Genomic DNA, 418,155 nt, shown 5'->3' on the forward strand with positions numbered 1-418,155 from the left:
GGTTCGGACCCCAGTTCGTCCTCACCCATAGGCCGCCTGACCCGCCGGACCCCTCGGTCACGTTCCTCACCGGCGACATCGGGGAGGCCGTCGCCACGGCGCGCGGCGCCGCCGGCGGCAAGAACCTGGAGATCCTCGGCGCCGACGTGGCCGGCCAGTGCCTGCGGCGGGGGCTCGTCGACGAGATCCTCGTGTACGTTCTGCCGGTGCTGCTCGGCGACGGCGTCCGCTTCTCGTCCCCGGGCCTGCCGAGGACAGACCTGGAACCGATCGACAGCACGCGGTCGGGCGCCGTCACCGTCCTCCGGTTTCGCGTCCGCAAGTAGGCGGTTCGGCTTGGTGAGCGCGCGGATCGGTGAGAAGCCGCCCGGCTGCCGGTGGCTTCGGTGGCGGTGGTGGAGGGGTGCTCCGTTGCCGTCACCGGCAGCGACGACTTCACGGTACGGGTGTGGGACCTGACCACCGGCCGACCCCTCGGCGAACCCCTCACCGGACACACCGACGTGGTGTGGGCAGTGGCGACGGGCGTCGTGGACAGCCGTCCGGTCGCGGTCACCGGCGGCGGCGACGGGACGGTGCGGGTGTGGGATCTGGCCACCGGCCGGCAGGTGGGGTCGGAGGTGGTGTTTCCCGCGCCGGTGGCGGCGGTGGCCGTCGCTGCGGACAGCCGGCTGGTAGTGGGGTTCGGCCCGGAGACGGCGGTGCCACGAGACTACTTGACGCTTGGCGTCCAGTACTTGATGATTGGTGTCAAGTAGTTGGAAGGGGCAGCATGGACACCGGGAATCCCACCTGGAGCGACCTCACCGCGCAGTTGCTCACCCTGGTGGAGAGCAGGCTGATCGACCCGTTGGAGATCCTGCTCGAATCGGAGCTGGAGACCGTACGGTCCCGGATCGCCGAACGCGCCGGGCGGTGGGCCTCCGAGCTCCTCGGGGACGACGACCAGACGGCCGGGTTCACCGCGATCCGCCTGGTCGGCACCCTGTATCCGAGTGACGGCCCCTTCGATCCACCCGCTCGGTGGTGGCAGACCCCGCTGGGCCGTACGGTGGCCCGGCGGGTCGGGCATCCCGCGGCCGAGGCGGTCTCGTACTCGGTGGCCGGAGCGATGCTCGGCGTCACCCGCCAAGGCGTGCACGACCTGGTCGTCCGGGGAAAACTCGCCCGGCACGAGACCGGGGGCGTCACCACGTCCTCGATCCGCGACCGAATCGCCCTCCGCGCCGCCCATCCTGCCGCCGAGCCACGACATCCACCCCGAGAAGAGGGCAAAGCGTGAGCCTGAACAGCAAGGACACTTCCCCGGCCCGGCGGCTGACACTCGCCGAAGGGCTGAGCGTCGACCGCCTCGGGTACGGCGCCATGCAGCTTCCCGGACCCGGCGTGTGGGGACCCCCGGCCGACCGGGAACGCGCCCTCACGGTGCTCCGCCGCGCCGTGGAGCTCGGCGTCGACCACATCGACACCAGCGACTTCTACGGACCGCACGTGGCCAACGAGCTCATCCGTGAAGCACTCCACCCTTACCCGGAAGACCTGCTCATCGCGACAAAGGTCGGAGTCGAGCGCGACGAGTGGCGCGCCTGGAACGCGGCGGCCTCCCCGGACGCGCTGCGCGAGCAGGTCGACGACAACCTGACGAGACTCGGAAAAGCACGCCTGGACCTGGTGTATCTGCGGACAGGCGGTGACGGGCTGCTTTTCCCCGACGAGAGCACCTCCTTCGCCGACTCGTTCCGTACACTCGCCGAACTCCGCGAACGCGGCCTGATCCGGCATCTCGGGGTCAGCGGTGTCACGGTCGAGCAGCTGGCGCAGGCCCGCGACATCGCACCCCTCGTCGCTGTGCAGAACCGCTACCACCTGCTCGACCGCGGCTCGGCGGACGTCCTGCGGTACTGCGAGGAGCACGGCATCGCCTTCGTGCCGTACTTCCCGCTGTCGGCTGGGGCGCTCCGCGCCGACCTGGACCCCTCTCAGGTTCCCCCCGGCTTCGGACCGAGCGAAATCCAGGTGAAGACCCTCGACGCCGTCGCGGCCCGAACCCAGGCCACCCGAGCTCAGGTAGCCCTCGCCTGGCTGCTCGCGCATTCCCCGGTGACCCTCGTCATCGCCGGAACCTCCTCTCCGGTCCACCTGGCCGAGAACCTCGACGCCGGACGGATCGAGCTCTCCGCCGAGGACCTGGCGGAGCTGGACGGACTCGTCTGACGGGTCTTTGACGGGCGGTTCCGGCGTCCGGCCGAAGGCCCGTACAGCCGCTCAACTCTTGACTGCTCGATCTTCCCGCGCGGCGATTGCCGCCATACCGGCCGCAGGCCGTACATCTCCTCGTCCTATGCGGGCGAACTCCGCCGGGCCGACCGCAGGCCGTACAACACCTCATCCCCGTAGCGCCGGCCGTTCCCCACGTCCGGTCTGGCCCGGCCTTGTCAGTACTAGGCCGATCGGCCTACCATCAGGCCATGCAGTCTGACAGTAGGCCGATCGGACGGAAACGCAACCCGATCATCGAGGAGGCCCGCCGGAGACAGATCATCGACGCCGCGATCGAGACGGTCGCGGCCGTCGGATACGCGCAGGCGTCACTGTCCCGGATCGCGGAACACGCCCAGATCAGTAAGAGCGTGATCTCCTACCACTTCGCCGGCAAAGACGACCTTCTTGAGCAGGTCGTCACGCAGATCTACGACGACATGTGGGCGTTCATCCAGGCGCGGCTCGAAACCGAGACCACCGCCGCCGGCATGCTCTCGGCCTACATCCGGTCCAACCTCGGCTACCTGCGATCGCACCGCTCCCGCCTGCTGGCCGTGGTGGACGTCGTCGGCAACCACCGCGCCCCCGACGGCACGCCGCGCTTCGCCACGACCACCGACGAATCGGTCGTCACGCTCCTGTCCGAGATCCTGCGCCAAGGCCGGCACGACGGCGAGTTCCGTCACTTCGATCCCCAGGTGGTCGCCGTGACCGTCGGCCAAGCCCTTATCGGGGCCGCCGGCCAATGGGCGGCCGACCCCACCGTCGACCTGGCCGCCTACGCCACGGAGCTGATCACTCTTTTCGACCTTGCCACCCGGAAGTAGGGGATCTCTCATGGGTTTGACCCATAAAGGCGTCAACTACGACGTCGGCACGAACTACCTTCCCGACGGCGGCCTGTCCCGGAGGGTGTGGCGGCCCGACCTGATGCGCCAGGAGATCCGCGCCATCCGCGAGCACCTGCACGCCAACTCCGTCGGTGTCTACGGCACCGACCTCGACCGGCTCGTGCAGACCGCGACGGTCGCGTTGGAGGAAGGGCTGCACGTGTGGCTGCAACCCCGGCTGTACGACGCCGGCCCGCAGAAGACGCTGGACCATCTCGCACAAACGGCCCAAGCCGCCGGCCTTCTCAGGAACACGTACGGGGCGATCGACCTCAACGTGGGCTGTGAGCTCACGATCTTCTCCGCGGGCATCATCCCCGGCTCCTCCTACCAGGCCAGAACCGCCAAGCTGGCCTCCCCGCCGTACTGGCCGCTGTTCCCCTGGTTCAACAGGAAGCTGAACCGTCTCCTGGGCAGGGCCGCCGCGGTCGCCAGATCCGCCTTCGGCGGCCGCATCACCTACGGCTCGGGACTGTGGGAGCAGGTGGACTGGACACCGTTCGACGTCGTGGGCCTGGACTACTACCGGATGCGGTACAACCGATCCCGATACGTCAAGAACCTGCGGAGGTTCCACCGGCACGGCAAGCCCGTGGTCATCGTCGAGTTCGGCTGCGGCGGCTTCGACGGCGCGGCCGAGAAGGGCCCGTCCGGCCACACGATCATCGACCACAGCGGGCCCGTACCGGTCATCGACGGTGGCTGGGTCAGGAACGAGCGGGTCCAGGCCGACCAGATCGCCGAGCTGATCGGCGTCTACGACGCGGAGAACGTGCACGGCGCGTACGTGTTCGAGTTCATCGAGCCGGAGCACCCGCACTCCGCCGATCCCCGGCACGACCTGGACATGGCCGGCTACGGCATCGTCAAGGTCATCCCGGACGACGGGGACGGAGCGTATCGCTGGGAACCCAAGGCTGCGTTCCACGAGATAGCCCGGCTCTACGGCGGTCAGGCCTGACGGGCATCGTCGCGATCACCATGACCATGTTTCACGTATAGAAGCCCGCCCTTAACGGCGCAGCCCTGCCCTCCCAAGGGTGTAAGGGTCCGCCGAACGACGTACGCGCCCTGGTCGGCCCGATCCGGATCAACACCGGACCATGCGCAGGCCGAGTATCCCTTGCCCCGCGAACAGCGGAACCCGTCCGTGCTCGATCCACGCAGGATCGGGCGCGACAGGCCGTACCCCTGCCTCGGTCGGGAACGGCGAAAACCCTCAGCCAGCCATGCCAACCGCAGGTTGAACAACCCCTCGGCCTACGACAGCGGAACCTTCCCGTGCATCGATCCCCGCGGGACCGGCCGCAGGCCGTACCTCCCTCTGGAAAGCCTCGCCGGAAGTGGAAGCAGCGGATCGGCGGGGAGGCGCGTTCTTCAGGCATGGACGGTGAAACCTTACGACTGGCGGAGCGGGTGTCCCTGACACCCGCTCCGTCGGCACGACACCCCGACGCCGAGCTCGCCGGCTTCTACCAGGAGCATCGGCTGAGCCTGGTCCGGCTGGCGGTCCTCCTCGTCGGCGATCGGGAGACCGGGGAAGACGTGGTACAGGACGTGTTCGCCCGGCTGCACGGCTCCCGGCGTCCCGGGGTCACCACACTCCCCTATGTCCGGACCTGCGTGCTCAACGGCTCCCGATCGGTGCTCCGCCGCCGCGCGGTCGCCCTGCGCCGCGCCGAGCGGTCCACCGACCTCGCCGACTCGGCGGAGACGGCCGCGCTGCTCGGAGAGTCCCGGCGTGAGGTGCTGCTCGCGCTCACCCGGCTGCCTCGACGTCAGCGGGAGACCCTGGTCCTGCGCTACTACCTCGACCTGGGCGACGCCGAGATCGCCGAGGTGATGCGGGTGAGGACGAGCACCGTCAGATCCACGGCCGTCAGAGCCCTGGCCAGACTCCACCGCGAACTGGGAGAAAACCGATGACCACCATGGAGGATCGGCTCCGCGAGGCGATGGGGGCCCGCGCGGATTCCGTACCGGACAGCGATCCCCCGCTACCGGCGCCCAAGCGCCGCCACGCCGTCAGGATGGGCCCGATCGGGACCGCCGCCGTCATACTCACCGTCACCGCGTCGATATTCGGTGCGGTACGGCTCGCAGCCCCCGCCGCGGAACCGCAGCAGCAGGCGACACCCCTCTCCATGTCGCTGCTCGGCGACGAGATCCCTCGGGAAGGAGGAGTCAAGGTCTACCTCTGTAGCTGGACGACCGACATGAACGACTGTGCGAGGAAAGGCGCCACCAAGGCGGAGAAAGAGGCGATCCGGCGGATGCTCGCCCGGTATCCCGGGGTGGAGAAAGTCACCTTCCGAAGTCGTGAGCAGGCCTATAAGGAGTTCCTCCGGGGGAACACCGGGAGCAAGCTCGCACAGGTGGTAAGGCCCCAGGATCTGCCGGAAACCTTCCATGCCCGGCTCAAGGCGGGTGCCGACACCGCCGCCCTGGCCAAGGCCGTAAGCGACCTTCCTGGTGTCTTGTTCAGCTACGACCAGTCCTGTGCGATCAAGATTGCCACCCAGCAAGGAGAAGCGAATCCCCCCAAGCCGTCGTCGGGGCCGTCACGGGGGCTCTGCAGCTACCCCGGAAAGGGCCGCTGACCGGAATCCCCAGTAGCGGCAGAGCGACCATCACCGGGGCCGGTGCCGTGACCGGGAAGGTTCGCCGGGTTGGCGTTTGTGGCGGTCGGATGGGCGGTGACGTCCATCCGACCGCCGGCGATGGACCGGCCCGACCCGTGCGGAGCAGGCCTGGCAGGTGGATGTCGCCCAGCGCTTCTCAGGGGTGTGGCGGTGGTGGGGCACGTAAATCGCTTCGCTTCCCCGTATCTGACGGCCATCATTGTGGGATGGGTGCCCACGGTCGGGAACAGTGCGTCTTCTGTGCCATCGTCGCGGGTGAGGCTGAAGCCAGCGTGGTCTTCTCCGATGATCGCGTGGTTGCCTTCATGGACATCGGCGCGGTGACGCCGGGGCACGTTCTCGTCGTGCCGCGACGGCACGCCGTGGGCCTGGAGGATCTGGATGAGGAGACCGGCACTCACGTCTGGCGGGTAGGTCACCGCATCGGCCGAGCGCTACGACGGTCCGGTCTGCGCTGCGAAGGCGTCAACGTGTTCCTCGCCGACGGCGAGGCCGCCTTCCAAGAGATCTTTCATTTCCACCTGCACGTTTTCCCCCGTTACAAGGACGACGGCTTTCGTATCCATGCCGACTGGGCCACCCGCGACCGCCGCCTACTCGATGAGGAGGCGCTCCGCGTCCAGCGGGGACTTGCGGCACTCGACCTCGCCGGAAGCTCGGAGCCAGACGACCCACGGCCTGGATGGCCTCACACGAGGTGAGCCGACCACAAACCTCGAGAGTCGTTGCCAGCCGCATCCGGTTCACCCCCACAGGCGTGGGGAAGGGGCGGCCGCGTTGTTGAAGAGTTTGACCGTGAACGGTTCACCCCCACGGGCGTGGGGAGGGGCCCGGTCGCGCCGTGCCCCTCACGGATGGGCCGGTTCACCCCCACGGACGTGGGGAGGGACACCCATGAGTCGAAGTCGAGCAGGTCGGCCTCGGTTCACCCCCACGGGTGTGGGGAGGGGTTTATTCGGGCCTCCCACAAAAGAAGCACCCACGGTTCACCCCCACGGGTGTGGGGAGGGGTGGACCTACACCCGCAGCCAGGCACGACGCGCCGGTTCACCCCCACGGGCGTGGGGAGGGGACTGGAAGAGGGCTTCCGCCGAAGCTGACGAGCGGTTCACCCCCACGGGCGTGGGGAGGGGCTGTCGGCGCGGTCCGCCGCGCGCCGTGCCTCCGGTTCACCCCCACGGACGTGGGGAGGGGAGCGCTCAAACGGCGTACCGCAACCTCCACGTCGGTTCACCCCCACGGGCGTGGGGAGGGGCCTGCCCCGGCGTCAGGTCGGCGACCGTGCGGCGGTTCACCCCCACGGGCGTGGGGAGGGGTCCTCACCGTTGATCACGACCTGGTGAACCGGCGGTTCACCCCCACGGGCGTGGGGAGGGGGGGCCGTCCCGCTCCAGGAGGTCCCGCGTCTGCGGTTCACCCCCACGGGCGTGGGGAGGGGGGGAGGGGATTGATAATGAACCTTGCCGTCGCGGTTCACCCCCACGGGCGTGGGGAGGGGCGAGGGGCAGACGTGCGGGCTGTTGTGGAGGTCGGTTCACCCCCACGGGCGTGGGGAGGGGACTTCCCGAGCTGCGGAAATGTCAGTGAGCTGTGAGAACGTCCATGTCGGGGTTTGTCGGCGATCAGGCGGAATCGAGCCAGCCCACTTCGACTACGGCTCACCGGCAATCCGGCGGATTGCAAAGCGACGCTGAAGCAGCCATCTCCATGGACAGCACCATAGCCCCGCCTGTACACACGGCCGTACTCAACACGGTTGCCCAAGCCGCCGGATCGGCGGCGGCTCGCGATGGGTTCGGTTCCGCGCCGGGCGAACGGCCCGGAAACTGTCGGTGGTGGATGCGACACTGTCCGTATGGAATCGGAGTCGGGATCGGAGACGGTGACCGTGCGACTGAGCACGGCCCTGCCCGAGCAGCTGCTGGAGGCGGCGTCGCAGCTACTCGACGCCTTCACCCGCCGTCCTGTCCCCGGTTCCGGCCTGGCCTGCATGGAGCAGGCGGCTCTGCTGGGGGACCTCGCCGACGCCGTTGAGAGGGCGCTGGCCCCTCTGGTGGGACGCGTCGACCTGACCGGGCAGGCCAAAATCCATGGCTTCTCCGGGACACGGGCCTGGCTGGCCACCGGGCTGGGAACCCGCAACGCGGTGGCATCCGACCGGCTGGCGCTGGCCCGGACCCTGCACCGTCTCCCCGACGTCGCCGAACGGTTCGCGGAGCATCGGCTTCCGGCCGGGCACGCGGCGGCGATCTGCCACGCAGTCAAGCGCCTGGATGACACCCGCACCCCGAAGGCGGAACGCATCCTGCTGGGGCTGGCCGAGTCCGGGGGCACAGTGGAGCAGGTCCGCAGAGCCGGGGAGCGCATCGTCGAGGCAGTCCGGGGTGACGGCCCCGACGGCGACACCCGCAAAGGGTACGACGCCTCCTGGCTGGAGGTGACCGACTCCCTGGACGGCGGGGCGTGGGTGAAGGGCTGGTTCGACCCCGAGCTCAAGCAAGTTCTTCAGTCCAAGCTTGACCCGCTGACCTCCCGTACGGCCTCCGCCGGCGCGGGCACCCGGGACAAGCGCAACGCAGCCGCCCTGCGGACGTTGCTGACCCGGGACGGGCGGGGCCAGGAAGCCGTGGTGGTGATCACGCTGCGCGACACCCAAGTGCGCGACACCGAAGAAGGAGACTCGCCTGGGGCCTGCATGCCTTTGGGTGGCAGACCGGCGTCATGGGGCTCGCTACCCTCACCGGCAACCTCGGCATCGCCCGTCGGCTCACCGCTACGCGCTGTGCCGTCCGCACCCGGTGGAACCCCTGTCCCACGGGGTACGGCTGCCGCCGATTCCGCCGGTGAAGTCGACAACGGCGGGTCCGTGTCACACCCGGGCGGCGTGACGCGGCTCCCCCGCAGGGCAGACCCCACGAGCATTTCCGCCCACGGCGCCGCAGAGAGTACGGACGAGGCCGGACCCCCGCCAACATACGTGTTCAGCACCGATCGACCACCGCGATCCCGCACCGGCGTGGACACCGGGACCAGTGGTCCTGTCCGGGAACCCGGGTTCACCGCCGGCTCTGATTCCGGAGTTTCGCCCGATTCCGGGGCCGTACTCGGCATCGGCGCGGTCAACAAGCCGGAGAATGCCGGCCGCTGGCAGATCGCCGATGCCCGTCTGGCCGACGGCACGCCGGTCAGTGCCGCCCAGGCCAAGCGGATCGCGTTGAACCACGGAGTGTCGCTGCTCCTGCTGTCGGGGGAGGGAAAGCCGCTCTACCTGGGGAACAAGATACGGTTCGCCTCCGATGCCCAACGCAAGGTCCTGGCCGTGCGCTACAGCTCCTGCGCGGTGGACGAGTGCGACATCCCCGCCCGGGCTTGCGAGGTGGACCACGTCGAGGGGTGGGAGTTCGGCGGTCCAACCGATATCGGAAACCTGGCCGTGGTCTGCGGGTTTCACAACCGGCACAAGGCCGACCATCCCGGCGCCTACGAAATCGTTCGGCATCGGGACGGGACGATGGTCTACCGGATCATCCGGCCGCCCTGGATGCGAAAACACGCCGCCTGAGTCAGTTAGGCCGACCGGCTGAAACCCGGATCCGGTTGGATCCCGGCCGGTGAGGTCGGCCGACCACGAGCCGCCGAGGATCCCGGTCCGACCGGCTCCGGCCCGTGGCCACCGCCGCCGCGACGCAGGCACACCCCGCAGATGAGTTTCTCCTGCTCGGAAGGCAGGGCCCAGCCGCTGGGGCAGGCGAGAAGATCAAGGAGGGGATGCCGCGGGTGCTACGTGTTCCAGCTCGTTCACCCATCTCAAGGCCTCGTCGACGGATGCGCGGGTCAGCCCGATCTCCGGAGGAATCGTGATCAATAACGTTGGCTCGTGACGGTTTCCGGCCCAGTCCAGGGCTTCCGGGGTATGGGCATCGTCAATCCATACGAGGGATCGCTTAGCCGAGAATGTCGCGATAACCGGCACTTTCTCCCGTGGATGGCACGCTTGAGGCATGGCCAGCACCGGCAAGGGGGGCATCTCCAGAAGGGGCGCCAGAAAACGGTTCGCCTCATCGTTCCAGCTGGTGGCCCACATCACGTCGAACAGCCGACCGAGTTCGATGATCCATGGCCCGTGTGCCGGAGAGATGCGTATCGGATCCTCATCGGGGAAGATCGCGTGCTCGCCGAACCCCGGCGGGCATCGGACGGCGGCAAAGGGATTGAGAACGCCGTCCACGTCGAGAAGGAGCAGGGGGCGTGTCATTGATTCAGTATCGAGCCCCCGCCGGCCTAGCGGAAGCAACGCGCCGACGGAACACAACCGCTCGCGTGATCAGGACGTGCCGGAATCCACGGGAGTCCTGCTCTGAACGGGCGCCCGATCCCCCAGTCCCGGCCAAGACCGCGAGCGCTAAGCCTGTGGGCGCTAAGCGTGGGCGCCAAGCCTGTAAGCGCCGCGATCCCGCCAGTGCCCGATGTCTCCGTCGGCGAACCCTGCCGGGACGCAGGTTCCCAAGGCCTCGGGAAAGGCCGGGTGCCGACCCCGGTGAAGACCGGACGGGCAGCACCCTCCCTTCTCGCCTTGGGACAACCCGGCGGAGCGCAGCTCCGGTCAACCGGATGAACGGACCTCGGCGCGATCGGCCGGGCCGGACGACCGGAACGGCTCCGAACGGCCTGTACGGTGCACGGCCCGGGCGGTGGCGACGCCGATCAGGCATATGACCGCGAAGCCGAGGAGCATGAAGCGGGCCGAGTCGAGCATCGACGTACCGCCCAGGTTGATCAGGACGCCGGCGACGGCCGTACCGAACGCGGTCGACATCGTCGTCACGGTGGCGATGCCCGCTGCCGCCTGCCTTCCCTCTTCCGGGTCCGGGGCCGCCGACATGGCCGCCACGGACAGGTGCGGGTAGGCGATCCCGATGCCCGAACCGGCGGCGAACAGGACCGGCACCCACACGGCCACCAGCCAGATCGGGGGGTTCTCCCGCTGGATCAGCCCCAGAACAAGGAACCCGAACGCGAGCAGGATCGGACCCGCGGTGATCATTCTGCGCACCGCAGGTGCACAGACCGCCGATGAGCCGACGATCTGGCTCGCCGACCACCCGAGCGAAACGGCGGCGGCGAGGAAGCTGGCCGCCAGTGGCGGCAGCCCGCCCAGCCGCTGGCCGAACAGCGGCAGGAACGACTCGGCCGCGACGCCCAAGGACAGCAGGCCGATCGTCAGGTACACCCATTTCAGCGGCGAACCCGCCCGGTACGTCGCGGCCGGGAAGACCCGGAGCCCACTGCGGCGTTCATGGACCACGAACCCGGCAAGCAGCAGGAGCGCGACCGCGACCGCCGCCGCCTTCCCCGCCGTGCCGGGCAGGACGCCCGCCGCGCTGACGGCCACGGCGGCGACCGTGATCAGGACGAGGGACACGCCGGAAATCGGTACCCGGGCCGTGTTCCGCTCGCTCCGGGGCATCACCCGGAACACCGCCGCGCCGCACACGGCGCCGACCACCGCCATCAGGACGAACGCCGGACGCCACGATCCGGCCTGGGCGAACAGACCTCCGAGCGCCGGGCCGACGAAGTTCCCGACCCCGTACATCGCGGAGATCAGCGCGGTTCCGCGTGCCCACAGTCGCTGCGGCAGGGCCGACCTGACGACGGCGAAACCGAGCCCGGACAGGAGTCCGGCACCGAGCCCCTGGACGCCCCGTCCCGTCAGGAGCATCGGCATGGCCGGGCTTGCCGCGCAGGCCAGCGAGCCCACGGTGAAGAGGGTGAAGCCGAGAAGGTAGGCCCCGATGTTCCCCCATCGGGCGAGGAACCGGCCGGTGAGCATCGTCGCGACGACCATGGCCACGAGGTAGACCGTCATGTTCCACGCGTAGAAGTCCGCGCCGCCGAGCTCGGACACCATGGCCGGCAGCAAGCTCGCCGCCAGATAGATGTTGACCGCGCCGACGAGTACGCCGACGGCGAGGACGGTCGCGGCGCCGAGGTGCCGTGGGCCCAGCAGTTCGCGCAGGCTCACCGGTTCGCCTGGGCCGGGTCCCGTGGGGCCGACGGTACGGCGTCCGCGTTCGGCCGTCTGGACCGCGCCGCCTGGCTCGTCGGCCGAACGACCGGTTCGCAGCCCGTCGGCCAGACGACCGGTTCGCGGCTCGTGGGCCGGGGTGACAGGTTCCGCGCCGGGCGTCCTGTCGTCGTTGGGATTCATGATTTCAAGCTTGTCGTTGAAGCGATCCCGGAGACTTCCGCCCGGCCGAAGGCTCGGACTCAGCACCGATGAGGCACCGATGAGCGGTCAACCCTCAACCGCCGGTCGAAGCCTCCGGGCCGACCGCGGTGAAGATCCGATCTAGGTGGAGGTCGACGGCCTGGGTGACGGTCTCCTCGGTGTGAAAGCCGATCAGGGTCGGGTTGACCAGCCCTTGGGTGAGGGCGAACAGCAGCACCGCCTCCTGTTCCGGGTCGAGGCCGGGGTGCGCCTCCCCCGCCGCTTGGGCGAGGCGTATCTGCTGGGCGAAGAAGACCATGTGGTACGGGTAGCCCTCCCGCAGCGTCGCGGCGAACACCGGGTCGACGCCGGACCGGGCGAGGAAGGCGAAGGCGATCCGAGCCTCACTGCGCCGCTCGTCGTCGAGGGGGAGCATCTCGATGATCGCGCTGCGGACGAGAGCTCGCGGTGACCGGGGATCCAGGCAGGCCGCGACCCGGCGATAGATCCGCCGGTGCACGTAGATCAACGCGTGGGTCATCATCTGATCCTTGGTCGCGAAGTAGTGCTGGACCCGCCCCATGGAGACTCCCGCCTCGGCCGCCACGCTGCGCAGGCTGACGCCTTCCAGGCCCTGACGGTCGACGACCCTGAGCAGGGCTTCGGCGATCTCGGCGCATCGAGCTTCGTGATCCACTCTCTTCGGCATACCTGTCCCATGTTTTGCAATGCGATCGCATTGTCAAATGCGGTCCGGACGTTTTACGATACGGATGCATTGTAAAGATTGGAGGCAGGACACCCGTGCCGGTCGAGAGAGCACGCAACAACGAAGTTGAGATCGCCTACGAGACGTTCGGCGCACCGGACGGCGAACCGCTACTGTTGATCATGGGCACCGCCTTGCAGATGGTGATGTGGCCCGACGACCTGTGCCACGCGCTCACGGCCCGCGGATTCACGGTCGCGCGCTTCGACAACCGGGACAGCGGCCTCTCCACCCACTTCACCGAGGCCGGAAGACCGAACCTGGGAAAGGACTGGTTCCGGGCCGGAAAAGTCGCCGCCTACACGCTGCGGGACATGGCCGACGACGCCGTGGCGGTGATGGACGCGCTCGGCTGGCCCAGTGCGCACCTGTTCGGGGCCTCCCTGGGCGGCGTCATCGCCCAGCTGACCGCCCTCGAACATCCGGCCCGCGTACGCAGCCTCACCCTCACCTCGAGTCATGCGGGCTGGAAACGCGGGCGGGTGAGCATGCGCACCGTACTTCGGCTGCTGATCAGCCAGGGCCTCACGCGCTACACCGCCGACCGCGCCGGGGCAGCTCAGCGGATCGTGGACGCGATGCGCATCCTCGGCTCACCCGGATACCCGCTCGACGAGGCCTGGTATCGCCAGGCGGCCGGAATCTCCTACGATCGCGATCCGCACCTCAAAGGCGGGGAGATGCGGCAGTCCGCCGCGGCCGGGGCAACCGGCGACCTGCTCCCCCGCCTCGGCGGGATCAAGGTGCCCACGCTCGTCGTCCACGGGGAGGACGACCCGATGGTCCGTCCGCGAGCCGCGAAGGAGATCGCCGACGCCGTCCCCGGCGCCCGCCTGGTGCTCTATCCCGGGATGGGCCACGACCTGCCCCGTGCGCTCTGGCCCGACATCGTCGACGAGATCTGCGCCATGACCGCCGACATCCGAACCGGGTGAGCGCCTCGGGCCGCCCGGCGACACGGCGCTCGGCCGCAGGCCGTACCGGCCCCTGCCTGCCAACCCCTTGTGCACGGGCGGCACCCACCTCGATGGCCGACGGCGGGAGTCTCCCCGGACAATGGGCGCCATCTCCCACCTCCTTCGTCCCAGGAAAGGACGCGAGTCCTCTCGGGCCGGGCAAGGGCAAAGGCGATGGCGCGCCATCACTTCGGGCCGCGCCGAGATCACCCGACAAGGTGACCGTTGGCGGTCGGCTTAGGCCATCCCCTGGTCCTGGGACTGATGCCGGCGTGCCCTGCGTGCTTTGCGGGCCCGGCGCTGCGAGGCGGTGGGGCGGTCTAGCCACCATTCGGCTGCCAGGATGTTCACGATCATGGCGACCCAGACGCCCATCCCGGTGAACGTCTGCACCGTGGGGTCGAGGGGCCCCGCCTCTTCGGTGAGCTGATCGGCGAAGAACGCCACGGCGAAGACGATCGACCAGATTCGTGTGGCGACGATGGCGAACGTCAGGGCGAAACTGCGGATCATCCAGCGTCGGTGCTCACCGTGGCGGCGCTGGATCGCCATGCGGATGCCGACGACGGTGACGATGAGCCAGACGACCCCGAGCGTGACGTTCGCGACGCGGACGACGGGACCGAAGGGGCTCACCGCGCCGACGATGATTCCGAGCACCCCTGCCGGGAGTACGCCCGCGAACACATACAGGCGGCCCATGACGCGGTGTGCCTTGGGGAAGCGGTTGCGGAAGGCGGGCCAGATCTGGAAGCAGCAGGTCGTCATCGCGATCGATCCGAAGACGACGTGGCCGGTCAGCAGCCAGAAGTGCGCACCGAACCCGTCAGGTGCGGGGACGTTGGTGTTCGCCGGATTGAACGTCAGGTACCGGGGCACGGTCAGTGCCATGAAGGCGAGTGCGACGAACATCAGTGGCCCGACCCACGGCCGGCGCCACAGGGGTGGTCGCGGCGTGCCGGACGGAGCCGCCGGCGGAGGCGGTGTGGCTTGGGTAGGCGGGTGGAAAGTGCTGCTCATGAAGGGTTCCGTTCCACTGACAAGAAACTCTGTATGGCATACGTAAACACTGTATACCATACAGAGTTTTAGGATGGGGCAAGTCCTTTTCAGAGGGGAGCTTGATGTCCCGCGACACCGGTGGCATGATCCGCACCGTCGACCTCTTGTGGGGAACGGATTCGCCACGCGGGTCTCGCGGCCCGAGGCCGGGCCTGAGCGTTGAGAAGATCACCAGCGCCGCCCTGGCCATCGCCGACACCGAAGGCATCGGCGTGCTGTCCATGCAGCGGATCGCCAAAACCCTCGGCTACAGCACGATGTCGATCTACAACTACGTGCCGAGCAAAGATCAGCTGATCGAGCTCATGCTCGACGCCGCCACGCCTCCGCCCCCGCCTGCCAGAGACGGCGCGAGCTGGCGTGAGGAGCTGGAAGACTGGGTCCGGGCCACCTGGCAGCTCTATCAGGCGCATCCCTGGGTTCTCAAGGTCCCCACCTTGAGCCCCCCGGTGGGACCCAACCAGCTGGCCTGGTTCGAGGCCGCGTTGCATGCCCTGAGCCGCAGCGGGTTGAGGGGCAACGAGGTCTTGTCACTCGGGCTGCACGTCATCGGCTCCTTGCGCGGACAGGCGGCGATGGCCGCCGACCTCACCGCCTCGGCATCGGAACGGACGGCCGGCGAGTTCGAACAGATCGTCAGCCGCGTCGTCACCGAGGACCGCTTCCCCGTCCTGCACACCGTCATCCGCCGCAACGGCATCAGCGAGATCGGCATAGCGCAGGACGTGCTGGTAGACCTTGAGTTCGGCTTGCGGCTCCTCCTCGACGGTGTGGAAGAGCATGTGAAACGACACCTCGGCTGACCGCCCCGGCAGCCGATTGAGAGGCCTGCCGCTACCCGGATGTCACGTCTGCGTGCGGCCCGGGGAACCCACCGAGGTGTCACCGCCACGGAGCGGGCGCCGCGATCGGTGGATGGCGGGTACGGCCGCAGGCTGCCGCGGGCGGCTCGGGTGACCCCCATTCTTGGCAGCGCCCCTTCGCCACCCGACCTTGGGCCGACCACCCGACGGGGCCGACCAAACCACGCGGCCCCAAGGTGACGCTTCTTCCTCCAGAGCTGCGCATGGGCCGCCCCAGGGGCCGATCCGGCTCTCCCCGGTCAGGCGCCCAGAGGTTGTCAGGGACGGCGGGCGAAGGCGGGGGCGTGTTCGGGGCGGGGACCGAAGCCGACGAAACGGGCGGGGTACTTGCGCAACCCTGGGAACCACCGCCCGAGGAACAGGACCGCTTTCGGTGGGCCCGACCGCCTGCCGGTGAACTGCCCCTCGAAGACGACCCGCTGCAGCACGCGCTGGGCGGCCTGAACGATCTTCGTGGGACGCATCCTCCGCCGTTGGACGGCGGCCAGGTCGGAGACGGACACCCGACGGTGTCGCAGCGGATCGGCGAGCAGGGTGGCCGCCGCGACGGCGTCCTGGATCGCGAGGTTGATCCCCACTCCGCCGACGGGGGACATGGCGTGCGCCGCGTCGCCGATGAGCAGCAGCCCGTCGCGGTACCACCGGTTGAGGCGGTTCAGCTTCACATCGAGCATGAACACCTGGTCCATGTCGGTCAGCTGGTCCAGCCGGTCGGTGAAGTCGGGGCGGATCCGGGCGATCCGCTCGCGGAACCGCTCCACCCCCTCGGCCCGGATCCGGGCGTCGGCTCCCTTCGCGGTGAGGTACGCCAGCTGGTAGTAGTCCTCACGGGAAAGGGCGAGCACCGCCCCGGTCCCCCTGGCCCGCGGAACTATGCCCGCCGGCGTGTTGTCGTCGCCGGGTAGCTTGGGCAGGCGGAACCACCACACGTCGAAAGGCACGGGAAACTCCTTGGGCACCAGGCCCGCCTCCCGGCGCAGCGTGGAACCCCGCCCGTCGCAGGCCACGGTGAGCTCGGCGCGGATCCTCCCCTCCCGGCCGTCCTTGGTGCGGTACGCGACCCCGGCGACCCTGTCGCCTTCTCTGATCAACCCGGTGACCTCGGTGTTCATCCGCAGAGTGAAGGTCGGTTCCCGCCGGGCGGCGTCGGCGAGGAAGTCGAGCAGGTCCCACTGGGGCACCATCGCGATGTAGTTGTACGGCGGGGGCAGCCTCGTGAAGTCCCCCAGGGTGACCAGGGTGCCGTCGGGGGCGGGGAACGCCACGTTCCCCAGCCGGCTCTGCGGGAGCGCACGGAACCCCTCGCCGAGGCCGAGCTCGTCCATGAGCCGCACGGTGGCGGGATGCACGGTGTCACCGCGGAAATCACGCAGGAAGTCGCCGTGCTTCTCCAGCACGGTGACGGCTATCCCCGCCCTGGCCAGGAGCAGGCCGAGCATCATGCCCGCCGGGCCACCACCGCAGACGAGGGCGCCGGTGTTCTCGGTCATGATCACCCTCCCAATATTTCATCAGACGATGAATATTTACGTTGCCAGAGTAACCCAGTCAATGCCGATCGGAAAGTACCGCCCGGGATTCCGCCGGACGACGACGCACGAGGCTTTACCAGGCCATGACGCGTGACGCAGACCACTCGGATCGATCACGACCCCGTGAACCCGGTCGACCACGCACCGGGTCGTGCACCCTCTCCCCTGGCTCTACCCGGACCGCATGTCCGTCCACCAAAGAAGTACGGAGGCCGCCTCCGCGGCGATCACGGGCAGGCGTCTCCGATAACCCTTTGCCGAGCGCATCGAAGAACGTCTAGCGTCGCCGAGGTGCGTACCGTCATCGTCGGCGACATCCACGGCTGCTACGACGAACTGCTCGAACTCCTGGAGAAGGTCGAGCTCCGCCCCGACGACCTGCTGATCGGCGTCGGCGATCTGGTCGACCGCGGTCCGGCGCCCGGCGAGGTGGTCGGGCTTTTCCGCGAACGCCCGAACTCGGTCGCGGTCATGGGCAACCACGAACGCAAACACGTCCGTGGGATCTTCTCCTACGCCCAGGAGATCACACGCCTGCAACTCGGCGACCGCTACGCCGAAACGGTCGACTGGATGCGGACGCTGCCGTACCACTTCGAAAACGAACACGTCCGTGTGGTGCACGCCGCGCTGATCCCGGGAATCCCGCCCGCCGACCAGAAGGAGGAGATCCTCTGCGGCTCGACCAGCGGTGAACGGGAACTCGCCGCGCTGTTCCCCGGCGGGCACTGGCACGACCACTACACCGACGCCAAACCCGTCGTGTTCGGCCATCACGTGACCGGGCGAGAGCCGTTGATCCGCGACGGCAGGGTCTTCGGCCTGGACACCGGCGCCTGCCACGGCTGGAACCTGACCGCGCTGTGCGTCCCCGGGTTCACGGTCCACTCGGTGGCCGCACGCGCCGACCACTGGTCGATCGCCAAACGCCGGTGGCAACTGCCCGTCCTGAAGACCAAGCCGTGGCGTGACCTCACCTGGCCGGAGCTGGCCGGGACGATCGAGCGGTTCTCCTCGGCGACCGACCCCGCCACCCGCGGCTGGCTGGAGTCGGTCGAGGAGTGGGCGGCGGACCTGCGGGCGTCGTTCCCCGCCCTGACGGACGCTGCATACGAGCTCGCCGACGGGCTCACCGCCGACGAGCTGCGACGGCACCCCGCGGCGAAGTACCTGTTTCAGGCCCGGGACGGTCGGCTCGACCAGGCCACCCTGGCCAAACGGTGCCCGACGCCGCGCAAGACCGCCGAACTGGCCGCCGCGCTGGGGCTGGTCGTGACCGAGCCGCCCGATTGAGGAGCACCGGGCTCCGGAAGGCGACCGGCCGCGGCGTTTCGCCCGTACGGGATGTAAGCCCGTACGGGATGTAAGCCCGTACGGGATGTAAGCCCGTACGGGATGTAAGCCCGTGCAGGATGTCAGGCCACCGGGCGGATCCGACCTCCGGTATGCCGCAGGAGTGCGGCTTCCAGCCGGTCGCGGACCTCGGCCTGGGCCGCGATCCGCTCGTTGAGGACCGCCAGACGCTCCCACGCGACCCGCAGCCCCTCCTCGGAGGGGTGCGTCGCCGCGAGGTCGCCGTCCAGACACGGCAGGAAATGTCGTACGTCCTCCAGGGTGAGCCCGACGGCGAGCAGGTGACGGATGTTGCGGACCCGGACCGCCGCGACCTCGTCGTAGACGCGGTAGCCGTTCGCGGCCCGCGCGGAGGAGATCAGCCCCGCCTCCTCGTAGTGGCGCAGCGCGCGGGCGGTCGTGCCGGTCGCCTCGGCCAGTTCGCCGATCCGCATGACGTTCACCTCCGCCACCACTCTAATCACCTCCCCTCACCTTCGATCACCCGACGACCGCCCCGCCGTCGACCGGAAGCACCACCCCGGTCACGAACGACGCCTCCGGCGCGGCCAGCCGGGTGATCGCCCAGGCCACCTCGTCCGCCCGGCCGATCCGGCGCATCGGGGTCTTCTCCAGCTGCCATTCCCGGACCGCCGCCAGCTGCTCAGGGGTAAGCCCCTGGTGTTCGCCGATCGGGGTTCCGATCGCGCCGGGGGCGACGGCCACCACCCGGACCCCGCGGTCCGCCAGCTCGACCGCCCAGCTCCGGGTCAGCGTCTCCAGCGCCGCCTTGGTCGACGCGTAGACCGAGGTGCCGGGCCACGCCCGCTGCCCGATCGAGGTACTCACGTTGACGATCACCCCGCGGGATTCGACCAGCAGGGGTAGCACCGCCTGGGTCAGCAGGATCGGGGCGACCAGGTTGACCGAGAGCTGAGCCGTTACCGCCTCCGGGGTCACCGTGCCGAGTGCACCTCCCTGCACGATTCCGGCGTTGTTCACCAGTACGTCCAGGCGGCCGTACCGTTCCCGTACGGTCCGCAGGATCCGATCCCGCCCGTCGTCGGCGGTGACGTCGGCGGGCAGCGGCGTGATCAGGTCGTAGCCGTCGGCGGTCTCCTTCAGCGGCTCGGCTCGCCGCCCGATCGCGATCACCCGGGCGCCCTCGGCGGCGAAGGCCCGCGCGGTGGCCCTGCCGATCCCGGTACCCGCTCCGGTGACGGCGACGACACGGCTGTCCTGCGGTTCGATGTGGTTCATGCCCGCCATCGTGCAACCCTGACGCCGGCGGCAAGGTCAAGCGGTGAACCGCGATCCACGGTGGGTACGGCCCGCAGGCCGTACCCACCTCATCACGGACAGCCGCGGTACGGGTCAAGCCGGCCCGGCGGGGTCGACGTCGGTGCGGAGGATCGCGTACAGGATCTGGTCGTGCCAGGCGCCACCCCGCCACTGGGCCCCGCGCAGGACGCCTTCGCGCCGGAACCCCGCCTTCTCCAGCGCGCGCTGCTCGGCGTGGTTGAGTACGTCGGTGGAAGCCTCGATGCGGTGCGCGCGGGTGTGCGCGAACAGGTAGGCGGCGAGCTGCCGTTGCGCCTCCGTCCCGACGCCGTGTCCTCGATGACCGGGCCCGACCGTGATGCCGAAGGTCCAGCACCAGGAGGTGGCGGGCGGGCCCCAGGAGGTCTTCCACCATTGGATGCGGCCCGCCACCCGGTCGCCCGCGCAGATCGTCATCACACCGCCGTCGTCGCCGAGCAGCCCCGTCTCCGCGAACGCCCGCCGCTCCCCGGCCACCGCGCGGTGGCCGAACCATTGGAGCTCGCTCGCCTGCCGGGGGTAGAGTTCCCGCTCGAAGATCGCCAAATCCTCGTCGCGGACAGGGCGGAGGGTCACCTGGGTCACTTGCGCTTCTCCCCTTGGGTTGCCAAACAGGTTCACGAGTCGGATGCGGTGTTCATGAACGCCCGCAGGTTGGAAAGGTGCCGCCGCCACCCGTCGCCGTGCATCTCGACCGCCGGGAAGGGCCTCCCACCCGGTGTGCCGGAGGTGGAGGGCGGTGCCCGTCCCGCTTTCCCGCAACCGGATCTCGACCCTGGTCCGCGCGGGCCAGCCGTCGTCGGCCCAGGTCAGCACGAGCAGGTTCGGGGGGTCGAATTTCACCACGAAACCGGAGGTGACCTGCGCCCTGTCCTGGTCGTCCGTCCAGTGTTCCGCGAAGCGGGCGCCCACCACCGGATCAAGCTGCAGGTAAGACCACCATCCGTCGCGCCCTTCGGGGGTGACGAAGGCCCGCCACACATCGACGATCGGCGCCTCGACGTACTCCGACACGTCGACCACCGGCTTCTCTTCGATCACGGGCCGAGCCTACAAGATCATATTTGGGCGTTCACACCGATTCATCACCATACGACCCAGAGCTGTGCTGCCCGCCTTGGCCCTACGCCGAGCCTCGATCACCGACATACTTCACAGATCTCTCCTTGTTCTTGATCTCCCCTGGTCTAGGAGATCCCTTGGAACTCGGTATACCGCAGCATATTTGCCGAAATTATCGGATGCCATAATAGAGTCGGCATCAAAATCGAGTTCGCCTCGGGAATCCGGTCATCATCCGCGGCGCCCCGCGAACGAACATCCGTCCGGACACCGCCCCACCAGGGGTCACAGACCACGTCGCCGGATAAAGGAGACATAAGGGAAAGAATTCCGCGAGCTTCGGCACGGCACCGCAGACGCGAATTTCCAGCTCTTCGCCACGAGAACGCGATTTGCGTGATGGAAAAAGAATTTCCAAATGAGCCGGCAAACTCGCGCCGATAATAGAAGTCATGAGATGGCGCGTGGTGACGTGGGCCGCAGGGGTAGTCGGGTTGACAGCCGCAATCGGCCTGGTGCTGATCGTCATATCGGAAGGGCCCGCCAAGGCCGCAGGCCCGGCCGGGGTGATCGCCGCGCTCTGCGAGGTACTGGCGGTCACGCTGGCGGTGACCGGGTGGGCCGGCCTGCGTCGATCGGCCGCCGAACAGGCGTCGCGGACCGAGGCGGCCGACCGGGACGCCTCGGCCGCCCCCACCGGTGGCGGCGCCTGGCCTGCCGCGAGTCAAGGCGAGGCCGCCAAGGCCGGGAAGTACACGGTGGACGTCAGGCACGCCGAGGGGGTGCAGATCGGAGAGCACAACACTCAGCACATCGTCCCCCGGCGTCCCCCGAACGATGAGAGCTCCAGCGGGGCCCGCCGAGAGTGATCCGCCCCGCGAAGTCGGCGAAGGATCCGGCCGAACCCCGAACGCAGGACGGGTGCACCGTTGACGTGCGCGGCGCCACCGGGGTGCTGATCGGCGACCGCCGCGCACGGCACCTCCATCACCACACCGAGACTGTTGACGGCCGTCCTTCGCCGCCCGGCATACCGACGGGGAACCGGATGGCTCCGCCGAGCCGATCGAGCTCCGGGAGCACGGTGCCCCGACATGCGCCGGGTTCGCCCAGGAGTCACCCCGATACAGTACGGCGGATGCCGAACCCGCTTCCCACGCCCTCGCGGTGCTTGCGGACCTCGACGTCCATGACGTCCGCCTTGGCCGGGGGTTGCGACCGGGCGCGCGCGCACGCCGTATCGGAATCCGCAGCTTCCCGGTAACAATCAGCCGTCCCGGACCACTTCCTCATGTCAATGACATCCGGGACGAAAGGGCGGGACGGTGCTGGACGAATCTCAACGCTTCACCACCATCTACGACGACTGTCGACAACGCGTCTGGGCCTATGTGGTGGCCCAGGCAGGGCGACAGGTCGCCGACGAGGTGGTGAGCGAGACGTTCGCCATCGCCTGGCGCAGGCTCGACGACATACCGCCGAATCCACTGCCGTGGCTGCTCGGGGTGGCGCGCAACGTGACGCGCGACACCGTCAGGGCGGAGATCCGCCGGGAGGGTCTCGCCGCCCAGCTGCGGGAGTGGACCGAAGGCGACGTGGCCGACGAGGTGACCGAGCGGCTCGGCGTGCTGCACGCGCTCACCCGGCTGGCGCCGGAGGATCGGGAGCTGCTCGTGCTCGTCGCCTGGCAGGGGCTCGGCCCCCGCGACGCGGCGAAGGTGATCGGCTGTTCGTCGGCGGCCTTTCGCGTCCGGCTGCACCGGGCGCGGAAACGGCTGAAGCGGGAGATGGAGTCCACCGTCCCGGCCGCGCCCCGGGTGCGGCGTCTCAGTGAGGAGTGGTCATGAACCCGATCGAAGAACTACGCCGTGCCCGTCCGGCCCACCTCGGCGAGACCACGGTGGACGAGCGGACCAGAAGCGCCGAGCTGGGCTACGCGATGGCGCAGCCGCGGGAGGCCGGGCGTGCCCGGCGCACGATGATCAGGCCGGCGTGGGGGCTCGGCCTGGCGGGTGCCGCGGCAGCGGTGACGGCGATCGCCCTCCTGGTCTCGGGCACGGGTACGGCGCCACGGGCTCCCGCCGTCGCCCAGGGCACCCCCAGCCCGGTGGCGAGCCCGAAGCTCGTCCTCTCGGCCCGGCAGGTGCTGCTCGCCGCGGCGACCACGACGGCCCGTGAACCGGCCGGCCAGGGGGCTTACTGGCAGACGGTCGTCTTCCACTCGGGCGTCAGCCAAGCCAAGGGTTACACGGTGACCACCGGACGCCGCGTGGAGTCGTGGGTTCCCGCCAAGCCCGGCGCGCAGGCGTGGGAGCGCTCCCAGGAGCTGGGGGCCAAGCCGACCACCCCCGACGACGAGAAGGCCTGGCGTGCCGCAGGCTCGCCAACCAAGATCACTATTAGCGAGGGCGGCAAGCCGTTCGAGGTCCCGACCGCCGCCGGCAAGGTGGAGACCAGACGCTGGCCGCTCCCCGACGGCGACAAGGTGTACTGGCTTGGCCGGAACGTCTCGATGAAGGATCTCCGCGGCCTCCCCGCCGAACCGGACGCGCTGAAGAGGTGGCTGCTGTCGTCCTACAAGGGCACCGCCACGGAGACGAATGAGCCGATGGGGCGGGACGAGTGGCTGTTCTCGGTCGCCGCCAACATCGTGATCGAGATGCCGGTCACCCCCGACGTGCGGGCCGCGACGTTCCGGATGCTCTCGGAACTCCCGTCGATCAAGTCGCTCGGCGAGGTGACCGACGCCGAGGGCCGGACCGGCCCCGCGGTCGGACTCGAGATCACGACGCGGGACGACGGCCCGATGCTGCACCGTCTGATCATCGATGCGGAGACCGGGCGCGGGCTGGCCTCGGACGTCGTGGTGGTGTCGCCGGACTTCTCGGCGGCTCCCGGGCTGACCCCGGGCTCCATCCGGTTCTCGACCGTGGTCAAGGAGGCGGGCTGGACGGACGAATCCCCGGCTAAGTAGCCGGACAAGAGGACCAAATCGGGCACCCTCCACGGCCGTCGTCCCCCGATCACCCGACCGGGGGACGACGGTCCGTACCGTTCCTAGGCGCGGTTCATGGCCCGGGTGCCCACGAGCAGGCCGAGGGCCGCCACGATCGCTGCGGCGAGCAGCCCCCAGCCGACGGCGCCGGTGAGGATCTCGCCGTTGAACAGCGCACGCTCGGCGTTCACCACATAGGTGAGGGGGTTGACCTTGGAGAGTGCCTGCAGCCAGCCGGGTGCTCCGTCGACGGGGAGCAGCATCCCGGCGAGCAGCAGGAGCGGGAAGATCACAGCCTGCTGGACCGACCAGAACAGCCACTCCCGGTTCTTCGACGCGAGGGCGAGCGTGTAGGAGAGCGCGCCGAGCCCGACGCAGAAGACCCCGAGGATCAGCAGGCCGATCAGGGCACCCCCGAGGTGCGGGCGGAAGCCGAACGGGATGGTGACGACGACGATGAGAGCCGTCTGGGCGAACATCGGCACGATCTCCTTCAACGCCCGGCCGATGATCAGAGCGGGACGGCGGAGCGGGGACACCAGCATCCGTTCGTGTGATCCGGTGTGCATCTCGTACTGAAGGTTCGAGCCCACGGCCGACGTCCCGAACAGACAGGACATCACCACGATCCCCGGGACGAACCACTGCAACGCCGAGCCGCCGCCCACGGTGCCGGGGAGCAGCGGGGCGAACAAGCCCAGGAAGAACAGCGGCTGCACCATGGTGAAGATCATGGAGAACGGATCGCGCAGCACCGGCCGCAGCTCGCGGCTGAACACCGTGACGGTGTCGGTGACCAGGGTGGTGTGCATCGGGCTCCCTATCGGGTTCGAGGAGGTCTGGTACGGCGCCGCGGCTCGCGCTGACACCAATCGGTACATCGGTCCGCGCGACCGGCACCCCGTGGCGACGTGTCGCCGGAACGGCAGGTCGCCGGGCTTGCCTGCCTGCGCTTGAGGGTCTGCGCGCATGTGAAGGCCGGTGAGCCGGCGAGGTCAGGATGAGGCCGAGACGCCTTCCTCGCGCAGGCTCCGGCCGGTCAGGGTGAGGAAGACGTCGTCGAGGGTGGGCCGGGCGACCTCCACCGCGGCGACGGTGAGGCCGGACTCGTCCAGGCTCTGCAGCAGCTTGGGCACGAGCCGGGCCCCACCCCGGGACTCGATCGTCACCCGCGTCCCGCTCCGCTCGACCTGCGCCCCCGCGATGCCGGTCGAGCGGGCGACCGCGTGAACCGCGTCGTCCTCGCGGTCGAAGGAAAGGGTGATGCGGTCCCCGGCGTAGTCCGCCTTGAGCCGTTCCGGGGTGTCGTCGGCGATGACCCTGCCCTGATCGATCACGATGACCCGCTCGGCCAGCTGATCGGCCTCGTCGAGGTAGTGCGTGGTCAGCACGATCGTGGTCCCGTGCTCGGCCCGCAGCCGGCGGATGTGTTCCTGGAGGTTCGCCCGGTTCTGCGGGTCCAGCCCCGTGGACGGCTCGTCGAGGAAGAGCAGCTCCGGGGCGTGGATCAGGCCCATGGCCACGTCGAGCCGCCGCCGCTGGCCCCCCGACAACGACGACACGACCCGATCGGCGACCGCCTCCAGGTCCAGCGAGGCGATCAGCTCGGCGGCCCGGGCCCGGGCCGCGGGCTTGCCCATCCCGTAGGCGCGGCCCTGGCTGATCAGCTCGTCCCGCCCCCGCTGGCTGTGCCCGGCCCCGTTGCCCTGCCCGATGTAGCCGATCCGGCCGCGTACCTCACGCCGCCGGGTCCGCACGTCGAATCCGGCGACCTTCGCCGTTCCCGAGGTCGGGGTGAGCAGCGTGGTCAGCATCCGCAGCGTGGTCGACTTCCCTGCCCCGTTGGGCCCGAGCAGCGCCACCATCTCCCCGGTCTCGACCCGCAGGTCCAGGCCGCGTACCGCTTCGACCGTCTGCTTGCCCGCGGTGAAGTGCCTGGTCAGCGCTTGCGTGTGAATCATCGTCCGGCTCATGGTGTCCACACTAGAGCGGATTCCGGCCAGTTCCTGACCTCAATCCCGCGACGATTCCCCCGCAGGCCGACCAACCTGGAAAACGATCGGTAGCGAGATCGTTTCCCAACGGATCTCATCCCTCGGGGACGATCTTCCGGGTCACCCCCTGCTTGTGGGCACGCACATTGGCGATCAGACCGACGATCATGATTGCTCCGTACACGAAGAACGGCCAGCCGTGGAACCGGCTCGGCGGCCAGCCCTCGAAGGTGTTCACCAATCCGGCCCCGATGACCAGCAGCGCCGGAATCGAGCCCAGGATGCTTCCCAGTCGGCGCCACCGGGTCAGCAGGACTCCAAGGAGCACGCCGGCGATGACACCGGGCAGCACCATGAGCAGGAACTCCCCGCCTGGCACGGGACCGGCGTCCCCCGCACCGAGGAAGAGCCGCTCAAGCCAGGAGTGACCGAGAATCGTTGGGACGGAGACGGGAAAGGCCATCAGCTGGATGGTCAGGAACCCGAAATAGAGATCCCCAAGGTCGCCGTAAACGGCTTGCCAGGCGAGCGTGCCGACGGCCGCCAGATAGGCCAACACGAAAAGAACCGGCGGTAGACCGGGTTTTCCGGCGATAAAACGAATCATAGGACAGCCCCTCGGAGATGTGATCGTCGACATGATCGCAGTCGGCCGCCACATAGCACTGCATAAATCGGCATATCGCTGAGGCCGTCCCCCAGGCCCCGTCCGCTGCGGCGATGAGCGTCCCGACCGACCTACGCCCGGCGCGTGCAGGGTGGCATACGGGCCGGAGCCTGCGCCTTGCTCGCCGTCGCCGTCGGGCGATCCTCGTCCGGAGGTTCACGAAGCCTCTCCCACCGGAGCCGGCGAACACGGTCCTCAGGCATCTCGATGTTGTGGAACCGCATCTCAAGGCGGGCGTTCACCCCGGCGGGCATCCGAGTCCGGACGCTCTCCCCCGAGGTGAACCGTAAATCCCCGGCAGAGGGGAGCACCCCGCTACGGGCTAGAGTTCAGATTCCGGCCGATTTCTGACCTGAATCAGGGGGAACGTGGATCCATGGCGAACACGAGCTCACGCATGCTGCGACTCCTGTCCCTCCTCCAGACCCACCGCTACTGGACCGGAAGCGAACTGGCCGACCGGCTGGACGTGAGCGAGCGGACCCTGCGCCGCGACGTCGACCGCCTCAGGGAGCTCGGCTACCCCGTCGAGGCCAGCCGCGGCGTCGCCGGCGGCTACCAGCTGCAATCCGGTGCCGCGATGCCGCCCCTGCTCGTGGACGACGAGGAGGCCGTGGCCATCGCGGTCGGCCTGCGGACGGCCGCGGGTGGGGCGGTGACCGGGATAGAGGAGACCTCGGTGCGCGCCCTCGCCAAGGTGATCCAGGTGATGCCGCCCCGGCTGCGGCGCCGTCTCGACGCACTCCGGACCTCCACGGTGCCCGCCCTCCCCGGGAACGGGCCCACCGTCGACGCCGAGGTGCTGACCACGCTCGCCCAGGGCTGCCGCGACGAGGAGCGGCTCCGGTTCGGCTACACGGCCCGCGACGGCGCTCGGACCACACGGCTGGCCGAACCGTTCCGGCTGGTACCCCTCGGCAGACGCTGGTACCTGATCGCATGGGACGCCGAACGCCACGACTGGCGGACCTTCCGGGTCGACCGCATCAGCGCCCCGGAGCCGACCGGCCTGCGGTTCCGGCCGCGCGACCTGCCCGGCGGCGACCCGGTGGCCTTCATTCGCGACCGGCTCGCCTCGATCCCCCGGCCGCATCAGATCACCGTGTTGCTCCAGGCCCCCGCCGAGCGGGTCAGGGCGGCGGTGGGACAGTGGGCCACCGTGGAGGAGCTGGACGACGGAACCTCCCGGCTGCTGATGTCCGACGAGGGATTCGACTGGATGCCGCTGGTCCTGGCCTCGGTGGGCGCCGAATTCGAGGTGGTCCACCCACCCGCCCTGCGCGACCGCCTCCGCGCCGTCGGCGAACTCTTCCTCCGCTCCTGCGGCCCGGCCGCCGAGAAACCCGCGTGACCCTCGCGGACACGACGGAGACGACCCCGGGAGTCATGCGACCGGCCGGGCGCAGCCCGTACGGAACCGGTGTCTCCGTGGATCGACGCCGGACCTCGGCGCGGCGTCCCGGCCGTGCGCAGCAGGGGCGATTCCACATCACAGCGCCCCTTCGGTGACGTCACCCACTTGACCGGGCGAGGGCGCGGTCAGCCGGCGTCGTCGCCGGTTTCGGCGCCTGAGTCGGCGAGGAGGTCGAGGATCCGGGTGGTCAGCCGTTCGAGGACGGCCACCTCCTCGCGGGTCAGCCCGTCGAAGAAGAACCGCCGTACGACGCCGACGTGGCCGGGGGCGGCGGCGGTGATGGCCTGGCGTCCCTTCTCGGTGAGCACCACGAACGCGCCCCGCCCGTCCGCGGAGCACTCCTCCCGCTCGACCAGGCCCCGGCGCCGCATCCGGGAAAGGTGGTGCGACAGGCGGCTCTGCTCCCACTGCAACCCGGACTGCAGTTCGAACGGGCGCAGCCGCGCCTCCGGAGTGTCGGTGAGCTGGACCAGCACCTCGTAGTCGGCGAGGGAAAGACCCGACTCGTGCTGGAGCTCGCGATTGAGTCTCGCGGCCAGCCGGCCCTGCATGCGCAGGTAGGCCCGCCAGGCGCGCTGCTCGTCGGCGTCCAGCCAGCGAGCGTCGGGCTCGGAGCCCGCCCTGCCGGGCCGGTGGGGACCTTCCATGCCTCCACCCTATCCCGGGTGGATGACACGTCATGCGGTTGAGAATAAATGATGCGTCATGTATGTTGACGACGAATGTAGATGACGGATCATCTACCGACGCCTCCGAAACGCTCCGGAAGGGAATCCCATGACCAGGATCACGCCGACCCCGCGAGTGGACGTCCGCCGCGCGGACGAGCGCTTCACCACCGCCACCACGTGGCTGGACTCCAAGCACTCCTTCTCCTTCGGCGGTCACCGCGACCCCGCCAACACCCACCACGGCGTACTGCTGGTCAGCAACGACGACAGGGTCCACCCCGGCACCGGCTTCGACACCCACCCGCACCAGGACATGGAGATCGTCACCTGGGTCATGGAGGGCTCCCTGGTCCACCAGGACTCGACCGGCCACTCCGGCGTGATCTACCCCGGCCTGGCGCAGCGGATGAGCGCGGGCACCGGCATCCTGCACTCGGAGAAGAACGACTCCTGGCGGCTGCACGGCGGAGCGGCACACGACGACCCGGTGCACTTCATCCAGATGTGGGTGGTCCCCGACGAGCCCGGAATCACCCCCGGCTACGAGCAGCTCGAAATCGACGACAAGCTGCTGTCCGGCGGCCTGGTACCGGTGGCGTCCGGCATGGACAGGCACGACGGCGCCTCCGCCATCCGCATCAAGAACCGCTACGCCGCGCTCCACGCCGCCCGGCTGAGCCCCGAGCAGAGCGTCGAGCTACCCGATGCCCCGTACCTGCACCTGTACGTGCCGCGCGGCACGATCACCCTCGAAGGCGCGGGCACGCTCGGCCCCGGCGACGCCGTACGGTTCACCGCCGTCGGCGGACAGCGGGTCACCGCCGTCGAACCCGCCGAGATCCTCGTGTGGGAGATGCACGCCACGATCGCCGCCTGACCCGCAGGAGGGCCCGCCACAAGACGGTGTGCACGTAGCCATATTTCGAACACACGCAGGATTTCTATAGAAGAACCACCGTTTATCTCGATTACACATCGATTATCTGCAACCCTGACGCCATGGTTCACCGATCCGTCAGGTTGTGAGTGGTGACGACATCGACAACCGACGGTGTCCGTCTGCTCGGACCACTCGAGTTCCGGTGGGCGGGCGCGCCGGTTCCGTTGCCCCGGCGGCAGCAGCGGCTGCTGCTCGGCGTGCTGGCCCTGTCGGCCAACCGCATCGTGTCCCTGGAGCGCCTGATCGAGGTGTTCTGGCCGGAGGGGCCGCCCGAAGGCGGGCGCCGGCAGATCCAGGTGCTGGTCTCCCGGCTGCGCGGCCTGCTCACCCCCGCGGGGGAGCAGGCGGTGGTCCTCGCCACGGGTTCGGGGTACGGGCTGCGCATCGACCCCATGGTGGTGGACGCGCACCGCTTCACCGTCCTGACGGAGCGGGCCGGAGCCGGCGCCGGCGACGAGGAGAAGGCCGACCTGCTCCGGCAGGCGCTGGACCTCTGGCGCGGCCCGGTCCTCCCCGAGGCGGACCCCGGCGCCGCCCGCGACACGCTCTGCGTCGCGCTGGAGGAGGCGCGGTGTGAGGCGGTCGAGGAGTACGCCGAGGCGTCGCTGCGGCTGGGCCGGCACCGCCGGCTCCTCGGCCGACTCGCCGAGGAGGTGGCCGCCAACCCCGTCCGGGAGCGGCTGGCCGGCCTGCTGATGCTCGCGCTCCACCGCTCCGGCCGGGTCCCCGACGCGCTGGACGCCTTCGAGCGCCTGCGTGAGCACCTGGCCGGGGAACTCGGCATCGACCCGAGCCCGGACCTGGTACGGCTGCACCGGAGAATCCTGTCCGGCGACCCCGGTCTCGGCCCGAGCACGGGGTCCGGCTCGATCCTGCGACGGGCCGGGCCCACAGGGTCGCCCGGGATGTGGACCGGCGACCCGGAGGGTGAGGGACTGGTCATGCTGGGCCTGGGCAGACTCCGCTTCGCCCAGGACCGCTTCGCCGAGTCCTTGGCCGCCTACGAGCAGGCCGGTCGCGTCTTCAAACACCTCGGCGACCGGCGCCACCTGGCGTCCGCCCTGGACGGCACGGGCACCGTACTGGCCAAGAGCGGCTCGTTCGAGGCCGGCGAGGCCAACCTGCTGGAGGCCGCGTCGATCTTCTCCTACCTCGGCGACCTCGGCGGGCGCGCGCACGCCGTCTACCTGCTCGGCTTCGTGGAACGCGAGCGCGGCAACGACGAGTCGGCGCTGCGGCTGCTTCACCGTGCCCTGGCCACGTACCGGAAGATCGGCGATCGGCGCGGCGAGGCGCTGCTCCAGCGCAGCGTCGGCCTGGTCCACCGAGCCAGGCGCGAGTACCGGCAGGCCATGGTCCGGACCCGCACATCCCGCCGTCTGCTCGCCGCACTGCCGGACCCGCACGGCGTCGCCTACGCCGACCAGTCGCTGGCCAAGATCCAGATTCGCATGGGCGACCTCCGGCCGGCCGAGGCCGCGCTCCTGTCCAGCCTGAGCGTCTGCACCCACCAGGGCGACCGCTTCGGCCGCGCCCTCGGCCTGCGCACACTCGGCGAACTCCGCCTGGAGCAGGGCGCGATCACCGACGCCAGAACCGCACTCGCCGACGCCCTCGTCCTCTGGGACACCTTGGAGCTGCCGCTGTGGCGGGCCCGTACCCTCCATGTCCTGGCCGAGCTGGAGCGGCGGTACGGCGACGCCGCCGAGGCCGACGCCGCCCGCCGGGAGTCGGCGGCCGTCTTCCGCAGGCTCGGCAGCCGCGAAGGCCGCTGACCTCACTGGCAAATCGGTGGCAACACCCCTCGCGTAGCGTGCGCGCCAGCATCTTCACTCGGCGCCGTAAGGAGCGCTTCATGAGGAGATTGAATATTGTCGCCGCGGCCATCGCGACGACCCTGCCCCTGATAGCCGTCTACCCCGCCGAAGCGTCCACCGCGACGACGACGGTGACACCCCCCGACCAGGCCGCCGGGCCCGGTCAGTACCACTCCGAAAACAAGTCCTTCGAGTTCAGCGAGATCGATGTCGCGGCCGGGCTGATCGGCCGCAAGCACAGCGTGAGCGCCGTGACCGGCGGTATGGCCCAGCCGAGGTCGCTCCCGGCCTCCCGCACCGACCTGTCGGCGTTCGGGCCCGGCTGGGAGGTCGAGATCCTCGGCGGGCTCACCGGGCGGAAGCTGGAGACCCAGAGCGGCGCCGTCCTCGTCACCGAGCTCGGCTCGGGAATCCAGGTCCGCTACGTGTTCAAGAGCGGCGACTCCTTGCCCGGCGGCGGCGGAGTCAACCGCTACGAGGCCGAGGACGGCTCCACCCTCACCGAGACCACCCGCCCGGATGCGGGCGTCATGCGCACCACGATCGTCGAGACGGTCGCCGGAGACCTGTCCGCCACCGAGCCGGGCGACGACACGTTCACCGACGCGAGCGGCAACCCGATCGCCGCCGCCGACCTCAACCAGACCTATACCTGGGAACAGGCCGGTGTCTCCGGTGACATGTGGCGGGTCACCGGCATCGGCACCAAGGCGTTCGACGTCTCCACGGTGAAGTACGACGCCCAGGGGCGCGTGGCCTCCGTCCACGAGCCCGGTGTGGGCGAGGCCCCCAAGGTCACGCTGGAGTTCGCCTACGCCACCTCCACCACGGCCGTCGGCGGCACCTTCGGCGACTACGCCGGCCGCCTCAAGAAGATCACGGCAGCCTCCGGCGCCGGCGCCCCGGAGACGGTGGCGGCCTACGGCTACGACGTCGCGGGGCTGCTCCGCAGCGTCACCGACCCGGGCGACGGCGGCTTGTCGTCGACCTACTCCTACGACGGCGTCGGGCGCCTGACCGCGTTCGACTCCCACCAGTCGGGCGGCTGGCAACTCGCCTACGCCGGTCAGTCGGCGCTGCCCACCGCGACGTCCACCTCCGCCACCAGGTGGGGGGACGCCTCCGACACCCCGCCGCCGGACCTGAATCCGACGCCGCCGCAGCAGTCCCCGGGCCCCGTCGCCGGCCCGATGGCCTACCCGTCCTCCTGCAACCGGGCCCACCACTGGATGTACTACAGCCGCAGCGGATGCTCCGCCTGGGCCGCCCACTACGGCTGGCACAGGCCGTACTGGAGGCAGCTGCCCAGCCGGCGCTGGGTCGTGGGGATCTTCAACGACCACTGCACGAGCGCGCCCGACCGGCCCTTCGGCTTCGACTTCCGGCCGGCCTGCGACATGCACGACTACGGCTACGGCGTGATCGGGAACAGCTGGAAGACCTGGTACTACCCCTACCACCTCGACCGGTCCAGGAAGGGTGAGGTGGACACCCTCTTCTACACCACGCTGCGCGACTGGACCTGCAACGCCTACCCCTGGTACAAGCGCGGGCTCTGCCGGAACACCGCCCTGACCTACCACGCGGCCGTGCGCGCCCGCGGCAACCCCAAGAACGGCGCGGACGCGACCCGGCCCTGACGCCTCGGCCACGCCCGCGAACGAATCCGGGGAAAGCGGATCGTGGTGAACCGTGTCGTGTTTCACCGCGTCACGACCCTCGTGGCGATCCCGTTTCCCCTCGCCGTCGCGGCCGCCCCCACGGCCGCGACGGCCGGTCCTTGGGCGGAGCCCGGCCGGCGCGGAACCCGCCGCCGGAGCCGCAGCCCGGGACACGTCGTGACGAGGACCCGGGCCGACCTGCCCGCCGCGTCCGGCGCCGGTCGGGTGCTCCGGACCGGCCTTGGCGTGAACGCCGGGAACTGTGAACATCACCGACGGGATGCCGTGCCGGTGAAGCCACCCGGCGTCGTGATCCGGAGCCAAGATGTGTCCTCTGGCAGCCTGAACACGGACCTGGCCTAGGTGATGGGTTCGACAGGGTGTTCTGCGAGCGTGAATCATGTGGTGTGAACACCACTCGCTCAAGTGCCTTCGAGTGATCGACAAATGCCCCAGTTCATGCGACTATCGCCAACTTCTCCACTCAGAGTAGCTGGATCAATGCATTTCACATACATAACTGTAAAGCACCCTATTGTTAGCATTTTTTAGGATGTAAACGGCAGTACCATCCATGGCCAGCAGCCGGATGAAGTGCCATGGCTACGGATGGACCATATGCTTGCCCAATCGCCCGGCGCAGCCCGTACCCGGTCGAATGCCCCGCGTTCGCGTGCCACGACAAGGATGCTCGATCGGTACGACATCGGAGCCGAATGATCCACCGCGAGGCCGTCCGTCGCAGGACGGGGCGGGCGAATCGGCGTGGCGAAGGCTAGTCGAGCCGGCGCGGCTCGCCCGTCCCGAGGGCGAAGGCCACCCGCGGCCGCATCGGCTCCGCACCCTGCCGGGACAGGAGGTGCACCTCGCCGACGCGTACGGACATGTCGCCGAGCCGTGCCCTGCACACGTCGGCAAGCCGATCCGGATCCCGTGTCCTGCCCAAGGTCAGATGCGGGATGAAAGGTCCGGTACGGGCTTTGCGGCGCGGGAACCGGCGCTCCAGCGCGCCGTGGAGCCCGATCCACGGCTCCGCCCCCGCCGCCGCCGGGTCAAGCCAGACGGTGACGGCGGAACGATGCCGGAACGTCCGCACGCCGTAAAGCCGGGCGGTGAACGGGGCGATCTCGGCCGCCGCGGCGGCCAGGAGGGGTTCCGCGTCCTCGAACTCGGTCTCCGGGACGAAGGCGAACAGGAACGTCACATGCGGCGGCCAGCGCAGGAAACGCGGATCGTGTTCCCTGCGGATCTCCTGGATCGGCGGCCAGAGGTCTCTCGGCGGGACCCATGCCACAGCCGTCCGGGCCGTCCTCGCCGTCCGCCCGTACGACCTCCCGGCCGGCGCGGCCTCGGCCGGCGTCCGAAGCCCGCGCGGTTCCGGTACCCGGCCGGCCCGCGCGGAGTCGACCCGGTCCAGGCCGGTCTCCCGATCCCAGACCAGCTCGCCGTCCGCCTCGATGAACAGGATCCGATGCCAGGGGATGTCACCTCCGGGGACGAACGAGAGGAGCGGCATCCGCTCGGGGGCGGCTCCGCGTACGTTGATCCCCAGGACGAACCGCTCCGGATCGAAGCGGGGATCCCAGCGGATCCGATGGTAGATCTCGTCGCTCGTCCGCACGCCTACCCCCCCGTTCGGGACTCCGGCGACCTCCACCCCTCCGATTTACCACGTGCGATGCCTATCCCCGCAGGCAGGGGTCGGGAGAACGGGCCTCATCCCGAACCTGCGGGCACCGCGTGGCACAGCATGGAATTGATCAAGGGCACTCATGATCCGTCAATCCGTGGATCGTGGGTTCAAATCCCACCCGCCCTACCGCGCCTCGCTATCCATATATGCCCTGAACTGCATATTCTCCGCTCTCTAGACTTCACGCCCGTGCGGCCAAAAGTCACCGAACGCAGCTGCAAGCCACCCTTCATGCGACATATGCCGACTGCTTTTGAAACCGCTCAGCCTGAGGTTGCTACTACTCCTCAGAGTCGAGGAGACCAAGACCCCGCATACCACAGGTTGAGCGGACGAAGGCGATGGGTGATCGAACAGGCCGTGGCGCTAGCTTCATGCCACTCTCCATACCCGCCTGCTGGCCAACGGAATGAGGCCCGTGACACCCAGCGCCACGCCCAGGACGGCGATCGCGACCGGCACGGAGTCAATGGCGGTGACCGCGCCCGCCACCAGCGGACCGAGCGGCATTGCCGCAGTGACGGCGGCGTTGAGTAGTGCGAAGACCCGGCCTCGCACCTCTTCCCGCACCTTCGTCTGGATGTACGCCGACACGCAGACCGATGCGCACCCAGACGGAATACCGATTACCAGGAACAACGGCACCATCGCCACAGGGGTGTCGACCATGGCGATTCCGAGCATGGCGACACCTTGAACGACGGCATTCAGAGCGAGGACTGGACCCTTGCGCGAGTACACGAGCAAACGACGGGTCAGGAAGAGCCCGATGAAGCGGCCCGCCGCCCAGGTCCCGGTGAGCACGCCGTACCAGACGCCGCTGCTGTATCCGTGTTCCAATAGGACAGCGGGCAAGAGGAGCGTCAGGCCTGCGGCTGCCAGGTCGATGACCGGCAGGGTGGGCACCACCCGCCGCACCACCGTATCGGTCCGGACGACCGCGAGTCCCTCGGCCGCCGAAGACCACCAGCCGTCGAGCGCACGGCGTAGCACCGCCCGATCCAGCGAGGTCTCCTGCCGCGTGAAGATCGGCTGAGCCCGGATCATGGCACTGAGAGACAGCAGGAACGTGCCAGCGTTGATCAGCATCGCCGTGACCGCGCCGACCGCCACGGCCAGCACCGCCAGGCCGGGCCCCGCCAAGCCGGCGATCATGCCGGCCGCGAGCACCCACACATCGAGGCGGATCAGCTGGCCCTCAGTGTGCGCCGCAGTTGCCAGAGCGGACTGCAGCGCCGGTTGGAACAGCATTCCGGCAACGCGGAGTGCCACCACGCTGACGAGAACGGCCACGAGGGAGAGCCCGAACCACCAGAGCACACCGGCGAAGATCAGTGAGGTGACCAATCGTGCCGCGTCCGACCAGACCAGGAGGCGGTGCCGCGGCAGGCGGTCTACCAGAACACCCGCGAACGGCGCCAGCAGTGCGCTCGGCAGGAACTGGGCAAGGCCGACCGTGAGGGTACCGGCCACAGCGCCGTACTGGGCGGTGACGAACCAGGCCACTGCGGCGAAGAACAGCCGGTCGCCGGCGGCAGACAGAGCCAGCGCCGACCAAGCGAGGAGGAAATGCTGCGGCAAGCGTGGCCGGGCTGCGGCTTCCGAGGACGACTTGGGCGCATGGGTGGGCATGGTCGTCCTTACCAGGTGCGACCGAGTGATTCGAGGACCGGCGGTGTCGGGTCCAATGCGGCCGAACGATGCAGCCAGTATCTGGCGGTGTCCTTCTGACCTGCCTCCGCGTACGCCACGGCCGCGAAAAAACAAGCCCGGGCCTGCTGTGCGAACTCACACGAGGCCGCCGCCGCGAAGGCGGACGCCGCGCTGAGCAGGTCGCCCTGGCCGATCATGACCTTGCCCAGGGCAAACCAGGATCGCGCGTCGTACGGGTCCAGGGCAACCAGCCGATGTGCGGCATCAGCCGCCTGCTCATGCCTGCCGAGCATTCCGGCTGTCTGGCTAAGCGTCTCAAGTGCTGGAAAGTGGTGGTCCCACAACAGCAGCTGCAGCGCGGCGTCGTCCGGCCGCTGCGCGGTCAGCAGGACATCTGCTTGGCACAGATGCTCGAGGGCGGTCTCCGCTTGCCCGGCGAGAAACGGGTGGAACGCCATAGCCCGGTGCAGGGTACTGCGGAGCAATGCAGATCGAAACTCGTTGTCACCGGAAAGGTCGCGCAGGATCGGCGCTCCCACCACGTAGGCACGGCTGAGCCGATCACCCGCCGGCCGACGTTCTTTTCCGCGCCGCACCAGCACAAACCGGATCAGTCGAACACGTTCCGGGATTGCGAGTGTCGGGTCTGCGGCCCGAGCCAACGCTGCCTCTTCGAACGCGTCGCTTGTGCCGTGCTGGATGAAGAAGGTCGAGGCGATGTCGGATGGGTGGTCGCTCATCCGGACAGCCGTGATCGGGTTCGCTTCAGGTTCGATCCGGTACAGGTCCAAGATGCTCTGTTTCGTGCCTAGCCGCCATAGGATCTGTGCCGCGTGCCGGAACAGGTCGTCTGACAGTTCATCCGAACCGGCAATGCCGGTGCAGACGCGGTGAAGCAGGGAGTCGGGCGCGGCGGCGGCGGACGGTGCCAGCGTGAGTCCGACGTCCTGCAGTCTTCCGAAGCCGGCCGCGACCAGAAGTCGCCACCAGCTCGGCACCACGGTGTCCATCGGCAGTGGAAGCTTGGTCCCGCCGTTGACAAACAGGTCAGCAAGCAGGTAAGTGGTGCGCGCGTGAAGCGGCGCCCGTGGCGAGGGCGGGCGCAGGTCGAAATACGTGGCGCACGATTCATCGTGTCCGGCCGCCGCCATCCGCTGCAGGCGGGTGGTGAGTGCCGCGCGTCCGCCTGGCGGCGCATAGCTGCGCAACATCGCCATCGTTGTCTTGGCATTCATGGCAATCCAACTCCTCTGAGCCACGCGTCCAGAAAGCGAACCGTCTCCGCGATGGATTCTCGGCGCCGGGGAATATGCGATTCACCGACGAGCCTGAGCACGGCAGCCGGTTTGTCCCGGTCGACGGCTTGCGCCGTCACCGCCGCGGAAGCCGTGATGTCGGCTGTGCCGTAGACGACTCGCCAATCCTTGGGGAGGTCCTGGGCCTGTTGCTTCGGGCAAGGCGGCTCCGCACCGGGCACGAACGCCTGGTGTAGGAATCTGGTCAGCGGGCTGTTCACGGCTACCGGGTCGGCGCCCATGGCCAACAGGTCGGCAGTGGTCCACGGACCGTTCATGGTCACCAGGCCGGCGACCGGTGCGTCGAGATGAGCCACCGCACGGGCTGACAGAAAGGCACCGTAGCTATGCCCGACGAAGGCCAGCTCGGTACCTGGATCGCGAAGGCCGAACCGACGCATAAGGGCGCGGGCCGCCTCGGCCACCAGGGCCGCGTCGCGAGTACCGAACTGACCCCGACGGAAGATCGGGAGACGACCGAGAACGGCAGCGGTATAGGGCGCTTCAAGCTGAACGACCGTCCAACCACGTTCCTCTATCGTTTCCACGATGGGATCCCAGCCGGGCAGCCATTCACCGTACGGACCGCCGCGCAGCAGAATCACCAGGCCGACGGGCGGCCGGTCGGAGCGGAATGTGATCGTGCGCAGCGAGCCCTCGGACGTCTCCACCGAGCCGAACTCGGAGTGGGAGGGACCCAACAGCGGCAGAAGTGCCGTCTCCATTGTTGTCGGCGGCATCCGGTGCCGGGTGGCGATCGCCGCCACCGCATCACCGGAGCGGAACAGTCGGCCCAAGGTCCATCCGGCGAGGGTCTCATTCCGCCGGCTATTGTCGTCAAACGAATGCGTAGTGAGTATCGAGTCCGGCCACCGGCGAGTGACCCAGCACAGCCGCTCCTCGTCCAGCCAGCAGATCCCCGGGATCGCCTCAGCGTCTGGGACGTCGATCAGCCGACCGTTCTCAACCGACACGATCCGGCCGCCGAGCACCAGTGCGATTCGTCGGCCCATTGGCGAGATCGCCATGTCCTGGGGTCGGCTGCCCAGGGCGATGGTGGTGACCTCCAGACTCCCGTCGTGCCAAGAGGTGATCCGGATATGGAATCCGCTGGGACCGCCGACCACCCAGGCCGCTCCGTCGACCCCTGCTGCCTGCACGAGGTCGGGAATGATTTCGTCAGCGTCGCCCGTGACCTCTAGGTTTCCGGGGGGCTCCTGCGTGGGCACCAGCGAAGGGAACCGGATTCCGGCCGGAGAGACGACACAGAGCCGGGATTGGACGACGCAAGGTACCTCGCCGACCTCCAGCTCCACCACCGGGATAAGGGACGGCAGGGTCACCACTGCCGCCGGGACCGCACCGCCACCGATCTCGGCGAGCAGGACTCCGTCAACGTCTCCGAGGACCCGGCGCACGCCACAACCGCGGACGTCATAAACGTGGTCGCCGTGTGGAGTTCGTATGATCACGCGCTCCGGCACCCCATGGCCCTCGACGACCGCCACGCGATCGTTGCCGAGCATGGATACCGACAGCGGCAGGGAGACCGACATAATCCGTGCGACGAGATCGTTGATGTCGTGTTCGTGCCGCATCCGTACCCCACTTCGACGCTAGCCACCGTCTCCCCAGCCGTAGAGTTTGAAGGTCGCCTGAGCGCCGATAAGCGCGGCGCTCAGGCGACCTTTCTCAACACACGGCTCAGAGGCCGTACTCCCATTCGTTGAGTGCTTCGTAGATCTCTACGACCTCATCCGCAACTTCGATTTCCTGCATTGTCTTCACCTCCGATCCGAAAGAAGGGGTCATGCCAAGCTCCGAGCGCGACAGCTGATCAGGCAGTCGTCACGCGGAGCAAGTTCGAGGAATTGCCCATCCAGGAGATTCGCCCCTTTTTGCAGAACTCGATTGAGCGTGGCCGGCTCTTGATGCCTGGCGAGGTAGCGCACGGCCTCCTGAACCAGCAATGCTGAATCAGCGCACGGCTGAGGGGACAGGGTCCCGGCCGCGACCAAGGCGAATCGGTCGATGGCAGCGAAGGTGGCATCGCCGGCGTGGCGGGCACGGGCCAGCAACATCGCCTGCAGGCATCCCGCGCACGCGGATCGTCCCGGGATGAACAGCGGGCCGACACGGCCGCCACCGGTCTGGATAGACGGGATGCCCAGGCGCAGCGACGCCTGTGACACCCACAGCCGGATCGTTCGGTGCGGAGTGTCCGCGGCACCGATGATCAGGGCGCTGTCGCGTGCGGCCTCCGCGATCTCCTCCGAGCTGGTCATCATCCGCTGCTCGAATCTCAGGTCGGCGGCCGGGAACATGGACGCGAGGCGTTTCTGGAGGACGGCGGCCTTCGGCCGGCCGATGTCGTTCGTGTCCACCAGCGCGGTTCGGTTCAGGTTGCTGGCCGCCACGACATCGCCGTCCACGGCCGTCATCGCGCCGATGCCGGCGAGGAGCAATTGGTAAGCGATCCAGCTGCCGGCTCCGCCCAGTCCGAGGACGAGCACACGAGCCGAATGCAGTCGCTCGAGGTATTCGAAGCGATCGACATCCGATGTCTCGTAAGCACCGAAGTAGCGCAATGAACGCGCATGGCGGTCCAGTTCAGCGGCCGGGATACTCGTCGGCCGGGCCGGTGACTGCAGCGCCGCTACATTGTCCAATGCCTCAAGGAATCGTTCGGCGGTGTTGAGACTGTTCACATTGAGCTCGCCGCCTATCCCGGAAAGAAACTCTGCTCGGGTCATACCGAGGACCAGTGCTTCTACTGCCTTCGCCCAACTCGGCGAGAAGGGAACGCGGACGGATCGGCCACGACTGTTGACCACGATCTGTGAGTCGATGACCATCGTCGTGACATTTTGGCGCAGCTGAAGAAGATCATCATTCGCCGTCATAGCCGTCCCCCGTGTGATCTGAGTGGGTATGGCACAGCACTCACTCGTTCAATCCGCCGTAGCCCTCTCGCCCGCGAGGGTGGCCCGGACTACAAGCGACTCAGCCCCCTGAACACCGAACCGGAGCACAGCTGCAAGCGCATGCATAGTTGCCCCCTCAGTTGATCTCCGCCCGATTTCCGAAGCCTGTCGAGAGCGTGTATAGGCGGCGTATAACCTCCCGGCTCCGATGCCCGGCGACCTTTCTCCCGAGCAGGCTCGGCTCGGTCCTTCTGACGACTACTACAGCCCACCGCCTGCAGGTTCCAGCCGTCTGCGAGTCCCTGGGACGTCCACGAGCCCGTATATGCGGGATGTGTACAACCAGGCTCCATGCCCGATGCGGGCACATACTTCGCGGCAACCGTGGCACTTCCCCATGGCACACCAGGCGCGGATCTCACGGTGCCGACCCACGCCACCCGCATCCTGGCCGGCTACTGAGACGCGACGCCGTCTAGATTGTCCCGTGTGACATTTCACTAACAAGGAAAGATGAGTCGCCCATGCGCATTCTCGTGACCGGAGCGGCCGGAGGGATCGGCACCCTGCTGCGCCCCCGGCTGGCCCGCCCCGGGCGGACCCTGCGTCTGCTCGACGTGGTGGCCGTCGAGCCGGGAGAGGGGGAGGAGGCGGTGACCGCCGACGTCACCGACGCCGAGGCCGTACTCGCGGCGATGCGCGACGTCGACGCGGTGCTGCACCTCGGCGGGCACAGCCTGGAGACCGCCTGGGAGCGGATCCTGCACGTCAACGTGCACGGCACCCAGGTGGTGCTGGACGCGGCCCGGAAAGCCGGGGTCCGGCGGGTCGTGCTGGCGAGCAGCAACCACGCGGCGGGGTTCCACCCGCGCACCGCAGGCGAGGCCCCGGACGACCTGTCCGCCCGGCCCGACACCTACTACGGCGTGAGCAAGGTGGCGACGGAGTCGCTCGGCAGCCTCTACCACGACCGGTTCGGGATGGACGTGGTGGCCCTGCGCATCGGCACCTGCGAAACCCGGCCCCCGGACCTGCGCGCGCTCAGCACCTGGCTCTCCCCCGACGACTGCGCCCGCCTGGTGGAGGCCTCCCTGGCCGCCACCGGATTCCACCTGGTCTGGGGTGTGTCCGCCAACACCCGGCGCTGGTGGTCCCCCGACGGCGGCCGGGCCATCGGATACGAGCCGCAGGACGACGCCGAGCGGTACGCGCCCGAGCTGATCGCCGCCCATGGGGAACCCGACCTCGCCGACCCCGCGCACGCCCGGCTCGGCGGGTCCTTCTGCGTACAGGAACTCGGAGCAGACCTATGACGACGATCACGGATTCACCGGACCACGAGGTCGACCACGCCGTCGCCGCCGCGCTCCGTGCGGGTACGGCCTGGCGGCGCACCCCGGCGGCGGACCGCGCGGCCGTCCTGGACGCCGCCGCGGACGCCCTCGCCGAGGCCGCCGAGACGCTCTGGCCGGTGGCCGACGCCGAAACCCGCCTGGGTGAGACACGGCTCCGGGGCGAGATCGCCCGTACGGCGGGCCAGTTCCGGCTCTTCGCCCAGGTGGTCGGGGACGGCGGGTATCTGGACGCCGTGATCGACCACGCCGACCCCGCGGCGGTTCCCCCCAAACCCGACCTGCGCCGGGTCAACCACCCGCTCCCCGGGGTGGTCGGCGTGTTCGCGGCCGGGAACTTCCCGTTCGCCTTCTCGGTGGCCGGGGGCGACACCGCCTCCGCGCTCGCCGCCGGATGCCCGGTCGTGGTCAAAGCCCACCCGGGGCACCCGCGCACCTCCGACCTGGTCGCCCGGACCGTCCGCGCCGCGCTGCCGTCCCCGGACCTGCTGGGCCTCGTGCACGGCTTCGACGCCGGGGGACGGCTGGCCAGGCATCCCGGGGTCGCCGCGATCGGTTTCACCGGGTCGATCGCGGGCGGACAGGCCGTACAGGCGCTCATCGGGGAGCGTCCTGACCCGATCCCGTTCTACGGCGAACTCGGCAGCGCCAACCCCGTGGTGGTGCTCCCCTCGGCGCTGCGGGGGGATGTGACGGCGCTGGCCCGGGGGTTCGCCGGGTCGCTCACCCTGGGGGTGGGACAGTTCTGCACCAACCCGGGGCTGCTCTTCGTCCCCGAGGACGACCGGCTGCTCACGGCGGTCGCCGAGGCGGTGGCCGCGACCGCGGGCGGGCCGATGCTCACCGAGCGGATCAGGGACGGCTACCTCGGCGGACTGGACCGCCTGGCGGGTCTGCGGGTGCTGGCCGAGGGGAGCGCCGGGGCCGGGGAGCCCGAGGTCGTCCCCCGGGTCTTCACCGCGGACCTGGCCGAGTTCGCCGCGGGGCTGCCGGGGATCGCCGAGGAGTGCTTCGGGCCCGCCGCGATCGTGGTCGTCTACCGGGACCCGGGCGACCTCCCGGCGGTCCTGTCCCGGCTCGCCGGGTCGCTCACCGCGACCGTGCACGCCCTCGACCCGGCCGAGGCCGCGGAGATCGCCGAGGTGCTCAGGCCGCTCGCCGGGCGCCTGATCTGGAACGGCTGGCCCACCGGGGTCGCGGTGAACTGGGCGATCCACCACGGCGGCCCCTGGCCGGCCAGCACCTCGCCGGCGCACACCTCCGTCGGCTCGGGTGCCATCGCCCGCTGGGTGACCCCCGTCGCCTACCAGGATTGGCCGGAGGGGTTGCTCCCGCCGGAGCTCCGCGCGGACAACCCGCTCGGCGTCCCCCGCCGTGTGGACGGTCGGCTTCACCCCGGGAAGTAGCCCGCCGGAGGCGGGGTACGGGCTACGGCCGGCCCCGCCTCCGGCCGTACCGGAGCCGATCGGGTACGGGCCGCGCCGGGTCGTCTCCCGCGCGGGGCTTGACGTTCCGGGGCGATCGCGGTGACTCGCGGCTTCGCCGCCCGGCGGCCGTACCGTCCGGGTGTCCGGCGCGGCTCAAGGCCGCGATCACCGGCGACGTTCCAACGACTCCATCAGCGGGCGGGGGCTGTCTGACGCTCCCGCCCTGTCTACAACGTTCCGTCGCGGCCTCTCGCTCCGTCTGTCGGACTGAGGAGCCAGCACTTGTCCGTAAATATGCATATATATGCCATTTACGGCTTTCAAATATTCCCAAATCAAATTCAATGCACGCGGAGTAATTTAGGCAGTTAATCTCCATGACAAGGATTTAAACTCCATGTAAGGAGATATAGATGGGCCGACGTGCCCTGCTCGCCGCACTCAGCCTGAGCCTGGCCTCGATCACCCTCGTCGCCCCCCAGACCGCCGGTGCCGTCGCGGAACGCGACCCCGGCGGCGACGCCTATCGCGACCAGCGGCTCACCTGGCAGAAATGCCTCACCGAACTTCCCCCCGGGGCACCACCGCAGGCCCTCGACCTGGAATGCACCGGCTACCGGGTCCCCGCCGACTGGAACAAACCCGGTCAAGGTGGCGACGACCTGGTGATCGTGGCCAGCCGGCTGCGTCCCTCCCACGGCACCCCCAAGGGACTCCTCCTCACCAACCCCGGCGGACCCGGCGGCCCGGGGCTGGTCACGCCGCTGCTCCTGGTGAACCAGACCAAGCTCACCGCCGCGATGGAGATCGTCGGAATCGACGTCCGCGGCACCGGCTACAGCACCACCGTCACCTGCGGCCGCCCGGACGACGCGTGGGAGACCCATCAGGACCCCCGCGACCGCACGCCGACCGGTGTCCGGAACATCCTGAACCGGGCGAAGAACACGGCGCAGGCGTGCCGGACCCACTCGGGCGCGCTGCTCGACAAGATCACCACCGAGCAGACCGTGAAGGACCTCGACCTCCTTCGCCACCTGATGGGGTACGACAAGACCAACTGGCTCGGCTACTCCGCCGGAACCTGGCTCGGCGCCGCCTACGCCACCTACTTCCCGAACCGGGTCTCCCGGTTCGTCCTCGACTCCAACACCGAGTTCACCGCTTCCTGGCAGGAATCGTTCACCTGGTTCCCCAAGGGCCTGGAACGCAGGTTCCAGCAGGACTTCGCCCCGTGGGTCGCCCGGCACCACGCCCGATTCGGGCTCGGCGGCACGGCGGAACAGGTCCGCGCCACCTACGAACGGCTTCGTGCAATCCTCACCGAGCGCCCCCTCGACCTCGGCGTCCTCACCCTCCACGCCCACACCTTCGACCTTGTCATCGCGCAGGGCCTCTACTCCAAGTACCAGTTCCAGGTGTTCGCCGAGCTCATCGCCGCCATCCGGCAGGCCCTCGAAGGCGGAGCCGCCGCCGCGGCGCCCTCCCCGGCGGCGCTCGGGCTCCTGAACGCCGCCGGCGCGGCGAACGCCGTCGCCCCCGACTCGCTCAGATCGACGCAGTACGCCGTCGTCTGCAACGACACCCCCTGGCGCGGCGGACCCCGGGAACTCCTCCGTTCCACCGCCGAACTGGGCGCCCGCCACCCGCTGCTGGGCTGGCGCGCCGTCCTCGAACCCTGCGCCTACTGGGACCGCGAGAGCCCCACCCTCAAGCCGCGCACCGGCGAGGGCGTGCCCCCGATCCTCATGGTCCAGACGGCAGGCGACGGCCCCACCCCGCTCGGCGGCGCGCTTCGCGCCCTCCACCGGTTCAAGGGCGCCCGCTTCCTGCTGGTGACCGACGAGGGGGACCACGGCGCCTACGCCGGCGGCAACACCTGCGTGGACCGGCGGGTCGAGGCCTACCTGGTCGACGGCGTCCTACCCGGCAAGTTCACCACCTGCCCCGGCGTCCCCATCCCCGACCCGGTCGACGCCCTGGCCAAGGGCCCGGCCCAGCAGCCCAACCCCATCCTGCGCAACCGCGGGCTCACCGAAACGCTCACCCCTTACCTGCGCACCCCCTGACCCGCCGCGCCGGGGTCGTCCACCACCGCGGTGGGCGGCCCCGCCCATGAGCCGGTACGGCCGACAGGCGACCGTCGCGCATCCCTGTGGGGCCCGCGCGTTCGCCGTACGGCTGCGGCAGCCTCTTCCGGTCCACGGAATCCGGTGCGACATCAGCCAGGCGGCCCCGACGGCGACCGGTCGCCGTAGTCGTACCCGGCCGAGTACCCGGTCCGATTCCCGGCGCCCCCTCATGCCGTCTCAAGGAACGGACTAGTACACATCCAGAAATATGGACACATGCCACCCATGTGTATGAGAAACGTCGATATGACAAGCGATGTCAATGACGGTAACGCACACAGGGCGGCTTGATCGATTAGCGTCCACCGGGAGTAGATAAATTTCCCGCTAAAGGAGATATATATGGGCAGACGTGCCCTGCTCGCCGCACTCAGCCTGACCCTGACCTCGGTCACCCTCGTCGCCCCGCAGGCCGCGGGCGCCGCCGCGGAACGCGACCCCGGCGGCGACGCCTACCGAAACCAGCGTCTCACCTGGCAGAAATGCTTCACCGAGCTTCCCCCCGGGGCGCCACCGCAAGCCCTTGACCTGGAATGCACCGCCTACCGGGTGCCCGCCGACTGGAAGAACCCCGGCCACGGCGGGGACCTGCGGATCGTGGCCAGCCGGCTGCGCCCGGCCACGGGAACCCCGAAGGGGCTCCTCCTCACCAACCCCGGCGGGCCGGGTGGGCCCGGACTGGGGCTGCCGCTCGCTTTCGTCGGCCGTACCAAACTCATGTCGGCGATGGAGGTCGTCGGGGTGGACGTCCGGGGTACGGGTGCGAGCACCAACATCACCTGCGGCGCCAAGGACGCGTTCTGGGAGTCCCATCAGGACCCCCGCGACCGCACGCCGGCCGGTGTCCGGAACATCCTGAACCGGGCGAAGAACACGGCGCAGGCGTGCCGGACCCACTCGGGCGCGCTGCTCGACAAGATCACCACCGAGCAGACCGTGAAGGACCTCGACCTGCTCCGCCACCTCATGGGGTACGAGAAGACCAACTGGCTCGGCTACTCCGGCGGAAGCTGGCTCGGCGCCGCCTACGCCACCTACTTCCCGAACCGGGTCTCCCGGTTCGTCCTCGACTCCAACGCCGAGTTCACCGCCTCCTGGCAGCGGTCCTTCAGCGGGTTCGCCCCGGGCTTCGAGCGCAGGTTCCGGCAGGACTTCGCCCCCTGGGCCGCGAAACACCACGCCCGATTCGGGCTCGGCACCACCGCCGAACAGGTACGCGCCACCTACGAACGACTCCGCGGGCTGCTGGGCCAGCACCCGATCGACTTCGGAACCTTCACCCTCTACGCCCACACCTTCGACTTCGCGCTCGTGCAGAACGTGTACTCCAAGCACCAGTTCCAGGCTCTCGCCGAGTTCATCGGCTTCGTGGGGCAGACCCTTGAAGGCGGCGCCACCGCCACCCTCTCCCCGGCGCTGCGCGGCCTTCTCGACACGGCGGGCGCGGCGAACTCCCCCGCCCCCGACGCGAGCAAGGCCGCCCTGCATGCCATCACCTGCAACGACACTCCGTGGCGAGGCGGACCGCAGGAGCTGCTCCGCGCCACGGCCGAGCAGGGCGCCCGCTACCCGGTGATGGGGTGGCGTTCCGCCCTCGAGCCCTGCGCGTACTGGGATCGGGCCGCTCCCGTCCTCAAGCCGCGCACCGGCGAAGGCGTACCCCCGATCCTCATGGTCCAGACCGCGGGCGACCCCGCCACCCCGCTCGGAGGCGCCCTCCGCGCCTACGCCCGGTTCAAGCACGCCCGATTCCTCCTGGTGACCGATGAGGGCGACCACGGCGCCTACGCCGGCGGCAACGCCTGCGTCGACGACCGGGTCGAGGCCTACCTGGTGGACGGGACCCTGCCGAGGAAGTTCGGCACCTGCCCCGGCGTTCCGATTCCCGAACCGGTCGGCGCCCTGGCCAAGAGCTCAGCGGAAAGCCCCAACCCCATCCTGCGCAACCAAGAGCTCACCGAGCTGCTCACCCCGCACCTGCGCATCCCCTGATCGTCGACTCCGAGGCCGCCCGCCCGCTCCGGTGGGCGGCCTTCCTGACCTTTCCCTCGCCGTCCCTCGCCCAGCCCCTCAGGGCGAGGGACCGCCGCATGTGCCGGGAATGGCCGTCACCAAGGTCGACGAGGACGTCCGTGGCGGCCCCGTCGCGGCAACCCGTCCGGGCGTGGTCGCGCGGCCGGACCCCGGCCGTCCGTTTACCGGCCAGGCGTCGCGTGCCGCACGCCGACCGGGTCTGCTCCGGCCGCCGCGACGGCGCCCGGCCCAGGCTTGACATTGTCGCATGCTATGACCCATCTTGTTGAGACAAAGACTGCGACATATGGAGGTGGGGACATGCTCCAGGCAGAGCACACGGCGGCCAGGCTGTGGCTGGACCGGCACGGCCTGGCCGACGCCGAGCCGACCCCGCTGCTCGCGGCCCGGCTGGCGGCGCGGTGGCAAGCCAAGCTCGCCGGCGGCCTGCTGGTGGCGGTGTTCCTGATCGGCGTGGGACTCACCCGCAAGCTGGGGCAGCCCACCGACGCCGCATCCTCCCCGCCGCCGCTGCTGGTACCGGCGGCATTGGTGGCCGGGTTGCTGACGGCGCAGTGGCTGCTCGGCCGGTGGGTGCGGCGCGCCGATCGGCGGGCCGGCGCACACCTGTCCCGGCGGGCGGCCTTGCCGGTCGAGCTCGGCTGGCCGGCGGTGCTGGGCCGGTCGCACGCCCTCTTCACGGCCGCCACCTTCGCCGCCGCCCTGCTGCTCACGGTGAGCGTGCTGCCGGCCTCGGACCCCGGCCTGCGGTACGGGGCGATCATCGTGCTGATCGGCCTGGTCGGCGCCGGCGCCGGCATCGTCATGCAGCTGCGCCAGGTGCTGACAGGCCCGGCCGTGGCACAGGACCAGGCGTCGCTTACGGCCGATGTCGTCATGCGGGTCGAGGACGCCCGCGACCTGGTCACACCTGGCCTGGTGTGGTACTTGCCGGCCATCTTCCTGTACGGGGAATCCCCCGGCTGGTGGAACGCCGCCTCGATCGCGCTCGTGGTGGCGGGCGCCGCCGGGTTCGTCCTGATCCGCATACGGGGCACGGGTGCCGGGACGGTGGCACGGCAGGCCATGGCCACCCGATGATCGTCATCGACGCGGCCTCACCGGTACCGCCCTACGAGCAGCTTCGGGCCCAGCTCGCCCGGCAGATCCGGGACCGCTCGCTCGCCGTCGGCACCAGGCTGCCGACGATCCGCCGGTTCGCGGCCGACCTCGGCTTGGCCGTGAACACCGTCGGCCGGGCATTCCGGGAACTGGAGGAGGCCGGGCTGATCGAGACCCGCGGGCGGGCCGGCTCGTTCGTCTCCGCCGGCGGCGAGCAGGCCTTGGAGCGGGCCCGCCGCGCCGCGCGCGACTACGCGACGGTCGTCACGGGCCTCGGCATCGATCCCGCCGAGGCGATCCGGATCGTCGAGGCGGCATTGGGCCGCGCTCCGGTACCGGTGGACAACCGGATACCCACTGCCACCACGCCCTCGCCCGGAACCGCCCGCCGACCCGATCCGGGTGGCGCCTGGCCTGACACCCGGCGGAAATTCGCCGGACCTCGCCCGGCATAAGAACGCAGGCTGCGCCCGTACCGAACATTCCATCGATTCGTCTGGGGCACTCGCCGCCCGGACTCACATTCTCCCGAAGGAGCCCCTGACAACGACTTAGGTCGATAAACGCTGCCCATTCTCGTTAGAAGGAGGTATTCATGGGCCGACGTGCCCTGCTCGCCGCACTCAGCCTGACCCTGACCTCGGTCACCCTCACGGCCCCGCAGGCCGTGAGCGCCACGGAACGCGACCCGGGAGGCGACGTCTACCGAAATCAGCAGCTCACCTGGCGGAAATGCCTCACCGAGCTCCCCCCGGGGGCACCACCGGAGGCACTCAGGGTGGAATGCGCCGCCTACCGGGTCCCCGCCGACTGGAACAGGCCAGGCCAGGACGGGGATCTGCGGATCGCGATCAGCCGCTTGCGCCCGGCCTCGGGAACACCGAAAGGGCTGCTCCTCACCAACCCCGGCGGACCGGGTGAGCGCGGGCGGGACCTTCCGCTCACCCTCGTCGGCCGCACCAAACTCATGTCCGCGATGGAGGTCGTCGGGATCGACGTCCGGGGTGTAGGTGGGAGCACCACCATCACCTGTGGTGCCAAGGACAGCTCCTGGGAGAGCCACCAGGACCCCCGCGACCGCACGCCGACCGGTGTTCAGAACATCCTGAACCGGGCGAAGAGCACGGCGCAGGGGTGCCGGACAGGCTCCGGGACACTCCTCGACAAGATCACCACCGAGCAGACGGTGAAGGACCTCGACCTCCTCCGCCACCTCATGGGCTACGAGAAGACCAACTGGCTCGGCTACTCCGGCGGAAGCTGGCTCGGCGCCGCCTACACCGCCTACTTCCCCGGCCGGGTCTCCCGATTCGTCCTCGACTCCAACGCCGAGTTCACCGCCTCCTGGCAGAAGTCCCTCAGCGGGTTCGCCCCGGGCTTCGAGCGCAGGTTCCGGCAGGACTTCGCCCCGTGGGCCGCCAAGCACCACGCCCGATTCGGGCTCGGAACCACCGCGGAACAGGTACGCGCCACCTACGAACGGCTCCGCGGCCTGCTCACCCGGCGCCCGATCGACTTCGGCACCTTCACCCTCCACCCACACCGCTTCGACTGGGTGATCCTCCTGGGGATGTACTCGAAGCACCAGTTCCAGGGAAGGGCCGAGTTCATCGGCTACGTGGCGCAGATCCTGGAGGGCGGCACCACCACCGCCACCCCCGCGCCGGCACTACGCGGCCTTCTCGCCACGACCGGTACGGCAAGCACCCCCTCCCCCGACGCGGGCAAGTCGGTGTTTCACGCCATCACCTGCAACGACACCCCCTGGCGCGGCGGACCGCAGGAGCTGCTCCGCTCCACCGCCGAGCAGGGCGCCCGCTACCCCCTGATCGGCTGGCGATCCGTACTCGAACCCTGCTCCTTCTGGGACCGCAAGAGCCCCGACCTCAAGCCGCGCACCGGCAAGGGAGTCCCCCCGATCCTCATGGTCCAGAACGCCGGCGACCCCGCCACCCCGATCGAAGGAGCCCTCCGCGCCTTCCACCGGTTCAAGAACGCCCGCTTCCTCCTGGTCACCGGGGAAGGCGACCACGGCGCCTACGCCGGCGGCAACGCCTGCGTGGACGACCGCGTCGAGGCCTACCTGGTCGACGGAGTCCTGCCCGGCAAGTTCACCACCTGCCCCGGCATCCCGATCCCCGACCCGGTCGACGCCCTGACCGAGAACTCCGGGCAGAACCCCAACCCCATCCTGCGCAACCGCGAGCTCACCGAGCTGATCACCCCGCACCTGAGCCTCCGCTGACCGCGAAAGGACGCCCGGCCGGTACGGGGGGCGTCCTTTCACTCGGATCCGATACGGCGGACGCGGCCCGTACACCACCGACCAGGCGAGCGCGGTCCCCTCGTGGACCGCGAAGACAGCCGCCGGCGGCGGGGCATCCGCGCGGGACCGGCGGCGTGACGGGGACGGCAAGCACCCGCGGAACCGGGAAACCCCTCCTGAAACGCCGTGGGAAACGCGCACTCGGACGGCGGGCATCAGATGGCACCACGGCGGCCGCCGCCTTCACGCGGCATACCGGCCGGGCATGACCTGACGGCGGAGATTCACCGCCCTTGACCCCGAGCTTTTCTTGAGCGAATTTCCAGCAATAACGTTGACGATCACATGTGAGGAAAAACCCCCACAAAGGAGAGACGAATGGGCCGACGTGCCCTGCTCACCGCGCTCACCCTGACGTTGACCTCGGTCACCCTGCTCACCCCGCCCTCCGCGAGCGCGGGCGAGGGTCAGCTGCGAGGCACCGCCTACCACGGCCAGCGGCTCGACTGGCAGAGGTGCTTCACCCAGCTCCCGCCGGGAGCACCGCCGGAGGTGCCCCGCCTCGAGTGCGCCGCCTACCGGGTCCCCGCCGACTGGAACAACCCGGGCCACGGCGACGACCTGCGGATCGCGGTGAGCCGCCTGCGTCCCGCCCAGGGCACACCCTCGGGCCTGCTCCTCACCAACCCGGGCGGACCCGGCGGACCCGGCCTGACCCTGCCTCTGGCGTTTTCGAGCCGGACCAAGCTCACCGCCGCCATGGAGATCGTCGGAATCGACGTCCGCGGCACCGGCGCCAGCACGAACATCGGCTGCGGCGGCACGGAGGTCTGGCCGACCGACCTCGACCCCCGGGACCGATCCCCAGCGGGTGTCGGCAAGCTCCTGGCGAGGGCGAAGAGCACGGCACAGGGGTGCCGTGACGCCTCCGGAGCCCTCCTCGGCAAGATCACGACCGAGCAGACGGTGAAGGACCTCGACCTGCTCCGCCACCTCATGGGGTACGAGAAGACCAACTGGCTCGGCTACTCCGGCGGAAGCTGGCTCGGCGCCGCCTACGCCACCTACTTCCCCGGCCGGGTCTCCCGGTTCGTCCTCGACTCCAACCTCGAGTTCACCACGGACTGGCAGCACGCCGCCGCCCGGATATCCCAGGGAATGGAGCGCCGCTTCCGGCAGGACTTCGCCCCCTGGGCCGCGAAACACCACGCCCGATTCGGGCTCGGCACCACCGCCGGACAGGTCCGCGCCACCTACGAACGGCTCCGCGCGATCCTCGCCGAACGTCCCCTCGACCTCGGCACCGAGGTCCTCCACGCGAACTCCCTCGACATGCTCATCTTCGGAAACATGTACTCGAAGTACCAGTTCCAGGGGCTCGGCGAGGCTCTCGCCTTCCTCCGCCAGGTCCTGGAGGAGGGCGCCCCCGCGGTGACCGTGACTCCGGAGCTGCGGGGAATCCTCGGCACCGCCGCCGGGCAAGCCGTGGCCACGGCCGACCGGGAGAAGTCGACGTTCCACGCCGTCACCTGCAACGACACCCCCTGGCGCGGCGGACCGCGGGAACTGCTCCGCTCCACCGCCGAGCTGGGCGCCCGCTACCCGCTGCTGGGCTGGCGGTCCCTGATGGAGCCCTGCCCGTACTGGCGGCGCACCTCCCCCGTCCTCAAGCCGCGCACCGGCGACGGCGTGCCGCCGGTCCTGATGGTCCAGACGGCGCACGACCCCGCCACCCCGGTCGAAGGCGCGCTCGCCGCCTTCCAGCGGTTCAAGGGCGCCCGGTTCCTCCTGGTCACCGGGGAAGGCGACCACGGCGGCTACGCCGGCGGCAACACCTGCGTCGACGACCGGGTCGAGGCGTACCTGGTCGACGGCGTCCTGCCCGGCAGGTTCACCACCTGCCCCGGCGTCCCCATCCCCGACCCGGTCGACGCCCTGGCCAAGGCCGGCCCGACGCAGAACCCCAACCCCATCCTGCGCAACCGCGAGCTCACCGAGCGGCTCACCCCGCATCTCGGCATCCGCTGACCTCCGCGCCGAGGCCGCCCGCACCCTTGGGCGGCCTCCCCGCCGACCGGATCCGGTACGGCGACCGCGGCTTCCTCCACAGGCCGAAGCGCACCCGTCGCCGCGGGCCTCCCCGGAACGGACCCGGCGAGTGATTCGGCGAAGTATCCGGCCGCCTACCGGGTCCATGCCGACCGGAACACCCGCGTCAAGGCACACACCCGAATATTCCGCCGCCGGCCGTACCCCGCGAGGAACATGCGGGGTACGGGGGCCGGCCCGCGGCCACTCGGCGTCTCAGGTGCCGGGGTGCGTCACCCGGCGTGCGCGACGTCGTAGACGGACTGGACGTATCCGGCGCCGAGCACCTTGGTGGCGCGATGGGTGAGCTCGATGTCGGACTCCAGCGGCCCGAACAGCGGCATCCCGGACCCGAGCAGGATCGGCGCCGTGGTGACGGTGAGCTCGTCCACCAGCCCCGCCCGGAGGAAGGTCTGGACGACCTTGCCCCCGTCGACGTACACCCTCCGCGCACCGGCCTCGGCGAGCGCCCGGAGCAGCGCCTCCAGGTCCCGGTGGACGGTGATCCGCGGGTCGGCGTCCGGACTCAGCCGTGAACTGAGCACCATCGTCCGCCGGCCTTCGTAGGGCCAGTACCCGAAGGTGAGCGCCTTTTCATAGGTGCCGCGGCCCATCACCAGCGTGTCGATCCCGGCCATGAACGCCTCATAGCCGGTGTCGCCCGGATCCGCCCGGATCAGCCAGTCCAGGTCCCCGTCGGGCCGGGCGATGAACCCGTCGACGCTCACCCCGATGAACACCTTGCCGCTGAACCGCGGGGGCGTCGCCACTTCCGTCATGAATCGTTCTCCAGTCCTCGTCGGTTTCGGTCGGGGATCACGGCACGTGGGCCGAGGTACGGCCGGAGCAGCCGGGCCAGGCCGGACTCGATCTCAGCGGCGGGGGAGCCGTCCCCGGTCAGCCCCCAGACGATCAGCACACCGTTGTACACGTGCTGAACGGAGGCCGCCAGCCCGTCGACCTCGACGTCGGCCGTGAGCTCCCCCTCGGCCACCGCGTCGGCCAGCAGCGCGGCGATCTCCTCCCGGACCTTCCGGGTGTGGGCCGCCGCGGGTGCCCGGAATCCGGGGTCGGTGAGGTCGAGCCGGAGGAAGCCGAGGCTGTTCGCCATCTCCTCGGGGGTGCCCACCCCCGACGCCATCGCGGCCAGCGCGCCGGACAGGGCGTCGAGCGGTGAGGTGCGGTCGCGCCTGGCCCGGTCGAAGGGTGCGGCCGCCCCCTCGGCGTTCCGCCGGGCCAGCGCGAGCAGGAGCCCGCGCTTGGACCCGAACCGCCGTACCAGCGCCGCGGGGGTGAGCCCGGCTTCCGCCGCCACGTCGGCGAGGGTCAACCCGGCCGGGCCGCCCCGGGCGACCGCCCGCCCGGCGGCCTGGAGGATCTCTTCGTCGCTGCTGGTGCGCGGTCGTGCCATGACTCCCCATTAGTAAATCGCTGTTCACTAATACTAGCGGACACCCCCGGGTTAGTGAACAGTGATTTACAAACATTGGTCACATTAAGTAGTTGATTGACGACTCTTTGTCACGCAAACTCATCGATGTGGAGCATGTTCGCCAGCTCGAAGCGGTGCCCGGTCCCGCAGACCCCCGACGCTCCGGCCCATGCGCCCGCACCCGGCCGGGGCACGGTCAACCGCTCACCCGATCGGCGGCCACCCGCCACCCGCACCACACCTCACGGTCACGCAAGGTCATCAGATTTGCGACATAAGACCCTCCCACCCCGAGGAGAACTATGTTTCGGCACTTGAGCCTTGTGGTCACCGCCGCCATGGCCGCGTTCTCCGCGCCGGCGGTGTCCGGCACCGCCGTCGTCGCCGAGCCGGCGTCGGCGATCGTCAACGTCGCCCACCGCGGCGCATCCGCTTACGCCCCCGAGAACACCGTCGCGGCCTTCGAGCTGGCGAGCCGGCAGGGCGCGGACCGGTTTGAGCTCGACGTCCGGCAGACCAGGGACCGCGAGCTGATCCTGATGCACGACACCACGCTCGCCCGTACCACCGACGTGGAGACCGTCTTTCCCGACCGGGCGCCCTGGCGGGTCGCCGACTTCACCCTCGACGAGATCCGCCGGCTCGACGCGGGTTCGTGGTTCGCCGACGAGTTCACGGGTGAAGCGGTCCCCACCCTCAAGGACGCGCTGCGCGCCATGAACGGACGCAGGCCGGGCCTGCTCCTGGAGATCAAAGCACCGGAACTCCACCCCGGCATCGAGGGCCGGGTCGCCGGCGAGCTCCGGGACCATCCCGCGTGGCTGCGTCCCGGCCGTACCGTCGTGCAATCCTTCGACTGGACCTCGATGCGCACCTTCCACCGGCTGCTGCCGCACGTCCCGGTCGGCCTCCTCGGCACCCCGGCCGTCGAACGGCTGCCGGAACTGTCCAGGTTCGCCCGGCAGATCAACCCCCACCACGCGTCCGTCACCGCGGACTACCTGCGGCGCGTCCACGACCTCGGCATGGAGGTCCACACCTGGACCGTCGATGACCCCGAGGTCATGCGGCGCATGATCTCCCTCGGGGTGGACGGCGTCATCACCAACAGGCCCGACCTCCTCCGGGACCTCCTCGCCCGCTGACCCGGCGGGCACCGGACACCCGGGAGCGGCCGACGCTAGATCGGGTCGCCCCCGTCGTCGCCCCCGGTCTCCTCGGGGGTGGGGGTCGGCCGGGCCGGGCCGGTCGGCCCCTCCGACGGCTCGGGGGACGGCGACACGCTCGGCACCGGAGGCGGGGTCGGCACGAACAGGGTCGGCGGCAGCGGCTGCGGACGCCGTACCTCCTCCACCGGGCCGAACAGCAGCCAGACCATGAGCGACAGCATCAGCGTCAACGCGCCCACCGCGAGCGAAGCCGCCAGCACCGACCGCTTGCTCGCCGTCTCCGGCGGGGGCGGCGGCACGGGCACCGGACGCGGTACGGCGGGGTCGCGATCGTCGATCCAGTACGGCCGGAAGTCCGGCCCCTGCACCCGCCCCGTCAGCACCCCGGAGACGAGCACCGGTTCGAGGAAGCTCTCGGCGCCGCGCAGACCCGGGACGAACGGGGTGGCCACCCACGGCGACTCGGCGCCCGCGGCCGCCGCCACCACCGCGGGCGGCGTGCCCGCGACACCCGCGCCGGTGCGGATCGCCGCGGAGAACCGGTCCCGCGCCGCCGGGTCGGCCGCCGCGCCGACGGTGAGCAGCGCCACGCTGACGTCGCGGCCGTCGGGGGCGCGGCCCAGGAAAACGATCCCCGACGGGCCCGACACCAGCCGTGCGCGCAGGTGGAACGGCCCGACCCGGAGCGGGTCGCCGAAGAGAAGCTGCGTGGCCATGCATGTCATGGAAGCACATCGATCGCCGACCGTTTTAATAGTGGGTATGACGATCGCGGAAGAGCAGATCCTGCCGGAGCCCGCCGGTGAGGCGCGCCTGCTCCAAGAGGCCCTGAGGGAGGTTCGCCGTGTGATCGTCGGCCAGGATCACATGGTGGAGCGCATCCTCGTCGCGTTGCTCGCCGGTGGGCACTGCCTCCTCGAAGGGGTCCCGGGTGTGGCCAAGACGCTCGCCGCGACGACCCTGGCCACCGTGGTCGGCGGCTCGTTCGCCCGGATCCAGTTCACCCCGGATCTGGTGCCGAGCGACATCGTGGGCACCCGCGTCTACCATCCGTCCACCGAACGGTTCGACGTCGAGCTGGGTCCGGTGTTCGCCAACTTCCTGCTCGCCGACGAGGTGAACCGCGCCCCCGCCAAAGTCCAGTCGGCGCTGCTGGAGGTGATGGCCGAACGCCAGGTCACCCTGGCGGGGCGGACCCACCCGCTGCCGAGGCCGTTCCTCGTCCTGGCGACCCAGAACCCCGTCGAGTCGGAAGGGGTGTACCCGCTGCCCGAGGTGCAGCGCGACCGGTTCCTGCTGAAGGTGCGGGTCGGCCACCCGTCGGCGCTGGAGGAGCTGGAGATCCTGCGGCGGATGAGCGTGGCGCCGCCGGAGCCGCGCCGGGTGCTCGACCCGGACAAACTTCTCCTGCTGCAGAAGGCGGCGGCCGCGGTGACCGTCCATCAGCTCGTCGCGGACTACGTGGTACGCCTGGTGATGGCCACCCGCTCCCCCGCCGAGTACGGGCTGCGCGACCTCCGGGAGGTCATCGAGATCGGGACGAGCCCCCGGGCGACGCTCGGCCTGGTCGCCGCGGGGCGCGCGCTCGCCCTGATCCGCGGCCGCGACTACCTCCTGCCCGAGGACGTGCGGGACGTCGCCCGGGACGTGATGACCCACCGGCTGGTGCTCACCTTCGACGCGCTCGCCGACGGGATCCGGCCCGAGGAGGTCGTCCACCAGATCGTCGCCGCCATCCCGCCGCCCTTGGTCGTGTGGAACCAGGGCCAGGCCCCGCGGTGAGGTTCCCGCCGTGGCGGCGTGACCCGCCGCCCGAACCCGCCCCGGTACGGCTCACCCCCCATCAGGCGCTGAACCGCCTGGAGCTCATGGTCGTCCGCCGCCTCGACGGCCTGCTCACCGGCGTCCACCTCGGCCTGCTGCCGGGGCCGGGCAGCGAGCCGGCCGAGACCCGCGTGTACGTGCCCGGCGAGGACGACATGCGCCGGATGGACTGGGCGGTCACCGCCCGCACCACGATCCCGCACGTCCGGGACCTGGTCGCGGATCGGGAGCTGGAAACCTGGGCCCTGGTCGACCTCTCCCCCAGCATGGACTTCGGGACCGCGGCCATGGACAAACGGGATCTCGCCGTTGCGGCGACGGCTGCGCTCGGCTTCCTCACCAGCCGGGTCGGCGACCGCTTCGGCGCCTACGTCCTGCACGGGGGCGACATCCACCGCTGGCCCGCCCGCCCCGGCCAGGCCCCGCTGCACGGGCTCCTCCAATCCATCGTCCAGGCGCCGCGGACCCCGCCCCGCCCCGGCGCCGCCGGCCTCGCCGAAGCGCTGACCCTGCTCGACCGCGGGCAGCGGCGGCGCGGGCTCCGGGTCGTCGTCTCCGACTTCCTGGACCCGGCCGGGCCCACCGCCTGGGAGCGGCCCCTGCGCCGGATGGCCATGCGGCACCAGATGCTCGCCGTCGAGATCGCCGACCCGCGGGAGCTGACGCTTCCCGACGTCGGGCTGGTGACGTTCGCCGACACCGAGACCGGCGAGACCCGCGAGGTCTACCTGTCCCGCCGGGTCCGCGACGCCTACGCCCGGGCCGCCGCCGCCCAGCGGGAAGCCGTCGAAGCCGCGATGCGCCGGTGCGGAATCCCGCACCTGGTCCTGCGCACCGACCGGGACTGGGTCTTCGACTTCGCCAGATTCGCCCTCCACCAGCGACGCGTCGCCCACCTGGCACACCGGAGGCCACAACGATGACGTTCCTCTCGCCCGGCTGGCTCTGGCTGTTCGCCGTGCTGGCGCTCCTGGTCGCCGGCTACGTCGCCCTGCAGTACCTGCGCCGCGCCTACGCCGTTCGCTTCACCAACCTCGCCCTCCTCAACCAGGTCGCTCCGCGGCGGCCCGGCTGGCGCAGACACGTCCCAGCCGCGCTCTTCCTCGTCATGATGAGCCTGCTCACCATCGGGGCCGCCCGGCCCGCCGACATCGTCCGGGTGCCGCGCGACCGCGCCACCATCATCGTGGCCGTCGACGTCTCGCTCTCCATGGAATCGGCCGACGTCCCCCCGAACCGCCTCGCCGCCACCAAGGAGGCGGCGAAGAACTTCGTTCGCGACCTGCCCGAACGGTTCAACGTCGGCCTGGTGGCCTTCGCCCGGTCCGCCTCCCTCGTCACCTCCCCCACCACCGACCACCTGGCGGTGATCTCGGCCATCGACAACCTCACCACCAGACCGGGTACGGCCATCGGCGAAGCCGTGTTCAGCGCGCTCGACGCGATCCGCACCTTCGACCAGCAGGCCGCGCACGACCCGCCGCCCGCCGCCGTCGCCCTGCTGTCCGACGGCGACAACACCTCCGGCCGGTCCGTGGCCCAGGCCGCGGAGGCGGCGCTCGCCGCGAAGGTCCCGGTGTCCACCATCGCCTACGGCACCCAGGAGGGCACCGTCGTCATCGACGGCCGTGCCATCCAGGTCCCCGTCAACAAGGCCACCCTGAGCACTCTGGCCACCACCACCGGCGGCCTCGCCTACGAAGCCGAGTCGGGCAGCGAACTGGAGGACGTCTACCAGCAGATCGGCAGCTCCCTCGGCTACCGCACCGTCCACCAGGAGGTCGGCCACCGCTACCTCGTCCTCGGCCTCCTCGCCGGCCTCCTCTTCGCCGGGGTCGGCTTCCTCCTCGCCCCCCGCTTCCCCTGACACCCGCCGGCCTCTCATACGGAACCCGGCGGGGTACGGCCACGGGCGGCCCCGGTACGGCGCAGCCCGTACCCGGCCTTTCCCCAGAAACCTGGCCGACTGCCCGGCCCCGGCTGCGCTCGGTGAGCACGTCCGCGACGTTTCTCCGCACATGATGTCGCGGTCAAGGGTGAGATCCTGGAGCGGTGGAACACCGTCCAGGTCTGCGACCTGCCGGAGCCGCATTTCTTCGTCACGGGCTTGCCTCGCGATTTCCGGCATCGTCGAAAGACCAGCCGCCCGCAAGCCCGTCAACCGATGGCGCTCCGCCGTACTCACCCATGACCGTCCGGAACGGCCGCACCCCGCCCTCTTCAAGAGAGAGGGCGGGGTGCGGCCGTACGGCCGGTGGGCTAGGCGACCTTGGGGGCGACTCGCATGCCGACCGAACAGGACGGGGTGCCGTCGGCCAGGGTGGAGAAGACCACGGGCATGTAGTCCTCGGCGAAGGAGGGGCCGGCACCGGAGGCGGCGAAGACGCTCTCGGTGACGGGCGCGAGCTCCATGTCGAGGGGCGGGGAGATGTCCTTCATGCCGTCGACGAACTCGTACAGCATGCGCAGCGAGCCGTCGCGCATGCCGACGGTGATGACGACGCCTTCGCGCTTGTAGACACCGAGGATCGCGGCGAGGTTCACCGTCGGCGCCTGAGCCGGCGGGGCGAAGGGGGCGGGCATCCGCACGTCGGCCAGTTCGGCGAAGAGTTCGCGGAACAGGGCCGCGTAGAACGGGCGGGCACCGCCGCCGTTGGTGAGCAGGGCGATCGCCACGCCGGCTCCCGGCACCACGCGAAGGTAGGAGTACTGGCCCGTCGCCGCGCCGTCGTGGCCGTATCCCGGGACGCCCTCCCAGTCGTAGAGGGTCCAGCCCAGGCCCCAGCCGTCGGCGCTGACGGTCCATTTGTCGGGCACGTCCATCTCGCGCCGCTGCATGGCCGCGACGGTCTCGGCGGCGAGTACCCGGGTGCCGTCCGCGGCCACGCCGCCGTCGAGGTGCAGTTTGGCCAGTCTGACCAGGTCGGGGGCGCTGGCGCAGACGACGGCCGCCGGTCCTGCGGCACGCGAGTGCAGGTCCCAGAGGGGCGAGGGCTCGGGATCGGTGCCGGGCTCGCCGAAGTGGCCCATCGCCGCGCGGAACCGCAGCAGGTCCTCGGGCAGGGTCACCGTGGCGGCGAGCCCGGCCGGGGCGCACAGGAGTTCCTGCAGCGCGACGTCCCAGGTCTTGCCGGTCACGACCTCGACGATGCGGCCCAGGACGGAGTAGCCGGAGCCGCTGTAGGAGACCGCGCTGCCCGGCGGGACGTCCACGGCCAGACCGGCACAGCCCTTGACGTACTTCTCCAGGCAGTCGTCACCCCGGCCGGTGTCGAGGTGGAAATCACCGCTGAGGCCGCTGGTGTGGGAGAGCAGCTGCCGGGGCGTGATCGTCTTACTGGCCTCCGCGTCGGCGACGACGAAGTCGGGGATCACGTCACGGACGGGGGCGTCGAGGTCCAGCAGCCCGGATTCGGCCAGCTTCACGACGACGGTGGCGGTGTAGATCTTGGCGATGGATCCCAGGTGGAACACCGAGTCCGGTGTCGCCGTGACTCCGGTCCCCCGGTGCAGCACACCACCGGCCAGTTCGTGGATCTCCCCGCCGACCAGCACGGCCAGAGCCGCGCCCGGCACGTGGTGGGCGGCGCGCAGCGTGTCGAGCCGGTCCTGCCAGTGCGCCAGGCGGAAGACCCGGTTCGATGAGTTCGCCGTCCCCCAGGAACCCTCGGCCCGCCAGTTGCCGTCCTTGTCCCAGCTCACGTTCGTCGACATGGTGTTTCTCCTTGCTGTGCGATGTGCAAATTGCTTGTGCGAATCAATGTGTGAATTAGGCGATCTTGGGTGCGGCGCGCATGCCGATGTAGCAGCACGGCGTCCCGTCGCTCAGGGTGGCGAACACCACGGGCATCCAGTCCTCGGCGAAGGAGCCCGTGCCTTCGCCGGCGAACACCGCCGGGCTCACCGGGACGAGGTTGACGTCGATGGCGGGCGCGAGCCCCGCCATACCGTCGACGAACTCGTAGAGCAGGTGCCCCTGCCCGTCGCGGCTGGTCACTGTGATGGCGACGCCTTCGCGGCGGTAAGTGCCGAGATACGGGGTGATGTCCACCGCGAGCGGCCGGGCCGGCGGCCCGAAGGGGGCGGGCATCGTGATCCCGCCCAGTTCGGAGAGGAGCTCGCGGAACAGGCTCGCGTAGAGCGTGCGGGCGCCGCCGCCGTTGGTCAGCAGCACGATGATCAGGCCCGTGCCCGGAGCGACGCGCAGGAACCCGTACTGCCCGATGGTCGCGCCGTCGTGGCCGTAGCCGGGGGTGCCCTCCCAGTCGTACAGCGACCAGCCCAGGCCCCACCCGTCGGCGCTGACCGTCCACTTGTCGGGGCTGTCCACCTCGCGCCGCTGCATGGCCGCGACCGCCTCCGCGGACAGCAGGCGGGTGCCGTCCGGCGCGACGCCGCCGTCGAGGTGCAGTTTGGCCAGGCGGAGGACGTCCGCGGCGGTGGCGCAGAGCACGCCGCCGTACGGCCCGGCCGAACGCGGCAGCGGGTTCCACACCGGGGCGGGGTCCGGCATCCGCCCCGGCTCGCCGAAGTGGCCCATCGCCGACCTGAACCGCAGCACGTCCTCCGGCAGGGTCACCGTAGCGGCGAGGCCGAGCGGGGCGCACAGCATCTCCTGCAGGGCCTGGTCCCAGGTCTGGCCGGTGAGCACCTCGACCACGCGGCCGAGCACGTTGTAGCCGACGCTGCTGTAGGAGGTCCCGGTCCCCGGCCCGCAGTCCAGGGCCACGCCCTTGGCCGCCTCGACGTACTTGGCCAGGCAGTCGTCGCCGCGGCCGGTGTCGTGGGTGAAGTCGCAGGTGAGCCCGCTGGTGTGGCTGAGCATCTGCCGGATCGTGATGCGCTCGCCGGCCTGCGGGTCGGCGGTGGCGAACTCGGGCAGGACATCGATCACCCGCGCGTCCAGGTCCAGCCGCCCGGAGTCGACCAGCCGCATGACGAGCGTGGCCGTGTGGATCTTGGTGATCGAGCCGACCTGGAACAGGGAGTCGGTCGTGGCCCCCACCCCGGTCCCCCGGTGCAGCACGCCACTCGCCAGTTCGTGAACCTCCCCGTCGGCCAGCACCGCCAGGGTGGCGCCCGGCACGTGGTGGGCTTCGCGCAGCTCATCGAACCGCGCCTGCCAGCGGGCCGGGTCGAAGGGCCGGCCCGGCGAACTCGCCGTGCCCTGCGAGCCCTCGGCGTTCTTGCCCCGGTTCACGTTCGTCGACATGGTGTTCCTCCCTGTGTGGTTCGTCGGACGGATGTCAGTGGTGCAGGGCGGGGACGCGGTCCCGGTCCTTCTCCCGCGGCTGCTGCGGCTGTGACTGCGGCTGCTGCGCCGCGCCGGCCCGTGCGCGGCCTCGCATGATGACCAGGACGAGTACGGCGGCGGCCACGACTCCGGACGCACCGGCGATGAACACCGTCGACATCGCGGAGGTGAAGGCCTCACGCGCGGTCGCGGCCAGCCCGGCGTCGCCGTTCGCGGTGGCGAGGGCCTCGCCGAGCGATCGCCGTGCCTCATCGGTCGCGGTGACGGGCATCGCGGCGGTGTAACCGCCCGCCAGGATGCTGCCCAGGATGGCGACGCCGAGGGCTGCGCCCATCTGCTGGATGGTGTCGTTCAGCGCGGATCCGACGCCGGCGTGCTCCGGCGGCACCGTGCCCATGAGCGCGGTGATGGCCGCGGGGACCGCCAGGCCGCCGCCGGCACCGAGCAGGAACAGCGCCACGGCGGGGAGTACGATGCCGTGCTCCGGCGAGACGGTGGACATCAGGGCGAACCCGGAGGCGGAGACGAGCATGCCGATGGTCATGAGCGCCCGGTTGCCGATCTTGCCGCCGAGGGTGGCGCCGATCGTGTTGAAGGCGAGCGAGGCGAGGGCCATCGGAATGAAGGCGAGCCCGGCCTGGGTGGGCGTGTAGCCGAGTACGTACTGCAGGTACTGGGTGAGCACGAGCAGCAGGCCGCCGTTGGCGATCTGGACGAGGGCCAGGGACAGGCTGCCGCCGGAGAAGGCGGGGTTGCGGAACAGGCTCAGCGGGACCATCGGGTGGGGCGTGCGCAGCTCCCACAGTACGAACCCGGCCAGGGCGGCGACGGTGACGACGAGGCCGGTCACGGTGGCCGCGTGGTTCAGGCCGTACTTCGGCAGCTCGATGATGGTCCACACCAGGGCGGACATGCCGACCACCGACAGGATCGCGCCGAGCGGATCGGGCTTGCTCCACGGGCCCTTGGACTCGGGCATCAGGACCAAAGCCGCGACGATGGCCAGCAGCGCGATCGGCACGTTGATGAGGAAGACCGCCCCCCACCAGAACCAGGCGATCAGCGCGCCGCCCAGGACGGGCCCGCCGACCAGGCCGACCATGGCGACCGCGCTCCACGCGGCCATGGCCTTGCGGCGCTCGGCGTCGTCGAAGACGGTGATCAGGATGGACAGTGTGCTGGGCATGACCAGCGCGCCGCCGACGCCCATCACCGCACGGGCGACGATGAGCTGGGCGGGATCGCCGGCGAAGGTGGCCGCCAACGATGACAGGCCGAACAGCGCCAATCCGATGACCATGACTTTCCGGCGGCCGTAGCGGTCGGAGAGGCTGCCCGAGGTGAGCAGGAGACCGGCGAAGACCAGGATGTAGGAGTCCAGGATCCACTGGATCTCCTGCGCGCTCGCGCCAAGGTCGGCCATCAGCGGCGGCACCGCGACGGTGAGCACCATGTTGTCGATGACCAGCACCAGCGTGCTGAGGCACAGCACGATCAGGATCAGCCAGCGGCGTGGATTCGGTGTGTGCATGGGGACCTCTCAATACGGCGCGTACGGCGTACCCTCTATGCGAACGCTGTACGCAGAATAGCTCAAATGTACGCAGTTGCGCACAGTGTGCGCAAAGAAATCTTCAGGAATCAGGCCCCGGCCGGAGGCGTCCACTCGATGAGCTGGACCACCACGCCATTGGGGTCGGTGAGCTGCAGCACCCACTCGCCCCACGGCTCCAGGCGCAGCGGCGCGGTGATGGGGGCACCCTCCCGGCGCAGCCGTTCATGCTCGTCGGCGATGCCGGTGACCGTGAAGCACACGGCCGCGCTCACGGACCGGCGACCGGCGGGGGGTGCCGGACGTACGGCGTCGCGCTGCTGGAGCACGATGTCGGGGGCCGCGTCGTCCCGGCTGAGGCAGACGAGGCCCTCGGCGGCCAGCACCTCGCGAAAGCCCAGGTGGGAGATGAAGAAGTTGCTGGAAGCCGCCACATCGTCGATGTGCAGTGACACGGCGGCGGCGATGACGTTCATGGTGCTCCTCGCGGTGGGATCCGGTGTTCTCGGATGTCCATGAGCATCGCCTGCGACCGTTGTGGGGATCAACGCCAAGTTCCGCACCATGCCATAACCTCTCGCCTATCAATAGGAACGGGGCACGGTGGAACTTCGCGACATTGAACTCTTCCTCACCCTGGCCGAGGAGCTCCACTTCGGCCGGACGGCGGAACGGCTGCACGTGACCCAGGCCCGGGTCAGCCAGGCCATCAAGAAACAGGAGCGCCGCATCGGCTCGGCGCTGTTCGAGCGAAGCAACCGCAAGGTGGCCCTGACCCCCGTCGGCGCACGGCTCGCCGAAGATCTGCGGCCTCACTACCAGGGGATTCAGGAGAGCCTGGAACGCGCCGCACTGGCCGCGCGCGGCAAGACCGACGTACTGCGCGTGGGCCTGATCCCGCTCGACATTCAGGCGATGACCGCCCACTTCGCCGCTTTCAAGGCCCGGCATCCCGAATGCGAGCTGCGGTTCCGCTACATCGATTTCGGCGATCCCTTCGCATCGCTCCGCGCCGGGGACATCGATGTGGGGATCATGTGGCTCCCCGTCAGGGAGCCCGACCTCACCGTCGGCCCGGTCATCCAGATCGAGCGGATCGTGCTCGCCGTCGCCACCGTGAACCCGCTGGCCGCGCGGGAATCCGTCTCCTACGAGGACCTCGGCGACCAGGTGGTCTTCGGCGGGGCCTCGCCCGACTACTGGCGGGAGGCGCTCGTGCCGTCGCACACCCCCGGCGGACGGCCGATCCGGATCGGCCCGATCGTCACCACCAGCGGGGAGATGCTGCCCATCATCGCCTCAGGTGAGGCGGTCACGCCCTTGCACGAGCAGGCCGCCACGTACTGGCCGCGCCCCGACGTCGCCTACGTGCCCATTCGCGACGCTCCCCCCGCCCGCTGGGCCCTCATCTGGCGCACCGCCACCGAGACCCCCCTCATCCGGGCCTTCGCCCAGGCCGTCAAGGACATCGGCCCCGTCGGCCCGTGAAGCCGGGGTTCGTCCATGACACCCATGCGGGCACCTCGTCGGCGTCATGCGGCGACCCGCACCGGTTTCGCCGCAGGTACGGCCGAGACCGGCCCGGCACAGCCCGTACAGCGTGATTCAGGTGGCACGGGTCCTGAGCTCATCTGAAGATCACCCGCGGCGGGAGCGGGGTGGACAGCTGGTACGGTCGGTGGGCGTGGCGCACTACTTCGAGGAGCGACCGCGGACCGGGCACCGGCCGGGTCTGGTCGACGTCGTCCTACCCGACCTGCATCTGCGGCTGGAGACCGACAGCGGCGTCTTCTCGCCCGAGCGCCTCGATGTGGGCACCCGGATCCTCCTGGAGACCGTGCCGACCCCGCCGCGTACGGGCGACCTGCTCGACCTGGGCTGCGGCTACGGCCCGATCGCGCTCACCATGGCCACGCGGGCACCGGATGCGACGGTCTGGGCGGTGGACGTGAACGAGCGCTCGCTTGAGCTCTGTGCCCGAAACGCCCAGACCGCCGGCCTTGACAAAGTAAGGTGCCTCCGTCCCGAGGAGATCGACCCGGGCCTTCGGTTCGCCGCCATCTGGTCCAACCCGCCCATCCGCATCGGCAAGCGAGCCATGCATGAGATGCTCACCACCTGGCTCGACCGGCTCACCCCGGACGGCGAGGCCTATCTGGTCGTGCAGAAACACCTCGGATCGGACTCCCTCCAGCGCTGGCTCACCGAGCAGGGGTACCCGGCCACCCGGACGGCCTCCCGCTCGGCCTACCGCGTCCTGCGGGTCACCGCCCGAGAAGTCCCGTCCTGAAATATCCGGAAAGTAGAGAGATGAGCACCCGCAGGCAGCTCCGCCCCACCGACGTCAAGCGGCTCAACCGAGGCTGGCGCCGCGGTACCGAGGGCCGTCTCGCCCTGATCCTGGACTCGGTGACCGGCCCCTTCAACGTCGGGTCGATCTTCCGCACCGCCGCCGCCTTCGGCGTCACCCGGGTGTGGCTCGCCGGGAACTCCACCGGCCCGGACAACCCGAAAGTCCAGAAGACGGCGCTCGGCACCGAGCGCTTCCTGGAATGGGAAGACGGGATCACCGCGGCGGAGGCGGTCCGCGCCGCCAAGGACGACGGCTACCGGGTGGTCGCGATCGAGCTGACCGGCGACGCCGCGCCGCTGCACGAGGCCGCCCTCGACGGGGATGTCTGCCTGGTCCTCGGCAACGAGGACCACGGCTGCTCCCCCGCCCTGCTGGAGGCGTGCGACGCGGTCGCCTACATCCCGCAGATCGGGCGGGTCGGCTCGCTCAACGTCGCCGTCGCCGCCGCGGTCGCCCTCGCCGAAGCCCGCCGCCGCGAATGGGCCCAGGTCAAGGAACCGGCCGAAGGCCCCGCCTGACCGACGCCGAGGAAGTCCGCGCCGCCGCGCCGTTCGCCGACACATACCCGGTGAACCGGAACGGAAATCGCCGAGCGTGAACCGAAGGCGGCGGAAGCCGCGATAGACGGGAATGTGTCCTTCTTTCGCAGACTCCGCCGGGAACCGGCCCCCGTCGGCCCGGACAGCGACGACGTGGAGCTGATCGCCGCCGTGGCCGGGGGGCAGGTGGAGGCGCTCAGACTCCTGCACCGCCGGCACGCCCCCTGGCTCAGGGTCCGGCTGGCCCGCCGCTGCGCCGACCTCGACCTGGTGGACGACGCCATCCAGGACGCCTTCGTGGCCGTCTGGCGGGACGCGCGCCGATACCGCCCGGGCGAGGGCGAGGTGGCCGCCTGGCTCTGGACGATCGCGATCCGCCGGCTCATCTCCGGGCTGCGCCGCCGCGGCGCCGTACCGCGCCCGGCCGCGATCGACGACCTCACGCCGGGGCAGGCCGGAGCGGCGCTGCCGGTCGGTGAATCGGCCGAGGACGCGGTCCTGGTCGGGGTGGAGCACGGGGACCTCGGCACGGCGCTGGGCCGCCTGTCCCCCGAACTGCGCGCGGCGATCCAGACGACCGTTCTGGACGGCCTCACCGTCCGCGAGGCCTCCCGGCTTCTCGGCATCCCCGAGGGCACCGTGAAAACCCGGGTCATGCGCGCCAAAGCCCAGCTGAGGGGGTATCTCGCATGATCCACTCCCTCTGTCCGGCACGGCCCGCGTGTACCCGGCACACCACGCCGGTACGGCCGGAGTCCACCGCAGGCCGTACCCCACGGCCCGTCCCCAGCGTGGAGACCGCCGGGCCGGCACCGCATCCACGACGCCGGAACCCCGTCGCGCCGGTCCGGCGCGAAGCCGCCTCAGGCCGTACCGCGCGGCTCGTTCTCAAGGAGGCACGATGAACGGCCGATGGCACCCGCCGGACGAACTCGTCGCGCGGTACGCGCAGGGGCGGCTCGATCCCGTGCAGGTCATGTCGGTGGAGGCGCACATCGCCGGATGCCCCTCCTGCCGTACGGCGGTCCCCTGCGACCGGGGGTGGCTGGCGGCGAGCTGGGCCGGGATCGAGGACGTCGTGGACCGGCCGCGCCCGAGCTTCCCGGCCCGGGTCCTGGCTCGGATGGGGGTGCCCGAGCATCTGGCCGCGTTCCTCGCCGCCGCACCGGGCCTGACCCGGGGATGGCTCGTCGCGGTCTCCCTGACGCTGGGATTCGCCGTCGCGGCGGCGCACCTGGTCGCACGGGATCCGGCGCCGGCCTTCCACGCCCTGCTGCCCTTCCTGGTGATCGCGCCGGTGCTGCCGGTCGCCGGGATCGCCCTCGCCTACGGGCGGCACGCGGACCCCCTGTACGAGCTCCAGGCGGCCACCCCCCTCGGGGGCTCGCGCGGCCTGCTGCTCCGCGCGATCGCCGTCCTCGGCGCCGCGATCGGGGTGGCCGGGGTCGCCACCCCGTTCCTGCCGGGCACGCCGGGGCTGGCCGCCGCCTGGCTGCTCCCCGCCTTCGCCCTCACCGCCGCCGCCCTCGCCCTGTCCACCCGGTTCCCACCGCCGGAGTCCGCGGCTGTCCTCGGGGCGGCCTGGCCGGTGTCCGTGACGGTTCTGGGCGGGCTCATCGGCGACCGGCTGGTGTTCTTCTCCGCCGCCGCGCAGATCCTGTACGGCGCCGCGGCCCTGCTCCTGATCCTTGTCGTCTATCTGCGGCGTGCCCGCCTCGACCCTGGAGAGCCCCGATGGAATCCCCTGTGACCGTACGCGGTCTGACCAAGAGATTCGGCCGCCGGACCGTGCTGGACGGTCTCGACCTGGACTTCGGGCCCGGGGTGACCGGGCTGCTCGGCCCGAACGGCGCGGGCAAGACGACCTTGCTGCGCTGCCTGGCGACCACGCTCGCCCCCGACGGCGGGTCGATCCGCTCCCTCGGCCTGGACCCCGCGGAGCGGGCCCAGCGCACGGAGCTGCGGCGGCGCCTGGGCTACCTGCCGCAGGAGCCCGGGTTCTACCCGCATTTCACGGTCTTGCAGATGCTGGACTACGTCGCGATCCTGAAGGAGCTGACCGACCGGCGGGCCCGGCACGACGAGGTACGGCGGGTGCTGCGCGAGGTGGACCTGACCGACCGGGCCGGCACCAGGGTCCGCCGGCTGTCCGGGGGGATGCGGCAGCGGCTCGCCCTCGCCCAGGCGCTGCTCGGCGACCCCGGGCTGCTCATCCTGGACGAGCCGACGGTCGGTCTCGACCCGGAGCAGCGAATGCGGTTCCGCGCGCTGGTGTCGCGGCTCGGCGAGAGCCGGGTCGTGCTTCTCTCCACCCATCAGACCGAGGACGTCGCGGCCCTGTGCGAACGGGTCGTGGTGATGCGCCGGGGCGAGAACGCGTTCGACGGCACCCCCGCCCAGCTGGCGGCGACCGCGGCCGGGCAGGTGTGGCTGTCGGATCGGCCGCCCGCCGCCTCGGAGTTGTTCTGGCGGACCGCGGACGGCCGCTACCGCACCCTCGGGGCCCCGCCGGAGCACGCCGTCCCGGCCGATCCGGGGGTGGAGGACGGGTATCTGCTGCTGCTCGGCGACACGGCGGAGGCCGCCGCGTGAACATCCGGCTGACGCTCTTCGAGGCCCGCAGGCTGCTGCGCAACCCGATCCTGTGGGGGACGGCGGTGCTCGCGCTGGTCAGGGCCTATGTCCAGAGCACCGCCTGGCTGCCCGACATGACGATCGTCGTGATCGACGCGGTCACCGCCTCGGCGCTGATCGGCGCGGCGATGATGATCGTGAGTGGCCTGGCGGCGGGCCGGGACCGCCGGCACGGCCTCCCCGAGACCCTGGCCGCCCTGCCCGTCCGGGCGGTGGAGCGGACCCGGGCGGTGATCCTGGCGGCACCCGCCGCAGGAGCCCTGCTCGCCGCCGTGATGATCTCGGTGCAGTCGGCCGCGGTGTCGCTGCCGGGCGGAGCGGCCGGACGGTTCGACCCGTACCAGGCGCTCGGCGGGGTGGCCCTCGGGGCCCTCGCCGCCACGGCGGGCGCTGCGCTGGGCCGCTGGCTGCCCTGGCTGATCACGCCCCCGATCGTGATCGTCCTGGTCGCCCTGGCCATGATCGGCGACTCCCGGGGCGAGAACTTCGGCTGGTTCCTGCCGGTGATCCCCGGGCACAGCGTGGCCTGGGGGGCCAGGCCGACCGGATGGCACCTGGTCTACCTGGTGGCGGCCGTGGTCCTCTTCGCGGCCCTCGCCCTGCTCCGGCACGGCCTTCGTCCGCTGCGGACCCTGGTCGCGCTGACGGCGCTGGCGGTGGCGGTGCCCGCGGGGGCCGCCGCGACCGCCGCCGCGCCGGTCCTCCCGTGGGCCGGCGACCGTGCGGCGTTCACCCCGCAACTGCCCGAACAGGTGTGTGAGAAGCACGAGGGTCTCACGTTCTGCGTGTACCCGGACTACCGGCCCTGGATCCCCGGCTGGGTGGACGCCCTCCGGCCGATCCTGGCCGTGGTACCCGAACGGGCACGGGACCGGGTTCCGCCCATCAGGCAGCTCGCCGGCTACGACGGGCTGCTGTGGCAGGGCTCGGGCGCCGATCCGCTGGCGACCCCGGTCACCTGGACCGTCTGGTCCGCCGACCCGGCCAGGCACCGGGCCTACCTGGCCGGACAGGTCATCGCGTCCGCCGTCGGACTGGAGAAGGAGTCGTGCGGGGCGGATCTCGGCCGGGCCCGGTTGGCCGTGGCGCTCTGGCTCGCGGGCCGCGCCGGTCCGCTGCTCGACGCGCCCGACCCGGGATCCCGGCCCCCGTCGTCGGGCAAGCTCCCCAAGGGCTGGCTCGACCTGACCATGGGTTTCGACAACGGGGGAATCCACATCCCGGGGCAGCTCCACGACACCGGCTACGGACAGGCCGAGGTGGAGTACGCCCGGGCGCTCCTCAACCGGCCGGAGACCGCCGACCGGATCCGGGCCGACTGGGACGTCCTCGTCTCCCCGTCGACCACCCTGGAGCAGGGCGCGGCACTGCTGGGCGTGCGGCCCGGGCGGCCCGCCTCCCGAAAGGACGAACTGTGCCGATGAGCGCTCCTTCCCGGCCCGGGCGTCCCGCCCCCGCCCTCCTCCTGCTCCGCCCGCTGATCCGGGCGATCGACTGGCGGCCCCTCACCCTGGCCGTCGCGGCGATGATCGCGCTCGCCGTGCTCATCGAGCCGGGCGACCACGTCGACCCCCGGCTCGGGCTGCTGCTGCTGCGGCTCGGCGCCCTCCTGCTCGGCGTGGCGGCCGCCTTCGCCCTGGTGGACCCCGCCTCCGCCGCCACCGGGGCGACCCCGGTACCCCGTCCGCTCCGCCAGTGGATCAGAACCCTCCTGACGGGCCTGGCCGCCGGAGTGGGGTGGGGGGTGGGCTGCCTGGTCGTGGCGGTACGGCTGGAGCCGGGCGCGGTGCTCCACTTCACCGGAGCCGTGATCGAGGCGGCCGTCGCCGCGCTCATCGCCCTCGCCGGCGCCGCGGTCGCCGTACGCCGCCATCCCGGTCGGCAGGCGGCGCTCGCGGGGGCGGTCACCGTGCTGATCCTGTACATCGGGACGCAGATCCTCGGCGGCGGCGCCTGGCCGGAGCCGTACGCCGCCGACTGGCATGAGATCCACCGATGGTGGCTGGCCGCCCTGCCGATCCCGCTGCTGGTGCTCGCCGCCGCACACCGCGATCCCCGTTAGGGTTCGATACGGCCTTGGGCGGACCAGGTCTACGGCTCGGCAAGCCGACGAGGATCGCGTCGCGGAACCCCCGGCACGGCGCAGCCGTACCCTGTCCGGAATCGAAAGCACGTCCCGGGGTCGCCTCACGTGTGCATCCGGGGAGCGACGCCGCCGCGAACGGCTTCCCGCCCTGTGGAACGGTCGCCGGGGCCGCCGATGACAGGTGTCGCGCCGATAAACCGGTTTAGTGCATCCTTATCGGCCGTCCATTGAATTCTCCCTTGCGAACACCGGTCAGGAAGGCGTCCCATTCCTGGAGGGAGAACTCGAGCGCGGGTCCGGCCCGGTTCTTGGAGTCACGGACGAACACAGCACGGCCTTCAAATGCGACCTCCACACAATTGGAGGGATTGGACGCCGTGCTTTTCCGCCAAGTGACACCAGGCTCTTTCGGGCCCGCCATAAGACCTCCTCCAGGTCAGACCATAGATGCGGCGACCGCGTCCGCCTCCCTGACCAACGTCGAGCGCTCCACCCGCCGTAGAGTGTAGACGCCCAATAAAGATCCGCATACACCTCTATATCACTATATAGCCGAACAGTCTTGTACAGATCACGTCATTTATGCCCGTAATCAATCGGCTATGATTCCCCCCGGCAGCACACCTGAACTCCCACTCCCGCCGATAAGCACACCACCCGATTCCGGGTCCCGGCCGGGTACAAATCCCCATCCTCCAGACCGTAATCCGGGAACCCGCCACCCCCGAAATCCCCGAATCCGTGACCTAAACATTCGCCCGAGCGTGGTGAACCCGACACCCCGCACACGGCATACTCCTCCTCGTGGCACCTCGATTCGCGTACCTCGACCACCCCGGTCCGCTCCCCTTCGCCCACCGGGGCGGGGCCAAGGAACGCCCGGAGAACTCCATGGCCGCTTTCGCGCACGCCGTCGGGCTCGGCTACCGCTACCTGGAGACCGACGTGCACGCCACCAGGGACGGAGCGCTCATCGCCTTCCACGACGCCACCCTGGACCGGACGACCGACCACGCCGGCCGGGTCACCGAACTCCCCTGGCGCGAGGTCGCCAAGGCCCGGATCGCCGGAACCGAGCCGATCCCCCTCCTGACGGACCTCCTGGAGGCCTGGCCCGAGGCCAGGTTGAACATCGACGTCAAGAGCGTCGGCGCGATCCAGCCGCTCGCCGACGTGATCCGCAAGACCGGCGCCTACGACCGGATCTGCGTCACCTCCTTCTCCGAACGACGGCTGGCCGCCGCGCGCCGGGCCATCGGGCGGCCCGTCTGCACGGCGCTCGGGCCCCGCGGCGTGGCCGCGTTGAAGATCGCCTCCTACGCCTCCGGTTTCAACCGGATCCTGGCCCGGCTGGCCCGGGAGGGCGTCCCCTGCGTGCAGATCCCCCCGTTCCTCGGGGCGCTTCGCGTCACCACCCGGGCGCTGGTGACGACCGCGCACGCGCTGGGCATGCACGTGCACGTCTGGACCGTCGACGACCCGCACGAGATGAACCGTCTGCTCGACCTCGGGGTGGACGGCGTCATGACCGACCGAGTGACCGCGCTGCGGGAGGTTCTCCTCGCCCGCGGCCAATGGCATCCGCCGGAGAGGCCCCCCGATGAATGACGCGGCAGCAGTCGCCGACCCCACCCCCCTGGCCGAACGCCGCCGGCAGCAACGCGGCTGGTACTTCTACGATTGGGCCAACTCGGCCTTCTACACCACCGTCATCACCGTCTTCCTCGGCCCCTACCTGATCGAGATCGCCAAGACGGCCGCCGGCACCCGGGAGTACGTCGACGTCCTCGGTTTCGACGTCCGCCCCTCGGCGTACTACACCTTCGTGATCGGCGCCGCCGCCATCGTGCAAATCGTGGTGATGCCGATCGCCGGGGCGCTGGCCGACCACACCGGCCGCAAACGCGAGCTCCTCGGGTTCTTCGCCTACCTCGGAGCCTTCGCCACGATCTGCATGTACTTCGTGTCCGGGGACCGCTACCTGCTCGGCGGAGCCCTGCTCATCGTGGCCACCGCCGGATACGCCTGCGCCGTGGTCGTCTACAACTCCTTCCTGCCCGACATCTCCACGCCGGACGAGCGGGACGCGGTGTCCGCCCGCGGGTGGGCCTTCGGCTACCTCGGCGGCGGCCTGCTCCTGGCGGTCAACCTCGGCCTCTTCCTCGGCCGCGACTCCCTCGGGATCGACTCGGGTACGGCCGTGCGGATCGCGCTCTGCACCGCCGGCCTGTGGTGGGGTCTGTTCACCCTGGTCCCCCTGCTGCGGCTGCGCAACCGGCCCACCGCGGTGCGGTCGGCGGCCGTCGGCTCGACCGTCTCCGGGAGCTTCCGCCAGCTCGGGCGGACCATCGCCGACCTGCGTCGCTACCCCCGGACCCTGCTCTTCCTCGCCGCCTACCTCGCCTACAACGACGGGGTGCAGACGGTCATCGCCTTCTCCGCGACCTACGCCGACCAGGAGCTCGGGCTCGACCAGACGGTACAGATCACCGCGATCCTCCTGGTGCAGTTCGTCGCCTTCGGCGGCGCCCTGCTGCTGGGCTTCCTGGCCTCCCGGTTCGGCACCAAACGAACCGTCCAGGCCGCCCTGCTGGCCTGGATGCTCGTGGTCGCCGCCGCCTACTTCGTTGAGCGGGGGGCCGCGGCGCAGTTCTTCGCGCTCGCCATCGCCATCGCCATCGTGATGGGCGGCGTCCAGGCCCTCTCCCGGTCGCTGTACTCCCAGGTGATCCCGCCCGGCCGGGAGGCCGAGTACTTCAGCCTGTACGAGATCAGCGACCGGGGCGCCACCTTCCTCGGGTCCTGGACCATCGCCTTCGCACTCCAGTTCACCGGGAGCTACCGCGTCGCGATCCTCTGGCTGCTCGGCTTCTTCGTGGTCGGGTTCGTCCTGCTGGCCCTCGTCAACCTGCCCCGCGCCATCAGAGAGGCCGGGAACCCCGTACCCGAACGCGTGTGAGCTCCTTGCATACTCCAGGGAAATGGGGCGGTTGGATCACCTCTTCGATGGGAATCCACAGACGGTACCAAGCGTTGACATCCGTGGGAGACGGAGCCTGGGGAGGCATTCGACGATGGCCGAACGTGCATTACGCGGCACCCGGCTCGGCGCGACGAGCTACGAGAACGACCGCAACACCGACCTGGCACCACGCCAGGAGGTGTCCTATATCTGCCCGAAGGGCCATCAGTTCAGTGTGCCCCTCGCGGCGGAAGCCGAAATCCCGGCGAGCTGGGAGTGCCGCAACTGCGGGTCGACCGCACTGCGGCTCGACGGCGAACAACCTTCACAGAAGAAGGCGAAACCACCGAGGACACACTGGGACATGCTGCTGGAGCGACGCTCGATCGAGGATCTCGAAGAGGTTCTCGCCGAACGACTCGCGATCCTTCGGGCGCAACGGCGTAAGAGCGCCTGATCTTCGCCCGCAGCGCGGCGGGCCCGCCACTCCGCGCTGAACGCTACCCCAGATTGTCCGTCGCTTCCGGTGAATGGACACCCTGCGACCTTCAGGTACGCCCGCCGCACCAGCGGCGGGCGTACCTGTGTCCGAACCCGGTCAGACGGGGCGGCCCATGTCCGCGGCGATCTCGGCCGGGGTCTGCGGATCAGAGTAGACCCGGACCTCGTCGATCAATCCGGCGAAGAACTCGTTCCAGACGCTGTTCCCGCCCATCCGCAGGGCCCCGCCGTCCAAGACCGGTGAACCCGTGACCGGAGCCGAGGCGACCTGAACCGCGTTCACATACAGCCGGAGCGTGCTCCCGTCGTAGGTCGCGGCCAGATGACTCCAGGCGTCGGCCTCCAGCGGGGCCGTGCCCGTCGCGTTGCGCTCCGCGCCGTCGAACACCCAGGCGTTGGGGCGCCCGGAGCCGTTGCTCCCGTACAGCGCGTACGAGTAGCCCCCGGCCCGCTCCTTGAACAGCACCGTGCGCCAGCCGGTCACGGCGGCCGGCCTAACCCAGGCGGAGAGGGTGAAGCCCGCGGTGAGCCGGAGCGACGGCGAGTCGGGGACCGTGACCTGGCCGGAAGTCCCGTCGAACGACAGCGCCCGGCCGAACCTCCCCTGATCGGACCGGGTCGTGTTCCCGGTCGTGCCGTGGTTGCCGCCGCCCGAACCGTCGGCCACGCCGGTCCCGGACGCCTCCTCGAAACCGTAGGCCGCCACCAGACCCGGACCGCCGGGCGGCGCGGTGACGGTCGCCGAAGCCTCGGCGGACGGCGGCCCGGCGTTGCCCGCACCGTCGACCGCCACCACCCGGTAGTGGTACGCGCCCGCCGCCAGACCGCCGTCGGTGTGGGTGGTCCCGGTCACCGTGGCGATCAGGTTCCCGGGGCCGGGGACGAAGCCCGGCGCGACCGACCGGTGGACCCGGTAGCCCGCCACCGTCCCGCCGTCGTCCACGGCCGCCGACCACGCCAGGGAGGCCGTACCCGCACCGCCCGTCGCGGTGAGCGAACCCGGCGCGGTGGGCGGCACGGTGTCGGATGTCCCCCCTCCCGCCGGGGTCGCCATGTCCTCGACGATCTCGGCCGCGGTCAAGGCCCGGTCGTAGACGCGGACCTCGTCGATCAGGCCGGAGAAGTACTCACCCCAGACGGCGTTCCCCCCGATGCGCAGGGGCCCCGCCGCGGCGAAGTTGATCGGCCCGGTCCTGGGCGTCGACCCCGCCTGCACCCCGTCGACGTACAGCCGGATCGCCGCGCCGTCGTAGGTGAGGGCCAGATGCGTCCACGTCCCGGTCGGCGGCGGCGCCGAGCCGCGCACCGCGACGTCCGCGCCCCCGAGGTTGAGATCGCCCTCGGGCCGCGAGCCGTTGCTCGCGTAGAGGGCGTACGACAGTCCGCCGGTGCGCTCCTTCAGGACGGCGGTCCGCCAGCCGGCGGTGGAGGCCGGATTCACCCACGCCTCCACGGTGAGCCCGCCGGAGGGTCTCAGCCGGGGCGAGTCGGGCACGGTCACGGAAGAGTTCGTCCCGTTGAACGAGAGCGCCTTGCCGTGCCTGCCCGCCGCGACCCACCCGGCGTTCGCCACGGATCCGTGGAGATCCCCGCCCGAGGAGTCCACGGCCGTGGACCCGGCCCCCTCGTCGAAGCCGTAGGCCGCCACCAGCCCGGGGCGCAGCGCGCCGTACCGCGCCGTGTAGGTGCCGGCCGTCTCCGGGGCGGAGATCGTCCGGGACGGCGGCCCGCCGTCGGCCCAGGAGGTGAAGCCGTAGGTCGTCCCACCGGAGGTCTGCGGCGACGGAGCCGTGACCCCCACCGCCGAGGCGGTGATCACCCGGCGGGTGACGGGGGTGACCACCTCGTCGCCGAGCAGCCCGAGCCTGAGCCCCGGCGGCGACGTCTGGAAGGTCAGGTCCGTCGTCCGCGGTTGAAGCTCGACCCTGGCCGTGGCGCTCTGACCGGAGGAGTCCCGGGCGGTGAGCCGGAGTTCCAGCCAGGACGGATACTCGTGGTCGGGTGCCGCGAAGGTCCCGGAGGCACCGGTGTAGGTGGTGACCTCGTGCTGATGGCAGCCCGTCCCGGTCGGGCAGTGGTGCAGGATCAAGCGCCAGGACAGGCTCGAACCCGGCAGCGTCCCGTCCTCGGGGTCCGTCGCCGACCCGGAGAAGGCGATCGACTCCCCCACCCGCCAGGTCGCCGACGGACCCGGGGAGGAGATCGTGGCGACCGGACCGCGGTTGGCGACGTTCACCACGGTGGTCCGGTCGTCGTGGCCGCCCCGGCCGTCGCTGACGCGCAGCCGTACCGTCCTCGACCCTGCGGTGGCGTAGGTCCAGGTCGTGACGATGCCGGTGGCGTCGTCCAGCTCCCCGTCGCCGTCCAGGTCCCAGCTGTAGGTCAGATCGTCCAGGTCGTCGTCGGTCGAACCCTGCGCACTGAAGTCGACGATGAGCGGGGCGGTCCCGCTGGTCGGCGCCGCGGTGAGCCGGGCCGTCGGCGGCCGGTTGCCGGTGACGTAGCGGACCACGGTCCCGGACGGGTCCGCCGCGGTGCCCACCATGACGGCGAACAGGTCGCCGCCCGGCCCGGTGGTCAGCTCCACCGGCCCGTTGGCCGTACCGTCGAAAAGACCGATCCGGGTCCGGTCGGGAACCCCGTCCGCGCCGGGGCGCATGACCCAGACGCACTGCCGGGCGTAGTCGGAGAAGAACAGCGCCCCCCGGTAGTCGGCGGGATAGGCGGTGCCGTTGTAGAAGGCCAGCCCGCTGATCGACGACCCGTTGGCCCGGGCGCAGCCGTCGCCCGCGAGCACGTCGTGGATGTGCCGGTACTCCAGGTGCGGCGCCCGGAAGCCCGCGGCGCCCTCGGTGTAGAGGGTCTCGCAAAGGGTGAGGTTGGCCGTGTCGTAGCCGCCGTGCTTGAGCGGCCCCTCGTAGCAGGGCCAGCCCTGGTTCTGCTGCCCGGTCCCGGGGATCCGGTTGATCTCCTCGAAGGTGCCGGCCCCGACGTCGCCGACCCAGACCTCCCCGGTGCCGGGCCGCGTCGTGAAACGGAAGGGGTTGCGGAAGCCGTACGCCACGATCCGCCGGGCGTTCTCGTCGGGTGAGGCGGCGTTCGGGTTGCCCGGGGCGGCCTGGCCGGTGTCCGGGTCGATCCGGATGATCGAGCCGTCGAGCTGGGCCGGGTCGCCCGGGGTCCGCATGTCCTGGGAGCGCAGCGCGCCGCCTTCGGCCGACGGGGCGGTCAGGGCCGTGCCCACCGGGAACGGCGGATCCCCGCAGGGGTTGTCCGGGGTGTGGTCGGAGTCGGGCAGGAAATCCTGGCCGTAGTCGGGGTAGGAGATGTTGGCCCCGTCGCCGCCGGAGGCGTAGAGCATGCCGTCGGCGCCGAACTTCAGGTCGCCGACCGAGTGGGTGGGGTGGACCGAGCACCAGTCGGTGATCAGCGGCTCCTCGACGACCCCGGTGCCCGACGGCCGCAGGACCGAGAGCCTGCCGGTGATGAGGCAGCCGTCCAGGGTGGGCCCGGGGCCGGCGGGAGGCGAGGGGCAGTTGTCGGAGTCCGGGCCGGTCGAGGGCCAGCGGGGCGCGGTGCCCCCGGGAGCGGCGTTGTAGGAGTAGAGGACGTACAGCCGGGGGTCGTTCGGGAAGTTCGGATGCAGGGCCATGCCGAGCAGGCCGCGATCCCAGTAGTTCATGACCTGCGGACGCAGGTCGGCGTAGATCTGCGGGGTGGTGTCGACCAGCGAGTCGAAGACCTTGACGATCCCGCGTTTCTCGGCGACGAACACCCTGCCGTCGGAGGAGAACTCGACGTTGACGGGCTGGACCAGGCCGGAGAAGACCACCTGTTTGGCGAAGCCGGCGGGTAAGGCCGCGGCGGGTTGGACCGCCACGACGGACCAGGTGCAGATCAGGAGCAGGCTCATCAGGACACGGCGCAGCACACGACTCTCCAGAGGGTCGAACGTCCGGGGGGCGGCCTTGGCACGGTCCCGATGTCACCGGCCACCACGGCACGGCGCCCGGCCGCGCCTACGGCGGTCTCCCCCACGCCGAAGGACGAACGGAACGCAGATTCCGGATAACCCTGCACAACAGGCACCGCTCCCCCGCAACGCCGTCGTGATCCAGATTGAAGCACAAATGTCAGGAAATACCCGGCCACAAGTTCTTACGTTTGGGGGAAACCCTCGGCTGACCCTCAGGTTCGGCAGACGGCGAGGCCCGCCCGGGGTCCGGGCGGGCCTCGCGGTTCAACCGGTCAGTGAAGCGACTCCGCCACGGCGGGCTCGCCGAGCTCCGGAAGGGGGTCGGGCTGCTCGAACTGGGTGCGGTGGAGCTCCCGATAGCGACCGCCGACGGCGAGCAGTTCCTCGTGCGTGCCCCGCTCCACGATCCGGCCCTCCTCGACCACCAGGATCAGGTCGGCGGCCCGGACCGTGGAGAGCCGGTGCGCGATCACGATCGAGGTCCGGCCCGCCAGGGCCTCCCCCAGCGCGGCCTGAACCGCGGCCTCGGAGGTGGAGTCCAGATGCGCGGTCGCCTCGTCCAGGATCACGACCCGCGGACGGGCCAGCAGCAGGCGCGCGATGGTCAGCCGCTGCCGCTCCCCGCCGGAGAGCCGGTATCCGCGTTCCCCGACCACCGTGTCCAGCCCGTCGGGCAGCGCCTCCACCAGCTCGCGGATCCGGGCGCGGCCCAGCACCTCCCAGAGCTCCTCCTCGGTCGCCTCCGGCCGGGCCAGGAGGAGGTTGGCCCGGATCGACTCGTGGAAGAGGTGTCCGTCCTGGGTGACCATGCCGATCGTCTCGCGGATCGATTCGAACGACAGGTCGCGCACGTCCGTGCCGGAGAACCGGACGGCCCCCGCGTCCACGTCGTAGAGCCGGGTGACCAGCTGCGCGATCGTCGACTTGCCCGCACCCGACGACCCCACCAGCGCGATCATCTGTCCCGGCCGCGCCTCGAACGACACGTCGTGGAGCACCTGGACCCCGCCCCGGGTGTCCAGCACGGCGACCTCCTCCAGGGAGGCGAGCGAGACCTTGTCCGCCGAGGGGTAGCCGAAGCCGACCCCGTCGAACTCCACCGAGACCGGCCCGTCCGGCACCCGCCGCGCGTCCGGCCGCTCCCCGATCAACGGCTTCAGATCGAGCACCTCAAACACCCGCTCGAAGCTCACCAGCGCGCTCATCACCTCGACCCGGGCGCCGGCGAGCCCGGTCAGCGGGGCGTAGAGGCGGGTGAGCAGGAGCGCGAGGGCGACCACGGCGCCCGGGTCCAGCTGCCCCCGCAGGGCGTGGAAGCCGCCGAGACCGTAGACGAGGGCGAGGGCCAGCGCCGAGACGAAGGTGAGCGCGGTCACGAACACCATCTGCGTCATCGCGGTGCGCACCCCGATGTCGCGCACCCGCCGGGCCCGCGCCGCGAACTCGGCGGACTCCGCCTTGGGCCGGCCGAAGAGCTTGACCAGCGTCGCCCCGGGCGCGGAGAACCGCTCGGTCATCTGGGTGCTCATCACCGCGTTGTGGTTGGCCGACTCGCGTTCCAGCCTGGCCAGCCGGGCGCCCATCCGCCGCGCCGGGAGCACGAAGACCGGCAGGAGCAGGAGGCTGAGCAGGGTGATCTGCCAGGAGATCCCGATCATGACCACGAGGGTCAGCGTCAGGGTGACCAGGTTGGCGACGACCCCGGAGAGGGTGTTGCTGAAGGCCCGCTGCGCCCCGATGACGTCGCTGTTGAGCCGGGAGACCAGCGCGCCGGTGCGGGTTCTGGTGAAGAAGGCGACCGGCATCCGCTGGACGTGGTCGAACACCGCGGTGCGCAGGTCGTGGATGAGTCCTTCCCCGAGGGTGGACGACAGCCATCGGGCGAACAGCCCGACCCCGGCCTCGGCCACCGCGATGACGGCGATGAGCGCCGCGAGCCACAGGACGACCTCCGGCGCTCCCCCGGAGACGATCGCGTCGACGACGCGGCCCGCGAGAACCGGGGTGGCGACGGCCAAGACGGCGATCACCACGCTGGCCAGGAGGTACCAGACCAGCTGTCTACGGTGTGGCCGGGCGAAGGCGCCGATGCGCCGCAGCGTCTCCTTGGAGAACGGTCTGCGGTCGTCCTTGGCGTGCATCGCGTGGTACATCGAGTGCCACGCGGTCATCTCCATGCTCATCTTCGTCACCGGATCCCTAGAAGTAGTCGTGAAACGTCGAACCGAGACCCTCAGGAGACGACGATCAAGGTTGGCCGCCCGGCCGGCCCCCGCCCCGGCCGGGAAAGCACCTCTGAAGGCTCTCATCCGGCACCGACAAAACCCGGCTCCGGAGGGCGCCGCGGGACCCGCCCGCCGACGACCCGCACCCAACCCTAGAACCTCGACTTTGCTTGAGGTCAAGGCGCCGACCGGAAAACCGGTTGCCCCGGGCGGCGGGGCCGAGCACCCTGCCCCCATGGTGATCAGAGAGGCGAACCCCGGGGACTGGCCCCGGATCTGGCCCTTCCTCCGCGACATCGTCCGAGCGGGCGAGACCTACACCTACGACCGGGACCTCGACGAGGAACGGGCGCGGGGGATGTGGCTCACCGCGCCGCCGGGCCGTACGGTCGTCGCGGTCGACGAGGCCGGGACCGTGCTCGGCACGGCGAAGATGAACCCCAACCACATGGGACCGGCGGCCCACATCGCGAGCGCGAGCTTCATGGTCGACCCGGCGCACTCCGGGCGGGGTGTCGGCCGGGCCCTGGGCGAGCACGTCCTGGACTGGGCCCGCGCCTCCGGCTACCGCGCGATGCAGTTCAACGCGGTCGTGGAGACCAACGTCCGGGCGGTGGCGCTCTGGCGCTCCCTCGGCTTCGAGATCCTGGCGACCCTGCCGGAGGGGTTCCGCCATCCGGTCCACGGCTATGTGGGCCTGCACATCATGTACCAGGCGCTTCACCCTCCGGCGGCCGCGGACCCCGCCGGATAAGCCGACAATTCTGTATGGATTACATAAAGTCAGGGGGTTTTTGCGACTGATGTCCCATTGACAGGGGAGACGATCAGCCGAATCATGGTGATCCGTAAGGCAGCCGCTGATCTCATGCGGGAGAGACCTCGGACAGCCCTGTCCGAGGCGCCGAAGGAGCAAATTCTCCCGGAAACTCTCAGGCACCCCGTACCGCATGGGTTAGGCAACTCTGGAAAGCAGGCGTCACCGCCTCACCGACGGTGCAAGCCCCGCGCGACCTGCGCGAGGTGAAGCTCTCAGGTACCCATGACAGAGGGGAGACCGACCGAAACGTCGCGTTTCCGACGGGAGGTGGTCTCGTGCATCACTGCGACCATGCGCGGGCGGCGCCCTAGGGTTCCCCCCTCACTCTTCTCTGCTTGATCACCTTTTCCCCTCATCACCGGTACGTGTGCGCTGCGCCGTACCCGGATTTCACGTGCTTGTTTTCCGCGTGCATCGAGAAAGGCCCGGAATTGGCCTACTTCCCGCATCCCCGCCGTAGAACGTGGCTTGCCACCTCGACGGTTCTGCTCTCCCTGTCCCTGGTCGCCGCCCCGGCGGCGAACGCCGACCCGTCCCCCGCCCCCCTCCGGATCGAGAAGGGCAAGGTCGCCCTGGTCAGCGTGTCCGCGACCACCAAGGAGCAGCATCTGAAGGTCCACGGCATGGACCTGGACACCAACCGCGTCACCGCCGACACCATCGAGCTCCTGCTCTACAGCACCGAGGAGGCCGACCGGCTGCGCGCCGCCGGCTTCACCCCCCAGGTGCTCATCGACGACGTGGAGGGGGACAACAAGCGGGCCCGCGACACCGAGGACGCCAAGGCCCGGGCGCTCCAGACCGATCCGAGCCAGGCCTCGACGCTGCCGACGGGCCGGGTCTCGTACCGCACGCTGAGCGAGACCAACGAGGAGATCGCCGAGCTCGCCCGCCGCTACCCGACCAAGGTCAAGCGGTTCAAGATGCCGCACAAGTCGCTCCTCGGCACCGACATCTGGGGCCTGGAGATCAGCCGCAACGTCTGGTGGCCCACGGGCAAGCCCGAGTTCCTGATGACCGGCATGCACCACTCCCGGGAGTGGCCGACCGTCGAGCTCACCATGGAGTTCGCCCACGACCTGCTGCAGAACGACCGCCGCGACCCGCGGATCACCCGCCTGATGGACAACGCGAAGCTCGTCATCGTGCCGATCGTCAACCCCGACGGCTACGACATGTCCCGCAGCCTGATCCAGGAGCAGAAGCGGAAGAACTGCCGGGTCGAGGACGGCAAGATCCCCACCCGGGAGCAGTGCGCGGACCCGGCCAACTTCAGCAAGGGCGTCGACCCCAACCGGAACTACGGCGCCTTCTGGGGCGGTCCGGGCGCCGGCACCGGCGGGACCGCGGGCAACTACCGCGGCGCCGCGCCGTTCTCCGAGCCCGAGATCCAGAACATGCAATGGCTGCTCTCCAACCACCAGTTCACCGTGGCGATCAGCAACCACACCCCGGACGCCCGGGTGCTCCGGGTGCCGAGCGCCCCGAACGAGCCCCGTCCGGCCGACGAGGCGGCCTACGACGCCACCGGGCGCGAGATCGCCGTGCACACCGGCTGGCAGACCGGCCCGTGGCCCGAGATCTACTACAACGCCAGCGGCACCACCGAGGAGACGGCCTACTACACCTCCGGAACCTTCGCGTTCACCTTCGAGAACACCCCGGGGCACTCGGGGACCTACACCTTCCACCCGCCGTACCCCTTCGTGGTCGACCAGTACCGCGGCACCGGCACCTACGTGGGCTCCAACGTGCGTGAGGCGTTCCTGACCGCCTTCGAGGCCGCCGCAGACGCCAAACGGCACTCGGTGATCAGTGGCCGGGCTCCCGTGGGCCGCGTTCTCACCATCGAGAAGAACTTCCAGCTGGAGACCTCGGAGGTCACCAACCCCGACGGCACCACCGGCGCCGTCCAGACGATGCCCTACAAGATCAAGTCCCAGATGGTCACGCCGCTCGGCGGGCGGTTCGCCTGGCACGTCAACCCATCGGTCCGCCCCAGCCAGCACGAGAGCGTCCACATCCAGGAGTCGTACACGCTCACCTGCTCGCTCATCAACGGCAAGGTCCGCAAGCGGATCCCCGTCACGGTGACCCGCGGCGAGACGGTCAACGTCGACCTGCGCCGCTGCTGACGGCGGTCCCCCGATAGGCCGGGTCCGGGCTCGCAACAGCGGGCTCGGACCCACCATCGTGTACGGGCTCCGCCACCTGACGGCCGTACCGGCGCGGAACACCACGTCACGTGGCCGGGGCTGGCATCCCCCGGAGCGCGCCGGCCACGGCCCCGAACCCGTACCGCGGCGGCGCCGCCTCGTACTCCGCCTTCGCCCGCGAAAGCGGATGGTGCCCACCGGCGTCGTGGCGCGCCGGAAGAGCCCGCCGGCGGCGAACGGCTCCGGTCCGTCGTCGTCCGTGCGGAGAGTGCGGACCCTCCGCCCGGTGGGGACTCAAGCCCTGAAGGAACGTCCGGTGGGCCGTCGGCGTTGAAAAGGTGTGGGACACTCCGCCCACACCGCGACTCACCTGTGACACGGACCGTCCGTGACCGAGAAGATGGAGACATGGCGCTACTGCTGTTGCTGGCCTTCCTCGCAGTCCCCGCCCTGGAGATCTGGCTGATCATTCAGGTCGGCGGATTGATCGGGGCGTTCCCCACCGTTCTGGTGCTGCTCGCCACGGGTGTGCTCGGAGCCGCGATCATGCGTCGTGCGGGGCGGCGGGCGTTCGCCGCCCTCCAGGACGGACTCAGGTCCGGGGTCCTGCCGGACCGCGAGGTGTCGGACGGCGCCATGGTGATGACGGGCGGGCTGCTCCTGCTCATCCCGGGTTTCCTCAGTGACGCCGTGGGGCTGCTCTTCCTGATCCCGGTGACCAGGCCGCTGGTCCGCCGGTTCCTGAGCTGGTACGGCGCCCGCGGGTCCGCCCTGGCGAACCAGGAACCGCGGCAGCCGTACCCGCATCTGGACGACCGGATCCCGGGGATGCACCGGAACCAGGAGGAGTCCCGGCAGGCCCCGCCCCGGATCGTCCGCGGCGAGGTCGTCGACGACGATCGCGGCTGATCGGGCGGAAGGTCAGCGCCTGCTCCGCGCGGCCCGGCGTCGCTCCAGCCGCTCGGGGAACCCGGTCAGCCCCCAGAAGGTGATCCGCCAGAGCGCCTCCACCATGATGCTCCGGCTCATCTTGCTCGCCCCGACGGTCCGGTCCACGAAGGTGATCGGCACCTCCCTGACCCGCAGCCCGTGGCGTACCGTGCGCAGGGTGAGATCGATCTGGAAGCAGTAGCCCTGCGACATCACCTCGTCGATGCCGATCTTCTGCAGGGTGGTCGCCCGGTAGGCGCGGAAGCCCGCGGTCGCGTCACGCACCGGGAGGCCGAGCAGGAGCCGGGTGTAGAGGTTGGCCCCCCGGGAGAGGAACTCGCGCTTGGCCGGCCAGTTGACGACCTTCCCACCGCGCACCCACCGGGAGCCGATGACCAGGTCCGCGCCTCGCGCGAGCCTGTTCAGCAGCGAGGGGAGCTCCTCGGGCTGATGGGAGCCGTCGGCGTCCATCTCCACCAGGACGTCGTACCCGCGTTCGAGTCCCCAGCGGAACCCGGCGATGTAGGCGGCACCGAGCCCCTGCTTGCCGGGGCGGTGCAGGACGTGGACCGCATCCGGTGCCGCGGCGGCGAGCTCGTCGGCCACCTTCCCGGTGCCGTCGGGGCTGTTGTCGTCGGCGATGAGGACGGAGGCGTCCGGCACCGCGGCACGGACGCGCCCCACAATGGCGCCGATGTTCTCCCGCTCGTTGTAGGTCGGGATGATGACGAGTACCCGTCCGACGTCGCTCATGCTTCAGCCTCCCCGCCCGCCGGGCGACGGCGCCGGGACTTGACGGCCGCCACCGCGACCGCACCGAGGCCGAGGAGGGTGAGCGCCCACTCCTGCATGCCCCCGAAACGGGTCGCCGGCGTCTGCCGTGTTCCCACGTGTACCGTGTCCACTCGCACTTCGGGCACGAACTCCTCGGTCTGCCAGCGCACCCGCCCATCGGGTTCGACGACCGCACTGACTCCGGTCGTCGCCACGGTGACGACGGTCCGCCCGTGTTCCACGGCGCGGAGCTGGGACATGGCCAGTTGCTGCTGGGGCAGGCCTGTGAAGGCCCAGGTGGCGTTGTTGGTCTGCACCACCAGTGGACCGCCGCTCTCCTGCGCCGTGCCCCGTACGACACCGTCGAAGGCGATCTCGTAGCAGTTTACGGCCCCGACGACGACCGGGCCGAGACGTAGCGCCCCCGGAGTGTCCCCCGCCAGGGTGTCCCGTCCGGCCAACCGCAGACGGTCGAAGTATGGCATGAGAAGATCCCGGAACGGGATGAACTCCCCGAACGGCACGGGCTTCTGTTTGTTGTAGGAGGCGCCCGGACCGGTCACCGGGTCCCAGACGATGCTCCTGGTCTGCCGGTGCACCCCGTCGTCGGCCCGGACCACCGCACCGACCAGGACGGGGACGCCGATGTCCCGCACCGCGTCATTGATGATCTTGTACGCCTCGGGGTCGCGGTACGGGTCGATGTCGGTGGAGTTCTCCGGCCAGACGACGACGTCGGGCCGTTGCATCCGGCCCTCCCGGACGGCCTTGGCGAGCTCATGGGTCTTGTTCGCATGGTTCGCCAGCACGACCCCGGCCTCGTCGCCCAGGAAGTACATCCCCCGGCCCGGCACGTTCCCCTGGACCACGGCCACCTTGACGGCCGGCCCGGTCGGGGTCGGCCGCGGCAGTACGGCGCCGAGCGCGGGCAGCGCCAGCGCGGCGGCCACGCCGAACGCCAGGGCGCGCCCCCGAAGCGTGACCGCGAGCGCGATCAGGCCCCCGGTCAGCGCGACCAGGAAGGTGACCAGAGCGGCCCCGCCGACGGCGGCGAAGGCGGTGTAGGCGGTGTCCCCCTGGCTGAAGGCCACCCGCGCCCACGGGAAACCGCCGAACGGGAACGCCCCCCGCGCCTGCTCCTGGGCCACCCAGAGCGCCGCGGCCCAGACCGGCCAGCCCGGCAGCCGGACCACCGCCGCGATCGCCGCGCCGAGCAGGGCGAAGAACAGGCTCTCGGCGGGCGCGAGCATGAACCAGGTGTCCCAGCCGATGACGGTGACCCACCGCAGGGCCGGGAAGAAGAAAGCGGCTCCCGCCACCAGGCCGAGCCAGGCGCCGCGCCGGGCCCGGCAGCCCTTGACGGCCAGGGTGATCGACGCGATCCCGACCGGGGCGAGCGGCCACAGCGCGATCGGCTCGAACGAAAGGTAGAGCAGGACCCCGCCGACCACCGCGGCGACGATCCGGAGCCAGGGGACGTCCCCGGCCCGACCGGCGGGCGGCGCGGCCTCGGTCTGGCGGGTCATGGTCTTGTTCGACACCGGCGGGGGTCTCCTTGCCCGGGCTGTGACGCCCGATCCCCGACGGGCCTTGTGACGTCCTAAGCACGGTACCGCCACGGGAGGGCGAGCTCCAACCGGCACGGCGCGGAAGAGGGCCCGGACAACCCTTCGGACCGGTTCCGTCCCGTCGGCGGCGAGCGCGGAGCTCCGTTGTCTACTGGGTGTCCGGGCCCTTCCCGGGTCCAACCCCCCGCCCGATCAGGGTGCCCCGACCCGACAAGAAGCCGTGTCTGCGCCTGGCTGCTCGGACGAGGTCTCCCCCGCCACGGGCGCAGAATCCGACGTTGTCAGGGGCGGCCGACCGGTTGGTCCCGTGCTGGACTGGGCAGCAAACTACCCACCTCAGCGTGGATGTCAACCGCCTCCCGATCTGGGGGAACACCAAGTTTTCGCAGCTAGGACGCTTCCGACGAGTGGCACTATTGCCGCCTTGGTTCGGCAGTCGGCCATATCCCTGTTCACCCGGCACAACTCCCTCCCCCCAATCCCCGCGCAAGGGGACATTCACCTGAGTTCGTTCCGGTGAGAGCCCCCCGGTCAAGCCCCCTGCCGCGGCACGCCGGAGCCACCGTCCCGGACATCACTTGGCGATCACGGACCTTGGGCAAAGCCACGCCAGCGGATGTGACACGGGTGCCACACGGCTGGCCTGCGGACCGATGGACGGGGTTTGCCCGCCGTCATCGGCCGAGCGGCTCCAGCCGGGCGAGCGCCGCGGGCAGCGTCCCCGTGTGGACGACACCGAGCCGCCGCGTCGCGCGGGTCAGGGCGACGTAGAGGTCGCTCATCCCCCGCGGGGACTCCCCGGCGATCCGCTCGGGCTCCACCACGACCACCGCGTCGAACTCCAGCCCCTTGGCCTGCCCGACCGTGAGCACGGCGACCGGCGCGTCGAGCACCGCCGCGGGCGCCTCGGCCGTCGAGGAGGGCACGGCCTCGGCGACCAGGGCCTCCACCGGACCGAGCAGGTCGGCGGGGACGAGTACGGCGAGCCTGCCGTCCCCGACCGCCGCCAGCTCCGCGGCGACCACCCCGGCGAGATCGCCGTGGCCGTCCAGGCGCCGGGCCCACGGGAGGGAGTCGCCCTCCCGGACCGAGCGGGGCGGCTCGGCGCCGGGGTCGATGTGGGTGAGCACGTCCGCGGCCACGTCCATGATCGGAGTGGGGGTGCGGTAGTTCACGCTCAGCCGCTCCCTGCGCCACCTCCCGGCCGCGTACGGGTCGAGCGCCTCGGCCCACGAGCGGCTCCCCGCGGCCGACCCGGTCTGGGCCATGTCCCCGACGACCGTCATGGATCGGGAGGGGCAGCGCCGGGCCAGCATCCGCCAGGCCATCGGGGAGAGCTCCTGCGCCTCGTCCACGATCACGTGACCGAACGCCCAGGTCCGGTCGCCCGCCGCCCGTTCCGCGGTGGTCAGGTACGCGTCGTCGCCCCGCTGGCGCTCCGCGAGGAGGGAGGCGTCCATGATGTCGTCCATGCCCAGCACGCTGAGCACCTCCCGGGCGTAGGTGAGGCGCTCCCGGTCCTCCTCGGCCTGGCGGGCCGCCGCCTTCAGCACCCCCGCGTCGATCTCCCCGAGCAGCTCGGCCGCCTCGTCCAGGAGCGGCACGTCCGAGACCGTCCACCATTCCCGGCCCGCTTTCGGGGGCTCGCGGAGCAGTGCCTTCCGCTCGGCCTTCGACAGTTTCGGCGCCGCCTCGGCGAGCCGCTCGGCGGAGGTGAACAGGCCGACGAGCAGCTGCTGCGGGGTGAGGTACGGCCAGAGGCGGTTCAAGGTCACCCGCACCTCGGGTTCCTCCCGCAGCTCCTCGCGGAGGTCGGCGAGGTCGGCCTCGCTCAGCGCGCCCCGGCCGATGCGCCTGGCCGCCTGGCGGGTCAACGCGCCGAGAACCTCCCGGATGAAGATCTTGCGGGCCTCGTTGTACGGCTTGCGCGAGCGCCGGGCCCGGTTCCGCGCACCCTCGCAGGTCTGCCGGTCCAGGCGGAGCGTGTCCCCCGCGATCCGGACCTCCACCGGCGCCCCGGGGAGCCGCTGCCGGTCCAGCACCGCCTTGGCGATCACCTCCGCCATCCGCGCGTCGCCCTTGATCGCGGCGGCGGCCGGCGGGTCCTCGGCTTTGGCGTCGACCCCGGGGTAGAGCCCGCCGACGGTGGAGAGCAGGACGTCGGTCTCCCCCAGCGAGGGCAGCACCTGGTCGATGTAGCGCATGAAGACGGGGTTCGGGCCGACGATCAGCACGCCGCGCCGCTCCAGCCGTTCCCGGTGGGTGTAGAGCAGGTACGCCGCGCGGTGCAGGGCGACGACCGTCTTGCCGGTGCCGGGGCCGCCTTCGACCACCAGCACCCCGGCGAGATCGGAACGGATGATCCGGTCCTGCTCGCCCTGGATGGTGGCGACGATGTCGCGCATCCGCCCGGTCCGGCTCTCGGCGAGGGAGGCGAGGAGCGCGGCCTCGCCGTTGAGCGTGTCCCGGTCGGAGTCGCTCAGCGCGTCCAGGTCGAACAGGTCGTCGTCGACGCCGACGACCCGGCGGCCCTTGCTCCGCAGGTGCCGCCGGCGCACCAGCCCCAGGGGCACGGCCGGGGTCGCCCGGTAGAAAGGCTGGGCGACCGGCGCGCGCCAGTCGATCAGGAGCCGGTCCTGCTCGTCGTCGGAGAGCCCGATCCGCCCGATGTAGAGACGTTCCCCGGCGGCGGAGTCGAGCCGGCCGAAGCACAGCGCGTTCTCGACGGCCCAGAGCCGGGCGAGCCGCTGCGAGTACATCCCGGCGAAGGAGTCGCGCTCGGACCTGGCCTGGTGGGTGCCGCTCGCCCCCTGGCGCAGGACCTCCTCCAGCTGCGCCGAGGTGCGCGCGCGCAGCGCGTCGAGCCGGGCGTACAGCCGTGACACGTACTCCTGCTCCCGGGCGAGCTCCGCTTGCCGCCTGCCTACCGTCCCACTATTGTTCGTAGTAATAGGACTCTCCACGCCTTATCGTCTATTGCACCCCAAAAAGGGTGAATTCATCACAATTATCCGAAGATAGGGCAAACCTTCATCCTAGCAGTCTACGAGGCCGACTTTCCGGCCGCGTGATCGCCGCGCCGCCGCCGAACCCCCACGCCGGAGCGGATGTGCCACCGTACCGCCGCACGGCGCCGATCACGATCCTTCTCGCCCGCCGCGCATACATTCCGGGTTCGCGGCAAGACCGGACCCCGGGCCCGGATTCACCGGGACCGCCCGGCGCGACGACCGAGGCGCACCGGGGTACCGGCCGTACCGCCGCCGTCGTCGGCCTGGGCGGACCCGACGGCCCGCCCGGTGGTCGCTCCGGCACGGCCACGGCGTCGCCTGCGTCACCCGCGGGCCCCACGACCACACCCGCGTCGCCGAGATCGCGGCGGCGCCCGGCGACGACATCGATGTCGCCTGACCCGGCGGCGCCGGCCTTTTGCCGCGGGCACTGTGATCGGCCCGGCCGCAGGCCCGTACCGAGGCATCCGTCGCGGGGAGAACCCGAGCCGTGCTCATATTCCCTGCTCCTCGCGTCACGAGTTGATTGCGACGCACCGTCCACCTCTTGACGAGTTGGGAAACATTCCTTACTTTCTCATCAAAGTTAGGAAAGTTTCCTAACTTGGAGGGGGCGCCTTTCCATGAGTCGGTCCACGCCCGACCTCCCGGGGACACCGGGGACACCGAGCCTGCTTCGCGCCATCAACGACCGGGCCGCCCTCCGGGTCCTGCTGGAACGGGGACCGCTCACCCGGCCCGAGCTCGCCGGTCTCATCGGGATCTCCAAACCGACCGCCTCCCAGCTCCTCTCCCGGCTCGCCGATGCCGGGCTCGTCATCCTCGACGGGATCCGGGAGGGCCTCCCCGGGCGCACCGCCGAGGTCTACCGGATCAACCCGTCGGCCGCCCACGTGGCCGGGCTCGACGTCACCCCCCAGCGGATCGCCGTCACGCTCGCCGACCTCGTCGGCTGCCCCGTCGGGGAGTACCGGCTCCAGACGCCCGGCCGGTCCGGCGGTGACGTCGTCGAACGGGTCCGGGCCGCGCTGCGGGGGGCGTGCGAGGTCGCCGGGATCGGCCCGGACGCCCTCCGCCGCGTCGTCATCGGCATCCAGGGCGCGGTCGACCCCGGCACCGGCCGGCTCGGATACGCGGCCCACATCCCCGGCTGGCACATCCCCCGGCTCGTCGACACCCTCCGCGCGGGGCTCGGCACCGGCGTCGACGTGGAGAACGACGTGAACCTGGTCGCGCTCGCCGAGCAGGCGCGCGGCACGGCCCACGGACACCGCGACTTCGCGCTCCTGTGGGTCTCCGACGGTGTGGGCATGGCACTCGTCCTCGGCGGCCGGCTGCACCGCGGCTCGACCGGCGGCGCGGGAGAGATCGGGTACATGCCCGTACCCGGCGCACCCGGCGCCCGCGACGCCGGTCGCCACGCCACCCACGGCATGCAGGCCCTGGTCGGCGGGCCGACCGTCCTGAAGGTGATGCGGTCGTACGGCTACCGCGGCTCGGACCCGGCCGCCGCGGTCCGGACCGCCGTGACCGCGGCCGAGAAGGCCGACCACTCGGCCCACGCGGCGCTGCGCGACCTGGCGGGCAGGCTCGCCACCGGGCTGGCCCCCGTCACCGCCATCGTCGATCCCGAGATCATCGTCCTCACCGGCGACATCCTGCTCGCCGGCGGCGAAACGCTCCGGGGGCTGGTGGAGCTGGAGCTCCACGCGCTCACGATCCCCCGCCCCCGGCTGGTGCTGTCCACCGTGGAGGGCAACCCCGTCCTCACCGGTGCCCTCGACCTCGCCCTCACCACGGTGCGGGACGAGGTGTTCGGTTCCACCGTCTCCTGACATCCCCCCGAAGCCCTAGGAGGCAACCCCGTGCGCCGACGACTATTCACGGTTCTCCTCGCCGGATCCACCGCCCTCTCCCTCACCGCGTGCACCGCGGGAGCGCCGCCGGCCGGCCCGGAGGCAGGGCCGAAGAAGGAGGAGCCGCAGACGATCACGCTGTGGCACGGCTTCAGCGTCGACAGCGAGGTCAAGGCGTTCTCCGACGCTCTCGCCCTCTTTAAGACGAAATATCCGCATATCACGGTGAATGCCGTGAAGGGCGTGGACGACGATAGGATCATCCAGGCGATCCGCGGCGGCACCCCTCCGGACGTGGCCGCCTCCTTCACCACCGACAACGTCGGGCAGTTCTGCAAGACCGGCATCTTCCAGGACCTCAAGCCGTACCTGGAGGCCGCCAAGGTCGACATCGACGTCTTCCCGAAGGTCGTGCAGTCCTACACCGAGTTCGAGGGCAAGCGGTGCGTGATGCCGCTGCTCGCCGACGCCTACGGGATGTACTACAACAAGGCGCTGATGAAGGGGAAGCAGCCGCCGAAGACGCTCTCCGAGCTCACCGCCCTCGCCAAGGAACTCACCGTCCGCGAGCCGAACGGGGACATCAAGGTCGCCGGGTTCCTGCCCAGCGGCGACTTCTACGAGAACTCCGCGAGCCACCTCGGCCCGATGACCGGTGCCAAGTGGTACAACCCGGACGGCACCTCGGCCATCGGCTCCGATCCCGCCTGGAAGGCCCTGCTGACCTGGCAGAAGGAGCTGGTCGACTGGTACGGGCACGACAAGCTGGAGAAGTTCCGCAAGGGCCTCGGGGACGAGTGGTCGGCGGACAACGCCTTCCACAAGGGCAAGGTCGTCATGCACGTGGACGGCGAGTGGCGCAACGCGATGCTCGCCAACACGGCCCCCGACCTGGAGTACGGCACCGCGCCGCTCCCGGTCGCCGACGACAGGCCCGAGCTGTACGGGGGCGGTTTCGTCTCCGGGACGATCGTCGGCGTGCCCCGGGGTTCCAAGCACCCCCAGGCGGCCTGGGAGCTCATCCGGTTCCTCACCACCGACACCGAGGCACTGGTGACCCTGTCGAACGGCACCCGCAACATCCCGACCACCCAGGCGGCCCGGCAGTCGCCGAACCTCAAGAAGGACGCCAACTACCAGACCTTCCTCGACATCTTCGACAACCCCAACATCAGTACCCTCCCCTCCCACATCAACAGCGCCTTCAACCAGGAGACCCTCCAGGAGTTCATCACCCGGTACGAGGCCGGCCGGGCGACCGACCTGGCCGGCGGGCTCGCCAAGGTCGACAAGACGATCAACGATCGCCTCAGGCTCTCGGCCGGCTGAGCGCGACGGCCCGTGACCGCCTTCCTGAAGCCGCGTGCGCCGTCACCCCGGTGGCGGCGCCGCGGCACCGTGCTTGCGCTGCTGGCCCCGTGGCTGATCGGTTTCACGGTCTTCTTCGCCTATCCGATGGCCAGCACCGTCTACTACTCCTTCCACCGGTTCGACCTGTTCACCGCGGAGTTCATCGGGCTCGACAACTACTGGTACTTCCTCGGCGACGAACGCGCCCATCTGGCGTTCCGGAACACCCTGTGGCTCGTCGCGGTGCTGGTCCCCGCCCAGATGGTCTTCGGCCTGGGGGTCGCCCAACTGGTCGTGCGGCTCAAGGCCGGGGCCGGATTCTTCCGTACCGTCTTCTTCCTGCCCAGCCTGGTGCCCACCGTGGCGGGGACCGTCGGCTTCGTCTTCCTGCTCAACCCCGCGACCGGCCCGGTCAACGGGCTGCTCTCCGCCGCCGGGATCGAAGGGCCCGACTGGTACGGGGATCCCGCCTGGGCCAAGCCGGGTCTGGTCCTGCTTGCGCTGTGGGGCATCGGAAACCTTATGGTGATCTTCATGGCCGCCCTCCTCGACGTCCCCCGGCACCTGTACGAGGCGGCGGCGATCGACGGCGCCGGGGCCCTGCGGCAGTTCCGCAGCATCACCCTGCCGACCATCTCCCCGGTCCTGATGTTCTCCGCGGTCACCGGGGTGATCCAGGCGATGCAGTACTTCACCCAGGCCTGGATCACCTCCCGGGTGGCGGCGGGCGCCACCGACTCGCCGGGGAGCAGCTACACCCCGGGCTACCCCGACGGCTCCCTGCTCACGTTTCCGCAGTGGCTCTTCCAAACCGCCTTCCGGGACTTCAGCATGGGGTACGCGAGCGTGCTGGCCCTGATCATGTTCGTGATCTCCATGCTGTTCATCCTCATCCTGCTGCGCCGATTCCGCGCCTTCGGCGACGAGGGGGCCTGACCATGAGTGCCGACACCGTCCCGGCCGCCGGGTCCGCGCAGGACCGCCTTACTCCCCCCAGCCGGCCTCGGCGGATGCCCCGCGCCACGCTGTACTGGATCGCCAAACACGCGCTGGCGATCGCGCTCGCCTTGATGTTCTTGGGACCGCTCGTGTTCATCGCCCTGACCGCGCTGATGACCGACGCGCAGGCGCTCACCTCGCAGCTGTGGCCGCAGAGCTGGAACTGGGGCAACTTCTCCGAGATCTTCACCACGACGCCGCTGCTGCGCTGGATCGTCAACACGATGGTCTACTCGCTCTCGGCGACGGCGCTGATGCTGGCCTCCTCCGTCCCGGTCGCCTACGCGCTCGCCCGGATCCGGTTCCGCGGCCGCAAGACGGCCTTCCTGCTGGTGATCCTGATGATGCTGCTGCCGCCCCAGGTGGTGGCGGTGCCGATCTACACCCTGTGGGCGAGCATGGGGCTCACGAACTCCCTGTGGCCGCTGATCATCCCGATGGTCTTCGGGGACGCCTTCTCGATCTTCCTGCTGCGGCAGTTCATGCTGACCATCCCCCGGGAGTACTCCGACGCGGCCCGCGTGGACGGGTGCGGTGAGTTCACCACCATGCTGCGCGTCATCCTCCCGATGGCCAGGCCCGCGATCGCCGCGGTCGCGCTCTTCCAGTTCTTCTACTGCTGGAACGACTACTACGGGCCGCTGCTCTACGCCTCCACCAACGCGGACAGCTGGACGCTGTCGCTGGGGATCGCCTCGTTCAAGGCACTCCACAGCGTCCAGTGGAACCTGACGATGGCGGCGACGATCCTGGTCATGGCACCGGTGATCATCGTGTTCTTCCTCGCTCAGAAGGTGTTCATCGAAGGAGTCACATTGACAGGAGTCAAAGGATGAAACTCGCCGTAGTCGGGGGCGGTTCCACCTATACACCGGAGCTGATCGACGGATTCGCCAGACTCCGCGACGAGCTGCCGCTCTCGGAGATCGCGCTGATCGATCCGGACACCGAACGGCTGGCGCTGGTCGGCGGGGTCTCGGCCCGGATGCTGGCCCGCGCCGGGCACCCGGCCAGGATCACGACCACGACCGACCTGCGGAAGGGGGTCGCGGGCGCGGGCGCCGTACTGCTCCAGCTCAGGATCGGCGGCCAGGCGGCCCGGCACGTCGACGAGACGCTCCCCCTGGCCTGCGGGTGCGTCGGCCAGGAGACCACCGGGGCGGGCGGGCTCGCCAAGGCGCTGCGGACGGTCCCGGTCGTGATGGACATCGCCGAGACGATCGCCGCGCACGCCCCCGGCGCCTGGATCGTCGACTTCACCAACCCGGTGGGCATCGTCACCCGGACCCTGCTCGACGCCGGGCACCGGGCGATCGGGCTGTGCAACGTGGCCATCGGCTTCCAGCGCCGCTTCGCCGCCAACCTGGGGGTCGAGCCCGGCCGCATCTCCCTGGGCCACGTCGGGCTCAACCACCTCACCTGGGAGCGGTCGGTCCACCTCGACGGGGAGGACGTCCTGCCCGAGCTCATCGCCAAACACGGGGAGCGGATCGCCGCCGACCTCCGGCTGCCGGTGGACCTGATCCGCCGGCTGGGCGTCGTGCCCTCCTACTATCTGCGCTACTTCTACGACCACGACGCCGTCGTCGAGGAGCAGCGAACCAAACCCTCGCGCGCCGAAGACGTCAAAGCGGTCGAGGACGAGCTGCTGGCGCTCTACGCCGACCCGGCGACCGACACCAAGCCGAAGGTCCTGGAGAAGCGCGGCGGGGCGTTCTACTCCGAAGCCGCGGTCGCCCTCGTCGCCTCCCTCACCGGGGACCGCGGCGACGTGCAGGTCGTCAACGTCCGCAACGGCGACACGCTGCCCTTCCTCCCCCGCGACGCGGTGATCGAGGTCCCCGCGAAGATCACGGCCGCGGGAGCCGTACCCGAGCCCGTCGCCCCCGTGGAGCCCCTGTACGCGGGTCTCATCGCCCACGTCGCGGCCTACGAGGAGCTCGCCGTCGACGCCGCCCTGCGCGGCGGGGCCGACCGGGTGGCCACCGCCCTCCTCGCCCACCCCCTCATCGGGCAGACCTCGGTCTCCGACGACCTCACCGACCGGCTCATCGCCGCGAACCGGGCCTACCTCCCCTGGGCCCCGGCGTGACGCGGCGCACGATCCTGGCCGTCGACGGAGGCAACAGCAAGACCGACGTCCTGCTGCTCACCGAAGACGGCGAGGTCCTCGCCACCGCGCGAGGCCCGGCCTTCATCCCCCAGTCGGCCGGGGTCGAGGCCGCCATCGACGTGGTCGCGGACGCCGTACGGGAGATCTTCGCCGACAGCCCGGTCCCCCCTGCGGTGGACCACGTCGCCGCCTACGTGGCCGGCGCCGACCTGCCGAGTGAGGAGGAGGCCCTCCAGGCGGAGCTGATGCGGCGCGGCTTCGCGACGGAGGCCGAGGTCGGCAACGACACCCTGGCGCTGCTGCGCGCCGGAGCCTCCGCCGACTGGGGGGTGGCGGTGGTCTGCGGGGCCGGCATCAACTGCCTGGGCCGGGGCCCCGACGGCGCGACGGCCCGATTCCCCGCGCTCGGGCGGATCAGCGGCGACTTCGGGGGCGGGTACGGCATCGGCGAGGAGGCGCTCTGGCAGGCGGCCCGCGCCGAGGACGGCCGGGGCCCCGCCACGGCCCTGGTGGAGGCGGTGTGCGCCCTGTTCGGCAAGGGCTCGGTCCAGGACGTCTCGATCGCGGTGCACACCGGGGAGATCCCGGCGGCGCGCCTGCACGAGCTGACGCCGGTGCTCCTGGCCGTGGCCGAGGCCGGCGACCCGGTGGCCCGCTCGGTCCGTGACCGGCTCGCCGACGAGGTGACCGTGCTCGGGACGGTGGCGCTGGGGCGCCTCGGCCTGCTCGGCTCCCCCTGCGAGGTCGTACTGGGCGGCGGGGTGCTCGCCGCGCGGGAGCCCGGGCTGATGAGCGCGATCGAGCAGCGGTACGCCGTACGGGCTCCGCAGGCCAAGCTGGTGGTCGCCGACCTGCCGCCCGTCGTCGGCGCCGCCCTCCTGGGGCTGGACCGCCTGGACGCGCCGCAGTCGGCCAAGGACCGGCTCCGGGCCGGGTTCACTCCTCGCTGAGGTCCGGGGAGCGGTGCTCGTACGGCGTGCTGAGCACGACCGTGGTCCGGGTGGAGACGCCCGCTGAGGATCGGATCTGCTGCAGCAGTTCCTCCAGCGCCAGCGGCGACTCCACCCGGACCTTGAGGATGTAGCTCTCCTCCCCGGCCACGCTGTGGCATGCCTCGATCGCCTTCAGATGGGCGAGTCTGACCGGGGCGTCGTCGGGCGCCGCGGGGTCGATCGGTTTGATCGAGACGAACGCGGTGAGGGACTGCCCGATCTGGTCGTAGTCGACCAGGGCGGTGAACCCGCGGATCACCCCCCGTTTCTCCAGGCGCCGCACCCGCTGGTGGACCGCGGACACCGACAGTCCGGTCTCCTTGGCCAAATCGGTGAAACTCATCCTGCCGTCTTGAGCGAGCAGGGCCACGATTCGCCTGTCGATCTCCTCCACGTGAGAACGGTAGCGCCGACTCGTCACGGCGGGGACTCCCCTCCTTCGTTCAGATGACATTTCACACTCAACAAGGTCACAACCGTGAAAACTCCTTCCAATCGCTTGACAAGGGGGGGTGGTTGGTAAGAAATTTTTCCACGTACTAATAGGAAACTTTATTGAAAGAGGTTCTACCTCGTGACCGAGCACGCCACCACCGCCGGGAGTGGAACCGTGCGTGTCCGGATCCACAGCATGCAGGCGGAACTGACCGGAGCCCTCTCCCGGGTGGCGGAGATCGTTCTCACCGATCCCCAGACGGTGGCCAGGGCCACCATCGTGGAACTCGCCGAACGTAGTGGCACCTCCCCCGCGACGGTCACGCGCTTCTGCCGGGCACTGGGCTTCGCCGGCTACTCCGACCTTCGCCTCTCCATCGCCGCGGAGACCGGCCTGTCCGCCCGGCCCTCCGGGTGGACCGCGGACATCGGCCGGGAGATCCAGCCCAACGACCCCCTCGCCCGGGTACTGGAACATCTTGTCGCCGCAGACCAGGTCGCCGTAAGGGAAACCGCGGAACGACTCGATCTCAACCAGATCGAGCGGACCGCGGAGGCCATCGCCCGAGCGGGCCGGGTCGAGATCTACGGCGTGGGCGGCTCCGGGCTGGTCGGCGCCGAGCTCCAGCGCTGCCTGCACCGGATCGGGGTCCCGTCCTGGTGGTGGTCCGACACGCACAGCGCGCTGGCCGGCGCGGCCCTGCTGCGCCCCGGCGACGTCGCGATCGGCATCTCCAACAGCGGGCAGACCAGCGAGACCATCGAGGCGCTCGCCGAGGCCGCATGCCACGACGCGACCACGGTGGCCCTCACCAGCCACCCACGCTCCCCCCTCGCCGAACTCGCCGACATCGTCCTGTACACCTCGGCGCACGCCAGCACCTTCCGCGCCGAGGCCCTGTCGGCCAGGCATCCGCAGCTCATCGTGCTCGACCTCGTCTACATCGCGGTCGCCCAGCGAACCTACGAACGAGCACACGCCGCGTTCCAGATCACCGCGCGAGCGGTGACCGGGCATCGGGCCCAGGATCACCCGTCCACGTTGCGTCGCCGAAGGGGTGGCACTTCGTGAAGGAATCCGGCACGATCACCCCCCAAGACCGCGAACCGAGATCGGTTCGCAGTCGTCCCGATCGGGACGAGCCCAACCCAACCCTCGAGTCCCGGTGCGGCGGCAGGCCCCGCCGTACCAACTGACCCGAACCCGAGGAGAATCACATGTCCAACCCCCCAAGCCGACCCTCCGAGGTGTCGCGACGTTCCATGATGCGGGGCCTCGGCCTCGCGGCCGTCGCCGTCCCCGGCGCCGGTGTGCTCGCCTCGTGTGCCACCGCCTCCCCCACCCCCGAGGCGGCCCCCTCGTCCGCCGCCGCGTCGTCGGGGGCGACCTCGCCGGAGAACCCGTTCGGCGTGAAGGCGGACGCCCCCCTCGAGGTCGTCATCTTCAAGGGCGGTCTCGGTGACGCCTACGCCACGGACATCCACCAGCCGCTGTACAAGAAGAAGTACCCGCAGGCGACGATCAAGCACGTTCCCACCCAGCAGATCGCGCAGACCCTGACGCCTCGGTTCGCCAGCGGCGACGTGCCCGACATGATCGCCAACTCGGGCTCCGACCTCATGGACAACGGCGCGCTCCACCAGGAGGGCCAGCTCACCGAGCTCACCCAGCTCTTCGACGCCCCCTCCATCGACGACCCGAACAAGAAGGTCCGGGAGACCCTGGTCCCCGGCACCGTCGAGTCCGGGCTCATCGACGGCAAGCCGTTCGTGATGAACTACGTGTTCACCGCCTTCGGCCTGTGGTACGACGCCGCCCTGTTCGAGAAGGAGGGCTGGGCCCCGCCGAAGGACTTCACCGAGTTCAAGGCCCTCTGTGAGAAGATCAAGGCCAAGGGCATCACCCCGTTCGCGTACGCCGGCAAGAACGCCGCGTACTACGCGTACTGGATGATCTGCATCTCCGCCGCCAAGATCGGTGGCAACCAGGTCCTGGTCGACCTCGACAACCTCACCGAGACCTCCTGGACCAACGACTCGGTCAAGCAGGCCGCCGCGGCGTGGGCCGAGATCGGCAAGACCTACATGGACAAGAGCTTCGAAGGGCTCATCCACACCGAGGTCCAGACCCGGCAGAACCAGGGCAAGGTCGCTTTCTACCCCTCGGGCTCCTGGCTGGAGAACGAGCAGAAGAAGCAGACCCCCGACACCTTCAAGTACGCCATCTGCCCCACCCCCAGCGTCACCGCGGCGGACAAGATGCCCTACGAGGCCATCCGCGCCGCCGCCGGCGAAGGCAACATCATCCCGTCCAAGGGCAAGAACGTCCCCGGCGGGCTGGAGTACCTGCGCATCATGCTCTCCAAGGAGGGCGCGCGCGGCTTCACCGAGAAGTCGGGCAACATCACCGTGGTCAAGGGCGCGGCCGCCGGCCTGGCCCTGTCCCCCGGTAACACCAGCGTCGCCGCCGCGCAGGATGCGGCCGGCGAGAACATCGTCACCTTCAGCAGCTTCGAGGGCTGGTACAAGGAGCTGGAGACCGAGCTCCGCAAGCAGACCAACGCCCTCATGTTCGGCCGTATCACCGCAGACCAGTTCTGCGCGGCGATGCAGAAGAAGGCCACCGCTGTGAAGAACGACTCCTCCATCACGAAGCAGACGCGGAGCCTGTAGTCATGAGGCACGGCAAGTATCCGTTCATTGTTGGCTTCCTCATCCTTCCGGTGATCCTCTACGTGGTCTTCGTGATCGGGCCGTACGTTCAGGCCTTCCAGATCGCGTTGACCAACTGGAAGGGTGTGTCCGCCACACCGCAGTACATCGGCCTGGAGAACTTCACCAAACTCTTCGAGGACGAAGTCTTCTGGGCCGCAGTACGGCACCATGGTGTCCTGCTGCTTGCCGTGCCCGCGATCACGATCGTTATCGCCCTGTTCTTCTCCTTCCTGCTCAACGTGGCGGGAGGCTCCAAGGGCGGTAACCTCCGGGGAATCTGGGGGTCGAAGTTCTACCGCGTGGTGTACTTCTTCCCCCAGGTCCTCGCGGTCGCCGTCGTGGGCGTGCTCTTCCAGGCCGTCTACCGCCCCGACGAAACCGGCGTGCTCAACGGCCTGCTCAACCTGGTGGGCATCGACAACATCGGCTGGCTCGTCAACACCGACCTCGCCCTCTGGTCGATCATCGGTGTGATCATCTGGCAGGGTGTCGGGTTCTACGTGGTCCTGTTCTCCGCGGGCATGGCCTCGATACCCAAGGACGTCTACGAGGCGGCCGCGCTGGACGGCGCGGGACGGTTCCGCCTCTTCTTCAGCATCACCCTGCCCCTGCTGTGGGACACCGTCCAGGTCTCCTGGGTCTACCTGGGCATCGCCGCCTTCGATGCCTTCGCCCTGGTCCAGGTGCTCTCCGTGGACCGCGGTGGACCGGACAACGCGACCACCGTGCTGCCCTTGGAGATCTGGCGCAACGCGTTCACCTACTTCAAGTTCGGCTACGCCTCGGCGATGGGGGTGGCGCTGTTCTTCATGACCATCACGTTCGCCGCACTGACGCTCCGCGTCACCCGGCGCGAGAAGATTGAGTTCTAGGACGGCCGATGATGAAGACTTCGAATCGCCCGGATGCCTCGGCCCGGTCTCGTCCGTCCCAATCGCGGCGCCGCGGGCACCGCTCCCCCAAGTCCGACGTCAAGGTGTTCTCGAACCTGTCCCACGTCGCGCTCGCGGTCTGGGCCCTCCTGGTGATCCTCCCGATCCTGTGGACGTTCCTGGCCTCGTTCAAGACGAACACCGAGATCTTCGGGGATCCGCTCGCCCTCCCGGAGAACTACGGGTGGGACGCCTGGGGACGGGCCTGGGAGAAGGCTCGCATCGGCGAGTACATGCTCAACAGCATCATCGTCGTGTTCTTCGGGACGGCGGGGACGATGCTGCTCGGGTCGATGGCCGCCTACGTGCTGGCGCGGTACCGGTTCCCCGGCAACCGGCTCATCTACCTGATGTTCGTGTCGGGCCTCACGTTCCCGATCTTCCTCGCGCTGGTCCCGCTCTTCCTGATCGTGAACAACCTGGGACTGCTCGGCACGCACACCGGCCTGGTCCTGGTTTACATCGCGTACTCGCTGCCGTTCACCGTCTTCTTCCTGGCGGCGTTCTTCAAGACCCTCCCCACCTCGGTGGCCGAGGCCGCGATGATGGACGGCTGCTCCCACACCCGGACGTTCTTCCAGATCATGTTGCCGATGGCGAAGCCCGGCATGATCAGCATCACGATCTTCAACGTGCTCGGCCAGTGGAACCAGTACCTCCTCCCCATCGTGCTCCTCCCGGGGAACGTGCAGGACAAGTGGGTGCTCACCCAGGGCATCGCCAACATCTCCACGAACGCGGGGTACGAGGCCGACTGGCCCGGGCTGTTCGCCGCGCTCAGCATGGCGATCATCCCGATGATCGTCGTGTACGTGATCTTCCAGCGGCAGATCCAGTCCGGCCTCACCAGCGGGGCGATCAAGTGACCGGGTTTTCCACCATCTTTACCTGATAAGCCTCCCGCCTCGGGAAAGACCGGGCGGGCGCCGAGCGGACCGGGGATGCCGCTCAGCGCCCGCCCTTTTCCATGCCTTTCGCCGCCACCGCGGCCCGGGTCGACGCGACGTCCGCTCCCCGGGAACAAGTCCCGCTTCAGGGCTGCACGAAGATCGCTACCACGGCATTTCGGGATGAATTCTGCCCGTCGTTTCACGGGTTTCCGCCCGACTTCAGGGCAGGTCACCACATGACTCGTTTCGCTCCGTAATCGGCCGGGTACAGTCTGTGCATGTCGGGCATGGGTGAATCGCCCTCGGCGCTCACCTTGCCCATCAAATGACCACTTCGCACCGTCTTGCGCCTCACAGCGTGTGACGACGAAAGGCAACAATGAAACGCTTAGCGATTGTGCTGACGGTATCCGCAGCCGTTTTCCTTCCGGTCGCCGCCTACGCGCAGCAGGCTCCCGCCGCTGCCCCGGCCACCGTTCAGACCATGCCCGCCGCTCCTGCGCAGGAGTCCGCACCTCTGCGTCTGGCGAGCACCACCAGCGCCGCCCTGCAGACCCGTACGGTCAGCTCCACGGCCGCCGACTGCTGGCGGGGTCGCTGCTGCCGCCGCTGCTGCGGCTGCGGCTGCCGCTGCTGCCACCGCAGGACCTGGGGTCGGCACTTCGGCCGGCACCACCACCATCACCACCACCACCACCGGCACCACCACTGCTTCCAGCACCACCACAACTGCTGCCACCACTGTGGCCACCACCACCACGGCCACCACTGTGGCCACCACCACCACGGTGGCGAGAACGGCGAGGAGTGAGCAACGTCGCTCACGAGCTTCGGCTCCTTCGCCGGTCGCGTTGAGCGGCTAGGTGACAAGCAGAAAGATCTCGCCGGCTTGACAGGCGAGACCTGAAGATATGCCGGGCGCGTCTCTCCTACGGGAGGCGCGCCCGGTCCATTCCGTCCCAGGGCGCGACCGGACCCGGGCCCTCGCCCGTCCCGCGTCGTGCCGGAAATCCGGTTGCCCGGTGCACGCCCCTCTCGCCACGCTTGATCGCGTGAACACGCCCTATCGGCAGATCCGTGCCGCGTACACCGCGGACTCGATCACCGTGTACCAAGCATACGACCCCGCGATCAGCGAACCCGCGATCGCCGCGCGGCGTTTCGTGGAACCGTTCCGCCGCAACCGGATGACCTGGATCAAGCCGTCGTTCCTGTGGATGATGTACCGGTCCGGCTGGGCCGGCAAGCCGGGCCAGACCCGGGTCCTGGCCATCGAGATCACCCGCAGCGGATTCGAATGGGCGCTCGCGGGCGCCTGTCTCAGCCACTGCGAACCCGGAGCCGACCGGGCCGCCTGGAGTCGCCGGCTGCGGCGGAGCCCGGTCCGCCTCCAGTGGGACCCCGAACGGGGCCCCCGCCACAACGCCTTGCCGTATCGGTCCGTCCAGATCGGGCTCTCCGGCGAGGCGGTCGACCGCTACGTCGACGAGTGGACCCTCGACATCGCCGACGTCACCGCCCGCGTCCACGGGATCCACGCCGCCCTCCGCGCGGGCGAGGACGTCACCGGTTCACTCCCGGCGGAACGCCCGTACCCCCTCCCGGCGGATCTGGCCGAGATCATCGGCGCCACCCGGAAGCCGCCGGCCTGACCGCCTCTCCCGCGGAAAACCCGGTCAGGCGTCCACGACGACCAGGTCGCGCGGCCGGTTGTTGAGGCGTTCGCCGCCGCTCTCGGTGCAGACCACGATGTCCTCGATCCGCGCGCCGTGCCGCCCGGAGAGGTAGACCCCCGGCTCGACCGAGAACGCCATGCCCGGCTCCAGCCGCCGGGTGTTCCCCGCGACGATGTAGGGGTCCTCGTGGGTCTCCAGGCCGATCCCGTGACCGGTGCGGTGGATGAAGTACTCGCCGAAGCCGGCGTCGGCGATCACCTGGCGCGCCGCGGCGTCCACGGCCTCACAGGTCGTCCCGGGCCGGACCGCCCGGCACGCGGCCTCCTGGGCCCGCCGGAGGACCTCGTAGGAGGCGAGGAAGTCCGCGGGGGGCTCGCCCACCGCATAGGTGCGGGTGGAGTCCGAACAGTAACCGCTCGGCATGGTCCCGCCGATGTCCACGACGATCGGATCCCCGGGCCGGACGACCCGGTCCGACAGCTCGTGGTGCGGGCTCGCCCCGTTCGGACCCGACGCCACGATGACGAAGTCCACGGTCGCGTGCCCGGCGGCGAGGATCGCCTCGGCGATGTCCCGGCCCACCTCGCGCTCGGTCCGCCCGGCCTTGAGGAATCCGGGCACCTGTCGGTGCACGGCGTCGATCGCCGCGCCGGCCTCGCGCAGCGCGGCCACCTCGGGCGCCGATTTCCGTATCCGCAGCTCGCCGAGGACGGTCCCGGCCAGGACCTGCTCGACGCCGGGCATGGCGGCCCGCAGCCGGAGCGACTGCATGGCCCACATCCGGTCGGCCACGCCGACCGCGGCGAGCCCGGGGATCCGCCGGGCGACGAGCCCGTACGGGTCGTCGGTCTCGTCCCAGGCGAGGAACTCCACGCCGAGGCGGCCGGCCGGCGAGTGCTCGGCGGCGGCCACCTCGAGCCGGGGCACGACCAGGAACGGCTCGCCGGCCGCCGGGACGACCAGGCAGGTGAGCCGTTCGAGCGGGACGGCGTCGTAGCCGGTCACGTAGCGGAGATCGGGTCCGGGTGTCAGCAGCAGGGCGCCGAGCCCGGCGGCCCGGACCGCCTCGCGGGCGCGGTCGAGCCGGATGGCCGGATACAGGTCCGAGGACACGTCGTTCACCCCGACAATCTACCCTCCGCCTCGCCCGGGCACCCGGCTCCGGATGCCAGGATGGCTCCATGTCCAGGCTGATGCTTCTCGACACCCCGTCCCTCTACTTCCGCGCGTTCTTCGGCGTCCCCGAATCGGTGACCGCGCCCGACGGCACGCCGGTCAACGCCGTCCGCGGGCTCATCGACATGATCGCGACGCTGGTGCGCACCCACGCGCCCGACCGGATGGTGGCCACGATGGACGCCGACTGGCGGCCGGGGTTCCGGGTACGGGCGCTGCCGTCGTACAAGGCGCACCGGGTCCAGCCGGACGGGGGCGACCAGGTCCCCGACACCCTGTCCCCCCAGGTGCCCGTCATCGAGGAGGTCCTGGACGCGCTCGGGATCGCCCGGGTCGGGGTGGCCGGATACGAGGCCGACGACGTGATCGGGACGTACACGGCCCGGGCCGACGGCGCCGTGGACATCGTCACCGGCGACCGGGACCTGTTCCAGCTCGTGGACGACGCGGGGCCGGTCCGGGTCCTGTACACCGCCAAGGGGATCAGGAACCTGGAGATCGTCGACGAGGCCCGGGTGACCGAGCGCTACGGCATCCCCGGACGGGCCTACGCCGAGTACGCGGTGCTGCGCGGCGACCCCAGCGACGGGCTGCCCGGGGTCTCCGGGGTCGGCGACAAGACGGCCGCCGCGCTCATCACCCGATTCGGCTCGGTCGACGCCGTGCGCCGGGCCGCCGAGGCCGGGCGCCGGGACGGCTTCCCGCCCGGCAGCCTCGCCAAGATCAACGCGGCCGGCGACTACCTCGACCGCGCCCCCGGGGTCGTCCACGTCGCCCTGGACGTCCCGCTGCCCGCCGTCGACGTCGCCCTGCCCGGCAAACCCCGCGACCCCGAGCGCCTGGCCGACCTGGCCGGCCGCTGGGGGCTCGAAAGCCCCCTCGGCCGCCTCCTGGCCGTCCTGTCCTGACCTCGCCGCAGGCCCGGCCCCCGCGACCGCGGGAGTCCCGCGGTCGCGGTCAGGTGATCGACGAGTAGGCCACCACGCCGCGCTTGAACGCGGCCATCGCCTTGCGCGCGGTCTCCCGCACCTCCTCGTCCGTCGCGGCCGCGGTGATCTGGTCGAGCAGGTCGAGCAGCTGCTTGGCCGCCCGGACGAAGTCACCCGCCGCCAGGTCGGCCTCGGTCAGCACCGCGTCGAGGCTGTGCCCCTTCGCCCACCGGTAGGCGACCCGGGCGAACCCGAAGTCGGGCTCGCGCAGGAACGCCAGCCCGTGGTCCTTCTCGACCTCGTCCAGCTCGTTCCAGAGCCGGACCATCGCCGCCATCGCGTTCTGCGCCCCTCCCGCCAGGGCGTGCGGCGGCCGGTCGTCGTCGGCGGCGCGCGACTCGTACACCAGCGCCGAGACGCAGGCGGCCAGCTCGGCCGGGTCCAGCCCGCGCCACACACCTTCCCGCAGGCATTCGGCGGTGAGCAGGTCGAGCTCGGTGTAGAGCTTGGCCAGTCGGCGGCCCCGTTCGGTCACGGTCTCCCCGTCGAGGTAGCCCAGCTCCTCCAGCAGGCCGCAGACCCGGTCGAAGGTCCGGGAGATGACGTTGGACCTGCTCTCCACCCGCTTCTCCAGCCCCTCGGTCTCCCGCAGCAGCCTGAAGTAGCGCTCGGCCCACCTGGCGTGGTCCTCACGGTCGTCGCACCCGTGGCAGGGGTGCTGCCGGATCCGGCGGCGGAACTCGGCGACCCCCTCGTCCTCCGCGGTGTGATCCCGCACCCTCGGCGGCTTCCCCAGGTCCCGCCCGGCCAGCTTGGCGTGGAGGCCGGCCACCAGGTCGGCGCGAGAACGCGGCGAGCGGGCGTTGAACGTCTTGGGGATCCGGAGCCGCTCGACCGGCTCCACCGGCACCGGGAAGTCCGTCGGCGGCAGCCGCTTCACCTGGCGGCCCTCGGTGAGGACCAGCGGCGACGGGCCCTCGCCCCGGCCGGTGACCCCGGGGTCGAGGACGACGGCGAGCCCCGCCCGCCGACCGCCCGGCACCCGGATCACATCGCCCGGCCGCAGCCGCTCCAGCGACCGGAGGGCCTCGGCGCGGCGGGCCGCGCCACGCTGCCGGGAGAGCTCGGACTCCCGATCGGACAGGGCACGGCGCAGCGCGGCGTACTCGGGGAAGTCCCCGAGGTGGCAGGTCATCGCCTCCCGGTAGCCCTCCAGTCCCTCCCGGGACCGCCGGACCTGCCGGGCGAGCCCGACCACCGCGCGGTCCGCCTGGAACTGGGCGAAGGACGCCTCCAGCAGGCGCCTGGCCCGCTCCCGGCCCACCTGGCCGACGAGGTTGACCGCCATGTTGTAGGAGGGGCGGAAACTGGACCGCAGCGGGTAGGTCCGGGTGCTGGCCAGACCGGCCACCGACAGCGGGTCCACCCCCGGCTGCCAGATCACCACCGCGTGGCCTTCGACGTCGATGCCGCGCCGCCCCGCCCGTCCGGTGAGCTGGGTGTACTCCCCCGGGGTCAGGTCGGCGTGCGTCTCGCCGTTCCACTTGTCCAGTTTCTCGATGACCACGGTCCGGGCCGGCATGTTGATGCCGAGGGCGAGGGTCTCGGTGGCGAACACCGCCCGGACCAGCCCGCGGACGAAGAGTTCCTCCACGACCTCCTTGAAGGTCGGGAGCATCCCCGCGTGGTGGGCGGCGATGCCCCGCTCCAGCCCGTCCCGCCACGAGAGGTAGCCGAGGACGGTGAGATCCTCGTCCGGCAGGTGCGCGCAGCGCTCGTCGACGATCTTACGGATCTCCCTCCCCTCGGACTCGGAGGTGAGCCGCAGCCCGGTGTACAGGCACTGCTGGACGGCGGCGTCACAGCCCGCCCGGGAGAAGATGAAGGTGATGGCCGGGAGAAGCCCCTCGGCGTCCAGTTTCTCGGTCACGTCCGCACGGCTGGGGGCGACGAAGCGCCGGGGGCGGCTGTAGCCGCGCTTCAGACGGGCGTGACGCCGCGCCTGGGCCTCGCGCATCTCGTCCCGGGATATCCGCATCAGATCGGGGTTGAGACGCCGTGATTCGTCCTCCTCGTCGACGAAGAGGTCGAAGATCCGGTTGCCGACCAGCATGTGCTGCCAGAGCGGGACGGGACGGTGCTCGTCCACGATGACCGTGGTCTCCCCGCGGACCTCGCCGAGCCACTCCCCGAACTCCTCGGCGTTGCTCACCGTCGCCGAGAGCGCGACCAGGCGCACCGACTCCGGCAGGTGGATGATGACCTCCTCCCACACCGCGCCGCGAAACCGGTCCGCGAGGTAGTGCACCTCGTCCATCACGACGTAGCCGAGCCCGCCGAGGGTGGCCGAGCCGGCGTAGAGCATGTTCCGCAGGACCTCGGTCGTCATGACGACGACGGGCGCCTCCCCGTTGACGCTGTTGTCCCCGGTGAGCAGGCCGACTTTCTTGGCACCGTAGCGTTTGACCAGGTCGTTGTACTTCTGATTGGACAGGGCCTTGATCGGGGTGGTGTAGAAGCACTTGCGGCCCTCTTCCAGGGCGAGGTGTACGGCGAACTCGCCGACCACCGTCTTGCCCGAGCCGGTGGGGGCGGCCACGAGCACACCGTCCCCCGCCTCCAGCGCCCTGCAGGCATCGATCTGGAACTCGTCGAAGTCAAAGTCGTACAACGTACGGAAGGAGCGTAACGCCGTGCCGTTGTCCCTCAGCTGACTACGAAAAGCGGCATACCGCTGAGCGGGCGTCGTCATACCTCCGCAGCCTACCCAGCACCGAAGGGTGTTCCAGATCTCGGCCGGTCCGTCCTTCCCCCGGTGGCGCGGGTCAGGGGGTCTCCGAGCCCGCGAAGCCGGTACGGCGCCCGCGCGGAACGGCCCGTCGCCTGGCCCGGCCGCCGTACCCGACGAGGACTTCGCCTTTACGGCGTAGATCAAAGGCTGGGGACATCTCGCTCCGATGGCGACGGATCCTCCCTGCCGGGCAGGAGACGTCCCGGAGAAGCGGTCACTCGACGGCTGCGGCTTCTGCGAAGAGCTGCACGGTCCACGACGGTACGGTTCGGGTCCCGTCAGGCCACGTCACCCGAACCGGCTGAGTCACGCCTCTAACGCCTGTCGACCTCGAGATCGTCGAGTGGGGCGGGCGTCGGGTCGAGCGGGGAGATCGCGTCGTCGTCGAGGTGCTCGAAGTTCTCGCTGTGCCTGCTGCGCCGGCGGTCGTTGAGGAACATGAACCCCTCCGCCGCGGCGAACAGCAGGATCATCGGGAAGGCCAGCACAAGCATGGTGAACGGATCGCCGGTGGGTGTGGCGACGGCACCGAGGACGAACATCCCGAAGATCACGGCACGGCGGTGCTTCTTCACCATGGCGTGCGAAACGACGCCGATCACATTGAGGAAGACGAGCAGGAGCGGAAGCTCGAACGAGATTCCGAAGATGAGCAGCATCACGATCGCGAACGAGAGGTACTCGTCGATGTCGATCGCTGCCACCACATTGTCGGGAAGGAACCCGAACATGATGGTGAGGCTCGGCACCATGATCAGGTAGGCCAGGGCGGTACCGGCGAAGAACAGCGGGACGCCGATGGCCAGGAAGGAGACCGTGTACCGCTTCTCATTCCGGTAGAGACCGGGGGTGACGAACGCCCAGATCTGATAGAGCCACCAGGGGGAGGAGGCCACCACGGCGAACAGCGCCGCCACCTTGAGGTTCAGGAAGAACGACTGGAACACAGCGCGGACGGTCAGGGAGCACTCCCCGGTCAGCGTTCTGGCGGCGGGAACCTCGCAGTAGGGGTCGGTGACGAACGCCCAGATCGGGTCGAAGTAGATGTAACCCAGGATCATGCCCGCCACCAGGCCCAGCATGGCTTTGACCAGCCGGTTGCGCAGCTCGCGCAGGTGCTCCATCAACGGCATCCGGCCGTCGTTGTTCTCCTTGCGTTCGCTCGTGGCGGAGCGCGATCGCTTCAGCAACGGCATGGCGGCGTCCTGGGGTCGAAGCGGGGGATCGGGTCGGCGGGACTCAGACGGGCTTGGCGTCCCGCTGCGTGTCCACCACGGGCGCCGGGGCGGCGACCGGGGTCTGCTGCACCGCCGGAGCGGGCTGCACCGGGGCCGCGGTGGCCTGGATGGCGGGGGCGACCGGCTGCTGCGGCTGGGCGGCGTAGGGCGCCTGCTGAGCCGGGTAGGCCTGGTGCTTGTCGTCGTCGGCGAGGCCCTTGGTCTCCGCCTTGAAGATCCGCATGGAGCGTCCCAGCCCACGCGCCATCTCCGGCAGCTTCTTCGCACCGAACAGCAGTATCAGGATGAGCCCGATAATGAGCAGTTCGGGGACTCCGAGATTAGGCATAACACATCCTTAACCCAAACAGTGTTACCTCAGTGTCGATCGTACGCTGCCCAGGCCACCGTCTGTCTCCTGGCGGCGCCGCAACACATGGATTCGCTCCTGAAGCGTAACCCCCGCCGGCCCAAGCCGAGAACCCGCGAGCTCCACCTCGCGGGCGAGGTCGCGCCCGGCGGCCAGAACCCGGGCGGCGAAAAAGCCCATCAGCCCGAGTCCGGCCGCGCCGAGCGCCACCGACAATCCGATCCAGAGCATGCGGCGACCCTACCGCCCCGCGGCGATCTCGTAGCGGGCGAGCGCGGCGGAGGCGTCGGCCCGGACCCGCTCGGCGACCGACTCAGGGGAGACCACCCTGCCGGTGTCCCCGAGCCTGAGCCCGAGCCGGACCGTCCACGCCGGATCCCGGGCGACCAAGGTAACCCGGAGCCGGCCCTCGCCGAGCTCCACGACCTCCTCGCAGGGGTAGTACTCCGCCACCCAGCGGCCGGCCGCGGTGAGCTCGAACACCACCCGGGTGTCGTCGGCCGCCGGGCGGAACAGGCCCGCGCCCGGCTCCAGCGGCTCGGCGTCCGGCGGCGGCTCGGAGGGCAGGTCGAGCACCGTGGCCGACTTGATCCGATCCAGGCGGAACAGCCGGACGCCCTCCGCCCGGCGGCACCAGCCCTCCAGATACGAGCGGCCGTCCGCCAGCAGGACCCGCATCGGGTCGACGTCCCGCTCGGTGGTCTCGTCCCGGACGGGGACGTAGTAGCGCAGCCGTAGCCGCCTGCCCTCGCGCAGCGCCGTCTGGACGTCGGCGAGGGCGTCCGGGGTGGCCTCCAGCTCCACGCTGACCTGGCTGCTGACGGAGGCCACCGCGTCGCCGGCCGCGGTCTCCAGCTTGGCGATGACCCGGGAGAGCGCGTCCCGGTCCTCGATCTCGGGCAGCTCGGCGAGCATGCGCAGCGCCACCAGGAGCGCGCTCGCCTCGTCCACGGCGAGCCGGAGCGGACGGGCGATGGTGTCCGCGTTGGAGACGATGATCTCGTCCCCGTCCCAGGAGACGTCGATCAGGTCCCCGGGGGTGTGGCCGGGCAGACCGCACATCCAGACCAGCTGCAGGTCGTCGATGAGCTGCTTCTCGCTCAAGCCGAACGTCTGGGCCACCTCGCCGACCGGCATCCCCGGCCGGGCCAGCAGATAGGGGACGAGGGTCAGCAGGCGCGGGAGCCGCGAAGCCGTACTCACGCCAGCACCCCCTTCAGGCGGCGGATCACCGCGTCGCGGGCGTCGGCCGGCTCCAGCACCTCCGCGTCGGGCCCGAACCCGACGACGTATCCGGCGAACCACTCCAGGCCCGCGAAGACCATCTCCACCTCATCCCATCCGTCCGTCCCGGGCCGCACCGCCCGCGCCGCGTGCCGCAACCCCTCACAGGTGCCCGTCCGCACCCGGACCACGGCCCGCCGCTCGACCGGGGTCACGTCCACCCGGATCACCATCGACCGCAGATCCACGTCGCCCGGGACCGTCACGCTCCCGGCCGGCCCGGCGGTCGCCACCGCCCCGCTGATCCGGCTCAGCCGGAACACCCGGGCCTCCCGGCGGTCGCGGTCGTGCCCCACCACGTACCACCGGCCGCGGCGGCTCAGCACCCCCCACGGCTCCAGGGTGCGGGTCCGCACGCTCTGCTGACCGGCGCCCCGGTAGTCGAACCGCACCGGCCTGCGCTCCCGCACGGCCTTCCACAGGTCGGGGAAGGCCGGGTCCGGGGTGTCCACCCGCACCTCCAGCGGGCCGGTGGCCGCCTCCTCGGTCTCCACGCCCCCCGCGCGCAGCTTGAGCAGGGCGCCGCTGGCCGCCTCCGCCAGGTTCGCCCGCTGCCAGACCTGGGCGGCCAGACCGAGGACGGCCGCCTCGTCCGGCTCCAGGGAGATCTCCGGAAGCTCGTACGCCTGCCGGGGGATGCGATACCCCACCTCGTCGTCCCAGGGGTCGGTCCCCACCTCCACGGGCACCCCGAGCTCGCGCAGCTCGACCTTGTCGCGCTCGAACATGCGCTGGAACGCCTCGTCCCCCTCGGGGTAGCCGGGGACGGCGCGTCGGATCTGCTCGGCGGTCAGATGCCGCCGTGTGGCGAGCAGGCAGATCACCAGGTTCAGTAACCGCTCGGTCTTCCGGCGCGACATCGGTATCCCTTCCTCCTGTGGTGACGCTACCCTGCCCACGTGATCAGATGGCGCGAGGGCACAGTGCTCCGGATCCGGCGGGAATGGCCCGGAGCGATCGAGCTGGACGTCGCCCTTGCCGACGACGTCGTGGGCGACGGCTCCGGCCGGTGCCGGGGGCTGGCCTACCCGGCCCTGGTGGGTATCCCCGAGCCCGGTGACACCGTGCTCCTGAACACGACCGCGCTCGCGATGGGTCTTGGCACCGGAGGGTACGCCATGGTCGTCGCGATACCGAACCGATTACCGAAAGATCCCGACGGGCCCGGCCATCTGGTCAAAGCACGTTACACCCCGCTGCAGACCACCGTGCTCGGCGCCGACGAACAGGACTCCCCCCACCACGCGCTGCTCCGCGACGCCGACGGCCTCGACGGCATGCCGGTGGTCGTCGCCGACCTGCACTCTGCCCTCCCCGCGATCCTGTGCGGCATCCGCGTCACCCGCCCGGACGCCCGCGTCGTCTACGTCATGCCGGACGGCGGCGCGCTCCCCGCCTGGTTCTCGATGTCGGCGGCCGAGCTCCGGCTGCGCGGCTGGATCTGCGGCACCGTGACCGTGGGACAGGCCTTCGGCGGCGACGTCGAGACGGTCACCCTGCACACCGGTCTGCTGGCGGCCAGGCATGTCCTCCACGCGGACGTGGCCGTCGTGGCCCAGGGGCCGGGAAACCTCGGCACGGGCACCCGGTGGGGCTTCTCCGGGGTCGCCGCGGGCGAGGCCGTCAACGCGGCGGCCGTGCTGGCCGGACGTCCGGTGGCCGCCCTGCGGGTGAGCGAGTCCGACGCCCGGGAGCGGCACGTGGGGGTCTCCCACCACTCCCTGACCGCGTACGGGCGGGTCGCCCTGGCCCGCGCCGACGTGGTCGTCCCCATGCTGCCCGGGGAGTTCGGGGCCCGGGTGACCGCCCAGGCCCAGGCGCTGGCCGACCGGCACACCCTCGTGCACGTCCCGGTGGACGGCCTGCACGAGGCGCTGACCACGAGCCCGGTCCGGCTCTCCAGCATGGGGCGGGGCCTCGCGGAGGACCCGGCCTGCTTCCTCACCTCGGCCGCCGCGGGCGTCCACACCGCCGCTCTCCTCCCCCACCGGGACACCGCCGGATAGGCGCCGCCACGGGCACGCAGTCGCCGTACGGGGACCGTTCCGCGCGGGATGGCGGGTACGGGCTAATGCGAGGCGGCTGGGACTGCGGCGACGGCGCGAGCCCGAACCGGATCCGGAAAGCGGACGGCCGGGCCCGCGCCGCCACGGCGCCGGCCCGGCCGCCGGAAACGCGTCAGTAGGCGCCGAGGACGTCCACGACGAAGACGAGCGTGTCGGTGCCCTTGATCTTGGGCTCGGAGCCCGCCTTGCCGTACCCCAGGTCCGGCGGGATGGAGAGCAGGACCCTGCTGCCCGTGGGCACCCCCACCAGCCCCTGGTCCCAGCCCTTGATCACTTTGCCGGTGCCGATCTCGAAGAGGATCGGCTGGCCCCGCTCCCAGCTGCTGTCGAAGGTGTCCCCGGAACCCCAGATCTTCCCGGTGTAGTGGACGAGGATCGAATCCCCGGACTTCACCGGCGGGCCGCCGCCCTTGATGACCGTCTCGGCCACCAGCTTCGCGGGGGCCTTCTTCTCGGTCTTGGTGGTGAGCGTGGGGGGCTTGTCCCCACCCGGGTGCTCCAGCTTCACCCCGGCCGTCTTCGCGTCGGCCGCCTCGCCGACGGCGGCGACCGGCGCCGTGCCGAGCACGTCCACCACGAACACCTGCGCCTGCTTGGCGGCGTCGGCATCCGGCGTGGCCTGGGGCGGCAGCGCGTCCTTGGCCACCACCGTGTAGAAGCGGCTGCCGGGCTTGCGACCCTCGAAGCCCTTGCGCACCACGTCCGGGAGCGTCTCGTTGATCTTCACGACCTGCGGGTTGCCCTCGTCGTAGGTCGAGGCGGCCACCCCGTTGGTCTTCCCGTCCCAGGTGAAGACCGTGACGTCGGCGACCACCTGGTCGCCGTTCTTGACCTCGGTCCCCTGTCCCTCCTTAAGGACCTTGGACGAGGACACCACAGGCGGATCACCCGCCGGGAACGTGACCTGAGGCTTCTTGCCGACCTCACCGGTGACCGTCACCTCGGAGGAAGCCGAGGAGCCGGAGGAGGCCGACGTGGAGGAGCCGCCGCACGCTGTGGCGAACAGGAGCGGCACGGCTGCGAGTAGGGCTAGGCGGCGCATGGACTTCCCTCGTTTGGACGGCGGGTTTTGCCACACTACCCGAGCCGTGGACCCAAGACTCCACTTGTGATCGTCGGCATGTCGCCCGGTTTCACATACCCGCGATGAGTTTCTCCACCCGCTCGTCGACGCTTCTGAAGGGGTCCTTGCACAGCACGGTGCGCTGTGCCTGGTCGTTGAGCTTCAGGTGCACCCAGTCCACGGTGAAGTCGCGCCGCTTCTCCTGCGCCCGGCGGATGAACTCACCCCGGAGCCTGGCCCGGGTGGTCTGCGGGGGGATCGACTTCGCCTCGAAGACCCTCAGGTCGTTGGTCACGCGTTCCACCGCGCCCTTGCGCTGGAGCAGGTAGTAGAGCCCTCGGCGGCGGTGCACGTCGTGGTACGCGAGATCGAGCTGGGCGACCCTCGGCGAGGAGAGCGGAAGGTCGTACTTCTGCCGGTAGCGCTCGATGAGCTGAAACTTCGTGACCCAGTCGATCTCCCTGGCCACCAGGTCCAGGTTCCCGGTGTCCACGGCCCGGAGCGTGCGCTCCCAGAGCTCCAGGACCCGCCTGGTGATCTCGTCCCCGCCGCGCCGGGAGACGAAGTCCTGGGCCTTGCTCAGGTACTCCTGCTGGACCTCCAGCGAGCTCGCCTCCCGGCCGTTGGCCAGACGCACCCGCCTCCGCCCGGTCATGTCGTGGCTGACCTCGCGGATCGCCCTGATCGGGTTCTCCAGGGTGAGGTCCCGCATCACCACGCCGGCCTCGACCATCCGCAGCACCAGGTCGGTCGCCCCGACCTTGAGCAGCATCGTCGTCTCCGACATGTTGGAATCGCCGACGATCACGTGCAGACGGCGGAACCTCTCGGCGTCGGCGTGCGGCTCGTCCCGGGTGTTGATGATCGGCCGGGAGCGGGTGGTCGCGCTGGAGACGCCCTCCCAGATGTGCTCGGCGCGCTGCGAGACGCAGTAGACCGCCCCGCGCGGCGTCTGCAGGACCTTGCCGGCGCCGCAGATGATCTGCCGGGTCACCAGGAACGGGATCAGCACGTCGGCGAGGCGCCCGAACTCCCCGTGCCGCCCGACGAGATAGTTCTCGTGGCACCCGTAGGAGTTGCCGGCCGAGTCGGTGTTGTTCTTGAAGAGGTAGATGTCGCCCGCGATCCCCTCCTCCCGGAGCCGACGCTCGGCGTCGACCAGGAGCCCTTCGAGGATCCGCTCTCCGGCCTTGTCGTGAACGACCAGCTCGATCACGTTGTCGCATTCAGGTGTGGCGTACTCCGGATGACTGCCCACATCGAGGTAGAGTCGCGCGCCGTTGCGGAGGAACACGTTGCTCGACCGGCCCCAGGAGACCACCCGCCGGAAGAGGTACCGCGCGACCTCGTCCGGCGACAGCCGCCGCTGACCGCGGAACGTACACGTGACGCCGTATTCGTTCTCAAGCCCGAAAATTCGTCGATCCACGCCCTCAGGCTATGCGCAAGGCGCCCGTTACGGGAGTGATCTCCCACCCTCGATTTGGACACCCTGCCTCCGACCCGTCCCGGAAACGGTCGGCGCGGCGGCGGAACCGGCTCTCCGGCGCGGCGGACCACCCGCGGAAACCGGGCTCGGCACCGGCTCGCGGGCCCGGTCGCCCGTCCCTGCCGACCCCGAGACCCGGCGGGTACCGATCCCGTAGGGCTCCGCGCCGTGGGGGAGCCGACGCCTCGACGGCGGCCACGCCACTCCGGCGCCCCGCCACGGAACCGGCCCGATCCCCCGGCAGGCCGGAAGGACCCTGGGCCGGATCCCGTGGAGCCCCGGTCCCGGCCGCTCCGCGTCGGAGGGGCGGCCCCGTACCTCACCGCACCCGGAAGTCCTCCGGGCCCGGGGTGGGGCGTCCGCCCTACGTCAGCCGGTGTCGATGTCTCCCTCGGGCGCGGTCAGCGGCTCACCGTCGTCGGTGGTCGTGGGCGGCGGCGTGGGCGCGGTGGGCGGAGCCTCGGAAGCGGTGGGAGGCGGGGCCGCGGGGGCGCGCACCTGGGCGAGCAGCTGCTCCAGCCGGGCACCGCCGACCCGGCGGAACTTGCGGTGTTCGCGGCGCCGGTCCAGCACCGCCACCTCAAGCTGCGAGGCGGGGATGTCGTCCCCACCGGGTTCGGTGAGCGCCTTCAGCGCCGCGCCGAGGGCTTCGTGCACCTGCATGCCTACGCGGAAGTGCTCCTTGAGGCGTCCGGCGACCTGGTCGACCTGACCGCCGATCGCCACGAAACCCGTCTCGTCGGCGACGGAGCCGTCGAAGGAGAGCCGGTAGATCTGGTCTCCGTCGGCGGTGTCGCCCACCTCGGCGACGACGACCTCCACCTCGTACGGCTTGCGCGCCTCGGTGAAAATCATGCCCAGGGTCTGGGTGTAGAGGTTGGCCAACCCCCGGGCGGTGACGTCGGTCCGGTCGTAGTTGTAGCCGTTGATGTCGGCGTACCGGATGCCGCCGAGCCGGAGGTTCTCGAACTCGTTGTACTTGCCGACGGCCGCGAACCCGATCCGGTCGTAGATCTCACTGATCTTGTGCATCGTCCGGGACGGGTTGGGGGCGACGAACAGGATCCCGTCGTCGTACTGCAGCACGACGACGCTGCGGCCCCGCGCGATGCCCTTACGCGCGAAATCCGCCTTGTCCCGCATCTCCTGTTCAGGGGAGACGTATCCAAAAGGCATGCCCACCGGTGGCGATCCTCTCCTAGGTCCAGATCCTGTACGGCTAGCGCAGCGGGGCGACGGGGCCGTCGGGCGCGGTCATGCGCGCGTCCAGCAGCGTCTGGACGTATCCGGCGACCTCGTCGTCCGGCAACCTCCGGAATCCGTCGGCGGTTATCACCGCGACCACCGGCCAGATGCGCCGGGTGACGTCGGGCCCACCGGTCGCCGAGTCGTCGTCCGCGGCGTCGTACAGCGCCTGCAGGCACGTCAGCACGGCGTCGTCCGGCGCGGCGTCCTCCCGGTAGAGCTTCTTCAGCGATCCGCGGGCGAAGATGGAGCCCGAGCCGATGGAGTAGAACCCCTTGTGCTCGTACGGCCCCCCGCCGACGTCGTAACCGAAAATCCGCCCGGTGTCCGTGATCTCATCATAGGCGGCGAGCAACGGGACGAACACGAAGCCCTGCATCGCGGCGGTCAGGTTGTTCCGCACCATGGTCGCGAGCCGGTTGGCCTTGCCTTCGACGGAGAGGGTGCGGCCCTCGTTCTTTTCGTAGTGCTCCAGCTCGACCGCGAACAACCTCGCCACCTCGATGCCGAGGCTGGCGGTCCCGGCGATCCCCATGCAGGAGTACTCGTCGGTCCGGAAGACCTTCTCGATGTCCCTCTGGGCGATCATGTTGCCCATCGTGGAGCGCCGGTCGCCCGCCATCACCACACCGCCTTGGCAGGACACCGTCACAATCGTGGTCGCGTGCGGGATCTCGTCCCCGGCGGCGGCGCCGGGGACGGCTCGCCGTCCCGGTAGGAGATCTGGGGCGTATGACGTCAAGAACTCGGTAAACGATGACACGCCCGGGTTCATGAAAAGACGATCCACGCGAGGCTCCCTCCGCCGTAAGGGCTCTTACGCCAGAACCCTACTCATGTCGGCCGGGTGCTCGCAGCCCGCAGGGGCACCTCGGAGATCAGCTCAGCGCGAACCGAAGGTGGCGGCGGGTCCGGTGTGTCCCCGGTGACCGCGTCGGCCCGCCGCAGGGAGCCCCGCCTTGGCCGGGGTCCGGCACCCGGGCGACTCCGGGGCGATCCGGTCAGGCGATCCGGGCCGAGGTCCGCCGGTCAGCGCGGTTCGCGTGGGCGGGGGACCGTGACAGGGGGTATCTCACCCCGCCAGGCGCCCGTTTCGACGCCCCTGGACTCGATGAAGGCCCGGAATCGGTTGAGGTCCCGCCCGATGCGGCGGCCGACGATCCCCAGGGCGTCGCCGACCCGCTCGACCGGCCCCATGGGGTCGTACTCCATCGTCAGGGTGACCCTGGTGGCGGACTCGTGGACCGGATCGAAGGAGACGACTCCGGTGTGGTGGGGCGAGGTGACGGTGCACCAGGCCACCCGCTCGTCGGGGCACTGCTCGACTATCTCGGCCTCGAACTCGCGCCGGACACCCGCGATCTCGGCGACCCAGACCGTGCGGGTGTCCGTCAACTGCTCGACCGTCTGCACTCCCTCCATGAAATCGGGGAATGTCGCGAACTGGGTCCACTGGTTGTACGCGGTCCGTACGGGGACGCCGACCTCCACCGAGTGCTGGATCTTGCTCACGGACCTGCTCCCTCCTGTTGGGATTCGAGGGACAGGCCTGCCCGAGCAATCGGCGAAATCACCAAACTCACCGAAATTACCGTCCTACCTGGGCGAACCCCCGTACGGGTCACCCACGATCGGAGCAGCGACGATCAACTATGGCCAAAAGTGATAAATAGGCAAAGACCTACTGACCACCCTTTTGAACGTAACTCCTGACGAACTCCTCGGCATTCTCCTCAAGGACCTCGTCGATCTCATCGAGGATCGCGTCAACGTCGTCCGTGAGTTTCTCCTGGCGCTCCTGAACGTCCGTCGATGCCTGGGTTTCGGTCTCTTCAACTTCACTGTCACGCCGACCGGTCTGCTTCTGGCCGCCGGTATCCTTCGTCGCCATGTGCTACCTCCGCTCGGGGGAACCTTCTCCCTAGTATCTTCCCCGAATCACACGATATTTCGCGCCGGGTGGGAAGTCGCCTGTGGATCATCCGTGGATCGGCCCGCGGACGCCGTACCCCGCCGCTTGCGCGACGGCCGCCCCACGCAGGGCGTGAAGCGGGTCACGGACGACCCGCCACGCCGTTTCGGACGCGGGCCGCACCGCCGCGCCGAGCCGAAAACCCGGGTCACCTGCCGCCGGTGAGCGCGGCCACCAGCTCCGCCGCCGTGTGGCAGCGGTCGAGGAGATCCCCCACGTGGGCCTTGGTCCCGCGCAGCGGCTCCAGGGTGGGGACCCGCTGCAGGGACTCCCGGCCGGGGATGTCGAAGATCACGGAGTCCCAGGACGCCGCGGCGACCGACTCGCTGAACTGGCGCAGGCACCGGCCCCGGAAATAGGCCCGGGTGTCCTCCGGAGGCGCCTGTACGGCCCGCTCGACCTTGGACTCGTCGACCAGCCGCTGCATCCGCCCGCGGGCCACCAGGCGGTTGTAGAGGCCGCGATCGGGCCTCAGGTCGGAGTACTGCAGGTCGACCAGTTGCAGCCGGGGATGGGACCACGGGAGGCCGTCCCGGGTGCGGTAGCCCTCCAGCAGCTCCAGCTTGGCCACCCAGTCGAGTTCCCCGGAGAGCTGCATCGGGTCGTCGGCGAGCCGGGTCAGCACCGACTCCCAGCGGTCCAGCACGTCCTTGGTCATCTCGTCGACGGCGGTGCCGTGCCGGTCCTCGACGTACTTGCGCGCCTGCTCCAGGTACTCCATCTGCAGCTGGACGGCCGTCATCTTCCGGCCGTCCCGCAAGCCGATCTCGTACCGGCAGGTCGGGTCGTGGGAGACGGCCCGCAGCGCCGCCACGGGCAGCTCGACGGAGAGGTCCTGGGTGAGGTATCCGTCCTCGATCATCGCCAGGACCAGCGCGGTCGAGCCGAGCTTGAGGTAGGTCGAGATCTCCGACATGTTCGCGTCGCCGATGATGACGTGCAGGCGGCGGTACTTCTCCGGATCCGCGTGCGGCTCGTCCCGGGTGTTGATGATCGGCCGTTTGAGCGTCGTCTCCAGGCCCACCTCCACCTCGAAGAAGTCGGCCCGCTGGCTGATCTGGAAGCCCTCGCCCCGCGAGTCCTGGCCGATGCCGACCCGGCCCGCGCCGCAGACCACCTGGCGGGAGACGAAGAACGGCGTCAGATGCCGCACGATCTCGGCGAACGGCGTCGCGCGGCGCATCAGGTAGTTCTCGTGGCAGCCGTAGGAGGCGCCCTTGTTGTCGGTGTTGTTCTTGTACAGCTGGATGGGCGAGCCCGCCGGCATCGCCGACGCCCGCGTGGCGGCGGCCTGCATGACCCGCTCCCCCGCCTTGTCCCAGATCACCGCCGCCCGCGGATTGGTGCACTCCGGGGTGGAGTACTCCGGATGAGCGTGGTCGACGTAGAGCCGTGCGCCGTTGGTCAGGATCACGTTCGCCAGGCCGAGGTCCTCGTCGGTGAGCTGACTCGAATCCGCGACCTCCCGCGCGAGGTCGAAACCCCGCGCGTCCCGGAGCGGATTCTCCTCCTCGAAGTCCCATCGGGCCCGGCGGGCCCGCGCGGCGGACTCCGCGAGGTACGCGTTCACCACCTGGGACGAGGTCACCATCGCGTTGGCGCCCGGCTGCCCGGGCACGGATATTCCGTACTCGGTCTCGATCCCCATCACCCGCCGAACCGTCATGCGCACCCTCTGTTCATCCGGCTGTCCGACCCTCGGTGGTTCGCCATGTACCCAGAGCCTAGACCGTTCCCTCCCCACTGCGACCAGACAGTTACGGCAGAGAGGCTTTTTCGTGTCGTTCCGGTTCGCGTGATGTGTCCGTTTCATGGAGCCAGCGGTAGCCGCTTGGGGCCTGGGTCGGCGCCACGGGTTCCGGGATCACGACGGGTGGGGCCGGGGGTGGCTCGGGGACGCCCGAACCACGCAGATGCTCCAGGGATTTGCGCAGCCACGGCCGCATCACCCGCTGCAGGGGACGCTCGGCGAACCGCCACACCAGATAGGACAGGAGGATCGCGATCGCCGTGGTGACGAGCGCGGTCGGCCAGGGGCCCAGCCACGTGCGCAGCGGGGGGATGGCGACGGCGGCGACGGTCTGGTGGAGCAGGTACAGCGGATAGGTCAGCGCGCCCAGGGTCGCCAGGCGCCGCCATCTCAGCCGGCGCAGCCCGCCCAGGGCGATGAGGGCGATCGCCACGAAGATCAAGGTGATGGTGAGGATCACCGCCCAGTCGGGGGCGGGCATCGCGGCCCGGCCGACCAGCTTGATCCGGCCGGCGAAGCGCTCGGTGGCGGAGTAGACGGCGAGCGCCCAGGTGGCGCCGACGAAACACCAGAGGATCAGCGAGGAGCCGTACTTGTAGATCAGGAAGAAGGCCATCCCCGCGATGAAGTAGGGGGCGGACTTGGGCAGCAGGACGAGGTCGAGGAGCTCGCTCTCCACCCGGGAGGCGAACACCGCGCCGATCAGCCAGAGCCCCATGAAGATCAGGCAGCGCCGCAGCGTCACCCCGATCAGGACGAGTACGGCGATCAGCACGTAGAACCGCAGCTCCACCCAGAGCGTCCAGAAGACCCCGCTCGCGTCCAGGACGCCGACCCCGCGCTGCAGCATGGTCAGGTTGACCAGGTACTGCCGGAGCGAGAGCTCCGGGTCGAACGCGGTCACCGCGGTGAGCTCGTAGACTCCGGCGATCGCCAGGACGGTCAGCCAGTACGCCGGGAAGAGCCGGACGACCCGGGAGACCGCGAACTCACCGACCCCGCGGCCCCAGACGCTCATCAAGATCACGAAGCCGCTGATGACGAAGAACAGCTCGACCCCGAAGATGCCCAGCGAGGCGGCCGCGGCGACCTCGGGAAAGAGCGAGGACGGCCGGGTTCCCCAGAGCGATCCGAAGGCCACGAAGTAGTGGAAGGCGAGAACGGCGAAGGCCGCGACGAAGCGGAGAAGATCCAGTTCGGTCAGCCGTGCGGACTCGCGCGAGGACTCCCGGATCACCGAGGAGCCGGGCCATGTCGATCAAACACGGAGCTTTGACGCGCATCCGACCGCACCGGTTCCCAGGAACCTCACAGGTAACAGGCGCTCCGGGCGGCACATCTCCCACGGGAGACGCGCCGCCCGGTCGTACGGCCGTTACAGGTACTGGCCGGTGTTGGCCACGGTGTCGATGGAGCGGCCGGCCTCGGTGCCCTGCTTACCCGAGACGAGGGTACGGATGTAGACGATCCGCTCACCCTTCTTGCCGGAGATCCGCGCCCAGTCGTCGGGGTTGGTGGTGTTGGGCAGGTCCTCGTTCTCGCTGAACTCGTCGACGCAGGCGGCGAGGAGATGCGCGACCCGCAACCCCTTCTGCCCCGTCTCCAGGAACTCCTTGATCGCCATCTTCTTACCCCGGTCCACGATGTTCTGGATCATCGCTCCGGAGTTGAAGTCCTTGAAGTACAGGACTTCCTTGTCGCCGTTGGCGTAGGTCACCTCGAGGAAGCGGTTCTCCTCGGTCTCGGTGTACATCCGCTCGACGACCCGCTGGATCATGCCTTCCACGCAGGCGACCGGCGAGCTGCCGTTCTCCGCCAGGTCGTCGGCGTGCAGCGGCAACGACGTGGTGATGTACTTGGAGAAGATGTCCTTGGCCGCCTCGGCGTCGGGGCGCTCAATCTTGATCTTCACGTCGAGACGTCCCGGCCGCAGGATCGCCGGGTCGATCATGTCCTCCCGGTTGGAGGCGCCGATCACGATCACGTTCTCCAGGCCCTCGACCCCGTCGATCTCGGAGAGGAGCTGGGGGACGATCGTGTTCTCGACGTCGGAGGAGACCCCCGACCCACGGGTGCGGAAGATCGAGTCCATCTCGTCGAAGAACACGATCACCGGAGTGCCCTCCGACGCCTTCTCCCGTGCCCGCTGGAACACCAGCCGGATGTGCCGCTCGGTCTCCCCGACGTACTTGTTGAGGAGCTCGGGGCCCTTGATGTTGAGGAAGAAGCTCTTGCCCGACTGGCCGGTCTTCTCGGCGACCTGCTTGGCCAGGGAGTTGGCGACCGCCTTGGCGATCAAGGTTTTGCCGCATCCGGGCGGACCGTAGAGCAGTACGCCCTTGGGGGGCCGCAGCTCGTGCTCCCGGAAGAGGTCGGCGTGCAGATAGGGCAGCTCGATGGCGTCCCTGATCTGCTCGATCTGCCGGGACAGACCGCCGATCTCGTCGTAGGAGATGTCGGGGACCTCTTCGAGGACGAGTTCCTCGACCTCGGACTTGGGGATCCGCTCGTAGACGTAGCCGGATCTGGGCTCAAGCAGCAGCGAGTCTCCCGCGCGGAGCGGGGATTCCATCAGGGGCTCCGCGAGTTTGACGACACGCTCCTCGTCGGCGTGCGAGATGACGAGCGCGCGATCGCCGCCTTCCAACAGCTCCTTGAGCATCACGACCTCGCCGATGCGCTCGAAGCTCAACGCCTCCACCACGTTGAGGGCCTCGTTGAGCATGACCTCCTGGCCACGCCGGAGAGACTCCACCTCAACCGTGGGGCTGACGTTCACCCGAAGCTTGCGGCCCCCGGTGAACACCTCGACGGTCCCGTCCTCGCGGACCTCCAAGAAGACACCAAACCCCGAGGGGGGCTGCGCCAGCCGATCGACCTCCTCCTTCAGCGCGACGATCTGGTCGCGCGCCTCCTTGAGGGTCGCCACAAGACGTTCGTTCTGTGCGGTGACGGCGGAGAGATTGGCCTGTACCTCGTGGAGACGCTCCTCCAGGATCCGTGCCTGACGGGGGGACTCCGCGAGCTTGCGGCGCAACGCGCTGATCTCTTCCTGCAGGAAGGAGACCTGCGTTGTGAGGTCGGCGACCTCTCGTTCGCGCTGCGCGGCGCGAGCCTCGGATTCTTCACGAGCTGCCACGCCCCGTCACCTCCTTCCCAGCTTTATCAACTACTTCAGACCCTACCTATCTACGGCCAATCCGTAACCTGGCCGGGGGGTGTTCGTCTAGTTACAGCGGGTGGTGAGTTTTTTGTTACTGAATGTCGGGTTTACTAGAGGAAGCATCCTCACAATGGGATCTCTTCCCCCGTCCCGGCGACAATCCCAGATGTAGCCGAATTGTCATAGTCGGCTCGTCCGGCGGGCCGCGCCGCCGGGCTCTCGTCGTAGGCCCCCTTCGCCGGGCGGCGCCTCCTCGGCGGCGGGGTGACCCCGTCCGCCATCCGCCGCGCCGTCACCAGGAAGGCGGTATGCCCGATCATCCGGTGGTCCGGGCGGACCGCCAGTCCCTCCACGTGCCAGCCGCGCACCAGTGTCTCCCACGAATGCGGCTCGGTGAAGCTCCCGTGCGCGCGCAGCGTCTCCACCGTCCGGGAGAGCTGCGTGGTGGTCGCGACGTAGCAGCAGATCAGCCCGCCCGGGGCGAGCGCCTTGGCCGCGGCGTCCACGCACTCCCACGGCGCGAGCATGTCCAGCACGATCCGGTCCACGTCGGACTCGTCCAGCGCGTCCACGAAGTCACCCACCACCAGGCGCCAGCGGTCCCCCGGATCCCCGTTGAACTTCTCCACGTTCCGCCGCGCCACCTCCGCGAAGTCCGCGCGCCGCTCGTACGAGATCACCTTGCCCTCGGGCCCCACCGCGCGGAGCAGCCAGCAGGTGAGCGCCCCGGAGCCTGCCCCGGCCTCGACGACCTTGGCCCCGGGGAAGATGTCGGCCTCCACCATGATCTGCGCCGCGTCCTTGGGATAGATCACCGCGGCGCCGCGGGGCATCGACAGCACGTAGTCCACGAGCAGCGGCCGGAAGGCGAGGTAGGGCGTGCCCCCAGACGACCTGACCACAGACCCCTCGGGCAGCCCGATCAGGTCGTCGTGGGCCAGCCCGCCTTTGTGCGTGTGGAAGACCTTGCCCTCGTCCAGCGTGATCGTGTGCCGCTTGTCCTTGGGGTCGGTGAGTTGAACCTGATCCCCGGCCTGAAAAGGCCCCTGCCTGCGCAAACCCATACCCGTAAGGCTATCGGCGCGCGGGCCCTCCCATCGCAAACCCGCTCGACCCAGACAAGATCCGGCTGATAGGACTAACAAGCATGATGCCTCATGTGGTGATCGAAGCGGACCGGTATTCCCTGCGACCTCCCCACGAGGACGACGTCGAGACATTGGCACCCGGCTGCGCCGACCCCCGCGCCCGGCCTTTCCCGCCGGACACGCCGAGCCCCTGCACCCGGGCGGACCTCCTGGACTGGGTACGGCTGACGCCGGTCGTCTGGGAGCGCGGCGGGGTACGACTGGTCGTGGCCGACTCCACGACCGGCGAGGTCGTCGGCGCCGTCGCGCTGGGCCCCCCGGACGACGCCCGCAACGCCGAGATCTCTCTCTGGATCACTCCCTCCGCCCGGGGCCGGGGCGCCGGAACCGCCGCGGTCCGGGCCTTGACCTCCTGGGCCTTCGGCAACGACGCCCTCCCGGTACGGGTGGAGCGGATCGAGCTCATGGCGACGCCGTCCGACGCCGCGAGCCAGAAGATCGCCTACGCGGCGGGATACCGGCGTGAATCCCTGCGCCGCCGGGCCGCCCGGCACCCGGACGGGAGCCGGACCGACCTCGTCGCCTTCGCCCGCCTCGCCGACGACCCCGAAAGCCCCGTCCCGCCTTTCCTGCCGCCCTTCCCGGGCGGAGCGCTCTCGGACGGGGTGATCCGGCTGGTCCCGCTCACCCCTGCGGACGCCGACGACTACCACGCGATGATGTGCCTGCCCGACGTCATGCGCTACCGGGTCCCCGCGACGCCGGTGGAACACGCCGACTCACTGGCGAGGTGCGTCTCGGCCGCGAGCCACTGGATCAGCGGTGAGCGCGCCGAGATCGCCATCCGGGACGGGGCGGACGACTCCTTCGCGGGGCACATCCAGCTCATGAACATCATCCCGATACTGGGCGAGGCGATGATCGGATACAGCCTCGCCGCGGGCACGCGGGGGCGGGGAACGGTGACCAGGGCGGTGAACCTCCTGGTCGACTGGACGTTCGCGCACACGACGATCCAGCGGATCACCGCCGGGACGGACCCCGACAACGTCCGCTCGCAGCGGGTCCTGGAGCGCGCGGGCTTCACCCGGGAGGGGGTCCTGCGCCACCACCTGCCCAGAGCCGACGGGACCCGCGCCGACAACGTCCTCTGGGCCCGGATCCGGACCGCACCCTGACTCCCCCGCGCGGCCCCGTCAGGCCGCGGCCAGGTAGCTCAGCCGTTCGGCCGCCTGAGCGGCGGTCGGGCGGGCCGAGGGACTCCCGATGCAGGCGTGGATGAGATCGGCGATCTGCGCGTCAAGCCCCCCGGCCACACTCGGCGGGGTGCTGAACACCTTGCGCAGGGTGAGCAGCGTGTCATGTGTCGGCAGCGCGCCGTACAGCCCCATGCCGGAGGCGACCCAGTGCAGGGTGGCCCCGATGGACCAGACGTCGCCGGCCGGGCTCGGCTCCTCGCCCTGCAGCAGCGCGGGGTCGGTGAACTCCACCGAACCGACCTTGCCCATCCCGGTGACCGTCACCCCGGGGGTCAGCACCTGGGCGAGGCCCAGGTCGGCGAGCTTCCCCCCGACGGAGGTGAGCAGCACGTTGGACGGCCGGATGTCGCGGTGGACGATCCCGGCGTCGTGCAGCGCCTGCGCGGCCCACGCGGCGTGCGCCAGCGCGGACAGGGCCGTGGCGCGGGTGAGCCCCTCCTTCGGCGCCCCGAGGGAACCTCCGGGGAGGTACTCCATCGAGTAGTAGAAGACACCGCCCTGCTGGCCCGCGTCGTACAGGGTCACCAGGTACGGCGAGCGCACCGCCGCGAACGCCTTCAGCTCCCGCGTCGCGCGCCGGAAGGCGTCCTGCCCGGTCCCGCCCACCACCTTGACGGCGACGTACTCGGCGTCGACGGGCAGGCGCTCCGGCCGGCGGGAGAGAAAGAACTCCCCGTGGTTACCGGCGCCCAGCGACCGGATGAACTCGTAGTCGGCGATCCCCTCCACCGCACGTCCTCTCTCGCGATGTCACCCCCAACACGATAACGTCGCGATGCTACCTTGCGCCGTCTAGATCCACTATTCCCCCTACGGAGGCGATGCCACGGTGCCTCAGTTCCTCGGCGGCGCCGCGCCCGCGGCCTACGACGTGGCCGGATTACTCCTGGCCATCGTAGTCGTGCTCGCCCTGGCCCGGCTGTTCGGGTCGCTGGCCCGACTGGTCGGCCAGCCCCCTGTCATCGGCGAGATCCTCGCCGGAATCCTCATGGGCCCGACGCTGCTCCAGCGGTTCACGGGCGACTCACTGTTCTCCGTCGACGTGCAGCTGTCCATGAAGGCGCTCGCCGACGTGGGACTCGTCCTCTTCATGTTCGTGGTCGGCCTGGAGCTCGACCAGAAACTGGTCCGGGGCAAGGGCCGGGTGGCCGCCGCGGTGGGGCTCGGCTCCACGCTGCTGCCGTTCGCGCTGGGCGCCCTGCTGGCCCTGGCCATCCTCGACGACCAGCAGGGCATCCAGCCGCTGGCGTTCGTGCTGTTCTTCGGCGCCGCGATGTCGGCCACCGCCTTCCCGGTGCTCGCCCGGATCCTCACCGACCGGGGCATGCACCGGACCACCATCGGCGGGCTCGCCCTGGCCTCCGCCGCCGTGATCGACGTGCTCGCTTGGACCGTTCTCGCCGTCGTGGTGGCGATCGCGGGCACCGGAGGCGGCGACCAGTGGCAGGTGGCCCTGGCCATCCCGTTCGCGATCCTGATGATCGTCGTGGTACGCCCGTTGCTGCGCAGGCTCATCCCGGCCTACCAGCGCGCCGGACGGCTCACCCCCGGCCTGTTCGCGATCGTCCTCATCGGGCTGATCGCCTCGGCCTGGGCGACCGAGTGGATGCACATCCACTTCATCTTCGGCGCGTTCCTGTTCGGCGCGATCATGCCGCACGAGGGCGCGGAACGGCTGCGCCACGAGATCCTGGAGCGGCTGGAGCACCTGGCGGTCCTCCTGCTGCTGCCGATGTTCTTCGTGGTGGCCGGTCTCAAGGTGGACCTCACCGGGCTCTTCACCGGCCAGGACCTCGGCCTGCTCGCCGTCATCCTGGCCGTGGCCATCGGTGGAAAGCTGATCGGCGCCTACGTCGGCGCGCGAAGCCAGAAGGTCCAGCCCCGGCAGTCCGCGGTCCTCGCCTTCCTGATGAACACCCGGGGACTAACCGAGATCGTCATCCTGACCGTCGGCCTCAACGCCAAGGTGCTCACCCCCGAGCTCTACTCGCTCATGGTGCTCATGGCGCTCATCACGACCGCCATGACCGGCCCCGTGGTCCGCTGGCTCTACCCCGACCGCAGGGTGGAGCGCGACATCGCCGAAGCCGAACGCGCCGCGCTCGGGACCCATCTCGCCTTCCGCGCGGTCGTGGTGGTGCCCGATCCCGCGGCGGGCGGGCCGGCCGCGAGGCTCGCGGCGGGGGCCGTCGCCGGGCGCGGACCCGCCGAGATGGTCTTCGGGCATCTGCGGCCGTACTCGCGGGGCAGGCTTGAGGTGGGCACCGGCCTCTCCTCCGAGCTGGCCGAGATGACGACCACGATGAGCGAGCTGGAGTCCCTGGCGGACCGGACCGGCTCCCCGGACGTCCCGGTCCGTGTGGTCAGCCGGTTCGCCGGCGACGTCGAGGCCGAGTTCCCCGAGCTCGTCTCCTCCGCCGAACCCGACGTCGTGATCCTGCCGGAGCACGCCCCCGGCGCCGAGGCGATCCGGGCCACGACCACGGCGCGGCTCGTCTCGGTGGCCGACGGACTGGACGACCTCGGCGAGGGGCCGATCGCGGTCCACTTCAACGGCGGCTCGGACGCGTCCGCCGCGGTGGAGGTCGCCCTCCGGCTGGCCGTCTCGGCGGGCCGCCCGCTGCTCCTGTTCGGCGGGCGCCGGGCCACCGCGCTGGCCGAGCGGATCACCAAGGCGGGTCTGCCGGCCCAGGGGGTCGCCGCGGCCCCCGACGACGCCCTCGTGCTCGGCGCGTACGGCCGCGCCGACGCCGCCGTCCAGGTCCGCGCCGAGCGGGACGCCGATCCGGTGGACTGGGAGGCGGTGGTCGCGACCCTGCTCGCGGATCCGGTACGGCCCAAGGAGGGACCGTCCGCCACGGCGGGCGTCCCCGAGGCCGAGGCCACGACCCCGTAGGCGCCCGTACGGGCGGAGCCGGGTGTCCCGGCTCCGCCCGTACCCGGCGAAATCCGGCCCCGCACCGCACCGCCTCGGTGCTATCCGGACAGCCCCGTGGCGTCGTCGCCGTAGGTCCAGGCCACCTCGATCTCACAGCGCCGGATACGCCACCCGTGCTCGGTCCGGCGAAAACGCCAGTGGTAGGTCCCGGCTACGACGAAGTACTCGGATGACCGATCGGCGCGCGGGACGTGCACCGCCTGGAACTTGGAACGGCCGAAGGCCGTGTCCCCCTCCACGGTGATCTGGAAGTTCGAGCTCATGTGGTGGGTCTTCTCAAACGGGGCGAGCGCCGCGCGCCCCCACTCGGCCAGCCCGTCGGACCCGTCGTGCGCGGCGAAAGGCATGCGGATCTCCGCGTCCGCGGTGAAACACGCCTCCCAGTCCTCCCACCTCTTGTCGTCCACACACCACGCGTACTCGTCGAGCAGTCGTGCGATGTCCGCCTCGTCGATCGTGCTTGCCGTACGGGACTCGTCAACGGTCATTCTCCGGATGCCCTTCTCCACATCGATTCCTGTCGTGTTCGTTGCTTGACGCGCTCGGCCTGGACGAGCAGGGTCACCGAGTCGCCCGCCTGGGAGACGGGCTCCAGCCAGGCGCCGGGCGCGGTGCCGATCCCCGGGTCAGGTGGCGAGCCAGCCGCCGTCGACGGGGATCGCGGCGCCGGTGACGAAGGAGGAGCCGTCCGAGAGGAGCCACGCGACGGACTCGCCGATCTCGCCCGGCTTGCCGAAGCGGTGGAGCGCGTGCCGCTGCAGCAGGCCCTCGGCGTAGATCTGGAAGGTGGGGTCCTCCATGGCGCGGGCCACCATGGGGGTCTCGATGGTGCCGGGGAGGATGGCGTTGACCCGGATGCCCTGCTTGCCGTAGTCGGCGGCGGCGGCCTTGGTGAGGCCGACGACGCCGTGCTTGGCCGCCGTGTACTCGGCGGCGTTCGGGATGGCGACCTGGCCCGCCGCCGAGGCGGTGTTGACGATCGAGCCGCCGCCGGACTCCAGCATCGCGATGATCTCGTACTTCAGGCAGTTGAACACGCCTGTCAGGTCCACCCGGATGGCGCGTTCCCACTGCTCGCCGGTGAGCTTGTGCAGAGGGAGGGAGCACATCTCGATGCCCGCGTTGTTGAAGGCGCCGTCGAGCTTGCCGTACCTGTCGAGGGTCGCGGCGACGAGGGCCTCCGCATCGGATTCCCGCCCCACGTCCGTCCTGACGAACTCGGCGTCGCCGCCGTCCCGGCGGATTCCCTCGGCGACCTCCGCGCCGCTGTCGCTGATGTCCGCCAGGACGACCTTCGCGCCCCGGCTCGCCAGCAGTCCGGCCGTGGCGGCACCCATGCCGCTGGCGGCACCGGTCACGATGACCACACGATCTTTGATGTCCATACGTTCCTCTTCTTGATGGTCCGCCGCCTGAGGGGGTACGGCGTACTGCGATGTCCGCGCGCGGGATGGAGGTGTGGTGGGACGGCGACGGCCGTCTCACGGCGGCACGCGGTGGCCGTCGCGGGGGCATCCGGGTTCCGCCGCGACGACGGGCTTTTCCGTTGCGCCACCGGCCCCGGAGCGCTTCACGGGAGCGGGTGCACGGCGGAACGGGGATCAGACGGCGAGGTAACCGCCGTCGACGGAGATCGCGGCCCCCGTCACGAACGAGGAGGCGTCCGACAGCAGCCAGGCCACGGACTCGCCGATCTCGCCCGGCTTGCCGAAGCGGCCCATCACGTGCCGCCGCCGCAGGGTGTCGAAGTACGCCGCGAAGGTGGGGTCCTGCGAGATGCGGGCGACCATGGTCGTCTCCACGATGCCGGGGAGGACGGCGTTGACCCGGATGCCCTGCCTGCCGTAGTCGGCGGCGGCGGCCTTGGTGAGGCCGACGACGCCGTGCTTGGCCGCCACGTACTCCGCGGCGTTCGGGATGGCGACCCGGCCGAGGGCGGAGGCCGTGTTCACGATCGAGCCGCCGCCGGACTCCAGCATCGCGGTGATCTGGTGTTTGAGGCAGTAGAAGACACCCGACAGGTCCACCCGGACGGCCCGGTCCCACTGCTCGCCGGTCAGCTTGTGCAGGGGTACGGCGCACTGCTCCACACCGGCGTTGTTGAACGCCCCGTCGAGCCTGCCGTAGCGATCGAGGGTGGCGGCGACCAGGGCCTGCGCCCCGGCCTCCACCCCGATGTCGCCCTGCACGAACTCCGCCTCGCCGCCGGCCGCACGGATGCTCTCCGTGGTCTGCGCGCCGGTGTCGGCGATGTCGGAGACGACGACCTTCGCCCCGCGGGCGGCCAGCAGCCGCGCCGTCGCGGCACCGATGCCGCTGCCCGCTCCGGTCACAATGATGACGCGGTCGTTGAGTTCCATCGGATTCCTGCTTTCTGATCTGGCATATGCCGCTCGGGGGTCGGACGGCGTGAGGGTGCCGCCGGAATCAGGGGTGTCAGCCGCGCTGCGGCAAGCCGATCTGCGCGCGGTACTCGTTCGCGGTCGCCGGGGTGCGCCCGAGCTCGGCGGCGATGGTGCGCGCCCGGGTGAACAGCTCGAGGTTGCTCTTGATGAGGGCGTCGCCGTTGGGGTGTTTCCAGCAGCTGTCCTCGAGACCGACCCGGATGTTGAGCCCCATCATGGTCGCGAGGGTGGTGATGTAGAGCCCGGCCCGGCCCGCGTTGCACACGGTGATCGCGGCCTTGGGGTCCAGCCTCCGGATCTGCTCCACCATGAGGAACAGGTGGGTCGCCATGGAGGTGGTGTCGTTCACCCAGGCCCCGGAGATCAGGGTACGGCCGACGTCCACGGGAAGCCCGAACAGGATGATCCAGTTGGTCTGGGCCCCGGGAGGGATGATCCCGGTGTCGAACAGCCGGCGCTTGGCGAACTCGACCTCGCCGGAGCTGTGGATGACGATTTCCGGGCTGACGCCGTACTCAAGGAGGGTTTTCACCGCGGGGAGGACGAACGCCTCGGGGTGGCCGGCGGCGCAGGGCGCCACCTCCGCCTGACCGGATCTGGCGGGGCTCAGGCACTCGTCGAAGGTGGCGCCGTTGAGGACGTTGAGGTTCGGGACGAAGTCGTCGCCGAACCTCTCGCGCAGCGGTTCGAGGACGAGTCCGTACGCCTCGGTGGGCGGAAGGTCCTTGTCGAGCCTGCGGCCCTTGGAGTCCGTGACCCAGGTGAAGTCGACGTGCACTCCGCACGCGCCGGCCTCGATGACCTGGGAGGCGGCGTCCACGTACTCCTCGACGTCCACCGGGTAGTCCGGCGAGCCGGGCAGGCCCGCACGGCCGGCCACGGCGACGTTGATGGCGATCTTGTCGGGAACGTTCCACCGCGGCTGGAGGGCGGAGTCCGCGACGAACGCGTACCCCTCCATCTCCGTGCGGGCGGCTTCCCAAAGTGAAGGCGGGCTGGTCACGACTGATTCCTTGGAGGTAGGCGGATGTACTTGGCGTGGGGTTTCAATTCGGTGCAGAGGTCAGTCGGTCGGCTGCTCCGTGTAGATCTCGTCGACCGAGTCCAGATGCCGGAGCATGAGCGCGGTGAAGCGCCCCGCGTCGCCCGCGCGAAGGGCGGTCAGCACCTGCGCGTGCTCCTCGAAAAGGTGCTCCCAGTCGTGGTGGGCGGTGGCCGAGGTGAAGGCGGGAACCCGGTTCCCCATGCGCACGAGCGCGATGAACAGCGCCTCCAGCACGGGATTGCCGGTCGCCGCGACGAGGATCTCGTGGAAATCCAGGCTCAGCCGCAGCAATTCGGCGGCGCCCCGGCCGCGGGCCAGCGCACTCCTGGAGAGGTCGACGTTCTCCTGGAGCCTGCGCAGGTCGTCCGTGCTCGCTCCGGCCAGGACGGCCGTGGCGAGCACGGGTTCCAGGATCCGCTTCGCGGCCAGGTAGTCCAGGACGGACACCTGGCTGTGGCGCATGTGGTTCTCCAGGGCACGGTGAACCGCGTTCACCGTCGGGGCCGCGACGAACGCGCCGCCGCCCGAGCCGACCTGCACCTCGACGAGCCCCTCGTGCTCCAGGTTCATGGTGGCCTGGCGCGCGACGGCCCTGCTGACGTCGAACATGCCCATCAGCTCGCGCTCGGTGGGCAGCCGCTCCCCCGGACGGTAGACGCCCGACAGGATGGCCTCCCGCAACTGGGAGGCGACCTCCTCGTACAGCCGGGTGTGACGCGCGGGCCGGAACACCGGAGGTGTTCCGCTCGCGGCCCGCCGTTCGCCGCCGTCCGGTGTGCGCGACCGCTCCGCCCGAGGCATGGCTACCCGGCTCCGCCCGCGTCGGCGGTTTCGACGGTCAGACCGCTCCACGTCACCGAGATCCCCTGGCCGCGGATGGACCGGCTGGCTCCGCCGGCGACGGAGTGCAGCGTGAACACGCCGAGGCCCAGGCGCACGACCCCGGGCAGCCGGATGCCGGTGACCTCGTTGATCACGGCGCCGTCCGCCAGCCACGCGACGGATCCCGCGGACGTGTCGATCGTCACCTGGCACCGCCTGGTACGGCCGGGGCCCGGCGGCAGGTTCGCGAACGGGTCCTCCACCATCCGGGTGAACGGCCGCGCCGCGGCGGTGGGGACGGGGAGCATCTCGTGGATGGCCCAGACGTGGTCGCTGTTGGCGGCCACGTCGAACACCCACCCGGACTCCATGTCCACCACGTTGAAGGCGGCCACGCCGTCCCGGTAGTCACGGGGATCGCCGCCTTTGGAGGTGACCGCCATGTCCACGGTGAACGTGACCCGCCGTCCCTCTCCAAGGGCGAACTCCTCGGTGGACAGCAGCAGGTACTTCGGATTGTCCATGATCTGCACGGTGTCGTGCCTGAGCCGGAACTCGTCGATGTCCACGGTGAGGGCGCCGTCGGCGATCGCGGTCACGGCGCCGGGATCGGCGCAGCGCCACGGGGGGCCCTCCGGCATCGGGTACTCGAGGTACATCCACTTGGCGGTGTCGAGGTCAGGGCCGGAGAAGTGGTCGTAGGTCCGGGCCGGTGAGCTGAGCGTATCCGTCACGGGGATTCTCCTTCAGGCGTTCACGGGGGTGCCGGGAGTGAAGAAGTCGAACTGCCCGGTCTCCATGATCGCGGCGATCTCGCGGCCCGCCGGGGTCAGCGAGAGGGCGGCGCGGGTCTCGAGCAGGAATGCCTGGTAACCCTCGGGGACATCCTCCTCCGGGCCGTGGTGGATGAGACCCTTCGGAGTCCACAGGATGGTGCCCGGCTTGTCCACGGCGCCGTAGTGGCCGGGGCCCGCGACGTAGAAGATGACCTCGTCGTAGTCGGCGTTGTGATGCACCGGGGGTCGGTCGCTGCGCCGGTTGCCGAGGTGGAAGACGAGGGTGCGGGTGGTGGCGTCGTTCAGCAGCCTGGGCGGCATGAGACCGCCCTTCTCCACACCGAGGCCGTGCACGTTCTCCATGTTGAAGCGCCGCACGATCGGGGCGCCGACGGCGGCCAGGCACGGTACGGGGTCGTAGTCGTAGGAGTACGTCGTGCACCGCCCGCCGTGCCGGATGATCACCTTGTAGTCTCCCGGCGGGCCCATGCGCGGATCGGGGACCGGGGCGTCGACGTGCAGGTCGACGTTGAGGACTCCGGGCGCGTTCTCCGGGTCGACGCGCATCTCGCTGGCGGTGACGATCACGACCTCACGCAGCGGCGAGGTGATCGCGCCGTAGCGGTAGGTGACGGAGCGGGGCAGCAGGACCATGTCGCCCGGCCGTACCTCAAGCACGCCGAAATCGGTCTCCAGCCGTCCCTCCCCCTCCAGGACGTAGTGCAGCTCGTCCGCGAGGACGTTGCGGAAGGCCACCGTGCTCGGTTCGGTGCGGTGGGACACCTCGACGCTGACGTCGGTGCCTTCGAGGATCGGCACGGGCAGGGAGGAGCCGTTCGTGACGAGGCTCCCCGACAGTGCGTTCACGTCGAGCCGGTGGGGTGCGTACGTACCGGACACCGCCGTGTACACCGGGGCGTACTGCGTGCGGACGATGGTGGCGATCGGCCCGCTGAACCCGTTGCGGGTGTAGAGGTCGATGTTCGGCGGGCCCGCGGGTGCCTCGGGCTGGCTGGTCATGGTCTGTCCTCCTGGTCGGGAAGCGGTGTCGTGGTGGTGGGGTCGCCTGGGCGGAGCGGCGTCAGCGCCGGGCGAGGGCTCCCGGGGTGCTGAGCCGGGGGATGACCGACGAGGCGATCGTCTCGACGTCTCGAGCCAGGTCCGCGCTGAAGAGCAGCACGTTCACATGGCGGGCGCCCGCCTCGCCGAACCTGCCGACGGTGTCCACCCAGCGGTCGGCCGTGCCGTACAGGCAGGCCGACTCGAACTGCTCCAGCGGCGCGCCGAACAGACTCCTGATGGCCGGGTCCAGGACGGCTTCGGCCTCACCGGGCCGGGTGCCGATGGCGGCGAAGGCGTAGGCGGCGGGGGTGAGGTCCTCCGGGTTCCGGCCCGCCGCGCTCGCGTGGTCGCGGACCCGCCGCCATCCGGCGGCGAAGTCACCCGGCCCGGCGAAGACCGACAGCCAGCCGTCCCCGAGCCGCCCGGCACGGGCGTGGGCGGCCGGCGAGTTGCCGCCCACCCAGACGGGGATGGGCGCGGCCGGGCGAGGGGAGAGGCCGACCGCGCTGCACCGGTAGGCGGCACCCTCGTGGTCGACCGACTCCTCCCGCCACAGCCGCCGCATCAGCTCGATGTACTCGTCGGTAAGGGCGGATCGCCGCGCCATGGGCACCCCGGCGATCGCGTACTCGGCGGGCTCCAGGCCGCCGAGGCCGACGCCCGCCAGCAGGCGACCGCCGGAGAGGAAGTCGGCGGTGGCGAGCGCGTGCGCGGTGAGAACGGGGTTGCGGCGCGCCACCGACAGGACGGAGGTGCCGATGCGCACCGTCGAGGTACGGGCCGCGAGCGCGCCCAGCACCGTATGGGCCTCCAGCCAAGGCGTGTGGGCGATGGTGCGGTCGGTGACCCAGATGGAGCCGAACCCGCCTTGATCCGCCGTCTCCACGGCGGGCCAGAGCAAGCCGGGGGGAACGGCCGGCGGAAGAACCAGGCCGAGCTCCGGGAAGGGGGAATGGGGCTGGACAGCCACGGACGCCTCCTTGCGCCTGTAAGCCGTGCGACATCCGTCACACCCCTGCATCTCAATGGACCAACCGTCCAAACGTCAAGCATCAGGAGAATGATTTTCTTCAAGATGGGCTACTTATGTCCTAGTTCGCGGGGGATTTGACGAGCGAGGCACATCGCGTTCTACTTAACAGAGAAGCTCTCTTCAAAACAGAGAACGGATGGCCGATGACAGAGCAGACCTCGGTGCTGCGAGATGTGCGGCGGGGCATGATCCCCGCGCACATCTACAACGACGGCGCGGTGTTCGCCTTGGAGAAGGAGCGGCTGTTCAGCCGCGCCTGGGTCTTCACGGCCCATGAGTCCGAGATCGCCAAGCCCGGCGACTACGTGGTCCGGCGGGTGCTCGAAGACTCCTTCATCGTCACCAGGGACGAGAAGGGCGAGATCAGGGCGCACTTCAACATGTGCCTGCACCGAGGCATGCAGGTGTGCCGCGCCGAGCTGGGCAACGCGTCGCACTTTCGCTGCCCGTACCACGGCTGGTCCTACCGCAACGACGGCCGGCTCGTCGGACTGCCCTTCCACCAGGACGCCTACGGCGGCGAGGAGGGATTCCGGCGCAAGGGGCAGCGGCTGCTGCCCGCGCCGAACCTCGCGACCTACAACGGCATGATCTTCATCAGCCTTGACCCGCAGGCCCCACCGCTGGCGGACTACCTCGGCGACTTCCGCTTCTACCTCGACTACTACACCAAGCAGAGCTCCGGCGGCATCGAGCTGCGCGGCCCGCAGCGGTGGCGGATCAAGGCCAACTGGAAGATCGGCGCGGAGAACTTCGCGGGCGACATGTACCACACCCCGCAGACCCACACCTCCGTGGTGGAGATCGGCCTGTTCCGCGAACCGAAGGCGGAGAAGCGCAAGGACGGCTGCACCTACTGGGCGGGCAACGGCGGCGGTACCACCTACAAGCTCCCGCCCGGCGGTCTCGACGAGCGGCTTCGCTACGTGGGCTACCCGCAGGAGATGATCGAGCGGATGAAGGCGACCTGGTCGCCCGAGCAGTTGGCGGTCATCGGCGACAACGGCTTCATGATCTCGGCGGCCTCGCTCTTCCCCAACCTCAGTTTCGTGCACAACTGGCCGCGGGTGGCCGACTCCGAGGACGTGCTGCCGTTCATCTCGATCCGCCAATGGCAGCCGATCGGCGCGGACGAGACCGAGGTCCTGTCGTGGTTCGCGGTCGACGCGCAGGCGCCCGAGGAGTTCAAGGCCCTGTCGTACAAGGCCTACCTGATGTGCTTCGGGTCCACCGGCATGTTCGAGCAGGACGACGTGGAGAACTGGGTGTCCCTGACCAGCACGGCCGCCGGGTCCATGGCCCGCCGCCTGCTCCTCAACAGCCGGATGGGCATGCTGGCGGACGGCGCGCCCGTGACGCCCGACCTCTCGCCCGAGCGGTTCGCCGGGCCGGGCAGCGCCCGCGTCGGCTACAGCGAGTACAACCAGCGTGAACTACTCAACCGCTGGGCCGATCACCTTGAGCGCCCGATCGACGCGCCGGCCGCCGTCGAGGTCGGTACGGCCGACGGGCGGAACCCGGAGGGGTGCGCATGAGCCTCACGTCCCGCGGCACACCGCCGGTCGGGGAACTCTCGGCCCGCTCCGTGCTCGGGGGCGACGCCTCCCGCGTGCAGCGGACCGGGCGTCCCCTGCCCTTCGGCGACGAACGCCACCTCCAGGCGCACGAGTGGCTGGTAGACGAGTCGTATCTGCTGAGCGCCCAAAAGTACGAAGAGTGGCTTGACCTGCTCACCGAGGACGTTCACTACCTGATGCCGGTCAGGGTGACCACGGCGCTCGGCTCCGGGTTCGACACCTCGCCGGGCATGGCGCACTTCGACGAGGACAAGTACTCGCTGTCCCGCCGTGTGGCACGCTTCCTCACCGAGCACGCCTGGACGGAGGACCCGCCGTCCAGGCTGCGGCACTACGTGACCAACGTGCGGACCTTCGCCACTGACGACCCCGAGCACATCGTGGTGGAATCCGCCATTCTGCTGTTCCGCAGCCGCGGTGACGTGCAGGAGTCCGCGCTGGTCTCGGCGGGCCGCGAGGACCTGCTGCGCGCGGACGGGGACGGCCGGCGGCTGGCCCGGCGCACGATCATGGCGGATGAGTCGGTCATCCGGATGCAGAACCTGGCGATCTTCCTGTGAGCGGGACGTTGCGCTGGGCGGGCGAGGAGGACGACGCCCAAGCCGCCCGCAGGGCCGCCGCGGAACGCGAGGAGCTGCTGGCGGGGGTCACCGGCGAGCCGATCACGGTGGCCAACGAGTTCGCCGAGATCCGGGTCGCACGGGTGCGGACCCGCAACGGGGTGCGGCTGCTCGTCGAGTCGCCGCGCTCCGGGCAGTGGGTGGCCCTGTGCCCGCTGGAGCTCGAGGCGCTCACCTGGCAGAACACGGCCACCTTCTCCTCGATGATCGGCAACCCCTTCGCCCCGCTCATCCGGGAGGCTTCGCCCGAGGGTGCGGCGGCGCCCACTCGGGAGTCCCCGGACTTCGAGGAATCGGGCCGGACCTCGGCCAGGACCCGTCCACGCGGAAGGCCCGGCTCGGATGAGCGGGTCGCCGGAACATCGCCGGACTCCGGAACCGGCTCGGGGGAGCTCGACATGAGCACAAGGCCGGACGGGCGAAAGACCCTCGACTCGTCCACGCGGAAGGCCGGGACGGCGTGAGCGGGTGGTTGGCCGGGCGCCGGGCCCTGGTGGTGGGCGCGGGCTCCGGGATAGGCCGGGCCGTGGTGGACGCCTTCCTGGCCGAGGGGGCCTCGGTCGCCGTACTGGAACGCGATGAGGGGAAGTCCCGGCGGCTCGCCGAGGAGCTGCCCGAGGTGCCGGTCGTCACGGGCGACGCCACCACGTATGCGGCGAACGCCGAGGCGGTGACCGCCGCCGTGGGATCGTTCGGCGGCTTGGACGTGCTCGTCAACTGCGTCGGCGTCTTCGACTTCTACCGCGGCCTCGGAGAGCTCGACGCCGAGATGATCGACACCGCCTTCGACGACATGTTCCGGGTGAACGTCAAGAGCCACATTCTCTCGGTGAAGGCGGCTCTGCCGTACCTGCGGGAGTCACGGGGATCCGTGGTGCTCACCGAATCCACCTCGTCCTACTACCCGGGGCGCGGCGGCGTGCTCTACGTCTCCTCCAAGTTCGCCGTCCGCGGCCTGGTCACAGTCCTCGGCGCCGAGCTCGCCCCCGAGATCCGCGTCAACGGAGTGGCCCCCGGCGGGACGCTCGGCACCGACCTGCGCGGCCTGCCGAGCCTCGGGCTCGGGGAGCGCCGCCTCGCCGACTCCCCGGGGCGGGCCGCCGAGCTGGCCGCCCGCACGCCGCTGGGCGTGGCCCTGTCGGGCGCGGACCACGCCTCCGCCTACGTGTTCCTCGCCTCGGGACGCGCCCGGGGGATCACGGGGACCACCGTGCATCCCGACGGCGGCATCGCCGTCAAAACCTGACCCGATTCTTCAGGAGGGAGAGGCCCGATGCTTGGGCTCATAGCCGATCTGAACGCCTGCCAGGGCTACGCGAACTGCGTGATCGCCGCGCCCGACACCTACGACATCGACGACGACGGCCTGGTGGTGCTGCTCCGCGCGCGGATCCCGGGCGAGGATCGCGCGCGGGTGGAGGAGGCGGCGCGCAGCTGCCCCGTCTCCGCGCTCACGATCGAGGAGCGGTGAACGGCACCGCCGTCGTCGTCGGCGCCTCCGTCGGCGGCGTGCGCACCGCCCAGGCACTGCGCCGGGAGGGCTGGCAAGGACGGATCACCCTGGTAGGGGCGGAATCCCACCTGCCTTATGACAAGCCACCCCTGTCCAAGCAGCTCCTGGCCGGGACCTGGGATGTGCCGCGGACCCGGCTCCTCGACGAGGACGCCGCCAAGCGGGACGACATCGAGCTACGGCTGGGCCGACCGGCGGTCGGACTGGACCCGGCCGACCGGGAGGTGCGCCTCGCGGACGGCGCGGCACTGCCGTACGGCGTGGCGGTCCTGGCCACCGGCTCCGCCGCCCGGCCCTCCCCCTGGCGACCCCGGTCCGGGCTGCATCTTCTGCGCGGGCTCGACGACGCCGCGGCGCTCCGCCGCGACCTTCGACGGCCGGGGCCTGTGGTGGTCGTCGGCGGGGGTTTCATCGGCGCCGAGGTCGCCGCGGGCGTGCGGGCCCTCGGCAAGGCGGTGACCGTCGTCGACCCGGCGCCCGTGCCCATGGGCCGGGTGATGGGTGAGGAGGTCGGACGCCTGTTCACCGGCCTGCACCACCGCCATGGCACCGCCACCGCCTTCGGCGTCGGCGTCGCGGAGGTGACCGGGGAGGCGGGCTCACTCGAGGTACGCCTCACCGACGGACGCGTGCTGCCCGCCGCCACGGTCGTGGTAGGCATCGGCGCGGTACCGAACGACGCCTGGCTGAGGGATTCGGGCCTGCCCGTCGAAGACGGCGTGCTGTGCGACGCGGCCTGCCGCGTCATCGGCGTCGAGGACGTGTACGCCGTGGGGGACGTGGCGCGCTGGCACCACCCCGGGCACGGCCGCAGGGTGCGGGTCGAACATTGGACCAACGCGGTGGAGCAGGCGTCCTGCGCGGCCTACAACATCGTCCATCCGGACACTCCGCGCGACCACGCTCCCGTGGAGTACGTGTGGAGCGACCAATACGACTGGAAGGCCCAGATCATCGGCCGTCCTGACACGGCGAGCACGCACCGGCTCATCGGAGACCCCCACGCCGTACCGGCGCGCTTCGCGGCGCTCTACGGCGACGACGAGGGCAGGCTGACCGGCGCCGTGCTGGTCGGCTGGCCCAAAGCGACGCTCCGCATCCGCCGGATGGCGGCCCAAGGCACCGCCTTCACCACGGCCGTGGAGGAGATCGGGGCCATGGAGTGACGGCCTTCGAGTGGGGGCGGGGATGCGTGGCCGCGGTGATCCGGCCTATGGGAAACACTCCAGGCAAGGAGACGACGACCTCCGGTCACGGGCCGGGGATGCGTGTGACCGTGGAGGTGCCGAGGTGACGGCTCCGGATCGGGAGCCGGGGATGCGCGAGCGGATCGCCGTGGCGTGCCGGGTGATGGCGGCGCGGGGCCTGGCCGACGGCATCCTCGGGCACATCAGCGTGCGCACCGGTGCGGACGAGGTGCTGGTGCGTTGTCGTGGCCCGCGTGAGCGTGGCCTGGCCTGGACGGAGCCCGCCGACGTGCACGCGGTCGGGTTGGACGGGGCGCCGAAGCACCCGGACGGCCTCGGGGGGTGGTCGGTGCCGAACGAGCTCCCCCTCCACCTGGAGACGCTGCGGGCCCGGCCCGACGTCACGGCGGTCGCGCACGCCCACCCGCCCGCCGTCGTGGCCGCCGATCTCGCGGGCATCGCCATCCGGCCCATCGTGGGCGCGTTCGACATTCCCGGCGCCCGTCTCGCGGCCGGCGGTGTGCCCGTCCACCCACGTGGGGTACTCATCCGCAGTCGGCGCCTCGCCGGGGAGATGGTGCGCAGCCTCGGCGACCGTCCGGTCGTCGTACTCCGCGGTCACGGCCTCACCAGCACGGGCGCGACCCCGGAGGAGGCGGTCCTCCGGGCGTTGTCCGTGGACGGCATCGCCCGTCTCGCGCTGGCCGTCCGCGCGGCCGGCGGCGTGCTCGCCGATCTGCCGGAGGAGGATCTGGCGGAACTGCCCGACCTGGGCGGCTCCTTCAACCTGGAGGTCGCCTGGCGGCACGAGACGACGAGGCTTGCAGCGGTGCCGCCGTGACGGGCGGATGCGGGGCGCACGGTCAGTGCAGGAGCTGCGCGGCCTCCTCGATGGTCCGCATGAGCAGCTCGCCCATGCGGCGCTCGTTTGCCCGATCCATCCGGCCGACGGGAACGGCCACGTTGAAGGCGATCTGAACGGGCAGCCGCCGGGCGGGAAAGGCGACCGCCACCGAGGCGACGCCGGACTCGCTCTCCTCGTCGCTGGTGGCGTATCCGCGGCGCCGGACCCCCTCGATCTCGTGCTCCAGCTCGGTGCGGCTGCGGATCGAGTTCGGGGTGAGCCCTTCGAGCCGCTCTTCGGGATGGAGCCGGCGGAGTTCCTCGGGCGGGAGCTGGGCGAGCATGGCCTTGCCGGTCGAGGTGCAGTGGGCCGGCTTGGACCGGCCCAGCCTGGAGGAGACCCGCACCGCCTGAGGACTCTCGATCGCGTCGATGAAGCGTACGGTGGTGCCTTCGAGCATGCCCAGGTGCACGGTCTCGGCGAGTTCCTCGTTGAGCCGCTGCAGGAAGGGCCGCATCGTGTCCCGCACGTCGAACCGCTGGAGAACGGCGAAGGCCACCCCGGTCAGCGCCGTGCCGGGCAGATACGCCTTGGACCGGAGGTCCTGCCGGATGAAGCCGCGGTAGTGCAGCATGGCCAGCAGCCGGTGCGCGGTCGAGGACGCCACACCGAGGTACTCCGCGACGTCCGTAAGCCGCAGTTCGCTGCGCTCCCCCAGCAGAAGCAGGATCCTCAGCGCGTTGTCGACCGACTCGATCGGATACTGAGGTGCCGGGCCCACGCCCGAGACCGCGCCGAGCTCGATCGGTTTCTTCTTCATAGCAGAATTCTACGCCGCCACGCTTCTGTTATCCGCGATGTTCGGCGCACAGGGCAACGCCGAGACGGGTTCAGGGTGGCGATCGCCCGGCCCGGGCCGACGGGCCTGAAGCGTGCGCCGGCACGGAACGAGCCGGGCCCGGCATGTGCTGCCCGGCCCGGCTCGTCACCTGACACCGTTGGACCTACTGGTTGCGGTGGGATTCGTACCGGATGACCCGTGAGCCGCCGACCAAGATCTTTGTCCCAGGAACGATGGTCACCGGCTGGTTCGCCGGAATGTCACGGAAATCCGGGTCGGAGGGTCCTTGGACTCGAGTGCCGTTGACCGAATTGAGGTCGACGAGCTTGACGTCCCAGTTCTCCAACGTGACACGCAGATGCCGTCGCGAGACGGACCCGTCCATGTCCGCCAGGCGAATGGGACGGGCTTCCCCGCTGGCCACCTCCTGAGCCCGTTCCGGATCCCGTCCCACGAGGTAGTCGGTGTCCAGGCGCAGCGTCATCCCGTCGTCCAGCAGCAGGACGCCGAGCGGGGGCCTCGGGCCCCGGCGCGGCACGAGCGTCCGCTGGACCAGCGCGATCCCGCAGGCGACGCAGTACGGCACGCGCGGATCGTTGAAGTGGTCGTTCTTGCAGTCCACACCGTAGACGGTCGGCCTGCTGTCCGGCTCGACCACCGGTGGGGCGACGACCTCGTCCGCGGCCTCGGGGATCAGGAGAACCGCCTCGAACGGCTTCTGCTCAGGATCGGGCGTCGGCGGCTGCGGAGGCGTCGGCGGCTCGACCGGACGGGGCTGTTCGGCCACCGGCGGAGCGGCCGCCTGCGGGGGCGGGGTCGCCTGCTGATGCGGGGGCACCAGGGGGAACGGGGTCACCGGAACCGCCGGCTGCGCGACGACCGGCGACGGCTCGGCCACCCGGCGCTGGGTCACCGGGTGCCTGTGCCCGTACTCCGGCCCCTGCTGCGCGACCGGGGGCGACCGGAGCACCGGCGCCTGCTCCGCCGGGGAGGGGTGACGGTCGGCGTGCCCCATGGCCCCGGACGGACTCCAGGTGATGCCGCCGCCGCCCACGACACCCGAGTCCAGGTACCAATGGGGGTGGGGCTCGCCCGCCCCGGGCAGCGACAGCTCGATGTGGGTCACCGGGCCGGGAACGAGCCTGTCCACCCAGGTGAGCGCCTCCCGGCCGTCCAGGTGCACCTCGCCGGCCTGCCCGACCAGGCGTGCCGTGGCCGCGCCGCTCACCAGGACCGCGAACCCGCCGGCCACCGGGCCGGCGATGGCACAGGCGAGAACCTCGTGCGCCATGGAGGCGGCGAGTACCTGGGCGACGCGGCGAGCGAGCGTCCTCCCGTCCCCGCCGACGGCGGCGACCTCGCGTATCGCCGCCAAGAGCCCGTCGACGGTCCCGCCGGACAGCCCCTCGGAGCCTCCGTCGGCGGAACCGCAGACCAGCAGAAGCCCACCTGAGTGGACCACCAGCCCACCACCGGACATCGGCCGTACGACGGGCCCCTCCATATCGGTCAAAGCAGTCTCCCTCCCCGGAACCGCCAGCGGATGAACGGAACGCGCATCGGGCCGTTGGCGAAGAGCCAGATCCCGATCCAGACGACGAGGAAGTGGATCCAGAACGGGATCGCACCCACCTCCACCTCGATGAACGGAACCACCTCGGCGCTCAGCAGGATCCAGACGAGCACCCCCTCGTTGAGGAGGGTGATGAGGCCGAAGAGGGAAGGCCAGTCCTTCTCCCAGCGGAACTGCATCAGAAAGTGGTAAATGAACTCCCAGACGACGCCAAGCACCGTCACGGTAGCCAAGATGACAAACCCGACCATATACCGCTCGCCGAGTGAGAGCCCGGAGCCCGCCAGAACGAGCGGCATGATCGCCAAGGTGATGAGGACGCCCACCGTGGCGAGCAGGAAGATGCGCGTCTGAATGCGCCCGAACAGCGTGGGAACCACTGTGTGTCTCTCCTCAGACCTGGCTGTTGAAGGCCCACTTGAACCATTGGGCGGTTGAGCGGACGGGACCCAGCTTCTTGCAGAACCCGCGCCGCGCCAGGTCGTCGGCGATCTCCTGCGCCGCCACCTGAAGCCCGAGGAAGGTGTCGACCCCGGGGAAGTACCCGCCGAGGGTGGCGGTGCCGGACGCGTAGAGGGCGCCGTCCCCGCTCGCCGTGCCCTTCACCTCGAAGTGCCGCTCCACCTCCAGCCGGTTGAGGGGGTTGCGGTAGGCGCCGGAGTTCTGCAGCAGGTCGGCCAGGACCCGGTGCTCGGCGATGTCCGCCTCCAGACCCGTGCAGTCGATGATGTAGTCCGACACCGGCTGCCGGAGCGTGCCGTCCTTGCTCCGGACGTAGCTGACCAGCCGGCCGTCCTGTCCCCGCTCGACGCGGTCGACCGTCCCCTGGAAGGGGTGGTAGAAGCTGCCGTTGCGGCCTTCGCGCATCTGGGCCTGCCAGTGACGCCGCTTGGGGGTGTTGGTCCCGCCCATGTCCTTGTACTTCTGGGCGCGCGCGGCGCCGTCGAGCCTGCGCATCTCGGCCTTCAGCTGACCGCCCCAGACGGACTTGGGGTAGTTGAAGCCCTGGTAGGCCCAGCCGTCCCCGCCCTTGCGCCGCATCCAGATGTGCGGGCCGTGCGATCCGGTGACGAAGGTCCGGAAGATGTGGACGATCTGCGTCTGCAGGTTGAACTTCCGCCGGTCGTCGAAGAGGCGCTGGAGCACCCGGGAGGCGACGATGCCGCCGCCGCGGACGACGACGGTGCCGGGGCGGGTCTTGAGGAACTCGTACACGTGCTCGTGCGGCTCGTAGGCGTTGACCACGTGCTGGTAGTCGCCCATCTTCTCCCGGAACTCCTGCAGGTCGGGCAGGAACCGCAGCCCGGGGTAGCCGACCGCGATGTGCACGAAGCGGGAGCGGAACGCCACGCGCTTGGTGGTGGCCGCGCCCTCCGGCGGGGTGAGGATCGTGAAGTACCCGCCGCCCACCCGGCGGCGGACCATCCGGACCTGGCCCTTGACCAGCATGTCCCAGTAGCGGATGCGCTTGGCCTCACGGTCCAGGTTCTGGAAGACCGTGCCGGCGCGCGGTGTCCAGTAGTCGTTGAGCAGGGGCTCGGTGAGCACGTTCCACAAGTGCCCGAGATTCTTGTCCTTCCACGCCTCCTCAAGGGCGTAGGACGGCCAGCCCCAGAGGTTGTCCGGCCGGGAGGAGGAGTCGGAGCGGATTCGCTCGGGGATCGGAATCTGCGACACCCGGGTGAGGAACTGATAGGTCTGCCAGGGGTGGTCGATGTTGGACAGGATACGTATGTGCGATGTCGGGACACCGTAAATACGCAGATAGTCCACCGTGACGAAGGAACCGATCCCGCCACCTACGGTTACGAATGGCACGTCGTACACCGGAATGCCGGCACCGGCGACCATGTCATCGGTCCACTGAGCCGTGCTGAGCAGATGCGGCGTCAGATCGCCGCTAACAGGGGGGCTTCCCAATGTGAACGTTCCCTACGTGCGTGGCCAACCGGGTTGGATGGACAAACTTTATCCAGGCTTTGCCCGCGACACGAGACTTGGCGGGACGTGTAGCCGATCTGTAGCACTTTCACAAGAAGTCGTCGGAACATTCGCCCGATAAAGTGGGAACCCGACGGTTCCCCTGGGAATCCTGCTAAATCAGACACCCTTGAAGGCGTGGTTGACGTCGGAGGTGCTGAGCACCCCGAAAATCTCCCCACCCCTTTCCACCAGGAGATACTCCCCCGCCGGTGTGTGCTGCATCGCCTCCAGCAGATTCTCCCCGCCCAGATCCGCGGAGAGCACCAGCTCCGGTTCGAGGGTCCTGGCCAGCGAGCCGACCGTCACCCAGGGACGGCGCTGCTCGGGGGTGAGGTTGACCGCGGTCTCGTTCACGATCGCGATCGGGCGGCCTTCGTGGTCCACCACGACGAACGCCCCCGCGCCGGACTCGACGGCCCGCCGGATCGCCTCCGAGAGCGGCACGTCGGCGGTGACCGGGATCGCCCGGCGGGCCAGCGTCCTGGCCTGGATGTGCGGGATGCGCGCCCGTACCCGCGCGGTGCGCAGGGACTGCGTCGCGCCGAGCCAGATGAACGAGGCGAGGATCACCGCCCAGACCATGAAGACCCAGCCCAGGCTCTGCCCGGTCATGAGGGACATCAGGACGGGCAGCGCCACCAGGAGCACCGCCAGGCCCCGGCCCACCCACGCCGCGGCGATCGTGCCCGAGCCGGGGTCGCGGGTGAGCTTCCAGATGCCCGCCCGCAGCATCCGGCCCCCGTCCAGCGGCAGGCCGGGGAGCATGTTGAACACCCCGACGACGAGATTGGCCGCCCAGAGCTGGAAGGTCAGCACACCCACGACCGTGTTGTCCGGGATGAACCAGATGTCGGCGACGAACCCGATCAACGCGAGGCCCAGCGAGAGCGCCGGACCGGCGAACGCCACGAGAAACTCCCGGCCCGGGGTCTCCGGCTCCCGTTCGATCTCCGACACTCCCCCCAGCATGTAGAGGGTGACCCGGCGCACCGGCAGCCCGTACATCCGCGCCACCACGCAGTGCGCGAGCTCGTGCAGGAGCACCGAGACGTAGAGCAGCACCGCGAAGACGAAGGCGACGACGTAGGTGCCCGGCGGGGTCATGTCGAGCTGCCCCCGCACCAGGGGCTCGAAGCCGAAGGTGATGAAGGCCGCGACGAGGAACCAGGTCGGGGAGACGTACACGGGTATCCCGAAGGGGCTCCCCATCCGCAGCCCGGGGGAATCGGAGGGACCCTTTCGCTGGGTACCGGTGCTCACGGTCGTCCTCTCCTTCGCGCTCGGCCGGGGCGAGGGCCGCACCGCATTCCGCGTCCACCGCGCTCACCCGACGCCTCACCGGTCTCCCGCCCACTCCACGAGTGATCCCGGTATGCCTCGATGCTACGCGTACCGCGGGCGAGAGCGCTCACGCCCGTCCGCGCCCCGGCGGAAAACTGTCGGTCTCCTGCCTTACGCTGCCAGGCATGACGCCAAGCGAGCAGCCTCAGGTGATCGGCACCCTCTCCCCTTCTCGCGCGGGTGACTTCATGACGTGCCCGCTGCTCTACCGGTTCCGGGTGATCGACCAGATCCCGGAGAAGCCCTCCCGCGCGGCGGTCCGGGGCACCGTGGTGCACTCGGTGCTGGAGCGGCTGTTCGACCTGCCCGCCCCGGGCAGGACGGTGGGGGCCGCGCTCGACCTGCTCGAACCCGAGTGGGACCGCCTGCTCGCCGAGGAGCCCGCCTACACGGACCTGTTCGAGACCGAGGAAGAGCTCCGCGGGTGGCTCACCGAGGCGCGGGGCATGCTGGAGCGCTACTTCACGATGGAGGACCCCCGGCGGCTGGAGCCCTCGCAGCGCGAGCTCTACGTCGAGGCGGTGCTCGACTCCGGCCTGCTGCTCCGCGGGTACGTCGACCGGCTGGACGTGGCCCCGAGCGGGGACGTCCGGGTGGTGGACTACAAGACGGGCTCCGCGCCGAGCCGGGAGTTCGAGGCGAAGGCGCTGTTCCAGATGCGGTTCTACGCCTTGGTGCTGTGGCGCCTGCACGGGCGGGTGCCGCGGCTGCTCCAGCTCATGTACCTGGGCAACGGCGAGATCGTCCGCTACTCCCCCGACGAGGCCGACCTGCGGGCGACCGAGCGCAAGGTGGAGGCCCTCTGGGAGGCGATCCGCCGGGCGCTGGACACCGGCGAGTGGCGCGCACGCCGTTCCCGGCTGTGCGACTGGTGCGACCACCAGGAGATCTGCCCGGAATGGGGTGGCACGCCGCCCCCCATTCCCGAGCGGCTGCCGAGCCTGACGCAGCCGAACCGGTCGAGCAGGCGGCCGGTCGTCGCCGACGCGGCCGGATGACCTCGCCGCCGGGCCCCGGCGTCTCCTCCTGAGGAAGGAGGACCATCTCCCCCGAGCGCAGGGACGGGGTGCGGGCGGCACGCCCTAGATTTGAGCTGTGAGAAAGTCCCTGCGTGGTCCTCGCCTGTGGCTGCAGGAGCATCCGCTGCTCGCGGACACCCTGTTCGCCGCCGGGTTGACGATCACGACGGTCATCGGGCTCTTCCGCATGACGGAACCCCCCTTCCCAGGCCGCGCCGTCGATGTGTTCAACGTCGCGCTGGTCGTGATCGCCGCCATGGCGGTCGCCGGGCGCCGCCGTCACCCGCTGGGACTCCTCTGCCTCGTCGCCCTGGCCGACGCCGTGCTCACCGCGCTCGACTACAACCCCTCGCTGACGATCCTGGCCGTGGGCATCCTGCTGTACACGCTCGCCGTCCACCGGGGGCTGGGGAAGAACCTCGTGGGAGGCGTGGTCCTCATCACCGCCGAATCCGTCGGAATCATGCTCGGCGAGGGCACCTCGACCTGGGGCAGCCGGCTCTGGACGGTGCTGCTGGCCTTCGCCGTCTGGGAGACGGGGCGGTCGGTACGGCTGCGCCGCGCGTACGTGAACGAGCTCCGGGGGCGCGCGGAGCGGCTGGAGCAGGCGCGGGAGGCCGACACCCGGGCCGCCCGCGCGGAGGAACGCTCGCGCATCGCCCGCGAACTGCACGACGTCGTCGCGCACCACGTCAGCGTCATGACCGTTCAGGCGTCCGCGGCGGGGCGGATCCTCACCGTCAACCCGGACGGCGCCCGGGAGGCGCTCGCCGCGATCGAGGAGATGGGGCGGACCGCCATGGCCGAGATGAGGAACATCGTCGGGGTGCTGCGGACGGACGAGGAGGGCGACGCCGCGGAGCGCACCCCGCAGCCCGGCATGTACGAGGTGCCGTTCCTGGTGGAGCAGATGCGGGAGGCGGGGCTCCGCACCCAGTTGTGGATCGAGGGCGATCAGCGGGCGCTGCCGCCCGGGGTGGATCTCGCGGCCTACCGCATGGTCCAGGAGTCCCTCACCAACACCCTGCGGCACGCGGGCCCGAAGGCGCGGGCCTGGGTCACCGTCCGCTACGAGCCGGACGAGCTCACCGTCCACGTGGAGGACGACGGCCGGGGCATCGCCGCCAGCCGCCCGGAGCCCGGCAAGCGCACCGGTCACGGTCTCGTCGGTATCCGCGAGCGTGTATCCCTTTATGGTGGCATGTTAAGAATCGGGTCGCGCCCCGGCGGCGGATTCGAAGTGCGGGCTCGTTTCCCGCTGGGAAGGACCGAATGACCATCAGGGTGCTCTTAGTCGACGATCAGCCGCTCCTGCGCACGGGCTTCCGGCTGATCCTGGAGACCGAGTCCGACCTCGCGGTCGTGGGCGAGGCGAGCAACGGGGCCCAGGCCCTGGACCAGTCCCGCGCGCTCCTCCCGGACGTCGTGCTGATGGACATCCGGATGCCGGGCATCGACGGCATCGAGGCGACCCGCCGGATCGTCCGGGACGCGGCCCCCCGCGCGCACGTGCCGAGGGTCCTGGTGCTCACCACCTTCGACCTCGACGAGTACATCGTCGAGGCGCTCCGGGTGGGGGCCAGCGGCTTCCTGCTGAAGGACGTGCCGCCCGACGACCTGGTCCAGGCGATCCGGGTGGTGGCGGCGGGCGACGCCATCGTCGCGCCGAGCGTGACCCGCAGGCTGCTGGACAGGTTCGCCACCAGGCTGCCGTCGGCGGGCCGGTCCACGACCCCCGCCCGGCTGGACCGGCTCACCGAGCGTGAGCTGGAGGTGCTGCGCCTGATCGCGAAGGGGATGTCCAACGCGGAGATCGCCGGGCAGCTGGTGGTGAGTGAGACCACGGTCAAGACGCACGTGGGCAACGTCCTCACCAAGCTGGGGCTGCGCGACCGCGTCCAGGCGGTGGTGCTCGCCTACGAGTCCGGTCTGATCACTCCCGGCGCGACCTGACCCGTCGGAGGGGACCGGCGTCCCGGCTCCCTCCGACGCGGCTCAGCCCGGCTGCACGGCCGGGGTGTTCTCGGGGAAGTGGCAGGCGACCTGGTGCCGCGGGGCGAGCTCGACGAGCGGCGGCTCGACGGTCCGGCAGATCTCGTCGGCCTTCCAGCACCTGGTGCTGAACCGGCAGGCGGCCGGGGGGTTGAGCGGGCTGGGCACGTCGCCCTGGAGCCGGACCCGGGTCCGCGATCCACGCCCCCGGGTGTCGGGGATCGGCACCGCGGAGAGCAGCGCGGTGGTGTAGGGGTGTCTCGGCGTCTCGTACAGGTCGCGGCGGTCCGCCAGCTCCATGATCTTACCCAGGTACATCACCGCCACCCGGTCGGAGATGTGCCGCACCACCGAAAGGTCGTGCGCGATCACCACGTAGGTGAGGTCCAGCTCGTTCTGGAGGTCTTCCAGTAGGTTGACCACCTGGGCCTGGATCGACACGTCCAGGGCGGACACCGGTTCGTCCGCCACGATGAGCTTCGGTTTCAACGCCAGGGTACGGGCGATGCCGATGCGCTGCCGCTGACCGCCCGAGAACTCGTGCGGATACCGGTTGTAGTGCTCGGGGTTGAGCCCCACCAGGGCCAGCAGCTCCTGGACCGCCTTCTTGATCCCGTGCTCGGTCTTGATGCCCTGGATCCGGAAGGGCGCCCCGACGATCGCCCCGACGGTGTGCCGGGGGTTGAGCGAGGAGTACGGATCCTGGAAGATCATCTGCATGTCGCGCCGGAGCGGACGGATCCTCGACTGCGACATGTGGGTGATGTCGTGGCCCTCGAAGACGACGCTCCCGCCGGTCGGCTCCACCAGGCGGGTGATGAGTCGCCCGGTGGTGGTCTTCCCGCAGCCCGACTCGCCAACCAGGCCGAGGGTCTCCCCCTTGAACACCTCGAAGGAAACCCCGTCGACCGCCTTGACCGCGCCGACCTGCCGCTTCAGCAGTCCCTTGGTGACCGGGAAGTGCTTGGCCAATCCGGTCACCGCCAGCAGCGGCTCGCGCGTCGGCGCCTTCACGGCGGCCTCGCCGGCCGACTCCGGGCTGTTCACTGAGCCTCCAGAACGGGCTTGATTTCGCTCTCCCAGATGGCGTGCCGCTCGTTCGCCGGCAGATGACAGCGGACCTTGTGGCCGCCGCGCACCTCGCTCAGCTCGGGGACCTCGGCGGAGCCCTTGCCCCCGGTCCGGTCGGCGTAGGAGCAACGGGGGTGGAACGCGCATCCCGGCGGGATGTTGATCAGCGAGGGCGGGCTGCCTTTGATCGGCAGCAGGCGCTCGGTGCTCTCCCGGTCGAGCCTGGGCATGGAGCCGAGCAGCCCCCAGGTGTAGGGGTGCTCGGGAGTTTCGAAGATGTTCTCCGCGGTGCCGTACTCCACGCATTTGCCGCCGTACATCACCAGGATGTCGTCCGACAGCTCGGCCACCACGCCGAGGTCGTGCGTGATGATGATCAGCGCGGCGTTGAAGTCCCGCTGGAGGTCGCGCATGAGGTCGAGGATCTGGGCCTGAACCGTCACGTCCAGGGCGGTGGTCGGCTCGTCCGCGATGAGCAGCTCGGGGTCGCAGCAGAGCGCCATGGCGATCATCGCGCGCTGCCGCATCCCGCCGGAGAACTGGTGGGGATAGTCGTCCACCCGCTGCGCCGGGTTGGGGATCCCCACCCGGCCCAGCATCTCGATCGCGTGTTTGCGCGCGACGGCCTTGCTCACCCGGTGGTGGACCCGGTACGCCTCGATGATCTGGTTGCCGACGGTGTAGTACGGATGCATCGCCGACAGCGGATCCTGGAAGATCATCGCCATCCGCTTGCCCCGCAGACCGCGGACGTACTCCTGCGTCGAGGAGACGAGCTCCGCGCCGTCGAGCCAGATCTCGCCGGAGACCCGGGCGTTCTTCCGGTTGTGCAGGCCGAGGATGCCCAGGCTCGTCACGCTCTTGCCCGAGCCGGACTCCCCGACGATGCCGAGGGTCTTGCCGCGCTCCAGCCGGAAGGAGAGTCCGTCCACCGACTTGACCAGGCCGTCGTCGGTCGGAAAGTGGATCCGCAGATCCCGTAGCTCCAGGAACGCGTCCGACGGAGTCGTCTCGGCACTCACGAAAGCCTCACCCTCGGGTCGACCACCGCGTACAGCAGGTCCACGATCAGGTTCGCGAACACCACGAAGAACGCGGAGAGCAGTGTCACGCCCATCACCTTGGGCAGGTCGTTGTTGGTGATCGCATCGATGGCGTACTTGCCCAGGCCCGGCAGGGAGTAGGTGCTCTCGGTCAGCACGGCGCCGCCGACCAGCAGGCCGAAGTCGAGGCCGAAGATCGTCACAATCGGGGTGAGCGCGCCGCGCATCCCGTGTTTGACGACGACGGTCCGCTCGATCAGCCCCTTGGCCCGCGCGGTCCGGATGTAGTCCTCGCCCATCGTCTCCAGCATGCCCGCGCGGGTGAGCCGGGCGTACTGGGCGGCGAACAGGAAGGCGAGGGTGATCCACGGCAGGATCAGGTTGTAGGCCCACTCCCCGGGGTTCTCGGTGATCGGTGTGTAGTGGCCGCCCTGGGCGAAGACCGCGAAGGGGTTTCCGTAGCTGAACACCAGCAGCGAGATCAGCCCGGTGAAGAAGATCGGTAGCGACACGCCGGCGAGGGCCAGGGTCATCGCGGCGCGGTCGAAGACACTCCCCCGGCGTAAGGCCGAGATCACACCGGTCGACAACCCGATGATCAGCCAGAGCACCGCGGCCCCGACGGCGAGGGACAACGTCACCGGCAGGCGGTCCAGCAGGTCCGGCCAGACCGGTTGACGGGTGATGAACGAGTAACCCAGGCAGGGCGGGGGGCACTGCTCGACACCGGGGCCGTAGTCGAACTCCGCCCCCGCGACGATGCCCTTGATGAACCTGCCGTACTGCACGACCAGCGGGTCGTTGAACCCGAGCCGGTCGGCCGCGATTTTGGCGTCTTCGGCGCTCGCGGTACGGCCGACATAGCGGCTTGCCATGCCCTCCGGGGTTGCCCCGGCGATCTGCGGCACCAGAAAGAAGATCGCGAAGGTGGCCATGCTCACGATGAGGAGCATGATCACGGCCCCGATCAGGCGCCTGATGAGGTATGTGACCACAGTGCCCGGCCCCGGCGGCCGCCGGGGAGATCGTCCCCGGCGACACGCCTTACGCCTTCACCTGCCTAACTACTCGTGGACTTCCGGCCGACGCAGGACTACTCGACGCCCATGGCGACGTAGTCGTACATCTGCTGGGAAGAGCTGACGAAGACGTTGGTGACACCCTTGCCGCGGAGCAGGAGGGCCTTCGCCCAGAGGCCCGGGATGACCACAGCCTCTTCCATGACCCGCTTGTCGATCGCGGCCCAGATCGGCTCACGCTTCTTGATGTCGGCTTCCTTGACGGAGTCGTCGATCAGCTTGTCCACGTCCGGGATCCGGATGCTGACGTTGGAGGAGCCACCGGTCTCCCGGATGACCCGGCTGTCCACGATCTGCTGGAGGAAGCCGTAGCCCTCGGGATAGTCCGAACCCCAGCCGTTCAGCGTCAGACCCAGCTTGTTGTCCTTGACGTACGGCGGCTTGCCGGCGTACAGGGAGAAGTAGTCGCCCTGCGGGAACGGCTTGAGGGTGAGCTTGATGCCGACGCGGCCCAGCGACTGCTGCAGACCCTCGGCGGCGGCCTTCTCCTTGGGACGCTCGGCCCGGTAGGCGATGTTGGTCTCGAAGCCGTCGGGCTTGCCGCACTTGGTGAGGTGCTCCTTGGCCTTGGCCACGTCGCCCTTGTTGTCGGCACCCGCCGGGTAGAGGTCGACCGGCTGGTAGCCGGGGACGGTCGGCGGCAGGAGGCTGGTCGCGATCTGGCCGCCGGAGAACTCGCCGCCGTAGGCGGTCTGATAGGCGGTGCGGTCCCAGGCGTACATGATCGCCTTGCGGCAGTCGATGTTGTCCAGCGGCGGGACCGTGGTGGGGATCGAGGTGTACCAGGTGCGCTGGATCGTCGGGTTGTCGCTCTGCGCCTTCAGCGCCGGGTCCGGGAGGACCTTGGACAGCGCGGCCGGCTGGACACCGACGCCGGTGACGTCCACGTGGATGTCCCCGGAGATCAGCCGGTTGTCGAGGTCGTCGGCGTTGACCTTGAGCTGGACCTCGATGCGGTCCGGCAGCGCCGGGCGGTTCGGGTCGGTCGCCGCGTCCCAGTGCGGGTTGCGGACGAGCGAGAAGCCCTTGCCGATCTCGTTCTTCTCGAACATGTACGGGCCCGAGGAGATCACGTGCTCCTGGAACTTGGCCCCGGTGTCCTTGGCCTCGGGCACCGGCATCGTGACCGGCATCTGGGTCAGGTAGTCGAACCCGCTGTAGCCCTGCTTGAGGTGGAAGACGATCGTCTGGTCGTCGGGGGTCTCGATCGCCGAGCTCACGTCGACGCCCTTGGACTTGTACGGGCCCTTGTAGTCCTTGGGCCAGTTGAGCATGTCACCCAGGTACGTCGGACCGTTCGGGAACGTCTCCCGGTCGACCGAGCGCATGACGCCGTACTTGACGTCCTTGGAGGTGATCGGGGTGCCGTCCTCGAACTTCACCCCGGCGCGCAGCTTGTACGTCCAGGTCTTGAAGTCGGCGCTCGGGGTGCCCAGGTTCTCGGCGAGGTCGGGAACGAGCGTGTTGCCCTCCTCGCCGGGGGCGGACTTGAACATCACCAGCGCACGCCCGTACAGCCGGATGAAGTTCCAAGAGTAGCCGTAGTAGGTGTCGGCCGGGTCCAGGGAGTCCCACTCGCCGGAGTTGGCGAACTTCAGTGTCCCCCCCTTCTTCGTCGAGGGGTTGAACACGCCGTTCAGCGCGGCGTTGAACTCCGCCTTCTGCGAGGCCGGGGCCGTGGCGCTTCCCTGGGTGCCCTGCTTCGGCTCTTCGCCCCCGGTTCCACAGGCCGACAGGCCCAGGGTGAGGGCGGCGCCGAGGGCGACCGCGGCCAGTGCGGGTCTTCTTCTCATCTACTGTTGCACCCCTTGTGTTTTAGGAGCCGGGGACTTACGGGGGATCGGAAAGGTCATCGTCGGGAGCGCGGGTCGAATGCGTCGCGCAGGCCGTCGCCGAACAGGTTGAACGCGAGCACGGTGACGAAGATCGCGAGTCCGGGGAAGACGGCGAAGTGGGGTGCTGTGTAGAACCGGACCGCATCCGAGAGCATGCCGCCCCAGGTCGGCGTCGGCGGGCGCACGCCCACCCCGAGGAAGGAGAGCGCGGCCTCGAAGAGGATGTTGCTCGGGATCAGCAGCGTGGAGTAGACGAGGATCGGCGCCATCAGGTTCGGCAGCAGCTCCCGGAAGATGATGTACGGCGTGCGCGCGCCCAGGCTCCGCGCCGCGTCGACGAACTCCCGCTCGCGCAGCGACAGCGTCTGGCCGCGGACGATCCGGCCGATGTAGGGCCAGTTGAAGAAGCCGATGATGAACACGAGCAGCGCCACGCGCAGGGTGTCACCGGTGAGGCCGAACGCCTGGTCGGGGATGATCCCGGCGATGGCGATGGCGAAAACCAGCAGCGGGAAGGCGAGGAAGACGTCCATCGCCCGGCTGATCAGGGTGTCCACCCAGCCGCCGAAGAATCCCGCGATCATCCCGAGCACGGTTCCGATGACCACGGACAGGATGGTGGCCAGGAAGGCGATGAGCAGGGAGATCCGGGCTCCGTACACGACCCGGCTGAACAGGTCGCGCCCGTTGAGCGGTTCGAGGCCGAACAGGTGGTCCGAGCTGATCCCCCCGTAGTCGCCCTTGGGCATCAGCGTCCCGGAGTCGATCTGGTCCTGGTTGAACTGGAGCGGGTCCTGACCCCACAGGTTGACGATGAGCGGGGCGAAGATCGCGATGAAGATGAGCAGGAGGACCACCACGGCGCCCGCGAGCGCCACGTAGTCACGCTTCAGTCGTCCCCAGGCGATCTGGGTCAGCGACCTGCCTTGTACGGCCTTGCGGCCCGCACCGTCCGGCGAAGCCTGTTCGGCCTTGCCGGAGACGTCAACTGGTGCGGTCATTTCCTGGCCCCCTGGATCACAGACGACAGTGTCCGATTGAGCCGGAAGTGTTCGGCCCCAGGGTGCAGAATCTATGGGTTGTGTATCCGCCGCCAGTCCCTGAGAGACCTCCGTGGCTCGATTGTGACTGACGCGAAACCGACTCGTATTGATCTTGTCGAAGTCGGCATGGCTTATGACAGCTCTATCCCGAAACCGTGAAATTTTAGAATCATCCGGAAAAGCCGATTGACTTCCCGGCGCAGGCAGACGTGGTATGTGTGAGGTCTGTGGGGAATGCGTTACTTATTGTGAGACATTCGGTCATACCCGATTTACAAGGGTGCGAACCAGGGATTCCGCTAGCTAATCCCCCGGCGCCGAAGAATTTCCTCGATCTCCGACAGATCATCGTCCGCGGCGGCTTTACCCGAGGGCTTGCGCCCCGGTCCCACCGGCTTGGGCGCCCCCTGCGCCCCCGGTGTCACACCGGCCGCGGGCGGCTGAGCCGGCGGAGCGGCCTTGGCCCGCTTGCCGGGCCCGGCACCCGCCGACCGCCGCGCCCGGAGCACCCCGGAGACCACGAAGAGGACCGCGGCGAGCCCGGCGATCACCACACCGGCCCATTTGACCGGAGAGAAGACGAACCCCGCGACGAACGAGACGGCCTGACTGAGAACCGTCCACACCAGGGCGACGGCGCCGGTGAGGTAGGCGGCGAGCGGAAGCAGGGACCAGGCCGCTCCCCGGATCCCGGCCGCGGCGCCCCGGCGGCGCAGCGCCAGCCAGCTCAACACCAGGCCGACTGCCGTCAGGCCCGTACACAACGGCAACCACGCGATCTGCTCATAGCTCGGCATGCTTCCATTCTCCCCTCTGCCCTGTCCGTGGCCTCTCCTCCTTGGGGAGGGTATGGACCCCGGACACGGGATGAGATCGGCGCCGCCGCGGGAAGGGTGCGCTACAGGTGCAGGCTCTTCAGCCAGGCTACGTCCACCTCGGTGAGCGAGGAGACCACCCTGCGGCGCGGGGCGGGCGCGATGGGCACCACACTCGGCACCGCCACCACCGTCATCCCGGCCGCCTCGGCGGAGGCCACCCCGTTGGGCGAGTCCTCCAGGGCCGTGCAGCGCGGCGGATCCACCGCCAGTAGGCGCGCGGCGGTGAGGTAGGGGTCGGGGTGCGGCTTGTTCCGGACCACGTCGCCCGCGCACACCGTCACGTCGAAGAGCGCCTCGTCCAGCCCGTCCAGGACCGCCCGCATGATCTTCGGCTGGGAGGCGGTCACCAGCCCGCGGGGCACCCCCTCCTCACGCAGGGAGACCAGGAGGTCCTTGGCCCCCGGCATGATCGGCACCTGGGTGTGCAGCCGGGAGAGCATCCCCTCGTCGAGCAGGCGGGCGACCTCCTCGGGGGCGATCCTGGTGTTGCCGGAGCGGGCCAGCATGTAGGCGACCGTGCGCTCCATGGACCCGCCCACGAGCTGCTCCTGGTCGTGGGCGCTCCAGTCCCCGCCGAGCCGCTCCATCACCTCGGACTCGACCTCGAACCACAGCCGTTCCGAGTCGACCAGCAGTCCGTCCATGTCGAAGAAGACCGCTTCCATGCACGACCCCCGTTTCACTGCCAAAGGGCACCCATCGTACGGCCGGAGCGCGTGGAGCGCGCCACCACAGAGCGGTAAAACCATGACAAGGGAACCGATATCCGCCCGTAGAAGGCCGGAATCGGCCCTTCAGGCAGCAACCCGGACGCCGTACGACAACGATTGAACGGCACCCACCCTGCGGCGAGGTGAACGGAACGGGATCCCGATCCCGAATCCGGGATGAATCTCGAGAGACCCTCCCGGTCCGCCGGGCCGACCGGACGCCGTGCGCGGGACGGGCACGGCCGCCGGGTCGCGCCCGGCCGGACCCGCATCCGGGACGAGGCCCCGACATGCCCGCCGACCTGCGAAGAGCCCACACTTGGCACGGCCGTACAAAGTCATCGTATCTAGATACACGTGACCGTTGCCGCAGAGCACGTACCCTTGGTCTGCCCCCCGAGGGGCGGAATCGCCCACGGGTTCACATGCAAGATCAACGAGGAGACGGCCGCAGCTGCGGCCGGTGAGGAGGCGGCGCGTGCCCGAGCAGGCAGGATTCCCTGAGCTCGTCGATCCCGTGCTCATCGCCGCCTTCGAAGGCTGGAACGACGCCGGAGAGGCGTCCAGCGGCGTGCTCGCACATCTGGAGTCGGAGTGGCGGGCGACCCCGCTGCTCGCCCTGGACCCCGACGACTACTACGACTTCCAGGTCACCCGGCCGGTCGTCGAGCTCGGCGACGGCGTGACCAGGAAGATCACCTGGCCGACCACCCGGATCAGCTGGGCGAGGCCGCCCGGGGGTGAGCGGGACGTCGTCCTGATCCGCGGCATCGAACCGAACATGCGGTGGCGCGGCTTCTGCGATGAGATCATCGAGGTGGCGCGCAAGCTCGGCGTGGGCACGGCCGCGCTGCTCGGCTCCCTGCTCAACGACTCCCCGCACACCCGGCCCGTCCCCATCGTGGGCTCGGTCAGCGAAGCCGCGCTCGCCCGCCGGCTCAACCTGGAGCTGACCCGCTACGAGGGCCCCACGGGCATCGTCGGGGTGCTGCAGAACGCCTTCGGCGAGGCGGGGATCCGGGCGGCCTCCCTCTGGGCCTCCGTCCCCCACTACGTGGCCCAGCCGCCGAACCCCAAGGCGACCCTGGCGCTGCTGCGCCGGGTGGAGGACCTGCTCGACGTGCCGATCCCCCTCGGCGACCTGCCCGAGGAGGCCAAGGCCTGGGAGCGGGGCGTGGACGAGCTCGCCGCGCAGGACTCCGAGGTCGCCGACTACGTGCGCGAGCTCGAGGAGCGCAAGGACGCGGCCGACCTGCCCGAGGCGAGCGGTGAGGCCATCGCGCTGGAGTTCGAGCGCTACCTGCGCCGCCGGGACCAGGACCACAACTAGGCGGCGGGTCCTCCCCGGCGGCGGGACGTTCGCCCGAAGGTCAGGCGGGGATCCGCGGCAGCCGTACCCCGTCGCGGAGACGGTGCTCCTCGCGCAGCGTCCGCAGCCGGTCCACCTGGTCCGTCCAGCGACGCCCGTCCGGGGTCGCCTTGGCCTGCCGGCGCCGGATGCGGTCGTCGTAGGCCTTCACCCCGAACGTGGCGCGCTGGGCCGCCTCGGCCACCCGCAGGGCCTCGGTCAGCGCCCGGTCGAACGCGACCCCGCGGGCCCGCAGTTCCGCGTCGGGCACCCCGTCGGCCTGAGCCTGGCGGAACGCGTGCTCGGCCTGACGCGCCGTCGCCAGACGCTCGGGGAACCCCTTCCCCAGCTCCTGGTCGGCGACGTAGCGCACCTCGGCCTCGCGGCTGACTCGCGGACGGAAGAACGCCATGGTGCGCTCCCTTGCAGTAGAAAGGTGAAAGCCGGTTCGAGGGACAAGGGTACGCGCCGGTGAGGCCGCCTTGTCCGGGGCGCGTCCCTTTACACAGTAAGGCGGGTTGACGATAATGATCAGATGCCTGCCAAGCGACCACCCGTCCCGCTGACCCGCGACCGGATCATCGAGGCCGCGCTCCACCTCGCCGACCACCAAGGGCTGCGCCGCCTGACGATGCGCAGACTCGGCGACGCGCTGGAGGTCGAGGCGATGGCGATCTACCATCACATCCCCGGCGGCAAGGACGCGCTCATGGACGCGCTCGCCGAACACGTCACCACCGTGCCCGTGGCCGACGAGGGGGCGGACTGGCGCGACCGGGCCCGCGCCTGGTGCCGCGCCGGCCGCGCCGCGCTGCTGGAGCATCCCGGCGTCCTCGCCCTCGCGCTCACCCGGCCGCCGCGGGGTACCGCCGCCGCGATGCTCCGGGAACAGTGCGATTCACTGCAGGAAGCCGGTCTAAAGGAAGCCACGACGGCACTTCGCGCATTACGCTCGTATGTGATGGGAAGTGTTGCCACTGAGATTCAGGACAAAGAGCAGGAATCCCGACAAGACCCCACAGAAACCTTCGAGCGGGGACTGGATGCCCTGCTGACGGGCTTGACTGGGAGTCACGTAAACTTGTCGTAGATCGTTTCTCAAAACTGGATAGTTAGTCGGACTGTGGCCGTTATCATCCATGCTGGACCCTTGTGCAGTAGGTCACAGTACAACCGGCCGGCCCCAAGCGGAGCCGAGAAATCGTCCAAACGGGCTATGTCGCCCATGGGACCTGGCCGACCACACTTGTCACGTCCTTGTGTGGACATCCCAAACCAACCTAAAAGGCTCGGCCTTCGTCATAGCACAACGGGGTATGCGCGACGTTGCGCAGGCCTCCGTCCCCACCGGCACGACGTCTCGACGAGCTGATCAGAGAGAAACCCGGAGGCACGCCGATGTGCCCGCACCACCCGTCCTGTCCGTCCTCCAGCGCAGCGGACCGCGAAGCCGCACGCACCGTCGCGGCACACCCCGAGCAGGGCTGGAGCCTGCTCTGCAACGGCGTCGTCCTCTTCGACGACACCGGTGAGCTGCTGCCCGACGGCGCCATCATCGCACCGCATCGGCCCACGGACCTAGTCGCCCCATGGACGCCGGCCCCCACGGCCGCCTAGCCAACCGGCGACCGCCGCACCGACGCGCGTGGGATCCCGCATGAGTTCATGGCCCTCCCCGGCCAGAACGACCAGGCGATCCACGTCCGCCGCCGCCGGCACACCGAACGGATCGCGGTCTCCGCTGACGGCCAGCACGGGCACACCGGCCCCCGCCAGTTCCGTCGCCCGAGACCGCTCCGGTCGACGCGGAGGATGCACGGGGAAGGCCAGGGCGACCACCCCCGCCGCCCCCACCTCCCGGGCGGTCCGGCAGGCGACCCTGGCACCGTTGCTTCGACCTCCGACCACCAGCGGGAGTTCGCCGTACTCCCGCCGCAGCGCCTCGGTGAGCGCCGCCATCATCGACGTCCACGCCCGGTCCTGGCGGGCCGCGCCTCCCGGCAGCGGACGTCCGGCCACCCGGAACGGCTGAAGCACCCGGGCCACCACTCCCCCCGCCGCCACGACGGCGTCCCGTACCGCGAGCAGGTCCGCGGACTCCACGCCGCCCCCCGCCCCATGGGTGATCGCCAGCACCAGCTCGGGCGCCTCCACCCGGTCGAGCAGCACCTCACCCGGCCCGTGCTCCGTCTCAATCCGCACGATGCCCCAAACTACAGGGTCAGTCCGGAGTGGCGCCGAGGCGGTCCAGGAAGCTGCGCTCCAAGGCGGAACCCCAGGCGTAGGCCTCGGGGTCCAGCGGCTCCCCCGTCACGTACAGCCCGTCCAGGGCGGCGAAGGCCTCCGCGGTGAGCACCGGGAGCGTGCCGGAGCTCACCGCCTGCTCCACGAACGGGTCCCACCACGGCGCGGGCCCGTCGGCCTCGGACGGCTGCTCCTCGACGGCGAATCCGCGGCGCAGCCGTCCGTAGACGTCGTCGGCGACGGCCGGGTCGGGGTGTTCCAGTCCGTGCCGCCAGACCTTCTCCGCGTCCTCCTCCCGCCCGCGCAGCGGGAGGGTCCGGGCGAGCAGCTCGACGGCGAGCGCGGCGGAGGCCCGGTCGTCGGTCTCCGCCCGTACGGCCGTGATCAGGGCGCCGCAGGCGAGCTCCAGGTGCGCGATGCCCAGCAGCGTGTGCAGCCGGGCGGTGTCCCGCTCCGTCGCGACGGCGATCGCCGCGTGCAGGACGCGGGCCGCCTCCTCGGCCTCGTCCCGGGCGAGCAGGCGCTCGGCGAGGTCCGCGGCGGCGCGGGTCACGACGGTGGGGTGTCCGGTCCCGACGGCGGCGCGCAGCGCGCGCTCCGCCTCCTCGGGGTCCTGGGCCAGACGGGCGAGGGCGAGGTGCGCCGCCGGGAGGTAGCCGGGGTTCCCGGTGCCCACCACGGCCTGCCAGGCCGCCCTCGCCTGGTCGACGAGCCCCTCCCCCTCGAAACCGCGGGCGAGATGGTAGGCGCCCTGGGCGGCGTACTCCGGGTGCCCGCTGGCCACCGCGATCCGCGCGGCGGCGCGGGCCCCCTCGACGTCGCCGCCGGCCTCCCGGACCACGGCGAGCCCCACCGCGGCCTGGGCCCGCCAGGGTGAGCCGGGGTCGGCGGCGAGCTCCGCGAAGATCTCCGCCGCCGCGGCGAGGTCGCCCCGCTCCGCGAGCGTCCTCGCCCGGTCGCACCGTGCCTCGCCGGTGTCGCCGTCACCGGTGTCGACCCGCCCTGGCGTCACCGTCATCGGCACCCCTTCCGCAGCCTGATCGCCTTGAGGGTAGCGATTTTCCGGCCGCGCGGCAGGCCTTCCGCGGGAAGGGTCACTCCTCCCCGAAGGCCTCCGGCGGCGGGCAGGAGCACACCAGGTTCCGGTCCCCGTAGGCCTGGTCGATCCGGCGGACCGGGGACCAGTACTTGGCCTCGCGGAGGGAGGCCAGGGGGTAGGCGGCCTCCTGACGCCGGTAGGCGTGCGCCCACTCGTCGGCGGCGACCGAGGCCGCGGTGTGCGGCGCGTTCCGCAGCGGGTTGTCCGTGCGTGCGTACGCGCCGGAGGCGACCCGGTCGATCTCCCCGCGGATGGCGATCATGGCCTCGCAGAACCGGTCCAGCTCGGCGAGGCTCTCACTCTCCGTCGGCTCGATCATGAGCGTGCCGGCGACGGGGAAGGACATCGTGGGCGCGTGGAACCCGTAGTCGATGAGCCGCTTGGCGACGTCGTCGACGGTGACCCCGGTCTCCTTGGTGATCTGCCGCAGGTCGACGATGCACTCGTGGGCGACGAGCCCGGCGCGTCCGGTGTACAGCACGGGATAGTGGTCCCCGAGCCGGCGGGCGAGGTAGTTGGCGGACAGGATCGCCTGCTGGGTGGCCTGCTTGAGGCCGTCGCCGCCCATCATCCGGATGTAGGCCCAGGAGATCGCCAGGATCCCCGCGGAGCCGTACGGCGCGGCGGCGACGGGGCCCACCGGGCCGTCGTCGGCCAGCGGGTGGCCGGGCAGGTAGTCGGCGAGGTGCGCCCGTACGGCCACCGGCCCGACGCCGGGACCGCCGCCGCCGTGCGGGATGCAGAAGGTCTTGTGCAGGTTGAGGTGGGAGACGTCGGCCCCGAACTCGCCGAGCTTGGCCAGCCCGACCAGGGCGTTGAGGTTGGCGCCGTCGACGTAGACCTGTCCCCCGGCCTCGTGCACGGCGGCGCAGATCTCGGTGATCGTCTCCTCGAAGACGCCGTGGGTGGACGGGTAGGTCACCATGATCGCGGCGAGCCGGTCCCGGTGTTTGTCGATCTTCTTGTGGAGGTCGTCCAGGTCGACGTTGCCGTGCTCGTCGCAGGCGACGACGGCGACCCGCATGCCCGCCATGACCGCGCTCGCCGCGTTGGTCCCGTGGGCCGACGAGGGGATGAGGCAGACGTCGCGCCCGGTGTCCCCGCCCGCCCGGTGATAGGCCTGGATGGCGAGGAGTCCGGCGAACTCCCCCTGCGATCCGGCGTTGGGCTGGAGGGAGACCGCGTCGTAGCCGGTGACCTCGGCGAGCCAGCGCTCCAGTCCGCCGATGAGCTCCAGGTATCCGGCGGTCTGCCCCTCGGGGGCGTACGGGTGGATGCCGGCGAACTCCGGCCAGGTGATCGGCTCCATCTCGGTGGTGGCGTTCAGCTTCATGGTGCAGGAGCCGAGCGGGATCATCGACCGGTCAAGCGCGATGTCTTTGTCCTGCAACTTCCGCAAATATCGCAGCATTGCAGTCTCTGAGTGATACGCGTGGAAGATCGGGTGGGTGAGGTAGTCCGTGGTCCGGAGCAGCTCCGGCGGGAACGCGTCCCCGGTCGCCGTGTCCAGATCGTCGACGACCTGCTCCCCGGCGCCGAACGCCGTCCAGACCGTGCGCAGGTGCTCGGGCACGGTCACCTCGTCGCAGGAGATCGCGACGTGGTCGGCGTCGACCAGGCGCAGGTTGACACCCCGGTCCCGAGCCGCCTCGACGATTCGCGCCGCCTCCCCCGGCACCCGGGTCAGCACCGTGTCGAAGAAGTGGTCGTGCACGACCTTCACCCCGGCCGCACGCAGACCGGCCGCCAGGATCGTGGCGTGCCGGTGCACCCGGGACGCGATCCGGCGCAGCCCCTCCGGACCGTGGTAGACCGCGTACATGCCCGCGATCACCGCGAGCAGGACCTGGGCGGTGCAGATGTTGCTGGTGGCCTTCTCCCGGCGGATGTGCTGCTCGCGGGTCTGCAGGGCGAGGCGGTAGGCGGGAGCGCCGTCGGCGTCCACCGAGACCCCGACGAGCCGGCCCGGCATCTGCCGCTGGAGGCCCTCCCGGACCGCCATGTAGGCCGCGTGCGGCCCGCCGAAGCCGAGCGACACCCCGAACCGCTGGGAGGACCCGACCGCGATGTCGGCGCCGAGCTCGCCCGGCGACTCCAGCAGGGTGAGGGCGAGCAGGTCCGCGGCGAACACCACCTGCGCCCCGGCGGCGTGCGCGGCCGCCACCACGGTGCGCAGGTCCCGGATCCGGCCGTCGGCGCCCGGATACTGCACCAGCACGCCGAAGCACTCGGGGAGCTCCCCGGACAGATCGCTCTCGACGAGCTCGATGCCGAGCGGGAGCGCCCGGGTCCGGAGCACCGCCTTGGTCTGCGGCAGGACGTCGTCCGCGACCACGAAGACGGCGGATTCGGTACGGCCGGCCCGGCGGGCCAGGGTCATCGCCTCCGCCGCGGCCGTCGCCTCGTCCAGCAGGGAGGCCCCGGCGACGTCGAGGCCGGTGAGATCGCAGACCGCGGTCTGGAAGTTCAGCAGCGCCTCGAGGCGGCCCTGGGAGATCTCCGGCTGGTACGGGGTGTAGGCGGTGTACCAGCCCGGGTTCTCCAGCACGTTCCGGCGGATCACCCCGGGGGTGACGGTGTCGTGGTAGCCCAGGCCGATCATCGAGGTGAGCACCCGGTTGCGGCCCGCGAGCGCCCGGAGCTCGGCGAGCGCCTCGGTCTCGCTCGCCGCCTCGGGCAGGTCGAGCGGACGTTTGATCGCGATGGCCTGCGGCACGGCCGCGTCGGTGAGATCGTCCAGGCTCGCGTAGCCGACCACGTCGAGCATGCGGTCCAGCTCGGCCTGATCGGGACCGATGTGACGGTCGGCGAACGGCGGGGCCTGCAGATCCCGAAGCGGGGACCGGTCTGTCATTGGGGGCCTCCAAGGCTGTCGAGACCTCCGGCGCGGAGCGCGCGGCGGATGGTCTCCCCCCTCTGTCATCAGACCTGAGAGCTTCACCGTCGCAGTGCCCGGATGTGTGCCTCCACCCGTGCGACGGCTTTCCCCTTCGGTGAGGGGCGAACCCCTGCTTTCCAGAGTTGCCTGTCCCATGCGGTACGGATGCCTGAGAGTTTCCTGGGGAGGATTGCTCCTTCGGCGCCCCGCGCTGGCTTGCGACGGGATCTCTCCCGCATAGGGTCAACAGCCCTCATATCGTACCCGACGGGAGGCGTACGATCTTGGGCCGGGAGGGGTGTTCAGCCGGTCTTGCGCGCTTTGCGGCGGCGGGCCAGCTCGTCTCCCGGGTAGTCGGAGTCGTCCTCTCCCGCGCGCTCGCCGGGCATCTCCGCCAGCGAGCCCTCCACCTCACGCCAGACCCGCCCCAGCGCGATGCCGAAGACGCCCTGGCCGCCTTGGAGCAGGTCTATCACCTCGTCGGGCGAGGTGCACTCGTAGACGCTCACCCCGTCGCTCATCAGCGTGATCTGAGCCAGATCCTGAACCCCCCGATCCCGCAGATGCTGCACCGCGGTACGGATCTGCTGGAGCGACACCCCGGTGTCGAGCAGGCGCTTGACCACCTTGAGGACGAGGATGTCGCGGAAGCCGTAGAGCCGCTGCGTCCCCGACCCGTGGGCGGGGCGCACGCTCGGCTGCACCAGCTCGGTCCGCGCCCAGTAGTCGAGCTGACGGTAGGTGATGCCTGCGGCGGCGCACGCGGTGGGACCGCGATAGCCGATGTCGGGGGGCAGCGTCATCGGCTGCTCGTCAAACAGGAGGCCTTGCTCTCCTGCACGCTGCTGAGCGGATCGGCGCTGCGACGACTCATCCTGGCCGGCCGCCTTACCTTCGCCGCTGCTTGCCGCCACGCGGACCTCCGGCTTCTCTACTTCCCACGGCGTGATCTGGGGGTCTGGAAATTACAGCCGTGGGTTTCACTTGCACCGTAGGACCGGCCGCACCCAACGTCAACGATCGTGCTCGGCGCGTCGTGCGAGGTAATTTCCCGATCCGCATGATTTGGCTCCCGTACATCCCGTCCACCCCATGGGCGGCCACTCAGCCGGAGCGGCCGAAGTCCTCCGGGCTGATGGTGTCGAGAAACTCCCGAAACTTCTCGACCTCGTCCTCCTGATCATCAGGAATGAGCACGCCCGCCTCCTCCAGGATCTCCTCGCTCGCGAAGATCTCCGCCCCGGTGCGCAGGGCGAGGGCGATGGAGTCCGACGGGCGCGCACTCACCTCCACCCCGTTGGAGAAGACCAGATCCGCGAAGAATATCCCGTCGCGCAGCGCCGTGATGTTCACATTGCGCAACTGCACCCCGAATCCCTCGAGGACGTTCTTGAACAGATCATGGGTCAGCGGCCGCGGCGGGGACATCCCCTGCTGGGCGTAGGCGATCGCGGTGGCCTCCACCATGCCGATCCAAATGGGCAGGTAGCGATCGCCACCCGCCTCCTTGAGCAGGACGATCGGCTGGTTGGAGGGCATCTCAACCCGAACGCCGACGACCTCCATCTGTAACACCGGCGGCTCCGTCTCCCGTTCTCCAATCGGCTCCACAATTCAACGTAACACCCCCGCGGCGGTTATGGGCCAACGGTCCTGCTCAGCTCGGTCCGGAGTAACGCCGTGTGCAATTCCAGGACAAGTCCAGATATTTCCCTGGTGGTTTCCTCGGCCTGGGCCCGGGCACCCGGGGCACGCCGCCGCAGGAGCGGCCCGACGGCCTGCTCGACCAGCCCGGCCTCCCGGTCCGCCGCAGCCTTCACCGTCCGCAGATGGCGCGTGTGCAGTCCGAACACCCGCAGCGCCGCGACCGTCCTGGCGATCACCAGGGCGTCCGCGTCGTACCGCCGCCCGAACGGCTCGATCAGCCCGTAGTCCTCCAGCTCGGACAGGAAGTCGTCGTCGACCCCCGCGGCGTCCAGGAACTCGGCGCGGGACAGGCGCGGCTCGACGACCGGCTCGGCGGCGACCCCCACCACCCGGGGGCGCGGCTGCGCGGGCTCGGAGCCGGCGGCGTCGAGCTGGTCCTTGATCACCCGAAGCGGGAGGTACCGGTCACGCTGCGCGGTGAGGATGAATCGCAGGCGGTCCACATCGTGGTGGGTGAACTTGCGGTACCCCGAAGGGCTCCGCTGCGGCTCGATGAGCCCCTCCCCCTCCAGAAAGCGGATCTTGGAGATCGTGACGTCGGGGAACTCGGCGCGGAGCTGGGCCAGCACCTCCCCGATGCTCATGAAGGCCCGTGCCGCCTGCGCGCTCATCGGCGCCCGCCCCCGGGAAGCCGCCCGCCCCGGGATCGGACGCCGTCACGCCCGATCATGGCCCGCCGGCGCCGCGCACGAGAAACACCAGCCGGAACTTGCCGATCTGGACCTCGTCCCCGCCGGACAGCACGACCTCCTCGATGCGCTCGCGGTTGACGTAGGACCCGTTGTGGCTGCCGACGTCGCGGACCGTGAAGACGTCACCTCGTCGATAGAACTCCGCATGTCTTCTGGACACGGTTATATCGTCCAGGAATATGTCGCTCTCCGGGTGCCGACCCGCCGTGGTGAGGTCGGCGTTGAGGAGAAAACGACTCCCGGCGTTGGGGCCACGCATGACGACGAGCAGGGCGGTTCCTGGATGCAGCGTCTCGGTCGACCCGTGCTCCCCGACGATCGCCGTGCCGGACTCCGGGGGATCGAGAGGCTCGAATCCGCTCAGGGAGATGGTGGACGTCGTCTCCCCAATCGACTCGTACCTGCTCAACGGCGAACCACAGTTTGAGCAGAATCGGGCATCACCCGAATTGGCATGACCACACCGTGTGCAGTAGACGCTCGGCATCGATCGGCTCGGCCTCCCTCCGCGAAGACGCGGTGCTGGTGCTGACCGCCGTCACCGGCCCCTCCCGTGCCCCGCAGCCCCGGGACTGCGACGGTGGTGACACCGGTGGCGAACAAAGGTCAACGCTTAAGGACAATTCTCTCTACGCGGGGACACTACACGGCGACGGACGCCCATCAAGCTATCGCTGAGCCCGTCACGCGGTCCACGCCGCCGCGCCGTCCGCCTCATCACGCCTGGTCATCGCCGTCCGATGATCACCTGCCGGTACTCCCCTCTCGCGCTTCGCCGTCTTCCTCCCGGTTTACCGAGGGTAACACCGGGCGTGTCACCAGCGGTGACTCCGGACGGTCCGTCCGATCGGGCCGGCCGGAAGGCCCTCCCCCCGGGACGGCCCGCCATGGACGACGTCCTCACCGGATTATCGCCGCCGAACCCTAAACCGTGACACATCTCATGATCTGCGATCAGGGTGTCACGACCCCCCGATCCGCTCGACCACGCCCGCCCATCTCTCCAACAGCTCCTGCGCGGCGTCCACGTTCGCCCCCTCGGCCCACAGGTGCGTGACGGCCTCGTTGGGATCGGGGAGGATCAACGCCCAGCCGCCGTCCTCCTCCACCACCCGCACGCCGTCGGTGGTGTCCAGGATCCGGCCCTCGGCCGCCTCCACCACCGAGCGCATCACCGCGCCCTTGACCGCCCACGGGGTGGGGACCGTCCGCCTGAGCAGATGCGTCTCCGGGATCCGGGCGTCGATCTGACTGAGCGACAGCCGGGTCCTGGCCACCAGGCCGAGCAGCCGCATGAAGGCCGCCAGCCCGTCCACGGTCGAGCAGAACTCGGGGACCACGAACCCGCCGCGGCCGTCCCCGGCCAGGATCAGGTCGTCGCTCGCGGCCGCCGCGCCGGTCAGGTCCGCGCTCGCCGTACTCGTCCACCGGACCTGAACCCCGTGGAAGCGGCAGACCTGCTCGGCCACCCGGGTGGTCGTCACCGGCAGCGCCACGCTCCCGCCGCGGCGCTCCGCCGCCACCAGGTCGAGCACGACGAGCAGCGCGCGCTCGTCGTCGATCAGCTGCCCCATCTCGTCCACCAGGGAGATCCGCTCGCCCACCGGGTCGAAGCGGACCCCGAACGCGGCCCGGGCGGAGGCCACCAACTCCGAAAGCCGCTGCAGGTCACGCCGCCGCTCGGCGAGGGTCTCGGTGGGCGAGGCCTCGTCCAGCCGGCTGTTCACGGTGAGCACGTCGATGCCGATGCGGCCCAGCAAAGTCGGCAGGGCGAGCGCGGAGGTGCCGCCCGCGCAGTCCACCACCACCTTCAGCCCGGCCTCCCGGACCCCGCTCATGTCCACGCAGCGCAGCAGCTCGTGGCTGTAGTTCTCCATCTCCCTGGCGGGGAAGCTGAGCTCGGCGATCTCACCGGGGAACGCCCGCCGGAACTCCTGCCGGGAGAACACCCGCTCCAGCTTGCGCTGGGCCCCCGGCGAGAGGTCGGCGCCGTCCTCGTCGAGGAAGACGATGTCCACCCCCTGCGGGTCCCCCAGCGTCGTCCGCAGCGCCACCCCGCCGACCGTCGACTCGCGCTGGGTGTGGAACCGGGCCACCGGCAGGGGCGCCGCCTCCAGGTCGATCACGTTGATGGCGCTCGCCGTGAGCGCGCTGATCACCGCCCGTTTGAGCGCCCGGGCCGCCCGGGAGGAGTCCCGGGAGGTGGTGACCGTGGCGCCCTTCTTCATCGTGGTCGCGTACGCGCTCGCGAGCCGGACGCAGAGCTCCGGGGTGATCTCCACGTTGACCAGCCCGGAGACCCCGCGCGGGCCGAACAGGTTGCGCTGGCCCCGCGACTCCCAGATGACGCTGGTGTTGACCACGGCGCCGGCCTCGACGGTCTTGAACGGGTAGATCTTGACGCCGGAGGAGACGTAGGCCTCGGACTCGATCACGCACTCGTCCCCGACGACCGCCCCCTCCTCGATCCGCGCGCCGGTCATCACGTCGGTGTTCTTGCCGATCACACAGCCGCGCAGGTTCGCGCTGGGGCCCACGTAGACGTTGTCGTGCACCACCGCGCGGTGCAGGAACGCCCCCTCCTTGACCACCACGTTGGAACCGAGGACGGTGAACTCCCGCAGCTCGGCGCCGGCTTCGATCTTGGCGTAGTCCCCGACGTAGAGCGGCCCCTTGATCACCGCGTCCGGATCGATCTCCGCGCCCTCGGCCACCCAGACGCCGGGTGAGAGCTCGAAGCCGTCGATCTCCACCTGGACCTTGCCGGAGAGCACGTCCGCCTGGGCCTTCAGGTAGCTCTCGTGGGTGCCGACGTCCTCCCAGTAGCCGTCGGCGATGTAGCCGTACAGGGCGTCGCCCCGGGCGAGGAGGGCGGGGAAGACGTCGGAGGACCAGTCGACCGAGACACCCGGCTCCACGAGGTCCAGGACCTCCGGCTCCATGATGTAGATGCCGGTGTTCACCGTGTCGGAGAAGACCTGGCCCCAGGTCGGCTTCTCCAGGAAGCGCTGGATCCGCCCCTGCTCGTCGACGATGATGATGCCGAACTCCAGCGGATTGGGCACCCGCTTGAGACCGATGGTGACCATGGCGCCGTTACGGCGGTGGAAGTCGATCATCGCCGTCAGGTCGATGTCGGTGAGGGCGTCGCCGGAGATGACCAGGAACCGGTCGTCGCGCAGCGCGTCCGCGGCGTTCTTCACGCTCCCCGCGGTGCCCAGCGGCACCTCCTCGGTCGCGTAGTGCAGGCTCATCCCGAGCTCGTCGCCGTCGCCGAAATAGTTGCGGACGAGCGCGGCGAGGAATTGCACCGTCACCACGGTCTCGGTGAAGCCGTGCCGCTTGAGCAGCCGCAGCACGTGTTCCATGATGGGCCGGTTGATCACCGGCAGCAACGGCTTGGGCTGGTTGGCGGTCATCGGCCGAAGCCGAGTGCCCTCCCCGCCGGCCATGACGACCGCCTTCATCTCTTCGCCTCCCGGACGAGCTGGCGCACGTGAACCACATACAAGACACCCGCCCACCAGTACAGGGCGACACCCCAGACGGCGAAGGCCCAGCCCACGATGCGCGCGGGATCGGCGTACCAACCGTCGTGTGCCGCGAGGAAGAGGAGGGGGAAGGCGTAGAGCAAGTTAGCGGTGGCCGCCTTACCGAGGAAGTGCACGGGCGGCGGCCCGTACCCACGACGCCGGAGCACCGGCAGGACGAACGCGAAGAAGACGACGAGGAACAGATCCCGGGCGACGGGGAGAACCAGCAGCCACAGCGGGATGACCTCGCGGACGGCGAGCCCGATGAGCGTGGCGACGATGTACAGGCGGTCGGCGGCGGGATCGAGCAGCTGACCGAGTTTGCTGGTCTGGTTCCACGCCCGGGCCAGCTTGCCGTCGAGCCAATCGGTGAATCCGGCGATCATGAGCACGGCGATGGCCCATCCGTCGGCCTTGGGGCCGAGCACGAGCCAGAGAAACAGCGGGACACCCAGCAGACGCAGCACGCTCAAGGCGTTCGGAACCGTCCAGACACGATCTCCGGCCTGTCCCGCCTCCGTCTGATCCGCCACGCGCCCTGCCCTTCTGCGATTCGATGACGACCCTACCCGCCCGCCGGGCGCACGCCCACGCGGCCATGGCCGTACGGGCCGCCGCAGGCGATGTTCCCGTCGGCGTCTCCGAGGCCGGGAACGCCGGCCGGCCCGCCCTTCCGATGATCGTTGCGCTGTGCGCCCCCACCGGGGTGCGGACACCACAACGATCACCCGGCACCCCGCTACCCCGACGACCTCCGACACCGGAAGGCACCAACCCGCTACTCGACACCAGATGATCATTGCGCCGTGCGCCCCCAGGAAGGCGCGGACAACACAACGATCACCCCGCGCCCCGTACGGGCTACGCCGGGCCGGTCCACGCGGTACCCACGAACTCGGACGGCAACGACCGGCGCAACCCCGGGCTTGATCATTGCGCCGTGCGCCCCCACAGGGGTGCGGACAGCACGACGATCACCTGGCATCGGTATGGGGGTACCACCTGGGCTCCTTGTCCGGACGGGGTCGCCGGATCACGCCGACGGACGCGCGGGCGCCGGAAGGCAAGTACCTTAAGACCGTGAAGAGTGAGAGCGCCGCGTTTCTCCGGGAGTTCATCAGGAACCCCGTCGCCACCGGTGCGGTGGCCCCCAGTTCCCGGTATCTCGCCGCGGAGATCGTCGCCCCGGTGCCCGAGCGAGGCGATCCGGTGATCGTGGAGCTGGGCCCGGGGACGGGCTCCTTCACCGCGGAGATCCAACGGCGGCTCGGCGGCCGGGGCGTCCACATCGCCGTCGAGGTCAACGAGCGGCTGGCCGGGCCCTTGGCCCGCAAGTTCCCCCAGGTGGACGTGGTCGTGGGATGCGGGAGCACACTGCCCAAGATCCTCGCCGACCGGGGGCTCGACCACGCCGACGCGGTGATCAGCGGACTCCCCTGGGCGATCTTCCCCGAGTCCCTCCAGCTGGGCATCCTGGGAGCGGTGCGCCAGGTCATGGTGCCGCACGGGGCCTTCACCACGTTCGCCTACATCCACGCGAAGTCCGCCCCGCCGGGCCGCCGCTTCCGGCGCACCCTCGGCCAGACCTTCGAAGAGGTGGTCACCGGCCGGACGGTCTGGCGGAACCTCCCGCCCGCCCTCGTCTACCACGCCCGCCGCCCCCGCCCCCTCAACCACGACTGACCCCTGATACGTGCGCGGTACGGGGCCAAGCCCCGATCGTTCCCACCGGGTTGGACACGTGCGCGCTCGCAACGCCACGACGATCTACGCCGAGTCTTCGCGGCGTCGCGAAGACGAGGGAAGACGCCGTCCTCCGGCGTTTTGGGCCAGCCGAGCGAAGGCTCGGCAAAAGGCACTGGTTCCTCAGCCTGACCATGCCTGACGCGATTCGCACGTCCGTTGTCGTCACCCCGACCGCGCCTAGGTGGGCAGGCACAGCCGGGCCGGTCGGGGAAGAGCTGTCCAGGTCACAGCCATGAACGTGTGAACCGCCCTAAGCACGGCCCTGCTTACAAGATCGGTATCTTCAACATGGACACGGCGGTCCGTGCCGGACATAGGACGTCCGGTACGGACCGGCCACGCATTCTCGCGCCGCCGAGAAGGCAGCGCGAGAAGTGCGGGATGGAGCACGTCCGACCCTGAGATCCAGCCGTACTCACCGCCGGAACCCGGCAGGAGACCTTGGGTCGACCGGCTGCGGCCTTGCCCGGACCGCTCCTCCCGGGGTGGGCACGTGCGCGCCGAGGAAACACGGCTCAGAAGCGGGGGGTGCGCTTCTCCTTGACGGCGCGGACGCCCTCGACGACGTCGGGGCCGGTGAAGCCCAGGAACTCCATCGCCAGGGAGGCGTCGAAGGCGGGTCCGGCGAGCCGGAGCCAGTTGTTGAGGGCGTACTTGGTGAGCCGGATCGCCTCCTGCGAACCGGCCGCCAGCCGGTCGGCGATCTCCAGGGCGCACTTGTGCACGGTGTCGTCGTCCACGGCGAGGCTGACCAGGCCCATCTGCTCGGCCTTCTCGCCGGTGACCGGCTCGCAGAGGAGCAGGTGGTATTTGGCCTTGGCCATCCCGCACAGCAGCGGCCAGACGATCGCGGCGTGGTCGCCGGCGGCGACGCCGAGCCGGGTGTGGCCGTCGATGATCCTGGCGCTCCGCCCGGCGACGGAGACGTCCGCGAGGAGTGCCACCGCCAGGCCGGCCCCCACCGCGGGCCCCGAGATCGCGGACACGACGGGCTTGGAGCAGTTCAGGATGTTGTAGACGATGTCCCGGGCCTCGGCGAAGACCCGCATGCGGACCGCGTGGTCGCGCATCATCTCCTCGATCATGGCGAGGTCGCCGCCCGCGGAGAAGGCGGCGCCTTCGCCGCGGACCACGACCACCTTGACCCGCTCGTCGCGGTCGACGTCCTGCCAGATCCGCGAGAGTTCGCGATGCCCGACGGCGTCGACGGCGTTGAGTTTGCGCGGTTCGCTGAGCATCACCCGGAGGACACCCTCGGCAGCCCAGTCGATCTTGAGCCGCTCGTATTCGTCGTACCTCACCATGCGTCTCCTTCCGGACCCCTCCTGACGATCGCACCGGCCCGCCGCGTCAAGAGCCCCCTCCCCGCAGGCCGACCCTGGTGCGTTTCACCATGTTCCTGCAAACCCGGGCGTTGTGTCCGGTGAACCCGCCGTGAGTCCCCGGCCGGGCTCAGACGTTTCCGTCGGGCCCGGGCGCTGCGGCCTCGACCAGCGCCTTGTAGAGGCGAAGGTCGCCGTCGCGCTCGGGGTGCCACTGCACGCCGACGCAGAACGGGTGTCCTTGGAGTTCGACGCCCTCCACGATCTGATCGGGCGCCCAGGCGACCGCGATGAGACCGGTGCCGAGCCGTTTGAGCGCCTGACGGTGGCCCAGCGTGATCTCGGCGCGGTCCCCGAGGGCCTTGCCGACCCTGCTGGAGACGCTGATCTGGATGTCGTGCGGCGCGGCCGCGCCCGTTCCGTGGTTCTCGTGGTGCACGACGTCGGGGAGCCATCCGATGAGGGAGCCGCCGAGGGCGACGTTGAGCACGTGCATCCCGCGGGAGATCGCCAGGGTGGGCAGCCCGGCCTTGACCGCCGCGCGGGCCAGCGCGAGTTCGAACCGGTCGCGGTGCGGCTGGGGGTCGTCGACGCGGTCGTCGTGGGTCTCGTGGTAAAGGGTGGCGTCGAGTTCGACTCCGCCGGCGAGGACGAGTCCGTCGAGCCCGCGGACGTAGTCGTCCAGCAGGCCGGTGCCGAGCGGCGGCAGGAGCACCGGGGCACCCCCGGCCTTCTCCACGGCGTTCGCGTAGGCCGGGGGTGACAGGACGGCCTCACGCAGCCAGTTTCCCCACCGGGCGGCTTCCAGGTATGCGGTGATGCCAATCAGTGGACGAGGCATTCGTTCTCCTGTGTCTCCCCCACGGCGTGCCGTCCCGGCCGGGCGGCGCCACCTCTTTCGTGCGTGGACCCCCATCATGGCGTACGACTTTTCGGTTATGTCACGTATCCGATATATCAGTGTGCCGAGTTGAAAATGATCTTGAGTGCCCGATGGGGGGATCTCGGCAAACCGGGGACTCCGCCCAGCACCGCGCGAGAGTATGCGGAGGGATCCACGACGCGGAGCCGCCTCCCATAGGGGAACGAGGTTGAGAATTCCCGCGCCGGAGCACCGATGAATCCGAGTGCACCCTCCACGCCTATACAAAAAACATCACATCCAGTCAATATCAACTTTACTCATGATCACCGATAATCGGACGGCCATTACACAGCGTACGGATTAGCACTACCTTGTGCGGAAACGGTTGTGACGTCCGAGTAATGGTGGAACACTGAATTTCGAGCGATCGGGAGTGCCGGGGCCGTCGAACGCTCATCACCCGGAACCGTCAGGGAGGTGGAAGGACAAGGATCGGAATCACATCCGATCAATGAGGATGGCGTTTGGCATATGTCATTGAATCCACGTCTTGTCAAAGAGAGTTTCGCCGTGGTGGAGCCGGTCGCCGACAAGGCGGCGGCCTACTTCTACGGCCGCCTCTTCGTCGAGAGCCCCCACCTGCGCGGGATGTTCCCGCCCGCGATGGACGTCCAGCGGGATCGGCTGTTCCGTGCCCTCACCCGAGTCGTCTGGAGTCTGGACAGCCCGAGCTCACTCAACTCCTACCTTGGCCAGCTCGGCCGGGACCACCGCAAGTACGGCGTGGTCGCCGAGCACTACACCGCGGTCGGCAACGCCCTCCTCGCCACCATCCGCCACTTCGCCGGGGAGGTGTGGAACACCGAGATCGAGGCCGCCTGGGTCGCCGCGTACACGGCCGCCGCCAACTTGATGATCGAGGCCGCGGAGTCCGAGGCTGGCCGTTCCCCCGCCTGGTGGCTCGCGGAGGTCGTCGCCCACGAACGCCGGACCCCCGACGTCGCGGTCCTCACCCTCCGGCCCGGGCAGCGCCTGGACTACCGCGCCGGGCAGTACGTCAACGTGCAGACCGCGCGCTGGCCCCGGGTGTGGCGCACCTTCTCCATCGCCAACGCCCCCAAGGAGGACAACTCGATCCGCCTGCACGTCCGGGCGATCCCCGGCGGCTGGGTGAGCACGGCGCTGGTCCGGCACACCCGGGTCGGGGACACCCTGCTGCTGGGTCCCCCCGTCGGCACGATGACCGTGCGGGAGGAGTCGGCGCGTGACGTGCTCTGCGTGGCCGGAGGCACCGGCCTGGCCCCGTTGAAGGCCATCGTCGAGCAGATCATCGCCTCGGGCCGGCGGACCAACATCCACCTGCTGTTCGGCGCCCGGACCGCCGCCGACCTGTACGACCTGCCCGACCTGGTCCGGATGGAGGCGGCCTTCCCGTGGCTGCGCGTCCTCCCGGTCGTCTCCCACGAGGCCGGGTACGACGGCATCCGGGGCGGTCTCCCGGACGTGGTGGAGCGCCTGCACACCTGGACCGACCACGAGGTCTTCGTCTGCGGGCCGCCCGGGATGGTGGGCGAGACGGTGCACCGCCTCCAGCGGCTCGGGGTCCCCGCGGCCCAGATCCACCGCGACACCGTCCACGGGGAGCTCTGAACCCTCCTTCCCCTCCCGGTGGCCGTACGGCCTGACGGCGCCCGCGCCGCCGTCAGGCCGTACGGCGTGCCTGCACTCCGGCTCAGGGCCGCGACACCGGTCTCCGGCGGACCGCTTCCCCCCGACCCTCCCGCGCCGTACGGCCGCTGGGCGGCACGGGCGCGGCACCGCGCCGTGGCGCCGAGGCCGTACGGAGCGCGTGGTCACCCGGCCAGAACCGAGCGCATGTACCCGAGCAGGTCGGCGCGGCGGCGCACCGGATCCCGGTAGAGCGGGGGCCCGCCGACCCGCAGGCGCAGCGCCTCGCGCACGAGCCGGTGCCACCGCTCGTCGTAAGCGGTGAGGGCGTACGCGGCGGCGGCCGTCTTGGAGGTCACCTCGCCCGCGGCGAGGGTGTGCCGGAGCCGGGTGACCCCGAGCGCGCCCCAGGTGACCCGGAAGCCGGCCAGCGCGGACAGCCCCCAGAGGGAGAGCGGCGGGGTGCTGCGGGCGACCCAGCGGGTCCAGTATCCGGCCAGGTTCTCCCGGGTCGCCGCGGCGAGGGCGTCCCAATCGGTGTGGATCCCGAGTTCGGCGACGGCCGGACCCCGCACGACCACCCCTCCTTGGGCGAGGACCTGCCAGGTGACCAGGTGCCGCTCCTCCCGGCTCTCCGCCTCGAAGGAGTGCGCGCGCACATGGGGGCGCGCCGGGGTGTGCGCGGGGTCGCGGCGCAGATCGTCCCAGGTGACGTAGAGGCCGTCGAAGTGCGGCTTGGCGTACCGCGCCTTCAGCTCGGCGTGGATCCGACGCAGCGGCCCGGGATCGCGTCCCTCGCCGATCACTGCGACGAAGTCGACGTCGCTGCGGCCCGGCCGGTAGTCGCCGAGCGCGATCGACCCCTGCAGGTAGAGCCCCTCCACCAATCCGGGCGCACGGGTGTCGGCGAGCTCCAGATAGTGCGCGCCGATCAGCGATGGGAGATCGGATGAGTCTTCCGCCATCACCGCACCCTACCGAGGGAGGCCCGGGACGGGCCGGTGTCCACACACTTGGCCCGTCTTGGCGACATGAAGCGCATATCACCTAGACTCCGACGGTCCACGCCGGAACGTGACACGATAACCCCTGTGAGTAACATTCGCATCGCCGCCGACGTTCGTGCCGAGCGCCTGCCCGCCGCCGGGCGCCGGAGACCCCGTTGATGGCCAAGCCGGTCACACTGGTGACGTTCGTCCTGCCCACGCCGCTGCACAACCTGGTCGGCGGCGGGCTCGTCCAGGTGTTCGCCGTGGCCGAGACCGAGGAGTCGTTGCCGACGCTGGGCTCCGCGCTCGACACGCTGCGCCGTACCCATCCCCGGCTGGAGGAGCGCATCAGGGACGAGCACGGGGAGATCCGGCGGCACATCAACGTGTTCGTCAGCGGGGACAACGTGCGCAACTGCGGCGGGCTGCGCTGTCCCGTCGGGCCCGGGGCCGAGGTGTACGTCCTCCCCGGGCTGCCGGCAGGCTGATCACAAAGCCGCTACGGGGCGACCCGGCCGCCCGCGTTGAACGCCGCGTGGGTGAGCGGCATCAAACCGGCCCAGAGCGCCTCCATCCGCTCCGCCACCATCTCGATCTCCCGCTGAGGGAAGGACGGGACTTTGGCGGCCTCGTTCCTGGTGCGCAGGGACAGGAAGTGCATGAGCGAGCGGGCGTTGCAGGTGGCGTACATGGAGGAGTACAGGCCGGTCGGGAGCACGGCCCGGGCCACCTCCCGGGCGACCCCGGCTTCGAGCATCTCCCGGTAGGAGGCGTAGGCCCGCTCGTAGGCGTCCTCCATCGCGCGGACGACCGTCTCGTGCTGCTCCTCGGTGCCCTCCACGTACTCGTACTTGCCCGGCCGGCCCTGCTGGACGAGCCGGCGGTCCCGGCCGGGGATGTAGAAAACCGAATCGAGCTCCCGGTACCGTCCGCTCTCCTCGTTGTACGACCAGCCCACCCGGTGGCGGTGGAACTCCCGGAAAACGAAGATCGGCGCCTGGACGAAAAAGGTCATCGAGTTGTGCTCGAACGGGCTGCCGTGCCGGTCCCGCATGAGAAAGTTGATCAGTCCCTTGGAGCGCTCCGGGTCTTTGTCCAGCTCCTCCAGCGACTGTTCGCCCGCGGTGGAGACCCGCGCGGCGAACAGGACGTCGCTGTCGGAGGCGCTGTGTTTGACCAGTTCAACGGTTACATCGCTCAGATACTTCACGGGGGGAGAGTCTAAGTGATGTCCCTCCGGATCGTCGTGGTGGAGGCCACCACCGCGAAGACCAGCGCGTAGCCCGCCAGGAGCAGCGCCCCACCCCAGGCGGGCAGGTACGGCGTGCCGCCGATCGGGGGCGCCACCCCGAACACCGCCTGGGCGGCACCTCCCGGAAGCCAGCGGCCCACCGACGGGAGCAGCACCACCAGGAGGTTCTCCAGAACGTAGATCCAGCCGATGCCGACCACCATGGCCGCGATCTGGTTGCCGAGCAGCGAACCCATCGCCAGGCCCAGGATCGTGTACAGCGCCATCGCCGCGATCACGCCCACGCCCACCCGGGCGATGTCGCCGTCGATCACCGAGAGCGAGCCACCCTTGATCAGGATGGCCGGGACGGCGACCACCGCGGAGAGGAGCATCCCGGCGACGCCGAAGATCGCTCCCACCACGGCGCAGGCGGCGAGTTTGGCCGCCACCACCCGTTCCCGGCGCGGGGTGATCAGGAAGGTGTGGGTGATGGTCTGGAACCGGTACTCGCCGGTCATCACCAGGGTGCCGATGATGAACGCGAACACCAGGCCCGAGGCCGCCGAGCTGAACAGGGCGATCGCCCCCGCCGACTCGGTGATGGACGGCACCCCCTCCTGTCCCGACAGGATGCTCAGCGCGGCCAGCGAGATCAGGGTGAAGCCCAGGCTGAGGGCGAGCATGCCCCAGACCATGCGGGTGGTGAAAACCTTGAGCAGTTCCGCCTTGACCAGCCGCGTCATGCCGTCAACTCCAGGAAGATCTGCTCCAGGCCGGAGCGCTCACGGACCAGCTCGCTCAGCACCACACGCTCGTCGAGGGCCACCTGGCCGATCGCCTCGGGGGTCATCCCCCGTACGGTCAGCACCCCGGCCGCGGATTCGGCCGCGGCGTTCTCCGGGGCGGGGGCCGGATCGACCTTTCCGCCCGCCCGCTCCAGCGCGGGACCCAGGCGGTCGGCCTCCCGGGCCACCACCCGTACCGGGGTGCTCCCGTTCACGGTGAGGTCCGCGAGGCGGCCCTGGTGGACCAGCTTCCCCTTGGCGATGATCACCACGTGGTCCACGGTCTGCTGGACCTCGGCGAGCACGTGGCTGGAGACCAGGACCGCCGCGCCGGTCTCCTCGGCGAGGTAGCGCAGGAACCCGCGGAGCCACTGGATCCCGGCCGGGTCCAGGCCGTTGGACGGTTCGTCCAGGATGTAGACCTTGGGCTTGCCGACCAGCGCGCCCGCGAGGGCGAGCCGCTGGCGCATCCCGAGGGAGAATCCGCCCACCCGCTGCCCGGCGGCGTCGGCCAGGCCGACCTGCTCCAGCGCCTCGTCGGCCCGGCTCTCCGGGAGGCCGGCGGAGACGCAGAGCACCCGCAGATGGTTGCGCGCGGTCCTGCCGGGGTGGAAGCTGGTCGCCTCCAGGACGGCCCCGACCGCGGAGATCGGTGATCCCAGGTGGGCGTAGCTCTGCCCGTTGATCAGCGCGGTGCCGCTGTCGGCGGCGACCAGCCCGAGCAGGCAGCGCAGTGTCGTCGTCTTACCGGCCCCGTTGGGGCCGAGGAATCCGGTGATCGTCCCGGCTTCGACGGTGAACGACACCCCGTCCACCGCCCGGACGGTCCCGAACGTCTTGGTTAACTGGGAAATCTCTATAGCTGTCATCGTGCGGCAATCCTGCCGAACTCCCGGATACGCCGCCTCCTCCTTGAGGAGGAAAAGTGATATCGGGTAGATATCACCTTGCTGTCAGAGCCGGTACACCCGGCGGGCGTTGTCCGACCCGATCAGGTGGGCGACCCGCGCCGCGTCGGCCGTGCTCCACTCGCCGTCGGCGACCCGCGCCGCCAGGAACCGGGCCAGCCCGCGCCGGTAGGACAGGACACCGAGATGGCAGAGTTCGGCGAGGACGTGCCCGCCCGAGCCGAAGAGCTGCTTGTGGAACGGGGCGAGCCCGACGACCTCCCCGAGCGCGGCGGTGAAACCCGCCGCCGGGCAGCCGCTCCCCGGCCCGACGTCCAGATAGACGTGCGGGAGGTCCGCCGCCAGCCGCGCGGCCTCCCGGTGGCGCGGATAGCAGTCCAGCAGGACGAACGGCACCCCCGTGTGCCGGACCGCGCGCAGGAACCCGGCGAGCCGGGCGGGCTCGCCCCCGCCCGTGTGCAGCTGGATCGGGATCCCGCGCTCCCTGGCCACGTCCACCGCCGTCCACATCAGATGGCGGAGCAGGACGGAATCGGCGAGTGGCTCCCCGGAACGGGCGAGCCGCTCACCCGCGGCGGCGATCACCGCCCCCCGGGCGGGCCGCGCCGGATCGCCCGGAAGCGCCGTACGGCAGGCGGCCGACGACGCCAGCCCCACCGCGTGGACGGCCTCGGCCGCCAGCGCGGCGGCGAGCGCGGCGATGTACCCGGCCGCGGCGGGACCGGCCGCCGCGACCTCCCGCTCGACCCGCTCCAGCCGGACGACCTCGTCGGCGGCGGCGGCGCCCAGACCCCCCATCTCCGGCGGGGTGAGCAGATCCGGCCCGTGGCGTCCGGTGTCGACCAGGACCGAGACCAAGCCCGCGGCCCGCAGCAGCCGCCGGTTCACCTCCTCGGCGCCGAGCTCCTGCCTGCGCGCGAGGTAGACGGCCGCGGGCGCGTGCGGTTCGAGGTCGAGCACCGGCGCGCACCAGCGCCGGACGGCGATCCCGGCCACGGTGTCGAAGTGGGTGGTCCCCGGCGGAGCGGGGCACCCCGACCCGGTGACGAGCAGCTCGAACCGGGTCCGGGGCAGATCGTCCCTGAGGACCCCCAGGCAGCTCTGGTTCACCAGCGGCGCGGTCAGCGCCGCCCGCAGGGGGTCGGGTACGGCGAACGGGCGCGGCCCGCCGGCGAACACGGCCTCGTCCATCCGCCCCCGTCCCCTCCACCCGTCCCCCGACGGGCCGCGAACGACTCTACGGCCGCCGGGCGCGGCCCGCACGGCGTTGCGCCGGATCCCCGGCGGCGCCGGGGATCCCGCGACGATCAGCTCATCGGACGGCACAGCCGGAGCACGTTGGCGACGATCGACGCCCCGGCCCCGCCGGCCGCGGTGAGGATCGACTCCGGATGGAACTGGACGGCGAACCGCCTGGCCGCCCGGTCCTCGATCGCCATCACCGCGCCGTCCGGGGTGCGGGCCGTCACGGCGAACCCCCGGACGTCCCCCTCCTTGGTGTACAGCGAGTGGTACCTGGCCGCGACGAACTCCTCGGGCAGGCCGTCCAGCAGGGCGGACTCCCCGTCCCGGCGCACCTGCCCGCGCTTGCCGTGCTCCGGCGCCCCCAGCAGGGAGAGCTCCCCGCCCGCCTGCTCGACCATCGCCTGCAGTCCCAGGCACACCCCGAAGACCGGCAGCCCCCTGCCGTACAGGCGTCCGATGAGCGTGGCGCAGTCGAAGTCGGCGGGGCGCCCGGGTCCCGGGGAGAGAACCACCAGGTCCGGGGCGAGCTCGTCGAGCATCGACTCGGGGAACCCGTGCCGCAGGGTGGTCACCTCGGCGCCCTGCTGGCGGAAGTAGTCGGCGAGGGTGTTGACGAACGAGTCCTCGTGGTCCACCAGGAGGACCTTCATCCCCTCCCCGGCCCGCGTCGCGCCGGCCGCGACCTGCTCGGCGGAATCCGTCGCCGACTCGGTGCCGAGGGCCTCGATCAGCGCCCTGGCCTTGAGCTCGGTCTCCCGCTCCTCGGCGGCCGGGTCGGAGTCGAACAGCAGGGTCGCCCCGGCCCGTACCGCGGCCACCCCGCCCCTGATCTGCGCGGTCCGCAGCGTGAGCCCGGTGTTCATGGAGCCGTCGAAGCCGATGTACCCCACCGCGCCGCCGTACCAGCGCCGGGGGGTCGCCTCGTGGTCCTCGATGAACTGCATCGCCCAGGTCTTGGGCGCCCCCGTCACCGTCACCGCCCACATGTGGGTGAGGAAGGCGTCGAGGGCGTCGAACCCGGGCCGGAGCCTGCCCTCGATGTGGTCGACGGTGTGGATCACCCGGCTGTACATCTCGATCTGCCGGCGGCCGATCACCTTCACGCTGCCCGGCTCGCAGATCCGCGACTTGTCGTTGCGGTCCACGTCCGTGCACATGGTGAGCTCGGACTCCTCCTTGACGCTGGACAGCAGCGCGCGGATGTTCTCGGCGTCCTCCAGGGGGTTGCCCCCCCGGGCGACGGTCCCCGAGATCGGGCAGGTCTCGACCCGGTTCCCGGCCACCCGGACGTACATCTCGGGCGAGGCGCCGACGAGGTGCTCGTCCTCGCCGAGGTTGATCAGGAACTCGTACGGGGCCGGGTTGCGCGTGTGCAGGCGGCGGTAGAACTCGGCGGGCTCCCGGCAGGCCGCGTGGAAGACCTGGCCGGGGACGACCTCGAACAGGTCGCCGCGGACGAAGCGCTCCTTGGCCTGCGCGACGACCTCCGCGTACGACCCCTTGACCGGATTTTTCGGGATCTCGGGGGTCACGGTGACCGGGATCCGCTCCCCGATCCGCGGCAGGCCCTCGGTGCTCACCCCGTCCACGGTGAAGTCGTACCGGTACTCCAGGCTCGTCTCCCGCTTCCGGTCGATCACCAGGATCCGGTCGGGCAGGTGCAGGACGAGGTCCCGCTGGTCGGCGGGGCGCTGCCGGGCGATCCGGATCGGCTCGAACTGGAAGGCCAGGTCGTAGCCGAACGCGCCGTAGAGGCCCAGGTGATCGTCCTGCCCGGCGAACGCCGCGATCACTTCGCGGAGCGCCGAGAAGACCGTGGGCCTGCGGCTGCGCAGCTCCTCCGGGAGGACGTCCTCGCTGGCGGCCACGTAGACCTCGGTGCGGTCCGCGGTGGGCTCCCCGGTCGGCTTGCCCACGGCGAGCAGGCATGAGGAAACCACGGGAAGCACGACCCGGCCACGCTCGTTGAGGGCCCGTACGGCGATCCGCCGCCCTCTGGCGACGATCTCCAGGCACGGGTCGACGTAGCCGAACGCCCAGCGGCTGTATCGTCCCGGGTACTCCATGCCGGAGGAGAGCACCGCCCCACGTCGCTCTCCGACCGCGGTGACCAGCTCGTCGAGCCGCTCCTCGGGGACCTTCTCGATCTGCCGTGTGACGTGAACGCCACCGGCGGTGGTATATCCGCTTGTCTCCACCCTGGCCTCGCCTGCTGTTCAAGGCCCCCAGGGGTGACAAAGAAAAAGGCCACCTCCGGGGGCGGCCGTCTCTTTGCGTGCGAACGCTTCGACGCCACCTAGGGGCGGCGCCACCACTGCTGCAAACCCGAGGAGACCTCGGGAGACCCCGGGCAGGGGCGGACGTCGGTTCGCACGTGCCGATGCTACCATCGCGCGCCCGCCGGGGGACCCGATCCGACGATGCCGTGCGACGGCGCCTCACCCGGCACCTTGCGCCGAAGGGGAGATCGTCTCCCCGGGGGCGAGCGGCCTCACCTCGGCCCGCATCCCCTCGCTCACCTGCCGCAACACCTCCTCACACGTCCCGGCGTCGTCGGCGACGGCGATCGCGTGCCCCATCCGGCCGACGAAGTGGTCGGGCGGCAGCCCGACGCCGGTCCCCACCTCCGCGGTCCAGCGCGCCTCGACCACCCCCGGCGGAGGCGTGATCTCCGCCAGCGCGGCGATCATCCCGCTCCGCTCCGGGTAGCGGAACACCACCCCGGCCGAGGCGGCCCTGCTGTGCCCGACGTCGGGTTCGCGCCCCACGCACACATCCGCCGCGGCGAGGCCGAGATCCACCCCCGTGGCGAGATGGACCAGCCTCGGGATGAAGTCCCCGCCCAGCCGCGCGGCGATCTCCACCATCTTCGGGCCGGCCGCGGTGAGCCTGAGCTCGGCGTGGGTGACCCCGACGGTGAGGCCGATCGCGCGATGGGCGCCGAGCACCGTGTCGCGGACCAGGCCGATCGCCTCCGCCTGCGCGTCCGCGCTCACCAGGTGCCCGAGCTCCTCGAAGCCGGGCGGCAGCCCGATCCGCTTGGCGGTCACCGCGACGATGTGCACCTCGCCCTCGTGCACGACGGACTCGACGCTGACCTCGGGGCCGTCGAGGTACTCCTCGACCAGGACGTCCCCCACCGCCTGGCCGAACCCCATGTCCGACCCGGCCGCGACGGTGAACGCCGCCGCGAGTTCCCGCTCGTCCCGGGCCAGGGTCACCCCGACGCTGGCGGCGAGGGCCCGGGGTTTCACCACGACCGGATAGCCGATCTCCTTCGCCGCCCGCTCCGCCTCGTCCGCGGTGCGCACCAGGATCGAGCGCGCGGACGGCACCGACTCCTGTGCCCACACCTGCCGCATCCGGTGCTTGTCCCGGCTCGCGGCGGCCGCCTGCGGGGTGTTCCCGGGCACCTCCAGCAGCATCGCCGCGAAGGCGGCGGCCTCCACACAGGGCTCGACCCAGGTCAGCACCCCGTCGATCCCCTCGGAGTCGGCGACACCGAGGATCGCGGGCATGTCCGTGACGCTCACCGGGTGAGCCGAGTGCAGGTACGGCCCCTCCCAGGTGACCGGCTCCTCCTGCACGAGGACCACCCGGTACTCCCTGGCCACCGACGCCAGGAGGTACTCGCGGTAGAGGCCGGAGCCGGACCCCATCAGCATGATCTTCGGTCGCGTCACGTTCGGCCTCGTCGCTTTCCGCTCGGCACCTCGCACCCCGTTCGGAGCGGGGCCTTTTCCGGCATTAATCCACGGTCAGTTCATCTGGTCAAGAAAGGCGAACGATCAGTTAAGACACCGAAATTTCGCAGTTTTCCGGCATGCCAGACCGCTCCGCGCGTCCCGGCCGCGCCGCCCGCAGCCGTACCGGACCCGGTTTCGGACGCCACCGGGACGGTACGGCCCGCGGCGTTCAAGCCGTACGGTCCGTGAGGCCACCGCCCGCGCCCTCGGCGCGAGGTGCCGCCCACCCGGCGCCGCGCACCGCTCCGGGTGCCGGCCCCGTCCCGCCCTCAGAGCAGGCCTTGATCACGAGCGTGGACGGCCGCCTGGGTCCGGTCGCGGAGTCCGAGCCGGGCGAGGATCCGGGAGACGTGGTTCTTCACCGTCCCCTCGCTGAGGAACAGCGCGGCGGCGATCTCGCGGTTGGTCGACCCCCGGGCCACCAGGCGCAGCACCTCGACCTCCCTGCCGGTCAGCGAACCGCCGGGCGGCGCCGCGGACGAGCCCGTGTCCGCCCTGGCCAGCGCCGAGCCCAGCCGCGCCACGGCGGCCGGGTCGAACTGCGCCACGCCCGCGTGCGCCAGCCGAACCGCGGCCGCCAGATCCCGCGCCGGAAGGTCCTTGAGCAGATAGCCGTACGCGCCCAGGCTCAACGCCCGCACCACGTACTCCTCGTCGTCGAACGTCGTCAGCATGAGCACCCGGCAGCCGGGGACCCGCAGCCGGAGTGCCGAGACCGCCTCGACTCCATCCATGCCGGGCATCCGCACATCCATCAGCACCACGTCCGGACCGAGCGCAAGCGCCCGTTCGACCGCGTCGCGGCCGTCGGCCGCCGTCCCCACCACGGTGATCCCGGGCTGGATGCCGAGCAGCGACGCGACGCTCTCCCGGAACAGCCGCTGGTCGTCGACGACGAGGACGCGGACCGGCTCCTCCGTCACGGCGCGACCTCCGGCGGAATCACGACGGTGATCCGGGTGCCCCGCCCGTCCACGCCGGAGCCGATCTCCACACCGCCTCCGGCCAGCCGCACCCGCTCCCTCATCCCCCGCAGGCCGAACCCTTCCCCGGCCCCGGCGAACCCCCGGCCGTCGTCGGCGACGACCAGCCGGGCGCCCGAGCCGTCGAACACCGCGGACACCTGGACCCGGGACGCACGGGCGTGCCGCCGCGCGTTCGTCAGGCCCTCCTGCGCCACGCGGTAGAGCGCCGTGAGCGTCCGGGGGTCGTGGCCGCGCTCGTCCCCCTCGAACTCCAGCGTGACGGCGAGCCCGTCCTCGCACCGATCCTCGACGAGGTCGCCGAGAGCGGTCCGCAAGCCGAACGGGCCCGATTCCCCGCGGAGGGTGCGGACCGACCTCCGGACCTCCCCCAGCGCGCGCCGCGCGGACCTCCGGGCGTCCGCGACCGCCCGGTCCGCGGAGTCCGGGTCACGCCCCCGGAACTCCTCGGCCTTCTCCAGCAGTACGGCGACCGCGGTGAGGTGCTGCCCCAGATCGTCGTGGATGTCGCGCGCCACCCTGTTTCGCTCGGCCGACGCCGAGAGTTCCGCCACCCGCGCCGAATACTCCGCGAGTCTGCGGTTCGATTCCTCCAGCCTCGCCCTGCCGCGCCGCTCCTCCACGGCGAAGGCGGCCATGCTGACGGCGAGCACGAGGCCGACGCAGAACATGAGAAGGTCCGACAGCGGTTCGACCTCCGCGTACCAGCGCGGCGTCGACACCGTGTAGCCGGCCGTGAGCACCCCCGCGCAGGCGACCGCGAGCGTGACGGCGACCACGGGCCCGAAGGCGAAGTACGCGGTGAACGGCACGAGGACGAACAGCGCCCGCGACAACCCGGAGCGGTCGGCCCCGGCCACGACCGTGAACAGCGTCACCCTGGCGACGAGCAGGGCGACCGCGGCCCGCGTCCGGACCCCGGCGGGGTGGCGTCGCTCCAGCAGGTCGAGGCCGAGGAGGGCGACCAGGCCGCCTGCGAAGACGACAAGCCCCCATCCCGGCCCGGCCGCCGGTTCGACGCCGCCGGACACCGCGACCAGGCCGGCGGCGAAGACCGCCCCGTAGATCACGGGCGATACCCATACCGGGGGCAGGGAGGAGGACACGACCATCAGGGTACGACCGCAGCGGTCCCTGATCGAAGGCCTAGGTACCGGAGGACACCACCCGTTTGACGGCACCGGTGATCAGACGACGCGCCCGGAATGGGTTCCGCGGCCGGAGAGGGCCGCGTCCGCCGTACGGCCGGATCGGGCGCCGAGGTCGCCGCGGCGCGCCGCGGCGGACCAGACCGACAGCGACAGCCAGATCAGCGAGGCGCACACCGCGACGTGCAGCCCGCTCGTCAGCAGACTGTCGGGGAGGGGGGCGGCCAGGGCCAGCGCCACCAGGAAGACCCCGTAGCCGTAGACGGGGAGCCGGGGATAGACCCGGGCCCGGGCCATCGAGACCGTGAACAGCACGGTCCCGGCGACGAACACCACCGTGGCACCCAGGATTGCGAGCCGGGCCGGACCGCGCAGCAGTTCCGCGGCGACCGCCGCGTCGAGGAAGAAGATCACCGCGTTGAGGGCGAAGGCCACCCCGGTGAACAGCCCGAACCCGACGAGGTTCACCGCGAAGGCGAAGTCGCCGAAGCGCCCCGCCGCGTTGCCCTGGTGAAGCTGGAAAGCGATCAACGCCGGAGCCCCGAAGGCGGCGCCCAGGGCGATCACAAAGCTGGTCGCCGCGGTCTCGCCGGTGAACGACTCGATCACGCCGGGCACCCCGATCGACAGCCCGACCAGGACTCCGCACACCGCGCCGAAACGAAGCAGCCAGGGGAAAGACATATCCGGACCTCCTTGTCACGCCCGCCGGGCACACGCCGGGCGGGCTGGACGGAACAGCCCGAAGGTAGGTTCCGCGGCCTGCTCGGGATAAGTGCCGGACGACCGTGCCGCGGCGCCGGACGGCACGTGCCGCACGGCTGTGCCCCTCCCCCAGGCCACGCCGGACGCCGATCGGGGGGCACGCGAAACCGGTCTCCCGCCGGGGAACGGACACGGTCGCCGGAGGCCCGGCCTTCGGGGAGACCCGGTCGTCAGGCGGGGGTGACCTGCGTGCGGCCCTTGTCAGCAGGTGAGCGACGTGGCGGGTCCGGGCTCGGCACCGGCGCCCGCGGCGAGGATGGACTCCTCCAGCTCGGCCTTGTCGCGTCCGGCCCGCAGGAGCCGGTCGGGGCCGAAGCCGAACCACATGTGATGCGGCTTCAACGGAGCCATGATCAGCCAGTTGCGGTAGAGCAGGTGCTCCCGGGTCGCCGGGCATTCACCGCAGATCCACAGCTTGGTGTCCTGGTCGTAGTCGAACTCGTGCTCCTTGGCAGGACACTCCGTCGTCATCGGTCTCCCTTCAAGCAGGGTGAGGCCCGCGCCCGCCCACCAGGCGCTCCGCGATCTCCCCGGCTTTGAGTGACTGCCCCCGATGATGCCATGTCCGGCCGGATCGCGGTGCGCTCCGCGGGTGCGCACCGGCGGAGCGCACCGGGAACGCCGGAGCAGGCGCGGCGCCCGCCTCACACCACCGCGGCGCGGACGGCGAGCACGTCGGGCAGGTGCCGCGCGACGGTGAACCAGCTCTCCCCGTCGTCGCGGGAGCCGTACACCTCGCCGTCCCTGGTCCCGAAGAAGACACCCGCCTCCGAGGCCTGCAGCGCGTCGCGGAGCACGGCGGCGTGGACGGGCCCGTCCGGCAGCCCCGCGCCGAAGGCGTGCCACGAGGCACCGGCGTCGTCGGTGCGGAACACCCGGCAGCGGCGCCCCACCGGGGTGCGGTCCAGGTCCGCGTGAAGGGGGAAGACGTAGAGGGTGTCGGGCCTGTCCGGATGCACGGCGATCGGGAAACCGAAGTCGGAGGGGAGGGTGTCCCCGATGGAGGTCCAGGATCCGCCGAAGTCGTCGCTGCGGTAGACGCCGAAGTGGTGCTGCAGGTAGAGCCGCTCCGGACGGGCGGGGTGCATCGCCACCTTGTGGACGCACTGCCCGAACTCCGGAAACTGCGCCCCCTCCGGCAGGAACGGCGCGCGGATCCCGGTGTTGGCGGCCTCCCACGAGGCCCCGCCGTCCCCGGTGCGGTAGAAGCCGGCGGCCGAGACCGCGATCCCCATGACCTTCGGATCGCCCGGGTGCCCGATCACGGTGTGTAGGCAGAGCCCGCCTCCGCCGGGCGCCCACTCGGGCCGGTGGGGATGGTTCCACAACCCCTCCGTCAGGGTGAACGTGGTCCCTCGATCCTCCGAACGGAAGAGGGCGGCCGGTTCGGCCCCGGCCCAGACCACATCCGGCTCGGACGGGGAGGGCTGGAGCTGCCAGACTCGGGTGAGGGTGGCGCCGCTCTTCTCGGGGAACACGATGGGCGCCCGGCGGGCTTCCTCCCAGTGCGCCCCAAGGTCGTCGGACCACATGACCGACGGGCCGAAGTGACCGTACTCGATCCCGGCGAGGATCCGGGGCGACGGTCCCCGGACGTCGATCGCCACGGAGTGCACCCCGACGGTGGAGAACACGACCGGTTCCACCTCGAACGGGCCCGAGCCCACGGAGCGGGCGAGGAACAGGCCCTTGCGGGTACCGATCGCGAGGAGCGTGCCGCCCATGTGCGGCTCCCTTCGATTGCGGGTCACGTATCCCGCCCCGAATGCTGCCACCCGCCTAGGACATTCTCGCCTGGACGGTCCGCCGCGCCCGCCCCGGGCCGCCGTACGGTAGTCGCGGCGCGGTGAACGGCATCGCCGACCGCGGCGTCAGGGAGGACGAGGGCGACACTAAGGTGTTCCTCATGCAGGTGCGCCAGTCGAAGAAGTTAGCCAACGTCTGTTACGACATCCGTGGCCCGGTGCTCAAGCGGGCGGCGCAGATGGAGGCCGAAGGACACCGGATTCTCAAGCTGCACATCGGCAATCCGGCCCCGTTCGGTTTCGAGGCCCCGGAGGAGATCCTCCAGGACATGATCCGGAATCTGCCGGACTCCCACGGGTACGGCGACTCCAAGGGCCTGCTCTCCGCGCGCCGGGCCGTGGTGCAGCACTACGAGCGCGGCGGCGTCACGGACCTGGACGTGGAGGACGTCTACCTCGGCAACGGCGTCTCCGAGCTGATCGTGATGGCGCTGCAGGCCCTGCTCGACAACGGCGACGAGGTGCTGATCCCGGCGCCCGACTACCCGCTGTGGACCGCGGCGGTCTCGCTCAGCGGGGGTACCCCGGTCCACTACCGCTGCGACGAGGAGAGCGGGTGGGCCCCGGACCTGGACGAACTGGAGTCCAGGATCAACGCGCACACCAAAGCCCTCGTGATCATCAATCCGAACAACCCGACCGGCGCGGTCTATCCCCGCGAGTTCCTCGGCCGGCTCGCCGAACTCGCCCGGCGCCACAACCTGATCGTGTTCGCCGACGAGATCTACGACCGGATCCTCTACGACGACGCCGAGCACGTCTCGATCGCCTCGATCGCCCCCGACCTGCTCTGCCTTACCTTCTCCGGGCTGTCCAAGACCTATCGGGTCTGCGGCTACCGCTCGGGCTGGATGGTCATCTCCGGGCCGCGGGAGCACGCCGTGTCCTACATCGAGGGCCTGGACATCCTCGCCAACATGCGGCTGTGCCCGAACGTGCCCGGCCAGCACGCGATCCAGGCCGCGCTCGGCGGACGGCAGAGCATCGAGGAGCTGGTACGGCCCGGCGGGCGCCTGTACGAGCAGCGGGACCGCGCCTGGAAGATGATCAATCAGATCCCCGGCGTGAGCTGCGTCAAGCCGGCCGGCGCCCTGTACCTCTTCCCCCGGCTGGACCTGGAGAGGTACCCGGTCGCCGACGACGTGCACTTCGCGCTGGAGCTCCTGGAGCGGCAGCGCATCCTCATCGTCCAGGGCAGCGGGTTCAACTGGCCGCGCCCCGACCATTTCCGGCTGGTCATGCTGCAGCACGCGGACGACCTGGAGGAGGCGATCGGCCGGATCGGCGAGTTCCTCCCCACCTACCGGCCCTGAGCCGGACCCCGCGGCGCCGTCGCCCTCCGTGAGGGTACGGCGCCGCGGGATCCGGGGTGCCTTGGCCGTACCCGTTCCCAGTGCCGGATACGGCCAGGCGGGGGGGATCAGCTTCCCTGGGTGTAGACGGTCTTGGCTCGGGAGCAGGAACCGGTCGAGCGGTCGGAGTTCCCGCGGCAGGTCTGCGCCTTCACCTGGAGGACGCCGCCGAGCTCCTTGCGGAACGTCCCGGACCCGGGGACGCAGTTGTAGAAGGACACGGTGCGCCAGCGTCCGTTGGTCGAGCTCTGGTAGCGGACACGCAGCCAGGCACAGCCCGGCCCCCGGGTGTCGGTCACCGTGCCGGAGATCGCGTACCCGTTCTGGCCGACGAAGACCTTCCCCTTGGCCTTGGCCAGGCCGTCGGCCGAACGGATCGGGCCCCACTTCCACTCCGTCGCCGCGGCCGGGGCCGCCGAGACCGCGGTCGCACCCCCGAGGGCGAGCACCGTCGCACCGGTGAGAGCCAGCAGAACCCGCAGACCGCTATGCATACCAAAACTCCCGACACGTTCCTTTGCCTCTGTACCTGTCCAGAAATATCTGGCGACGCTTGCAGATCACTTGGAACCCGATGTCGGCGGCGGACCCGGACCCCGCGACGGCGGCCGTACGGCCCGAAGAACGGAACATGGTTCGGTACCGGTCGCCGGTCCCCTCTACCATCTCGGGGGAGTTACGAGTGAGGAGTGGGATGTTTGGGATTGTTCGCCCGTGCCGCCATCGGCTGTGCGGAAACCTGCACGCCGCCTGGCTGGCGCACCTCTGCGGTCTGTGTCTGACGCTGCGTGACGAGCACGGGCACGCCGCACGACTCGTGACGAACTACGACGGTCTTCTGGTCTCCGTCCTGCTGGAGGCGCAGTCCGCCGGCCGTTCCCCGCACCGCAGGGCGGCCCCCTGCGCGCTGCGCGGCTTCCGGGGAGCCGACGTGGTGGACGCCCGGAGCGAAGGCGCCCGGCTCGCCGCCTCGGTCTCGCTCGTGCTCGCCGCCGGAAAGATGCGCGACCACGTGCAGGACCGGGACGGCGTCTTCGCCCGGCGGGTCCCGGCGGGGCACGTCGCGGGCCTGGTCGCGGGGCGCTGGGCGGACGCGGGTGCCCGGACGGGACGGCTGATCGGCTTCGACACCGCCGTCCTCACCGAGGCGATCGGGCGCCAGGCCGACCTGGAGCGCGACACCGATCGAGGGCTGCTCGACCTCACCGAGCCCACCGAGACCGCGGTCGCCGCCGCGTTCGCGCACACCGCGGCCCTGGCCGGCAAACCGCACAACGCCGAGTCGCTCGCCGAGGCCGGACGCCACTTCGGCCGCCTGGCCCACCTCCTCGACGCCGTCGAAGACCTCCACGACGACCGGTCCCGCGGCGCCTTCAACCCCCTGACCGCCACCGGCACCGATCTCGCGCGGGCCCGGCGCCACTGCGACGACGCGCTGGCCGGACTGCGCCTGGCCGTGGCCGACCTCGACCTGGAGGATTCCCGGCTGACCACGGCGCTGCTGGTCCGGGAGGTCGGCGAGTCGGTCGACCGGGTCTTCGCCGCCGCCCACGACCCGCAGGCGTTGCACGTCCCGGGGAACGTTCCGGGCCCCGGCCTCGGCTGCCTGTCCGCCACGCCGGGCGGCTGCGCCGGGGTCGCGCGCAAGCCGAAGGGCAAGAAGAAGGGGAAGCGCAAAGGCAGCGGCAACTGCGGAGACGGGTGCGGGTGCGACGGCAACTGCTGCGACTGCAACTGCAACTGCTAACCGGTGCCCCGCGCCCCCTCACCGGGGGCGCGGGGCGTCGGCAGGTCGTACCGGAGGGTTCTCAGTCCTCGACGATCTCCACGTCGGCGAGGCCGAGGGCCTCGATCGGCTCCCGGATCCGATCCGCGTCGCCGACCGCCACCACGGTGAGCCCGTCCGGGTCCACCTGACCGGCGAGCGCCGCCCCGGCCCGCTGCGCGTCCACCACGCGCAACGCCGCCAAGTACGACGACGGGTACTCCACGGGGAGCCCCCCCGCCACCGCGGAGGCGAGCTCGGCCACGATGCGGTGCGCCGTCTCGAACCGCGCGGGCGCGGCGTCCGCCAGGGCCCGTACGGCGGACGCGGTCTCCTCGGCGGTCGGCCCGCCGGTCACCAGCTTGCGGATCTCGGCGATCGTGTCGGCGAGCGCGGGACCGGTCACCTCGGTGTGGACCGCGCCCTCCACGATGAGCAGGCCGTGGCGGCGCAGCGACTGCATCCCGGCGTAGAAGCCGTAGGTGTACCCCTTCTCCTCCCGGAGCACCGCGTTGAGCCGCGAGTTGAGCCCGCCGCCCATCACGTACGCGGCGATGTTGAGCGCCGCCCAGTCCCCGTGGTCGCGGCCGGGCGCCGGATGCGCGATGGAGAGCTGGGTCTGCACCGAGTCGGGCCGGTGCACGATGACCAGCCGGGGACCGCGGGTGAACCGCGGCTCGGCGGGCGTGCTCGGCTCGGCCGCGGCCTGCCAGCCGGAGAAGGCCTTGGCGAGCGTGGTATGCGCGTCGGTCACGTCCCCGGCCAGCACCAGGGTGCCCGTGCCGAAGGTGTCGCGGTAGAAGGAGCGCACGGCCGCGGCGTCGATCCCGGTCACGGTCTCGACGGTGCCCGCGGTCGGCAGGGACGCCCGGTCGGCGGAGTCGTAGAGGGCGGCGCGGAGCGCGACCCGGGCCCGATGGCTCGCGTCGGCGTTCTCCAGCCGGATCTCGTCCAGCCGCTCCCGGCGGAGCCGGGCGATCTCCCCCTCGTCCAGCGCGGGGGACCCCGCCGCCTCGGCGAGGAGCTCCACCGCGGCGGGGAGCCGCCGCACCGGGGCGTCCAGGACCAGCCGGAGCGAGGAGAGGTCGGCCACCGCCGAAAGCGTGGCCCCCATGCTCTCCAGCTTGTTCGCGAACTCGGTCGCGTTCAGCTGGGCCGTCCCCTCGGTGAGCACCCGCGCGACGATCGTCGCGGTGCCCGCGAGCCCGTCGGGCTCCCTCCCGGCACCCGCGTCGAGCACCAGCTGCGCCGAGGCGAGCTCACGGCCGGGCAGGTGACAGGTGAGCCCGATCAGCCCACCCGGCAGCTCGCTGCGCACGGCGGGCGGGAAACTCCAGACCGCGGGCGGTCCTGGAACGGGGCGAGGCGGAAAACTCACAGATCAACCTTTCGCTGGCGCCGGCGGCGGGGTTTGCGGGCGGATGACGTGGCGGCGCACCGGCTCAGGACTCGGGCCGGTAGGACAGGACCGCCCGGTTCTGCGGGGCGAGGTAGGTGCGCGCCGCGGCGACGACCTCCTCGACGGTGATCGAGGTGACCCGCTCCACCGTGGTGAACACCCGGCCGGGGTCCCCGAAGAGCGTGGTCTGCATGGAGATCTCGTCGGCGAGACCGGTCACGGTCGCCGTCTGGTTGAGGAAACTCCGCTCGGTCTGCGCCAGGACCCGCTCCACCTCGGCGGCCGTCGGGCCGCCGGAGACGAAGGCGGCGAGCTCGGCGTCGAAGACCTCCTCGATCCTGGCGAGGTCGGCGCCGGAGGCCGCGACGAGCTGCAGCAGCGCCACCGAGTCCCCCGAGGCGAACCGGTCGGTCCCGAACCACATCTCGGTGACCAGCTGATCCTGCCGGACCAGCCGCTCGTAGAGGCGGCAGCTCGTCCCGGAGCCGAGGATCCCGATGGCCAGGTCGATCGCCTCCATCTCGCGGGTTCCGTCGGCGGGCAGGCGGAAGAGCCCGAAGAGCGCCGGGGCGGGCACCGCCTCGGCGACCTCCCGGCGGAGCTGCTCGGGAAGCGGGCCGGCGTGCCCGTTCCGCGCCGCGGGCACGCCGGGGCCTTTGCCCAGGTGCCCGAAGTACCGCTCCACCTCGGCGAAGGCCTTGGCACCGTCGACGTCGCCGACGATCGAGATCACGGCGTTGTCCGGCGCGTAGTAGGCGGTGAAGAAGTCCCGGCAGTCGTCCAGGGTCGCCGCCTCCAGGTCGGCCATGGAGCCGATCGGGGTGTGCGCGTACGGGTGGCCCTCGGGGAAGGCCAGGGCGAAGAGGCGTTCCACCGCCGTGCCGTACGGAACGTTGTCGTACCGCTGGCGGCGCTCGTTCTTCACCACGTCCCGCTGGTTGTCCAGGTTGACCTGGGTGAGCGCGCTCGGGAGCGTGCCCATGCGGTCGGCCTCCAGCCAGAGCGCCAGCTCGAAGTGGCTGGTCGGCAGGGTCTCGAAGTAGTTGGTCCGCTCGAACGAGGTGGTCGCGTTGAACTGGGCCCCCGCGTCCTGCATGAGCGCGGCGTGCTCCCCCTCGGCCACGTTCGCCGAGCCTTGGAACATCAGGTGCTCGAACAGATGCGCCAGCCCGGTCCTGCCGGGACGCTCGTGCCTGGACCCCACCGAGTACCAGAGGTTGACGGCGACCAGCGGGGCCATGTGATCCTCTCGAACCACGACCCGCAGGCCGTTGTCGAGCGTGTGCTCGTGCAGCGTCGCATCCGGCAAGGTTTGTCCCGTCCCTTCGGCCGAGGAGATGTTCGACAAAGTATCGGGCATCGGGGCCGTCCCGGCGAACGACATCAAGATCAAAATAATCGCGCCACGCGTCGCCGCGCGGCCCTTCCCTCACCGCCGCCGTACCGCCACGACCCCCGTGACCGAACCCCAGCCTACTCGCGGGCGGACCCCGCCCGGGCGCCTCCGCCGTGCGGCGCGGCATCGCCCTCCCGGCGTTCCGGGAACCCCGCGGACGCCCTGCCGGTACGGCCTGCGACGGCCTCGGCCGCGACGGTCCCCGCCTGACGATCGAGCCGGGTACGGCCGGAGGCGGCGCGGGCGTACCGCCCTCGGCGGGTCCGGGCGCAGCCCGTACCGGACCGTGGTTCAGGTGGCCCGTGGTGTGCCGGCACACCACGGGCGTGGGCGGGGACTAGAGGTAGAAGCCCTCTCCCTCGGACGGCTCCTGGGAGGCTGCGTGGAGGTGGCCGCCGCGCAAGGCGTAGAGGGTCGCCAGGGTCGCCCCGGACGGCTCGATCCGGCTGATCGCGGCACGCCGGTCCGCGTCCTCGGCCGGGTTCTCGGTGAGCCAGGCGGCGGCCTCGGTCTGGGTGAGCGCGCCCACCGGGATCTGGGCGAGGCATCGGCCGGGGCGGACCACGGCCGGGTGGAGGCGGTTGAGGCTCTCGTTGGTCGTGATCGCCACCAGCACGTCCCTGCCCTGTCCGAGCAGTCCGTCGGTGAGGTTGAGCAGCCGGGCGAGCCCCTGCCCCACCGCATGCTTGGCCTCTCCGTGGATCAGCTCGTCGCAGTCCTCCAGGATCAGCAGCCGCCAGCGCTTCTCGCCCTCGTCTCCCGACTCGCCGACGGCGACCTCCATCAGGTAGCCGGGTGCGCCGAAGAGCTGGTCGGGGTCGAGCACACAGTCGACCTGGCACCATTTCGCCCAGGCCTTGGCCAGGGACCGCAGCGCGGTGGTCTTGCCCGTCCCCGGGGGTCCGTGCATGAGGATCAGCCGTCCGGTGATCGACTCCGGTGTCATCGCCATGAGGCGGTCGAGTTCGGCGGCGGCCGCGGCCGTGTAGTTCCCGCGGATCGTCTCCCACGGCGGCGTCGTGATCGGACGCTCGTTCCGGTAGCCGCCGTGCTGGCCGAGATACCAGAATCCCATGTCGACCTGGTCCGCCTCGTCCGATTCCGGGTCGACCGCATCCTTGACGCAGCGCTCGATGACGTCCTTCGACAGTTCGTCGCTGATCGCCGTGACCGTGAGAAACGCCTGGTTGTCGGCCGGCCAGCGCCGGACCCGCAACGTCCACCCGTCGCCGGAGTACAGGTGGACCTGCCGCTTGCCGACCTCGGTGACCGCGCGGAGCAACCGCGCCTCGTCGGGGTGCAAAGGGGCCTCCGGCCGGACCCGTTCCAGCCGTACCGATCGGGTCCAGGGCTGGTCGCCGACGACGAAGGAGGAGATCGCCAGCGCGTCGATCACATCGGAGTGCGAGTCTGAGCTGTCCAGATTGACGGACACGGGAACGATGGTCGCGGGATCGACGGCGGGATGTTCTGCGCCGAAGACAACCTCCTTAAGCACGGACATGTCACCATGGTCATCGCTGGCGTCGACGGAGTCCACCCGTTTTCAGCTCCCCGATCGGGTCCGCCACCCGCCGATCAGCGGGACTCATGGATCGTCCGCAGGGTCTCGGCCACCTCCCCGCACGGTGCGTCAAGCTCGTGTTTGCCGAGGAAGTGCACGTCGTCACCTGTGTCGATCTCCAGCAGCTCGGAGCGGAGACCGTGCCTGCGGACCACGTCCACCCGAATGCGCTTGACCTGGTCCCAGGCGATCCGCCGCCGACCGGCGAACCCGCGGACCACGGTCAGCCCCTCCCCGTCGACGGCGAGCCGGACCGGCGCCACGACGTCACGGACCGCCAGCGCGCCGACCCCGATCGCGGCCACCGCGGCCAGCAGCGTCCCAAACGGGTCGGGGCTGAATCCGGCGGCCACGGCGAAGAGCACGGAGAGCACCGCCTTGCCGTAGATCATCTTTCGGGCGACCCGCCACTCAAGTACGTCCTCATCCACGCTGTGCACGCTACGCCCACCCGGGGAGCGACGGAACCCGCGGACAGCCGATCCACGCCTGGCCGCAAATTAGATTAACCGCTCTAAACAGTGAGCACCCGCACGCGTGCGCCACTCGAGCGACTCCCCTGCTCCACACCACCGATCGGAACATTCGCGTCTTTATATGACTTTATATACAACTCTCATATCTCAGATCAAAAAACTTCCGGATTCTTTTTGAACTATCCCAATTTGATGGGGTCGCTTCCGCCATGATGCCTACCGCGTGATCAACACGCCTCGCGCGACGGGGGTGCGAGAGCGACCGAGGCCGGAGTGATGCTCCGGGCGGGACCTTGTGATCGACCAGGTGCCGGTACCCCGTCACCGGCCTCGACGGCTCCGCCCGTACCCGACGATCGGCGAGGTCTCACCCGGCGTGCTCCGGCTCGGTCGCCCACGCGGACGGGGACGGTCCCCATCCGCCCGGCCGAAAGGCACCGATGACATACAAAGCAGGCATAGCCGTGCTTGCCGTGGTACTCACGGCTAGCGCGGTCACCGCACCGCTCCCCTCAGCACACGCCGACCCCGGCAAACCGGGCACGCCCTCGGCTCCCGGCTCCGGCCCCGCCACGCCGAGCCCATCCCCCACCACCGGCTCAGGGAACCCGGGCACTTCTTCCGGCTCCGGGCAACCGGCCGGCGCTCCCAGGCACGGGAACGTCACCCTGGTCACCGGGGACACGGTGACCGTCCGGCCCGGCCCCGCGGACAGGCCACCCCATGCGGAGATCAAACCGGGTAAGGGCCGCGAGGTCTCCTTCACCCAGCGGTGGCGGGACGGCCACCTGCACGTGATCCCCTCCGACGCCCTGCCGCTGATCGGCCGCGGCCTGCTGGATCCACGGCTGTTCAACGTCACCCAGCTGCTCGCCTGGGGATACGGCGACGACCGGCGGGACGACATCCCCGTGATCTCCCAGGCCCTCCCCGGCAAAGCCACCCCGCGGCTGACCGCGGCAGAAGGCGCGAAATCCTTCACCGGGCTGGGCCTCACCGCCTCCCGGCTGCCCAAAACACAGACGGACCGGACCTGGGCGAGCCTGGCCGCCGGCCCCGCCACCGCCAAGACCCTGGCGGGCGGCGTCACCAAGCTCTGGCTGGACGGTAAACGGGAGCCCGTCCTAGACCGCAGCGTGCCGCAGATCGGCGCCCCCACCGCCTGGGCCCAAGGCCTCACCGGCGAAGGGGTCACCGTCGCGGTCCTGGACACCGGCTACGACCCGACCCACCCCGACCTGCGCGACGCCGTCGTCCAGGCCAGGAACTTCGACCCCGACTCCACCGACGCCGTGGACCGGAACGGGCACGGCACCCACGTCGCCTCGACCATCGCCGGATCCGGCCAGGCCTCCGGCGGCCGGCACAAGGGGGCCGCCCCCGGCGCCAAACTCGCCGTCGGCAAGGTCGGCGATTACTTCCTCTCCGATTCGGCCATCCTGGCCGGGATGACCTGGGCCGCCACCGAGGTCCGCGCCAAAGTGGTCAACATGAGCCTCGGCGGCTACGACGGGCCGGAGATCGACCCGCTGGAGCACGCGGTCAACACCCTCTCCGCCCAGCACGGCACCCTGTTCGTCGTCGCAGCGGGCAACGAAGGTCCTCAGTCGGTCGGCAGCCCGGGGAGCGCCGACGCCGCGCTCACCGTGGGTGCCGTCGACTCCGGCGACCGGCTCGCAGGATTCTCCAGCACCGGGCCGCGCAGCTGGGACAAGGCGGTCAAGCCCGACATCACCGCCCCGGGTGTCGGCATCACGGCCGCCGCGGCGGCGGGCACGGCCCCCGGCCCGTACATCGCCTACCAAGGCACCTCGATGGCTGCCCCTCATGTGGCCGGAGCCGCGGCGATCCTGGCCCAGCGCCACCCCACCTGGACCGCCGAGCAGCTCAAGGCCACCCTCATCGGCAGCGCCGAACCCACCACGGGCACCGGGGTCTTCGCCCAGGGCGCCGGACGGGCCGACGTGGCCCGCGCGATCGCCCAGCCGGTGACCACCTCGCCCGGCACACTCTCCGCCACCCTGCCGTGGCCGCACACCGAACCGGCCACCAAGACCGTCGCCTACCACAACACCGGCACCACGCCCCTCACCCTCGACCTGACCCTGGAGGCACCGGGCGAGGCACCGCCGCAGGGGCTGATCACGCTGCCGGCCCGGCAGGTGACCGTCCCCGCCGGCGGCCAGGCCCCGGTCACCCTGACCCTGAACCCGACCGGGATCCCCACCGGCGCCTACGCCGCCCTGCTCGTGGCCCGATCCGGGCAGACCACGGTACGGACCCCGATCGGCGCCCACGTCGAACCCGAATCCCACGACCAGGTGTTCGAGGCAGTCGGCCAGGACGGCGGCCCGGGGGAGGCCGAAGTCACGATCTACGATCTCAACTCTGACACCAGGATGACCGCGTACACCGACGCGAGCGGCCGGCTCACGGTCCGGCTTCCCGTCGGTGAGTGGAACGTCCTGGGCGTGATCCGCGGTGCCTCGGACCGCCGTTTCACCTTCACGCACCTCCCCCTTCGCGTCACCCGGGGCGGCCCTCCTCTGGTCCTGGACGCGCGCCCGGGCAAACGGGTCACGTTCTCGGTCGACGAGCCGACCGCCGTCCCGAGAGGGCGTGTCGCCGTATCCTTCGTCGACCGGCAGAACGGCAGATCGTGGGAGGCGTACTACGGGATCGGGAACGACAGACCCGGCGGCGGAGCCTACGTCGTGCCGACCCGTCGGCCCGGGCTCGGCTTCAGCGCCCGGACGATGTTCCACAAGCAGGGCGTGACTCCCAGCCCCTACCGGTACGACTTGGTCCAGTACCACCGCGCCGGCCTGCCGGAGAATCCCGTCCTGGCGGCCAGAACCGCGGAACTGGCCAAGGTCAGCGCCACCTACCGGAGCGACACGCCCGCAGGCGGCACAGGCGAGATAGCCATGTACGCGCTGGCACCCCACGAAACCGTGGCGTTCCCCCTCGACGGTGCCGTCCCCCTGCCCGGCACCGTGACGCACTACCGCACCCCCGGGAACGGAATCACCTGGAGTTCATCACTCATCCGACGCCCATCGTGGCAGGTCGTCTCGGACTCCTGGCGGACCCTGGAACGGAAGGACTACACCGAGACGTGGAACAACGCGGTCTTCGGACCGGCCCCCCGAACCGGGGAATCCGCCCGGACCGGTGACGCGCTCCGCTACACGGCCGACTCCCTGTTCTCCGACGGCACACCCGGCCGGACCAGTGAGGACGCCGGCGTCACCGGCACGATCACCCTCAGCAAGGACGGCCAGACCCTGGGCCGGACCGAGTTCACCGAATGCTGGGCCGGGTTGCCGGAAAACCCCTGCGCCCTCAACGCCCAACTCCCCGCCGGCAGCGGCCGCTACACCCTCACCACCAGCGCCCTGCGGGACCCGTCCGTCGGCGCCCTGTCCACCAAACTCGAAACGGCGTGGACCTTCACCTCCGCGCACACCACCACGGCCACCCCGCTTCCGCTGACAAGCGTCCGCCAGACCCCCCACGGGCTGGACACCGCCAACCGCGCCAGGCACGGCACCCTCACCCCGATCACCCTGCGCGCCGAACGCGCCCCCGGCGCACCCGCGGCCAAGACCACCTCACTGCGAATGGAGGCCTCCACCGACGACGGAACCACCTGGCGGCCCGTCCTGGTCATCCCCGCCGTCGGCGGCTGGACCGCGTTCGTCCCCAACCCCACCGCCGGCGACTTCGTCTCCCTGCGCACCGTCGCCGTCGACACCGCGGGAAACACCGCCACCCAGACCGTCACCCGCGCCTACGCCCTGACCCCGTGACCATCTGATCCTGCCGAACAGCGGCCGTGGCTCCGGACCCCGGGGCCACGGCCCCTCCCGTGCGGGGCACCGCGGCGTGCCCTGCGACGCCGGAGGGTCGTTCGCCCTGAACGGTACGGCGTACGCCGGGCCCGCAACCGACCGCGGTCACCCATGCGAGCGACGTCTCGACGGCACCATTACCCTAATTCACCCATATAGCGATTTATATGCGATTCGCTGCAAAGTTTCCCTATCTCATATACATAAATATCGCATTTCTCTTAGATATCTAGAAATTTCGTGATTGGTTCCGCCATGATGTCGCCTGCGTGATCACACACGCCTCGCGCGACGGGGGTGCGAGAACGAACCGGGCCGGAGCGACGTCCCGTGCAGAACCGTGCGATCGACCAGGTGCCACGTCCCCGTCCACGGCCACGACGGCGCAGCCCGTACCGGACGATCCTCGGCATCCCGCTCACGGACTCCGGCCTGATCGCCCGACGCGGACGGGAAGACCCCGATCCGCCGGACCGAAAGGTGCCGATGCGACGGAAAGCCAGTGTCACCGCCCTCGCCGTGGCGTTCGCCATGGGGGCCGTGGCGATCCCCCCACCTGTACACGCCGACCCGGGCGGGCCGGGTTCCGCCGACGGAGCAGCCTCTCCTGCCGCTGCCCCCACGAGCGGCCGGGTGACCCTGATCACCGGTGACCGGGTCACGGTGCTGCCCGGCACAAAGACGGACGAGCCACCTCACGTCCGCATCGAGCCGGGGAAGGGACGCACCGTCTCCTTCAGCCAACGCCGGTTCAACGGCCGGCTGTCCGTGGTGCCCTCCGACGCGCAGCCGCTGATCGACCAGGGGCTGCTGGACGAACGGCTCTTCGACGTGACCCGGCTGCTCGCCTGGCACTACGGAGACGCGCACCGCGACGACATCCCGGTGATCACGCAGACTTCCGGCAAAGGCACCCCCGCACAGCTGAAGGCCGCCGAGCAGAGCAAGGTCCTTCCCGGACTCGGCATGACCGCCGCCGAGATCCCCAAGGCCGCGACCGCCGAGACCTGGCGGAGCCTGAGCGCCGGCGCCGGGGCGCGCACCCTGGCGAGCGGGATCACCAAGCTCTGGCTCGACGGGCGGCGCTCGTTCGCCCTCGACCGGAGCACCGCCCAGATCGGCGCCCCCACCGCGTGGGCCCAGGGCCTCACCGGCGCCGGTGTGAACGTGGTCGTCCTGGACAGCGGGTACGACGCGAACCACCCCGACCTGCGGGACGTCGTCGTCCAGGCCAGGAACTTCGACCCCGACTACCCCGACGCCCGCGACGATCTCGGCCACGGCACCCATGTCGCGTCCATCGTCGCCGGCTCCGGACAGGCCTCCTCAGGCCGGTACCGCGGGGTGGCGCACGGGGCCAGGCTCTTCATCGGGAAGGTCGGCGGGCCGCACGGGCCGCGGGACTCGGCGATCCTGGCCGGAATGAGCTGGGCCGCCGTGGAGGTCAAGGCCAAGGTCGTCAACATGAGCTTCGGGGATCTCGACACCCAGGAGATCGACCCGCTGGAGCATGCGGTCAACACGCTCACCGCGCAGACCGGCACCCTTTTCGTGGCCGCCGCGGGCAACGGCGGCCCTCAGTCGGTCGGCAGCCCCGGAAGCGCCGACGCCGCGCTGACCGTCGGGGCCGTCGACTCCGGCGACCGGCTCGCCGACTTCTCCAGCACCGGCCCCCGGACCGGCGACAAGGCGATCAAGCCCGACGTCACCGCGCCCGGGGTGGACATCGTGGCCGCGAACCTCGACAGGGGCACCCAGCCCCCGGCCGCCCCCTACGTTTCAAGCAGCGGCACCTCCATGGCCGCGCCGCACGTGACCGGTGCCGCGGCGATCCTCGCCCAGCGCCACCCCACCTGGACCGCCGAGCGGCTCAAAGCCGCGCTGATCGGCAGTGCCGTGCCCACCGGCGGCAACGGGGTGTTCCAGCAGGGCGCCGGGCGGGTCGACGTGGCCCGCGCGGTGGCCCAGCCGGTCACCGCCCTCCCCGGCACCCTCTCCACGGTGCTCCCGCACAACACCGGGCCGGCGAACAAAACGGTCGTCTACGCCAACTCCGGCGACACACCACTCACCCTGGACCTGGCCGTGGAGAAGTCCGGCTCGCCGCCGCCCCAGGGCCTGCTGTCGCTTTCCACCCGGCAGGTGACCGTCCCCGCCGGGGGCGAGGCGTCGGTGAGCCTCACCTTCGACCGGGCCGGAGCCGGTATCGGGGTCCACGCCGCCACGCTCGTCGCGCGTTCGGGACAGGTCTCCGTGCGCACCCCGGTGGGCGCCCACGTGGAGCCGGAGTCCCACCGTCTGGGCGTCGAGGCCGTCGCCCCCGACGGGAGCCCCGGGAACGGCACGGCCTACGCCTACAACCTGGCGACCGGTGAGGAGCAGCCGATCCTCATCCGGAACGGTACGGGCGGCGCCCGGCTTCCCGCGGGAGACTGGGACCTCTACGCCGAGTTCAGCATCGGTCGCAGGCCTCTGGACCACACCATCGCCCATGTCCCGGTACGCGTGGCGGCCGGAACCGCCCCGGTGGTCCTGGACACCCGCAGGCGCAAGGAGATCCGGTTCTCGGTGGACGAGCCGACTGCAGTGCCCGACTTCTTCCAGATGTGGCTCGCCAACCGGCGGAACGGCGCGTCCTGGGCCAAGCAGCTGTTCTTCCCCTTCAGCGGACCCGACGACCGGTTCTTCGTCCTGCCCGTGCAGCAGCCCGGGCTCGGCTTCACCGCGTGGACCACCCTGTACAAGCAGGGCGTGCCGTACAGTCCCTACCGCTACGACCTGGTCAAGCACCACGACGGGGGACTCCCCGCGGATCCGGCGTACACGGCGCGGACCGCGGACCTGGCCAAGGTCACCGCCCTCTACCGCAGCGCCGGCACCGCCACGGGAAGCGCCTCGATAATCCTGTCGTCCCCGGCCGGAAGGGCCGCGTACTACAGGGAAACAGAGGTGTCCCTGCCCAGCACCGTGACGCACTACCGCACCCCCGGACCCGGCTTCACCTGGCAGTCCGTCTTCATGGACGGGCAGTCGTGGCAGTCGGTTGGGGACACCGGACGGACCCTGCAGCGGCGGGACTACACCGAGGTGTGGAACAACGCGGTCGCCGGGCCCGCCCCGCAAGCCGGCGACTCCGCCCGTACCGGCGACGAACTCCGGTACGCGCCCCTCTCGCTCTTCGCCGACGGCACCCCGGGGCGTTTGGCGTACGACGCGGGGGTCGGCGGCACCGTCACCCTGGCCCGAGGCGGCCAGGTCCTCGCCAGGTCCGAGTTCAACGACTGCTGGGACGCGGCCGACTGCACCGTGCGGACGCGACTGGCGCCGGAGGAAGCGGAGTACACCCTCACCACCGTCGCCCGCAGGGGTCCCGAGAGCGGCTCGCTGTCCACGGCGGCCGAGACGGCGTGGACCTTCCGTTCCGCCCGTACGGAGCGGGCGACCCCGCTTCCGCTGACGACCGTGCGCTTCACCCCGCTGGGCCTGGACGACCGCAACCGGGCCAAGCGCGGCTCCCTGACCCCGATCCCGATGCGGATCGAGCCCGTACCCGGCGCCCCCGCCGCGGCGGTGAGCTCGCTCCGGGTGGAGGCCTCGTTCGACGACGGGGCCACCTGGCGGCAGATCCCGGTCGTCCCCGGTGCGCACGGCACCTGGACCGGTTTCCTGCTCAACCCCAAGGTGGGGGACTTCGTTTCGCTGCGCGCCGTCGCCGTCGACCGCGCGGGCACCACGGTCAAGCAGACGATCACCCGGGCCTACGCCCTCACCCCTTGATCACCTAGCCGTCCGGCTCAACGGCCGTGGCCCCCGGGCTCCGGGGCCACGGTCTTTCCCCGCGGGCGGCTCCGGGATTGTGCGGGTGACCGTTGTGGTGAACACCTGCCGGAGCGCGCACAGCGCAATTTTCACCGGGCCGGTACGGCGGACGCGGCCGAACTCGACGGGCTCAGCAAGGAGCCGGGCGCCGGGCGTACCCAGCCCGGACCATTAGGTGCCTCCACCCCCGCCGCAACAACCAGCAATAGGCAAAAAACTCCCATTTCAGCCACTGATCCACTGGGTGTATTTCGATAATAATTACCATTTGCCAGATATGTCCACTTCCACATTTGTATGTAGATACGAAGTTCAATGGAACGCGGCGATAAATAGGAGCAATTCGATGATCATGACGCCAACGTGATTCACACGTCTCGCGCGACGGGGGTGCGAGGACGATCGAGCCCGAGGGACAACCGCGACAGGACACCGTGATCGACCAGGTGCCGCCGCCCCGTCCACCGGCCTTGACGGCTTCGCCCGTACCGGACGGTCAGCGGGGTTCCCGCCCGACGTACTCGGGCTCGGTCGGCCGGAGCGGACGGGGTGATCCCCGCCCGCCGAGCCGAAGGGCACCAGATGAGATGTAAAACCGGAATCGCCGCACTCGCGGTGGTGGTCGCCGCAAGCGTCTTCACACCCCCATCCTCCGTCCACGCCGACCCCGGGAAACCGAGCGCACCCCGGACCGCCGGAAAACCGGCCGACGTGCCGAAGTACGGCGACGTCACCCTGATCACGGGAGACCGCGTCACCGTCGCGGCCGGCCCCGCAGAGGGCTCGCCCCAGGTGGAGGAGGTCGTCCCGGGGAAGGGTCGTGACGTGACCTTCGTCCAGCGGCGGCGGGACGACCACCTGTACGTCATCCCCTCCGACGCGATGTCGCCGATCGCCCGCGGCCTGCTGGACGAACGGCTTTTCAACGTCACCCAGCTGCTGGCCTGGGGATACGGGGACGCCCAGCGCGACGACATCCCGGTGATCGTCCAGTCCGACGCCAAGGCCGCGACCCCTCGCCTGAAGGCCGCGGAGGACACCCGGGCCTTCGCCGGGCTCGGGCTGGCCTCCTCCCGCCTGCCCAAGAACCAGGCGACCGAGACCTGGACGGGCCTCGGCGGCTCGGCCGACGCCAAGACCCTGGCAGGCGGGGTCACCAAGCTCTGGCTGGACGGAAAGCGGCAGCCCACCCTGGAACGCAGCGTCCCCCAGATCGGAGCCCCCGCCGCCTGGGCCCAGGGCCTCACCGGGGAAGGCGTGACCGTGGCCGTGGTGGACACCGGCTACGACGCCACCCACCCCGACCTGCGTGACGTGGTCGTCCAGTCCAAGAGCTTCAAACCGGGCGCACCGCCCGACGCCGACCCCAACGGACACGGCACCCACGTCGCCTCCATCCTCGCCGGATCGGGCCAGGCCTCATCCGGCAAGAACCGGGGAGTCGCGCCCGGGGCCAGACTCGCCGTCGCCAAGGTCGGCGATGAAATGGGCATGCCCGACTCCGAAATCCTGGCCGGGATGCTCTGGGCCATCACCGAGGTCAAGGCGAAGATCGTCAACATGAGTCTCGGCGGCTCCGACGGAGCGGAGATCGACCCGCTGGAACACGCGGTCAACACCCTCACCGCCCAGCACGGCACTCTGTTCGTCATCGCCGCCGGCAACGAAGGCCCCCGGTCCATCGCCAGCCCGGGCAGCGCCGACGCCGCGCTCACCGTGGGCGCCGTCGACCCCGCCGACCGGCTTGTCGACTGGTCCAGCACCGGACCGCGCAACTGGGACAAGGCCGTCAAACCCGATATCACCGCGCCGGGTTCCGAGATCATCGCCGCCGCGGCGGCGGGCACGGCCCCCGACCCGTACACGCCGATGAGCGGCACCTCGATGTCCGCTCCCCATGTGGCGGGGGCGGCGGCGATCCTGGCCCAGCGAAACCCCACCTGGACCGCCGAGCAGCTCAAAGCCGCCCTCATCGGCAGCGCCGTACCCACCGCGGGCACCGGGGTCTTCGCCCAGGGCGCCGGACGGGTCGACGTGGCCCGCGCGATCGCCCAGCCGGTGACCGCCTCCCCGAGTACCCTCTCGACGGTGCTCCCCTGGGCACAGTCCGGAACGCCGGTCACCAAGACCGTCGTCTACCGCAACTCCGGCACGGCACCCCTCACCCTGGACCTGACCGTGGAACAATCCGGCGGCCCGCTGCCGGACGGGCTTCTGGAGCTCCCGGTCCGGCAGGTGACCGTGCCCGCCGGGGGTGAGGCACCGGTGACGTTCACCCTCAACCCCGCCGGGGTGCCGACGGGTGCCTACGCCGCCGTGCTCGTCGCCCGATCGGGCGAGGTCACGGTGCGGACCCCGGTCGGCGCCCATGTCGAACCCGAGTCCTACAACGTGACCGTGCAGGTGACCGGCCTCAGCACCGACCGGACCTCCGGATCCGCCACCCTTTACAATCCGGCCACGCGTGAACAGATGGAGGTGTGGCTACGGGACGGCAAAGCCCAAGCCCGGCTGACCGCGGGAGCGTGGATCCTGGTGCCCCTGCTCTTCTCGCGGGAACTCCGGCGGTTCATCACGGCGTACCGCTCGTTCCGGGCGGAGGCCGACGCCGCGCCCGTCGTCCTGGACGGGAAACAGGTCAGGCCGGCGACCTTCTCAGTGGACGAGCCGACCGCGATCCCGGCCAACTTCATCTCGTTCGCGATCGCCGACCGGCAGGACGGCACATCCTGGTCCTACGGCACGGGCATCTTCGGGCGCGACGCCAACACGCTCCTCGGCGTCATTCCGGTCACGCAACCCGGGGTCGCCTTCGCCGCCTGGACCACCTGGCAGCAGCAGGGGGCCGTGCTCAGCCCCTACCGTTACGATCTGGTCAAGTACCACGAGGGAGGCATCCCCGACCCGGTCTACGCCGCGAAGACCGCCGACCTGGCCAAGAGCGAGGTCACCTTCCGGCGCGTCCTCCCCACCGCCGGAACCGGCTTGCTGGGGTCGGGGCTGATCATGGGGACCCGCCTGGACCAGGTGTCCACCCGGGTGGCCCTGCCCGGAACCCTGATCCACTACCGCACCCCGGGCCAGGCACTCGCCTGGCAGTCGGCGTTGACCGACCGCGAGTCCAGGACCCAGACCTATGAGGTCGCCCGGGCCAGGCGCCACGGGAACTCGACCGAGGTGTGGCCCACCGCGGCCTTCGGCCCCGCACTCCGGCCCGGCCACTCCACCCGTACCGGCGACGAACTCCGGTACATTCCGAGCTCACTCTTCGCCGACGGGTCTCCCCGGCGGTACAGCAACGACTGGGGACTCCAGGCCACGGCCACCCTCACCAAGGACGGGCAGACCCTCGGCCGGATCGAGTTCACCAGCTGCATGATGTTCCTGGAATTCTGCACCCTGAAGACCTCGGTCCCACCCGGCGAAGCCGTCTACACCCTCACCACCGCCGCCCAAAGGAACCCCGGAGCCGGGGGACTGTCCACGGCGACGGAGACGGCCTGGACCTTCCGCTCCTCCCGCACCGAACGGCCGCAGGCACTCCCGCTGATGACCGTGCGCTACCGGCCGATGGGCCTCGACCAGTTCAACCGCGCCCGGGCCGGTACCCTCACCCCGATCCCGTTGCAGGTCGAAGGGGTCCCGGGTTCCCCCGCCCCAGCCGTCCGAACCCTCACCGTGGAGGCGTCCGCCGACGACGGCGCCACCTGGCGGCGAATCCCGGTCCTCCCCTCGCCCGGCGGCTGGACCGCGTTCGTCCTCAACCCCGCCGCGGGGGACTTCGTCTCCCTCCGCACCGTCGCCGTCGACCGCGCGGGCACCACGGTCAAGCAGACCATCACCCGGGCCTACGCCCTGGCCTCATGACCCTTGAAGGAGCCGCAGGGTCCGCGGCTCCTTCCGGCGGCCGCCGCGACGGCGTGAGCCGACCGCGTGGGACAAGGCGACGTACATACTCCGATCTGGCACCTCCATAAACCGCCCAGACCAGCACGATACGGGCTGCGCCTGGCGCTCACCGTCTCCGCCGCACCACGCGAGTCATTCGTTCCGGCGCCCGGCAACCATTGCCCAATCCGATCGAGAGGCACCGATGAGACTCAGAGCCGGAATCGCCGCGCTCGCCACGCTGCTCACCGCCGGCGTCGTCACGACACCGCCACCCTCAGCCCACGCCGAACCCGGGAATCCCGGCGTGGCCGACGGCCCCCGGCGGTCGGCCGACGCCCCGAAGCACGGGGACGTGACCCTGATCACCGGTGACCGGGTCACCGTCCTGCCCGGCCCCAAGGACGGTCCGCCCCCGGCGCGGATCACACCGGGCGAGGGTCGTGCGGTCACCTTCACCCAGCGGTGGCGGGACGGCCACCTGCACGTGATCCCCTCCGACGCCCTGCCGCTGATCGGCCGCGGTCTGCTGGACGAGCGACTGTTCGACGTCACCCAGCTGCTGGCCTGGGGATACGGGGACGCCCACCGCGACGACATCCCGGTGATCGTCCAGTCCGACGCCACGGCCGCGACCCCTCGCCTGACGGCGGCGGAGGGGACCGGCTCCTTCCCCGGACTCGGGCTCTCCGCCGCACGCCTGCCCAAAAAGCAGACGGCCGCGACCTGGGAAAGCCTGGGGACCTCCGTCACCGCCAAGAGCCTGGCGGGCGGGGTGACCAAGCTCTGGCTGGACGGGAAACGCACCCCCGTCCTGGACCGCAGCGTCCCCCGGATCGGCGCCCCCACCGCCTGGTCCGAGGGACTCACCGGGGACGGGGTGACGGTCGCGGTGCTGGACAGCGGCTACGATCCGGCCCACCCGGACCTGCGCGACGCCGTCGTCCAGGCCAGGAACTTCGATCCGGACTCCCCCGACGCCTACGACCGGTACGGGCACGGCACCCACGTCGCCTCGGTCGTCGCCGGATCCGGGCAGGCCTCCGACGGCCGGCACAAGGGGGTCGCCCCGGGCGCCAGGCTCGCCATCGGAAAACTCGGCGATCGGTCGTTCACCGACTCCGTCCTCCTGGCCGGAATGACCTGGGCCGCCGGCGAGGTCAAGGCCAAGGTCGTCAACATGAGCCTCGGCGGTCCCGACGGCCCCGAGATCGACCCGGTGGAGCACGCGGTCAACACCCTCACCGCCCAGCACGGCACCCTGTTCGTCGTCGCCGCAGGCAACGGCGGTCCCCGGTCGATCAGCAGCCCGGGCAGCGCCGACGCCGCGCTCACCGTCGGCGCCGTCGACCCCGACGACCGGCTCGCCGGCTTCTCCAGCACCGGGCCGCGCAACTGGGACAAGGCGGTAAAACCTGACATCACCGCACCCGGAGTCGACATCACCGCCGCCGCGGCGGCGGGCACGGCCCCGGGCCCGTACGTCGCCTACCGAGGCACCTCCATGGCCGCTCCGCACGTCGCCGGGGCGGCGGCCATCCTGGCCCAGCGCCACCCCACCTGGACCGCCGGACAGCTCAAAGCCGCACTCGTCGGCAGCGCCGTCCCAAGTGTCGGCGCCGGTGCCTTCGAGCAGGGTGCCGGGCGGGTGGACGTGGCCCGCGCGATCGCCCAGCCGGTCGTCGCCGAGCCGGGCACCCTCTCCACCACGCTGCCCTGGCCACAGACCGGCGGTCCGGTCGCCAAGACCGTCGTCTACCGCAACTCCGGCGCGGCTCCGCTCGCTCTGGATCTGACGCTGGAGGGCTCCCTGCCGCAGGGGCTGGCGGAGGTTTCGACCCGGCAGGTGACCGTCCCCGCCGGGGGAGAGGCACCGGTGACCCTCACCCTCAACCCCGCCGGGGTACCGACGGGTGCGTACGCCGGTGTGATCGTCGCCCGGTCGGGACAGACCACGGTACGGACCCCGCTCGGCGTCCACGTCGAGCCCGAGTCCCACGACCAGCGGATCGAGGTGATCGGCCCGGACGGCCGTCCCGGGTCGGCCTTCATCACGATCTACAACCTGGTCACGGATGAGAGCGAACGGATTCTCGTCGCAGGCGGACGCGCCACCGCCAGGTTGCCTGTCGGGGAGTGGAACGCCTTTGGGGAGATCTTCACGGATTCGGGTCTGGACAGCACCCTCCTCCACCTTCCCTTACGCGTGACGCCGGGCGATGCCCCCCTGGTGCTTGACGCGCGGCAGGCCCGTGAAGTGAGGTTCTCCGTCGACGAGCCGACGGCCGTCCGGGACGAGAACCTGGCCGTGACGATCGCGAACCGTCAGGGTGACAAGACGTGGAGCCAGGTCATGATGATCTACAATCCGGGCTTGCGCGCCAAGATCTCCGTCCTGCCGAGCCGGCAACCCGGAGTCGGATTGAGTCTCCGCACCGTCTGGCACAAGCGGGGCGCGAACCCCAGTCCCTACCGCTACGACCTGGTCCAGCACCATCGGGGAGGCCTGCCCGCCGACCCTACCCTGGCGGCCAGGACCGCGGAGCTGGCCAAGGTGACCGCCGTCTACCGGAGCACGGCACCGGACGACCGCACCGCCGACATCGGTGTGCAGGCCACGGCCCCCGGCGAGCCGTCGTCGTTCAGCTTCCCGGAGGCCGTGCCGGTTCCCGGCACCCTGATCCACTACCGCGTCCCCGGGGACGGCATCGTCTGGAGCTCGTGGCTCAGCCACGAGGACGGGCACACCATCGAGGACGCCGGGCGGACCGTTCGGCGGAGGAACTACACCGAGCCGTGGAACAACGCCGTCATCGGACCGGCCCTTCGCGCCGGCGAATCGATCCGGACCGGTGACGAACTCCGCTACACGGCCAGTTCGCTGTTCACCGACGGCACGCCCGGCCGGTACGGCGACGACGCCTCCCTCACCGGCACCGTCGTCCTGGCCAAGGACGGGCTCACCCTCGGCCGGGCCGAGTTCACCGAATGCCATCGCTGGTTCCCGGACAACACCTGCACCGTCACCGCGCAACTCCCGCCCGGCGGCGGCGTCTACACCCTCACCACCACCGCACACCGCAACCCCGCGGTCAGCGCCCTGTCCACCCGGATCGAGGCGGCCTGGACCTTCACCTCCGCGCGGACGGCCACGGCCACCCCGCTTCCGCTGGCGATCGTCCGGCACATCGCGCTGGGCCTGGACATCGCCAACCGCGCCAAGCACGGAACCCGCACCCCGATCGCACTCCGCGTCGAACGCGCCCCCGGTGCCGCGGCGGCGAAGGTCACCTCGCTGAGAGTCGAGGCGTCGAGCGACGACGGCGCCACATGGCGGCCGATCCCGGTCGTCCCTTTCCCGGGAGGCTGGACCGCGTTCTCCCCCAACCCGGCCTCGGGCCGGTTCGTGTCACTGCGGACCGTCGCCGTCGACAGCGTGGGCACCACGGTCAAGCAGACGATCACCCGGGCCTACGCCCTGACCCCGTGATCGTCTGACAGCGGTACGACAGCCGTGGCCGCCGGATTCCGGGACCACGGCTGTCCGAATCGTTCCGTGGCCCTGCGGCTTTCACCACGGCAAATCTTGAGAATCCCGTCGGACCCGTCGAACTTCCCGCCACCGCTCCGACCGGAGCCGCTGTCACTTACCGCGATATTGCACAGATTCCATCATTCGCCCCATTATAGAGCTTTTTATACAGTCGCCATATGTCACATATATATAAATACCATATAAATCCATATCGTTACTGAAATCCATTTATGAAGCGATATCGAGTCGTTGATGATGGCGGCTGCGTGATTCACACGCCTCGCATGACGGGGGTGCGAGAGCGATCGAGCCGGAGGGACAACCGGGGCAGGACTCTCTGATCGACCGGGCGCCGCCACCCCGTCCACCGGCCACGACGGCTCCGCCCGTACCGGACGATCGGCGAGGTTCGGCCTGACGGGCTCCGGCTCGGTCGGCCGGAGCGGGCCGGGAAACCCCGGCCGCCGAGCCGAAAGGCGATCGATGCGGTACAAAGCCGGACCCACCACACTCGCGGTGGCGATCCTTACGGGACTCGTCACAGCCGCCCCACCCGTCCATGCCGGACCGGGGACGCCGCCCGGACCCGCGGGCCCGGGCGCCCCGGTCTCCGGGAAGGCGCCCGCCGTCCCGGGGCACGGCGACATCACCTTGATCACCGGGGACCGCGTCACCGTCCTGCCCGGTCCGCAAGACGGGCCACCCCAGACGAAGATCACGCCGGGGAAGGGCCGTAGCGTCACCTTCACCCAGCGGTGGCGGGACGGCCACCTGCACGTGATCCCCTCCGACGCCCGGGAGCCGCTCGCCCGGGGCCTGCTCGACGAGCGGCTGTTCGACGTCACCCAGCTGCTCGCCTGGGGATACGGGGACGACCGGCGCGACGACATCCCGGTGATCGTCCAGTCGAACGTCAAGACCGCCGCCCCGCCGCTGAAGGCCGCGGAGGACGCCATGTCCTTCACCGGGCTCGGACTCACCTCATCCCACCTGCCCAAGAGCCGGGTGACCGAGGCCTGGAAGAGCCTGGGCGCCTCCACCGGCGCCAAGACCCTTGTCGGCGGGGTGACCAAGCTCTGGCTCGACGGGAAACGCGCTCCCGCCCTGGAACGGAGTGTCCCCCAGATCGGCGCCCCCACCGCCTGGGCCCAAGGCCTCACCGGGGAAGGGGTCACCGTCGCGGTCCTGGACACCGGCTACGATCCGACCCACCCCGACCTGCGCGACGCCGTGGTCCAGGCCAGGAGCTTCGACCCCGAGGATCCCGATGTCCGGGACCGGGACGGGCACGGCACCCACGTCGCCTCGACCGTCGCCGGATCCGGGCAGGCCTCCGGGGGCCGGCACAAGGGAGTCGCCCCCGGCGCCAAGCTGGCCATCGGCAAGCTCGGTACGTGGGGTTTCTCGGAATCCGCCGTCCTGGCCGGGATGATCTGGGCCGCGACCGAGGTCAAGGCCAAGGTCGTCAACATGAGTCTCAGCGGATTCGACAGACCCGGGATCGACCCGCTGGAGCACGCCGTCAACGCCCTCACCGCCGAGACCGGGACCCTGTTCGTGGTCGCCGCAGGAAACGACGGCCCTCAGTCGGTGACCAGCCCGGGCAGCGCGGACGCCGCCCTCACCGTGGGCGCCGTCGACAAGAACGACGGCCTCGCCGACTTCTCCAGCACCGGGCCCCGCAACTGGGACAAAGCAATCAAACCCGACATCACCGCCCCGGGTGTCGCCATCATCGCCGCCGCAGCGGCGGGCACGGCCCCCGGCCCGTACACCGCCCGGCTCGGCACCTCCATGGCCGCGCCCCATGTGGCGGGGGCGGCGGCGATCCTGGCCCAGCGCCACCCCACCTGGACCGCCGAACAGCTCAAAGCCGCGCTCATCGGCAGCGCCGTGCATAAGGGGGACGCCGGGGTGTTCGGACAAGGCGCGGGAAGGGTGGACGTGGCCCGAGCGTCCACCCAGACCGTCACCGCCTCCCCCGCCACCCTCTCCACCCGGTTCCCCTGGCCGCACACCGGCGGACCGGTCGCCAAGACCGTCGTCTACCGCAACTGGGGCACGACGCCCCTCACCCTGGACCTGACCGTCGAGCAGTCCGGCGCCCCGCTCCCGCAAGGGCTCCTGGAACTCCCGGACCGGGAGGTGACCGTCCCCGCCGGGGGTGAGGCACCGGTCACGTTCACCCTCCACCCCGCCGCGTCACGCGCGGGCACCCACGCCGGTGTGCTCGTCGCCCGATCGGGCGAGGCCACGGTACGAACCCCGGTCGGCGCCCACGTCGAACCCGAATCCCACGACCAGGTGATCGAGACGATCGGCGCGGACGGCGGCCCGTCCCTGGCTTCCATCGAGTTCTACAACCCGGCCACCGGCGAGCGAGTGGACCTCCCGACCTCAACCGGCCGCATCACCGCCCGGCTTCCCCTCGGGAATTGGAACGTCTACAGCACCATCTACACCCCATCCGACCGGGGCACCACATTCGCGCACCTCCCCTTCCGGGTGGAACCGGGTGGCGCCCCGCTCGTGCTGGACGCGAGGAAGGGCAAGCAGATCACGTTCTCGGTCGACGAACCGACTGCCGTCCCGAACCCGGAACTGGCCCTGACGTTCGTCAACCGGCGAAACGGCAAGCTCTGGTTCGAAAGCATCAACATGTGGCTGATGACCCCGAACACCAGAATCTCCGTCCTGCCCAGCCGGTACCCAGGAACCGGGTTCAGCGCCAGGACGGTCTGGCAGAAGCGGGACACCTACCCCAGCCCCTACCGATACGACCTGATCCAGCACCACCAGGGTGGCCTCCCGGACAACCCGACAATGAACGCCAAGACCACCGAACTCGCCAAGGTCACCGCCACCTATCGGAGCACCAACCCGGCGGGCGGCACCGTCTTCGTCGGCACGCGGGCGTACGCTCCAGGCGAACCCACGGCCTTCCCTCAAGCGACCGCCCTCCCGCTCCCCGGCACCCTGACCCACTATCGCGTTCCGGGGAAGGACATCGTCTGGGGGACGACGCTCTTCCATGACACCGGGCAGTTCACCGAAGACCAGAACCGGACTCTGCGACGCAGGCACTACACCGAGGTCTGGAACAACGCGGTCTTCGGTCCCGCGCCCCGCACGGCGACACGGACCGGCGACGAACTCCGCTACCGGGACACATCCCTGTTCGCCGACGGCACACCCGGCCGGACCAGCACGGACTCCCGCACCACCGGCACGATCACCCTCACCGAGGACGGGCAGACCCTCGGCCGGACCGAGTACACCGAATGCCTCAACTGGGAGCCGTACAGTTGCTCGCTCACCGCACGGCTCCCCGCGGCCGGCGGCGTCTACACCCTCACCTCGGTCGCCCGACGCGACCCCGGTGTCGGTGCCCTGTCCACCAAGGTCGAGACGGCGTGGACGTTCCGATCGGCCCGTACGGCCACGGCCGCACCGCTCCCACTGACAACCGTCCGCTACACCCCGCTCGGCCTGGACACCGCCAACCGCGCCAGGCGAGGCACCCTCACCCCGATCCCCCTCCGCGTCGAACGCGCCCCGGGAGTCCCTGAAGCGAGGGTTACCTCGATCCAGGTCGAGGCGTCGGCCGACGACGGCGTCACCTGGTGGCCGATCCCGGTCCTGCCGACAGCCGACGGCTGGACCGCGTTCGTCCTCAACCCCGCCGCCGGCGACTTCGTCACCCTGCGCACCGCCGCCGCCGACCGCGCCGGCACCACCGTCAAGCAGACGATCACCCGCGCCTACGCCCTGACCCGCTGACCGCCTGATATCCGGTACGACAGCCGTGGCCTCCGCACTTTGGGGGCCACGACCTTTCCCCCCTCTGGGAACCCCTGATACGGCAGATGATCGTTGTCGTCTGTACCCCCCGGAGGGTGCGCACAACGCAACGATCACCAGGCCGATACGGCGGACGCGGCCGAACCCGGCGGACCTGGTCCGGACCGCACCCACCCCGACATCGCACCCCCGCGTGTCACCCGGACCCGCACGGTACGGGCTGCGCCGGGCCCAGTACCGGCCTCCGCCGCAACGGTCAAGCCGCCTCCGGCCGTACCGGCCGAACCGACGCCGCGATCAGGGTGACCTGCGACGGCCCATGGTGAGCGCGAGACATCAGACGCCGGTCCAGCGGGCGAGTTTCAGGGCGAGGTGCAGCTCCAGGCGGTCCCGGCCGTCGCGCAGGCTCCGGCCGGTGATCTCCTCGATCCGGCCCAGGCGGTAGTAGAGGCTGGTCCGGTGGAGGTGCATCGTGCGGGCCGTCTCCTGCGCGTCGCAGCCGGTGTCGAGGTAGCGCTCCAGCGTGGCGAGGAGGGTGCCCCGGGCGTCACGCTCGCGCAGGCGGTCGAGCGGATCGCCCGTGACGACGCCGTGGCCGTACTCGGCGAGGAGGCGGTAGACGCCGAGCCGCTCCCAGGCGAGGACCGGTCCGAGCCCGGGTTCCGCGCGGACGGCCCGGGCGGCGGCGAGGGCCTGGCGGTGCGCCTGGCGGGCGTCGGCCAGCCGCGGATGGAGGGCGCTGACGCCCACCCGGACACCCGGGCCGGGGACGAACCGCTCGGCCAGCGTCGCAAGCCGGGCGTCCGGCGACAGCAGGAGGGCCAGGTGGCGTTCGACGCCCGCCCGCGCGACGACCCCCGGCACCCGGTCGCCGAGGCCGCGGGCGGGGTCCCCCGCCGTGCCCTCGACCACGGCGATCCGGATGGCTCCGTCCCGTTCCACCGCGCCACGGGCGATCAGCGCCGCCTCGGCCTCGGCGCGGGGTCCCGGAGCCTTTGCGGTGAGGAGGGTACGGAGCAGGCCGGAGCTTCCCGACCTCGACCCCGGCCCTTCGCCGAGGAGCGCCGCGATGGCCTGTGAGTCGGCGACCGCCCGTTCCCGTTCCGGTACGGTGAGGTGCCGGTCGCCTTCGATGAGCCACAGGTAGCCCAGGCGCGTGCCGCGGTGCAGGAGCGGGACGCAGAGCCGGGCCGACATGCGCAGCCGGGGGTTGGCGGCGACGTGGACGGGGCGGGTGGCCCTGCGGATGCCGTGCGCGTCCTGCCAGCGGCTGACCTCGGCGGGGACCGTCCGGGAGAGGACGGCCTCCGCCCGTACCGGGTCGGCGTCGCCGTGGTGGGCGCTGTGGGCGATCACCCGTCCTTCGGGGTTGTCGATGGACACCCCGCGCCCGATCGCGAGCGCCAGGGCTTCGAGGAGTTCCTGCGCTGCCTGGACGATCACCATCTGATGGTACCTATTCCGACATTTGCTGGAAATATGCCTATTTCTAGTCGGTAGTCGGATATCTGGGGGGAGGGATACGGTCGACCGCAACCCGCCCGGCACAAGCGGCGGAGAAGGAGCGAACCGTGGAAACCCTCAGCAGCGTCGCCCCCTGGGCATCGGCCGCGGCCCAGGCCCGCCTGCGTGAACTGGAGACCACACTCGCCGGACGCGACGTCCTCGACGCCGTCCGGGAGTCGATCGAGGCGCACCGGCGCGCCTACGACGAAGACGGCGTCGTCCTGTACGCGGGCACCAACACCATGACCGCCCGGGCGCGCTCCGTCCACGACCCGGCGCTGTCCAGCCGGCCCTCCATGGGCTGGCCCGGCGAGAAGTTTCAAGCCGGACTCGACCACCTCGACGCCCTCGAGGTCCTCGCCCCCACCCTCGTCGCCGACGTCATGGGCGGCCGGTTCGCCGAAGTACGGCTGCAGAGCGCCACCCTGTGCAACCTCGCCGTCTACACCGCCTTCGCCCGGCCCGGCGACACGATCGCCGTACTCCCCGAGAACGCCAACGGGCACGCCAGCCACCACGCCCAGGGCGCCGCCGGAATCCGCGGCCTGCGCGTCGTCGACCTCCCCTACGACCCCGCGCGGATCGACCTCGACTACGAGCGGCTCCCGCACGTGCTGCGCCTGGAACGCCCCGCCCTCGTCGTCGTCGGCGCCAGCCTCATGCTCTTCCCGCACGACGTCGCCGCCGTCCGCGCCGCCTGCGACGAGATCGGCGCCCTCCTCGTCTACGACGCCTCACACGTCGCCGGCCTCCTCGCCGGGAAGGCGTTCCAGGATCCGCTCCGGGACGGCGCCCACCTGATCACCATGTCGACCTACAAGTCCTTCGGCGGACCGCCCGGCGGCGCGATCGTCACCGCCGACCACGACATCGCCCGGCGGGTCTCCCGAGCCGCCTACCCCGGCCTGCTCGCCAACTACGACATCGGCAGGCTCGCCCCCCTCGCCGTCACCGCCGCCGACCTGGTGGCGACCGGCCAGGACTACGCCCGCCGCTGCATGGCCAACGCCGGCGCCCTCGCCGCCGCCCTCGACGCCGAAGGCTTCACCCTCGCCGGATCGGGTCGCGGCTGGACCGCCTCCCACCACCTCGCCGTGGACGCCCGGGACTTCGGCGGCGGGGCCGAGGCGGCCCGGCGCCTGGCCGCGGGCGGAATCCACCTCAGCGGCATCGAACTCCCCTACCAGGCCGCCGACGAACCCACCCGGGGCCTGCGCATCGGCACCCAGGAGATCACCCGCCACGGCTTCGGCGAGTCCGCCATGCCCAAGATCGCCACCCTGATGCGCCGCCTCCTCGTCGACAAACAGGACCCCGCCGACGTCCTCCCCGACACCACAGCCCTCCGCCATACCCACCGCGTCAACCCCTGACCTCCAAGTCTTGTACGGCTGCCGCGGCTCAGGCGGTGATCCGGTCCGGGGCCCTTGACAAACGCGCTCCAACTCAACTCTTGGTGACTGTATCTTTACCGTGTGATTACGAATGTTTATGTTGATGGGTTCAACCTCTTCTACGGGTGCCTAAAAGGGACCCGTCACAAGTGGCTAGACCTCGATGCCCTTGCCCATCGAATGGCCCCTAACCACCAAATTCACCGCATTCGGTACTTCACCGCCAAGATCTCAGCTCGCCCCAACGATCTCGACGGACCCAACAAGCAAGGCTTCTACCTGAGAGCCCTGTCAACAATCCCCCATCTCAGCATTCATTTGGGCAGATTCCAACAGAAGAAGACACGAATGCGACTAGCCCACCCACCCCCGGGAGGTCCTGCGACGGTAGAGGTCATCAAGACTGAGGAGAAGGGGTCAGACGTCAACCTCGCGACCCATCTGCTTGCAGACGCGTTCCGGCAGGATTGCGAGGTAGCCATCGTTATCAGCAACGACGCCGACTTGGCCGAGCCGATTCGCCTGGTACGCCATGAGATCGGTATTCGAGTGGGTGTGGTCAATCCGCATCCAACTCGCCGTCGGAGCATCGAACTGGAGGCGGTTTCCCCCACGTTCTTCCGCGAGATTCGCGAATCCGTGCTGGCCGGCTGCCAGTTTCCCGAAAAGCTGGCAGATGCCCGTGGAGAAATACGGCGACCCGCGACCTGGTGAAAAATACAAGGCCCCGTCCTACGGACGAGGCCTGTTCCCACCGGCGCGTGTCCAATGGGGCGATAGATCAAGCTAACCAGCTCGCTAAGTACCTGTCAACTCACTCAGCGCAAGCAGGTGGCAGCTGGGGCGGACATGAGAGGTTCCGCAGCGACCAGGTCGATGTTCACCGGGCTCGGCTCTCCGGCGGGACGGGAGGCGAGGCGGATCTCACGGGTGGCGACCATCGGGTGCTCCTTGGCAGGTGCTGCTCTTTCTGACAAGGTCAACTGTGCCGAGGGCCACACACGATCCGCTGGGGGTAGCGTGACCTGGTGCGATTTGGTGTGCTGGGCCCGGTGTCGGTGTGAACCTCGGACGGGCGAACCATGGCCCCGCCCATCGAAATGAACGGTGCGCGATCAGTCGAGTTCACTCGCTCCGCACCTGTCACGTTACCCAAAGCAGCTTCCGCACATCCGCCGCGGACGAGAACGGTCGATCATCGACATTCGGTTGTGCGTCAGGGACATGGCCATCCGGGACGGAACATCACAAGCAGGCGGCCACGACCGGCATGCCGTTCTCATCGCAGAACACGGGATCCCGGATCGTGGGTCAGAGCCTCACCAGCATCTTGCCGACGTTGCCGCCGCGCAGGACGTCCAGGAAGGCGGCGGGGGCCTGTTCGAGGCCCTCGGCCACCGTCAGTTCGGTGTACAGGGAGCCGTCGGCGAGCCAGCCCGCGGCCTTGCCGATCCACTCGGGGAAGAGCGGGAAGTAGGTGTTGACCAGCATGCCGCGCAGGGAGGCGTCCTTGGCGGCCAGCCGGAACAGGTTGGCGGGGCCGGGAACGGGCTCGGTGGCGTTGTAGGAGCTGATGGCGCCGACCATGGCGATCCGGGCACCGGGCCGCAGGGCGTCGAGGGCGGCCGCCAGATGGTCGCCGCCGACGTTGTCGAGGTAGACGTCGATGCCGTCGGGGGCGGCCTGGGCGAGCTGCTCCCTGAGGGACCCGGCGCGGTAGTCGATGGCCGCGTCGTAGCCGAAGTCCTGCACCAGTTTCCCGGCCTTCACCGGGCCGCCGGCCGAGCCGATCACGCGGGCGGCGCCGAGTTTGCGGGCGAGCTGCCCGGCGACGCCGCCGACGGCGCCGGCCGCGGCCGAGATCCAGACGACGTCGCCCCGCCGTACCGGAGCCACCTCGGTCAGCGCCGCGTAGGCGGTCAACCCGGTGGTGCCGAGAACGCCCAGGTACGCCTCGGCGGGGGCGAGGTCCGTGTCGGCGACCGTCACGGCGGCGTCGTCGAGCACCGCGTGCTCCCGCCAGCCGGCGAAGTGCACGACGGTGGCTCCGACCGGCACCTGCGGCGACCGCGAGGCGACGACCTCTCCGACCGCCGAGCCTTCCAGGACCGCGCCCAGCCGGAACGGCGGGATGTAGGACTCGACGTCGTCCATGCGTCCGCGCATGTACGGGTCCACCGACATCCAGGTGTTGCGTACCAGCACCTGCCCTTCGCCGGGTTCCGGCAGCTCTGCGACGACCAGGTCGAAGTTCGCCGGGCTCGGCTCTCCGGCGGGGCGGGAGGCGAGGTGGATCTCACGGGTGGTGACCATTGCGTGCTCCTTGGCGGGTGCTGCTCTTCCGGACGAGGTCAACTGTGCCGAGGGCCGCGCACGATCCACTGGGGGTTCGCTGCGGGTAGCGTGACTTGGTGCGATTTGGTGTGCTGGGCCCGCTGGCGGTGTGGACCGCGGACGGGCGTCCCGTACGGGTCCCCGAGGTGAAGGTCCGCGCGCTCCTCGCCGACCTGCTCGTGCACGAGGGCCGCCCGGTCCCCGCCGACCGGCTCGCCTACGACCTGTGGGGCGACGACCCTCCCGGCAATCCCGTCAACACCTTGCAGACCAAGGTCTCCCAGCTGCGCCGCGCCCTGGGCGAGGACGGCCGTTCCCTGGTGCTCTTCCAACCGGCCGGGTACGTGCTGCGCGCGGACGACGTGGACGCCCTCCACTTCACGGCCCTGCTCGACCGTGCCCGCGCCACCGAGGACCCGGCCGCGAAGGCCGCACTGCTGACGGATGCGCTCGCCCTGTGGCGCGGCCCCGCCTACGCCGATTTCCGCGACGAGGAGTTCGCCCGCGCCGCCGCCACCCGCCTGGAGGAGCGGCGGCTGACCGCGGTGGAGGAGCGGGCGGAGGTACGGCTGGCGCTCGGTGAACACGACGGCCTCGCCGACGAGCTGGGCGACGTGGTGGCCGCGTATCCGCTGCGTGAACGGCTGCGGGCCGCACACATGCGGGCGCTCTACCGCTCCGGGCGGCAGAACGACGCCTTGGCCGCCTATACGGACCTGCGGACGCTGCTCGACGAGGAGCTGGGGCTCTCGCCGGGGCCTGAGCTGGCCGAGCTGCACCAGGCCATCCTGCGGCAGGACCCGGAGCTGGCCACCGTGCCCCGCCTCGCGCACCCTCCCCCGTCTCCCGGCCCGGCCAGCCTCCCCGTACCCCTCACCGAGCTGGTCGGACGGCAGGACGACATCGAACGGGTGCGCGACCTGCTCGGCTCCGCCAGACTCGTCACCCTGACCGGGCCGGGCGGGGTCGGCAAGACCCGCCTGGCCCTGGCCTCCGCCGACGGACTCCCCTTCGCGGACGGCGTATGGCTGGTCGAACTCGCGGGCGCCTCGGTCCCGGCGGCCGGCTCCGGGGTGGGGGCGGTGGCCGAGGTGGTCGCCGCGGTCCTCGGAGTGCGTGACGAGACGGATTCCGCGGGCGGGGCACCCGAGGGCCTGCCGTACCGGCTGGCCGGCGGACTTCGGGAGCGGGAGCTGCTGCTGGTGCTCGACAACTGCGAGCACCTGGTCGAGCCGGCCGCCGAACTCGCCGCCCTGCTGCTGCGGACCGCGCCCCGCCTCCGTGTCCTGGCCACCAGCCAGGAGCCGCTCGCCGTCCCCGGTGAGGCCGTGCACACGGTGGCGCCGCTCGCGCTCCCCGACGCCGTCCGCCTGTTCGCGGCCCGCGCCGCCGTCTCCCTCACGGCTGAGACCGCTCCCCACGTGGAGACGATCTGCGTCCGGCTCGACGGCCTGCCGCTGGCGCTGGAGCTGGCCGCGGCCCGCGTGCGTGCCCTCGGGGTGCGGGGTGTCGCCGAGAGGCTGGACGACCGGTTCCGGCTTCTGGCCGGCGCGAGCCGCGGCCTGCCCGCTCGCCAGCGGACGCTCCAAGCGATGATCGAGTGGAGCTGGGAGCAGCTCAACCCCGCCCAGCAGGCCGCCCTGTGCGCCCTCGCCGTCCACCCCGGCGGGTGTACGGCGGAGGCCGCCGAAGCGGTCGGCGTTGATTTCGACCTGCTGGATCAGCTGGTCAACCGTTCGATGGTGGTCGCGGAGCCGCCTCGGTACCGGCTGCTGGAGAGCATCGCGAGCTACTGCCTTTCGCGTCTCGACGGTGACGATCCGGCGTTCGAGCGCAGGGACGACCACTACCTGGCTTTGGCCGAGCGGGCCGTACCGTACCTCACCGGACCCGCGCAGCGGGACTGGCTGCGGCGGCTCGACGACGAGGTGCTCAACCTGCGCGCCGTCGCCCCGTCCGCGCGTCTGGCGCGTGCTCTGGTCTGGTACTGGTATCTGCGCGGCAGGCACGGTGAGGGCCACCGCTACCTTGCCGCGGTGAGCCCGGGCTCGGCGTATGCCGCCGCGTTCGCCTTGCTGGCGGGGGCCGAGCGGGTCGAGGTGGCGGATTTTCCCGACGCCTGGTCGCGCTGGTTCGTGGCGCATTCCCATTTACATCTGGGCGACGTCGCCTCCGCCGTACCGCTGCTCGACGAGGCCGAGGCCGGTTTCCGTGTGGCAGGCGACCCATGGGGGCAGGCGGCGGTGCTGGTGAGCCGGGCCAAGCTGGCCGTGTTCCACGGTGATCTCGGCGCCGCCGAGCGGGACGGCGCGGAGGGGCTGCGTCTGTTCACCGGGCTCGGCGACGGGTGGGGACGGCTGCAGGCCACCGACCAGCTGGGTTACGCGGCGGAGATCGCCGGTGACCACGACCGGGCGGGGAGGCTGCACCGCGAGGCGCTGCGCATCGCCGAGGGGCTGGGGCTGTGGACCGATGTGTCCTACCGGCTGTCCAGCCTGGGTAGAATCGCGCTGCTCAACGGTGACCTCGCCGAGGCCGCGGAGTTCCACGAGCGGGGGCTGCGAGTGGCGACCGAGCAGTCGCACCGCTTCGCCGAGGAGTTCGCGCGGGTCGGCCTCGGGCTGGTCGCCCGCCGCACCGGAGATCTGGACACCGCGGAACGTCTCTTCAACGAGTCCCTGGAGTGGAACCGCCGCCTCGCCGACTCCCGCGGGGTGCCGTTCTACGGCGTGACCCTCATCCTGGCCGAGCTCGGCTTCACGGCCGAGCTGCGCGGCGACGCCCCGCGGGCCAAGGCACTCCATCTCGAAGGGCTCGCCGCGGCCCGCGCGATCGGCGACCCCCGCTCCATCGCGCTGGCGGAGGAGGGGCTGGCGGGGGTCGCCGCGCTGGAAGGGGACCCGGAGGAGGCTGCGCGGTTGCTGGCGGCGGCGCAGGCCCGCCGGGAGTCGGTCGGGGCGCCGCTGCCGCCCGCGGAGCGAGGCGACGTCGACCGGATCAGGGCTTGCCTGCCGGGCGGGTCCCGACAGGTTGACGGGCTGGGCCGACCGGGTCCCGGAAGATGAGCGGTTGGGTGAGGGCGGCGTCTTTCTGAGGAGGTTGCCGCCCTCGCGATCGGCTTGTCGTCTGTCAGGGCCTACCGACCTTGGTGCCGCCTGTCACAGTGCGGCGCACTGGCCGGTTTTGGCGCCGTTGCCGTCGGCTCCGCCGACGTTGCCGCCGCCGGTGGGGGCGGGGACGTTGTCGACGCAGTTGATGTTGTCGTGGGAGACGTTGTTCGAGATCTCGGTGCCGCCGAGGTTCTTGCCGATGTCGAGGTTGTCGAGGGCGGTGTTGGAGACCACGGAGACACCGCCCGAGTTGCTCTCGATCTTGATGCCGTCACCGGCCCGGTTGGACGCCACCGAGGTGGGGCCGCCGAAGTTCAGGGACACCGTGAGACCGCCGTTGGCCTCGGTGTTCCACACGAGCGCGCCGCCTTGGTTCTTCGTGACGAGGACACCGGCGTTGCCGGAGCCGACACGCCTGATGTCGGGGCGAACCGTGTTGTCGTAGACGTCCAGGCCGCCGAAGACGGACGAGTCGGCGATCGTGACGCCGCCGCCCTTGAACAGTTTGCTCTGGCCTTGGATGACGGTACCGGCGGTGATCGAGACGAACCGGTGCCGGTCGGAGAGGACTCCGCCGGCGACGTCGATGTCGGCGGCCAGCAGGGTGGAGCCGATGCCGACCTCCACGGCGCCCAGGATCGAGGTGCCGGTGAGGGTGCAGGTGGCGCCGGCCGGCACGACGAGTTTGCCGGGCACGGTGACCGCGCCGATGGGCGCGTTACACGTGGTGTCGGGGGCGAGGTAGGCCACGCGGGCCAAGGCGGCGGGGGCCGTTCCGGCGGACAGGGCGAGGACGGTGGTGGTGAGGAGGGACACGATGGCAGAGGTCTTCCTCATGCGTACTCCAGGGGTGGAATGTGAGGAACGCCCCAGTTCGGGGCTGGAGGGAGGGCTGCTCTGCACCAAAAGTCACTTTCCCGGATGAGCAAATCATGAGAAAGCGATTAAAGTCCTCTCATATCCGTTTTAGGACACAATTCATCATGCACACAAACCCTATATGTGCCACTCCTATTATTGACCATCATCAATAATCACCAATCGGCAATTTTGTCGCCGTATCCTCCTGGTAGTTGGTAACGGCTGATCACAGCCGGCACCTACCTGACCGTCACGCGGGCGCTCCCGCTGCGGTGGGCCTTGGTCCGGCGGACCGAGGCCGCGGCCCTCCGTCCGCGACTCACCCCAGGTCATCCGCGACCTCGGCGCCCCGGCCGCACACCGCCATCCCGCAGGGGCGCCTCGCCAGGTCAGTGGTGGGAGCCGGCGATCTGGCGCGTGGTCACACTGATCCGGTTCCACGCGTTGATCGCGGCGATGGCCATCACCAGCACGGCCAGCTCCTCCTCGGAGAATTGCCGGGCGGCCTCGTCCCAGACCCCGTCGGGCACGCCTTCCGGGTTGTCGGCCAGGCGCGTCGCCGCCTCGGTCAGCGCCAGGGCCGCCCTCTCCCGGTCGGAGAAGTACGGCGCCTCACGCCAGGCCGCCACCGCCCACAGCCGTTCGTTGCTCTCCCCCGCCTCATGCGCCTGATGGGAGTGCATGTCCACGCAGAGGCCGCACCCGTTGATCTGGCTGGCCCGCAGTTTGATCAACTCCAGCAGGGCGTGCGGCACAACACCGTTCCCCAGGAACTTCTCCATCGCGAGCATCGCCTGGGCCCCACCGGGGGCGAGCTTATAGATGTTGCTCATCCGAGCTTCCATGAGATTTCCTCTCTATTTCAGATATTAGATATCCAGATTTTTCCGAAAAGGGACACCCCTCACCGTGAGATGTCCTACAGGTCGGCCAAACGGTCGCGGGTCACCGCGGGCGTGCGCGGGGACTGGCGTTCCACCTCGGCCTTGAGGTCGGCGAGCGTCCTCCCCGCCAGCTCCCGCCGCCAGGCGAGCTCGGCACGGCGCATCGTCTGCGACACGGCACACGCCTTGCCGTAGTCCACCCCCTCCTTGCCCCCAGGGCCGTGCCGGAGAATCTGCCGACAGCGAAAGGCCTCCTGCGGCCCCTCGATCGCGGTCACCACATCCAGCACCGTGATGTCCCCGAGCCCCCGTGCCAGGCGGAAGCCGCCCCTCGGACCGGAGATCGAGACCACGATGCCCGCCCGCGCCAACGCCTGCAACTGCTTGTTCAGATACGCCGAGGGCAGGTCGTAGATCGCCGCCAGTTTGGCCGCCTTCACACTCTCCCCCGGCTCGGCCCAGGCCAGAACCAGGCAGCTGTGCAGCGCCCACTCCACACCCTCACTCATCTGCACATCCTGGATACTACACGTCCAGAATATGCTCAAGCGACGCCGAACACGGCCGCGTGGTCGAAGCCGAGCAGGCGCGGCTGCACACCGGCGGCAGCGACGACGAATGGTGGGGCAGGGCAGGCATCAGACCCTCCAGGACCGGCATACGTCACGGAGCACCGGGATGCCGGGCAGCAGGCGGGCGACGTCATGAGCAGTCATGAGCACCATCCGACCGGACGCCCACGACAAAGCCGGGACAGCTGGATTTCGAACCGCAACACCAGAAAGGCCGCTAAGCTCCCACTCGCGGCATAAAACCCTTGTGTCCGCATTCCCTGGGTCACTTTAATTCTTCGTGTCGACCTAAGATGCTCCACCATTCCGGATCAAGGGGGATGAGAGGTGGGAAGAGCGTCGGCGGAAGATCTGGCCGAATTGCTTTCCGAGCTGAAGCAGCGCAGCGGCCGCAGTTACGAGGCGTTGGGGCGCCGCACCGGGTTGAGCCGATCCACGGTGCACCGATACTGCCGCGGCGAGATCGTGCCGGACACCTATGGAACGGTGGAGCGCATCGCCAAAGCGTGTGGTGCGAGCAAGGCCGAGCTGGACGAGCTGTACGGGCGCTGGGCGCACGCGATCGCCTCTCTGGAACACGGGGGTACGGGAACGCCGACGTTCACTCTGGCGCGACATGCCGCAGAGCCCGATGAGGTCGGCTCCGCCGAGAAGGCCCTGGATCGGCGGGTCACGGGACGGGACCCGCTGGACCGGGAGACGGCCGGGAGGGCTCCGGAGCCGTCGGCGAGCGGCGTGATCCCGTGGCGATCCAGGTACGTCGACGTGCGACAGGGAGTCACATTCCTCGGAATGGGACTGGTGATCCTGTGCGCGTCCGTCCTGACGGCGAGCACATCGCCCGCGCGGCAACCTGTCCGGCAGACGCCGCAATGGGTGAACGGCCCCTCGTGGACCCTGCCCGAGGCGCCCGTGCCGCGCACGCTCTTCGGTGTCACCCTCAACAGCGCGACCGGGGCCATGCCGACGTTCCGGGTCGGCGCGGTGCGCCTGTGGGACAGCGGGACACGCTGGGCGGAGATCCAGCCGGAGCGGGGCGCGTTCGATTGGTCGGTGCTTGACCGGCAGATCGACGGAGCGGAAAAGGCCGGGCTCCCCGTGCTTTTCGTCATGGGTGGCACTCCCGCGTGGGCCAGTCCCGCAGGTCCCCTGGGCCCCTACCCGGACGGCTCGCGAGCGGCGCCGCCGGACAACCTGAACGACTGGGACGCATTCGTGCGCGCGGTGGCGAAGCGCTACCGAGGGCGCGTCCAGGCCTACGAGCTGTGGGTGCTGGCCAACGATCGGCGATTCTACGCGGGCACCATGGAAAGCCTGGTGGAGATGACGCGTCGAGCCAGCCGGATCATTCGGGCGGCGGACCCCGAAGCGACCCTGGTGTGCCCCGGTATGGGGCAGCTGTGGACCGACGAAGGCCGTCGGACGCTTCAGCGGTTCGCCGCGCTCGGTGGATACGGTTACTGCGACGTCGCCGGGATCAAGCTTCACCAGCGCACCCCGTCCGACCCACCGGAAAGCATGCTGGAACTCGTCACCACCGTCGACCGCACGTTCCACCAGGCCGGTATCCATCCCCGGCTGTGGAACACCGGCACCACCTACTCGATTCCGCTGCAGGGGTCGCTGGACGAGACCAGAGCCCGGAACCACGCCGTGCGCTTCTTTCTCACCGGGTTGTACGCGCGCGACTTCAACCTCGAACGCATGTACTTCTACAACTGGGGCGGCACCAAGATCCCGATTGTCCTGCAAGCGGTGGGAGGAGTCCCCACCCGCGCCGCGCTGGCGGTGGAGCAACTGCAGCGATGGCTGGTTCACGCCGAAAGCCGGTCATGCGGCCACGGGACGGCCGTCAACCTGCCGGAAAACGTCTGGCAGTGCGAGGTCGTCGTCGCCAAGCCCGGAGACCATCACGAGGCGACGATCCGCTGGACGATCGGCGGAACGGCCGAGACCACGGCCGGCCCCCGCGTCCGCGCGGTGCGCCGGCTGGACGGCACCACGGAGGCCGTCCGGCCGGGAGATGTGATCACGGTCACCGAGGAGCCGATCCTCATCGAGTCCCGGTCCTAGTCCGCCGGCCGGAGGTCATTCCACGTCGGCGGCCATGTCGAAGAAGCGGCGTTCCAAGGCGACGGCCCGCTGGAAGAAGTCGCGGACCCGAGCCTGGCCGGTTTCGTCCAAGGCCGGGCCGAGCCGGTCGAGTTCGCCCCGGAGAAAGCCCACCCAGGCGGTGAACTCCGGCCCCCGGTGCAACTCGATCCACTCCCGGTAGAGGAAGTTCACCGGCAGCGGGGCCTCCGCCCGATCCGCCCAGCCGAGGTAGCACCACTCGGCCACGCACAGCACCGCGACGATCGGCGCGTACTCCCCGGAGAGCCGGGCCTCGTGCATCAGATCCCGGAACGCGGCCGTCACCGGCTCCAGCGGCGGGTCGGTCAGCTCGGCCTCGGTCGCGCCGAGCGCGGACAGCGCCCGGTGGAAGTAGCTTCGCTCGGTGTCGGTGACGATCTGCCCGAGGAACCGCCCGTACGGAACCCTCGCCTCGAAGGTGTCCGCGGTCGCCACCGCCGCGCCGAGCAGCGCGGTGAAGACGTCCACGAACTGGAAGTCCTGAACCAGGTACCGGCGCATGTCGGCCTCGCCCCGCGCCATGGCGACCGCGAACGGGTGGGTGACCACCTCGGTCCAGTCGGGTTCCCCGCTCTCGCGCAGCCACTCGCTGAACAGCGGCTCCGGCGCCGACTCCCGGGAGCCGATCGCCTGGCACCATGCGGGATAGGAGAGATCGCTCACGTGTGGTCCCCTTCGGCCTGCCGCCGCCGGTGCCGCGCCGCCCGGCGGGAGGAGGCCCTGTCACCGTCCCCCGTCCATTCTTGCCCGGGCCGTCCGGCGCCCACGCGGCGGGGCCGTCCTTCCGGCCGACGACGAGCCGGTACGGGCGTCCGCCGGCCCGGTGCCGATGCGACCGCTGCGGACGGTCGATCCGGTGCCCAGGCGGGCGAAGACGTCGTCCGGGAGCCGAGCCGGAGGACGAGTTCTTTCGTTCGTGAATCTTGGACGGCTCTGCCGGGACCGGTCATGCCGTTCGGTCGACGTCTCCGGCCGGATCACGCGGGTAGCCCGATCGGGGGGATTCCGGCGCGGCCTCGATACGTGATCGTCCTGGTGGGGAAGAGTGGGGGTGTGAGCAAGGAAGGCAAGAAGGAAGACCCGCAGGAGCGTCAGCTTCCGCCCATCAGAACGCCGCAGCGACCTCCGAGGCCGGTGCGCGGCGGGCTTCCTTCGCCCGGATCGCCCCAGGCCGGCGACCGGTGATCCGGGTGGGTCTTGCCGGTGCCCACACCGTTCCGGGGTGAGCGACGGGAACCGGTCGGCATCGCCCGGACGCCGGGACGCTCCGCCGTACGATAGGGCGGGGATGTTTCGCCCCACGGGGGTGAATCGAGGCGGGGGCGATGGAGCGGGTGCTGGTGTCCGGCGTTTCGGGAGCGGGGAAGACGACCCTGGCGACCGCGCTGTCCGCATTGCTCGGCCTGCCCCGGTTCGAGCTTGACGCTCTGCACCACGGGCCGGGCTGGACGCCGCGGCCGGAGTTCGAGGCCGAGGTGGCGGCGTTCTCGGCGGGGCCTCGCTGGGTGACCGAGGATCAGTACCGTTCCCGGCTGGGGAGTCTGCTCTGGGAGCGGGCGGACACCGTGATCTGGCTCGACCTGCCGCGCCGTACCGTCATGGGCCGTGTGCTGCGGCGCTCTCTGGTCCGGGCCGCCACGCGGCGTGAACTGTGGAACGGCAACCGGGAGGGTTTCCGGGATTGGCTGGACCCGGAGCATCCGATCCGCTGGGCGTGGTCCGGGCATGCCAAGCGGAGGCTGCGCACCGGCGCGCTGCTCGCCGCGCATCCCGGCGTCACGGCGATCCACCTCCGGTCCGCCGCGCAGGCCCGCCGCTGGCTCGACGGCCTTTCCACCGGCTCGGCGGGACCCTGAACGGCGGGTCCCTGCGATTTCAGCCAGGCCCCATGCTTTCTCACTTTAATGACCACTAAAATTGTCGGCCGATAAGCCGGGCCTGATTCCCGTTTTTCATACGCGAGAACCTCGATGAAACCACGTGTTCCCGGACACGCTTCGCACTTAGTCGATGATGATGCCGGAAGCTCCGCTGCACATTATCACGTGATCAAAGCTCCCATCGTAACCGATAGTGGCACCAGAACACCCTGGTGACACTGTGGCGGGAATCACCCCGAGCCCCCTGCTTGACGTCGCCTTTCATCGTTGGCCAGGGAGCGGGCCCCGTGTTGTAATCAAGCTTTCAGCGGTCTTCAAGTGCAATCCAAGTGCGATCACAAATATTCACGGGAGCGACATTTCTTGGAGGTTTAGCTGTGCTGGCATTCTCCCCCGTTCCTCCCATTCCCGCGCACCCTCTACTCGTCTTCCTCCTTCAGGTGGGTCTGTTACTCCTGATGGCGACGCTACTAGGGCGTCTAGCCGTACGCCTGGGTATGCCCGCCGTGGTCGGTGAACTGTGCACCGGCGTAATTCTGGGCCCCTCGATCCTGAGCCACATCTGGCCGAGCCTCTCCGAAGGCCTGTTTCCGCCAAACACCACACAGTTTCACCTGCTCGACGCGGTCGGGCAGATAGGTGTGTTGCTCCTGGTGGGAATCACCGGGGTCCATCTGGATCTCGGCCTGGTCAAGAAAAACGGTCTCATATCCGCGAACGTCAGCTTCTTCGGATTGATCATCCCCCTGGGTCTCGGCGTCGCGACCGGGCTGCTGTTGCCCGCGTCGCTGGTGGCCAGCTCCAAGGACCAGACGGTGTTCGCGCTCTTCCTCGGCGTGGCGATGTGCGTCAGCGCCATCCCGGTCATCGCCAAGACGTTGATCGACATGAATCTGCTCCACCGCAACGTCGGCCAGTTCACCCTGACCGCGGGCATGGTGGACGACGCCTTCGGCTGGTTCATGCTCTCGATCGTCTCGGCGATGGCGACCTCCGGGCTGCGCACCGGGACCGTGGCCTTCTCACTCGCGGCCATGGCCGGCGTGCTGATCTTCGCCGTGGTGGCGGGCAGGCCGCTCACCCGCTGGGCCTTCCAGGTGGCGGGACGCTCCTCGGATCACTCCCTCACAGTCGCGGTGGCGGCCGCCCTCATCCTGCTCTCCGCGGCCGGCACCCATGCACTCGGGCTTGAGGCGATCTTCGGTGCCTTCATCATCGGCATCCTCATCAGCGAGTACGGCAAGCCGGACCCGGCCCGGCTGGCGCCGCTGCGCACCATCGTGCTGGGCGTGCTCGCGCCCATCTTCTTCGCCACGGCGGGGCTGCGGATGGACCTGACCGCGCTGGCCAAGCCGGAAGTCCTGCTGTTCGCCCTCCTGGTGCTCGCCATCGCGATCATCGGCAAGTTCGTGGGCGCCTACATCGGAGCCCGCCTGAGCAAGCTCGGGCACTGGGAGGGGCTCGCGCTCGGCGCCGCCATGAACGCCCGCGGGGTGATCGAGGTGATCGTCGCCATGGCCGGACTCCGGCTCGGCGTTCTCAACACCGAGACCTACACCATCGTCATCCTGGTCGCGGTGGTCACCTCGCTGATGGCCCCGCCGCTCCTGCGCTGGGCCATGTCCCATGTCGAGGACACCCCGCAGGAGCAGGAGCGGGCGCACGCCCTGCTCGCCTACCGAGGCGGCGGCGGGTCACAAGGCTCAGCCGCGGCCTGATCCGTACCCTGGTGGCGGGGACGGACAGCCGCCCACCCCGGCCGTCCGTCCCCGCCACCCGCATGTCCGGGCCTGGTCAGACCGTCCCGGCGGAGAAGACAGACCGCCTCCGATCGGGGAGAGCCATCCGGTTCCCGGCACACCGGGAACGGTACGGGCTCGCGCCGACGGCGAACGGCCGACCGACGACCCGGGCACACGGCTGCGTCCCGAGCGGCGACGACCCTATTCGGGGAACGAGATGAAGGCCGGCGGGACGTGGTCGGCCAGCCAGACGCCGTTGGCGCTGACCCGGAACGTGTGACCGGCGGCGTGCATCCGGCCGGATTGGACGACCAGCACGACCGGCCTGCCCTTGCGCGCGCCCACCCGGGTGGCGGTCTCCCGGTCCTGCGATAGGTGCACGTGGTGGCGGTCCATCGGAAGCAGACCCTGCGACCGGATCGCGGCGAGGAGCCGGTCCACCGTACCGTGGTAAAGGAAAGCGGGGGGCTCGGCCGCGGGCAGATCGAGATCCACCGGTACGGAGTGTCCCTGGTTGGCCCTGATCCGGCCCCCGGCAAGGGTGTAGCGGCGCTTGTCGTTCTCCGCCACAACCCGCTCCAGCTCCTCGGGCGAGACAGGGAACCCGTGCGCCGCCGCCGCGGCCAGCAGGACGTCGACGTCCACCCAGCCGTTCTCGTCAAGCTCGATCCCGATCCGCCCGGGATCGTGCCGCAAATGCCGTGACAGATATTTCGAAACCCGCACCATACGCCGTTCGTCCACCGGCAAACCCCTCCAGATGACCGATTCCCCAAACAGCCCAATCAACCTCCCGAATGGGTCACCTTAGCGAAGCCGCGACTCAGGGTGGGGCCGGTTTCTCTCCCAGGGTCCTCCGATAGGTGATCGGAAAGCAGGTCCCGGATGCGGGCGGGGTCAGGGTGTTCGAAGGACGAGGATCCGGCGACGCGTTCCATGACGACGGGCCGTCCGGCTCAACCGCTCTCTCAGCGTGAAGTCCCGGAAGAACGCGGGTCCACCTGCTTGATCGTACGCATGCTCCCGTACCGGAACGTCAGGGTGGGGCCACGGCGGGGCCGTAGGCGCGGACGCAGTAGGCGGACAGGTCGGCGGCGAGCGCGGCGAGGGTTTCGGCGGCGTAGTGGGTGGGGTCCCAGGCGGCGTAGACGTCGATGGACAGCTCGCCGTGGGGGGTGCGGACGGCGAGGGGGCGCAGGCCGTAGCGCGGGTCGTCGGAGACGACGGCGACGCCGCGGCCGGCGGCGGCGAGGGCTTGGGCGATCTGCGGGACGGTGGTCTCGAAGGCGACGTCGCAGGCCTGCCCGGTGTCCAGGACCGCGTTGTCGAAGCGGCGTCGGGTGCCGTGGTCGGGGGTGAGCAGCAGGAGGGGCTCGGCGATGAGTTCGACGACGGCGACGTGGTCTCGGCGGTGGAGGCGGTGCCCGTCGGGGACGTAGGCCCAGATCGGGAGGCGGGCGAGGAGCCGCCAGGCGAGGTGGAGCGGCGGCGGCGCCGAGGAGATGGCCAGGTCGGCACCGCGGCTGAGGGTGGTGTAGGCGGCGGTGAGGAGTTCTTCCCGGACGGTGATGAACGGGTCGGCCTGCGTGGTGGTGGCGATGTAGGGCGCGATGACGTCGGCGACGGTGGTGGGCGGCGCGGCGACGGTGAGGCGGGGCGGCCGACCGGCGGCGAGGGCGCACAGGGTGGTCTGGGCGTGTCCGGCGCGGACGAGGAGGTCCCGGGCGATGGGGAGGAACCGCTCACCGGCGGGGCTGAGGTGGAGGCGTCCGCCGTCGCGGACGAACAGTTCGATGCCGAGTCTGCTCTCCAGGCTGCGGAGCTGCCGGGACAGGGAGGGCTGGGCCACGAGTTCGCGTTCGGCGGCTTTGACGGTGGACCCGGTCTCGACGACGGCGAGGAAGTAGCGGAGATGCCGCAGCTCCATCGCACACTCCGGGTGCCGGTCGTATGAGTTTTCTGAATTCTATCCCTCGCCGTCGGGAATAGTCGATCATGTAGGCATTGATCGACTTCGATCGGCCGGCCGGCACTTCCGCCCCGATCGACACTGACCCTTTTCCTGGAAATCGGAGTGACGTTTGCGAAAGCATGCACTTTTTCCCCTCGTGACGGCCGCGGTGCTGATGGTGGGTCTCGCACCGGCCACCGCGACCGCCGCCCCGGGGTCGGCCCGGGCCTCGGCGGGCACCGAGGAACCCGGCCGGGGCCCCACCGAGCCCCTCCCCGACGAGACGTTCGCCGCACCCGCCGGGGCCCCGAACCCCGCGCACCGCTTCGAAGGGCGGCTGACCCTGTTCGGTGAATCCCACGAGGGCGGATTCACCGAGCTCAGGGACCCGTACGCCATGGCCGGCCCCGGCGACGAGCCGATCAAGCACCTCCCCGAGATCTCCGTGGAGTTCGTCGGGGACGGCGGGCACCTCATCCCCCGGGTCCAGGGCCTGACCTTCACCGGCCACCCCGACTGGAACCTGATCGTCGGACCCGGCCGGGCCTGGCAGCAGACCGGCGCGGGCGGATGGTCCAAGGCGGCCTTCCCCTTCTCCCTCGTCCCCCGCTTCACCAACTGCGTGCACAACGGGTCGATGTCGTTCCACTACAACGGCTCGTCGGTGAGCCGGGTGCGGTACCAGGTCACCCAGGAGACGTGCTCGTTCTTCAACTTCGACATGTGGGGGTCGCTCGCCGCCCAGTATCAGCCGTACGCCGTTCCCGGTGCGGGCGCCCTGAAGGCCGCCCACGCCGCGGAGGTCGCGAACCGGCTGCCGACCAAGCCGTTCGCGCAGCTCGCCGTGGACCACCCCGGCGTGGACCCCGACGCGTTCACCCGTGAGGTCGGCGCCCAGCACCTCACCGCGTACGGCGTGCTCTACCAGGGCGTCAACTACGTCGGCGGCTGCCAGACGCGCTGGGGGACGTACGCGTTCTGCGAGAACATGCGGTTCCCGTCGTTCTCCACCTCCAAGACCGCCCTCGCCGCATTCGCGCAGATGCGCCTGGCCCAGCGGTACGGCCTCGGCGCCGGCGCCGAACCGATCGCGGATCACGTGCCGGAGACCGCGACCGCGCCGGGTCGCTGGGACGACGTCACGGTCGAGCACGCACTCGACATGGCCACCGGGAACTACACCTCGCCGGTGCGCATGGCCGACGAGGACGCCAATCTGATCCCGTTCCTCCTGGCGGGCACCCAGCAGCAGAAGACGTCCCTGGCGCTCGGCTACCCGCGGAGCGCCGCCCCCGGCACGCAGTGGGTCTACCACACCACCGACACCTACCTGGCGACCTTGGCCATGCAGGGATACCTGCGGGAACGCGCCGGAGCCTCCGCCGACCTGTTCCGCATGGTGAGCGACGAGGTGTACGCGCCGATCAAGCTCAGCGCCGGGATCCGGGCGGAGGCCATGCGGGCCGACCACAGCGGGAGCGGGCCGGCGCTCGGGGGAATCGGGCTGTTCTGGAACACCGACGACATCGCCAAGGTCGCCAAGCTGATGAACGACGACGGCGGCCGGGCCGGGGGCGTCCAGCTCCTGCACCCCGACCCGCTCGACCGGGCCATGCAGCGCAACCCGGCCGACCGGGGGCTCACCACCACGTCGCCGACGACGCTCTACAACAACGGGACCTGGGCGAGGGTGTTCACCCCCACCGGGTTCCCGCAGTACTCCTGCACCTTCCGCGTGCCGTACATGTCCGGCTTCGGGGGGATCACCGCGGCGATGATGCCCAACGGGGTGACGTACTACTACTTCAGTGACAACTACGGCTACTCCTGGACCGATGCGGTCCACGCCGCCGACCGGATCGCTCCGCACTGCCCCTGACCTGAGGGACCACACCGGCCCGTACCCGCTTCCCACCCGGAGGCGGGTACGGGCTTCCGCGGCTCTCCCGCGGGCCCGGCCCGGAGCCGGTTCCAGCCGGGCGGGTACGGCCCGCGGCGGGCCGCTCGCCGAGGAAACCCGCGGCGAATTCCCCGTGATCGTTGTGCGTGGTGCTCCTGCCGAGACGCCCCCGGCACGACGATCATCCGACGCCTTCACTCCCCGGTGAATCCGTCTGCGAGATCTGCGGCAGGTCACCCGCCGGCCGGGCTCGACGCGCCGGCTCCTGCCACGGGGAACGACTTCCCCATGCCTGCCGGGCATAGCACGCCGATCTTGTTGGCATTGGACAGCGCCCTTCACCGTCGATCAGATTTGCGGGTGAACACCCCGTCATCGTCGTACGTCAGCGGCAGCCGTACTCGCCGCCGTCCGGTCTTGGAGTGAACATGCGCCCCCGCCTGCCGTCGCTCATCGCGGCGATATCCCTGTTGACCTTCGGTATCGCCGCCCCCACCCCCTCGTCCGCCGGCACCGGAGCATCCGGCGGGGTCGTCGTCCGCGGGGACCCACTCACCGGGTCCGGCGCGGTCGGCCGGACCGCGCTGACCGCCGAGGAACTGCAGGAGGGCGACTCGAGCGGGCCCGTACCCGACCAGGCGTTCGCCGTACCCGCCGAGGCGGCGAAGCCGACGCACACCTTCGAAGGCCGCCTGAGTCTGCTCGGTGAATCCAGCGGGGGCGGATTCGCCGAGCGCAGGGACTGGGACAACCGGGCGGGGGAGGCGGACTCCCCCATCAAGCACCTGCCGGAGATCTCCGTCGAGTTCGTCCAGAGCGGCAGCCACCTCATCCCGCGCGTCCAGGGCCTGGCGTACACGGGGGACCCCAACTGGAACCTGATCGTCGGGCCGGGCCGCGCCTGGCGGGAGAACGGGGACGACGGCTGGTCCCGCGCGGCCTTCCCGTTCTCCATCGTCGTGCGCAACCACAACTGCACCCACAACGGGTCGATGACCTTCCTGTACACCTCCTCGGAGGTGAGCCGGGTGCGCTACCAGATCACCCAGGAGACCTGCCTGCGCCTCCAGTTCGACATGTGGGGTCAGCTGGAGGCCGACTACCGTCCGTCCCGGGTGCCGGGAGCCCACGGGCTCAAGGCGGCCCATGCCGCGGAGGTCGCAAGCCGGTTGCCGAGCAAGCCGTTCGCGCAGCTCGCGGTGGACCACCCGGGGGTCGACCCAAGCGCCTTCACCGCGACGCTGACCCCCGAGCACCTCACCGCGTACGGCGTGCTGTACCGGGGCGTGCACTACGCAGGCGACTGCCGGACCCGGTACGGGACCTACGCGTTCTGCGAGAACATGCGGCTCCCGTCCTACTCGACGGCCAAGACGGCCTTCGCGGCGATCGCCCAGATGCGGCTGGCCCAGAAGTACGGCATGGGCGCGGCCGGCCAGCTGCTCAAGGACCACGTGCCCGAACTCGCCCACGCGGCCGGGGACTGGAGCGATGTCACGCTTGAGCACGCCGTCGACCAGGCCACCGGGAACTTCGACTCGGCGGCGTTCATGGGCGACGAGGACACCACCATGAACGACTTCCTCAACGTCGAGTCCTACCAGGGGAAGGTGAACGCGGCCCTGCGCTATCCGCGCCGCGCCGCCCCCGGCACCCAGTGGGTCTACCACACCTCCGACACGTTCCTGGCGACCCGCGCGATGAACAACTACCTGCGCAAGCGGGCGGGCGGTTCGTCGGACGTCTTCCGCATGGTCGCCGACGAGGTGTACAAGCCGATCAAGCTCAGCGCGGGCACCCGGGCCCAGACCCTGCGGACCGACAACAGCCCGAACGGCTCCCCCGTGGGCGGGTACGGGCTGTTCTGGAACGCCGACGACCTGGCCAAGGTCGCCAAGCTGATGAACGACGACGCGGGCCGGGCCGGCGGGGCGCAACTCCTCCACCCGGGGCTGCTCGCCCAGGCCATGCAGCGCGACCCGGCGAACCGGGGCCTGCCCATGGCGTCCATCCCGCTGCTCTACAACAACGGCACCCTGGCGTCGACGTTCACCCCTGAGGCGTTCCCGCTGTACCGGTGCACCTTCCGGGTGCCGTTCATGTCCGGGTACGGGGGCATCACCGTCGCGATGATGCCCAACGGCGTCACCTTCTACTACGTGGGCGACAACAACGAGTGGTACTGGGATCCGGCCGTGCACGCCGCCCACGTGATCGCCCCGCACTGCCCCTGATCTGCTCCCCCCAGGGGCCTCCGCCCAGCGGGCCGGGCGGAGGCCCCGCACAGACTCGTGGCCAACCCCCCCGGGCCACGCGGCAGCCGTACCCGTCCGGTTCATCCCTGTTGGAGCCGGGCGGGTATGGTTCTCTGGCTTTTGCGGCGGTGGCCCGTACCAGCCCTTTTGATCTTTAACCAGGGGTGTACGGGCGCCGGTGCGCGGCCCCGAGTCGTAGCCGGGCGCCCGGAACGGCAGCCGGTGATCACGATTTCGGCGGCGGCTGGACTTATCCCTCGATTGTTGATCGAATTACCGGCATCACCCGGTCGCTCTCCGGCCCAGCGGAAACCCACCGGCATCCCCACATGCGTACGTGGAAGCCTTTCCCCTTGTTCGGATCCGGAGTGCACATGCGTGTCCGCCTGCCGCTGACCCTTGCGGCGATCGCCCTGCTGGCAGTGGGTGCCGCCACCCTCGTCCACAGCTCCCGCTCCCCCGCCGGCGTCCCCGAGCGCCCCGCGCTGAGCGCCGCCGACCTGACCGGGGGCGCCCCCGCGGGCCCCGTCCCCGACCAGGCGTTCGCCGTACCCGCCGATGCCGCGGGGCCCGCACACACCTTCCAGGGTCGCCTCATCCTGGACGGGGAATCCGCCGAGGGCGGCTTTCGTGTGGTGCAGGATGAATTCGACAACGCCGGTTCCGGAGACAACCCCGTCAGGCACCTGCCGGACATCTCCCTGGAGTTCGTGCAGGACGGCGGCGAACTGATCCCCGCGGTCCAGGGCCTCGTCTACACCGGCCACCCCGGCTGGAACCTGATCGTCGGGCCCGGCCGGGCCTGGCGGCAGGGCGGCGACGGCGACCGCTCCCGGGCCGCCTTCCCGTTCACCCTGGTCAGCAGGAACCAGAACTGCACCCACAACGGGTCGATGACGTTCCTCTACGACGCCGCCACGGTGAGCCGGGTACGGTATCAGGTCACCCAGGAGACCTGCCCGTACTTCAAGTTCGACATGTGGGGACAGCCGGCCGCCCGCTATCAGCCGTATCCGGTGAAGGACGCCGACGCGATCAAGGCCGCGCACGCCGCCGAGGTCGCCGCCCGCCTGCCGGTCAAACCCTTCGAGCGACTCGCCGAAGACCACCCGGGGGTCGACCCGGCGGCGTTCACGAAGGGGATCGGTCCCGACCATCTGACCGCCCACGGCCTGTTCTACAAGGGTGTCCACTACGTCGCCGGCTGCCGGACCCGCCACGGGACCTACGCGTTCTGCGAGAACATGCGGCTCCCGTCCTTTTCGACGGCCAAGACGGCGTTCGCCGCGGTCGCCCACATGCGCCTCGCCCAGCGGTACGGCCCGGAGGTCTCCACCGAGCCGATCGAAGCCCACCTTCCCGAACTCAAGAACGCGGCCGGGGACTGGACGGGCGTCACCTTTGAGCACGGGGTCGACCTCGCGACCGGGAACCACGCCTCGGCGGCGTTCATGGACGACGAGAACGCCTCCGTCGGCCGGTTCTTCAACGCCGAGTCCTACGGGGACAAAACAGCCGCCGCCATCGGGTACCCCCGCCGCTCCGACCCCGGCACACGCTGGGTCTACCACACCTCGGACACCTTCCTGGTCACCCAGGCGATGGCCAATTACCTGCGGAAACGTACGGACGAGTCGGCCGACCTGTTCCGCATGGTCAGCGACGAGGTGTACAAGCCGATCAAGCTCAGCGCCGGCACCCGGGCCCAGACCCTGCGCACCGACAACAAGCCGGACGGCGCACCCCACGGCGGAGCCGGGCTGTTCTGGATCGCCGACGACCTCGCCAAGACGGCCAAACTCCTCAACGACGACCGCGGCAAAGCCGACGGCGTCCAACTCCTCCACCCCGGGGAGCTCGACTCCGCCATGCAGCGCGACCCGGCCGACCGCGGCCTGCCCTCCGGCCCGTCCGGCGCGGGGTTCTACAACAACGGCACCCCCGCGGAGGTGTTCACCCCGGCCGCCTTCCCCCAGTACACGTGCACCTTCCACGTGCCGTACATGTCAGGCTTCGGGGGGATCACCGTCGCCATGATGCCGAACGGCGTCACCTTCTACTACATCAGCGACAACAACGAGTACGCCTGGGCCGACGCCGTCCACACCGCCAACCGAATCAGCCCCCACTGCCCCTGACCCCGCCACCACCCTGCCGAACCTCAACGCGCCCCCACGCATCACCGGGCCAGAGCGGCTTGCACCATGGTGAACCAGCCGTCGGCGTGGGGGCACGCCTTTCGAATGTCGTCGATGCCGACCTCCGAGATCACCAGCGGTCCGTCGGACGTCTTCCGATATCGCGGGCAGAGATTCAGGATCCGCTTGGACGGGGCCGTGGTGATCCCGTCGTTGACGAGCTCGGCCCCGTGCGCAGTGGAAACGATCAACCTCATGGCTTCGGCGAGCCCGTCGTCTCCGGTCAACTCGGCGAGCGCGTCGTGACCCAGCAGCACCCAGGTCTCGATCTCGTGGAGCACGAGGTGCGGCGCGAATCGCCGGTCGCCGACGGCTTCCGCCATGGATCTCTCGACGTGGGCGACCCGGTCATACGGTGTTCCATGGGGCCGCGTCGCCATACCCGGCACGTCGCCGGGTAGCCCGTAGTAGTCGAAGAGAGTCGTCAACAGGGTGATCGAGGAGTCACGAAGAAGAAGCCGGATCTCCGGAAGGAGTCTCCCCCACGTACCCAGGCCTCCCTTGTAGGCGCAGCCGCCCGCTGGCCGCTTGGTCTTGTGGATGGACCAGGTGACATGGATGTCGCCGACCGCGAAGTAGGGGGCGATGATCTCCCGGACGACCGTCTCCTCGGTCTGACCCTCACAGAGAATGTGCAGACGCGGCATCTTGATCACCGATGCTCGGCTTGTGGTCTGCCTCCGAGCAGATTCTTCTCCCAGAGTTCCCCCAGGGAGTAGTCGGCGAGCCAGTCCTGCAGGCGGACGGGATCAGGCCGGTCGAACACCGATGCCCCGTCGACTCGCTCGACGACGATCAGATCGGCGAGTTCGAACTGATTCATCAGGGTCACGGATTGGGTGGCGATGAGAACCTGGCTGTCCCTGGCGGCGGCCCGCAGCATGTCGGCCAGCTGCACGATGGCGAACGGATGGAGCCCCAGCTCCGGTTCGTCCAGGACGACGAGGTGCGGCAGGGCGGGCATGCTCAGGAGAGTCGTCAGGCAGATGAATCGCAGCGTGCCATCCGACAAGGCCTCGGCGGGGAAGACGACGTCGGAGCCTTCCTGCCGCCAGCGGAGTCGCAGCCTGCCGTTCTCTTCGATGAGTACGAAATCCCGGAAGAACGGAGCCACCTGCCGCACGGTACGCACGATCCGCCGATAGGCGGTGGCTTCACTGTCGCGAAGCCGGAGCAGGACGGCGGCCAGATTGCCCGCATCCGGATGCAAGACGACGTTGTCGGACGCGTATCCCATCCGCTTGACGGGGGCGTTCCGACCGGTGTCGTGAAAGTGGAAGACACGGCAACCGCGAAGCGTATCCATAATCAGGACAGGGTCTGCCATTCCCGGCAGTGCCCACGAACGGCGTTCCGGCGGCTCAATCGCACTCAGTCTGCTCTCTCGGTGGCCTCGTCCCAGTTCCATCACCTCCGGCAATCCGTCATCGAAGTAATCTCCTGAATGGACTCTCTCCACACCGAAGATCAGCTCATCCCCCGCCGCGGGGATCAACTCCGCCGCATAGCCGCCGAGCTCGATATCGACTTCAAGTCTGATCTTCGCTGCGCCTTTGGTTCGGTCGTGGACGAGCGCAGACGCTCCACCGGCCTGGCCCACGAAAAGGTTCAGTTCGCCCTCGACGATGCGGCCCATCATGGCCAGCGCCGAAATCAGGTTGCTCTTGCCCGCGCCGTTGGCGCCGACCAGAACATTGAGGTCACCGAGCTCGACCCTCGCCGAACGGATCGAGGTGTAACCCTCGATCCGGATCTCCTGAAGCCTGGGGCGTGCCATAGGTCAAGCTTAGAGCCGGATCGTCCCCGGGTGCCGTCGATGCGCCCGGGCCGGTCGGTCACTGCCGACGTCAGGCCCCCGCCCGGCCGTCAGGAGGCGCAGACGAGGTGTGTCTCCAGGGTCCAGTCCGTGGCGAGGCCGGTGCGGTCTTCGAAGGCCAGTGTCGTGGCTTGGAGGAGCGCAGGGTCTCGGGGACCCGCACCGGGCTGGAGCCAGCTCAGACCGACCTGTCCGAATCCGTTGTGAATCTTGGCGCCCAAGCCGTGCATCCGGGTGCCGGCGGGGCAGTTCACCTGGTCCGTGGCCCAGGTCGCGGAGGAGGCCGGCAGGCTCTCCGACACCGTCGCCAGCCTGGGGACGGGGTTGGCGCAGACCGCCCAGGCGTTGACCAGCCACGTGGGAGCGTAGCCGCCTTCGGTCTCCTCACCCACAACCTCGACGGCGTCCGGGACTCCGGGGGCGGGACCGACCCCGGTGAGGACGACCGCGCCCGGCGCGGCCTGGACGCCCCCGCCGAAGCCGAGCAGCCGCTTGCCCGGGGAGCAGGCCACGACACCCGTGACCTTGGGCGAGGTCCCGGAGGCGCCGAGTCCCCAGTTGACCTCGTATCCGGCGAGGGGACTCGCGCAGATCGCGTAGGCGGTCAGCAACCAGTTCGCCGAGTATCCGACGGAGTCCTCGTGGGCGATCGCCGTCACCCCCCGGCCGTCGTACAACGGCTCCACATGGACGAGGGACACCATCGGATTCCCCGGGTCCACCCGGGCGCCCGCGCCGATCACGCGTTTACCGGCCGGGCAGAGGGTGGTCCGGCTCTTGGTCGCCGTCGAGTCGTAGGCCGATTCCGACCACACATGCACCAGACCCCAGACCGCGCCGGCCGGTCCGGCCGCGACGAACTGCGCACCCAGCAGGACGAACGTCCCGCACACGGCAAGGACGACCCGCCACATCTTCCGCATCTCCATCCCCGGCTCCTCCCAGGTGGCACGCAGGGACACACCGCGATTGTGCGGGGATTCCCCCTCCTCGACCAGAGGGTGATCACACTTCGGGAAACGCCTGGACCGACGCCGTCCAGACCACAGGCGGGATCGACCCGTACTCCCAGGACCGAGCGATGGTCACGATATGCGGTCACACAACGACGAAATTCGATCGAAGTCCTGCAGACCGCCAGGTCGTACGGTGAGAATACGGGCGTGCCCACCGTTGAGGATGCCATGCGGCCTGCCGATCGACTCCAGTGGCCGGAGCAAGCCCGGAGGGACGCGGAGAGACTCGCCGACGACCCTGACGATCTTGCCGAGATCCGGGCGATCCGGCGAGACTTCGGGGAAACCGACACCTGATGGGGCGACTTCACACCCCCCGATGGGATCCGCGCCGACCGGAGGCCCCTGAGGAACCAGGACGGGAGAGGTCAGCCGGGAACGGTGGCGAGGCCGGACGGGGGGCGGCGCCGGACCGGTTCGCGCCCGCGCGGCTGGGTCGGGGCGGACGGTACGGCGGGGCCCGCCGGGATCGGGCAACTGGCCGAGGCGCCCGGGGCGACGCTGATCGGACGCCCGTGGTGGCGGATGGAGACGGGCTCGCCGTTCTCCATCGTGTAGACGGCCGAGCCGGGCCGGACGTCCACGCCGAGGCAGCCGCGCCGCAGCGCGATTCGGAAGGCGAGCCGGGTCAGCCCCTCGGGGAGCCGCGGGGCGAAGGAGAGGTCGTCGTGGCGGCCCCGCATGCCGGCCAGCCCGGCGACCAGGGCGATCCAGCTCCCGGCGAGCGCGGCGATGTGCAGGCCGTCGTGGGTGTTGTGTTCCAGGTCGGCCAGGTCCATCAGGGCGACCTCGCCGAGGTAGTCGTAAGCGAGCGACAGGTGCCCCACCTCCGCGGCGATCACCGCCTGGGGGCAGGCGGAGAGGGAGGAGTCGCGGACGGTGAGCCGCTCGTAGTAGGTGAAGTTGCGGGCCTTCTGCTCGGGGGTGAACGACTCCCCGCAGCGGAACATGGCGAGCACGAGGTCGGCCTGCTTGACCACCTGCCTGCGGTAGAGGTCGAAGTAGGGGAAGTGCAGCATGAGCGGGTAGTCCTCGGCCTTGGTGGCGTCGAAGTCCCAGACCTGGTGCCGGGTGAAGCCCTCCGCCTGCGGGTGCACGCCGAGCGCCGCGTCGTAGGGGATGTGCATGGACTCGGCGGCGTCCCGCCAGGCGGCCGTCTCCTCCTCCCCGACGTCCAGCTCCCGGGCCCGGCCCGGGTGCCGGCGGGCCGCGTCGGCGGCGGCGAGCAGGTTCCGCCGGGCCATCAGGTTGGTGTAGACGTTGTCGTCGGCGACGGCGCTGTACTCGTCGGGGCCGGTCATCCCGTCCAGGTGGAACCGCCCCAGGGAGTCGTGGTGGCCTAGGGAGTGCCAGAGCCGCGCGGTCTGGGCGAGCATCTCCAGGCCGATGTCGCGTTCGAAGTCCTCGTCGCCGGTCATGTCCACGTAGTGCACGACGGCGTCGGCGATGTCGGCGTTGATGTGGAAGGCGGCGGCCCCGGCCGGCCAGTAGCTTGAGCATTCCTCCCCGTGGATGGTGCGCCACGGGAAGGTGGCCCCGCGGTGCCCGAGCTGCCTGGCCCGCTCGATGGCGAGCGGCAGGGTGGTGTGCCGCCAGCGCAGGGCGTGCGCGGCGGCCTCCGGGACCACGTGGGTGAGGACGGGGAGCACGTACGCCTCGGAGTCCCAGAAGCTGTGCCCGTCGTATCCGGGGCCGGTGAGCCCCTTGGCGGGGATCGCCCTGCCCTCGGCCCGCGCGCCCGCCTGCAGGATGTGGAAGAGGGAGAACCGCACCGCCTGCTGGATCTCGGTGTCCCCCTCGAGGATCACGTCGGCGTTGGCCCAGAACGCGTCGAGGTAGGCGCGCTGCTCGGCGAGGAGGCCGTCCCAGCCGGTCTGCACGGCGCCGGCCAGCGCCGCGTCGGACTGGGCGCGGACCGCGGGCAGGGAGCGGGACCCCGACCAGCCGTAGGCGACGAACTTGACGAGCCTGAGCCGCTGTCCCGGCTTGACGACGGCGGTCACGGTCACCCGGCCGAGGTCGGGCAGGCTCTCCGCCTGCACGGACGTCCCGGGCGGCCCCTCGACCAGGTGGTCCATGGCGACGGCGAGGCAGAGGCCGCTGTGCATGGTGGTGTGCACCAGCCCCACCCGGGCGTCCCGCGCCGTGTTCTCCTGGGCGACCAGCGGGGACTCCAGCACCGCGGCGACCCGGGGGTCTCCGCCGGGCGGCGGGAGCTGTTCGTTGGCCACCAGCTCGGACTGGACCACGAGGCGGACCGAGCCGTCCAGGGGCTCCACCTCGTAGCAGATCGCCGCGACCGAGCGCTGGGTGAACGACACCATCCGGGTGGAGACGACCCGGATCGGGCAGCCGGACGGGGAGGCCCACTCGGCGCGGCGCCGGAGCACCCCGGCGCGGAAGTCGAGTTCGCGTTCGTGGGAGCGGAGTTCGCCGTACCGGACGTCGAAGGGCTCGTCGTCGACGAGGAGCCGGATGAGCTTGCCGTTGGTAACGTTGATCACCGTCTGCCCGGACTCGGGGTAGCCGTAGCCGGATTCGGCGTACGGCAGCGGGCGCAGCTCATGCACCCCGTTGAGATAGGAGCCGGGCAGTCCGTGGGGCTCACCCTCGTCGAGGTTGCCGCGCCAGCCGATGTGCCCGTTGGAGAGGGCGAAGACCGACTCGGCCTGCGCGAGCACCTCCAGGTCGAGGCCGACGGCGCGCAGGCACCACGGCTCGCAGGCGAAATCCGGATGCGTGATCATCGTTGCTCCATCAGGTCGGCGAGGTCGCTCACCACGACGTCGGCGCCGTGCGCCTTGAGCCGGGCGGCCTGCCCGGCCCGGTCCACCCCCACCACGTACCCGAACGATCCGGCCCGCCCCGCGGCGACCCCGGCGAGGGCGTCCTCGAAGACCGCGCATTCGGCAGCGCCGAGCCCGAGGCCGCGGGCGGCGGCGAGGTAGGTGTCGGGTGCGGGTTTCCCGGCGAGGCGGTCGCGCTCCACGGTGTGCCCGTCGATCCGCTCCTCGAACAGGTCCGCGATCCCGGCGGCGGCGAGCACGTCCCCGCAGTTCGTGCTGGAGGAGACCACGGCACGGCGGAGCCCGGCGTCGCGGACGGCCTGCACGTAGCGGACCGAGCCGGGGTACGGCAGGACGCCGTCGTCGTGGATGCGGCGCAGAACGATCTCGTTCTTGCGGTTGCCCAGCCCGGCCACCGTCTCGGCGTCCGGCGGGTCGTCCGGGGTCCCCTCGGGCAGCCCGATCCCCCGAGAGGCGAGGAAGGCACGGGTGCCGTCGGCGCGGGGTTTGCCGTCCACGTGGGTGTCGTAGTCCTCCACCGGGTCGAAGGGGACGAACGGCTCACCGGTCCGCTCGGCCCGGGCCCGCAGGAACGCGTCGAACATCTCCCGCCACGCCGCCGCGTGCACGATCGCGGTCTGCGTGAGCACCCCGTCCAGGTCGAACAGGCACCCCCGGATCCGCCCGGGCAACCCCAGCCCTGTATCCCGCATGCCCCAACCCCTCCCCCGAAAGGCGGCGACATCCCCTATACCCGTGACTACGACAATACGCCGAGTCACCCCGTGATCTCGAACGCGGCCTACACTCACCCTGTGCCCGACGAACCACCCGCTCAGCCGGGGCCGCGGACCGCTGTACCCCGGGCCGAGCTCCTCGCCGCGTTCCACGGCGTCACTCCGATCGACCCCGACCGCCTGCGCGCCGACGTCGACGCCCACGTCGACCAGAACCCCTTCACCGAGGTCACATATCGCCCCCAGACGCAGGCCGGGTCAACGTTGAACAAGTGATCGGATCGGCATGGACGGCGACACGCCGGACGGCATCCGCCGCCTTCGACGCCAAGAGAGCGGGTGCTTCGCCGCAAGGGTGATCGGGTTGCCGGGCGGAGGCCGTACCGGCATGGTGGGCCGATGACGGAACCGACGAACACACCGCGTTCGGTGGAGCAGGCGATCGCCGCGGAAAGGTGCGGCCTGCGGCTGCGCTACCTGTACTTCTGGGGCCATCGGCCCCCGCACGGCGGCGGGGTCGGCAAAGGGTGCCTCAGCCAGTGGTGGGAGGGCGAGTTCAGCGCGGACGGGCACGTGTTCCGCTCGGCCGAGCACTACATGATGGCGCACAAGGCCTGGCTCTTCGGCGACGAGGAGACGGCGGTGCGGATCCTGGCCGCCGGGAACCCGGCCGTGGCCCAGAAGCTCGGCCGGGAGGTCCGGGGGTTCGACGACGCCGTCTGGACGGAGCACCGCTACGACATCGTCGTGCGGGGCAACGTCGCCAAGTTCGGGCAGGATCCTTCGCTGGCCCGGTATCTGCTCGGCACCGGGGACCGGGTGCTCGTCGAGGCCAGTCCCCGGGACCGGATCTGGGGGATCGGCCTCGCGGGCGACGACCCGCGCGCCGCCTCCCCCACCGGCTGGCTCGGCCTGAACCTGCTCGGCTTCGCCCTGATGGACGCCCGCGAGGCCCTGGCCGCCCGGCCGGAGCCGTGATGCCGTCCGCGACGATCGGGACCACCGGGAGCGCCGGGCCTCGTGGTCAGTCCACGAAGTCCAGGGGATCCAAGGGTATGGAGCGGTATCCCCGGACGCTTTCGGGGATCCGCAGCTCCTGGTTTTTGGCCGAGGCGACCATGGAGTTGAGGAGGCTGGTGAGCGCGGCGGTCAGCGCCTCCCCGGTGTCGCCCCGCTCCGCCTTGTAGGCCGCGGCGGTGGCGATCTCGGCGAGGATCCGCTCGCTGGCCGAGCCGAAGCCGTACGTGATGATGTTCGGATGGGGCTTCCAGGACCGGTCCTTCAGCTCGTTCAGCGGTCCCTTCCACCGGTCCGGGTCGGACGGGTCGCCGTCGGTGAGCAGGAAGACGACGGGGCGGACGACCGCGACCCCGGCGTCCACCAGGAGCGGGATGTCGGTCTCGATCCGCCGGCGGAGCAGGTCGAAGGCGAGCCCGAAGTTGGTCATCCCCCGGCATTCCACCCTCGGCAGCTCCTGGACGTCCTTGAAGTCGGTCATCGAGGTGACCAGGAACGCCTCGGTGTTGAAGGTGATGATCGAAAGATGGATGAACTCGGAGATCTGCGGGTGACGGTCGATGGTGTCGAAGATGTGCATCAGGGTGTCGTTGAGCAGCTCCTCGTACGGCAGCATCGACCCCGAGACGTCCAGTACCACATAGGTCGGCAGCCCTCGGGACGTGTAAACCCGCTCCGGCGACCGGCTCGCGCTCATCTCTCCTCCACTTCGCTTGTCTTCGGTGACCTCGCCTGTCCGGCGGGACCGTCAGGCCGACAGCCAGTCGAACAGCGCGAGGGCGGACACCGCGACCACGATCAGCCCGATCACGACGCCCAGGCTCCCCCGCCTGCTCCGCGGTCTTCCGGGGGAGGTGTACGGCCCGGGGGTCGCGCCGGCGTCCGGCCCCGGTCGCCCGCCGAGTGCGTCGTGCGGCCGCCGCACCTGGGCGGAGGTGTACCGCCGGTCCGGCGACGGGGGATGGGACGGGTGCCGCGCCGCCTGGTCGCCGGAGGCCCGCGCGGTGCCGCGGACCGGGCGGCTGCCCGCCACCCCGCCTCTGGGCATCGGGGCGATGGGGGCCAGGACGGCGCCCGCCCCGCCCGACGTCGAAGGCCGCTCCGGCGCGATCGGCGACAGTACCTCCAGCAGCCGGCCCGGAGACGGGCGATCCTCCGCCCGCTGCGCCCGGATCGCCTGCCGCAGCAGCCGGCCCGGGGCTCCCATGCGGTACTCGTCCGGCAGGCTCTCCCAGGCTTTCACCACGTCGCCGCGCCGGCCGGTGAGACACCGGACGGACAGGGCGGCCAGTTTGAACCGGTCGCTGTACTTGTCGAGGAACAGGCTCCCGTCGGGGTAGAGCGGATCCGTCCATTCGGGCGACTGGATCCACGGCCGTCTCCCGATCCGGCAGGAGTCCATGTCGATGAGGAAGACCTCACCGCTCCCCGGCGCCCAGAACGCGTTGTTGTACGACCAGTCGCCGTAGACGACTCCGTACCGCTCGAACAGGTCGCCGATCGTCAGGAGGTCGTGGACGGCCCGCAGCCGCACCTCGGCGGTGGGCGCCCTGAGTCCCGCCCGGGCGAGCATCGCCTCCGAGGCGACCAGCCAGTCGACCTCCAGCGGCTCCGGGTCGCCCATCCGGCCGCCGCGAAGCCGGATCCGGGCGGTGACCCGTCCAGGGGACTCGGCCATGACGATCCCGACGGTCCTGTCGTTCTCCTGGATCCGGGCGACCGGCCAGGCCGTGCTCCGGTCCACGAGCGCCCGGTCCCGGTCCGTCATGAGACCGGGGGCCTCGATGAGCAGGCGCAGCTGCTCGGCCGCGAAGACGGAGAGGGGATCCTTGTAGATCTTGGCCAGCCACCCGGGACGGTCGCCGATCCGGTAGACGTACCTGGCCTCGCCCCGCTCCTCGGCCAGGACCCTCGCGGGTACCGGAACCCGGCGGCCGTCAACCAGCCGGGGAAACGGGCTGTCCGACCACGTCGTCATCGGATCGGCCCCTCGTCCGCGCTCCACGCCACCACCGCGGTGCGGTCGTCGTGCTGCTGGACGTCCTCGAAGCCGACGTCGAGCAGGAAGCGCCCGACCGCCGGCGGGGTCCGCCAGCGCTCGGCGAACCAGGAGGCGCCTCCGGACAGGTGCGAGAACGCCCCGGCGATCCCGTCCGTCAGCAGCGCCAGCGCTTCACCGGGCCGGATCGCCACCTGCACCGTCGTCACCCGCTCCGGCCGGTAGGGGAGGTAGTCGCCGACCTTCCCGGCGTCGAATCCGCGTTCCCCCTCCCCGAGGACGCGCATCCATCCCCCGGCTCCCCGGTACCAGGCGCTGACGTCCCCCAGCCCGGCCACCCACGCGTGCCGCAGACCGTCGGGACGGGGGTCGGCCGGGATCACCGCGACCGCCATCACCGCCCGGACCTGGTCGTCGTCCCAGCCCCGCTGCTCCGCCACGCCGTGCATCTGCCCGGCTGCGTGCAGGAACACCCGGGCCACGTCGATCGCCGGGGCCTGGACGCCCCGGTCCAGTTCACCGCGGAGCGCGCCGATCGCGGCGGCGACGGCGACGTTCGCCCCGACCTCGGAGTGGACGCTGTCCGACATGCCGTCCGCGACCGCGGCGAGCAGGTACCGGCCCGCCGAATCCCGGCCCAGGCGATACGCGTCCTGCCGGGGCCGCCCGGGACTGGCCGCGCGGTGGCCCGGTCCGACGACCGAGGCCGCCCGTACCTCCAGTCCCCCCAGTCTGACCTGGTCCGCGGCGATCCCGCAGGGCGCGGGCGCCACGGGGAGACGCCACGGTTCGACGGCGACCCGGGAACGACTGGTGATGACGGGGAAGCCCCCTTCCCGCCCCGATGTGGCCGTGTTCTTCATGTCCTCCCCCTTCGACGAGGACGAGACGGGGTGAGCCCGCGCGGCCGCGTCGACGCTCGGGCCCGTACCGACGTCGTGGGCACCCGGACCCGCGCTCATTCCCGCTCGGTCCGGTCGCCTCCGCGGTTCCGGCCGACCGGCCGCCAGCCGGTGACCCCGTCTCCCCTGAGGTCTTCGGGCTCCCCGGTTTCGGGGGGACGCTCCCCGTGGCCGTACGGGCCGCGCTCCTTCGGCGCCTCCCGCGAGTCGGTTCGCCGGGGCGGCGGGGCCGGGTCCGGGGGCGGGAACGGCGACTCGCCCGCCGGGAGCGCACCGGGCGTCGCAGACGCGGGGTGGGACGGCCCGAAGGCGGAGAGCGCGGACGGCTGCCCCAGCAGATTGCGTACCAGGCCGTCCAGGTCGGCCGGTTGCACGAGGTTGCCCGCGACCAGCTCCCGGAACAGGCCGAGCTTCCGTTCCAGGGCCAGTTCCCGGCTCTCCGCCAGCTCCCGGATGACCGTGTGCAGCCGCTCGGGCTCCTGGGCGAGAAGCCGGAGGAGCAGCCCCCCTTCCCCGCGCGCCGCCTCCGCGAGCGCCCGCATCCGCAGGGCGAGCAGCTCCTGCTGCCGGCGTTCCGCCTGCATCCGCACGTCGTACTCGCTGCCCACGGCCGCCATCGCCGCCCGGTGCTCCCGGGCCCTGACGATCTCCTCCCGCTCGGCGTCCCGGATCCCGTGCTGATGGTTTCCCGTGTCGGCGTCGGGATAGACGCGGACCGAGACGGCGATCACGACGAGCCCTTCGGGCATGGCCAGCGGGGTACGGCCGAAGGCCTGGCGGGCCGACTCCTCGGCCCGCGCGTGGTCGTCGACGTCGAAGGCACGGCAGTACGGCCGCAGCAGCTCGATCAGCGCCGTGCGGACCAAGGCGTCGCCGTCGTCGGCGGTGGCGATGCCGCGCCGCACCACCTCCTCGGGGTCGGCGACCCGCCACTGGGCTTCCAGCTCGGCCTGGAACCAGAAGGCGTTCGTGGCGCTGGGCAGGGGCTCCTGCAGCATGAGCCGCTTGTCGGTGATGTCGACCTCGTAGCGGTACGTGTACTTGAGCGACCCCAGCGCGGACGGGCGGCGCAGCACCTCCACCGCCCTGCGGTCGGCGCGCGAGAACACCAGAGCCTGACCGGGGCGGGCCGGCTTGCCCCGGTTGGCCATGGTGACCTCCACGGGCCCGTGGATCAGGGGCCGGGGGGACTCCGCATCGCTCACCGCTCCCGCCTCCTCCCGTCGAGAGCCGTCAGGACCTCGCGCGCCGCCGACGGGGCGCCCCCGCCGAACTCCTTGCGCGACCAGGAGTCCACCTGGTAGCGGATGATCCGCTCCGTGCGCTCGGCACCGGCCGCCGCGGCGAGCAGCCGGCCGAGCGCACGGCGCACGGCCGGGTTCCCCTCCGCGCACCGCCCCCAGCCGGCGAGCACCTCACCGGCGAACCCGTGGCAGAACGGGGAGTTCATCACGACCTCCCAGAGGACCGCGACGTCCCGCTGCCGCAGCGGATCCCGGGACGCCAGCACGAGCAGGGTCGGCACGCCGACCGGCGCGTCCGGCGCGTCGGCGGCCGAGACGTCCACCAGGCCCAGCGCGGCGCAGAGGAACGCCAGCTCGCCGGTGAGGCGGTATCGGGGCTCACGCGAGCGGGCCCAGCGGATCAGCAGGGCCAGGACGTCCCGGCGCTGCCTCTCGTCCTCCTCGACGAGGCATTCCATGACGCCGACGCAGACGGCTTCCAGGACCTCGTCGTCCTCGTCGTCCGCCAGGGTGTTCAGCAGATCCAGCACCCCCGTGACGCCCTCCGAGTCCAGGACCACCCGCCAGGCGCGTACCGCCGCCGCCCGGAACCCCGGCTCGGGCCGCCCCCGCCACTCGTCCACCAGCCGTCGCACCTCCCCGGCGAGGCCCGCGTCGCTGGCCGCCGTGTGCAGCGCGACGCCGACCGCCCCCGTGAGCGATTCGTCGCCGCTTTCGGCCCAAGGCCGCAGCACCTCGGCGCCGACCATGTCGAACACGCGGATGGCGAGCAGGCCGGCCGCGACCGCCGACCGGACCACCACGTTCGGCGGCGCGTGCTCGGCGCAGCTCCGCAGCCAGGCCGGCAGGACCGCCCGGATCTCGTCGTACTCGTCCCAGAAGCGGCGCAGCACCCGCTCGGCGGCGCCCTGGTCCCGGTAGTACACCGCCGTCCTCGGCTGACCGTCCTCCTTCACCTCGACCAGCTCGGCGCGCAGGGCCTCCAGCCGTCTGGCCCGGGTCGCCCGGAGGGGGGCGGACCGGACCCGCTCGGGTCGCTCGGGGTGTTCCGGCGGCTCCAGCCGGACCCGCAGTCCGTCGGCGAGCTCGGCGACCGTCTCGTAGGCTTCCCCGCCGAAGACGGCGAGGGAGACCGCGAGGCACTGGGTGGCCAGGTCGGGGAAGGTGTCGAGCCAGTGGTCGAAGGTGTCGGCCTGCCGCATGGCCAGCAGGTCGGTCAGCCTGCCCGCCGCCTCCGAAACCGGCCCCCGGATCTCGGCGATCATCCGGCCGAGTTCGGCGGCGCGCGCGCAGCTCACCCCGGGACCGAGCTCGGCGGCCAGCAGCGCGGTGAGCGCCGAATCCGCGAGCAGGTCTTCGATCCGGCCCGCGCCCACGATCCCCGCCCGCCACCTGGCCTGCCTCCGGGCGACCTCCGCCCGGTCGGCCGGCCCGCCCAGGTCCCGCAGCCGCTTGGCGACCTCCGGGTCCGCCACCCGGGTCGCGTCCCCCACGGTGACCACGAGTCCGCAGCGACGGGCCTCCAGATCGTGGTGGAGGCGCCTGACCTCGAACTCGGTCAACGCCGCGCCGTCCCGGCCGAGCAGGTCGGGCAGGATGTAGCCGGCCCCCTGCTCCAGGTCGTCCCGGGTGAGCCGCGACGGCGAGGTGGCCGAGTCCAGCCGGTAGATCGGCCGGTGACCCCGTTCGAGCAGCACTCTGCGGGCGGCGGCGAACTTCCCGGCACCCGCCGGGCCGCGGAGCAGGACCATCACCTCCCGCGTGGACTCCTCGACCAGGCTTTCGAAGCCCGGCGGCGGGACGAACGCCGCCGCGGCCTCGTCCAGTTCCTCGGCGGAGAGGCGGTACTTTCTGGCGCCTTCCTTCTCCACCCCGAGGTTGAGCACCTGGTCGCCGGCGAAGACCTGGTTCGCCCACACCGAGGAACCCTCGAAGCGGGGGTTCAGCCGGTCGAAGGTCTCCCTGACCACCCCACGCGACCTGCCCGCGCCGCCGGGGCGGATCGAACGCGCGCCCCGCAGCCGGTTGCGCAGCTCGTCGGCACCGTGCCGCTCACCGCCCGGGGTTTTGGCGGGCTCCCGCTCCTCCGCCTGCTTCCCGCCCCGCGGCGGCTCCGCGGCGTCGGGTGGTTTCCCTCCGTTCCCCGGCGACGCGTTCTTCGGGGGATCCCCGCCGCCCGGCGGTCTCCCCGCGTCCGGCGGGCTCACCGCACCGCCCTGCCGCCGCGCGCCACCGCCGGGCGCCGGGCCGAAGGGCGGACCTCCCCCGCCCTGGGGTTTGGCGGCGGCCTGCGGTTTCATCGCGGCCTGGGGTTTGGCCGCGGCCTGCCGGCCGGGCGCGGGCCGGTCGTCAGCGCTCATCGGACTCGGCACCCCGATCGCGCCCGGACCGCCAGACGGAGCCGTCGCCGCCCCGCCACACGCCGTCCGTGAAGTGGTGGCCGCCGTACACGTTCTCCGCGTTGACCTGCGATCCGGCGAACGGCCCGGAGTAGACCGGCCCGCCGGACCCGGAGTGCGACGGCGGCGGACGGCCGGGCGCGGTGTCCCGAGGGGGCTCTTCACATCGGGTACGGGCGGCTGCCCGCCACCTGCCGATCCCCGGAGGGGATCCGTAGCCCGGGACCCGGATCCAGGCGACCTCGTCGAACTCGTCCTCGGGGAGCGAGACCGCTTCGTACTCGGACCGGTCGACCTCGGCGTAGCCCTGCCGGACGACCCGGCCGTACCAGTCGTCGGAGACGACCAGCGCGAGGCCCGAACGGTCGGCGGCGTCGAGGGCACCCCGGAGCGCGGGCAGGTCGGCCAGGCGGCAGGCGTAGCCGAGGTCCTCGCCCACCCATCCCGAGCCGTCCCGGCCGACTTCGCCGCCGTGCAGGGCGATCCGGAGGCGGAGCGCCCCCTCGGCGCTGGTGATCCGGGCGTGGTTGCGCAATCCCGCGTGCAACCGGTCGACGAACCCGCCGGTCAGCTCCACCTTGGGGGTGGAGCCGGGAAGAATCCGGACGATGCCGTCTCCCCGGTCGGAAGGCGGCGGGGCTCCGGCGCGGTCGATGCGCGCCGCGTCGAGGGCGTCGTCGATCAGCCGGTGGAGTTCCTTGCGCAGCCAGGCCTGGGTGGGGTTTCCCCGGCCGTCGAACCCGTGGATGTCCACCACCAGGATCACGTGGTATCGCACGTCGACACTCATACGGACGCCTCCCTGAACCATGAATACCTGGCTGAAGCTCATGAAAAATCGTCAAAAGACGTATTTATCGATGGATAAACCAGAGAGGCGGTGATCTTCTCGGCGACGGGCGTCCGGCCGATGGGTTCCGGCCGCCGAGACCGGTCCGCCGACCACGGGGATCGAGAAGAAATCTGATCGATTAATGGAATTTGTCAAGACCGCGCTGCTCGATGAAAATCGCCGGAAGCCATGACGCACCCGTCACCGGGGCGGGCGGAAATCCGGTACTCGCCGGCCGGCCGACCCTGGAACACTGATCGACGGACAGTCCCGCGGAGCCGACGGAGGAGACCGCCATGAACGAGATCACCGTGCTGACCGGTGCGGGTATCTCCACCGAGTCCGGCATTCCCGATTTCCGCGGGCCGAACGGGCTGTGGACCCGCTACCCGGACTTCCAGAAGCTCGTCGACATCGACCACTACCTGGCCGACCCGGAAATCCGCCGCCGCTCCTGGGGATTCCGCCGGGACAACCCGGCCTGGACGGCCGAACCCAACCCGGCGCACCTGGCCCTGGTGGAGCTGGAGCGCGCCGGACGGCTCGGCCGGATCATCACGCAGAACATCGACGGGCTGCACCAGCGGGCCGGATCGGACCCCGGCCTCGTCCTGGAGCTGCACGGCAACATGTTCGGCGCCATGTGCACCGGCTGCGGCGCCCGGACCACCCTGCGGCAGGCGCTGGACCGGATCGACGCGGGCGAGACCGACCCCGCCTGCCTGGACTGCGGCGCCATCCTGAAGACCACCACGGTCATGTTCGGCGAGTCCCTGGACGCCGGCGTGCTCACCGCGGCCGCCGAGGCGGCGCGGAACTGCCGGACCTTCATCGCCATCGGCACCTCGCTGCAGGTGCACCCCGCCGCCGCCCTGCCCGCGATCGCCTTCGACGCCGGGGCACGGCTGATCGTGGTCAACGGGGAGCCCACCCCCTACGACGAGCTCGCCGACGAGGTGATCAGGGAGCCGATCGGCGCCGCCGTCCCCGCCCTGCTCACCCGCATCCGCGGCTGACCCGGCGAAGGCCCGCTCCTTGGGTCTGGTACGGCCGCAGGCCGTACCAGACTCGGTTCGCCGTGCCCGCCGCCGGGCACCCGCGGGCGAAAAGAGTCGGCGAAAGCGTGAAAGGAAACCTGCCGATCGGGTGATAACAGGTGACCGACGACCACGGCCTCAGGAGTGCAGATGACGGGCAGACCCGCGTGACCGCCATGCCGTGGATCGCCCATCCACCGGACGAGGCCGAGGTCGTCCGGCTCTCCCTGGACGAGTCCGAGCGGTTCGGCGTGATCTTCAATACGCATTTCGAGGAGATTCACCGCTATGTCGTCCAGCGGCTCGGGCCGGACCTCGCCGAGGACGTGGTCGCCGAGACGTTCCTGACGGCGTTCCGCAAGCGGTCGCAGTACGACCCGTCGCGGGCGGCGGTGCGGGCCTGGCTGTACGGGATCGCCACCAACCTCATCGGCAAGCACCGCCGCCGTGAGGTCCGCACGCTGCGCGCGCTCGGCCGGTACGGGGTGGACCCCGACGTCCCCGGACCCGAGGACCGGGTCGCGGCGCGGGTCAGCGCGGAGAGCCTGCGGCCGAGTCTCGCCGCGGCGCTGGCCGGCCTCCCCCGGCGGGACCGCGACGTCCTGCTGCTCATGGCCCTCGCCGGGCTGAGCCACGAGGAGATCGCCGGTGCGCTGGGCATCCCCTACGGAACCGTCGGATCGCGGCTGAACCGGGCCCGGCGCAAACTGCGCGCCGTGCTCGGCGGCGCCAACCCGATGCTGGAGCCCGAAGGAGCGGCTCATGGACGAGCTTGACGCGATCAAGGACCTGTACGGCGAGCCGCCGGCCGATCCGGGGGCCAGGGCGCGGGTCCGGGAACGGCTGCGGGCGCAACCCCGGCAGCGGTTGCGGCGGCCCTGGCGGCTGCGGTGGACCCTCGCGGTGGCGACGCTCGCCGCCGGGGCCGCCCTCGTGGCGGTCGCGATCCCCGGGGAGCTCACCGGACCGGCCGTCGACGGACGGTCCATCCTGCTCGCGGCGGCGAGCACGGCCGAGGCGCAGACCACTCCGGCCGGGACCTACTGGCGGGTCAGGAAACTGTCGCGGGACACGCTCCCCGAGCCGGTGGGGCGCGGCCCGAACCGCTACCGGCTGACCGAGGCGACGGTCACCGAGTTGTGGGCCGCCGAGGACGGCCGGGTGTGGTCCGGATCCCTGGAGCTGGGCGTGCGTCCGCGTCCCGGGGCCGACGAGGAGGCGTGGCGGCGCGACGGCTCCCCCACCGTGTGGCGGAGCCGGGGACGCGCGCTGGCCGTCTCGCCGGGGAAGGGACGCATCGCCCGGGTCGGCGACGGGGTGGCGTTCAGCATGGCCGGCCGGGAGATGACCTTCGACGCGATCCGCAGGCTCCCCACGGAACCGGGCGCGCTGCATGCCTGGGTGACCGAGGCGGTGCGGGACACCCCGCTCGGCGCCTCGGACGGGGTGGTGGCGGACGCGCTCTGCGGGCTGCTGTGGAGCAAGCCCTCGCCGCCGAAGGTGCGGGCCGCCGCCTACCGGGCGCTCGCCGAGCTCCCGGGCGTCCGCTACCTGGGCGAGTCGGCCGACGAGCTGGGCAGGACCGGGGCGGCCTTCTCCTTCACCGTACGCGCCGAGCGGCGCACCCTGATCATCGACACGGCGAGCTCCCGGGTGCTGTCGGCCGCCTCGGGTGGGGACCGGGTCGAACTGGTCGTCGAGGCGGGGTGGACGAACGACGTCCCGGCCGCCCCGTCGGCTCGGTAGCCCCGGCGCGACCGACCCTTCTTCTTCATTTTCCCTTCATTGGAGCAAACGCTTGTTTATGCATGCCCGAACTCTGCTCGTCAAGACCGGAAGGCTCACCAAGACCGGGGGGCCGATCAACGCCGGCAGGCTCGCCCGGACCGGGAGGCGCCCGGACCTCGCCGCCGGAGGCCCGGCCCTCCACGTCGACGGGCACATCCCCGCGGTCGACGCCGGTGAGGTCCTGGCCGGCCGGGTCGTCTTCCGCGGTCTCCCCCCGGCCGACCTGGGAACCGGCGAGATCGACTGGCTCGCCGACCCGCATCGGAACCGCTCCTGGATGCTCAGCCTGCACGCGCTGCGCTGGATGGGCGGACTCGTCCTGGCGTACGAGCGAACCGGCCGGGCCGACTGTCTCGACCGCGCCGTCCACATCGCCCGGGACTGGGTACGGGCGAACCGCCGCGGCGCAGCCCGTACCGGCCCCTGGGCGTGGGCCGAGCACCCCGTCGCCCTCCGGGCACCGGTGCTGGTCCGCCTCAGCGCGCACGTCCGCGACGACTGGCTCGCCCGCAGCCTCCACGAGCACGGGAAGGTCCTCGCCGACCCGGCCCTCTACCGGAAGGGCCACAACCACGGGCTCGACCAGGACATCGCCCTGCTCACCGTGGGCTGCCGGCTCGGCCTGGACCGCTGGCGGGACCTGGCCGTCCGGCGGATGGCCGCCTCGGCCGAACTCGCCGTCGACGACCAGGGCGCCCTGTGGGAACAGGCCCCCAAGTACGGGATCTACGTGCACCGGCGGCTCGGCGCGGCGATCGAGGCCGTCCGCGGGAGCGGAGCCGAGGTCCCGCCCGGCCTGATCGCCCGGCGCGGCGCGCTGGAGGCCTACATCTCCCACGCCACGCAGCCCGACGGCCGCCTGGTGCCGATCGGCGACAGTCCCGCCGACCAGCGGCCGGGCCGGTACCGCCACCAGGAGCCCCCGGTGAAGGTGTTCGGCGCGGGCTACGTGTTCGGCCGGACCGCGTGGGACGATCCCGGCTCGGCCTACTACTCGATCAGGTTCGGGCCCGGGCGCAGGTTCCACGGCCACGAGGACCACCTGGGGGTCACCTACCACGCGCACCGCCGCGACATCCTGGTGGAAGCCGGATTCCACTCCTATGAGAAGACCGGGTACCGGGAGTGGACCACCTCCCCGGAGGCGCACAACGTCCCCGTTCCCGAGGGGGCGGAGTTCCGTCCGGGCACGGCGACCCGGCTGACCTGGTTCTCCGACGAGCACATCCGGCAGCGGTACCGGCTCACCGACATCGCGTACGGCGTCCGCCGCACCAGAACCGTGCTGGTCCACCACGAGGCGGACCTGATGGCCGTGCTCGACGAGGTGCCCGAGGGGTCGCGGCTGCGCAGCGTCTGGCATCTGGCCCCCGGGCTCGTCCCGCGTTCCCACCGGGACGGGGTGCTGGTCTTCGCCGACGGGGACTGGCCGGTCACGCTGATCCAGTTCACCCCGGGGTCCCGCGAGCCGGTCGGCGGCCAGACCCTTGAACCCGGGACGATCTCCACGGGGTACCTGACGACCGCGGAGAACACGACCGTGCTCTCCCCGCCCGCCCCGGCCCTGCTCACCCTGATCGTCCCCGGCTGCGCCGAACCGGAGATCACCTGGCAGCGGGAGACCCTGATCGTCCGGACCCCGGGCGGCTCCGTCCCGGTCAACCTCGCCCGGCCGCAGACCGCGCTCACCCGGATCCGGTCGCGTCTTCTGCGCCGCCCGGAGGAACCGGCGCCGCCGCGCGCCCACGCCCTCACCGGGTGAGGCGCGGCTCAGGGCCGTTCCCTGTCACGGATACGGCCCGCAGGGCTCCGGCCTCGTGCCGAACCTCCGGGCTCGAACCGCCCGAGGCCGTACCCGCCCCATGCCCACTCCGTACGGCGCCGATCGCGGACCGTGCGGCCGTTCCCGGCACGGCAGGCGAACGGGCCGGTCACCGGAGGGGGAGCTCTCGGGGACCGGCCCGCCGCAGGCCGTACGGGAAACCCGTCAGGCCATCTCGGGGAAGTCGGTCTCGGTGGTGCCGATCGCCCGGGTGACGGCCGGACGGGACACCCTGAGGTAGGCGTACCAGGCGATCGCCACCGCCATGCTGATGAAGAAGGCCGTCAGCACCAGGTTGATCGGCCACGCCGGCCACGGCACCACGTTGACGTAGAAGACGTAGATCATGCCGAGCACCGAGACGAGCGTCGCCGGCCAGATCAGCGCGAGGCGGACACCCTGGCGGCGCAGGTAGATCGGCGCCGCGGCGGCGACCACCGCGTAGGCGACCATGTAGCCGTAGACGCCGTAGGTGTCCACGTTGACCACGATGGACATGCCGTCCACACCGATGGCGAGCAGGAACGCGGTGAGCAGCACCGCCACCGGGGCGATCGTCAGGATGGCCCGGTGCGGGGTCTGCTGGGAGGGGTGGGTACGGCCGAGGCGACCGCTCACCACGCCCTCCTTGCCCATCACGTAGACGATCCGGCCGATCACGTTGATCGGCGCGACCACCACGGCGAAGAACGAGGCGGTGATGCCGAGGCTGAGCACCGGCCGGAACCAGGCCGGCATGCCGGTGGCCACGGCGAGCTCGTCCAGCGGGTTGCCGCTCGCGCCGAGGTCGCCCAGGATCCGGTAGCCGGCGACCTGGGTGTAGGTGGCGAAGATGTAGAGGAGGCCGACGCCGAGGGCGCTCCACATGATCGCCCGGGGGATGGCGCGGAACGGGTTGCGGGCCTCCCGGCCGAGCGCGTCGGCGCTGGAGAAGCCGACGAAGCCGAGGATGCCCAGCACCATGCCGACGGCGATCCCGTGCGTGGAGGCGCCCTCCAGGGAGAGCTGCGCGGAGTCGATCGTCGGGGTGTTCGCGTGGAACAGCACCACGACAAGCATCACCACGATGATCGCGATCGAGGCGATCTCCAGGATCAGCGAGACCCGTGCCGAGATCCGGATGCCCCAGACCGTGAACAGGATCGCCAGGGCGCCGATGACCAGCGCGAGGGCGACGTTCCACGCGGTGTTCTCAATGGTCAGCCCGAGGGAGGACAGGAACGCGTTGAAGTGGTAGACGGCGCCGCCCAGCGAGCCCGAGGCGATGCCGAAACACCCGATGAGCAGGGCGATTCCGGTGACGTACGCGCCGAACGGCCCGAGGCCCTGGGCCGCGTAGCTGTACAGCGACCCGGCCGAGGCCCGGCGCTTGGCGAACTGGGCGATGCAGTAGCCGACGGCGAGGATCACAACGGTCGCCAGGGCGAACGACAGCCAGGAGGCGTTCCCCGCGGTCGCGTAGATCGCGACCACCGAGAACGCGATGACCGCGCTCGGGGCGATGTTGGCGATGGCCTGGGCGACGACCTCGCCACCGGTCATCGCGCCCCGCTTCAGGCCGCGGTCGGCCTGCGGGGGGCGGTTGACAGTCTGGGTCATGGGGGTCCTTCGGGATCTGCCGGGAGGGTCCGGGGGGTCGGGTCAGTTGGGGATGAGGAGGGTACGGAGTGCCTCGCCGCTGGCCAGGTCCTCCAGGGCGTGCGGGGCGTCTTCGAGGGTGGCCCGGCGGCTCACCAGCTGGTCGAGCTTGAGGTGGCCGTCCATGTACCGGTCGACCAGCGCCGGGATGTCCACGGCCGGGCGGACGCTGCCGTAGTTGGAGCCGAGGATCCGCTGGTCGGCCTCGGCGAGGACCAGCGGGTCGAAGCGCGCGAGGGTGCCCTGCGGCGGCAGGCCGACGGCGACCGCGGCCCCGCCCAGACCGAGGATCTGAATGGCGGCCTCCAGCGTCGCCTGGTGACCCACCGCGTCGAAGGCGTAGTCGACGCCGTCGGGGAGGAGGTCCCGGACCGCCTCGGCTACGTTGAGGTCCCGGCCGGAGATCTGGTCGGTGGCGCCGAGGGTGACGGCGAGCGCGGTCTTCTCCGGGCGGGTGTCGAGGGCGATGATCCGCTCCGCGCCGGCCAGTTTGGCCCCCTGCACGACCGAGAGCCCGACCCCGCCGCAGCCGATGACGGCGACGGTGCTGCCGGGAACGACGGCCGCGGTGTTGGTGACGGCGCCCACGCCGGTGGCGACGGCGCAGCCGACCAGGGCGACGGTGTCCAGCGGCGCGTCCTCCCGGACCTTGATCGCCCCGGACGCGGGGACCACGGCCTCCTCGGCGAAGGAGGAGACCCCGAGGTAGTGGTGGATCCGCTCGCCGCCGAGGCTCAGCCTGCTGGTGCCGTCCTGCAGGACGCCTCCGGGGGCGACGACGTTCGCCGCCACCTGGCAGCGGGCCTCATGCCCGGCCCGGCAGTAGCGGCAGCGCCCGCATGGGGCGACCCAGGAGAGGACGACGTGGTCGCCTTCGGCGAGGCTGGTCACACCGGGGCCGAGCTCGACGACCACCCCGGAGCCCTCGTGTCCCATGACGAGCGGCGCCGGGACGCTCCACTCGCCGCGCCGTACGTGGAGGTCGGATCCGCAGACCCCGGCCGCGGCGATCTTGACCCGAACCTCGCCCGGCCCCGGCGGGGCGAGCTCGACATCGGCGATCCGGACCGGCTGATCGGCGGATTCGAATACGACGGCACGCATAAGTCCCCTTCCCCCATGGGATCGGTGTGGGTTCCTCGGGCCGGGGAACAGATCACTTGTCACCCGGTGTTGTCAAATACGAAGTTAATGCTAAGAAAAACCTTCTTGTGCCTTCACATGTCCATATGTCCACTCATTCCGGATCGGGGAGACAATCCGCTACATGACCATCCGGAAAGGCTTGTGGAACGGTCATCAGTCGGCGGACGCCCAGACGTGCCGCCACGCGGAGTACGGCCCGTGGCAGGTGACCTGAGGGAGAGAAACGACGCGGCCAGAGCCGGCCCGACCGGGACCGCAGGCCGGCCCCGGACTGAGACCTATCTCACGTTGCGCCGTGCGCACTCTCCGGGGTGCGGACAGCACAACGATCACCAGACCGGGGTACGGGCTCCGCCAGGCCGGTCCCGGCGGCGCCTCCCGGCCTGAGTGGTGAAGGTCGGCGCGCCACGGGGGTGATCGTTGCCTTGTCCGCGCCCTCCGGGGTGCGGACAGCACAACGATCACCAGACCGGGGTACGGGCTCCGCCAGGCCGGTCCCGGCGGCGCCTCCCGGCCTGAGTGGTGAAGGTCGGCGCGCCGCTGGGGTGATCGTTGTCTTGTCCGCGCCCTACGGGGTGCCAACAGCGCAACGATCACCTGGGTCTGGGGTCGCGGGCTGACGCCGTACGACTTCCGGAACGGACCGCGGACGCCGTACGGACGGCATCGGGCACAGGCGCCGAACACGGGGATCGGCGCACCATGACGAGACGGAACGGGGAGACACATGCTGGAAACGGTGCGCGACGTCGCACAGCGGTTCCGGCTGCGCGTGCCCACCGGGCCCGTCGGACTCGACCGGCCCATCCGGTGGACCCACCTCTCCGAGCTGCCCGACCCCACCCCTTGGCTGCGCGGCGGCGAACTCCTGATCACCCTCGGCCTCCAGCTGGACGAGGCCGACCTCGCCGCCTACGCCGGACGCCTCGCCGGGGCGGGCGTCGCCGCGCTCGGGTTCGGCATCGGCGAGCGGTACCCGGCCGTCCCCGCGCCGCTGACCGAGGCCGCCCGGCGGGAAGGCCTGGCCGTCCTGGAGATCCCCGTCGGGGTGGCCTTCCAGGACATCACCTACCAGCTCAACGCCGACCTGCTGCGGACGGACGCGGCCGAGTCCCGCCTGATCGCCGAAGGCGTCTCGGCGATGACGCAGGTCGCGCGGAGTGCCGGGCCGCAGGGGATCGTCACCACCCTCGCCCACCGCATCGACAGCTGGGCCGTGCTCATGGACCGCAACGGCAACGTGCACGCCGCCGTCGGCGCCGCCCGCGTCCACATCGACGACGCCCGCGCCGCCGCGCTCGGCCAGCGGTCCCGCATCCGCCACCCCGGACTCACCGTGTACGGGGTCGGCGACCCGGTACGGCCCCGGGCCCACCTGATCGTGGCCGCCCGCCCCGACCGGATCACCCTCACCCGGGAACTCGCCCGGCACGCCGCGCTCCTGCTCGACCTCGCCCTCAACCCGCTCAGCGGCGGCGACACCTGGAAACTGGCCCGTGCCGACGCCGTCGACGCCCTCCTGACCGGCGACCCCGCGCTCGTCGAACGGGTCGCAGCCCGCTGGAACCTGCTCACCGGCAACGCCGCCGTCGCCCTGCTGCGGTCCAGATCCCGCGCCGTACCGCTGGAGGAGAACGCGCTGGAGTGGTGCGCCGACCTCGACCTCCCCCAGCTCGTCAGCGAAGAATCGTCGCTGGTCACCGTGGTGATCCCCGAAGACGACATCGCCCGCTGGACCGAGCGGGTACGGCTCGCGGTCACCGAGGAGGGGGTGCCCGCGCGCTGCGGCCTCGGCACCGCCCAGCCGCTCGCCGGCTGCCTGCTCAGCCGCCGTCAGGCCGAGCAGGCCCTCGGCATCGCCGTCGCCGAGGCCCGGCCCGTCGTCGAGTTCGCCGGCATGCCCACCGGCCGCCTGATCCTGCGCCACCTGGACTCGGCGGCCCTCACCGCCCTGACCTCCCCGCTCCGCCCCCTCCTGGAGATCGACACCGGGCGGGTCCTGCTCCGCTCGCTACGGATCTTCCTGAGCGAGAACACCAACTGGGAGGCCGCCTCCTCCCAGCTCGGCATCCACCGGCACACCCTGCGCCAGCGGATGGCCCGCGTCGAGGAGATCACCGGCCTCTCCCTCACCACCACCGAAGACCGCGTGATCGCCTGGCTCGCCCTCCAAGCCCTCCAAACCGAGCCCGGCCTCGAACACCTGAGACTCTGATCCGGCGGCATGATCGTTGCGATGTGCGCACCCCGGCGGGTGCGGACAGCACAACAATCACGCCGGAACGGGCTGCGCCAGACCAATCCCAACGCCGCCGCGAACCCAGATGGCCACCCACACACAACCCGAATGATCATTGCGACCTGCGCACCCCACAAGGTGCGGACAGCACAACGATCACGTCTGCCACAGGTGGCGGGGCCGCCGGCTTCGGCGAAGCCGCGCCGCGAATGAGCCGGTTGCGTCAGACATTCCCCGGTATCTGTTCAGGAATTCTTGAGCCGGTCGGCAGCCGGGGTTACCGTCACGACAGCCCGGTGGGCGGCTCTGGGAGGCCACCCCACCGGGCGCGTTCGCCGGCCACCGGCGGCGGATCAGGCGCTACCGCGGGTACGGCGCAGGCGACCGCGAGCCGCTCGAACGGCTCCCGGACGCGTGCCCGCCCGCGCGCGAAACCGGGCACGCCGATCTCCTCCCCGGCAACGTCATCCCGGCCGGGGACGAGATCGCGCCGATCGACCGGGAGTTCGCCGGGCGGTTCCCGCCCGGGTTCGGCCTGGCGACGCCACATGCGTCGATCCCGTCCCTGCGCGACCGGATCGACGCGGTCGTGGCCGAGCGCGGCATCGAGATGGCGTTCGCGGTGGCCCTCGTCCTCGTCACCGCGCGAGATCCGGCTCCATCACCCGCTGGGCGAGGTGGTCCACGCGGAGGAGTCCAGGTGTGTACCCGACTACGGGTTCTGGGCCGGCGACCAACCTTCCCGGCAATCCCGTGATTCCGTGATTCCGGCCCGGCGTAGCCTGTCTCTCCGACGGCAGAAGAACGTTCTCGAAATTGAATTGTTGAGTTTGCTTACAATTCGGGTTACCGTCGCGCCAGCCCGTGGAAATCTTGGGAGTCCGCCCCGACGGGCCTGCTTCACCCACGACCGGAACCGCCGATCGTGGGCGAAACCAGATGGTAAGAGCGACATGAAGCGACGTCTCGCCCTCGCCATGGCAGGAATCCTGGCAAGTACCGGCATCCTCCTCGGCACCGCCACCCCCGCCCACGCCGACTCCGTCATCATCGGCTGGTCCGCCACCCTGGCGGGTTGCAAGCAGTTGGGGCGGGAGACCGCCCCGGGCTCAGGCCGCGACTGGTGGTGCTCACCCGGCTCACCGCCGATGAACGGCTGGCACCTCTGGGTCTACGAACCGTAGAAACACCCCGGCTTGTGGTCAGCCGAAGAGGCCGGCCACAAGCCGTCTGCCATCCACGGAATCGGGCCGGTTCCCGGACGGAGTGCCGGTACTCGACCAAGCGCTCAGTACCGGATCTGGCGGACGATGGTGGGGTCGGTGATCTCGGTGTCCTTGGCGAGCAGCATCGTCTTGCTGAGGATGACGGCGAGCATCCGGTCTCCTTCGAAGGGCAGGAACACCCCGCCGACGGGCGCAGCGGTCTGCTCGGGGACGATGCACAGGTACCGGTCGTCCGGTTCCATCAGGATGTTGCCCGAGCCCAGATGGATCTTGTAGGTGCGCAGCTCGCCCTTGACGTGCAGGAACCGGCCCTCCAGGGTGCACCGATCCCCGATCGCGAGGCGGGGCAGCAACCGGGAGAGCAGATCCTGGCGGGTCTGCGCCGAACCGGACAGCTCACCGAAGCCGTAGGACGCCCAGTACTCGCGGAACCGCCCGCCGGGCCCGCCGTCCTGCCAGGTCGGGTCGTTGCCGACGCTGGCGACCCCGACGAACAGGTCGACGTCCCGCATCACCTCGCTGAACACCAGTGGCGGGATCCGCTCCAAGGGCAGCGGCCCCTCCGGATCGGCCCCGACCGGAACCCACTGCTCGTACGACCCCCCGTAGGCGTGGGCCGCGTTTCCCGGCGCGTCCAGAGGATAGAACCGCACCTGGTCGGTGACGATCCGGTGGTATGCACCGGACGGCGTGGTGTCGTTCCCGTAGTCGTCGCCGATCCCCTCCACCCAGAACTCGGCCCGCAGCCCCCACCGCGGGAGCTCGCGGAGAGCGGGCGGGCAGAAGTCGTCGACCATGAGCCGGAGCCGGTTCCGCCAGCCCCGTACGGCGGCCAGCGCGTGGAACTGATGCTGCCGGAGCACGTGGGCGGCGTACCGGTTGGAGTAGACGCCGGTGTTCTCCTCGGCCGCGGTGAGCAGGTAGACCTCCCGGTGGGCCTGCTTGAACGGCTGGACGATCTCCAGCGACTCCAGCCGGTCCCGCCAGGCCAGGACCTCGGCGACGTCCCGCCCGATGGGATGCCACAGCCGTACCGTCTCCCCGCCGGCCGGAGTGAGCACACCGCCGTGGACGTCTCGCAGCTCCCCGTCCGCGTAGCAGACCGGCACCTCGCCGACCAGCCAGATCAGGCGACGGGCGAAGGTTCCGACGAGCGGATGGTCGAGGTACCGTTCCCGCCAGGCGGCATGCGACCAGGACCGCTGGGCGAGGAAGAGCCGGTCGAGCCGCTCGGACTGGGCCGAGAGCATCTTGTCCAGTTCCTTCACCGACCCCTTGAGTTCGGCGAGCTTCTCGGCGTGATCGCGCCGTACGGCCGCGGGCGGCGACTTCACCGTCTTCCCGGCGGCGTTGCACCAGGTGAGGACCGCCCGGGTCCCGGTCACCGCCAGCTCCGCGGTCGCCTCACCGAACTCTTCCGTACGCCCGCCGACCCGGGTGAGCCCGTAGGCGGGAACGGCCAGCTCCTCCACCTCGTCACGGGAGAGGCCGAGGGCCGTCGCCCGCGCGTCCAGAGCCCTGTCGATCTCCTTCAACGTGCCTTTGAAGGTCACCCGGCTCGCCAGCCGGGCCAGCTGGGCCAGGGCCTCCTCTCCCTCCGTCCGCGACAGCGCGTACACCGCGGTGTTGGCGATCTTCGGACTGCGGGGGCCCGTCCCGGGGACCTTGCGCAGCGCGGTCTCGGTCACGGCGCCGAGCGCCCGTACCGTGTCCGCGTGTTCCGGCAGGAAGGAGACAAGCCAGATGAGCCCCCGAAGCACGACGGTGTTGTAGGCGTCGAACATCTGATTGGGGTCCGGGCCGTGGCGGCCCACGTCCAGCGGTTGGGTACGGGGTCGGCCCACCAGACCGAGCCAGTCCGTGATCGCGCGCCGGACGGGCTCCCCGCCGAGCCTGGCCGTCAGGTCCCGGCCCTGCTTCTCCCATTTCGCCGACGGTTTGGCCGATGAAGCGGAGGACGCGAACCACACCAGCTCCCGCCAGTCGTCCCCGAGTCCCTGTAAGTCGGCGTTGGCCCGATCCGCCCACGCCTCCCCCGGGTTGAGCGGCGAATACCCGGGCAGCGTGATCAGCTCGGCCAGCCGCCCGCGCCCGTAGCCGCGTCCCACGGCATGCCGCATCACCGTCAGCACCTCATCGGGGAGGACTTCACCGGTCTCCAGCCAGCCCTCGGCGAACAGTGTCAGCCGTTCGGCGGGCCAGTACGCCCCATCCTGGACGATATGCCTGACCAGGAGTTCCAGCACCTCCCGCGGAGCCGGGAGGGACACCTGCCGCGCGACGGTCCCCACGATCGGGCAGCGCGTCGAGACCGGTTGGCCGGCGTCCCGCCGGAGGATCTCCACCGCCTGCCCCGTCAGCGGGATCGGGACCCGGGCGAGAACCTGCTGGAGGATCCGGACCATGGTGTTGTTGAGGCTTCCCCGACGCAGCAGGGCGAACGCCAGCTCCCGCCGGAACTCCTCCTTCCGCTCGTTGAGGAGCGCAGCGGCCGACCACTCGCTCACCTCCGCCCAGTGAATCCCGAAGATCCGCAACAACTCGTCGGCGACCGCCTCCACGTCGCCGACGTCGAGGAGGTCCCGTAACCCGGCCAGCTCGTCCTGGGTCAGCGACATCAGTCACCCACCGGCTGGACGAACCTGGGGAAAAGCTCCCCGTCGACGGCGTTGTGCTCGGCGACCTCCTGGAACACCCGCCGCCGGACCACCTCGCGCAGGGTCATCCGCTCTTCGAAGATCTCCGGATGCCACGCCTCGCGTCGCTCACCCGCGGTCGTCTCGTCGACGAAACCCATTGTCACCATGGCAGCGGAGCGTAGGAGCGGGGTCCGACAATCCGCGGCCACGTGGCGGAGACGCCGGGGCCTCCCGCCAACCTTTGGCATCGGCCCGCAACAGCGGATGAGGCGACGGTCAATTACCGACGCTCACGGTCGATAGCTGATACCTCTACATCCTGTAGTACATTTAAACTCTCATGGAAAATCGAACACCAAATCGATTTCAAATTAGAATTGGCTCAATATGCGAACACATACTTGCTTTACTAATCAATTCGACTTACTGTCAATATAACCCTAGGGAGGTCGCCCCGCCGGGCCTGCTTCACCCACGGCCGGACCGGCCGGTTGTGGTGGATACCGGAAGGTAGGAGCAATATGAAACGACGTCTCACCATGACCTTCGCCGGGATCCTGATCAGTGCGGGTGTCCTCTTCGGCACCGCCATACCCGCCGAAGCGAGCAGGGTCATCCAGACCTATTCCACCGAAGCGGAATGCTCCTACGCGCTGTGGCAGTGGAGGAGCATGTTCGGACTGATGGCCTATTGCACCTACGTACCGAACTCGCCATCCGGGTCCCCCTACTGGGTCCTCTGGACCTCGAACTGACCATCCCCGGCCCGGGCCGATCCCGATCATCTGGCCGACAGCGCATTTGGGCACTCATCTGACCTGCCCGCGATTCCCCGGATCACGCCGCAACGCAGCTTCATGAGAATCGTCCGCCTGCGAACGTCACCGGTTTGAGCCGATCTCTCCCTCGATCAGGAGAGACCCCTTCCCCCTAGGGTCGGATCTGACGAACGATGGTGAAGTCGGTGATCTCGGTGTCCTTGGCCAAGCTACGCCCGGCTTTCCCCTCGGCAGGCGCGGCCGGTGCACCCCGCTGTGGTCACGGTTCCACCGACGTCGGGGCCCTTCAAAAGTCCGATGGGGTTCACGACACCGCTCGCTCCCCCATCCCCCCATGGGCGTTCACGAACCAAGAATGGAGAACGCATGAAGAGACGCCTTGCCATGGCCGCCGCAGGATTCCTGGTCGGCACCGGCATCCTCCTTGGCACCGCCGTGCCCGCCGAGGCGGTCACGGGCCGAGTGATCGGCGCCTACGCCACCGAGGCAGAATGCAATGCCGCGATTCCGGCGGCACGCGCGATCTGGGGTGTGGTCTACTGCCGACTGTCGCCGACCGGCACCGGCTGGTGGCTGGTGGCCCACTACGGATAACCACACCAAACCCGATCGCACAGGTTGAACCGGTCTCTCCCGTGCCCCGGGAGAGACCGGTCCCAGAACGCGACGATTCCACGCCCAGCGGCTACCGGACGGTGGCGGAGATGCTGGGGCCGACGGCGCGGAAGACGATCGTGAAGGTCTCCGTGGCGGTATCCACCTGGTAGGCGTAGCAGCCGGGGCCCCGGAGCCGGGTGAACCCCGGATAGTCACGCCAGCCCTCCGCGTTCGACGAGGTGTCCTTCCCGGGAAGCAGCAGCAGTTCGGGCACCGCGGGGTCGTTGAAGGCAAGCTCCCCGGGCCCGTTGAGCTGCCTGCCGCGGACGAGCACCGGAGCGGTCACCGCCGGGTCGACGGCCCACAGCACCTTCTGACCACCCCAGCTCTGATCCGTCCAGGAGCCGGCCACCGGGTCGACGAACTCCAGGACCCCGCCGGCCTGCAGGCCCACCGGACCGGCGACTCCGTCGCCCAGGAGCGGACCAAGGCCGGGGTCGGGCCGGACGGTCTTGACGGTGACGGGGCACCGCGCCCTCGGCTCGATCCGATCGACCGCCCAGGGACGGCGCAACCCCGCCGCCGGATCACCGGACGGGCTCGGCGTCCGGTCCCGCCGCACCGTGTCGGCGGCCGGGTCCGGGTCGGCGCCGCACCCCGCGACCGTGAGCGTCAGCACCGCCGCCATGACGAGAGACCGTTTCTTCATGGAACCCCCTGCGCGATGAACGATGGAGACACGGCCTCCGAGGCGGATCGGGCCGCTGCGCCGTACGACGCTCATTCGGGCCCTCGGGTTCATGGGCGACTTTCGGGCTCCGCCGTCCGGACCCGGGAAGGGAACGCCGAAGGCGTCGTACCGCATCGGCCGCGACCCCTTGATTTGAAGGGGTCCGCTGCGGTTAGGCTGCGCTGGGCGGCCCGGCGGTACGGCTCGGCGATCGCGAGAGGAGTCGCCGCCGTCGCCCTCGCCAGGTTTGGCATCGGCCCGCAACAACGGATGAGGAGACGGTCAATTGCCGACGCTCTCGGTCAACGGGACGACCATCACCTACCAGGTCCGGGGGGAGGGCAGGCCGCTCCTGCTCGTCTGCCCCGCGGCGACCCGGTCGAGCGTCTGGGACCTGCGGCAGGTGCGCCCCTTCACGGCCGCCGGCTACCAGGTCATCACGTTCGACAACCGGGGTATGACCAACCTCGTCGAACCCGGCAAACCCGATGCGTACCGGATCGAGGAGTTCGTCACGGACACGGCCGAGCTCATCCGGCATCTGGACGTCGGCCCGGTCCACGTCGCGGGGGCCTCCCTCGGCGCGGTCATCGCCCAGGAACTGACCCTCGCCCATCCCGGCCTGGTCCGCTCGGCCGTCCTCGCCTGCACCCGGGCCCGGGTCGACTTCTTCCGCGAGCAGATCGTCCGGGCGAGCTCCGAGCGGGTACGGCGCAGCGGACTGCTCTCCCCGGAGGAGTCGGCGACGACGCTCATGTTCCAGCTCTTCTCCCCGGACACCCTGGCGGACGAGCACACGGCCGCCGACTGGTTCGACGTGTTCTGCGCCTTCCCGGTCAGTGGGGAGGGGGCGGCCCTGGAGTACGAGGCGACGCTCACCGGGGACCGCCGCGGGGCGCTGCGCGGCGTCACCCGACCGGTCCTGGTGATCGGCTTCTCCGACGACCTCCTCATGCCCCCGTCCCTGTGCCGCGAGGTCGCCGACGCGATCCCCGACGCGAAATACGTTGAGATCTCCGGCTGCGGGCACTTCGGCTTCCTGGAGCACCCGGACCTCTTCAACCGTCACATCCTGGACTTCCTCGCCACCACGTGACCCTTCCTCGGGACTGACGAAACGTAGCCGTCACCCCCGGTTTCGGCGTGAACGTGAACGGCCGGGCAGGTCAGCCGGGCCGGGCGTCGGTCACGTTGGGTGATCACGTCTCACGACCTGCGGTCAAGAACGGAACTGAGTACCCTGGTAAACGGAGTGGGATCGACGACACTCCGGCGGTCTGGTTGAGGCGGAAGGGTTCGATGGTGGCTGCGGGCACGGTTGTGCGCTACGACAGAGCGCAGGGATACGGATTCATCACCCCCGACGGCGGCGGCGAGGACGTCTTCCTGCACGCGTCCGTTCTCGACGACGACCTCAAGGCGGTCCTGCGCGGGGGGATGCGCGTCGAATACCAGACGATGCAGGGCGAGCGCGGTCTCAAGGCGTTCCAGGTGCACATCCTGGACTCCCCCGGAGTGCCGTCGTTCTCGGCGGGCTACCTGCAGGCCAAAGCGGCGGCGCCCAGAAGCGCCGACGGCGGCGACGAGGAGCTCTGCGACGTCATCGCCGCCTCGGAGCTCGCACAGGTGATCACCGACGTGCTCATCACGGTGGCGCCCAACGTCACGGGCTCCCAGATCATCCAGGTGCGCGAGCGGCTCATCGCCTTCGCCCACCAGCACGGATGGGTGGAGTAGCCCGGGGGAAGCCGCCGGGAATCCCCTCGGGTGAGGGTGAGGGGAGCTCCGGCCGATCGCGCCGGTGGGAACGTGCCATAGCCCACTCCCTTCCGGCCGTTACGGGCCCGCGGGCCGCCACGATCGTCACGTTGACCAGGACACCGAGCACGTTGATGAGCAGGACCCCGTCGTACGGCCCTGCGGCGAGGACGAGCCCCGGCGCGGCGACCAGCCCGAACCCCATCCCGGTCACCCGCTGGATCAGCGCACCCCCGAAGACCGCGGCGATCATCGCGATGTCGGCGAAGTCCATGTCCCTCGGGGTTCTCCTGCGGTTGTGACAGGCCGCAATCTATCCGTCTCCGCAGGATGGATCTCCTGGTTTTCCGTCGGGTGATCGACTCCGAATCCAAGATCCCGATATTTCCTACCAATGTGGTTTAGATCACAGATCCGGGAGGAATATGGGTGGTGCGGAGAAAGTTGGTAACTCGCTGTGAGGTTCTTTCCGGTGTTCGTCCTGCTCTTCGAGCGGCTGCACGTCGACCTGTGCCGCTTGAGCAGCCAGCTCTGTCGCTGATCACCCGCTTTTCGTCTTCTCCTTCCTCACCCGCATGCCTTCTCCCTCCTTCGGCATGCCCTCCCCGGAGTTCCCTTCATGAAGAGGTTTTCGTTCTCCCTGCAATTGCTGCTGGGCCTGGTGGCCGGCCTGGCCCTGGGCTTCATCGCGCGGGCCGGTGACGTCGCCTGGCTCACCGCCGTCCTCACCGAGATCGGCAAGATCTTCGTCCAGCTGCTCAAGCTGGCCGTCCCACCCCTGGTCTTCGCCGCCGTCGTCGTCAGCATCGCCGGCCTGCGCAACGTGGTCGGCGCCGCCCGGCTCGCCGGCAAGACCCTGCTGTGGTTCCTGATCACCTCGCTCGTCGCCGTCGCCTTCGGCCTCGGACTCGGCCTGCTCATCAACCCCGGCTTGGGCGTCGGCGTCTCCACCGACGGCGCCAAGGCGCCGGAGAACGCCGGTACCTGGGTGGACTTCCTGACCGGCGTCATCCCGACGAACATCGTCACCGCCTTCACCGAACTCAACGTCCTGCAGATCGTCTTCATCGCCGTGGTGCTCGGCGCGGCGGCCATCGCGATCGGCGAGAAGGCCGAGCCGTTCCTCACCTTCAACCGCTCGCTCCTGGACCTGGTGCAGAAAGCCCTGTGGTGGGTGATCAGGCTCGCCCCGATCGGCACCGCGGGCCTCATCGGCAAGTCGGTCGCCGCGTACGGATGGGATCTGCTCGCCCCCCTCGGCAAACTCACCGCGGGCGTGTACGTCGGCTGCCTCCTGGTCCTGCTGGTCAGCTACCCGCTGCTGCTCAAGTTCGTCGGCAAGGTCAACCCGATCACCTTCTACCGCAACACCTGGCCCGCCCTGGAGCTGGCCTTCGTCTCCCGCTCCTCGGTCGGCACCATGCCGCTGACCCAGCGGGTCACCGTCGACCGGCTGGGGGTGGACCGCGACTACGCCGCCTTCGCCGTCCCGTTCGGCGCCACCACGAAGATGGACGGCTGCGCGGCCGTCTACCCGGCACTCGCCGCGATCTTCGTGGCGCAGGTGTTCAACGTGCCGCTCGGCGTCGGCGAGTACCTGCTGATCGCGTTCGTCTCCGTGATCGGCTCGGCGGCCACCGCCGGACTGACCGGCGCGACCGTGATGCTCACCCTCACCCTGAGCACGGTCGGCCTGCCCCTGGAGGGAGTCGGCCTGCTCCTGGCCATCGACCCGATCCTCGACATGATCCGCACCGCGACCAACGTCGCCGGCCAGATGGTGGTACCCGTGCTGGTCGGCAGGACCGAGGGCCGGCTGGACGACACGGTCTTCAACGCCCCGCCGCAGCCGCTCGACGACGCCCCCGCCACCGCCCCGGGACCGGCCCCGGTCCCCGTCCCCGCCTGATCGCACGGTGGGCGGCGGCCGTACAGGGCCGCCGCCCACCTCGGCGTTTCACGGGCGCGAGGTCGCCCGACCCGGCGCAGCCCGTACCGGACCGCAGGAAAGGAGCAGACTCCCGCCTGACCTGCGCCTTCACACCGAGCCCGATGCCGGTCGGCGGCGAAGTCGATCGAGGTGTGGGGCAGCCGGTTGGGGGTATGCTCGCCGCGATCAACATCGGAGAGTGATCGATCGATCACCTGTTGTCGCGCTAGGGGGCGTGGTGCGGAGCGATCTGCCCTATCTGGGATCCGGCCTCGGGTACCGGCCCGAGCTCAGCGAGACGATCACCCGTGCGGGGGACCGGATCGACTGGCTGGAGGTCATCACCGAGAACCACCTGTTCGCCCCGGCCGAGCAGCGGGAACACCTCCGTGAGCTGGCCCGGCGCTTCCCGATCGTGCCGCACGGCGTGGAGCTGTCGCTCGGCTCGCCGCGGGAACCCGACGGGGAGTACCTGCGGGCGCTGGCGGAGCTGGTGGACGAGGTGGACGCGCCGTGGTTCAGCGACCACCTCTGCTTCACCCGGACCGACCAGGTCGCCCTCGGACTGCTCGCCCCCCTCCCCCGCACCCGCGAACTCGCCCGCGACCTCGCCCGCAAGGCGCAACGAATCCAAGACTCCGTCGGCGTCCCGTTCCTGGTGGAGAACATCACCTACTACGTCGACCTGGCCACCCCGATCGGCGAGGCGCAGTTCATCACCGAGTTCCTGGAGCACTGCGACTGCGGGCTCCTGCTCGACCTGGCCAACCTCGACATCAACGCCCGCAACCACGGCTTCGACCCGATCGGGTTCCTCGACTCCATCCCCGTGGAACGGGTGGTGCAGGTGCACCTCGCCGGAGGGATCGACGGGCGGGGCGGGGAGCTGTCCATCGACAGCCACGGGGAGAGCGTGCCGGAACGGGTCTGGGCGCTGCTCACCGAGCTGCTGGCCCGTACCCGGATCCGGGCCACCCTGGTGGAGCGGGACCAGAACTTCCCCGACGACCCGGCGGAACTGCTCGCCGAAGTCGACCGGGCCCGTACGGCACTCCTCGGCGCGCACCCGGCCGCGGCGATCCGCTGATGGGGGTGCACGAGGCCCTCGCCGCCGTCCTGACCTGCCCTGCGTCGCTCACCGCCCTCCGGGAGGACCCCGAGCGGCTCCGGCGGGAGCACGACCTCACCGAGGCCGAGCTCGCGATGCTCGTCGGCGCCCCGCACGTGGGCTACACGACGACCGCCGCACGGGTACGGAGCAAGCTCGGCCGCCTCGTCGGCGGGCTGCTCCCGGCGACCACGGCCGCGCTGCGCGAGTCCGACCCGGCGCTGTGGGAGACGTTCCTGACCGGCACGGTCCGGCAGGCCCGCGAAGGCGAGCGGATCATCGGGCTGGAGGACGCCGAACTGCTGGTGAACCTGCTCGCGGAGCGGGCCGCCCCGCCGCTGGCGTCGTACGCCCGATTCGAGCTGGCCCGGCGGCGTCTCCTGCACGACGGCGCGGCGGCCGGCGCGGCGCGGGCGTGGGCCGCCTCCCCCGAACCGGCCGACGCCGCCGCGCTCCGCGACGTCCCGGTCGCGGTCTCGGCGGCGGCCCGGGTCGCCGTCCTCGACCACGACGTCACCTCGGGCGAGCCGCCCCATCGCATCCCGGCCGCGCGGACGCCGATGCTGCTGCACCGGCGGTGGGGCGAACCGCCGCTGGCCGCCTACCGCGTCGGCGACGGCACCCTGGCCCTGCTCGCCCGCTGCAACGGACGGCACAGCGGCCGGCAGGTCGCCGAGTCGATGGGCGGCGACCGGCGGGCGGCCGAGGACGCGCTGTCCCGCCTGGCCGCCCGGGGGATCCTCCACGCCGTACGACGTTGACCCGTCCGTCGACGGCCGTGGGCGACCAGACTCCGCGCCGCCCCGGCCACGGCCGACGCGCCGCGGGCCTGCCCGGGAGCCGGGCAGCCATCAGCGTGCCCCCGCCGTAGGGGCACCGATCTAAGGAGCACACCGTGAACGCAACCGTCGACACCGCCGAGACCCACACCGCGGCGGCCGACTTCACCCTCGAGGCCGTCTCCGACCTCGACCTCGCCACGTCCGAGCACGCCCAGGCGCTGAACTGCAGCGCCCACGGCGGCTGCTTCGGCTGCCTGTAATCGCGGGCGCGCGTGGGGCGGGGCCGGATCCGTCCCCGTCCCACGCGCGGTCGGCCGGCGGCGGCATCGGTGCCTCTCGGCGAGGCCGAAGCCGAGGAGTACACCCCGTCTTGGCGGGCCGGGAAGACGGTGCACGGCCGGGGTCAGCCGCCGATGACGTCCCGCATGGGGGGACGCTCGTCCACCCCCACGTGCCGGATGACCACGTCGTGGCCGGCCGTGGTCCGCTGGAACTGGGCGAGGGTCGGGGCGGGGGCGTGCCGCGGGGTGAACTTGCCGTACCGCTCCAGCCGGGACCACGCGGTGTGCAGGATCTGCCCGGCCATCCCGCCGAGCGCGTCGGTGGACTGGTGCGAGTGGATCCGCTCGCCCAGGTCGACCTGGGCGAGGGAGTTGAGGCCGGTGAGCTCCAGCAGGTCGATCAGGAGGGCGAGCTCCACGCCGTAGCCGGTGACGAACGGCACGCGTTCCAGGACGTCCCGCCGGCCGGCGTACTCCCCCGACAGCGGCTGCACGAACCCGGCCAGGCTCGGCCAGTGCAGGTTGAGCAGCGGACGGGCGACGAGTTCGGTGACGCGCCCGCCCTGCGCCGCGTACGCCGTACCGGAATCGGCGATGTAGGGCCGGTCGTAGGAGCCCTTGACGTAGACCACGGAAGGGTCGGTGAGCAGCGGGCCGAGGAGCCCGGTGACGAAGGTGGGGGTGAAGTTGCGCAGGTCGGAGTCGATGAAGACGATCAGGTCGCCCGCCGTGACGGCGAGCGACTTCCACAGCGCCTCGCCTTTGCCGTGCAACGGCGCCAGCCCGGGCAGGACGTCGTCCTGGGCGACGACCCGGGCACCGGCCCGGGCCGCGACCTCGGCGGTGTCGTCGACCGAGCGGGAGTCGACCACGACCAGCTCGTCGACGAGCCCGTCCAGGTGCCGCCGGATGAGTGAGACGATCTCACCGACGGTCTCCCGCTCGTCCTTGGCCGGCAGAACCACGCTGATCGTCGTCTCGGACTTGGCGGCCAGGAGCTTCTCCAGCGGCCAGTCTGCCGCCGCGGAGGTCCTGAACCGCAGCCACTCCCTTACCTCAGGCAGCACGCGCCCTACCTCTCGCCGTCACGCTTCCACGCTATTCCACCGTCAGGCGGGCGAATGACGCTCCAGGAACCCGTAGACGTCGGCTTCGTCCACCCCGGGGAAGGTCCCGGGGGGCAGCGCGGCCAGCACGTGGGAGTTGGCGCGGGCCGACGGCCAGGCGTACCCCTCCCAGCGTTTCGCCAGGTCGGCGGGGGGACGGCGGCAGCACTCCTCGGACGGGCAGCGGGACTTGGTGCGGTTCGTCGTCTCCCGCCCGCGGAACCAGCGCGACTCCTTGAACGGCACCCCGAGGGTGATCGCGAAGTCCCGTTCCCGGGAGGGGTCGACGTGGGCGACGCAGAAATAGGTGCCGGTGGGCGAATCGGAGTACTGGTGGTGCACGGAGAACCGGTCCGGTGAGCGGAAGACCTGCCGACCGGACCAGTACTGGCAGAGCCGCTGGCCCTCGATCGCACCCTGCTCGTCGGCGGGGAAGACCACCCCGTCGTTCTCGTACGCCTTGTAGATGATCCCGCCCGCGTCGTTGCGCACGAAGTGACAGGTGAGGCCCAGGTGGTGGGTGGCGAGGTTGGTGAACCGGTGGGCCGCCATCTCGTAGGAGACGGCGAAGACGTCCCGCAGGTCCTCCACGGACAGCGCCCGCTCCGCCTTGGCTTCCAGCAGATACGGTACGGCCGCCGCCTCCGGAACCAGGATGGCCGCCGCGAAGTAGTTGGCCTCGACCCGCTGGCGGAGGAAGTCGGCGAAGTCCCGGGGTTTGGCGTGGTCGAGGATGATGTGGCCCAAGGTCTGGAGCAGGATGGTCCGCGGGGTGTGCATCCCCAACTGTTCGCGTTTGAGGTAGATACGGCGGTTGCGTAGGTCGGTGATCGACCGTACGGACCTCGGCAGGTCCTGCACCGTCTCCAGGCTGAACCCCAGGTGGGCGGCGAGCGCCAGCACGGTGCTCTGGGAGAGCGCGCCCGAGCGGTAGCCGACCGCCGCGAGGGCGTCGGCGGCGACCCGTTCGATCGAGGCGAAGTAGTTGCCGCGCTCACGCATCTTCCGGCGCAGGCCCGCGTTGGCGGCCCGGGCCTCCTCGGGGGTGGCGGTCCCCCGGCTTTCCCTGGAGCGCAGCTCCCGGTAGAGGGCGAGCACGTGCTCCAGGACGTCACTGGGCACCCGTACGGACACCTTCAGGTGGGGCAGGCCGAGCGCGGCGTAGACCGGATCGCGCTGCGCCTCCTCCAGCTCCATCTCCAGCTGGGCCCGCCTGCTCGGCGCCTGGCGGCGGAGCAGCTCCTCCACGGGGACGCCGAGCGCCCCGGCCAGGGTCTTCAGCAGCGACAGCTTCGGCTCGCGTTTGCCGTTCTCCAGGAGCGAGAGCTGACTCGGCGCCCGGCCGACCCGCTCGCCGAGCTCCGACAGGGTGAACCCCCGCTTCTTGCGGAGATGCCGGAGCCGCTGACCGAACGCGATGAGATCGAGTTCACTCGCCAGGCTGAGCTCGGACGTTAAATCAGCGGATGCTTCTCCTGCAAAGGTCGCCATCAATTGATGGTAGCGGAAATTTCGTACTTTTTCTGCATCTTGCTACCGGCTAGTAACCGGTGGTCGGGGCAGAGAATCCTCACAGGCACCCAGAGGACGACATAAGGAGTAAACCCATGCAAGATCGCCTCAAGGGAGCAATTGAGGACCTACAGCACGACTGGGACACGAATCCCCGCTGGGAGAACGTCGAGCGGACCTACAAGGCCGAGGACGTCATCAAGCTCCGGGGATCCGTTCTCGAAGAGCACACCCTCGCCCGGCTCGGCGCCGAGCGCCTGTGGAACCTCGTCAACTCCGAGGACTACGTGCACGCCCTCGGCGCGCTCACCGGCAACCAGGCGGTCCAGCAGGTGAAGGCCGGGCTCAAAGCGATCTACCTGTCCGGCTGGCAGGTGGCCGCCGACGCCAACCTGGGCGGCCAGACCTACCCCGACCAGAGCCTCTACCCGGCCAACTCGGTGCCCGCCGTGGTCCGCCGGATCAACAACGCGCTCCTGCGCGCCGACCAGATCACCTGGTCCGAAGGCGACGGGAACGCCCCGCACTGGCTCGCCCCGATCGTCGCCGACGCCGAAGCCGGATTCGGCGGCGTCCTCAACGCCTTCGAACTGATGAAGGGCATGATCGCCGCGGGTGCGGCCGGCGTCCACTGGGAAGACCAGCTCGCCTCCGAGAAGAAGTGCGGACACCTCGGTGGAAAAGTCCTCATCCCCACCGGACAGCATGTCAAGACCCTCAACGCCGCCCGGCTCGCCGCCGACGTGGCCGACGTGCCCAGCCTGATCATCGCGCGGACCGACGCCCAGGCCGCGACCCTGATCACCAGCGACGTCGACCCGATCGACCAGGAGTTCACCACCGGTGAGCGTACGGCCGAAGGCTTCTACCGCGTGCGCAACGGAATCGACCCGTGCGTCGCCCGCGGCCTCGCCTACGCCCCCCACGCGGACCTCCTCTGGATGGAGACCTCCACGCCCGACCTGGAGATCGCCCGCGAGTTCGCCGAGAAGATCAAGGCGAGGTACCCGGACCAGCTCCTCGCCTACAACTGCTCGCCGTCCTTCAACTGGCGCAAGCACCTCGACGACTCCACGATCGCCAAGTTCCAGCGCGAACTCGGGCACATGGGGTACAAGTTCCAGTTCATCACGCTCGCCGGATTCCACTCGCTCAACTACTCGATGTTCAACCTCGCCCGCGGCTACGCCGACGGCGGCATGACCGCCTACGTCGAGCTGCAGGAGGCCGAGTTCGCCGCCGAGGCCGCCGGCTACACCGCCACGCGCCACCAGCGCGAGGTCGGCACCGGCTACTTCGACCTGGTCAGCACCGCCATCGCGCCCGACTCCTCGACCACCGCGCTGCGCGGCTCGACCGAGGAGGAGCAGTTCCACTAAACCCGTGACCGCCGTGGTGCGCGTCGCCCCGCGCACCACGGCGTTCCCATGTCGCACCCCGACTTCACACGAAGCCGGTACGGCCACCAGGCGGCCGACGCGGTGCACCACGACGCCCCTGAGCGGCCAGGCGCAGCCCGTATCAGAAAAGTCCGCAACCACCGGTACCGCGCCAGGCGGCCCGGACGAGGAACCGAGACGTCCGGCCCAACCCCCGACCGACCTGCGGGCCCAGGCAACATGTTGACAAGCATTGGAACCCAAGCGAACAGGAGTAACACCAGTAGCCTTGGTCAGTTCTTTGCCTGTCACTTGACAACCGAACAGCATGGCCGGAGCGCTCTCCCCGACAGCCGCCGATCCGGTTCGGGACCCAAGTAGACACGGATTCCGCTGGGAGCTTCTCAAGGAGAAACCGGCAGACATAGGCATTGACTGTTCCCGCTCCGAGAACGCAATGAACATCCGGTGTAGTCGGCAGCCTCAGCAGGTGCACGAATGTCGGCGTAGGCTAGGTGTCGCGTGCTCAGGGCGCCACCGGTCCGCGGGAAGGGCGAAGCCCACCTGATGCCCATCGAACGACCCGGCCCGACCTCTTTTCCGGCCTGATGATGCGGACGCCAGGCCAGACGGAAAGGAGGCTCTCATGCCTATTCACCGCCTGCCCGACAACCCCAGCATCGAACGGCTCCGCAAGCAGGCCAAGACACTCCTTCAGTATGTGAATGCGGGAGTTCCTGAGGCGCTCGGGCTCGTCACCGAGTTCCATCCTCGACCGCCGGAGACGCTCAAGCTGTCCGATGCGCAACTCGTCACCGCCCGCATGTACGGCTTTGCGAGCTGGCCCAGGCTGAAGGAACACATCGGCACCGTCGAGCGGTACTCCCGGTCGCCGCACCGGGTTGTGCCGAGCGAAGAGTTGCCGGAGGAGTTCTTGCGGCTTGCCTGCCTCACCTATGGCGCGGACTACCCGGGCCGGACCGGGGAGGCCGACCTGCTGCCGGCCCGGCATCCGCAGCTGCCCATCGCGAACGTCTTCACGATGGCGGCCACCGGCTCGGCCGATGCGCTGGCCGATGCGCTGGCCGAAAATCCGGAGCTGGCCCGGGCACAGGGCGGCCCCTTCGGGTGGGAACCGCTGCTGTACCTGGCCTACGCGCGTCTTCATGCTCCCGGCAGGTACGTGACAGCGGCCCGGCTCCTCCTCAAGCACGGCGCCGATCCGAACGCCGGATTTCTGTGGGACGGGCTGACCTCGCCGTTCACCGTGCTCACCGGCGCATTCGGTGGAGGAGAGGGCGACCAGCCACCGCATCCGCAGGGCTTGGCGCTGGCCAGGCTACTGCTGGAGGCCGGAGCGGACCCCAACGACAGTCAGGCTCTCTACAACCTCGGGCTCGGCGGCTCCTTCTCCGACGACACCGCGCACCTTGAGCTGCTGCTGGAGTTCGGCCTGGGCCGCGGCGAAGGCGGACCGTGGCATGCCCGGCTGGGGCCGATGCTGCAGTCCCCGCAGCAGATGCTGCGCGACGAACTGGCCACCGCCGCGCTGCGGGGCGGCCCGCAGCGAGCCCGGCTGCTCCTGGCACACGGCGCGGAGGTGAACAGCCTTGGCGGGCATCCGACGTACGGCGGACGCACACCCTACGAGCTTGCCCTGCTGAACGGACACACCGAGGTCGTGGAGATCCTCGCCGCGGCAGGTGCCTCGGCGGTACTGGACGAGATGGAGGCGTTCACCGCCGCCTGCATGCGCGCCGACGCCGACGCGGTGGCCCGATTCGGGCCGGAACTGCTGGCGCGAGCGCTCGCCCGATCCCCCGAGCTGATCGGCAGCGCGGCTGGGCAGCGCAAGCCCGCAGCGGTGCGACTGCTCGCCGGTCTCGGCTTCGGCGTGAACCACCTGCATCGTTCCACCCCGCTGCACGTGGCGGCCTGGAACGATGACGTTGAGACGGCCAGGACACTGATCGGGCTTGGTGCCGACCACACGATCAAGGACACCGAGCACGACTCGACCCCGCTCGGCTGGGCCGAGTTCGGCGGCAAGCACCGCGTGGCGGCGTACCTGCGAAGTCTGGAGTGAGAGTGGTGACCGTCCAGTACGGCGTGACCAGCCTGGCCGTCGACGTTGGCCGACCCGACCACCGTCGGTCAGACCATCGCAGTGGGCTGCTAACCGTGCCGAAGTGACCGGTTAGCCCTACTTGCCGCCGCCGGGCGCCGGGATCGCCACCAGTCCTGCGGGGTTTCACTCAACCCTCAAGGTTGAGCTCCATTGCGGCCTCGACGAGTCACCGTGGCCACCGACACCATCAGCGCTTCACTCAACCGATCCGCGCATCCTGCGGCGTGCACTAGGCGGCCTCGGCACGCAGTCCGCCTCGGTATCGCGGCCTATGTACGGCAGAACCGGATCGATGGGGCGTCTACCCTGGCCGTCGCGGACCCGCGCACCACGGCGTCCCCGTGTCGCTCCCGGCTTCACTCGACCTCAGGCGCGCCACGACACCCTGAGTGGCCAGGCGCAGCCCGTACCCGCCAAATCCCACAAGCGATCCAGACCGGCACGTCCCCAGGCGGCCCGGACGGAGAACCGAGACGTCCGGCCCCCGCTCCCCCGGTTTCGCGTGATCGTTTAGCTGTCCGCACCCCACCGAGTGCGTACACCACAACGATCACACCGGCAACGCAAGGGCTGGCGCCGCCCAGACCCGGGGCCACCGCAAGGCGCCGGAACGGCCTCCGGCGGCCCGTACCGATCTGAGTCGGCTCAGGGCCTCAACCCCGCGTCCGTCGGTACCGAGTCACCTTCCGGTACTGGCGTCGGACCCCCCAAATTCGCCCAAACGGACCGGTGTCGGCGCTACGCTGCGGTGTCGTGAAGACGCGCCTTGACACCACGCGGATCCAGGCGGCTCGCCAGGTGATCGACCCGGTTTTTCTCGACACCCCGCTGTACCGCTGCGAGGCGCTGGAAACCGAACTCGGGTGCGCGGTGAGCGTCAAGCTCGAAACGGCGAACCCCATCCGCAGCTTCAAGGCCCGCGGCACCGAGGTGATCGCGAGCCTGCTCGCCGGCGACGGCTCGCGAGCCGTGGTGTGCGCCAGCGCGGGCAACCTGGGACAGGCCCTCGCCTGGTCCGGTCGCAGCCGGGGGCTTGACGTCACCGTCGTGGCGTCCCGCTTCGCGCCCGCCACCAAGCTCGACCGCATCCGCGCGTTCGGCGCCAGGCTGGAACTGGTGGACGGCGACTTCGACCTGGCCCGCCAGCGGGCGGCGGCCATCGCGCGGTACGACGGCATCCGGCTGGTCGAGGACAGCCTGGACATCGAGACCTGTGAAGGCGCGGCGACCATCGGCCTGGAACTGGTGGACACCGTACCGTCGTTCGACGCCGTCCTGATCGCCCTCGGCGGCGGGGCTATGGCCACCGGTATCGGTCATGTGCTGAAGGCCCTGGCGCCCGGCGTCGAGGTGATCTGCGTCCAGCCGCTGGGCGCACCGGCCATGACGCACTCGTGGCACCGGCGGAGCGTCGTCACCACCGACTCGACCGACACCATCGCCGACGGCGTCGCCGGCCGGTTCCCCATCCCGGCCGTCCTGGACGACCTTCTCCTGGTCGCCGACGACGCCGTCCTGGTCCGGGAAGCGTCGATCATCGCCGGAATGCGGCTGCTCCTCGACCACGCCGGCCTTGTCGTCGAACCGTCCGCCGCGCTCGGCGTCGCGGCGGTCCTCGAAGACCGTGACCGCTTCGCCGGCCGGCACGTGGTCACCATCGTGTGCGGCGGCAACGTCGACATGGACGCCTACCACCGCTGGGTCGGTACGGCTCCCATCCCCAGGTCGTGACAACCGCTCCAAACGCCCATGAAGCAGGTGAGCAGCCCCACGTCCATGGAGGCTCCCGGCTAGGTACTGCAAGTCCCAAGCACCGTCCGGGGTCATCCCGCCCTGCCTCTCCGGGCTACCTCAGTCGTTCGCGCCGGTCTTGCCACCTACTGAAGAACCTGCGGCAGAAGACCCGGTAGCGCCCTCCTCCGTGTGTGACCGGCACGGGTTGAGCAAGGGAAGAACAAAGTCGCCTCGCCGGTACGGCTGCCGCGCCGCCGGGTCTGCGTTGAGACAGCAGGCAGAACGGCTGTCTGGCTACGGACGATGGGTGGCCTCGGGTTCCCGGGCGTGCAGGAGGCGGACGATCTCGGCGTGGCCGGTGCTGAGAGACCGCTCCGATCTGAGGTCGCCGTCGGCGTCGTACACCTCTGCCACGATCCGGACGTCGCCTCCCTCCGACTCCTCACGGCGAATGTCGATCCGTGCTCCCTGCGGCGCGTGCTCGGCGGCTTCGGCTCGCAGCTCCGCTTCGATGTCCCGGCCGGCGTACGGCAGAGCCAGGTCGACGGGGCGCCGGCCTTGGTCGTCGCGGACCCCGGGGTGGGCCCCGTGGTCGAGCAATGTCCTGACCACGGCCGTCGCCCCTCTCGCGGCGGCGTGGGAGAGGGCGGTACGGCCGGTGGCTCCGCCGAGGTCGGGGGCGGCGCCCCGGGCGAGCAGGGTGTTCACCACGGCCAGATGCTCGTTCGACGCCGCCCAGTGCAGGGCCGTCATCGCGCTGCCCGCCTCGTCCTCCCGGCGGTTCGGGTCGGCACCGGCGTCGAGCAGCGCGACCACCGCGTCGAGGTGCCCCCAGCATGCGGCGGCGCAGAGCGGCAGTCCTCCGCCGTCGCCCGTACCCTCCCGGTCGGGATCGGCTCCGGCCGCCAGCAGCATGCGCACGATGTCCGCGTGTCCCTGCACGGCGGCCCGGTAGAGAGCGGTGTCGCCGTCCTCGTCGGGTTCATCTGGAGACGCACCACCAGCGAGAAGCCGTTCCGCTTCCGCGTTTTCTCCAAGCGCCGCGGCTGATACCAGTTCGTTTTCGACCACGCGGTCACTCTGCCCGAGGCCCCATCCGGACTCCATCGGTTTTCGCCGCCGAGGCCTGGGGCCGGTTGGCGCGGTCAGGCGAAGCCCTTACCCTTCGTGATCCGCAAACAACGGTGATCTCCAGGGGGACTCGGCGGTAGAACAGGGGGATGCGCGTACAGCATCTGCATCCGTGGCCGGATACGACCGAGGAGGCGCAGGCGATCCAGGAACGGCTGCGCCCGCTGACCGATCTGGCGGATCCCGGGCCGGCGCAGGTGCGGCTCGTCGCCGGGCTCGATGTGGCCTATGGCACCGACGGCGACCAGGTCACCGCGGCCGTTGTGATCGTCGAAGCGGACACGCTCACTGTCGCCGAGCAGGTCGTGGTCACCGAACCGGCCCGGTTTCCCTATGTCCCCGGTCTGTTCGCGTTTCGCGAGCTCCCCACCCTCGTCACCGCCCTGGAGAAGCTGCGGACCACGCCGGACCTGCTTGTCTGCGACGGGTACGGGCTCGCGCATCCCCGGCGGTTCGGCCTCGCCTGCCATCTCGGCGTGCTCACCGGCCTTCCCACCGTCGGGGTCGCCAAGACCTCCTTCATCGGACAGTACGCCGAACCCGGGCAGCAGCGGGGAGACTGGGCTCCCATCGTCGATCACGACGAAGTGGTCGGCCGGGCACTCCGTACCCGCAGCGGAGTCAAGCCGGTCTACGTCTCGCAGGGCCACCGCATCGGCCTCGACAACGCCTGCGCCCACGTTCTCGCCCTCTCCCCCGCCTACCGCCTCCCCGAACCCATCCGCCAAGCCGACCACCTCTCCCGGCACCCCATCTGATCCGGGCGCACCGTCGAACCGGTGACGGCTTCCCGAGATCGTCGGCAGGGTAGGTCGCCCCATGATCTGTGGACCCCCTGTTCGACCAAGCGTTTGCGGCCCTGAATGAGCCGCAAAGCGCTGTCGCATCGGGGAATTCGGTTGTCTACACCGGGGTGGTGGAGTCTGCGGGAATGCGTAGGGCCGTCGCCGCCGCGCCGATCAGGACCAGGGTCAGGACGGCGGCCATGAAGACCTGTCCGTGCAGGCCCAGGACGAAGACGGTCCGGTCGGCGAACTCCGGATCATAGGCGGCGGTGCCGGGGAACAGAAGTGCCCCGAACATACCGAGCCAGGGCGTGGCGAGGACCGCAGCGGCCGAAAGCAGCCGCACACGCATATTGCGCCCCCGTCGTACGGCGAGTGCCAGGCCGATGAGGCCGAGCAGCACCGTCATCACCATGTACTGGGCGTCGTGGAACTTGGCGTGCGGGGGCCAGGCGGGGTTGAAGGCGTGCTGGACCGCCAGTTCAGGGATGACCAGGTCGGCGAGCACGGCGCCGACCATCGTGATCACCCCGACAATCGTGATCAGGGTACGGGAGACGGACATGGGTGCGAGAGACATGACGAGAGTGGTCCTTTTCTGGCTGCCGAGGACATCTCCGGCAGCCGGGAACGGATGCGTTTCCATCCCTTCGCCGCGCCGCGCAGGCACGCGAAGCCGTTCGTGCGGCCGGATCCGGCGCATCATGGGCGTGACGTCGACGGTCGCCTTCATGGCGTATTTGCCGAAGACGGCGGCGAGGGCCGGTGCGCGGCATGTCAGGAGTCCTTTCTCTTACCGGCGGGCCGGTCCAGGCCGCGCCGCACGTGCGCGGACCGGGAGAACCACCACCACGTGGCCGTGACCAGCAGGACCGCCGAGAGCGAGAGAAGGATCCACCAGCGAAGCTCCACATTGACCCCTAGAGGCTCTAGAATTGTTAGAGCCATTAAGGAAACACAGATGCTCTAAGATGTCAATGCCGTCGAGAGATGTCGAGGAAGCGCGAAGAGGGGCGAGGATGTCCGCACACACCACCAGCCGACGGGAGAGACTGCGCCAGGCCACCCTGGAGGAGATTCACGCGGCGGCGCGCAAGCTGCTGGTCGAGCAGGGGTCGGCCGCGGTCACCGTCAACGCGGTCGCCCGGCAGGTGGGCATGAGCGGTCCGGCTCTGTACCACTACTACAACGGCCACGACGAGCTGGTCGGCGCGGTGACCGCCGGCTTCTTCGGTGAACTGGCCACCACGATGGAACGGGCCCGCGACCACTCCGGCGCGCCGATCGGCCCGCGGATACTGGCGGTCTGCCGCGCCATGCGCGCCTGGGCGGTCGCCCATCCGGCCGAGTTCGGCTGGATCTTCGCCACCCCCGTCGCCCCGCCGAACCGGCAACCTGACTCGGTACGCCACCAGGCGGGGCAGCGTTTCGAACAGATACTCCTGGATTTGACGGTCGAGCTGTGGCGGACGCGGCCGTTCCCGGTGCCCGACCCGGCCGATCTGCCCGAGTCGCTGCGCGAGCAGTTGGCCGCCTACTCGGCCTCCATCGACGGAGCCCTGCCCCCTGGGGCCGCGCACGTCTTCCTGACCTGCTGGATTCGGCTGTACGGCCTGCTGTGCATGGAAGTGCTGCATCAACTGGACTTCGCCTACACCGATTTGGAGCCCGTATTCGAGGAATGCCTCCGCGACCTGGCCGGCACACTCGGCCTCGACTACTCCCCCAAGCCGAACGCGTAGGGCCGCCCAGGATCCCTCTTCGGGGCGATGCCGGACAGCACGTCGCCGTGATCGTCGAAGCGGACTCGCCGACGGCATCCCACCGCCGGCCGTGCACTCCTTCCTGTCGCCCGACCGCGGAATCCGTCCTCCCGGCGCGCTCGGGGCGGGCGACCGGGAAACGCGAGGACCGTGGCCACGTGTGGGGGGTCACGTGGCCACGGTCATAAGGCGATGTGCGGGGTTGCCGTCGTCAGCCGGTGCGGAGGGTCAGGCCGTAGACGGAGAGGATCTCGTTGACGGGCTGGTGGTAGGTGGTGCCACCGGTGCTGCAGTTGCCGGAGCCGCCGGAGGTGACGCCCTGGGCCTGGCTGCCGGAGATGAACGAGCCGCCGGAGTCACCGGGCTGGGCGCAGGCGCTGGTGCGGGTGACACCGTAGATGGTGCCCTGCGGGTAGGTGACGCTGGTGTTGTGCTGACGGATCACACCGCAGCGCCAGCCGGTGGTGGAGCCGGACCGGCAGATGGAGGCGCCGACGGAGGCCTGGGTGGAGCCCCGTACGGTCACGTTGGCGCCACCGGATCCCCGCACGTACGGGGTGGGGGTGTGGCCGGGGGTGGAGACGTAGGCGTAGTCGTTGCCGGGGAACGAGGAGCCCGCGAAGGTTCCGGACGGGTTGCTGGTCCGGGCGCCGGTACGGCCGCAGTGGCCGGCGGTGACGAAGCCGGGCTGGCCGCCCCGGGTCACCGAGAAGCCGATGCTGCACCGGCTGGAGCCGATGTAGTAGGCGGCGCCGCCGACGAGGTTGATGAACGGCTGCGGCTGCTCGGGGGAGGCGACGACGCGGACGCCGGCCTTGCGGAGCCCGGCCGCGGTGACAAGGGCTTCGCCGGCCGCCTGGTCGAGGGCTTGGACGACGACGCTGTTGGTGGGCACGTCGACGTACCAGAGGGTGGCACCGGCCTGCAGCGACGCGGGTGCCCGGTCGAGGCGGTCCTTGATCGCGTTGAGCTGGTTGAGCGTACGGCCGACCAGGACGGGCTGGGCGCCCTGGGCGGTGATCGCCTGGACCGCGCCGGCGTCGGTGGTGGCGACGAGCAGCGTGGAGGCGTCGGCGTTGAGCCAGGCGCCGCCGAAGGTCCCGCCGAGCGTCGCGGCGAGGACGCTCTCGGTCTTCATGGCCCGTTCCTCGTTGGCGAGCCGTACGGAGGCCTGCTCGGCGTTGAGGCCCAGGTCGCGCTGGAGGGCCTCCACCATCGAGGGCGAGGGGTCGGCGACGGAGAAGGAGCCGGGGTCGGCGCTTGCGGGGGTCACCGTGACGGCGAGGGCGAGAGCCGCGATGGCGGCCCCGACCACGATCGAGCGTTGACCGATCATGTGCACTCCTTTGTGGGGGGTGCAGTAAAAAATATTGGTCAAGTTGCTCGAATGGATATGTCAAATCCTCCATATCGCCGTGATATGGAGTGATGGGAGAAGTAGCCGGTGATCAGTTCTCCGCAGGTCAGCACGGCCGATCGGTCCTTGTGGACAATCCGGGGCGACGGAAAACTGTGAAATCCACGGCAGGGACGCGCGTCCGCCTTTTGCCGTTCCCCTCTCCAAACATGAATCGGATGTACGGCGATGACGTGGGAAAACGGGGGTTCTCGCGCTCAATACCAGCGCTTGCAAACGCCTTTCCTGTTGTACCTCTTGCAGACGCCCGACTCCTCGGGCGGCACCATCGCGGGATCCACCCCCGGCGGAAAGACCTCGGTGGGTGAGTCCTGGTCCGGCGGTTTCTCCGTCTCCACCGGGGTGCGCGGCGGGTTCCGGGGCGCCGGGGTCTTGGGTGTCTTCGCGGGCGGGGTGTAGGTCTCGGTCACGGTGACCCGGGGCGCCGGGGGCTCCCGGTCGGGGGCCGGCTGCACCGGCCGAACCGTGGCCGACATGGATCTCGGGGTGACCTCTTTGGAGAGGCTGCCGCCCATTTTCACCGCGGACGGCTGCGAGCCGCCGGTCAGCGGGGTCCGGCCGACGCTCTGCACCTGCTCGCGCACGGGCAGGTTGGTCGCGGCGGCGACCGCGACGGCGGTGGTGGCCGCGGCCGCGACGGCGAGCCCAGCGGCGTACCTGCGGTACCGGGATCTCGCCCCGGGTTTTCGGCGGGTCCGCGACCCGACCGGGGACCAGACCTCGTCGAGCACGTCGGCGAGGGCCAGGCGCAGGTCGGCGGGGTTCCTCCCGCGCATGGCGAGGAGCGACCTGATCACGGAACGGGCGTCCGGCCGGTCCTCGGGGGCCTTGGACAGGCCGGCCGCGATGAGCGGGCGGATCTCCTCGGGCACCCGGCCGAGGTCGGGGACCTCCAGCAGGAGCCGGCGGTTCATCACGTCGGAGTCGGCCGTACCGAACGGATGGACGCCGGTGATCGTGTAGCAGACCAGGCAGGCCCAGGCGAAGATGTCGGAGGCCGGTACGGCGGGCTGCCCGCGGAGCCGCTCCGGCGCGATCCACCCGGGGCTGCCCATGACGACTCCGGCCTGGGTGTGCCCGTCGGTGCCGTCCTCCAGGTCCCGGGCGATGCCGAAGTCGATGACCCGCGGCCCGGACGGGGAGATGAGAACGTTCCCGGGCTTGAGGTCCCGGTGGACGAGCCCGGCCCCGTGGATCGCCAGGAGCGCGGCGGCGACGCCCAGCGCGACGCCGTACGCCATCTCGGGGCTGAGCGCACCCTGCTCGTCGATCACCCGGTTGAGCGGCGGGCCCTGGATGTACTCGGTCACCAGGTAGGGCCGGCCTCGATAGGTGCCTGCCTCCACCAGGTGCGCGGTGCAGAGCGGGGCGACGCGCCTGCTCAGCTCGATCTCGAGTTCGAAGCGGGCGAGCACGGTGGGTTCGGGCGCGCGGAGCGGGTGCAGCGTCTTCAGCGCGACGAGCAGCCCGTCCGGCCCTTCGGCGAGGAAGACGATGCCCATTCCGCCGACGCCGAGCCGGCCGAGCAGCAGGTACCGCCCGATGATCACCGGGTCGCCTACCGCCAGAGGCTCGACGTCGGGTGGCAACCCAGCCTTAGCCATCACGCGCGCCTCTCCTCGGGGGACTTACCGAAAGGCACAGCCTGCCGCCTCAGACACACGATATACCGTTAAATCCAACTAATAGATGCGGAATGGTAAGAGTAACTGCTCGCACGGTGCCGACCTCAGTAGTCAGAGTCATCCAAATCATCGTCATCGTCGTCATAGTCCGGCCGCGACCAGCGTGATGGCATAAGTACTGGTATGAACAGGGCAATTCCCAACAAGCCATAGATGCCCGACTCAAGGAGCGACTGCATCCCGTCGCCGATCGGCCCGGCCGGGGCCAGAGCCGCCGCCCGCTCCATGTCGAGCAGGAAGACCACGGTCCAGGAAAGCAGGACGACCGAGGGGACGAACGCGGCCAACGGCGACATCCGCACCGCCGACACCAGACCGACCAGGAGCCCGATCCCGGCGAGCGCACCAAGGGCGGTCAGCAGCCGCGTGTCGTCGATCGGCTGTATCAGCGGGGAACCGACCCGAGTCATCTGCGGATACGCCCAACCGGCACCGTAAAGGAGCGCGGCGGCCACGGCCGCGCCCACAATGAGCCCGAAAACATGACGCATGGCAACCCACCTAGATCGAGGTAGTTCGCCAGACTAGCGATGAATGACCCTTTTGTAAGGAGTCCTTACCGAGTCTCCGGAAAAGAACGTTCCGTGGTGACAGCCCGTCGCCGTCACGGTGCCGAACGGAGGGTCCGGACGACCTCCAAGGCCCGGCGCGCCCCGGCCGTGTCGTGCACCCGGAACACCCGCGCGCCCAGCCAGGCGGAGACCGCCAAGGTGGCGACGGTGCCCGCCGCGCGCCGGTCGACGGGAAGCCCGCCGAGCGTCTCACCGACGAAGTCCTTGTTGGAGACCGCCACCAGAACCGGCCACCCGGTCGCGGTCAGCTCGCCGAGGCGGCGGGACACCTCCAGCGAGTGCCAGGTGTTCTTCCCGAAGTCGTGGGCCGGGTCGATCAGAATCCGCTCGGGGTCCACCCCCGCCGCGACGGCCCGCCGCGCCAGCTCGACGGTGAGCCCGGCCACGTCGGCGACCACGTCGGTGTAGCCGATCCGGTGCGGCCGGGTCCGCGGTTCCACCCGCCCCGCGTGCGCGCACACCAGGCCGATGCCATGCCGCGCGGCCACCGCGGCCAGCTCGGGGTCGACCCCTCCCCAGGTGTCGTTGAGCAGGTCGGCGCCGGCCTGCGCCACCACCTCGCCGACCTCGGCCCGCCAGGTGTCCACGCTGATCAGCACCTCGGGGTGCCGCTCCCGGACGGCGGCGACCAGGTCCGCCACCCTGCGGATCTCCTCCCGGACGCCGACCTCCTCGCCGGGCCCCGCCTTGACCCCGCCGATGTCGACGATGTCGGCACCCTCGGCCACGGCCCGGCCCACCGCCTCGACCGCGGCGTCGAACCCATAGGTCGCCCCCCGGTCGAAGAACGAGTCGGGGGTACGGTTCACCACGGCCATCACGGCGAACTCACCGGGGGCGAACTCCCGCCTGCCCAGGCGCAGCGTCTTCGGCGTCACCCGCTCAACCCTATCCCCGGCCCTGCGGGCGAGATGTCCGTGCGGGGTACGGCCGGCCCGGCGCACGCCGTACGGCACGCCGAAGGCCGGTACGGGCTACGCGGCGAAGCCGCCCTCGGCCATGTCCACGAACTCCTGCGCGGCCACGGGCAGCCGCCGCCGGGCGTGCACGATCGCGATGACCCGGCGCAGCGGGGGGTCGAGGGATCTGACCACGAGCCCGACCCGGGTCGCCTCCTCGGCGATGCTCCGGAACCACAGGAGCGAGGCGAGCCCGGAGCGCACGGTGGCGAGCCAGCCCACGCGGTCGTTGGTCTCGACGGCGGCGACCGGCCGGACGCCGTGCCTGGCGAAGACGAGGTCGATCTCCCGGCGGCGCGGGTGGTCGGCGGCGGGGAGCGCCAGGCGCATCCCGTTCAGCCGGTGGATCGGGACGGGGCTCGGCAGGTCCAGTCCCGGCGGGGAGACCAGCACGATCTCCTGTCGCTCCAGCGGGTGGCTCACCAGGTCGGCGGGGACCGGCAGGTCGGTGAAGCCGAGGTCGGCCCGCTGGTCGCGGATGGCGGTGACCACCCCGTCCCGGCCGTCACAGCGGACGATGTGCACCCGCACCCCGGGATGGCCGGAGATGAACGCGGGGAGCAGCCGTCCGGCGAGCCCGGGCTCCAGGCTCGGCGTCGCCGCGATGCGCAACTCGTCCCCGCCCCGGGTGCTCTGCTGGGCGAACTCCTCGATCTCGTGGATGGCGTCGAGCGCCTGTTTGGCGAGTTTCACCACCCGGCGTCCGGCCGAGGTCACGAGCACCCCTCTGCCGGATCTGGCGAAAAGGGTCAAACCCAGCTCGCGTTCGAGATCACGAATCGCACGGGAGAGCGCGGGCTGAGCGATGAATAGCGACCTCGCCGCATCGGTCATGGTCCGGTGCTCCGCCGTCGCCACCACGTAACGGAGCTGCTGCAGATTCATGACTCGAAGCTATGGCAAGAGGGGCAGATCGGTCCTGAACATCGCACAGCTTGCGCTCTCAATTTAATGACGATGCGACAACGGATGCCCAGAAATCAATATTGATTTGCCCTGAATTGCGACATCTCCGAATATTGCCAAGCTGATCAATCCAGCACTTCCCGAACAATGAACACCCAGGTCAGCACCGATATGGCCAGACAATCCAGCGGGACTCGCTCCCCCGCCGACCGGCTGCGCACAATCTTTGGACCGGATCAAGCACGCCCGAAACAGCCGGGCGCCGTTTGGCCGCAGGACGATCTATCGATGGGGTACTTTGACCCATGTGCCTGATGTGACGGATATTGCTATTCGGCCGGGAAACCAATCGGCACCCCATCCGCGACACCGCAATCTCGAAATCCGACACGAAGCGCAGCATCCACCAAAACACCTTCCTTGAATGTCATTCTGAACGGAGTACCACGCCTGGGGCGCCGACGGACGCCCACGCAGGTGAACGGAGGTGGCGCGCCGTGACGGACGAGGAGAGACCGGCGCAACGGACCCTGCGGGAACAGCCCTGCACCGAATTCCCGCTCCCGGCCGAGGTCCCGCAGCGGGGGCTCGGCTCCATCCTCCTGCTCACCGCGGCGACGGCGGTCGTCCCGGGACTCGCTCACCTGCGGGCCGACCGGACCGCCACGGGCACCACGCTGCTCAGCGCGGGTTACGGCGTCGCCACCGTGGTCCTCGCCTTCGCGTTCACCTTCCGGGACCGGCTGCCCGCGCTGGCGGTCCAGCCCTCCTGGCTCATCGTCCTCTGCTCCCTGGCGAGCGCGGGCGCGGCCGCCTGGGCCATCCTGGTCCTGCGGTCGTACACGGTGCTCCACCCGGCCGGGCTGCCCGCGGGGAAACGGGTGGCCGGGGCACTGCTTGCCTCGGTCCTGGCCCTGACGGCGGCGGCCCCCTTCGCGGCCACGGCACGCTACGCATACCTCCAGTACGACCTGGTGACCGACGTCTTCCAGGACGGCGCCGGCGATCCACACGCCTGGCCGGCGGCCCCGCCCGCCGCCGCGGCCGTGAACCCGCTCGCGCGCCTGCACCGCCTCAACGTCCTGCTCCTCGGGGGAGACGACGGGCCGGGCCGGTTCGGCCTGCGCACCGACACCCTGGTCCTCGCCTCGGTGAACACCGCGACGGGCCGTACGGCGCTGCTGAGCCTGCCCCGCAACCTGGAGGGCGTGCCGTTCCCGCCGGGCACCCCGATGCGGGCGCGGTTTCCCCACGGGTTCGACAACCTGATCAACGCCCTGTGGGGGTACGGCGCCGCGCACCCCGAACTCGTCCCCGGCTCCCGCAGGCCCGGGCCCGATCTCGTCAAGGCCGCGGTCGGCCAGGTGCTGGGGATCCCGGTCCACCATTACGTCTTGGTGAACATGAGCGCCTTCGCGACCCTGGTGGACGCGGTCGGCGGAGTCCGGGTGAACGTCGCCGAACCGGTCCGCTGGGGGGAGACCGGGGTGGTGCTCCAGCCGGGCGTCCACCGGCTCACCGGGGCGCAGGCCCTGGTCTACGCGCGTTCCCGGACCGGCACCAGTGACTACACCCGGATGTCCCGCCAGCGCTGTCTCCTGGGCCGGCTCGCGCGGCAGGCGAACCCGATCACGATCCTGACCCGCTATCATCGGCTCGCTCGTGCTGCCAAGCAGCTCGTGTCCACCGACATCCCTCGGCAGCTGCTACCGGCGCTGGTCGACCTGGCGCCACTGGTCAGGACGGCTCCGATCAGCAGCGTGACCTTCATACCGCCGGCCGTCAAGCCGTGGCAGGCGGACTGGGCAAGGATCCGCGAGCTGACGAGGGCGGTGATCGAGGAGTCGGATCGAACGGCGATCCCGAAGTCGGCCGCCGTCTCGTTCGACGACGCGTGTTCTTAAGTGAAGATCTTTTGAATGTGTCGGTGATGTCCAGGTATGAGGCATAGAATCCTGGAAAATCGTGCCACCTGCACCGGCGTTGTCCTGGGACAAGCCGACCGAACCGTCACCCGTGGTGGCCAGGGGACCCGTCACCACCAGGCAAGAAGATGGAGTCAGGATGAACCTCAGGCGCGCTGGGGGGAGGCCCGCCGGCAACGCGGTCGTCCGGCAGGGTTCGGTGAGGCCGCTCGGCGCCGCCGCGATCATCGGCTGGACCGCCCTGTCCGCGGTGGTGCCGGGGGCCGCCCACATCCGGGCCGGACACCGGCGGACGGGGATCGCGCTCATCTGCGTCTACGCCTTCCTTCTGCTCGCCGCCGGCGGCACGATCGTCATCGGCGGCCTCGACCTGGCGGGGTTCGCGCTCCGGGACAGCACCCTGGTCGCGATCACGGCCGGGGCGGTGACCGCCGCGCTGCTCTGGTTCGGCCTGATCCTCTGGTCCTACATCGTGCTCGACCCCGACCGGCTGAGCAGCGTCGCCCAGATCTTCTCCGGGATCGCGGTCGGCATCCTGTGCGTCACGGTGATGACCCCGTTCGCGGTCTCCGCCCGAACCGTGCTGGCCGCCAGGGACAGCCTCAACACCGTCTTCAAGCCGGCGGCCCCCAACGTCGCCCCCATCCAGGAGAAGGATCCCTGGGAAGGTAAGGAGCGGATCAACTTCCTGCTGGTCGGCGGGGACGCGCACAAGAGCCGGGAGGGGGTGCGGACCGACAGCATGACCCTGGCGAGCGTGCACATCAAGTCCGGCAACACGGTCCTGTTCAGCCTCCCGCGCAACCTGCAGTACGTGCGCTTCCCCGACTACAGCCCGCTGCAGGCCCGGTTCCCCAACGGATTCCAGGGGGACGTGGGCTCCCAGGGCCTGCTCAACGAGGTCTGGGAGTACGCCGACAACCATCCCGAGATCATGGGCGGTCCGAACAAAGGCGCCGACGCGCTCAAGGCGGCGATCCACCAGACCCTGGGCCTGAAGGTCGACTACTACGCCCTGGTGGACATGTACGGTTTCGCGGAGATGGTCGACGCGATCGGCGGGATCGTGGTCAAGGTGGAACGGGACGTCCGCTACGGCGGGGACTACGGCACCGCGGGCACCATCCGGGCGGGCACCCGCCGGCTCTCCGGCGAGGAGGCCCTCTGGTACGGGCGTTCCCGCGTCGGCAGCGACGACTTCAGCCGGATGGGCCGCCAGCGCTGCCTGCTCGGCGCCCTCGCCAAGCAGGCCGACCCCGTCACGGTCCTGCGCCGGTTCGACCGGATCGCCGCCGCGGCCAAGCGGCTGTTCCGCACCGACATCCCCCGGCCGCTCCTGGAGCACATCGTCCCCGTGGCCCAGCGGGTGACGAAGGGGCGGATCAGCAGCCTCCAGTTCGTGCCCCCGCTGATCTACACCGGGAACCCGGACTGGGCGAAGATCCGCGCCGAGACCAACCGGGCGCTCCGCGAGTCGCTGGCGCCCCCGTCGAACCCGGTGGCGGTCGGCACCCCCAAGCCCGGTTCGACGGCGACCACCCGCCCCGGCCGGCCGAACGCCGGGAAGACCCCGACCCCCACCCCGACCCGGGACAAGCAGGCCAAGACCCTCGACGAACTCTGCTGAACCCGGACATCCCCGTCGCGGCGGTTCGCCTCGCACCTCCTGGTGCGGCGCGGACCGCCGCACCGTTTTCCGGACCGCACGGAGCACGTGGTGACGTGATCGAAAAGCCGTACATTGTCGTCTAGGAAAGTAGCTGTTCCGGCAGAGACGGGGAGTTTGTGTTGGTACGGGCTACGCCGGCGATCCGGCGAGGAGCCGCCTGAGGCCGTACCCGCCCCGGTTTCGGACGACCTGGAGGACCTCCATGCCCGACCTCTCCGCATTCCCCGGCGACTTCGTCTGGGGTGTGGCCACCTCCGCCTACCAGATCGAGGGGTCGGTCGACGCCGACGGCAGGCTCCCCTCGATCTGGGACACCTTCTGCCACACCCCGGGACTCGTCGACGGCGGCGACACCGGGGACGTCGCGTGCGACTCCTACCGCCGGCTCCCGCAGGACCTGGCCCTCCTCGGCGAGCTCGGCGTCGGCGCCTACCGCTTCTCCGTCGCCTGGCCCCGGGTCGTGCCCGGCGGCGCCGGACCGGCCAACCAGGCCGGGCTGGACTACTACCGCAGGCTCGTCGACGGGCTGCTGGAGGCGGGGATCCGCCCCTTCCCCACGCTCTACCACTGGGATCTTCCGCAGGCCCTCCAGGATCGGGGCGGCTGGCCGGCCCGGGACACCGCGCTGCGGTTCGCCGACTACGCCGGGATCGTCGCCGGCGCGCTGGGCGACCGGGTCACCGACTGGGGCACGCTCAACGAGCCGCTCTGCTCGGCGTGGCTCGGCCACCTGAACGGGATCATGGCGCCGGGCGTGGCCGACCCGACCCAGGCGATCCGGGCGTCCTACCACCTGCTGCTCGGACACGGGCTCGCCGCCCAGGCCGTACGGGCGGCGGCGCCGGTCCCGCCCTCGGTGGGCCTGGTGGTCAACCCCAGCCCGTGCGAACCGGCCTCAAACCGGCCGGAGGACGTAGCCGCGGCCCGGCACGCCGACGGGCACGCCAACCGGTGGTGGCTCGACCCGGTGTACGGGCGGGGCTTCCCCGCCGACATGCGGGAGCTGTACGGGGTTGACCTGCCGGAGCACCCGGGGGACGCGGAGACGATCGCCGCGCCGCTGGACTTCCTCGGGGTGAACTACTACTGCCGCGCGGTGATCGCGGCGGATCCGGGCGAGGCGCTGGGTTTCCGGCAGGTGCCGGTGGACGGCGCGACGACCACCGCGATGGGCTGGGAGGTCCACCCGCGCGGCCTGGAGGACATCCTGGTGCGGATGACCGACGACTACGGCGCGGACACCCTGTACATCATGGAGAACGGCTCGGCCTGGCCGGACGAACCGGGCGAGGACCTGATCGTGGACGACCCGGAGCGCACCGCGTTCCTCGACGACCATCTCGGCGCCTGCGCGGCGGCGATCCGCCGGGGGGTGCCGCTCCGCGGTTACTTCGCCTGGAGCCTGATGGACAACTTCGAATGGGCGTACGGCTACCGGCACCGGTTCGGGCTCGCCTACGTCGACTACCCGACCCAGCGCCGCGTGCTCAAGCGCAGCGGCCGCCACTACGCCCGGCTCATCGCGGATCACCGGGGCGCGCTCTGATCCCGTGACGGAACCACGCCCGGCTCCCCGGCGTGCCCCGGCCGCCACCGGTACGGCCTCCGCCGCGTCCCGCCGTACCGCGACCCCGCTCCCTCGTCTCGGAGTTCGGGTCCGGTACGGCGTGCGCCGCGTTCCCGCCGTACCCCGCCTGCCCTGTGATCGGGGGTTGCGGCGTGCGCCGCAGGCTTCCGGCGCCGAGCCGGGTGCGGCTCAGGCCCGGGCGGAGAGGAGGCCGCGGAGGCGGTGTTCGAGCGCGGCGCAGCTGCCGGCGGGGGTGGGCCACGGGAAACGGATCAGGGTGGGCCGGGCGGACGGGGTGCGGGTGAGGTCGGCGCGGACCGTGGCCCCGTGCCGGTCGAGTTCCCAGAGCCAGACCTCCCCGGGCCCGGCGCCGGGGACTCCGGTGAGGCAGTTGGCGAGCTGGTCGCGGTGGGCGTCGTTGACGTGGGCGAGCATCCGCTCGGCGACGGCGGAGAAGGGGTCGGGGGCGGCGTCGAGGTAGTCCTCGGCGTCCAGGGCGCCGGTCTCGTACCCGGTGGCGTAGCCGACGGAGGCGACGTCGACCCTGGCCAGCAGGGGCGCGTCCGGGTCGAGGGGGTTCTCCACCGCGGCGAACAGGTCCTCGTCGGCGCTCCGGGCCGCCACCGTGATCGCGGCCTCCCTGATCTCGGTGACGTCGACGAGGGACGCCCAGCCCTGCACGGTGAGCATGCCCCGGGTGACCAGCGCCCCGCCGAGCTGCCGGGACGCGGTCAGGCCCACGGTGACCCCGGCGTCGGCCCCCGGCGAAAGGCGCAGGGCGGTGTGCAGGGTCTCGCCCGGCTTGACCAGCAGGACGGGCCGCCCGGAGTCGTCGACGGCGCCGCGGACGTCTCCTCCGGGGTACGGCGCACCGGCCAGGGTGACGTGGACGGGGATCGAGTCGGCGGCGAGCGTGCGCACGCGCTCGGCCACGGCTGCGTGTGATTCCAAGACCGGCTCCTCACGGGGTGATGTAGGTTAGGCTAGCCTAACTAAGGATTACCTAATCATGACGAGGTGCACGTGCGCTACACCGGCCCCAAAGTCCGGCTCTCCCGCCGGGCGGGCATCCCGCTGACCCGCAAGGCCGTCCGCTACTTCGAGGAGCGGCCGTACCCGCCCGGGGAGCACGGACGCAAGACCAACCGGCGCTCCACCGGGGACTACGGGGTCCGGCTGATGGAGAAGCAGCGGCTCCGCTGGTATTACGACGTGTCCGAGAAGCAGTTCCGCAACACCTTCGACAAGGCCGGACGCTCCGGGGCGGCGTTCGTGGTCCGGCTGGAGTGCCGGCTCGCCTCCCTGGTCCTGCGGGCCGGATTCGCCGCCTCCATCTACGCCGCGCGGCAATACGTCAACCACGGGCACATCACCGTGGACGGCAAGAAGGTCGACATCCCCAGCTACATCGTGAAGCCCGGCCAGACCATCGGCGTCCGCGAGCGCTCCCGCCGCATGCAGCCCTTCGTCGCCGCCGCCGAGAAGACCTACGCCGACGACCGCATCGCCCCCTACCTCGACGTCAACCACGCCGACCTGCGCTGCACCCTCGTCGCCCTCCCCGAGCGCGCCCAGATCCCCGTCCAGGTCGACGAGCAACTCGTCGTCGAGTTCTACTCCCGCTGACCCGCAGCGATCGCGCCCACCCGCCGAGCTCCCGGAGTTGCGAGTACGACTGGACCCTAGGCGTTCAAGACGCTACATCCGCACTTCTCGCGCCGCGCCCCTTTTGCGGCGCGAGAATGCGCGCGGCGGTTGGTGCCGGATGTACTTCGTCCGGCGCCGACCGCCGCGATCGATGTTGAAAACACCGCTCTTGTAAGCCTGACTTCACCCAACGGGGTACCGCACGTCCAAGGTTGTCACCGGGACGGTTCATTCCCGCCCCCGCACCCAAGACCAGGCAAACCCAGGGGCGCCCACCCCGTAGGAACGATCCGGGGCCTCAAGACGAGCGACCGGACCCGGCCTACCGGAGCGGCGCGGGTTCGGGGTTCCCGGCGAGCCAGGTGTCGACGGCCTCGGGGGTGAGGATCTCGTCGAGGACCATTGCGGCGCAGCCGGTGACGCCCGCCCCGGGGCCGAGCTTGCTCGGGGTGATGCGCAGATTGCGGGTGGCCAGCGCGGTGGAGCGCTGGTACACGACCTCACGGACCCCGGCCACCAGGTGCTCGAACACATCCGCCATGTCGCCACCGAGGACGACCACGGCCGGGTTGAGCAGGTTGACGGCGCTGGCGACCACCTCGCCGAGCCTGCGCCCGGCCCGGCGGACCAGGGCCATGGTCTCGGCGTCCCCCGCGCGGACGAGCGCCACCACGTCGGCGAGGGAGTCGACCGCGCGGCCCCGGGCCACGAGCTGCGCCAGCAGCGCCGTACCCGACACCAGCGCGTCGAGGCAGTCGACGTTGCCGCAGCGGCACAGGACGCCGTCGCCGTCGCGGACCGGGATGTGCCCGATCTCCCCGGCGGCGCCGAGCGCGCCGCGCTGAATCCGTCCCCCGCTGATCACTCCGGCCCCGACCCGGGTGGAGATCTTGACGAAGAGCATGTCGCCGACCTCGTCGTGGTAGACCGCCCGGTGCTCGCCGACGGCGATCACGTTGACGTCGTTGTCGACGAAGACGGGGACGCCGTACCGGCGGGCGATGAGCGGCGGGATCGCGACCCCGGTCCAGCTCGCCATGACCCGGACGCTCTGGATGCGCCCGTGGGCGAACTCGACGGTCGCGGGCACCCCGAGGCCGACTCCGCGGATCGGCGCGGCGGGGATCTGCCCGAGCAGGTCGTCCCAGACGTCCATGAGGAGGGTGAGCACCGTGTCGGGCCCCTGCTCCACGTCGATCGTGAGTTCGGCGGCGGCGACGGGCTCTCCGGCGAGGTCGCAGACCGCGATCTGGGTACGGCTGGCGCCGAGCGACGCGGCGAGGACGACGCCGCCGGCGGCGTTGAAGCCGAGGCGTACGGGAGGGCGGCCTCCGGTGGACGGGCCGTCGGTGTGTTCGACGACGAACCCGTGGTCGAGCAGTTCGGAGACGCGCAGGCTCACCGCGGGGCGGGACAGGCCGGTGACCCTCCCGATGTCGGCCCGGGTGACGGCTTCGCCGTTACGGATGAGGCGGAAGACCTCGCCGCTGGACGCCAGCACGGAGTGGGAACGGCGGACCATCTGCACAGCTAACCACACCTGCTTACAACACGGAAACTGACCGAAGACCCGGCACTTTTTCATCTTGAATTACAAAACTAGGCTTGTGCAGGTTCAGAAGACGTGAGTAACGTAAGAAACATCCCCTTCGTCCCAGGAGTCCCCCATGTCCCCGGCTGTACAACTAAGCCCGTCTTCGCATGCTCACGCGGCGGACCTGATCCTGTTCGGAGGTACCGGAGACCTGGCGATGCGCAAGCTGCTGCCCGCGCTGTACCGCTGTGACCTGGAAGGACGCCTCGCGCCCGAGACGAAGGTCATCGCGCTCTCCCGGGGCGGACTCGGCGACACCGACTACCGGGGCAAGGTCGACGCGGAGGTACGCGGCGCGGGGGCCGTACCTCCCGGCGACCCCGGCGCCTGGGATCGGTTCGTCCGGCGGCTCCACCACGTCTCCGTCGACGTCGCCGCCGGCGAACCGGACAACGGGTGGACCGCCCTCGGCGAACTCCTCACCTCCGGCCGGACCCGGATCTTCTACCTCGCCAGCCCGCCCATGACCTTCGGGCCGTTCTGCCGGGAGGCCAACCGCGCCGGGCTGATCACCGAGGACTCCCGCGTCGTGCTGGAGAAGCCCATCGGCCGGGACCTCGCGAGCGCCCGGGCCATCAACGACGAGGTCGGCGCCATCGTCGCCGAGAACCGGATCTTCCGGATCGATCACTACCTCGGCAAGGAGACCGTCCAGAACCTGCTGGTCCTCCGGTTCGCCAACACCTTCCTGGAACCCGTCTGGAACTCCCGCTGGATCGACCACGTGCAGATCACCGTGGCCGAGACCGTCGGCACCCCGGGACGGCGCGGCTACTACGACCACGCCGGCGCCCTCCGCGACATGGTCCAGAACCACCTCCTCCAGCTGCTCTGCCTGACCGCGATGGAGCCGCCCGCGCGCAACGACCGCGAAGCCGTACGGGACGAGAAGGTGAAGGTGCTGCGGGCGCTGCGTCCCCTCACCGGCGCCGACGCGCGGCGGCACACCGCGCGAGGCCAGTACGGCGCCGGGCGCGTCGGCGACCACGCCGTACCGGGCTATCTCGACGAGCCGTCCGGTACGCCGCCGACCGAGCAGTCCGCCCGGGTGGAGACGTTCGCCGCCGTCGAGGCCGAGATCCTCAACTGGCGGTGGGCCGGGGTCCCGTTCTACCTGCGCTCGGGCAAGCGGCTGCGCAGCCGGCACTCCGAGATCGTCGTCCAGTTCAAGGACGTCCCCCATTCGATCTTCAGTACGGGCGGCGCCGGGCCCGGCTCGCAGGCCAACCGGCTGATCCTGCGGCTCCAGCCGAGCGAGGGCATCCACCTGCACCTGCAGGCCAAGGAACCCGGACCGGGGGAGGTCTCCCTCCGGCCGGTGCCGCTCAGCCTGAGTTTCGCCGAGACGTTCCAGACCCGGGTGCCCGACGCCTACGAGCGGCTCCTGCTCGACGTCCTGGACGGCAACCCGACGCTGTTCATGCGGCGGGACGAGGTGGAGACCGCCTGGAGCTGGATCGACCCGATCATCTCCGCCTGGGCGGACGACGTGCCCGAGATCTACGCCGCCGGGAGCACCGGCCCCGGCGGCGCCCGCGACCTGCTCGCCCGCTCCGGGCGCGCCTGGCACGAGGACGGTTTGGCATGACCCATCCCGTGATCGACCGCGTCACCCGGCGGATCGCCGAACGGAGCGAGCGGAGCCGGCTCACCTACCTGGAGCGGATCCGCACCGCCGCGCTGCGCGGTCCCGCCCGCGCCCGGCTCGGCTGCGCCAACCTCGCCCACGGCTTCGCCGCCTGCACCCCCGCGGACAAGCTCGACCTGCGGGGCACCGCCAAACCCGCGGTGGCCGTCGTGACCTCCTACAACGACATGCTCTCGGCGCATCAGCCGTACGAGACCTATCCGGCCCGGTTGAAGGAGGCCGTCCGGGGCGCCGGCGGGGTCGCCATGGTCGCCGGGGGTGTGCCCGCCATGTGCGACGGGATCACCCAGGGCCGGCCCGGCATGGAGCTCTCGCTGTTCAGCCGGGACCTCATCGCGATGTCGACCGCGGTCGCGCTCTCCCACGACATGTTCGACGCGACGCTGCTGCTCGGGGTGTGCGACAAGATCGTCCCCGGGCTGCTGATCGGCGCGCTCTCCTTCGGGCACCTGCCCGCCCTCTTCGTCCCCGCCGGGCCGATGCCGTCCGGCCTGCCGAACAAGGCCAAAGGCCGGGCCCGGCAGCTCTTCGCCGAAGGCAGGATCGGCCGGGGCGAGATGCTGGAGGCCGAGTCCAAGTCCTACCACTCCCCCGGCACCTGCACCTTCTACGGCACCGCCAACTCCAACCAGGTCCTGATGGAGGTCATGGGCCTGCACCTGCCCGGCGCCACCTTCGTCAACCCCGGCACCGAACTGCGGGACGCCCTCACCGACGCGGCCGGGCGGCGCATCGTCGAGCTGACCCGCGAGTACACCCCGGTCGGGGAGGTCGTCGACGAGCGCGCCGTGGTCAACGCGGTCGTCGCGCTCCTGGCCACCGGAGGCTCCACCAACCACACCCTCCACCTGATCGCCGTCGCCGACGCGGCCGGCATCGAGCTGACCTGGGACGACTTCGCGGAGCTGTCGAAGGTCGTCCCGCTGCTCACCCGGATGTACCCCAACGGCCACGCCGATGTGAACCACTTCCACGCCGCGGGCGGGATGGCCGTGCTCATCGGCGAGCTGCTCGACGCCGGGCTGATCCACGAGGACGTCCGCACCGTGGCCGGGACCGGGCTGCACCACTACCGGCAGGAGCCCCGGCTCAAGGGCGGGGAGGTCGTCTGGACCGAGCGGATCGAGGGCGGCGCCGACCCCGACGTCCTGCGCCCGGTGCGCGACCCGTTCTCCCCCGACGGCGGCATCCACATGCTGAACGGCAACCTCGGCCGGGCGGTGAGCAAGGTGTCCGCGGTCAAACCCGAGCACCTGATGATCGAGGCCCCGGCGAAGGTCTTCGACGACCAGGCCGAGCTGCTCGCCGCGTTCGAGGCCGGGGAGCTGGACGGACGGGACTTCGTCGCCGTCATCCGCTTCCAGGGCCCGCAGGCCAACGGCATGCCCGAGCTGCACAAGCTCACCCCGCCGCTCGCCGTCCTGCTCGACCGGGGGCAGCGGGTGGCCATCGTCACCGACGGCCGGATGTCGGGTGCCTCGGGCAAGGTCCCCGCCGCCATCCACGTCTCCCCCGAGGCCGCCGCCGGAGGCGCCCTCGCGCTCGTCCGCGACGGCGACCCGATCCGGCTCGACTCCGCCGCCGGGACGCTGGAGCTCGCGGTCCCCGCGTCGGAGCTGGCCGAACGCACCCCGGCCGGAATCCCGTCCGGACCCGAAAAGTTGATCGGCACGGGAAGGGAGCTGTTCGCCGCGTTCCGCCGTACGGTAGGACCGGCCGAACGCGGCGCCGGTATCTTTTCGAGCAACGGTGGTGCTTAATGACCGAGATTTCCGCCCCCTCCACGGAACACCCATGGCTCGTCGCCGACATCGGGGGCACCAACGCCCGGTTCGGGCTGGTGAGCAGCCCCGGTGAATCCCCCCACGACGTCGACGTCCTGGCGGGCGCCGAGCATGAGGATCTGACCGCGGCCGTCGCGGCCTACCTGAAAGGCCAGGGAGGCGTACGGCCGGGGGCGGCGTGCCTGGCGATGGCGGGTCCCGTCGACCGCGACCGGTACCGGCTCACCAACGCCGACTGGAGGGGGTCGGTCATCGACACCGCGAAGGCCTTGGACATCCCCCACATCGAACTGTTGAACGACTTCGGCGCCCTGTCCATGGCGCTGCCGTGGCTCCGCCCCGAGGACGTGACGCTGCTCGGCGGGCCCGAGCCCGCCCCCGACCTGGTCAAAGCCGTCCTGGGACCCGGCACCGGACTCGGCGTGGCCGGTCTCGTCCCCGTGGGCGGCCGCTGGATCTCCATCCCCGGCGAAGGCGGGCACGTCGACGTCCCCGCCGCGGAGCGCCTGGAGATCGAGGTCGTCCGGGCGCTCCGGGCGGAGATGCCCGGCTACCTCATCGCCGAGCACCTGATCTCCGGACCCGGTCTCACCCGGCTCCGGTACGGCCTTGGGCTGGTCCAAGGCGTCCGGGTCGACCCGCTGCCCGCGGCCGAGATCGTGGCCCGGACGGACGACCCGCTCTGCGCCCAGACCGTCGAGGTGTTCTGCGGTCTGCTCGGCACCTTCACCGGGAACGTCGCCCTCACCTTCGGCGCCAAGGGCGGCGTCTACCTCGGCGGCGGCATCCTCCCCCGCATCGTGGACCGGCTGCGCTCCAGCACCTTCCGGTCCCGCTTCGAAGCGACACCCAATCTGACCGACTATCTGAGCGAGATCGCCACCGTGCTCATCGTGTCCCCCACATCGGCGCTCACCGGTGCCGCGGCCTGGCTCGAACAGCGAATGAGGACCGCATGAGCCTGCTCGACCTGGCACCCGTCATCCCCGTCGTCGTCATCGAGGAGGTGACGGACGCCGTACCCCTGGCCAAGGCCCTGTCCGACGGCGGACTGCCGGTCATCGAGGTGACCCTGCGCACCGAGGCGGCCCTCCCGGCGATCGCGGCGATCCGGGCCGAGCTGCCCGACGTGATGATCGGGGCCGGGACGATCCGCAACCCCGCCGACGTCGCCACGGCCATGGCGGCGGGCGCCCGCTTCCTGGTGAGCCCCGGCAGCACCCACATCCTGCTCGACGCCATGAGCGCCAGCGGGCTGCCCTTCCTCCCCGGGGCGGCGACCGCCTCGGAGGCCATGGTGCTCGCCGAGCACGGCGTCACCGAACTCAAGTTCTTCCCCGCCGAAGCCGCCGGGGGAATCAAATATCTGAAATCCCTGGCCGGTCCCTTACCGGACATCCGCTTCTGCCCCACCGGGGGGATCCGGCCCGAGACCGCGCCGGACTATCTCGCCCTGCCCAACGTCGGCTGTGTGGGCGGTACCTGGCTCACCCCTTCCACCAGCGACTACGACCGTGTCACCGAACTGGCCCGGGAGGCCGCCGCGCTACGGGGACGCTGAAGGCGCCGGGGGAGGGCACCGCGCTCCCCCGGCGGCCCGACACGCCGTCTCAGTCTGTGAACCCCTGTCGACCTGCGTCTAAACCATAGAAATCAAGAGATCTTCGCCAAGTGGGTGCCGGAGCGCACGACCCGGCGCTCCCACACGTAGAGTTACTCCGGACACGATCCCGTTTCACGGGGGAACCACCACAAAACGGTCTCTTCCGGTTGCCGATGCCCGCTCCCATCGTCCGCTCCTCCCTGGAACGCCAGTCACCGGTGGGGGCGGGCAAGCAACCTGAAAACGACCCTGGTGGCCGTACCGGGCATCGTCCGCACCGGGTCGACGACCCGTCCGTCACGTGGACCGCCCACGTCGGACCGGGCGGGGTCGGTCCGAGGCCCGTCCCGCGCCGGACGATCGATCGACGGCGGAGACGTCCAGGGCCGCGCGGCTGATCACCACACGCTTCAGGAATGCCGCCTCGTCCTGCGGATCCGGCGCAGCGGAGAGCTTTGCCGCCTCACTTCTCGCGCTGCCGGGCCCGCCTGGCGGAGGGAGGACTCTCCACCGGCGCGGCCAGATGCCCGTCGACCAGGTGGCCAAGCGCCCGGAGCAGGACGACCCGATCGCCCTCGCCGAGGGTGGCCAGCGCCTCCGCGTGCACCCGGTCGACGATGCGCTGGCTCTTCTCGGCGACTCCGGCCCCCGCCTCCGTGACCGCGATGATCCGAGCCCGCCGATCCCGGCCGGACGGACGGCGCTCGGCGAGGCCCGCATCCTCCAGCGCGTCCACCGTGACGACCATCGTGGTCTTGTCCATGTCCCCGAGCTCGGCGAGCTGGGCCTGGGTGCGCTCGGCCTCCAGGGCGTGGACCAGCACGCAGTGCATACGCGCGGTCAGCCCGATCTCGGCGAGCGCCGCGGCCATCCGCGTCCGCAGCACATGGCTGGTGTGGTCCAGCAGAAACGACAGGTCCGGTTGGGTACGCGCGGGTGCCATGGCGGTCATGCCTGCCAGACTAGCAATCCGGTCCGTGACAGATAGTCCAGAAGAGTGCCATCTTTGCCGGGACTGTGAAGCCGATCCACCCCATCCATGATCGCTGGACCGCCGCGGCACTCCGCCACGGGGCTCGACCTGCCGACCCGGACACCATTCCTTGGAGAGCGACGGACTAAGTCAAAGGGACGGGATACCTCGTGACCGGCTGCCATTACGGTGGATACACATTCGTCTCGATGCAGCGAATTATTCACGCTCGGAAAACCCATTCGCCGTCAGCCGCCCTCCACATCCAGAGCCCAGGTTGGATTTATGTGGATTTGGCGATGAAAGCCCGAATTCTCGAAATGACAGCGACACGTTTTCCGGCCCCGAGCCGCGATCTGCGTGGACATTCTCGTTGATCCACGATCTCATGTGCTTGCACGGTCCATTGCACGCGCATTACCAAGTCGTGGAGGGGCTTATGACCCGTTTCCGGAGATTAGCGGGAATCGCCGTCGCCGTGGTGGCGGCGATCGGCGCCGGAGGTGTGCACATTCCACCGGTGGCCGCGGAATCCCTGGCCCCGGGGGATTTCCGGATCACCCGATTCCTGGGTGAGCAGCGACTTCCCCACGGGTTGCAATTCGAGGAAACCACCTTCGGCGGAATCTCCGGCCTCGACCGCGACCCGCTCACCGGGCTCTGGTATCTGATCTCCGACGACCGCCGCCGCTACAACCCGTCCCGGTTCTACACCGGAAGGCTGGACATCAACCCGTTCACCGGGGCCTTCACCGGCGTCCGCCTCACCGGGACGACCACCCTGCTGCAGCCCGACGGGAGTCCGTACCCCGGATTCGGCCACCCGGGCGACACCGACCCCGAGACCATCCGCTTCGACCGGTGGAGCCGCCGGCTGCTCTGGGCCAGCGAAGGCGACCGTCCCGACGCCTCCCGCCCGACCCTCCCTCTCTCCGACATGACCGTCCGGTGGTCGGACGACCAAGGGCGGTATCGCGGTGAGCTTCCCCTCCCCGCCAACCTGCAGTTGACCGACACCACGCGCGGACCCCGGCGCAACTCCGGATTCGAAGGGCTCACCTTCACTCCGACCTCTATCGCCGCCATGGTGGAAGGCCCGCGGTTCGAGGACGGCGAGCCGCCGACCCTCCAGCGGGGCGCACCGGCGCGGATCACCGTGTGGAACCGCGCCGGACAGCCGCGGGCCCAGTACGCCTACCCGATCGACCCGCTGCCCGCCGCGCCCATCCCGCCCACCGGGGCGACCGACAGCGGCGTCTCGGAGATCCTCGCCCTCGACGACCACCGGTACCTGGCACTGGAGCGTTCCTGGATCGAAGGGGTGAACTACAAGGTCAAGCTGTATGAGATCGACCTGCGCGGGGCCACGAACATCCTGAGCCGGGACAGCCTCGCCGCCGGCGCGCCGTACCGGCCGGTCACCAAGCGGCTGATCCACGACCTCAGCACGTTCCGCCCGCCGACGCAGAACCTGGAGGCCCTCGCCTTCGGCCCCCGCCTGGCCACCGGCGAGTGCACCGTGGTGATCGGCTCCGACGACAACTTCGACAACCGCGAGGTCACCCAGTTCCTCGCCTTCGCCGCCCGAGGCTGCTGACCTCCGCCGGCCCACCGACGTCCCTTCGGCGGCCAGGTAGATTGTCCGGATATCCCGCCCCCTGGCCGCCGAAAGGATCGACTCTGACCAGCCCTTACGCACTACCGCCGACTTGCCGCAAACCTGCCCCCAAACCCACCCCCACCAGCCTCCTGAACTGCGACTTTGCTATCGGGGTCGCAGATCATCCCTAGAGCGACATCTCACTCCGCTTGTGCGCCGTGCTGATGACGCTGGGTCACAGCCCTAGAGGGATAGCTATGTCTCCGTGCTCCCGACTAATGTGACGGTCTCGCTGTCATGGTCACCGACCATCCCTGGAGGGGATAGCGACACGACGGGGTGGAACGGAAGGTGGTATCCCGCTGTTCACCAAATCAGCCCTGGAGGGATGGCGACCGGAAGGCCGGGGAGTTGGCCGCGATCATCACTTCTGCGGATTTCCGCGGAGCCCGCACGGTGCCGGGAGCCACCCGCCGGCGAAAGCCCCGGGGACCGGGTGACCGACGTCGACGGCTACCTCACCGCCATCGACGACTTCCACGGCCACCTGATCGGCCTGGCCGGGAACCCCACCCTGACCGGGATCTACCGCAAGCTCAGCACCTCGGGTTTCATGGCCGCCGCCCTCGGCGGACGCAACGCGCCCAGCCTGCACGCGATCGAGGAGCACACCGAGGTCATCGACGCCTTCGCCGCCGGGGACTCGGGCGAGATCGTCCGCCTGCTGACCCTGCGCGACGAGCACACCAAACACGCCCATTGCGGGCGCCGGAGGACAGCTCCGAGAGGGGTGGAGCGGCTCCGGGCCGCCCCACCCCTTCGGATCGTCAGTTCGCGCAGATGGCGTGGGTACGCATCGCCCAGCTCGGGAGGAACCCGGTCTGGTCTTCCACGGCCCTGGTCGGGACCTGGGTGGAGACGGGGTTCGGGGTGGACACGGCGGCGTTGAGGAACACCTCGCCCTGTCCCCCGCCGATCTGCACGCCGAGCCCGTGGACCTGGGTCCCGGCGGGACACGTCACGGTCTGGGTCTTGGGGCTGGTGGAGTCGAACACAGTGGTGGCCGTGACCGTGGTGTGCCCGGGGACCGGGTCCGCGCAGATGGCCCACACGCTGACCGTCCAGTCCCCGAGGTAGCCGACCTCGGTCTTCTCACCGAAGGCCCGGGCACCGGTGGGTGAGAGCCCGCCCTGCGGGATCGCCCCGGTGAGGACGACCACCCCGCGGCCGGGGAACACGCTTCCCCCGGTGCCGAGGAGCCGCCTGCCGGGCGTGCAGGAGGCCACCACCGAGGCGGAAGGGGGTGACGCGGACGGGCTCGTGGCGGTCTGGATCTCATACCCGGGGAGCGGGTCGGCACAGATCGCGTGGGCGACCAGCCCCCAGTTGCCGACGAAGCCGTCCCAGTCCTCGTAGGCCCTGGCCTCGATGCCGTCGCCGGTCGGCAGCGGGGCGAACTGGGTGATCGCCACCTCGTTGGTGAGGATGGACAGCCGTGCGCCGCCCCCGACGACACGTTTTCCGGCGGGGCACATCGCGGTCTGGCTCTTGAAGATGTTGGAGTTGACGACGGAGGCCGTCGTCACGTTCTGCAGACCGGGAACGGCCTTCGCCGGCGCCGCGAGCGCCAACTGCGCCCCGACCAGGGTCAAGGCCCCCAGCGCCGCAAACGCGATTCGTCGCAATCCCGTGAACACCATTGGCTGACTCCCTCTGGCGGCGTGGTCCCCGCCATTCGAGTGGACGACTACAGCGCGATTCTGACCGCTCGAAAACGATTTACAAGGCATACGAGTCGACCATGCCAATCGTAAGAATTCAGAGATATCTAACGGCCGTCTAGAATGGAGAAAACAGCGGAGCCGGATTTCCTGACAACCACCCCAAAAGGAAATACACCCACGGGACACCGCGGTGAGCTCTGTGGCTTCCAGCGGAAGTGAACGGGTGGGACGCCCTCTCCGTCGCCCCACCCGGCGATCACTATGTGGCGCAGATGGCGTAGGTGCGCATCGCCCAGTTGGTGGCGAGTCCTGTCTGGTCCTCGACGGCTCTCGTCGGGACCTGGGTGGAGACGGGGTTCGGGACGGAGACGGCGGCGTTGATGAACACCTGGCCGAGCCCGCCGCCGATCTGCAGGCCGACCCCGTGCACCTGGGTCCCCGCGGGACACGGCACGCTCTGCACCTTCGGGCTCAGGGAGTCGGACACGGTGGTGGCGACGGCCGTGGTGTGGCCGGGCACCGGGTTGGCGCAGATGGCCCAGGCGCTGACCGTCCAGTCCCCGAGGAAGGCGACCTCGGTCTCCTCACCGACGGCCCGGACGCTGGTCGGCGAGGCACCGCCCTGCGGGATCACCCCGGTGAGGACGACGACGCCACGCCCGGGGAACACGTTCCCCCCGGTGCCGAGGGCCCGCTTCCCGGGTGAGCAGGAGGCCACGACCGTGGCGGACGGCGGCGACCCGGGAGGGCTGGTCGCTGTCTGGATCTCCCAACCGGCCGGGGTGTCGGCGCAGATCGCGTGCGCGATCAGCCCCCAGTTGCCGGCGAAGCCGTCCCAGTCCTCATAGGCCCTGGCTTCGACGCCTTGGCCGTTGGGGAGCGGGGCGAACTGGGTGATCGCCACCTCGTTGGTGACCATGGTGAGCCGTGCGCCGGCGCCGACGACGCGCTTCCCGGCCGGGCAGAGCGCGGTCTGACTCTTGAAGACGTTGGAGTTGAAGGCGGAGACCGTGGTCACGTTCTCCAGGCCGGGGATGGCGTTCGCCGGTGTCGCGACGGCGAGATGCGCCCCGACCAGCGTCAGGGCGCCCAAAGTCGCGAGGGCGATTCGTCTCAATCCCGTGAATACCATCGGCTGACTCCCTCTGGCGGCGTGGTCCCCGCCATTCGAGTGGACGACTACAGCGCGATTCTGACCGCTGGTCAACGCTTTGCAAGAGATCCGAACGGCCGGTGCCAGCCGTAATGAGGCCGTCATATCCGCCTGCTGTCCCAAACCGGGGAAACAGGAAAACCTATTTCCCGGAAACGGGTAAACCCTGCAAGTCAGGCGAGGAATCCGTCGCCCTTTCCGGACTCCTCTGCCGGATCGGGGTGAACAGTCCGGCCACGGTGACGAACAGGAAGGCACCCGCCGCCCACAGCAGCGTCCGCCGTACCCCGATCCCACCCGCCAGGGCGGTGAGCACCACGGCGCCGAGCGGGGCCAGCCCCTCGGAGAGGGTCCAGAAGGCCGAGGTCACCCGGCCGAGCAGATGGTCGGGGGTCATGGTCTGGCGCAGCGACATCGAGCAGATCCCGGCGAGGGCGAGGCAGAACATGTACACCACGGCCATCGCGGTCACCACGACGAGGCCGTCCGACATCGCGAACACCGCCATGGCCGCCCCGGTCAGGGCGTAGGCGCCCAGCCAGCACCAGCCGAACCCCAGCCTCCTGCGGAGATACGCGGTGAGCGACGCGCCGACGACGGCACCGGCCCCGGCGATCCCGAGCACGTATCCCACCACCTCCTCGCTCTGCCCGAGCCCGTCCCGCAGGTGGTAGATGAAGACGTCGATCATCCCGAGGCTGAGGAACGTGACGACCATCAGCAGGAGCGTCACCCAGCGCAGCACCGGGGTCCGCCAGAGGAAGGCGAGGCCGGCCAGAAAACCCTGCCGCACGTCGTACCAGCGGGCCTCGGCCGGCGGCGGGCCCTGCACCGGGCGGAATCGCACCAGCGCGAGCCCGATCGCGGACACACCGAAGGTGACGGAGTTCGCGGCGATCGCCGCGGTGGTGCCGAACAGCCCCGAGATCAACCCGGCCAAGGCGGGCCCGGTGATGTAGGCGAGGGCGTTCGTCGCCTGCAGCCGGCCGTTGGCCGCGACGATCTGGTCCTTGTCCACAAGATTGCCGACCGCGGTCACATAGCTGGTCCGGAAGATCATGCCGAAGACGCCGGAACACGCCATGACCACGTAGAGCAGCCAGATCTGCGGGCCGATCATCCAGCAGACCGGGATCAGCCCGTAGAGCAGGAACCGCGCCACATCACATACGATCATCAGCCGCCGGCGGTCCAGCCGGTCCACCAGGATGCCGCCGAACACCCCGGTCACGATCGAGGAGACAGCCGCGACCGCGGTGAGCAGGCCCATCTGCACGACCGACCCGGTCGCCTTGAGGACCAGCAGCGGCATCGCGATCAGCGAGAACGTGTTCCCGAACTCGGCAAGCGTCTGCCCCGCCCAGAAAATCGTGAAGTCCCGGTTCCGCCACAACGACCGATCCACCCTGCGGCCGCCCACAGAGAACCCTCTCTTCCGATCAACTGCCACAGTGCATCAAAGCACCAAGCACCACATACGGAAACAGATTAATCGCCGGCCGAAACCCGCGAGGCCCCTCTGACAGAACACACGAGGGGAAGGAACAACCCACGCAGCCGTTCTGCAGCCCACCGTTCAGGACACATCGTGCCACCACCAGCCCCACCACATCTGGAAGGGGGCGGTTACAGCCAGACGGCTCTACATGAGCCGCTCAACGGTGGAGTCAGTCTCCCGCGCTGTGCACGTGAGCGGTATCGGGCAGCGCACCTCCCGCGACGTGCACGTGGTGGAATCGAACGACCTGTTCCCGCTCACCTTTGCCTAGCCGGCGCCTCAGGCCCCATACCCAGCTCGCCGACAACATCCAGCCAATGCACACAAGACAATCTGACACCCGATGAGGCCGACCACATCGACGGACTCCGTCCGACCTACGACGGCCCCTATCTGCTTTCGTGGCGCGAATGACGAAGCTACATCGTATAGGCGAGATGGGAAGCAGAAAGCCACTCCTGTGTGATCCCAACGCCCGTCCAACGTTCCAAAACAAGCAAGGCAGCTGCCTGCCACTCACCTACTTCCAGCTCCCCCTTGAGACCCTCCAGATACGGAGTGGCTATCTCGACGTCATTACCGGCGCGTTCATCCGGAAACATCAGACTGAACTCAACAAGGAGTTCTCCATTAGACGCACAGGCCATCCGACCATGACCGTTGATGGTCCAGTAAAGACCGATGGCTGTTCCACCTTGCGCTGTCGCCTTACACACACCATTCCGCATTGATACCGAAGCACCCGGGTCGATGATTAGAATCCAGCCCTCAATCCGACCCAACAAAATTATGTGATCCCATTGTGGATCATCAACCAAATCCAACTCCGCAAAGACTCCCATTAGATCCTGCACAGTAAGCCGAGACGGATAGGGTTCGACACCAAGCACCGATACAAGATCCTCCAGATCAACATCCTTACACCATACAATACTCAATCCATACCAAATACCATGCGGAAGCAGCAGTGCATGCATCCGCTCCCGATGAGCTTCAATATTCACAATGTCCACCAGAACCGACAATCATATCGAGAAAACGAGGCCACAATCGACCCATCTACTATTCCCGCACCCCAGGACAACTGGCGATACAGCTTGCACTACCATAAACTCCCAAGAATCCGAAACGAGCCAGACATATCAGAGAATTCCGTCACGCAATCTCAAATTTGACGAGACAGGCAACGGAACAGGCTTTATGCGCACCCAGAACTTATCACTTTCCAGGATTCGATATCGAAAATAGAACGCATGCTCAAGCCATCTAGTCCCAGCCTGGTTATTATGTTCACGATCGACCGGAAGCACAGACGAGTTGCCCAGCGCATAGGCGGCACCCTCCATTGTGGTAGCAAATGGATATTCGTCACATTCTTTGTCATCCCGCTGAGCCGCGGTGTATGAGGCAACGCAATCAACTCTGGTCTGACGGCGGTTTCGATCGATGTAGGCCTCCTCTTGTGTTCGGGTCAATGGAGCACCCCGTCTGGAGCCTCGCGGCGCATCCGCGTTACCCGGAAAAACCTTGACTATGCTTGGGATCACAGGTTTTGTAGCGGAAGGGTTGTAGAATGCGCCATAAATATGCTCCGCTACCTGAGAAACGGTAGGATCAGATCTGTCAAGAGTAAAGATCAGGGTCGCCTCTTCCATGACACAGCCACCCCGATAGTTGACAATCGATGGGCTACTGTCACAACTAACGTTGACAGGCCTCTCTCTTACAACGCGATAAGGAGGAGCCGCATAAAGAGGGGCCACTTCATCGTCTACCGATGTATCGGAATCGATGAACGGCCTAAATCTACAGGTGGCGATCTTGTCCAGCCCGTCGCTTCCCGCTGTTGGAGATTCAAACTGGAAGTACGCCGTCGGGTTGCGCTCCCAGTAATCGATATCACCGGTGATACTGTCCGGAGTCAATGATCGGCAGTGGCCAGGAGTCGGCCAACCGGTCGCTTCGATTTTCGATGTCAGCTTGAGCGATCCGGTGAATCCCAGGGTGCTGAAATCGGTGAACTTTGTCCAAACATCGATCTTTCGGCCATCGTCGTAGCTGGCGCTTCCACCGTTGCCAACCCAGGTATTGATAACCGCAGCAGCCCTATAGTCCACCCAACCATTAGGAATCCTTACCGAGCCTATCTTCGCATAGATCGTGATCCGATGACGAATCCGGAAACACCAAGTAAATCTCTTGATATGACCTTCGTCAGGCTGCTCCGCACTGTCCAGACAATCTTCTAGCTTCCAGTGCTCATAAGGAAATGTCGCAGGAGCTTGCGCCGACCGGACAGAAGAGTCTCCCGTAGCCGGCGACAAGGATCCCACTGCCAAGGCGCCTACTTCTCCAGCTCGCAAAGCGCGTTGGTACACGTACAACTCATCAAGAGCCCCTTGAATACTGGTACCAAGAGTAAAGGGACCTTCGGCATACCATATGGGAAATGAGATGTCAGCCGTCGTGATTGGGTTCCCGTTCAGATAGAGGGTGGCCGTACTGGCGACTTGGTCGTAAACTCCTGCGAGATGGAACCACGTGTTGACCGGAGGTTCTACGTCGGAGAACGCCCCTCGCGGCGTCGAGGTGACGGTGTCTTCAGCCGTGAAGGTGAATGTCAGTCCACGCACCGGATCATTCCCCAAGCGGAACGGCGCCGTGTTAGTACCACGCTGGTCGACAAAGGTGTACGCACCATCTTTGTCGTTGACTCGGAGCCATGCCGCAATGGTGAAGCTGTCGTCGGTAAGGATGATCGGGCCGTCGGTCTGCGCGAGTGGTTCCTCGCCCGGGTAGACGACGCGGATCCTTAGTTTCTGCCAGTCTGACCAGGGTGATGAAAGCGGCCCGTCTGCAGCGCGAACCCGCCAGCGCACCAACCAGCCGTCGGTCAGTGTCCCGGTAGGGACGGTCACACTGGTCTGCTCGCCGGATTCGGCGTTCGCCCGCAGGCCGGACCAGATTGGGCCGGTCCCTTGGCCGACAGGCGCGGCTGGGTCATGCTCGATTTCAAAGTGAGTGTCGACCACAGGTGCGGAAGTACTGCGAACCGTCGCATGAAGCTTGGGGATTGTCGTAGGGGTGACCATGATTCCGTCGACTTCCACCCCTGGGCTGGCGTAGAGACCACCGACCTCCGGCTTGGCCACGTCAACCTTGAGTTGCTGCCACGGCGACCAACGGGAGGACAGTGCGCCGGCAACGGCTCGCGCCCGCCAGCGCACCAGCCACCCATCGGACAACTTCTGCGCCGGAACAATCGTCACCGCCTGGGCTCCCGCGGGCACGTTCTCCTCCGCCACAGACCAGATCAGCCCACTACCCTGTCCAGCCGGTGCGGCCGGATCATGATCTAGCTCGAACTCGGCCCGCAGGTTCCCTCCAAGAGCGTAGGTGACGCGGGCGTAAAGGACCGGCTGTGCCGAGGAGGTGACCGCTCGTCCGTCGACGACGGTTGAGGGAACCACCTGGAGCTCGTCGATCTGAGGCCGGGGAAGCTCGACGGTGACGTGCTGCCACGCCGACCACTCGGAGGTGACAGTCGCGGACACCGCGCGCGCCCGCCAGCGCACCAGCCACCCATCGGACAACTTCTGCCCGGGTACGGTGACCGCGGCCTGGGATCCGGCGGGTACGTTCTCCAGTGCACCTGCCCAGATCACGCCTGTTCCCTGCCCCACCGGGGCGGACGGATTGTGCTCCAGCTCGAACTCGGCCCGCAGCGGCTCACCCCTGGGGTCGATGACCGTTGCCCGCAGCTGAGGAGTCACCGAGGAGGTGACAACCACGCCATCGGTCACCTGCGACGGAGTCACCTGCAACTCGTCAGCCACCGGAGCGGAATCACGGGGTGCCACGACCAAAGTCCGCCAACTCGGCCACGGTGAGGTCAGCCCACCCGTGACCGCACGGGCCCGCCAGCGCACCAGCCATCCGTCCGACAGCATCCCCACCGGGATGGTTACCGTTCCCTGTGTTCCTGCTGGCACATTGTCCGCGCTGAGGGTTCCGATCAACCCACTCCCCTGGCCCAGGGGCGCCGCCGGATCGTGCTCCACCTCAAACTCGGCCCGCAGGTTCCCTCCCGGCCCATAGAGCACTCGGGCCCGGAGAGCCGGGGTCAGCGACGAGGTCGACGTCTGGCCGGCCACAGTCTCCGAGGGAACAACCTGCAGCTCATCCACCTGCGGTTTGGGTACTTCAACCCTCACTTGCCACCAGGGGCTCCATGGAGTGGGGGACGTCCCTGCCAGGGAACGGGCGCGCCAACGGAGCAGCCACCCGTCCAAGAGCGTACCAACAGGGGGTGCAACCACCGCCCGCGTCCCGGAAGCCACATTGCTCAACGCCGACGACCAGATCAGCCCGCTGCCCTGCCCCTGAGGTGCCGCAGGATCGTGCTCCACCTCAAACTGAACCCGGGAGGCCCCACCCTGCGGATGCGTGACCACCACCCCAAACTGCGGGGTGACCGAGGAGGTAATCGTGATCCCGCCAAGCATCTCGGATGGCACCACTTGCGGCTGATGTACCACCGGATCTGTGGCCGGGTTGAAAACGTCCACCCTGAAAGGCTGCCGGGCCGACCAGACAGGCGTCGAGCCAGGAGTCGCGGCCTTGACCTGCCAATGGTAGGAGATCCCGTCCACCAATTTGCCTACAGGAACGGCGATGGAGCCTTGCGTCCCAGTGGGGACCCCAGCCACCGAACCTGACCACACCTGCACAAAATCCGAATCCCGCACAACCCGGAACTCCACCGACGACGGGCCTCCCGCAGGATCGGTTACCCGCACCAGCAGGTCCGGGGTCAGCGAGGTGACTGTCACCGTTGTCCCGACCAGCTCCGACGGGACGATCTGGAACTGGTCCACCACCGGCTCGGGTACATCGACCTGTAGCACCTGTCCGATCGACCAGGCGGAAGTCGCCCCATCTGCCGATGCCCGCACATACCATCGGTACCTGGCTCCATCGGTCAACCTGCCTACCGGGACCTCAACCGATGCCTGAGCTCCCGACACAGCACCCGCCACCGAACCCGACCACACCTGCACAAAATCCGAATCCCGCACAACCCGGAACTCCACCGACGACAAACCGCCCAACCTCGAGGTCACGCGCGCCAGCAACGAGGGTGTCAGCGACGAGGACGTCACCGTGCCCAGCACGAGTCGTGAAGGTGACACCTGAAACTGATCTACCACTGGGGCGGCATCCACCTTGAAGGTCTGCCACGCCGACCACTGCGGTGTCGAACCTGGTGTAACGGCCTTAACCGACCAACGGTAGGTGGCTCCGTCGGCCAACTTAGCCGGTGGGACCTCGACCGATGCCTGAGCTCCCGACACCACACCCGCCACCGAACCCGACCACACCTGCACATAGTCCGAGCTCCGCTCCACCCGGAACTCCACCGACGACAAACCGCCGAGCGGATCGGTTGCCCGTGCCTTCAGAGTGGGGGTCAGCGACGAAGTCACCGTGCTCCCCACAACCGTCTCGGACGGCGTTACCTGGAATTGATCTACTATCGCCTCAGGTACATCGACCTTCAAGCCCTGCCAGGCCGACCATGCCGAGGTCACGCCACCTGCTGACGCGCGTACTGCCCATCGGTACTGTGAGCCGTCTGTCAGGACCCCTGCGGAAACCACCCTCGACGCTTGCGTCCCAGATGCCGCACCCACCACCGAACCCGACCAGACCTGCACAAAGTCTGTCTCCCGTACCACCTTGAACTCCACCGACAACGGATCGCCAAGCTTCGAGATCGCTCGCGCCAGCAACGACGGCGTCAGCGACGAAGACGTCACCATCCCCGTTATCAGCTGCGACGGCGTCACCTGAAACTGATCCACCACCGGAACCGCGTCGACCCTGAAAATCTGCCATGCCGACCACAGCGAGACATCCGACCCTGCTGTAGCACGGACACGCCATTGGTACCTGGTTCCGTCCACCAGCCTGTTCGTCGGCACCGGCACCGACGCCTGCGTCCCTGACGCCACAGCAGAAACCGAACCCGACCATGCCAGAGTGAAGTCCGACTCCTTGAGCACCTCAAACTGCACCAGTGAGGAGCGACCCGAGGCGTCGATCACTGTGGCCTGCAGCGACGGCGTGAGGGACGGCGTTACGTGAATCCCGTTCACCGAGGTTGATGGGGCAACCTGGAACCCACCGATTTCGGGGGCCGCTGCTACCCGTTCCAGCCGCGTAGGCCGCTCATCGGTCGCCGGGGCCAAAGGCGGTACCGCAGCATTGGACAAAGCCGTCCCAGTCCTCCCGGGAACCCACGAGGCCGTCCCGTTCAACGTTGCATCCTGGCGATACCTACCCGAAGAGTCCCTCGCCGTCACCCCCCACCCCTCGTCGAACCTCCATAGTCCGACCGGAGCGTCCGGGGGTTGCGGTGTTGGCTCTACTTCCCCGGGAATCGGACCAAGTTGGTCCTTCCCCACCTCCATAGGCTGATTCCACTGTGCGCGGAGGGCAAGGTGATCCTGATAGGTGAGCGGGGCGATCGGCGTCGGAGGTCCTGGCCGGCCAACCTTCATCGCGATGGCCTCTTCGTAGGGGAAGGTGTCATTGCGCTTCGCCCCCTCATAGGCCGACCAGACGACTTCATACTCAGCCGGGGTGTAGTCCACGAAAAGCACGGGGCCCCGGAGTCCGTAGTTGCTCTCCGAGGAACGGTACATTCGCCAGTTGGTGGCGTCCGCCTCGTTCACCGAACGGAACTGGACCCCGTAGTCGGGCACCCCGTTCGCCCAATCTTGGGTGATGCCCTCGATCGAGTAGTAGAGCTCACCCTCACCCATGTAGCACAGGTCGCTGTACGCGCCCTTGTTGCCGATCTGGTTGGTACGCGTGGTTGGTGGCTCCGCGCCGAGCCTCAATGTGGCAGGGGTCCAGTCACCGGTGATGCGCTGCACCAGGATCCCGGATTCGACCTGGTCACCACAGTCGTTGGACCGGTAGTTCCACAGCCGCAGGTCAGAGTTGTGGATGGTGGCTCCACGCAGCCGAGACTCCCCGACGTTGAAACGGATGTAGGTACGCCAGGAGACAGCACCGTTGCCGCTCTTGCCCGCACGCAGCCAACCCCAGGTGCTGTTGTGCCCGCCGTTGGGATAGTCCTTGCTCACGAAGGTGTCTGCCACCAGCGCCGCCCCGGTCCAACTACTGGGTTGAACCCCGATTGTGATCGGGTACTCCGTCGCGGCATCGGCCAGGAATGCGGCATCCGGCCGAATCACCAGGGCAGGCCCATGCGGCCCATGTACCACCCGGGTGTCGGCGATCGTGTGCCGACCGGCGTCGGGGGATCGAAGCGCGAGGGCGTCCAGTACCGGTGAGCCGTCGATGGCCGCCACGATCTTTCCGTCAGAGTCGAGCAGCCGAGGCGTGCCACCCCGCGTGACGTATCTCATCCCCACAGGCGGCGTCACAGGCAGCGTGTACTCGACCTTTCCGGCCGGTCGCTTCCGTAGCACGAGGCTCTGGGAGAAACCTCGTGGAAGCGCGGATACCACGAGGTCCACACCGTAAGCGATGGCGTCAGGGTATGTCGCGGTGTTTCCTGCCAGCCGTGGCTTGGGCAATGCCGTGGCCACGCCGATACTCGCGAGATCCGTCCCAGAGCCTGTGGTGGCGATCGTCGTGTCACCACCCGCCGAGAGCATCAGCTCGGTCGTGGTGACTTTGGGCCTAACGATGCCGTTCTCCTCGACCAATGTGGTGTCAATCGGCGTCCACACTCCCTGCCGCTTGACCCGAATCGGCGAAGAATGCAGCTCGGTTCGGAGGGTCTTACCATCGGGGTTGGCATAGGTGGTTGTCGTCTCAGTGCGCCAGGACTCGATCTCTACCTGCTGCTTGGTTGCCTTGGCCTGCGACCTGGCAATCGTCTCCGGCTCCTGGGGAGTCTTTTCCGCCGCAGGCGGAGGCGGTTGAGCCGCCGAAGCGGGGATGACGTCGATGGCGGACAGCAGAGAAGCCGCCAGCACTGCCGTAACGAAACCGCTGATAAGACGCCGAGGCGTGGAACGGTCGGCGGAAACGAGCAGTCGCGATCTCACAGATAGCTCCGGGAGTCATGAAACGATCAACTGCTCGAATATCTCCGTGTGGATGAATCTGATCAACAGGTTATCTAGCTCACAAGAATTACTAGGTAACGAAATATGGCGATAAAGCGATATAGGCCGCCAACTATGCGGGCCAATCCTTGACGATCGTCGAAGGCTGACCGATGCAAGGACATGAACGGACGCTGACCTGGGGTTTCCGATATGCGTCGGGAACACTGTGGCAGCCGTCGACCCGCGGCGAATCACGGCTCACCGCGGGCGAAAGGTCGTATAGAAATAGATCAACTCGGTATCGCATCCGGAGGCAGGGACCGGGTTCTCCTACGTGTCGACGAAGCCGGGGGGGACCATGACGCGGAGGGCGTTGGAGAGGCTGCGGATGTGGACCGGGGTCATGCCGTGGACTTCGCCGTCCAGGTCGACGGCGAGCGGGGGGAAGGTCTCCAGGTGGAGTTCGCGGGCCGTGAGAAACGGGCCGCCCGCCAGGTTCCGGCGGCGGCCGGTGAAGGCCAGGAACATCACCTCGGCCAGCAGTCTGAGCCGTTTGCCCGAGCCGAGCTGATAGGCCACCAGGGTCCGGTTGTCGATGCTGATGTCTCGGGCGATCAGCCGGCCGCCGTAGAAGCGGCCGTTGGCGATGTTGAGCTGGTGGGTCAGCAGCTCGTGCCGCTTGCCGTCGACCGTCATGATCGCCCGGAACGGGCGGTGGCCGGGGAGGAGCGCCAGGGCGGTGAGGGGGTAGGCGGTCCGCCCGATGATCCGCTTGAGCCAGGGCTTGACGTTGGTGGCCACCTCGACCGAGACGCCACAGCTGGCCAGGTTGGCGAAGAGGTGGTCGTCGACGGCACCCACGTCGACGTCGGCGACCTTGCCGTGGGTGAGCACCCGGATCGCGCCGGGCAGGGTGAGCGGGAGCCCGAGGCTCCTGGCGAAGTTGTTGGTGGTGCCGAGCGGGAGCACGCCGAGGGCGACGTCGGTGTGGGCGAGGCGCTTGACGGCTTCGCTGAGGCTGCCGTCCCCGCCGCCGACGATCAGCAGGTCGGGCCGGAGGGCCAGGGCGCGTTCGAGGGTCGCGGTCAGACTGCGCGGGTCGACGACTGCGGAGGACTCCAGCACGTTGAATCCGGCCTCGTCGAGGAGCCGGACGGCTTCGTAGTACCGGTGGCGGCCGCGCCGGGAGTGTGTGTTGATGACGACGACGGCCCGCCGGTGCTCCCGGATGGCCGCGGTGTGCTCCGCCTTACTACGCACTAGTCTGTCCCCTTTTCACTACGCTCATCGTAGGGCCACGTACGGGACCGACAGGATAGTGATCACCGGAGACGGGGAGGACCCCGGAGCCGGTGTGCTCCGGGGTCCTCGCATGCGAGTGATCGGTCAGTTGGCCAAGGGTGGCGTCACGTGCACGACGACACCCTGGTTGGCCAGGAACGGGGTGATCAGCTTGATCTTCACACCCCAGGCCTTGCCCTCGTCTCCGGGGTTGCCGGAGCCGAGCACATGGCCGCCGACGACCTGTCCGTACAACTCCGTCGCCGGTGAACCGTCGGGGTTCACGATCCGGGTGGAGTAGTCCTGGTTGCCCTTGGCCGGAATGACGACCGACGCGTCGCGGAACCGGTAGTACAGACCGTCGGGCCGGCTCTCCAGACCCGGGTACCAGGTCTTGGCGTCGGTGAACTCCTTGACCGCCGGGAGTCGGCCGAAGTCCGTGCAGTACTCGCTGAACGGCTCGCCCGGCGCCTCCAGGCACTCCCGCATCGGGTGGGTCTGACCGAAGGTGAACGCGGAGTTCGACGCCTGCGGCCGAGCGGCCAGGTTCTTCAGCACCGAGGTGTCCTTCTCGGCGGCGACGCCGGTACGGCGCAGCGGCTCGAAGTGGGAGTCCACGATGAGCAGGGTCCCCTTGGAGCCGATGCTGGGCGCGGCGAACTGGTTGGCCACGACGTGGTTCACCGCGTAGGCCGCGTCGCGGTACCAGACGAGCAGGCCGGGCGCGTTGTACTTGAACCGTTCGACCTTCCAGGCCCCGTCCCGCTGGTAGTTGGTGTCGTAGGCCCACTTCAGGCCCTCGTCGAAGCCGTCGAAGTTACGCCACTCGGCGAGGTAGTACTGCGCGGTGTTCTGGATGCCGGTGTCGATCGCCCAGCCGGCGCCGCCGGTGTCGGTGAAGGTGCCGACCGTCGCGGCCCAGCCGTTCGCCCCGCCTTCGACGTCGTCGCTCCAGACCGTGGTCCCGCCGTTCGTGACGGAGAAGTCGTCGGCGAACCAGCCCTGCTCCAGGGTGGCGGCGTCGGTGGCGTACCGCAGCCTGAGCTTGACCGACTGCCCGGCGTACGGCGTGAGGTTCACGTAGTCGTGCCGCCAGCCGCCGGTGGTGTTCGTCAGGCCGTACTTCTTGTTGCCGTAGTCGCGGAGCCGGCCGTTGGGGTCGGGGTCGCCGTCGTCGGTGGAGACGAGGACACCGGCCTCGTTGTAGACCTTGAGCTCGTTCCAGGTGGTCCCGCCGTCGGTGGAGACCTCGACGAACCCGTAGTCCCACTCGGCTTCGATGACGTAGTTGCTCCACATCCAGAACTTCACGTCGGTTCCGGCGGGCACGGTGACGTCCCGGGCAAGCCGGACGTCCGCCCAGTCCTGGTCGCTGTTGGACCACCACATCCTGCTCCCGCTGTGCGGGGTCGCCCGGACGATCCGCTTGTCCGGCAGGTTGATGCGGATGCCGTCCTCGGTGAACTTGGGGGTCCGCGAGGTCTGACCGACCGTCACGAGCTTCGCCGCGTCACCCGGGTTGAAGATCTTGGGGTCGGCCCAGCCGAGCGTCCACTTGTCCCACAGGCCCATGTGGGTCGGCATGGACTGGAAGATCGGGCCGGAGTGGGAGCCGCTGGACATCAGGTCCCAGAACTCGATGTTGGACTGCCCGTTGCCGGAGGTGTCGTAGAGGTCGGGCAGGCCCAGGTCGTGGCCATACTCGTGGGCGAAGACGCCGACGCCCGCGTTCTCCGGCTGCACGATGTAGTTGGAGATCCGCTTGTTCGTGCCGGGGATCTGGTAGCCGCCGGCCACCGCGCTGGAGTGGGCCCAGATCGCGAAGGTGCCCTCCGCGCCGCCGCCGGTCGACTTGCCGATTCCGGCGTGCACCAGGACGACGTGGTCGATGACGCCGTCCGGTTCCAGGGTGTTTCCGTCGCCGTCGGCGTCGGAGGTGTCCTCGATGTCGTAGTCGGCCCACGGGAAGTTCGGCTGCGCGGCCGCCAGCGCGTTGACAGCGTCGACCGGGAGTGCCGCCGCGCCGAGCGGGTTGTCCGGGTGGCCCTGCATGTCCTGCATGGGGGCGCCGCAGCGCCCGGCGCCGTACCAGGCCTCCGAGTGCGGGACCTTGATCCAGCCGATCGCCTTGCCGTCGACGGTGTAGGCGCCCTTGGACATCTCCTCGAACATGTTCTTCATGGTGTAGCCGGCCAGGGAGATGCCGGGACGTCCGTCGGGGCCGGTGAGGTCCGTCCGGATGCGCTGGGTGATGCCGGTCTTGGTGTACAGCATCTTGTTGTAGTGGTCCGGGCTGAAGTCGGCCACCCACGGGGTGTTGTTGTCCCGGCCGGTGAGCGCCGGGTTGGGGATGCGGTTGTGCAGCGGCCCGTTGACCAGGGTGCCGGGCGGCAGGACCTCGCAATCACTGGTGTTGTCGATCGACCGGGGCCGGCTGTAGCCGGAGAAGTCGTCGTTCGCGTTCTCGTTGAACTCGACGAGGAGCGTCAGCAGCTTGGCCTTCTGCTGGGTCTTGCTCTTCTTGTAGAGCCAGTCGATCGGGTTCTGACCGGTCCGGATCGCGCGCTGTTCCCGCTGGGTGAGCACCCGCGCCGCGGCGGGGTTCCCCGTCTTGTACTTCCGGTCGATCTGATGGGCCCGGGCGAGGGAGCGGGCCTGGGCGCTGTCCGCCTTCTCGCTGCCTCGGGTGACGTCGGGCTGGATCTGGGGCGCGGTGTAGTTGATGTAGTGGTCGCTCTTGGCCGGCCGCCAGTCCGCGGGGCCGTTGTCGGCCGAGGCACTGGGGGTCGTCGCCGTCAGGCCGGTCATGCCGAGCGCCAGTACTGGCATCAGGGCGATGGTACGGCGCCGTAAACCAAGCAAAAGATCCCTTTCCCATCCGGGGTCGCCGAATGTGCGCCGGGGTGGGCCTGGGCAGGCACACCTGGGTGATGGGACCCCCGTGGGCACGACGGCACGCGCCACAATCCCAGACCGGACACTAAGGGAACTTTGTCATGTCTGAAAAGATCTGTTGTCAAAGCGTGATCGCTAGCAACACCCCATGATTTAAAGCGTTTTGAACATCAATACAGTAATAAGACACAACAAGATTCTGACTCCGGCAATCACAGCTAGTCAGAGCCTCGCCGATTTGCCCCCGCTATTCGGATGATCCTTTCGATGTGCGTTCCCCTGAGGGTGCGGAGAACGTAACGATCACGCTCTACGGGCGGAGCCCGACGACGCCTTCGAACCCGGGAACGGCCGACACCAGGTAACCGATGATCGTTGTGGTCTGCGCACCCGTCGGGGTACGGACAACGCAACGATCACGCGGTACAGGCCGCGCCCCGCGACACCTTCGAGCCCGGAGAGGACCGGCGCGAGGCAACCGATGATCTTTGTGGTATGCGCGCCCGGCGGGGTACGGAGAACGCAATGATCAACGGGTGCCGGGGTACGGGCTGCGCCGGGTGATGCTCCCTTTCCGAAGCCAGGGTGGCCCGTGGTTGTCGGGGTTGATCATTGCGATGTGCGATCCCCAAGCGGTGCGGACAGCACAACGATCATCAACCGGTAGAAGTGTGAGTCGGGTGTCCGGCCGGATGAATCCTGTCAAGAACGGCTGGAGCCCGGTCAACCCAAATCGCCGGGACATCGACCCGTGCACACCGGCGAAACACCGTTTAGTTCGGGCGGACCAGCGGGAACGGGATGATCTCCCGGATACTCCGCCCAGTCAAGACGATCATCAACCGGTCGACGCCCATCCCCATTCCCCCCGAGGGGGGCATGGCGAACTCCAGAGCCCGGAGAAAGTCCTCGTCCAGCTCCATCGCCTCGGGATCGCCGCCCGCCGCGAGCAGCGACTGCTCCACCAGCCGCGCCCGCTGGTCGATGGGGTCGATCAGCTCCGAGTACCCGGTGCCGAGCTCCAGGCCGCCCACGATCAGGTCCCACTTCTCCGCGAGGAGCGGGTCGGCGCGATGCCGGCGGGTGAGCGGCGAGGTCTCGGCCGGATAGTCGCGGACGAAGGTGGGCGCCGTCAGGGTGTCCTCGACCAGCGCCTCGAACAGTTCCTGCACGAGCCTGCCCTGACCCCAGTCCGGGTTGAACGCGACCCCCCGGTCCGCGGCCAGCCGCCGGACCTCCGCCGTCGGCGTGGCGGTCGTGACCTCCTCGCCGAGCGCCTCGGAGACCGACCCGTAGACCGTGACGGCCCGCCACGGCTCGGCGAGGTCGAACTCAGCGCCCCGGTGACTCAGGACCGTGGTGCCGAGCGCCGCCCGCGCCGCCGCGACCACCAGGTCCCGGGTCAGCTCGCCGATCGAGTCGTAGTCGCCGTACGGCTCGTACGCCTCCAGCATGGTGAACTCGGGGTTGTGCTTGGGGGAGACCCCTTCGTTGCGGAAGCTCCGGTTCAGCTCGAACACCTTGCCCATCCCTCCGACGAGCAGGCGCTTGAGGTAGAGCTCGGGCGCGATCCGCAGGTACAGCGGCATGCCGTAGGCGTTGATGTGCGTGGTGAACGGCCTGGCCGCGGCGCCGCCGTGCACCGGCTGCAGCATCGGCGTCTCCACCTCCAGGTAGCCGCGCGCCGACAGCTCGCCCCGGATGGCGGCGACGGCGTCCCCCCGCATCCGGATGAGCCGCCGCGGCACGTCGCTGACGGCCAGGTCGACGTAGCGCTGCCGGATGCGGGCCTCCGGGTCGGTCAGTCCGGTGCGCTTGTCGGGGAGCGGCCGCAGGCTCTTGGCGGTCATCGTCCACTCGGTGACGAGGATCGACAGCTCGCCGCTGCGGGAGGTGGCGACCTCCCCGGTCACCCCGACCTGGTCGCCGAGGTCGACCAGGGACTTCCAGGTGGCCAGCGCCTCCGGGCCGCTGTCGTCGGCGGTCAGCATGATCTGGATGTCGCCCGACTCGTCGCGCAGGGTGGCGAAGCAGACGCGCCCGTGCTCCCGGGAGAGCATCACCCGCCCGGCGAGCGAGGCCTTGTGCCCGGTACGGCTGTCGCCGGGCAGGCCGGTGAACCGCTCCCGGATGTCGGCCGCCAGGTCCGTACGGGCGAAGCCGGGGGCGTAGGGCTCCATCCCGGCCGCGCGGAGCCGGTCCAGCTTGGCGTGCCGTACCCGCTCCTGCTCGGTGAGCGTGCGCCGGGGCACCCGGTCGGCGAGCGCCTCCTGCTCGATCTGGCGGATGGCGTCGAGCAGCTCCGGCTCGGGGGCCGTGGGAACGGCCCTGCCGTGCTTGCGGGAGGGGAGGAACCCTTCGGCGCGCGCCGAGGCCAGGCCGATGGCGATGAGGTCGCGCTGGTTGCGGAAGCAGACGTAGCGCGGCAGCCAGGTCGGCAGGTATTTGGCGTTGGAGAGGTAGAGCGACTCCAGCTGCCAGAAGCGGGAGGCGAAGGAGAGCAGCCGGTAGGTGAGCCGGAGCACCGGCCCCGCGCCGATCTGGGAGCCGCGTTCGAACACCGAGCGCAGCATGGCGAAGTTCAGCGAGATCCGCCGTACCCCGATCGTCCCGGCGCTTTCGGCCAGCTTGGCCACCATGAACTCGTTGAGCCCGCTCACCGCGTCGCGGTCCCGCCGCATGAGGTCGAGGGAGAGGCCGCTCGGGCCCCACGGGACGAAGCTCAGCATCCCGCGGAGCGCGCCGGCGCCGTCGAACGCCTCCACCATGACGCAGGCGCCGTCTCTGGGGTCGCCGAGCCGGCCGAGCGCCATGGAGAAGCCACGTTCGGTCTCGCCGACCCGCCAGTCGTCGGCCCGGATGAGCAGGGCGGCCATCTCGACCGGCGGGATCTGCGCGTATCTGCGGATCCGGACCCGGTATCCGGCGCGTTCGACCCGGCGCACGGCCTGCCGGACCGCGGCCATGGCGGGGCCGTTGAGGGTGAACGCGGTGAGGTCGAGGATCGCCTCGTCGCCGAGTTCGAGCGCCCCGAGCCCTTCCCGGTGGTAGGCGGCGGCACCCCGTCCGCTGGCGCCGAGCACCCCGGGGGTCCAGGAGTGGGCGCGGCATTCGGCGAGCCACTCCCGGATCGCCCCGGACCAGGCGTCGGGGTCCCCGAGGGGGTCGCCGCCGGCGAGGCAGACCCCGCCGATCGCCCGGTAGGCGATGCCGGCCCGCTGGGCGGGGTCATACACGATGTCCTTGTCGGAGCGGAGCGCGAAGTAGCCGAGGGAGTCCCGGTCCCCATACCGGGCAAGCAGCGCGCGGGCCGGCAGCTCCTCCTCGGGCGACAGGTGCGCGTCGCCCCGCGCGGGCCGGAACAGCGCCCACGCGGTGACGAGCAGCAGGCCGCCGCCGAGGATGCCGAGGACGACGTCGACCCAGGAGGGCACGTTCACGCCGAGTAGGTCTCCGCTGATGACGGGGCCGAGCGCCGACTGCAGGACGGCGTAGGCGGTGTTTCTCAGCAGTCCGCCGTCGTAGGAGTCGTTCCAGGTGACGACGGTCGCGCCGAGGGCTCCGGTGACCACGAGCATGGCGAGGAAGACGATCAGGGCGAGTCTGCGGTTCTGCGCGTCGGGTACGGCGGAGAACTCGCGGCGCGCGGCGACGAGCCACACGATCTGCCCGGCGACCACCAGGATGGGGATCGCGTAGGCGAGGATCGCATTCGTCAGGCCGAGCTCCGCCGACTCCACCTGTTCCAGGGGGAGCAGGACGACCTTGATGAACACCGTGTGGGCGAGAGTCACCGTCAGGACCGCGAGCAGGATGCGCCAGGCGGACCGCTTGCGGCGGCGCAGGCCGACCGAGAGCAGGAGCATGAGCAAGCCGTACGGAAGGCTCGAGGCCCACCCGACGGCGTAGAGGAGCCCCAGCGTGTCCCGCTCCAGCACCCAGTCGAGCACTCCGGACGAGAACCAGGTCAGGATCGCCAGGACCCCGATCAGCCGGGTGTACCAGCAGAAGAACGAGGGCGCGGCCACCACGAGCCTGCGGCCCGGCCGTTTCGGCTGTCCCCCACCGTTCACCGTTCCCCCTGTTCGCGTCCCCCCGTCCGCACTTACCTTCTCTTTATATCCAACCCCCCGCGGGCGATCTGCGAATCCGTCTACCCGGTCAAATCGGCCGATCTCGCCCAGCAATAGGGTCGTCCCATGACCGTCCTGCCCGCTGATGCGGTAACCGAACTCATCCGCGTACTCCCCGCAGACCAGGTTCTCACCGACCCCGACGTCATGGCGACCTACAGCCGCGACCACACCTTCCTCCAGCCGGGCAAGCCGCTCTGCGTCGTACTCGCCCGGCATCGCGACGACGTGGTGGCGACGATGCGGTGGGCGAGCGCGCATCGGATCCCCGTGGTTCCCCGCGGCGCGGGCACCGGGGTCTCCGGCGGCGCCACCGCGACGGACGGCTGCGTCGTGCTCACCCTGGACCGGATGACGGCGATCGTCGAGCTCAACCCCGAAGACGAACTCGCCGTGGTCGAGCCGGGGGTCATCACCGCAGACCTGGACCGGGCCGCCCGCGCGCACGGCCTGATGTACGCGCCCGACCCGGGGAGCTACGAGATCTCCTCCATCGGGGGCAACCTCGCCACCAACGCCGGCGGGCTGCGCTGCGTGAAGTACGGCGTCACGCGGGACTCGGTGCTCGGCCTGGAGGCCGTACTCGCCGACGGGCGGGTCATGGCGACCGGCCGCAGAACCCTCAAAGGGGTCGCCGGATATGACCTGACCAGCCTGTTCGTCGGTTCCGAGGGGACGCTCGGAGTCATCACCTCGGCGACGCTGCGGCTGCGCCGGGCCCCGCTGGTCCCCCCGGCCACCGTGGCCGCCGAGTTCCCGGACGTCCGTACGGCCGCGGCGGCCTCCGGGGCGATCGTCTCGGCGGGGCTGCGCCCGTCGATGCTGGAGCTGCTGGACCGGATGGGCCTGCAGGCCATCGACGACATGCGCAGCATCGGGCTCGGCGCGAACGTCGGCGCGATGCTGCTCATCCAGTGCGACGACCCCGACCCCCAGCCCGGCGCGGAGGAGATGGCGAAGCTGTGCCGGCAGGCGGGCGCGTCGTTCGTCGCGGTCTCCTCCGACGAGGCCGAGTCGGCCGAGCTCATCGGGATCCGGCGGATGGCCTACCCGGCGCTGGAGCGCCTCGGCCAGCTCCTCCCCGAGGACGTCTGCGTCCCGCGTTCGGCGCTCTCGGAGATGATCGAGCGGATCGCGGCGATCTCGGCGTCCTCCGGCGTGCCGATCGGCTGCGCGGCGCACGCGGGGGACGGGAACCTGCATCCGGTGTTCGTGTTCGACCGGGGGCTGCCCGAGCCGCCGCCCGAGATCTGGGCGGCGGCCGAGGAGGTCTTCCGGGCCGCGCTGGACCTCGGCGGGACGCTCACCGGCGAGCACGGCGTCGGGGTGCTGAAGCGCCGCTGGCTGGAGCTGGAGACCGGCCCGGTGGTGGCCGACGTCCAGCGGTCGATCAAGCACGCCCTCGATCCGCTGGGGATTCTCAACCCCGGCAAGGCAATCTGATGGAGAACACAATGAGTCTGGTACACCTCAGCGTCGAGGACCGGATCGCGACGATCACCCTCGACTCCCCCGCCAACCGCAACGCGCTGTCCCGGCGGCTGCTGGAGGAGCTGACCGCCCACCTGGCCGCCGCGGCGGCCGACGACGGCGTCCACGCGGTGGTGCTCACCCACACCGGGAACGTCTTCAGCTCCGGCGTGGACCTGGCCGAGGCCCGCGCGGAGGGGATGGAGGCGGGCACCCTGCGGCTGATCTCGCTCTTCACCACCCTGGTCGAGCTGCCCAAGGCCGTGGTGTGCCGGGTCGCCGGCCGGGTGCGCGCCGGGGGTCTCGGCATCCTCGGGTCGTGCGACATGGTGTTCGCCTCCGACGACGGGGACTACGCGTTCAGCGAGTCCCGGGTGGGCATCGCCCCGGCGGTGATCTCCCTGACGCTCGCCTCCCGCCTGGACGACCGGGCGATGGGCCGGTACTTCCTGACCGGGGAGACGTTCGACGCCCGGGAGGCCGAGCGAATCGGCCTGCTCACCCGGGCGGTGCCGGCGGAGGCGCTGGACGCGGCCGTCGCCGAGGCGACCGCGGCCCTGCGGATCGCCTCCCCCCAGGGAATACGGGAGTCCAAGAAGATCACCACCGTGGGGTTGCGGCGTGCGCTGGCCGAGCACGGTGTCCCGACGGCGGCGCTGTCGGCCCGGCTGTTCGCCTCGGAGGAGGCCAAGGAGGGGATGTCCGCGTTCCTGGAGCGGCGGAAGCCGCGGTGGATGTCGGATCACTAACTCATCGGGTGATTTATTGCACTCTTCCCCCACAACGGGACACAACCGCGTAGCATTGCGCGCAATTGCAAGAAATCGGGAGGATTGCTATGCGACTTACCTTTCTCGGTTCCACCTCGGAGAGAACCTCCTGCCCCTCGCTCTACGAGACGGATCGCGGAACCGTGGTCGTACAGGGCTACAAGGTTGTCGACGACGAGGCGCTCGCCGATCTCCAGCACGTGCTGGAGGGTGAGACCGCGGTGGAGGTTCCCCGGGAGCTGCTCGTTGACATCGCCCGCAGAGTGCTGATCTAGGGCGATATTCTCAGGGATCTGTGACCTCGTGCACGTGCACACGCCCGGCACCTGGTCTACGCTCAGGCCGCATCATGTCACGGACCCTGCCCGGAGGAACCGTGAGCGGCTTTCAACAGACACGAGTGCTCCTTGGCGCAAAACTGCGTCAATTGCGCGAGCAATCGCAACTCAACGGCAAGGAGATGGCCGAGCGTCTCGGCTGGCCTCCGTCCAAGGTCTCCCGGCTGGAGAACGCGCGCCAGACCGCGACCGAGGAAGACGTCGTCGTGTGGGGGCGTGCGGTGTCCGCCGCCCCCGGCACGCAGGACGAGCTGATCAGCATGGCCCGCACCGCGCTTGAGCACCAGAACTCCTGGCGGCAGCGGTACACCACGGGGATCAGCAGCGCCCAGGAGGACATGCGCGATCTGGAGGCGCGGACCACCCACATCCGCGCCTTCGAACCCGGGCTCATCATGGGGCTGCTGCAGACCGCCGAGTTCGCCCGCCACATCTTCTCCGGCGCGCACCGGGCCTACGGCGGCGTCGACGACGTCCACGACGCGGTCCGCGTCCGGATGCTCCGCCAGGAGATCCTCTACGATCCGTCCAGGACCTTCCAGTTCATCGTGCCCGAGGCGGTGCTCCGCTACCGGGTCGTCCCGGTCGAGGTGCTGCGCGGGCAGCTCGACCGGCTGCTGGCCGTCACCTCCCTGACCAACGTCGAGTTCGGCGTGATCCCGTTCGACGCCCAGCTCCCGCACGCGTTCCTCAACCCCTTCTGGATCTACAACGACTCGCTGGTCGGCGTGGCCACCAAGACCAAGGAACTGGTGCTGCGCGAGACCGAGGACATCGCCTTCTACATCCAGGCGTTCGAGGAACTCCGCAAGGTCGCCTGCTTCCGCGAAGACGCCCGTCAGGTGATAATGAGGATAATTCAGGACCTATCCCACGCAACCGAGGAATAACCCTCCACAATTGCTTGCCTTCAGCCACAAGATCGTGCAATTCTTGCGGCTGAGACGGCCATTGCGGAGGTGATATCCGTGCGCGACACCCTGAAGTATCTGGAGCAGTTCGCCCAAGCCGTACAAGAGCATGGCGACCTGTCGGCCGAGGTGGTGCACCCGGCGTCCGCCCCCGTGTACGTGCACGTCAGGAACCGGTTCAGCTTCAGCCTCTTCGAGGACGTGACCTGCACCCCCGACGGTTTCTTCCTCACCTCGTGGGAGTACCGTCTCGGCCGCACCGACAACGTCGCGGGCGCCGCGGACCGGCTCGCCTACCTGCTCGCCGCCATCCGCGCCTGATCTACCCCGTCAGGATCGCCATGGCCGCGTTGTGGCCCGGGATCCCGCTCACCCCGCCGCCGCGCCGCGCCCCCGCTCCCCCGAGCAGCACGCGCTCGTGCGCCGTCTCCACGCCCCACCGCCCGACCTCCCGCTCCTCCTCGGCGAACGGCCAGCTGAGGTCGCGGTGGAAGATGTGCCCGCCGGGCAGCCCCGCCTCCGTCTCCAGATCCACCGGGGTCTTGGCCTCCAGGCACACCCGCCCGTCGGGCGTCCGCAGCAGGCAGTCCTCCAGCGGCTCGGCGAGCACCGCGTCGATCGAGCGCAGCGTCGCCGCCAGCGCCCGTTCGCGTGCGCCGGCGGGGTCGCCGCGGAACAGGCGGGCCGGCATGTGCAGGCCGAACGCCGTCATCGTCTGCACGCCCTGCTCCCGCAGTTCGGGAGCGAGGATTGAGGGGTCGGTCAGCGTGTGGCAGTAGACCTCGCAGGGCGGCAGATCGGGGATCCGCCCCGCGGCGGCCTGCCGGTAGGCGGCGGCGAGCTGATCGCGTCCCTCGTTGACGTGGAACGTCCCGCTGAACGCCTCCTCCGGACGTACCGCGCCGTCCCGGAGCCGAGGCAGCCGCGCCAGCACCATGTTGACCTTGAGCTGGGCGCCCTCCGCCGGTACGGGCTCCTCGCCGAGGAGCCCGGCCAGGATCGCCGGGGGCGTGTTCACCACGATGTGCCCCGCCCGGACCGTCCGCTCCGCGCCGCCCGCGTCGACGAAGGCGACCGCGCCGTCCGGGTCGACCGCCACCACCTCGGTGCCGGTACGGATCTCGGCCCCTGCCCGCCGCGCGGCGTCGGCCAGCGCCGCCGAAACCGCGCCCATCCCGCCGACCGGGACGTTCCAGTCGCCCGTCCCGTCGCCGATCAGGTGGTAGAGCAGGCACCGGTTGGCCGCCGGATCGACGTCCGGATCGGCGAACGTGCCGATCAGCGCGTCGGTCAGCACGACCCCGCGTACCGTGTCGTCGGCGAACCGCTCCGCGACCACCTCGCCGATCGGGCGTTCGAACAGGTCTCGCCACGCCTGCGCCGATCCGACGACCTCACGCGTCGCCCGGGCGGACAGCAGCGGCTCAAGCAGGGTGGGTGCCAGGCGCCGCGCCACTTCGGCGACCATGTCGTAGAACCCCCGCCAGGCACGGAGCTCGGCCTCTCCCCCGGTCACCGCCCGGAACGAGGCGGCGGTACGGACGTCGTCGTGCCGGTCCACGAGCAGGCCGGTCCCGGCGACCGGCGTGTAGGAGGCGTACCTGCGGGTGCGCAGTTCGAGGTCGAGACCGAGATCCTTGACGATCTTGGAGGGAAGAAGACTCACCAGGTAGGAGTAGCGGGACAGCCGCGCCCCGACGCCGTCGAACGCCTCGGCCGAGATGGCCAGGCCGCCCACGTGGTCCCGGCGCTCCAGGACGAGGACGCTCCGTCCGGCCCGGGCAAGGTAGGCCGCGGCCACGAGTCCGTTGTGCCCGCCCCCGACCACCACGACGTCATACCCCGAACGAGTCACCCATCCTCCTGAATACCGGGATATTTACGACGAAGTTCCTATTTCGCCGTGTTTCATCCGGCCCAAGGTACGTCCGAACCCCATCCTTTGTGAAGCCTTGCGCGGGAGCACCACGGGTGGAACCACAACCACCTCTACGGGCCGGCCACCCGCTTTCCCGCCGTCCTGACGGCCGTACGGGCGTTCCCGCCATCGTGGAACACACACCGCCCAGGTGACCCGATCGGCCGCCGGCCTGAAGCGCGGCCCGGATCGGGCAAACCGCTCATCGCCCCGGAAGAAGCCCGGGACCGCTCGGGTGAGCGGCACAGGAGGATCCGAACCCCCGGGTGCCGCCGAAGACGCCACAACCGCCGCACGACGTACCCGGACCGGTACACCACGACCGTCCGGGCACCGCTTGAGGCCTGGTCCGAGGTCAGGTACGCGATGCGGCCACAGCCCCCGCACCATCCGCGTGATCGTTGTGCTGCGCGTCCCCCGCCGGGTGCGCACTCCCCAACGATCACAGGGTTCGACTGCAGGCGGCGCGGGGCTTTCCCGTGATCGTTGCGGTGTGCGTTCCTCTCGGGGTGCGCACAGCACAACGATCACGGTGTGGCGTTCGGCACGGCTGGAGCGGGTCGGGGTGCGGCGGTGGCCCGTACCGTGCCGACTCGCGTGATCGTTGTGTTGTGCGTCCCCCGCCGGGTGCGCAAACCGCAATGATCACGGGGTTCGGCTGCGGGCGGCACGGGGCTTTCTGATGATCGTTGCGGTGTGCGTTCCTCTCGGGGTGCGCACAGCACGACGATCACGGTGTGGCGTTCGGCACGGCTGGAGCGGGTCGGGGTGCGGCGGTAGCCCGTACCCCGCTTGGCTCGTGTGATCGTTGTGGTGTGCGCGCCCTTGGTGGTGCGGACGGCGCGGGCGGTCACGCGGTGCACGGGCTGAGGGCTCTCCGAAGACCACCGGGACCGGCCCGGCGCAGTCGCGCACCCGGCACAGGGTGATCGCCCGCGCCGTCCGCACCCTGCAGGGCGCACACACCGCAACGATCACGTGAACGGGGCCGTGGCCTCGCCGGGTACTGCACCTCTCAACAGGCCCTGGCCGCGAGGGATACTCGGTTTCTCCATCGGCTTTGGCCCTTGGCGCCGGACAAGCCGTGCACAACGCTCAAAGGAACGCCGCGGCGCGGCCCGTACCCGATCTCCGGTCAACGGCCGCGGCGCTCGGCGGAACCGCTCGCGACGCGGAGGAGGGTGAGTTCGGGGCCGGTGAGCCTTCGTCCTCGCCGCCACACGGCGCGCAGGTCGCGTACCAGGTCGAGTCCCTCCAGCGGGATCTCGACCAGCCGTCCGGAGAGCAGTTCGGCCTCGACCGCGAACACGCTGAGCACCGCCGGGCCCACCCCCTCCTGCGCGGCGCCCTTGACCGCGGTGTTGGAGCCGAGTTCGAGCCGCGCGGGGGCGGTCTCCAGGCCGGTGAGCGCCGATTCGAGCATCTCCCGGGTGCCGGATCCCCGCTCCCGGACGACGAGGGGGGTGGCGGCGAGTTCGGGACCGCTGAGCGGGGTACGGCGCCGCGCCCACGGGTGACCGGCGGCCACCACCACGACGAGGCGGTCCTGCGCGACGACCCGGGTGGCGAGCCCCGGCGGGGTGCGCGGCCCCTCCACGAAGCCGAGCTCGATCTCCCCATCCCCCAGGACCAGCTGGGCGACCTCGGCGGAGTTGACGACGGCGAGCCCGACCTGCACGGCCGGTTCGCGGCCGCCGAACTCGCCCAGCCAGCGCGGGAGGAGGTACTCGGCCACGGTCATGCTCGCCGCGACCCGCATGTGGGCGTCGCGGTCCTGGCGCACCGCGGCGGCGCCCCGCATGAGCTGGTCGGCGGCGGCGAGGACCTGGGCCGCCCAGTCGGCGACCATCTTGCCCTGCGCGGTGAGGGTGGAGCCGCGGGGGGTTCGCTCCAGCAGGGGCAGGCCGAGCCGGCGTTCGAGTACCGCGACGCGCCGGCTCGCCGAGGGCTGGGAGATCCCCGCCGCCCGGGCGGCCTGGCCGAGGCTGCCCAGCGTTCCGACGTCCACGAGAAGCCGGAGCGACTCCAAATCCGGCGGACTGCTCATAGCCAAAGTGTATGACCTTTGCACAAATCTCCGGCTACTCAACCCCGCCAAAGACTCCCAATGTGGACATATGTCCGCGCACCCCCCGATCACCGGCCCGCGCCTCGCAACGAACACGACGACCCTCCCCGACGCCCTCCCCGGAATCGGTGCCGCGGCTGCGGCCGTCGCGATCGCCTACGCGGTCAACGCGGTCCTGCCCCGGGTGAGCCCCTTGCTGGTCACGGTCGTCCTGGGCGCGGCCCTGGTCAACCTCGGGGGACTCCACCCGACGCTCCGGCCCGGGATCCGGCTGGTCACCCGGCGGCTCCTCCGGCTCGGCATCGTCTTGCTCGGCCTGCAGCTCGCCCTCCCCCAGATTCTCGGCCTCGGCGTCTCCGTCCTCGCCGTCGTCGTGGTCGCCACCACCGCGACCTTCCTGGCGACCCGGTGGCTCGGGCCGCGGATCGGGGTCTCCCCGGCGCGCTCGCTCCTGATCGCCGGCGGGGTCTCGATCTGCGGCGCCGCCGCGATCGCGGCCATGGAGGAGGTGAGCGAGGGCGACGGCGACGACGTGGCGGCGGCGATCGCCGTCATCACCGTCTACGGCACGCTCGCGATCCTCCTCCTCCCGATGCTCCAGGCCCCCCTCGGGCTGGACGACCCGGTGTTCGGCGCCTGGGTGGGCGCCTCCGTGCACGAGGTCGCCCAGGTGGCGGCCGCGGGCGCGGCCGCCGGGCCGGCCGCCCTGGCGGTCGCCGTCGTCGTCAAGCTCGGGCGCGTGGTCCTGCTCGCCCCCATGGTCGCGGGTACGGCGTTCGCCCGGCGCCGCCGGTCGCGGGGGGACGCCGCCAAAGGCAGGCCGCCGGTCGTCCCGCTCTTCGTGGCGGGGTTCCTCGCCATGGTCGCCCTGGGCGCCACCGGGTGGGTGCCCGAGGCCGCCGTCTCGGCCTCCTCCCAGACCGCGACACTCCTCCTCGCCGCCGCGCTCTTCGGGCTCGGGACGGGGGTCCGCGTCACCGAGCTGGTACGGAGCGGCCGGGCCCTGATCCTGGGGGCGGTGGCGACGGCGCTGATTTCGGCGATCTCATTGATAGGCCTCACGCTCGCTGGGTAGTTAGCCCGATATGGTGCGCGAAATGCTCACCTCAACCATTCCGGGGGACCGAATGCTCCACCTGTCCGACGAGGTCGGCGAAGCCCTCGACCGGGGATCCCCGGTGGTGGCCCTGGAGTCGACGATCATTTCCCACGGCCTCCCCCAGCCGCGCAACCTGGAGGTCGCCCGGGAGCTCGAGCAGATCGTCCGCAAGGAGGGCGCGATCCCCGCGACGATCGCCGTACTCGACGGCAACGTCCACATCGGGCTGAACAAGCACCAGCTCATCCGGATCGCCACCCACAACGACATGCGCAAACTCGGCTTCCGCGACCTCTCGGTGGCCCTGGCCACCGGCCGGAGCGGCGCGACCACGGTGTCGGCGACCGCTTTCCTCGCCGCGCGGGCCGGGATCGAGGTGTTCGCCACCGGCGGGCTCGGCGGCGTCCACCGGGACTGGGCCAGCTCCCTGGACGAGTCCGCCGACCTGGACACGCTCAGCCGTACCCGGATCACCGTCGTCTGCGCCGGGGTCAAATCCATCCTCGACGTCCCCGCCACGCTCCAGCGCCTGGAGAGCCTCAACGTCACCGTCGTCGGATACCGGACGACGACCTTCCCCGGCTTCTACCTGCACTCCTCGGGCGAGCCCGTCGACTGGTCCCTCGACTCCCCCGAGGAGATCGCCGTCGTGATGCGCGCCCGCGACGAACTGGACGGGCCGGCGAGCGCCCTCGTCGTCGCCAACCCCGTCCCCGAGGACGAACAGCTCCGGCCCGACCTGCACGACCTCGTCCTCGCCGACGCCCTGGCGGCCATGCGGGAGGAAGGCGTCGTCGGGCAGGCCATCACGCCGTTCCTCCTGGACTATCTGGTCCGGGGAACCAAAGGGGCCTCCCTGGAGGCCAATCTCGCCGCGGTCCGCGGCAACGTGCGCCTGGGGGCGCAGATCGCCAGAGCCTTCGCCCGTCCCCACATCGCGAGGGCGTGAGCCGTGGCCCGGACCCGCCCGTGAGCGGCCTCCTCGTGATCGGGGACGTCGTCACCGACATCCTCGCCCTGCCCAAGGGGCCGGTGTCCGCCGGAGTCGACGTGGACGCCGAGATCGCCATGCTCCCCGGAGGGTCCGGGGCGAACACGGCGGCCTGGGCCGCCCGGCTCGGCGCCCCCACCCGGATGCTCGCCCGGGTGGGCGAGGACTCCGGGCGGTGGCACGCCGAGGAGCTGCGGCGGGCCGGGGTGGACACCTGCCTCCGCTTCGACCCCGCCCAGCCCACCGCGACCGTCATCGCGCTGATCGACCCCACCGGTGAGCGGTCGATGCTCACCAACCGCGGGGCCGGCGGCCTCCTGGGCGTCGAGGACTGGGATCCGGCTCTGCTGGACGGGATCGCCCACCTGCACCTGTCGGGGTATGTCCTGTTCGCCCCTTCAGGTCTGGCCCTGGCCGGCATGGCGATCACCGCGGCGCGCGCCCGGGGGGTGACGATCAGCGTGGACCCGGCGTCCACCGGCTTTCTCACCGGATTCGGGGTCAAGCGGTTCCTGCAGGTGACCGCCGCGCTCAACCTCGTCATCCCCAATCGCGACGAGGTCCGCATGCTCACCGGATCCACCGACCCGGAGGCGGCGGCGGAGAAGCTGAGCTCCGCCTACGGGCTGGCCGTGGTGAAGCTGGGAGCGGACGGGGCGATCGCCGCCCGGGGCGGCCGGATCGTCGCCCGGGCGGAGGCGACCGCCGAACGGGTGCTCGACTCGACCGGTGCGGGCGACGCGTTCGCCGCCGGATTCCTCGCCGCACGGCTCTCGGGCGCCGACGAGGAGGAGGCGTTGCGAGCCGGATGCCGGGCGGGCGGGAAAGCGGTCGGGCTTTTTGGCGGACGGCCTCCACCGCCCGGACCTGCCCCATCACCTGATCTTGCCTAGCGGGCCCGGGATTGGGAACCGTCGTGGACTACCGCCTATCTGATCGTATTGATAGCTTTCGCTATGGTGAGCCCCATTAGGCCTAGGCACCACCCCTACGTGGCTCGGAGGTAGCGGTCTGCTGATGGACGGAGAGTCCTCGATCTGCCTAAGTGATCTGGTTCCGGCACTGCGCTGGACCCGTCAGGAGCAGATCGCCGAAGTCATGGCAGACCCCCGACTGCCTGCGGATTGGTGGAGATCACTCACGGTGGTCACCACGTTGACCACCCTCGGGGTCGACGTGCTCTGCGAACGTCTGGCACGGCTCGCCGTCGCCCGATGGGACCACGTCCCGCTCACCGACATGCTGCCCGCCCTGCTGATCCGGGAAGCCGAACCCGAGAAACCCGACTGGGCGCCCGGCCCGCGGCCCGCACCGCAACCTGGCTGGGTGCGGTTCCGCCGGCTCAGCCCCAGCGACCTCCGGGTCTGGAAGAGCTCGCTCGACCTCGACGTCACCGCCATCATCGCCGCGGCGTTCCGGGACGTCCTCGGCCGGCAGATCGAAGAGCGGCAGGCTCCGCCCGCACCGCCCGCCACGCCGCACCCCGGCGGGCAGCCCGCACCCCACCAGCCGCCGCCCGGGCAGGCCCCGCCGTTCCCCGGCGCCAGGCCCGCCGACACGCCTCTGGCCGCGCAGGCCGCCGCCGCGCTGCTCACCCCCCAGCAGCAGCCCGCCTCCCCGCCGTTCCCCGGCGGCCAGCAGCAGGCGCCACCGCTCATCCCCCTCGTCGACAACCTGTTCCGCAGCTGGCACGAACTGGAACGGGCCGTCGCCGTCGAACGCCTGTTCGCCGCACAGCCCGTCAACCTGCGAGCCCTCGCCCAGCGGATGGGTGTCGACCGCGACCAGCTCAGCCACGCGCAGCGCAGCGCCGAGGAACGCATCCTGCACTGGCTGCGCTCCCCCGACTCCGCGCCCCTCACCCGCCACCTGTTCACCCTCACCGAATGGCTCGGCGTCGCCGCCACCGAAGACCAGCTCGTCAACGCCGACCCCGGCCACACCTCGCCGGTCCCCTCCCTCAACACGCCGCTCTGGCGCGTCCTGGTCGCCCTCATGCCCGACCGGCGCCTCCAAGACGGCTGGCTGATCGTCGGCGACATCCGGATGCTGCAGGACCGGACCCGTCAGGTGCTCGCCCACCGCACCGCCGACACCGACCTCGTCGAGCTCCTCGGGCAACTCGGCATCCGGGCCCACTCCGCCCACGCGTGGCTCGCCACACTCCCCCCCGCCGCCCAGACCGCCCCGCCCGCCGGAGCGACCCCCGCCCTGCCGAAACGGCCCGTACCCGGGTCGGCGCCGTCCGCCCCCAACGGGGCCGCCCCCGACCCGGCCCGAGCAGGCGCACCCCCGCTTCCCCGGCGCAAACCCGGCGCGGGCGGCCACCACCCCCCCGGCTACCGGGACACCGCCCAGCACCCCCCGGTCCCCGCCGGACCCGTCCAGCCACCCGCCGCTCCCCAGCCCTGGGTACCGGACCTGTCAACCCCCGACAACCGGCACTGGCACCGGATCGACGTCAGCGTCGAACACCTCCGCGGCGAACCCGTGCTCGTTCCCGAGGCCTACGCCACCCAGCTCGGCATGCGGCCCGGCACGCTGCTCTCGGTCACCGGCCCCGGAGACAACGCGGTCGTCCTCGTCTGGCGGGACCGGCAACCGGTCTTCGACTCACTCCAGTCGGTACTGCTCCGGCTCAACGCCAGACCCGGCGACCACATCTACATCAACGTGGACGGCTTCCGCCTCGACGCGCAACTCCACTCCACCGTCGCCTAGCCCCCGGCGGCCGCAACCTACGGGACGGAGCCGGCCCCACCGGGGCGGGCTCCACCGGGACAGCCGCCGGAAGCCCGCACACGCCCGGGAAACCGAGAACCGATCTTCTTTCCTCGACGAAGATCCCGGAGGGCTGTACGGGCCGTCCGGCGCCTGCCCTGAGGCATCCTGCGGCGGATCCCGGCCGGGTGGGTCGTTACCCGCCCCGACCATCGGTGCCGCCGGTCGTCGTGGATGGATGAGGGTCAGTCTGATTTGAGGAGCTTGCGGTAGTAGATCGCGCTTTCCTGGTATCGGGCGGCACGGTAGAACTCGGGAGCGCGGCGGGTGGCGAGCGCCACGAACCGAGCGTTGCGGGAATTCGCCCAGCCCTCGAACTCGTCGAGCAGCGCCCGGCCCATGCCGCGCCGCCGGAACCCCGGATCGATCATGACTTCTTCGACCCAGGCGACCCGGCCGTTGGCGAAGAGGGTGACGTGGACGAAGCCGAGCAGATACCCGCACACGCGGTCGTCCGTACTCGCGACGATCAGGAATGCGTTCTCGTCGTTGAGAAGGTGCGGAAACGAAACATCGAACGAGGCCCGCTCAGGCTTGAAGGAAACGGAGAAACCCCGGGTCAACGCGAAGACCGCCTCCGCATCGGTCCTCTCGGCCCTCCGCAGCTTGAGATCGCCAGACGTCATGGCCAGTACTTTAGGTCATACCAACCTGTCTCGCGCTATACGTTCCCTTCGTCATTTGGCGTCCGCGCCGTCGTTTCGAAAGACGTCCTCTGCTCTATCACCCTTTTCCGATGCGGTGACCGCTCTGGCCTCCATCGTGACGCGGGCCGCCCGTCGACGGCCATGAAACAGGTGCGGGTCACACGTTCCGCGTGGCGGTGGCGGTGGCGGTGGCGGTGGCGGTGGCGGTGAGCACCCTACCCAGCCCGGTGCGACGGCTGGCGGCCCCGGGTGCCCCCGCCACGCGTTGGGTCACCGTCCACGGCCGGCCTCAGCCCGGTCACCCGGCGAACCGATCATCGCCATCCCGGTTTCCGGCCCTTGACCAGGCGTCGTCCCGGTGGCCGTCGGTGACCGACGATCGAGTGGCCGGGGCAGAACCCCGGCCTTCACCGTCACAGATCGTTGAGACCGAGCTGACGTGCGATCAGCATTCGCTGAACCTCGCTGGTGCCCTCGCCGATCTCCAAGATCTTCGCGTCGCGGTAGAAGCGGCCGACGGGATACTCGTTCATGAACCCGTAGCCGCCGAAGATCTGCGTCGCGTCACGGGCGTTGTCCATCGCCGCGTTACTCGACACGAGCTTGGCGATCGCGGCCTCCTTCTTGAACGGCTCGCCCGCGAGCATCTTCTCCGCCGCGTGGTAGTAGGCCAGCCTGGCGGTGAACGCCCGGGTCTCCATGTCAGCGATCTTGAACTGGATCGCCTGGTAGGCCCCGATCGGCTTGCCGAACGCGTGCCGGTCGCGGACGTAACCCAGGGACTCGTCGACGCAGCCCTGGGCGAGCCCCACCGAGAGCGCCGCGATGGCGATCCTGCCTTCGTCCAGGGTCTGCAGGAACTGGGCGTATCCCCGGCCGCGCTCGCCGAGCAGGTTCTCGGCGGGAACCCGGCAGTCGCTGAAGGAGAGCTCCCGGGTGTCGGACGCCGACCATCCGACCTTCGAGTATTTCTTGGACACGGTGAACCCGGGCGTCCCCGCGGGGACGAGAATCGTGGAGATCTCCGGCTTGCCGTTCCGCTCACCGGTGATGGCCGCGACACCGACCACCCCGGTGATGTCGGTACCCGAGTTGGTGATGAACGCCTTCGTCCCGTTGATCACCCACTCGCCGCCGTCGAGACGCGCGGTGGTCCGCATGCCGCCGGGGACGTCCGACCCGCCGCCCGGCTCGGTGAGCCCGAAGGCGCCGAGCAGCTCGCCGCTCGCCAGCCTGGGCAGCCACTCGGCCCGCTGCTCGTCGGTGCCGAACCGGTAGATCGGCATCGCGCCCAGGGAGACCGCCGCCTCCACGGTGATGGCGACCGAGGAGTCGACGCGGGCCAGCTCCTCCAGTGCCAGGCAGAGCGCGAAGTAGTCGCCGCCCATCCCCCCGTGTTCTTCGGGGATGGGGAGCCCGAACAGGCCCATCCGCCCCATCTGCCGGACGATGTCGTAGGGGAACTCTTCCCGCTCGTAGTAGTCGCCGATCACCGGGGCCACCACGTCGTGGGCGAAGTCCTCGACGCTCTTGCGCAGCGCCTCGTACTCCTCACTCAGCCGATGCATCGTTCACTCCTTGCTCCGTGGGGGTCGTGTGGTCGCCTGCCGTCCGTGAAGCCCGCTGCCCGGCCGCTTCCGGCTCGTGATCGTCGCGGAGTTTCGCGCCACGCGCCTGGACGACACGGGAGGTGCTGGGACGACCGAGTCTCTCCGCGAGCCAGAGGCTGGTCCGGATGAGCGCGTCGAGGTCGACCCCGGTGTCGATGCCGAGACCGTGGAGCATCCACACCAAGTCCTCGGTGGCGAGGTTTCCGGTGGCGCTCTCCGCGTACGGGCAGCCACCGATCCCTCCCGCCGAGGCGTCGACGACGGCGATCCCGCTCTGGAGGGCGGCGAGCGTGTTGGCCAGCGCCTGGCCGTAGGTGTCGTGAAAGTGCACGGCGAGCGCGCCGGCCCCGATCCCTGCCTCGGCGAAGGCGGCGATCAGCGACGTCACGTGCCCGGGGGTGCCCACCCCGATGGTGTCGCCGAGCGAGAGCTCGGCACAACCGAGGTCCAGCAGGCCTTTGCCGACGGAGACGACCTGCTCGACCGGGACCGGCCCTTCCCAGGGGTCGCCGAAGCACATGGAGAGGTAACCCCGGACGTTCAAGCCCTCGTCCTTCGCCCGGGCCACGACGGGCGCGAACATGTCCATCTGGGTGGACAGGCTCCGGTTCAGGTTGCGCTGGGCGAAGGTCTCGGTGGCGCTCCCGAAGACGGCGATGTCGATGACGCCGCTCGCCAGCGCCCGGTCCAAGCCCCGCTCGTTGGGGACGAGCACCGGATAGCGCACGCCCGGCTCCCACTTCATGAGGGCGAGCAGCTCGGCCGCGTCGGCCAGCTGCGGAACCCAGGCCGGGTGAACGAAACTGGTCGCCTCGATCGTGCTGAGGCCCGCCACGGCGAGTCGCGCGATGAACTCCGCTTTGACCTCGACGGGAACGATCGTCGACTCGTTCTGCAGCCCGTCCCGGGGACCGACCTCGTGGATCCGCACCCGCTCGGGCAGGCCCTGCATGAGATGGCTCACGGCTCCACCACCATCAGGATCGCGTCCATGTCGACCCGCTGCCCCACCCGCACGGGCAGCTCGGTCACCTTCCCGTCGACCGGCGCGGAGACCGTATGCTCCATTTTCATCGCCTCCACCACGATCAACGCCTGACCTGCGGTGACCGCATCCCCAACCGCGGCCTTCACGACGAGCACGGTGCCCGGCATGGGGCTGCGAACCACCCCGTCGCCACCCGAGCCGTCCCGGTGCCGCGCCGCGTCAAGCCGTTCGGTCTCCTTGAGCACCCAGGTGTCGCCTTCGCGTCCGAGCCAGACGACGTCCCCGTCCTTGGCCCAGGCGTAGGTGTGGCCGACCCCGGCGTAGACGAGTTTCAGCCGTCCCGCCGAATCGGCGGTGAGACTCGCCGCCACCGGTTCCCCGCCGTCGATCGCCACCTCGCCGGCGCGGGTGCGGACTTCGGCGTCCCCGATGCGCATGGTGTTCCAGGCACGCTCACCGATCCGCCACCCGTCGGCGATGTCCCAGGGGTCGGTCCCTCCCACCCGGGAGAGGTCGCGTTCCAGTGCCGCCGCCGCGAGCACCTCGTGCGGTACCTCCCGGGTGCTCACCAGCTCGTCGAGGTGCCGCTCCACCAGGCCGGTGTCGAGGTTTCCGGCGAGCACGTCGGGATGGGCGAGAAGCTCCCGCAGAAAGCCGACGTTGGTGGTGACACCGAGCAGGGTCAGCTGCGAAAGGGCCGCGGAGAGCAGCCGCAACGCCTGTTCGCGGTCGGCGCCCCGAGCGATGACCTTGCAGAGCATCGGATCGTAGGAGCTCCCCACGACGCTTCCCTCGGCGATCCCCGAGTCGAACCGGACGCCGAACATGAGCGGCTCGCGGTAACGCAGGACGGTACCGCCGGTCGGCAGGAACCCCCGGACGGGGTCCTCGGCGTAGACCCGCGCCTCGACGGCGTGGCCGGAGAGCCGCACCTGCCCCTGGGTCATGGGCAGGGGGTGCCCCTCGGCGACACGGATCTGCAGTTCGACGAGGTCGAGATTGGTGATCTTCTCGGTGACGGGGTGCTCGACCTGGAGCCTGGTGTTCATCTCCATGAAGTAGAACTCGCCGTCGCCGACGATGAACTCCACCGTCCCGGCGCCCACGTACCCGCAGGACCGCGCGGCTTCCACCGCGGCCGCACCCATCCGCTCGCGGGTCGCCTCGTCGAGCAGCGGGGACGGAGCCTCCTCAACGATCTTCTGGTGCCGGCGCTGGAGGCTGCACTCACGCTCCCCCAGGTGGATCACGTTGCCGTGCCGGTCGGCCATCACCTGGAACTCGATGTGCCGGGGGTTCTCGACGAACCGTTCGACCAGGAGCGTGTCGTCGCCGAACGCGGCCGCGGCCGTCCGCCGCGCCGACGCGAGCGCCTCCGCCAGGCCGGCGGGGTCGTCGACCCGGAGCATGCCCTTGCCGCCGCCCCCCGCCGACGGCTTGATCAAAAGCGGAAAGCCGACCTGCGCGGCCTGCGCGAGGTCGGTCGTCCCGGGGACGACGGGCACCCCCGCCGCGGCGACCGTCTCCTTGGCGCGGATCTTGTCGCCCATCGCCTCGATCGCCTCGGCCGGCGGGCCGACGAACACCAGCCCGGCCCGTTCGCACGCGCGGGCGAAGGCCGGGTTCTCCGCGAGGAACCCGTATCCGGGGTGGACGGCCTGGGCCCCGGTGGCCAGGGCGGCGTCGATCACCCCGTCGATGTCCAGGTAGCCCCGCTCCAGCCGTACGGCCTGGTCGGCCCGGTCGAGGTGGTAAGCCCCTTCGTCGGCGTCGCTGTAGACGGCGACGGCCTTGATGCCGAGCGCCCGCAGGGTCCGAATGATCCTGGCCGCGATCTCGCCACGGTTGGCGACGAGCACGGTGTCGAAGGCCACGGGGTCGGACGTCTCCGGATCCGGTGTCCCCGGGCGGAAAGTGCCGCCGGAAGGTGTCTGCCCGGACATCATGATCGGCCCCCTGCCGGAAGGACGAGAAGTGTTGAGTGGGTCATGGCGCCGCCTCACATTCGGAAGACGCCGTAGCCGACGGGATCGAGCGGGGCGTTCGCGGCGGCCGAGAGCGCCAGGCCGAGGACCGTGCGGGTGTCGAGCGGGTCGATCACCCCGTCGTCCCAGAGCCGTGCCGTCGAGTAGTAGGGGTTGCCCTGGTGCTCGTACTGCGCCCGGATCGTCTCGGGGTCGTCCTTGCCCACGGTGGACAGGACGTTGGCCGCCTGCTCCCCGCCCATGACGGAGATGCGGGCGTTGGGCCACATCCAGAGGAACCTCGGGGAGTAGGCACGCCCGGCCATCGCGTAGTTCCCCGCGCCGAACGACCCTCCGACGACGACGGTGAACTTCGGCACCCGGGCGCAAGCGACGGCCGTCACCATCTTCGCCCCGTGCTTGGCGATGCCGCCCGCCTCGTAGGCGCGGCCGACCATGAACCCGCTGATGTTCTGCAGGAAGACCAAGGGGGTGGAACGGCGGTCGCACAGCTCGATGAAATGGGCGCCCTTCATCGCGGATTCGGCGAACAGAATGCCGTTGTTGGCGACGATGCCGACCGGATGCCCGTGGAGCCGGGCGAAGCCGGTGACCAGGGTGCTCCCGTACTCGGCCTTGAACTCCAGGAACCTGCTGCCGTCGACGATCCTGCCGATCACCTCCCGGACGTCGTACGGCGTCCGGGTGTCGGGCGGCACGACCCCGTACAGCTCGCGGGGGTCCAGGTTCGGCTCCTCCGGAGGCCGGACGTCCCACGGCCGGGGGCTTCTGGGCGCGAGGGTGCCGACGATGCTCCGGACGATCTGCAGGGCGTGCGCGTCGTCGTCGGCGAGATGGTCGGTGACCCCGCTCGTCCTGGCGTGCAGGTCTCCGCCGCCGAGCTCCTCCGCGGTCACCTCCTCGCCCGTCGCGGCTTTCACCAGCGGCGGGCCGCCGAGGAAGATCGTGCCTTGGTTCCTGACGATGACCGCCTCGTCGCTCATCGCCGGCACGTAGGCGCCCCCGGCCGTACAGGATCCGAGCACCGCGGCGATCTGCGGAATCCCTCGGGCGGACATCGTCGCCTGGTTGAAGAAGATGCGCCCGAAGTGCTCCCGATCCGGGAAGACCTCGTCCTGCTTCGGGAGGAAGGCGCCGCCGGAGTCGACCAAGTAGACGCAGGGGAGGTTGTTATGGAGGGCGACCTCCTGCGCGCGCAGGTGCTTCTTCACCGTGAGGGGGTAGTACGTCCCGCCCTTGACGGTCGCGTCGTTGGCGACGATCACGACCTCGCGCCCGGCGACCCGGCCGACGCCGGTGATGATCCCCGCGGCGGGAGCCTGGTCGTCGTACAGGCCGTTCGCGGCGAGCGGCGAGAGCTCCAGGAATCGGGAGCCCTGGTCGAGCAGGGTGTCCACCCGGTCGCGCGGCAGCAGTTTGCCACGTTCCACATGACGCAGCCGGGCCCGCTCCGGACCGCCCTCGGCGGTGCGCGCCAGACGCTCACGCAGCTCCGCCGCCAACACGGTGTGCTGCTCGGTGTTGCGCCGGAACGCCTCACCCGTGGTGTCGCAGGCGCTCTTGATGACGGGGACGTCGCTCACGCCGGATCCCTCACTTTCGCACCTCGCTTACGTCGACCTGTGTCCGATGTTAGCCATCACTAACATTCTCGTCTACCATTCGAGGGTGGCATCCATCCCGCGCAACGATACGGCGCCCGCCCCCACACCGGGCGGCGGACGGCGATCCCGGCGAGAGGAAATCCTCGGCGCCGCCGCCAATCTCTTCGCCGTCCGGGGCTTCCACGGCGTCCCGATCGAGGAGATCGGTTCCGCCGTAGGGGTCTCCGGCCCCGCGCTCTATCGGCATTTCTCCGGGAAGGAGGCGCTGCTCGCGGAGATGCTGGTGGACATCAGCTCCCGGCTTCGCGAATCCGCGGCCACCCATGTCACGGCCGCCCCGGATCCGTCGTCGGCGCTGGAACGCCTGCTCAGCGCCCATATCAACTTCGCCCTCTCCGAGCCCGCCCTCATCCGCATCCACGACCGGGAGCTCGACAACGTCCCCGAGCCGGCGCGGCGCCAAGTCCGGCGACTCCAGCGCCTCTACGTCGAGGAGTGGGTGACCGTGCTCAACGAACTGCACCCGGCGATCCCCCCGCCCCGGCTTCGCGCCGCGACCCACGCGGTCTTCGGCCTGCTCAACTCCACCCCGCACAGCGCGGGCGAGCTCGACCCCGCCGACATGGCCGATCTCCTGCAGCGGATGGCCCGCACCGCGCTCACCACCGCTGTTAGCGGTGATTAACACCATCGCATGAGGAACGCGAGAATCGCCCGGGTGTGACCATGGGCCGATCAGGCCCGGAAGCCGGAAATCGTGTCTGCCCCCACGTGCGATCACGCTCGGGGGTCACTGACCACCCACGCCTCGAGGTCAACCCCAGGCCTGGCCACGGGCGGCCGAGTGCCGGAGAATGATCGGCGATGCCCATCGATCGTCTCACCCGTGCCGCCGCCTCCCTCCACGGTCTCGCCGTAGGCGACGCCCTCGGCTCCCAGTTCTTCGTCCCCGCCAACCGCGAGGCGTTCACCACCCGGACCCTGCCGCCCGTACCGTGGCGGTGGACCGACGACACCGAGATGGCCTGCTCCGTCTTCCGGATCCTCACCGAGCACGGCACCGTCCAGCAGGACGCGCTGGCCGCGAGTTTCGCCCTACACCACGATTTCGACCGGGGCTACGGACCGGCCGTCAACCGGATGCTCCGCCTGGTCCGCGAGGGCGGCGACTGGCGAACGCTCGCCACCGGGTCTTTCGGCGGCCAAGGCTCCTGGGGGAACGGCGCGGCGATGCGGATCGCCCCGCTCGGTGCCTGGTTCGCCGACGACCCCGCGCAGGCCGTACAGCAGGCGCGGCTCTCCGCGGAGGTCACCCACACGCACGCGGAGGGCGTCGCGGGCGCGATCGCCGTGGCCGTCGCCGCAGCCGTCGCCGCGTCGCCGGACCCGCTCTCCCCCGGCGCGTTCGTCGACGCCGTCCTCGCGCACACCCCGCGGAGCCGTGTCCGCGACGGCTTGGCCGAAGCCCGGTATCTGCTGACCGTCGGCGATCCCCTGCTCGCCGCGCGAGCGCTGGGCAACGGCCGTGACGTCACCGCGCAGGACACCGTCCCGTTCACCGTATGGGCCGCGGCCCGCAACCTGGACGACTTCGAGCGGGCGTTCTGGACCACCGCGGCGGCCGGGGGGGACGTCGACACCACGTGTGCGATCGTCTGCGGAATCGTCGGGGCCCGGGTCGGAGCGGAACGCCTGCCCCGGACCTGGCTGACGGCGACGGAGCCGCTTCCGTCGTGGGCCGGGGTCCCGAACGCCGACGGGGTACGGACTCCGTCGTCTCCTCGGCCGGTTTGACGCCTCAGCGGATCGACCCGGCCACAGGTGTGATCTCCACGTCGCAGCGTCGGCGGGCGGACACGGACCGGTCGTGCGCTCGGGTTCGCGGTCAGAGGGGCTCGCCCGGCACTCCCGTATAGCAGGCGACAAGCCGCCTTCTCAGCGTCTCGTCCCCGTTCAGCGGTTGATCGTCCACCCGGTCCACCACGACCACACCGCGTGAGTTGGTGAGGAAGACCAGGCCGTATCGGGGCAGGTCCGCGACCTTCAGCGGCCGTCGTTCCTGAGCCACCCCCTCAGCCGAGAACACCCCTTCCAGCAGTTGCATCGTGGTTCCCCGGAGCATCGGCGCATCCGGCCAGACCACTCGATCCCCGTCGAAGCAGCCAAGGTTGGTGATCGACCCCTCAGAGATCAGGCCGTCGGCTGTGGTGAGCAGCGCCTCGCCGAACCCCTCTCGCGCGACCTGACGCCTCAAATAGGTCTGCGCGAATCTGGCTGCCTGTTTGATGTGCGGGAGAAAGCGCTGGTAGACAACCGGCTTCAGGCCCTGCGGGGCGTCCGGTACCTCGACCGGCGGCGAGGCGGTGGCGATGACCTCCGGACGCTCGGCTTCCAGGACGTACACGCGGAGACTCGCGTCCGCGATGTCGTCGCCCGGAACCGCCCTGATCGAATCGAGCACCGCCTCCCTGTCGAGCGCCACCCCGAACAGCTCACGGTTCGCCGCATCAAGCCGGGCAAAATGCAATGAAAGCCCGCGAGTTCTCCGATTTCTCACCTGCAGCCCGGTGAAATGTCCGTACCGAGTCTGGACCGGTAACCCCGGCTCAGCGCCCAGGAGCCGCCCGTTGACGGCAACCCGCACACCAGTCATGTGACCTCCCGGACCTCAATGATCGAACATCGCGTCCAGCCAACCGCTCCCGTCGAGAAACACACCCTCGTCTGATTCACCGCCGTTCATCCAGACCGTAGCCCCCGGCCTTGCGACGTTCCACCTGAGCACGTCGGCAATCCAGACGAGGTGGGAGGAATCGCCGCTGATTCGCTGGAACCGCAGTTGGCGATGATTGGCAAAGGTCGGCCGAAAAGGCGAGAATCAGCGCCGTCCGCCGATGACGGGCGTCAGCAGAACAGCCCCAGGCACCACCCGCAGCCCGGCGCGGGCACCCTCGTCGCCGCGGTCGCGCGCCGCTTTTCCAAGGCGCGTCTGGCCCGTACCGCGACCTCGTCGACGGAGGTGATGTCCCGCCATGCGCCCGGTGGGTTCTCATTGCCGCCGAAGAGCGCGACGCGTCCCCCATCCGGCCGCTCCATCAGAAAGCCCTGCGGGTCGGAGCGCATGAGGACGGCACCGGGACCGAGGCCACGTGTCCCGTGCACCGCCCGGTCACGCTGATACGTCTTGGCGAGGAACAGCGCCACCCTGGCTCCGACCGGCAGCCACTTCCGCCACTTCCGCAACGAGACGCGCGGACTCCCATCGGCGTTGAGACCGCTCTGAAAGAACTCCACGTAGACGTGTCCGTCCCTGACATAGCCGCCGCAGTCCTTGACCAGGTCGGTAACCCGCACGCGGAGCACGATGAACTTCCTCGGGTTGTCATCCTCATCCGAGTACAGGTCCCTGCCCTGATCGACCGCGGCGATCTCACCGACTGCGATCACCCGGTGCGGGCGTCCCGTGGCCAGTTTCTCCGGCGTGTCGAAGAAGGTGTACAGGTACGCCGAGGATGCCAAGCCCGAGACACCCCCGGTCCTGGTGGGCGTCACAGTCGCAACGTAACCACCCTGGCCGGCTGCCCGGGGCACATCCCCGGGCACACCACACCCTCCGAGCAACACAGCGGCGAGTACCGATGTCACGACCGCACCAAGACGCATCGATCGCCTTTCCGTCGGTTAACAATTTGTAGGAGTACGATTCTTAGAATTGCGCTCCTACAAAGAGGGATCTTCATTGCGGCCGATCAAGCCTCCGGACATGTTCGATCGTGACTGGGAATGGGGGCAGCTGACCCGATTTCTCGACGACGACCAGCCCGGTGCCACGCTGGGCATCGTCTCGGGGCGTCGGCGTCAAGGCAAGACCTTCCTTCTCGAAGCGGCCGGGGAGGCGACAGGGGGTTTCTACTTCGCCGCGATTGAGGCCGTCCCCCGGCAGGAGGCGCTCCGGCAACTCGGCGCCGCCGTCGCGACGTACCTGGACACTCCGGGGGAGGTGCGTTTCGACGACTGGGCACAGGCTGTCGACGCGCTGCTCGTACTCGGGGCACAGCGCCCGATCCCTGTCGTTCTCGACGAATTCCCCTACCTGGCGAGGGAGTCCCCGGAACTGCCCTCCGTCATCCAGAAGGCGCTGTCTCCCCGAAGGCCCCAGCGGACGGCCTCCAAGGCACGACTGCTGCTTTGCGGATCATCGATCTCCTTCATGGGCGGCCTGCTCAGCGGAGCCGCCCCCCTGCGGGGCCGGGCCGCCCTCGAACTCGTCGTGCCGACCTTCAACTTCCGGCTCGCCGCCGAATTCTGGGGAATCACCGACCACCACTTGGCCGCGCTGCTCTACTTCGTGGTCGGCGGAACCCCTGCGTACCGTACGGAATACCTTCGAGGTGCCACACCGGCGAACCGGGAGAGCTTCGACCCTTGGGTCGTCGAGCACGTTCTCAACCCGGCGAGCCCGCTGTTCCGGGAGGTCCGGGCTCTGCTCGCGGAAGACCCCTCGCTCCGTGAGACCGGTCTGTATCACACCGTTCTGGCCGCCGTCGCCGAAGGAAACGCCACACGCGGTGGGATCGCCAACCGGATCGAACGGAAAGCAGCCGACATCTCCCACCACCTCACGGTTCTCGAAGACGCCGGGCTCCTGGTCGCGGACCCCGACGCGTTCCGTGCGAACCGTTCCGAGTACCGAATCACAGAGCCGCTCGTCCGCTTCTACCACGCCATCATGCGCCCTTACTGGGCCCAATTGGAGAACGTACGGCCGGGACGCACCGAACGCATCTGGGCCGCCTCCCGGAACAGATTTCTCAGCAACGTGGCCGACCCGATATTCGAGCACATGAGCCGCGTCTGGTCGCAGGACATGGCCTCCGACCTGACCCTCGGCGGTTTCCCGGCCCGAGTGCTGTCCGGCGTCGTCTACGACCCGAAATCCCGCGCGAGCCACGAAGTCGACGTCGCCGTGTCCGATCCGGAGTCGCGGCTGCTCGCCATCGGGGAAGCGAAGTGGGACAAGACCATGGGCATGGGGCATCTGGACCGGCTTCAGAAGATCGCCGACCTTCTTGGAGAGCGGGATCGACGACCTGAAACACTGCTCCTGTTCAGCGGGGCCGGATTCACCACCGAACTCCAGGCCGCCGCCGCTAGCAGCGCCGGCACCATTCAGTTGATCAGCCTTGAACGGCTCTACACCGGGGACTGATCAGCCTCCTGTTCGGCTCTGGCCGTGTCGCGAAGCCCCCGGTGCGTTCACCGACGCCGTCCTCGACCACACCCCGCGGAGTCTCGTTCGCGTCAGCCGTAAGCAGCCCCGGACACCGGTGGGTCATCATGGACCGGCCCCAGACGGCCGAAGGTCAGCCCCTGATTGGTCAGAGTAAGTCGCCTGGGATGCCCCGGTACCAACCGGCCAGCTGGGTTCTCAGGTTCTCGTCCACTTTCAAGGGTTGAGCGTCCACCCGATCCACCACGACCACGCCGTGGGAGTTGGTGAGGAAGACCAGGTCGTACCCGGGCAGATCCGAGACCTTCAACGGCCGCCGTTCCTGGACCACTCCTTCAGCGGCGAACACCTCTTCCAGAAGCTGCATCGTGATCCCCCGCAGCATCGGCGCGTCCGGCCAGACCACACGATCCCCGTCGAAGCAGCCCACATTGGTGATCGCCCCTTCCGAGATCAGGCCGTCCTCCGTGGTGAGCAGCGCCTCGTCGAACCCCTCCCGCTTGACCTGACCCATCAGGTAAGCCTGCGCGAACCCTCCGGCCTGCTTGATATGCGGGAGAAAGCGCTGGTAAACCACCGACCTCAGGCTCCGCGGGGCTTCCGCCACCTCAATCGGCGGCTTCGCGGTGGCGATGACCTCCGGGCGGTCGCCCTCCATCACGTACACCCGGACACTCGCGTCCGCGATGTCGTCGCCCAGCACCGCCCTGATCGAGTCGAGCACCGCTTCCCGGTCGAGCGCCAGGCCGAACAGCTCACGATTGGCCGCGTCAAGCCGGGCCATATGCAAGGCAAGACCGCGCACCTTCCGGTCCCTCACCTGCATCGCGGTGAAATGCCCGTAGCCGACCTGAGCAAGCAGCCCCGGCTCGGAGCCCACAACCCGCCCGTTGATCGCAACCCGCTTCACACCCATAAGATCTCCCGAACCTCAGAATTCCCCATGTCTCGCGACACCTGAAAACGTCGAACCGTCACAACATCTCATCGATCCACTCCCATCCACCGCCCTTCGCGCGGAGGAACTTCAGGCAACGGTCTACACACTCTTCCGGGGTTCTGGCATCGGTGCGAAATCGGACGCGCTCGTCATCGTCCTTGTCCGCCGTCTCCCAGACGACGAACGTCCAATGCGGACGACCCTCCGCCTGTCTCTCCGCATCGGTCCTCAGCAAGACCCTCAATCCCGCTCCAGCGAGCCTCACCATCACCGGCTCAATGTCGAACGGCGTCGACGGATCCGGAAGACCAGGAACACCTGTGAGCCGATCGAAGAACTTATCGACCCATTCCGAATCTCCCAGGCGGCGATAGAGGAGCATCAGTCCCTCGGCGACGGAACCGTCAAGGGACGCCGCGGCCCCACGTATCCCGTCTCGCTCGGCCAGAGGCCGTCCCCGCATCGTGAACAGCCAGGAACGTGCGCCGTCCCCGAGTTCCTCCGGGCCTGTGGTCAGGTAAGTCTCAACGCCCAAGCAGGCCAGCTCGTCCATGGCGAATCCGATATCCATGACGGTTCGCCTCCCAGCTGACTCCACGTTACCGCTCAGGGCCGTATCCCCCCGCTGCATGACCTACGGCCCGGAGCACGTCGGCGATCCAGACAAGGTAGTAGGGGAGCACACGCGAAACATCGTCCCGCAGATTCTGAAGCCATTCCAGCGATTCCGAAACCTGACCGATAGTCAGCTCCGCCGGACGTTCGTCCGTCTCAAAGATACAGTCAAAGGGGACAGCCCAGAAGTAATCAACATCAAGGTCGATCCTGTCGCCAAAAATCTCCTGAACGCGATCCATGGATTGAGCGAATATACTGCTCAGCTCTCCAATGGAGATCCAAAGAGGTTCACATTCCCTAGACGAATCTGAATGTACATCGGATCCGGGACTAATACGAAGGCCCATCACCTGAAGGACTCCGGCGAGGGCGGTCAGGCGCCGAATCAGATCATCTACGCCGCCCCGGTGGCCCCTGCGAAGCTCGTCCAGCGAGTCACCAAGCCGTCTCCTGGCAAGAGGGATTGGATTGTCAATATATTCGTATATCTTGAAGAATTCATCGATCGATATCGACCAGTAGAATCCCCCTTCAATGCACAGAACTTCACCGTGATCCTCCTCTATGCCGTCCACGACAATGACGAAAACGCGCTTCAAATCCGCGACGGACATCGACAGCGAGTCGTTCATTTCGTGCGCCATGACGAGCCGGTGTCTCCACATCGATTTGTGAGAATCCAAGCGAGAGTACTCCGACGTCGCCGAGGGGCACCACCTGTTAATCCAGCGGTGGCATCGCTGTCGTGCACGCCCTACGGGGAGGATCTGCGGGCCTCCATGGCGCGGCTGTAGGCGGCGACGCCGATCAATCGTTGGTCCAGGAGGTGGCCGAGAAGGAGGTCGCCGCCTGGGGCGTGTGTCGCCTCGTGCACGACCTCACCCGCGGCCCTTTCCCGCTCGGCCTGCGGAACACGTCCGAAGATCTCGCCCACGATACGCCCCATCGCGCCGTTCTCGCCGCGCCGTGCCGCGTCGAGGGCCAGGGCCGTGAGCGCCTCGATGTCGGCCGGGTCGGCTTCGGCCGCCTGCCGGAGTCGGTCGCGTGCGGCGTCGAGGTTGCCCGCGGACGTCTCAACCGAACTCAGGGCCTTCAGGAACAAGGCGGATTCGGCGCCCGAGCCGTCGCCGACGAGGTTCAGGCCGTTGGTGAGGTGGTCCCGTGCCTCGACCGTCCTGTTCTCCACGAAGGCGAGCATGCCCAGGTGGAGGAGCGCCTCCGGCATGCGCGGGATCCAGGACAGGAGGTTCAGCCACACCTCACGTGCCGCGCTGGAGTTCCCGAGTTCGGCGTGGCATTTTCCAAGGAGCAGCATCGCCTGCGGGCCGGGTGGGTGGACGATTCTGGGCAGCAGTTCGACGATCTCCTCCAGATCGCGCCGGGCGGCTGCGAAGTCGCGGAAGCCCATGCGCCGTTCCGCACGCTGGATGAGAGCCGCGGCCCGCTCATCCCGGCTCGAGTCGGGCCTGCTGAGTACGGTCTCCACCTGATCGGGCGGCACGACGACGATGTGCGGGGGCTCCTCGACCTGCTTCGGCGGGGGGCTCCCGGGTCCTCCGGAGCGGTCGGAAACCCACAGCCACGGCTCGAATCGCCGATCCCGGTGGTGGAACTCGGCCTGCCAGAAGTCGTCGGAGCGCAGGTCGCGGAAGTCGTGGGCGATGACGTCGTGGTAGAGGTAGTTGGAGACGATGAGGACGAGGTCGGCGGAGGGGTAGAGTTCCACCGCCTCGCGGGCGGGTGCGCTGTTGAGGAGGCGGGCCGCCTCGATGACCGCGTTTCCGGCGAAGCCGGTGGCGCCGGGGAGGATGAGCCCGGAGGCGAAGGAGAGTCGGAGGCGGATCCGGGCGGACTCGCTGAGGTGCTGGTTGGTCTGGCGTAACGCGATGACGATTTCGCGCACGAGGTCGGCGATGACGACCGAGTCGTCGAGGTTGGCGGGGAGAAGGGCGAGTTCGCCGTCGCCTTGGTCCTGCCGGGCCCAGAGTGTTCGATCGAGTGCGGCTTTGGTGCTCGCCTGGTCAAGTATGTCGGCGAGGTCCAGCTGAGCCCGGATCTGCCCGGGGATTTTCCGCGTGCTCCACCCCACGATGTCCACCATCACGCAGAGTCCCCGCCAACCCGCTGGCGTGCCGCTCATCGCCCACCTCCGTCGGTATCCCGCACAGCATGCACCTTGCGGACCCTCCGGAACTCCATCAAATTACGCATTGTCCGGAGAAGAACGAACCGCACCTGGCACCACAGTGAGCGCCGTTCCCGGCAAACCCAGCCGGAGCCCGTACCGAATCCGCCGCCACCGCCCGGGAGCCGCCGCGCCGGGTCGGCTTGACGTGCCCGTCGAGCGGCAAGCGGCTCACGCGGGGAGTTTGAGGTCGAGTTCCTCCGGATCGACCCGGCCTCTCCTGCGGAAGGCGGCGACAAGCCCTTTCTGCTCGAAATCAGCCCTGGCCTGTACGGCGACACGCGTGGTTCCGGTGGGTACCCGGAGGATCGCGCAGGCCAGGCGATCACCGGGACGTACCCCGGTCCCACCGGAGCCGTCGTAGCGCCAGGCGAACTCCGGCGTCCCCGCCCCGAGCGCGGTGATCTCCGGGGTAAGGCGGGTGAACCTGATCTCGTGCGGGGTGCCGGGCAGGCCCTCTCCCAGGGTGATGAAGCGCAGGTCGGTGCCGATCCCGTAGATCAACGGGCGCTCCGGGGTCTGCCGGACGTCGCTCGGCGCCAGGTCGTAGGCCAGGGAGCCCCCGTAAAGCGTGTATCGGACCTCAAGCCAGAGCAGCCTTCGCTCCGAGGGCCCGAACTCGACGGTGTGCGGGGCTCGAACGAGATACAGGGCGTATTCTCCGAGATCAGGTCGGGCGTCATTCCCGAAAGGAAGACGAGGGACGAGCCGTTCCGCTTGAAGCTGCCCGAACCGGACCTGTCCGACGGTGACCTTGATGGGCGGGTCGCCGTGCCCGAGCGCCGTCTCCTCCACGTACATGTCGCCCGCCGCCGCGAAAGCACCCGGCGGATCCTCATCAGATATGTACACGGGGTTCCCTTCTCGACTGGTTTGTGGTTACCGCCATGAACCGATCAGTTGGAACGCGCCCCAGAGGTTGGGCTGCCGGGGATATCGGACGGTTATGTCGCGCTGGGCCGCGGCGAGCGCCGCCACCTTGGTGAGCCCCCGCCGGAGCCAGTGGTCGTGGAACAGATAGATCAACTCGCCGGTCACCCCCTGGGCGACCGGCCACAAGGTCGCGATGAGGGCGCCGGCCCCCGCCTGGAGCACCGCGCGGGAAATCCCGAGGACCCCGTCCCCGGTGATCCGGCCCTTCGCGGTCTGACAGGCGACGAGAAGCACCAGTTCGGTGTCGAGCCTCAGCCGGGAAACCTCCGCCACGCGGAGGAACCCGCTGTGCCGCCGGTCGGGGGCGAGCGCGACGTAGGAGCGTTCCGGCTCCGACCCGTCGCCGTACCCGTGTGTGCCGAGCAGCACCACATCGTGCCGTGGCGCGTGCGTGATGAGCGCGGCGGCCGTGGCCTCCTCCCCGGTGAGCACCGTCGCCCCGCCGGGATAGCCGTCGGCGACCACCGCGAGGACGGCGCGGAGCTCGGACAGTCCGGCCAGCGCCGGATCCGGCATGTCCGGATCGAGCAGTGCCAGCAGGCGACGCGGCCGGTCACTCGCGGGCGTTGCGGAGCCGATGAAGCGGAGTGTCCCGATCGAGGGGAGGATCGTCACCGGGCGCCGTTCCCCGAACGCCCGGCCGCCGACGGGGTTGGGCAGCGCGGCGAAGGGCACGGCGAACAGGATCGCGTGCGGGACGATCGCGACAGGCCCGGAGGACTCAGCGAACTCAGGGATCGGATCGATCAATTGGCGATAGAGATCCTCAAGGATGGCTTCAAGCAGGTCTCGGTTGGGTTGGGGGGAGGTAAGCAGGTCCCGCGCCCGCTCGACCAACGGAACGAGCTCCTCCGGTCCCGCCAGGCGATGCGCGGTGACCTCGCCGGCCGGTGTGACCGTGAGCGCGTGCACGGAATCCTCGCCCACCTGGTATTCCACAACGGGCAGGCCGTTCTCCCGGACCAGTCTCAACAAGTCGGGCAAGGTCTGCGGATCCGCCGTCGGCAGCCGTCCCAACCCGAATGAACCGGACACCTGACCCGAACCCCGCGGCAGCCGTACGGCCTCAGACGGCTCGACGACCGAACCGGAACCGGTGTCTCCCCACCGGAGCCGCGCGGCCTCCGGCGGGCCGGCCGGACCGGTCGGCATCGCCGGGCCACCGGTGCCGGACGAATCCCCGGGGTCATCCTCGGTCGACACATCCCGCTCGGGTTCCGGATCCCCCCGTGGCAGCCGTACGGGATCATCCGGCTCACGGCGCCGGGCCGCGAGGACGTCGGCGAGGGCTCGGGCCCGGCCGCGCTCCGCGACGACGAGCGCGGCGCGCGGATCGTCCAGGTCGATCATGAGCGCGGTGAGCGAGGCGAGGAACCCCGCCGACCTGGTGGCCAGGTCCACCCGTTCGGCCTCATCGGCCAGCCGGCCGCGCCAGAACTCCAGCTGGTCGGCGAGTGTGGTCATCAGGTGGGTCTGACTCCGCAGGACGACGGCGAGGTGTTCCCGGCGCGCGAGTTCGGCACGGATCCGCGTGGCCTGGGAGAGCAGCGGCAGAACGGCCTCGACGCCCGGGTCCCGCCGCCGGCAGTGGAGCAGGCGGGTAAGGATGTTGAGCTCATCGATGTGCATTCCCTCGCTGAACGCGCTCCAGTGGTGCGGCCGCCCTCGATCCTCCCGGCAACCGGCGAGCGCCCGCTCCAGCACGGGTACCGCCTCGGCGTGGTATCCGGCCAGGGTCAGGTCGAAGCCGTGGTCCCGGAGCTCGCGCCAGTCGCCGGTCTCGGGGACCGCCGGTGGTTTGTCGTCCACGTCGCCGGGATCGATCCAGTTGCGAGTGAACCGGGCCAGCGGGTCGGACTCCGGTTCGGAATCCGCCGCCACGGCGAACCTCGCCGTGTAGGCGTGCCGGTCGCCCATCGCCGAGCCGGAGGCGACGACCGTGCCCTCGGCCGTACCGTCACCCACCAGGATCTCCAGGGACGCGGTCCGCGCCGCCACCGGCAGGGTCCCGTACGGCCCCGGTACCTGCCAGGAGACGGCGAACGCCGGACCTGCGGGCGAGTCGACGTCGACGCGGATCCGTCCGCCGTCGAGCCGCATGACGTGGTGACCGGTGTCCTCGGGGGTCGGCCCGGCCGTCCCGGCGAGCCACATGAGCGACCCGACGGCCCCTTGATCCGCGGTGCCGAAATGAAGTTCGACCGGGCCCGCGGCCTGAGGTGTTCTCGGGGCGAGCGCCAGTGCGGCGTCGAGCGGCCCGAAGGCCCGCCCGTCGACGGTGCCCTCGATCGTGCCGCGGAACGTCACCGGCACTCCGGTCCCACCGATCCGTTCCCGCCGGGACGAGGGGATGACGGCCACCTGTTCCACCGGTGTCCGGACGGTGACCTTCCGCACCCCGGACGCGGTACGGAGGTGTTCCTCGGCCACGAGCGCGTTGCCTTCGATCCGCCCCGTGATCCTGATCGCCGGGCCCTCGGGTACGGCTCGCGCGACGTCGAGCAGGAGCGCTCCGCCGGCGCCGGTCCGCCATCTCCCCGGGACGGGATGCAGGTCGTCGCGGACGAGTGCCGGGTCGGCGGCGAACAGCAGGCGGCCGTCGCGGTGAAGCAGCCAGCAGGCCGACGCCATGATCTCGGCGACCCCGTGGAAGGGGATGTGGCTCCCATCGCCGGTCACCTCCGGTGGACCCGAGGCGACGAACGCTCTGACCTCGGGGCCGCTCGGAACACGCTTCGCCGTAGGGTTCACGCTCGCTCCTGAAGGCCGTGCGACCCCCGCCGCCGTGAGGCGAACACACGAGACCGGGGCGCACCCCGGACTCTGCGAGGTTCCTCAGCCCTATTCATACGTTATGGAACCCGGGTACGCCGAGACCCCTGCTGATACCGAAAAATCAGTTGTCACCCGACACATCTAGATATATCGTTTACACATCTAGATAGACGGGGATGCAGCATGGGCATGGACACTCCAGGGAATCCCTGGCGGCAGGGGGACCTCCATCCGGGTGCACCTTTTCCGCACCTTTCCCCCAAGGTCCGCCGCGGCGACGTCCGGGCCGCGGCGCTCTCCCTCCTCGGCGAGCAGCCACTCAACGGCTACCAGGTCATCCAGGGGATCCGTGAGCGCAGTCACGGTGTCTGGCGGCCGAGCGGCGGATCGGTCTACCCCGCACTCCAGCAGCTGGAGGACGAGGGCCTGATCCACGGAGAGGAAACCGGCGGGAGCCGACGGTTCCGGCTGACCGACGCCGGCCGGGCGTACATCGCGGCCCGCGACCCCGGGTACGTCGAACCCTGGGACGAGGTGGCCGGCACCCTCCCGGACCCGATCATGGAGATGCGCCTGCTCTGGGCGCAGGTCGCGGAGGTCTTCGCCCACCTCACCGCGGTCGCGAACCCCGCACAGGTCGCCTCGGCCAACGAGCTCCTCAAGAGCACCAGGCAGGCGATGTTCCGGATCCTCGCCGAGGATCAATGAGCCGCGTTCTTAGGGAGCGTGTATGAGCAACCCGGCGATAGCCGTACAAGGACTAACAAAAACCTACGGTAAGACCGAAGCCGTCAAAGGTGTCGACTTCCAGGTGGAGCCCGGCGAGATCTTCGGCTTCCTGGGCCCCAACGGCGCGGGCAAGTCCACCACGATCAACATGCTGTGCACGCTGGCACGGCCTACGGCGGGGTCGGCCACGGTCGCCGGACACGACATCGTCCGCGAGCGCGACGAGGTCCGGCGCAACATCGGGCTCGTCTTCCAGGACCAGACCGTCGACGGCTACCTGACCGCCGAAATGAACCTGCGTTTCCACGCGGAGATGTACGGTGTGCCGCGGACCGCGACAGCCGATCGGATCCACCAGGTCCTCGACATCGTCGGCCTCCAAGACCGGAGAAGCCACAAGGTCGAAACCTTCTCCGGCGGGATGAAACGGCGTCTGGAGATCGCGCGAGGGCTGCTTCACTCCCCCCGGGTGCTCTTCCTCGACGAGCCGACGGTCGGCCTGGATCCGCAGACCCGGGCCGCGATCTGGGGGTACATCAACGAACTCCGGCGGCACGAGGACATCACCATCTTCATGACCACCCACTACATGGAGGAGGCGGAGTACTGCGATCGGATCGCGATCATCGATCAGGGCCGGATCGTGGTCCTGGACACCCCGGAGACGCTCAAGGCCAGCGTGGGCAAGGACCGTGTCCAGCTGCACACCGTCGACGACGCCAAGGCCATCACGCTCCTGAAGGAGCGGTTCGGCATCGAGGCGGCGATCCACGAAGGCCAGGTGACGTTCGCGGTGGCCTCCGGGGAGGAGTTCGTCCCGCGGCTCTTCGCCGATCTGAAAGTGACGATCAGGTCGGTGAACGTCGCCAGACCCTCACTCGACGACGTCTTCATGTCCTACACCGGCTCGACGATCCGTGACGCCGAAGCCGGCTCTCCCCATGACTGGATGCGTGCGATGGTGAGGAGATAGCGATGACGGTGGAAACCACGCCCAGAATCGCCCGGGTGACCGTGCCCCGACGCGGCGTCCGGCACGACCTGCGCGCCGTCCGGGTCGTGCTGCATCGGGAGATCCTCCGGTTCCTCGCCGACCGAACCCGGATCATCACGATGACCCTTCAGCCGATACTCTGGCTGTTCGTCCTCGGGACCGGCATCGGCGCCCTCATGTCGGGGCCGCTCGGCTCCCAGGGCCCGGACTTCCGGACCTTCATGTTCCCGGGTGTGATCTCGATGTCGGTCATCATGACCGCGATGTTCTCCGCGGGCTCGATCGTCTGGGACCGGGAGTTCGGCTTTCTCCGGGAGATGCTCGTCGCGCCGATCAGCCGGACGTCCATCCTCATCGGCAAGTGCCTCGGCGGGGCGCTCGTCGCCACCCTGCAGGGCCTGGTGATCGTCGCGCTCGCCGGCCTGGTCGACGTGCCCTACTCACCGCTGCTCATCCTCACCCTGGCCGCCGAGATGTTCCTCGCGGCGTTCACCATCACCGCCTTCGGGGTGCTGGTGGCCGTGCGGATCAAGAACATGCAGACGTTCTTCGGTGTGGTGCAGATGGCCGTGATGCCGATGCTCTTCCTCTCCGGAGCGGTCTTCCCGCTGAGCAACCTGCCGTCCTGGCTGTCGGTCCTGACCAGCCTCAACCCGCTCACCTACGCCGTCGACCCGCTCCGGCAGGCCGTCTTCTCGCACCTGAACCTCACCCCGGCGGAAAGCCTGATGTTCAACCCGGGCATCAGCTGGTTCGACTGGCAGGTCCCGGTCGGCGTCCAGCTGGGGCTCATCTCCGCCGCGGGTCTGGTCCTGCTCCTCATCGCGGCGATCCGCTTCCGCCGCGCCGACTGACCGATCCCCACACCGGCCCCGCCCCAGCCTCCCCGGGGCCGGCCCTTTACATCGTAGATCAACTAAGTGGGCTCCGCTTTCGAGGTTCGCGAAGGGCAAGGCCGGGTGATGCACCACACAGCACCGTCGGCGCGATTTCACCACCGCGATAACGCCCGAAATCGCCATCCGTAACCCGGAAATCCATTCAGCGCGATAAACAGCCCGATCACCGGGCAAGCTCTACCGAGAGCCCTCAATCCGTACAGAGCATTATTTAGGGCTGCCGAGATCCGGGCCAGCCGCATTGTCCACCGTAAACTCCACGCTTATGCTGCGCGATAAAGGAACATCCTCGTGCCACGTGGAGGTTGAAATGGCCCGTGCCTGGGATGCCGACCCGACCGCGTTGTTCCAGAAGAGACTGGGAAAGTCGGCCAAAGACCTCGGCAGAAGCGATGACCGGGACGACTGTCCGGACATCTGGCAACTCGACAACGGCGACATCGCCGTAATCGGCAGGGATCTCACCGCCGCATACCGTGCCCGGCTGCCCGAAGGCGTCTCCCTCGCTCCCGATGAGCGCCTGGTGGTCATCCCGGGAATCATGCTCAGCATGGCGAAACCGGATATCGCCGATGCTTGAGCTCCATGCCCCGAATCTCGACTTCGACCAGGGAGAGCGACTCAGCCGCGAGGCCTACAAACGCGATTTCCGGCAACGGGACGGTGCCGTCCGCGATCGGAACTCCTGGAAGCTGGAGCGACGGCAGCATTTCGAGGAGCAGGGAAGCCCGAGTCGGGACGCGCTCCGCCGAGGGGAGTGGGAGCTGTCCCTACGGCTGCTGGACGAAAGACGGGGTGCTCTTCTGGCCTCCGCCGAGGAGGACAGACGCCGACGTTCCTTCTTCCACCGGGTGCGCGTGGTCGAGAAGCCGATGACGCCCTACCTGCAATGGGAGCTCCATTCTCTACGACAACGTGCGGAGTACGGGGAGAAGGTTCGCGTCGTCGCCGCCGAAACCCTGGGTGCCGCGGAGCGAGAGCGCCCGTTGCCAGAGTTGGTCATCCTCGGCGATACAACCCTCTACGAGGTTCTCTACACAGAAACAGGATTCTCAAACGGCGCGGTTCTTTACACTAATCCCAGAGTCATCAATCAGTGGAGAAGATACATCGAGGCGCTTTATCTGACAGCAGAGGACATAAGCACATATTTCCACCGAGAAGTGGAATACCTTCCCCCTCCTCACATAAGGGTTGATTAGCTATCAAAGAGGGAGATCAGCATAGTAGCTCGCACTCAGAGCTATCAGGGTCAAGCAGGGACGTCGTACAGGCCGGAAGCGTCAGCGGGGGGATCCACTTCCACCAGCGTGAAAGTCCGGGCTGGAGCGGGACGGGCCAACCCCCGCCACGACAACTCCCCGCCGACATCCGTGGCTTCGTCAACCGCACCGACGAGCTCGACAGACTCAACGCGATATCGATCAACCAGGCGAGCGAACCGCCGATCTCGGTATGCGTCATCGCGGGAACGGCCGGCGTGGGCAAGACCTCGCTCGCGCTGCGTTGGGCGTATCAGATCCGGGATCGCTTCCCGGACGGGCAGCTCTACGTCAATCTTCGCGGTTACGACCCGGGTGAGCCGGTCACCGCGCAGGAGGCCCTGCACCGGTTCCTCGTCGCCCTCGGTGTACGCGCCGACTCGGTACCGCCGAGCCTGGACGCCGCGGCGGCGCTCTATCGCTCACTCCTCGCCGACCGCCGGGTGCTCGTCGTCCTCGACAACGCCGTCACCGTTGGTCAGGTCCGCCCACTTCTCCCCGGCAGCTCGGGCTGCCTGGCCGTCGTCACCAGCCGGAGCCGGCTCACCAGCCTCGCCGTACGCGACGGAGCCCACCATATGACGCTCGGGGTATTGCCTGAAGCCGAGGCCGTGGCCCTACTCCGTGAGGTGACCGCCGGATACAGACCGGTCGACAACCCCGACAAGCTGGCCGAATTGGCCAAGCTGTGCGCTCGATTGCCGCTGGCGCTTCGTGTGGCTGCGGAGCGTGCCGTCAGCCTTCCCCACCTGCGACTCGACGATCTGATCGCCGATCTGCGTGACGAATCCGCCCTCTGGGACGTCTTAAGCACCGGGGACGACGAAGACGCCGACGCCGTCCGGACGGTGTTCGCATGGTCGTTTCGCGCGCTCCCCGGCCCGGCCGCCCGCCTGTTTCGCCTGCTCGGCCTGCACCCCGGCCCCCAGTTCGGCCTCCACGCCGCCGCCGCCCTCACGGGACTCGCGGTCAGCCCGACCCGGCAGCAGCTGGACTCCCTGGTCGGCGCCCACCTGGTGGAACAGGTCGCACCCGACCGATACCAGTTCCACGATCTGCTGCGTGCCTACGCCACCGAACGGACCCACCTGGAGGATCCGCCTGAAGAACGAGACGCCGCACTCCGGCGCGTACTGAACTGGTACCTTCACACGGCCGACGTCGCCGGGCGTTGGATCAAACCCAACGAGCCCCACCTGGACCTCGGCCCTCCGGCCGACAACGTCCATCCGCTGACGTTCGCCGACTACAACACGGCCGCGGACTGGTGCGAGCGAGACCACGGCAACATGCTCCAGGCCATCCGGACCGCAGCCGACACCGGACACGATCGGTTGGCGTGGCGGTTGTCCGCCGCCCTGTGGAACGCCTACTCCCCGTCGGCTCCGATCGCCGAGTGGCTCGCCGCCGGGCGGATCGGCCTGGAAGCGGCCGGCCGATCCGGCGACCGCGTCGCACAAGCGCGCCTCCTCACCAACCTGGGCATGGGGTACACCCGAGTCAATCTGCTGGCCGACAGCTTTGAGCACCATCGATCCGCGCTGGAGACCTGGCGGGATCTGGGTGACCGGGACGGAGAGGCGCACTCGCTCAACCTGATCGGGCTGGTCCACCTCCGACACCGCCGCTTTCCCGACGCCATCGGGCATTTCGCGAACGCCGTGGCGCTCTTTCAGGAGCAAGGCGCCGTCAAGTGGGAGGCCACCGCACTCGCCAACCTCGCCACCGCGCACTACCGGGCCGGGCGGCTGCAGGAGGCCGAATCGCCGACCCGGCACGCCCTGACGGCTCACCGCACCCTGAACGACCAAAGGGGCGAGGGCAACGCTCTGCGGCTCCTGAGCGATCTCCAATGTGAGCAGGGAGACGTGGAGCAAGGCCTTCGATCGGCGCAGGACGCGCTGGACATCGCGCTCCGCCTCCGCAATCACACCTTGGAGGGGTACTGGCTCATCACCCTGGGCAACGCCCAGCTGGCCAACGGCGAGTTCGCCGAAGCGCAAGCCTCCTACCATCGGTCCGCCGCGCTCCACCGCCGCCTCGGCGACCGAAGCCGTGAGGCTCTGGCCTGGCAGGGCATGGGTGAGACATACATTCGGCTCGGGCGATCGGCGGAGGCGGCCGGGTTCTTCCGGCAGGCCGCCGCCGCGCACCGCGAGCTGGGTGACGCCTGGCACGAAGCGGCGGCGCTGGAGGGTCTCGGGGAGGCGCTGCGGACGGACGATCCTGTGGCGGCGTGTCGGTACCGGGCGGAGGCTCTTGAGCTGATCGCCGACTTCGACGATCCTCGCGCAAGGGCGGCGCGTGACCGTCTCGGCCACCGGCCTGCGTAGCACGGCCCGTCACCCGCACTCGAATGCGTTCATGTTCGCGAGCCGAACCCATCACCGACCCGAGTCGGTCTTGCCAGAATGAGTCAGGGTTCATGACTCAAGATGGCGGTCTTCCGAGGGGGAGCCTATGGGGACTCGTGGGTGCGGCTGGACGACCGAGGAGTTGGCGCGGCGGGTGGTCGAGCGGCTCGTGCCGGAGGAGTCGGACGCGTTTGCGTTGGTTGCGGCGCCGTATCTGGCGGATCCCCGCGGCGCCGAGCGCAGGCTGCTGCGGCCGGCCGACGACCCGCTCGGCTTCGACATCGGGGACGCGCTCGCCCTGGCCACGCCGGTGGTCACCCTGGTGTGCGGGGCCGTGGTCAACTCGCTGGCGCAGAGCGCCGCCGACGAGGTCACCCGGCGCACCGGCGGGCTGGCCCGCCGCATGTTCCGCCGGGTGACGGGCCGTGGCGGCGAGTCCGCGGAGGATCCTCCGACGGCCTGGACTCCGGGGCAGCTGGCCGAGGTGCGGCGGATCGCGCTGGCCCGTGCCGTGCACCTGGGCAGGTCGAACCGGGAGGCCGAGGAGATCGCGGACGCCATCGTCAGCGAGCTGGTACGCGGGGAGGCGTCCGCCGATGACGGCACCTCGGATTCATGACGCGGGACTGTTTCCGTCGCAGATGCGACTGCTGCTCATTCTGCTGACCGCGGCGGTGGGGCTCAACACCGTCTTCTTCGCACTCTGGCTGGGCGGTTTGCAGGCTCCGCCCGGGGATGCCGGGGAGGCGGCGTTCGCGACGTTCCGTAACCTCCAGTGGCCGGTGACCATGGGTCTGTTCGTGTACTCCATGGTGTCGTGGGCGCGCCACCGCCGGGTGCTGCCGCTGGCCGGCACGCCGTTCGCCGAGGTCGAGGGGCTGGTGAACAGCCTGATGGCAGACGCGGGCATCAGGCGGACCGTGACCGTGCGGCTGGGCCCCCGGATCGGCGGCCGGGCCTACGTGGTCGGGCTTCCCCGGCGCCCTTTCCTGGTATTCGGCCCGGAACTGCTCGCGCTCTGGCTGAAGGACGAGGGGTCGCGGACGTTGTTCACCGCCATCGCGCGGCATGAGGTGGCCCATCTGCGGTCCAGGGACCTCTGGTCGTACACCTTGGTCACGATGCTGCGGGTGGTGAACGTCTGCACCGGGGCGTTCGTCCTCTTCGCGCTGACGCTGAACGCCACGGTCGCCCGGAACGAGAATCTCCCCTTCGAGCTGCCGACGGCCGTCGCCAGGGTGATCGCGCTGATCGTCGTCATCGAGCTCGTCGCCCGGGTGTTCCTGCGGGCGCGGGAGCACGACGCGGACCGGTACGCGGCGGAGGGGTCGCTGGAGCCGATCGTCGCGGCGCTTCGCGACTCCTCCTCCACGTCGGCGGCGCCGGTCCTGCGGGGCTGGTTGCGCCGCCATCCCACCCGTGGGGTACGGCGCATGGCGCTGCTGGAGCCGGAGCGGCTCCTGGAGTCCTCGCCCGGTCAGGTGTTCCTCGGCGCGTGCACGGGCGGGGTGTTCCTGGTCACCCTCCAGGACATGCTGCTCCGATTCACGCCTTCGGCGAGCCACGGGGACACCCCGATCGCCACCGGGCTGATCGTCGGGATTCCGCTCACCCTGTTCGTCGCCTACACGGCGTGGCGGGACACCTGGTACGCGGGCTTGACCGGGGGGCGGCCCAAAACCCTGGTGACGGCGGCCGTGCTCTCGGCCGGGCTCGTCGTCGGCAGCTACGCGGCCTTGTACACGCGGGTCTCGGGGTACGGCGACACGGGGATCCCCCTGCGGGTCTCCACGATCCTCGGCGTCGCCGCCGGCGCGCTGCTGCTGTGCGGATGGCTCTCCCTGGTGGGTTCGACCTGGTTCAGGGTGGATCCGGCGGGTGCGTCCCTCAAGCGATTCACGGGGTTCTCGGTGCCCGCGGCGGCGGTCGTCGGGGGCTGGGTCTTCGCGGTGGTCTGGACCTGGTCGGCTCGCCTCCGCGGAATCCTGCTGGGCTGCGGCGCCGAGGAGTTCCGGGACCACCCGGTCTGCCTCTCCCCCACTCCGGAAGCCGACATACTCGGGACGGTGCCGGGCCTCGTCCTCAGCCCGTGGCTCGCCGTGGCCGCGGTGGCCGCGGCGCTCCCGATCACGGTGCCCCGGCTCATCGGGCCCTCGACGGCGAAAGACCCGGACCGGGGTTGACACCCCGGTCCGGGCCGTTGCCCGTGTCAGGCGATCCTCAGCGGCGGACCTTCACGTGGTCCGCCCAGCTCGCGCTGCCGTCGGCGTAGTCGTCGCCGGCGTACACCACCCGCCAGTACCCCGACCGCCAGGCCTTCGCCTTGATCGTGAAGGCGCCGCCCGCACCGGTGGCCGCCGTCTTCACATAGCTCCAGCGTCCGCCGGGGGTCCTGAAGTACAGGCGTACCTTCTGGGCTCGGAATCCGGTCCAGCCGTAGTCCTCGTCGATCTGCAGCCGGCCCGTGTGGGTGAGGTTCTTCCCGCGCTTCACCGGCTCGGGGGAGGCGTTGTACTTGACGATCCTGGTGTCGAGCGGCACGTGGACCGGACGCACCTCGACGAAGTCGTCCCGGCTCCATGAGCCGTTCGCCTCGCCGTTGCCCCGGAACTCGGCCCGCCACCAGCCGGACTCGCGGGCGTCGACGGCGACGTGGAACCGGCCGGCGTGGTCGGTCACGTCGGAGTCGACGTACTGCCAGGAACCGGAGTTCTCCGGGCGGAAGAGCACGTGCACCCGCTGGCGCTCGTACCCGCCCCAGCCACCGGGCTCGTTGACGTCCAGCCGACCCCGGATGTTCAGGGTGTCGCCTTCGTCGACGGGCTCGGGATAGGCGTCGAAGTCGGCGATCCTGGTGTGGTCGGCGACCACGACCGTGAAGAGTTTCTCGGCCTGGACCGGGGCGAGGGTCTGGACGCTGTTGCTCACCGCGGTGACGACGAGCTTCCATTTGCCTTCGGGGTCGGTGGGGCGAATGACGTGCTTGCCTTCCCACACGTCCTTGCCGCCGCCGACGGTGACCGGGACGGGTGATCCGCTGGGGGGTTCAAGCTGGGCCGTCACCCGGTCGGTGCCCGTGGTGCGTACCACGATCCGGACCGGTGCGCCGCCGCTCTCCCGGACGATCACCGGGTCGGGATGTACCGACACCGAGGTGATCTTGGGAGGCTGCGGGGCGGTCTGAGCGACCGCCGCCGTCGCGGGCGCGGCCACGACCAGGGCCGTGGTTCCCGCGACGGCCGCGACCAGAACGGCTCGAAAGCGTCTTAGCATGAGCCTTCCTTTCCGCGTCGTATGCTCACGCGGCATGAGGGTGCCACGTCGTTACGCCTAAGTGACGAGCCAAATAGGGGCAACGTTGCCGCAAACGATCGGTCAACTGAAAAAGTCAGCCCATTAGTTAGCGATATCTATCGAAAAAGCTACAGACGCTGCGGAGGCGTTTTCTCACTTGAGCCACACGTATCCCGCGAACCTCCCGGTGTCCCCGTCGCGGCGATAGGAGTACAGCTCCGGGGACTCGGCCGTGCACCGGTCGTCGTGGCGGATCTCGCCCACCCCGGCCCGCGCCAGCTGTGCGGCGATGCCCGACCGGACGTCCACGGACGGGGTGCCCGAACGGGTCGTCGCCCACGCCTCCGGCACGACCGCGCAGACCTCGTCCCGGACCTGTGCGGAGACCTCGTAACAGCCGCCGCAGATCGCCGGCCCGACCACCGCGACCATCCGGGCGGCCTCGGCCCCGTGCGCGGTCATCGCCTCGACCAGCGCCGGAACCACACCCGCGGCCGTGCCGACCCGCCCGGAGTGCGCCGCGCCGACGATCCCCGCGTCCGGGTCGCCGATCAGGACCGGGGCGCAGTCCGCGCCGAGGGCCGCGAGGGCGAGCCCGGGCCTGTCGGTGTAGATCGCGTCCAACGGCGGCGCGTCCCGGCCGAACGGCTCCCGGACGTACCGGGTGTCGGCGCCGTGGACCTGCCGCATGTAGACGACCGCGCCCGGGTCGACCCCGAGCTCCCGTGCGGTCGACTCCCGGTTCCTCCGTACCGCGCCGGGGTCGTCGCCGGTCCTGCCGCCCAGGTTGCGGGTGTCGTACGGCGGCGCGCTGGCCCCGCCGAGGCGATCCGTGAAGTGGACGTGGACTCGCCCGGCCAGCAGCACGCGATACCTCCCGACGCTCACGGTTGATCGGCTGCGAGCCTACCGGGCGCCGATGAAAACGATCACTGTGGGGTGCGGCCGGGCGAGGCTATGAGCCGGAGCGGAACCGGCGGACCAGCAGGTAGGTGCCGATCGCGACCGCCCCCGCCAGGAAGAGGGTGCCCGAGGAGCCTTCCTTCCGCTGCTCGTCCTCGTTTCCCCGGTCCCGTTCGGATCCCGTCCCGGTCTCCTCGGTTCCGTCGATCCGGCCGTCGAGGTCGTCGTCGAGTGCACCGCCGGACCCGTCGACGAGCGCCCCGTCGAAGGTGGTGCCCGAGTCCGCGCCCCGGGCGGCCGGGACCTTGGCGCCCCGTACCCGGAACGAACCGGCGAAGGTCGTGGCGTCGTCGCAGACCACCACGACCTTGTACACCCCCGGCTCGGCGTGCTCGGAGATCTGGGTGGTCCCGGTCAGCAGGCCGGCGTGGTCGTGCAGTTCGGCGGAGCCGTCGAAGGCCGCGGAGGTCGCCCGGGCGGGCGGCGCGCAGTCGCCCGAGTCGATGCGTACGTGCTGTCCGGGTGTCGCGGCGTACGGGCGGACGCCGACGTCGCCGGCCGCGAGCGCCGGAGCGGCCGCGCCGAGCAGGAGCACCCCGGCCGCGGCGGTCGTCCCCGCGGCGGCCGTGAGCCCCCGACACGCTGTGATCTTTCTGAGAGCCACGTCCGCTACCTACCCGCACACCCGCACAGAAAGATCATTCTTGGGTAAAGAGTCCGGCTTCGCGGACTGTGCCGCCGGCGTCCGCACCGCGGGAAGCGGACGCCGGCGACGTTCCCCTCACCTGCCCGCCGAACAGGTGCCCCCGTGTCCCGGTCCCGCCCCGCCGGACGGGACCGGGACGGACCGGCCGCCGCGTGGCCCGGGAGGACGTGGCGTCACGCCGCGGCCGCGTGGGTGTGGTACGGGGTCTCGTCGGCCACCGGGACGCTCCTGCCTCCGTCCACCGCCACGGGTGCCTCACCCGCCACGCCGACCTGGTGCAGGCGCCGTCGCCGGTCGCCGAAGTCGTGGATCACCCGGTGCTGGGTGGCCCGGTTGTCCCACACCGCGACGTCGCCGGGGGCCCATCGCCACCGCACGGTGTTCTCCGCCCGGACCACCTGCTCCTGCAGCAGGCGGATGAGCGCCTCGGAGGTCTCCTTGGACAGCCCGGCCAGACTCCGGGCGTAGCCGCCGAGGAGGATCGCGTGTTCCCCCGTCTCCGGGTGGACCCGGACGACCGGGTGCTCGGTCTCGGCGGGCGCCCAATCCGGATCGGCGTCCCAGGCGAGTTCGAACCGGTTGGTGTGGACGGCCCGCAGCCGTTCGGCGAGCACGCGGAGTTCTTGCGGGCAGTCCTCGTAGGCGGCGACGGTGTTGGCCCACAGGGTGTCCCCGCCGGCCGGGGGCACCTCCAGGGCCCGGGCCACCGAGGCGAGCGGCGGACGTTCGGTGTAGGTGCCGTCGGTGCGCCAGCGGTCTCCGCGCCGGCCGTCGCTGTAGTCCAGGTCGGCGATGTGGACGTTCCCACCGATCACCCGCTCGGCGGGCCGGGTGGGGGTGAGCGGGCCGAGCAGCCTGGCGAACGCCACCTGCCCGTCCTGGTCGAGGTGGTGCTGGCCACGGAAGAACAGCACCCTGTGCCGGAGGAGTGAGGCACGGATCAGCCGTACCTCGCGATCGTCGAGATCACCGGAGAGGCGGATACGGGAGACCTCCGCGCCGATCCGTCCGGCAACCTGGTTTACCTGCACGGACATGACAGTCTCTGCCTTTCGTGGGCACGTTGTGAGGAGAAGCCCGGCACGCGGGAACGTCGAACTTCACGGGTTCGACATCCTGAAAACGATCAGTGGATCGAGGACCGCCCGGGCGGGCGGCTGAGTGGCGGTGAGCCAAGCCGATGCGATGGGGTGGACCTCACGCAGGACACAGCGCGCTGGCCACGCGACAGAAGTCGACGTGGCAGCGGCTGGTGAGCTGCTCACTTCGCATCATGCTTGGACGCTAACATCAGGCCGGGGGAATTGTCCATACAACCGGTAGGGATAGTATGCAAAATCCCCGGATCGCCCCGGGCACCGTCAAACCACGGACCCGGCCGGGCGGGTACGGCTCCGGAAACGCCGCCACACGGGTGTTGTCTTCCCCGCCGCAGCGGAGGAGAACGAAAGAGCCCGGTCGGCTCTTTCGCAAAGGATCGGACGCCCGGCCCGCGCCGCGGCGCCGTACCGGAGGTCAGGGAAAGAAGACCGCCAGGCACTCCTCCTCAAGCACCGGGCCTATCACCTGGACCCGATGCGTCCCCGTCCGCAGCAGATCCGCGCAGCGGGTGCCGATGCTCGGCGAGGTCGGGAACATCGTCCGGATGCTCGGGATCGAGGCGCCGAAGACGACCCGCCCCAGCCTGGCCCAGTGCATCGCCCCCGAGCACATGGCACACGGCTCGCCGCTGGCGTACATGGTGGCGCCGGCCACCCGCGCCGGATCCGCCGCCCGGATCGCGTTCAGCTCCGCGTGGGAGATGAGCTCCCCCGTCGAGACGGTCGCGTTGCGTCCCTCGGCGAGAACCAGACCGTCCGCGCCGACGAGGACCGCGCCGTACGGGGCGTCGCCGTCGGCCGATGCCTGCCTGGCCAGCTGCACCGCGCGCCGCAGGTGAGCCACGTCATGAGTATCAAGCACCTCCCCATGATCGGTAAAGCGTCCGATCACGGCAAGTGGCCGAGGAAGGACTTCACATCGGCGATCTCCTCGCCGAATCCCGTCCGGTCGTCCGCACCGCCGGAGAAAAGCTCCACGGTGACCTCGGTGTCCCCTTTGACGCGCCGCATCCGCCACGTCCCCGTCACCCGTCCGTCGTCGACCACCGTCGCCCGCAGGACGCCCCCGCCGGGATGCACCGCCTTGGCGTGCTCCTCCGCCAGGACCGGGCCCCGGTCCCGCCAGCCGAGCAGGTATTCGTCGAAGGCCGGGGTCAGGCGCACCACCCCCGCCACCGGCTCCAGCGGCCTTCGGCGCAGCCGCCACAGCCGCCCCCCGCCGCAGACGACCTCGGCGAGCTCCCCGGCGATCAGGTTCCAGCCCGCCCGCGCGTCCCGCAGCGGCAGCCCCGACCAGGCCACCAGGTCGGCGGGCTCGGCGGGGGCGTGCGCGCTCAGGTACCGGCGGGCCAGCTCCGCCAGCGCCCGATCCCGGTCGCGTTCCAGCACGAGTTCCCGGCCGAGCCAGTCGGCGGCGTGGACGTAGGTCGGCTTTCCGCCGCGGTCGGGACCGAGCAGGACCACGCCCCGGGCGGCGGCGAGCCCGGCCAGGTGCACGACCCCCTGGCCGTGCGCCCGTACCCCGACCTTGGCCAGGCGTTCGCCCAGCTCCTCCTTGGTGAGCGGGCCCTGCCCGGCGAGGGCCTCCTCCACCGCCTCATGCGGGCCCTCGACCTTCTCCTCGGCCAGCCTGCGCAGCGCGTTCGGGATCCGGGGCGGCCCGGTCAGCGCGATCAGCCAGGGCAGATCGGCGGAGGCGGCGAAGTGCAGGGTTCCCCGGGGACCCCAGGCCCGCACGATCGAGGTGTCCGCACGGGCGGCCTCGACGCCGGCCAGGGTCAGTCCGCGGGCCCGGGCGCGCAGCGCGAGCGCCCCCGCGAGGGCGTCCTGGGCCTGTACGGCGAGGAGCTCGCCGACCAGCGTGTCCACCGCCGGGGAGCCGGCCGGGCGGTGCAGTGACTGGGAGGCCGTCCTGGCGCGGCGTACATCCGCATCGCTCAGCATTCACCCCACACTAGACCCGTCCACGGGGCTGCGAACCGGTCTTCACCGGTCCGGCGTCCTGCGGCCGGAACAGCCCGCCACGACGCCGGACCTCGGTCAGGGGGAACCGGCGACGCCGGCCGGGCGGGCAGGGCCGGTACGGCGCCAGGCGACCACCAGGAGCGCCGTCAGCGCCCACAGCGGCACGGTGCCGAGCGCCCAGCTCAGTCCGAGGGGCGGGCCCGGCTGCGCCAGCACCGCGAGATTCCTCAGCTCGCCCTCGCCCAGGCCGGCCGGTCCCTCCACCGAGAAGTGCAGCGTCCAGGCGCCCTCGTACGGCAGGGCGAAGGTGTCCAGACCCCACACGCCGAGCTTGCGCGGGTGCCGTGCGAGCCTGGCCTCGGTGGCGACGCGTCCGATGCGCTCCAGGTCGCCGTCCCCCGGGGCGCGCAACAGCAGCACGCCGCGCTTGTCGGCGATGCCGCCCTCGGGGGTGAAGGTGAAGTCCAGCGACTGCAACGCCCGGAGCGGCCAGGTGCTGAACCCCACGGTCAGTCTGTACGGGCCCGCCTGCACCCGTTCGGTGTGCACCACGTCCACGGGCGGATAGGCGAGAGCCGGGGACGGCCCGGCGACGATCAGTCCGAGCGCCGCCAGGATCGCGGCGACCGTGCGGAACCCACGGGTGAAGGACATCGTTCCCCGATTCTGTGCGGACGGCCTCATCGGCGGCGTCTCCGATCCATGACTCCGGTACGTGCCGCGGCACACGCCCGGTCTCCGGCCGGCACCCCGCGCCGGCGCGGTCATCGACCGGCTCCCGACGGGGCGGCCGGGGCAAGGGCCCGGAGCATGCGGCCGAAGCGGGGGCCGACCAGCCCCGCGGCCGTCCCGGCCACCAGGCCCAGCACGGCGGGCGCGACGAACGTGCCGATCGGCGGGATCGGGTTGCCGTAGACCAGCGGCACCTGGACCATCGCGGCGACCGCCGTGAGCGCGCCGGCCGACCCGCCGACGACGGCCGCGACCCAGCGGGGCCGGTTCCCCGCGCGGCGGGCCCGCCCCGTCGCGACGTGAACGAGGGCGACCACCGCGATCAGGATCATCGGCATGTTCGCGGGGAGGTACGGGGGCCCGTCGATGTAGTCGCGCAGCGGCAGCCCCACCTGCGCGGCGTAGGCGTGGGCCGCCCACGGCGAGAACCACCACAGCACCGCCTGCGTGGCGGCGAAGACCACCGCGAACAGCAGCGCCAGGCGGAGGTTGTCCAGGAAGCCCACCGCCGTGAAGGCGACGGCGACCACCAGGAAGGTGGTGCCCAGCACCGCGGGGTCGATCGGCCCGACCGCGAACTCCGCCAGGTTGTTGGTGGCGACCATGGTGAAGCCGAGCAGCACGGTGAACGCGCCGAGCACCCCGGACCGTCCCCACCGGTGCGCCGAGGCGGCCGCGAAGACCATCAGGGCGCCGACCATGGTCAGCGCGACCGACAGGATGAGGCCGATGTGCGGCGGCGAGGCGATCACCGCGTCGAAGCCGTACAGCTCGTGCCACCACAGGTCGACCAGGCCGTAGAGGAGGAACGACGCCGCCCCCGTCCCGGAGACCAGATAGCCGACCGGGGCGGAGAAGAGCCGGCCGAAGACCGGCACCGCCCGGCCGCCGACCGCCTCGTCCACCGGCCGATCGGCCCGCCGCGCGGCGGTGGTCGCCAGGACCACGGCCAGGCTGGCCAGGCCCGCCAGGGCGCTGCCCGCGTACAGCACCAGGTGGGGCAGGGTGAAGAACGTGTCCGGCCCGACGTCGATGTGCCACTGGACGTCCCAGCTGAGACCGGAGAACGAGAGCATCGCGCCCAGCAGCACCAGGGCGGCCGGTAGCCGGCCCCGCGACACGGCGACGCGCCCCGGGGGCCTTTCCTGTGCCAGTGTCATCGTGGATCTTCCCTTCGCAGTTGTCATCCGGTGATCAGCAGCGGGAAGACGACCCGGTCGGCGCCGGTCGCGCCCTGCAGAACCACCGTGAACTCCCAGTAACCCCTCATGAACAGGGACACCGACTCGGCCCGGTAGCTCCCCGGACCGGTCCCCGCGGCCTGCGCCGCCGGGGCCGCGTGCCCCATGCTCTGCATCACCGGCTCCACCGTGACCTTCCGCAGCCCGGCGGGTCTTCCGTGGACGTCGGTCACCCGGACCGTGACCGGACCGGCGCCCGTCCGCGGCCGGTGGACGGTGAGCTCCACCCGGTGGCCGGCGGTCCCGCCGTGCAGGGTGACGGGGCCGGCGGCGGCCCTCGGCCAGAACAGCCACAGGGCCACCCCGGCGAGGACGATCAGCGCGACGACCGCCGGTGCGACACTCCGCCGGGTGCCCGGCTCCCCCGTTGTCACGGTGTGCCCCCTTCTTCGGGTTCGACGGTGAGCAGCGCCGGAACGGTGAGGACCGTGTAGTCCCGTTCCGCCTGCACCCAGACCCGGTAGCGACCCGGCATCGGGAACGTGAAGGTGAAGGAGACCTCGGGGCCGAAGGCCGCCACGGTCTCGTCCGGCAGGTCGGCCATGCCCCGCGCCGTCACCGCCATCGAGTGCGCATGCGCCCAGACGGGGGCGCGTTCCGCGGCGTCGCCGACCGGATCGGAGTCCGGCAGCGGGCCGACCACGATGAGGTGCCCCTGCATGCCCAGCCAAGGCTGCAGGTCGGCGGTGTCGCCGATCCGCGCCGTGACGGTGGTCGGCGTCCCCGCGGCGAGCCCGGTGGCACCGAGCGTCACCCGGGTCCCGTTCACGTCCCGCTCGCCCAGCCCGGGTGGTGTGGGAGCGGCCCCGGTCCCCGGTGGTCCCGCGTCGACGTCGAACCCGGTGGGGGAACGGACCAGCTGCACCCCGCCGCCCCGCCTGGCCAGCTCGGCGGTGACCGCGTGACGGCCCTTCTCCGCCGGCGTCAGGCGAACCCGGTAGTGACCGGCGCCGACCCGGATCGGATGCAGATGCCACAACCGGCCGGAGGGCGACACCACCACCAGGTGGATCAGCGCGGCGTCGTGCACGAGCAGGTCGTCGACGGGCCGGCCGGTGGCCCCGTCCGACAGCAGGAGGTCCAGGTCGACCGGGCGTCCCGCGTCTGTTCGGCCGTGCCGGAGCCGGACGTTGACCGGAGGCCGTGAGTACTCGACGGCCGGGACGGTCCAGGCGTACGGGTCGACGACGTTGTCCATCGTCGGGTCCAGCTCCCGGCCGGGCTGCGGAGGAAGCGGGGTGACCGAGGAGAGCAGGGCACCGGTCGACCCCACCGCCGCGGCGGCGACCATCCCGCCCGCCAGGACCAGCGCCGTCCACCTGCGCCGGGACCAGACCGCGGCGCCGAGCGCGCCCAGCAGCAGCGCGCCCGCCGCGGTGAAACCGGCGTACGCCGTGAACTCCGGCGGGGACACCACCGGCGCCGGGACGATGAACGGTATCCGCGCGGCCTGCTCCCCGTCGTCGACGACGAGCTCCCACGGCCCGGGACGGTCCACCCGCAAGGTGGCGCCGTGGTACCCGGCCGTCGCGCCGAGGACGAGCTCGCCCTGGCTTACCGTCGAACCGGCGGGCGGCAGGTCCTCGACCCGGGCCGTCGCACCGACCGGGATCGCGCGCAGGGTGAGCCGTCCCGGCGGGGTGCCGGTGTGGGTGACGACGTCCACCCGCAGCGGCCCGGGCACACCCTGAACCCGGCGTACGACGACCGTGAGTTCCCGGTCGCCGAGCGTCTGGGCGATGTGCAGGTCCGAGCCGCCCGGGCCCCCGTCGGCCGAGGCGGTCCGGACTCCGGTGAACGACGACGCGAGGAGGCAGATCAGCAGGATCAGTGTCGGCCGGATCGGGCTTGTCTGGATTCTCATCGCCGGCAACGTTAGGAAGGAGGATCGGGGTCTGTCGTCACCCGGCCGATTGAACTCCATCCCCCGGTGGAGGGACGCGGACCACCCGGGGTGATCAAGTAGCCTGCCCCCCGAACCCCTGCGGAGAGTGCGTGCCTTGCTTGATACCCGCCGGTCCCTGACCAGCCAGTCCATCCTCGTCGCGATCGTCGCCGCAGTGGCGGACGTCGGGTTTTTCCTCTTCGTCCCGGACCGGCCGCCCTTGGAGGCGTGGCGGTTCCTGCTCGTGCTCGGTCTCATCGTCGGATCCGACCTGGCGTTGGCCGGGCCACCCAGGACCTCGGGCGTCGTCGCCGTACTGCACGCCTTCTCCTGGGTCCTGGTCCCGGTGGTGTGCGACGGCCCGTGGTGGGAATCCGCCAAGACAGGGCTTCTGGTGGCCGGGTACCGCGCGGGGGCGTGGCTGCCGCCGATCCCGGCCCTAACGGCGCTGGGGGCGCTGGCGGCCGGGGTGCTCGGAGCGCAGCTGGCCGTGGGCACGCGCGTCCAAGCCCTCCCCATGGTCGCGATCGAAATCATCTCCCTCGCCCTGCTGCCCTGGCTCGTCGGGAGGTACACCACCGCGCGGCGGGCCTACATCTCCGAACTGGAGCGGCGGGAGGAGCGGCGGCTCCTGGACGAGCAGACCGCGGTCCAGCGAGCCGTCACCGAGGACCGCAGTGCGATCGCGCGGGACCTGCACGACACGATCTCCCACCATGTGAGCGCGATCGGCGTACACGCGGGCGCGGCCCGGCTTGGTCTGGACTCCGCGGGCGACGACGTCGTGCACCGGTCGATGCTGGCGATCGAGTCGGGCAGCCGCGCGGCCATGGCCGACCTGCGCCGGATGCTTGACCTCCTGCACGGTGAGGAGACCGTCCGGGGGAACCGCCAGCCGGGCCTCGGCAACCTGGAGGAGCTGGTCGAGGGGGTTCGGAGCCTGGGACTGGCGGTCACGGTGACCGTGCACGGCCCGCCCACCCCGCTACCCGGCTCGCTCGACGTCGCGGTCTATCGGATCGCGCAGGAGGGGTTGACCAACGCCCTGCGGCATGGGGGCGGCGACGACATCGACGTCGAGGTCGAGTACCGCCGGGACGAGGTGATCCTCACCATCGTCAACGAGCTGGCCCCGGCCCGCCGACGGGAGCCGCAGGGCACCCGCCGCGGCTTGAACGGCATCAGGCAGCGGGCCGCGCTGTTCGGCGGCCGGCTCACCTACGGGGTGCGACCGGACGAGAAGAGCTGGCGGCTGCGGGTGAGCTTTCCGGTGGACTCGTCATGCCTGCCCGAATCGTGGAGGTGACCGTGAAACTGCGTGTGCTGCTCGCCGACGACCACGCGCTGTTCCGCTCCGGCTTGCGCGCGGTGCTCGGCACCCAGCCCGACCTGGAGTGCGTCGCCGACGTGGCCGACGGGCACCAGGCCGTGGCCGAGACGCTGCGGCTCCGGCCCGATGTGGCGGTCCTGGACGTGCGGATGCCGAGGCTGGACGGGCTGGCCGCGACCGAGACGATCCTGTCGGCGCCGGGGAACGTCACCAAGGTGCTGGTGCTCACCACCTACGACAGCGACGAGTACATCTACCGGGCGCTGCGGGCCGGGGCGAGCGGCTTTCTGCTGAAGAGCCTGCCGCCGGAGGAGATGACGGGCGCGATCCGGATCGCGGCCCGCGGGGACGCGTTGATCGACCCCTCGGTGACCCGGCGCCTGGTGGCGCGGTTCGCCGCCGGGATCGCACCGCCTGCGGCCCCGCCGGAGCTGGGGCGGCTGACCTCCCGGGAACACGAGGTGCTGCTGCAGCTGGCCGAGGCGCGGAGCAACGCCGAGATCGCCGCCGCGCTGTACGTGGGCGAGGAGACCGTCAAGACGCACGTCTCCCGCATCCTGGCCAAGCTGGGCCTGCGCGACCGGGTGCACGCCGTGGTCTACGCCCATCTCAACGGCCTGGTGGGGCGGGAGGGCCGCCGCCTGGGCGACCGCGCCGACTCCGGGTGCTGACGGCCGGGACCGGTCCGCCGTACGCCCGCGACGACGTGGTGAATGTGACGATCGAGGGACGTCTCATGCACCGCCTGTCAGGCGACGCTTTTTGACCATACGGTGGTGGTTGGCCGACGTCGGTGGCACGGGGTCGAGCTCGGCGCGTTGAGTTAAGGCGGGATGTGGACACTTCACTCGGCACCTTGTGGAAGAACGTGATCGGCCTCCAGCCGGAACCACCTCTGTGGATCGTCGTCGTGACCGGGATCGCCGCCTTGGCCGTCGTGGTCTACCGCCCCGGCTGGCACGCCTCCCGGGGGGTGGTGACCATCGCCCACGAGGGCGGGCACGCCCTGGTCGCCCTGCTCACCGGACGCAGGCTTGAGGGGATCAGGCTGCACTCCGACACCTCCGGGGTGACGTTGACCAGGGGCAGGCCCCGGGGCCTCGGGATGATCCTCACCGCCGCCGCGGGGTACGTCGCCCCCTCCCTGCTCGGCTTCGGCGGGGCGTGGCTGATCTCCTCCAGCCGGATCACCGTGCTGCTCTGGATCATGATCGTCCTGCTCGCCGGGATGCTCGTCATGATCCGCAACTTCTTCGGCGTGGTCTCCATCCTGGCCACCGGAGGGGCGCTCTTCGCCGTCTCCTGGTTCGCGCCGATGGACGCGCAGGGGGCCGCCGCCTATCTCGCGGTGTGGTTCCTGCTGTTCGGCGGGGTCCGGCCGATCACGGAGCTGTGGAGCAAGCGGAGCAGGCGGCAGGCGCCCAACTCCGACGCCGAGCAGCTGGCCCGGCTCACCGGCGTCCCCGCCCTGCTCTGGGTCGCGCTCTTCCTGCTGATCGCGGTCGCGGCGCTGGCGGTCGGCGGATACTGGCTCGTGTATCCATGACCAAGATCGCCGACCGAATTGCCGTGTCGTTTGATCGTACGGGTCGTTAATCCGATTAGCTCCAGAAATCCACATCCTTTCCACCTATAAACCCCTATAAGGGATATACGACATTTTTCATGCAATAAGCGACATCGACAAGACATGAGTTAGGACGTTCTTTACGATGATCCCTGCGCATCCGTAAACAGGTCTGCAGAGGTCTTCACGCGGCCTGTTCGTGCCGTGCCCCGGCAAACACAACAGGAGGACACCGTGACCGGCTTCGACGGCATCATCGTGGGGGGCGGCCACAACGGGCTCACCTGTGCGGCCTACCTCGCCAAAGCCGGGCTCTCCGTCGCCGTGGTGGACCGCAACGCCGTGGCCGGCGGGGGATGCTCCACCGAAGAGATCACGCTCCCCGGGTTCAAGCACAACACCCACAGCAACTACCACTTCCTGGAAGAGGGCCCCGTGCCCGCCGACCTCGAACTGCGGCGGCACGGCCTGCGGTACATCTACCCCGAGGTCCAGCACGCCACGGTCTTCCAGGACGGCCGCGCCATCACCGTCCACCGGGACCCCAAGCGCACCGCGGAGTCCTTCGCCCGGTTCTCCAAAGCCGACGCGGCCACCTGGCTCGACCTGTACCACACCTACGCCGAGGTCGCCCGGGACCTGGTCAACGGATTCCTGTACTCCCGGCCGCTCCCGCCGCCCGAGCTCGCGCAGCGGCTCAAGGGCGCGCTCGGCGCGGAACTGCTCGGCTACATGCCGATGACGCTCTACCAGGCGGTCGACCGGCACTTCGAAAGCGAGCAGGCCCGCGTCCTGTTCAAGGCGTTCCTGCACGCCATCTCGATCGAGAACGTTCCCGGCACCGGCGGCTTCTTCCCCCGGCTGCTCTCCCGGCTGGCCCGGCTCGGCCTGCCCGTCGGCGGTGCCGCCAACGTCGCCAGGGCGTTGGAGAGCGTCGTCCGGGAGAACGGCGGCACCGTGATCACCGGGCGGCACGTCAGCCGGATCCTGGTGGACGAGGGACGCGCCTGCGGCGTGGAGCTGGCCGACGGCGAGCGGCTCACGGCCGACCTCTTCGTGGCGAGCGGGGTGGACGCGCCGCAGACCGTCCGCCTCGCCGGCCCGGCCAACTTCGACGCCGGGCTCGTCGCCAAGGTCGAGGCCTACAAGTGGACGGCCCACAGCCTGGTCACCCTCCACCTCGCCCTGGACGAGGCACCCCGCTACACCGCGGCCGAGTACGACGCGGACGTCGACCGGGCCTTCCTCGTCGTGCTCGGAGCCGACGACAGCGAGGGCCTGCTCCGTAGCTTCGACCAGATCCACCAAGGTCTCCTGCCCGACCGGCTCGCCGGGAACGGCGCCTGCCCGACGCTCTTCGACCCCTCCTATGCCCCGGCCGGCAAGCACGTCGCCTTCTGGTGGCCGTGGGCGCCGTACGACCTCGGCGGGGACCCGGCGAACTGGGACGAGCGGCGGACGGAGATCGTCGAGCGGATCCGCGCCGAGTGGTCGCGCTACGCCCCCAACCTCGCCGAGGCGCGCACCGTGCTCGGCAGCCGCCTGTTCACCCCCCTGGACATCGAGCGGCACTGCATCAACATGGTCCGCGGCAGCCACCACGTGGGGGCCTACGAACCGCAGCAGCTCGGCGGGAACCGGCCGGTCCCGGAGATGGGCCAGTACCGCACCCCGGTCGCGGGGCTCTACCTGTGCGGGGCGAGCAGCCACCCCGGTGGCTCGGTCTCCGCGGCACCCGGCTACAACGCGGCGAACGCCATCGCCGCGGACCTGGACATCACCCCCTGGTGGACGCCGGTGCCCGCACCGGAATGGAGCGATACGGGCGAGTGAACCCCAGATTCGTCATCAAGGACCCGGCACGACCCGACGTGACCCACGAACGGCTCGCCCTCCTCATCGAGGCGGGCAAACGCATCGGCAGTTCCCTCGACATCGGCCAGACCGGCCGCGACCTCATGCAGGTCGCGGTCCCCGGCTTCGCCGACGCCGGCGGCATCCTCGTCCAGGACCGGATCGTCACCGACGACGAGTTCCCGGTGCGGAGCACCGACGGATCGGCGACGGTCCGCCGCATCGCGGTGGGGGTGGCCGACGTCAACCCCGACGACTGGGCGGCGGCGTTCCCGATCGACGAGGTCACCGTCTACCCGGCGTGGACGCCGTACGCGCACTGCATGGCAACCGGCAGGCCCGTCCTGTACACCTCGATGGAGACCAGCGTCGCCGAGGAGATCGCGATCGCCTGGAAGCGCGAGGTCATCGGGCGGCTGCTGGAGCACAACTCCGTCCTCATCGTGCCGTTGAAGGCGCGCGGCCGGGTCCTGGGCTTCGTCGTCTTCACCCGCAAACCCGGCGCGCGACCGTTCGACGCCGACGACGTCGCCCTCGGCGAGGAGCTCGCCGCCAGAACCGCGATCTGCATCGACAACGCCCGGCTCTACCACCGGGAGCGCAGCACCGCCCTCACCCTGCAGAGCAGCCTGCTGCCCTCCGGCCTCCCCACCCCACTCGGGCTGGAGATCGCCTCACGGTACCTCCCGGCGAGCGATCTGACCGGGGTCGGCGGCGACTGGTTCGACGTGATCCCCCTCCCCGGCTGCCGCGCCGGACTGGTCGTCGGCGACGTCATGGGGCACGGCACCCGCGCGGCGGCGACCATGGGACAGCTCCGTACGGCGCTGCGCACCCTCGCCAGCCTCGACCTCACCCCCGCCGAGGTCCTGTTCCGGCTCAACCGGATGACCCAGGACATGGACGCCACCCAGATCGCGACCTGCGTCTACGCCGTGTACGACCCGGTCACCCAGGTCTGCTCGCTGGCCAACGCCGGGCATGTGCCGCCGATCCTGCTCCGCCCCGACGGCGGATCCGACGTCCTCAGGCTCCCGCCCGGCCTCCCCCTCGGCATCGGACGCGACCCGTTCGAGACGACGGTGCTCACGCTGCCCGAGGGAGCGGTCCTGGCACTGTGCACCGACGGTCTCGTCGAGAGCCGGGAACGCGACATCGACGCCGGGATCGCCGCGCTCCGGGAGGTGCTCTCCACCCCGGGGCGCGACCTGGAGGACATCTGCGACCACGCGATCAGCTCGCAGCGCCGGGGCCACGACCGCGACGACATCGCCCTGCTGCTCGCCCGGGTGGTCCCGCTCTCCGGCGACGAGTTCGCCGCCTGGGAGTTGCCGGTCGACCGGCGGGCCGCCCGGCAGGCCCGCGTCCACGCGCGCGAGACCCTCGCCGCCTGGCGGCTGGACGCCCTCGCCGACACCACCGAGCTGCTCGTCAGCGAACTGGTGACCAACGCGATCCTGCACGGGTCCGGGCCGATCCACTTCCGGATGCTCCGCGGCAAAACCCTCTACTTCGAGGTGGCCGACCGCTCCCCCGCGACGCCCGCCATCCGCAGACCCGGTCCCGAGGACGCCTCGGGCCGCGGGCTCCAGCTCATCAACGGGCTCGGCTACCGGTGGGGCTCCCGGCGCACCCCCACCGGGAAGACCGTCTGGTGCGAGCAGCACCTCCCCACCCGGTTCCCCGGCGACGACCCCCGCAAGGGCTAGCGGCTACACCCCGGTCACGGTCAACGTGGAGCCGGTACGGCCTTTGGCCACCCTCAGCTGCGCCGGGATGCGGCCGCGCAGTTCGGCCACGTGGCTGACGATCCCGACCGCCCGACCGCCGTCCCGCAGGCCGTCCAGCACGTCGAGCACGTCGTCGAGGGTGTCCTCGTCCAGGGTGCCGAACCCCTCGTCCACGAAGAGCGTCCCGATCTCCGCGCCGCCCGCCTCCGCCGCCACAACGTCGGCCAGGCCCAGCGCCAGGGCGAGCGAGGTGACGAACGACTCGCCGCCCGACAACGTCACCGGATCGCGGTCGGACCCCGTCCAGGAGTCGACCACCCGGAGCCCCAAGCCGCCGACCGCGCCGGCCCGGCGCTCCCCGGTGGCGGCCTCGGCGGTGTAGAGCAGCGCGTACCGGCCCGAGGTCATCCGGTCGAGGCGTTCGTTGGCCGCGGCGACGACCTGCTCCAGCCGGGCGGCCAGCACGTAGGCCGACAGTCTCATCCGCAGCCGGTTGTCGGCGGAGGCCCCGCCCGCCAAGGCGGCGATCCGTTCGGCCACCCGGTGTCTTCGGTCGGCCGGTTCGTGGTCGGCGATCCGCTCGGCCAGCTCGTCCCGCAGCCCGTCCAGCCGCTCGCCGCGCCCGCGCGCCAGGTCACGGGCGGACGACGCCGCGCCACTCGCGGTCTCGGCCGCGAGCAGCGCCGCCTCCAGCGCGGGCAGGTCGGGTTCCGGCAGCGCCGCGGCGGCGACCAGTTCCGGGTCGGCCAGCAGCTCCCGGACCGCCGCCTCCTCGTCGTCGTCGGCCCGCAGCAGCCGGACGTACTCGGCCCGGACGTCCTCGTCCAGGACCGCCTCGCGGACCGCGGCCACCCCGGGAAAGCCGGCGTCCACCGCGGCCTGGGCCGCCAGGACCTCGGCCGCCGCACGCTCCCGCGCCTCCGTCTCAGCGGTACGCCCCGCTTCCGCCGCCTCCCCCAGCAGGACCGCCTCGGCGGTCAGCCGGCGCAGCCGCGCCTCCACACTCGGATCGTCGCCCCGCGCCGCGTCGAGCTCGGCCCGCAGCCGATCCGCCTGCTCGGTCAGCCCGGACCTGCGGGCCGCACCGGCCACCAGCGCCTCCCGGACCGCGCGATCCTCCGCGCGGGCCTCCTCCAGCTCGCGGTCGAGCCGTTCGGCCGCGGCGGCCAGGGTCACGGCCCGCTCGGCGCACCCGGCGACCCGGGCGTGCTCCGCACGTGCGGCGGCGCACCGCCGTTCCGCCTCCGCCGGGGTGAGACCCTCGGGGACCTCCCGCCCCGCCGTCGCGTGGTCGCGGGCGGCCGATTCGGCCCGCCCGATCGCCGCCACGGCCTCGGCGAGGATCCCCGCCTCACCGGTGAGCCGGTCGATCCGGTCTTCCAAGCTCGCGTCGGCGCCCCGCGCGGTGTCCGTCCGTGCCTGGATCCGGGTGCGCTCCGCCGCCCGCCCGTCCAGCCGGGCCCGTACCCCGGCCAGTTGCTCCTCGATCTCCCGGCGGACGTTCCGCGCGGATTCCAGCTCGGCTTCGGCCCGCTCGGCCTGCTCCGCCAACAGGGGTACGGCGTCCGCCTCCGGACCGAGCTCGGCGAGTACGGCCCGCGCCCGCTCCAGCCGGGCCACCGCCTCCGGGCCCGAGAGCCCGTCCGCCGACGCGGCCGCTTCGGCGTGGCGGGCGGTGAGGTCGGCCACGACGTCTGCGGCCTCCCGGCGGAACCGCGACGCGGATTCGGCGGCCTCCTCGGCGAGCCGCTCCTCGTCCGGACCGGAAGGGAGCGCGCCCGCGACCGCGGGGGCGGGATGCTCAGGCGATCCGCACACCGCGCAGGGCTGCCCGGCGACGAGTGCCGCGGCCAGCTCGGCCGCCATCCCGTCGATCCGGGCCTGCCTGATCGTCAGGAGTTCCTCCCGGGTGAGCTGGTCGGCGTCGACGGCGGCCCGGGCCGCCTCCCGCGCCGACGCCAGCTCGGCGGCGAGAGAGTCCCGGCGGCCCACCGCCTCCAGGACGGCCTGGGCGGTCTGGGCGGCGGACTCCGCGCCGGGCAGCGCCGACGCCGCCTGGCGAGCCCGCGTCAGCCGTACCCCGAGCTCGGCGACGCGCCCCGGCACCTCGGCCAGGAGGGTGGCGTTCTCCGCCTCGCGTTCGTCCAGTCCGGCGAGTTCCCGGCTCAGCGAGTCCAGCTCGGCGCGGATCTCCCGCAGGCGTGGCACCTCGTCCCGCAGCAGCTGCTGGAGGGCGGCCGTCTCATCGAGACGGAACCGCTGCAGCTCCGTCAGGCGATCGGGGCCGACGTCGTCCTCCCCGTGGACCGGCCGGGCGGCGAGCGACGCCGCATCCCGCTCCGCCTCCGCGGCGGCCAAGGCCCCGGCCGTCTCGGCCCGACGCAGGGCCGCCTTCCTGTCCTGCTCGGCGCGATCCACGGCGAGCCGGGTCTCGCCGACGCGGGCGGCCTCGATCCGGACCTCGTCCAATTCCGCTCCGGTGCCGGCGCGGAGGCCGGGCAGCTCCGCCAGCCGCCGCCCGAGCTCCTCCTCCCTCCCGGCGAGACCGAGCAGCTCCCCCTGGAGCTTACGCAGCTCCTCCGCCGCGCCCGCCAACCGCGTGGCCTGCCCGCCGAGCCGCTGAAGTCCGGCGATCTCGTCGCGGTGCGCCCGCTCCCGAGCCTCGAACGAGGACGCCTCGCCGGTCAGCAGCGGCAGGGCCCGGGCCGCCGCGTCGGCGGCGAGCGTCGCCGCCTTCTCCGCCGCGGCGTTCCGCTGCTCCAGCGCCCGGATCAACGGCAGGACCCGGTCGGCGCGGACGGCGGCGTCCAGGGCGGCACGCCGGTCCGCGCGCTCCGCCGCCCGATCCGCCAGGCTCCGCTCCCGCAGCACCGCCTCCGTGTGGCGTCGTCGCCGGTCCGCACGGATCCGGCCCCACTCGACGGCCGCCCGCGCCGCGCCCGTCTCGGCCTCGCCGGTCTCCGCCGCCCGGGATGCGGCCTCCAGGACGAGCACGGCGTTCTCGCGCAGCCCGTCCGCCCAGGGAAGGGCGTCGGCGTCGGCGCAGGCGTCCACCCCGGCCACCTCGGCGACGCGTTCGACGACCCGGTCGACGGCTTCGCGCAGCTCCTTGGCCACCCGGTGGGTCCGGGTACGCCGGTCGGCGAGCCAGGCCTCCACGTCGGTGAAGACCCGGGTGGAGAAGAGGCGCTGCAGCACCTCGCGCCGCTCCTCCGCGCCGGCCCGCAGAAAGCGGGCGAAGTCCCCTTGGGGCAACATCGCGACCTGGGCGAACTGGTCGACGTTCATGCCGAGCAGGTCACCCATGAGATGCCCGGCCTCGTCCATCCGGGTGGTCCGCGCCGTCCACTCCTCGCCGACGAGCTCCTCCACCACGACCTTGGGTTTCTCCTCCACCGTGCCCGAACCCCGGTGCTTGGGCCGGATCCACGCCGGGGATCGCCGCAGCCGGAACCGCCGGCCCCGGATCGACACGTCCAGGAGCACCTCGGGGGCGCGATCCGGTGGGGCGTGATGGCTGTGCAGCACCTTGGCCCGGCGCTCCCGCAACCCCGGCACCTGCCCGTAAAGGGCGAAGCACACCGCGTCCAGGACGCTGGTCTTGCCCGCCCCGGTGGGGCCGTGGATGAGGAAGAGACCCGACTCGCTCAGCGGGGCGAAGTCGATCCGCTCGGTGCCCGCGAAGGAGCCGAAGGCGGTGAGCCGCAGGCTGTGCAGCCGCATCTAGACCCCCGCCCCACGGATCCGCGACGCCTCGAAGGCCTCCCGGATCAGCTTCGCCTCCTCGGCGTCGGCCTCCTCACCGCGCACCTCGCGGACGAAGTCCATCGCCACCTCCACGTCCGACCTGCCTTTGAGCCGCTCGGTCCACGAGCCCGTCCCCTCCCGCCCGCCCTCGGGGGCGAAGGAGAGCGCCAGGGTGTGCGGGAAACGCGTCTTCAGGCGGTCCATGGCGGCCTTCGGCCGTACCGGATCCGTCAGCGTCACCTGGAGCCAGTGGTTCTCCCAGGCCGCGTGCTCCGGACCGGTCAGCAGGTCGTCCAGCCGCCCGGTCAGGCGGCCGATCGGGCGCGGCACGGGGGCGTCCGCGAACTCGGCGGCGGGCTCGGTGCCGTCCAGGTCCACCAGCCAGGAGCCTTTGCGCTGGCCGATCTCGGAGAAGGAGTAGGCGATCGGCGAGCCGGAGTACCGGACCCGGTCCGACATGCGCTGGCGGCCGTGCAGATGCCCGAGCGCCACATAGTCGACACTGTCGAACACCGACATCGGGACGTGCGCGACACCGCCGACGCTGATGTCCCGCTCGCTCTCGCTCCCCTGCCCACCGGTGACGAAGGCGTGCGCGAGCACCAGCGACTTGGCGGGCCGCCGCCGCGCCAGATCGCGCCGGATCAGGTCCATGGCGTGCCCGAGGGCTTGCGCGTGGCCGCGGCGCTCCAGCTCCCACGGCCCCTTGACCAGGTCGGGTTCGAGGTAGGGGATCGGGTAGACGGCGAGGTCCCCGACGAGCACCGGAGCACCCACCTGCGCCGGGGAGGTGCGCAGGTGAACTCCGGCCGCGTCGATGAGATCGGCGCCGAACCCCAGCCGCTGCGCCGAGTCGTGGTTACCGCTGATCAGCACGGTCCGCACCCGGGCGTCCGTGAGCCGCCGCAGCGCCTCGTTGCACAGCGCCACCGCGTCGACCGGCGGGAGCGCGCGGTCGTAGACGTCACCGGCGACCACGACGACGTCCACCCGCTCCGACACGACCGTCTCGATCAGGTGATCGACGAAGGCCGCCTGGGCACCGAGGAGGCTCTCCCGATGGAAGGAACGTCCCAGATGCCAGTCGGAGGTGTGCAGGACACGCATGGCGAAGGAAGGTAACAACCACCACCGACAACGGCTGGCGCACACGCCGGGGAGCCCGCCGTGTTCACCGGACTGTGACCTGATCACCCGTCCTCTGGACTGTGTCCTGATCGCTCGTACTCTGGAGCCATGAGCGAGCCGGACATTTTGGGCCCCGAGTACGAATCCACAATCCTGCCTCTCGGTCACGACGCGGAGGGCGAGGTGGTCGCCACGCTCGTACGGCGGCGTGCGGCGAACCACGGCGGCCAAGCCGTCCTCTACCTGCACGGCTTCACCGACTACTTCTTCCAGCGACACCTGGCCGACTTCTTCGTCGACGCGGGCTTCGACTTCTACGCCCTCGACCTGCGCAAGTACGGCCGCTCCCTCCGGCCCCACCAGACGCCGGGCCTGGTGAGCAGTGTGACGGAGTACTTCACCGAGATCGACGAGGCCGTGCGCATCATCCGCGAGGCCGACGGCCACGGGCGGTTGCTGATCAACGCGCACTCCACCGGCGGGCTGATCGCCTCCCTCTGGGCCGACCGGGTGCGCGGACGCGGACTGATCGACGCGATGGTGCTCAACAGCCCGTTCCTCGACCTCAACGTGCCCGCACCCATCCGGCACACCACCAGCGCGCTCACCGGCGTGCTGGCACGCCTGCCGCTGCGGGCCAGACTTCCCCTGGAGTACTCCCGGGTGTACGGCGGCAGCCTGCACCGCGACCACCACGGGGAGTGGGACTACAACCTGGCGTGGAAGCCGATGGGCGGCTTCCCCGTCCACGCGACCTGGCTGGCGGCGATCCGGCGGGCCCAGCTCCGGCTCCAGGCCGGGCTCGCGATCGACGTGCCGATCCTGGTCCTGGCCGCGCGCAAGGCGATGCGCCTGCACCGGTTCACCGTCCAGGCCCACCAGGCCGACCTGGTCCTCAACCCCGAGCACATGGCCCGCTGGGCACCGGCTCTCGGCGACCACGTGACCTGCGTCCGCTTCGACGACGGCATCCACGACCTGATCCTCTCCCCCGAACCGGTGCGGAGCCGGGTCTTCGCCGAGATGGACCGCTGGCTCTCCGCCTACTTGGCCGGCTGGAAGGTGGCGGTGAACGAGTCGAAGAGCCGCAGGTCCTCAGCCCACCGGGAGTGCTTGGTCCGCCAGAATATGGCGTAGCCGCGCTTCTTCCCGGTGACGAAGCCCCGGTTCACCACATGCAGCCGGCCGCCCCGCCCGTCGTAGGTGAACTCCCAGTCCGCGGCGGTCTTGAAGTAGTCGTCCACGGCGGCGATCCGCACCCGCTTGTACCCGGGCCAGGTGCGCTTGCGCGCCTTCTCCTGAGCCTTCCAGTCCTTCACCGGATCGGACTTGGGGGTGGTCGTCTGGTCGATGAGCAGAAGCGAACCTCCGTCCGGCGGCTGGATGTAGACGGCGGTGCCGGCCCGCCGGATCACCCGCCAGTCCTTCGGGACGGCGACGCTGAAACCGGTCGGATCCCGGTGGACCCGCCAGCCTTCGGGCACCCCGCCGGTCGAAGGCGTGGGTGACACCGAGGGGGTGCCGGTCGGCTCGGCCGGATCGGGGCCGGAGGTCTCCCCGTCGGGGGTCGTCTTTCCCTCGGGGGGATCCTTGCCCGCCGGGGTCTCCGGCCCGGCGGACGGCGAGGCCGCCCCCGGAGGCCGTACCGGCTCCCCGTCGTCGGCCTCCCGGACGCCGAGCCACCCGGCCACGAGCGCCACGACGAGCGCCACCGGGACGATCAGCAGGAGCGTTCTGCCCCGGACGACCCGCTCCCGGCCCGGTTCCTCCGGCTCCGGCTCCCCCTCCGACCACGGCAGCCGGGCGGGGGGAGATTCCAGATGCGCCCCGGTGGCCACCACGGGGGGACCCGCGTCCGGCGCCGGGACCGGCGGCGGAACGGGGACGGCGGCGGGCTCGCGCGGCTCCGGGCGAAGCCGGCCGAGGGCGGAGGGGAGGCGCGGCCGGAACCCGGGGCGCGGCTTCGCCGCGTCGACGACCTCACGGAGCATCTCCGCCGTCCGCTCGGCGCCGAGCCGCTCCGCCGGGTCCTTGCGGAGCAGCCCCGCCAGGACCGGGGCGAGCGGACCCGCCAGGACGGTCTCCTCCGGGTCGTCTCGCATCACCGCGGTGATCGTGGCCAGCGGGGCGCCCCGGTCGAACGGCGGGCGTCCCTCCACCGCGGTGTAGAGGGTGGCGCCGAGCGACCACAGGTCCGACGCGGGCTTCGCCGACGCCCCGCCCGCGCGCTCCGGCGCGATGTAGGACGGGGTGCCGAGCAGCAGACCCGTGCGGGTCATCGGGTTCTCCTCGGCGATCGTGGCGATGCCGAAGTCGGTGAGGACGACCCGTCCGTCCTCGGCCAGCAGCACGTTCTCCGGTTTCACGTCCCGGTGCATGACGCCGGCGTCGTGCGCCGAGCCGAGCGCGGTCAGCACCTGCAGGCCGATGTCGGCGACCTTCTCGGGGGCGAGCGGACCGTCCTCCCGGACGACCTGGCCTAGGGAGCGGGAGGGGACGTACTGCATGACGATCCAGGGACGCCCGTCCTCCTCGACGACGTCGTGCACGACCACGACCCCGGGATGGGTGAGCCGTCCGGCCGCCCGCGCCTCCCGCATCATCCGGAGGCTGAAGTCGGCGCGCTCCTCGTCGCTGAAGTCCGGCCGGAGCCTGACCTCCTTGACGGCGACGATCCGGTCGAGAAGCTCGTCCCGGGCGCGCCACACGGTTCCCATCGCGCCCTGCCCGACCGGTTCGATAAGTTCATAACGGTTCGCGATCAGGCGTTTCATGGACTCGGACATATCTCCCGACCCGGCGGACACTGGTAAACGTAAAGAATCGTTTCACAGATACGGCGCTGGTTTAGACGCCGCGGTCCGGGTCACCAAGGGATCGCGAAGAGTCCGTAATAGGCGGCGGCGAAGAGCAGCAGACCGGCGCCCCCGGTGATCCCGACCACGGTGAGCCGCTGCCACCTGGTGGGATGCCACCCGTCCCGCACGTTGCGCACGATCTCCGCGACGGTCGTCACCTGCTGGAGGAGGAGCAGGACGGCGAGCGTGCGGACGACCAGCCAGCCGGCCAGGACCGCGGGCCAGGCCCCCGCCTGGTTGACCGCGAACAGCACCAGCATGGTGAAGAGCGCCGTGACCGCGGCGAGCAGCCCGAACACCGTCATGGTGAGGCGGCCCAGGCGCGGACGGATCGTGTTCCAGCGCTGCTGCCCCGTCTCGACCGGGATCAGCATGTCGTGGTTCCGGAGCCGGGTGACGACCGCGGCGACGGGACCCGCGACGTAGCCGATCCCCGCCATGCAGAGCGCGAGCCCGAGCACGGCCCCGCCCGCGTACCAGGGCGCGACCGGCACGTCGGCGACCGCGTAGCGCTGCACCGGGGTGGCTCCGGCGATCTGCTCCCCCGCCGCCGGCCGGGCGGTATCGGGCAGGCCGCGGATCCACCCGGCGAGCGTGCCCAGGTAGCGCGGGGTGAATTCGCCGCCGTTGATGCGCATCGCGTGGTCGGCGCCGGGAAAGAACCTGATCGTGTAGTTCTCGTTCCCGGCCTGGCGGAGCGAGTTCTCCAGGACCCTGGTGCTCTCGACGAAGGGGATCGAGGGGTCGTCGGTGCCGTAGAGGGCGAGCACCGGCTGCTTGATCCGCCGCAGCCACGGGGTGCTGTCGTAGTGGAGGAAGCCCAGGCCGACCGCTCCCATCCCCTTGTCGAGCAGGTTGTAGACGCCCGACGGGGCGTGCAGGCGGTCCAGTTGCCGGTTGAGCGCCCAGGCGACCTGGCGGAGCGGGGTGACGTTGGGCGCCGAGACCATCACGGTGAAGCCCACGTCCCGGCTCTTGGCCGCGGCGACGGGCACCACCCACGTGCCCTCGCTCACCCCCCACAGCCCGGTCCTGGCCGGATCGACGTCGGGCCTGGCCCGGAGCACCTGTACGGCGGCGAGCGCGTCGTCGGCGAGGAGGCCGAAGTCCCGGTTCCGGAACGAGTAGCCTTCGCTGCGCTTGTCGTAGACGAGGGTGACGACGCCGCTCGCGGCGAGATGCCGGGCCTGGGTGACGAACTCCCCCCGGTCCGCCCGGCCCGAACCCTGGACGAAGACCAGGGCGGGGTACCGGCCCGGCGTCGCCGGCGAGACCACGGTGGCCGGCAGGCCGATACCGCCGCGGACCGACACGCGCACCTCTTCGCTGCGGATCGGGAGGTCCGCGCGGACCGCGGTGCCCTCGCCCGCCGGCTGCGCGGGGAGCCCGTGATAGATCTGGTGGGCCGCGACCGGGCGTGGATCGTAGGACGGCGGGGACAGCAGGCTGCCGGACGCCGCCAGGCTCACCAGCACCAACCCGGCGGCCGCTCCCACTGTGCTACGACCAGCGCGCATACCTTTGTCCCGTATATCCTCGCTCGTCCGTTCCTACCCTTATCTGATCATCACTGTAGAACACACCTGCCACACGGTCGCCGGGCGACCTCCCTGAGTGTGCAACCCGTTATCAAGTCAGACAAGTCTGAGGCCGCCGAACTTCCCGGAGCCCCTGTCGCCGTCCCGCGTGTCCGCAGCTCACCACAGTGATACGAAAGTCTGGCCGAAAATCGGGACCTCCAGACCCGAGCAAGTGAACATTATTCGCAAAGAATGACATAACCGTTTTCTCCCTCTCTAGTCATCTCAATCACATCCATCCGCTCACTTGGGGAGCCGACGCGCCGGTACAGGCCGCGGCGGGCCACCGTCCGCCCGGCTCCCGCCGGAGCTCGGGCCGGAACCTCCGGTGAAGGGGAAAATGTCGCCCCTTCGCCGTAGGCTTGGCCCATGGCGAGGGCCAATGACGAGATGGCGGCGCTTCTGGATGAGTACGCGAGCCTGTTCGCGCTCACCGGAGGCGACGCGTTCCGCGTACGCAGCTATCAGAAGGCCGCCAAGTCGATCGCCGGTTTCCCGGACGACCTCCGCGAGACCGACATCCGGCGCATCCCGGGGGTGGGGTCGGCGATCACCGGCAAGGTGGAGGAGTTTCTCCGGACGGGGACCTTCCATCAGCTGGAGCGACTCCGCGGCGAGGTGCCCGAGGGGGTGCGGCGGCTCACCAAGATCCCCACGCTCGGTCCCAAGAAGGCGATGATGCTCTTCCAGGACCTCGGCATCGACTCCCCCGAGGCCCTGGTGGCCGCGATCGAGCAGGGCAGGCTGGCGGGCGTGCGCGGATTCGGCGCCAAGACCGAGGCGAACATCCTGCGCGGCGTCGAGCAGCTCACCCAGACACGGGTGCACGCCGGGGTCGCGATGGGGATCGCGAAGCAGGTCATGCGCGATCTGGCCCCCCTCACCCGGCGGATGGAGTACGCGGGCTCGCTGCGGCGGTGCAAGGACACCATCGGCGACGTCGACGTCCTCGCCACGGCCGACGACCCCCTCGCGCTGATGGAGGCCGTCCGGCGGCTGCCGTACGTCGTCGAGGTGGTCGCGAGCGGCCCGGCCAAGACCTCGATCCGGGTCGAGCACGGCCTCCAGGTCGACGTGCGGGTGGTGCCCGAGGAGTCGTTCGGCGCCGCGCTGATCTACTTCACCGGCTCCAAGGAGCACAACGTCCACATCCGGGAGATCGCGGTACGGCAAGGGCGCAAACTCTCCGAGTACGGCCTGTTCGAGGGGGATCTCCGTGTCGCCGCCGCGACCGAGGAGGAGGTCTACCACGCGCTCGGCCTGCCGTGGATCCCCCCGCCGCTGCGCGAGGACACCGGGGAGATCGAGGCCGCCCGCCGGGGTGAGCTGCCCGTGCTCGTGCAGGCCGGCGACCTCCGCGGCGACCTGCACACCCACACCGACCTCACCGACGGCGTCGCGACCCTGGCGGAGATGGTCGCCGCCGCCGCGGCCCGGGGATACGAGTACTACGCGGTCACCGACCACGCGCCCAACCTGGCCATGCAGCGGATGACCCTGGAGAAGGCGCTCGCGCAGCGGGCCGAGCTGCCCGCGCTGGAACGCCGGTACGGCCTGCGGCTGCTGCACGGCACCGAGCTCAACATCGCCGCCGACGGGACCGTGGACTGGCCGGCCGAGATCCTCGCCGGATTCGACGTCTGCGTCGCCTCCGTGCACTCGCACTTCACCCAGTCCCGCGAGGAGATGACCCGGCGCTTCATCACCGCCTGCGAGAACCCGTATGTGCACGTCATCGGCCACCCCACGGCGCGCAAGATCGGTAAACGGCCGTCGGTGGACGCCGACTGGGACGCCGTCTTCAAGGCGTGCGCCCGCACCGGCACCGCGCTGGAGATCGACTCCTTCCCCGATCGGAACGACCTCCCCGCGGACCTGGTACGGCTGGCGCGCACCCACGGCGTGAAGTTCTCCGTCGACAGCGACGCGCACGCCGTACCGCACCTCGCCAACATCCCCTACGGGATCGGGACCGCCCAGCGCGGTTGGCTCACCGCCGACGACGTCGTCAACACCTGGCCGGTGGACCGGCTCCTCGAATTCCTCAAACCCTGAGACCCCGGCGTCTCCCGAGCGGTCGAAGCCGATCCCGGCGGCCGGGCATCGGTGTCCCGCGCCGCAGGCGGTTCGATCTCGGCGTCGCGCTCGGTCTCCCCGGTGCCGCCGAGGCCGCTCGGCCCTGGGATCTCGCCGTAGAATTCCGGCATGGCAGAGATCACCGCACGGAGTGGGACGTGGTCGTTCGACGGGGATATCGTGCGAATCGTCCCGGGCCATGACCGGGCGGTGCACAAGCTCCGGCAAATCCTCGGGGAAGTGCCCGTCCCGCTGGAAGCCGTCCTCGGGATCGCCCTCGAACCCGGCCGCAAGGGCGGACGGGTCCGGCTGCGTCTCCGTGTAGGCGCCGATCCCCTGCTTCAGGCCACCGGCGGACGACTCGCCGACGAGACCGACCCGTACCAGCTGACCGTCGATGCCAACCGCGTCGGCGTCGCCGAGTACTTCGTCGACGAGGTGCGGAACTCGCTGCTGATCGCCCAGATCCCGTCCGGCCCGTGCGACCGCTACCTGCTGCCGGGCCCGCCCGTCCCGGTCTCGGTCTCCGGGTACGACGGCACCGCCACCTTCGACGGCGAACGGGTCCGCCTGGAGTGGAACTGGGCCACCGAGGACGCCAAGAAGCGCGCCGGATCCCAGGAGTTCACCCTCCGCGAGCTCACCGGTGTCGAGTGGACCCCGAGCCTGCTGCGCTTCCGGATCGGCGGCGCCCCGCCGTCCGGTTCCCCCTCGCACGACCCCCACTGTCTTTCCCTGTGGGGCTTTCAGAAGGATGTCGGGATGTCGGCGCTCCTCGCCGCCGCAGTCACCGCCCGCCTCCCCCACCCCGCAGGTCCCGAACCCGAGCCGGCGGCGATCGCGGCCCCCGCGGAGACCCCCGCCGAGGACGACCACGACGTCCTGCTGCGCCGGCTCCGCGAGCTCGGTGACCTGCGCCGGGAGGGCATCCTCACCGAGGAGGAGTTCAGCGTCGCCAAGCAGGCCGTCCTCCGTCGCCTGTAGACCCGCGCCGACCGGGGCACGATGCCGGCCGACGTGGTCTCCACCCGAGATCGAGGATTGCCTTCACCCGTGGGCCTGCTGCTCCGGCGCCGGCCCCCGGGGGAGTGCTACGGCCGCCAGCGCGGCGGCGGCCACCAGGACGGCCGCGGTCGCCCACATCGCCACCTGCAGCCCGTCCGTGAACGCGGTCCCGGCAGCTTCGATCAGCGTCGTCCCGGCCTCCCCGGGCAGGGAACCGGCCACCGCGACCGCCCCGCCGAGGGTGTCGCGCGCCGCCTCGGCGAGCTGCTCGGGCGTCCCCTCCGGCACGGTCAGCCCGATCCGGTAGACGGCGGTGGCCACGCTGCCGAAGATCGCCAGGCCCAGGGCGCCGCCGAACTCCTGCGCGGTCTCCGACAGCGCCGCGGCGGAACCGGAGCGCTCCCTCGGCGCGGCCCCGACCACCATGTCGATGCCGAGCACCAGCAGCGGGGCTCCGCCCAGGAAGAACAGCACCTGACCTCCGAGCACCAGCGCCAGGTCGCCACCGGAGCCCACCGAGCCGACCAGGACGACGCCGAACGCCGAAACCACCAACCCCGCAGCCGAGACCCGCCTGGCACCCCACCGCTTGGCCAGGGCGGGGGCCAGCGTGAAGCCGAGCAGGACCGCCACGGCCGGCGCCAGCGCCACCAGCCCGGTTTGGAACGGCGAGAGGCCGAGCACCAGCTGAAGGTACTGGCCGGCGAGCAGGCCGACGGCCGGACCGGAGACGATGACCAGCGTCAGCGTGCCGAGTGCGGCGCTGAACCGGCGGACCGCGAAGAGCTTCAGATCGAGCAGCGGCTCCGCAAGCCTGCGCTGGCGCCGGACGAACAGCACCCCGACCCCGATACCGGCGGCCAGGGCGAGGAACGCGGGCCATCCGGCCCCGGCGGCGGCGATCTCCTTGACCCCGTAGACGACCAGGAGGGCGGCGGACACCGACAGGGCCACGCTGGCCAGGTCGACGGGACCTGAGCCCGGGGTGCGGTACTCGGGGAGGAACAGCGGCCCGGCCACCAGCAGGATCGCCATCACCGGCAGGTTGATCAGGAACACGGCGCCCCACCAGAAGTGCTCAAGGAGGAGGCCGCCGACGAACGGGCCGAGCACCATACCGCCGGTGAACCCCGACATCCACAGGCTGATGGCCCGGGTGCGCTGGACCGGATCGTGGAACATGTTGCTGATCAGCGACAGGGTGGACGGCATCAGCGTGGCCCCGGCCACGCCGAGGAGGGCGCGGGCCACGATCAGCAGCTCGGCGCTCGACGCGAAGGCCGCGAGCGCGGAGGCGACGGCGAACGCGGCCGCGCCGATCAGCAGCACCCGGCGCCGCCCGTACCGATCACCCAGATTCCCCATCGTGATCAGAAAGCCGGCGATGAGGAAACCGTAGATGTCGTTGATCCAGAGCAACTGGGCACCGCTGGGTTGCAGATCCTCGCTCAACGAGGGCACGGCGAGGGTCAGCACCGTCACGTCGATCGACAACAGCATCGTGGGCAGCACCAGGACGGCCAACCCGATCCATTCACGGCTTCCGGCACGTTTCACAGAGGTTTGATCAGTCATGCGGTAAACGCTAGAAGCTCTAGCAAGGTAGAGGTCAACCTCGGTGCGCAAACCGGTCGAAGCGCCGCCTCCCGGCCTTCTCCGGCTTCAGACGGTAACGGTCTGTTTGGCCAGGCGGCGGACGATCTCCTCGTCGACGGTGTGGCCGATGCCGGGCTGGGTGAGCGGCACGGCGACCACGCCGCCGTGCGGGCTGAGGTCGGGGGCGAGGGCCCGTACCCCCTTGCCGAGCCGCGGCGGGGCGTCGCTCACATCGCTCGGGAAGGTGCAGCCGCGCATGCTCGCCAAGGCGAGGGCGGCGGCGCGGGCGATGCCGGTGCCGCCTTCCCGGGCGCAGTGGGCGTCCCAGCCGGCCCGTACCGCCATGTCGTAGGCGCGGCGGGCGGTGCTGAGGCCGCCGAGGCGGGAGACCCGCAGGGTGAGGGCGCGGCCCGCCTTGGCGTCGATCGCCGCCTTCAGGGTCGGCAGGTCCTCGATGTGCGGGGCCACCGCGGCGTCCACCATGATCTGCAGCTCGGCGCTCTCCTGGAGGCCGGCGAACGGGCGTTCGACGGTGAGGAGCCCGTAGCCGTCCAGTGCCGCCAGCTCCTCCGGGTTCCGATAGGCCCGCCGGCCGTCGACGGAGATCGCCAACGCCGGATAGAGCCGGCGGACCGCGCGGAGCGGCTCAAGGTCCCACCCGGGGGTGATGGTGAGGGTGATGTGGGCGTATCCCGCGCACATGAAGCGGTTGACCCTGCTGAGCAGGCTGTCCAGGTCACGCTCGGCGGGGACGCGGACCCCCGCGACGACGTTGGTACGGCTGCCGCCCAGTGCGTGCGCCAAGGGGACGCCGGTCATCCGGCACCACAGATCCCAGCACGCCAAGTCGAACTCGGGGCGGACCCCAAGCTCGTCGGGATGTTCCCAGTCCACGCCGACCAGGGCGGGCCCGAGGTCACGCTCGATGCGGTGGAGGGTCTCCTCGGCGTCGCCCGGCTCGGGGATCTCCCCCCAGGCGGTCATCCCGCCGTACTCGGTGAGCCGGATCAGCACGCTTTCCGGCCGCCGCCCCTGCGGGAGCACGACCCGATACGCATCAACCTGTCGAACGTGTGGCACACCCCTTTCTATCGTTTTCCGGGCACCACTCCGGCCATCGACCCACTATCCGGGCGCAGCACCGTCCCCGGCACCCCCCGCTCACCGGTCCGGGGCGAGGGTGCGCTCGGCCCAGGCGCCGATGTCGCGGCGTTCGATCGCCTCGGCCATGAGCGCGGGGAAGACGTCGGGCGTGCAGGCGAAGGCGGGGACGCCTAGGGCCGCGAGCGCGGCGGCGTTCTCCCGGTCGTAGGCGGGCGCGCCCTCGTCGGAGAGGGCGAGCAGCACGAGCACCTGGACCCCGGAGGCGGTCATGGCGGCGACCCTGCGGAGCATCTGCTCCCGTACCCCGCCCTCGTAGAGGTCACTGATCAGCACAAAGATCGAGTCCGCCGGGCGGGTGATCAGGTCCTGGCAGTAGGCGATCGCCCGGTTGATGTCGGTACCCCCGCCGAGCTGGGTGCCGAAGAGCAGCTCGACCGGGTCGTGCAGCTCGGCGGTGAGGTCGACGACGGCCGTGTCGAAGACGACGAGGGAGGTCTTCAGCGAGCGCATGGACGCCAGAACCGCGCCGAACACACTCGCGTAGACCACGGACGCCGCCATCGAGCCGCTCTGGTCGAGACAGAGCACGACCTCGCGCCGGACCGCCCGGTGCCGCCGGGCGAAGCCGATCAGGCGATCGGGGACGACCGTCCGGTGCTCGGGCTGATAGTGCTTGAGGTTCGCCCGGATCGTCCGATCCCAGTCGATGTCGGCGTGCCGCCGCGGCCGCCGCGTGCGCGCCGAACGGTCCAGCGCGCCCGCGACGGCGGCCCGGGTGCGCTGAGCGAGCCGCCGCTCCAGGTCGTCCGTCACCTTGCGGATCACCACTCTGGCCGACTCCCGCGCCCGGTCCGGCATGACCTTGTTCAGCGACAGCAGCGTGCCGACCAGGTGCACGTCCGGCTCCACCGCCTCCAGCAGTTCCGGCTCCAGCAGCAGACCCGTCAGGTTGAGCCGGTCGATCGCGTCCTGCTGCATGACCTGGACGACCGTGGCGGGGAAGTGCTCGCGGATGTCGCCGAGCCACCGGGCCACCTTGGGCGCGGACGCCCCCAGCCCCGCCGATCGCCGGGTCCCCTCCCCCCGGCCGGAACCGGGGTCGTCGTAGAGCGCCGCCAGGCACCCGTCCATCCGGGCGTCGTCCGCCGACAGCGTGACCCCTTCGGCGCCGGCGCCGCCGAGGATCAGCCGCCAGCGCCGCATCCGCTCATCCATGTGCCCTCCCCAGAATCAGCTCGACGGTCCGTACGGCGGCCGCCGCCCGGGCGGGGTCGATCTCCGCCTCCGGTCCGGGGGCCCGCGTGCCGCGCACCCGATCCCCCAGCGCCCGGCGTTCCGTCGGTTCGAAGGCGCCGAAGGTCCGCCGGAGCAGCGGCAGCACCTCGACGAAGGCCTCGGGGGTGAGTCCGGCCACCCAGGTGTCGATCAGCGTCAGCAGCGACTCGTCGTGGATGAGGAGCACGACCCCGCCGGAGAGGAACCCCTCCACCCACGCCGCGGCCCGGGCGGGTTCGTGCACGGTCACCGAGAGGGCCATCCGCAGCCCCGCGTCCTCATGGCCCATGCCCCCCTCGTCGAGGAGGAGCCGGGTGAGCCGCCCGTCGATCAGCCCGGGCAGGTCGCGGCGGCCCAGCACGCGGAGCAGGGTCGCCCGCCAGCGCTCCCGGCCCGCACCGAGCAAGGAGACCGCCGGGTGAACCAGGTCGACGTAGCGGATGAGCTCACGGGCCGCGTCGTCGTCCAGGCCGCCCACCGCCGCGGGCAGACCCACACAGATCCGGACGACGAGCTGGTCGACCACGGTGCGCAGCGCCTCGCCCGAGGTGCCGCGGACGTCGCCGTAGCGGCAGGCCCGAGCCAGGGCCGGAAGCGCCGCCATCAGGTGGGTGACCTCGGCGTCCAGCGCGGCCCGGGCACCGATCGCCGCCACCACCTGAGGCAACGCCTCCTGAACGTCGGCGAGCAGGCAGGACTCGGCCACCGAGGTGAGGTCGGCGAGCGTCGCCTCCGGCTGCGCCGCCACACCGGCCGCCTTGCCGGTCGCGGCACCGCGGATCGTCGTGCCGAGCACGCTCGCCTCGATCAGTTCCACGTCCAGTTCGGGCCGCCACAACAGGGTCCACCGTTCGCGGAAGGTGCCCTTGCCGCCCGCCTCCCGCAGGGTCCCCCAGCCGATGCCGATCAGGCCGAGCCGGTGCAGGAGTCGGCTTCGCTCCAGGTCGAGCGGCTTGCGCAGGTCCAGGTCGAGGTCGGCGGCGGTCGCGGCCGGGCGGAGCCGGAGCCGGCGCAGCTCCTCCCGCAGGTCGCGCTGGAGCGGCACCATCGGGGTGGACGCGGGCACCCGGCCCAGCCGCTCCCCGACGACCAGGCGCCGCCGGACCAGGTCGAGCGGGAGCTCCTCGCCGTCGCACAGGACCGCCCGGACCGCCTCGGTGAGCTCGCCCAGCCCGGGCATCGGCCGGTCCCGCAGCGCGGCGAGGGTGCCCGCCAGCCGTACCGCCTCGATGACGTGGGCCGAGGAGACCTGCAGCCCCTCCTCCCGCAGGACGCCCGCGGCCTCGGTGAGCCACCGTTCGGCGGGGCTGTCCGGCGCCGTGAACAGATGGTGGTACCAGCCGGGCGAGGAGACGCCGGCGCCGTACCCGCTCCGCACGGAGAGCCGGCCGTGGGTCCACGGCACCCAGGTGGTCGCCACCTTGACCTTCGGCAGGTTGCGCAGGAGCCGGTCGTCCTCCGCGACCGGTGGGCGCTCCCGTAGCGCGGGGACGTGCCAGGCGCCGCAGGCCACCGCGATCCGCTCGAACCCCTCGCGCCGGGTCCGCCGGAGCACCCGGCGCATGTACGCCTCCCGCCGCGCCTCCCTCCCCCGGGCCGGTTCGCCGCGGCGGAGTTCGGCCATGGCCTCGGCGACCGCGTCGAACGGGCTGTCGCCCCGATGTTCGACGACGTCCTCCCACCAGCGTTCCACGTCGTCGTATCCGGCGGTCCGGGCGAGCGTCCCCAGCGGGTCGTACCGGCCCGTGTCCGGGTCGTCCTCCTCCGGTTCGGCGAGGCCGTAAGCGGCGGGCAGGTCGCAGAAGCGCACGGGGATCCCGTGGCGGAGCGCGTACCTGATCGCCTGCCATTCCGGGGAGAAGACGGCGAACGGCCAGAAGGCGGCTCTCGCCGGCTCGGCCGCCACATGGGCGAGCAGCGCGACCGGGGGTTCCATCTCCGCGTCGGCGGCGAGCCCGACCAGCTCGTCGGCCTCCGGCGGCCCTTCGACGAGGAGGACGTCCGGGCGGTACTGCGTCAGCGCCCGGACGACCGCCCGCGCCGAACCGGGCCCGTGGTGCCGGACGCCGAGGACAAGGTCAGACATCCCTGCACGCCCGGTAGAAGTCCCGCCAATCCGCTCGTTCCCGGACAACCGCCTCCAGGTACTCCTGCCACACCACCCGGTCGCTCACCGGATCCTGCACGACGGCGCCGAGGATCCCCGCCGCCAGGTCCGCGGGGCGGAGCACCCCGTCGCCGAAATGGGTGGCGAGCGCGATGCCCCCGGCCACCACCGAGATCGCCTCGGCCGTGCTGAGCGTCCCGCTGGGCGACTTGAGTTTGGTACGGCCGTCGGCGGTCATGCCCTGACGCAACTCCCGGAAGACGGTCACCACACGACGGATCTCGTCCAGGCCGCTCGGCGGGTCCGGGAGTTCCAGCGCCCGGCCGAGCTGGGCCACCCGCCTGCGGACGATCTCCACCTCCTCCTCCGGGGTGCCCGGCACGGGGAGGACCACGGTGTTGAACCTGCGCCGGAGCGCGCCGGACAGCTCGTTGACGCCCCGATCCCGGTCGTTGGCGGTGGCGATGACCGTGAAACCCTTGGCCGCCTGGACCTCCTCGCCGAGTTCGGGGATGGGCAGGGTCTTCTCCGACAGCACGGTGATGAGGGCGTCCTGGACGTCGGACGGCATCCGGGTGAGCTCCTCGATCCGGGCGATCCGGCCCTCCGACATCGCCCGCATCACCGGGCTCGGGGTGAGCGCCGCGCGGGACGGCCCCTCCGCCAGCAGGCGGGCGTAGTTCCAGCCGTAGCGGACCGCCTCCTCCGCGGTGCCCGCGGTCCCCTGGACCAGGAGCGTCGAGTCGCCGGAGATCGCGGCGGCCAGGTGCTCGGACAGCCACGTCTTGGCCGTACCGGGCACACCGAGCAGGAGCAGGGCGCGATCGGTGGCGAGTGTGGCGACGGCCACCTCGATCAGGCGCCGCGACCCGATGTACTTGGGGGTGATCTTCTTGCCGTCGCCGAGGATGTAGGTCGTCACCGCCCACGGGGAGAGCTTCCAGCCCGGCGGTCGCGGCCGGTCGTCGGCGGCGGCGAGCGCGGCCAGCTCCGCGGAGTACTGCTGTTCGGCGTGTGGCCTGAGTACGGCGGTCACGGGGAAAACTCCGATCTCATGTCACTGCGGAAACGCAGGGTCCCGACGAGTTCTTCGATCGACGGCGGCGGGTCGGCCGAAAGGCGACCGGCCGCCGGGTGGAATCCGGGGTCGAGCCGGAGCGCGGCGAGCCGGCAGAGTTCGTCCACGTACCAGGACCGGGACGTCTCCTCGATCTTGGCGAGTACGGCCAGGGCGAGCGGGCCCGACCACGGCGCCGGAACGGCGCCCAGCAACGTGATCAACGCGCCGTTCGGCTCCCAGGCCCTCACGATCTTGGCGGCCCGCCGGGCGCGAGGTCCCGCGGGCAGGACGGCGAGCAGATCACCGTCGGGCTCCCCGTCGAGCAGGGCGCCCGCCCACACCGCGTCCCGCTGCGAGATCGCCGCCCGGACCCAACCGGCCCGCACATGCCTGTCCCGGTTGAGCTCGACGATCTCCTGTGGCGGGGCGCCCACCCGATCCGCCCACATGCCCAGGGGCGTCTTGCCGACCAGCTGTTCCAGCAGCTCCGAACGGGTCGCCCCGCGCCGCAGCCACACCCCGTCCCGCTCCATCGCCGCGTCGCACCCGGGCGGCGAGTCGACGATCAGCCCGCCGTCGCGCAGCCTCGGCCCCAGCCGGTCGGCCATCCGCCGCCCGTACCGGGAACCGGGGATGCGCACGAGCAGATTCGCCGCCGCGACGCGGACCTCCCGCCGCCGGTCCTCCAGCACCTCCTCCAGGAACGGTTCGTCCGCCGCGGACAGGCCCTCCGCCAACGCGGCCGTGAACAACGCCCGATCGTCGGGCGTCTCCTGCCGCCACGACGCCCGCAGCGTCTCCCGCGCCGCCGCCGGATCCCGTCCGCGCAGCCGTTCCAGATAGGAGAGCCGCTCCCCGGGGGCGCCCAGCTCCCACGTCTCGACGCCCCCCGACCGCTCGCGCAGCAGATACGCCCAGTGGGGGTTGTGTCCGGCGAGCCACCTGCCGCGTCGCCCCGCCACCACGGCGATCGGCTCCCGGAGCGACCTGTCGTTCCTCCCCCGGTCGAGCAGTTCGGGCAGGAGATGCCCGGGTGCACGCAGCCGCCGCCGCGCGGCGAGGTCGAGCCACTCGGGCAGCACCCGCTGCTGCTGGCCGGCGAGGATCCTGGCGAGCCGATCCGCGGCCTCGCGTCCGGCCCGCGGACACTCCTCCGGCTCCGCCGGGACCGGCGGCGTGACCCGGGACGGCAGCCGGCCCGCCCTTCCGGCGACGGTCAGCGCCGCCGCCCGGTGGAGCAGCCCGGCCGCCGGATCGTCCGGGCCATCCGCGCCGTCCGGCTTCCGCTCGGTGCCGAGCAGCGCCGCCGACACCAGGTCCTCCCAGCTCCGCGCGTCGTTCACCGCATCGTCACCCGCCTCTCGCCTCCCCAGCCCGGCTCGCCTTCCGCGCTCGGCCAGCCCAGACGGCGCAGCAGCTCCCAGGCCCGATCGTTCAGTGACAGATCGCCGTACCCGTCCGGATCGAGCGGTGTCAGGTGTCCGGCCGTTTCGTCCGAGACCTCGGTCAGCACGCAGACGCTCACAGCACGATCACCTGTCCTTCGTCGTCCCAGCCGGTCAGCGGGATCAGGCCGCGGGGCGTCCACTCGCCCAGCACGGTCACCGGGTGTCCGCCGGAGTGGGCGAGCAGCCGCCAGTGGTCCGATCCGCGCAGCGGCAGCGCGTCCCCCTTGGCGTCCGCGATCCACCACCCGTCTTTCGCCACGGGGACGACCTCGGAGAGCAGCATCGGCCACGGGTCGAGCCACGGGTCGTCGGCGAGCGCGGCGGCCAGCGCCCGCAACGCCGCCTCGACGGTGCCTCCCTGCGGCTCACCGCAGGTTCCGCCGCCGTGCCGTCCGGCGACCACGGCCCGCAGTTCCGGCCGCCCCGGATAGAAGGCGAGGTCGGCGTCGACGGTCGTCCCGGTGACCAGCGAGGCGTCGAGCGCCTGCCCCTGGGGGGCGAAGGACAGCACCAGCGCGGTCCGCCCGGTCTCCGTCCCGCGCAGCCACACCCGGCGCCGGATCAGCCGATCCTCCTGCTCGTCCCGGGAACCGAGCACCTGCCATCGATCCCGGATGTGCGGACGGGCCAGCACCTCCGCCCGCTCCACGGTGAACCCCACATGCGCCCTGATCGTGTGACGCAGCGCCTCGGGAAGTTCGGCGGCCCGCGGGTATCCGACCGCGAGCAGGTGCAGCAGCGCGTACTCCTCCAGCAGCCGCCCCGGCCAGCCGTCCCCCGCGCGGACGAGGTCGGTCATCCGGTTCAGCCGCGCCGCGACCCCCGGCGCCTGGGCGTCGATCATGCGCTTGGCGATGTCCTCCCCATGCGTGCCGGGCGTCCGCCCCGCCGCGGTCAGTCCGTGCCGGACCTGATCGCACAGCCACAGGTCGAGCTCGCGCAGCCCCGCGACCACCCTGGTCTCCCGCTGCCCGCCCTCACCTTTCCCGGTCTTGGCGGCGGCGCGCCCGGACTGCTTGGCCACCCGCTCCCGCCGCCCGTCCAGCCAGGTCTCCACCCACGGGACGACCTCCGACGCCTCGGCGACCTCCCCCTGCGACCAGAGGAGCAGCAGGCCGAGCACATGCTTGCAGGGGAACTTCCGGCTCGGACACGAACACCTGTAGGCGGGCTCGCCCAGATCCACACAGGCGAGGTACGGCTTCGCGCCGCTCCCCCGGCACTCCCCCCAGAGCGCCAGGTCGCGCCGACCCGCCCCGGACCATGTGCCGATGACGGCGAGCTTGCGCCCGGCCGCCTGTGCGGCGGCGTCGGGGGCGAGCCCCAGAACTCGATCACGACTCCATCGTTCGATCACGGGGGAAAGCTAGCGGCCCTCACCGACAAATCCGGGGCCTCGGATCGCGGCGGATTCAAGGCTCCAAGCGATTCAACGGCGGGAGACGGCGCCCTCGCGATGCGTGGTGAAGGGGAAGTCGGCGAGGGTGAACAAGTGGTGGATGCGGTGCAGCCCGGCAGGGGTCTCGGTCCGGGTGAGCCGCCGGGCGACCTGCGCGGTCACGGCCGCGGTGGCGCGGGACTGCCCGTTGCCCGTGACCTGGATCCGGGCGCCGCGCCGGGACTCGACCGTGATCGACCAGGCGTCGGAGCCGGGCAGGCTCGCGGGCAGGAACCTGTCGGCGAAGGTGACCAGGGACCTGGATCCGGGGATCCGGGTCAGCAGCGAGAACAGTGCTCCGCTCGCCGCGGAGTCGAGGCAGAACCGCGAGGTCACCGGGACGCCGAGCTCGGCGGTGAGCACGTGCTGCTCGGGAAAGTCGACGCGGTAGGCGCGGCGGACGCCCAGCTCCGGGGTCAGGCGTACCTTCCTGCTCCCGGTGTAGGCGCGAACGGTCCGGCCCGCTCCGGTGGTGTCCGGATAATCATGACCGAGCAGGTTGTAGGTCCACTTGCGGCCGGCGTAGCCGTGTGCTTCCCCCACCCCGAGCTGGACAACGATGTCGAGGGGGCTGCCGTCGTGAACGTCCAGGGCGAGGAGATTGGTCAGCCCGGGCGCGATCCCGACGTCCGTCACCACGGGGCGCGCATAGGTTCTGCGGCCGAGGTCGGCGAGATACCGCGAGGTGGCGCTGATCTCCACGAACGCGGCGCCCGCGTCGGTCACCGCCGAGACCAGCTCCGGATCCTCCCACCCCGCGCAGTTGACGACCACCTCGGCCTCGGCGGCGGCCCGCCGTACCGCCTCGACGTCGTTCAGGTCGAGCCGCAGAGTGGTCCCGCAGAGTTCGGCGAGTTTGGCCTCGTCACGGCCTGCGGCCACGACGTCGGCACCGAGTTCGCGCAGGCTGTGCGCCGTTTCCCGGCCCGTGGCCCCGTAGCCGCCGAGCACCAGCACCGACATGACGACCCCCAAGAGTTGTAAGCTGCAACTCAGACTGTAGAGCTAAGAGTTGCAAGTTGCAACTATGGAGGGGTCTGTGACGAGCGACCTGAAACCCGGCGACCTGGAAACCCTTCTGGTCGACCTGCTGGTCGAACTCGGCGTCCAGCGACCCGACTCGATGCTCCCCGGCCGATCGGTCTCACTGTCCGAAGGATGGGCGCTCCTCGAACTCGGCCGCTGCGGGCCCGTGTCCCAGCAGCACATCGTCGCCTGCCTCAAGCTGGAGAAAAGCAGCGTCAGCCGCCTCGCCGCCGGGCTGGAACGCCGCGGCTGGCTCACCCGGGAACGCGACCCCGCCAACCGCCGCTACCACCGCCTCACCCTCACCGAGGAGGGACGCGCGGTCAGCCGGGAGATCGAACACCACCTCCGCGACCGGCACACCAAGGTCATCGCCGGCCTCACCCCCGCCGAACGCGAAGCCCTCTCCCTCGCCCTCCCCGCCCTCACCCGCGCCCTCCACACCGCGGGCCCCGAATCTGCAGGGACATGACGAGCCTTAGCCGCCATCCACCATCGAGACCCGGGAGCTCGCCAAGATGAAGATCAAGCGACGCGGGAAGTGCCACAGGATTGAGTTACTGCGGTGTGGGGAGAACCTGCTCGGACCGCAATGGCTCTCCCGGTACCGCTGAGACGCCGGAGCCGCACCGCCAACCCCGGCGGGGACCCATTGGTGACGGCTCCTGGAAGACGTCAGGTGACGGTGAGGCGGGCCTGGTACTCCGGGGACTGCCAGGTGCCGGTGGACATGATGTCGCCGAGGATCTCGGCCGCGTCGTAGACGTCGACGTGGCGAAGGTAGAGCGGGGCGAGCCCGAACCTGGCGATGTCGGGGGCGCGGAAGTCACCTTGGACGCCTCGGGCGCTCAGAGCCCGGGTGATCGCGTAGGCGTTCTCGTGCCGGAACGAGACCTGGCTGCCGCGGTCGCTGGGTGCTCTCGGGGAGGCCAGGCTCAGCCCGTACTGCGCGCACCGCTCTTCCACCAGGTCGATGAAGAGGGAGGTCAGCGCCACGCTCTTGGCCCGGACTTCGGCGAGGTCGACCTTGTCGAAGATGTCCAGGCTCGCGGCGAGGCCGCCGTAGGAGATCACGTGCGGGGTGCTGGTGAGGAACCGGACGATGCCGCCGGTGGGCCGGTAGCCGGGTTCCATGGCGAACGGTTCGGCGTGTGAGTACCAGCCGGGGAGCGGCTGGTCGACCGCGTCGTGGTGGCGGGTGGCGGCGAAGATGAACGCGGGTGAGCCCGGGCCGCCGTTGAGGTACTTGTAGGTACAGCCCACCGCGAAGTCGGCGTCGCAGCCGTTCAGGTCGATGGGGACGACTCCGGCGCTGTGGCAGAGGTCCCAGACGATCAGCGCGCCGGAGGCGTGTGCCCGCTCGGTGAGGGCGTCCATGTCGTAGCGCCGACCGGTCCGGTAGTCGACCTCGGAGACCAGGACCACGGCGACGTCGTCGTCGAAGGCGAAACCCGCCGCGGAGTCGGCCGAACCGTACTCGGAGAGGTCGCGGAGCTTGTAGGTGCCGAACGCGGCGACGGCCCCTTCGACCATGTAGTTGTCGGTGGGGAAGTTGGTCCGGTCGATGACGACGGTCTTGCGCCCGGGGCGCATGCGCATGGCGGCGACGACGACCTTGAACACGTTGACCGAGGTGGTGTCGGCGACGACCACCTCACCCTGGCCCGCGCCGATGAGCGGGGCGATCCGGTTTCCCATGGTGCGCGGGAGCACGAACCAGCCCGCGTCGTTCCAGCTCTTGGTGAGGCCTTGGCCCCACTCCTCCTCGACCATGTGGGTGATCCTGGCCGAGGCCGCCTTGGGGAGGGCGCCGAGCGAGTTCCCGGTGAGGTAGATCATCCCGTGTGGCAGGACGAACTCGTCACGGAGTCCCGCAAGGGGATCCGCGGCGTCCAAGGCCTCGCACCGGGCGCGGGTCAGGCTCATCTGCGTCGATCTCCCCTGGTCGGTATCTCGGGAATCATCCCTGATAACACTATTTCAGCCCTCCATCCGATTCCATGGCCCCACCTGCCTGTCCGTCCCGTACCGTGGAACGCGGACCGGGCGGGAGGCTCCGGCGGACCTGCTTCCCGAAGCGCGCGTCTCCGGCACGCACGACCGGCGGCCCGGTAAACGCCGTACCTCGCATCCGTCCCAACCCCGAGATCGGGTACGGCCTCCGGCAGGCCGGCCGCACGCCGTACAAAATGTGACTCGCCATGATTCGCGAAGTGTCGGTGGTTTCTTCTAACGTCCCGGCACATGACAAGCGCGACGCAGACCTACAGCTACGCCGGTCCCTCCACGCTGACCGACGGACATCTCGGGCTCGCCACCTCCGGAGGGATCACCACCACCGGGTTCCAGGCGCATCCGCGCTTCTTCAGCGGCCTGCTCACCCAGGCCGCACCCGCCGCCGCGAGCCTGCTCGCCGTCGCCGACGTGGCGCTCGCCCGCTACCACAAGCCGCGGCCCGGCTACATGCGCGACCCGGTGGTGACCTGCAACGGCGACCGGCTGCGGTTCGAGTCCTTCTCCGCCTGCGGCGGGGTGTACTCCCGCCTGGACGTGCTGGAGGGCTCCCTCGACGGCGAGGTGGTCGACCGGGGCACCACCAACGTCGACGTCAACGGGCCGCTGCGGGAGGCGCTCGCCCGGGTCGGCAGCCGGGACCCGCTCCACCTCGGCGTCGGCGCGGACGCGCTCACCGTGACCACGCTGGACGGCAGCATCGTGGAGAAGAAGGTGCCGTTGCCCGCCCGCTGGCTGCGCGGATTCTCCGAGGTACAGCTGATCGCCGCCGGGCTCGACCTGCGCGGGGAGGTGGCCGGGCCACTGGCCGTGCGGTTCCTGCGCGGCCTGCCCAAAGGCAACCGGGCCGACGTCTGGGTCACGCAGCAGGGCCGTGAACTGCGCGCGTCCGACGCCGCACGTCCCGGTGGGGTGAGATTGTCGGGCTCCGGGCGGCTCGCGACGATGCTGCCGTTGCTGCGGTTCGCCCGGTCCCTGAAGATGTACGGCCCCGCGGCGACCGGCGGCGACGAGCCACAGTCCTGCGCATGGGAGCTGGAGCTGCCTGGAATGCGGTACACCCTGGTGGTTTCGCCGGAGACCTGGCGAGGCTTCTCCGGGGAGGGCGGTGTCCTGGAGGACCTCGCCACCGACGAGGCGGCCGACGACGCCGACCTGATCGGCGCCCTGCTCAACTTCGAGCCGACCGTGGAGATCGGCCTGCTCGCCGACCGCTCCGGGCTCCCCGTCTCCCGGGTCCGCGCCGCGCTCACCCAGCTCGGCACCGCGGGCAAGGTGGGATACGACCTGGCCGAGGCGGGCCACTTCCACCGCGAGCTTCCCTACGACCGCAATCACGTGGCACTGCTCAATCCGCGACTCCGCTCGGCGCGGGGGCTGGCGGAGGCGGGCGCGGTCCGGTTCACCGAGGACGACGTGGCCGAGGTCGAGTCGGGCGGGGAGATCAAGACGGTACGGCTCGGCGACGGCTCCTGCACCTGCCCGTGGTGGTTCGACCACCGAGGCTCCCGCGGCCCGTGCAAGCACGTGCTCGCCGCCAAGATCGTGCGCTCCGGGGACCGCGAAGGGGTTTTGCAGTGAGCTCCGACGAGCCGGCGGAGGACCGTAAGCAACTCCGGCAGCGACTCATCCGGTTCTCCCCTCATGGGAGGAAAGCCCGCTTGGTGGCACTTCGCGGGCTCAACGCGGCAAGGGGTTGACCACCACTCCGCTGCAGACCCGGCCATGACCCCGATCTATGTCTCGTACGGGCTGCGCCTGCTCTCCTCCCGCGGCCGTCCGATCGGTCCGATCCGCACGCCACCGGGCCGTACACACCTATGAATCCCAGTAACCAATGACATTCCGGATCCGTAGGAAATGTCGGGGTCGCATGGGAGTGTTCTCTCACCTCACCGACGGACCGGCCCCCGGCAATCCCCCGCGAGACCACCCATTCGTCCGATATTGCCATGCCTCCACATGGTAATGCCCTGAAATTTAGCAACTTTCGGGGCAACCTGTCCGGTTTCCTGCGTCCGGTCACAGATGGATCACCATCTGACGTAGACACCAAAAA

The 418,155-nt window shown here is 70.3% G+C and carries 344 protein-coding genes, 1 pseudogene, 1 CRISPR repeat array and 3 riboswitches (1 of these 349 running past the window's edge); of the genes and pseudogenes, 158 read left to right on the forward strand and 187 right to left on the reverse strand.

The features are described 5' to 3' along the window. The 10 genes from RUR_RS20490 to RUR_RS20535 all read left to right on the forward strand — a co-directional run. Window positions 1–326: the 3' portion of a dihydrofolate reductase family protein gene (locus RUR_RS20490; RefSeq protein ID WP_283136710.1), read on the forward strand. Its footprint begins 247 nt before the window's first position; 326 of the gene's 573 nt are visible here — the last part of the coding sequence; its start codon lies off the left edge, out of view; its stop codon occupies window positions 324–326. Window positions 327–386: 60 nt separating this feature from the next. Next, window positions 387–758, forward strand: coding sequence for a WD40 repeat domain-containing protein (locus tag RUR_RS20495; RefSeq protein WP_283136711.1), 372 nt, complete (start codon window positions 387–389; stop codon window positions 756–758). A gap of 14 nt (window positions 759–772) precedes the next feature. Further along, window positions 773–1,282 (forward strand): hypothetical protein, encoded by a 510-nt coding sequence (locus RUR_RS20500; protein WP_283136712.1) that lies wholly within the window; start codon window positions 773–775, stop codon window positions 1,280–1,282. Next, window positions 1,279–2,214 (forward strand): oxidoreductase, encoded by a 936-nt coding sequence (locus RUR_RS20505; RefSeq protein WP_283136713.1) that lies wholly within the window; start codon window positions 1,279–1,281, stop codon window positions 2,212–2,214. The genes RUR_RS20500 and RUR_RS20505 overlap by 4 nt, the downstream gene beginning before the upstream one ends. Before the next feature lie 254 nt (window positions 2,215–2,468). Next, entirely contained in the window at window positions 2,469–3,089 is a 621-nt protein-coding gene (locus tag RUR_RS20510) for a TetR/AcrR family transcriptional regulator (RefSeq protein ID WP_283136714.1), read from the forward strand. A gap of 10 nt (window positions 3,090–3,099) precedes the next feature. Continuing rightward, entirely contained in the window at window positions 3,100–4,113 is a 1,014-nt protein-coding gene (locus tag RUR_RS20515) for a glycoside hydrolase family 113 protein (protein ID WP_283136715.1), read from the forward strand. Between the two features lie 422 nt (window positions 4,114–4,535). Next, window positions 4,536–5,078: a sigma-70 family RNA polymerase sigma factor gene (locus tag RUR_RS20520; RefSeq protein ID WP_283136716.1), complete on the forward strand. Its 543-nt coding sequence runs from the start codon at window positions 4,536–4,538 to the stop codon at window positions 5,076–5,078. A gap of 5 nt (window positions 5,079–5,083) precedes the next feature. Next, a complete protein-coding gene (locus RUR_RS20525) occupies window positions 5,084–5,752 on the forward strand; it encodes a permease-like cell division protein FtsX (RefSeq protein ID WP_283136717.1) in 669 nt (222 codons plus the stop codon). Window positions 5,753–6,000: 248 nt separating this feature from the next. Next, a complete protein-coding gene (locus RUR_RS20530) occupies window positions 6,001–6,495 on the forward strand; it encodes an HIT family protein (protein WP_283136718.1) in 495 nt (164 codons plus the stop codon). Window positions 6,496–6,533: 38 nt separating this feature from the next. Then, window positions 6,534–7,353: a CRISPR direct-repeat array (repeat unit 29 nt; unit sequence CGGTTCACCCCCACGGGCGTGGGGAGGGG). A gap of 296 nt (window positions 7,354–7,649) precedes the next feature. Then, on the forward strand, window positions 7,650–9,356 hold the full coding sequence (locus RUR_RS20535; RefSeq protein WP_283136719.1) for an HNH endonuclease signature motif containing protein: 1,707 nt from the start codon (window positions 7,650–7,652) through the stop codon (window positions 9,354–9,356). A gap of 195 nt (window positions 9,357–9,551) precedes the next feature. On the opposite strand, the gene RUR_RS20540 is transcribed toward RUR_RS20535, so the two are convergent. The 3 genes from RUR_RS20540 to RUR_RS20550 form a co-directional block, all read right to left on the reverse strand. Next, window positions 9,552–10,049 carry a hypothetical protein gene (locus RUR_RS20540; protein WP_283136720.1) on the reverse strand — a complete coding sequence of 166 codons (498 nt, stop codon included), beginning with the start codon at window positions 10,047–10,049 and terminating at the stop codon, window positions 9,552–9,554. A gap of 348 nt (window positions 10,050–10,397) precedes the next feature. Further along, window positions 10,398–12,005, reverse strand: a complete 1,608-nt coding sequence (locus RUR_RS20545; protein ID WP_283136721.1) for an MFS transporter — start codon at window positions 12,003–12,005, stop codon at window positions 10,398–10,400. 94 nt (window positions 12,006–12,099) lie between these two features. Beyond that, entirely contained in the window at window positions 12,100–12,702 is a 603-nt protein-coding gene (locus tag RUR_RS20550; protein ID WP_283136722.1) for a TetR/AcrR family transcriptional regulator, read from the reverse strand. Window positions 12,703–12,809: 107 nt separating this feature from the next. On the opposite strand from RUR_RS20550, the gene RUR_RS20555 reads away from it, so the two are divergent. Next, on the forward strand, window positions 12,810–13,709 hold the full coding sequence (locus RUR_RS20555; RefSeq protein WP_283136723.1) for an alpha/beta fold hydrolase: 900 nt from the start codon (window positions 12,810–12,812) through the stop codon (window positions 13,707–13,709). Window positions 13,710–13,967: 258 nt separating this feature from the next. On the opposite strand, the gene RUR_RS20560 is transcribed toward RUR_RS20555, so the two are convergent. Further along, a complete protein-coding gene (locus RUR_RS20560) occupies window positions 13,968–14,750 on the reverse strand; it encodes a DUF2306 domain-containing protein (RefSeq protein WP_283136724.1) in 783 nt (260 codons plus the stop codon). Window positions 14,751–14,854: 104 nt separating this feature from the next. Here RUR_RS20560 and RUR_RS20565 point away from each other — a divergent pair, with 104 nt between their 5' ends. Beyond that, window positions 14,855–15,595 carry a TetR/AcrR family transcriptional regulator gene (locus RUR_RS20565; protein ID WP_283136725.1) on the forward strand — a complete coding sequence of 247 codons (741 nt, stop codon included), beginning with the start codon at window positions 14,855–14,857 and terminating at the stop codon, window positions 15,593–15,595. Between the two features lie 317 nt (window positions 15,596–15,912). On the opposite strand, the gene RUR_RS20570 is transcribed toward RUR_RS20565, so the two are convergent. Further along, window positions 15,913–17,145: an FAD-dependent oxidoreductase gene (locus RUR_RS20570; RefSeq protein WP_283136726.1), complete on the reverse strand. Its 1,233-nt coding sequence runs from the start codon at window positions 17,143–17,145 to the stop codon at window positions 15,913–15,915. 333 nt (window positions 17,146–17,478) lie between these two features. Between RUR_RS20570 and RUR_RS20575 the strand changes: the two genes are divergently transcribed. Beyond that, on the forward strand, window positions 17,479–18,480 hold the full coding sequence (locus RUR_RS20575) for a metallophosphoesterase (protein ID WP_283136727.1): 1,002 nt from the start codon (window positions 17,479–17,481) through the stop codon (window positions 18,478–18,480). A gap of 122 nt (window positions 18,481–18,602) precedes the next feature. On the opposite strand, the gene RUR_RS20580 is transcribed toward RUR_RS20575, so the two are convergent. From RUR_RS20580 to RUR_RS20590, 3 genes are all read right to left on the reverse strand, one after another. Next, window positions 18,603–19,004 (reverse strand): MerR family transcriptional regulator, encoded by a 402-nt coding sequence (locus tag RUR_RS20580; RefSeq protein WP_346349054.1) that lies wholly within the window; start codon window positions 19,002–19,004, stop codon window positions 18,603–18,605. A 16-nt stretch (window positions 19,005–19,020) separates the two neighbouring features. Next, window positions 19,021–19,779 carry an SDR family NAD(P)-dependent oxidoreductase gene (locus tag RUR_RS20585; protein ID WP_283136728.1) on the reverse strand — a complete coding sequence of 253 codons (759 nt, stop codon included), beginning with the start codon at window positions 19,777–19,779 and terminating at the stop codon, window positions 19,021–19,023. Between the two features lie 114 nt (window positions 19,780–19,893). Then, window positions 19,894–20,880 (reverse strand): GNAT family N-acetyltransferase, encoded by a 987-nt coding sequence (locus RUR_RS20590; RefSeq protein WP_283136729.1) that lies wholly within the window; start codon window positions 20,878–20,880, stop codon window positions 19,894–19,896. Window positions 20,881–21,353: 473 nt separating this feature from the next. On the opposite strand from RUR_RS20590, the gene RUR_RS20595 reads away from it, so the two are divergent. The 3 genes from RUR_RS20595 (at window position 21,354) to RUR_RS20605 (ending at window position 23,875) form a co-directional block, all read left to right on the forward strand. Then, window positions 21,354–21,770, forward strand: a complete 417-nt coding sequence (locus tag RUR_RS20595; protein WP_283136730.1) for an RIP homotypic interaction motif-containing protein — start codon at window positions 21,354–21,356, stop codon at window positions 21,768–21,770. 456 nt (window positions 21,771–22,226) lie between these two features. Further along, window positions 22,227–22,748 (forward strand): RNA polymerase sigma factor, encoded by a 522-nt coding sequence (locus RUR_RS20600; protein ID WP_283136731.1) that lies wholly within the window; start codon window positions 22,227–22,229, stop codon window positions 22,746–22,748. Next, complete coding sequence (locus RUR_RS20605; protein ID WP_283136732.1) at window positions 22,745–23,875, forward strand: CU044_5270 family protein; 1,131 nt, start codon at window positions 22,745–22,747, stop codon at window positions 23,873–23,875. The genes RUR_RS20600 and RUR_RS20605 overlap by 4 nt, the downstream gene beginning before the upstream one ends. Before the next feature lie 83 nt (window positions 23,876–23,958). Here RUR_RS20605 and RUR_RS20610 read toward each other — a convergent pair whose 3' ends face one another. The 3 genes from RUR_RS20610 to RUR_RS20620 all read right to left on the reverse strand — a co-directional run bounded on the left by RUR_RS20610 (window position 23,959) and on the right by RUR_RS20620 (window position 26,449). Then, a complete protein-coding gene (locus tag RUR_RS20610) occupies window positions 23,959–24,708 on the reverse strand; it encodes an ABC transporter permease (protein ID WP_283136733.1) in 750 nt (249 codons plus the stop codon). 183 nt (window positions 24,709–24,891) lie between these two features. Continuing rightward, entirely contained in the window at window positions 24,892–25,857 is a 966-nt protein-coding gene (locus tag RUR_RS20615; RefSeq protein ID WP_283136734.1) for an ATP-binding cassette domain-containing protein, read from the reverse strand. 127 nt (window positions 25,858–25,984) lie between these two features. Continuing rightward, complete coding sequence (locus RUR_RS20620) at window positions 25,985–26,449, reverse strand: hypothetical protein (RefSeq protein WP_283136735.1); 465 nt, start codon at window positions 26,447–26,449, stop codon at window positions 25,985–25,987. A 484-nt stretch (window positions 26,450–26,933) separates the two neighbouring features. On the opposite strand from RUR_RS20620, the gene RUR_RS20625 reads away from it, so the two are divergent. Continuing rightward, on the forward strand, window positions 26,934–27,908 hold the full coding sequence (locus tag RUR_RS20625) for a helix-turn-helix transcriptional regulator (protein WP_283136736.1): 975 nt from the start codon (window positions 26,934–26,936) through the stop codon (window positions 27,906–27,908). Window positions 27,909–28,096: 188 nt separating this feature from the next. Here RUR_RS20625 and RUR_RS20630 read toward each other — a convergent pair whose 3' ends face one another. After that, the gene (locus tag RUR_RS20630) at window positions 28,097–28,618 is read right to left on the reverse strand and encodes a MarR family winged helix-turn-helix transcriptional regulator (protein WP_283136737.1); all 522 of its coding nucleotides are present in this window, start codon (window positions 28,616–28,618) and stop codon (window positions 28,097–28,099) included. Between the two features lie 130 nt (window positions 28,619–28,748). Between RUR_RS20630 and RUR_RS20635 the strand changes: the two genes are divergently transcribed. From RUR_RS20635 to RUR_RS20645, 3 genes are all read left to right on the forward strand, one after another. Then, the gene (locus RUR_RS20635) at window positions 28,749–29,519 is read left to right on the forward strand and encodes a pirin family protein (RefSeq protein WP_283136738.1); all 771 of its coding nucleotides are present in this window, start codon (window positions 28,749–28,751) and stop codon (window positions 29,517–29,519) included. Window positions 29,520–29,671: 152 nt separating this feature from the next. Next, a complete protein-coding gene (locus RUR_RS20640; RefSeq protein WP_283136739.1) occupies window positions 29,672–31,357 on the forward strand; it encodes an AfsR/SARP family transcriptional regulator in 1,686 nt (561 codons plus the stop codon). 80 nt (window positions 31,358–31,437) lie between these two features. Next, entirely contained in the window at window positions 31,438–33,039 is a 1,602-nt protein-coding gene (locus RUR_RS20645; RefSeq protein WP_283136740.1) for a phospholipase A2, read from the forward strand. A gap of 796 nt (window positions 33,040–33,835) precedes the next feature. Here the strand turns inward: RUR_RS20645 and RUR_RS20650 are convergent. From RUR_RS20650 to RUR_RS20670, 5 genes are all read right to left on the reverse strand, one after another. Next, window positions 33,836–34,681 carry an RNA repair domain-containing protein gene (locus RUR_RS20650; RefSeq protein WP_283136741.1) on the reverse strand — a complete coding sequence of 282 codons (846 nt, stop codon included), beginning with the start codon at window positions 34,679–34,681 and terminating at the stop codon, window positions 33,836–33,838. 444 nt (window positions 34,682–35,125) lie between these two features. After that, entirely contained in the window at window positions 35,126–36,385 is a 1,260-nt protein-coding gene (locus tag RUR_RS20655) for an MFS transporter (protein ID WP_283136742.1), read from the reverse strand. Window positions 36,386–36,393: 8 nt separating this feature from the next. Then, entirely contained in the window at window positions 36,394–37,641 is a 1,248-nt protein-coding gene (locus tag RUR_RS20660) for a tetratricopeptide repeat protein (protein ID WP_283136743.1), read from the reverse strand. Continuing rightward, window positions 37,638–39,299: an alpha/beta hydrolase family protein gene (locus tag RUR_RS20665; RefSeq protein WP_283136744.1), complete on the reverse strand. Its 1,662-nt coding sequence runs from the start codon at window positions 39,297–39,299 to the stop codon at window positions 37,638–37,640. Before RUR_RS20665 ends, RUR_RS20660 begins: the two co-directional genes overlap by 4 nt. A gap of 210 nt (window positions 39,300–39,509) precedes the next feature. Next, window positions 39,510–40,604, reverse strand: a complete 1,095-nt coding sequence (locus tag RUR_RS20670; protein ID WP_283136745.1) for a HesA/MoeB/ThiF family protein — start codon at window positions 40,602–40,604, stop codon at window positions 39,510–39,512. Window positions 40,605–41,149: 545 nt separating this feature from the next. Between RUR_RS20670 and RUR_RS20675 the strand changes: the two genes are divergently transcribed. The 4 genes from RUR_RS20675 (at window position 41,150) to RUR_RS20690 (ending at window position 47,528) form a co-directional block, all read left to right on the forward strand. Then, window positions 41,150–41,938: an NAD-dependent epimerase/dehydratase family protein gene (locus RUR_RS20675; protein ID WP_283136746.1), complete on the forward strand. Its 789-nt coding sequence runs from the start codon at window positions 41,150–41,152 to the stop codon at window positions 41,936–41,938. Next, window positions 41,935–43,383 carry an aldehyde dehydrogenase (NADP(+)) gene (locus RUR_RS20680; protein WP_283136747.1) on the forward strand — a complete coding sequence of 483 codons (1,449 nt, stop codon included), beginning with the start codon at window positions 41,935–41,937 and terminating at the stop codon, window positions 43,381–43,383. Before RUR_RS20675 ends, RUR_RS20680 begins: the two co-directional genes overlap by 4 nt. Window positions 43,384–43,817: 434 nt before the next feature. Then, window positions 43,818–45,473: an alpha/beta hydrolase gene (locus RUR_RS20685; RefSeq protein ID WP_283136748.1), complete on the forward strand. Its 1,656-nt coding sequence runs from the start codon at window positions 43,818–43,820 to the stop codon at window positions 45,471–45,473. A 405-nt stretch (window positions 45,474–45,878) separates the two neighbouring features. After that, on the forward strand, window positions 45,879–47,528 hold the full coding sequence (locus tag RUR_RS20690) for an alpha/beta hydrolase (protein WP_283136749.1): 1,650 nt from the start codon (window positions 45,879–45,881) through the stop codon (window positions 47,526–47,528). Here RUR_RS20690 and RUR_RS20695 read toward each other — a convergent pair. Further along, the gene (locus RUR_RS20695; protein ID WP_283136750.1) at window positions 47,503–47,811 is read right to left on the reverse strand and encodes a hypothetical protein; all 309 of its coding nucleotides are present in this window, start codon (window positions 47,809–47,811) and stop codon (window positions 47,503–47,505) included. The two genes, RUR_RS20690 and RUR_RS20695, sit on opposite strands and share 26 nt — an antisense overlap. Before the next feature lie 59 nt (window positions 47,812–47,870). Here RUR_RS20695 and RUR_RS20700 point away from each other — a divergent pair, with 59 nt between their 5' ends. From RUR_RS20700 to RUR_RS20715, 4 genes are all read left to right on the forward strand, one after another. Then, entirely contained in the window at window positions 47,871–48,650 is a 780-nt protein-coding gene (locus RUR_RS20700) for a hypothetical protein (RefSeq protein WP_283136751.1), read from the forward strand. Then, window positions 48,647–49,126: a GntR family transcriptional regulator gene (locus RUR_RS20705; protein ID WP_346349055.1), complete on the forward strand. Its 480-nt coding sequence runs from the start codon at window positions 48,647–48,649 to the stop codon at window positions 49,124–49,126. The genes RUR_RS20700 and RUR_RS20705 overlap by 4 nt, the downstream gene beginning before the upstream one ends. Window positions 49,127–49,266: 140 nt before the next feature. Further along, window positions 49,267–50,916 carry an alpha/beta hydrolase gene (locus RUR_RS20710; RefSeq protein ID WP_283136752.1) on the forward strand — a complete coding sequence of 550 codons (1,650 nt, stop codon included), beginning with the start codon at window positions 49,267–49,269 and terminating at the stop codon, window positions 50,914–50,916. A 399-nt stretch (window positions 50,917–51,315) separates the two neighbouring features. Beyond that, entirely contained in the window at window positions 51,316–52,965 is a 1,650-nt protein-coding gene (locus RUR_RS20715; RefSeq protein WP_283136753.1) for an alpha/beta hydrolase, read from the forward strand. A gap of 293 nt (window positions 52,966–53,258) precedes the next feature. Here RUR_RS20715 and RUR_RS20720 read toward each other — a convergent pair whose 3' ends face one another. Both RUR_RS20720 and RUR_RS20725 read right to left on the reverse strand, forming a co-directional pair. Next, window positions 53,259–53,804, reverse strand: a complete 546-nt coding sequence (locus RUR_RS20720) for a dihydrofolate reductase family protein (protein WP_283136754.1) — start codon at window positions 53,802–53,804, stop codon at window positions 53,259–53,261. Continuing rightward, on the reverse strand, window positions 53,801–54,436 hold the full coding sequence (locus RUR_RS20725; RefSeq protein ID WP_283136755.1) for a TetR/AcrR family transcriptional regulator: 636 nt from the start codon (window positions 54,434–54,436) through the stop codon (window positions 53,801–53,803). Before RUR_RS20725 ends, RUR_RS20720 begins: the two co-directional genes overlap by 4 nt. A gap of 344 nt (window positions 54,437–54,780) precedes the next feature. On the opposite strand from RUR_RS20725, the gene RUR_RS20730 reads away from it, so the two are divergent. Then, window positions 54,781–55,602, forward strand: a complete 822-nt coding sequence (locus tag RUR_RS20730) for a glycerophosphodiester phosphodiesterase (protein ID WP_283137060.1) — start codon at window positions 54,781–54,783, stop codon at window positions 55,600–55,602. A gap of 35 nt (window positions 55,603–55,637) precedes the next feature. Here RUR_RS20730 and RUR_RS20735 read toward each other — a convergent pair whose 3' ends face one another. Beyond that, window positions 55,638–56,342 (reverse strand): hypothetical protein, encoded by a 705-nt coding sequence (locus RUR_RS20735; RefSeq protein WP_283136756.1) that lies wholly within the window; start codon window positions 56,340–56,342, stop codon window positions 55,638–55,640. Between the two features lie 46 nt (window positions 56,343–56,388). Here RUR_RS20735 and RUR_RS20740 point away from each other — a divergent pair, with 46 nt between their 5' ends. From RUR_RS20740 to RUR_RS20750, 3 genes are all read left to right on the forward strand, one after another. After that, a complete protein-coding gene (locus RUR_RS20740; protein ID WP_283136757.1) occupies window positions 56,389–57,408 on the forward strand; it encodes an AAA family ATPase in 1,020 nt (339 codons plus the stop codon). An 86-nt stretch (window positions 57,409–57,494) separates the two neighbouring features. Continuing rightward, entirely contained in the window at window positions 57,495–58,373 is an 879-nt protein-coding gene (locus RUR_RS20745) for a DUF58 domain-containing protein (protein WP_283137061.1), read from the forward strand. After that, the gene (locus RUR_RS20750; RefSeq protein WP_283136758.1) at window positions 58,370–59,317 is read left to right on the forward strand and encodes a VWA domain-containing protein; all 948 of its coding nucleotides are present in this window, start codon (window positions 58,370–58,372) and stop codon (window positions 59,315–59,317) included. Before RUR_RS20745 ends, RUR_RS20750 begins: the two co-directional genes overlap by 4 nt. A 392-nt stretch (window positions 59,318–59,709) precedes the next feature. On the opposite strand, the gene RUR_RS20755 is transcribed toward RUR_RS20750, so the two are convergent. The 4 genes from RUR_RS20755 to RUR_RS20770 form a co-directional block, all read right to left on the reverse strand. Next, window positions 59,710–61,164 (reverse strand): serine hydrolase domain-containing protein, encoded by a 1,455-nt coding sequence (locus RUR_RS20755; protein ID WP_283136759.1) that lies wholly within the window; start codon window positions 61,162–61,164, stop codon window positions 59,710–59,712. A 55-nt stretch (window positions 61,165–61,219) separates the two neighbouring features. Beyond that, a complete protein-coding gene (locus tag RUR_RS20760) occupies window positions 61,220–62,662 on the reverse strand; it encodes a serine hydrolase domain-containing protein (RefSeq protein WP_283136760.1) in 1,443 nt (480 codons plus the stop codon). Between the two features lie 34 nt (window positions 62,663–62,696). After that, window positions 62,697–64,235 (reverse strand): MFS transporter, encoded by a 1,539-nt coding sequence (locus RUR_RS20765; RefSeq protein WP_283136761.1) that lies wholly within the window; start codon window positions 64,233–64,235, stop codon window positions 62,697–62,699. 110 nt (window positions 64,236–64,345) lie between these two features. After that, a complete protein-coding gene (locus RUR_RS20770; protein WP_283136762.1) occupies window positions 64,346–64,732 on the reverse strand; it encodes a VOC family protein in 387 nt (128 codons plus the stop codon). 127 nt (window positions 64,733–64,859) lie between these two features. On the opposite strand from RUR_RS20770, the gene RUR_RS20775 reads away from it, so the two are divergent. The 8 genes from RUR_RS20775 to RUR_RS20810 all read left to right on the forward strand — a co-directional run bounded on the left by RUR_RS20775 (window position 64,860) and on the right by RUR_RS20810 (window position 71,844). Next, window positions 64,860–65,744: a LysR family transcriptional regulator gene (locus RUR_RS20775; RefSeq protein ID WP_283136763.1), complete on the forward strand. Its 885-nt coding sequence runs from the start codon at window positions 64,860–64,862 to the stop codon at window positions 65,742–65,744. Between the two features lie 196 nt (window positions 65,745–65,940). After that, window positions 65,941–66,546 (forward strand): class I SAM-dependent methyltransferase, encoded by a 606-nt coding sequence (locus RUR_RS20780; RefSeq protein ID WP_283136764.1) that lies wholly within the window; start codon window positions 65,941–65,943, stop codon window positions 66,544–66,546. Between the two features lie 20 nt (window positions 66,547–66,566). Next, on the forward strand, window positions 66,567–67,127 hold the full coding sequence (locus RUR_RS20785; protein ID WP_283136765.1) for a TrmH family RNA methyltransferase: 561 nt from the start codon (window positions 66,567–66,569) through the stop codon (window positions 67,125–67,127). Window positions 67,128–67,241: 114 nt separating this feature from the next. Beyond that, window positions 67,242–67,841, forward strand: a complete 600-nt coding sequence (locus RUR_RS20790; protein WP_283136766.1) for an RNA polymerase sigma factor — start codon at window positions 67,242–67,244, stop codon at window positions 67,839–67,841. 208 nt (window positions 67,842–68,049) lie between these two features. Further along, window positions 68,050–68,898: a zf-HC2 domain-containing protein gene (locus RUR_RS20795; protein ID WP_283136767.1), complete on the forward strand. Its 849-nt coding sequence runs from the start codon at window positions 68,050–68,052 to the stop codon at window positions 68,896–68,898. Further along, window positions 68,883–69,740: an ABC transporter ATP-binding protein gene (locus tag RUR_RS20800; RefSeq protein ID WP_283136768.1), complete on the forward strand. Its 858-nt coding sequence runs from the start codon at window positions 68,883–68,885 to the stop codon at window positions 69,738–69,740. The genes RUR_RS20795 and RUR_RS20800 overlap by 16 nt, the downstream gene beginning before the upstream one ends. Further along, window positions 69,737–71,206 carry a hypothetical protein gene (locus RUR_RS20805; RefSeq protein ID WP_283136769.1) on the forward strand — a complete coding sequence of 490 codons (1,470 nt, stop codon included), beginning with the start codon at window positions 69,737–69,739 and terminating at the stop codon, window positions 71,204–71,206. Before RUR_RS20800 ends, RUR_RS20805 begins: the two co-directional genes overlap by 4 nt. Next, a complete protein-coding gene (locus tag RUR_RS20810) occupies window positions 71,203–71,844 on the forward strand; it encodes a hypothetical protein (protein WP_283136770.1) in 642 nt (213 codons plus the stop codon). The genes RUR_RS20805 and RUR_RS20810 overlap by 4 nt, the downstream gene beginning before the upstream one ends. 226 nt (window positions 71,845–72,070) lie before the next feature. On the opposite strand, the gene RUR_RS20815 is transcribed toward RUR_RS20810, so the two are convergent. Continuing rightward, a complete protein-coding gene (locus RUR_RS20815) occupies window positions 72,071–72,289 on the reverse strand; it encodes a DUF397 domain-containing protein (protein ID WP_283136771.1) in 219 nt (72 codons plus the stop codon). Between the two features lie 383 nt (window positions 72,290–72,672). Here RUR_RS20815 and RUR_RS20820 point away from each other — a divergent pair, with 383 nt between their 5' ends. The 3 genes from RUR_RS20820 (at window position 72,673) to RUR_RS20830 (ending at window position 75,287) form a co-directional block, all read left to right on the forward strand. Then, a complete protein-coding gene (locus tag RUR_RS20820) occupies window positions 72,673–73,476 on the forward strand; it encodes a glycerophosphodiester phosphodiesterase family protein (RefSeq protein ID WP_283136772.1) in 804 nt (267 codons plus the stop codon). Further along, window positions 73,469–74,827 carry an MFS transporter gene (locus RUR_RS20825; RefSeq protein ID WP_283136773.1) on the forward strand — a complete coding sequence of 453 codons (1,359 nt, stop codon included), beginning with the start codon at window positions 73,469–73,471 and terminating at the stop codon, window positions 74,825–74,827. Before RUR_RS20820 ends, RUR_RS20825 begins: the two co-directional genes overlap by 8 nt. Window positions 74,828–74,942: 115 nt before the next feature. Continuing rightward, window positions 74,943–75,287 carry an RNA polymerase-binding protein RbpA gene (locus tag RUR_RS20830; RefSeq protein ID WP_283136774.1) on the forward strand — a complete coding sequence of 115 codons (345 nt, stop codon included), beginning with the start codon at window positions 74,943–74,945 and terminating at the stop codon, window positions 75,285–75,287. Window positions 75,288–75,428: 141 nt separating this feature from the next. Here RUR_RS20830 and RUR_RS20835 read toward each other — a convergent pair whose 3' ends face one another. Next, the gene (locus RUR_RS20835) at window positions 75,429–79,262 is read right to left on the reverse strand and encodes a LamG-like jellyroll fold domain-containing protein (RefSeq protein ID WP_283136775.1); all 3,834 of its coding nucleotides are present in this window, start codon (window positions 79,260–79,262) and stop codon (window positions 75,429–75,431) included. 317 nt (window positions 79,263–79,579) lie between these two features. Next, complete coding sequence (locus RUR_RS20840; protein ID WP_283136776.1) at window positions 79,580–81,490, reverse strand: ABC transporter ATP-binding protein; 1,911 nt, start codon at window positions 81,488–81,490, stop codon at window positions 79,580–79,582. A gap of 277 nt (window positions 81,491–81,767) precedes the next feature. On the opposite strand from RUR_RS20840, the gene RUR_RS20845 reads away from it, so the two are divergent. The 3 genes from RUR_RS20845 (at window position 81,768) to RUR_RS20855 (ending at window position 85,417) form a co-directional block, all read left to right on the forward strand. Continuing rightward, entirely contained in the window at window positions 81,768–82,286 is a 519-nt protein-coding gene (locus tag RUR_RS20845; RefSeq protein WP_283136777.1) for a GNAT family N-acetyltransferase, read from the forward strand. 107 nt (window positions 82,287–82,393) lie between these two features. Further along, window positions 82,394–82,491, forward strand: a riboswitch (glycine riboswitch). A 292-nt stretch (window positions 82,492–82,783) separates the two neighbouring features. Next, window positions 82,784–84,487, forward strand: a complete 1,704-nt coding sequence (locus RUR_RS20850) for a M14 family zinc carboxypeptidase (RefSeq protein WP_283136778.1) — start codon at window positions 82,784–82,786, stop codon at window positions 84,485–84,487. Between the two features lie 429 nt (window positions 84,488–84,916). Then, window positions 84,917–85,417, forward strand: coding sequence for an FxsA family protein (locus RUR_RS20855; protein WP_283136779.1), 501 nt, complete (start codon window positions 84,917–84,919; stop codon window positions 85,415–85,417). Between the two features lie 12 nt (window positions 85,418–85,429). On the opposite strand, the gene RUR_RS20860 is transcribed toward RUR_RS20855, so the two are convergent. The 3 genes from RUR_RS20860 to RUR_RS20870 form a co-directional block, all read right to left on the reverse strand. Beyond that, a complete protein-coding gene (locus RUR_RS20860; RefSeq protein ID WP_283136780.1) occupies window positions 85,430–86,191 on the reverse strand; it encodes a polyprenol monophosphomannose synthase in 762 nt (253 codons plus the stop codon). Next, entirely contained in the window at window positions 86,188–87,753 is a 1,566-nt protein-coding gene (gene lnt, locus RUR_RS20865) for an apolipoprotein N-acyltransferase (protein ID WP_283136781.1), read from the reverse strand. The genes RUR_RS20860 and lnt overlap by 4 nt, the downstream gene beginning before the upstream one ends. A 701-nt stretch (window positions 87,754–88,454) precedes the next feature. Next, window positions 88,455–90,743 (reverse strand): HelD family protein, encoded by a 2,289-nt coding sequence (locus RUR_RS20870; RefSeq protein WP_487250720.1) that lies wholly within the window; start codon window positions 90,741–90,743, stop codon window positions 88,455–88,457. A gap of 671 nt (window positions 90,744–91,414) precedes the next feature. On the opposite strand from RUR_RS20870, the gene RUR_RS20875 reads away from it, so the two are divergent. Genes RUR_RS20875 through RUR_RS20900 form a run of 6 tightly spaced genes read left to right on the forward strand, consistent with a single transcriptional unit; the run spans window position 91,415 to window position 98,059 of the window. Further along, window positions 91,415–92,626 carry an ROK family transcriptional regulator gene (locus RUR_RS20875; RefSeq protein ID WP_283136783.1) on the forward strand — a complete coding sequence of 404 codons (1,212 nt, stop codon included), beginning with the start codon at window positions 91,415–91,417 and terminating at the stop codon, window positions 92,624–92,626. Window positions 92,627–92,656: 30 nt separating this feature from the next. Next, window positions 92,657–93,976, forward strand: coding sequence for an ABC transporter substrate-binding protein (locus RUR_RS20880; protein ID WP_283136784.1), 1,320 nt, complete (start codon window positions 92,657–92,659; stop codon window positions 93,974–93,976). 12 nt (window positions 93,977–93,988) lie between these two features. Next, the gene (locus RUR_RS20885; protein WP_283136785.1) at window positions 93,989–94,933 is read left to right on the forward strand and encodes a carbohydrate ABC transporter permease; all 945 of its coding nucleotides are present in this window, start codon (window positions 93,989–93,991) and stop codon (window positions 94,931–94,933) included. 2 nt (window positions 94,934–94,935) lie between these two features. After that, window positions 94,936–95,832 carry a carbohydrate ABC transporter permease gene (locus RUR_RS20890; RefSeq protein ID WP_283136786.1) on the forward strand — a complete coding sequence of 299 codons (897 nt, stop codon included), beginning with the start codon at window positions 94,936–94,938 and terminating at the stop codon, window positions 95,830–95,832. Then, window positions 95,829–97,088 carry a 6-phospho-beta-glucosidase gene (locus tag RUR_RS20895; RefSeq protein WP_283136787.1) on the forward strand — a complete coding sequence of 420 codons (1,260 nt, stop codon included), beginning with the start codon at window positions 95,829–95,831 and terminating at the stop codon, window positions 97,086–97,088. Before RUR_RS20890 ends, RUR_RS20895 begins: the two co-directional genes overlap by 4 nt. Continuing rightward, the gene (locus RUR_RS20900; protein ID WP_283136788.1) at window positions 97,085–98,059 is read left to right on the forward strand and encodes an N-acetylglucosamine kinase; all 975 of its coding nucleotides are present in this window, start codon (window positions 97,085–97,087) and stop codon (window positions 98,057–98,059) included. The genes RUR_RS20895 and RUR_RS20900 overlap by 4 nt, the downstream gene beginning before the upstream one ends. On the opposite strand, the gene RUR_RS20905 is transcribed toward RUR_RS20900, so the two are convergent. After that, entirely contained in the window at window positions 98,046–98,495 is a 450-nt protein-coding gene (locus tag RUR_RS20905) for an Lrp/AsnC family transcriptional regulator (RefSeq protein ID WP_283136789.1), read from the reverse strand. The two genes, RUR_RS20900 and RUR_RS20905, sit on opposite strands and share 14 nt — an antisense overlap. Before the next feature lie 180 nt (window positions 98,496–98,675). On the opposite strand from RUR_RS20905, the gene RUR_RS20910 reads away from it, so the two are divergent. From RUR_RS20910 to RUR_RS20935, 6 genes are all read left to right on the forward strand, one after another. After that, entirely contained in the window at window positions 98,676–99,608 is a 933-nt protein-coding gene (locus RUR_RS20910) for a MurR/RpiR family transcriptional regulator (protein WP_283136790.1), read from the forward strand. 146 nt (window positions 99,609–99,754) lie between these two features. Beyond that, a complete protein-coding gene (gene ngcE, locus RUR_RS20915) occupies window positions 99,755–101,209 on the forward strand; it encodes an N-acetylglucosamine/diacetylchitobiose ABC transporter substrate-binding protein (protein ID WP_283136791.1) in 1,455 nt (484 codons plus the stop codon). Between the two features lie 2 nt (window positions 101,210–101,211). Next, complete coding sequence (locus RUR_RS20920) at window positions 101,212–102,123, forward strand: carbohydrate ABC transporter permease (protein WP_283136792.1); 912 nt, start codon at window positions 101,212–101,214, stop codon at window positions 102,121–102,123. A gap of 11 nt (window positions 102,124–102,134) precedes the next feature. Then, window positions 102,135–103,049, forward strand: coding sequence for a carbohydrate ABC transporter permease (locus RUR_RS20925; RefSeq protein ID WP_283136793.1), 915 nt, complete (start codon window positions 102,135–102,137; stop codon window positions 103,047–103,049). A 508-nt stretch (window positions 103,050–103,557) separates the two neighbouring features. Further along, on the forward strand, window positions 103,558–103,884 hold the full coding sequence (locus tag RUR_RS20930; protein ID WP_283136794.1) for a hypothetical protein: 327 nt from the start codon (window positions 103,558–103,560) through the stop codon (window positions 103,882–103,884). Window positions 103,885–104,125: 241 nt separating this feature from the next. Then, window positions 104,126–104,725 (forward strand): DUF4291 domain-containing protein, encoded by a 600-nt coding sequence (locus RUR_RS20935; protein WP_283136795.1) that lies wholly within the window; start codon window positions 104,126–104,128, stop codon window positions 104,723–104,725. A gap of 24 nt (window positions 104,726–104,749) precedes the next feature. Here RUR_RS20935 and RUR_RS20940 read toward each other — a convergent pair whose 3' ends face one another. Further along, the gene (locus RUR_RS20940; RefSeq protein ID WP_283137062.1) at window positions 104,750–105,862 is read right to left on the reverse strand and encodes a M24 family metallopeptidase; all 1,113 of its coding nucleotides are present in this window, start codon (window positions 105,860–105,862) and stop codon (window positions 104,750–104,752) included. 68 nt (window positions 105,863–105,930) lie between these two features. Between RUR_RS20940 and RUR_RS20945 the strand changes: the two genes are divergently transcribed. Beyond that, window positions 105,931–106,833, forward strand: a complete 903-nt coding sequence (locus RUR_RS20945) for a 5'-3' exonuclease (protein ID WP_283136796.1) — start codon at window positions 105,931–105,933, stop codon at window positions 106,831–106,833. Window positions 106,834–106,882: 49 nt separating this feature from the next. Here RUR_RS20945 and RUR_RS20950 read toward each other — a convergent pair whose 3' ends face one another. The 6 genes from RUR_RS20950 to RUR_RS20975 all read right to left on the reverse strand — a co-directional run bounded on the left by RUR_RS20950 (window position 106,883) and on the right by RUR_RS20975 (window position 113,376). Beyond that, window positions 106,883–109,606 (reverse strand): DEAD/DEAH box helicase, encoded by a 2,724-nt coding sequence (locus tag RUR_RS20950; RefSeq protein WP_283136797.1) that lies wholly within the window; start codon window positions 109,604–109,606, stop codon window positions 106,883–106,885. Window positions 109,607–109,959: 353 nt separating this feature from the next. Further along, window positions 109,960–110,841 (reverse strand): twin-arginine translocase subunit TatC, encoded by an 882-nt coding sequence (tatC, locus tag RUR_RS20955; RefSeq protein WP_283136798.1) that lies wholly within the window; start codon window positions 110,839–110,841, stop codon window positions 109,960–109,962. A 43-nt stretch (window positions 110,842–110,884) separates the two neighbouring features. After that, window positions 110,885–111,211 carry a Sec-independent protein translocase subunit TatA gene (gene tatA, locus RUR_RS20960; RefSeq protein ID WP_283136799.1) on the reverse strand — a complete coding sequence of 109 codons (327 nt, stop codon included), beginning with the start codon at window positions 111,209–111,211 and terminating at the stop codon, window positions 110,885–110,887. A gap of 24 nt (window positions 111,212–111,235) precedes the next feature. Beyond that, the gene (locus RUR_RS20965; protein WP_283136800.1) at window positions 111,236–111,463 is read right to left on the reverse strand and encodes a hypothetical protein; all 228 of its coding nucleotides are present in this window, start codon (window positions 111,461–111,463) and stop codon (window positions 111,236–111,238) included. A gap of 9 nt (window positions 111,464–111,472) precedes the next feature. Beyond that, entirely contained in the window at window positions 111,473–112,435 is a 963-nt protein-coding gene (locus tag RUR_RS20970) for a helix-turn-helix transcriptional regulator (protein ID WP_283136801.1), read from the reverse strand. Continuing rightward, a complete protein-coding gene (locus tag RUR_RS20975) occupies window positions 112,432–113,376 on the reverse strand; it encodes a helix-turn-helix transcriptional regulator (protein WP_283136802.1) in 945 nt (314 codons plus the stop codon). Before RUR_RS20975 ends, RUR_RS20970 begins: the two co-directional genes overlap by 4 nt. 39 nt (window positions 113,377–113,415) lie before the next feature. On the opposite strand from RUR_RS20975, the gene RUR_RS20980 reads away from it, so the two are divergent. Then, window positions 113,416–114,522: a DUF3866 family protein gene (locus RUR_RS20980; protein WP_283136803.1), complete on the forward strand. Its 1,107-nt coding sequence runs from the start codon at window positions 113,416–113,418 to the stop codon at window positions 114,520–114,522. A gap of 172 nt (window positions 114,523–114,694) precedes the next feature. On the opposite strand, the gene RUR_RS20985 is transcribed toward RUR_RS20980, so the two are convergent. From RUR_RS20985 to RUR_RS21030, 10 genes are all read right to left on the reverse strand, one after another. Then, window positions 114,695–115,624, reverse strand: coding sequence for an FKBP-type peptidyl-prolyl cis-trans isomerase (locus tag RUR_RS20985; RefSeq protein ID WP_283136804.1), 930 nt, complete (start codon window positions 115,622–115,624; stop codon window positions 114,695–114,697). Window positions 115,625–115,715: 91 nt separating this feature from the next. Further along, window positions 115,716–117,074, reverse strand: a complete 1,359-nt coding sequence (gene pafA / locus RUR_RS20990) for a Pup--protein ligase (RefSeq protein WP_283136805.1) — start codon at window positions 117,072–117,074, stop codon at window positions 115,716–115,718. Between the two features lie 429 nt (window positions 117,075–117,503). Continuing rightward, window positions 117,504–118,310 (reverse strand): proteasome subunit alpha, encoded by an 807-nt coding sequence (gene prcA, locus RUR_RS20995; RefSeq protein ID WP_283137063.1) that lies wholly within the window; start codon window positions 118,308–118,310, stop codon window positions 117,504–117,506. A gap of 43 nt (window positions 118,311–118,353) precedes the next feature. After that, window positions 118,354–119,154, reverse strand: coding sequence for a proteasome subunit beta (prcB, locus tag RUR_RS21000; RefSeq protein WP_283137064.1), 801 nt, complete (start codon window positions 119,152–119,154; stop codon window positions 118,354–118,356). Between the two features lie 254 nt (window positions 119,155–119,408). After that, window positions 119,409–119,891, reverse strand: a complete 483-nt coding sequence (locus RUR_RS21005) for an SRPBCC family protein (RefSeq protein ID WP_283136806.1) — start codon at window positions 119,889–119,891, stop codon at window positions 119,409–119,411. A 169-nt stretch (window positions 119,892–120,060) separates the two neighbouring features. Beyond that, window positions 120,061–120,270 (reverse strand): ubiquitin-like protein Pup, encoded by a 210-nt coding sequence (locus tag RUR_RS21010; RefSeq protein WP_283136807.1) that lies wholly within the window; start codon window positions 120,268–120,270, stop codon window positions 120,061–120,063. Window positions 120,271–120,499: 229 nt separating this feature from the next. Next, window positions 120,500–122,017, reverse strand: coding sequence for a depupylase/deamidase Dop (gene dop / locus RUR_RS21015; RefSeq protein WP_283136808.1), 1,518 nt, complete (start codon window positions 122,015–122,017; stop codon window positions 120,500–120,502). 91 nt (window positions 122,018–122,108) lie between these two features. Further along, window positions 122,109–123,338, reverse strand: coding sequence for an acyltransferase family protein (locus RUR_RS21020; protein WP_283136809.1), 1,230 nt, complete (start codon window positions 123,336–123,338; stop codon window positions 122,109–122,111). Window positions 123,339–123,476: 138 nt separating this feature from the next. Beyond that, a complete protein-coding gene (arc, locus tag RUR_RS21025; RefSeq protein ID WP_283136810.1) occupies window positions 123,477–125,240 on the reverse strand; it encodes a proteasome ATPase in 1,764 nt (587 codons plus the stop codon). A 149-nt stretch (window positions 125,241–125,389) separates the two neighbouring features. Next, entirely contained in the window at window positions 125,390–126,328 is a 939-nt protein-coding gene (locus RUR_RS21030; protein WP_283136811.1) for a tRNA (adenine-N1)-methyltransferase, read from the reverse strand. A 95-nt stretch (window positions 126,329–126,423) separates the two neighbouring features. Here RUR_RS21030 and RUR_RS21035 point away from each other — a divergent pair, with 95 nt between their 5' ends. Beyond that, complete coding sequence (locus RUR_RS21035; RefSeq protein ID WP_283136812.1) at window positions 126,424–127,530, forward strand: GNAT family N-acetyltransferase; 1,107 nt, start codon at window positions 126,424–126,426, stop codon at window positions 127,528–127,530. Between the two features lie 18 nt (window positions 127,531–127,548). On the opposite strand, the gene RUR_RS21040 is transcribed toward RUR_RS21035, so the two are convergent. Further along, window positions 127,549–128,340, reverse strand: coding sequence for a protein kinase domain-containing protein (locus RUR_RS21040; protein ID WP_283136813.1), 792 nt, complete (start codon window positions 128,338–128,340; stop codon window positions 127,549–127,551). Between the two features lie 100 nt (window positions 128,341–128,440). Between RUR_RS21040 and RUR_RS21045 the strand changes: the two genes are divergently transcribed. Further along, on the forward strand, window positions 128,441–130,507 hold the full coding sequence (locus RUR_RS21045; protein WP_283136814.1) for a cation:proton antiporter domain-containing protein: 2,067 nt from the start codon (window positions 128,441–128,443) through the stop codon (window positions 130,505–130,507). An 80-nt stretch (window positions 130,508–130,587) separates the two neighbouring features. Here the strand turns inward: RUR_RS21045 and RUR_RS21050 are convergent, their stop codons facing one another. The 8 genes from RUR_RS21050 to RUR_RS21085 all read right to left on the reverse strand — a co-directional run bounded on the left by RUR_RS21050 (window position 130,588) and on the right by RUR_RS21085 (window position 137,629). Next, complete coding sequence (locus RUR_RS21050) at window positions 130,588–131,037, reverse strand: nuclear transport factor 2 family protein (protein WP_283136815.1); 450 nt, start codon at window positions 131,035–131,037, stop codon at window positions 130,588–130,590. A gap of 138 nt (window positions 131,038–131,175) precedes the next feature. After that, the gene (locus RUR_RS21055; RefSeq protein ID WP_283136816.1) at window positions 131,176–131,934 is read right to left on the reverse strand and encodes an SDR family NAD(P)-dependent oxidoreductase; all 759 of its coding nucleotides are present in this window, start codon (window positions 131,932–131,934) and stop codon (window positions 131,176–131,178) included. 216 nt (window positions 131,935–132,150) lie between these two features. Beyond that, the gene (locus RUR_RS21060) at window positions 132,151–132,909 is read right to left on the reverse strand and encodes an SDR family NAD(P)-dependent oxidoreductase (RefSeq protein ID WP_283136817.1); all 759 of its coding nucleotides are present in this window, start codon (window positions 132,907–132,909) and stop codon (window positions 132,151–132,153) included. A 76-nt stretch (window positions 132,910–132,985) separates the two neighbouring features. Beyond that, a complete protein-coding gene (locus RUR_RS21065) occupies window positions 132,986–133,957 on the reverse strand; it encodes a 3-keto-5-aminohexanoate cleavage protein (protein ID WP_283136818.1) in 972 nt (323 codons plus the stop codon). 60 nt (window positions 133,958–134,017) lie between these two features. After that, window positions 134,018–134,800 carry a FadR/GntR family transcriptional regulator gene (locus tag RUR_RS21070; RefSeq protein ID WP_283136819.1) on the reverse strand — a complete coding sequence of 261 codons (783 nt, stop codon included), beginning with the start codon at window positions 134,798–134,800 and terminating at the stop codon, window positions 134,018–134,020. Window positions 134,801–134,802: 2 nt separating this feature from the next. Beyond that, window positions 134,803–135,555 (reverse strand): DUF6081 family protein, encoded by a 753-nt coding sequence (locus tag RUR_RS21075; RefSeq protein WP_283136820.1) that lies wholly within the window; start codon window positions 135,553–135,555, stop codon window positions 134,803–134,805. Between the two features lie 12 nt (window positions 135,556–135,567). After that, window positions 135,568–136,617, reverse strand: coding sequence for an AraC family ligand binding domain-containing protein (locus tag RUR_RS21080; protein WP_283136821.1), 1,050 nt, complete (start codon window positions 136,615–136,617; stop codon window positions 135,568–135,570). A gap of 61 nt (window positions 136,618–136,678) precedes the next feature. Beyond that, entirely contained in the window at window positions 136,679–137,629 is a 951-nt protein-coding gene (locus RUR_RS21085; RefSeq protein WP_283136822.1) for an LLM class flavin-dependent oxidoreductase, read from the reverse strand. 206 nt (window positions 137,630–137,835) lie between these two features. On the opposite strand from RUR_RS21085, the gene RUR_RS21090 reads away from it, so the two are divergent. The 7 genes from RUR_RS21090 to phtC all read left to right on the forward strand — a co-directional run bounded on the left by RUR_RS21090 (window position 137,836) and on the right by phtC (window position 143,430). Continuing rightward, on the forward strand, window positions 137,836–139,227 hold the full coding sequence (locus RUR_RS21090) for a Rieske 2Fe-2S domain-containing protein (protein WP_283136823.1): 1,392 nt from the start codon (window positions 137,836–137,838) through the stop codon (window positions 139,225–139,227). Beyond that, on the forward strand, window positions 139,224–139,829 hold the full coding sequence (locus RUR_RS21095; RefSeq protein ID WP_283136824.1) for a 3-phenylpropionate/cinnamic acid dioxygenase subunit beta: 606 nt from the start codon (window positions 139,224–139,226) through the stop codon (window positions 139,827–139,829). Before RUR_RS21090 ends, RUR_RS21095 begins: the two co-directional genes overlap by 4 nt. After that, the gene (locus tag RUR_RS21100) at window positions 139,826–140,353 is read left to right on the forward strand and encodes a hypothetical protein (RefSeq protein WP_283136825.1); all 528 of its coding nucleotides are present in this window, start codon (window positions 139,826–139,828) and stop codon (window positions 140,351–140,353) included. Before RUR_RS21095 ends, RUR_RS21100 begins: the two co-directional genes overlap by 4 nt. Then, window positions 140,350–141,135, forward strand: coding sequence for a 3-(cis-5,6-dihydroxycyclohexa-1,3-dien-1-yl)propanoate dehydrogenase (hcaB, locus tag RUR_RS21105; RefSeq protein ID WP_283136826.1), 786 nt, complete (start codon window positions 140,350–140,352; stop codon window positions 141,133–141,135). The genes RUR_RS21100 and hcaB overlap by 4 nt, the downstream gene beginning before the upstream one ends. A 27-nt stretch (window positions 141,136–141,162) precedes the next feature. Further along, a complete protein-coding gene (locus tag RUR_RS21110) occupies window positions 141,163–141,360 on the forward strand; it encodes a ferredoxin (protein WP_283136827.1) in 198 nt (65 codons plus the stop codon). Continuing rightward, the gene (locus RUR_RS21115; RefSeq protein ID WP_283136828.1) at window positions 141,357–142,568 is read left to right on the forward strand and encodes an NAD(P)/FAD-dependent oxidoreductase; all 1,212 of its coding nucleotides are present in this window, start codon (window positions 141,357–141,359) and stop codon (window positions 142,566–142,568) included. Before RUR_RS21110 ends, RUR_RS21115 begins: the two co-directional genes overlap by 4 nt. A 124-nt stretch (window positions 142,569–142,692) precedes the next feature. Next, entirely contained in the window at window positions 142,693–143,430 is a 738-nt protein-coding gene (phtC, locus tag RUR_RS21120; RefSeq protein WP_283136829.1) for a 3,4-dihydroxyphthalate decarboxylase, read from the forward strand. A 22-nt stretch (window positions 143,431–143,452) separates the two neighbouring features. Here phtC and RUR_RS21125 read toward each other — a convergent pair whose 3' ends face one another. From RUR_RS21125 to RUR_RS21145, 5 genes are all read right to left on the reverse strand, one after another. Next, on the reverse strand, window positions 143,453–144,253 hold the full coding sequence (locus RUR_RS21125; RefSeq protein WP_283136830.1) for an IclR family transcriptional regulator: 801 nt from the start codon (window positions 144,251–144,253) through the stop codon (window positions 143,453–143,455). A gap of 184 nt (window positions 144,254–144,437) precedes the next feature. After that, window positions 144,438–145,778, reverse strand: a complete 1,341-nt coding sequence (locus tag RUR_RS21130) for an FHA domain-containing protein (RefSeq protein WP_283137065.1) — start codon at window positions 145,776–145,778, stop codon at window positions 144,438–144,440. A 5-nt stretch (window positions 145,779–145,783) separates the two neighbouring features. Next, on the reverse strand, window positions 145,784–146,227 hold the full coding sequence (locus RUR_RS21135; RefSeq protein ID WP_283136831.1) for a hypothetical protein: 444 nt from the start codon (window positions 146,225–146,227) through the stop codon (window positions 145,784–145,786). A 13-nt stretch (window positions 146,228–146,240) separates the two neighbouring features. Then, on the reverse strand, window positions 146,241–147,665 hold the full coding sequence (locus RUR_RS21140) for a hypothetical protein (protein WP_283136832.1): 1,425 nt from the start codon (window positions 147,663–147,665) through the stop codon (window positions 146,241–146,243). Between the two features lie 282 nt (window positions 147,666–147,947). After that, window positions 147,948–149,039, reverse strand: a complete 1,092-nt coding sequence (locus RUR_RS21145; protein WP_283137066.1) for a site-2 protease family protein — start codon at window positions 149,037–149,039, stop codon at window positions 147,948–147,950. A 257-nt stretch (window positions 149,040–149,296) separates the two neighbouring features. On the opposite strand from RUR_RS21145, the gene RUR_RS21150 reads away from it, so the two are divergent. The 3 genes from RUR_RS21150 to RUR_RS21160 all read left to right on the forward strand — a co-directional run bounded on the left by RUR_RS21150 (window position 149,297) and on the right by RUR_RS21160 (window position 152,143). Next, window positions 149,297–150,169 (forward strand): RecB family exonuclease, encoded by an 873-nt coding sequence (locus RUR_RS21150; RefSeq protein WP_283136833.1) that lies wholly within the window; start codon window positions 149,297–149,299, stop codon window positions 150,167–150,169. A gap of 97 nt (window positions 150,170–150,266) precedes the next feature. Beyond that, entirely contained in the window at window positions 150,267–151,466 is a 1,200-nt protein-coding gene (locus RUR_RS21155) for a sensor histidine kinase (RefSeq protein WP_283136834.1), read from the forward strand. Then, complete coding sequence (locus RUR_RS21160; protein ID WP_283136835.1) at window positions 151,463–152,143, forward strand: response regulator; 681 nt, start codon at window positions 151,463–151,465, stop codon at window positions 152,141–152,143. Before RUR_RS21155 ends, RUR_RS21160 begins: the two co-directional genes overlap by 4 nt. Window positions 152,144–152,185: 42 nt before the next feature. On the opposite strand, the gene RUR_RS21165 is transcribed toward RUR_RS21160, so the two are convergent. From RUR_RS21165 to RUR_RS21195, 7 genes are all read right to left on the reverse strand, one after another. Next, complete coding sequence (locus tag RUR_RS21165; RefSeq protein ID WP_283136836.1) at window positions 152,186–153,229, reverse strand: ABC transporter ATP-binding protein; 1,044 nt, start codon at window positions 153,227–153,229, stop codon at window positions 152,186–152,188. After that, on the reverse strand, window positions 153,226–154,275 hold the full coding sequence (locus RUR_RS21170; RefSeq protein WP_283136837.1) for an ABC transporter ATP-binding protein: 1,050 nt from the start codon (window positions 154,273–154,275) through the stop codon (window positions 153,226–153,228). The genes RUR_RS21165 and RUR_RS21170 overlap by 4 nt, the downstream gene beginning before the upstream one ends. Next, complete coding sequence (locus tag RUR_RS21175; RefSeq protein WP_283136838.1) at window positions 154,272–155,291, reverse strand: ABC transporter permease; 1,020 nt, start codon at window positions 155,289–155,291, stop codon at window positions 154,272–154,274. Before RUR_RS21175 ends, RUR_RS21170 begins: the two co-directional genes overlap by 4 nt. Before the next feature lie 98 nt (window positions 155,292–155,389). Further along, window positions 155,390–157,168, reverse strand: coding sequence for an ABC transporter substrate-binding protein (locus RUR_RS21180; protein WP_283136839.1), 1,779 nt, complete (start codon window positions 157,166–157,168; stop codon window positions 155,390–155,392). Window positions 157,169–157,224: 56 nt separating this feature from the next. Further along, window positions 157,225–158,211 carry an ABC transporter permease gene (locus RUR_RS21185; protein WP_283136840.1) on the reverse strand — a complete coding sequence of 329 codons (987 nt, stop codon included), beginning with the start codon at window positions 158,209–158,211 and terminating at the stop codon, window positions 157,225–157,227. Between the two features lie 341 nt (window positions 158,212–158,552). After that, window positions 158,553–159,050 (reverse strand): cellulose synthase, encoded by a 498-nt coding sequence (locus RUR_RS21190; RefSeq protein WP_283136841.1) that lies wholly within the window; start codon window positions 159,048–159,050, stop codon window positions 158,553–158,555. 101 nt (window positions 159,051–159,151) lie between these two features. Further along, window positions 159,152–159,796, reverse strand: a complete 645-nt coding sequence (locus tag RUR_RS21195) for an HAD family hydrolase (protein WP_283136842.1) — start codon at window positions 159,794–159,796, stop codon at window positions 159,152–159,154. Between the two features lie 523 nt (window positions 159,797–160,319). On the opposite strand from RUR_RS21195, the gene RUR_RS21200 reads away from it, so the two are divergent. Continuing rightward, window positions 160,320–161,171, forward strand: coding sequence for a PAC2 family protein (locus RUR_RS21200; RefSeq protein WP_283136843.1), 852 nt, complete (start codon window positions 160,320–160,322; stop codon window positions 161,169–161,171). Window positions 161,172–161,211: 40 nt separating this feature from the next. On the opposite strand, the gene RUR_RS21205 is transcribed toward RUR_RS21200, so the two are convergent. Beyond that, window positions 161,212–161,601, reverse strand: coding sequence for a hypothetical protein (locus RUR_RS21205; protein WP_283136844.1), 390 nt, complete (start codon window positions 161,599–161,601; stop codon window positions 161,212–161,214). Between the two features lie 123 nt (window positions 161,602–161,724). On the opposite strand from RUR_RS21205, the gene RUR_RS21210 reads away from it, so the two are divergent. Next, entirely contained in the window at window positions 161,725–162,279 is a 555-nt protein-coding gene (locus RUR_RS21210) for a TetR/AcrR family transcriptional regulator C-terminal domain-containing protein (RefSeq protein WP_283136845.1), read from the forward strand. 308 nt (window positions 162,280–162,587) lie between these two features. Beyond that, window positions 162,588–162,806, forward strand: a complete 219-nt coding sequence (locus RUR_RS21215; RefSeq protein ID WP_283137067.1) for a DUF5999 family protein — start codon at window positions 162,588–162,590, stop codon at window positions 162,804–162,806. Here the strand turns inward: RUR_RS21215 and RUR_RS21220 are convergent. From RUR_RS21220 to clsA, 9 genes are all read right to left on the reverse strand, one after another. Beyond that, complete coding sequence (locus tag RUR_RS21220) at window positions 162,768–163,391, reverse strand: alpha/beta hydrolase family protein (protein WP_428847010.1); 624 nt, start codon at window positions 163,389–163,391, stop codon at window positions 162,768–162,770. The two genes, RUR_RS21215 and RUR_RS21220, sit on opposite strands and share 39 nt — an antisense overlap. A 19-nt stretch (window positions 163,392–163,410) precedes the next feature. Next, window positions 163,411–164,451, reverse strand: a complete 1,041-nt coding sequence (locus tag RUR_RS21225) for a tetratricopeptide repeat protein (protein WP_283136846.1) — start codon at window positions 164,449–164,451, stop codon at window positions 163,411–163,413. A gap of 76 nt (window positions 164,452–164,527) precedes the next feature. Continuing rightward, window positions 164,528–167,386 (reverse strand): aminomethyl-transferring glycine dehydrogenase, encoded by a 2,859-nt coding sequence (gene gcvP / locus RUR_RS21230; protein ID WP_283136847.1) that lies wholly within the window; start codon window positions 167,384–167,386, stop codon window positions 164,528–164,530. 52 nt (window positions 167,387–167,438) lie between these two features. Beyond that, window positions 167,439–167,557, reverse strand: a riboswitch (glycine riboswitch). Then, window positions 167,558–167,656, reverse strand: a riboswitch (glycine riboswitch). A 56-nt stretch (window positions 167,657–167,712) separates the two neighbouring features. Continuing rightward, window positions 167,713–168,324: a MerR family transcriptional regulator gene (locus RUR_RS21235; RefSeq protein WP_283136848.1), complete on the reverse strand. Its 612-nt coding sequence runs from the start codon at window positions 168,322–168,324 to the stop codon at window positions 167,713–167,715. 190 nt (window positions 168,325–168,514) lie between these two features. Next, complete coding sequence (locus RUR_RS21240; protein WP_283136849.1) at window positions 168,515–168,985, reverse strand: bifunctional nuclease family protein; 471 nt, start codon at window positions 168,983–168,985, stop codon at window positions 168,515–168,517. 62 nt (window positions 168,986–169,047) lie between these two features. Further along, complete coding sequence (ftsR, locus tag RUR_RS21245; RefSeq protein ID WP_283136850.1) at window positions 169,048–169,728, reverse strand: transcriptional regulator FtsR; 681 nt, start codon at window positions 169,726–169,728, stop codon at window positions 169,048–169,050. A 55-nt stretch (window positions 169,729–169,783) separates the two neighbouring features. After that, a complete protein-coding gene (locus tag RUR_RS21250) occupies window positions 169,784–170,296 on the reverse strand; it encodes a double zinc ribbon and FHA domain-containing protein (RefSeq protein ID WP_283136851.1) in 513 nt (170 codons plus the stop codon). 475 nt (window positions 170,297–170,771) lie between these two features. Beyond that, window positions 170,772–173,276 (reverse strand): mannose-1-phosphate guanyltransferase, encoded by a 2,505-nt coding sequence (locus RUR_RS21255; RefSeq protein ID WP_283136852.1) that lies wholly within the window; start codon window positions 173,274–173,276, stop codon window positions 170,772–170,774. Next, the gene (clsA, locus tag RUR_RS21260; protein WP_283136853.1) at window positions 173,273–173,875 is read right to left on the reverse strand and encodes a cardiolipin synthase ClsA; all 603 of its coding nucleotides are present in this window, start codon (window positions 173,873–173,875) and stop codon (window positions 173,273–173,275) included. The genes RUR_RS21255 and clsA overlap by 4 nt, the downstream gene beginning before the upstream one ends. A 23-nt stretch (window positions 173,876–173,898) precedes the next feature. On the opposite strand from clsA, the gene RUR_RS21265 reads away from it, so the two are divergent. Then, window positions 173,899–174,138: a hypothetical protein gene (locus tag RUR_RS21265; RefSeq protein WP_283136854.1), complete on the forward strand. Its 240-nt coding sequence runs from the start codon at window positions 173,899–173,901 to the stop codon at window positions 174,136–174,138. A 284-nt stretch (window positions 174,139–174,422) separates the two neighbouring features. Further along, complete coding sequence (locus RUR_RS21270; protein ID WP_283136855.1) at window positions 174,423–175,025, forward strand: class I SAM-dependent methyltransferase; 603 nt, start codon at window positions 174,423–174,425, stop codon at window positions 175,023–175,025. A 578-nt stretch (window positions 175,026–175,603) separates the two neighbouring features. Here the strand turns inward: RUR_RS21270 and RUR_RS21275 are convergent. Together RUR_RS21275 and RUR_RS21280 are read right to left on the reverse strand one after the other, a co-directional pair. Then, a complete protein-coding gene (locus RUR_RS21275; RefSeq protein WP_283136856.1) occupies window positions 175,604–176,389 on the reverse strand; it encodes an enoyl-CoA hydratase/isomerase family protein in 786 nt (261 codons plus the stop codon). Window positions 176,390–176,540: 151 nt separating this feature from the next. Beyond that, a complete protein-coding gene (locus RUR_RS21280; RefSeq protein ID WP_283136857.1) occupies window positions 176,541–177,251 on the reverse strand; it encodes a gamma-glutamyl-gamma-aminobutyrate hydrolase family protein in 711 nt (236 codons plus the stop codon). 555 nt (window positions 177,252–177,806) lie between these two features. Between RUR_RS21280 and RUR_RS21285 the strand changes: the two genes are divergently transcribed. After that, window positions 177,807–178,925 carry a globin domain-containing protein gene (locus RUR_RS21285; RefSeq protein ID WP_283136858.1) on the forward strand — a complete coding sequence of 373 codons (1,119 nt, stop codon included), beginning with the start codon at window positions 177,807–177,809 and terminating at the stop codon, window positions 178,923–178,925. 203 nt (window positions 178,926–179,128) lie between these two features. Here RUR_RS21285 and RUR_RS21290 read toward each other — a convergent pair whose 3' ends face one another. Continuing rightward, window positions 179,129–179,908: a nucleotidyltransferase domain-containing protein gene (locus tag RUR_RS21290; RefSeq protein WP_283136859.1), complete on the reverse strand. Its 780-nt coding sequence runs from the start codon at window positions 179,906–179,908 to the stop codon at window positions 179,129–179,131. Between the two features lie 200 nt (window positions 179,909–180,108). Here RUR_RS21290 and RUR_RS21295 point away from each other — a divergent pair, with 200 nt between their 5' ends. After that, window positions 180,109–180,420: a ubiquitin family protein gene (locus RUR_RS21295; protein WP_283136860.1), complete on the forward strand. Its 312-nt coding sequence runs from the start codon at window positions 180,109–180,111 to the stop codon at window positions 180,418–180,420. 11 nt (window positions 180,421–180,431) lie between these two features. On the opposite strand, the gene thyX is transcribed toward RUR_RS21295, so the two are convergent. The 11 genes from thyX to RUR_RS21350 form a co-directional block, all read right to left on the reverse strand. Then, a complete protein-coding gene (gene thyX, locus RUR_RS21300; protein WP_283136861.1) occupies window positions 180,432–181,142 on the reverse strand; it encodes an FAD-dependent thymidylate synthase in 711 nt (236 codons plus the stop codon). 11 nt (window positions 181,143–181,153) lie between these two features. Continuing rightward, on the reverse strand, window positions 181,154–181,909 hold the full coding sequence (locus RUR_RS21305; RefSeq protein ID WP_283136862.1) for an ABC transporter permease: 756 nt from the start codon (window positions 181,907–181,909) through the stop codon (window positions 181,154–181,156). Then, on the reverse strand, window positions 181,906–182,820 hold the full coding sequence (locus RUR_RS21310) for an ABC transporter ATP-binding protein (protein WP_283136863.1): 915 nt from the start codon (window positions 182,818–182,820) through the stop codon (window positions 181,906–181,908). Before RUR_RS21310 ends, RUR_RS21305 begins: the two co-directional genes overlap by 4 nt. A gap of 84 nt (window positions 182,821–182,904) precedes the next feature. Continuing rightward, window positions 182,905–184,185 (reverse strand): amidohydrolase family protein, encoded by a 1,281-nt coding sequence (locus tag RUR_RS21315; RefSeq protein WP_283136864.1) that lies wholly within the window; start codon window positions 184,183–184,185, stop codon window positions 182,905–182,907. Next, complete coding sequence (locus RUR_RS21320; RefSeq protein ID WP_283136865.1) at window positions 184,167–186,302, reverse strand: anthranilate synthase component I; 2,136 nt, start codon at window positions 186,300–186,302, stop codon at window positions 184,167–184,169. The genes RUR_RS21315 and RUR_RS21320 overlap by 19 nt, the downstream gene beginning before the upstream one ends. Window positions 186,303–186,542: 240 nt before the next feature. Continuing rightward, the gene (locus RUR_RS21325; protein WP_283136866.1) at window positions 186,543–187,787 is read right to left on the reverse strand and encodes an ATP-grasp domain-containing protein; all 1,245 of its coding nucleotides are present in this window, start codon (window positions 187,785–187,787) and stop codon (window positions 186,543–186,545) included. A gap of 332 nt (window positions 187,788–188,119) precedes the next feature. Then, window positions 188,120–188,773, reverse strand: coding sequence for a response regulator (locus RUR_RS21330; RefSeq protein WP_283136867.1), 654 nt, complete (start codon window positions 188,771–188,773; stop codon window positions 188,120–188,122). Continuing rightward, the gene (locus RUR_RS21335; protein WP_283136868.1) at window positions 188,770–189,939 is read right to left on the reverse strand and encodes a sensor histidine kinase; all 1,170 of its coding nucleotides are present in this window, start codon (window positions 189,937–189,939) and stop codon (window positions 188,770–188,772) included. Before RUR_RS21335 ends, RUR_RS21330 begins: the two co-directional genes overlap by 4 nt. 81 nt (window positions 189,940–190,020) lie before the next feature. Then, complete coding sequence (locus RUR_RS21340; protein ID WP_283136869.1) at window positions 190,021–190,665, reverse strand: hypothetical protein; 645 nt, start codon at window positions 190,663–190,665, stop codon at window positions 190,021–190,023. 282 nt (window positions 190,666–190,947) lie between these two features. After that, complete coding sequence (locus tag RUR_RS21345; RefSeq protein WP_283136870.1) at window positions 190,948–191,217, reverse strand: hypothetical protein; 270 nt, start codon at window positions 191,215–191,217, stop codon at window positions 190,948–190,950. Between the two features lie 173 nt (window positions 191,218–191,390). Further along, complete coding sequence (locus RUR_RS21350; RefSeq protein WP_283136871.1) at window positions 191,391–192,470, reverse strand: WD40/YVTN/BNR-like repeat-containing protein; 1,080 nt, start codon at window positions 192,468–192,470, stop codon at window positions 191,391–191,393. 122 nt (window positions 192,471–192,592) lie between these two features. On the opposite strand from RUR_RS21350, the gene RUR_RS21355 reads away from it, so the two are divergent. Next, window positions 192,593–193,864: a pyridoxal phosphate-dependent aminotransferase gene (locus tag RUR_RS21355; RefSeq protein ID WP_283136872.1), complete on the forward strand. Its 1,272-nt coding sequence runs from the start codon at window positions 192,593–192,595 to the stop codon at window positions 193,862–193,864. A 107-nt stretch (window positions 193,865–193,971) separates the two neighbouring features. On the opposite strand, the gene RUR_RS21360 is transcribed toward RUR_RS21355, so the two are convergent. Then, on the reverse strand, window positions 193,972–194,397 hold the full coding sequence (locus RUR_RS21360; protein WP_283136873.1) for a hypothetical protein: 426 nt from the start codon (window positions 194,395–194,397) through the stop codon (window positions 193,972–193,974). Between the two features lie 200 nt (window positions 194,398–194,597). Here RUR_RS21360 and RUR_RS21365 point away from each other — a divergent pair, with 200 nt between their 5' ends. Further along, window positions 194,598–195,650 carry a DUF5685 family protein gene (locus RUR_RS21365; RefSeq protein ID WP_283136874.1) on the forward strand — a complete coding sequence of 351 codons (1,053 nt, stop codon included), beginning with the start codon at window positions 194,598–194,600 and terminating at the stop codon, window positions 195,648–195,650. Between the two features lie 61 nt (window positions 195,651–195,711). Here RUR_RS21365 and RUR_RS21370 read toward each other — a convergent pair whose 3' ends face one another. From RUR_RS21370 to RUR_RS21385, 4 genes are all read right to left on the reverse strand, one after another. Next, the gene (locus RUR_RS21370) at window positions 195,712–197,046 is read right to left on the reverse strand and encodes a M16 family metallopeptidase (protein ID WP_283136875.1); all 1,335 of its coding nucleotides are present in this window, start codon (window positions 197,044–197,046) and stop codon (window positions 195,712–195,714) included. A 64-nt stretch (window positions 197,047–197,110) separates the two neighbouring features. Then, window positions 197,111–198,376 (reverse strand): M16 family metallopeptidase, encoded by a 1,266-nt coding sequence (locus tag RUR_RS21375; protein WP_283136876.1) that lies wholly within the window; start codon window positions 198,374–198,376, stop codon window positions 197,111–197,113. Window positions 198,377–198,800: 424 nt separating this feature from the next. Beyond that, complete coding sequence (locus tag RUR_RS21380; protein ID WP_283136877.1) at window positions 198,801–199,967, reverse strand: DUF5925 domain-containing protein; 1,167 nt, start codon at window positions 199,965–199,967, stop codon at window positions 198,801–198,803. A gap of 74 nt (window positions 199,968–200,041) precedes the next feature. Further along, window positions 200,042–200,458 (reverse strand): PH domain-containing protein, encoded by a 417-nt coding sequence (locus tag RUR_RS21385; protein WP_283136878.1) that lies wholly within the window; start codon window positions 200,456–200,458, stop codon window positions 200,042–200,044. A 509-nt stretch (window positions 200,459–200,967) separates the two neighbouring features. Between RUR_RS21385 and RUR_RS21390 the strand changes: the two genes are divergently transcribed. From RUR_RS21390 to RUR_RS21410, 5 genes are all read left to right on the forward strand, one after another. Continuing rightward, entirely contained in the window at window positions 200,968–204,315 is a 3,348-nt protein-coding gene (locus RUR_RS21390; protein ID WP_283136879.1) for a S8 family serine peptidase, read from the forward strand. Window positions 204,316–204,843: 528 nt separating this feature from the next. Next, a complete protein-coding gene (locus RUR_RS21395; protein ID WP_283136880.1) occupies window positions 204,844–208,134 on the forward strand; it encodes a S8 family serine peptidase in 3,291 nt (1,096 codons plus the stop codon). Window positions 208,135–208,758: 624 nt separating this feature from the next. Continuing rightward, window positions 208,759–212,043, forward strand: coding sequence for a S8 family serine peptidase (locus tag RUR_RS21400; RefSeq protein ID WP_283136881.1), 3,285 nt, complete (start codon window positions 208,759–208,761; stop codon window positions 212,041–212,043). Window positions 212,044–212,269: 226 nt separating this feature from the next. Continuing rightward, window positions 212,270–215,554, forward strand: a complete 3,285-nt coding sequence (locus tag RUR_RS21405; protein WP_283136882.1) for a S8 family serine peptidase — start codon at window positions 212,270–212,272, stop codon at window positions 215,552–215,554. 528 nt (window positions 215,555–216,082) lie between these two features. Beyond that, window positions 216,083–219,379 carry a S8 family serine peptidase gene (locus tag RUR_RS21410; protein ID WP_283136883.1) on the forward strand — a complete coding sequence of 1,099 codons (3,297 nt, stop codon included), beginning with the start codon at window positions 216,083–216,085 and terminating at the stop codon, window positions 219,377–219,379. Between the two features lie 357 nt (window positions 219,380–219,736). On the opposite strand, the gene RUR_RS21415 is transcribed toward RUR_RS21410, so the two are convergent. Next, a complete protein-coding gene (locus RUR_RS21415; protein WP_283136884.1) occupies window positions 219,737–220,843 on the reverse strand; it encodes a PucR family transcriptional regulator in 1,107 nt (368 codons plus the stop codon). 128 nt (window positions 220,844–220,971) lie between these two features. On the opposite strand from RUR_RS21415, the gene RUR_RS21420 reads away from it, so the two are divergent. Beyond that, window positions 220,972–222,279, forward strand: coding sequence for a serine hydroxymethyltransferase (locus tag RUR_RS21420; RefSeq protein WP_283136885.1), 1,308 nt, complete (start codon window positions 220,972–220,974; stop codon window positions 222,277–222,279). Between the two features lie 102 nt (window positions 222,280–222,381). After that, on the forward strand, window positions 222,382–223,014 hold the full coding sequence (locus tag RUR_RS21425; RefSeq protein WP_283136886.1) for an NYN domain-containing protein: 633 nt from the start codon (window positions 222,382–222,384) through the stop codon (window positions 223,012–223,014). 104 nt (window positions 223,015–223,118) lie between these two features. Here RUR_RS21425 and RUR_RS21430 read toward each other — a convergent pair whose 3' ends face one another. Together RUR_RS21430 and RUR_RS21435 are read right to left on the reverse strand one after the other, a co-directional pair. Then, window positions 223,119–223,241, reverse strand: coding sequence for a hypothetical protein (locus RUR_RS21430; RefSeq protein ID WP_283136887.1), 123 nt, complete (start codon window positions 223,239–223,241; stop codon window positions 223,119–223,121). A gap of 370 nt (window positions 223,242–223,611) precedes the next feature. Continuing rightward, on the reverse strand, window positions 223,612–224,613 hold the full coding sequence (locus RUR_RS21435; RefSeq protein WP_283136888.1) for an NADP-dependent oxidoreductase: 1,002 nt from the start codon (window positions 224,611–224,613) through the stop codon (window positions 223,612–223,614). A 98-nt stretch (window positions 224,614–224,711) separates the two neighbouring features. Between RUR_RS21435 and RUR_RS21440 the strand changes: the two genes are divergently transcribed. After that, complete coding sequence (locus RUR_RS21440; RefSeq protein WP_283136889.1) at window positions 224,712–227,699, forward strand: AfsR/SARP family transcriptional regulator; 2,988 nt, start codon at window positions 224,712–224,714, stop codon at window positions 227,697–227,699. 93 nt (window positions 227,700–227,792) lie between these two features. On the opposite strand, the gene RUR_RS21445 is transcribed toward RUR_RS21440, so the two are convergent. The 3 genes from RUR_RS21445 to RUR_RS21455 all read right to left on the reverse strand — a co-directional run bounded on the left by RUR_RS21445 (window position 227,793) and on the right by RUR_RS21455 (window position 229,998). Further along, complete coding sequence (locus RUR_RS21445) at window positions 227,793–228,581, reverse strand: hypothetical protein (RefSeq protein WP_283136890.1); 789 nt, start codon at window positions 228,579–228,581, stop codon at window positions 227,793–227,795. A 413-nt stretch (window positions 228,582–228,994) separates the two neighbouring features. Next, window positions 228,995–229,438, reverse strand: coding sequence for a carboxymuconolactone decarboxylase family protein (locus RUR_RS21450; protein ID WP_283136891.1), 444 nt, complete (start codon window positions 229,436–229,438; stop codon window positions 228,995–228,997). 86 nt (window positions 229,439–229,524) lie between these two features. Further along, complete coding sequence (locus tag RUR_RS21455) at window positions 229,525–229,998, reverse strand: RrF2 family transcriptional regulator (protein WP_283136892.1); 474 nt, start codon at window positions 229,996–229,998, stop codon at window positions 229,525–229,527. A 390-nt stretch (window positions 229,999–230,388) separates the two neighbouring features. Between RUR_RS21455 and RUR_RS21460 the strand changes: the two genes are divergently transcribed. Continuing rightward, complete coding sequence (locus RUR_RS21460; protein WP_283136893.1) at window positions 230,389–232,134, forward strand: helix-turn-helix domain-containing protein; 1,746 nt, start codon at window positions 230,389–230,391, stop codon at window positions 232,132–232,134. Window positions 232,135–232,149: 15 nt separating this feature from the next. Here RUR_RS21460 and RUR_RS21465 read toward each other — a convergent pair whose 3' ends face one another. Further along, window positions 232,150–232,857: a TenA family protein gene (locus RUR_RS21465; RefSeq protein WP_283136894.1), complete on the reverse strand. Its 708-nt coding sequence runs from the start codon at window positions 232,855–232,857 to the stop codon at window positions 232,150–232,152. 662 nt (window positions 232,858–233,519) lie between these two features. Between RUR_RS21465 and RUR_RS21470 the strand changes: the two genes are divergently transcribed. Both RUR_RS21470 and RUR_RS21475 read left to right on the forward strand, forming a co-directional pair. Continuing rightward, a complete protein-coding gene (locus RUR_RS21470; RefSeq protein WP_283136895.1) occupies window positions 233,520–234,050 on the forward strand; it encodes a P-loop NTPase family protein in 531 nt (176 codons plus the stop codon). A 482-nt stretch (window positions 234,051–234,532) separates the two neighbouring features. Continuing rightward, window positions 234,533–235,792: a cation:proton antiporter gene (locus tag RUR_RS21475; RefSeq protein ID WP_283136896.1), complete on the forward strand. Its 1,260-nt coding sequence runs from the start codon at window positions 234,533–234,535 to the stop codon at window positions 235,790–235,792. Window positions 235,793–236,017: 225 nt separating this feature from the next. On the opposite strand, the gene RUR_RS21480 is transcribed toward RUR_RS21475, so the two are convergent. Next, window positions 236,018–236,560, reverse strand: a complete 543-nt coding sequence (locus RUR_RS21480) for an RNA 2'-phosphotransferase (protein ID WP_283136897.1) — start codon at window positions 236,558–236,560, stop codon at window positions 236,018–236,020. Window positions 236,561–236,852: 292 nt separating this feature from the next. Further along, the gene (locus RUR_RS21485; protein ID WP_283136898.1) at window positions 236,853–237,743 is read right to left on the reverse strand and encodes a LysR family transcriptional regulator; all 891 of its coding nucleotides are present in this window, start codon (window positions 237,741–237,743) and stop codon (window positions 236,853–236,855) included. Window positions 237,744–237,897: 154 nt separating this feature from the next. Here RUR_RS21485 and RUR_RS21490 point away from each other — a divergent pair, with 154 nt between their 5' ends. The 3 genes from RUR_RS21490 (at window position 237,898) to RUR_RS21500 (ending at window position 244,060) form a co-directional block, all read left to right on the forward strand. Next, on the forward strand, window positions 237,898–239,646 hold the full coding sequence (locus RUR_RS21490; protein ID WP_283136899.1) for a serine hydrolase domain-containing protein: 1,749 nt from the start codon (window positions 237,898–237,900) through the stop codon (window positions 239,644–239,646). A 449-nt stretch (window positions 239,647–240,095) separates the two neighbouring features. Next, window positions 240,096–241,901 carry a serine hydrolase domain-containing protein gene (locus RUR_RS21495; protein ID WP_283136900.1) on the forward strand — a complete coding sequence of 602 codons (1,806 nt, stop codon included), beginning with the start codon at window positions 240,096–240,098 and terminating at the stop codon, window positions 241,899–241,901. 395 nt (window positions 241,902–242,296) lie between these two features. Continuing rightward, window positions 242,297–244,060: a serine hydrolase domain-containing protein gene (locus RUR_RS21500; protein WP_283136901.1), complete on the forward strand. Its 1,764-nt coding sequence runs from the start codon at window positions 242,297–242,299 to the stop codon at window positions 244,058–244,060. Between the two features lie 41 nt (window positions 244,061–244,101). Here the strand turns inward: RUR_RS21500 and RUR_RS21505 are convergent, their stop codons facing one another. The 5 genes from RUR_RS21505 to RUR_RS21525 all read right to left on the reverse strand — a co-directional run bounded on the left by RUR_RS21505 (window position 244,102) and on the right by RUR_RS21525 (window position 250,451). Continuing rightward, a complete protein-coding gene (locus RUR_RS21505) occupies window positions 244,102–244,767 on the reverse strand; it encodes a DUF4276 family protein (protein ID WP_283136902.1) in 666 nt (221 codons plus the stop codon). A 5-nt stretch (window positions 244,768–244,772) separates the two neighbouring features. Continuing rightward, window positions 244,773–245,897, reverse strand: a complete 1,125-nt coding sequence (locus tag RUR_RS21510; RefSeq protein ID WP_283136903.1) for an AAA family ATPase — start codon at window positions 245,895–245,897, stop codon at window positions 244,773–244,775. Between the two features lie 89 nt (window positions 245,898–245,986). Then, window positions 245,987–246,898 carry a hypothetical protein gene (locus RUR_RS21515; protein WP_283136904.1) on the reverse strand — a complete coding sequence of 304 codons (912 nt, stop codon included), beginning with the start codon at window positions 246,896–246,898 and terminating at the stop codon, window positions 245,987–245,989. A gap of 422 nt (window positions 246,899–247,320) precedes the next feature. After that, complete coding sequence (locus tag RUR_RS21520) at window positions 247,321–249,699, reverse strand: glycoside hydrolase family 65 protein (RefSeq protein WP_283136905.1); 2,379 nt, start codon at window positions 249,697–249,699, stop codon at window positions 247,321–247,323. Beyond that, window positions 249,696–250,451, reverse strand: coding sequence for an HAD family hydrolase (locus RUR_RS21525; RefSeq protein WP_283136906.1), 756 nt, complete (start codon window positions 250,449–250,451; stop codon window positions 249,696–249,698). The genes RUR_RS21520 and RUR_RS21525 overlap by 4 nt, the downstream gene beginning before the upstream one ends. A gap of 102 nt (window positions 250,452–250,553) precedes the next feature. Between RUR_RS21525 and RUR_RS21530 the strand changes: the two genes are divergently transcribed. Both RUR_RS21530 and ybiA read left to right on the forward strand, forming a co-directional pair. Continuing rightward, window positions 250,554–250,751 (forward strand): hypothetical protein, encoded by a 198-nt coding sequence (locus RUR_RS21530; RefSeq protein ID WP_283136907.1) that lies wholly within the window; start codon window positions 250,554–250,556, stop codon window positions 250,749–250,751. 123 nt (window positions 250,752–250,874) lie between these two features. After that, window positions 250,875–251,453 (forward strand): riboflavin biosynthesis intermediates N-glycosidase, encoded by a 579-nt coding sequence (gene ybiA / locus RUR_RS21535; RefSeq protein ID WP_283136908.1) that lies wholly within the window; start codon window positions 250,875–250,877, stop codon window positions 251,451–251,453. Between the two features lie 46 nt (window positions 251,454–251,499). Here the strand turns inward: ybiA and RUR_RS21540 are convergent, their stop codons facing one another. The 6 genes from RUR_RS21540 to RUR_RS21565 all read right to left on the reverse strand — a co-directional run bounded on the left by RUR_RS21540 (window position 251,500) and on the right by RUR_RS21565 (window position 258,826). Next, window positions 251,500–252,189, reverse strand: coding sequence for a vWA domain-containing protein (locus tag RUR_RS21540; RefSeq protein WP_283136909.1), 690 nt, complete (start codon window positions 252,187–252,189; stop codon window positions 251,500–251,502). A gap of 51 nt (window positions 252,190–252,240) precedes the next feature. After that, the gene (locus tag RUR_RS21545; protein ID WP_283136910.1) at window positions 252,241–253,470 is read right to left on the reverse strand and encodes a hypothetical protein; all 1,230 of its coding nucleotides are present in this window, start codon (window positions 253,468–253,470) and stop codon (window positions 252,241–252,243) included. After that, on the reverse strand, window positions 253,467–254,354 hold the full coding sequence (locus RUR_RS21550) for a protein phosphatase 2C domain-containing protein (RefSeq protein WP_283136911.1): 888 nt from the start codon (window positions 254,352–254,354) through the stop codon (window positions 253,467–253,469). Before RUR_RS21550 ends, RUR_RS21545 begins: the two co-directional genes overlap by 4 nt. 95 nt (window positions 254,355–254,449) lie before the next feature. Continuing rightward, window positions 254,450–255,598, reverse strand: a complete 1,149-nt coding sequence (locus tag RUR_RS21555; protein ID WP_283136912.1) for a hypothetical protein — start codon at window positions 255,596–255,598, stop codon at window positions 254,450–254,452. Then, window positions 255,595–257,997, reverse strand: coding sequence for a hypothetical protein (locus RUR_RS21560; RefSeq protein WP_283136913.1), 2,403 nt, complete (start codon window positions 257,995–257,997; stop codon window positions 255,595–255,597). Before RUR_RS21560 ends, RUR_RS21555 begins: the two co-directional genes overlap by 4 nt. After that, the gene (locus RUR_RS21565) at window positions 257,987–258,826 is read right to left on the reverse strand and encodes a hypothetical protein (RefSeq protein WP_283136914.1); all 840 of its coding nucleotides are present in this window, start codon (window positions 258,824–258,826) and stop codon (window positions 257,987–257,989) included. The genes RUR_RS21560 and RUR_RS21565 overlap by 11 nt, the downstream gene beginning before the upstream one ends. Before the next feature lie 338 nt (window positions 258,827–259,164). On the opposite strand from RUR_RS21565, the gene RUR_RS21570 reads away from it, so the two are divergent. From RUR_RS21570 to RUR_RS21585, 4 genes are all read left to right on the forward strand, one after another. Further along, entirely contained in the window at window positions 259,165–259,884 is a 720-nt protein-coding gene (locus RUR_RS21570; protein ID WP_283136915.1) for an SIR2 family NAD-dependent protein deacylase, read from the forward strand. A 140-nt stretch (window positions 259,885–260,024) separates the two neighbouring features. Next, window positions 260,025–260,681, forward strand: coding sequence for an RNA polymerase sigma factor (locus RUR_RS21575; RefSeq protein ID WP_283136916.1), 657 nt, complete (start codon window positions 260,025–260,027; stop codon window positions 260,679–260,681). Then, window positions 260,668–261,651, forward strand: a complete 984-nt coding sequence (locus tag RUR_RS21580) for a CU044_5270 family protein (RefSeq protein ID WP_283136917.1) — start codon at window positions 260,668–260,670, stop codon at window positions 261,649–261,651. Before RUR_RS21575 ends, RUR_RS21580 begins: the two co-directional genes overlap by 14 nt. A gap of 58 nt (window positions 261,652–261,709) precedes the next feature. Then, window positions 261,710–263,455, forward strand: a complete 1,746-nt coding sequence (locus RUR_RS21585; RefSeq protein WP_283136918.1) for a heparinase II/III domain-containing protein — start codon at window positions 261,710–261,712, stop codon at window positions 263,453–263,455. Window positions 263,456–263,680: 225 nt separating this feature from the next. On the opposite strand, the gene RUR_RS21590 is transcribed toward RUR_RS21585, so the two are convergent. Beyond that, window positions 263,681–265,114, reverse strand: a complete 1,434-nt coding sequence (locus tag RUR_RS21590; RefSeq protein WP_283136919.1) for an APC family permease — start codon at window positions 265,112–265,114, stop codon at window positions 263,681–263,683. A 42-nt stretch (window positions 265,115–265,156) separates the two neighbouring features. Next, a complete protein-coding gene (locus tag RUR_RS21595) occupies window positions 265,157–266,257 on the reverse strand; it encodes an alcohol dehydrogenase catalytic domain-containing protein (RefSeq protein ID WP_283136920.1) in 1,101 nt (366 codons plus the stop codon). A 781-nt stretch (window positions 266,258–267,038) separates the two neighbouring features. Here RUR_RS21595 and RUR_RS21600 point away from each other — a divergent pair. Continuing rightward, window positions 267,039–268,514: a PucR family transcriptional regulator gene (locus RUR_RS21600; RefSeq protein WP_283136921.1), complete on the forward strand. Its 1,476-nt coding sequence runs from the start codon at window positions 267,039–267,041 to the stop codon at window positions 268,512–268,514. 307 nt (window positions 268,515–268,821) lie between these two features. Here RUR_RS21600 and RUR_RS21605 read toward each other — a convergent pair whose 3' ends face one another. After that, window positions 268,822–269,088: a hypothetical protein gene (locus tag RUR_RS21605; protein ID WP_283136922.1), complete on the reverse strand. Its 267-nt coding sequence runs from the start codon at window positions 269,086–269,088 to the stop codon at window positions 268,822–268,824. Between the two features lie 403 nt (window positions 269,089–269,491). Here RUR_RS21605 and RUR_RS21610 point away from each other — a divergent pair, with 403 nt between their 5' ends. Continuing rightward, the gene (locus tag RUR_RS21610; RefSeq protein WP_283136923.1) at window positions 269,492–269,722 is read left to right on the forward strand and encodes a hypothetical protein; all 231 of its coding nucleotides are present in this window, start codon (window positions 269,492–269,494) and stop codon (window positions 269,720–269,722) included. A 104-nt stretch (window positions 269,723–269,826) separates the two neighbouring features. Here RUR_RS21610 and RUR_RS21615 read toward each other — a convergent pair whose 3' ends face one another. Both RUR_RS21615 and RUR_RS21620 read right to left on the reverse strand, forming a co-directional pair. Then, complete coding sequence (locus RUR_RS21615; protein ID WP_283136924.1) at window positions 269,827–272,382, reverse strand: DUF4132 domain-containing protein; 2,556 nt, start codon at window positions 272,380–272,382, stop codon at window positions 269,827–269,829. Next, the gene (locus RUR_RS21620; protein ID WP_283136925.1) at window positions 272,382–272,570 is read right to left on the reverse strand and encodes a hypothetical protein; all 189 of its coding nucleotides are present in this window, start codon (window positions 272,568–272,570) and stop codon (window positions 272,382–272,384) included. Before RUR_RS21620 ends, RUR_RS21615 begins: the two co-directional genes overlap by 1 nt. A gap of 354 nt (window positions 272,571–272,924) precedes the next feature. Between RUR_RS21620 and RUR_RS21625 the strand changes: the two genes are divergently transcribed. Together RUR_RS21625 and RUR_RS21630 are read left to right on the forward strand one after the other, a co-directional pair. Next, window positions 272,925–273,158 (forward strand): hypothetical protein, encoded by a 234-nt coding sequence (locus RUR_RS21625; RefSeq protein ID WP_283136926.1) that lies wholly within the window; start codon window positions 272,925–272,927, stop codon window positions 273,156–273,158. A 390-nt stretch (window positions 273,159–273,548) separates the two neighbouring features. Continuing rightward, window positions 273,549–273,776, forward strand: a complete 228-nt coding sequence (locus RUR_RS21630) for a hypothetical protein (protein WP_283136927.1) — start codon at window positions 273,549–273,551, stop codon at window positions 273,774–273,776. A gap of 91 nt (window positions 273,777–273,867) precedes the next feature. Here RUR_RS21630 and RUR_RS21635 read toward each other — a convergent pair whose 3' ends face one another. Then, a complete protein-coding gene (locus RUR_RS21635) occupies window positions 273,868–274,488 on the reverse strand; it encodes a hypothetical protein (protein ID WP_283136928.1) in 621 nt (206 codons plus the stop codon). A 307-nt stretch (window positions 274,489–274,795) separates the two neighbouring features. On the opposite strand from RUR_RS21635, the gene RUR_RS21640 reads away from it, so the two are divergent. Continuing rightward, on the forward strand, window positions 274,796–275,605 hold the full coding sequence (locus RUR_RS21640) for an alpha/beta fold hydrolase (RefSeq protein WP_283136929.1): 810 nt from the start codon (window positions 274,796–274,798) through the stop codon (window positions 275,603–275,605). 206 nt (window positions 275,606–275,811) lie between these two features. Then, window positions 275,812–276,246, forward strand: a complete 435-nt coding sequence (locus RUR_RS21645) for a cold-shock protein (RefSeq protein WP_283136930.1) — start codon at window positions 275,812–275,814, stop codon at window positions 276,244–276,246. On the opposite strand, the gene RUR_RS21650 is transcribed toward RUR_RS21645, so the two are convergent. Further along, window positions 276,209–276,541: a hypothetical protein gene (locus tag RUR_RS21650; protein WP_283136931.1), complete on the reverse strand. Its 333-nt coding sequence runs from the start codon at window positions 276,539–276,541 to the stop codon at window positions 276,209–276,211. The genes RUR_RS21645 and RUR_RS21650 overlap by 38 nt on opposite strands. 198 nt (window positions 276,542–276,739) lie before the next feature. On the opposite strand from RUR_RS21650, the gene RUR_RS36820 reads away from it, so the two are divergent. From RUR_RS36820 to RUR_RS21670, 5 genes are all read left to right on the forward strand, one after another. Then, window positions 276,740–276,808 carry a putative leader peptide gene (locus tag RUR_RS36820; RefSeq protein ID WP_428847014.1) on the forward strand — a complete coding sequence of 23 codons (69 nt, stop codon included), beginning with the start codon at window positions 276,740–276,742 and terminating at the stop codon, window positions 276,806–276,808. Window positions 276,809–276,886: 78 nt separating this feature from the next. Beyond that, a complete protein-coding gene (locus tag RUR_RS21655) occupies window positions 276,887–278,176 on the forward strand; it encodes a dicarboxylate/amino acid:cation symporter (RefSeq protein WP_283136932.1) in 1,290 nt (429 codons plus the stop codon). A 220-nt stretch (window positions 278,177–278,396) separates the two neighbouring features. Beyond that, a complete protein-coding gene (locus RUR_RS21660) occupies window positions 278,397–279,284 on the forward strand; it encodes an MbnB/TglH/ChrH family RiPP precursor modification enzyme (RefSeq protein WP_283136933.1) in 888 nt (295 codons plus the stop codon). Continuing rightward, entirely contained in the window at window positions 279,284–280,066 is a 783-nt protein-coding gene (locus tag RUR_RS21665; protein WP_283136934.1) for a hypothetical protein, read from the forward strand. Before RUR_RS21660 ends, RUR_RS21665 begins: the two co-directional genes overlap by 1 nt. Before the next feature lie 134 nt (window positions 280,067–280,200). Continuing rightward, window positions 280,201–280,347: a hypothetical protein gene (locus RUR_RS21670; protein WP_283136935.1), complete on the forward strand. Its 147-nt coding sequence runs from the start codon at window positions 280,201–280,203 to the stop codon at window positions 280,345–280,347. Between the two features lie 143 nt (window positions 280,348–280,490). On the opposite strand, the gene RUR_RS21675 is transcribed toward RUR_RS21670, so the two are convergent. After that, window positions 280,491–281,435, reverse strand: coding sequence for a glucosyl-3-phosphoglycerate synthase (locus RUR_RS21675; RefSeq protein ID WP_283136936.1), 945 nt, complete (start codon window positions 281,433–281,435; stop codon window positions 280,491–280,493). 42 nt (window positions 281,436–281,477) lie between these two features. Further along, on the reverse strand, window positions 281,478–282,914 hold the full coding sequence (locus RUR_RS21680) for a helix-turn-helix domain-containing protein (protein ID WP_283137069.1): 1,437 nt from the start codon (window positions 282,912–282,914) through the stop codon (window positions 281,478–281,480). Window positions 282,915–283,081: 167 nt separating this feature from the next. Between RUR_RS21680 and aceA the strand changes: the two genes are divergently transcribed. From aceA to RUR_RS21695, 3 genes are all read left to right on the forward strand, one after another. Next, the gene (gene aceA, locus RUR_RS21685; RefSeq protein ID WP_283136937.1) at window positions 283,082–284,365 is read left to right on the forward strand and encodes an isocitrate lyase; all 1,284 of its coding nucleotides are present in this window, start codon (window positions 283,082–283,084) and stop codon (window positions 284,363–284,365) included. 646 nt (window positions 284,366–285,011) lie between these two features. Next, window positions 285,012–286,451: an ankyrin repeat domain-containing protein gene (locus RUR_RS21690; protein WP_283136938.1), complete on the forward strand. Its 1,440-nt coding sequence runs from the start codon at window positions 285,012–285,014 to the stop codon at window positions 286,449–286,451. Window positions 286,452–287,246: 795 nt separating this feature from the next. After that, window positions 287,247–288,224 (forward strand): threonine ammonia-lyase, encoded by a 978-nt coding sequence (locus RUR_RS21695; RefSeq protein WP_283136939.1) that lies wholly within the window; start codon window positions 287,247–287,249, stop codon window positions 288,222–288,224. A gap of 297 nt (window positions 288,225–288,521) precedes the next feature. Here RUR_RS21695 and RUR_RS21700 read toward each other — a convergent pair whose 3' ends face one another. Beyond that, entirely contained in the window at window positions 288,522–289,298 is a 777-nt protein-coding gene (locus tag RUR_RS21700) for an ankyrin repeat domain-containing protein (protein ID WP_283136940.1), read from the reverse strand. A gap of 149 nt (window positions 289,299–289,447) precedes the next feature. Here RUR_RS21700 and nfi point away from each other — a divergent pair, with 149 nt between their 5' ends. Further along, window positions 289,448–290,116, forward strand: coding sequence for a deoxyribonuclease V (gene nfi / locus RUR_RS21705; RefSeq protein ID WP_283136941.1), 669 nt, complete (start codon window positions 289,448–289,450; stop codon window positions 290,114–290,116). A gap of 145 nt (window positions 290,117–290,261) precedes the next feature. Here the strand turns inward: nfi and RUR_RS21710 are convergent, their stop codons facing one another. Together RUR_RS21710 and RUR_RS21715 are read right to left on the reverse strand one after the other, a co-directional pair. Beyond that, a complete protein-coding gene (locus RUR_RS21710; RefSeq protein WP_283136942.1) occupies window positions 290,262–290,723 on the reverse strand; it encodes a DUF6640 family protein in 462 nt (153 codons plus the stop codon). Between the two features lie 197 nt (window positions 290,724–290,920). Next, window positions 290,921–291,055: a hypothetical protein gene (locus tag RUR_RS21715; RefSeq protein ID WP_283136943.1), complete on the reverse strand. Its 135-nt coding sequence runs from the start codon at window positions 291,053–291,055 to the stop codon at window positions 290,921–290,923. A gap of 107 nt (window positions 291,056–291,162) precedes the next feature. On the opposite strand from RUR_RS21715, the gene RUR_RS21720 reads away from it, so the two are divergent. After that, window positions 291,163–291,885 carry a TetR/AcrR family transcriptional regulator gene (locus RUR_RS21720; protein ID WP_283136944.1) on the forward strand — a complete coding sequence of 241 codons (723 nt, stop codon included), beginning with the start codon at window positions 291,163–291,165 and terminating at the stop codon, window positions 291,883–291,885. A gap of 232 nt (window positions 291,886–292,117) precedes the next feature. On the opposite strand, the gene RUR_RS21725 is transcribed toward RUR_RS21720, so the two are convergent. From RUR_RS21725 to RUR_RS21745, 5 genes are all read right to left on the reverse strand, one after another. After that, window positions 292,118–293,242, reverse strand: a complete 1,125-nt coding sequence (locus RUR_RS21725; protein WP_283136945.1) for a S1 family peptidase — start codon at window positions 293,240–293,242, stop codon at window positions 292,118–292,120. Between the two features lie 278 nt (window positions 293,243–293,520). Next, on the reverse strand, window positions 293,521–294,927 hold the full coding sequence (locus RUR_RS21730; protein WP_283137070.1) for a serine/threonine protein kinase: 1,407 nt from the start codon (window positions 294,925–294,927) through the stop codon (window positions 293,521–293,523). 125 nt (window positions 294,928–295,052) lie between these two features. Beyond that, window positions 295,053–295,499: a hypothetical protein gene (locus RUR_RS21735; RefSeq protein WP_283136946.1), complete on the reverse strand. Its 447-nt coding sequence runs from the start codon at window positions 295,497–295,499 to the stop codon at window positions 295,053–295,055. Window positions 295,500–295,612: 113 nt separating this feature from the next. Next, window positions 295,613–296,398 carry a dihydropteroate synthase gene (gene folP, locus RUR_RS21740; RefSeq protein ID WP_283137071.1) on the reverse strand — a complete coding sequence of 262 codons (786 nt, stop codon included), beginning with the start codon at window positions 296,396–296,398 and terminating at the stop codon, window positions 295,613–295,615. A 156-nt stretch (window positions 296,399–296,554) separates the two neighbouring features. Then, window positions 296,555–297,424, reverse strand: coding sequence for a LysR family transcriptional regulator (locus RUR_RS21745; protein ID WP_283136947.1), 870 nt, complete (start codon window positions 297,422–297,424; stop codon window positions 296,555–296,557). Between the two features lie 518 nt (window positions 297,425–297,942). Here RUR_RS21745 and RUR_RS21750 point away from each other — a divergent pair. The 3 genes from RUR_RS21750 (at window position 297,943) to RUR_RS21760 (ending at window position 302,585) form a co-directional block, all read left to right on the forward strand. After that, the gene (locus RUR_RS21750) at window positions 297,943–299,349 is read left to right on the forward strand and encodes an LCP family protein (RefSeq protein ID WP_283136948.1); all 1,407 of its coding nucleotides are present in this window, start codon (window positions 297,943–297,945) and stop codon (window positions 299,347–299,349) included. A 160-nt stretch (window positions 299,350–299,509) separates the two neighbouring features. Next, entirely contained in the window at window positions 299,510–300,997 is a 1,488-nt protein-coding gene (locus RUR_RS21755) for an LCP family protein (protein WP_283136949.1), read from the forward strand. A gap of 244 nt (window positions 300,998–301,241) precedes the next feature. Continuing rightward, window positions 301,242–302,585 carry a GH1 family beta-glucosidase gene (locus RUR_RS21760; RefSeq protein WP_283136950.1) on the forward strand — a complete coding sequence of 448 codons (1,344 nt, stop codon included), beginning with the start codon at window positions 301,242–301,244 and terminating at the stop codon, window positions 302,583–302,585. 210 nt (window positions 302,586–302,795) lie between these two features. Here RUR_RS21760 and RUR_RS21765 read toward each other — a convergent pair whose 3' ends face one another. Then, entirely contained in the window at window positions 302,796–303,557 is a 762-nt protein-coding gene (locus RUR_RS21765) for a DUF2470 domain-containing protein (RefSeq protein ID WP_283136951.1), read from the reverse strand. Window positions 303,558–303,629: 72 nt separating this feature from the next. Between RUR_RS21765 and rpsD the strand changes: the two genes are divergently transcribed. Continuing rightward, window positions 303,630–304,232 carry a 30S ribosomal protein S4 gene (rpsD, locus tag RUR_RS21770; RefSeq protein WP_283137072.1) on the forward strand — a complete coding sequence of 201 codons (603 nt, stop codon included), beginning with the start codon at window positions 303,630–303,632 and terminating at the stop codon, window positions 304,230–304,232. A 343-nt stretch (window positions 304,233–304,575) separates the two neighbouring features. Here rpsD and RUR_RS21775 read toward each other — a convergent pair whose 3' ends face one another. Further along, the gene (locus RUR_RS21775) at window positions 304,576–305,775 is read right to left on the reverse strand and encodes an ROK family transcriptional regulator (protein ID WP_283136952.1); all 1,200 of its coding nucleotides are present in this window, start codon (window positions 305,773–305,775) and stop codon (window positions 304,576–304,578) included. A gap of 145 nt (window positions 305,776–305,920) precedes the next feature. Between RUR_RS21775 and zwf the strand changes: the two genes are divergently transcribed. The 4 genes from zwf to eda are packed head-to-tail and all read left to right on the forward strand — an operon-like array spanning window position 305,921 to window position 310,840. Continuing rightward, complete coding sequence (gene zwf / locus RUR_RS21780; RefSeq protein ID WP_283136953.1) at window positions 305,921–307,435, forward strand: glucose-6-phosphate dehydrogenase; 1,515 nt, start codon at window positions 305,921–305,923, stop codon at window positions 307,433–307,435. Beyond that, a complete protein-coding gene (gene edd, locus RUR_RS21785) occupies window positions 307,432–309,255 on the forward strand; it encodes a phosphogluconate dehydratase (RefSeq protein WP_283136954.1) in 1,824 nt (607 codons plus the stop codon). The genes zwf and edd overlap by 4 nt, the downstream gene beginning before the upstream one ends. Next, window positions 309,255–310,238: a glucokinase gene (gene glk, locus RUR_RS21790; protein ID WP_283136955.1), complete on the forward strand. Its 984-nt coding sequence runs from the start codon at window positions 309,255–309,257 to the stop codon at window positions 310,236–310,238. Before edd ends, glk begins: the two co-directional genes overlap by 1 nt. Then, window positions 310,235–310,840, forward strand: a complete 606-nt coding sequence (gene eda, locus RUR_RS21795) for a bifunctional 4-hydroxy-2-oxoglutarate aldolase/2-dehydro-3-deoxy-phosphogluconate aldolase (protein WP_283136956.1) — start codon at window positions 310,235–310,237, stop codon at window positions 310,838–310,840. The genes glk and eda overlap by 4 nt, the downstream gene beginning before the upstream one ends. A gap of 505 nt (window positions 310,841–311,345) precedes the next feature. On the opposite strand, the gene RUR_RS21800 is transcribed toward eda, so the two are convergent. Beyond that, window positions 311,346–311,834 carry a MarR family winged helix-turn-helix transcriptional regulator gene (locus RUR_RS21800; protein ID WP_283136957.1) on the reverse strand — a complete coding sequence of 163 codons (489 nt, stop codon included), beginning with the start codon at window positions 311,832–311,834 and terminating at the stop codon, window positions 311,346–311,348. Between the two features lie 460 nt (window positions 311,835–312,294). Between RUR_RS21800 and RUR_RS21805 the strand changes: the two genes are divergently transcribed. Both RUR_RS21805 and RUR_RS36825 read left to right on the forward strand, forming a co-directional pair. Then, window positions 312,295–313,452, forward strand: coding sequence for an esterase-like activity of phytase family protein (locus tag RUR_RS21805; protein WP_283136958.1), 1,158 nt, complete (start codon window positions 312,295–312,297; stop codon window positions 313,450–313,452). 391 nt (window positions 313,453–313,843) lie between these two features. Further along, window positions 313,844–314,122: pseudogene (locus RUR_RS36825) on the forward strand (hypothetical protein); the annotation flags it as partial. Window positions 314,123–314,282: 160 nt separating this feature from the next. On the opposite strand, the gene RUR_RS21815 reads toward RUR_RS36825, so the two are convergent. From RUR_RS21815 to RUR_RS21825, 3 genes are all read right to left on the reverse strand, one after another. After that, window positions 314,283–315,155: a hypothetical protein gene (locus RUR_RS21815; protein ID WP_283136960.1), complete on the reverse strand. Its 873-nt coding sequence runs from the start codon at window positions 315,153–315,155 to the stop codon at window positions 314,283–314,285. A gap of 283 nt (window positions 315,156–315,438) precedes the next feature. Beyond that, the gene (locus RUR_RS21820) at window positions 315,439–316,296 is read right to left on the reverse strand and encodes a hypothetical protein (protein WP_283136961.1); all 858 of its coding nucleotides are present in this window, start codon (window positions 316,294–316,296) and stop codon (window positions 315,439–315,441) included. Window positions 316,297–316,474: 178 nt separating this feature from the next. Further along, window positions 316,475–317,752: an MFS transporter gene (locus tag RUR_RS21825; protein WP_283136962.1), complete on the reverse strand. Its 1,278-nt coding sequence runs from the start codon at window positions 317,750–317,752 to the stop codon at window positions 316,475–316,477. A 226-nt stretch (window positions 317,753–317,978) separates the two neighbouring features. Between RUR_RS21825 and RUR_RS21830 the strand changes: the two genes are divergently transcribed. After that, entirely contained in the window at window positions 317,979–318,101 is a 123-nt protein-coding gene (locus tag RUR_RS21830; protein WP_283136963.1) for a hypothetical protein, read from the forward strand. A 148-nt stretch (window positions 318,102–318,249) separates the two neighbouring features. On the opposite strand, the gene RUR_RS21835 is transcribed toward RUR_RS21830, so the two are convergent. The 5 genes from RUR_RS21835 to lysX form a co-directional block, all read right to left on the reverse strand. Beyond that, window positions 318,250–318,843, reverse strand: coding sequence for a DUF6461 domain-containing protein (locus RUR_RS21835; RefSeq protein WP_283136964.1), 594 nt, complete (start codon window positions 318,841–318,843; stop codon window positions 318,250–318,252). Between the two features lie 129 nt (window positions 318,844–318,972). Continuing rightward, the gene (locus tag RUR_RS21840; RefSeq protein WP_283136965.1) at window positions 318,973–325,917 is read right to left on the reverse strand and encodes a LamG-like jellyroll fold domain-containing protein; all 6,945 of its coding nucleotides are present in this window, start codon (window positions 325,915–325,917) and stop codon (window positions 318,973–318,975) included. A 333-nt stretch (window positions 325,918–326,250) separates the two neighbouring features. After that, the gene (locus RUR_RS21845; protein ID WP_283136966.1) at window positions 326,251–327,180 is read right to left on the reverse strand and encodes a diacylglycerol/lipid kinase family protein; all 930 of its coding nucleotides are present in this window, start codon (window positions 327,178–327,180) and stop codon (window positions 326,251–326,253) included. 126 nt (window positions 327,181–327,306) lie between these two features. Next, complete coding sequence (locus tag RUR_RS21850) at window positions 327,307–330,030, reverse strand: immune inhibitor A domain-containing protein (RefSeq protein WP_283136967.1); 2,724 nt, start codon at window positions 330,028–330,030, stop codon at window positions 327,307–327,309. 839 nt (window positions 330,031–330,869) lie between these two features. Next, entirely contained in the window at window positions 330,870–334,169 is a 3,300-nt protein-coding gene (lysX, locus tag RUR_RS21855; protein ID WP_283136968.1) for a bifunctional lysylphosphatidylglycerol synthetase/lysine--tRNA ligase LysX, read from the reverse strand. A 126-nt stretch (window positions 334,170–334,295) separates the two neighbouring features. On the opposite strand from lysX, the gene RUR_RS21860 reads away from it, so the two are divergent. The 5 genes from RUR_RS21860 to RUR_RS21880 all read left to right on the forward strand — a co-directional run bounded on the left by RUR_RS21860 (window position 334,296) and on the right by RUR_RS21880 (window position 338,039). Beyond that, window positions 334,296–335,672, forward strand: coding sequence for an FAD-binding oxidoreductase (locus tag RUR_RS21860; RefSeq protein WP_283136969.1), 1,377 nt, complete (start codon window positions 334,296–334,298; stop codon window positions 335,670–335,672). Between the two features lie 11 nt (window positions 335,673–335,683). Beyond that, complete coding sequence (locus RUR_RS21865; RefSeq protein WP_283136970.1) at window positions 335,684–336,448, forward strand: enoyl-CoA hydratase family protein; 765 nt, start codon at window positions 335,684–335,686, stop codon at window positions 336,446–336,448. An 89-nt stretch (window positions 336,449–336,537) separates the two neighbouring features. Further along, window positions 336,538–336,744: a hypothetical protein gene (locus RUR_RS21870; RefSeq protein WP_283136971.1), complete on the forward strand. Its 207-nt coding sequence runs from the start codon at window positions 336,538–336,540 to the stop codon at window positions 336,742–336,744. 74 nt (window positions 336,745–336,818) lie between these two features. Continuing rightward, window positions 336,819–337,697, forward strand: a complete 879-nt coding sequence (locus RUR_RS21875) for a helix-turn-helix domain-containing protein (protein WP_283136972.1) — start codon at window positions 336,819–336,821, stop codon at window positions 337,695–337,697. Between the two features lie 78 nt (window positions 337,698–337,775). Then, window positions 337,776–338,039, forward strand: coding sequence for a hypothetical protein (locus RUR_RS21880; RefSeq protein ID WP_283136973.1), 264 nt, complete (start codon window positions 337,776–337,778; stop codon window positions 338,037–338,039). Window position 338,040: 1 nt separating this feature from the next. Here RUR_RS21880 and RUR_RS21885 read toward each other — a convergent pair whose 3' ends face one another. Both RUR_RS21885 and RUR_RS21890 read right to left on the reverse strand, forming a co-directional pair. Continuing rightward, entirely contained in the window at window positions 338,041–339,573 is a 1,533-nt protein-coding gene (locus RUR_RS21885; RefSeq protein ID WP_283136974.1) for a phytoene desaturase family protein, read from the reverse strand. A gap of 1,198 nt (window positions 339,574–340,771) precedes the next feature. After that, the gene (locus RUR_RS21890) at window positions 340,772–341,683 is read right to left on the reverse strand and encodes a LysR family transcriptional regulator (protein WP_283136975.1); all 912 of its coding nucleotides are present in this window, start codon (window positions 341,681–341,683) and stop codon (window positions 340,772–340,774) included. Between the two features lie 70 nt (window positions 341,684–341,753). Here RUR_RS21890 and RUR_RS21895 point away from each other — a divergent pair, with 70 nt between their 5' ends. The 4 genes from RUR_RS21895 (at window position 341,754) to RUR_RS21910 (ending at window position 346,515) form a co-directional block, all read left to right on the forward strand. After that, window positions 341,754–342,779 (forward strand): YeiH family protein, encoded by a 1,026-nt coding sequence (locus RUR_RS21895; protein WP_283136976.1) that lies wholly within the window; start codon window positions 341,754–341,756, stop codon window positions 342,777–342,779. Window positions 342,780–342,801: 22 nt separating this feature from the next. Further along, window positions 342,802–343,752: a pseudouridine-5'-phosphate glycosidase gene (locus RUR_RS21900; RefSeq protein ID WP_283136977.1), complete on the forward strand. Its 951-nt coding sequence runs from the start codon at window positions 342,802–342,804 to the stop codon at window positions 343,750–343,752. A 20-nt stretch (window positions 343,753–343,772) separates the two neighbouring features. Continuing rightward, window positions 343,773–344,687, forward strand: a complete 915-nt coding sequence (locus tag RUR_RS21905; RefSeq protein ID WP_283136978.1) for a carbohydrate kinase family protein — start codon at window positions 343,773–343,775, stop codon at window positions 344,685–344,687. Window positions 344,688–344,811: 124 nt separating this feature from the next. Further along, complete coding sequence (locus tag RUR_RS21910) at window positions 344,812–346,515, forward strand: hypothetical protein (RefSeq protein WP_283136979.1); 1,704 nt, start codon at window positions 344,812–344,814, stop codon at window positions 346,513–346,515. A gap of 245 nt (window positions 346,516–346,760) precedes the next feature. On the opposite strand, the gene RUR_RS21915 is transcribed toward RUR_RS21910, so the two are convergent. The 5 genes from RUR_RS21915 to RUR_RS21935 form a co-directional block, all read right to left on the reverse strand. Next, window positions 346,761–347,201 carry a GNAT family N-acetyltransferase gene (locus RUR_RS21915; RefSeq protein ID WP_283136980.1) on the reverse strand — a complete coding sequence of 147 codons (441 nt, stop codon included), beginning with the start codon at window positions 347,199–347,201 and terminating at the stop codon, window positions 346,761–346,763. Window positions 347,202–347,635: 434 nt separating this feature from the next. Then, a complete protein-coding gene (locus RUR_RS21920) occupies window positions 347,636–348,790 on the reverse strand; it encodes an acyl-CoA dehydrogenase family protein (RefSeq protein WP_283136981.1) in 1,155 nt (384 codons plus the stop codon). Further along, window positions 348,774–349,784, reverse strand: coding sequence for a hydroxymethylglutaryl-CoA lyase (locus RUR_RS21925; RefSeq protein WP_346349059.1), 1,011 nt, complete (start codon window positions 349,782–349,784; stop codon window positions 348,774–348,776). The genes RUR_RS21920 and RUR_RS21925 overlap by 17 nt, the downstream gene beginning before the upstream one ends. Before the next feature lie 8 nt (window positions 349,785–349,792). Next, on the reverse strand, window positions 349,793–351,766 hold the full coding sequence (locus tag RUR_RS21930; protein WP_283136983.1) for an acetyl/propionyl/methylcrotonyl-CoA carboxylase subunit alpha: 1,974 nt from the start codon (window positions 351,764–351,766) through the stop codon (window positions 349,793–349,795). Window positions 351,767–351,819: 53 nt separating this feature from the next. Further along, entirely contained in the window at window positions 351,820–353,388 is a 1,569-nt protein-coding gene (locus RUR_RS21935; RefSeq protein WP_283136984.1) for a carboxyl transferase domain-containing protein, read from the reverse strand. Between the two features lie 94 nt (window positions 353,389–353,482). Between RUR_RS21935 and RUR_RS21940 the strand changes: the two genes are divergently transcribed. Next, complete coding sequence (locus RUR_RS21940) at window positions 353,483–354,094, forward strand: SACE_7040 family transcriptional regulator (protein ID WP_283137073.1); 612 nt, start codon at window positions 353,483–353,485, stop codon at window positions 354,092–354,094. A 179-nt stretch (window positions 354,095–354,273) separates the two neighbouring features. After that, entirely contained in the window at window positions 354,274–355,203 is a 930-nt protein-coding gene (locus RUR_RS21945) for an ADP-ribosylglycohydrolase family protein (RefSeq protein WP_283136985.1), read from the forward strand. Window positions 355,204–355,294: 91 nt separating this feature from the next. Here the strand turns inward: RUR_RS21945 and RUR_RS21950 are convergent, their stop codons facing one another. Together RUR_RS21950 and RUR_RS21955 are read right to left on the reverse strand one after the other, a co-directional pair. Beyond that, window positions 355,295–356,062, reverse strand: a complete 768-nt coding sequence (locus RUR_RS21950) for an aminotransferase class IV (protein ID WP_283136986.1) — start codon at window positions 356,060–356,062, stop codon at window positions 355,295–355,297. A gap of 251 nt (window positions 356,063–356,313) precedes the next feature. Next, complete coding sequence (locus tag RUR_RS21955; protein WP_283136987.1) at window positions 356,314–356,961, reverse strand: hypothetical protein; 648 nt, start codon at window positions 356,959–356,961, stop codon at window positions 356,314–356,316. A gap of 211 nt (window positions 356,962–357,172) precedes the next feature. On the opposite strand from RUR_RS21955, the gene RUR_RS21960 reads away from it, so the two are divergent. After that, complete coding sequence (locus RUR_RS21960) at window positions 357,173–358,618, forward strand: AAA family ATPase (RefSeq protein WP_283136988.1); 1,446 nt, start codon at window positions 357,173–357,175, stop codon at window positions 358,616–358,618. A 169-nt stretch (window positions 358,619–358,787) separates the two neighbouring features. On the opposite strand, the gene RUR_RS21965 is transcribed toward RUR_RS21960, so the two are convergent. The 6 genes from RUR_RS21965 to RUR_RS21990 form a co-directional block, all read right to left on the reverse strand. After that, window positions 358,788–359,555: an aminotransferase class IV gene (locus RUR_RS21965; RefSeq protein ID WP_283136989.1), complete on the reverse strand. Its 768-nt coding sequence runs from the start codon at window positions 359,553–359,555 to the stop codon at window positions 358,788–358,790. Window positions 359,556–359,613: 58 nt separating this feature from the next. Further along, window positions 359,614–360,150, reverse strand: a complete 537-nt coding sequence (locus tag RUR_RS21970; RefSeq protein ID WP_283136990.1) for a hypothetical protein — start codon at window positions 360,148–360,150, stop codon at window positions 359,614–359,616. 28 nt (window positions 360,151–360,178) lie between these two features. Continuing rightward, window positions 360,179–360,829 (reverse strand): hypothetical protein, encoded by a 651-nt coding sequence (locus tag RUR_RS21975; RefSeq protein WP_283136991.1) that lies wholly within the window; start codon window positions 360,827–360,829, stop codon window positions 360,179–360,181. Window positions 360,830–360,951: 122 nt separating this feature from the next. Next, complete coding sequence (locus tag RUR_RS21980; protein WP_283136992.1) at window positions 360,952–362,337, reverse strand: tetratricopeptide repeat protein; 1,386 nt, start codon at window positions 362,335–362,337, stop codon at window positions 360,952–360,954. A 216-nt stretch (window positions 362,338–362,553) separates the two neighbouring features. Next, window positions 362,554–363,234 carry a hypothetical protein gene (locus RUR_RS21985; RefSeq protein WP_283136993.1) on the reverse strand — a complete coding sequence of 227 codons (681 nt, stop codon included), beginning with the start codon at window positions 363,232–363,234 and terminating at the stop codon, window positions 362,554–362,556. A 27-nt stretch (window positions 363,235–363,261) separates the two neighbouring features. Next, entirely contained in the window at window positions 363,262–366,066 is a 2,805-nt protein-coding gene (locus RUR_RS21990) for a CHAT domain-containing protein (protein ID WP_283136994.1), read from the reverse strand. Window positions 366,067–366,279: 213 nt separating this feature from the next. On the opposite strand from RUR_RS21990, the gene RUR_RS21995 reads away from it, so the two are divergent. The 8 genes from RUR_RS21995 to RUR_RS22030 all read left to right on the forward strand — a co-directional run bounded on the left by RUR_RS21995 (window position 366,280) and on the right by RUR_RS22030 (window position 374,511). Continuing rightward, window positions 366,280–366,798: a PadR family transcriptional regulator gene (locus RUR_RS21995; RefSeq protein WP_283136995.1), complete on the forward strand. Its 519-nt coding sequence runs from the start codon at window positions 366,280–366,282 to the stop codon at window positions 366,796–366,798. A 22-nt stretch (window positions 366,799–366,820) separates the two neighbouring features. Next, window positions 366,821–367,792, forward strand: a complete 972-nt coding sequence (locus RUR_RS22000; RefSeq protein ID WP_283136996.1) for an ATP-binding cassette domain-containing protein — start codon at window positions 366,821–366,823, stop codon at window positions 367,790–367,792. A gap of 2 nt (window positions 367,793–367,794) precedes the next feature. Further along, the gene (locus RUR_RS22005) at window positions 367,795–368,667 is read left to right on the forward strand and encodes an ABC transporter permease (RefSeq protein WP_283136997.1); all 873 of its coding nucleotides are present in this window, start codon (window positions 367,795–367,797) and stop codon (window positions 368,665–368,667) included. A gap of 355 nt (window positions 368,668–369,022) precedes the next feature. Then, the gene (locus RUR_RS22010; RefSeq protein WP_283137074.1) at window positions 369,023–369,292 is read left to right on the forward strand and encodes a hypothetical protein; all 270 of its coding nucleotides are present in this window, start codon (window positions 369,023–369,025) and stop codon (window positions 369,290–369,292) included. Beyond that, entirely contained in the window at window positions 369,285–369,914 is a 630-nt protein-coding gene (locus RUR_RS22015; RefSeq protein WP_283136998.1) for a DUF6879 family protein, read from the forward strand. The genes RUR_RS22010 and RUR_RS22015 overlap by 8 nt, the downstream gene beginning before the upstream one ends. A gap of 278 nt (window positions 369,915–370,192) precedes the next feature. Continuing rightward, window positions 370,193–372,307, forward strand: a complete 2,115-nt coding sequence (locus RUR_RS22020) for an ATP-binding protein (RefSeq protein WP_487250721.1) — start codon at window positions 370,193–370,195, stop codon at window positions 372,305–372,307. A gap of 127 nt (window positions 372,308–372,434) precedes the next feature. Further along, window positions 372,435–372,947, forward strand: coding sequence for a hypothetical protein (locus RUR_RS22025; RefSeq protein WP_283136999.1), 513 nt, complete (start codon window positions 372,435–372,437; stop codon window positions 372,945–372,947). A 22-nt stretch (window positions 372,948–372,969) separates the two neighbouring features. After that, a complete protein-coding gene (locus tag RUR_RS22030) occupies window positions 372,970–374,511 on the forward strand; it encodes a M48 family metalloprotease (RefSeq protein ID WP_283137000.1) in 1,542 nt (513 codons plus the stop codon). A 37-nt stretch (window positions 374,512–374,548) separates the two neighbouring features. Here RUR_RS22030 and RUR_RS22035 read toward each other — a convergent pair whose 3' ends face one another. From RUR_RS22035 to RUR_RS22080, 11 genes are all read right to left on the reverse strand, one after another. Continuing rightward, window positions 374,549–375,601, reverse strand: a complete 1,053-nt coding sequence (locus RUR_RS22035) for a hypothetical protein (RefSeq protein ID WP_283137001.1) — start codon at window positions 375,599–375,601, stop codon at window positions 374,549–374,551. A 174-nt stretch (window positions 375,602–375,775) separates the two neighbouring features. Continuing rightward, entirely contained in the window at window positions 375,776–376,510 is a 735-nt protein-coding gene (gene pgeF, locus RUR_RS22040; protein WP_283137002.1) for a peptidoglycan editing factor PgeF, read from the reverse strand. A gap of 67 nt (window positions 376,511–376,577) precedes the next feature. Continuing rightward, a complete protein-coding gene (locus tag RUR_RS22045) occupies window positions 376,578–377,189 on the reverse strand; it encodes a hypothetical protein (protein WP_283137003.1) in 612 nt (203 codons plus the stop codon). A 215-nt stretch (window positions 377,190–377,404) separates the two neighbouring features. Beyond that, complete coding sequence (locus RUR_RS22050; RefSeq protein WP_283137004.1) at window positions 377,405–378,268, reverse strand: TauD/TfdA dioxygenase family protein; 864 nt, start codon at window positions 378,266–378,268, stop codon at window positions 377,405–377,407. A gap of 160 nt (window positions 378,269–378,428) precedes the next feature. After that, the gene (locus RUR_RS36830; protein ID WP_428847015.1) at window positions 378,429–378,506 is read right to left on the reverse strand and encodes a putative leader peptide; all 78 of its coding nucleotides are present in this window, start codon (window positions 378,504–378,506) and stop codon (window positions 378,429–378,431) included. A 240-nt stretch (window positions 378,507–378,746) separates the two neighbouring features. Beyond that, a complete protein-coding gene (locus RUR_RS22055; protein ID WP_283137005.1) occupies window positions 378,747–379,175 on the reverse strand; it encodes a nucleoside deaminase in 429 nt (142 codons plus the stop codon). Between the two features lie 44 nt (window positions 379,176–379,219). Further along, entirely contained in the window at window positions 379,220–380,275 is a 1,056-nt protein-coding gene (locus RUR_RS22060; protein WP_283137006.1) for a winged helix DNA-binding domain-containing protein, read from the reverse strand. A 96-nt stretch (window positions 380,276–380,371) separates the two neighbouring features. Further along, window positions 380,372–380,950 carry a hypothetical protein gene (locus tag RUR_RS22065; protein WP_283137007.1) on the reverse strand — a complete coding sequence of 193 codons (579 nt, stop codon included), beginning with the start codon at window positions 380,948–380,950 and terminating at the stop codon, window positions 380,372–380,374. A 110-nt stretch (window positions 380,951–381,060) separates the two neighbouring features. Next, window positions 381,061–382,188: a hypothetical protein gene (locus RUR_RS22070; RefSeq protein WP_283137008.1), complete on the reverse strand. Its 1,128-nt coding sequence runs from the start codon at window positions 382,186–382,188 to the stop codon at window positions 381,061–381,063. A gap of 23 nt (window positions 382,189–382,211) precedes the next feature. Beyond that, the gene (locus tag RUR_RS22075; protein WP_283137009.1) at window positions 382,212–382,643 is read right to left on the reverse strand and encodes a hypothetical protein; all 432 of its coding nucleotides are present in this window, start codon (window positions 382,641–382,643) and stop codon (window positions 382,212–382,214) included. Next, complete coding sequence (locus tag RUR_RS22080) at window positions 382,640–384,133, reverse strand: hypothetical protein (protein ID WP_283137010.1); 1,494 nt, start codon at window positions 384,131–384,133, stop codon at window positions 382,640–382,642. Before RUR_RS22080 ends, RUR_RS22075 begins: the two co-directional genes overlap by 4 nt. A gap of 136 nt (window positions 384,134–384,269) precedes the next feature. On the opposite strand from RUR_RS22080, the gene RUR_RS22085 reads away from it, so the two are divergent. From RUR_RS22085 to RUR_RS22105, 5 genes are all read left to right on the forward strand, one after another. Beyond that, window positions 384,270–385,460 (forward strand): sensor histidine kinase, encoded by a 1,191-nt coding sequence (locus RUR_RS22085; protein ID WP_283137011.1) that lies wholly within the window; start codon window positions 384,270–384,272, stop codon window positions 385,458–385,460. 2 nt (window positions 385,461–385,462) lie between these two features. After that, window positions 385,463–386,155: a response regulator gene (locus RUR_RS22090; RefSeq protein WP_283137012.1), complete on the forward strand. Its 693-nt coding sequence runs from the start codon at window positions 385,463–385,465 to the stop codon at window positions 386,153–386,155. Window positions 386,156–386,319: 164 nt separating this feature from the next. Beyond that, window positions 386,320–387,030: a M50 family metallopeptidase gene (locus RUR_RS22095; RefSeq protein WP_283137013.1), complete on the forward strand. Its 711-nt coding sequence runs from the start codon at window positions 386,320–386,322 to the stop codon at window positions 387,028–387,030. 225 nt (window positions 387,031–387,255) lie between these two features. Continuing rightward, window positions 387,256–388,884, forward strand: a complete 1,629-nt coding sequence (locus tag RUR_RS22100; RefSeq protein WP_283137014.1) for a phytoene desaturase family protein — start codon at window positions 387,256–387,258, stop codon at window positions 388,882–388,884. Then, window positions 388,881–390,614, forward strand: a complete 1,734-nt coding sequence (locus RUR_RS22105; protein WP_283137015.1) for an ATP-binding SpoIIE family protein phosphatase — start codon at window positions 388,881–388,883, stop codon at window positions 390,612–390,614. The genes RUR_RS22100 and RUR_RS22105 overlap by 4 nt, the downstream gene beginning before the upstream one ends. 3 nt (window positions 390,615–390,617) lie before the next feature. Here the strand turns inward: RUR_RS22105 and RUR_RS22110 are convergent, their stop codons facing one another. Beyond that, complete coding sequence (locus tag RUR_RS22110; RefSeq protein ID WP_283137016.1) at window positions 390,618–394,358, reverse strand: AAA family ATPase; 3,741 nt, start codon at window positions 394,356–394,358, stop codon at window positions 390,618–390,620. Further along, on the reverse strand, window positions 394,359–395,489 hold the full coding sequence (locus tag RUR_RS22115; protein ID WP_283137017.1) for an exonuclease SbcCD subunit D: 1,131 nt from the start codon (window positions 395,487–395,489) through the stop codon (window positions 394,359–394,361). It abuts the gene before it with no gap. Between the two features lie 129 nt (window positions 395,490–395,618). Here RUR_RS22115 and RUR_RS22120 point away from each other — a divergent pair, with 129 nt between their 5' ends. Further along, the gene (locus RUR_RS22120) at window positions 395,619–396,647 is read left to right on the forward strand and encodes an alpha/beta hydrolase (protein ID WP_283137018.1); all 1,029 of its coding nucleotides are present in this window, start codon (window positions 395,619–395,621) and stop codon (window positions 396,645–396,647) included. Here the strand turns inward: RUR_RS22120 and RUR_RS22125 are convergent. After that, window positions 396,554–398,284 (reverse strand): serine/threonine-protein kinase, encoded by a 1,731-nt coding sequence (locus RUR_RS22125; protein WP_283137019.1) that lies wholly within the window; start codon window positions 398,282–398,284, stop codon window positions 396,554–396,556. The genes RUR_RS22120 and RUR_RS22125 overlap by 94 nt on opposite strands. 92 nt (window positions 398,285–398,376) lie before the next feature. After that, window positions 398,377–399,885, reverse strand: coding sequence for an alpha/beta hydrolase family protein (locus RUR_RS22130; protein WP_283137020.1), 1,509 nt, complete (start codon window positions 399,883–399,885; stop codon window positions 398,377–398,379). A 432-nt stretch (window positions 399,886–400,317) separates the two neighbouring features. Here RUR_RS22130 and polX point away from each other — a divergent pair, with 432 nt between their 5' ends. Both polX and RUR_RS22140 read left to right on the forward strand, forming a co-directional pair. Then, the gene (polX, locus tag RUR_RS22135) at window positions 400,318–402,003 is read left to right on the forward strand and encodes a DNA polymerase/3'-5' exonuclease PolX (RefSeq protein ID WP_283137021.1); all 1,686 of its coding nucleotides are present in this window, start codon (window positions 400,318–400,320) and stop codon (window positions 402,001–402,003) included. 150 nt (window positions 402,004–402,153) lie between these two features. Continuing rightward, window positions 402,154–403,008, forward strand: a complete 855-nt coding sequence (locus tag RUR_RS22140) for a DUF4429 domain-containing protein (protein ID WP_283137022.1) — start codon at window positions 402,154–402,156, stop codon at window positions 403,006–403,008. 63 nt (window positions 403,009–403,071) lie between these two features. On the opposite strand, the gene RUR_RS22145 is transcribed toward RUR_RS22140, so the two are convergent. The 9 genes from RUR_RS22145 to RUR_RS22185 form a co-directional block, all read right to left on the reverse strand. Then, complete coding sequence (locus RUR_RS22145) at window positions 403,072–404,604, reverse strand: MFS transporter (protein WP_283137023.1); 1,533 nt, start codon at window positions 404,602–404,604, stop codon at window positions 403,072–403,074. Window positions 404,605–404,691: 87 nt separating this feature from the next. Continuing rightward, window positions 404,692–405,669, reverse strand: coding sequence for an enolase C-terminal domain-like protein (locus tag RUR_RS22150; protein WP_283137024.1), 978 nt, complete (start codon window positions 405,667–405,669; stop codon window positions 404,692–404,694). A 117-nt stretch (window positions 405,670–405,786) separates the two neighbouring features. Then, window positions 405,787–406,944, reverse strand: coding sequence for a vWA domain-containing protein (locus tag RUR_RS22155; protein WP_283137025.1), 1,158 nt, complete (start codon window positions 406,942–406,944; stop codon window positions 405,787–405,789). Continuing rightward, window positions 406,937–409,090 (reverse strand): DUF5682 family protein, encoded by a 2,154-nt coding sequence (locus RUR_RS22160; RefSeq protein WP_283137026.1) that lies wholly within the window; start codon window positions 409,088–409,090, stop codon window positions 406,937–406,939. The genes RUR_RS22155 and RUR_RS22160 overlap by 8 nt, the downstream gene beginning before the upstream one ends. Then, window positions 409,083–410,147, reverse strand: coding sequence for an ATP-binding protein (locus RUR_RS22165; RefSeq protein ID WP_283137027.1), 1,065 nt, complete (start codon window positions 410,145–410,147; stop codon window positions 409,083–409,085). The genes RUR_RS22160 and RUR_RS22165 overlap by 8 nt, the downstream gene beginning before the upstream one ends. Beyond that, the gene (locus RUR_RS22170; RefSeq protein ID WP_283137028.1) at window positions 410,144–411,514 is read right to left on the reverse strand and encodes a DUF5691 domain-containing protein; all 1,371 of its coding nucleotides are present in this window, start codon (window positions 411,512–411,514) and stop codon (window positions 410,144–410,146) included. The genes RUR_RS22165 and RUR_RS22170 overlap by 4 nt, the downstream gene beginning before the upstream one ends. After that, complete coding sequence (locus tag RUR_RS22175; protein ID WP_283137029.1) at window positions 411,511–411,696, reverse strand: hypothetical protein; 186 nt, start codon at window positions 411,694–411,696, stop codon at window positions 411,511–411,513. The genes RUR_RS22170 and RUR_RS22175 overlap by 4 nt, the downstream gene beginning before the upstream one ends. Beyond that, window positions 411,693–412,976: an SWIM zinc finger family protein gene (locus tag RUR_RS22180; protein ID WP_283137030.1), complete on the reverse strand. Its 1,284-nt coding sequence runs from the start codon at window positions 412,974–412,976 to the stop codon at window positions 411,693–411,695. Before RUR_RS22180 ends, RUR_RS22175 begins: the two co-directional genes overlap by 4 nt. A 72-nt stretch (window positions 412,977–413,048) precedes the next feature. Continuing rightward, window positions 413,049–414,020 (reverse strand): saccharopine dehydrogenase NADP-binding domain-containing protein, encoded by a 972-nt coding sequence (locus tag RUR_RS22185; RefSeq protein WP_283137031.1) that lies wholly within the window; start codon window positions 414,018–414,020, stop codon window positions 413,049–413,051. Window positions 414,021–414,096: 76 nt separating this feature from the next. Here RUR_RS22185 and RUR_RS22190 point away from each other — a divergent pair, with 76 nt between their 5' ends. Further along, window positions 414,097–414,555: a MarR family winged helix-turn-helix transcriptional regulator gene (locus RUR_RS22190; RefSeq protein WP_283137032.1), complete on the forward strand. Its 459-nt coding sequence runs from the start codon at window positions 414,097–414,099 to the stop codon at window positions 414,553–414,555. 203 nt (window positions 414,556–414,758) lie between these two features. Here RUR_RS22190 and kynU read toward each other — a convergent pair whose 3' ends face one another. Beyond that, the gene (gene kynU / locus RUR_RS22195; protein ID WP_283137033.1) at window positions 414,759–416,009 is read right to left on the reverse strand and encodes a kynureninase; all 1,251 of its coding nucleotides are present in this window, start codon (window positions 416,007–416,009) and stop codon (window positions 414,759–414,761) included. Window positions 416,010–416,327: 318 nt separating this feature from the next. Here kynU and RUR_RS22200 point away from each other — a divergent pair, with 318 nt between their 5' ends. Next, the gene (locus RUR_RS22200; RefSeq protein ID WP_283137034.1) at window positions 416,328–417,677 is read left to right on the forward strand and encodes an SWIM zinc finger family protein; all 1,350 of its coding nucleotides are present in this window, start codon (window positions 416,328–416,330) and stop codon (window positions 417,675–417,677) included. The last annotated feature ends 478 nt before the right edge of the window (window positions 417,678–418,155 follow it).

It is taken from the genome of Rhizohabitans arisaemae, assembly GCF_025996515.1.
In the GTDB taxonomy this organism is placed as follows: domain Bacteria; phylum Actinomycetota; class Actinomycetes; order Streptosporangiales; family Streptosporangiaceae; genus Rhizohabitans; species Rhizohabitans arisaemae.

Coding starts and splice junctions, on each gene's coding strand:
- RUR_RS21655 (WP_283136932.1), top strand. CDS start 276,887: ATGAAGAGGTTTTCGTTCTCCCTGCAATTGCTGCTGGGCCTGGTGGCC.
- RUR_RS21365 (WP_283136874.1), top strand. CDS start 194,598: ATGTTTGGGATTGTTCGCCCGTGCCGCCATCGGCTGTGCGGAAACCTG.
- RUR_RS21295 (WP_283136860.1), top strand. CDS start 180,109: ATGGCCAAGCCGGTCACACTGGTGACGTTCGTCCTGCCCACGCCGCTG.
- edd (WP_283136954.1), top strand. CDS start 307,432: ATGACCCATCCCGTGATCGACCGCGTCACCCGGCGGATCGCCGAACGG.
- RUR_RS21950 (WP_283136986.1), bottom strand. CDS start 356,062: ATGACTGGTGTGCGGGTTGCCGTCAACGGGCGGCTCCTGGGCGCTGAG.
- RUR_RS21435 (WP_283136888.1), bottom strand. CDS start 224,613: ATGGTCACCACCCGTGAGATCCACCTCGCCTCCCGCCCCGCCGGAGAG.
- ybiA (WP_283136908.1), top strand. CDS start 250,875: ATGACGGAACCGACGAACACACCGCGTTCGGTGGAGCAGGCGATCGCC.
- RUR_RS21620 (WP_283136925.1), bottom strand. CDS start 272,570: ATGGTGACAATGGGTTTCGTCGACGAGACGACCGCGGGTGAGCGACGC.
- RUR_RS20510 (WP_283136714.1), top strand. CDS start 2,469: ATGCAGTCTGACAGTAGGCCGATCGGACGGAAACGCAACCCGATCATC.
- RUR_RS21710 (WP_283136942.1), bottom strand. CDS start 290,723: ATGTCTCTCGCACCCATGTCCGTCTCCCGTACCCTGATCACGATTGTC.
- RUR_RS21080 (WP_283136821.1), bottom strand. CDS start 136,617: ATGACCAGCCAGCCCGAGGCACCCGCGGGCCCGCCGAACATCGACCTC.
- RUR_RS21915 (WP_283136980.1), bottom strand. CDS start 347,201: ATGACGTCTGGCGATCTCAAGCTGCGGAGGGCCGAGAGGACCGATGCG.
- aceA (WP_283136937.1), top strand. CDS start 283,082: ATGCAAGATCGCCTCAAGGGAGCAATTGAGGACCTACAGCACGACTGG.
- RUR_RS21920 (WP_283136981.1), bottom strand. CDS start 348,790: ATGCATCGGCTGAGTGAGGAGTACGAGGCGCTGCGCAAGAGCGTCGAG.
- RUR_RS20765 (WP_283136761.1), bottom strand. CDS start 64,235: ATGCACACACCGAATCCACGCCGCTGGCTGATCCTGATCGTGCTGTGC.
- RUR_RS20930 (WP_283136794.1), top strand. CDS start 103,558: ATGCCCGCCGCTCCTGCGCAGGAGTCCGCACCTCTGCGTCTGGCGAGC.
- RUR_RS22005 (WP_283136997.1), top strand. CDS start 367,795: ATGACGGTGGAAACCACGCCCAGAATCGCCCGGGTGACCGTGCCCCGA.
- RUR_RS22015 (WP_283136998.1), top strand. CDS start 369,285: ATGCTTGAGCTCCATGCCCCGAATCTCGACTTCGACCAGGGAGAGCGA.
- RUR_RS20705 (WP_346349055.1), top strand. CDS start 48,647: ATGATCGTCATCGACGCGGCCTCACCGGTACCGCCCTACGAGCAGCTT.
- RUR_RS20520 (WP_283136716.1), top strand. CDS start 4,536: ATGGACGGTGAAACCTTACGACTGGCGGAGCGGGTGTCCCTGACACCC.
- RUR_RS21900 (WP_283136977.1), top strand. CDS start 342,802: ATGCTCACCTCAACCATTCCGGGGGACCGAATGCTCCACCTGTCCGAC.
- RUR_RS20710 (WP_283136752.1), top strand. CDS start 49,267: ATGGGCCGACGTGCCCTGCTCGCCGCACTCAGCCTGACCCTGACCTCG.
- RUR_RS21995 (WP_283136995.1), top strand. CDS start 366,280: ATGGACACTCCAGGGAATCCCTGGCGGCAGGGGGACCTCCATCCGGGT.
- RUR_RS21095 (WP_283136824.1), top strand. CDS start 139,224: ATGAGCCTCACGTCCCGCGGCACACCGCCGGTCGGGGAACTCTCGGCC.
- RUR_RS21190 (WP_283136841.1), bottom strand. CDS start 159,050: ATGCCGAGCTATGAGCAGATCGCGTGGTTGCCGTTGTGTACGGGCCTG.
- RUR_RS20785 (WP_283136765.1), top strand. CDS start 66,567: ATGAGCACCCGCAGGCAGCTCCGCCCCACCGACGTCAAGCGGCTCAAC.
- RUR_RS21735 (WP_283136946.1), bottom strand. CDS start 295,499: ATGCGTCATGTTTTCGGGCTCATTGTGGGCGCGGCCGTGGCCGCCGCG.
- RUR_RS20770 (WP_283136762.1), bottom strand. CDS start 64,732: ATGAACGTCATCGCCGCCGCCGTGTCACTGCACATCGACGATGTGGCG.
- RUR_RS20545 (WP_283136721.1), bottom strand. CDS start 12,005: ATGAATCCCAACGACGACAGGACGCCCGGCGCGGAACCTGTCACCCCG.
- RUR_RS21875 (WP_283136972.1), top strand. CDS start 336,819: ATGTCACGGACCCTGCCCGGAGGAACCGTGAGCGGCTTTCAACAGACA.
- RUR_RS21050 (WP_283136815.1), bottom strand. CDS start 131,037: ATGACCGTTGACGAGTCCCGTACGGCAAGCACGATCGACGAGGCGGAC.
- RUR_RS21305 (WP_283136862.1), bottom strand. CDS start 181,909: ATGACGCGGCTGGTCAAGGCGGAACTGCTCAAGGTTTTCACCACCCGC.
- RUR_RS21205 (WP_283136844.1), bottom strand. CDS start 161,601: ATGGCGTTCTTCCGTCCGCGAGTCAGCCGCGAGGCCGAGGTGCGCTAC.
- RUR_RS20660 (WP_283136743.1), bottom strand. CDS start 37,641: ATGAATGCCAAGACAACGATGGCGATGTTGCGCAGCTATGCGCCGCCA.
- RUR_RS21520 (WP_283136905.1), bottom strand. CDS start 249,699: ATGATCACGCATCCGGATTTCGCCTGCGAGCCGTGGTGCCTGCGCGCC.
- RUR_RS20855 (WP_283136779.1), top strand. CDS start 84,917: ATGGCGCTACTGCTGTTGCTGGCCTTCCTCGCAGTCCCCGCCCTGGAG.
- RUR_RS20595 (WP_283136730.1), top strand. CDS start 21,354: ATGAGATGGCGCGTGGTGACGTGGGCCGCAGGGGTAGTCGGGTTGACA.
- RUR_RS21030 (WP_283136811.1), bottom strand. CDS start 126,328: ATGGGTTTGCGCAGGCAGGGGCCTTTTCAGGCCGGGGATCAGGTTCAA.
- RUR_RS21210 (WP_283136845.1), top strand. CDS start 161,725: ATGCCTGCCAAGCGACCACCCGTCCCGCTGACCCGCGACCGGATCATC.
- RUR_RS21185 (WP_283136840.1), bottom strand. CDS start 158,211: ATGACCGCACCAGTTGACGTCTCCGGCAAGGCCGAACAGGCTTCGCCG.
- RUR_RS21410 (WP_283136883.1), top strand. CDS start 216,083: ATGCGGTACAAAGCCGGACCCACCACACTCGCGGTGGCGATCCTTACG.
- RUR_RS21290 (WP_283136859.1), bottom strand. CDS start 179,908: ATGGCGGAAGACTCATCCGATCTCCCATCGCTGATCGGCGCGCACTAT.
- RUR_RS22185 (WP_283137031.1), bottom strand. CDS start 414,020: ATGTCGGTGCTGGTGCTCGGCGGCTACGGGGCCACGGGCCGGGAAACG.
- RUR_RS20615 (WP_283136734.1), bottom strand. CDS start 25,857: ATGATTCACACGCAAGCGCTGACCAGGCACTTCACCGCGGGCAAGCAG.
- RUR_RS21610 (WP_283136923.1), top strand. CDS start 269,492: ATGAAGCGACGTCTCGCCCTCGCCATGGCAGGAATCCTGGCAAGTACC.
- RUR_RS20750 (WP_283136758.1), top strand. CDS start 58,370: ATGACGTTCCTCTCGCCCGGCTGGCTCTGGCTGTTCGCCGTGCTGGCG.
- RUR_RS21225 (WP_283136846.1), bottom strand. CDS start 164,451: ATGACGGTGACGCCAGGGCGGGTCGACACCGGTGACGGCGACACCGGC.
- prcB (WP_283137064.1), bottom strand. CDS start 119,154: ATGAACCCGGGCGTGTCATCGTTTACCGAGTTCTTGACGTCATACGCC.
- RUR_RS21500 (WP_283136901.1), top strand. CDS start 242,297: ATGCGTGTCCGCCTGCCGCTGACCCTTGCGGCGATCGCCCTGCTGGCA.
- RUR_RS20655 (WP_283136742.1), bottom strand. CDS start 36,385: ATGCCCACCCATGCGCCCAAGTCGTCCTCGGAAGCCGCAGCCCGGCCA.
- RUR_RS21910 (WP_283136979.1), top strand. CDS start 344,812: ATGGACGGAGAGTCCTCGATCTGCCTAAGTGATCTGGTTCCGGCACTG.
- ngcE (WP_283136791.1), top strand. CDS start 99,755: ATGTCCAACCCCCCAAGCCGACCCTCCGAGGTGTCGCGACGTTCCATG.
- RUR_RS20585 (WP_283136728.1), bottom strand. CDS start 19,779: ATGAACCACATCGAACCGCAGGACAGCCGTGTCGTCGCCGTCACCGGA.
- RUR_RS21865 (WP_283136970.1), top strand. CDS start 335,684: ATGAGTCTGGTACACCTCAGCGTCGAGGACCGGATCGCGACGATCACC.
- RUR_RS20570 (WP_283136726.1), bottom strand. CDS start 17,145: ATGACCGAGAACACCGGCGCCCTCGTCTGCGGTGGTGGCCCGGCGGGC.
- RUR_RS21400 (WP_283136881.1), top strand. CDS start 208,759: ATGAGATGTAAAACCGGAATCGCCGCACTCGCGGTGGTGGTCGCCGCA.
- RUR_RS21930 (WP_283136983.1), bottom strand. CDS start 351,766: ATGATGTCCGGGCAGACACCTTCCGGCGGCACTTTCCGCCCGGGGACA.
- RUR_RS21510 (WP_283136903.1), bottom strand. CDS start 245,897: ATGGCACGCCCCAGGCTTCAGGAGATCCGGATCGAGGGTTACACCTCG.
- RUR_RS21945 (WP_283136985.1), top strand. CDS start 354,274: ATGCCCATCGATCGTCTCACCCGTGCCGCCGCCTCCCTCCACGGTCTC.
- RUR_RS22010 (WP_283137074.1), top strand. CDS start 369,023: ATGGCCCGTGCCTGGGATGCCGACCCGACCGCGTTGTTCCAGAAGAGA.
- RUR_RS21550 (WP_283136911.1), bottom strand. CDS start 254,354: ATGAAGAACACGGCCACATCGGGGCGGGAAGGGGGCTTCCCCGTCATC.
- gcvP (WP_283136847.1), bottom strand. CDS start 167,386: ATGACAGACCGGTCCCCGCTTCGGGATCTGCAGGCCCCGCCGTTCGCC.
- RUR_RS22160 (WP_283137026.1), bottom strand. CDS start 409,090: ATGTCTGACCTTGTCCTCGGCGTCCGGCACCACGGGCCCGGTTCGGCG.
- RUR_RS21725 (WP_283136945.1), bottom strand. CDS start 293,242: ATGATCGGTCAACGCTCGATCGTGGTCGGGGCCGCCATCGCGGCTCTC.
- RUR_RS21145 (WP_283137066.1), bottom strand. CDS start 149,039: ATGGGGAGCCCCTTCGGGATACCCGTGTACGTCTCCCCGACCTGGTTC.
- RUR_RS22120 (WP_283137018.1), top strand. CDS start 395,619: ATGAGCGAGCCGGACATTTTGGGCCCCGAGTACGAATCCACAATCCTG.
- RUR_RS20825 (WP_283136773.1), top strand. CDS start 73,469: ATGAATGACGCGGCAGCAGTCGCCGACCCCACCCCCCTGGCCGAACGC.
- RUR_RS21870 (WP_283136971.1), top strand. CDS start 336,538: ATGCGACTTACCTTTCTCGGTTCCACCTCGGAGAGAACCTCCTGCCCC.
- RUR_RS20895 (WP_283136787.1), top strand. CDS start 95,829: ATGAAACTCGCCGTAGTCGGGGGCGGTTCCACCTATACACCGGAGCTG.
- RUR_RS20560 (WP_283136724.1), bottom strand. CDS start 14,750: ATGAGCAGCACTTTCCACCCGCCTACCCAAGCCACACCGCCTCCGCCG.
- RUR_RS21060 (WP_283136817.1), bottom strand. CDS start 132,909: ATGGAACTCAACGACCGCGTCATCATTGTGACCGGAGCGGGCAGCGGC.
- RUR_RS21545 (WP_283136910.1), bottom strand. CDS start 253,470: ATGACGACGTGGTCGGACAGCCCGTTTCCCCGGCTGGTTGACGGCCGC.
- RUR_RS22140 (WP_283137022.1), top strand. CDS start 402,154: ATGGCAGAGATCACCGCACGGAGTGGGACGTGGTCGTTCGACGGGGAT.
- RUR_RS20925 (WP_283136793.1), top strand. CDS start 102,135: ATGAAGACTTCGAATCGCCCGGATGCCTCGGCCCGGTCTCGTCCGTCC.
- tatC (WP_283136798.1), bottom strand. CDS start 110,841: ATGCCGTTGCTGAAGCGATCGCGCTCCGCCACGAGCGAACGCAAGGAG.
- RUR_RS20695 (WP_283136750.1), bottom strand. CDS start 47,811: ATGTCAAGCCTGGGCCGGGCGCCGTCGCGGCGGCCGGAGCAGACCCGG.
- RUR_RS21570 (WP_283136915.1), top strand. CDS start 259,165: ATGAACGAGATCACCGTGCTGACCGGTGCGGGTATCTCCACCGAGTCC.
- RUR_RS21215 (WP_283137067.1), top strand. CDS start 162,588: ATGTGCCCGCACCACCCGTCCTGTCCGTCCTCCAGCGCAGCGGACCGC.
- RUR_RS21595 (WP_283136920.1), bottom strand. CDS start 266,257: ATGCGTGCCGTCGTATTCGAATCCGCCGATCAGCCGGTCCGGATCGCC.
- RUR_RS36830 (WP_428847015.1), bottom strand. CDS start 378,506: ATGATGCGAAGTGAGCAGCTCACCAGCCGCTGCCACGTCGACTTCTGT.
- RUR_RS21975 (WP_283136991.1), bottom strand. CDS start 360,829: ATGAACGACTCGCTGTCGATGTCCGTCGCGGATTTGAAGCGCGTTTTC.
- RUR_RS20725 (WP_283136755.1), bottom strand. CDS start 54,436: ATGGCACGACCGCGCACCAGCAGCGACGAAGAGATCCTCCAGGCCGCC.
- RUR_RS22060 (WP_283137006.1), bottom strand. CDS start 380,275: ATGCTGAGCGATGCGGATGTACGCCGCGCCAGGACGGCCTCCCAGTCA.
- RUR_RS21665 (WP_283136934.1), top strand. CDS start 279,284: ATGGGGGTGCACGAGGCCCTCGCCGCCGTCCTGACCTGCCCTGCGTCG.
- RUR_RS21090 (WP_283136823.1), top strand. CDS start 137,836: ATGACAGAGCAGACCTCGGTGCTGCGAGATGTGCGGCGGGGCATGATC.
- RUR_RS20815 (WP_283136771.1), bottom strand. CDS start 72,289: ATGGCGGGCCCGAAAGAGCCTGGTGTCACTTGGCGGAAAAGCACGGCG.
- RUR_RS20720 (WP_283136754.1), bottom strand. CDS start 53,804: ATGACGGAAGTGGCGACGCCCCCGCGGTTCAGCGGCAAGGTGTTCATC.
- RUR_RS21565 (WP_283136914.1), bottom strand. CDS start 258,826: ATGAGTGTCGACGTGCGATACCACGTGATCCTGGTGGTGGACATCCAC.
- RUR_RS20500 (WP_283136712.1), top strand. CDS start 773: ATGGACACCGGGAATCCCACCTGGAGCGACCTCACCGCGCAGTTGCTC.
- RUR_RS21650 (WP_283136931.1), bottom strand. CDS start 276,541: ATGGACTTCGCCGACATCGCGATGATCGCCGCGGTCTTCGGGGGTGCG.
- RUR_RS21890 (WP_283136975.1), bottom strand. CDS start 341,683: ATGAGCAGTCCGCCGGATTTGGAGTCGCTCCGGCTTCTCGTGGACGTC.
- RUR_RS21590 (WP_283136919.1), bottom strand. CDS start 265,114: ATGACCCAGACTGTCAACCGCCCCCCGCAGGCCGACCGCGGCCTGAAG.
- RUR_RS20625 (WP_283136736.1), top strand. CDS start 26,934: ATGGCGAACACGAGCTCACGCATGCTGCGACTCCTGTCCCTCCTCCAG.
- RUR_RS21150 (WP_283136833.1), top strand. CDS start 149,297: ATGACGCCAAGCGAGCAGCCTCAGGTGATCGGCACCCTCTCCCCTTCT.
- RUR_RS20670 (WP_283136745.1), bottom strand. CDS start 40,604: ATGACGGCGAATGATGATCTTCTTCAGCTGCGCCAAAATGTCACGACG.
- RUR_RS21830 (WP_283136963.1), top strand. CDS start 317,979: ATGAGCCGCTCAACGGTGGAGTCAGTCTCCCGCGCTGTGCACGTGAGC.
- RUR_RS21525 (WP_283136906.1), bottom strand. CDS start 250,451: ATGCGGGATACAGGGCTGGGGTTGCCCGGGCGGATCCGGGGGTGCCTG.
- RUR_RS20890 (WP_283136786.1), top strand. CDS start 94,936: ATGAGTGCCGACACCGTCCCGGCCGCCGGGTCCGCGCAGGACCGCCTT.
- RUR_RS20845 (WP_283136777.1), top strand. CDS start 81,768: ATGGTGATCAGAGAGGCGAACCCCGGGGACTGGCCCCGGATCTGGCCC.
- RUR_RS21250 (WP_283136851.1), bottom strand. CDS start 170,296: ATGCCGAGCGTCTACTGCACACGGTGTGGTCATGCCAATTCGGGTGAT.
- RUR_RS22130 (WP_283137020.1), bottom strand. CDS start 399,885: ATGCGCGCTGGTCGTAGCACAGTGGGAGCGGCCGCCGGGTTGGTGCTG.
- RUR_RS20715 (WP_283136753.1), top strand. CDS start 51,316: ATGGGCCGACGTGCCCTGCTCACCGCGCTCACCCTGACGTTGACCTCG.
- RUR_RS21070 (WP_283136819.1), bottom strand. CDS start 134,800: ATGCCTCGGGCGGAGCGGTCGCGCACACCGGACGGCGGCGAACGGCGG.
- RUR_RS21560 (WP_283136913.1), bottom strand. CDS start 257,997: ATGAGCGCTGACGACCGGCCCGCGCCCGGCCGGCAGGCCGCGGCCAAA.
- RUR_RS20690 (WP_283136749.1), top strand. CDS start 45,879: ATGGGCAGACGTGCCCTGCTCGCCGCACTCAGCCTGACCCTGACCTCG.
- RUR_RS20875 (WP_283136783.1), top strand. CDS start 91,415: ATGAGTCGGTCCACGCCCGACCTCCCGGGGACACCGGGGACACCGAGC.
- RUR_RS22070 (WP_283137008.1), bottom strand. CDS start 382,188: ATGACACTGGCACAGGAAAGGCCCCCGGGGCGCGTCGCCGTGTCGCGG.
- RUR_RS20525 (WP_283136717.1), top strand. CDS start 5,084: ATGGAGGATCGGCTCCGCGAGGCGATGGGGGCCCGCGCGGATTCCGTA.
- RUR_RS22000 (WP_283136996.1), top strand. CDS start 366,821: ATGAGCAACCCGGCGATAGCCGTACAAGGACTAACAAAAACCTACGGT.
- RUR_RS20800 (WP_283136768.1), top strand. CDS start 68,883: ATGGAATCCCCTGTGACCGTACGCGGTCTGACCAAGAGATTCGGCCGC.
- RUR_RS20515 (WP_283136715.1), top strand. CDS start 3,100: ATGGGTTTGACCCATAAAGGCGTCAACTACGACGTCGGCACGAACTAC.
- RUR_RS21580 (WP_283136917.1), top strand. CDS start 260,668: ATGGACGAGCTTGACGCGATCAAGGACCTGTACGGCGAGCCGCCGGCC.
- RUR_RS21605 (WP_283136922.1), bottom strand. CDS start 269,088: ATGTGGCGTCGCCAGGCCGAACCCGGGCGGGAACCGCCCGGCGAACTC.
- RUR_RS21730 (WP_283137070.1), bottom strand. CDS start 294,927: ATGGCTAAGGCTGGGTTGCCACCCGACGTCGAGCCTCTGGCGGTAGGC.
- RUR_RS21815 (WP_283136960.1), bottom strand. CDS start 315,155: ATGGTGTTCACGGGATTGCGACGAATCGCGTTTGCGGCGCTGGGGGCC.
- eda (WP_283136956.1), top strand. CDS start 310,235: ATGAGCCTGCTCGACCTGGCACCCGTCATCCCCGTCGTCGTCATCGAG.
- RUR_RS21960 (WP_283136988.1), top strand. CDS start 357,173: ATGTTCGATCGTGACTGGGAATGGGGGCAGCTGACCCGATTTCTCGAC.
- kynU (WP_283137033.1), bottom strand. CDS start 416,009: ATGAGCCTGACCCGCGCCCGGTGCGAGGCCTTGGACGCCGCGGATCCC.
- RUR_RS20985 (WP_283136804.1), bottom strand. CDS start 115,624: ATGCGCCGCCTAGCCCTACTCGCAGCCGTGCCGCTCCTGTTCGCCACA.
- RUR_RS21625 (WP_283136926.1), top strand. CDS start 272,925: ATGAAACGACGTCTCACCATGACCTTCGCCGGGATCCTGATCAGTGCG.
- RUR_RS21010 (WP_283136807.1), bottom strand. CDS start 120,270: ATGGCGACGAAGGATACCGGCGGCCAGAAGCAGACCGGTCGGCGTGAC.
- zwf (WP_283136953.1), top strand. CDS start 305,921: ATGTCCCCGGCTGTACAACTAAGCCCGTCTTCGCATGCTCACGCGGCG.
- RUR_RS21350 (WP_283136871.1), bottom strand. CDS start 192,470: ATGGGCGGCACGCTCCTCGCGATCGGTACCCGCAAGGGCCTGTTCCTC.
- RUR_RS20945 (WP_283136796.1), top strand. CDS start 105,931: ATGTCCAGGCTGATGCTTCTCGACACCCCGTCCCTCTACTTCCGCGCG.
- RUR_RS21635 (WP_283136928.1), bottom strand. CDS start 274,488: ATGAAGAAACGGTCTCTCGTCATGGCGGCGGTGCTGACGCTCACGGTC.
- RUR_RS20950 (WP_283136797.1), bottom strand. CDS start 109,606: ATGACGACGCCCGCTCAGCGGTATGCCGCTTTTCGTAGTCAGCTGAGG.
- RUR_RS21860 (WP_283136969.1), top strand. CDS start 334,296: ATGACCGTCCTGCCCGCTGATGCGGTAACCGAACTCATCCGCGTACTC.
- RUR_RS20860 (WP_283136780.1), bottom strand. CDS start 86,191: ATGAGCGACGTCGGACGGGTACTCGTCATCATCCCGACCTACAACGAG.
- RUR_RS20665 (WP_283136744.1), bottom strand. CDS start 39,299: ATGCGGCACGAACACGACATCAACGATCTCGTCGCACGGATTATGTCG.
- RUR_RS21360 (WP_283136873.1), bottom strand. CDS start 194,397: ATGCATAGCGGTCTGCGGGTTCTGCTGGCTCTCACCGGTGCGACGGTG.
- RUR_RS22115 (WP_283137017.1), bottom strand. CDS start 395,489: ATGCGTGTCCTGCACACCTCCGACTGGCATCTGGGACGTTCCTTCCAT.
- RUR_RS21540 (WP_283136909.1), bottom strand. CDS start 252,189: ATGAGCGCGAGCCGGTCGCCGGAGCGGGTTTACACGTCCCGAGGGCTG.
- RUR_RS22155 (WP_283137025.1), bottom strand. CDS start 406,944: ATGGATGAGCGGATGCGGCGCTGGCGGCTGATCCTCGGCGGCGCCGGC.
- RUR_RS20810 (WP_283136770.1), top strand. CDS start 71,203: ATGAGCGCTCCTTCCCGGCCCGGGCGTCCCGCCCCCGCCCTCCTCCTG.
- RUR_RS21345 (WP_283136870.1), bottom strand. CDS start 191,217: ATGACGACGGAGTGTCCTGCCAAGGAGCACGAGTTCGACTACGACCAG.
- RUR_RS21965 (WP_283136989.1), bottom strand. CDS start 359,555: ATGGGTGTGAAGCGGGTTGCGATCAACGGGCGGGTTGTGGGCTCCGAG.
- RUR_RS20630 (WP_283136737.1), bottom strand. CDS start 28,618: ATGGAAGGTCCCCACCGGCCCGGCAGGGCGGGCTCCGAGCCCGACGCT.
- RUR_RS21405 (WP_283136882.1), top strand. CDS start 212,270: ATGAGACTCAGAGCCGGAATCGCCGCGCTCGCCACGCTGCTCACCGCC.
- RUR_RS22050 (WP_283137004.1), bottom strand. CDS start 378,268: ATGTCCGTGCAGGTAAACCAGGTTGCCGGACGGATCGGCGCGGAGGTC.
- RUR_RS20680 (WP_283136747.1), top strand. CDS start 41,935: ATGACGACGATCACGGATTCACCGGACCACGAGGTCGACCACGCCGTC.
- RUR_RS21805 (WP_283136958.1), top strand. CDS start 312,295: ATGACCCGTTTCCGGAGATTAGCGGGAATCGCCGTCGCCGTGGTGGCG.
- RUR_RS22145 (WP_283137023.1), bottom strand. CDS start 404,604: ATGACTGATCAAACCTCTGTGAAACGTGCCGGAAGCCGTGAATGGATC.
- glk (WP_283136955.1), top strand. CDS start 309,255: ATGACCGAGATTTCCGCCCCCTCCACGGAACACCCATGGCTCGTCGCC.
- RUR_RS20975 (WP_283136802.1), bottom strand. CDS start 113,376: ATGTCGCGCCGGAAGACCGAGCGGTTACTGAACCTGGTGATCTGCCTG.
- RUR_RS22025 (WP_283136999.1), top strand. CDS start 372,435: ATGGGGACTCGTGGGTGCGGCTGGACGACCGAGGAGTTGGCGCGGCGG.
- RUR_RS22065 (WP_283137007.1), bottom strand. CDS start 380,950: ATGTCCTTCACCCGTGGGTTCCGCACGGTCGCCGCGATCCTGGCGGCG.
- RUR_RS21455 (WP_283136892.1), bottom strand. CDS start 229,998: ATGAGTGAGGGTGTGGAGTGGGCGCTGCACAGCTGCCTGGTTCTGGCC.
- RUR_RS21495 (WP_283136900.1), top strand. CDS start 240,096: ATGCGCCCCCGCCTGCCGTCGCTCATCGCGGCGATATCCCTGTTGACC.
- RUR_RS20840 (WP_283136776.1), bottom strand. CDS start 81,490: ATGAGCATGGAGATGACCGCGTGGCACTCGATGTACCACGCGATGCAC.
- RUR_RS21110 (WP_283136827.1), top strand. CDS start 141,163: ATGCTTGGGCTCATAGCCGATCTGAACGCCTGCCAGGGCTACGCGAAC.
- RUR_RS20700 (WP_283136751.1), top strand. CDS start 47,871: ATGCTCCAGGCAGAGCACACGGCGGCCAGGCTGTGGCTGGACCGGCAC.
- RUR_RS20635 (WP_283136738.1), top strand. CDS start 28,749: ATGACCAGGATCACGCCGACCCCGCGAGTGGACGTCCGCCGCGCGGAC.
- RUR_RS21485 (WP_283136898.1), bottom strand. CDS start 237,743: ATGGAGCTGCGGCATCTCCGCTACTTCCTCGCCGTCGTCGAGACCGGG.
- RUR_RS21850 (WP_283136967.1), bottom strand. CDS start 330,030: ATGCCAGTACTGGCGCTCGGCATGACCGGCCTGACGGCGACGACCCCC.
- RUR_RS20610 (WP_283136733.1), bottom strand. CDS start 24,708: ATGCACACCACCCTGGTCACCGACACCGTCACGGTGTTCAGCCGCGAG.
- RUR_RS20830 (WP_283136774.1), top strand. CDS start 74,943: ATGGCCGAACGTGCATTACGCGGCACCCGGCTCGGCGCGACGAGCTAC.
- RUR_RS21265 (WP_283136854.1), top strand. CDS start 173,899: ATGACGACCCTACCCGCCCGCCGGGCGCACGCCCACGCGGCCATGGCC.
- RUR_RS20760 (WP_283136760.1), bottom strand. CDS start 62,662: ATGTCGACGAACGTGAACCGGGGCAAGAACGCCGAGGGCTCGCAGGGC.
- RUR_RS21755 (WP_283136949.1), top strand. CDS start 299,510: ATGAACCTCAGGCGCGCTGGGGGGAGGCCCGCCGGCAACGCGGTCGTC.
- nfi (WP_283136941.1), top strand. CDS start 289,448: ATGCGCGTACAGCATCTGCATCCGTGGCCGGATACGACCGAGGAGGCG.
- RUR_RS21055 (WP_283136816.1), bottom strand. CDS start 131,934: ATGGACATCAAAGATCGTGTGGTCATCGTGACCGGTGCCGCCAGCGGC.
- RUR_RS21760 (WP_283136950.1), top strand. CDS start 301,242: ATGCCCGACCTCTCCGCATTCCCCGGCGACTTCGTCTGGGGTGTGGCC.
- RUR_RS20740 (WP_283136757.1), top strand. CDS start 56,389: ATGACGATCGCGGAAGAGCAGATCCTGCCGGAGCCCGCCGGTGAGGCG.
- RUR_RS21285 (WP_283136858.1), top strand. CDS start 177,807: ATGTCATTGAATCCACGTCTTGTCAAAGAGAGTTTCGCCGTGGTGGAG.
- RUR_RS22125 (WP_283137019.1), bottom strand. CDS start 398,284: ATGAAACGCCTGATCGCGAACCGTTATGAACTTATCGAACCGGTCGGG.
- RUR_RS21280 (WP_283136857.1), bottom strand. CDS start 177,251: ATGCCTCGTCCACTGATTGGCATCACCGCATACCTGGAAGCCGCCCGG.
- RUR_RS20535 (WP_283136719.1), top strand. CDS start 7,650: ATGGAATCGGAGTCGGGATCGGAGACGGTGACCGTGCGACTGAGCACG.
- prcA (WP_283137063.1), bottom strand. CDS start 118,310: ATGCCTTTTGGATACGTCTCCCCTGAACAGGAGATGCGGGACAAGGCG.
- RUR_RS22035 (WP_283137001.1), bottom strand. CDS start 375,601: ATGCTAAGACGCTTTCGAGCCGTTCTGGTCGCGGCCGTCGCGGGAACC.
- RUR_RS20530 (WP_283136718.1), top strand. CDS start 6,001: ATGGGTGCCCACGGTCGGGAACAGTGCGTCTTCTGTGCCATCGTCGCG.
- RUR_RS20565 (WP_283136725.1), top strand. CDS start 14,855: ATGTCCCGCGACACCGGTGGCATGATCCGCACCGTCGACCTCTTGTGG.
- RUR_RS22030 (WP_283137000.1), top strand. CDS start 372,970: ATGCGACTGCTGCTCATTCTGCTGACCGCGGCGGTGGGGCTCAACACC.
- RUR_RS21690 (WP_283136938.1), top strand. CDS start 285,012: ATGCCTATTCACCGCCTGCCCGACAACCCCAGCATCGAACGGCTCCGC.
- RUR_RS21925 (WP_346349059.1), bottom strand. CDS start 349,784: ATGCAGGGCCTGCCCGAGCGGGTGCGGATCCACGAGGTCGGTCCCCGG.
- RUR_RS21310 (WP_283136863.1), bottom strand. CDS start 182,820: ATGACAGCTATAGAGATTTCCCAGTTAACCAAGACGTTCGGGACCGTC.
- RUR_RS21395 (WP_283136880.1), top strand. CDS start 204,844: ATGCGACGGAAAGCCAGTGTCACCGCCCTCGCCGTGGCGTTCGCCATG.
- RUR_RS21980 (WP_283136992.1), bottom strand. CDS start 362,337: ATGAGCGGCACGCCAGCGGGTTGGCGGGGACTCTGCGTGATGGTGGAC.
- RUR_RS21615 (WP_283136924.1), bottom strand. CDS start 272,382: ATGTCGCTGACCCAGGACGAGCTGGCCGGGTTACGGGACCTCCTCGAC.
- RUR_RS21450 (WP_283136891.1), bottom strand. CDS start 229,438: ATGAGCAACATCTATAAGCTCGCCCCCGGTGGGGCCCAGGCGATGCTC.
- tatA (WP_283136799.1), bottom strand. CDS start 111,211: ATGCCTAATCTCGGAGTCCCCGAACTGCTCATTATCGGGCTCATCCTG.
- RUR_RS21800 (WP_283136957.1), bottom strand. CDS start 311,834: ATGACCGCCATGGCACCCGCGCGTACCCAACCGGACCTGTCGTTTCTG.
- polX (WP_283137021.1), top strand. CDS start 400,318: ATGGCGAGGGCCAATGACGAGATGGCGGCGCTTCTGGATGAGTACGCG.
- RUR_RS20755 (WP_283136759.1), bottom strand. CDS start 61,164: ATGTCGACGAACGTGAGCTGGGACAAGGACGGCAACTGGCGGGCCGAG.
- RUR_RS21475 (WP_283136896.1), top strand. CDS start 234,533: ATGGCGACGCTACTAGGGCGTCTAGCCGTACGCCTGGGTATGCCCGCC.
- RUR_RS21895 (WP_283136976.1), top strand. CDS start 341,754: ATGTCCGCGCACCCCCCGATCACCGGCCCGCGCCTCGCAACGAACACG.
- RUR_RS22110 (WP_283137016.1), bottom strand. CDS start 394,358: ATGCGGCTGCACAGCCTGCGGCTCACCGCCTTCGGCTCCTTCGCGGGC.
- RUR_RS22200 (WP_283137034.1), top strand. CDS start 416,328: ATGACAAGCGCGACGCAGACCTACAGCTACGCCGGTCCCTCCACGCTG.
- RUR_RS20795 (WP_283136767.1), top strand. CDS start 68,050: ATGAACGGCCGATGGCACCCGCCGGACGAACTCGTCGCGCGGTACGCG.
- RUR_RS21970 (WP_283136990.1), bottom strand. CDS start 360,150: ATGGATATCGGATTCGCCATGGACGAGCTGGCCTGCTTGGGCGTTGAG.
- RUR_RS21585 (WP_283136918.1), top strand. CDS start 261,710: ATGCATGCCCGAACTCTGCTCGTCAAGACCGGAAGGCTCACCAAGACC.
- RUR_RS21255 (WP_283136852.1), bottom strand. CDS start 173,276: ATGAAGGCGGTCGTCATGGCCGGCGGGGAGGGCACTCGGCTTCGGCCG.
- RUR_RS20735 (WP_283136756.1), bottom strand. CDS start 56,342: ATGGCCACGCAGCTTCTCTTCGGCGACCCGCTCCGGGTCGGGCCGTTC.
- RUR_RS21130 (WP_283137065.1), bottom strand. CDS start 145,778: ATGGAGGGGCCCGTCGTACGGCCGATGTCCGGTGGTGGGCTGGTGGTC.
- RUR_RS21775 (WP_283136952.1), bottom strand. CDS start 305,775: ATGGTCCGCCGTTCCCACTCCGTGCTGGCGTCCAGCGGCGAGGTCTTC.
- dop (WP_283136808.1), bottom strand. CDS start 122,017: ATGACGGTTCGGCGGGTGATGGGGATCGAGACCGAGTACGGAATATCC.
- RUR_RS21160 (WP_283136835.1), top strand. CDS start 151,463: ATGACCATCAGGGTGCTCTTAGTCGACGATCAGCCGCTCCTGCGCACG.
- RUR_RS20645 (WP_283136740.1), top strand. CDS start 31,438: ATGAGGAGATTGAATATTGTCGCCGCGGCCATCGCGACGACCCTGCCC.
- RUR_RS21470 (WP_283136895.1), top strand. CDS start 233,520: ATGGAGCGGGTGCTGGTGTCCGGCGTTTCGGGAGCGGGGAAGACGACC.
- RUR_RS20685 (WP_283136748.1), top strand. CDS start 43,818: ATGGGCCGACGTGCCCTGCTCGCCGCACTCAGCCTGAGCCTGGCCTCG.
- ftsR (WP_283136850.1), bottom strand. CDS start 169,728: ATGAGCGCGCAGGCGGCACGGGCCTTCATGAGCATCGGGGAGGTGCTG.
- RUR_RS21125 (WP_283136830.1), bottom strand. CDS start 144,253: ATGAAGAAGAAACCGATCGAGCTCGGCGCGGTCTCGGGCGTGGGCCCG.
- RUR_RS20675 (WP_283136746.1), top strand. CDS start 41,150: ATGCGCATTCTCGTGACCGGAGCGGCCGGAGGGATCGGCACCCTGCTG.
- RUR_RS22080 (WP_283137010.1), bottom strand. CDS start 384,133: ATGAGAATCCAGACAAGCCCGATCCGGCCGACACTGATCCTGCTGATC.
- RUR_RS20540 (WP_283136720.1), bottom strand. CDS start 10,049: ATGACACGCCCCCTGCTCCTTCTCGACGTGGACGGCGTTCTCAATCCC.
- RUR_RS20745 (WP_283137061.1), top strand. CDS start 57,495: ATGGTCGTCCGCCGCCTCGACGGCCTGCTCACCGGCGTCCACCTCGGC.
- RUR_RS21380 (WP_283136877.1), bottom strand. CDS start 199,967: ATGTCCGTGCTTAAGGAGGTTGTCTTCGGCGCAGAACATCCCGCCGTC.
- RUR_RS21630 (WP_283136927.1), top strand. CDS start 273,549: ATGAAGAGACGCCTTGCCATGGCCGCCGCAGGATTCCTGGTCGGCACC.
- RUR_RS21195 (WP_283136842.1), bottom strand. CDS start 159,796: ATGGAAGCGGTCTTCTTCGACATGGACGGACTGCTGGTCGACTCGGAA.
- RUR_RS21745 (WP_283136947.1), bottom strand. CDS start 297,424: ATGAATCTGCAGCAGCTCCGTTACGTGGTGGCGACGGCGGAGCACCGG.
- RUR_RS20605 (WP_283136732.1), top strand. CDS start 22,745: ATGAACCCGATCGAAGAACTACGCCGTGCCCGTCCGGCCCACCTCGGC.
- RUR_RS21720 (WP_283136944.1), top strand. CDS start 291,163: ATGTCCGCACACACCACCAGCCGACGGGAGAGACTGCGCCAGGCCACC.
- RUR_RS20965 (WP_283136800.1), bottom strand. CDS start 111,463: ATGCTCTGGATCGGATTGTCGGTGGCGCTCGGCGCGGCCGGACTCGGG.
- folP (WP_283137071.1), bottom strand. CDS start 296,398: ATGGCCGTGGTGAACCGTACCCCCGACTCGTTCTTCGACCGGGGGGCG.
- RUR_RS20920 (WP_283136792.1), top strand. CDS start 101,212: ATGAGGCACGGCAAGTATCCGTTCATTGTTGGCTTCCTCATCCTTCCG.
- RUR_RS21505 (WP_283136902.1), bottom strand. CDS start 244,767: ATGCCGCGTCTGCACATTCTCTGTGAGGGTCAGACCGAGGAGACGGTC.
- RUR_RS21180 (WP_283136839.1), bottom strand. CDS start 157,168: ATGAGAAGAAGACCCGCACTGGCCGCGGTCGCCCTCGGCGCCGCCCTC.
- RUR_RS21340 (WP_283136869.1), bottom strand. CDS start 190,665: ATGTCTTTCCCCTGGCTGCTTCGTTTCGGCGCGGTGTGCGGAGTCCTG.
- RUR_RS21445 (WP_283136890.1), bottom strand. CDS start 228,581: ATGAGGAAGACCTCTGCCATCGTGTCCCTCCTCACCACCACCGTCCTC.
- RUR_RS21430 (WP_283136887.1), bottom strand. CDS start 223,241: ATGGTCGCCACCCGTGAGATCCGCCTCGCCTCCCGTCCCGCCGGAGAG.